356 protein-coding genes, 4 pseudogenes and 1 riboswitch are annotated in these 399,954 nt (G+C 62.6%); of the genes and pseudogenes, 163 read left to right on the top strand and 197 right to left on the bottom strand.

Going from position 1 to position 399,954, the window contains the following annotated elements; all coding sequences use genetic code 11:
- Positions 1–191 precede the first annotated feature (191 nt).
- The 5 genes from AC0L2B_RS27405 to AC0L2B_RS27385 form a co-directional block, all read right to left on the bottom strand.
- Positions 192–1,223 (bottom strand): substrate-binding domain-containing protein, encoded by a 1,032-nt coding sequence (locus AC0L2B_RS27405; protein WP_027156384.1) that lies wholly within the window; start codon positions 1,221–1,223, stop codon positions 192–194.
- A gap of 421 nt (positions 1,224–1,644) precedes the next feature.
- Entirely contained in the window at positions 1,645–2,739 is a 1,095-nt protein-coding gene (locus tag AC0L2B_RS27400) for a LacI family DNA-binding transcriptional regulator (protein WP_473747552.1), read from the bottom strand.
- A gap of 110 nt (positions 2,740–2,849) precedes the next feature.
- Complete coding sequence (locus AC0L2B_RS27395) at positions 2,850–4,367, bottom strand: amino acid ABC transporter permease/ATP-binding protein (protein WP_473747551.1); 1,518 nt, start codon at positions 4,365–4,367, stop codon at positions 2,850–2,852.
- Positions 4,368–4,442: 75 nt separating this feature from the next.
- Positions 4,443–5,279: an ABC transporter substrate-binding protein gene (locus tag AC0L2B_RS27390; protein ID WP_287244877.1), complete on the bottom strand. Its 837-nt coding sequence runs from the start codon at positions 5,277–5,279 to the stop codon at positions 4,443–4,445.
- Positions 5,280–5,440: 161 nt separating this feature from the next.
- Positions 5,441–6,307, bottom strand: coding sequence for a PfkB family carbohydrate kinase (locus tag AC0L2B_RS27385; protein WP_473747549.1), 867 nt, complete (start codon positions 6,305–6,307; stop codon positions 5,441–5,443).
- A 95-nt stretch (positions 6,308–6,402) separates the two neighbouring features.
- Here AC0L2B_RS27385 and AC0L2B_RS27380 point away from each other — a divergent pair, with 95 nt between their 5' ends.
- Positions 6,403–7,410, top strand: coding sequence for an SIS domain-containing protein (locus AC0L2B_RS27380; protein ID WP_473747548.1), 1,008 nt, complete (start codon positions 6,403–6,405; stop codon positions 7,408–7,410).
- 60 nt (positions 7,411–7,470) lie between these two features.
- Positions 7,471–8,598, top strand: a complete 1,128-nt coding sequence (locus AC0L2B_RS27375; protein ID WP_473747547.1) for an NAD(P)/FAD-dependent oxidoreductase — start codon at positions 7,471–7,473, stop codon at positions 8,596–8,598.
- 164 nt (positions 8,599–8,762) lie between these two features.
- On the opposite strand, the gene AC0L2B_RS27370 is transcribed toward AC0L2B_RS27375, so the two are convergent.
- Entirely contained in the window at positions 8,763–9,281 is a 519-nt protein-coding gene (locus AC0L2B_RS27370) for a hypothetical protein (protein ID WP_473491859.1), read from the bottom strand.
- On the opposite strand from AC0L2B_RS27370, the gene AC0L2B_RS27365 reads away from it, so the two are divergent.
- The 5 genes from AC0L2B_RS27365 to AC0L2B_RS27345 are packed head-to-tail and all read left to right on the top strand — an operon-like array spanning position 9,177 to position 15,760.
- Positions 9,177–10,598 (top strand): IucA/IucC family protein, encoded by a 1,422-nt coding sequence (locus AC0L2B_RS27365; RefSeq protein WP_473747755.1) that lies wholly within the window; start codon positions 9,177–9,179, stop codon positions 10,596–10,598. The two genes, AC0L2B_RS27370 and AC0L2B_RS27365, sit on opposite strands and share 105 nt — an antisense overlap.
- Positions 10,582–12,291, top strand: coding sequence for an IucA/IucC family protein (locus tag AC0L2B_RS27360; RefSeq protein ID WP_473747545.1), 1,710 nt, complete (start codon positions 10,582–10,584; stop codon positions 12,289–12,291). Before AC0L2B_RS27365 ends, AC0L2B_RS27360 begins: the two co-directional genes overlap by 17 nt.
- A 12-nt stretch (positions 12,292–12,303) precedes the next feature.
- Complete coding sequence (locus AC0L2B_RS27355; RefSeq protein WP_473747544.1) at positions 12,304–13,575, top strand: AMP-binding protein; 1,272 nt, start codon at positions 12,304–12,306, stop codon at positions 13,573–13,575.
- Entirely contained in the window at positions 13,575–14,918 is a 1,344-nt protein-coding gene (locus tag AC0L2B_RS27350) for a DUF6005 family protein (protein WP_473747543.1), read from the top strand. Before AC0L2B_RS27355 ends, AC0L2B_RS27350 begins: the two co-directional genes overlap by 1 nt.
- Positions 14,915–15,760: a sugar phosphate isomerase/epimerase family protein gene (locus AC0L2B_RS27345; protein WP_473747542.1), complete on the top strand. Its 846-nt coding sequence runs from the start codon at positions 14,915–14,917 to the stop codon at positions 15,758–15,760. The genes AC0L2B_RS27350 and AC0L2B_RS27345 overlap by 4 nt, the downstream gene beginning before the upstream one ends.
- Positions 15,761–15,842: 82 nt before the next feature.
- Here the strand turns inward: AC0L2B_RS27345 and AC0L2B_RS27340 are convergent, their stop codons facing one another.
- The 6 genes from AC0L2B_RS27340 to AC0L2B_RS27315 form a co-directional block, all read right to left on the bottom strand.
- Complete coding sequence (locus tag AC0L2B_RS27340) at positions 15,843–17,948, bottom strand: TonB-dependent receptor domain-containing protein (protein WP_473747541.1); 2,106 nt, start codon at positions 17,946–17,948, stop codon at positions 15,843–15,845.
- 167 nt (positions 17,949–18,115) lie between these two features.
- Entirely contained in the window at positions 18,116–18,874 is a 759-nt protein-coding gene (locus tag AC0L2B_RS27335) for an iron ABC transporter ATP-binding protein (RefSeq protein ID WP_091589887.1), read from the bottom strand.
- A complete protein-coding gene (locus AC0L2B_RS27330) occupies positions 18,871–19,845 on the bottom strand; it encodes an iron chelate uptake ABC transporter family permease subunit (RefSeq protein WP_473747540.1) in 975 nt (324 codons plus the stop codon). Before AC0L2B_RS27330 ends, AC0L2B_RS27335 begins: the two co-directional genes overlap by 4 nt.
- The gene (locus AC0L2B_RS27325) at positions 19,842–20,819 is read right to left on the bottom strand and encodes an ABC transporter permease (protein WP_473747539.1); all 978 of its coding nucleotides are present in this window, start codon (positions 20,817–20,819) and stop codon (positions 19,842–19,844) included. The genes AC0L2B_RS27330 and AC0L2B_RS27325 overlap by 4 nt, the downstream gene beginning before the upstream one ends.
- Complete coding sequence (locus AC0L2B_RS27320; RefSeq protein WP_473747537.1) at positions 20,816–21,718, bottom strand: siderophore ABC transporter substrate-binding protein; 903 nt, start codon at positions 21,716–21,718, stop codon at positions 20,816–20,818. The genes AC0L2B_RS27325 and AC0L2B_RS27320 overlap by 4 nt, the downstream gene beginning before the upstream one ends.
- Before the next feature lie 28 nt (positions 21,719–21,746).
- Positions 21,747–22,031: a DUF2218 domain-containing protein gene (locus AC0L2B_RS27315; RefSeq protein ID WP_473747535.1), complete on the bottom strand. Its 285-nt coding sequence runs from the start codon at positions 22,029–22,031 to the stop codon at positions 21,747–21,749.
- A 159-nt stretch (positions 22,032–22,190) separates the two neighbouring features.
- On the opposite strand from AC0L2B_RS27315, the gene AC0L2B_RS27310 reads away from it, so the two are divergent.
- A complete protein-coding gene (locus AC0L2B_RS27310) occupies positions 22,191–23,900 on the top strand; it encodes an ABC transporter ATP-binding protein (protein WP_473747533.1) in 1,710 nt (569 codons plus the stop codon).
- Positions 23,901–24,097: 197 nt separating this feature from the next.
- On the opposite strand, the gene AC0L2B_RS27305 is transcribed toward AC0L2B_RS27310, so the two are convergent.
- A complete protein-coding gene (locus AC0L2B_RS27305; protein WP_473747532.1) occupies positions 24,098–24,367 on the bottom strand; it encodes a hypothetical protein in 270 nt (89 codons plus the stop codon).
- A gap of 712 nt (positions 24,368–25,079) precedes the next feature.
- Positions 25,080–26,417, bottom strand: a complete 1,338-nt coding sequence (locus AC0L2B_RS27300) for an FAD-binding oxidoreductase (protein WP_473747530.1) — start codon at positions 26,415–26,417, stop codon at positions 25,080–25,082.
- Between the two features lie 381 nt (positions 26,418–26,798).
- Between AC0L2B_RS27300 and AC0L2B_RS27295 the strand changes: the two genes are divergently transcribed.
- Together AC0L2B_RS27295 and AC0L2B_RS27290 are read left to right on the top strand one after the other, a co-directional pair.
- On the top strand, positions 26,799–30,488 hold the full coding sequence (locus AC0L2B_RS27295; RefSeq protein WP_473747529.1) for a PAS-domain containing protein: 3,690 nt from the start codon (positions 26,799–26,801) through the stop codon (positions 30,486–30,488).
- 69 nt (positions 30,489–30,557) lie between these two features.
- Positions 30,558–31,268, top strand: a complete 711-nt coding sequence (locus tag AC0L2B_RS27290; RefSeq protein ID WP_473747527.1) for a response regulator — start codon at positions 30,558–30,560, stop codon at positions 31,266–31,268.
- Between the two features lie 242 nt (positions 31,269–31,510).
- On the opposite strand, the gene AC0L2B_RS27285 is transcribed toward AC0L2B_RS27290, so the two are convergent.
- Both AC0L2B_RS27285 and AC0L2B_RS27280 read right to left on the bottom strand, forming a co-directional pair.
- A complete protein-coding gene (locus AC0L2B_RS27285; protein WP_473747526.1) occupies positions 31,511–33,217 on the bottom strand; it encodes a tetratricopeptide repeat protein in 1,707 nt (568 codons plus the stop codon).
- A 3-nt stretch (positions 33,218–33,220) separates the two neighbouring features.
- On the bottom strand, positions 33,221–33,388 hold the full coding sequence (locus AC0L2B_RS27280; RefSeq protein ID WP_128172270.1) for a DUF1127 domain-containing protein: 168 nt from the start codon (positions 33,386–33,388) through the stop codon (positions 33,221–33,223).
- A gap of 314 nt (positions 33,389–33,702) precedes the next feature.
- Here AC0L2B_RS27280 and AC0L2B_RS27275 point away from each other — a divergent pair, with 314 nt between their 5' ends.
- Positions 33,703–34,152 (top strand): dihydrofolate reductase, encoded by a 450-nt coding sequence (locus AC0L2B_RS27275; RefSeq protein ID WP_023799722.1) that lies wholly within the window; start codon positions 33,703–33,705, stop codon positions 34,150–34,152.
- A gap of 65 nt (positions 34,153–34,217) precedes the next feature.
- Here the strand turns inward: AC0L2B_RS27275 and AC0L2B_RS27270 are convergent, their stop codons facing one another.
- Positions 34,218–35,501, bottom strand: a complete 1,284-nt coding sequence (locus tag AC0L2B_RS27270) for a DUF6600 domain-containing protein (RefSeq protein WP_287172710.1) — start codon at positions 35,499–35,501, stop codon at positions 34,218–34,220.
- A 376-nt stretch (positions 35,502–35,877) separates the two neighbouring features.
- On the opposite strand from AC0L2B_RS27270, the gene rnk reads away from it, so the two are divergent.
- The 4 genes from rnk (at position 35,878) to AC0L2B_RS27250 (ending at position 38,277) form a co-directional block, all read left to right on the top strand.
- Entirely contained in the window at positions 35,878–36,339 is a 462-nt protein-coding gene (gene rnk, locus AC0L2B_RS27265; RefSeq protein WP_287341618.1) for a nucleoside diphosphate kinase regulator, read from the top strand.
- 472 nt (positions 36,340–36,811) lie between these two features.
- A complete protein-coding gene (locus AC0L2B_RS27260; protein ID WP_473747524.1) occupies positions 36,812–37,291 on the top strand; it encodes a VOC family protein in 480 nt (159 codons plus the stop codon).
- Between the two features lie 50 nt (positions 37,292–37,341).
- Entirely contained in the window at positions 37,342–37,785 is a 444-nt protein-coding gene (locus AC0L2B_RS27255) for an SRPBCC family protein (RefSeq protein ID WP_031255154.1), read from the top strand.
- A gap of 45 nt (positions 37,786–37,830) precedes the next feature.
- The gene (locus AC0L2B_RS27250) at positions 37,831–38,277 is read left to right on the top strand and encodes an SRPBCC family protein (protein WP_473747522.1); all 447 of its coding nucleotides are present in this window, start codon (positions 37,831–37,833) and stop codon (positions 38,275–38,277) included.
- A 178-nt stretch (positions 38,278–38,455) separates the two neighbouring features.
- Here AC0L2B_RS27250 and AC0L2B_RS27245 read toward each other — a convergent pair whose 3' ends face one another.
- The 6 genes from AC0L2B_RS27245 to AC0L2B_RS27220 form a co-directional block, all read right to left on the bottom strand.
- Complete coding sequence (locus tag AC0L2B_RS27245; protein ID WP_473747520.1) at positions 38,456–40,075, bottom strand: ABC transporter ATP-binding protein; 1,620 nt, start codon at positions 40,073–40,075, stop codon at positions 38,456–38,458.
- Position 40,076: 1 nt separating this feature from the next.
- Positions 40,077–41,198: an ABC transporter permease gene (locus tag AC0L2B_RS27240; RefSeq protein WP_473747518.1), complete on the bottom strand. Its 1,122-nt coding sequence runs from the start codon at positions 41,196–41,198 to the stop codon at positions 40,077–40,079.
- A complete protein-coding gene (locus tag AC0L2B_RS27235; protein ID WP_023799733.1) occupies positions 41,191–42,114 on the bottom strand; it encodes an ABC transporter permease subunit in 924 nt (307 codons plus the stop codon). The genes AC0L2B_RS27240 and AC0L2B_RS27235 overlap by 8 nt, the downstream gene beginning before the upstream one ends.
- 162 nt (positions 42,115–42,276) lie before the next feature.
- Positions 42,277–43,869: a peptide ABC transporter substrate-binding protein gene (locus tag AC0L2B_RS27230; protein WP_473747516.1), complete on the bottom strand. Its 1,593-nt coding sequence runs from the start codon at positions 43,867–43,869 to the stop codon at positions 42,277–42,279.
- A gap of 290 nt (positions 43,870–44,159) precedes the next feature.
- Positions 44,160–44,642, bottom strand: coding sequence for an RES family NAD+ phosphorylase (locus tag AC0L2B_RS27225; protein WP_473747515.1), 483 nt, complete (start codon positions 44,640–44,642; stop codon positions 44,160–44,162).
- On the bottom strand, positions 44,639–45,070 hold the full coding sequence (locus AC0L2B_RS27220) for a DUF2384 domain-containing protein (protein WP_287172717.1): 432 nt from the start codon (positions 45,068–45,070) through the stop codon (positions 44,639–44,641). The genes AC0L2B_RS27225 and AC0L2B_RS27220 overlap by 4 nt, the downstream gene beginning before the upstream one ends.
- A gap of 715 nt (positions 45,071–45,785) precedes the next feature.
- On the opposite strand from AC0L2B_RS27220, the gene AC0L2B_RS27215 reads away from it, so the two are divergent.
- Both AC0L2B_RS27215 and AC0L2B_RS27210 read left to right on the top strand, forming a co-directional pair.
- Positions 45,786–46,265, top strand: coding sequence for a TadE family protein (locus AC0L2B_RS27215; protein WP_473747514.1), 480 nt, complete (start codon positions 45,786–45,788; stop codon positions 46,263–46,265).
- Positions 46,266–48,050, top strand: coding sequence for a pilus assembly protein TadG-related protein (locus AC0L2B_RS27210; protein ID WP_473747513.1), 1,785 nt, complete (start codon positions 46,266–46,268; stop codon positions 48,048–48,050). It begins immediately after the preceding gene.
- Positions 48,051–48,060: 10 nt separating this feature from the next.
- Here AC0L2B_RS27210 and bglA read toward each other — a convergent pair whose 3' ends face one another.
- From bglA to AC0L2B_RS27160, 10 genes are all read right to left on the bottom strand, one after another.
- Positions 48,061–49,686 (bottom strand): beta-galactosidase BglA, encoded by a 1,626-nt coding sequence (gene bglA / locus AC0L2B_RS27205; protein ID WP_473747512.1) that lies wholly within the window; start codon positions 49,684–49,686, stop codon positions 48,061–48,063.
- Positions 49,676–51,688 carry a glycogen debranching protein GlgX gene (glgX, locus tag AC0L2B_RS27200; RefSeq protein WP_473747511.1) on the bottom strand — a complete coding sequence of 671 codons (2,013 nt, stop codon included), beginning with the start codon at positions 51,686–51,688 and terminating at the stop codon, positions 49,676–49,678. Before glgX ends, bglA begins: the two co-directional genes overlap by 11 nt.
- Positions 51,689–51,914: 226 nt before the next feature.
- Positions 51,915–53,543, bottom strand: a complete 1,629-nt coding sequence (locus AC0L2B_RS27195) for an alpha-D-glucose phosphate-specific phosphoglucomutase (RefSeq protein WP_473747510.1) — start codon at positions 53,541–53,543, stop codon at positions 51,915–51,917.
- 3 nt (positions 53,544–53,546) lie between these two features.
- Positions 53,547–54,989 carry a glycogen synthase GlgA gene (gene glgA, locus AC0L2B_RS27190; RefSeq protein ID WP_473508653.1) on the bottom strand — a complete coding sequence of 481 codons (1,443 nt, stop codon included), beginning with the start codon at positions 54,987–54,989 and terminating at the stop codon, positions 53,547–53,549.
- Entirely contained in the window at positions 54,990–56,258 is a 1,269-nt protein-coding gene (glgC, locus tag AC0L2B_RS27185; protein WP_077381220.1) for a glucose-1-phosphate adenylyltransferase, read from the bottom strand. It lies immediately after the preceding gene.
- Positions 56,259–56,294: 36 nt separating this feature from the next.
- Positions 56,295–58,508: a 1,4-alpha-glucan branching protein GlgB gene (gene glgB, locus AC0L2B_RS27180; protein WP_473747509.1), complete on the bottom strand. Its 2,214-nt coding sequence runs from the start codon at positions 58,506–58,508 to the stop codon at positions 56,295–56,297.
- 58 nt (positions 58,509–58,566) lie between these two features.
- Entirely contained in the window at positions 58,567–61,029 is a 2,463-nt protein-coding gene (locus tag AC0L2B_RS27175; protein WP_473747508.1) for a glycogen/starch/alpha-glucan phosphorylase, read from the bottom strand.
- 316 nt (positions 61,030–61,345) lie between these two features.
- Entirely contained in the window at positions 61,346–62,128 is a 783-nt protein-coding gene (locus AC0L2B_RS27170) for an ATP-binding cassette domain-containing protein (RefSeq protein WP_473747507.1), read from the bottom strand.
- Between the two features lie 2 nt (positions 62,129–62,130).
- Positions 62,131–63,195, bottom strand: coding sequence for an ABC transporter permease (locus AC0L2B_RS27165; protein ID WP_473747506.1), 1,065 nt, complete (start codon positions 63,193–63,195; stop codon positions 62,131–62,133).
- Positions 63,196–63,353: 158 nt separating this feature from the next.
- On the bottom strand, positions 63,354–64,331 hold the full coding sequence (locus AC0L2B_RS27160) for a sugar ABC transporter substrate-binding protein (RefSeq protein ID WP_236388945.1): 978 nt from the start codon (positions 64,329–64,331) through the stop codon (positions 63,354–63,356).
- Between the two features lie 268 nt (positions 64,332–64,599).
- On the opposite strand from AC0L2B_RS27160, the gene AC0L2B_RS27155 reads away from it, so the two are divergent.
- The 4 genes from AC0L2B_RS27155 to AC0L2B_RS27140 all read left to right on the top strand — a co-directional run bounded on the left by AC0L2B_RS27155 (position 64,600) and on the right by AC0L2B_RS27140 (position 68,594).
- Entirely contained in the window at positions 64,600–65,826 is a 1,227-nt protein-coding gene (locus AC0L2B_RS27155; protein ID WP_023802793.1) for an ROK family transcriptional regulator, read from the top strand.
- A 3-nt stretch (positions 65,827–65,829) separates the two neighbouring features.
- The gene (locus tag AC0L2B_RS27150) at positions 65,830–66,276 is read left to right on the top strand and encodes an RbsD/FucU family protein (protein ID WP_128172083.1); all 447 of its coding nucleotides are present in this window, start codon (positions 65,830–65,832) and stop codon (positions 66,274–66,276) included.
- Positions 66,273–67,196, top strand: coding sequence for a carbohydrate kinase family protein (locus AC0L2B_RS27145; protein ID WP_473747505.1), 924 nt, complete (start codon positions 66,273–66,275; stop codon positions 67,194–67,196). Before AC0L2B_RS27150 ends, AC0L2B_RS27145 begins: the two co-directional genes overlap by 4 nt.
- Before the next feature lie 255 nt (positions 67,197–67,451).
- Positions 67,452–68,594 (top strand): DegT/DnrJ/EryC1/StrS family aminotransferase, encoded by a 1,143-nt coding sequence (locus tag AC0L2B_RS27140; RefSeq protein WP_473747504.1) that lies wholly within the window; start codon positions 67,452–67,454, stop codon positions 68,592–68,594.
- A 48-nt stretch (positions 68,595–68,642) separates the two neighbouring features.
- Here AC0L2B_RS27140 and AC0L2B_RS27135 read toward each other — a convergent pair whose 3' ends face one another.
- The 14 genes from AC0L2B_RS27135 to AC0L2B_RS27070 form a co-directional block, all read right to left on the bottom strand.
- Positions 68,643–69,071: a type II toxin-antitoxin system VapC family toxin gene (locus AC0L2B_RS27135; RefSeq protein WP_473747502.1), complete on the bottom strand. Its 429-nt coding sequence runs from the start codon at positions 69,069–69,071 to the stop codon at positions 68,643–68,645.
- Complete coding sequence (locus AC0L2B_RS27130; protein ID WP_473747501.1) at positions 69,071–69,310, bottom strand: type II toxin-antitoxin system VapB family antitoxin; 240 nt, start codon at positions 69,308–69,310, stop codon at positions 69,071–69,073. Before AC0L2B_RS27130 ends, AC0L2B_RS27135 begins: the two co-directional genes overlap by 1 nt.
- 96 nt (positions 69,311–69,406) lie before the next feature.
- Positions 69,407–70,222: a 3'(2'),5'-bisphosphate nucleotidase CysQ gene (gene cysQ / locus AC0L2B_RS27125; RefSeq protein ID WP_473747754.1), complete on the bottom strand. Its 816-nt coding sequence runs from the start codon at positions 70,220–70,222 to the stop codon at positions 69,407–69,409.
- A gap of 10 nt (positions 70,223–70,232) precedes the next feature.
- Positions 70,233–72,170, bottom strand: a complete 1,938-nt coding sequence (gene cysN / locus AC0L2B_RS27120; protein WP_473508661.1) for a sulfate adenylyltransferase subunit CysN — start codon at positions 72,168–72,170, stop codon at positions 70,233–70,235.
- Between the two features lie 2 nt (positions 72,171–72,172).
- Positions 72,173–73,078, bottom strand: a complete 906-nt coding sequence (gene cysD / locus AC0L2B_RS27115) for a sulfate adenylyltransferase subunit CysD (protein WP_128172081.1) — start codon at positions 73,076–73,078, stop codon at positions 72,173–72,175.
- 236 nt (positions 73,079–73,314) lie between these two features.
- Positions 73,315–74,628, bottom strand: coding sequence for an O-antigen ligase family protein (locus AC0L2B_RS27110; protein ID WP_473747500.1), 1,314 nt, complete (start codon positions 74,626–74,628; stop codon positions 73,315–73,317).
- Positions 74,625–75,884 carry a tetratricopeptide repeat protein gene (locus tag AC0L2B_RS27105; RefSeq protein WP_473747499.1) on the bottom strand — a complete coding sequence of 420 codons (1,260 nt, stop codon included), beginning with the start codon at positions 75,882–75,884 and terminating at the stop codon, positions 74,625–74,627. The genes AC0L2B_RS27110 and AC0L2B_RS27105 overlap by 4 nt, the downstream gene beginning before the upstream one ends.
- On the bottom strand, positions 75,772–78,144 hold the full coding sequence (locus AC0L2B_RS27100; RefSeq protein WP_473747498.1) for a GumC family protein: 2,373 nt from the start codon (positions 78,142–78,144) through the stop codon (positions 75,772–75,774). The genes AC0L2B_RS27105 and AC0L2B_RS27100 overlap by 113 nt, the downstream gene beginning before the upstream one ends.
- Positions 78,145–78,195: 51 nt before the next feature.
- Positions 78,196–78,936: a polysaccharide biosynthesis/export family protein gene (locus AC0L2B_RS27095; RefSeq protein WP_473514654.1), complete on the bottom strand. Its 741-nt coding sequence runs from the start codon at positions 78,934–78,936 to the stop codon at positions 78,196–78,198.
- Between the two features lie 47 nt (positions 78,937–78,983).
- Positions 78,984–79,793: a tyrosine-protein phosphatase gene (locus AC0L2B_RS27090; RefSeq protein ID WP_473514655.1), complete on the bottom strand. Its 810-nt coding sequence runs from the start codon at positions 79,791–79,793 to the stop codon at positions 78,984–78,986.
- 360 nt (positions 79,794–80,153) lie between these two features.
- Complete coding sequence (locus AC0L2B_RS27085) at positions 80,154–80,912, bottom strand: hypothetical protein (protein ID WP_473747496.1); 759 nt, start codon at positions 80,910–80,912, stop codon at positions 80,154–80,156.
- A gap of 101 nt (positions 80,913–81,013) precedes the next feature.
- Positions 81,014–81,487, bottom strand: coding sequence for a hypothetical protein (locus tag AC0L2B_RS27080; protein ID WP_473747495.1), 474 nt, complete (start codon positions 81,485–81,487; stop codon positions 81,014–81,016).
- A gap of 113 nt (positions 81,488–81,600) precedes the next feature.
- Positions 81,601–83,841, bottom strand: coding sequence for a mannose-1-phosphate guanylyltransferase/mannose-6-phosphate isomerase (locus AC0L2B_RS27075; RefSeq protein ID WP_473747494.1), 2,241 nt, complete (start codon positions 83,839–83,841; stop codon positions 81,601–81,603).
- A 242-nt stretch (positions 83,842–84,083) separates the two neighbouring features.
- On the bottom strand, positions 84,084–84,806 hold the full coding sequence (locus AC0L2B_RS27070; protein WP_473747492.1) for a class I SAM-dependent methyltransferase: 723 nt from the start codon (positions 84,804–84,806) through the stop codon (positions 84,084–84,086).
- 729 nt (positions 84,807–85,535) lie between these two features.
- Between AC0L2B_RS27070 and AC0L2B_RS27065 the strand changes: the two genes are divergently transcribed.
- The 8 genes from AC0L2B_RS27065 (at position 85,536) to AC0L2B_RS27030 (ending at position 92,727) form a co-directional block, all read left to right on the top strand.
- Complete coding sequence (locus AC0L2B_RS27065) at positions 85,536–86,147, top strand: cupin domain-containing protein (RefSeq protein WP_473747490.1); 612 nt, start codon at positions 85,536–85,538, stop codon at positions 86,145–86,147.
- A gap of 119 nt (positions 86,148–86,266) precedes the next feature.
- Complete coding sequence (locus AC0L2B_RS27060; RefSeq protein ID WP_473747488.1) at positions 86,267–87,205, top strand: ABC transporter substrate-binding protein; 939 nt, start codon at positions 86,267–86,269, stop codon at positions 87,203–87,205.
- Between the two features lie 74 nt (positions 87,206–87,279).
- On the top strand, positions 87,280–88,077 hold the full coding sequence (locus AC0L2B_RS27055) for an ATP-binding cassette domain-containing protein (RefSeq protein WP_287327587.1): 798 nt from the start codon (positions 87,280–87,282) through the stop codon (positions 88,075–88,077).
- Positions 88,074–89,084, top strand: coding sequence for an ABC transporter permease (locus AC0L2B_RS27050; protein ID WP_128172070.1), 1,011 nt, complete (start codon positions 88,074–88,076; stop codon positions 89,082–89,084). The genes AC0L2B_RS27055 and AC0L2B_RS27050 overlap by 4 nt, the downstream gene beginning before the upstream one ends.
- 4 nt (positions 89,085–89,088) lie before the next feature.
- Complete coding sequence (locus tag AC0L2B_RS27045) at positions 89,089–90,180, top strand: phosphotriesterase family protein (protein WP_473747487.1); 1,092 nt, start codon at positions 89,089–89,091, stop codon at positions 90,178–90,180.
- A gap of 37 nt (positions 90,181–90,217) precedes the next feature.
- Positions 90,218–90,988 (top strand): glutamine amidotransferase, encoded by a 771-nt coding sequence (locus AC0L2B_RS27040; RefSeq protein WP_473747485.1) that lies wholly within the window; start codon positions 90,218–90,220, stop codon positions 90,986–90,988.
- Positions 90,989–90,991: 3 nt separating this feature from the next.
- Positions 90,992–91,900 (top strand): PfkB family carbohydrate kinase, encoded by a 909-nt coding sequence (locus AC0L2B_RS27035; protein ID WP_473747484.1) that lies wholly within the window; start codon positions 90,992–90,994, stop codon positions 91,898–91,900.
- Complete coding sequence (locus AC0L2B_RS27030) at positions 91,897–92,727, top strand: BtpA/SgcQ family protein (RefSeq protein ID WP_473747482.1); 831 nt, start codon at positions 91,897–91,899, stop codon at positions 92,725–92,727. Before AC0L2B_RS27035 ends, AC0L2B_RS27030 begins: the two co-directional genes overlap by 4 nt.
- 77 nt (positions 92,728–92,804) lie before the next feature.
- Here the strand turns inward: AC0L2B_RS27030 and AC0L2B_RS27025 are convergent, their stop codons facing one another.
- The 4 genes from AC0L2B_RS27025 to AC0L2B_RS27010 form a co-directional block, all read right to left on the bottom strand.
- Positions 92,805–93,791 (bottom strand): NAD-dependent epimerase/dehydratase family protein, encoded by a 987-nt coding sequence (locus AC0L2B_RS27025; protein ID WP_473747480.1) that lies wholly within the window; start codon positions 93,789–93,791, stop codon positions 92,805–92,807.
- 170 nt (positions 93,792–93,961) lie between these two features.
- Positions 93,962–97,420 carry a chromosome segregation protein SMC gene (smc, locus tag AC0L2B_RS27020; RefSeq protein ID WP_473747478.1) on the bottom strand — a complete coding sequence of 1,153 codons (3,459 nt, stop codon included), beginning with the start codon at positions 97,418–97,420 and terminating at the stop codon, positions 93,962–93,964.
- Positions 97,421–97,537: 117 nt separating this feature from the next.
- Positions 97,538–98,284 (bottom strand): DsbA family protein, encoded by a 747-nt coding sequence (locus AC0L2B_RS27015; protein ID WP_091595939.1) that lies wholly within the window; start codon positions 98,282–98,284, stop codon positions 97,538–97,540.
- A gap of 130 nt (positions 98,285–98,414) precedes the next feature.
- Complete coding sequence (locus tag AC0L2B_RS27010; RefSeq protein ID WP_473747477.1) at positions 98,415–98,915, bottom strand: DUF721 domain-containing protein; 501 nt, start codon at positions 98,913–98,915, stop codon at positions 98,415–98,417.
- Between the two features lie 55 nt (positions 98,916–98,970).
- Between AC0L2B_RS27010 and mutY the strand changes: the two genes are divergently transcribed.
- Complete coding sequence (mutY, locus tag AC0L2B_RS27005) at positions 98,971–100,107, top strand: A/G-specific adenine glycosylase (RefSeq protein WP_473747475.1); 1,137 nt, start codon at positions 98,971–98,973, stop codon at positions 100,105–100,107.
- Between the two features lie 45 nt (positions 100,108–100,152).
- A complete protein-coding gene (locus AC0L2B_RS27000) occupies positions 100,153–100,764 on the top strand; it encodes an HAD family hydrolase (protein WP_128167653.1) in 612 nt (203 codons plus the stop codon).
- 66 nt (positions 100,765–100,830) lie between these two features.
- Here the strand turns inward: AC0L2B_RS27000 and AC0L2B_RS26995 are convergent, their stop codons facing one another.
- Both AC0L2B_RS26995 and AC0L2B_RS26990 read right to left on the bottom strand, forming a co-directional pair.
- Positions 100,831–101,622: a transporter substrate-binding domain-containing protein gene (locus AC0L2B_RS26995; protein ID WP_473747473.1), complete on the bottom strand. Its 792-nt coding sequence runs from the start codon at positions 101,620–101,622 to the stop codon at positions 100,831–100,833.
- A 220-nt stretch (positions 101,623–101,842) separates the two neighbouring features.
- Entirely contained in the window at positions 101,843–102,340 is a 498-nt protein-coding gene (locus AC0L2B_RS26990) for a hypothetical protein (RefSeq protein WP_473747472.1), read from the bottom strand.
- 434 nt (positions 102,341–102,774) lie between these two features.
- Here AC0L2B_RS26990 and AC0L2B_RS26985 point away from each other — a divergent pair, with 434 nt between their 5' ends.
- Both AC0L2B_RS26985 and vapC read left to right on the top strand, forming a co-directional pair.
- Positions 102,775–102,987, top strand: a complete 213-nt coding sequence (locus tag AC0L2B_RS26985) for a type II toxin-antitoxin system VapB family antitoxin (protein WP_473747471.1) — start codon at positions 102,775–102,777, stop codon at positions 102,985–102,987.
- Positions 102,984–103,373: a type II toxin-antitoxin system VapC family toxin gene (vapC, locus tag AC0L2B_RS26980; protein ID WP_473747470.1), complete on the top strand. Its 390-nt coding sequence runs from the start codon at positions 102,984–102,986 to the stop codon at positions 103,371–103,373. The genes AC0L2B_RS26985 and vapC overlap by 4 nt, the downstream gene beginning before the upstream one ends.
- 36 nt (positions 103,374–103,409) lie before the next feature.
- On the opposite strand, the gene AC0L2B_RS26975 is transcribed toward vapC, so the two are convergent.
- Positions 103,410–104,543: a site-specific DNA-methyltransferase gene (locus AC0L2B_RS26975; RefSeq protein ID WP_023799298.1), complete on the bottom strand. Its 1,134-nt coding sequence runs from the start codon at positions 104,541–104,543 to the stop codon at positions 103,410–103,412.
- Positions 104,544–104,718: 175 nt separating this feature from the next.
- On the opposite strand from AC0L2B_RS26975, the gene AC0L2B_RS26970 reads away from it, so the two are divergent.
- Positions 104,719–105,408, top strand: coding sequence for an HAD family hydrolase (locus tag AC0L2B_RS26970; protein ID WP_473747468.1), 690 nt, complete (start codon positions 104,719–104,721; stop codon positions 105,406–105,408).
- A gap of 39 nt (positions 105,409–105,447) precedes the next feature.
- Here AC0L2B_RS26970 and AC0L2B_RS26965 read toward each other — a convergent pair whose 3' ends face one another.
- Positions 105,448–106,122 (bottom strand): hypothetical protein, encoded by a 675-nt coding sequence (locus AC0L2B_RS26965; RefSeq protein WP_287172147.1) that lies wholly within the window; start codon positions 106,120–106,122, stop codon positions 105,448–105,450.
- Positions 106,123–106,249: 127 nt separating this feature from the next.
- Between AC0L2B_RS26965 and thrC the strand changes: the two genes are divergently transcribed.
- From thrC to AC0L2B_RS26940, 5 genes are all read left to right on the top strand, one after another.
- The gene (gene thrC, locus AC0L2B_RS26960; RefSeq protein WP_473747753.1) at positions 106,250–107,647 is read left to right on the top strand and encodes a threonine synthase; all 1,398 of its coding nucleotides are present in this window, start codon (positions 106,250–106,252) and stop codon (positions 107,645–107,647) included.
- Positions 107,648–107,661: 14 nt separating this feature from the next.
- On the top strand, positions 107,662–108,954 hold the full coding sequence (locus tag AC0L2B_RS26955) for a M16 family metallopeptidase (protein WP_023799302.1): 1,293 nt from the start codon (positions 107,662–107,664) through the stop codon (positions 108,952–108,954).
- 15 nt (positions 108,955–108,969) lie between these two features.
- Entirely contained in the window at positions 108,970–109,566 is a 597-nt protein-coding gene (locus tag AC0L2B_RS26950; RefSeq protein WP_023799303.1) for a GNAT family N-acetyltransferase, read from the top strand.
- 2 nt (positions 109,567–109,568) lie between these two features.
- Positions 109,569–112,457 carry an EAL domain-containing protein gene (locus tag AC0L2B_RS26945; protein WP_287217483.1) on the top strand — a complete coding sequence of 963 codons (2,889 nt, stop codon included), beginning with the start codon at positions 109,569–109,571 and terminating at the stop codon, positions 112,455–112,457.
- A 272-nt stretch (positions 112,458–112,729) separates the two neighbouring features.
- A complete protein-coding gene (locus tag AC0L2B_RS26940) occupies positions 112,730–113,137 on the top strand; it encodes a DoxX family protein (protein WP_031254957.1) in 408 nt (135 codons plus the stop codon).
- Between the two features lie 144 nt (positions 113,138–113,281).
- Here AC0L2B_RS26940 and AC0L2B_RS26935 read toward each other — a convergent pair whose 3' ends face one another.
- Both AC0L2B_RS26935 and AC0L2B_RS26930 read right to left on the bottom strand, forming a co-directional pair.
- Positions 113,282–114,304, bottom strand: coding sequence for an oxygenase MpaB family protein (locus AC0L2B_RS26935; protein ID WP_473747467.1), 1,023 nt, complete (start codon positions 114,302–114,304; stop codon positions 113,282–113,284).
- 150 nt (positions 114,305–114,454) lie between these two features.
- The gene (locus tag AC0L2B_RS26930) at positions 114,455–114,718 is read right to left on the bottom strand and encodes a DUF4242 domain-containing protein (protein ID WP_473747465.1); all 264 of its coding nucleotides are present in this window, start codon (positions 114,716–114,718) and stop codon (positions 114,455–114,457) included.
- 151 nt (positions 114,719–114,869) lie between these two features.
- On the opposite strand from AC0L2B_RS26930, the gene AC0L2B_RS26925 reads away from it, so the two are divergent.
- The 5 genes from AC0L2B_RS26925 (at position 114,870) to AC0L2B_RS26905 (ending at position 119,225) form a co-directional block, all read left to right on the top strand.
- On the top strand, positions 114,870–115,748 hold the full coding sequence (locus AC0L2B_RS26925; RefSeq protein ID WP_473747463.1) for a LysR family transcriptional regulator: 879 nt from the start codon (positions 114,870–114,872) through the stop codon (positions 115,746–115,748).
- A 336-nt stretch (positions 115,749–116,084) separates the two neighbouring features.
- Positions 116,085–116,528 (top strand): nuclear transport factor 2 family protein, encoded by a 444-nt coding sequence (locus AC0L2B_RS26920; protein ID WP_473747461.1) that lies wholly within the window; start codon positions 116,085–116,087, stop codon positions 116,526–116,528.
- Complete coding sequence (locus tag AC0L2B_RS26915; RefSeq protein WP_473747460.1) at positions 116,506–116,733, top strand: hypothetical protein; 228 nt, start codon at positions 116,506–116,508, stop codon at positions 116,731–116,733. The genes AC0L2B_RS26920 and AC0L2B_RS26915 overlap by 23 nt, the downstream gene beginning before the upstream one ends.
- 214 nt (positions 116,734–116,947) lie before the next feature.
- Positions 116,948–117,757, top strand: coding sequence for a class I SAM-dependent methyltransferase (locus AC0L2B_RS26910; RefSeq protein ID WP_473747458.1), 810 nt, complete (start codon positions 116,948–116,950; stop codon positions 117,755–117,757).
- Positions 117,758–118,199: 442 nt separating this feature from the next.
- On the top strand, positions 118,200–119,225 hold the full coding sequence (locus tag AC0L2B_RS26905; RefSeq protein ID WP_473747456.1) for a transglycosylase SLT domain-containing protein: 1,026 nt from the start codon (positions 118,200–118,202) through the stop codon (positions 119,223–119,225).
- A 151-nt stretch (positions 119,226–119,376) separates the two neighbouring features.
- Here the strand turns inward: AC0L2B_RS26905 and AC0L2B_RS26900 are convergent, their stop codons facing one another.
- Positions 119,377–119,985 carry a YqgE/AlgH family protein gene (locus AC0L2B_RS26900; RefSeq protein WP_023799312.1) on the bottom strand — a complete coding sequence of 203 codons (609 nt, stop codon included), beginning with the start codon at positions 119,983–119,985 and terminating at the stop codon, positions 119,377–119,379.
- A 190-nt stretch (positions 119,986–120,175) separates the two neighbouring features.
- Between AC0L2B_RS26900 and AC0L2B_RS26895 the strand changes: the two genes are divergently transcribed.
- The 3 genes from AC0L2B_RS26895 (at position 120,176) to AC0L2B_RS26885 (ending at position 122,201) form a co-directional block, all read left to right on the top strand.
- A complete protein-coding gene (locus AC0L2B_RS26895; RefSeq protein ID WP_128172056.1) occupies positions 120,176–120,982 on the top strand; it encodes a protein-disulfide reductase DsbD domain-containing protein in 807 nt (268 codons plus the stop codon).
- Positions 120,983–121,103: 121 nt separating this feature from the next.
- Complete coding sequence (locus tag AC0L2B_RS26890; RefSeq protein WP_473747455.1) at positions 121,104–121,604, top strand: redoxin family protein; 501 nt, start codon at positions 121,104–121,106, stop codon at positions 121,602–121,604.
- Positions 121,605–121,721: 117 nt separating this feature from the next.
- Positions 121,722–122,201 (top strand): DUF2938 domain-containing protein, encoded by a 480-nt coding sequence (locus AC0L2B_RS26885; RefSeq protein ID WP_091596173.1) that lies wholly within the window; start codon positions 121,722–121,724, stop codon positions 122,199–122,201.
- Positions 122,202–122,254: 53 nt separating this feature from the next.
- Here the strand turns inward: AC0L2B_RS26885 and rnhA are convergent, their stop codons facing one another.
- The 11 genes from rnhA to coxB all read right to left on the bottom strand — a co-directional run bounded on the left by rnhA (position 122,255) and on the right by coxB (position 131,559).
- Positions 122,255–122,788: a ribonuclease HI gene (gene rnhA, locus AC0L2B_RS26880; protein ID WP_473747454.1), complete on the bottom strand. Its 534-nt coding sequence runs from the start codon at positions 122,786–122,788 to the stop codon at positions 122,255–122,257.
- A complete protein-coding gene (locus AC0L2B_RS26875) occupies positions 122,785–123,747 on the bottom strand; it encodes a homoserine kinase (protein WP_473533878.1) in 963 nt (320 codons plus the stop codon). Before AC0L2B_RS26875 ends, rnhA begins: the two co-directional genes overlap by 4 nt.
- Before the next feature lie 5 nt (positions 123,748–123,752).
- Positions 123,753–124,763 carry a 4-hydroxy-3-methylbut-2-enyl diphosphate reductase gene (gene ispH / locus AC0L2B_RS26870; RefSeq protein WP_027152363.1) on the bottom strand — a complete coding sequence of 337 codons (1,011 nt, stop codon included), beginning with the start codon at positions 124,761–124,763 and terminating at the stop codon, positions 123,753–123,755.
- Between the two features lie 144 nt (positions 124,764–124,907).
- Entirely contained in the window at positions 124,908–125,705 is a 798-nt protein-coding gene (locus AC0L2B_RS26865) for an SURF1 family protein (protein ID WP_473747453.1), read from the bottom strand.
- Complete coding sequence (locus tag AC0L2B_RS26860; protein ID WP_287236991.1) at positions 125,702–126,088, bottom strand: DUF983 domain-containing protein; 387 nt, start codon at positions 126,086–126,088, stop codon at positions 125,702–125,704. The genes AC0L2B_RS26865 and AC0L2B_RS26860 overlap by 4 nt, the downstream gene beginning before the upstream one ends.
- 186 nt (positions 126,089–126,274) lie before the next feature.
- Entirely contained in the window at positions 126,275–127,156 is an 882-nt protein-coding gene (locus tag AC0L2B_RS26855; RefSeq protein ID WP_027152361.1) for a cytochrome c oxidase subunit 3, read from the bottom strand.
- Position 127,157: 1 nt separating this feature from the next.
- Positions 127,158–127,799, bottom strand: a complete 642-nt coding sequence (locus AC0L2B_RS26850; protein WP_031254967.1) for a cytochrome c oxidase assembly protein — start codon at positions 127,797–127,799, stop codon at positions 127,158–127,160.
- A gap of 8 nt (positions 127,800–127,807) precedes the next feature.
- Positions 127,808–127,969 (bottom strand): hypothetical protein, encoded by a 162-nt coding sequence (locus tag AC0L2B_RS26845; protein ID WP_077381685.1) that lies wholly within the window; start codon positions 127,967–127,969, stop codon positions 127,808–127,810.
- A 2-nt stretch (positions 127,970–127,971) separates the two neighbouring features.
- Positions 127,972–128,916, bottom strand: coding sequence for a heme o synthase (locus AC0L2B_RS26840; protein WP_473747452.1), 945 nt, complete (start codon positions 128,914–128,916; stop codon positions 127,972–127,974).
- 77 nt (positions 128,917–128,993) lie between these two features.
- A complete protein-coding gene (gene ctaD / locus AC0L2B_RS26835) occupies positions 128,994–130,643 on the bottom strand; it encodes a cytochrome c oxidase subunit I (RefSeq protein WP_419696255.1) in 1,650 nt (549 codons plus the stop codon).
- Between the two features lie 37 nt (positions 130,644–130,680).
- A complete protein-coding gene (gene coxB, locus AC0L2B_RS26830; protein ID WP_236387989.1) occupies positions 130,681–131,559 on the bottom strand; it encodes a cytochrome c oxidase subunit II in 879 nt (292 codons plus the stop codon).
- A 354-nt stretch (positions 131,560–131,913) separates the two neighbouring features.
- Here coxB and AC0L2B_RS26825 point away from each other — a divergent pair, with 354 nt between their 5' ends.
- From AC0L2B_RS26825 to AC0L2B_RS26815, 3 genes and pseudogenes are all read left to right on the top strand, one after another.
- Positions 131,914–132,555: an invasion associated locus B family protein gene (locus AC0L2B_RS26825; RefSeq protein WP_473519709.1), complete on the top strand. Its 642-nt coding sequence runs from the start codon at positions 131,914–131,916 to the stop codon at positions 132,553–132,555.
- A gap of 243 nt (positions 132,556–132,798) precedes the next feature.
- A complete protein-coding gene (gene tldD / locus AC0L2B_RS26820) occupies positions 132,799–134,211 on the top strand; it encodes a metalloprotease TldD (protein WP_473747451.1) in 1,413 nt (470 codons plus the stop codon).
- Positions 134,212–134,254: 43 nt separating this feature from the next.
- Positions 134,255–134,535, top strand: a pseudogene (locus tag AC0L2B_RS26815) (AbrB/MazE/SpoVT family DNA-binding domain-containing protein).
- A 99-nt stretch (positions 134,536–134,634) separates the two neighbouring features.
- Here the strand turns inward: AC0L2B_RS26815 and AC0L2B_RS26810 are convergent.
- The 4 genes from AC0L2B_RS26810 to AC0L2B_RS26795 form a co-directional block, all read right to left on the bottom strand.
- Entirely contained in the window at positions 134,635–135,141 is a 507-nt protein-coding gene (locus tag AC0L2B_RS26810) for an RES family NAD+ phosphorylase (RefSeq protein WP_473747450.1), read from the bottom strand.
- The gene (locus AC0L2B_RS26805) at positions 135,134–135,505 is read right to left on the bottom strand and encodes an antitoxin Xre/MbcA/ParS toxin-binding domain-containing protein (protein WP_027152353.1); all 372 of its coding nucleotides are present in this window, start codon (positions 135,503–135,505) and stop codon (positions 135,134–135,136) included. Before AC0L2B_RS26805 ends, AC0L2B_RS26810 begins: the two co-directional genes overlap by 8 nt.
- Positions 135,506–135,590: 85 nt before the next feature.
- On the bottom strand, positions 135,591–136,832 hold the full coding sequence (locus AC0L2B_RS26800) for a class I SAM-dependent RNA methyltransferase (protein ID WP_473747449.1): 1,242 nt from the start codon (positions 136,830–136,832) through the stop codon (positions 135,591–135,593).
- The gene (locus tag AC0L2B_RS26795) at positions 136,829–137,623 is read right to left on the bottom strand and encodes a TlyA family RNA methyltransferase (RefSeq protein ID WP_473508707.1); all 795 of its coding nucleotides are present in this window, start codon (positions 137,621–137,623) and stop codon (positions 136,829–136,831) included. The genes AC0L2B_RS26800 and AC0L2B_RS26795 overlap by 4 nt, the downstream gene beginning before the upstream one ends.
- 173 nt (positions 137,624–137,796) lie before the next feature.
- Here AC0L2B_RS26795 and AC0L2B_RS26790 point away from each other — a divergent pair, with 173 nt between their 5' ends.
- The 3 genes and pseudogenes from AC0L2B_RS26790 to AC0L2B_RS26780 all read left to right on the top strand — a co-directional run bounded on the left by AC0L2B_RS26790 (position 137,797) and on the right by AC0L2B_RS26780 (position 143,655).
- Positions 137,797–138,198 (top strand): GFA family protein, encoded by a 402-nt coding sequence (locus AC0L2B_RS26790; protein WP_287178261.1) that lies wholly within the window; start codon positions 137,797–137,799, stop codon positions 138,196–138,198.
- A gap of 396 nt (positions 138,199–138,594) precedes the next feature.
- Complete coding sequence (locus tag AC0L2B_RS26785) at positions 138,595–141,975, top strand: adenylate/guanylate cyclase domain-containing protein (RefSeq protein WP_473747448.1); 3,381 nt, start codon at positions 138,595–138,597, stop codon at positions 141,973–141,975.
- A 29-nt stretch (positions 141,976–142,004) separates the two neighbouring features.
- A pseudogene (locus AC0L2B_RS26780) lies at positions 142,005–143,655 on the top strand (ABC transporter substrate-binding protein).
- Between the two features lie 307 nt (positions 143,656–143,962).
- Here AC0L2B_RS26780 and dxs read toward each other — a convergent pair.
- From dxs to AC0L2B_RS26750, 6 genes are all read right to left on the bottom strand, one after another.
- Positions 143,963–145,903 (bottom strand): 1-deoxy-D-xylulose-5-phosphate synthase, encoded by a 1,941-nt coding sequence (gene dxs / locus AC0L2B_RS26775; protein ID WP_473747447.1) that lies wholly within the window; start codon positions 145,901–145,903, stop codon positions 143,963–143,965.
- Between the two features lie 207 nt (positions 145,904–146,110).
- Positions 146,111–147,031, bottom strand: a complete 921-nt coding sequence (locus AC0L2B_RS26770; RefSeq protein WP_473747446.1) for a pirin family protein — start codon at positions 147,029–147,031, stop codon at positions 146,111–146,113.
- 10 nt (positions 147,032–147,041) lie between these two features.
- Positions 147,042–147,308 carry a DUF2277 domain-containing protein gene (locus AC0L2B_RS26765; protein ID WP_473747445.1) on the bottom strand — a complete coding sequence of 89 codons (267 nt, stop codon included), beginning with the start codon at positions 147,306–147,308 and terminating at the stop codon, positions 147,042–147,044.
- Positions 147,309–147,418: 110 nt separating this feature from the next.
- Positions 147,419–147,670 (bottom strand): exodeoxyribonuclease VII small subunit, encoded by a 252-nt coding sequence (locus AC0L2B_RS26760; protein WP_023799340.1) that lies wholly within the window; start codon positions 147,668–147,670, stop codon positions 147,419–147,421.
- Positions 147,671–147,673: 3 nt separating this feature from the next.
- On the bottom strand, positions 147,674–148,600 hold the full coding sequence (locus tag AC0L2B_RS26755) for a histone deacetylase family protein (protein ID WP_473747752.1): 927 nt from the start codon (positions 148,598–148,600) through the stop codon (positions 147,674–147,676).
- Positions 148,601–148,813: 213 nt separating this feature from the next.
- A complete protein-coding gene (locus AC0L2B_RS26750; protein WP_473747444.1) occupies positions 148,814–149,458 on the bottom strand; it encodes a TetR/AcrR family transcriptional regulator in 645 nt (214 codons plus the stop codon).
- Between the two features lie 119 nt (positions 149,459–149,577).
- On the opposite strand from AC0L2B_RS26750, the gene AC0L2B_RS26745 reads away from it, so the two are divergent.
- A complete protein-coding gene (locus tag AC0L2B_RS26745; RefSeq protein WP_236369615.1) occupies positions 149,578–150,801 on the top strand; it encodes an MFS transporter in 1,224 nt (407 codons plus the stop codon).
- 60 nt (positions 150,802–150,861) lie between these two features.
- Here the strand turns inward: AC0L2B_RS26745 and ribB are convergent, their stop codons facing one another.
- Together ribB and aroC are read right to left on the bottom strand one after the other, a co-directional pair.
- The gene (gene ribB, locus AC0L2B_RS26740) at positions 150,862–151,962 is read right to left on the bottom strand and encodes a 3,4-dihydroxy-2-butanone-4-phosphate synthase (RefSeq protein ID WP_091596005.1); all 1,101 of its coding nucleotides are present in this window, start codon (positions 151,960–151,962) and stop codon (positions 150,862–150,864) included.
- A 123-nt stretch (positions 151,963–152,085) separates the two neighbouring features.
- On the bottom strand, positions 152,086–153,186 hold the full coding sequence (aroC, locus tag AC0L2B_RS26735; protein ID WP_473747442.1) for a chorismate synthase: 1,101 nt from the start codon (positions 153,184–153,186) through the stop codon (positions 152,086–152,088).
- A 290-nt stretch (positions 153,187–153,476) separates the two neighbouring features.
- Between aroC and AC0L2B_RS26730 the strand changes: the two genes are divergently transcribed.
- The 5 genes from AC0L2B_RS26730 (at position 153,477) to AC0L2B_RS26710 (ending at position 158,196) form a co-directional block, all read left to right on the top strand.
- Positions 153,477–153,740: a DUF1344 domain-containing protein gene (locus AC0L2B_RS26730; RefSeq protein ID WP_031254973.1), complete on the top strand. Its 264-nt coding sequence runs from the start codon at positions 153,477–153,479 to the stop codon at positions 153,738–153,740.
- Positions 153,741–154,248: 508 nt separating this feature from the next.
- Entirely contained in the window at positions 154,249–155,850 is a 1,602-nt protein-coding gene (locus tag AC0L2B_RS26725) for a sensor histidine kinase (protein ID WP_473747441.1), read from the top strand.
- Positions 155,851–155,977: 127 nt separating this feature from the next.
- Positions 155,978–156,652, top strand: a complete 675-nt coding sequence (locus AC0L2B_RS26720) for a response regulator transcription factor (protein ID WP_023799350.1) — start codon at positions 155,978–155,980, stop codon at positions 156,650–156,652.
- Between the two features lie 145 nt (positions 156,653–156,797).
- Positions 156,798–157,436, top strand: a complete 639-nt coding sequence (locus tag AC0L2B_RS26715; protein WP_473747440.1) for an RNA polymerase sigma factor — start codon at positions 156,798–156,800, stop codon at positions 157,434–157,436.
- 10 nt (positions 157,437–157,446) lie between these two features.
- Positions 157,447–158,196 (top strand): anti-sigma factor family protein, encoded by a 750-nt coding sequence (locus tag AC0L2B_RS26710; RefSeq protein WP_473747439.1) that lies wholly within the window; start codon positions 157,447–157,449, stop codon positions 158,194–158,196.
- 38 nt (positions 158,197–158,234) lie between these two features.
- Here the strand turns inward: AC0L2B_RS26710 and AC0L2B_RS26705 are convergent, their stop codons facing one another.
- The 6 genes from AC0L2B_RS26705 to AC0L2B_RS26680 all read right to left on the bottom strand — a co-directional run bounded on the left by AC0L2B_RS26705 (position 158,235) and on the right by AC0L2B_RS26680 (position 163,390).
- On the bottom strand, positions 158,235–158,822 hold the full coding sequence (locus AC0L2B_RS26705) for a histidine phosphatase family protein (RefSeq protein ID WP_473747438.1): 588 nt from the start codon (positions 158,820–158,822) through the stop codon (positions 158,235–158,237).
- A gap of 54 nt (positions 158,823–158,876) precedes the next feature.
- Complete coding sequence (gene fabI / locus AC0L2B_RS26700; RefSeq protein WP_128179857.1) at positions 158,877–159,695, bottom strand: enoyl-ACP reductase FabI; 819 nt, start codon at positions 159,693–159,695, stop codon at positions 158,877–158,879.
- A 221-nt stretch (positions 159,696–159,916) separates the two neighbouring features.
- Entirely contained in the window at positions 159,917–160,711 is a 795-nt protein-coding gene (locus tag AC0L2B_RS26695) for a DUF1194 domain-containing protein (protein ID WP_473747437.1), read from the bottom strand.
- A gap of 168 nt (positions 160,712–160,879) precedes the next feature.
- Positions 160,880–161,749, bottom strand: a complete 870-nt coding sequence (locus tag AC0L2B_RS26690; RefSeq protein ID WP_473747436.1) for a hypothetical protein — start codon at positions 161,747–161,749, stop codon at positions 160,880–160,882.
- Positions 161,750–161,895: 146 nt separating this feature from the next.
- Positions 161,896–162,816 carry a DnaJ C-terminal domain-containing protein gene (locus AC0L2B_RS26685; RefSeq protein ID WP_473747435.1) on the bottom strand — a complete coding sequence of 307 codons (921 nt, stop codon included), beginning with the start codon at positions 162,814–162,816 and terminating at the stop codon, positions 161,896–161,898.
- Positions 162,817–162,913: 97 nt separating this feature from the next.
- A complete protein-coding gene (locus tag AC0L2B_RS26680; RefSeq protein WP_473747433.1) occupies positions 162,914–163,390 on the bottom strand; it encodes an RT0821/Lpp0805 family surface protein in 477 nt (158 codons plus the stop codon).
- Positions 163,391–163,431: 41 nt separating this feature from the next.
- On the opposite strand from AC0L2B_RS26680, the gene pdxH reads away from it, so the two are divergent.
- The gene (pdxH, locus tag AC0L2B_RS26675) at positions 163,432–164,049 is read left to right on the top strand and encodes a pyridoxamine 5'-phosphate oxidase (protein ID WP_473747432.1); all 618 of its coding nucleotides are present in this window, start codon (positions 163,432–163,434) and stop codon (positions 164,047–164,049) included.
- Positions 164,050–164,132: 83 nt separating this feature from the next.
- On the opposite strand, the gene AC0L2B_RS26670 is transcribed toward pdxH, so the two are convergent.
- The 3 genes from AC0L2B_RS26670 to AC0L2B_RS26660 form a co-directional block, all read right to left on the bottom strand.
- Positions 164,133–164,441 carry a type II toxin-antitoxin system RelB/DinJ family antitoxin gene (locus tag AC0L2B_RS26670; RefSeq protein WP_091596024.1) on the bottom strand — a complete coding sequence of 103 codons (309 nt, stop codon included), beginning with the start codon at positions 164,439–164,441 and terminating at the stop codon, positions 164,133–164,135.
- A gap of 276 nt (positions 164,442–164,717) precedes the next feature.
- Positions 164,718–165,470: a crotonase/enoyl-CoA hydratase family protein gene (locus AC0L2B_RS26665; protein WP_473747431.1), complete on the bottom strand. Its 753-nt coding sequence runs from the start codon at positions 165,468–165,470 to the stop codon at positions 164,718–164,720.
- Positions 165,471–165,523: 53 nt separating this feature from the next.
- Positions 165,524–167,293: an acyl-CoA dehydrogenase gene (locus AC0L2B_RS26660; RefSeq protein WP_473747430.1), complete on the bottom strand. Its 1,770-nt coding sequence runs from the start codon at positions 167,291–167,293 to the stop codon at positions 165,524–165,526.
- A 208-nt stretch (positions 167,294–167,501) separates the two neighbouring features.
- Here AC0L2B_RS26660 and AC0L2B_RS26655 point away from each other — a divergent pair, with 208 nt between their 5' ends.
- Positions 167,502–167,732, top strand: coding sequence for a hypothetical protein (locus AC0L2B_RS26655; protein ID WP_292544051.1), 231 nt, complete (start codon positions 167,502–167,504; stop codon positions 167,730–167,732).
- 175 nt (positions 167,733–167,907) lie between these two features.
- Positions 167,908–169,005 (top strand): glycoside hydrolase family 25 protein, encoded by a 1,098-nt coding sequence (locus tag AC0L2B_RS26650; protein ID WP_473520615.1) that lies wholly within the window; start codon positions 167,908–167,910, stop codon positions 169,003–169,005.
- Between the two features lie 24 nt (positions 169,006–169,029).
- Here AC0L2B_RS26650 and purD read toward each other — a convergent pair whose 3' ends face one another.
- The gene (gene purD, locus AC0L2B_RS26645) at positions 169,030–170,307 is read right to left on the bottom strand and encodes a phosphoribosylamine--glycine ligase (RefSeq protein ID WP_473747429.1); all 1,278 of its coding nucleotides are present in this window, start codon (positions 170,305–170,307) and stop codon (positions 169,030–169,032) included.
- 162 nt (positions 170,308–170,469) lie between these two features.
- Between purD and ubiA the strand changes: the two genes are divergently transcribed.
- The gene (gene ubiA, locus AC0L2B_RS26640; protein WP_473747428.1) at positions 170,470–171,453 is read left to right on the top strand and encodes a 4-hydroxybenzoate octaprenyltransferase; all 984 of its coding nucleotides are present in this window, start codon (positions 170,470–170,472) and stop codon (positions 171,451–171,453) included.
- A 166-nt stretch (positions 171,454–171,619) separates the two neighbouring features.
- Here the strand turns inward: ubiA and AC0L2B_RS26635 are convergent, their stop codons facing one another.
- The 3 genes from AC0L2B_RS26635 to AC0L2B_RS26625 form a co-directional block, all read right to left on the bottom strand.
- A complete protein-coding gene (locus AC0L2B_RS26635; protein ID WP_287182804.1) occupies positions 171,620–172,189 on the bottom strand; it encodes a DUF6101 family protein in 570 nt (189 codons plus the stop codon).
- A 184-nt stretch (positions 172,190–172,373) separates the two neighbouring features.
- A complete protein-coding gene (locus AC0L2B_RS26630) occupies positions 172,374–173,804 on the bottom strand; it encodes an FAD-binding oxidoreductase (protein WP_473747427.1) in 1,431 nt (476 codons plus the stop codon).
- Between the two features lie 19 nt (positions 173,805–173,823).
- On the bottom strand, positions 173,824–174,786 hold the full coding sequence (locus AC0L2B_RS26625) for an L-threonylcarbamoyladenylate synthase (RefSeq protein WP_473747426.1): 963 nt from the start codon (positions 174,784–174,786) through the stop codon (positions 173,824–173,826).
- Between the two features lie 361 nt (positions 174,787–175,147).
- Between AC0L2B_RS26625 and AC0L2B_RS26620 the strand changes: the two genes are divergently transcribed.
- Entirely contained in the window at positions 175,148–175,420 is a 273-nt protein-coding gene (locus tag AC0L2B_RS26620; RefSeq protein ID WP_473747425.1) for a hypothetical protein, read from the top strand.
- A 41-nt stretch (positions 175,421–175,461) separates the two neighbouring features.
- On the opposite strand, the gene glyS is transcribed toward AC0L2B_RS26620, so the two are convergent.
- Positions 175,462–177,909, bottom strand: coding sequence for a glycine--tRNA ligase subunit beta (gene glyS, locus AC0L2B_RS26615; protein WP_473747424.1), 2,448 nt, complete (start codon positions 177,907–177,909; stop codon positions 175,462–175,464).
- A 387-nt stretch (positions 177,910–178,296) separates the two neighbouring features.
- A complete protein-coding gene (locus tag AC0L2B_RS26610) occupies positions 178,297–179,340 on the bottom strand; it encodes a glycine--tRNA ligase subunit alpha (RefSeq protein ID WP_473642965.1) in 1,044 nt (347 codons plus the stop codon).
- Between the two features lie 316 nt (positions 179,341–179,656).
- Here AC0L2B_RS26610 and AC0L2B_RS26605 point away from each other — a divergent pair, with 316 nt between their 5' ends.
- A complete protein-coding gene (locus AC0L2B_RS26605) occupies positions 179,657–181,483 on the top strand; it encodes a patatin-like phospholipase family protein (protein WP_473747423.1) in 1,827 nt (608 codons plus the stop codon).
- A 67-nt stretch (positions 181,484–181,550) separates the two neighbouring features.
- On the opposite strand, the gene AC0L2B_RS26600 is transcribed toward AC0L2B_RS26605, so the two are convergent.
- Positions 181,551–183,326, bottom strand: coding sequence for a tetratricopeptide repeat protein (locus AC0L2B_RS26600; RefSeq protein WP_473643097.1), 1,776 nt, complete (start codon positions 183,324–183,326; stop codon positions 181,551–181,553).
- Positions 183,327–183,657: 331 nt separating this feature from the next.
- Here AC0L2B_RS26600 and AC0L2B_RS26595 point away from each other — a divergent pair, with 331 nt between their 5' ends.
- Entirely contained in the window at positions 183,658–184,758 is a 1,101-nt protein-coding gene (locus AC0L2B_RS26595) for a helix-turn-helix transcriptional regulator (protein WP_473642961.1), read from the top strand.
- Between the two features lie 152 nt (positions 184,759–184,910).
- On the opposite strand, the gene AC0L2B_RS26590 is transcribed toward AC0L2B_RS26595, so the two are convergent.
- Positions 184,911–185,927, bottom strand: coding sequence for a polyprenyl synthetase family protein (locus AC0L2B_RS26590; protein ID WP_473642959.1), 1,017 nt, complete (start codon positions 185,925–185,927; stop codon positions 184,911–184,913).
- Between the two features lie 162 nt (positions 185,928–186,089).
- On the opposite strand from AC0L2B_RS26590, the gene AC0L2B_RS26585 reads away from it, so the two are divergent.
- The 6 genes from AC0L2B_RS26585 to moaB all read left to right on the top strand — a co-directional run bounded on the left by AC0L2B_RS26585 (position 186,090) and on the right by moaB (position 189,804).
- Positions 186,090–186,314, top strand: a complete 225-nt coding sequence (locus AC0L2B_RS26585; RefSeq protein ID WP_027152315.1) for a putative signal transducing protein — start codon at positions 186,090–186,092, stop codon at positions 186,312–186,314.
- Entirely contained in the window at positions 186,314–187,114 is an 801-nt protein-coding gene (locus tag AC0L2B_RS26580) for a tRNA1(Val) (adenine(37)-N6)-methyltransferase (protein ID WP_027152314.1), read from the top strand. Before AC0L2B_RS26585 ends, AC0L2B_RS26580 begins: the two co-directional genes overlap by 1 nt.
- 85 nt (positions 187,115–187,199) lie before the next feature.
- The gene (locus tag AC0L2B_RS26575; RefSeq protein WP_473747422.1) at positions 187,200–188,066 is read left to right on the top strand and encodes a S49 family peptidase; all 867 of its coding nucleotides are present in this window, start codon (positions 187,200–187,202) and stop codon (positions 188,064–188,066) included.
- Between the two features lie 80 nt (positions 188,067–188,146).
- On the top strand, positions 188,147–188,332 hold the full coding sequence (locus AC0L2B_RS26570; protein WP_077381693.1) for a hypothetical protein: 186 nt from the start codon (positions 188,147–188,149) through the stop codon (positions 188,330–188,332).
- A gap of 25 nt (positions 188,333–188,357) precedes the next feature.
- Complete coding sequence (locus AC0L2B_RS26565) at positions 188,358–189,260, top strand: 4-(cytidine 5'-diphospho)-2-C-methyl-D-erythritol kinase (protein WP_473747421.1); 903 nt, start codon at positions 188,358–188,360, stop codon at positions 189,258–189,260.
- The gene (gene moaB / locus AC0L2B_RS26560) at positions 189,247–189,804 is read left to right on the top strand and encodes a molybdenum cofactor biosynthesis protein B (protein WP_473520602.1); all 558 of its coding nucleotides are present in this window, start codon (positions 189,247–189,249) and stop codon (positions 189,802–189,804) included. The genes AC0L2B_RS26565 and moaB overlap by 14 nt, the downstream gene beginning before the upstream one ends.
- Positions 189,805–189,850: 46 nt before the next feature.
- Here moaB and AC0L2B_RS26555 read toward each other — a convergent pair whose 3' ends face one another.
- The 3 genes from AC0L2B_RS26555 to AC0L2B_RS26545 all read right to left on the bottom strand — a co-directional run bounded on the left by AC0L2B_RS26555 (position 189,851) and on the right by AC0L2B_RS26545 (position 193,029).
- Complete coding sequence (locus AC0L2B_RS26555; protein ID WP_473626387.1) at positions 189,851–190,816, bottom strand: phytanoyl-CoA dioxygenase family protein; 966 nt, start codon at positions 190,814–190,816, stop codon at positions 189,851–189,853.
- A gap of 258 nt (positions 190,817–191,074) precedes the next feature.
- Positions 191,075–191,902 carry an MBL fold metallo-hydrolase gene (locus AC0L2B_RS26550; RefSeq protein WP_473747420.1) on the bottom strand — a complete coding sequence of 276 codons (828 nt, stop codon included), beginning with the start codon at positions 191,900–191,902 and terminating at the stop codon, positions 191,075–191,077.
- Positions 191,903–192,093: 191 nt separating this feature from the next.
- Positions 192,094–193,029 (bottom strand): cyclase family protein, encoded by a 936-nt coding sequence (locus tag AC0L2B_RS26545; protein ID WP_473747419.1) that lies wholly within the window; start codon positions 193,027–193,029, stop codon positions 192,094–192,096.
- A 292-nt stretch (positions 193,030–193,321) separates the two neighbouring features.
- On the opposite strand from AC0L2B_RS26545, the gene AC0L2B_RS26540 reads away from it, so the two are divergent.
- On the top strand, positions 193,322–193,564 hold the full coding sequence (locus AC0L2B_RS26540; protein ID WP_091596052.1) for a type II toxin-antitoxin system Phd/YefM family antitoxin: 243 nt from the start codon (positions 193,322–193,324) through the stop codon (positions 193,562–193,564).
- A 101-nt stretch (positions 193,565–193,665) separates the two neighbouring features.
- Here the strand turns inward: AC0L2B_RS26540 and AC0L2B_RS26535 are convergent, their stop codons facing one another.
- On the bottom strand, positions 193,666–194,172 hold the full coding sequence (locus AC0L2B_RS26535) for a glycosyltransferase (protein WP_128172258.1): 507 nt from the start codon (positions 194,170–194,172) through the stop codon (positions 193,666–193,668).
- A 150-nt stretch (positions 194,173–194,322) separates the two neighbouring features.
- Here AC0L2B_RS26535 and AC0L2B_RS26530 point away from each other — a divergent pair, with 150 nt between their 5' ends.
- Entirely contained in the window at positions 194,323–195,477 is a 1,155-nt protein-coding gene (locus tag AC0L2B_RS26530) for a PA0069 family radical SAM protein (RefSeq protein ID WP_027152303.1), read from the top strand.
- A gap of 155 nt (positions 195,478–195,632) precedes the next feature.
- Positions 195,633–196,328 carry a ribonuclease HII gene (locus tag AC0L2B_RS26525; protein WP_128167708.1) on the top strand — a complete coding sequence of 232 codons (696 nt, stop codon included), beginning with the start codon at positions 195,633–195,635 and terminating at the stop codon, positions 196,326–196,328.
- 173 nt (positions 196,329–196,501) lie between these two features.
- Here the strand turns inward: AC0L2B_RS26525 and AC0L2B_RS26520 are convergent, their stop codons facing one another.
- The 12 genes from AC0L2B_RS26520 to AC0L2B_RS26465 all read right to left on the bottom strand — a co-directional run bounded on the left by AC0L2B_RS26520 (position 196,502) and on the right by AC0L2B_RS26465 (position 205,013).
- Positions 196,502–196,993: a F0F1 ATP synthase subunit B gene (locus AC0L2B_RS26520; RefSeq protein ID WP_023799395.1), complete on the bottom strand. Its 492-nt coding sequence runs from the start codon at positions 196,991–196,993 to the stop codon at positions 196,502–196,504.
- A gap of 10 nt (positions 196,994–197,003) precedes the next feature.
- Positions 197,004–197,603 (bottom strand): F0F1 ATP synthase subunit B, encoded by a 600-nt coding sequence (locus AC0L2B_RS26515; protein ID WP_473609101.1) that lies wholly within the window; start codon positions 197,601–197,603, stop codon positions 197,004–197,006.
- A gap of 77 nt (positions 197,604–197,680) precedes the next feature.
- Entirely contained in the window at positions 197,681–197,905 is a 225-nt protein-coding gene (locus tag AC0L2B_RS26510; protein WP_023799397.1) for a F0F1 ATP synthase subunit C, read from the bottom strand.
- A gap of 82 nt (positions 197,906–197,987) precedes the next feature.
- On the bottom strand, positions 197,988–198,746 hold the full coding sequence (locus AC0L2B_RS26505; protein ID WP_077381387.1) for a F0F1 ATP synthase subunit A: 759 nt from the start codon (positions 198,744–198,746) through the stop codon (positions 197,988–197,990).
- 70 nt (positions 198,747–198,816) lie between these two features.
- Positions 198,817–199,215: an AtpZ/AtpI family protein gene (locus tag AC0L2B_RS26500; RefSeq protein WP_128167711.1), complete on the bottom strand. Its 399-nt coding sequence runs from the start codon at positions 199,213–199,215 to the stop codon at positions 198,817–198,819.
- 242 nt (positions 199,216–199,457) lie between these two features.
- On the bottom strand, positions 199,458–200,642 hold the full coding sequence (locus tag AC0L2B_RS26495) for a cell wall hydrolase (protein WP_473747418.1): 1,185 nt from the start codon (positions 200,640–200,642) through the stop codon (positions 199,458–199,460).
- A 289-nt stretch (positions 200,643–200,931) separates the two neighbouring features.
- Positions 200,932–201,822: an SDR family NAD(P)-dependent oxidoreductase gene (locus AC0L2B_RS26490; protein WP_473747417.1), complete on the bottom strand. Its 891-nt coding sequence runs from the start codon at positions 201,820–201,822 to the stop codon at positions 200,932–200,934.
- The gene (locus AC0L2B_RS26485; RefSeq protein ID WP_473747416.1) at positions 201,819–202,598 is read right to left on the bottom strand and encodes a hypothetical protein; all 780 of its coding nucleotides are present in this window, start codon (positions 202,596–202,598) and stop codon (positions 201,819–201,821) included. The genes AC0L2B_RS26490 and AC0L2B_RS26485 overlap by 4 nt, the downstream gene beginning before the upstream one ends.
- Positions 202,599–202,608: 10 nt before the next feature.
- The gene (locus AC0L2B_RS26480) at positions 202,609–203,196 is read right to left on the bottom strand and encodes a protein-S-isoprenylcysteine O-methyltransferase (RefSeq protein WP_473508962.1); all 588 of its coding nucleotides are present in this window, start codon (positions 203,194–203,196) and stop codon (positions 202,609–202,611) included.
- Positions 203,197–203,353: 157 nt separating this feature from the next.
- Entirely contained in the window at positions 203,354–203,938 is a 585-nt protein-coding gene (locus AC0L2B_RS26475; protein WP_473514743.1) for a hypothetical protein, read from the bottom strand.
- A gap of 139 nt (positions 203,939–204,077) precedes the next feature.
- A complete protein-coding gene (locus AC0L2B_RS26470) occupies positions 204,078–204,215 on the bottom strand; it encodes an ABC transporter (RefSeq protein WP_091596207.1) in 138 nt (45 codons plus the stop codon).
- A gap of 201 nt (positions 204,216–204,416) precedes the next feature.
- The gene (locus AC0L2B_RS26465; protein WP_023799405.1) at positions 204,417–205,013 is read right to left on the bottom strand and encodes a L,D-transpeptidase; all 597 of its coding nucleotides are present in this window, start codon (positions 205,011–205,013) and stop codon (positions 204,417–204,419) included.
- 190 nt (positions 205,014–205,203) lie between these two features.
- Here AC0L2B_RS26465 and AC0L2B_RS26460 point away from each other — a divergent pair, with 190 nt between their 5' ends.
- The gene (locus AC0L2B_RS26460; protein ID WP_023799406.1) at positions 205,204–205,962 is read left to right on the top strand and encodes an SDR family NAD(P)-dependent oxidoreductase; all 759 of its coding nucleotides are present in this window, start codon (positions 205,204–205,206) and stop codon (positions 205,960–205,962) included.
- 39 nt (positions 205,963–206,001) lie between these two features.
- Here AC0L2B_RS26460 and der read toward each other — a convergent pair whose 3' ends face one another.
- Positions 206,002–207,432, bottom strand: a complete 1,431-nt coding sequence (der, locus tag AC0L2B_RS26455; RefSeq protein WP_473747415.1) for a ribosome biogenesis GTPase Der — start codon at positions 207,430–207,432, stop codon at positions 206,002–206,004.
- 3 nt (positions 207,433–207,435) lie between these two features.
- Positions 207,436–208,101 (bottom strand): tetratricopeptide repeat protein, encoded by a 666-nt coding sequence (locus AC0L2B_RS26450; protein ID WP_473747414.1) that lies wholly within the window; start codon positions 208,099–208,101, stop codon positions 207,436–207,438.
- A gap of 299 nt (positions 208,102–208,400) precedes the next feature.
- Here AC0L2B_RS26450 and AC0L2B_RS26445 point away from each other — a divergent pair, with 299 nt between their 5' ends.
- Positions 208,401–209,393, top strand: coding sequence for a polysaccharide deacetylase family protein (locus tag AC0L2B_RS26445; RefSeq protein WP_473747413.1), 993 nt, complete (start codon positions 208,401–208,403; stop codon positions 209,391–209,393).
- 28 nt (positions 209,394–209,421) lie between these two features.
- Here the strand turns inward: AC0L2B_RS26445 and sbmA are convergent, their stop codons facing one another.
- The 3 genes from sbmA to AC0L2B_RS26430 form a co-directional block, all read right to left on the bottom strand.
- Positions 209,422–210,699, bottom strand: a complete 1,278-nt coding sequence (sbmA, locus tag AC0L2B_RS26440; RefSeq protein WP_023799410.1) for a peptide antibiotic transporter SbmA — start codon at positions 210,697–210,699, stop codon at positions 209,422–209,424.
- Positions 210,700–210,821: 122 nt separating this feature from the next.
- Positions 210,822–211,982 (bottom strand): YbfB/YjiJ family MFS transporter, encoded by a 1,161-nt coding sequence (locus AC0L2B_RS26435; protein ID WP_473747411.1) that lies wholly within the window; start codon positions 211,980–211,982, stop codon positions 210,822–210,824.
- A 232-nt stretch (positions 211,983–212,214) separates the two neighbouring features.
- Positions 212,215–212,427, bottom strand: coding sequence for a hypothetical protein (locus AC0L2B_RS26430; protein WP_473747410.1), 213 nt, complete (start codon positions 212,425–212,427; stop codon positions 212,215–212,217).
- A 96-nt stretch (positions 212,428–212,523) separates the two neighbouring features.
- Between AC0L2B_RS26430 and AC0L2B_RS26425 the strand changes: the two genes are divergently transcribed.
- The 3 genes from AC0L2B_RS26425 (at position 212,524) to AC0L2B_RS26415 (ending at position 215,215) form a co-directional block, all read left to right on the top strand.
- Positions 212,524–213,438: a LysR substrate-binding domain-containing protein gene (locus AC0L2B_RS26425; protein WP_473747409.1), complete on the top strand. Its 915-nt coding sequence runs from the start codon at positions 212,524–212,526 to the stop codon at positions 213,436–213,438.
- Positions 213,439–213,522: 84 nt separating this feature from the next.
- Complete coding sequence (locus tag AC0L2B_RS26420) at positions 213,523–214,779, top strand: aminopeptidase (RefSeq protein WP_473747408.1); 1,257 nt, start codon at positions 213,523–213,525, stop codon at positions 214,777–214,779.
- Positions 214,780–214,858: 79 nt separating this feature from the next.
- Positions 214,859–215,215 carry a DUF488 domain-containing protein gene (locus AC0L2B_RS26415; protein ID WP_473747407.1) on the top strand — a complete coding sequence of 119 codons (357 nt, stop codon included), beginning with the start codon at positions 214,859–214,861 and terminating at the stop codon, positions 215,213–215,215.
- 46 nt (positions 215,216–215,261) lie between these two features.
- Here the strand turns inward: AC0L2B_RS26415 and AC0L2B_RS26410 are convergent, their stop codons facing one another.
- The 5 genes from AC0L2B_RS26410 to AC0L2B_RS26390 all read right to left on the bottom strand — a co-directional run bounded on the left by AC0L2B_RS26410 (position 215,262) and on the right by AC0L2B_RS26390 (position 220,484).
- Positions 215,262–216,329: an ABC transporter ATP-binding protein gene (locus AC0L2B_RS26410; RefSeq protein ID WP_128171998.1), complete on the bottom strand. Its 1,068-nt coding sequence runs from the start codon at positions 216,327–216,329 to the stop codon at positions 215,262–215,264.
- Positions 216,330–216,360: 31 nt separating this feature from the next.
- Positions 216,361–217,086, bottom strand: coding sequence for an SDR family oxidoreductase (locus AC0L2B_RS26405; RefSeq protein ID WP_473747406.1), 726 nt, complete (start codon positions 217,084–217,086; stop codon positions 216,361–216,363).
- Between the two features lie 71 nt (positions 217,087–217,157).
- The gene (locus tag AC0L2B_RS26400; RefSeq protein ID WP_128171996.1) at positions 217,158–218,663 is read right to left on the bottom strand and encodes an ABC transporter substrate-binding protein; all 1,506 of its coding nucleotides are present in this window, start codon (positions 218,661–218,663) and stop codon (positions 217,158–217,160) included.
- 59 nt (positions 218,664–218,722) lie between these two features.
- A complete protein-coding gene (locus AC0L2B_RS26395) occupies positions 218,723–219,595 on the bottom strand; it encodes a carbohydrate ABC transporter permease (RefSeq protein WP_473584507.1) in 873 nt (290 codons plus the stop codon).
- A 1-nt stretch (position 219,596) separates the two neighbouring features.
- Positions 219,597–220,484 (bottom strand): carbohydrate ABC transporter permease, encoded by an 888-nt coding sequence (locus tag AC0L2B_RS26390; RefSeq protein WP_031255008.1) that lies wholly within the window; start codon positions 220,482–220,484, stop codon positions 219,597–219,599.
- 155 nt (positions 220,485–220,639) lie between these two features.
- Here AC0L2B_RS26390 and AC0L2B_RS26385 point away from each other — a divergent pair, with 155 nt between their 5' ends.
- Complete coding sequence (locus AC0L2B_RS26385; protein ID WP_023799422.1) at positions 220,640–221,560, top strand: sugar-binding transcriptional regulator; 921 nt, start codon at positions 220,640–220,642, stop codon at positions 221,558–221,560.
- 151 nt (positions 221,561–221,711) lie between these two features.
- Here AC0L2B_RS26385 and AC0L2B_RS26380 read toward each other — a convergent pair whose 3' ends face one another.
- Positions 221,712–222,521, bottom strand: a complete 810-nt coding sequence (locus AC0L2B_RS26380; RefSeq protein WP_128245667.1) for an HAD-IIB family hydrolase — start codon at positions 222,519–222,521, stop codon at positions 221,712–221,714.
- 4 nt (positions 222,522–222,525) lie between these two features.
- Positions 222,526–223,854: a sn-glycerol-1-phosphate dehydrogenase gene (locus tag AC0L2B_RS26375; protein WP_473747405.1), complete on the bottom strand. Its 1,329-nt coding sequence runs from the start codon at positions 223,852–223,854 to the stop codon at positions 222,526–222,528.
- 137 nt (positions 223,855–223,991) lie between these two features.
- Here AC0L2B_RS26375 and AC0L2B_RS26370 point away from each other — a divergent pair, with 137 nt between their 5' ends.
- Positions 223,992–224,975 (top strand): sugar-binding transcriptional regulator, encoded by a 984-nt coding sequence (locus AC0L2B_RS26370; RefSeq protein WP_473747404.1) that lies wholly within the window; start codon positions 223,992–223,994, stop codon positions 224,973–224,975.
- Positions 224,976–225,020: 45 nt separating this feature from the next.
- The gene (locus AC0L2B_RS26365; protein WP_473747403.1) at positions 225,021–226,523 is read left to right on the top strand and encodes a xylulokinase; all 1,503 of its coding nucleotides are present in this window, start codon (positions 225,021–225,023) and stop codon (positions 226,521–226,523) included.
- A gap of 16 nt (positions 226,524–226,539) precedes the next feature.
- Here AC0L2B_RS26365 and AC0L2B_RS26360 read toward each other — a convergent pair whose 3' ends face one another.
- From AC0L2B_RS26360 to AC0L2B_RS26320, 9 genes are all read right to left on the bottom strand, one after another.
- On the bottom strand, positions 226,540–226,896 hold the full coding sequence (locus AC0L2B_RS26360) for an ArsC family reductase (protein ID WP_473747401.1): 357 nt from the start codon (positions 226,894–226,896) through the stop codon (positions 226,540–226,542).
- A 263-nt stretch (positions 226,897–227,159) separates the two neighbouring features.
- A complete protein-coding gene (locus AC0L2B_RS26355; RefSeq protein WP_473747400.1) occupies positions 227,160–227,513 on the bottom strand; it encodes a SnoaL-like domain-containing protein in 354 nt (117 codons plus the stop codon).
- A 228-nt stretch (positions 227,514–227,741) separates the two neighbouring features.
- Entirely contained in the window at positions 227,742–228,719 is a 978-nt protein-coding gene (locus tag AC0L2B_RS26350; protein ID WP_473747399.1) for a 2-dehydropantoate 2-reductase, read from the bottom strand.
- The gene (locus AC0L2B_RS26345; protein ID WP_473747398.1) at positions 228,719–230,254 is read right to left on the bottom strand and encodes an acyl--CoA ligase; all 1,536 of its coding nucleotides are present in this window, start codon (positions 230,252–230,254) and stop codon (positions 228,719–228,721) included. Before AC0L2B_RS26345 ends, AC0L2B_RS26350 begins: the two co-directional genes overlap by 1 nt.
- Positions 230,247–230,945 (bottom strand): fumarylacetoacetate hydrolase family protein, encoded by a 699-nt coding sequence (locus tag AC0L2B_RS26340; RefSeq protein WP_473747751.1) that lies wholly within the window; start codon positions 230,943–230,945, stop codon positions 230,247–230,249. Before AC0L2B_RS26340 ends, AC0L2B_RS26345 begins: the two co-directional genes overlap by 8 nt.
- 2 nt (positions 230,946–230,947) lie before the next feature.
- A complete protein-coding gene (locus AC0L2B_RS26335; protein WP_128167733.1) occupies positions 230,948–231,703 on the bottom strand; it encodes an ABC transporter permease in 756 nt (251 codons plus the stop codon).
- A 6-nt stretch (positions 231,704–231,709) separates the two neighbouring features.
- Positions 231,710–232,513 (bottom strand): ABC transporter ATP-binding protein, encoded by an 804-nt coding sequence (locus tag AC0L2B_RS26330; RefSeq protein WP_473747397.1) that lies wholly within the window; start codon positions 232,511–232,513, stop codon positions 231,710–231,712.
- 1 nt (position 232,514) lies between these two features.
- Positions 232,515–233,342 (bottom strand): ABC transporter permease, encoded by an 828-nt coding sequence (locus AC0L2B_RS26325; RefSeq protein WP_287072837.1) that lies wholly within the window; start codon positions 233,340–233,342, stop codon positions 232,515–232,517.
- Positions 233,343–233,354: 12 nt separating this feature from the next.
- The gene (locus AC0L2B_RS26320; RefSeq protein ID WP_473474898.1) at positions 233,355–234,350 is read right to left on the bottom strand and encodes an ABC transporter substrate-binding protein; all 996 of its coding nucleotides are present in this window, start codon (positions 234,348–234,350) and stop codon (positions 233,355–233,357) included.
- 179 nt (positions 234,351–234,529) lie between these two features.
- Here AC0L2B_RS26320 and AC0L2B_RS26315 point away from each other — a divergent pair, with 179 nt between their 5' ends.
- On the top strand, positions 234,530–235,222 hold the full coding sequence (locus tag AC0L2B_RS26315) for a FadR/GntR family transcriptional regulator (protein ID WP_473747396.1): 693 nt from the start codon (positions 234,530–234,532) through the stop codon (positions 235,220–235,222).
- 62 nt (positions 235,223–235,284) lie between these two features.
- Here AC0L2B_RS26315 and AC0L2B_RS26310 read toward each other — a convergent pair whose 3' ends face one another.
- The 7 genes from AC0L2B_RS26310 to AC0L2B_RS26280 all read right to left on the bottom strand — a co-directional run bounded on the left by AC0L2B_RS26310 (position 235,285) and on the right by AC0L2B_RS26280 (position 242,842).
- Positions 235,285–236,712, bottom strand: coding sequence for an aldehyde dehydrogenase family protein (locus AC0L2B_RS26310; protein ID WP_473747395.1), 1,428 nt, complete (start codon positions 236,710–236,712; stop codon positions 235,285–235,287).
- A gap of 39 nt (positions 236,713–236,751) precedes the next feature.
- Positions 236,752–237,837 carry an ABC transporter ATP-binding protein gene (locus tag AC0L2B_RS26305; protein WP_473747394.1) on the bottom strand — a complete coding sequence of 362 codons (1,086 nt, stop codon included), beginning with the start codon at positions 237,835–237,837 and terminating at the stop codon, positions 236,752–236,754.
- On the bottom strand, positions 237,827–238,435 hold the full coding sequence (locus tag AC0L2B_RS26300) for a cupin domain-containing protein (protein WP_473747392.1): 609 nt from the start codon (positions 238,433–238,435) through the stop codon (positions 237,827–237,829). Before AC0L2B_RS26300 ends, AC0L2B_RS26305 begins: the two co-directional genes overlap by 11 nt.
- Positions 238,436–238,655: 220 nt before the next feature.
- On the bottom strand, positions 238,656–239,726 hold the full coding sequence (locus AC0L2B_RS26295; protein ID WP_473747391.1) for an ABC transporter substrate-binding protein: 1,071 nt from the start codon (positions 239,724–239,726) through the stop codon (positions 238,656–238,658).
- Positions 239,711–240,589: an ABC transporter permease gene (locus tag AC0L2B_RS26290; RefSeq protein WP_473747390.1), complete on the bottom strand. Its 879-nt coding sequence runs from the start codon at positions 240,587–240,589 to the stop codon at positions 239,711–239,713. Before AC0L2B_RS26290 ends, AC0L2B_RS26295 begins: the two co-directional genes overlap by 16 nt.
- Entirely contained in the window at positions 240,586–241,473 is an 888-nt protein-coding gene (locus AC0L2B_RS26285) for an ABC transporter permease (RefSeq protein WP_473747389.1), read from the bottom strand. Before AC0L2B_RS26285 ends, AC0L2B_RS26290 begins: the two co-directional genes overlap by 4 nt.
- 85 nt (positions 241,474–241,558) lie before the next feature.
- On the bottom strand, positions 241,559–242,842 hold the full coding sequence (locus AC0L2B_RS26280; RefSeq protein WP_473747387.1) for an NAD(P)/FAD-dependent oxidoreductase: 1,284 nt from the start codon (positions 242,840–242,842) through the stop codon (positions 241,559–241,561).
- Positions 242,843–243,102: 260 nt separating this feature from the next.
- On the opposite strand from AC0L2B_RS26280, the gene AC0L2B_RS26275 reads away from it, so the two are divergent.
- The 5 genes from AC0L2B_RS26275 (at position 243,103) to AC0L2B_RS26255 (ending at position 248,449) form a co-directional block, all read left to right on the top strand.
- Positions 243,103–244,260, top strand: coding sequence for a fumarylacetoacetate hydrolase family protein (locus AC0L2B_RS26275; RefSeq protein ID WP_473747386.1), 1,158 nt, complete (start codon positions 243,103–243,105; stop codon positions 244,258–244,260).
- A gap of 256 nt (positions 244,261–244,516) precedes the next feature.
- Complete coding sequence (locus tag AC0L2B_RS26270) at positions 244,517–245,449, top strand: substrate-binding domain-containing protein (protein WP_027152256.1); 933 nt, start codon at positions 244,517–244,519, stop codon at positions 245,447–245,449.
- A gap of 123 nt (positions 245,450–245,572) precedes the next feature.
- Positions 245,573–246,559 carry an ABC transporter permease gene (locus AC0L2B_RS26265; RefSeq protein ID WP_023799448.1) on the top strand — a complete coding sequence of 329 codons (987 nt, stop codon included), beginning with the start codon at positions 245,573–245,575 and terminating at the stop codon, positions 246,557–246,559.
- A 3-nt stretch (positions 246,560–246,562) separates the two neighbouring features.
- Positions 246,563–247,357: an ATP-binding cassette domain-containing protein gene (locus AC0L2B_RS26260; protein ID WP_287049588.1), complete on the top strand. Its 795-nt coding sequence runs from the start codon at positions 246,563–246,565 to the stop codon at positions 247,355–247,357.
- A gap of 69 nt (positions 247,358–247,426) precedes the next feature.
- On the top strand, positions 247,427–248,449 hold the full coding sequence (locus AC0L2B_RS26255) for a LacI family DNA-binding transcriptional regulator (protein ID WP_473747385.1): 1,023 nt from the start codon (positions 247,427–247,429) through the stop codon (positions 248,447–248,449).
- 506 nt (positions 248,450–248,955) lie between these two features.
- Here AC0L2B_RS26255 and AC0L2B_RS26250 read toward each other — a convergent pair.
- Positions 248,956–249,537, bottom strand: coding sequence for a TetR/AcrR family transcriptional regulator (locus tag AC0L2B_RS26250; RefSeq protein WP_091596146.1), 582 nt, complete (start codon positions 249,535–249,537; stop codon positions 248,956–248,958).
- 262 nt (positions 249,538–249,799) lie between these two features.
- On the opposite strand from AC0L2B_RS26250, the gene AC0L2B_RS26245 reads away from it, so the two are divergent.
- From AC0L2B_RS26245 to AC0L2B_RS26220, 6 genes are all read left to right on the top strand, one after another.
- Positions 249,800–250,057 carry a hypothetical protein gene (locus AC0L2B_RS26245; RefSeq protein ID WP_023799452.1) on the top strand — a complete coding sequence of 86 codons (258 nt, stop codon included), beginning with the start codon at positions 249,800–249,802 and terminating at the stop codon, positions 250,055–250,057.
- A complete protein-coding gene (locus tag AC0L2B_RS26240; RefSeq protein WP_027152251.1) occupies positions 250,051–253,227 on the top strand; it encodes an efflux RND transporter permease subunit in 3,177 nt (1,058 codons plus the stop codon). The genes AC0L2B_RS26245 and AC0L2B_RS26240 overlap by 7 nt, the downstream gene beginning before the upstream one ends.
- Before the next feature lie 15 nt (positions 253,228–253,242).
- Positions 253,243–254,412, top strand: coding sequence for an efflux RND transporter periplasmic adaptor subunit (locus AC0L2B_RS26235; protein WP_473747384.1), 1,170 nt, complete (start codon positions 253,243–253,245; stop codon positions 254,410–254,412).
- 265 nt (positions 254,413–254,677) lie between these two features.
- Positions 254,678–255,784 (top strand): mandelate racemase/muconate lactonizing enzyme family protein, encoded by a 1,107-nt coding sequence (locus tag AC0L2B_RS26230; protein WP_473747383.1) that lies wholly within the window; start codon positions 254,678–254,680, stop codon positions 255,782–255,784.
- 358 nt (positions 255,785–256,142) lie between these two features.
- Positions 256,143–257,465, top strand: a complete 1,323-nt coding sequence (locus AC0L2B_RS26225; RefSeq protein WP_473747382.1) for an NAD(P)H-dependent oxidoreductase — start codon at positions 256,143–256,145, stop codon at positions 257,463–257,465.
- Positions 257,466–257,484: 19 nt separating this feature from the next.
- The gene (locus AC0L2B_RS26220) at positions 257,485–259,047 is read left to right on the top strand and encodes a xylulokinase (RefSeq protein WP_473747381.1); all 1,563 of its coding nucleotides are present in this window, start codon (positions 257,485–257,487) and stop codon (positions 259,045–259,047) included.
- Between the two features lie 195 nt (positions 259,048–259,242).
- Here AC0L2B_RS26220 and AC0L2B_RS26215 read toward each other — a convergent pair whose 3' ends face one another.
- Positions 259,243–260,205 (bottom strand): sugar-binding transcriptional regulator, encoded by a 963-nt coding sequence (locus AC0L2B_RS26215; RefSeq protein WP_091596154.1) that lies wholly within the window; start codon positions 260,203–260,205, stop codon positions 259,243–259,245.
- 433 nt (positions 260,206–260,638) lie between these two features.
- Here AC0L2B_RS26215 and AC0L2B_RS26210 point away from each other — a divergent pair, with 433 nt between their 5' ends.
- The 5 genes from AC0L2B_RS26210 to AC0L2B_RS26190 all read left to right on the top strand — a co-directional run bounded on the left by AC0L2B_RS26210 (position 260,639) and on the right by AC0L2B_RS26190 (position 265,976).
- Positions 260,639–261,649, top strand: a complete 1,011-nt coding sequence (locus tag AC0L2B_RS26210; RefSeq protein WP_236387908.1) for an ABC transporter permease — start codon at positions 260,639–260,641, stop codon at positions 261,647–261,649.
- Positions 261,650–261,800: 151 nt separating this feature from the next.
- A complete protein-coding gene (locus tag AC0L2B_RS26205) occupies positions 261,801–262,739 on the top strand; it encodes a substrate-binding domain-containing protein (RefSeq protein WP_473747380.1) in 939 nt (312 codons plus the stop codon).
- A gap of 34 nt (positions 262,740–262,773) precedes the next feature.
- Positions 262,774–264,282: a sugar ABC transporter ATP-binding protein gene (locus AC0L2B_RS26200; protein ID WP_473747379.1), complete on the top strand. Its 1,509-nt coding sequence runs from the start codon at positions 262,774–262,776 to the stop codon at positions 264,280–264,282.
- Positions 264,283–264,417: 135 nt separating this feature from the next.
- Complete coding sequence (locus AC0L2B_RS26195; protein ID WP_473747378.1) at positions 264,418–265,182, top strand: SDR family oxidoreductase; 765 nt, start codon at positions 264,418–264,420, stop codon at positions 265,180–265,182.
- A gap of 8 nt (positions 265,183–265,190) precedes the next feature.
- Positions 265,191–265,976: an SDR family oxidoreductase gene (locus AC0L2B_RS26190; RefSeq protein ID WP_287327001.1), complete on the top strand. Its 786-nt coding sequence runs from the start codon at positions 265,191–265,193 to the stop codon at positions 265,974–265,976.
- Between the two features lie 315 nt (positions 265,977–266,291).
- Here the strand turns inward: AC0L2B_RS26190 and AC0L2B_RS26185 are convergent, their stop codons facing one another.
- The gene (locus tag AC0L2B_RS26185; protein WP_268931792.1) at positions 266,292–266,414 is read right to left on the bottom strand and encodes a hypothetical protein; all 123 of its coding nucleotides are present in this window, start codon (positions 266,412–266,414) and stop codon (positions 266,292–266,294) included.
- Between the two features lie 83 nt (positions 266,415–266,497).
- On the opposite strand from AC0L2B_RS26185, the gene AC0L2B_RS26180 reads away from it, so the two are divergent.
- The 4 genes from AC0L2B_RS26180 to AC0L2B_RS26165 all read left to right on the top strand — a co-directional run bounded on the left by AC0L2B_RS26180 (position 266,498) and on the right by AC0L2B_RS26165 (position 271,703).
- Entirely contained in the window at positions 266,498–267,475 is a 978-nt protein-coding gene (locus tag AC0L2B_RS26180; RefSeq protein ID WP_287298694.1) for an ABC transporter substrate-binding protein, read from the top strand.
- Positions 267,476–267,550: 75 nt separating this feature from the next.
- Positions 267,551–268,636: a quaternary amine ABC transporter ATP-binding protein gene (locus AC0L2B_RS26175; RefSeq protein ID WP_128171968.1), complete on the top strand. Its 1,086-nt coding sequence runs from the start codon at positions 267,551–267,553 to the stop codon at positions 268,634–268,636.
- Positions 268,633–270,615, top strand: coding sequence for an ABC transporter permease (locus AC0L2B_RS26170; protein ID WP_473747377.1), 1,983 nt, complete (start codon positions 268,633–268,635; stop codon positions 270,613–270,615). The genes AC0L2B_RS26175 and AC0L2B_RS26170 overlap by 4 nt, the downstream gene beginning before the upstream one ends.
- Before the next feature lie 62 nt (positions 270,616–270,677).
- Complete coding sequence (locus AC0L2B_RS26165) at positions 270,678–271,703, top strand: serine hydrolase domain-containing protein (protein WP_473747375.1); 1,026 nt, start codon at positions 270,678–270,680, stop codon at positions 271,701–271,703.
- 35 nt (positions 271,704–271,738) lie between these two features.
- Here AC0L2B_RS26165 and AC0L2B_RS26160 read toward each other — a convergent pair whose 3' ends face one another.
- Entirely contained in the window at positions 271,739–273,097 is a 1,359-nt protein-coding gene (locus AC0L2B_RS26160; protein ID WP_473747374.1) for an NAD(P)-binding domain-containing protein, read from the bottom strand.
- 257 nt (positions 273,098–273,354) lie between these two features.
- On the opposite strand from AC0L2B_RS26160, the gene AC0L2B_RS26155 reads away from it, so the two are divergent.
- A complete protein-coding gene (locus tag AC0L2B_RS26155; RefSeq protein ID WP_473747373.1) occupies positions 273,355–274,065 on the top strand; it encodes a helix-turn-helix domain-containing protein in 711 nt (236 codons plus the stop codon).
- 202 nt (positions 274,066–274,267) lie between these two features.
- On the opposite strand, the gene AC0L2B_RS26150 is transcribed toward AC0L2B_RS26155, so the two are convergent.
- From AC0L2B_RS26150 to AC0L2B_RS26125, 6 genes are all read right to left on the bottom strand, one after another.
- The gene (locus AC0L2B_RS26150) at positions 274,268–275,302 is read right to left on the bottom strand and encodes an RNA polymerase subunit sigma-70 (RefSeq protein ID WP_473747372.1); all 1,035 of its coding nucleotides are present in this window, start codon (positions 275,300–275,302) and stop codon (positions 274,268–274,270) included.
- A 37-nt stretch (positions 275,303–275,339) separates the two neighbouring features.
- Positions 275,340–276,086, bottom strand: coding sequence for an SDR family NAD(P)-dependent oxidoreductase (locus AC0L2B_RS26145; RefSeq protein ID WP_473747371.1), 747 nt, complete (start codon positions 276,084–276,086; stop codon positions 275,340–275,342).
- Between the two features lie 133 nt (positions 276,087–276,219).
- Positions 276,220–277,260, bottom strand: a complete 1,041-nt coding sequence (locus AC0L2B_RS26140) for a heme-dependent oxidative N-demethylase family protein (RefSeq protein ID WP_473747749.1) — start codon at positions 277,258–277,260, stop codon at positions 276,220–276,222.
- A 9-nt stretch (positions 277,261–277,269) separates the two neighbouring features.
- On the bottom strand, positions 277,270–278,235 hold the full coding sequence (locus AC0L2B_RS26135; RefSeq protein ID WP_473747370.1) for a PDR/VanB family oxidoreductase: 966 nt from the start codon (positions 278,233–278,235) through the stop codon (positions 277,270–277,272).
- On the bottom strand, positions 278,232–278,828 hold the full coding sequence (locus AC0L2B_RS26130) for a dimethylamine monooxygenase subunit DmmA family protein (protein WP_473747369.1): 597 nt from the start codon (positions 278,826–278,828) through the stop codon (positions 278,232–278,234). The genes AC0L2B_RS26135 and AC0L2B_RS26130 overlap by 4 nt, the downstream gene beginning before the upstream one ends.
- A 14-nt stretch (positions 278,829–278,842) precedes the next feature.
- Positions 278,843–279,976, bottom strand: a complete 1,134-nt coding sequence (locus AC0L2B_RS26125) for an aminomethyl transferase family protein (protein WP_473747368.1) — start codon at positions 279,974–279,976, stop codon at positions 278,843–278,845.
- A gap of 165 nt (positions 279,977–280,141) precedes the next feature.
- Here AC0L2B_RS26125 and AC0L2B_RS26120 point away from each other — a divergent pair, with 165 nt between their 5' ends.
- The 11 genes from AC0L2B_RS26120 (at position 280,142) to AC0L2B_RS26070 (ending at position 294,352) form a co-directional block, all read left to right on the top strand.
- Positions 280,142–281,539 (top strand): ammonium transporter, encoded by a 1,398-nt coding sequence (locus AC0L2B_RS26120; protein ID WP_473747366.1) that lies wholly within the window; start codon positions 280,142–280,144, stop codon positions 281,537–281,539.
- Positions 281,540–281,576: 37 nt separating this feature from the next.
- Positions 281,577–281,795: a hypothetical protein gene (locus tag AC0L2B_RS26115; protein ID WP_287072904.1), complete on the top strand. Its 219-nt coding sequence runs from the start codon at positions 281,577–281,579 to the stop codon at positions 281,793–281,795.
- A 133-nt stretch (positions 281,796–281,928) separates the two neighbouring features.
- Positions 281,929–282,825 carry a class II glutamine amidotransferase gene (locus AC0L2B_RS26110; protein ID WP_473747365.1) on the top strand — a complete coding sequence of 299 codons (897 nt, stop codon included), beginning with the start codon at positions 281,929–281,931 and terminating at the stop codon, positions 282,823–282,825.
- A gap of 88 nt (positions 282,826–282,913) precedes the next feature.
- Complete coding sequence (locus AC0L2B_RS26105; protein ID WP_473747748.1) at positions 282,914–283,576, top strand: GltB/FmdC/FwdC-like GXGXG domain-containing protein; 663 nt, start codon at positions 282,914–282,916, stop codon at positions 283,574–283,576.
- A gap of 6 nt (positions 283,577–283,582) precedes the next feature.
- A complete protein-coding gene (locus AC0L2B_RS26100; protein WP_128171957.1) occupies positions 283,583–284,911 on the top strand; it encodes an FMN-binding glutamate synthase family protein in 1,329 nt (442 codons plus the stop codon).
- Between the two features lie 40 nt (positions 284,912–284,951).
- Positions 284,952–286,259, top strand: coding sequence for a type III glutamate--ammonia ligase (gene glnT, locus AC0L2B_RS26095; RefSeq protein ID WP_473747364.1), 1,308 nt, complete (start codon positions 284,952–284,954; stop codon positions 286,257–286,259).
- 92 nt (positions 286,260–286,351) lie between these two features.
- Positions 286,352–287,605: a sarcosine oxidase subunit beta family protein gene (locus tag AC0L2B_RS26090; RefSeq protein WP_473747363.1), complete on the top strand. Its 1,254-nt coding sequence runs from the start codon at positions 286,352–286,354 to the stop codon at positions 287,603–287,605.
- 16 nt (positions 287,606–287,621) lie between these two features.
- Positions 287,622–287,894: a sarcosine oxidase subunit delta gene (locus AC0L2B_RS26085; protein ID WP_473514802.1), complete on the top strand. Its 273-nt coding sequence runs from the start codon at positions 287,622–287,624 to the stop codon at positions 287,892–287,894.
- A gap of 229 nt (positions 287,895–288,123) precedes the next feature.
- Complete coding sequence (locus tag AC0L2B_RS26080; protein WP_473747746.1) at positions 288,124–291,102, top strand: sarcosine oxidase subunit alpha; 2,979 nt, start codon at positions 288,124–288,126, stop codon at positions 291,100–291,102.
- The gene (locus AC0L2B_RS26075) at positions 291,095–291,724 is read left to right on the top strand and encodes a sarcosine oxidase subunit gamma (RefSeq protein ID WP_473747361.1); all 630 of its coding nucleotides are present in this window, start codon (positions 291,095–291,097) and stop codon (positions 291,722–291,724) included. Before AC0L2B_RS26080 ends, AC0L2B_RS26075 begins: the two co-directional genes overlap by 8 nt.
- A 258-nt stretch (positions 291,725–291,982) precedes the next feature.
- Positions 291,983–294,352, top strand: a complete 2,370-nt coding sequence (locus AC0L2B_RS26070) for a DUF1989 domain-containing protein (protein WP_473747360.1) — start codon at positions 291,983–291,985, stop codon at positions 294,350–294,352.
- A gap of 209 nt (positions 294,353–294,561) precedes the next feature.
- On the opposite strand, the gene AC0L2B_RS26065 is transcribed toward AC0L2B_RS26070, so the two are convergent.
- From AC0L2B_RS26065 to AC0L2B_RS26050, 4 genes are all read right to left on the bottom strand, one after another.
- Entirely contained in the window at positions 294,562–296,055 is a 1,494-nt protein-coding gene (locus AC0L2B_RS26065; protein ID WP_473747359.1) for an aldehyde dehydrogenase family protein, read from the bottom strand.
- Between the two features lie 259 nt (positions 296,056–296,314).
- Complete coding sequence (locus tag AC0L2B_RS26060; RefSeq protein WP_473747358.1) at positions 296,315–299,470, bottom strand: efflux RND transporter permease subunit; 3,156 nt, start codon at positions 299,468–299,470, stop codon at positions 296,315–296,317.
- A gap of 351 nt (positions 299,471–299,821) precedes the next feature.
- A complete protein-coding gene (locus AC0L2B_RS26055; protein WP_473747745.1) occupies positions 299,822–300,961 on the bottom strand; it encodes an efflux RND transporter periplasmic adaptor subunit in 1,140 nt (379 codons plus the stop codon).
- 74 nt (positions 300,962–301,035) lie between these two features.
- Positions 301,036–301,644 carry a TetR/AcrR family transcriptional regulator gene (locus AC0L2B_RS26050; protein ID WP_473494078.1) on the bottom strand — a complete coding sequence of 203 codons (609 nt, stop codon included), beginning with the start codon at positions 301,642–301,644 and terminating at the stop codon, positions 301,036–301,038.
- 229 nt (positions 301,645–301,873) lie between these two features.
- On the opposite strand from AC0L2B_RS26050, the gene AC0L2B_RS26045 reads away from it, so the two are divergent.
- Positions 301,874–302,227, top strand: coding sequence for a VOC family protein (locus tag AC0L2B_RS26045; RefSeq protein WP_287285597.1), 354 nt, complete (start codon positions 301,874–301,876; stop codon positions 302,225–302,227).
- A 70-nt stretch (positions 302,228–302,297) separates the two neighbouring features.
- On the top strand, positions 302,298–303,191 hold the full coding sequence (locus tag AC0L2B_RS26040; protein ID WP_473747357.1) for a PhzF family phenazine biosynthesis protein: 894 nt from the start codon (positions 302,298–302,300) through the stop codon (positions 303,189–303,191).
- 163 nt (positions 303,192–303,354) lie between these two features.
- Here AC0L2B_RS26040 and AC0L2B_RS26035 read toward each other — a convergent pair.
- A pseudogene (locus tag AC0L2B_RS26035) lies at positions 303,355–304,879 on the bottom strand (MFS transporter).
- Positions 304,880–305,029: 150 nt separating this feature from the next.
- Here AC0L2B_RS26035 and AC0L2B_RS26030 point away from each other — a divergent pair.
- A pseudogene (locus AC0L2B_RS26030) lies at positions 305,030–305,223 on the top strand (VOC family protein); the annotation flags it as partial.
- A 284-nt stretch (positions 305,224–305,507) separates the two neighbouring features.
- Here the strand turns inward: AC0L2B_RS26030 and AC0L2B_RS26025 are convergent.
- From AC0L2B_RS26025 to AC0L2B_RS26015, 3 genes are read right to left on the bottom strand one after another with little or no spacing between them, the layout of a single operon-like run.
- Entirely contained in the window at positions 305,508–307,145 is a 1,638-nt protein-coding gene (locus tag AC0L2B_RS26025) for an acyl-CoA synthetase (RefSeq protein WP_473747356.1), read from the bottom strand.
- A gap of 58 nt (positions 307,146–307,203) precedes the next feature.
- The gene (locus AC0L2B_RS26020; protein WP_473747355.1) at positions 307,204–307,533 is read right to left on the bottom strand and encodes a type II toxin-antitoxin system RelE/ParE family toxin; all 330 of its coding nucleotides are present in this window, start codon (positions 307,531–307,533) and stop codon (positions 307,204–307,206) included.
- Positions 307,534–307,535: 2 nt separating this feature from the next.
- Complete coding sequence (locus AC0L2B_RS26015) at positions 307,536–307,781, bottom strand: type II toxin-antitoxin system ParD family antitoxin (protein ID WP_077381476.1); 246 nt, start codon at positions 307,779–307,781, stop codon at positions 307,536–307,538.
- 137 nt (positions 307,782–307,918) lie between these two features.
- Between AC0L2B_RS26015 and AC0L2B_RS26010 the strand changes: the two genes are divergently transcribed.
- The 3 genes from AC0L2B_RS26010 to AC0L2B_RS26000 all read left to right on the top strand — a co-directional run bounded on the left by AC0L2B_RS26010 (position 307,919) and on the right by AC0L2B_RS26000 (position 311,386).
- On the top strand, positions 307,919–308,884 hold the full coding sequence (locus tag AC0L2B_RS26010; protein ID WP_287217975.1) for a sugar-binding transcriptional regulator: 966 nt from the start codon (positions 307,919–307,921) through the stop codon (positions 308,882–308,884).
- An 80-nt stretch (positions 308,885–308,964) separates the two neighbouring features.
- On the top strand, positions 308,965–311,019 hold the full coding sequence (locus AC0L2B_RS26005) for a bifunctional aldolase/short-chain dehydrogenase (RefSeq protein WP_473747354.1): 2,055 nt from the start codon (positions 308,965–308,967) through the stop codon (positions 311,017–311,019).
- A gap of 109 nt (positions 311,020–311,128) precedes the next feature.
- The gene (locus AC0L2B_RS26000; RefSeq protein ID WP_473747353.1) at positions 311,129–311,386 is read left to right on the top strand and encodes a type II toxin-antitoxin system RelB/DinJ family antitoxin; all 258 of its coding nucleotides are present in this window, start codon (positions 311,129–311,131) and stop codon (positions 311,384–311,386) included.
- Positions 311,387–311,947: 561 nt separating this feature from the next.
- Here AC0L2B_RS26000 and AC0L2B_RS25995 read toward each other — a convergent pair.
- The 3 genes from AC0L2B_RS25995 to AC0L2B_RS25985 form a co-directional block, all read right to left on the bottom strand.
- The gene (locus tag AC0L2B_RS25995) at positions 311,948–313,003 is read right to left on the bottom strand and encodes a substrate-binding domain-containing protein (RefSeq protein WP_473584455.1); all 1,056 of its coding nucleotides are present in this window, start codon (positions 313,001–313,003) and stop codon (positions 311,948–311,950) included.
- Positions 313,004–313,065: 62 nt separating this feature from the next.
- On the bottom strand, positions 313,066–314,085 hold the full coding sequence (locus AC0L2B_RS25990; RefSeq protein ID WP_473508872.1) for an ABC transporter permease: 1,020 nt from the start codon (positions 314,083–314,085) through the stop codon (positions 313,066–313,068).
- Between the two features lie 35 nt (positions 314,086–314,120).
- On the bottom strand, positions 314,121–315,647 hold the full coding sequence (locus tag AC0L2B_RS25985) for a sugar ABC transporter ATP-binding protein (protein WP_473747352.1): 1,527 nt from the start codon (positions 315,645–315,647) through the stop codon (positions 314,121–314,123).
- Positions 315,648–315,782: 135 nt separating this feature from the next.
- Here AC0L2B_RS25985 and mtnK point away from each other — a divergent pair, with 135 nt between their 5' ends.
- From mtnK to AC0L2B_RS25970, 3 genes are all read left to right on the top strand, one after another.
- Positions 315,783–317,054 (top strand): S-methyl-5-thioribose kinase, encoded by a 1,272-nt coding sequence (mtnK, locus tag AC0L2B_RS25980; protein ID WP_473747351.1) that lies wholly within the window; start codon positions 315,783–315,785, stop codon positions 317,052–317,054.
- Entirely contained in the window at positions 317,051–318,142 is a 1,092-nt protein-coding gene (gene mtnA / locus AC0L2B_RS25975; protein WP_473747350.1) for an S-methyl-5-thioribose-1-phosphate isomerase, read from the top strand. The genes mtnK and mtnA overlap by 4 nt, the downstream gene beginning before the upstream one ends.
- A 302-nt stretch (positions 318,143–318,444) precedes the next feature.
- The gene (locus AC0L2B_RS25970) at positions 318,445–319,272 is read left to right on the top strand and encodes a phosphogluconate dehydrogenase C-terminal domain-containing protein (RefSeq protein WP_473747348.1); all 828 of its coding nucleotides are present in this window, start codon (positions 318,445–318,447) and stop codon (positions 319,270–319,272) included.
- Positions 319,273–319,335: 63 nt separating this feature from the next.
- Here the strand turns inward: AC0L2B_RS25970 and AC0L2B_RS25965 are convergent, their stop codons facing one another.
- Together AC0L2B_RS25965 and AC0L2B_RS25960 are read right to left on the bottom strand one after the other, a co-directional pair.
- Positions 319,336–320,094, bottom strand: coding sequence for a hypothetical protein (locus tag AC0L2B_RS25965; RefSeq protein ID WP_473747347.1), 759 nt, complete (start codon positions 320,092–320,094; stop codon positions 319,336–319,338).
- Positions 320,095–320,156: 62 nt separating this feature from the next.
- Positions 320,157–321,863: a polysaccharide biosynthesis/export family protein gene (locus AC0L2B_RS25960; protein WP_473747346.1), complete on the bottom strand. Its 1,707-nt coding sequence runs from the start codon at positions 321,861–321,863 to the stop codon at positions 320,157–320,159.
- A 651-nt stretch (positions 321,864–322,514) separates the two neighbouring features.
- On the opposite strand from AC0L2B_RS25960, the gene AC0L2B_RS25955 reads away from it, so the two are divergent.
- From AC0L2B_RS25955 to apnL, 6 genes are all read left to right on the top strand, one after another.
- A complete protein-coding gene (locus AC0L2B_RS25955) occupies positions 322,515–323,456 on the top strand; it encodes a D-ribose ABC transporter substrate-binding protein (protein WP_031255363.1) in 942 nt (313 codons plus the stop codon).
- A 94-nt stretch (positions 323,457–323,550) separates the two neighbouring features.
- Positions 323,551–324,195, top strand: a complete 645-nt coding sequence (locus AC0L2B_RS25950; protein ID WP_473747345.1) for a DUF2291 family protein — start codon at positions 323,551–323,553, stop codon at positions 324,193–324,195.
- Positions 324,192–325,748, top strand: a complete 1,557-nt coding sequence (locus AC0L2B_RS25945; RefSeq protein WP_473747344.1) for a sugar ABC transporter ATP-binding protein — start codon at positions 324,192–324,194, stop codon at positions 325,746–325,748. The genes AC0L2B_RS25950 and AC0L2B_RS25945 overlap by 4 nt, the downstream gene beginning before the upstream one ends.
- Positions 325,741–326,805, top strand: coding sequence for an ABC transporter permease (locus AC0L2B_RS25940; protein ID WP_023800208.1), 1,065 nt, complete (start codon positions 325,741–325,743; stop codon positions 326,803–326,805). The genes AC0L2B_RS25945 and AC0L2B_RS25940 overlap by 8 nt, the downstream gene beginning before the upstream one ends.
- 3 nt (positions 326,806–326,808) lie before the next feature.
- Entirely contained in the window at positions 326,809–327,843 is a 1,035-nt protein-coding gene (locus tag AC0L2B_RS25935; RefSeq protein ID WP_473747343.1) for a Gfo/Idh/MocA family protein, read from the top strand.
- Positions 327,840–329,678 (top strand): D-apionate lactonase, encoded by a 1,839-nt coding sequence (gene apnL, locus AC0L2B_RS25930; protein ID WP_473747342.1) that lies wholly within the window; start codon positions 327,840–327,842, stop codon positions 329,676–329,678. The genes AC0L2B_RS25935 and apnL overlap by 4 nt, the downstream gene beginning before the upstream one ends.
- Before the next feature lies 1 nt (position 329,679).
- Here the strand turns inward: apnL and AC0L2B_RS25925 are convergent, their stop codons facing one another.
- Positions 329,680–330,393, bottom strand: a complete 714-nt coding sequence (locus AC0L2B_RS25925) for a transcriptional regulator NanR (protein ID WP_473508889.1) — start codon at positions 330,391–330,393, stop codon at positions 329,680–329,682.
- Positions 330,394–330,534: 141 nt separating this feature from the next.
- Here AC0L2B_RS25925 and oiaX point away from each other — a divergent pair, with 141 nt between their 5' ends.
- The 8 genes from oiaX (at position 330,535) to dhaL (ending at position 340,043) form a co-directional block, all read left to right on the top strand.
- Positions 330,535–331,785 carry a 3-oxo-isoapionate-4-phosphate decarboxylase OiaX gene (oiaX, locus tag AC0L2B_RS25920; protein ID WP_473747341.1) on the top strand — a complete coding sequence of 417 codons (1,251 nt, stop codon included), beginning with the start codon at positions 330,535–330,537 and terminating at the stop codon, positions 331,783–331,785.
- Positions 331,786–331,789: 4 nt separating this feature from the next.
- The gene (locus tag AC0L2B_RS25915) at positions 331,790–333,124 is read left to right on the top strand and encodes a four-carbon acid sugar kinase family protein (protein WP_473747340.1); all 1,335 of its coding nucleotides are present in this window, start codon (positions 331,790–331,792) and stop codon (positions 333,122–333,124) included.
- Between the two features lie 168 nt (positions 333,125–333,292).
- Positions 333,293–334,177 carry a helix-turn-helix domain-containing protein gene (locus AC0L2B_RS25910; protein WP_473747339.1) on the top strand — a complete coding sequence of 295 codons (885 nt, stop codon included), beginning with the start codon at positions 333,293–333,295 and terminating at the stop codon, positions 334,175–334,177.
- Between the two features lie 90 nt (positions 334,178–334,267).
- A complete protein-coding gene (locus AC0L2B_RS25905; RefSeq protein WP_236370151.1) occupies positions 334,268–334,927 on the top strand; it encodes a 2Fe-2S iron-sulfur cluster-binding protein in 660 nt (219 codons plus the stop codon).
- 2 nt (positions 334,928–334,929) lie between these two features.
- Positions 334,930–335,916 carry an FAD binding domain-containing protein gene (locus AC0L2B_RS25900; protein ID WP_473747338.1) on the top strand — a complete coding sequence of 329 codons (987 nt, stop codon included), beginning with the start codon at positions 334,930–334,932 and terminating at the stop codon, positions 335,914–335,916.
- Between the two features lie 9 nt (positions 335,917–335,925).
- The gene (locus AC0L2B_RS25895) at positions 335,926–338,211 is read left to right on the top strand and encodes a xanthine dehydrogenase family protein molybdopterin-binding subunit (protein WP_473747744.1); all 2,286 of its coding nucleotides are present in this window, start codon (positions 335,926–335,928) and stop codon (positions 338,209–338,211) included.
- Positions 338,212–338,384: 173 nt separating this feature from the next.
- Complete coding sequence (locus AC0L2B_RS25890) at positions 338,385–339,392, top strand: dihydroxyacetone kinase subunit DhaK (protein WP_128171930.1); 1,008 nt, start codon at positions 338,385–338,387, stop codon at positions 339,390–339,392.
- 12 nt (positions 339,393–339,404) lie between these two features.
- Complete coding sequence (dhaL, locus tag AC0L2B_RS25885) at positions 339,405–340,043, top strand: dihydroxyacetone kinase subunit DhaL (protein WP_473747337.1); 639 nt, start codon at positions 339,405–339,407, stop codon at positions 340,041–340,043.
- A 112-nt stretch (positions 340,044–340,155) separates the two neighbouring features.
- Here the strand turns inward: dhaL and derI are convergent, their stop codons facing one another.
- The 3 genes from derI to AC0L2B_RS25870 form a co-directional block, all read right to left on the bottom strand.
- Positions 340,156–340,599: a D-erythrulose-4-phosphate isomerase gene (derI, locus tag AC0L2B_RS25880; protein WP_027152577.1), complete on the bottom strand. Its 444-nt coding sequence runs from the start codon at positions 340,597–340,599 to the stop codon at positions 340,156–340,158.
- A 247-nt stretch (positions 340,600–340,846) separates the two neighbouring features.
- A complete protein-coding gene (locus AC0L2B_RS25875; RefSeq protein ID WP_473747336.1) occupies positions 340,847–341,632 on the bottom strand; it encodes a triose-phosphate isomerase in 786 nt (261 codons plus the stop codon).
- 207 nt (positions 341,633–341,839) lie between these two features.
- Positions 341,840–342,607 carry a DeoR/GlpR family DNA-binding transcription regulator gene (locus AC0L2B_RS25870; RefSeq protein ID WP_473747335.1) on the bottom strand — a complete coding sequence of 256 codons (768 nt, stop codon included), beginning with the start codon at positions 342,605–342,607 and terminating at the stop codon, positions 341,840–341,842.
- Positions 342,608–342,887: 280 nt separating this feature from the next.
- On the opposite strand from AC0L2B_RS25870, the gene fba reads away from it, so the two are divergent.
- Complete coding sequence (fba, locus tag AC0L2B_RS25865; protein WP_473747334.1) at positions 342,888–343,952, top strand: class II fructose-bisphosphate aldolase; 1,065 nt, start codon at positions 342,888–342,890, stop codon at positions 343,950–343,952.
- A 170-nt stretch (positions 343,953–344,122) separates the two neighbouring features.
- Here the strand turns inward: fba and AC0L2B_RS25860 are convergent, their stop codons facing one another.
- From AC0L2B_RS25860 to AC0L2B_RS25815, 10 genes are all read right to left on the bottom strand, one after another.
- Positions 344,123–345,064, bottom strand: a complete 942-nt coding sequence (locus AC0L2B_RS25860) for a sugar phosphate isomerase/epimerase family protein (RefSeq protein ID WP_473747333.1) — start codon at positions 345,062–345,064, stop codon at positions 344,123–344,125.
- Positions 345,064–346,581: a glycerol-3-phosphate dehydrogenase gene (locus tag AC0L2B_RS25855; protein ID WP_473747332.1), complete on the bottom strand. Its 1,518-nt coding sequence runs from the start codon at positions 346,579–346,581 to the stop codon at positions 345,064–345,066. The genes AC0L2B_RS25860 and AC0L2B_RS25855 overlap by 1 nt, the downstream gene beginning before the upstream one ends.
- A 49-nt stretch (positions 346,582–346,630) precedes the next feature.
- On the bottom strand, positions 346,631–347,671 hold the full coding sequence (locus tag AC0L2B_RS25850) for a 2-hydroxyacid dehydrogenase (protein ID WP_473747331.1): 1,041 nt from the start codon (positions 347,669–347,671) through the stop codon (positions 346,631–346,633).
- Between the two features lie 10 nt (positions 347,672–347,681).
- Positions 347,682–349,235, bottom strand: coding sequence for an FGGY family carbohydrate kinase (locus tag AC0L2B_RS25845; protein WP_473747330.1), 1,554 nt, complete (start codon positions 349,233–349,235; stop codon positions 347,682–347,684).
- Positions 349,235–350,359, bottom strand: coding sequence for an ABC transporter ATP-binding protein (locus AC0L2B_RS25840; RefSeq protein WP_023800186.1), 1,125 nt, complete (start codon positions 350,357–350,359; stop codon positions 349,235–349,237). Before AC0L2B_RS25840 ends, AC0L2B_RS25845 begins: the two co-directional genes overlap by 1 nt.
- On the bottom strand, positions 350,356–351,474 hold the full coding sequence (locus AC0L2B_RS25835; protein WP_027152564.1) for an ABC transporter ATP-binding protein: 1,119 nt from the start codon (positions 351,472–351,474) through the stop codon (positions 350,356–350,358). The genes AC0L2B_RS25840 and AC0L2B_RS25835 overlap by 4 nt, the downstream gene beginning before the upstream one ends.
- 6 nt (positions 351,475–351,480) lie before the next feature.
- A complete protein-coding gene (locus AC0L2B_RS25830) occupies positions 351,481–352,338 on the bottom strand; it encodes a carbohydrate ABC transporter permease (RefSeq protein WP_473747329.1) in 858 nt (285 codons plus the stop codon).
- A 9-nt stretch (positions 352,339–352,347) separates the two neighbouring features.
- Entirely contained in the window at positions 352,348–353,271 is a 924-nt protein-coding gene (locus AC0L2B_RS25825; RefSeq protein ID WP_091599904.1) for a carbohydrate ABC transporter permease, read from the bottom strand.
- Positions 353,272–353,468: 197 nt separating this feature from the next.
- Positions 353,469–354,914: an ABC transporter substrate-binding protein gene (locus tag AC0L2B_RS25820; protein WP_128167495.1), complete on the bottom strand. Its 1,446-nt coding sequence runs from the start codon at positions 354,912–354,914 to the stop codon at positions 353,469–353,471.
- A 44-nt stretch (positions 354,915–354,958) separates the two neighbouring features.
- Entirely contained in the window at positions 354,959–355,933 is a 975-nt protein-coding gene (locus tag AC0L2B_RS25815; protein ID WP_027152561.1) for a sugar-binding transcriptional regulator, read from the bottom strand.
- A 28-nt stretch (positions 355,934–355,961) separates the two neighbouring features.
- Here AC0L2B_RS25815 and AC0L2B_RS25810 point away from each other — a divergent pair, with 28 nt between their 5' ends.
- The 6 genes from AC0L2B_RS25810 (at position 355,962) to AC0L2B_RS25785 (ending at position 363,815) form a co-directional block, all read left to right on the top strand.
- Positions 355,962–356,324 carry a hypothetical protein gene (locus tag AC0L2B_RS25810; protein WP_128171922.1) on the top strand — a complete coding sequence of 121 codons (363 nt, stop codon included), beginning with the start codon at positions 355,962–355,964 and terminating at the stop codon, positions 356,322–356,324.
- A gap of 75 nt (positions 356,325–356,399) precedes the next feature.
- Positions 356,400–357,776: an SWIM zinc finger family protein gene (locus AC0L2B_RS25805; protein WP_473747328.1), complete on the top strand. Its 1,377-nt coding sequence runs from the start codon at positions 356,400–356,402 to the stop codon at positions 357,774–357,776.
- Positions 357,773–359,218 carry a DUF5691 domain-containing protein gene (locus tag AC0L2B_RS25800; protein ID WP_473747327.1) on the top strand — a complete coding sequence of 482 codons (1,446 nt, stop codon included), beginning with the start codon at positions 357,773–357,775 and terminating at the stop codon, positions 359,216–359,218. The genes AC0L2B_RS25805 and AC0L2B_RS25800 overlap by 4 nt, the downstream gene beginning before the upstream one ends.
- Before the next feature lie 18 nt (positions 359,219–359,236).
- Positions 359,237–360,316, top strand: coding sequence for an ATP-binding protein (locus AC0L2B_RS25795; RefSeq protein WP_473747326.1), 1,080 nt, complete (start codon positions 359,237–359,239; stop codon positions 360,314–360,316).
- Positions 360,317–360,322: 6 nt separating this feature from the next.
- A complete protein-coding gene (locus tag AC0L2B_RS25790) occupies positions 360,323–362,581 on the top strand; it encodes a DUF5682 family protein (protein WP_473747325.1) in 2,259 nt (752 codons plus the stop codon).
- The gene (locus AC0L2B_RS25785; RefSeq protein WP_473747324.1) at positions 362,574–363,815 is read left to right on the top strand and encodes a VWA domain-containing protein; all 1,242 of its coding nucleotides are present in this window, start codon (positions 362,574–362,576) and stop codon (positions 363,813–363,815) included. Before AC0L2B_RS25790 ends, AC0L2B_RS25785 begins: the two co-directional genes overlap by 8 nt.
- Positions 363,816–363,899: 84 nt before the next feature.
- Here AC0L2B_RS25785 and AC0L2B_RS25780 read toward each other — a convergent pair whose 3' ends face one another.
- Positions 363,900–364,826: a pseudouridine-5'-phosphate glycosidase gene (locus AC0L2B_RS25780; RefSeq protein WP_473747323.1), complete on the bottom strand. Its 927-nt coding sequence runs from the start codon at positions 364,824–364,826 to the stop codon at positions 363,900–363,902.
- Positions 364,827–364,857: 31 nt separating this feature from the next.
- Positions 364,858–365,967, bottom strand: a complete 1,110-nt coding sequence (locus AC0L2B_RS25775) for a carbohydrate kinase (protein WP_473747322.1) — start codon at positions 365,965–365,967, stop codon at positions 364,858–364,860.
- 170 nt (positions 365,968–366,137) lie between these two features.
- Here AC0L2B_RS25775 and murQ point away from each other — a divergent pair, with 170 nt between their 5' ends.
- Both murQ and AC0L2B_RS25765 read left to right on the top strand, forming a co-directional pair.
- Entirely contained in the window at positions 366,138–367,061 is a 924-nt protein-coding gene (murQ, locus tag AC0L2B_RS25770) for an N-acetylmuramic acid 6-phosphate etherase (protein WP_473747321.1), read from the top strand.
- Between the two features lie 170 nt (positions 367,062–367,231).
- Positions 367,232–368,362 carry an anhydro-N-acetylmuramic acid kinase gene (locus tag AC0L2B_RS25765; protein ID WP_473747743.1) on the top strand — a complete coding sequence of 377 codons (1,131 nt, stop codon included), beginning with the start codon at positions 367,232–367,234 and terminating at the stop codon, positions 368,360–368,362.
- Here AC0L2B_RS25765 and AC0L2B_RS25760 read toward each other — a convergent pair whose 3' ends face one another.
- Entirely contained in the window at positions 368,363–368,788 is a 426-nt protein-coding gene (locus AC0L2B_RS25760; protein ID WP_023800170.1) for a GNAT family N-acetyltransferase, read from the bottom strand.
- Between the two features lie 119 nt (positions 368,789–368,907).
- The gene (locus tag AC0L2B_RS25755; protein ID WP_473747320.1) at positions 368,908–370,086 is read right to left on the bottom strand and encodes an MFS transporter; all 1,179 of its coding nucleotides are present in this window, start codon (positions 370,084–370,086) and stop codon (positions 368,908–368,910) included.
- A 48-nt stretch (positions 370,087–370,134) separates the two neighbouring features.
- On the opposite strand from AC0L2B_RS25755, the gene AC0L2B_RS25750 reads away from it, so the two are divergent.
- Entirely contained in the window at positions 370,135–370,674 is a 540-nt protein-coding gene (locus AC0L2B_RS25750) for an Lrp/AsnC family transcriptional regulator (protein ID WP_236370219.1), read from the top strand.
- Between the two features lie 17 nt (positions 370,675–370,691).
- Here the strand turns inward: AC0L2B_RS25750 and AC0L2B_RS25745 are convergent, their stop codons facing one another.
- From AC0L2B_RS25745 to AC0L2B_RS25720, 6 genes are all read right to left on the bottom strand, one after another.
- Entirely contained in the window at positions 370,692–371,522 is an 831-nt protein-coding gene (locus AC0L2B_RS25745) for a GNAT family N-acetyltransferase (protein ID WP_473747319.1), read from the bottom strand.
- Positions 371,523–371,526: 4 nt separating this feature from the next.
- A complete protein-coding gene (locus tag AC0L2B_RS25740; protein WP_473747318.1) occupies positions 371,527–372,312 on the bottom strand; it encodes an aspartate/glutamate racemase family protein in 786 nt (261 codons plus the stop codon).
- Positions 372,284–373,102: an ABC transporter permease gene (locus AC0L2B_RS25735; protein ID WP_473747317.1), complete on the bottom strand. Its 819-nt coding sequence runs from the start codon at positions 373,100–373,102 to the stop codon at positions 372,284–372,286. Before AC0L2B_RS25735 ends, AC0L2B_RS25740 begins: the two co-directional genes overlap by 29 nt.
- A 4-nt stretch (positions 373,103–373,106) precedes the next feature.
- A complete protein-coding gene (locus AC0L2B_RS25730; protein WP_473747316.1) occupies positions 373,107–374,018 on the bottom strand; it encodes an ABC transporter permease in 912 nt (303 codons plus the stop codon).
- Positions 374,019–374,260: 242 nt separating this feature from the next.
- Positions 374,261–375,550, bottom strand: coding sequence for an ABC transporter substrate-binding protein (locus AC0L2B_RS25725; RefSeq protein ID WP_473747315.1), 1,290 nt, complete (start codon positions 375,548–375,550; stop codon positions 374,261–374,263).
- A gap of 33 nt (positions 375,551–375,583) precedes the next feature.
- Complete coding sequence (locus AC0L2B_RS25720; protein ID WP_473747314.1) at positions 375,584–376,672, bottom strand: ABC transporter ATP-binding protein; 1,089 nt, start codon at positions 376,670–376,672, stop codon at positions 375,584–375,586.
- Positions 376,673–376,931: 259 nt separating this feature from the next.
- On the opposite strand from AC0L2B_RS25720, the gene AC0L2B_RS25715 reads away from it, so the two are divergent.
- A complete protein-coding gene (locus AC0L2B_RS25715) occupies positions 376,932–377,645 on the top strand; it encodes a GntR family transcriptional regulator (protein WP_023800160.1) in 714 nt (237 codons plus the stop codon).
- Between the two features lie 156 nt (positions 377,646–377,801).
- On the opposite strand, the gene AC0L2B_RS25710 is transcribed toward AC0L2B_RS25715, so the two are convergent.
- From AC0L2B_RS25710 to AC0L2B_RS25680, 7 genes are all read right to left on the bottom strand, one after another.
- Entirely contained in the window at positions 377,802–378,404 is a 603-nt protein-coding gene (locus AC0L2B_RS25710) for a HupE/UreJ family protein (protein WP_473747313.1), read from the bottom strand.
- 37 nt (positions 378,405–378,441) lie between these two features.
- Entirely contained in the window at positions 378,442–378,969 is a 528-nt protein-coding gene (locus tag AC0L2B_RS25705; RefSeq protein ID WP_473747312.1) for a hypothetical protein, read from the bottom strand.
- A 2-nt stretch (positions 378,970–378,971) separates the two neighbouring features.
- Positions 378,972–380,180: an agmatinase family protein gene (locus AC0L2B_RS25700; protein WP_473747311.1), complete on the bottom strand. Its 1,209-nt coding sequence runs from the start codon at positions 380,178–380,180 to the stop codon at positions 378,972–378,974.
- 12 nt (positions 380,181–380,192) lie between these two features.
- A complete protein-coding gene (locus AC0L2B_RS25695; RefSeq protein WP_473747310.1) occupies positions 380,193–381,002 on the bottom strand; it encodes an ABC transporter ATP-binding protein in 810 nt (269 codons plus the stop codon).
- Positions 380,999–381,811, bottom strand: coding sequence for an ABC transporter permease (locus tag AC0L2B_RS25690; RefSeq protein WP_473747309.1), 813 nt, complete (start codon positions 381,809–381,811; stop codon positions 380,999–381,001). Before AC0L2B_RS25690 ends, AC0L2B_RS25695 begins: the two co-directional genes overlap by 4 nt.
- Positions 381,812–381,916: 105 nt before the next feature.
- Positions 381,917–382,981, bottom strand: coding sequence for a putative urea ABC transporter substrate-binding protein (locus AC0L2B_RS25685; RefSeq protein WP_473747308.1), 1,065 nt, complete (start codon positions 382,979–382,981; stop codon positions 381,917–381,919).
- A gap of 99 nt (positions 382,982–383,080) precedes the next feature.
- Positions 383,081–383,195: riboswitch (guanidine-I (ykkC/yxkD leader) on the bottom strand.
- Positions 383,196–383,511: 316 nt separating this feature from the next.
- Positions 383,512–384,561, bottom strand: coding sequence for a LacI family DNA-binding transcriptional regulator (locus AC0L2B_RS25680; RefSeq protein ID WP_473747307.1), 1,050 nt, complete (start codon positions 384,559–384,561; stop codon positions 383,512–383,514).
- Between the two features lie 204 nt (positions 384,562–384,765).
- Between AC0L2B_RS25680 and AC0L2B_RS25675 the strand changes: the two genes are divergently transcribed.
- Positions 384,766–385,095 (top strand): MoaF-related domain-containing protein, encoded by a 330-nt coding sequence (locus AC0L2B_RS25675; protein WP_473747306.1) that lies wholly within the window; start codon positions 384,766–384,768, stop codon positions 385,093–385,095.
- Positions 385,096–385,204: 109 nt separating this feature from the next.
- Complete coding sequence (locus tag AC0L2B_RS25670; protein WP_473747305.1) at positions 385,205–385,591, top strand: hypothetical protein; 387 nt, start codon at positions 385,205–385,207, stop codon at positions 385,589–385,591.
- Positions 385,592–385,902: 311 nt separating this feature from the next.
- Here the strand turns inward: AC0L2B_RS25670 and AC0L2B_RS25665 are convergent, their stop codons facing one another.
- Positions 385,903–386,589: a GntR family transcriptional regulator gene (locus AC0L2B_RS25665; protein WP_473747304.1), complete on the bottom strand. Its 687-nt coding sequence runs from the start codon at positions 386,587–386,589 to the stop codon at positions 385,903–385,905.
- A 299-nt stretch (positions 386,590–386,888) separates the two neighbouring features.
- Between AC0L2B_RS25665 and AC0L2B_RS25660 the strand changes: the two genes are divergently transcribed.
- The 11 genes from AC0L2B_RS25660 to AC0L2B_RS25610 all read left to right on the top strand — a co-directional run bounded on the left by AC0L2B_RS25660 (position 386,889) and on the right by AC0L2B_RS25610 (position 399,695).
- Positions 386,889–388,016 (top strand): BMP family ABC transporter substrate-binding protein, encoded by a 1,128-nt coding sequence (locus AC0L2B_RS25660; protein ID WP_023800146.1) that lies wholly within the window; start codon positions 386,889–386,891, stop codon positions 388,014–388,016.
- Positions 388,017–388,036: 20 nt separating this feature from the next.
- Entirely contained in the window at positions 388,037–389,197 is a 1,161-nt protein-coding gene (locus AC0L2B_RS25655) for an ABC transporter permease (RefSeq protein WP_473747303.1), read from the top strand.
- Positions 389,197–390,123 (top strand): ABC transporter permease, encoded by a 927-nt coding sequence (locus tag AC0L2B_RS25650; RefSeq protein WP_473747301.1) that lies wholly within the window; start codon positions 389,197–389,199, stop codon positions 390,121–390,123. Before AC0L2B_RS25655 ends, AC0L2B_RS25650 begins: the two co-directional genes overlap by 1 nt.
- 25 nt (positions 390,124–390,148) lie before the next feature.
- Positions 390,149–390,850 carry a biuret amidohydrolase gene (gene biuH / locus AC0L2B_RS25645; protein ID WP_123146849.1) on the top strand — a complete coding sequence of 234 codons (702 nt, stop codon included), beginning with the start codon at positions 390,149–390,151 and terminating at the stop codon, positions 390,848–390,850.
- A 9-nt stretch (positions 390,851–390,859) separates the two neighbouring features.
- Positions 390,860–392,389, top strand: a complete 1,530-nt coding sequence (locus AC0L2B_RS25640; protein WP_473747299.1) for an ABC transporter ATP-binding protein — start codon at positions 390,860–390,862, stop codon at positions 392,387–392,389.
- Positions 392,389–393,057, top strand: a complete 669-nt coding sequence (locus AC0L2B_RS25635) for a cysteine hydrolase family protein (RefSeq protein ID WP_287171717.1) — start codon at positions 392,389–392,391, stop codon at positions 393,055–393,057. Before AC0L2B_RS25640 ends, AC0L2B_RS25635 begins: the two co-directional genes overlap by 1 nt.
- Entirely contained in the window at positions 393,050–393,400 is a 351-nt protein-coding gene (locus tag AC0L2B_RS25630) for a cupin domain-containing protein (protein ID WP_473747298.1), read from the top strand. The genes AC0L2B_RS25635 and AC0L2B_RS25630 overlap by 8 nt, the downstream gene beginning before the upstream one ends.
- On the top strand, positions 393,397–395,223 hold the full coding sequence (gene atzF / locus AC0L2B_RS25625; RefSeq protein ID WP_473747297.1) for an allophanate hydrolase: 1,827 nt from the start codon (positions 393,397–393,399) through the stop codon (positions 395,221–395,223). Before AC0L2B_RS25630 ends, atzF begins: the two co-directional genes overlap by 4 nt.
- A gap of 162 nt (positions 395,224–395,385) precedes the next feature.
- On the top strand, positions 395,386–397,515 hold the full coding sequence (locus AC0L2B_RS25620; protein WP_473747296.1) for a hypothetical protein: 2,130 nt from the start codon (positions 395,386–395,388) through the stop codon (positions 397,513–397,515).
- Complete coding sequence (locus tag AC0L2B_RS25615; RefSeq protein WP_473747295.1) at positions 397,512–398,942, top strand: YeiH family protein; 1,431 nt, start codon at positions 397,512–397,514, stop codon at positions 398,940–398,942. Before AC0L2B_RS25620 ends, AC0L2B_RS25615 begins: the two co-directional genes overlap by 4 nt.
- Before the next feature lie 45 nt (positions 398,943–398,987).
- Positions 398,988–399,695, top strand: a complete 708-nt coding sequence (locus AC0L2B_RS25610; protein ID WP_473747294.1) for a phosphoadenylyl-sulfate reductase — start codon at positions 398,988–398,990, stop codon at positions 399,693–399,695.
- The last annotated feature ends 259 nt before the right edge of the window (positions 399,696–399,954 follow it).

Genomic DNA, 399,954 nt, shown 5'->3' with positions numbered 1-399,954 from the left:
GTTTTTGTTTTTGGGCTTTTATTATTTTGGTGTTTTTTTTGTGGTTGTTTTTTTTTTTTTTTTTTTTTTTTTTTTTTGGGGGGGGGTTTTTTTTTTTTTTTTTTTTTTTTTTTTTGGGGGGGGGGGGGGGGGGGCCCCCCCCCCCCCCCGCCCGGTCGAGCATTCCGAAGGAGCTCCGAGAGCGGCGGGCCTTATTCCTCGATGCCCTTGGTGCCGCGCCGCTTGAGGTAGGCGTCCCAATAGAAATCATCGGCATTTTCCGCGGTGACGATGGAAAAGCCGTTGTCGACGAAGGGCACGCTCATGCCGTTGAAGCCCGACCGCCGGGCGTCGTTCATCGGATCGATCAGTTCAGGATGCTTGGCCAGCCACAGCAGCATGAATCCCATATAGCCCTGCATGCCCTGGTTCGGGTTGACTGAGCCAAAGATTTCGCCGGCCTTGATCATGTCGAGGATCTTGGCGTTGACGTCGGCCAGCATGACCCGGATCTTGCCGCCGCCTTCCTTGGCGGCCTGAGCTGCGCCGATTGCCGAGTTGGCTTCCGGCATGAACACCGCGCCCAGATCGGGATGCGCCTGAGCAAGGCTGAGCACGGCCTGGTAGGCCTTCGTCGCATCCTGGTTCGACGCAGCGCGGCCGACGAGCTTCATATCCGGCCATTTGGCTTCCATGCGGGCGATGAAGGCGGCAATGCGCTTGTCGTGATTGTCCTGTCCGGGGTTTTCGAGGACCGCGTATTCGCCCTTGCCGTCCATCGCCTTGGCGACTGCATCGGCGGCATAGGTGCCTTCGGCGACGTTGTCGGAGGTGATGTAGGATACGCGTTTGGAGTTGGGCGAGTCTGCGGCGAATGTGACCACTGCCGTTCCCTGCTCAATGGCCCGATTGATTGGCTCGATGAAGGGATCGGAGTTCATCGGATGGACCAGGATGCCAGCCGGCTTCTGAGCCAGCGCCTGGTCGAACGTCGCTATTTGCTTGTTCACGTCGTATTCGGGGGTCCCGGTATATTCGGTCTCGCAGCCGAACTGTTTTCCAGCCTGCTTGAACATCTCGTAGACCGGGAACCAATATTCGACGCCGGAAACCATGACGTTCATGACGTATTTTTCACCCGGTTCGCATTTGAACGGGTTAGCGGCCTGGGCAGCGGCGTGGCTTGCCCCCAACACTGTGGTGGCGGCTGCCGAAATGGCGAGCATGCTCAAAAATTTGCGCAAGAGTCCTCCCTCGGCCGAAGCCTGGTCAATGGGCGGTCGGACACTTGCGTGCCGCCGCTTGTGGTTGATGAGGCCGAACCTCCTCCCGAGGCCCAGCAGTTGATCATTCGCAGCAGTTGGCACGAGTGTCAATAAAATTCACATATAGAAATATATTTCACAACTGCTCGTGCACCCGCCCGGCCGAGACGACAAGCGCCGCCATCGCAGCGGCTGTCCTCGTTCACGAGGACCGGCGCCGAAGCCGTTAGGGTCGCCAGTGTTGGTGAATGAACCGCCAGGCAAGCTCAGGTCAGCGGTTTCAACTGACCTGGCGATGCTTTCCTGAATGACCTACGACCGTTGTAGGTCAAGGCAGGCAGGGATTGAATGTCAGGGACGGGCCTTCTTCCCCTCTCAGGGGACTTCAGATCGTCCAGCCTTAGACATGCACGGCAATCGAATTGCGCTCCACCAAGCGGGCCGCCAGGACACGGTGCTCGAAAGGTAAGGTGGCCTCCGCCAGCCTCTTCAAGAGAAGCTCCGCCGCCGCCGCTCCGATCAAATGGGCGGGTTGCGCGATGGCTGTGATACCTTGTGCCACGAACTGCATCCAGTCGAGATCGTCGAAGCAAAGCAGCGAAACGTCTCCTGGAATCGCAAGCTTCAGTGCGGAAGTCGCCTCCAGAACGCCTGTCGACATCACACCGTCGGCGGTGAATAGGGCGGACGGCGCATTGCGCATCGTCAGCAGATCGAGCGCCTCTTTGCGGGCCGCCTCGCTGGAATAGACCGTCACGCGGCGGATCAACGGCAGATCCGGCTCGATTCCTGCGGCACGATGGGCTTCCAGATAACCCAACAGCCGTTGCCAGCTTGGATGGTGGTAGCGAACCTCGGCGCTGGAGAGGTCAGCGTTCGCCACAAACGAGCCGACATCATCGCGCTGGCCCGGACCTAGTTCGGCCAGTATGCCGATGCGGCTGTGTCCGGCCTCAATCATTGCAGCGATGCTGCTGCGCGTTACAGATACGTTGTCGACCACCACGGTATCGGTTTCCAAGCCCGCCACGATGCGGTCGAACTGCACCACGGGACAGCGGGCCGCGACTGCCTCACGAAGATGATCCGGCTGATCCGCGAAGGTCGACGAGACGATCAAACCGTCGACCTGTTTTTCCAGCAGCAGTTGCACTGCCTCTCGCTCGAGTTCGGCATTTTCGTCACTATTCGTAACGATAACCCCGAAGCCGCCACGGCGCGCAACATCCCCTATCCCACGCAAGACGCTCGCGTAGAATGGGCTTTCGATGTCGCCGACCACAACTCCGATAGTCTGCGTCTTACCGGTGATCAGACCTTTTGCCAGGCGATTGGGGCGATAGCCGAGCGCAGTTGCGGCGGCGCGCACCTTCTCCTGAACCTCGGGGCTGCTGTAACCGTAGTCGCCAAGCACACGCCCCGCCGTGGCGGAACTGACCCCGGCCCGGCGAGCAACCTCTATGATGGTTGCGTTTTTTGATGATCTTTGAATCACTCAGCAAGCCCCGCCGCCCATTCGTGCGTCGCAAAGACGAGCTAGTGGCAGTTAGGCCCGCCCCGCAAGCCCGAACTCAGCAGCACTCGCCGTTGCACACACTATTGCAATCAGAGCACCTCAGACAGAAAGCGCCGAAGGCGTGGGCTTTGCGGATTGTCGAAAAGGTCGGCTGGTCGCCCTGCCTCGACAATCCGTCCCTCGTCCATGAATACAACCTGGTTTGCAACCTTGCGAGCGAAGTTCATCTCGTGCGTAACGACGACCATCGTCATCCCGCCCCGTCCGAGGTCGGCCATCAAGTTCAGGACACCCTTCACCAATTCCGGATCGAGGGCGCTGGTGACTTCGTCGAACAGCATAATTTCTGGTTCGAGGGCCAGGGCTCGCGCGATGGCCACCCGCTGCTGCTGTCCGCCCGAAAGATTTGCCGGCCGATGGTCTTTGCGCTCCAAGAGTCCGACTTCATGCAGCCTTGCTGAGGCCGCGCGCTCAGCCGCCTCGCGTGACATGCCTCTTACCTTGCGCAGCGCCAGGGTGATGTTGGCGAGCGCACTGCGGTCGGGGAACAAGTTGAATTGCTGGAAAACCATGCCGACACGCCGCCGGAGCTGGTCAGGGGTCTGGCTGTAGATGCTTTCGCCATCGAGCAGGATGTCTCCGGCTCGACATTCGACGAGGCGGTTGAGGCAACGCAGCAAGGTCGACTTGCCTGAGCCGGAGGGCCCGATCAGGCAGGTGACCGTCCCGGGCTCCACTTTCAGACTGACGTCATGGAGCACCTGGACGGCGCCGTAGGCCATGTCGATATTCTTGACCTCGATGCTGCCACCCTTGAAGCGTGCGGGCGCCTTGGCTGCGCCCGGCAAACCGGCGTCAGCCAGCTCGGCGACTTCCTTGAGGCCGCTCTGCACGGCGCTGATACGCTTGCCGACGCGCATGCGCGCGTCGATGTAGTTGACGAGGTGGGTTAGCGGCACCGTGATCACGAGATAGAACACGCCGGCCAGCAAGAGTGGTGACAAATTGCCGGTCAGCACGGCCTGGTCTTGGCCGACGCGGAACAGTTCGCGTTCGGAGGCGAGCAGGCCAAGGAAATAGACCAGGCTGGAGTCTTTGACGTTGCCGATGAACTGGTTGACCAGTGCCGGCAGCACGCGGCGGATGCCTTGCGGGATCACCACCAGGCGCATGCCTTGGCCATACGTCATTCCGAGAGTGCGGGTGGCGTCGATCTGACCACGCTCGACGCTCTGAATGCCGGCCCGAAAAATTTCCCCGATGTAGGCGCCGGCAATGAGGCTGAGTGCCAGAATGCCCAGCGGATAAGGCGATGGACCGAACAGATCGCGGCCCAACCGCGCGAAGCCCTGGCCAATGATCAGAATAGTCACAATGGCGGGAAGCCCACGAAAGATATCGGTGTAGACCCGTGCGAGGAGTTTCAGCGGCCGGTTTTCGGAAATCCCCATCACGGCGAGGACGATACCGATCAGCGTCCCGAAAAACGTCGAGGCGACGGCAAGGATCAGGGTGTTCTTGAGGCCGACCATCACCATGTTTGGCAGAACGTCTGCCATCGCCTGGAAATCAAGGAAGCTGCGGGAGAAGGTATCGAACCAGCTCATATCAGGTCCATCTATAACTCGGCCGGGCACCGTTGCTCACGGGCCCGGCCGGAAACACAGCAAAGTCGCTCGAACTCACTTCTTGGGCAGATATTGATCCGGCATCGGGGTGCCCGCGAACCATTTTTCGTGCAGCCGCTTCCAGGTGCCATCATCCATGGCCTCGCGCAGCGCCTTGTTCAGTGCCTCGCGGAAGTTATCGTTGCCTTTCTTGACGACGAACCCGGCTGGCGCATCGAAGGACGGTACGTTCATTGTTATCTTCAGGTTCTTGTAGCGTTCTACATACTGCTTGGCCGACTCATAGTCGGTGAAATGGCCATCGATCGTCCCGTTGTTCAGCGCCGCCACTGCGGTGTTGTTATCGGGGAACTTGACGATGTCGCCCTTCAGATTCTTCTCGGCATAGATTTCCTGCAGCGTCCCCTGGATGACGCCGATGCGCTTTCCGGCGGTGCTCTCATTGCTCGTCAGAGCCGGATCGGCCGAAATGATCGACAGATAGCCGGCGATATATCCGTCGCTAAAATCCACGGTCTTCTTGCGCTCCGCAGTCGTGCCAATCGCGGCGACAGCGACGTCGAAGCGGCCGTTGGCGACGGATGGCAGCAGCGCCGAGAATTCCTGGCCGGTGAAAACAATCTGCTCCTCCTTGAACCCGAGCCGGCGCGCCACGTCGCGGAAGAGTTCAGCATCGAAGCCGGTGAAGTTTCCATTGGCGTCGGTGAAGACGTAGGGCTTCGCATCGCCCATCGTTCCGACGCTGATCGCCATCGGGTCGATTAGATTGTAGGGGTTGTCGCTCGCCTTTGCCTGCGTGGACCAGGCCAATGTGCCAAATCCTGTCACCAACGCGACGGTCAGCGCCAGACCGCATTTCACCAGGTGGCGCCTGCTCGAATTTGTTTGCATGTCTTCTCCTCTTAATCGGCCGAACCCGGCCTTGCGGTTCCACTCGACGTCTGATCCATCAAAAATGCTCTTAGGCGGCGTTTCGTTGAGCGGATGAGAACGTTATCACTTCCCCTAGCATTATCCGTTCCTCGCGTCAATTGTTTCGGAGAATTTCGCAGCTAGACAGCTTTCCCGGGTGGAGCGTGCCGGGCCTCGCGGAGGATCTCGGGCGTCATGTTCCCGATATCTATTGCTGACGCATGGCCGATCGCGCCGTAGTACTGGCAGGTTGCAGCCGCCGCCTCTGCGGCATGGCGGAGAATGTCCTGAGGCGCCTCTTCGTTAAGCAGGCCGAGTAGCGTTCGGGCGATGAAGGTGTCGCCCGCGCCCAAGGTGTCGACGGGTTCGACCAGCCGCGCCGGAGTGTGGTAGGAGACAGAGTCTCTGTGAAGCACCGCGCCGGCTCGACCGCGAGTCACCAAAACCCACTTTGAACCACATGCAAGCAGCTCGGATACGACTGCGGCCAATTCCTTGTCGTCGAGACCATCCCCTGAGACGGAAGCCAGATAGCAGTAAGGTCCAATCTTTCGCCGATGCTCCGGTTCCCGTCGCGTAGAAAAATCGTAAGATAATAGAGAGTTACCCGACACTAAGGCAGCCCACGGGTCTAACCCGCTGGACTGGCCGATGTGGACGGCCTGAAAGCCTGAGAGAAAATCCAGATCTTCATGCGTCGGCGTGAACATCGAAACACCGAGGTCGAAATCCAGGAAAATCCGATCGGCGTTATGGTGACCTATGAGGCAGTAAGCGGTCGGCCCTTCGAGGCGCCGCAATCGGGTGATGTCAACGCGCTCCGACGCCAGTGCCGTGCAGATCAGGTCCCCGGCCCGGTCTTTTCCGATCGCTCCAACATAGGCCGACTGCCCGCCGAAGCGGCTCAGGTGGACTGCGACATTGAGGCAGTTTCCGCCAGGATACATCTCGCCGCGATCAAGGTAGCAATCGACCACGTTATCGCCCATCGCGGCAATCTTGACCATTGCAGGACTTTCAGCTTATAGGATGTGATAACGTTCGCACAATGACTGCTGCCTGTCAATTGCGCGCCGACCCCAACTCTGTCAGCGAGACGAGGATGCTCATGATTTCCGCCCTGCCTGCCGACGTAGAACGCGCTCTGAACGCCACCGCGGGCAGGCAGTTTTCGCACCTCTTTCTCGTGGCGTGCGGCGGCTCGCTCTCGATCATGATGGCAGGCAAATACTTCCTCGACCGCCACAATGGGACATTCGCCTGTGACAGCTACAACGCGGATGAATTCGTCTGCCGAGATCCGCGGCGGTTGGGACCTGACACGCTCGTTGTCCTTTGCTCGCAGACAGGAACCACCAAGGAGACAGTGCGGGCGGCCAATCATGCCAGGACGCGAGGCGCAACGACAATCGGCATGACGCTCGACCAGACATCGCCCCTCGCGCGGGCGGTCGACCACCCGATTGCCTACCAGGCTTCGTACACGACGGGCAAAGCAATCGATGCAGCCTACAGCAATTACGGCGTGCTCTACATGCTGCTCGCCGGTTTGATCGATGCTCGGGAAGATGGCGGGCTAACCGGTGACCTGCTGATCTCCCTGGGCCATCTTCAACCGGCCATCGAGCGCGCGCACCGGGCCTACGCAGACCGGTTCGAGGCGTTTGCCCCTCGCTTCGCACCTCGAGAGGCAATCTACACACTAGCCAGCGGTGCCAGCTACGGTGCGGCCTATTCCTACGCCATCTGCGTGCTCATGGAAATGCAGTGGTACGACTCGCAGGCAATACACGCGAACGAGTTCTTTCATGGCCCATTCGAAGTCGTGGATAAGGATGCTTGCTTCATTGTCTTGCTGGGTTTGGATGAGACGCGGAGCCTTTCCGAACGCGCCCGCGATTTCCTTATCGAGTACGGCAGCCGGGAAAACATCCTGGTGCTCGATGGAGCCGAACTCGACCTCAGCGGTATGTCCGAACACATCAAACCCTATCTCGTGCCTTTGGTCTTCTTCGACACTCTATGGCGTTTTGCCTACAAGCTGGCCGGTTTGCGCGATCGGCCGATGCTCGAGGGCCGGCGCTACATGAAGAAGCTGTCGGACTACTAGTCCCGCCGCGCGTGTGGCGATCTCACACTCAGCCCATCTTCCGCGTAGAAGGATTTCTCTATGACTCCATCCCCTAAGCCGCGCCATGTCGTCGTTGTCGGCGCAGGCATTTTTGGCACATCGACGGCGCTGCACCTCGCCCGCCTTGGCTTTGATGTGACCATTGTCAACGACGGCGCGCCGTCCAACGGCGCATCCGGCCGTTCACTTTCCTGGCTGAACTCAGCGCGACGCGCGGACACTGCCTATCACCGCTTGAGGCTTGCAGGCATCGATCGTTATCGGACCCTGGCCGCTACAAGGCCGGAAGCCGCATCGTGGCTTCGCTTTGACGGCGGCCTCACCTGGGATGCAGATGACGAGGCGAACCAGATCGCGTCGATGTGGCAGTTGGAGCAGGATATTGGTTATGACTCGCTTCTGCTCGACCCTGCCGAAGTTGGCGCAGTGACGCCCGGCATCGATGCCAACGCGATCGCCCCGCAGGGCGCCATCTTCAATCCTGGCGAAGGATGGGTTGACCTGCCGTCTTTGATCGATCGGCTGCTCCATGAATTCCGCTCCCGCGGTGGCAAGCTTGTTCAGGACGCTGGACGCGTGCGGATAGTTGCCACAGGCGGTCGTGCACGTGGCGTCATCACTGCTGGCGGTACGCCGGTCGAGGCGGATGCAGTCGTCCTTGCCGTAGGGCCAGCGACGCCTTGCATGCTTGCGGAGATCGGAGTCCATGTCCCCGACGCCACGCCGATTTCACTTCTCTTGAAGACCAAACCGATCAAGACCGACCTCCGTGCCGTGCTGAATACGCCGCGTGTTGCGGTGCGCCCGACGCCGGATGGCGCACTTGTTTTGGATTCGGCATGGTCGGAGGAAGAAGTCGTGGTCAACTCAGACGGCACTTACACCGTGCACGACAAAACCGTAAAGGGACTGCTCGACGAAGCTACCGCCGTGCTCGACGGCAATCCGCGGCTCCAACTCGCAACCTACGCCGTTGGCCCGAAGCCTATCCCCGGCGATGGCGAGCCGGTGCTTGGCTCCGTCGAGACCGTCGCCGACCTTCACGTCGCTTTTAGCCACAGCGGCGCCACGCTTGGACTGATCGTCGGCGAATTGCTGGCCAAGGAAATCGCCTCCGGCAATCCGCATCCCATGCTTGCAACCTTCCGTGCCAACCGTTTCGGCTAAAAGGGCAATCGCGGCCGAGATCGAACTGTCCAGATGAGCCGCGGTGCATTGCCCAGATGACCGCCTTCGGAGGTTGATCCGCGCAGCTGACTAGGATAACATGACAATCGTAGTTTAGTTTTAGCCGCGGCCGCAGCAAGGCTGGCCCTTCACGCGCGGCGCCATCAAAACCTTTGAAACTCAGCACAGAGCGCCTGCCCGGCGTCTGTGCGACATGGCGTCCGCAACGAATGATCGACAAGAATCAGATTGCAGCAGAACAGGCAATTTTTCGAGCCTTCGCAAACAGCTATTTGCGTGAGCTGAATTCCGGGATTCCGGTGTTCCACCGCATCGGAGAACGGAACTTCGATTGCGTGGAGATTTCCCTGCCGTCGCGGCATGCCGTGCTGCGCATCGAAATGAAATCCCGATCGCTTTGCGGAATGCACCTGTTTGGACAGATCTGGATTCGTCAGGATGCAGGTCCGAACTGGCACGAGATAGAACCGATCCTGGCCGTGCATCTGCTTGTGCTGGGAGCCAGAGAAGCCGGATCGGCCACGCACCGACAAGCCGATGTGGAGCTCCTCGAACGGATTCTTCAAAGCTGTCAGGCGACGAAGCGTTACCTCGACGCCGCCGATCGGGCGCCGCCATCGGTCGGCTTCATAGCCGCGGAGCAATCCCTGTATTTCGGACATCCGCTGCATCCGACGCCTAAGAGCCTGCAAGGCATGTCGAACTGGCAGCAGGAGGTCTATGCCCCCGAATTGCGCGGCGGTTTCCAGCTGGCCTATTTCGCCGCCGCTGCCCACCTTGTCCGCGAGGATTCCGCCGGCACCCCGGTGACCGCGATCGTCAGTTCACTGCTGGGGAATGACGCCGGCAACGTAGCCGCAGGTAACGGCGAGATGCTCTTGCCCATGCACCCGCTTCAGGCGCAAGCATTGATGCTCGACCCGGCGGTGCGCGCGCTCATGGACTCCGGGCAGATCCGGTATCTCGGTCCGGCAGGGCCGGTGTTCACGGCGACTTCTTCGGTGCGCACGGTTTACAGCGATGACGCCGCCTGGATGCCGAAATTCTCGCTGCCCGTCCGCATCACCAACTCCAGGCGCGTCAACAGGCGGCACGAGCTGGAAGCAGGCGTTGCGGTGGCGCGCCTGTTCGAACGCGCCGGGATCGACATGTTCGAGCCGCGCCTCGGCTTTCTCCACGACAGCGCATACGTGACGCTGGATTTTTCCGGGCAGGCCGAGAGCGGTTTCGAGGTCATCTTCCGCGAAAACCCGTTCCGGGGCCGCGCCGGCGACCCGGTGATCACCGTTTCGGCACTGACGGCCGAACCACGTCCCGGACACAGCTCATTGTTCGAAACCATCGTCCGGCGCGTCGCGCAGGATCAGGATATCTCGGTGCGGCAGGCGTGCCGTCGCTGGTTCGAATGCTATCTCGACTGTGCGCTCGATCCGCTGGTCAAACTCTATGACCGGTTCGGCGTCGCGCTGGAAGCGCATCAGCAGAACAGCTTGCTTGACCTGTCGCAGCAGGGGCTGCCCAGCCGATATTTTTATCGCGACAGCCAGGGATTCTACCTCTCGAACAATTTCAGGGCCCGGTGGTATGGCCTGGTCCCCGAGGTTGTCCAGATCCGCAGTCTTTTCTTCGACGACCGCGAGATTCGCGAGCGGCTCTCCTACTATCTCATCGTCAACCAGATCTTCTCGGTCATCGCGCGCGCCGGGCATGACGGCCTGGCAAGCGAGGCCGAACTGCTCGCCATACTGCGTGCGCGGCTCAAGAAGCTGGCGCAAGAGCTCACTGGCGCTGGCGGGGAATTCGCGACCAGCCTGCTGGACAAGCCGCACATCACCGCGAAGGCCAACCTGGCAATCCGACTGCAGGATGTCGATGAGCTGGCCGAGGGCGGCAGCGCCGTCTACACGCATTTTCCCAATCCACTCAGCCGTGTCGGGCTATTTGTCGCCGCGGAGCAGGCACATGCCATTGCCTCTTGATCTCCACGGCATCCCCGAGCTGCGTGTGATGCGCCAGCTCGCGGAAGCCCTGGTCTATGAGGGCCTGGTCGAATGCGCGGTGTCGCGAGACGGCGGGAAAGCCCGCTTCGAATGGCGCTGCGGCGGCGCCTCGATACGCTGCGAGGGATCGATCGGCGCCTTCGGCCGGGTCAGGGTTGTCGCCGAGACGATTGAGCGGGGCTGCGCCGACCAATGGCGCCCGGCGACGCTCGGCGATCTGCTTGCGAGCATAAACACCTGCCCCGAACGGCGCGCGCAACTCACGTCCGAACTGGATCGGACGCTCGATTTCAGCGCCTGGAACCAGCTCAATCTCCGGCCCAGACCGCGCCGCGATCTGCCATTTGCGCAACTCGACAGCGCGATCGATGAGGGTCATCCCTATCATCCGTGTTTCAAGGCGCGCACCGGCTTCGACTACGCCGACCACGCGGCGTACGGCCCCGAAGCAGGCAACGCCTTCCAACTGGCCTGGCTGGCGGTTGCGCCCGAACGTCTGCACTCGGCGTTTCCCACGGACGAGCAGGCTTTCTGGAGGCACGAACTCGGCACCGAAACCTACGCGCTGCTGGACGAGCGCCGTGCCCGGCTCGGCGACAATGCAAGGCGGTTCGGCCTGATGCCGCTGCATCCCTGGCAATGGAAAGCGTTACAGGGCTCGGAGCTGTCGCGCTGGCTGGCGGAGGGCTCCGCCGGTTTCCTCGGCCATGCCGGCGATCGCTATTGCGCCAGCCAATCCGTGCGGACGCTGTTCAATCGCGATCACCCGCGACGCGCCAATCTCAAACTGCCGATGAATCTCGTCAACTCGTCGGCCAAGCGCATCATCGAGCCGCATTCGGTGTGCAGCGCGCCGTCGATCAGCCGCTGGCTCAAGGACATTGTCGCCAGCGATACGCTGTTCGAGGCGCGTTATCCGCTCACGATCCTCGCCGAATATGCCGGCACGATCGCAGATCGGGAAGGACCGCTGGCAGGACAGATCGCCGCGATCTGGCGGGACGAGGTTACGAGCAGCCTCCAGCCCGGCGAAACCGCGGTGCCGCTCAACGCGCTGATGGGCTTGGAGAGTGACGGCCGGCCGTTCGTCGCGGACTGGGTCGAGCAGTACGGGCTGGACGCCTGGCTCGACAAGCTTGTGGCTACGGTGGTGATGCCGGTGTTTCACCTGCTCGTCGGCCATGGCATCGCCACGGAAGCGCATGGCCAGAACCTGATCCTGATCCATCGCGATGGCTGGCCCGTGAGACTGGCGATGCGCGACTTCCACGACAGCGTCGAATATGTACCGGGCTTCCTGCGCGATCCCTCCACTGTTCCCGACTTCCTCGCCTTGAACCCCGCCTATCGTGATGCCGCGCCGAACCAGTACTACTGGATGGAGAGCGCCGATTTGCTCGGCGAGCTCTGCCTGGACGCCTTGTTCGTCTACAACCTCGCCGAGATCTCGCATCTGCTGCGGCATTTTTACGGCCTCGACGAAGACAGCTTCTGGTCAGGCGTCGGCAGGCAGTTGCAGGACCATTGCCGGCAGTTCGGACTGACACACCGGCAGGCCGCGCTTGGCCTGTTCCGGCCACGCATCCGCACGGAATCGCTGCTGCGACGCAAGCTCGCGCCACCGGGCACCGAATGCGCTCACGAAATCCCAAACAGCCTTGCAGTCGCGTAAGGAGACAGAAAAATGATCACTATCAACGACACGGTCTTTGATCGAACCTATTTCCGCGACGCGGCGGATCGCATTGCGGCCGCGGTGCAACTCGACAAGCGCGCAGGCGACCGTTTTGCGGTCTGTTTCTCCGAGGCGCAGGATTGGCTGGCGTTCTTCTTTGCCGCGCGCGCGGCCGGCGCCAGCGTGCTGCCGCTGCATCCCTCGACGCCATATGCCGCGGCGCGCCGGCAGGCGGAGACAGCGAAGTGCAACTTGCTTTTCTACAACCGGCTGGAAGGCGAGCCGATCTGCGAGGAGCGCGCCAGCGAAGCTGGACAGCTGCTGCAGATGAGTTCTGGCACGACCGGCGAGCCGAAATGCATCGCGCGCGCCTGGCGCGACATAGACGACGAGATCGAGAGCTACACCTCGGCATTTGTCGAGCCACAGGACATGACGCCGTTGATCGCCGGTCCAACCACCCATTCCTACGGCTTGATCTGCGGCGTAATGGCGGCGCTGAAGCGCGGCCAGTCGCCCGCAATACTGGACACCGGGAACCCCAAATTCCTGCTGCGCAAGCTGCGCGAAACGGAGCGCCCCTATCTGATCTCGTCGCCGGCCATCCTTCACACGCTCGCCAGGCTATTGCCGGCCGGCGAGCAGATCCACGCAACGATGACATCCGGCACCCTCTTGCCCGACCCCTGGTTCGGGCAGATCAGGGCCAAGTCCAGGCACATGTTCCAGCAGTACGGCTGCTCGGAAGCCGGCTGCATAGCGATCAACCCGGATGTGCAGGCGGCTAATGAAGTCGGCTATGTGCTGCCGCGCTTCGCGTTGCGAGACGCCGGCACTTCCAATGACCCGAAGGAAATTGCCGTCGAGCGCAAAGGCGTGGTCGTCGAGACGCGCGACCTCGGCTACCGCCGCGACGACGGCATGCTGGTCTTCCTGTCGCGTCTCGACGACCTGATCAACGTCTCGGGCCTCAACGTCTATCCGAAGGAAGTCGAGGACGTGGTCATGACATTCGGCGGCATTGGCGACGCCGTCGTGTTCCGCAAGCAGGATGCGTTCGCGGGCGAGCGCGTCGCGCTTCTGTTCAGCGCCGAACATGCGGTCGACCGGTCGCAGCTTCGGCAATGGTGCGCCGAGCGGCTTGCAGCACACCAGATGCCAACCGAGACCGTCCAGGTGGAGCGGATCCCGCGCCAAGCGAACGGCAAGATCAGCCGGCGTGACGTGGCTGCGCGCTATGGCACGGGCGAATTCGCGCCGGTACGGACGGAGGCAGCCTGATGACCTACGATCAAATACTCGACGCGATGGGGACGATCCTGCGCGACAAGCTCGACAACCAGCACATGGATAGCTTCGCACCGCAAGCCAGGCTGAACGAGGATCTGTATCTCGATTCCGTGCTCATTCTCGAACTCATGCTGGCGCTTGAACTCGACCACGGTGTCGCGCTTCCCGAGGAGGTGATCAGCCGTCAGGATCTGGATACGGTGGACGATCTGGCGCGGCTGTTCGTCAACGCCTCGGAATCCAATGAGCCACTGGTCAAGCCGGCTAAGGAACTTGTTCTCGCTCGCGCGGAACGAGAAGCGGCTGAGCGGATCGGCGTGCATGGCGAGGACTTCGTCGACATCAAGGTCCATTGCTTCGTCAGCAATGTCTGCCACGCGGTGAAGCAAAGGCAGCTCGATCATCGACCTTTCTTCTTCGGCGTCTGGGATGCGGGTTTCGCCGTCGATAAAAGCTGGCGGCTGGCGTATCACACGCCTGAAATCAACCACGACTTCTTCCGCGATTGGTTCGAGCGCCTGTATGGCGCCAAGGTCCGCCAATGGTATCGGCCGGACGCCGCCAAGGTGGAGAACCTGGCGACGATGCTGGAGCTTCTGGAGCGCAAGAAGCAGAGCGAGTACCTGATGGTCATGCTCGATCTCTTCCATCTGCCGGAGCGCGAGAACAAGTTCAACCAGAACCCGTTCCCGCATTATCTGATGTTGGAACACACCGAGGATCCCGCAGTATGGATGGTTCTAGATCCGGATTTCCGCTGGGAAGGCAGGATCGAGAAGCAGAAAGTCATCAATGCGATCATGCAGCCGACCGTTGCCGGCGGCTTCATTTTCGACGCTGCCGACATCAGGAAACCGTCCGCTGTCGATCTGCGCGACTATTTCCTTGCCTGTTTCCATGAAGACGACAATCTGCTGACGCGCGCAACGCGCGAAGTCGTTCGGGCGCATCTGGAAGGCCGCGACGGCGTGAAACTGCCCGATTTGTCGATGGCGCTGCGCGAGCTGCCGGTCATCTCGATCCGCAAATACGCGCTGGAGCACGGCTTCGCCTTTTTCTGGCGATCGCTGCAGCTTTCCAACGCCGAGTTCGATCCGATCTGCGACGACATCGAATCTCTGATCCAGGAATTCAAGGCGCTTCACTACGCCATCATGAAACTCAGCCAGACAGGCGACGAAGCCCTGGCGTCGCGGGTGTTCGAGAAACTCGATATGCTGGACGCGATGGAGCGCTCGCTGAAGCGCCGCCTTGCCCAAACATATCGGGTATGGTGCGACACGCGCGGCCTCCTGCACGCGCCGCGCCACGATGTCGAGGACGCCGTCGCATGAGGCTGTCGCTCTGCACGATCACCTTCCGCCATCACCTGCTGTCGCTGGAGGACATCGCGCGATGGGCGGCGGCGAACGACTTCCAGGGCATCGAGCTCTGGGGGGCACACGCGCGCAACATGCAGCATATGACCGAGCGCAATGCCGACTGGATGGCGGCATTCGGCCTTTCGGTGCCGATGCTCAGCGACTATCTGCCTCTCGATGAGGATCTGGCGTCGCTGCGTTACGCCACGTCGAACCTCTGCCGTCTGGCCGGCCGCTGGGGCGCCCGCAAGGTGCGCACGTTCGCCGGCAAGTCGGCAAGCCGGGACACCTCGCCCGAAGCGCGCCGGCGACTGTCGGCGCGGCTCAAGGACGCCTGCATGATGGCGCAGGACCAGGGCTGCGAGATCCTGGTGGAGACACATCCGGGAACGCTTGCCGATACGCTGTCGTCGACGCAGCGCCTGCTCGAGGAGGTCGACCATCCGGCGCTGGGCATCAATTTCGACACCTTGCACGTCTGGGAAGGCGGCGCCGATCCGGTCGCCGCGCATCGCGCCCTGTTGCCGCATATCCGGCACTATCATCTGAAGAATGTCCGCTCGCGTGCCGACCTCGCCGTCTTCGAGCCGGCAAACGTCTATGCCGCGTCCGGAAAGCGGACGGGCATGACCGCGCTTTTCGACGGCGCGGTGGATTATTTGCAATTCCTCGACGAATTGTTCGAACGCGAGGAGGTGGATGCCTCGCTGGAATGGTTCGGCGGCGACTGCTTCAACATACTCGCCAACGACGCCCGCAATATGCGTCTGCTGCGGGCGGACCGCGAAGCACCGGTTCGCGCCGGCGTAGCGTAAGCGACTGCGTTTCGAGACCAGTTTCAGGGCCGGCACAGGTCACTCCCGCGCCAGCCTTTTCGACGCGCCGTGGCGCTCCGGGTCAGAACCGCGCCGTGACGCTCAGACGGAACGAGCGGCCCGGATCTTTGTGTGGTTCATTGCCCGGTCCTAGTTCCGCAAAATCCTGACCGTAGGCGGCTCGGTCCGTATAATCTTCGTCGAATATATTGAGAGCGTCGGCGCGCAGCGTGAAGTTCGGCTTCGAAGGCGGCGTCCATTCGACATAGGCGTTCACCACCTCATAGCCCGGCAGTTCCTTCTTTGCGCTTGTCGGGTCGGTGTCATGCCGCACCAGGGTCCTGTCGGTCTTCAAGGCGATCTCGATGTCGCCACCGACTTTGACGCCCCAATCGTCGAATGTGTAGCCAGCGCCGATCATCACGATCTGGCCGAGGGGCGTCGTCAAATAGCGGCCGATCTCCGTATCGGCCGGTTTGCCGTCTACGTCGGCGTTGATGTCGGCGTATTTCACACTGACAAAGCCGGCGTCCCAATCATAGCGGCCGCCGATCTCCCAACCCTTGGAAACGAGATCGAGCGTTCGGATCGATGTGAAGGCAGGTACTGGCGCGCCACGTCCGAACACCGGCAGGCGCGCGTCGTTGATGTCGGTGCGAAACACGTTCGCCTCGATGGTGAAACCGTTGTAGCGCGCCTCCAGACCGGCCGTATAGTTGTTTGACGTCACCGGCTCCGGGCCGTCGCCATAGGTCCACAGCGGGTTCTGCAGGTAGTTTTCCGCCAACGGAACGCCGCCCCAGACATGCGAGGTCCCAGCCTTTACCGTCAGGAACTCCGGCATAAGGTCATACTCGCCCGAAATGTTGCCGCTGATACCGGCGTTGTTCCAGTCCGAGTCGTCTACGCCGGTGAACCATTGGTGATCGGCGCGCCCGCCGAAGGAAATCCTGGTGCGGTCGAAAGGCTCCAGGCGCGCCTGGGCATAGGCGCCGATATTGGTGGCGCGCTCGTCCGTGAAGAACGGCTCGGTCGAGTTGAGATAATCCAGGTCCGCCCTGTCGTTGTAGAAATCGAAGCCGGCAGTGACGCTGCCGATGTCGAGCGCGAAGCGGTTCTCCACCTTGCCGTTGAAGCTGCTGGTCGCGCCGTCGGTCGGCGACACGATATTGGCGTCGGTGCGATCCGTTTCCAGTGTCCCGATCTGGGTGCGGCTGTAAGCGAGTACGATCTTGGGGTCCCACCAGCCTTCCGGCGACGTATCCGTATAGGTAAAGACCGTGTTCTGGCGTCGCAGATCATAGTTCCGGAGTTCAGGCTCGGCGCCTCGGTCGATATAGACGTTGGCGCGATAGGGGCGCAGCGCATCGTCGCGGACCTGCTCGTGGCTGAGCTCGAAACGATGGCCCTCGACGCTCTCATAGGCGATCTTGGCTAACCCGCTGATCAGATCGGTTCCGGTCCCCGGCATCTCCTGGCCGTTGCCGGCGGTAAAATTGCCGCCACGGCCGTAATTGATGTAGCCGAGATACTCGAAGCCGTCCTGCTGGCCGAAGCCGCTCACCCCGGTGGTGAACGTCTCGCTGTTGGTGTCCCATATGCCGGTGACGAAACCGCCAAAATTGCGGCCGGGTTCGAGCAGATCGACGGCGTCCTTGGTCTCGAATCCAAGCGAGCCCGCCAGTGCGCCCGGACCGGCGTCGGCCGGCGCGACGCCTGCCTGCACCGACGCGGCCTTTAGAAGTGCCGGGTCGAGCAGATAGGTGCCGTTGTGGTGGAACACCTTGTTGTTCTGTCGTGACCCGTCGACAGTCACCGCCAGATTGTTCTCATCGACGCCGTTGACGTAGATCTTCTGCGTGCTGGGGATCGCGCCGCCGACGGCGATCTGCGGCTCGCCGGAGAACACCTCCCTCAAATCCTGCGGTTTCTTGCGATCGATCTCCTGCTGGTCGATGGTGATCAGGTTGGCGCCGGCCGTCGCGTTGGCGCCCGCCCCCACATCCACGACGAGAATGGTGTCGAGTTGCGTGCCCCCGGCCGGAGCCTTGGCTTCTTCATTTTCTTCGGACGTGGTCGTTCCGGCTTCCGCTTCTGGGGTGGAGGCAGACTGCGCCAGCGCTTCGGGACACAAGAAAATAGACATCGCGGTGCTGACGGTCAGCGCTCGCAACAGATCGGATGACATCGGCTAAATCCCCTCGAATACGGTAGCCCCGGCTGGCGCGAACCGCGCCTGCTGGGACTGCCTTAACCCATCGGTTGCGCCGCGGCAATAAACTTGATAAAAAAAATCCAGTTATGCAAACCGTTGTAACTGCTGCGCTCTTCGAGCGCTGCAGCCGCGGAGCTTACTCAGGCGTGGTGCAGGACGGTCAGCCGACCGGCGATGTTTTCGACCCGCATCGAGAAGCCAAAAATGCTCTCCAGTATATCCGGCCGGATGATGTCGCCGGTTTCGCCCGATGCGATAACGGCGCCGTCCTTCATCGCGACGATGCGGTCGGCGTACGAGGCTGCATGATTGATGTCGTGGAGCACGATGAGCACCGTCTTGCCGTGCTCGTCGGCGATGCGTCTCAGCGTCCGCATCAAGTTTCTTGCATGAAACATGTCGAGGTTGTTCAGCGGCTCGTCGAGAAGGATGTAATCCGTCCCCTGGCAGAAGGTCATGGCGACGAGGGCGCGCTGCCGTTGCCCGCCTGACAAGGTGTCGATGAAGCGCAGCGCCAGGTCGCTGAGATCGAACTGTTCGAGCGACGCCGCGATGATTTCGCGGTCTTTCGCGGTCAGCCGCCCGCGGTTGTGCGGGAAACGACCGAACCCCACCAGTTCGGCGACACGCAGGCGGCTTGCGACGCCGGGATCCTGTCGCAGAATGGCCATGATCCTGGCCAACTGCCGGCTCGGCGTCGTATCGACCGGCAGCCCGTCGACTGTGATGCGGCCGCTTTGCAGGGGTCGCAGGCGGGCGATCAACGACAACAGGCTGGACTTGCCGGCGCCATTCGGTCCGACAAGCGCCGTGACGCCGCCCTTCGGCACGGTCAGGCTGACATTGTCCAGAATGCGGCTGCCGCCAAGAGCCAGGGAGACGCCTGCAATCTCGATCATCGCCGGCCCCCGGCAAACAGAATGGCGAGGAACACGATGCCGCCGACGAATTCCACGACGATGCCGAGGCTGCCTTCCCCGCCCAGAGCATGCTGGAGGATTGTCTGGCCGCCGACGAGCACGATTATCGCCGTGAGCGCGGCTGCCGGCAGAAGGATGGCGTGCCGGTCGGTGCCGACGATGCGCCCAGTGAGCGAAACCACCAGGAGCCCCAGAAACGCCATCGGTCCAACCAGCGCCGTCAACGCCGACACGAGCGCGGCGACAACAACCAGCAGCCCGGCAGCCGTGCCGCGCCACGCCACGCCGAGCCCGATGGCTGTGTCGGTGCCCAGCGCGAGCACATCGAGAACATGTCGCGCCCGCCAGGCGATGGCGACACCCACCACGGTGATCAGGCCGGCCAACAGCAGGAGATCGGGTTCCACCGCATTGAAGCTGGCGAAGACCGTACCCTGCAGTACGGCGAAATCGTTCGGATCCAGCAGCCGCGCCAGCAACGTCGTCAGCGATCGGAACAGCACGCCCAGCACGACGCCGGTCAGCAGCATCAGCGTCAGGTCGAACCGCTGGCGAAGCATCGGCAGGAACAGCGCCAGTGCGAGGCTGGTCATTGCCGTGAAATTGCCGAGGAAGTGCAGGCGCGGATCGATGCCGGCAACGCCGAAACCGCTCAGCGCAAAAACCAGCGCGGTCTGGCAAAAGACGTATAGCGCATCCAGGCCCATGATCGATGGCGTGATGATCCGGTTGGCGCAGACGGTTTGAAACACGACGGTCGAAACCGCCACCGCCACGCCGACCAGAACCATCGCAGCCAGCCGCGCTGCGCGCAGTTCGACCACGAAGGCGAGATCGCCGCGCAGGCCGATCGTCATGAAGGCCACGCCGACCAGCACTGCGACCGCCGCCATCATCGCAAGGCGGCCCTCGTGCCGCACCAGGCCGCGTTGCATCAAAACTTCAGTCATTGCTGTTTCGGCCCAAGCAGCAGGACTAGGAACAGCACCGCCCCGACGACGCCGAGGATCGTGCCGACCGGAACCTCGTAGGGGAAACGGATGAGCCTGCCGATGATATCGCAGGCAAGCACCAGCGCCGCGCCACCGCCGGCGACCCATGGCAAGGTGTGGCGCAGGTTTTCGCCGGCGAAGCGCGATACGATGTTGGGCGCGACAAGGCCGACGAATGGGATCGTACCGACGACGACCACGGTCAGCGCGGTGATGGCCGAGACGATGACAAGGCCGAGCCGAAGCATAGCAGCATAATTCAGGCCGAGCCCTATGCTGACGTCCCTGCCCAGCGAAAGCATCGTCAGGCGGTCGGCCGTCCACCAGGCCAATATGACCAGTGCGCCCGCAACCCACAACAGTTCATAACGCCCGCGCAGGATGCCGGAAAACTCCCCCGTCATCCACACTTCGAGATACTGCAGAAGGTCCAGGTGCCAAGCGGCAAAGATCGCGGCGGCGCCAATGACGCCGCCATAGACCAATCCGAACAGCGGAACGAGAAAAGGTTGTGTCGGCGGCAACCTATGCGCGAGCATGAGGAAAACGGATGTCCCGGCAAGAGCGGTCACCGCCGCGCCGGCTGCCTTCCATCCAAGCGATGCATCGGGCCAAACCAGCGTCACCACCAGTATGCCGAGTGCCGCCGATTGCGCGGTTCCAGCCGTCGAAGGCTCGACGAAACGGTTGCGGGCAAGCGTCTGCATAACAAGCCCTGCGATGGCCAGGGCGCTGCCGGCCAGAAGTGCCGCCAACGTCCTCGGCAAGCGGCTGATCATGATCAGCCGCAAGGCTTCCGGATCGGAGGCCAGACTGCCTATGGTAAGCTCTCCGACGCCGACGAACAGACTGGCCACAAACAGCGCCAGCAGGGTTACGGCGCCGATTGCCTGATAGGCGAAGCCTTGAGAGCCAAGCGATCCGGCGGTCATTGGGTCCGCGAGAAAGCGTCTCGAATGGTCTCTAGCACGCGCTTCGTCGACTGGACGCCGCCTGCGGCGATGTAGAAATCGGCTGCCGGCATGTAGACCACCTGCCCTTTCTTCCAGGCTGTGGTTTCGGCCACCAGTTCATTGTCCAGCGTCGCCCCGGCGTTCTGCTCCCCCGAGCCGATCGCCGCGGCGCGATCGAGCACGATGAGCCAGTCCGGATTGGCGTCGCGGAGGAACTCGAAGGAGATCGCTTCGCCGTGGGTGGCGGCCTCGACATCCTCAACCGCCGGCGTGAGTTGGAGCGCCGAATGCAGCCAACCGAAGCGGGACTCCTTGCCGTAGGCGGTCACCTTCGGGCCGCTGGTCATCAGGATCAGCGCCGTGCCCTTGCCCTTGACGGCGGCACGCGTCGACGAAAGCGCGTCATCGAGTTCCGAAGCAAGCGCCGCCGCCTCGGCCGGCTTGCCGACGAGAGCGCCGTAGGCCATCAGGCGCTGCTTCGCCTGCGCGAACAGATCATCGCCATTCATCGTCATATCGATGCTCTGCGCAATCCGGCTGGTCGCCGCCAGTTGCGGCGAGGAGCGCCCGCCGACAATGATGAGGTCGGGCGCCAGCGCGCTCAGCGCCTCCAGATCGGGCTCGAAGATGGTGCCGACGATTTCCGCGCCATCCTTCAACCCTGCGAGTTCGGGCACGTAAAGCTTATCGGGCAAGCCGGCGATCCTCACGCCCAGGCTGTTCAATGTATCGACCGCCGCAATGTCGAACACCGCGAGCGTTTGCGGCGTCTTTCCGACCGTTACCGGGCCCTTCGCGGTTTCGATCTCGGTTGCGAACGCCTGAACGAGGAAAAGCGCCAATGCCGGCAAGGCCAGGACCGACTTGAACCATCTCATGAGCATGCTCCGTGTCGCAAACGACGCTTCAATCGCGCCAGGCCAGCGGCTGGAGATTTTCGCGGAAGGCGAACCGGACGAGATGCGACCCGATGACCTGCTTGGTCTCGGTCAACGCCTTGGTGTCGGCCGCTTCCACCACTATGTCCAGCCATTCGAGACCGGCATTCATGGTAGCCGTGCCGCAGGAGAACCGGCACTGCCCATGCCCATCGCCATAGGCGACCTCGACCTTGTGGGCGAAATGCTTGCAAAGCTGCTGGAGATATTTGCCCGCATTCGGCGTTTCGCAGCGCGTGATCGCAGTCAGCATGGAGACCTCATAATATGATGTTTACACTCCACTTATCGTAAGCTATCCGTTCGGACAAGTCGGCGCCGCTGAGCAGTCGCCGCAAGAAATGCCTGTAGCGACAGCCCTCGCATAGCCATGCTCCTGGCAGGCCAGACCTTCGAACAGAAAAGCGTCCCAATGCTGCGCAGATTTTTCGCCTACTACCGCCCCTGGAGAAGTCTGTTCATCCTGGATTTCTGCTGCGCGGTTCTGTCTGGCCTGCTGGAACTCGGGTTTCCGATGGCCGTCAAGTTGTTTGTCGACGAGCTGTTGCCGACTCAGCAGTGGCTGCTGATCCTTGCTGCGTCGGCCGGCCTGCTTGCCATATACGTGGTGAACACCGGACTGATGGCGGTCGTGGTCTACTGGGGCCATATGCTTGGTATCAACATTGAGACCGAGATGCGCCGGAAGAGCTTCGATCACCTGCAGAAGCTCTCGTTCCGCTTCTATGACAATCACAAGACCGGTCACCTCATCGCCCGGGTCACCAAGGACCTGGAGGAAATCGGCGAGGTTGCCCATCATGGCCCGGAAGACCTGTTCATCGCGATCATGACGTTCATCGGCGCCTTCGCGCTGATGTTCCTGGTCAATCCGCAGCTTGCGCTGATTACGGCGGCAATTGTGCCGCTGGTCGCCTGGGTGACAAGCCGCTATGGCGCGCGCATGACGCGCAACTGGCAGGCGCTTTACGGGCGGGTCGGCGATTTCAACGTTCGCATCGAGGAGAATGTCGGCGGCATGCGGGTGGTGCAGGCTTTCGCCAACGAAGACCACGAGCGCAACCTGTTCGCGCGCGACAACGCCAGCTACCGCAAAACCAAGCTCGATGCCTATCGTATCATGGCCGCAAGCACGTCGCTGAGCTACATGAGCATGCGATTGATCCAACTGGTGGTGATGATCGCCGGAAGCTATCTCGTGCTGCGTGGCGAACTTTCCAGTGGCGGCTTCGTTGGCTTCCTGCTCCTGGTCAATGTGTTCTTCCGGCCGATCGACAAGATCAATTCGGTGATTGAAACCTATCCGAAAGGCATCGCCGGATTTCGCCGCTATGCAGCCCTCCTCGACACTGAGCCGGACATCGCGGATCGGCCCGGTGCATTTGACGCACCGATGCTCCGGGGTGACATCAGCTACCGGGACGTCAGCTTCGGCTATAGCGGCGAACGGCCGGTTTTGAAGAGCATCAATCTCAACATCGCAGCAGGACAGACCATCGCCTTCGTCGGGCCATCCGGCGCCGGCAAGACGACCCTGTGCTCGCTGCTGCCGCGTTTTTACGAGGTCGACAGCGGCGCCATCACCATCGACGGTCTGGATATCCGCGATATGACGCTGGCCTCGTTGCGCGGGCAGATCGGTATCGTGCAGCAGGACGTGTTCCTGTTCGGCGGCACGATCCGCGAGAACATCGCCTATGGCCGGCTGGACGCGGTCGAGAGCGAGATCGTCGAGGCCGCGCGCCGCGCGCGCCTCGACGAACTCATCGCCTCGCTGCCGGAAGGGCTCGATACGATCATCGGCGAGCGCGGCGTAAAGCTTTCGGGCGGTCAGAAGCAGCGCCTGGCAATCGCGCGCATGTTCCTGAAGAACCCGACCATCCTCATCCTGGACGAGGCGACTTCGGCACTCGACACGCAGACCGAGCGGGAGATCCAGCAGTCGCTGGCAGAGCTTGCGCAGGGCCGAACGACGCTGGTGATCGCGCACCGGCTGGCGACGATCCGCAATGCCGATCGCATCGTGGTGGTCGCCGATACAGGCATCGTCGAACAAGGTCCGCATGATGAATTGGTGGCGCGCGGCGGCGCTTACTCACGCCTGGGCGCGGCTTCAGATTAAATGAGATGCAGCTCTCAAAGCTCGGGCCGAGGAGAGTTCTCCTGAAACGCACCCGATCGGGCTGCGCAACCAGGCCCGCTCCAGCCCACGCTACGAGATCGAAAAGGACCTTCCCTGCGCTGGGCGTGAGGTGATTCCAAGCGGCGGGCGAGCCCGCCGCCTGGAAGTCGAATCTCGACCGTGTCGGCCGAACGCTGTTATCGGCTGCCCCACATCCCCTGTCCGTAACCCGGTCCGGGCTTATCGAAGATCGAATTTCCTGCCGAGGTCGGTGCGCTGTCGGTCGTGTCGACACTCGCTGTGCCGCTCGGGTCGAGCGCGTAGCCGTTGTCGGACGCCATCGAATGGTCACCGGTCTTCGGATAGAAGGAGCCATGGCTGTAGTCGGAGCCATAGTGGTCGCTGCCGGCAAAAGCCATGCCGGAGGCAAACAGCAAGGTGGCAGTGGCAAGAACGAGCTTGAGCATTTCAATTCTCCATTTTGAGGGTTAGCGTTTGGCCTCGACGCGCCGTGCCCCGCACCGCATCGATGAGGCCGTCTTTTCATGCCCTTTGGGCAAACCGACCAACCGCTATCCTCCTGGATGTGCGGCGGCAGGTTGTTCAGCGCACGGTCTCTTGTTGCGTTCGTGCGCTGTTCGGTGGGCTGCCCGATGGCAGCCGAGATCATCACCAATCGGCAGTGTCCGCGCGGCCGTACGAATGGCGGCTGTTCCCGATCAGCCGTCGCGTAGCTGGGTTGACGTCTGCCCCTTGTCGATCATGGCGTTGCAAGAGCCGGCGAGCCGCTTCATGGGCCGGGTGGTTTTGGCCAACAAGGCTCGCGCGGAGCCGGTCGGGGAAATCGTATGAAGCAACTGGCCTATGCATTTTGAACCTCAGGTTTCGGAGCAAAAAATGTGGACCCTCGCCAAGACTAGATGTTCTGTCTTAGGCTCTGGATATTTTCGTTTCGTCCGTTTATTCTTCCCCGTCTTCGGATCTTATTGTCATACACCGCTTTCGTTTCGGACGTTTTTCTGCATCGCGGTGGGAGTGTTTCGTTTATTTCAGAGGCACGCGCGACGGGGCGGGACGCATTTTGTGGATGGTCGTCCTCGATGGCGCGACACCGGCTTGCGCATGCCACAGGCCTGTCCGCCTCGGCTCGACCCAAGGACGGACAGGCTCAGGCTCGGCTTACGGCCGGATGTTGTGGTTGACGCGGAAGAGGTTCGCCGGATCGTATTTGCGCTTGGCCGCGACGAGCCGCTCATAGTTGGCGCCGTAGGCGGCGCGTACACGCGCCTCGCCTTCATCATCCATCATGAAGTTGATATAGGCGCCACCATGCGGGTTGTGCTTGTGCACCGCAGCCCAATACTCGCTTGCCCAGCGCCTCAGCTCCGGCGCCTTCGTCGGGTCGGGGTCGATGCCGGCGATAACCATGGACCAACGCGCTCGCCGCGCTCCCCAGGCGGTAGCGTCCGGAGCCACTTCCTGGGCCGCTCCGTCGATGGGGTAGAGATGCATCAGCGACAGTTCGCTCGGCGTCTTCGAGCCGTGCTCGGCATGGGCTGCGATGGCCGCATCGGACAGCTCGTCGACATAATCGCCCTTCCAGTACCACTGCAAGCCCTTCGGCAGCAGCGGATCAAACAGCGCCTGCAGATCGACGAAGGGCATCTGCATCATACCGTCCATCAGTGGCCCGGGAAGCGCGTCGCGCACGGGCTGCATCGCCCGGATGCCGTCCTCTTCCGTGCCGTTGTAGCAGCTGATCAGCGCGCAGACGCGCCTTCCCCAGATCTCGCGCGGGAAAGGGTCGCAGGAGGGCACCGTCTTGATGCCGAAGAACATCCCGAGCTCTCGCGGCGCTCCGGGCAGGAAGCCGCGGTACCAGCGCATGATCTCTGCGGTATGCTCGATGTCGAAGAAGATCGGCCCGGCATAGACATCCTTCGCCGGATGCGCCTGAAATGTGAAGCGCGTCACGACGCCGAAGTTGCCGCCGCCGCCGCGCAGCGCCCAGAACAGCTCCGGGTGTTCGTTCTCACTTGCCGTCACGACGCTGCCGTCGGCCAGCACGACCTCGGCCGCAAGCAGATTGTCGATGGTGAGGCCGTGTTTGCGCGTTAGATGGCCAGTGCCGCCGCCCAGCGTCAGTCCGGCGATGCCTGTGGACGAGACGAGGCCAGCCGGCACCGCCAGCCCATGAGCGCTGGTGGCGCGGTCGACATCGCCTTGGGTGCAGCCGGCCTCGACGCGGACCGTGCTGGTCCCGAGATCAATATCGACCCGATTCATCGGCGACATGTCGATGACCATTCCGCCGTCGCAACTGCCGAAGCCCGGACCGCTGTGGCCGCCGCCGCGAATGGCAAGAAGCAACTGCTTCTCCCGGGCATGATTGACTGCCGCGACGACATCGGCGACCTCGGCGCAGGGGATGATCCAGCGCGGCCGCTTGTCGATCATGGCGTTGTAGAGCCCGCGAGCCTCTTCATAGGCCGAATGGTTTTGGTCAATAAGGCTCACGAGGAGCCGGTCGGGGAAATCGTGCGAAGTAACTGGCTTATCCATATTGAACCCTCAGGTTTCAGAGCAAGACGCGTCGACACTCGCCAAGACTAGATTGTTCATCCTGGGCACTGGACATTTGCGCTTCGCCGGTTGAATCTGCCGCATCTGCGGCTCTTCTTGTCCTACACCGCCTTCGTTTCAGGCGTTTTTCTGTGGTGTGGTGGGAGTGTTTCGTTTGTTTCAGCGCGCGCCCCACGGGGATGAGAGGCGGCACGTCAGCGCCGGCGATGTCTCCTCGAAACAGTTGAAACAAATCACGCGTCGCCCGAACGCGTGCTGAAACAAAGAGGGGCTATTATCCGCCCTCGCGGGATCACGCGAACAAAGGGAACGACCATGCGGCCTGATAATCCGGTGCCATCCACACACACAGGCTATGCCCTTTTTGACGCCAACCATGTTCTGGTCGACAGCAATCCGCAGATATTTGGAAGCCGGTGGCTCGACCGCGGCGAGATGCAGCCGACGGACGCCATTGCCGCAGTCGCCGAAGCCCTCTCACGTCTAAAGAGTTTCGACGGCCGCCCCATCGAGCCGGGCAACGCATTTGTTGAAAGCGCCGCGGCGCGATGGACGCAAATCGACGACGCTCCAGTTGAAGCCGAGACATTGGATGGCCGGTGGAAGTTGCTCACCGCACATCCTCGGCCGGATGGCGGCATGGCCCTGGTAAGCGTCGACATTACCGAGATGAAGCGAGCGCAGATCGCGCACCAGGAGAACGCCGAGATATTCCGCTGCATCACGGACAGTCACCCGCTGCCGGTTTGGGTGGTGGACGCGGGAAGCGGGCAGATCCTCTACGAAAGCCTCGATGCGTCGAACCTGCTTGGCCGAAAATGGACGCCGAACGAGCCGCAATTCCTGACGGATCATTTCGTGAATTCTGGCGAATTCGATGAAATCAGTTCTCTCGCCAGCAACAGCGAGATCGTCCGGGATCACGAAATCCAGCTTAGAAACACAAGCGGATCGGCCGTCTGGTGTTCGACCAACTGCCGTCGCGGCGTCTACGGCGGGCGCCCCTCGCTCATCATCGGGGTATTGGACATCACGGAACGCAAGCAGCGCGAGGATCTGTTCGGTTTCCTGATCAAGCATCATCCGTTGCCGGTATGGATGAACGACGCAAGTTCGGGGGAACTCATCTACCAGAGCAATGCTGCCGAACGGCTGCTTGGATGGAGCAAGAAGGCGCAACGCGAGACGGTGCGGCTTGGCGATTACTTTGTCGATCCCGAGAAGCACCGGGAAATCAATCGGGAACTCATGCAAAAGGGCGTCGTCGAAAATTGCGAGGTGCTCCTCAAAAGACCCGACGGCCAGGAGTTCTGGGCCACGGGCAATCTCAGGATCGTCGAATTCCAGGGCCGGCGAGTGGTTCTCGCCGGCATCGCCGATGTGACCAAGCAGAAGAAGCGTGACGGCGAAGTCGCCGCGGCGCGGGAGATGCTCGCGGACGCCGTTGAATCACTCTCCGAGGGATTCGCGCTGTACGACGAAGACCACCGCCTGGTCATGTGCAACAGCCTTTACCGCGAGCTGAACCGCCCGGTTCGGGATCTCGTCGAACCGGGCGTGGAATGGAACGAACTCCTTCGCGAATCCGCCAGGCGCGGCGTGTACCGCAATGCGGTTGGGCGCGAGGATGAGTGGCTCGACGAGCGGCTCCAAAGCCGGATCGAGTTCCACTCCCATTTCGAGGTCCCCCTCTCCGACGGCAAATGGCACTCGGTATCGATACATCCCACCGATCTTGGCGGCTTCGTCGTAACGCGCACCGACATCAGCGAGCGCAAGAAGGCCGAGGCTTTCGAGCGCGACGCCACGACACTGCTGCAAAAGGTGCTCGATGCCTGCCCTTCGCCGATACGCATGACCACGTTCGAGGGAGAAACGCTCTACCGCAATCCTGCTACCAGAGATCTCTACGCCGACCGTCCTCGGATAACCGACCAGTATGTCGATCCAGACTATAGCGCGATATTGGAGCGCACCCTGATCGAAAAGGGCAGGATCGATGATTTTCGGGTCCAGCAGTACGACACCGAGAACAAGGCCTTCTGGGCTTCGATTTCCGCTCGCCTGATCGATTTCCAGGGAAGGCAGGTGATAGTGTCGAACACGACTGATATCACCGACATGATCACCGCCCAGCAAGAAACGCGCAAGGCCAACGAGCGGCTGATCGACGCGATCGAATCTCTGGCCGAAGGGTTTGCCCTCTACGACAGGAACGATTGCCTGGTGCTGGCCAACAGCAGGTACCGCCAGATGCACGCGATAAGCGCGGATGTGCTCGTCCCCGGGGTGAACTGGTTCGATTTCCTCCGCGTGACCGCAGAGCGCAACCAGTTTCCGGTTCCACGCGACAAGATCGACGACTGGCTTGCCGAGAGGGCAAGGGACCGCCGCGAATTCCGGCAACAGGAATTCCGTCATACGGACGGGCGTTGGTTTTTCGTCTCGAACTGTCCGACCCGCGAAGGCGGGTTCGTGGTCACCCGTGTCGACATTACAGAGCGCAAGCGGGCCGAGGAGGCCGCCAAGGAAGCGGACGAACTGGTCCGTAAAGTCCTCGAAGCCTGCCCCGTCAACATCCAGATGACCCGTGCGCATGACGGGAAGCTGCTTTACCGCAGCCCCGCCACCGTTGATCTGCTCGGCGACGTCACCAGCGCCGTCGACTATTATGTCGATCCTTCAGAGCGGAGGCGATACGTCGAGCGGCTGCTCGCGACGGGATTGGTCGACGATTTCGAAACCCAGCTCAAGCGCAAAGGCGGTGGAACCTGCTGGTGCTCGATTTCGTCTCGACTGATCGATTACCATGGTGAGAAAGTGATCGTTTCCCACGCCTACGATCTCACCGACCGTATCGAAATGCAGCAGGAATTGGAGCGGCAGCGCGAGACGCTGCACCAGAACGAAAAAATGTCGGCGCTCGGTGGATTGCTGGCCGGGGTGGCGCATGAGCTCAACAATCCGCTCTCGGTGGTGCTTGGCCTGTCATCGCTGTTGAAGGAGACCGCTGCCGACGCCAAGGTCGTGGAACGCGCCGACAAGATAAGCAAGGCAGCCGAACGCTGCGCCAGGATCGTCAAGACGTTCCTGGCTATGGCCAGACAGCAGCCGACGCGAACCTCAAACGTTGTGATCGATGACATCATTTCCGAAGCGGTCGAAGTGGCGAGCTATTCGATTCGATCGTCGGACATCGGGCTTTCAGTTCATCTTGAACCTGGTCTTCCCCCCATCTGGGCGGATCCCGATCAGCTTGGCCAGGTGCTGATCAACTTGCTTGTCAATGCAGAACAGGCGTTGCACGGCTGGGAAGGACGACGGACAATCACGGTTTCAACGCGGCTTCATCCCACAACCGGCAACATAGTCGTCAGCGTTGCCGACACGGGTCCGGGAATTCCCAAAGAGATACGTCCCCGCATTTTCGAGCCGTTCTTCACGACCAAGGAGATTGGGGCAGGGACTGGGATCGGGCTGTCCTTCTGTCATCGGATCGTTCAATCCCATGGCGGAACCATCGAGGTCGAATCCCCCGAGGGGAGTGGCTCGATCTTCATACTTTCGCTGCCTGCTTCGGACCGTCTCGACGAAGGAACCGAAACGGCTGAAGACGAGCTCCCGAATTCGACCGGCATTGCCTGTCTGGTGGTGGACGACGAAGAGGAAGTGGGTGAGCTGGTTGCTGAGGTGCTCAGGCGAGATGGTTTCAACGTCACCATTGCCAGATCCGGCGAAGAAGCGCTGCTGCACCTCAAGAACCGCAGTTTCGCGGTGATCCTGAGCGATCTGAAAATGCCTGATATGGACGGGCGGGGATTGTTCAACCAGATTGCCAAGCTCCATCCGGCTGAACTCGACAGGTTAGCCTTTCTGACGGGGGACACAATCAGTCCGGACGCGCAGATGTTCCTGCGCGCCGCGAAACGGCCCTATCTTGAGAAACCGATCAAACCGAACGAACTCCGTTCGTTTGTCTCAAATCTGGTCAACAACAATGCTTGACAGACCCATTGATTTGCACGTCACTTTAGAGGCAACTTATCCATTAGGCTGGTTGTTCGGTGGTCGATTTTGACGACGCACGCACACATAGTGGTCTGCGATGACGAACCGGATATCCGCGACACGGTGGCGGAGTATCTGGAGCTCCATGGCTATGCCGTGACGCCGGCCAATGCGGGGCCTGCCCTGCGTGAACTTATTGATAGCCAGCACGTCGATGTGGTCATATTGGATATCCGAATGCCAGGTGAGGATGGCCTCTCCCTGGCGCGATATCTACGAGAGCACTCAGACGTTGCCATTATCATGCTGACCGGATCGGCGGAAATCGTCGATCGCGTTGTCGGATTGGAGATTGGCGCCGACGACTATGTCGCCAAGCCCATGGACCTGCGGGAGTTGCTGGCGCGGGTCAAGGCGGTGCTGCGCAGGACATCGGCGAGCGAACGAGCTGCGGAGAAAACGAGTGCTCCGGGCCCTCACCAGCTCCACTTCGGCAAGTGCCGCTTCGACCCGGACGCACACAAATTATACAACGCCGACGGGGTCGAAATAGCGATCACCCCGATGGAGTTCCGGCTTCTGAAAGTATTCAGCGAACATCGCGGACGCGTACTCAACCGCGATCAACTGCTCGAACTCGCCCATGACCGCGGCTGGGACCCCTTCGATCGCAGCATCGACATTCGCGTTTCGCGCCTGCGGAAGAAAATCGAGGTCGATCCCTCCAAGCCGGAGGTGATCAGGACGATCCGCGGCATGGGTTACCTCTACGCTTGAGCGCGCCACTGGCTGGTTGAACCAGCGCCTCGGCCCCTGCGGCTTATGCGGTTTGTGGCTCCAGGGGGGTAGCCCTCTCAACCTCTGATCTTCGGGTGCGTTTCTACTATGACGTGTGGCACTGAAGCGCAGTTACCGGCCAAGCATGTCATTTTCAACCTGGGATTGCGTGTCGCAGCCGGGGTTGCGAGGCTGCGACACGTTTCCTGAGCCGACAACGACGCCGGCACCTTAAGAGCGGGTCAGAGCCGTTCGATGCCGAGAAAATCCGGCGCTCCCACCCAGGCGGCCTTGAAGCGCGCATCCATCTCTTCGGCGTCCGCTGTCCTGCCGGTCCTGCGGAAAACCTCGCGCAGGCCCCACAACGCCCAGGCGTTGTTTGGCGTCTGTTCCAGGACGTGCGCGAAGGCTGCCGCGGCCACCTCGTGCTCACCCATGGCCATGTAGACCGCGCCGAGGGTCTGTCGGACCGGATAATACCAGTAGGCCGGTTCCATATAGGCAAGGCCGTCCTCGATCGCGACCGCCGCCTCAAGCTTATCGCGGGCTTCCCGCAGGTTGCCCTGGTGCTGGGCAATGCGGGCCTCCACGATCAGCGCGCTCAATTCCAGCAAATCCGGCGCCGGAAGTCCTCCCGCCGTTTCCGTGAAAAAATCGGTCTCGGCAGCGAGCTTGCGGATTGCGGCGGTCTCGGCGCGCGCCGCCTCGCTCGCACCCTTTGCGGCGAAGGCGACGCCCCGCGCATATCGCCAGGTTGCCTTGACATAAGACAAGGCGTTTGCCGGCAGCGGCAGCGCGAGTATGGCCTCGGGATCGCTATACTGGGCGTGGGCAAAATAGGTCGCCGCCTTGATCGGCTGCAGCCCGGCCACCTTGCTGGCCGTGGTATTGGAGACCAGCGATTCGAGCTTTTTGGCCGCCTCGGCGATTGCCTCGACGTCGCCCGCCATCTGTGCGGAGGTCATCAGGAAATGCAGGTTATGCGGATAATAGCCGTCCGTGTAGACACCGGGCGTGCTCTCCGGCGCTATGCCGACGCGCTCGAAATAGGCCTCGTCCGCTGCCACCGCCTCGCGGTTGATCTCCAGGCTGTCGATCCACCGGCCGACCTGGTGATAGATGTGCGCTGGCATGTGCACGATGTGTCCGGCGCCGGGCATGAGGGCGGCAAGCCGGTCGGCATGAGCTTCGGCCCTTTCCGGCGTCGTGGATGCTTCGACGGCATGGATATAGAGATGGATCGCACCGGCATGATCCGGATTGCGCGCCAGCACCCGCTCCAACGAGGCCACAAGCTTGACCGTGTCCGGCTTTGGCGTTGCCCCGCCGTCAAGCCAGTAGTCCCACGGCATCAGGTTCATAAGCGCGTCAGCGTAGAGCGTGGCGATCTCGTCGTCCTGCGGGTGGCGGTCTGCCAGTTCCGCCATCGCCGCGGCATAGGCCTGGTTCAGGGCACCCTGATCGGCCGAAGTATCGGCGCTGTAGCGCTTGGAGAGCGCGGCGATAAGATCCTTTTCCCGGCTGGAGGCGAGGTGCGCTAGCTTTCGCGCCTGCGCGACCGCTTCGGCAGCATTCGCTGCCGCCTCCTGGCCCATGCCGGCGTTGATGTTGGGGCCGAGCACGTAGGCCTCGCCCCAGAAACACATGGCGCAGGTCGGGGCCAGCTTCTGCGCGACCCTGAAAGCGCGTTGCGCTTCGGCGTGGTTGAATGCCCACGCCCAGCGCAGGCCCTGATTGAAATAGGCCTGCGCCAGCGGGTTGGCGGTGGTGACAGGGTAGGAATGACTGCCGAGGTTTTCGACTAGCGGGACGCTTGTCGAATCCTCTGCAACCGCCGCCTTGGCCTGGCGGTGCGGAACGCCCGTTTCATGGGCATTCGCGGCGGGCGCCGCCAGAAGGGCGGCCGCGCTCGCACAGGCCAGTAGCGGGAGCCTAAATGAAAGCTTCATGGTTCAGCCCGCCTTGTCTTCTTGGCCGCGCTGCAAGCCGCGGACCACCAAGCCAATCTCGGACCGGCTGATCCCGATGTCCTTCAGGAGGGCATCGTCCATTGCCGCAAGGGTCCGTTCCGCCATGCGGTGAATCCGGTAATTCCGAAATGAGCGGTAAGCTGTTCGCATTCTCGACATCGCAATACTCCATTGATTGGCGCCGCGGGGTGCAGCGGTGCCGTTGGATTTAAACCATCGCTGTTTCAGGGGTTTTTCCGCGCCGAACTCGAAGTGTTTCGTTTGTTTCAGTGCCGGGATGGACTTTTGAGAAGGAGTTCCATAGTCCGACCGACGACACTCAAAACCACCTCCTCAACGAGGCGGTGGACCAGCCAGCCGCAGCGGAGTAAGGCAGCGGGTTGGGTCATCTTACCAAAGTGCGTGGCGCAGCATGACGTGCAAGCGTTGCGAATGCGATCAGACCGGCTATCGGTGGAGTACGCATGAAGAAGACTGTCGTTAGAGTCGTCTGTGCCATTGGCCAAGCGGGGCAGCTCGGCCTCAACGGCGGCCTTCCCTGGGAAGGCAACCGGTCGCCGGAGTTCGTCGCCGACGTTGCACGATTTTTCGACCTGACCAGAGGACACGTCTTGCTCGCCGGTCCCAAGACGATCGCGAGCGTTCCGGATTTTGCGCGCGCGGATCGGGACCTTGTCGTCGTTCGCTCCAGCATGGATCCCGAGGCCACACTCCAGCGCTTCGTCGGCCGCGTCGTCTTCATCGGCGGCGGTCCACCAGTGTGGGACGCCTACGCGCGCTTCGTCAGCCATTGGGATATCACGCGGCTGCCCTATGACGGACCGGCGGACCGCTGGTTCGATGCAAAATGGCTTACGGCGGGTGGCGAGATTGCCAGAAATCACAACGACCCCAGAAATCACCGCGACCAATGAAGGCTCGGCTCACAGCGGGCACCGCGATGGAACGATCGCGGCGCCCGTAGTCTGTACCCGCACATTTAGCAGTTCGCCCCAGTCTGCGGATCGCACGCCTTGTTTTCTTGCTGCTGTGGTTTGGGCTCGGCCTGTTCCGGCTCGGCCTGCTGCTGCTCGGCGGCGGGCTGCTCCTCAGCCTTCGGCTTCTCAGGCTTGGCCGCCTGTTCGGGCTCGGCCTGCTCCTGCTCGGCGGCGGGCTGCTCCTTGGCCTTCGGCTTCTCAGGCTTGGCCGCCTTTTCCGGTTCGGCCTGCTCCTGCTCGGCGGCCGGTTGCTCCTCGGTCGTCGGCTTCTCAGGCTTGCCCGTCTCTTCCGGCTCGGCCTGCTCCTGCTCGGCGGCCGGTTGTTCCTCGGTCGGCTTCTCAGGCTTGGCGGTCTCTTCCGGCTTGACCTCGTCATCCGGCGCCTGTTCGGTCGTTGCTGCGCCTTCGGTCGGCTTCGATTTCCGGCCTGCCTGAACCTGCTTCACCTCCTCGATGTCTTTGAGCTCAGCTGGTTTGGCCTCGGGATCGGCTTTCACTTCACCTTCAAAGACCGTGACCGTATTGTTTTCCACTTTGCCGGCCTGCTCGGGCGTCTCGGTCTCGCTGACCTCGACGACTGTCACCTGCTCGTCCGTCTCCTTCTCGATCACATCAACATCAATGACTTTGTTGATCACCACGTTGTTCTGGATGGTCACGTCGCCGGCCGGCTCGGCCGCCTCGACAATGCGCACAAACTCCGGCTCATCACGGATAACGACGACAGAAATGTCGTCAGCAAGGAATTCGCGGGTGGGGACCACGACCCAGTAAAAATCCGGCGTGGTGTCGATGGTCACCTCGATTGAAATCAAATCGGGATCACGGCGCGGCGGCAGCGGAGCCCAGATGACGTGCTCCCTTTCGCGCCGCCAGCTCACCCATGCCGGCGCCCAACGAGTGCCGGGAACCCAGTACCAGCCGATGTCGTCGGCATAGCCCCAACGGCCGTAATGGTAGGTCGCCCAGCCGAACGGCTCGTCGGACACCCAGAGCCAGCCATGCTGCTCGGTATAGACCCAATGCCCAATGGTATACGGGCGCCAGTCGTCAGCTACATCAACCGGGACGAAAACGGTCGCTCCCCGGTACGAAACCCAATCACCATGGGAAGACAGTTTATCGTAGAATGTGCTGATCGAAACGGAAACGTCGGTGGCAGCCCTCGCCTCGGACACAAGCGACAATGGCGCCACCGGATTGGGAATCTCGACGACCGTGAGCAGGCCGGCGGCTACGCCGCCCAGCATCAGCCGTACAGCGTTTTGGGCAAGGACGCGTTTCATCGCAGTTTCCTCCGAAACAGATCGCCCTTCATCCTGGAAACTCACCGGCCGTCGAATTGTTCCCGCTTGGCATCACCGCGCCTTGCTACAGGGTCGTCTTGACTTCCCCGATCTTGGCACCAACTACGGTTATATGAACGCCACAAAAAAGATCCGTCGCGATTTTCTTTTCCGGGTTTGCCCCATCGCGGGATCGTAACCCCCGGCTCGGCTGCCATGTGCCCCGGGCCGCGGGGCAAGCACATAAAATCGACATCGAACGTACGCAGGCCAGCACCGGCTCTGGGGCATCGGCTTTGAGCAAGATCTGCCTCGAATTGGCCCGTTAAACCATGCTTGAGGCAGCCCGCTCAACTGAGAATACGAGTATTCGAAAATGCAAGATAACATCAAGGCGCGGCGCAAGCCGACCATCCGCATCTCGAAATCGGACCATGCGCGTTTATCGGCGCTTGCGAGCACCGTGGCCGCACGAAATCCGCAGGCTTCCGATGAACTGCTCGCCGAACTCGAGCGAGCGCGCATCGTTTCCGATGGTTTGATCTCGGCGGGCGCCGTCCAGATGGGTTCGACGGTGACGTTCAAGCCCGATACCGGTGATGCGAAAACGGTGACGCTGGTTTTTCCTGGCGATGCGGACATCTCCGAGGGCAAGGTTTCAATCCTTACGCCGATCGGCACGGCACTGATCGGCCTCTCGGCCGGACAGTCGATCATGTGGACTGCGCGAGATGGGCGCCGGCATGAATTGTCGGTGCTTGCCGTGACCCGGCCTGCTCGGGAAAGCGATGCAGCCGATCAGCGTGCACCAGCACCTTCGACGACGGCGGGCGACTAAAGCGCGTCGCGTTTGACCGGCCTCATGCGGCGCGCTTTAGGTTGTTCTTTGTTTCCGCGAAAACTGCGGGCATCAACGAGGACCTCAAGCGCCTTCTCCACGAACGCCTCGTGATATGGACAACCGGTGCTGAAGCAAACGGCCCGGCCCTACGCCGACCCGCTCTTACCAGCCGGCGGTTGGATGGATCGACTCGGGTTAGGTGGTCTTGCCGCGTGGCAAAAAAATAACAGGTTGGCTGTCGGGAGGCGCACCACTTGTTCGTCCTTTGGACACGAAGCAACGAAACCAGGTGAAAGACCCGTGAGCGAGTTTAGATCATCGAACACATCTGCGGTCGATGTAATCCAGGCCGACCTTATGATGGCGTTCATCGGTCCGTTCAGCCGGCGAGCCGCCCAAGGGCTGGTTCGACTGAGGTCTGACAGTCGCGGCACGAACAAATACCACCCAAGAACCGAGGAGATTAAAAATGACGAAACTCGTGACCTGCCTGTGGTTCGACCACGGCGGAGCACGCAAGGCGGCAGAGTTCTATGCCGCCACCTTTCCCGACAGCCATGTGGATCGGCTGAATGCGGCCGCGTCGGACTATCCCGGCGGCAAGGAAGGCAATGAACTGACGGTCGAGTTCACAGTGCTCGGCCAGTCTTTTCTAGGCCTGAACGGCGGCCCGAATTTCAAGGCGAACGAATCCGTCAGCCTGATGGTGCTGACCGAAGATCAGGAAGAGACCGACCGCTACTGGAAGGCGATTGTTGGAAACGGCGGCAGCGAGAGCGCCTGCGGATGGTGCAAGGACCGGTGGGGCTTCTCTTGGCAGATCACGCCGAAGCGGCTGATGGAACTGACGACCAGTCCCGACCGCGCCAAGGCCAAGCGCGCGATGGAGGCGATGATGACGATGAAGAAAATCGATATCGCGGCGCTGGAAGCCGCAGCAGCAGGCTAACCCGATCCACGGCAACGACGCCCTGGTGAACTCAACGAATGGAGATGATCATGCCCAACACCGTTAAACTGCACCGGGTTCTCGCCACCAAACCCGAAAAGGTCTACCGCGCATTTCTGGAACCTGACGCGGTCGCGAGTTGGCTCCCGCCCTTCGGTTTTACCTGTACGGTGCATGAGCTTGAAGCGAAGGAAGGCGGCAAGCACAGAATGTCGTTTCGAAACTTCACGACCGGGCACAGCCATTCCTTCGGCGGCACCTATCTGAAACTCGTCCCCGGCGAGACGCTCGTCTACAGCGACGTGTTCGATGATCCGAACCTTCCGGGCGAGATGAAAGTGACCGTCACGCTGACGGCCGTTTCAGTCGGAACGGAGATGACGGTGGTTCAGGAGAACGTGCCCGATCTGATCCCGGTCGAGGCATGCTATCTCGGTTGGCAAGAGTCGCTGCGCAAGCTTGCTCACCTCGTCGAGCCCGAAATCACGCAATAAACCGTCTGCGAGATCTCATCCGGCTGCGACAACAAGGAAACCAAAATGACCAACCAGCAGATCACCATTGCCACAACGATCGCCGCGCCGATCGAACGCGTCTGGGAGGCCTACACGACGCCCGGCGATATTACACAGTGGAACTTCGCTTCCGACGACTGGTGCTGCCCAAGCGCGGAAGCCGATCTAAAGGTGGGTGGCGGCTACAAGGCGCGCATGGAAGCCAAGGACGGCAGTTTCGGCTTCGATTTCGAGGCGGTGTACGAAGAGGTCGAGCCGTACAAGGCGATCGCATTCGCCATGAGCGACGGGCGCAAGGCGCGTACGACCTTCGAAGCCGCAGGCAACGGTACGAAGGTGAAGACCATATTCGATGCCGAGACGCAGAACTCCATCGACCTGCAGCGTGACGGCTGGCAGGCGATCCTGGACAACTTCGGGCGTTATGTTGAATCCAGCGCAGGACATGAGCAAGTTCAAGGAGGTCGCTGAACTCCGCCGGAAGCAGTTTTTTCAAGCCCTGTCGGCGGAGACGATCGTCGAGATGATAGCGCTCTAAACGCCCGAGGCGATGATCGAGATCGAAGCCATAGCAGCCCTGGCTGCAAACGACGGTCTATTCGCCTCGGGACCTTTCAATCACTATCCGCTGCAGTCCTGACCGGCCGCGCTATGCGCTCAAGCGAAACCGTGTGACGTCGATGGCCGCGGCCATCAGTGTCTGCGTGTAGGATGCCTGCGGATTGCTGAAAATCGCCTCGGTCGGCCCTTCCTCGACGATCTTGCCCTGCTTCATGACGATGATGTAGTCGGCCATGGCACGCACGACGGCGAGATCGTGGCTGATGAACAGGTAGGACAGTTCATGGTCGGCCTGCAGCTTGCGCAGCAATTCGACGATCTGCTTCTGGACGGAGCGATCGAGCGCCGACGTCGGCTCGTCGAGGACGACCACCTTGGGCTTGAGGATCATCGCCCGCGCGATGGCGATGCGTTGGCGCTGGCCGCCGGAGAATTCGTGCGGGTAGCGATTGCGCGCATTCGGGTCGAGCCCGACCTCACGCAAGGCCTCGACGGCGCGCAGGTCGCGTTGCCTGCCCGACAGGGTCGGCTCATGCACCAGAAGCCCTTCGGTGATGACCTGGCCGACGGTCATGCGCGGCGACAGCGAACCGAACGGGTCCTGGAAGACCAGCTGCAATTCGCGCCGCAGCGGCCGCATGGCCTGGCGGTCGGCGGCAGAAATATCGCGATCGCCAAAGCGGATGAGCCCATCGCTTGGCAGGAGCCGCAGCAGGGCTCGGCCGAGCGTCGATTTTCCTGAACCGGATTCGCCGACGATGCCGATGGTCTGGTTGCGTTTGAGCCGGATCGAAATGTGGTCGACCGCGCGCAGGATCAGCGGCTCTCCGGCGAGAAACCCGCCGCCGATCTTGAAGGTCACTTCGACATTCCTGCCTTCGAGCAGGACAGGCGCATTTGGCGGTGGCGGCGCCTTGGTTCCGGTCGGCTCGGCGGCCAACAGCATCTTGGTATAGGCATGCTGCGGATTGACGAAAATCGCTTCCGCCTCGCCCTCGTCGACGACTTCGCCGTAGCGCATGACATAGACCCGGTCGGCAAAGCGCCGGACAATGCCGAGATCGTGGGTGATGAAGACGATCGCCATGCCAAGCTTGCGCTGCAGCTCGGCAAGCAGCATGAGAATCTGCGCCTGGATGGTCACGTCGAGCGCGGTCGTCGGTTCGTCTGCAATCAGTATATCGGGGTCGTTGGCCAGCGCCATGGCGATCATGACCCGCTGTCGCTGGCCACCCGACAATTCGTGCGGATAGGATTTCATCCGCCGCTCGGGATCGGGAATATGGACCAGCCGCAAGAGCTTGAGCGCCTCTTCGCGTGCTTGCGCCGCGCCAAGGCCACGATGCCGGCGGATCGGTTCGATCAGCTGGTTGCCGATCGAATAGAGCGGATCGAGCGAGGTCATCGGCTCCTGGAAGATCATGCTGATCTTGCGTCCGCGGACTTGGTTGAGCTCGGACTTGCTCAGGGTCAAAAGGTTGCGGCCGCGATAGTCGACGACGCCGGTCGCCTCGCCGTTCGAGGCCAGCAGGCTCATCGCCGCCATCATCGTCTGGCTTTTGCCGGAACCGGATTCGCCGACCACGGCAACGGTTTCGCCTGCATTGACGTGGATGTTGATGCCCTTGACCGCCTCGACCACGCCGTCAAGCGTGCGGAAGCGGACGCGAAGGTCCTTGACGCTGAGGATCGTTTCGGAGGTGTCCATCTCAACGATCCCTCGGGTCGAGCGCGTCGCGCAGGCCGTCGCCGACGAAATTCAGCGCGAACAGCGTCGAGACAAGGAAAAATGCTGGGAACAAAAGCAGCCAGTTGGCGGTGCCGATGTTCTTGGCGCCGGTCGAGATCAGCACGCCCCAGCTGGTCATCGGTTCCTGCACGCCGAGCCCGAGGAACGACAGAAAACTCTCCAGGATGATGACCTGCGGCACCAGCAGCGTCATATAGATGACCACTGGGCCAAGCAGGTTGGGAATGACGTGGCGGATCAGAATGCCGCGCTGGCCTATGCCCATCGCCTCCGCCGCCTGGACATATTCCTGCCGCCGGATCGACAGCGCCTGTCCGCGCACGATGCGCGCCATGTCGAGCCACAGCACGGCGCCGACCGCCAGGAACATCAGCACGAAGTTCCGGCCGAAGAACACCACCAGCATAATGACGAAGAAAATGAACGGCAGCGAATAGAGCACATCGACAATGCGCATCATCACCTCGTCTATCCTGCCGCCGGCAAGGCCGGACGCAGCGCCGTAGAGCACGCCGATGACGCCCGCAACGACCCCGGCGAGCAGGCCGATGGCCAGCGAGATGCGCCCGGCCATCAGCGTCCGCGACAGGAGATCGCGGCCGGTATTGTCGGTGCCGAACAGGAAATACTGCTGCCTGATTGAAGCGCTCATCACCGCTTCAAGGCCGTCAGCCGATTTGCTCTCTGTCTTCGTGTTGTCGAAGGCATCGGAACGGTCGAGGTAGCGGACATTGCGGTCGTCGATCGGCTTGCGCGATGTGACGGTAACGAAGATGCGATTGTCTTCCTGCCGCCACTGCTTGATGTCGACACGCATGCGCTTGATCGCCTCGTTGAGCGCGGTTTCTATCTTGTCAGGCTTCGGATAGGCCGACAAGCTCGGCGGCATGCGCACATAGTCGGCGTAGATGGTGGTGTATCGATGCGGCACCAAAGAGGGTCCGAACACGCTGAGGATTGCGATGAAGGCAAGATAATACAGGCTGAACATGGCGGCGCGGTTGGCCTTGAGGCGCGCCCAGGCATCGCCCCACAGGGAACGGCCGACGATGGCCGGAGCGGTGGCTGCGATGTCAGTCATAGCGCACCCTCGGATCGACGAAGGCATACATGACGTCGACGATCAGGTTGAAGACGATGGTGAACAGCGCGATGACCACCACGGTGCCCATGACCAGCGTGTAGTCACGGTTGAGCGCGGCCTCGACGAAATAGCGGCCGATGCCGGGAATGGAAAAGATCGTCTCGACGATGATCGAGCCGGTGAGCAGTGCCGCCGCCGCCGGGCCGGTGAAGGAGACAATCGGCAATATGGCGCCGCGCAGCGCATGCTTGACGACCACCGACCAGTCCGACAGGCCGAGCGCACGTGCGGTGCGAATGTGGTGCGAGCGCAACGATTCGATCATCGAGCCGCGCATCAGGCGGGCGACGATGGCGATCTGCGGCAAGGCGAGGGTCAGCACAGGGCCGATCTTGTTGAGCAGGGCGCCATCGCCCCAGCCGCCGATCGGCAGCAGTTTCCAGGTCAGACCGAACAGAAGCTGGATAACCGGCGCGATGACGAAGGTCGGAATGGTGCTGCCGGCGGTCGCCAGAGCGATCACCGAATAGTCGGCAAGCTTGTTCTGGTTGAGCGCGGCAATGGTGCCGAGGAGGCCGCCGAGCAGCAGCGCCAGGATCAGGGCCGAGGCGCCGATCTGGATCGATACGGGCAGGCCCCTGGCAAACAATTCGCCGACAGTGAAATCCGGCATGTTGTAGCTCGGACCGAAATTGCCGCGCAGCAGATTGCCGAGATAGTGGACATATTGCAGCCAGAGCGGGTCGTTGAGACCGAACTGCGCTTCGAGATTGGCCTTGATCTCGGGGCTCAGGCCCCGCTCCTGATTGAACGGGCCGCCAGGCGCGACGCGTATCAGGAAGAACGCCATGGTCACGATGACCAACAGCGTCGGAATGGCGGTCAGAAGCCGCCGGAATACGTAACGCAGCATCGGTTCCCCGCTTTGCTAGCAAACCGGGACCGCCGCCCCTAACGCATGACCCGAGCCGAAGGTCCGGAGAGGATCACGTGCAAAATCAAGGCGTTACAGCGCCCTGTGCGCGCCCCAAAGGACGCGCGGCGCTGTAAAGGAGCGGCAGTCCGGCCAAGGAGATCAGTCCTTGGAGATGAAGCGGGACGGATGCACATCCATGACGTTGTCCTCGAAGCCATGAAGCTTCGGAGAAACGATATCCTTGTAACTATAGTAGAGAAGCGGGATGTTGCCGACGTCATCGACGAGGATGCGCTCGGCCTCGGCGAGTTCTTTCATCCGCTCTTCGGGCTTGCCGCCGGCGGCGGCCGCCTCGTCCATGGCCTTCTCGAATTCCGGGCTGTTGTAGCTCGAATAGTTGTTGCCGCTTGCCTTGCGGGAGATGCCGAGGAAGGTTTCCGGATCCTTGTAATCCGCAATCCAGCCGGCACGCGCCACGTCGTAGTCGCCCTTCTGCTCAAGGAAGGAGTAGTGGGTCTTGGTGTCGGTGTTGAGCAGCGTGATTTCGACGCCGAGCGGCTTCAACTGCTCCTGGATGGCGACTGCAGTGTTCTTGTGGTTTTCCGACGTGTTGTAGCGGATTTCCATCTTCAGCGGTTTCTCGGGCGTATAGCCAAGCTTCTCGAGTACCTTCTTGGCCTCATCCTCGCGGTCGATCTGCGACATGTCCGCGTATTTGGCCATTGCCGGCGTGTAGCCCTCAATGCCCGGAGGCACCATCGAATAGCCGGGCAGCATTGAGTTCTGCCAGACCTTTTCGGCAAGGAAATCGCGGTCGACTGCCATGGAGATGGCATTGCGCAGTTCGACGTTGTCCCACGGAGCCTTGTCGGTCTTGATCGAAAAATAATAGGTGCCGAGGTAAGGTCCAACGCGAATTTGATCGCCAAACTTGGCCTTGAGATCGGCGAGCTGCTCGGTCGGGAGGTCGTCGTAGCTGTCGAGTTCGCCGGCCTCGAAGCGCTTTATCGCCGACGAACGATCTTCGGTCGGGATGTAGTTGACGACGTCGAGCTTGACGCTCGCAGCATCCCAGAATTTCGGATTCTTGACCAGTTTGATGTGGTCGTTGGGAACCCACTCCGCCAGGGTAAAGGGGCCGTTGGAGACCAGATTGCCCGGCTTGATCCAATCGGCGCCGAGCTTGTCAATGGACGCCTTGCTGACCGGATAAGTCGCCTGGTGGGTCAGCATTTCAAGGAAATAGGGCGTGGGCGCCTTCAGCGTCACTTCCAGGGTATTTGCGTCGATTGCCTTGACGCCCATCTCCTCCGGCTTCGCCTTGTTGGTGTTCACCTCCTCGGCGTTCTTCACGGGATAGAGCATCGAAGCATATTCGGCGCCGGTGGCCGGATCTTCCAGCCGATGAAACGCGTAGACGAAGTCATCTGCCGTGACCGGGCTACCATCCGACCAGACACCGTCCTTGCGCAGCTTGAAGGTGTAGACGGTGCCGTCGTCCGATACAGTCCAGCTTTCGGCGGCGCCCGGAATGACGTTCGCCTTCTGGTCTTGCATGACCAGCCCCTGGAACAGGTCACGCAATACAGCGGCTTCGTATATTGTCGAGGTCTTGTGCGGGTCGAGCGACTCCGATTCGGCGGCGGTGCCGCGGTTGTAGACGACCTCGGCGAAGGCTGGCGTGTAGAACGTGCCGGCGGCCAAAGCCATGGTTGTGGCGAACACCGTCGCCTTCAGCATGTTTTTCAGCATGAAGTTCTCCCTGTCGAGGCGGCCGTTCAGCTGCGCCTCTTGAGTGTTGACGCCCCGAAGCCGATTAGCTGGCCTCTTTGAGCGCGCCGCCGGTTCCCTTTCCGGCGGCTGGTGGGCAAACAGTAACGTGGTGATTTTTTATTTCAACAGACTCGTGAGGTCACCCTAAGTAAGGCGCAGCGACAGCCACTGCGCGATCGGCAAAATAGCAGTCGAGCCCGTGGACCGAGCGCCGACGTGACCGGTTCCGCGTCAATCTCACCAAGGCCTCTTGAGAAAGCCCCTCCCCGTTACGCGCCAAACAGCCGCCGGTCCCAGTAGACCGGCTGGTGCAGGCTCGTGTGGATCTTTGAAAACTCCGGATGCGCCGGATTGATCAGCACATTGCAATCGAGACGCGCCACGACACTCGGCACCAGCAGGATGGCGCTGCGCCGTTCTAAACACCAGGTTTCGCCGAATCCGTGGCTCACCATCGCCGGCATCGTGTCCCAGCCGGGCAGTGACGGCTGGGAAAAGACCTCGTAACTCAGTCCGCGCGAGATTGTGATTTCGATGTAGTGCTGGTTGGGCGGCAGTCGGCCGCTGCCATGCACCAGCTTTTCCAACAGGGCCGTCGAATAGTGCTCGCTGGTGTAGATGATAGGACTTCCGGGCGTGTTCCACCGCCCAGGCGCGATTGTCGAGCCGGTCGCATCGAAGATCGGGTAGGTGCCGGCCGGATCGCCGATACGAAAGGACGATAGAGTGCGATCGAGAGTCTGCGCCGTCACGCAGCACTGCCGTACTTCAGACCTGCGAGAATATCGACCACCATTTCGGCACCGAACTCGCTCATGATAACGACGTCGATCGGTCGCTTGTCCTCAATCATCGGGTGCGGCCGAAACAGGAAATCGCGCGCTTCCTCCTCGTTCTGCCAGACATCGACAGCAAGGCCCCAGACGCGCGCGACGCGGGCCAATCGTGTGCCCTCGTCCGACGAGAGGCGATGTACCGCCTTGCGCCGCTCGTAGGTCGCCTTGGGGATCAGCCGGTATTTGAACTGAGCATCGCCAGGCGCCAGAAGATGCGCAACGCGCTCAAGTGCGCCAATGGGAAGTCCATCCTCGATCCGGGAGATCAGCCCGAAAGGCGACCGCGCCGCCACCTCTTTAACGGGCAGCCCCAAAACGTCGGCGACATTTCCGAGCGCTAGCATATCACTCTCCATTCCATGTGAGGCAATAGTTAGCCTCACATGATGCGTCATGCAAGCCACCCGTTCAATCTGCGGCCTGTCTGCGACTACGAGAGCGTAACCGCAGGCGCAGAGAACGTCGATGCGTTCATCCTCTCTCTAATCCCAATCCGGGTTTGGATAGGTAGAGCCATCGTGCCAGTCACGATCATGCGAATACCGGTCCGAACCCGGTGGTTGCGACGATGCAGTCGCGCCCCCTGTTCTTTGCCACATAGAGATTCTGATCAGCGCAGCAAGATGTCATCCAAGGTTTGGCCGCGGCAGCAATTTGACACGACCCGCACGTCAGATCCATTCATTGCGCGAAAACCCTTGCACCTCGTGGGAAGTTTGGACTGGGGACTGGGCAGATAGCCTTCAGCGGATCGCATGATATTGATGCAAGTCAATGGGGTCCCTTACTAACTAAATCCTAGGTTGTGGTCGATGGGATCGACGGCGCTTTCTCTGCAACGAGCAGGTTGCGCCGCTTTTGTTGAAGAAGTCGGGCGTCGAAGCGGGGCGCCGCGTCGGCTGATGAATTCCACGACTTGGCGGAAGAACCGCTTCAAGCATTCGCCTCCGGCAGGAAATCTGTCGTCGATTCCACTTTGCCACAATGTCTTAAGCCGCCTTTAAGCAACCACGGGTTACATCTTTTGCGGGCTTCGGTATGTCTTGATGGGCGACGGATATGAACAGCGCGGAAACTGGGACAATAGCTAAAAACCGGCGCAATACGCGTCAGCTAAAACGCAAATTACACCAGTTTCGAGAACCGTCCGGAACGTCCGCGATCGAATTCGCACTGCTTGCACCCTTTTTTATCCTGCTTCTGCTCGGCATGGTTGCATATGGCATCTATTTTGGCGCCAGTCACTCCGTGCAGCAGATCGCAGCGGACGCCGCACGCACGGCGATTGCCGGGCTGAACGAAGTTGAGCGCCAGGCGCTGGTGACCAGTTTCGTCACCACCAATGCCGCGGGATATCCATTCGTCGATTCCGACAAGCTGACCTACCAGGCCAAGGACAGCACGGCCGACGGAAACCAGTTCGTCGTGTCCATCCAATATGATGCCCGTAACCTGCCGGTCTGGAATCTGTTTCCGGCGCTGCCCATGCCTGGCACCACGATCTCACGCCAGTCGAAAATCCGGGTCGGAGGCATCTGAATGTCGCAAACTTTGGCGCGCAGGATCGGCCGGGTCGCCCGCTCGATGCTTGGCGACCAGACGGCGAACTTCGCCGTCATGACGGCGCTGTGCGCACCGTTCGCGCTGGCGCTGGCCGCCTTCGCCATCGATGAAGGCTCGATCTATGTGGAGCGCCGGGAGGCTCAGTCGCTGGTCGATCTGGCGGCAATCACCGCCGCCTCCAACATCAACAACATTGAAGCCGCGGTGGTGACCACGCTCGGCGACAACGGAATGCCGGGTATCGTTGTTCAAAAGGCAGGGCAGACGATCACCCCTGCCCTTGGAAAGACTATCGTGTCGGTCACCCCCGGCCGATATTCAGCAGTGTCGTCGCTCGGCGTCGACAAGCGCTTCGAGGCCGGCAAAACGCCCTACAACGCCGTCCATGTCACGCTGAAAAAGGTTCCTGCCCGCTATTTCGCGAGTTCGCTTATCCCTACGCCGGTGATCGGCACCCAAGCCGTGGCCAGCATAGCGCCGCAGGCGATGTTCTCGGTCGGGTCAAGGCTTCTAAGCGTCAATGGCGGCATCCTCAACGCTCTTCTCAGCAAGTTCCTGGGCGGCAACATCGCGCTCAGCGTCATGGACTACAACGCTCTGATCGCTGCCGACGTGAACCTGCTTTCGTTCATCGATGCCCTTGCCGTTGAGATGCAGCTGACAGGTGTCAGCTATTCGGAGGTGCTGGCTTCCAAAGCGACGGTGGGCGAGATAGCGACCGCCATGGCCAATGTTTCACCCGTTGGCAGCACCAGCAAGCTTGCTTTGCAGACAATCGCGTCAAGGACCACCAGCACGGTCAAGATACCGCTCAATCATCTTGTCGATCTTGGATCAATGGGCCAGTTGGGCCTCGGGCAAAAGTCGCCCGGCTTTTCGGTCGCCGCCAGCGCCATGGGCATGCTGACCACCGCTGCTGCACTGGCCAACGGCTCGAAGCAGGTCGAGCTCAATCTCGGAGCCGCCATTCCGGGGCTTGCCTCCACCACGCTTGCGATTGCAATCGGCGAACCTGCACAATTCTCGCCATGGCTGACAATCGGCGAGAAGGGTGCTGTGGTGCGTACGGCGCAGACGCGGATCAAGCTGGTGGCGTCCGTCGGCGGCAGCAATGCGAACCTCGGTGGCGGCATCAGCCTGCTGGCCGTCAAACTGCCGCTGCATGTCGAGGTGGCCTCTGCCGAAGCCAAGCTGACCGACATCAGCTGCCCGACGGGGCACCCCGACAGTTTGAAAGTTACCATTGCCGCACGTCCGGGCCTTGCCTCGCTGCACCTTGGCGCCAGCGATGCCGATAACAGCCCCTACGCCTTCGCCGATTTCAGCAACCCACAGTCGTTTCAAAATGCCGAAATCGCGCAGGTCAGCGTGAAGCTTCTGTTTCTCACCCTCAATCTGATCGGCGTGAATGGTTCTGCAGCCGTTGAGATCGCCAACAACGATCCGACGATCTTGACCTTCAACAGCACCGACATCGCAAGCAAGACGATAAAGAACGCCTCGACGAAGAACCTGACGCAATCTCTCACCACGTCGCTGGTCAACAATTTGTCGCTTTCGGTCAGTGCGCTGGGCCTCGGGCTTGATGTAACCGCCTTGCTCGGAACCGTGAAGCCGGCAGTGGTGGCGCTGCTGAACGGCGTGACGGCGCCGGTCGACGAATTGGTTTACAACGTGCTTGGGGCGCTGGGCGTGCGCGTCGGCGAGGCCGATGTCCGGGTCATGGGCGCGACTTGCGGGCGCTCTGTGCTTGTTCAGTGAGTTGGAGAGATCAGCCGGCTCGTCCGAGAAAGCAGCCCAACGGCGGCAGCGACAGAATCTTTTCCTGCAAGGCGGCACCAGCGCCAAGGTCGATCGTCTCTGCGACATCGATACCCTGCGGCAACGGCCAGTTGGCCGGCTCCTCGGCGAAGTTGAAAACGCACAGCAGCTTCTCGCCGCCGCCTTCGCGAATGAAGGCAAGCACTTCGCCCTCGGCATCGAGAAAACGGATCGAACCTTGTACCAGCGCCGCATGCCGCCTGCGCAACGCCAGCATCGCCCGATAGCTGGCCAAAACTGACTTTTCCTCGCCGTTCTGGATATCGACCGCGCGGGCGCGATGGCTTTCCGGGATTGGAAGCCACGGCCTGCCGATTGAAAAGCCGGCATTGTTGGCGCCCTTCTCCCACACCATTGGCGTGCGGCAGCCATCCCTGCCCTTGAACCCCGGCCAGAAGCGGATGCCGTAAGGATCGCGCAGATCCTCGAACGCCAATTCCGCCTCCTCCAGCCCGAGTTCCTCACCCTGATAGAGGCAGATCGATCCTCGCAGGCATGACAGCAGCGCGATGGAGAACTTCGCCGTCCTTTCCGGATAGCCGCCGGGCATTGTCCATCGGGTCACATGGCGAACGACATCGTGGTTGGAAAACGCCCAGCAGACCCAGCCGTCGGAGACAGCACTCTCGAACGCTTCGACGCATCCACGCACATGCGCCGCCGAGAATTGCGGACCGAGCAGGTCGAATGTGTAGCACATGTCGAGCTTGTCGCCGCCGCTGGTGTAGGCGGCGAGCGTCTGCAACGAACGGGCTTCGTCGCCGACCTCGCCGACAGCGACGCGGCCCTCATACTCGTCGAGCAGCGTCCGAAACCGCTTGAGGAAAGCGAGGTTTTCGGGCTGCGTCTTGTCAAACAAATGCTCCTGATAGAGGTACGGATTGGTTTCGGTGTTGGTGCCTGCGACGCTTGACGCCAGGGGCGGGTTGCTGCGCAGCCAGCGGTCATGGACATAGTAGTTGACGGTATCGAGGCGAAACCCGTCGACGCCGCGCTCCAGCCAAAACCGCACCGTTTCCAGCAAGGCGTCCTGAACCTCCGGATTGTGGAAATTGAGGTCCGGCTGCGAGGCGAGGAAATTGTGCATGTAATATTGCCTGCGGGTCGCGTCCCACTCCCAGGCGGGGCCGCCGAAGACCGACAGCCAGTTGTTGGGCGCGGTGCCATCTGGCTTCGGATCGGACCAGACATACCAGTCCGCCCTGGGATTATCGCGGCTCGCGCGGCTTTCGACGAACCATTCGTGCCGGTCGGACGAATGCGACAGAACCTGGTCGATAATGACTTTCAGGCCGAGACGGTGCGCCTCGGCGACCACTGCGTCGAAATCCTCTGCTGTGCCGAACATCGGATCGACGGCTGTATAGTCGGATACGTCGTAGCCCATATCGGCCATCGGCGACTTGAAGAAGGGCGACAGCCAGACGGCGTCAGCGCCAAGCGATGCGACATGCGCCAGCCTCGATGTGATACCACGCAGATCGCCACTGCCGTCCCCCGTCGTGTCCTGGAAGGAGCGCGGGTAGATCTGGTAGATGACGCAGCCGCGCCACCACTCGGCGTGGTCACTTGCCACTCGGGTTCTCCTTTATCTGAGCCTGCGCGGCTTCGTGTTCGATCATGAAAATCACCGTTCGCCCCGGCACCGGCCGTGAAATTCCGGCTGCGCCGTCCGATGCTTCGATGGCTGGCTGCCAGCGAAATCCGTCGCGCTCCGGCAGCGTGAACATACACGCCCGGCGATCGCCATTGATGACAACGGCAAGGCGGCGATCATCGCTGCCGAGCATCATGACCAGGCGGTACCGCGCCGGATCGTGCCAGCCTGCCTTGTCGAGCGGCGTGCCGGTTTCAGTGAGCCAGACCGCGTCCGGTTGTTCTGATCCGGGCGGCGGCTCTCCAGTCAGGAAGCGCGTGTCGGAAAGCGCCGGCACGCAACGACGCGTCGCGGCGAGCAAAACGGCGTATTGTTCCAGCGCCCGATCGCGCCCGGACCAGTCGAGCCAGGTGATCTCGTTGTCCTGCGCATAGGCGTTGTTGTTGCCCTTCTGGGTGCGGCCGAATTCGTCTCCGGCGGTCAGCATGATCGTGCCGCGTGAGGCAAACAGCGTGGCCAGCAGCGCACACCGGTCATCGAAACGTGCCGTAACGATCGCCCGGTCGCCGGTCTCACCCTCGACGCCATTGTTCCAGGACAGATTGTCAACGTGGCCATCGCGGTTCTGCTCGCCATTGGCCTCATTGTGCTTGTGCTCGTAGGCAACAATGTCGGCCAGCGTCATGCCGTCATGCGCGGCGATGAAATTGACGCTGCGGCTCGTCTGCTGGCCTGGCTTGGCAAACACGTCGGACGAGCCGGCAACCCGGGTGGCGAGCGCGCCGACCATCCCGCTGTCGCCGCGCCAGAACCGGCGGATGTCGTCGCGATATCTGTCGTTCCATTCGAGGAAGGGCGGCGGAAAATTGCCAAGCTGATAGCCGTCCGGGCCGATATCCCATGGCTCGGCGATGAGCACCCGGTCGCCAAGGAGCGGATCATCCCGAATAGCCATGAGCAGTGGCGCAGCGGCGTCGAACGCGCCATCGACCCGCCCCAGAATGGGCGCCAGATCGAAGCGGAAACCATCGACGCCGGCATGGCGGACAAAGTAACGAAGCGTGTCGAGGACCATTTCCCTGACGACCGGATGATCACAAGCGACGGTGTTGCCGGTGCCGGTGTCGTTGATCAAGCTGCCGTCCGGCCGATGCCGGTAGTAGGCGCGGCTGTCGAGACCGCGCAGCGACAGCGTCGGCCCAAGCCTGTCGCTTTCGCCGGTGTGGTTGAAGACAAGATCGAGGATGACGCCGATCCCGGCCTCACGCAGCGTGACAACCGTCTGCCGCAATTCCGCGAGACCGCCGGGCGCGAGGCGCGGATCGAGCGCCATGAAGGTCACGGGATTGTAGCCCCAGGCATTGCGCAGCCCGAGCGGCGGCAAATGCCGCTCGTCGATCGATGCCGTCACCGGCATCAGTTCGACCGCCCCGACCCCGAGCTTTTTCAGATGCCCGACGATAGCCGGATGGGCAAGCGCTGCAATCGTCCCGTGCTGGTGCTTCGGGATGTCGGGATGCAGCATGGTGAAGGCGCGCACCGGCACTTCATAGATCAGGCCACCGGGCTGGAACAGCGGCGGCAAGGCAGGCACCGGCTGCGGCAGGGTGGCGGCAATCGCCTTCGGCAGCAGCGGCGCGGTATCGGTGCCCTCGCCCCGGCGCGCGGCGAGCCTGATGTCATAGACATAAGGCCTGTCGATTTCGACGGCATAGGGGTCGACCAGCAGCTTGTCGGGATCGAACCAAAGCCTATTCTCGGGCGTATAATCGCCATCGGCGCGAAATCCGTATCGAGTGCCGGCGGGGAGGCCGACAACGAAAAGCGCGTGAACGCCCTCGCCTTCCGGCTGGAGTTCGAGCCGGTCGATCTCCCTCTCTCCCTGCTCATCGAAGATCGAGACCCAGAGCCGGCTGGCCGCGGACGACCATGCGGCAAAGCGGATGCCGCCGCGGGTGACGGTGGCACCGAGTGAGTTCATACGGCGACCCCTTCTCCCCTTGCGGGAGAAGGTGGATTGGCGCGCAGCGCCGAGACGGATGAGGGGTGCTGGAAGAAACGAGGCATGGGCGATTTGAGCAAAGGTGTGCGCCAAGCTGGAACACCCCTCATCCGACCGAGCTTCGCTCGGCCACCTTCTCCCACAAGGGGAGAAGGGGGAGCCTCGCAACGCAGGCCGAACTCAGACGGCCGGCTGTCAACCAAACTCACGTAATCACGCTCGGCTCGGCGCGGCCGGTATGGCTGCGTATCCCGGCAATATCATCGGCTGCCGCAATCAGGTCGGCAAGCGCCTCCTGCGTGTCGAGATCGTGCCTGGACTTGTCCGGCTCGTAGCGCTCGATATAGACGCGCAGCGTCGCCCCCGAGGTACCGGTGCCGGAGAGACGGAAGACGACGCGCGATCCGCCTTCGAACAGCACCCTGATGCCCTGGTTCCTGGCTATCGAGCCGTCGACCGGGTCGTGATAGGCGAAATCGTCGGCGCTGGCGATCTTCATGCCGCGCACGCTGGTGCCGGGCAAGGAAGCGAGCCTGGCCCGCAATTCGTCGACCAGCGCATTGGCGCGGTCGGTCTCGACCTCCTCGTAGTCATGGCGTGAGTAGTAATTGCGGCCATAGGCGGCCCAGTGCTCGGTGACGATCTGCTTGGCGCTTTCGCCGCGGGCAGCGAGGATATTGAGCCACAAAAGCACGGCCCACAGCCCGTCCTTTTCGCGGACATGGTTGGAGCCGGTTCCGGCACTTTCCTCGCCGCAGATCGTCGCCATGTCGGCATCGAGCAGATTGCCAAAGAATTTCCAGCCGGTCGGCGTTTCATAGATGCCGATGCCGAGCTTTTCGGCGACGCGGTCGGCTGCACCGCTGGTCGGCATCGAGCGGGCGATGCCTTTCAGGCCAGCCTTGTAGCCCGGCGCCAGATGAGCATTGGCGGCGAGCATAGCCACCGAATCCGACGGGGTGACGAAAATGCCCTTGCCGATGATCAGGTTGCGGTCGCCGTCGCCGTCGGAAGCGGCGCCGAAATCCGGCGCATCCGGTCCCATCATCTCGTCATAGAGGTGCTTTGCGTGGACCAGGTTCGGGTCTGGGTGGTGGCCGCCGAAATCCGGCAGGGGAACGAAGTTGCGGGCGGTGCCTTTCGGCGCGCCGAGCCGGTTCTCCAGGATCTCCTTGGCATAGGGACCGGTCACGGCATGCATGGCGTCGAAGCGCATGCGGAAGCCTGACTTGAACAGCCCACGCAACGCATCGAAATCGAACAGGTTTTCCATCAGCTCGGCATAGTCGGCGACCGGGTCGATCACCTCGACGGTCATGCCGCCCGCCTCGACGGTACCGATCGTGTCGAGGTCGACCGTGCCGATATCGGCGGTCTTGAAGCTCGAAATCGTCTTGGTCTTGGCGAAGATCGCGTCGGTCAGCTTTTCCGGTGCCGGGCCGCCATTGCCGGCATTGTATTTGATGCCGAAATCCTCGTGCGGGCCGCCCGGATTGTGGCTGGCCGACAGGATGATGCCGCCGAAGGTATTGTATTTGCGAATGATGTTGGAAGCGGCCGGCGTCGACAGGATGCCGCCCTGCCCGACCATCACCTTGCCGAAACCGTTTGCCGCCGCCATGGCGATGGCCTCCTGGATGACCTCGCGGTTGTAAAAGCGGCCGTCGCCGCCGATCACCAGCGTCTTGCCCTTGAACCCGTCCAGCGCATCGAAAATCGACTGGATGAAGTTCTCGGCATAGTGCTCCTGCTGGAACACCGGCACTTTCTTGCGCAGCCCGGATGTGCCGGGCTTCTGGTCGAGATAAGGTTTGGTGGCGACGGTGCGTATCATGCGTCAAGCCCTTTTCGAAAGCAGCAAGCGATAGAGTTCGAGGTATTTTTCTGCGCTTTTATCCCACGACACATCCGCCTTCATGCCTTGCCGCTGCATCGACGTCCAGATCGCAGGGTTGGCGTGCGCCGCGACCAGCCGGCGGATGGCGTGCAGCAAGGCGCCGGCATCGGCGGGTGCGAACTGGAAGCCGGTCGCCACACCTGCCGAAATCGCCGCTTCATTGGCGTCGATGACGGTGTCGGCAAGACCGCCGGTGCGGGCGACGACCGGCACGCAGCCATAGCGCAGGCCGTAAAGCTGCGTCAGTCCGCAAGGCTCGAAGCGCGACGGTATGATGATTGCGTCACAGCCGCCCTGCATGGTGTGGGAAAGCGCCTCGTCATAACCGACGACGACGCCGATGCGACCGCGATGGCGGGCGGCGGCGGCCAGCAGCGCGCCTTCGAGGCCGGCGTCGCCGGACCCCAGGATCGCCAGGCGGGCACCCCTCGCAACAATCCCGTCGACGACCGTTGCCAGTATGTCCATTCCCTTCTGCCAGGTGAGCCGGCTGATCACGCAGACGATCGGACTGTCGTCGCGGTCAAGGTTGAAACGATCCTCGACGGCGGTCCGGTTGGGGTGCCGCGCCTTCAATGTCCTGGCCGTGTAGCTGGAGACCAGATGCTTGTCGGTTTCAGGGTTCCATATCTCGGTGTCGATGCCGTTGACGATGCCATAGAGATCGACGGACCGCATGTTGATGAGGCCATCGAGCCCCATGCCGAATTCCGGCGAGCGGATCTCCTGCGCATAGGTCGGGCTGACTGTGGTGATGGCCCAGGCGGCCTGCAGGCCAGCCTTGAGGAAACCGACGCCGCCATAATATTCGACGCCGTCGAGCGCCATGGCCGCCGCCGGCAGACCGAGTTCGCCGAAGATGCCGGCGCCGAACTGGCCCTGGAAAGCGAGATTGTGGACGGTGATCATTGACGGCGTGCCGACCGCCTTGCCGTAGCGCATATAGGCCAGCGTCATCGCCGATTGCCAGTCATGGGCATGGACGATGTCAGGCTGGTAACCCGAGACGGCGCCGCCAGCGATGTCGCCGCCAACCTGGCTCAGGGCCGCGAAACGCCGCCAATTGTCCGGCCAGTCGGCGCCTGTGGCATTGCCGTAGGGGCCGCCGGGGCGATCGAACAGATGCGGCGCGTCGAGCACGAACAGGTCGAGCCCGGCGATCTGGACGGCATGGACCGAAGCCTTGCCGCCTTGCAGCAGCGGATAGTGGTGAACGGGTTTTTTCTTCTTGAAGGCATCGATGATCTGGGGATAGCCGGGAACAAGCGTGCGCATCGCCACGCCCTTGCCGGCGAGCGCGATGGGCAACGCGCCGGTCACGTCGGCAAGCCCGCCAGTCTTGATCAGAGGGAATATTTCGGGCGTGACCGAAAGGACCTGCATTCACGACAGTCCCAGTTTGTCGATCATGGCCTGCGTGACGAGGCAGATGCCCTTTTCGGAAACGCGGAAGCGCTTGGCGTCGAGGACGGGATCCTCGCCGACCACGAGCCCTTCGGGAATCCTGACGCCATGATCGATCACCACGCGCTTCAATCTCGCGCTGCGGCCGACCTGGCAGTCGGGCAGCATGACGACGTCCTCGAGCGTCGAATAGGAGTTGATGCGCGCGCCGGTGAAGATCAGGCTTCGCTTCAGCGACGCGCCTGAGACGATGCAATCGCCCGAGACCAGCGAGGATACCGCCGAGCCACGGCGACCATCCTCGTCATGCACGAACTTCGCCGGCGGCTTCAGCTCGGCATAGGTCCAGATCGGCCAGTCGCGGTCGTAGAGATCGAGCTCGGGCGTGATGTCGGTGAGGTCGATATTGGCTTCCCAATAGGCGTCGACGGTCCCGACATCGCGCCAGTAGGCTTCGTTCTCGGCGGTCGAGCGCACGCAGGATTTGGCGAAGCGATGGGCGATCGCCTTGCCGTGCTCGACGACATAGGGGATGATGTCCTTGCCGAAGTCACGGCTTGAGCCCGGTTCGGCCGCGTCGCGGCGCAGCTGCTCCATCAGGAACTTGGTCTTGAACACGTAGATGCCCATCGAGGCCAGGGCAAAATCCGGCTTGTCGGGAATGCCGGGCGGATCGGCGGGCTTCTCGATGAAGGAGATGATGGTGTCCTTCTTGTCGACATGCATGACGCCGAAGCCGGTCGCCTCCATGCGCGGCACTTCGAGGCAGCCGACGGTGACGTCGGCGCCGGCGTCGACATGCTGGCGAAGCATCAGCTCATAGTCCATCTTGTAGACGTGATCGCCGGCCAGGATGACCATGTATTCGGGCCCGTAGGCCTCGATGATGTCGATGTTCTGGTAGACGGCATCGGCCGTGCCCTCATACCATTGCGTTTCCGATACGCGCTGACTGGCCGGCAGGATGTCGAAGCTCTCGTTGCGCTCGGGCCGAAGGAAGTTCCAGCCGCGCTGCAGGTGGCGGATCAGCGAGTGCGCCTTGTACTGGGTGGCCACGCCGAGGCGGCGAATACCGGAATTGAGCGCATTGGAGAGCGCAAAATCGATGATGCGCGTCTTGCCGCCGAAATAGACCGCCGGTTTGGCGCGCCGGTCGGTCAATTCCTTGAGGCGGCTGCCACGGCCGCCGGCCAGAACATAGGCCATGGCATCGCGCGCCAGCGGCTGGGTCCGTTTTATCTCTGCCATTCTTATCCTCCCAAGTTACGCGCTGCGAGACATCGCCTAGTCCGGAGCAAATTCGAGCATGATCGTCGACAGCGGCGGCAACAGCATCGTCGCCGAGATGCCTCCTGCTTCCTTCCGAGCCTCGACGGCACCGTCATTGCCCTTGCCGGAACCGCCATAGTCGGAGGCGTCCGTGTTGATGATCTCGCGCCATCTTCCAGCCATTGGCAACGGCACGCGGTAATTGTCGCGCGGCACCGGCGTAAAATTGGAGATGACGGCGACCGGGTTTCCGCCCGGCGCGCTGCGCAGCCAGGCAAAGACCGAGTTGGCGCTGTCGTCGACGATCAGCCAGGAAAAGCCCTCCGGTTCGCAATCGCGCGCATGCAACGCCGGCCGTGAGCGGTAGAGATAGTTGAGATCGCGCACCGTCTGCCAGACGCCGCGGTGGGCCCGGAAATCGAGCAGGTTCCAGTCGAGTGCGCGCGCCTCGCTCCACTCGCGGCGCTGGGCGAATTCCTGCCCCATGAACAACAGCTTCTTGCCGGGGTAGCCCCACATGAAGGCGTAGTAGGCGCGCAGCGTCGCGAATTTCTGCCAGTCGTCACCGGCCATCTTGCCAAGCAGCGTCCCCTTGCCGTGCACGACCTCGTCATGGGAGAGCGGCAGCACGAAATTCTCTGAGAAGGCGTAGACCAGACCGAAGGTGATGTCGCCGTGGTGATGCTTGCGGAAAATCGGCTCTTTGGAGAAATACTCCAGCGTGTCGTGCATGAAGCCCATGTTCCACTTGAAGCCGAAACCCAGCCCGCCCTCATGCACCGGCTGCGAAACTTTTGGCCATGAGGTCGATTCCTCGGCGATCGTCATCACACCCGGATGATGACCATAGACTTCCTTGTTCATCCTCTGGAGGAAGCTGACCGCCTCGAGGTTTTCGCGCCCGCCTTTTTCGTTGGGAATCCATTCGCCGGCCTTGCGCGAATAGTCGAGGTAGAGCATCGAGGCGACGGCATCGACGCGCAAACCGTCGACATGGTATTTTTCGGCCCAGAACAGCGCATTGTTGACCAGGAACGAGACCACCTCGCGCCGGCCGAAATTGTAGATCGCGGTGTTCCAGTCGGGATGGAAGCCCTTGCGCGGGTCGGCATGCTCATAGAGCGCGGTGCCGTCGAAATTGGCCAGGCCATGCGCGTCCACCGGAAAATGCGCCGGCACCCAGTCCAGGATGACGCCGATGCCGGCGCGGTGGGCGCCGTCGACGAACCGGGCAAAACCGTCCGGATCGCCGAAGCGGGCCGACGGCGCGTAGAGGCCCGTCGTCTGATAGCCCCAGGACGGATCATAGGGATGTTCGGAGATCGGCATGAATTCGATATGGGTGAAACCCGTGTCGACGACATACGGGATCAGCCGGTCGGCAAGCTCGTCCCATGACAGGAAGCTGCCGTCGTCGTGAAGCTGCCAGGAGCCGGCATGGACCTCATAGATCGACACCGCCTCGCGGCGGGCGTCGGCGTTGCGCCAGAAATTGCGGTGCGCCTCGTCACCCCATTGATGCGCCGGCGGAAGCGCCGTCACCGAAGCGGTGGCCGGTCGCAGTTCGGACTTGAAAGCGAACGGATCGGCCTTCAGCGGCAGCCTCACGCCATCGGGCCCGATGATCTCGTATTTGTATGGCCGTCCGGCGCCGATGTCGGGGATGAACAACTCCCAGATGCCGGTGTCGCGGCGGACGCGCATCGTATGCCTGCGGCCGTCCCATTCGTTGAAGTCGCCGACCACCGAAACGCGCCTTGCATTGGGCGCCCAGACGGCGAAATGCACGCCGGATGCACCCTCGTGATCGATGAGATGCGCCCCGAGCTTGTCGAACAGCCTGAGGTGCGAACCTTCGGCGATGTAATAGTCGTCCAGCGGACCCAGTACCGGACCGAACGAATAGGGATCGGTCAGCCACCAGTCACCGCCGGCATTGCGCGCGTGATAGCGCAGCGGCTGACGCTTTCTGAGCGACAGGCTGCCCTCGAAGAAGCCGCCTTCGTCGCGCCTGGAGAGTTCGCCGGCATTCCTGCCGGTCAGCGTATAGGCAGTGACGAACTCGGCATGAGGGACGAAGCAGCGGGCGACAAAGCCCTTGTCGACCTCGTGCACACCGAGGACAGCGAAAGGATCACCATGCGTGCCGGCGACAATTGCCGCGACATCACCGGCTGACGCCAGTCCATCCGGCCCGCTTGTCGCAGCGGTCGCGCGCGGCTTCCTCATCAGGCAGTGACCCTCCCCGGCACCCGGACCACATTGTTCGTGGCCTCATGCAATCATATCAGACGGGCACGTTCCAGATTTCTTTCGCATATTGGCGGATCGTGCGATCGGACGAGAACCAGCCGACGCGGGCGACATTGCGAATTGCCCTGGCGTACCAATCCGGGCTGTCGCGCCAGACGGCGTCGACATCGCGCTGGGTTGAGGCGTAGGCATCGAAATCCGCGGCGACCATGAACCAGTCGCCCTGATAGAGGCCGTTCATCAGGTCGCGATAGCGTTCCGGATCGTCAGGCGAAAAGACGCCCGTCGAAACGGCAGCCACGGCCTGCGCCAGTTCGGGAGAGGCTTCGATCACCGATCGCGGATCGTAGCCGTTGCTGCGCCGCTCGGCGACCTCTTCGGTGGTCAGGCCGAAAATGAAGATGTTGTCGTCGCCGACGCATTCCTTGATCTCGACATTAGCGCCGTCGAGCGTGCCGATGGTCAGCGCACCGTTCAGCGCAAATTTCATGTTGCCGGTGCCGGAGGCTTCCATCCCGGCGGTCGATATCTGCTCCGAAAGATCGGCGGCCGGCATCATGATCTCGGCCAGGCTGACATTGTAGTTCGGCACGAACACCACTTTGAGCAAGCCGCGAACGGCGGGGTCGCGGTTGATGACTTTGGCGACGTCGTTGGCGAGTTTGATGATCAGCTTGGCATTGTGATAGCTGGGCGCCGCCTTGCCGCCGAAGAACTTGACGCGTGGCATCCAGTTGCGCTCGGGATGGGAGCGGATCTGGTCGTAGAGGGCGACTGTTTCGAGGATGTTCAGGAGCTGGCGCTTGTATTCGTGGATGCGCTTGATCTGGATGTCGAACAGCGCCGAGGGATCGATCCTGATGCCGAGGCGGTCGGCGACGAGATTGGCGAGCTTGGCCTTGTTCGCCCGCTTGACTGCCGCGAACTTGTCGCGGAAGGCGGCGTCGTCGGCAAAGGCATCGAGCTCCTTGATCGCGTCTATATCGTCGAGGAAGCGGTCGCCGATCGCCTCGCGGGTGAGCGCGGTGAGACCGGGATTGCACTGGATCAGCCAGCGCCGCGGCGTGATGCCGTTGGTCTTGTTGTTGATGCGGTCGGGGTAGAGTCGGTGGAGCTCGGCAAACACCGTTTCCTTCATCAGCTCGGTGTGAAGGGCAGAGACGCCGTTGATCGAGTGCGAGCCGACAAACGCCAGATTGCCCATGCGCACCCGGCGCTCGCCGTTTTCCTGTATCAGCGAGATCTGGCTGATCTGCTCGTCAGAAAACTGATCGGAGGCGCGCGCCTCCAGCAGCACTTCGGCGTTGATGGCGTAGACGATCTGCATATGGCGCGGCAACAGCCGCTCGAACAGCGGCACCGGCCAGCTTTCGAGCGCCTCTGGAAGCAGTGTGTGGTTGGTGTAGCCGAAAGTGCGCTTGGTGATGCTCCAGGCCTGATCGAAATCCATGCCGTGGACATCCATCAACAGGCGCATCAGCTCGGGCACGGCGATGGCCGGATGGGTGTCGTTCAGATGGATCGCCGCCTTGTCGGGCAGCGACTGCAGGTCGCCATACTGGCTGAGATGACGCTGAATGATATCCTGCAACGATGCGGTGGAAAAGAAATACTCTTGCCTGAGGCGCAGCTCCTGACCGGCCTTGTGGGAATCGGCAGGGTAAAGGACGCGCGACAAGGCATCGGCCTTGTTGCTTTCGGCGAGCGCACCGATGTGGTCGCCGGCGTTGAACTTGTCGAGCAGGATCGGATCGATCGGCATGCCGGACCAGAGCCGCAGCGTGTTGACGCGGTTGGCCCGCCAGCCAACCACCGGCGTATCGTAGGCAACCGCCAGAACATGTTCGATCGGCTTCCAGACGTGGCGCTCAAGCCTGCCGTCCTTCGAGGTGATCGATTCCACCGAGCCGCCGAAACCGACCTCGAATGAGCGTTCGCGCCGCTCGAACTCCCAGGGGTTGCCGTGATCGAGCCAGGTCTCGGGCAGCTCAACCTGCCAGCCGCCATGGATTTCCTGCCGGAACATGCCATTGGCGTAGCGAATGCCATAGCCATGCGCGGGAATGTCGACGGTTGCCATGCTTTCCATGAAGCAGGCGGCGAGCCGGCCGAGACCGCCATTGCCAAGCGCTGCATCTGGTTCGAGGGCCGCGATGAGGTCGAGGTCGACGCCGAGAGACCGCAGCGCTTCGCGCATATTGTCCATCAGGCCGAGATTGGAGAAGGCGTCGCGCATCAGGCGACCGATGAGGAATTCCAGTGACAGGTAATAGACGCGCTTTTCCTGATGGGCGTAGGCCTCTTGCGTTGCCTGCATCCAATGATCGACGATATGGTCGCGCACGACCTTTATCGAGGCGGTGAGCCAGTCGTATTGCGTCGCAACGCTGGTCCCCTTGCCGAGCCTGTATTTGAGGGCCTTCAAGACTTCGTCGGCAAGCGCCTTGGGATCGGAGTTTTCGAGAATGGGAGTTTTGGATGTCATCGCGCGCGTCATGCTGCCTCTCGTGCGGTTGCCATGATCATACCGGCTTTCACCATTCCTCCCAGCCCATGCTAGCGCATATTGTTATGCGTTCAATCGAGTTAGATTGCCGCGGGGAAGCTTACCCAGCGGCAGTTTAGCAACTTGAAGTGCGTCGCGTTTGGGCGGCGTCTGCGACGCATCTTAGATTCTTAGTTATGTGCATATCGTCCCAAAACCGCAGCGCACCCTCGGTTCGCGCCCGAGGGCATGCTTTTGGGCGACATGCATTTCTTGTTCTATGCAAGTCGTCATCCCAAAACCGCTGCGCACTTTTGGGCGACATGCATCAGGCCGCCAGTGCCGCCTCCGGCGGAAGCTTCGCTCCGGTCATGAAGGCGACGGCGTCCGACATCGTATATTGCTTGGGATCGATGACACAGAGGCGACGGCCCAGCCGATGGATGTGAATGCGGTCGGCCACCTCGAAGACATGCGGCATGTTGTGGGAGATCAGCACGATCGGCAGGCCGCGCTTCTTCACGTCGAGGATCAGTTCGAGCACGCGGCGGCTCTCCTTGACGCCTAACGCCGCCGTCGGCTCATCCATGATGACCATCTTCGAGCCGAAGGCGGCGGCGCGCGCCACCGCCACGCCCTGGCGTTGGCCGCCCGAGAGCGTTTCCACGGCCTGGCTGATGTTCTGGATGGTCATCAGGCCAAGTTCGGTGAGCTTGTCGCGGGCGCGCTTTTCCATTGCCGGGCGGTTGAGCATGCGCAGCCAGTCGCCCAGAAAACCCGGTTTGCGGATCTCGCGACCGAGGAACATGTTGTCGGCGATCGACAGCGCCGGCGACAGCGCCAGGTTCTGGTAGACGGTTTCGATGCCGGCTTCGCGGGCTTCGATGGGCGACTTGAAGAGCACCTGCTTGCCGTCCAACTCGATGATCCCCTCGTCCGGGACAACGGCGCCCGAGATCGCCTTGATCAGCGTCGACTTGCCGGCTCCATTGTCGCCGATCACGGCCAGGATCTCTCCCGGATAGAGATCGAAGTCGCAGCTGTTCAGTGCGGTAACGCGGCCGTAGCGCTTGACGAGGCCGCGCGCGGTGAGGATGGGCTCCTGGGTCATGGTTACACCGAAACCTTTCTGATCCACTGGTCGATCGCCACGGCGCCGATGATCAGCACACCGGTGAGCAGCACTTTCCATTGCGGATCGGCGCCCAGCATGTTGAGGCCCATCGAAACGACGCCGACGATCATCGCGCCGAACAGCGTGCCCAGAATAGAGCCGCGCCCGCCGAAGAGGGAAATGCCGCCGATCACCGTCGCGGTGATCGCCTGCAAATTGTAGTCGGTGACGGCAGCGGACGGTGAGATCGAGCCGTTGCGGCCGATGGAGACCCAGGCAGCGAAAGCGGCGATCAGCCCGGCAAGCGTGTAGACCGAGATCAGCACCTTCTTGGTCTGGATGCCCGACAGCTTCGCCGCCTCCGGATCGTCGCCGACAGCGTAGACATGACGGCCCCATGCCGTGTGATTGAGCACGTACCACAAGAACAGCACCAGCACGACCATGGCAATGACGCCGAACGTCAGCACCGCCGTGCCGACCTTGAAGTTCAGGCCAAACAGATGCAGCAGCGGGGCTTGGACGTCGACGTCGGCGTCACGGATCGTCTCATTGGCCGAATAGATGAAGTTCGTGGCCATGACGATGTTCCAGGTGCCGAGCGTGACGATGAAGGGCGGCAGCTTCATGTAGGCGACCAGCACCCCGTTGAGCAGCCCGCAGGCCGCGCCAGCGCCAAGCCCGATCACCACGGCAAGCAAGGTCGGGAGGCCGTAGGTGACTGCGCAATTGCCCATGATCACGGCCGAAATCACCATGATCACGCCGATTGACAGGTCGATGCCGGCTGTCAGGATGACCAGCGTCTGCGCGGCGCCGAGAATACCGACGATGGCGATCTGCTGCAGGATCAGCGTCAGCGTGTAGGACGAAAAGAACCGTCCTCCGATCGTGACGCCAAAGACAGCGATCGACAGGACCAGCACGATCAGCGGCACCGCAGCCGGAGTGGAATGCAGGAAATGCTGGATGCGCTTGACGAGCGACGTGCCATGCTCGTCAAAAGCAGCAACGCTTGTCTCGCTGTTCGCGAGAGCCTTTTCGAATTCCTGAACCTGAGACATGTTTCCTCCCATGAGGCTTCAGCTACGCGCCGACGCCCGTCCAACCGTTCCCGATCTGCCGCCGGAATTGTTCGCGCTTGCGATTTCCGCATCGTCCACCCGAAGCGGCCGGGGATCAAGCCCCTGGCCGCTTCGGTCTGTTGCCCGTCAGACCGGCATCAGCCCCAGCACTTGGCGAGGCCTTCCTTGGTGTCGATGGACTTCACGCCCTCCGCGGGCTTGTCGGTCACGAGGTTGACGCCGGTGTCGAAGAAATCCTTGCCTTCGGTCGGCTTGGGCTTCGTCCCGTCCTTGGCGTAAGCGGCGATCGCTTCGATGCCGAGTGCCGCCATCTGCAGCGGATATTGCTGTGACGTCGCACCGATCACGCCCTCGGCGACCGACTTCACGCCGGGGCAGCCGCCATCGACCGACACGATCAGCACATTGCCTTCGAGACCCACGGCCTTGAGCGCCTGGTAGGCGCCGACGGCTGCCGGCTCGTTGATGGTGTGGATGACGTTGATGCCAGGATCCTTCTGGAGGAGGTTCTCCATCGCCTTGCGGCCGCCTTCCTCGTTGCCGTTGGTGACGTCGTGGCCGACGATACGCGGATCATCCTCATCGCCGATCTTGTTGGGGTCCTTCACGTCGATACCGTAACCCATCATGAAGCCCTGGTCGCGCAGGACGTCGACCGTCGGCTGCGAGGGCGTCAGGTCGAGGAAGCCGATCCTGGCATCCTTCGCCTTGTCGCCGAGCGTCGCTGCGGCCCAGGCACCAATCAGCTTGCCGGCCTCCAGATTGTCGGTCGCAAAGGTCGCGTCGGCGGCGTCGAGCGGATCAAGCGGCGTGTCCAGCGCGATCACCAGCAGACCGGCGTCACGTGCCTTCTTCACCGCCGGGACGATGCCCTTGGTATCCGACGCGGTGATCAGGATGCCCTTGGCGCCGTCGGCGATGCAGCTTTCGATCGCCGCCACCTGGCTCTCGCTGTCGCCATCGATCTTGCCGGCGTAGGCTTTGAGTTCGACGCCGAGTTCCTTGGCCTTGGCGCTCGCGCCTTCCTTCATCTTGACGAAGAACGGGTTGGTGTCGGTCTTGGTGATCAGGCAGGCGCCGACATCGGCGGCGGACGCAGCCGAGGTGAATGCCATCAGACCCAGTCCGGCCGCGGCAAAAACGGTGGATCTTAGCAGTGCTGTCTTGGTCACGATTTTCCTCCCAGTGGGACCAGTTCGGATGCCGGCCAACCGGCATCGCATGAGCATCCAGCGACTTCTCCCAGCGTGGACGCTTGCCCCAAGAGAATACCAGACTGAGGGTCCTGTCAATAATTAAATCACTCTTATTTATTATTGACAGCGTGGCGTCGGTCACTCATTCTGGCCAAAAGCATTAAGGGAAACGACGGGAGGAGAAGGGGTGGAGACCGGCATACCAAGGCACGGTTCGCCCGAGGCAGCCAAAAGCCGCATTCACCGCGGCACCAACCAGAGCGGCATGCGGGACCACAATGAGCGGCTGGTGCTGTCGCTGGTGCGTCAGCACGGCAGCCTGGCGAAGTCCGACATTGCGCGCATGACCGGACTTTCGGCCCAGACCGTTTCGGTCATCATGCGCGAGCTCGAGGAGGACAACCTTCTTGTCCGCCAGGCGCCGCTGCGCGGCAAGATCGGCCAACCTTCCATTCCGATGGCGCTCAATCCCGATGGCGCCTATTTCATCGGCCTGAAGATCGGCCGCCGCAGCGCCGAACTCGTTCTGATCGATTTTCTCGGCAATGTGCGTTCGATGCTGCAGCATTCCTACCGCTATCCGGCACCGCGCGAGACGGTCGAGTTCGTCACCTCCGGCATGAAGACCATGCGCGGCGAACTCACCCCGGCGCAGGACAAGCGCATTGCCGGACTTGGCATTGCCATGCCGTTCGAATTGTGGAGCTGGGCCGATACGGCAGGTGCGCCGCGCGACGTCATGGACGAATGGCGCCACCGAGACATCCGCGCCGACATCCAGGCACAGTGCGAATTCCCCGTCTACCTGCAAAATGACGCCACCTCTGCCTGCGGCGCCGAACTGGTGTTCGGCAAAGCGGGCACGGCACGCGACTTCGTCTATTTCTATATCGGTGCCTTCGCCGGCGGCGGCATCGTGCTGAACGGTCACCTTTTCGGCGGACCGACCGGCAATGCCGGCGCGCTGGGTTCGATGCCGGTGCCTGGACCGGACGGCAAGCCGACCCAATTGATCGGCGTGGCGTCGATCGCCATGCTGGAAAAGGCACTCAACGCGCGCGGCGTCGAAGCCTCACATCTGTGGACGTCACCGGAGGATTGGGGCGAAATCGGCGTCGAGCTCGACGATTGGATCGCCTGCGCCTCGCAGGCGCTCGCCTATGCCATTGTGGCGGCGTCATCGGTTATCGATTTCGAGGCGGCGGTGATCGACGGATGGATGCCGAAGGCCGTGCGGCGCCGGCTCGTCGATGCCGTTATCGATGCTATCGGCAAGATCGACGGTGAAGGCCTGAAGCTTCCGGCCGTGCGCGAGGGGACTGTCGGCATTCATGCACGTGCCCTGGGCGGTGCCAGCCTGCCGCTTTCCGAGCGCTTCCTCATCGGTTCGACCACGATTTCCAGGAGTGCCTGAGCGATGCTGATCGGAATCCCGGTGCTGCTCGGTCCACAGCTGCTGGCGACGCTGCGTGCCATGGGTCATGGCGACGAGATCGCCCTTGTCGACGGAAACTACCCGGCGAAAGAGCAGGCACACCGGCTCATCCGCGCAGACGGTCATCATCTTGCTCCGATGCTCGACGCCATCCTCAGCGTATTGCCTGTCGATGACGCGGTGCCGGAGGCGCTGTTTCGCGCCTCGGTCAAAGGTGATCCCCTGCTTGCCGATCCCGTTCATCACGAGATGGAGGCGATCTGCGCCGAGCGTGCTCCGGGCCGCAAGGTGGTTGCGCTTGCCGGCGCCGACTTCTATCAACGGGTCAGGTCCGCACACGCGATCGTCGCGACAAGCGAGCCGCGGCTCTACGCCAACATCATCATCCGCAAGGGTGTGATCTATCCGCCGGAGACCAGGAAATCATGATCCTCTGTTGCGGCGAAGCCCTGATCGACATGCTGCCACGCACCACGACTGAGGGCGAGCCGGCCTTTGCCCCTTATGTCGGCGGCGCGGTGTTCAACACGGCAATAGCGCTCGGGCGGCTGGGAGCGCCCGCCGGTTTCTTTTCCGGCCTGTCGACGGATCTGTTCGGCAGCCAGTTCAAGGACGCGCTTGACGCAAGCCAAGTCAGTTCCACCTATGCGCACACATCGCCCCGGCCGACCACGCTCGCCTTCGTGCGGCTGGACAACGGCCAGGCGACCTACACATTCTACGATGAAAACACAGCCGGACGGATGCTGACCATCGACGATCTGCCGAAACTCGGCAGCGAGATCGAAGCCATGCTGTTCGGCGCCATCAGCCTGATCTCGGAGCCGGCCGGATCCGCCTACGAGGAATTCATGCGGCGCGAGCACAGCCGCCGCGTCATCATGCTCGACCCCAACATCCGGCCGAATTTCATAGCGGACAAGGCCAAGCATCTCAGGCGCATCCGCTCGATGATGGCCATGGCCGACATCGTGAAACTGTCGGACGAGGACCTCAACTGGTTCGGCGAAGCCGGCTCGCACGAGGACGTCGTCCGCAACTGGCTGGAGCGCGGCCCGACGCTGATCGTCGTCACCCATGGCAGCGAAGGCGCCATCGGCTACACCAGGGATCACAAGGTCACGGTCGTGCCGGACAAGGTCGAGGTGGTCGATACGGTCGGCGCCGGCGACACGTTCAACGCCGGCATCCTGGCCTCGCTGCACGAGCAAGGCCTGCTGTCGAAGGAGGCGATCGCCAATCTGTCGGACGACGCCATCCACAAGGCGCTGGCGCTCGGCGCCAAGGCTGCGGCGGTAAACGTGTCGCGGGCCGGCGCCAATCCGCCCTGGCGGCATGAAATCGCCTGATTGGACGGCGATGCGGCGAGGATGCGCAGGACGTCGATCACTTTATGTTTCGCCCAGCCGAGCGCGTGCGACACGAAGGCCGTGTCGTGCGCTACAAAGCCCCGGATTTCCGGCGTCTGATGCGGACCTGTCGGACTGAGAGGTAACAGGCTGCGACATTTGAGCAATTGTGGTTTGGTCCGTGCAGCTTTCTCGGCCGCGCCAAGTCTGATACCAGCGGCCGGTTATCTGGCTAGTCCCCGTTTTGAGGCCGACATGCAGTTCATCGATCTAGGCGCGCAGCGCGAACGAATCCGCGACAGGCTGAAAGCCGCCATCGACCGCGTCGTCGACGAGGGTCGCTACATTCTCGGACCTGAGGTCACCGAATTCGAAAACAAGCTCGCCGCCTATGTCGGCACCAAGCATGTCGTAGCCTGCGCCAACGGCACTGACGCGCTGCTGCTGCCGCTGTTTGCGGCCGGCATCGGCCCAGGTGACGCGGTGTTCGTGCCGAGCTTCACCTTCGCCGCCACGGCGGAAGTGGTGGCGCTGGCCAAGGCCGAGCCGGTTTTCATCGATGTCGATCCGCAGACCTACAATATCGACATCGCCAGCCTCGAAGCCGCCATCGCCATGATCAAGGCGGAAGGCCGGCTGAGGCCAAGGGCGATCATCCCCGTCGACCTGTTCGGGCTCGCCGCCGATTACGAGGCGATCATAGCCATCGCCAACCGCGAAGGGCTGATGGTGATCGAAGATGCCGCCCAGGCGATCGGCGGCTCGAGCGACGGCAAGATGCTGGGTTCGTTCGGCGCGGTCGGCTCGACCAGCTTCTACCCGGCAAAACCGCTCGGCTGCTATGGCGACGGCGGCGCGATGTTCACCAATGACGATGCGCTGGCCGAGAAACTTCGCTCGTTCGCCTTCCACGGCAAGGGCGAAACCCAATATGACAATGTCCGCGTCGGCATCAATTCGCGGCTCGACACTCTGCAGGCGGCGATCCTGATCGAGAAGCTGGCCATTCTCGAAGACGAGATGGTTGCCCGGCAAGCGGTCGCCAAACGGTATGCCGAAGGCCTCGGCGACATCGTCAAGGCAGCGCGCAACCTGGACGGCGGCCGTTCGGCCTGGGCGCAATATGCCATCGAGACGCCGAAGCGCGACGGGCTGAAGGCGCATCTCGGGGAAAAAGGCATCCCGTCGGTGATCTATTATGTGAAGCCGCTGCACAGCCAGATCGCCTACCGCGACTATCCGCGCACGCCGACAGGTCTTGCCGTTTCTGAGGAGCTGCCGAAGCGTATCCTGTGCCTGCCCATGCATCCCTATCTGAGCGAGGCCGACCAGGACCGGATCATCGAGACGATCCGCAATTATATCGGCTCGAATTCGGCGCAAATCGCCGCCGCGTAGAGTCTCACGCGCACGACTACGATCTAGCCGGTAGCTCCCGCGTAAATATCAGGTTTTGATACCCACAGTCGTGACATCGGTAAGCGCAAATCCCGCATCGATGGTCAGGATCGGCGCCTGGTAGGATTTCGCCGTGGCATAATGGAAGCAGTCGGCAAGATTGAGCGCACTATTCCGTTCAGCGTCCGGATAGCGGTGCCGTCCATAGCGATCGACGGCTTGCAGCGCGACGGTCAACTCACGGCTCGAAATCGCCATAAGCTGGACCCCGGCCGCTTCAAGGAACTCCTGCACGCGCGCTTCAGCTTCTGCCATGGGAATGCGCTTTTTGCGAAACAGCCCAACTGTCGCCTCCCATGCAGCCACGACCGATGTGATCGGCCGTGGAGAGCGTGCGGCATCCATCGCGGCGGCAAGGTTCTCGGCCTCAGGCTCTTCCGTCATAATGGCGATGATTGCAGACGCATCGACGAACATCAGTAGTCGCCGCTGAGGTCATCGAAAAACGCCTTGTCCGCCGCAAGGCCGGTGTCCGGATAGGCCGCAATCTTCGCGCGCAAAGGCTTCAGCCGCTCCCACAGTGGGATCGCCTCTTCGGCGCGGCGCAATTCGTTCTCCAGGGCCAGCTTCACGGCAGCCGTCTTGTTCAAGCGCGTGCGTGCTGCCAGTTTTTCGGCAAGCACGTTTACCTCTTCACTGCGAATGTTGAGCGGCATTAGCCAATTTCCCCGTGTAGACGTAAATATAACAACGCCAACACGCGATGGCAACCGTCCATCAGGAGAGCATAAGGTTTTGTGGGAGCGCTTCCGTCAATTTCGAGGACGCGCTCGCACGGCGTCGGGTTGGCCCGTGCTCTTCCCGCTGGCGATGAAATGCGGATTGGCAAAATCCACGTCATCGCTCTGGTTGCGCTTGCCGTAGGCCAGCGGCTGACCATCGAGCGAGCGCGTCATCCCGCCTGCGGCGCGCAGCACCGCGTCACCCGCCGCGGTGTCCCATTCCATGGTGCGGCCGAAGCGCGGATAGACGTCGGCCTCGGCGCTGGCGACAAGACAGAATTTCAGCGACGAGCCGACCGAGACGATCTCGGCAGCGCCCACCGTGCGGATATAGGCTTCGGTCTCGGGCGTATTGTGGGACCGGCTGGCGACGACGGTCAGTGGCGCCACGCCCGTTCTGGCCGAAATCGGCCGACGGCCGATGATCTGGTAATCGCCATTGACATCGATTGCTTCCGCCCTGCCCGGCCGGCCGGAAAAGAAGCGTCCGGTGCATGGCGCAAAGACCACACCGATCTCCGGCACGCCGTGGCGAACGAGCGCGATGTTGACGGTGAAGTCGGTCCTGCGGTTGACGAATTCCTTGGTGCCGTCGAGTGGGTCCACCAGGAAGAAGGCATCATCGAGGTCGGGCGGCACGATGCCAGCCGATGCCTCTTCCTCAGCCACGCAAGGGATATCGGGGAAGGCGGCGCGCAGCCCGGCGAGAATGATCTTTTCGCTCTGGCGATCGGCTTCGGTCACCGGCGAGGCGTCTGATTTCTGATCGACCGCGCAGCCGGCATCAAAAACACGCATCACCTCTCGCCCCGCCGCCAGGGCAAGGCGCTCGAACACCCCGAGCATCGATTCGTCTTCAGATGCCGCCGCCGCTATCGTATTGGTTTTCGGCAATGTCGCGCTCGTTCAGCCAGAGTTCCAGGGCCTCTACCATCTCCTCGGCCGACTTGCCGAGTGTCTTGAGATGGATTTCGGGATTTTCCGGGGCTTCATACGGTGAATCGACGCCGGTGAAATTCTTGATTTCGCCGTTCAACGCCCGCGCATAGAGGCCCTTCGGATCGCGTCTGGCGCATTCCTCGAAAGGTGTGTCGACAAACACCTCGACGAATTCACCGCTGGCCATCAATTCCCTGGCCATGCGCCTTTCGGCGCTGAATGGCGAAATGAAGGAAACAATAACGATCAGCCCGGCATCGGCCATCAGGCGCGCCACTTCAGCCACCCGGCGAATGTTTTCGACGCGATCGGCGTCCGTGAAGCCAAGATCGCGATTGAGCCCGTGGCGGACATTGTCGCCATCCAGGATGTAGGTGTGGCGGCCGGTGGCGAACAGCTTCTTCTCGAAAAGGTTGGCGATGGTCGACTTGCCCGAACCAGAGAGCCCGGTGAACCAGAACACTGCGGGCCGCTGGTTCTTCAGATCGGCGCGGCCGTGCTTGCCGACATCGAGCGATTGCCAGTGGATGTTCTCGGCGCGGCGCAGCGAATGCAGGATCATGCCGGCGCCGACCGTGGCGTTGGTGATGCGGTCGATCAGGATGAAGGCGCCGGTCGTGCGGTTCTCGGCGAAAATATCGAAGGCGATCGGCGCCCGCGTCGAGATGTTGCAAATGCCGACCTCGTTCATTTCCAGCGACTTGGCCGCCTCATGGGCAAAATCGTTGACGTTGACGCGGTATTTCAGGTCGGTGACGGTGGCGCTGGTCTGATCGGTCTCGGTCCGCAGGATATAGGAGCGGCCCGGCAGCAGCGCGTGCTCGTCGAACCAGACGATGTTGGCGGCGAACTGGTCGGCGACCTGCGGCCGCGCCGCCGGCGACACCAGCATGTTACCGCGCGAGACCTCGACCTCGTCGTCGAGGACGAGGGTGATGGCCTGGCCCGCCACCGCCTGGCTCAGATCGCCGCCATGCGAGACGATCCGCCTGACATGAGCGGACTTGCCGGATTTGGCGACAACGACCTCGTCGCCCGGCGCGACCGAGCCGGAGGCGATCGTGCCGGCAAAACCGCGGAAATCGAGATTGGGGCGGTTCACATACTGCACCGGAAAACGGAACGGCAGTTCGACAACGGCTTCATCGACTGACACGGTTTCCAGATGTTCGATCAGCGTCGGGCCGGAATACCATTCTGTTTTATCGGAACGGCCCGTAACGTTGTCGCCATAGCGGGCCGACATCGGAATGGACACGATCGACTGGAAACCGAGTTCACGTGAGAACTGCGCGTAGTCTGCGACAATCCGTTCGAACACCACCTTGTCGAAGCCGACGAGATCGATCTTGTTGACGGCGAGCACGATGTGCCGGATGCCAAGCAGCGAGGCGATGATCGAGTGGCGCCTTGTCTGGCGCAGCACGCCCTGCCGGGCGTCGATCAGGACGATGGCCAGATCGGCGGTCGACGCGCCCGTCGCCATGTTGCGCGTGTATTGTTCGTGGCCGGGTGTGTCGGCAACGATGAACTTGCGCTTTGGCGTGGCGAAAAAGCGATAGGCGACATCGATGGTGATGCCCTGCTCGCGCTCGGCCTCGAGGCCATCGACCAGCAGCGCGAAATCGACGTCGTCGCCCGTCGTCCCGTGCTTGCGCGAATCACGCTCGAGCGCGGCAAGCTGGTCCTCGAAAATCTGCTTGGTGTCCGAAAGCAGGCGCCCGATCAACGTCGACTTGCCGTCGTCCACGGAACCGCAGGTCAAGAAGCGCAGCAGCGATTTTTGTTCTTGCACCGCCAGATAGTCGCGAATGCCGTCGGTGGGGGCGAGGCTCTCGGCCGTGATGTGGCGCATGCTCAGAAATACCCCTCGCGCTTTTTCTTTTCCATCGAGCCGGCTTCATCACGGTCGATCAGGCGGCCCTGCCGTTCGGAGGTGCGCGCCGTGAGCATTTCGCCGACAATGGCCTCCAGCGTGTCGGCGGCCGATTCGATCGCACCGGTCAGCGGATAGCAGCCGAGCGTGCGGAATCGCACCAGCCGGTTCTCCACCGTCTCGCCGGGACGCAACTGCATGCGGTCGTCATCCCTCAGAATGAGCATGCCGTCACGTTCGACGACCGGCCGCTGCTTGGCGAAATAGAGCGGCACGATCGGGATGTCTTCCTGGAGAATGTACTGCCAGATGTCGAGTTCGGTCCAGTTCGACAACGGAAAGACCCGGATCGATTCACCGGTCGCGATGCGGGTGTTGAATATCTTCCACATCTCCGGCCGCTGGTTTTTCGGATCCCAGACGTGCTGGGCATTGCGGAAAGAGAAGATCCGCTCCTTGGCGCGCGATTTCTCCTCGTCGCGTCGCGCCCCGCCGAAGGCTGCATCGAAGCCGTATTTGTCGAGCGCCTGGCGCAGCGCCACGGTCTTCATCACATGCGTATGGGTGTTGGAGCCATGGTCGAAGGGATTGATATTATCGCGCACACCATCGCCGTTGACATGGACCAGGAGATCGAAGCCGAGCTTTTGCGCCATCTGATCGCGAAAGGCGATCATCTCGCGGAATTTCCAGGTCGTGTCGACGTGGAGAAAGGGAAAGGGCGGCTTGGCCGGATAAAACGCCTTCATCGCAAGATGCATCAGCACCGAGGAATCCTTGCCGACCGAATAGAGCATGACCGGCTTGGCGAAGGTCGCCGCAACCTCGCGAAAGATATGGATGGATTCGGCTTCAAGCCGCTGCAGATGCGTAAGCGCGATGTTCATGGACTTTAAGCGTTCTCTCGTGCCGGCCGGATCTTGCATCGATGCATCAGGCGCAATTTTTCAGCGGCCCGGATCAAGCTTCACTTCTGGTTTTCGTGCAGGCGTTCTAGCAGATCGCCATTATCTATAACAATGCAAGACAGGCCTGCGCTGGAATGGTTCGAGAAAGAATTTTCCACGCAGGGACCAGAACCCGGAAATTCCTGCCCAGATCGCAGGGCCGTCGCCAGGAGGCGCTAGGACGGCGTTCCAATGGGAACAAGTAACTTTTCACCGTTGTGGTCGATCTCGATCAATTCACTCTTCTGGCGGGCTGCAAATCCTTTGTGGAAGATAATGGCGTTCATGAAGGCAAACGTCATTGCAAGCGCCTCGGTCCGCAACGGATAATCGACGAGTGAATGAATGAGAAGAAAAAACACGGAGAGAAACGCCGCCTTTTGAAGGGGATCGCGACGAACTCTAGCAAGCACCATAAAAAGAATCACGAAATAAAGCGCCATCAACAGAACAGCAAGAACTCCGCCTTCGAAAGCGATTTCAAGATACTCGTTGTGAGCATGATTTACATATTGCCTGAAAATCATCCCTTCCTTTTCATATATCTGGTAGGCCTTTTGAAAATTTCCAAACCCAACGCCGGCTGCCCAATTCTCTTTGATCCCCTCAATGGTGGTGCGAGCAATCTCTCCTCGCCCGAAATCCGGGTCAATCGCTTCGGCCTCGATCTTCGTCCATGCGCCTATCGTAAACACTGAAAGTGCTATGAAAACGGCAACGATGCTGAGTCCACTGACCCTGGAACGCGTTGAAAGAAAGACTATGGATAGCACGGTGATCGCTAATCCGATCAGAACGCCGGCACGCGAACCGACAGCCAAAAGGAGCAGCAAAAGCGTGGCCAGCCCGAGCGATCCCGACAAAAGATGTCCTCGGAACAGACCATAATAAACGACGAAGGGGATAGACACGAAAAGCAATGCTGCAAAATGATTCTCGTTGGCAAAAAGCCCGGCGTTTATCGTGAACGGCAACAATCCCTTTATGGCAATGTCGTCCGAGAGCGAATATTGAATCGCGCCTGCCAAGCCGTTACAGATAACACCCATAAAAAAGAACGGCAGAAGCGCAGGGACTTGCTCGGCACGCAAACGCAAAACGCTCAAAAAAAACGCCGCCAACGCCACCAGATACAACAGACATTCGATCGTCCGTCCAACGCCGACACTGACGAAACGAAATTGGGATTCCCCTACAAGCTCGGAGTCTGCGAGCAGCAGTTCCGGTCGCAATCCGCTGAATATCGCCGCAGGCAACGGAATGATCTGCAGAACGGCCAGCGCCACAACGAAGATAAGCAGCCACAGAACGGAATGGGGCGTCCTTTGGCCAGAGGCCTGTGAAAAGACCGCCGCTGCCGAGACAATTGCCGCAACCTCGATCAGCGTGTCCGTGTAAAGCCCGCTTGCAGTGCCGCCGCCGATCAGCAGCGCTATAAACAGAACCGATCCGAGGAGATATTTATCCCATTCCGATGGCCGGTCGCTCAAGATGAAAGTCTCTCGATGCTCAATTTGTGCATTACCAATGTGCCGACGTAGCGAAAGCGCCAGCTCTCGGCAATGGCGGCAGTTTCCAGCTTCAATAATTGCATGGGGCACCCAGCCGATCCAACCGAAAAACCCTGACTGAGCGCCTGACGATTATATGTACCCTCCGGAATATTGAACCGCGCTATTTCGCCGGCGGGCCCCACGCACCTGATCGACCAGAACAACTCCTTTGGAAGCTTCAGGTTTCTCGCGGACGCAGCCAAAGAAATCTTGTAGGAGCCTGGCGGCAGCTGGATATACTGCTGAAGCGCTGCGTTCTTGACCGGCGTATTCAGGAAGCGGACCGTCGCCCCCCCCTCACCTTCAACCGCATTTTGAGCCGTTGCAAGCGTAACTTCGAGACCCGACTGATCGCCGACCTGCCAATCAAAAGGCTTGCCGCTGGATAGAGGCTCAAATGCGCTGTTGAAAATGTATCCGCCCAATTTCCGTTCTTGATCGGACAGACTGAAAAGAAACAACCTATACGCTTGTTCATATTTTTTCTGACCAAAATTGCCGTGGATCACATAGGAGAGCTCGCTCGGGTTTGGTGGCGCACTCGACCCGGTCAAATCGAGCAGCAACCGATTTGCGAAACCGAGCCCGTCTGGGGTTTTAGCCAGAGTGACCAATAGATTGGACCTCCAGGGCGCCGCGGCCCTGATGGCTGCCAGCACAGCCTGGTATCCATCGGGGTTCGAGAGGATTGTCGGCAGCCCCGCGGCGATCGCCGGAAATTGATCTGGCCATCGCCGCAGCAAAATATCGATCTCGCGGACGGCCCCGGACAGATCGCCTATTTCGATGGAGCGGCCTATTGACCTCTGGAGCGCGAGGATTTCGGTCTTGGATAAATTTCGAGCTTGATCGAAAAACTCATAGGCCTGATCTTTTTCACCCTTCCGGTACTTGATCTCGCCGATCAGGCTGTAGAGACGTGCGTCCGCAAGGTCAAAGCGAAGCGCGCTTTCGAGCTTGGCAAGCATGGCGTCGAGATCGGGAGCATTGCTTGTATCGTTCAGGTCGTGGGTAATCTCACCGATCAAGGCATTGACGTTCAACGGATCCAGCGCGAGGGAAACGGTTGGCGTTTCGGTTTCAAGAAATCGACTTAGCCCGATCGACGAAGCCGCCAACGCTAGAGCGAATGCGACGAACCAAACGCCTGAACGCCGGAGATTTTGCATGAGCGGGCTGGTCTGCTCCGTCATCGACTTTGCCCTCAAGTTTCGGGGTGCCGTAGTCGTAATACTGGTAGTTCATGTATTTATAGCCGTAGTTGTAATCGAACTTGTTCACTGCAAACTTCGACATCGCGGCTCCGACCACGTTCGCGCCGGCAGCTCGCAGGCGCTTCAACGCTGTCTTCGCCGACTTGCGCGTGACCTGATTGGTAGAAATGACCATCAATGTGCCCTCGGCAAGCCGGCTGAGGATGGGCGCATCTGAAAGGCCGACGACCGGCGGGGCATCGATTATGACAAGGTCGAAGCGCTTGCCGAGATTGGTGATGATCAGCGCCATCTTTGGCGAAGAGAGCAGGTCCGCGGGGTTCGGCGGGATCGTTCCAGAAGTCAGGACGGTCACATTAGGATATTTCGTCGCCCTGAAAATGCTTGCCAGATCCTCCTTGCGAACGGTGTTCGTCAGCAGATTGCTCAGCCCGATTGTGTTGTCGAGACCAAACAGCCGATGAAGGTTCGGCTTTCGAAGATCGCCGTCGACAATGAGAACCCTTGCACCGAGCGCGGCAAAATCCTGTCCGAGCTTGAACGAGGTGGTCGACTTGCCCTCGGAGGGTTCCGAACTCGTGACCAGCAGCGACCGCGGCGCACCTTCGGCGCCGGAAAACTGAAGCGATGTTCGAAGCGAACGGTAGGCTTCGGACAGTCCTGACTTCTGATCGGTGATGCTGGCAATGAGTTCCCGGTCATCGACAAGCGGCAGGATGCCGAGCATCGCCAATCCCAGTTCCTTTTCGATCTGCTCAGGATTGGTGAAGGTGTTGTTCAACAACTCGATGATGTAAATAATTGACGCGCTGAGCGCCAGGAAAAGAGCCAGAGCGATCGCAAGATTGATGGTCAATCGTGGAGAATAAGGGCGATTAGGCAGCGTCGCAAAATCGACGATTGCGGCACTTTGAGTCTTGAGCTCAGAACTCACGCCAACCTCGTTAAGCTTGGCAATCAAATTGTCATATTGCGAGCGGTTTGAATCTACTTCTCGCTTCAAGATTGTGTATTTAATGTTTTTATCGTTGAAGATGACCTGCTGCGTCTCCAACTCGGCAAGTTTTGTCTTAAGGTCGGCCTCCTTGTTCTGAGCCTCCTGGTATCTCTGCCGCAGTGAATCGGTGATCGTCAAAACACCGTTGTCATAGAGCCGCTGCAGTTCCTTGATCTGCGCCTGAAGCTGCTGCATCTCTGGAAAGCCGGGCTTCAATATGCCCAGCTTCTGCTGATACTGGCTGGTCAAATCCGACAGTTTCTCGGTGATCTTCTGTAGACCTTCGCTCTCCAGGACTGGGCCGAGGCTCGCCGCGCGACCCTTGTCTATCTGGTCCACCATCCGTCCAGCATCGAGACGTTCCTGGATTGCTGTTGCGAGCGCGGAGTTGAGTGTCTCGATGTTCGACCCTATCAACGATTTTTCTTCGCCGGTTATCGTGATGCCCGCATCCTTTGCATAGGCGACAAGTTCCTCTTCGGACTTCTGAAGCTTTTGCTTTACCTGCAAAACCTGTTCCTGGATGAATTGCCGCGCCAGGTCTGAGGTTTCGCTGGTCTGATCGAGGCGCTGGTCGATAAAACTTTGCGCGACCTGATTGGCTATATCACTTGCATATTTCGGGTTCTGGTCGGCAAATGTAATCGACAGCAGGCTTGTATTGCTGACCAGCGTGACCGCGAGGTCATCTAGAATGCGTTGGATCGCAATTTCCTCACGTTCCTCCGGGGTTTTCTCCTCTATGGAAGGCGATTTGGAAATTCCGAACGCTCGATAGAAAATGTTGCTAGGCGAGAAGTTCGGGGTCGGAAACAGGAAATCCGGCTTTTCGCTTAGCCCCAGTTGGAACACCACGCGTTGCGCCAAAGCCCGGCTCTTCAGCTTTTCCCGGGCGGTTTGAAATGCCCGCATGTCGCTGGTTTCAGAAACCACCTCAATGTCCTGGAACACCTTGGCGGAAGGAACCAGCACTTCCAATTGCGTTGTCGCCCGATATTTTGGCGTCTGCATCATGGTTACGACGACGCCAGCAACAAGTCCGCCCGCTACCATCATCAGTATCAGCCACCGATACTGGACAGCGTAAAACAACAGTTTGAGTGGATTGAAGCGCTCGTCCTGCTCGGAGTGATCGCGACCATAGGGGTTATAGTTTTGCGCACCGTCATAATACAGGTCGGCAGACAAGGCTTGGCCATGTCCGGGGCCTGCAATTTGATGCTGTCGATTGCGATCGAGCATTGCGTGACAACCTTGGGTTTGTCTCTGGGCTTAATTTTAACCGGCCGTGATTTACAATCCCGGGACGACCGCAATTCTGGCTGCACTCGAGGCGACGCCGAGGGCGTCCTTGAGGTTGTTCATGGCAATTTTCGATTTCGAGGCGAAGACGACAATCTTGTCGCCACCATAGATGCGTGGGTTGCGGCTCTTGCCGGCGCGAATCTGCTCCACATTGTAATTTGCGACCAGAGTATTTTGGCCGACATTGCGATAGACAAAGACCTTTTTCGCATCGCCAACGGCATTGAACCCTCCGGCAAGGGCGATCGCATCGATGAGAGACGAATTGCTCGACACCGGAAAAATACCAGCCTTGGTGACTTCGCCGTCGACGGTAATGCGCTGTCCGATCGATTCCTTGACGAAGACCGACACATCGGGCGACTGCAGATAGTTGGCGCCGTAGGCCGTTTCGATTTCCTGCTCCAGCTGACGGACGGTCTTCCCGGCCGCGGTGACGGTTCCGATAAGTGGAAGCGAAATTTGTCCGCCAGCGTCGACTTGAACGGTTCTGTTCAGATTGTCGACCTGGAACACATTCACCTCCAGCACATCGTTAGGCGACAAAGGCTGCTCGTTGCCGTTCTGGCTGTTTTGCGCAGGCAGCTCCTTTACGACCTGCAGGGCGCCGCCGCTGGAGAGCGGCGCCGACGATGACGTCAGTTGCAGCGCATCAACCGATGTCGGCGAAGACGATGATGTCGTTGACGAGGTGCTCGTGCAGGCAGACATCGAGAGCGAAGCGAGCAAGGCACATATCGCGCCTGTATAATTTTTTGCGAAATGAAACACACCCATTACGCTGCCCCACCCTTCAACAGGCGACCCAATCCTGCAAAGCGACCGACGTTGCCGGGGCTTGGCTTTTTCGAGCGTGCCTTTCCGACCGGCTCGAGGGGCCGGTTCGCCAATATTTCGCCTGGGCGTTTCAACACCATATTGCGGGCCTCATCTTCCCCACATCGCTTCGCGGCAACGGCAACCGCCTGCGAAAGCCCAGGGCGCCGGCGGGTGGCGCCGTGGGCGTCCGAAGCGATAATATCTACCCTACCCTCGTCAATCAGCTTTTCCGAATAGTAAAGCGCCGTGCGTCCAAAAGCACCAACAATCGAGTCTGCGGTAAGTTGAATTAGGCAACCCACTGCATTCAAGTTCTCAACAATTTCGTAATTTGCCTTGATCCATGTCAGCCGCTCAGGATGGGTAAGAATCGGAACGAACCCGGCGTTTATGAGGCGCAGAGCGAAATCTTCCAGCCTTGGCGGCAGAACGTGGTGCGGCGGCTCGAACAAAAAATAGCGAGATCTATTCAAGGTCGGCACGCTGCCCAGCGCCAATTGCTCCGGCAGATCCGGAGCTATATGCACGTCGGCGCCAACGTAAAGCGCAAGCGGTATTGCGGCACCGCGCAGCGCCTGTTCCAATTCTTGAACTGCGCGGGCGATATTTGCCGATCCGTTTTCGTACATGCCTGGCACGATATGCGGCGTACACGCCATATGCGTCGTTCCATCGGCCACCGCCAGCCGCGCCATTTCCAGCGATTCAGCAAGACTGGGCGAGCCGTCGTCAAGACCGGGCAAGATATGGGAATGCAGGTCGATCATGGGTGGCCGCGCTGAAGCAAACTGACGACTTCTCCCAACCAAAAGGCAAAAGCGCCACCCGCACCAGAGCGAATGACGCATTTGTCAAGGTCGTGCAATACGGTAGGATTCAAGCTATTCGCTGACAGCGTGCAAGCCAACTACCAGCACTGCCGCACCACCCGTCACAGTGCCTCCCGGCGAGACGAATCCGCCCACGACGGAGCGCATTCAGGTTCGACTCAGGTGATAGAGCGGTATGGTTGACGAATTCCATCAATATCCCGACTCCAGCCGCCGCGCCAAGGCAACACAGAGGCACCGGCCATACAATATAGCAGAGGTAGTCACATGGCTCTGCTATATTGCCTACTGGGCGCCTTAAGGGCTGACCGGGCCGCTGTCGTCGCCGTCACCCTGCGTTGCAGCAAGGATACCGGCAGTACCGGCCATGCCCAAAAATATACCGAGCGGCACCCAGGACCGGTTTCCGCCCGCGCCAATCTGACCCGTATGCTCGGAACTCACGGCGGCAGCCGTCTGCTCGGAACCCACAACTTTCAGGCAGATATTGTTCTCGACACGAGAAATGTCGAGACTTGAATTCGCAGGCACCTCCAGGTTGCAGCCACCGACATTAACGGAGGCAGCCCCCTTGGCACCGACCACTATGCGGCTGCCGAAATCCAGCGTATTTCCCGCTTTTGCCGGGCCATAGCCGGCGGCCTGCGAAACCATTACGTCGCCATTGGCGTGCCCTATGGAACCAATCGAACTCGCCGCTCCCTGATAGGGTGTCGTACAGGTGCAAGACGCATCCTGAGCGAAAGACGAAACCGGGCCGAAACCGATCGAGGCGACAAATCCGGCCAACGCAACTTTTACAGTGAGGTTCATTCGTTTCGATCCTTTTTGTCCCGCCGCACCTCGGCCCCTCCCCAGGGCGAAGGTATTGAACAAGCGCGTAACAGCTTTTCGCTTTGATTCCAACCCGCTTCGCTTATGCGAGATGATTTTTTGGTTTCTCATGTGTTTCATTGGACACACTCGCTTGCCGGATTTGAATCTACCATTTTTCGTGCCGGCCCCCTGTGAAAATTGTTGGCAAGGCAAGTTTATTTCGTGGCGTTTGACGGTCATCGCGCCGATGCTTTGGTACAGGGGATTGTGGTCGACTCTGTTTAACGTGGGGTGTTATCGCACATTCTGTCTTTCGTTTTATGACACGCAGCTGGCGAGAACTACGAACCCGACAAGCAAGATTTGTAGGTCGAACCTGCCTGCGCCGGCTGTCCGCACAAGATGCCATTCTCGGCAAGTTTGGCGGCCAAATCCACGCCATCGGACGTGAGGCATTGCACAACGACGGCATCACCAAACTTTGAGGCGACATTGCCGTCGCAAGGCGTACCCATGCCGACCGGCTTGCAAGTCAGGGCGAGCCCCTGGTAGTCCCGGCGCGCCGCGTCCGTTACGATGGCACGCAGGGATTGAGGCTTGGTAAACGCCACGCCGCATAGCACGATTTTGCGGTTGCCGACGCGAAGATCATCGACCGCCTGGATGAAAAGCTTGCCATCAAACGGCTCTATCGCGGCTTGTGGCTTTGGGGGTGGGGGACGACGAGGCGCCCCTTTTTCCACGATGATGGCAAAGAAGCCAACCGCAAACGCCAGGGCAAGGAGTGCCAAAAAGCTTAGTTTCTTGAACGACAAAAATCCTCACTCCCGCCGCTGCCAAGCATGTCTCTATCACCTCTGGCGGAGACGTCCGGACGACTTATCGTCGCCTGGCATCGATTTCAATCGAAGAAATTCCGTCAACTGCCCTATCGTGCTTCGCTGGCGGTGCTGTCAAGATATTGGGTCAGCGCGCAAACCAGATGATAAAAGATGCTTGCCGGCACATCGGTCGCCAGCGAGCGGCCTCGCTCGTCGATCCGGTCTATCCACAGGCCGAGCGGCGCCGGATTGATGTGCCAACGGAAGAGGCGGCCGACACGCGCTTCGATCTCGGGCTTGAGGTCAGGTCCGCCCGAACCGTCCAGTGCAATCGCCGCCTTGATTGCTTCCGCCTGCGGCCAACTGCGCGAGACAAGGTCGAGCGGCAAGCCTTGCCGCGAGACGGCGCCATAAGCGAGGCCGGTGGCGCGATTGAGGCCGTTGGCGATGGCCGACGCATAGAGCTTTCTGGCAAAGCCAGCCAGGTCACTCTGGCCGCTGCGCCCGGTGAAGTCGACCAGCAGCGAGGCCCATTCGAAATGGTGGCCGGGTTCCGTCCAGGCACCTTTCTCGCCCTCCGCCGGCCTCCACTCGGCATCGAAATACTCGCCCAGCGTCCAGCTTTCCGGATCGAAGAAATGGCTGCGAAACAGATCGACGATGCGCGCGGCGCGACGAAGATAGGCGAGCTCGCCGGTCGCCTGATGCCAGGCCAGGAAAGCCTCGAGCAGATGCATGTGCGGGTTGGAGCGCCGTTCGCCCACGCCGCTCGACGTTTCGAGAAAGCCGGTCATGCGGTGATCCTCGAGATGCGCGTCGAGGAACGAAAAGGTTTCTTCGGCAAGCCGCAATGCATCAGGGTTGCCGACCATATGGGCATGCGCCAGCGCCAGCAGCACGCAGGAATGATCGTAGGCATCCTCGGCGGCGTCGGCGACCGTGCCGTCGACATTGAGTGTGCGCACCCAGCCGCCATTGTCGGTGCGGCCGTTCCTGGCCATGAATTCGAGGCCGTGGCCGATCAACCTGTCGGCGGGCCCGTCCCAGCCGCGCGCCCTGGCGACAGCGAAGGCGTAGACTTGCCTGGCCATGGTGCGCATGCGCTTGGGCTTCTTCAGCGGAGTGGCGTCAAAACCAAGCGCCTCGTGAAAACCGCCATGGCGCTCATCGACCCCGACCGTGGACCACAGCGGCACCGTCTCTTCAAACAGCCAGTGATGCACTCGGCGCCGCCAGGCGCCGCTTTCGATGACGCGATCGCCGGCGGGCGTGAACCTGGTTTCCAGCCGGCCGCTCTTTTCGAGTTGCTCGACGATCTTCTTGACGTTCTGGCTGCGGCTGACCGGGGCGACGAAGGTTGCATCGGCGGTCGAGACGATGGCAACGTCCTTCAAGCCGATGGCCGAGAGCAGGCGACTGTCGCTGCGGATGTAGGAGTTCTCGCAGTCGATGGCGACAACATCGCCGACGATGACATTGCCGTCATTGTCTGAGGGGCCGACATCGAGCAGCGATTGCCAGGAACCGAGATCGTTCCAGCGGAAGCCGGCCGGCACCATGGCGATATGGCTGGCGCGCTCCATGATCGCATAGTCGATCGACGTCGACGGAATGGCGGCGTAGAGTTCCAGAGGCATATAGAGACCGGAAAGATCTGACGTCGCCGCCTGATAGGCATTTTCGGTGGCCTTCCAGATTTCGGGCTCGAAAGCCGTGAAGGCGTCGCGCATGGCGCTGGCGCGAAACAGGAAGATGCCGGTGTTCCAGTAGAAGTTGCCGGCCGCCAGATAGCTCCGCGCGGTCGCGAGGTCCGGTTTCTCGACGAAACGCGAGACATCGCAGATGCCATCCTTCTCGCCGGCGATCTCGATATAGCCGTAACCGGTTTCGGGGTGGCCGGGCTTGATGCCGAATACCACCAGCCGGCCGGCACGCGCCGCAGCGGTGCCGTTTTCCACGCTCTGCCAGAATTGTCGCGCGGTCGTGATCTCATGATCGGACGGCACCACCAGCACCAGGCTGTCGCCAAATTCGGAGAGGGTGCGCAGCGCCGCCAGGGCGACTGCGGCGGCGGTGTTGCGTCCGGTCGGCTCGAACAAGGGGCCGCCGCCGGAAAGGTCGATGCCGGCGAGATCGGCGTGGACGCGGTCGGCGTGCCGCTCCGAGGCAATCAGGAAGACCGGCGTTTCGCCGTCCGGCCGCGCCGTAAGCCGCCGCAACGTCTTGACCAGCATCGAGCCATCGCCGGAAAAATCATGGAACTGCTTGGGATTGTCCTCGCGCGACAGCGGCCACAGCCGTGAGCCAATACCGCCGCTCATGACAAAACTGACGATCCGCTCGGTCATGGGGTAACACCTCTGGCATTTTCGAACAAAGCAAGGAGCGCTGCCGTGTAGCCTCGGCGGCGCATTTGTTGCCGACTTTGCAGCACGGCGACACTGTCGCGGGCTAGGCGTGGGCGTAGCCCGGCTTCAAGGAGACGCTGCGCCATATATTAGCAAGCTATTGAAACGAGTACGACTATGGGTTTTTAGATTCTGGAACGCAGATGCCATCAAAATTAACAGCGACTTCAATTCCAGCATAGTTAACACGGGGCTCGGCAAAGTGCCCCGCAGTGATAGGTGAAGGTCTTAGTGGCAAGACTTTGGTTAATGTTGATAAGCGCTCGCCTCAAAGCCATTTTCATCGCCGCTTTTGCAGGCGATGTAAAGAATCGATGAACAGCAAAATCGTGGTCGAAAACTTCCATTTTGACGACGTCAAGACCGGTGCTTTGAAGGAGAATCATGAACGATGCTGGGGAATAGCAATTGATATGCCCTATGTTCAGCGTCTTTTGTAAGCCCTTTCGTGACGTTCGCGCATGAAGTTCGCAAGGAACTTCAATGTAAATCCATGATTTCGTTACCCTGGCAATTTCCGCTAACAGCTGCCGTGGTTCCATGACGTGTTCAATAACGTGACTCGCGTACACGACATCGACGCTCTTATCGGGGAAAGGCAACCGTGACCCGTCGTACTTAGACAAGTGAACGTTTGAAGGTACATTTTCGGCATTTTCGCCGGGATCGATTACGTCAATCCCATAGTAGGAAGTAAACATAGATCTTTTTGACAGCTCTATAAGAACAGCCCCTGTCCCACAGCCGACCTCAAGTACTTCTTCATACGTTCCAACCGGCAGCAGGGAACAGAGATTTTTAACTTTCTCAACTGCGCATATTCTTTTCCACTGCTTCTGGCTTTCGCTATAAGCTCCCTCGTAGTGCGAATTGTGATCAACAATTTTGAAAGGCTCTAGAATCATTTCCATTTCCTCGAATAGCAAAACAAGATGGATGATGGTCCTACACTCGACGCCAGGGTATCACCATCACCGAGTAGAGCAAGGCGCGGCCATCACTCTCCAGCCAATGCTACGCTCGCGATCCAGCCAAGCGTCGATATAGCGTCCCCGACGAAATCGGCGCCGCGTAGGGGTCATAGAAATACCACCCCCGGAAGAAGGCTAGTGGATAATAAACTGACACACCTACCAGATCGAACCACCGCATGCCGGGTCGTGTCTGGAAGCCCAGCTTCCATAACGTTCATTGCGTTGCCGCACAGGTGGTGGCAGCACAATCAGGAATTCGTCGGTGATCTGACCCTAAGGGATTTTCGGGGCGGTCAAATGCAGGTTCCTCAACAACAATTGCCATCAAGGTCGGCGAGAAGTTGCCGCGGCGCTCGACGATCCGGCTGTTCAAGGAGCTATGAGGGGATTGCCTCTGGCCGGCGTATAAACCAGCCCCTTCGAACATCGGGCGGTTGGAGAACAACGCAGGAACGCTTTTTGTTCCAGTCAGCGCCGGGTTCGATCGAGGGACGGCCGATGTCGCTGTGGACGGCGAGTGTTTGACGCTGGGTTGCTTTATCCGTGCTATCAAAAAAACCGGCCAGGTCGAAATTGACAGATCACCACTTGCAAATCGGTCGCGGCTGTCTTTTGCTCGCGCGACAGTTGTCCCATGACTGTTGAATGGTTGACGAACGGATGAACAAAATCGATCGGCGACGGCCGGAGTCCGAAGCGGACGCCACCGTAAATGCCGCGCGGCTTGGAACGCGGTTGCGCCTCGCCCGCCAGACGCGGGGCATGACGCTGAAGACGCTGGCGACAGCTGCGCACTGCTCTGAAAGCCTTTTGTCCAAGGTCGAGAACGGCAAGGCTTCGCCATCGCTGCCGATGCTTCACCGCCTGGTCGAGGCTCTGGAGACCAATATCGGCTGGATGTTCGAACAGGTCGACGACGACGAGGCGATCGTGTTCCGCGCCGGCGCGCGGCCATTGATCTCGCTCGACGCGCTGAGGCGCGGCGAGGGCATCTCGCTCGAACGCATCATTCCATATTCGCCCGGACACCTGTTGCAGTGCAACATCCATCATATCGAGGCAGACGGCGAGAGCGAAGGTCCCATCCAGCATGTCGGCGAGGAAGTCGGCTACGTGCTCGCCGGCCGGATCAAGCTGATCGTCGATGGCAAGAGCCATGATCTCGCCACCGGCGATGCGTTCGTATTCAGGTCGGAGCTGCCGCACCATTACCGCAACATCAGCAAGGAGAGAGCCAGCATTTTTTGGGTCAACACACCAGCGACCTTCTGACGGCTGCAGTGAGATCAAATTCGTTGACAATTATTCAAGTCTCTTGAATGTTTGCCTTGTGCCTGTAGCACCAATGGGCCAGCCTGACAGGATTGGCCCGCAAGCAAGGGGAACCGAAAATGCGTCCGTTCAAGCTTCTCTTCCGTTGCGCCGCCGTCCTGGCCATTTGCTCGACGGCGATGGGATCGGCGTTCGCCGATACGTTCGCTCTCGTCAACATCAACCAGCAGGCCCTGTTCTTCAACCAGATCAACGAGGGCGCGCAGAAGGCGGCCGACGCCGCCGGCGCCAAGCTGGTCATCTTCAATGCCAACAACGTGCCGAGCGCGCAAAACGACGCGATCGAGAACTACATCACACAAAAGGTCGACGGCATCATTCTGGTCGCCATCGACGTCAACGGCGTCAAGCCTGCAATCACCGCCGCGAAGGCGGCCGGCATTCCGGTGATCGCCATCGACGCGCAGATCCCGGACGGCGACAACGTTGCGTTCATCGGCGTCGACAACGCCAAGGCCGGCGAGGATATCGGCAAATTCTATGCCGATTATGTCAAGTCGGAGATGGGCGGCACCGCCAAGATCGGCATTGTCGGCGCGCTCAATTCGTTCATCCAGAACCAGCGACTCGACGGCTTCAAGAAGGCGGTCACCGACAGCGGCCTGGCGATCACCTTCCTCGACACGGTCGACGGCCAGAATGTCCAGGAGACCGCAATGAGCGCCTCGGAGAATTTGATGACCGCCAATCCGGACATGACGACGCTATACGCGACCGGCGAGCCGGCGTTGCTCGGCGCAGTTTCGGCCGTAACCAGCCAAGGCCGCACCGGCGACGTCAAGGTGTTCGGCTGGGACCTGACCAAGCAGGTCATTCAGGGCATTGACGATGGTTGGGTGGTGGCGGTGGTCCAGCAGGACCCGGCCGGCGAAGGCAAGGCCGCTGTCGAAGCATTGGTCAAGCTCAAGAAGGGCGAAACGGTCGGGCCGATCATCAATATTCCGGTGACGATCGTGACCAAGGACAATGTCGAACAATACCGCGCGATGTTCCAGTAGACTGCATCGATGACCCGTCCGCGGCGCCGCGAAGGGCTACGCTGCGGACGCTTTGCAATCCCGTGGGATCCAAGATGAGCAGTGGCGAGACCTATCGGGTGCGGATGAGCGGCATCTCAAAGCGCTACAATGCCATTCAGACGCTCGATGACGTGTCGCTGGTGCTGAGGCCGGGCGAGGTCCTGGGGCTGGTCGGCGACAATGGCGCCGGGAAGTCGACGTTGAGCAAGGTGCTGTCGGGAGCGGTGGTTCCCGATGCCGGCACGATCGAGATCGATGGAACGCCGGTGACCTTCACTTCGCCGGCGGACGCGCGTGCGGCGCGCGTCGAGATGGTCTATCAGGATCTGTCGCTCTGCGACACGGTCGACGTCGCCGGCAATCTCTTTCTCGGCCGCGAGCCGCGCCGCCGCATCGCCGGCATTTCCTTTCTCGACAAGAAGCGTATGCACGAGCAAACGCGCCAGATGCTCGACCGTCTCGGCATCGTTATATCAGACACGCGGCTCAAGGTCGAAAACCTGTCCGGCGGACAGCGACAGTCGATCGCGATCGGCCGCGCCGCCTCGTTCGAGCCGTCCGTGCTGATTATGGATGAGCCGACGGCGGCGCTCGCCGTCGCCGAGGTCGAGGCTGTGCTGGACCTGATCCGCACCGTCAGCGCCCGCGGCGTCAGTGTCATCCTGATCACCCACCGGCTTCAGGATCTGTTCCTCGTATGCGACCGCATTCAGGTCATGTACGAAGGACGCAACGTCGCCGAGCGACTGATCGGCGAAACCAATATCGAGGATGTCGTCAACCTGATCGTGGGCCGCAAGTTCAACGCTCGTTCGGCCACCAACGCCTATCGCGATGGAGCGCCAGCATGAGCGAAGCGACTTCGACCCGCTCCGCGCAGTCTCGAAGGGTCCGCGAATCCACGTGGCGAGATGCGGTGCTCGCCAACGGCAGTGTCGTGTCGATCGCGCTGTTCTTTCTTATCGTTAGCGTCATCTTCTCGGTGGCGACGGACGCCTTTCTGACGTCGCCCAACCTGCTGAACATCCTGCGGCAGTCGGCACCGCTGCTGATCGTCGCCGCGGCGATGACCTTCGTCATCACCACCGGCGGCATCGACCTTTCGGTCGGCTCCGTGCTGGCGCTGGTGGCAACGCTGTCGGCGACGCTGCTGCAACTGGGTTTGCCATGGCCGCTGGTCATCCTCGCCATGCTTGCGCTGGGCGCCTTGCTTGGCGCGGTGCAGGGCTATTTCGTCGCTTATGAGGGCATCCCGGCCTTCATCGTCACGCTTGCCGGACTTTCGGTGATCCGCGGCGTGGCGCTGCTGATCACCGGCGGCTACTCGATCCCCATCGAGCCGGGCAGCCCTTTCACGGTGCTGGGCCGCGCCTGGCTGCTTGGCGTGCCGGCGCCGGCGCTGATCGCGCTGGCGATCCTGGCGATCGCCTATATCGCCTTCAACGAGACGCCGTTCGGCCGCTACGTGACCGGCATCGGCGCCAACGCCGAAGCGGTCAGGCGCGCCGGCGTGAACACGCGGCTGACGACGCTTTTCGTTTACGTGATTTCCGCCGCCGCGGCAGCTCTTGCGGGGATCATCATTGCTGCCCGGCTCGGATCCGGATCGTCGAATGCCGGACAAGGATTTGAGCTCGAAGTGATCGCTGCCGTCGTGCTTGGCGGCACCAGCCTGTTCGGCGGCCGCGGAACGATCGTCGGCACCGTTCTCGGCGCGCTTACTGTGGCCGTCATCGGCAATGGCCTGATCCTGGCACATCTGTCGCCTTTCCTGACGCCGATCGTCACCGGAACGATCATCCTGATCGCCATCTGGCTGAACTTCCGCCTGTTCCGCGGCGCCGTGCGGAGCCGTTGAGCCCATGAGTGATCTTTTCCATGACGCGGCTCCCAGGCAGAGGCTGGCGATCGGAGTCGAAACCGGTCATGCGATGACCGTGCTCGGCCCCGTTCCGGTCGAAGAAATGGGCGTCACGCTGATGCACGAGCACATCTTGCTCGACGGTGCGCGCAGCTGGAAATGTCCCTGTCATCCCGACGACATGGCGCTCGCCGAGCAGCCGGTGAACATTGAGATCATCGGCGAATTGCGCATGAATCCTTACGTCAATCGCGACAATGTTTCGCTCGATGACAGTGACCTGGCGCTGTCTGAGCTGCAACGCTATCGCGCGCTGGGCGGCCACACCGTCGTCGACGCGACCAATATCGGCATCGGCCGCGAGCCGGAAAAGCTCGCCCGCATCAGCCGCATGTCCGGCCTGAAGATCGTCATGGGCACCGGCTTCTATCTGGAGCACACCCATCCCGAATGGCTGAAGGCGATGGATGTCGACGCGGTGACCGAGTTCATCGTCAACGACGTCGGCGGCGGCGAGACGCAGCCGCCGATCCTGGCCGGCCTGATCGGCGAGATCGGCGTCAGCAAGGATTTTACTTCGGAGGAACGAAAGTCGCTGCGAGCTTCGGCGCGGGCCTCGCGCATCACCGGCGTGCCGCTGTCGATCCACCTGCCCGGCTGGGAGCGGCTGGCGCACGATGTGCTCGATGTCGTGGAGGCCGAGGGCGCCGATCTTCGCCACACTGTGCTCTGCCACATGAACCCCAGTCACAATGATCTCGACTACCAGACAAGCCTCGCCCGGCGCGGCGCGTTTCTGGAATACGACATGATCGGCATGGACTATTATTATGCCGATCAGGACGCGCAATCGCCCTCCGACGAAGAGAACGCGCGAGCAATCGCCACACTTGTCGAGGCCGGCTTTTGCGATCGCCTGCTCTTGTCCCAGGATGTGTTCCTCAAGATCATGCTGACCCGCTTCGGCGGTTTCGGCTACGGCTATATTCTCAAGCATTTCATACCGCGCCTGAAACGGCATGGCGTCGAGCATCCAGCCATCGACCGCATGCTGATCGCCAATCCGAAAGCCGTGTTCTCGCGGCGGAATTAAGCCCAGACTTACGGCTGAGACTTACGACGGAGTTCAAATGTCCAAGAAAAAAATCCTGCTGGCCGGTGAATCCTGGGTGTCGACCGCGACCCATATCAAGGGCTTCGACCAGTTTCCGACGGTCACCTACCACACCGGGGCGGACGAATTGCTGACGGCGCTAAAGGCGACCGACTTCGACGTGACGTTCATGCCGGCGCATGAGGCACAGCGCAACTTTCCGCAAACAATGGAGGCGCTTTCGGCCTATGACGCGGTGGTGCTCTCCGACATCGGCGCCAACACGCTGCTTCTGCATCCCGACACCTGGGTTCACTCCAAGCCGACGCCGAACCGCCTGCGGCTGCTGCGCGATTATGTGCGCGACGGCGGCGGGCTTTTGATGTTCGGCGGCTACTATAGCTTCCAGGGCATCAATGGCGGCGCGCGCTATCGCAAGACGCCGGTCGAGGAGGTGCTGCCGGTGAACTGCCTCGCTTTCGACGACCGCGTCGAGGTGCCGGAAGGGTTTTCGCCTGTCCTGAAAGGCTCCTCGGACCATCCGATCCTCAGGGGTCTCGGGTCGGATTGGCCAGTCCTGCTCGGCTTCAACGAGGTGACGCTGAAAGACGGGGCGGAAGTCCTGGCAACCGTGTCGTCGGATTATGGCTCGCTGCCGCTGCTCGTCACCGGTCACTATGGCAAGGGCCGCACTGTGGCCTGGACGTCCGATGTCGGGCCGCATTGGCTGCCACCGGAGTTCATCGCCTGGAAGGGCTACAAAACCCTGTTCGAGCAGATGCTGAGCTGGGCGATCGGTGAGAGCTGAGCGATGCATGTCCATGTCGTCGGCAATGCCTGCGTCGACACGATTTTTCGCGTCGGCCGCTTCCCTGCCGCCGGCGAGACCTTGAACGCCAGCAGCTACGCCGACGGCCTCGGCGGCAAGGGAGCAAACCAGGCGGTTGCCGCCGCGCGCACGGGTGCTGCGGTAACGTTTTGGACGGCGCTCGGCAAGGACCGCGCAGGCGCATGGATCAGGAGCCGCCTCGACAGGGAGTTGTCTGACCTCGAGGCGATTGAATTCGACCTGCCAAGCGACCGCTCGACCATCGTCATTGGGGCCGGCGGCGAGAACTTCATCGTGAGCGGCGTCGCCTGCAGCGAGGCGTTCGATCCGATCGCACAAACCGCACTTGCGGGCCGAATCGCGTCTGGCGACATCGTTGTCTGCCAAGGAAACCTGCGAGGCGCCGCGATAGATGCCTGCCTGCGGGCAGCACAGGAAAATGGCGCGCGCACCGTCCTGAATGCCAGCCCTATCGATGCGGCGGCTCTGCCTGACTTCGGCCTGGCGCAGGTGTTGGTGGTGAATCAATCCGAGGCGAAAGCGCTGACCGGCCAGGATGACATGGCAGCCGCCGCCGACGCGCTGGCGGCCAAAGGCGCCGAGACAGTCGTGATCACGCTCGGTGCGGAAGGCTGTCTCGCCCTTGGCCCGGACCAGGGAGGATCGTTTCGTTTGCCGGCACCACGTGTCGAGGCGCTCGACACCAGCGGCGCCGGCGATGTGTTTTGCGGCTGCCTGGCCGGCGGGTTTGCCAAGGGAATGTCGGTTGCCCCAGGGCTGACGTTCGCGCTCGCGGCTGCCGCAATTGCGGTGACTCGCCCGGGCACATTGATATCCTGTCCTTCCGCGTCTGAAATGGCGGCGCTCATCGATCAAACGGAGCTCTCATGACCCAACTCGGTCAATCAGGCGGCGTCGCGCTGGTAGAACTTTTCGGCCGCACCAAGGTGGTGATCGGCGTCGTTCACCTGTCGCCGCTTCCCGGCGCGCCGCGCTATGACGGCGAGGCGGTCGAGGCGATCTATCAGCGCGGTCTGGACGATGCGAGATCTTATCTCGATGGCGGATGCGACGGCGTGATCGTAGAGAATCATGGCGACATCCCGTTTGCCAAACCTGACGATATCGGACCGGAGACAGCGGCCTATATGGCGGTTATTTCCGACCGTATCCGCCGCGAGTTCGGTAAGCCGGTCGGCATCAATGTGCTCGCTAACGCCGCGATCCCTGCCCTTGCGATCGCCAGCGCCTCCGGCGCGGGCTTTATCCGCGTCAATCAATGGGCGAATGCCTATGTCGCCAATGAGGGTTTTGTCGAGGGGGAGTCCGGTCGCGCAGCACGCTACCGCGCCAGGCTGCGCGCCAACGGCATCCGCGTCTTCGCCGATGCTCACGTCAAGCACGGCGCGCACGCGATCGTTGCCGACCGCCCGGTGGAGGAACTGGTCAAGGATCTGGTCTTCTTCGACGCCGACGCCATCATCGCGACCGGTCAACGCACCGGGCACGCTGCGGATCTGAGCTATATCAGCATGATCAAAGAGGCCGCCGGCCTGCCGACGCTGGTCGGCAGCGGCGTGACGCCCGACAATGCCAACGATATCCTTGGCATCGTCGACGGCGTCATCATCGCCAGCGCGCTGAAGCATGATGGCGTCTGGTGGAACCAGGTCGACCCTGCCCGTGTAAAGACCTTCATGAGTGGGCTGAGGCGATAACAAGCGGCGATTGGAGCGAAGTCGCGCCCCTCGGGCCGCAAACGCGGAGACCGCAGGCGACGACCCGCAGGCCGCGGTCACCTTGTCGTTGATCCTGCAGCCCATTCCGACCGGTACCAGTCGACGAATTTTTTCAGCCCGTCCTCTGTCGAAACGCTCGGCTTGAAGCCGAAATCGCGCTCCAGCGCAGTCATGTCGGCATAGGTCCGCTCGACATCGCTGCTTTGCATCGGCTCGGTGTGGCGGATCGCTTTTACGCCGAGCAGTTTTTCCAGAGTGTCGATGAAATCGCCGAGCCGCACCGGCCGGTTGTTGCCGACATTGTAGAGCCTGCTCGGCGGAACTTCAGCCGATGGCGGCTTGTCGAGCACGGCAACGACAGCTCTCACCACATCCTCGACATAAGTGAAATCGCGCCACATCTCGCCATTGTTGAACACCCGGATCGGCTTGCCTTCGAGCATTGCCTTGGTGAATATCCAATAGGCCATGTCGGGCCGGCCCCAGGGACCGTAGACGGTGAAAAATCGCAAGCCAGTCTGCGGCACCCCGAAGAGATGGGCGTAGGTGTGGCTCATCAATTCATCGGACTTCTTGGTGGCGGCGTAGAGCGAGACGGGCTTGTCGACCTGATCGGTCTCGCTGAACGGCACCTTGCGGTTGCCGCCATAGACCGAGCTCGACGAGGCATAGACCAGATGCTCGAATGCGGGCTGCGCGCGACAGAATTCGAGCACTTCGAGATGGCCGACAACATTGGAACGGACATAGAGCCTCGGATTGTCGAGTGAAAAGCGCACACCCGCCTGAGCGGCGAGATGGACGATCCTGACTATGCCTTGCCCGGCCAAAGCGTCGGCAAGAGCGCCCTGTTCGGCGATGTCGATCTGGTGAAATAAAAAATCCTTGTGAGGCTGCAAGCGGGCGAGGCGCCCCTTTTTGAGCGCCAGGTCGTAATAGTCGTTCATGTTGTCGACGCCGACGACCGCTTCCCCCCTGCTCAGGAGATGATGGCAAACATGGCTGCCGATGAATCCTGCGGCTCCCGTGACAAGTACAGGCAACAAGGTTCTCCACGCATATGCTGGCACATGATCGCGAAATCGAGATCGATTTCGGAGAGGATCATGGCAACATCAAAACGCTCATCAGAATGAACGGAACCGACCCAGTCCAATTCGTGTTTTAGCCGAAAGCCCCAATAGGCGCTACCGACAAGCTGTGCGTCGACGCGTCAGCTCGCCTCGCGCAGGGCCTCGGCCGCCTGCAGGTCGACCGACACGAGTTGGCTGACGCCCTGCTCGGCCATGGTCACCCCGAACAGCCGGTTCATGCGGGCCATGGTGATCGGGTTGTGCGTGATGATGACGAAGCGCGTCTCGGTGGTGGCCGCCATTTCGTCCATCAGATTGCAGAAACGCTCGACATTGTGATCGTCGAGCGGTGCGTCGACTTCGTCGAGGACGCAGATCGGCGCGGGATTGGTCAGGAACACGGCAAAAATCAGGGACATCGCCGTCAACGCCTGCTCGCCGCCGGAAAGCAGCGTCATCGTCTGCGGCTTCTTGCCGGGCGGCCGCGCGAGGATTTCGAGACCGGCCTCGAGCGGATCGTCGGACTCGATCAGTTGCAGTTCCGCCGTGCCGCCGCCGAACAGATGCGAAAACAGCCGCTGGAAATGGCCGTTGACCACGTCGAAGGCAGCCAGAAGCCGTTCGCGGCCTTCGCGGTTCAGGCTCTGGATCGCCTGCCGCAGCTTGCGGATGGCCTCGATGATGTCCTCACGTTCGGAAACGATGGTCTCCAGCCGGTCGGACAGTTCCTTCTGCTCTTCGTCGGCGCGCAGATTGACGGCGCCGAGCCGCTCGCGCTCGATCTTCAGCCGGTCGAGCTGACGCTCGATCTCAGTCATCTCCGGCATCGGGCTGTCGGCCTCCAGGCCGGTGTGGCGGATGACCAGATGCGGCGGGGTGTTCAGCGTTTCCTGGATGCGCGCCTCGACCTCCAGCCGTCTTTCATCGGCAGCGGTCAGCCGCTCTTCGGCGCGGACTCGGGTTTCGCGCGCCTCGGCCAGCGACTGGATCGCTGACGTCGCGGCCTTGTCCAGTTCGGACTGCTTGTTTTCCGCTTCCTGCAACCGGTCGCCGGCGGCCTGGCGCAGGCTTTCGGCTTCGGCAAGCTGCGACAGCAAGGCGCGCCGCTTGGCGTCGATCTCGTCGGGGGCGTCGGCCAGCCTTTCGCGTTCGGCCTCGGCCTCGGCCTTGCGTTCGCCGAGTGCGGCGATCTGCGTCGAGGCGTTTTCGGCGCGCTCCAGCCAGTTGCGGCGTTCCGCGCCGATGGCGTCGAGGCGGCGCGTGCGCGCTTCGGCTTCCCGCCTCAAGCCTTCATGGACGGCGCGGGCATCGGCAAGGGTGGCGCGGTCGCGAGCGACGTTGGCGGCCGACTGTTCGAGCTGCAACTGCAGATCACCGAGATCGGGAGCGCTTTGCAGCAGCATCTCGGCCTCGACGAAAGCCGCGGCCGTCTCTTCATGGCTGTCGACGATGCGCGCGCGCGCCTCGTCAAGTGCGGCGCGCCGGCTCGACAGCTCGCCGCCGGCCTTCTCGGCCTCGGCCAGCGCGTTGCGGGCGGCGTCCAGCCCATGCTGGGCATCACGCCCGGCCTGACGGGCGTTGCGCTCGGCCTCGCTCGCCTGGGCAAGCGCCTGCTCGGCATCGGCAAGGGCCTGTTCGGCCTGGCGCAGGATGCGGTTCGCGTGGACCGCTTCGGCGTCGAGTTCGGCCAGCCGGTTTTTCTGCGCCAGCCGCTGCGCGGCGGCGGTCGGCGCGTCGGCGCTGGCGGTGAAACCATCCCAACGCCAGAGCGCCCCTTCGCGGCTGACCAGCCGCTGCCCGGGAGCAAGCTGCGCCTGCAACCGTCTTCCCTCAGCAGCGTCGACGATGCCGATCTGCGCCAATCGGCGGGCGAGTTGCGCCGGCGCGCGGACGACGCTGGCAAGGCTCTTGATACCTTCGGGCAGAGCGGCGTCGCCGGGCTGGACCTCGCTTTGGCCCCAATGCACCGGCGCGCTACGGTCGAGCGGCACGTCGAGATCTTCGCCAAGGGCCGCGCCCAGCGCCGTCTCGTAGCCGCGCTCGACGCTGATCTGCTCCAGCACGGACGGGAAGAGGTCGCCGCTCGCGGCATTCAGGATCTTGGCCAGCGTGCGGGCCTCGGTTTCGATTCGCGCCAGCTCGGCCTTTGCATCCTGAACCGGCGGGCGGGCGGCGCTCTCCGCCGCGCGCGCCTCGGCGACAGCCTGTTCGGCGGCAATCGCCGCGGCTTCGGTTTCCTCGAGCAGCGCCAGCGCCTTTTCAACCAGAAGTTGCTTCTCGGCGGGATCGGCCAGGCCGGCGACCCTGGAGGCGATATCGGACAATTCCCGGTCGACATCGGCGAGCTGGCGGGCGAAACGGTCGCGGCGCTCTGCGGTGTCGCGCAGCGTTCGTTCGATTTGGTTGCGGGAGGCGGCGGCCTCCGCCCGTTCGGCGGTCAACTCGGCGAGTTTGGCTTCACTGGCGGCAAGCGTCGAAGCCGCCTGTTCGACCGCCGCGCGGGTGCTGGCATCGCGGTCGGCGGCGCCGGCGTTCTCGGCGTTGAGCGCGGCTTCTTCGGCGGCGAGGCGATCAAGAATATCCGCATTGTCGCGGACCATCCGCTCCTCGCGGACGATGTCGCCGTCGAGCTGCTGGAGCCGGCGGTCGAGCTCCAGTTGGCGGGCACGGATACGGCCCGCTTCTTCCTCGATCTGCGTCTTGGCGATCGACAGGCGCTGGAAGGCGGCGGCGGCGGCGGCTTCAGCATCGCGCAGGTCCGGCAACCGATGGGCGCCGATCCCTTGCTCCCTGGCGGCAGCCATCTGGGCAGCGGCGCGGTCGCCCACCAGTGCCGTGGCGATCGCCAGCGCCGAGCGCGCCTCGCCTTCCTGCGTCTTGGCCAGCGTCCAGCGCAGATGCAGCAGCGTCGCTTCAGCCTTGCGGATATCGGCCGACAGGTTCTTGAAGCGCGAGGCCTGGCGAGCCTGGCGCTTCAGGCTTTCGATCTGGCTTTCCAGCTCGCCGACGACATCGTCCAGCCGTTCCAGATTCTGTTCGGCCGCTTTCAGACGCAGTTCCGCCTCGTGGCGACGTGTGTGCAGACCCGAAATGCCGGCCGCCTCTTCCAGCAGCGCGCGACGCGCCTGCGGCTTGGCCTGGATCAGCTCGCCGATGCGGCCCTGTCCGACCATCGAGGGCGAACGGGCGCCGGTCGACTGGTCGGCGAAAAGCAGCTGCACGTCCTTGGCGCGGGCTTCCTTGCCGTTGATGCGGTAGAGCGAACCCGCCTCGCGCTCGATGCGACGCGAAACCTGCAACTCGTCCGCGTCGTTGAAGGCCGAGGGCGCGCTACGGTCGCTGTTGTCGAGGAAAAGCGTGACTTCGGCGGTGTTGCGGGCCGGACGCGTTCCGGAACCGGAAAAGATGACGTCGTCCATGCCGGACGCGCGCATGTTCTTGTACGAGCTTTCGCCCATCACCCAGCGCAGCGCCTCGACAAGGTTCGACTTGCCGCAGCCGTTGGGGCCGACGATGCCGGTCAGGCCGCGTTCGATGACGAACTCACCGGGTTCGACGAACGACTTGAAACCGAGCAGGCGAAGGCGCGAGAATTTCATTCGCGCCGCCCCAAAAGCGGGTTCTGCAAAAGTGTTCCGCGGTTTGGCGACAAGAACTCGCGGCGCAACAAAAAGTTGCGCACGCCGAAGCGCAGCCGCTTCGGCGCTGCCGAAACGTCAAAGCAGAGGGTCGATAATGGCCGAGATTTCCTCAATCGACAGCGCCCCCTTGTAGGTCTTCCCGTTGATAAAGAAGGTCGGAGTCGAGTCGACCTTGAATTCATCGGCGCCGCGCTTCTGGACCGACCTCACATCGTCCAGAAGTTTCTGGTCCGTCAAGCAGGCCTCGAACGACTCCTGTGTAAAACCGGCCATCTTGGAGATTTGCAGCAGGGCGTCCTTGGTATTGGCGACACCTGCCCAGTTCGCCTGCTGCTTGAACAGAACGTCCACCATTGGGAAATAATTGTCCTTGGAGCAGCGCGCCAGCATGAAACCTGCCTCGGCGCTGGGATCGAAGGGGAACTCGCGCAGGATAAGGCGGGCCTTGCCGGTATCGATGTATTTCGTCTTCAGCGCCGGGAGGGTGGTTTCATGGAAATGCGCGCAGTGCGGGCAGGTCATCGAGGCATATTCGACGATGGCGACCTTCGCGTCGTCCTTGCCGAGCTGCATGTCGGGCAGTGCGCCGGGCTTCAGCAAGGCAGCCATGTCCACCGTGCCCTGGGCCTCAGGCGCCTTGGCCGCGGCCGGAGCGGCCGGCTTTGCCGGATCGGCCGGCTTCATCGCATCGGCTGGGGCCGCAGGCTTCACATCCTCCGCCACGGCTTTCTCGCCCGAGTCGCTGCAGGCGGCGAGCAGAGCCACCGCCGGAATGGCGGCCAGTGACGACAGGAGGTTTCTGCGGGATAAAAGACGGGGCATACGAATCACCTGACAATGGTTGGATTTTGCAATGCAAAGGCTAGAAAAGGCGAGAGTTGGCGCGAATTAAGGCATCGCCGTCCCCATTCCAATCGCCAAATCCTGGGTACGCGATCACGAAAGCGCGAGATTATATTTTCTTTTGACCGAGAATGGTGGCGCCGAGCCGCTCCAGCGAGGCACGCAGCCCATCATCCTCGATCATTCCGACAGTGCCCGACAGCTTCACCTTCTCGGCCGCGGTCAGCGGCCGGATGCTTGGTTTACGCCGGCCTTTGTCAACCGTGACCGGCTTTTGCACGATTCTGATCCGGCCGATAGCGTTGAAGCCGAGGAAGGCGTTGACCCGGTTGATGATCTCGCCGGTCTCGTGCTGCAGATGGAGCGCCGCCATGCCTTCGCAGGCGATGACCAGCACCGCCGGCTCGAACGGATCATCTTCATGCATGCGGCGCGGCCACTGGATCTTTTCAGGGCGCGAACGGCTGGCAAGCCGCGGCCCGGCAATCTCCTCCCATGACTGGACGAGCCCGATCGACATGCCGGCTCGCTTGCGCAGCACCGGATCGAGGATCTGGGTTGCGAGATCACTCACCGGAACGGGATTGCTGAAGGGCCTTTTCCCTGCCATGTGCGTTCTCCAGTCACGACCTTCACCATACATCGGTTAGGCCAGTCCTCGATCAATGGCACTGCACGACCAGACCCGCAACACCGCATCCTGCGACAGCGGCAAAGCCGCATCCGGAGACAGCGGCGAGATCGCGTCCCGCCTGCTCGCCTGGTACGACGGGCATCACCGCGACTTGCCGTGGCGCATTGCGCCGCGCGAGTTGGCACGCGGCATACGACCCGATCCCTACCGGGTCTGGCTTTCCGAAGTCATGCTGCAGCAGACCACGGTCGAAGCCGTAAAATCCTATTTCCGGGCCTTTGTCGAGAAATGGCCCGATATCGAGGCGTTGGCCGCTTCACCGACAGAAGACGTCATGAAGGCCTGGGCCGGACTCGGCTATTATTCCCGCGCGCGCAATCTCAAGGCCTGCGCCGACCTCGTCGCGCGGCAAGGCGGCAGGTTTCCGGACACGCAAGCTGGCTTGAGAGAGCTGCCCGGCATCGGCGCCTACACGGCGGCGGCGATCGCCGCGATCGCCTTCGACCAGCCCGCCGCGGTCGTCGACGGCAATGTCGAGCGGGTGGTTTCCCGGCTGTTTTCGATCGTCACGCCGCTGAGCGAGGCCAAGAGCGACATACGCACCTATGTCGAGCGCATGGTTCCAGCGACCAGACCGGGCGATTTCGCCCAGGCGATGATGGATCTCGGCGCGACGATCTGCACGCCGCGGCGGCCGCGCTGCGGGCTCTGCCCGCTGCGTGAGGATTGCAGCGCCATTATTTCCGGCGATGCCGAACGCTTCCCTGTCCGCCTGCCGAAGGGCGAGAAACCATTGCGGCGCGGGGCTGCTTTCGTTGCAGTACGCGGCGATGGCGCCATCCTTTTGCGCAAACGTGGAGATAAGGGCCTGCTCGGCGGCATGACCGAAGTGCCGACGACCGGCTGGACCGCGCGGATCGACGGCGGCACCACAGCGGCGGCGGCGCCCTTCCCCGGCAACTGGCGGCCAGCCGGGAAAATTGGCCATGTCTTCACCCATTTCACGCTCGAACTCGAAATCTTCAAAGCGATGGCCGATGTCGCCGCCCCGGCGGGTCATTTCTGGTCGCTGGCCGACGAAATTTCCGGCGAAGCACTGCCCACCGTCATGAAAAAGGTAATCGAAGCAGCGATACCGGGCGCGACGAAGAAGCAGCGCGCACATTGAATCGCCCACGTCGCCCCATTTGAACTGCGTTGAACGAGGACAAGAATGACCGAAATCCGCCACATCGTTTTCGACATCGGCAGAGTGCTGATCCACTACGATCCGAACCTGCCATTCAGCCGTATCATTCCGGATGCCGAGGAGAGAAAGTGGTTTTTCGACAATGTCTGCACGCATGACTGGAACATCGAGCAGGACCGCGGCCGCACCTGGGAAGAGGCCGAGGCGTTGCTGATCGCCGAACACCCGGACCACGCCGAAAACATCCGCAACTTCCGCCGCCTCTGGCACGAGATGGTGCCGCACGCTTACGACGACAGCGTCCAGCTCATGGACAAGCTGATCGAGAGCGGCCACGACGTCACCATGCTGACCAATTTTGCGTCAGACACGCTTGCCGAAGCCCGGCAGCGTTTCGACTTTCTCAACCGCCCGCGCGGTGTGACCATTTCGGGCGAGATCGGCATGATCAAGCCGGATCGCGGCATTTACGACCATCACGTCGCCGCGTTCGGCCTCGAGCCCGCGGCCACGCTGTTCATCGACGACAGCCAAAAGAATGTCGACGGCGCCAAGGCGGCCGGCTGGCAGTCGGTGCTGTTCACCGACGCAAAGACGCTCGAGGCGGACCTCGATCGCCTGGGGGTGAGAGTGTGATCACTGTGACGGGCCTGACCGCAGTCGCTGAGACGCGCGGTCCACGGCTTGGATCCGTCTCGCGCGCTACTTGACGTGTGAGGCGAAGATGCGATCGAACTCACCCGTCGCCTTGGCAAGATGTAACCATTGGTCGACATAGGCCTTGAAGACAACGGCACCCTCAGGAAGCATATAACCCATTTCGCCATATTGGAGCGGCTTCTCGGGGTTGATCGCGCAAAGGCCGGGGTGAAGTTTCTCCTGCAACTCGGTTTCGACCGATTCGGCGATCATGATATCGGCTTTGCCGTCAAGGATTTGGCGGAAGATCGTGACGTTGTCCGGGTAGATCTCAATTTTAGCGTCACTGAGTTTTTCACGCACGAATTTCTCATTGGTCCCGCCGGGATTAACAATCACAGTCACATCCGGCTTGTTGATGTCGGCAATCGATTGGAATTTCGCCTCGTCCTCGCAGCGCGCAATCGGTGCCTTGCCGTTGACGAGATAGGGCTCGCTGAAGAACACCTGCTTCTGGCGTTCCAGGGTCACCGAAATACCGCCCATCGCGATGTCGCACTTGCCGGTTGTAAAATCGGCAAGCAATTTTTTCCAGGTAGTCGCCACGAAGTCCGCCTCGACCCCTAGTGAACTTGCCAGAGATTTTGCGAGATCGATATCGATGCCCTGGTAGTTGTTCGCGGGCTTGTCATGAAAGGTGAAGGGCTTGTAGTCGCCGGTCGTACAGACGCGCAGCTTGCCGTTCTTGATAACCGCATCAAGCTGGTTTTCTGCGCCGGTGTTCTGGGCAATCGCCGGAGAGGCCAACAAACCCATGACGAGGGCGGCGACAAACGGCGAGGCAAGAGCTTTCATGGATCTGGTCTCCGATGGATAAGAGAATCGAGCATTCGAGAAACGGTGGGCAAAGGTCAATAACTCTTCCTCGGGAATCGCTCACCGTGATCCTCCGGCGGCGCCGAAAACCCGAACCGGCTACCGCGCTAGTGGTACCCACCTGACACAAGAGTCCGGCTCGGGATTCCTCTTGGCTGCACGCGAAGGAGCGACATTTAGTTTGGGCCAACTCAGTCAGTCACCGTCGTGAAAACTTCGAGTACCAATTCCATTCCCACGTTCTGCCTGCATCAGCGGAGAACGCACGGCTGTAAATCGGGGTTTTCAGGTTGCGCTTATCCCAGTGGAATTTCACGATAACGTCCTTGCCGGCCACAACCTCACGGCCGAAGAATTCGCCTTCGTCGCCATTGAACGAGCCCACCTTTCCGTCGTCGAGTTTGCCCGCGTTGCTGTCGGCCCAGTAGATCGTCCAGAGACGCGTCTTTGGATCGAACAATCGCACGGTGAGGCCCTCGAACGGCTGTCCTCCCAAGTCCGTATGAAAAATGTCGAAGTTGCCCAAACCCACCAGGATTTGGCGGAACTCCTGGGTCGCGTCGAATTCCTCCCACTCGTCGCTGCCGGCCAGTGGTTCCTTCAACGTACGGTTCCTGATGTTCCAGTTGCCCACCAAATAGTCGAAATCATTTTTGGACGACGTCTCGCTTCCCGTCCGATGAAAGAGAGAACGCACTCATCTACTTTCCTTTGGATCGACGTCGTGCCAGCACTCCCATCGCCGCGGACATGACGAATGTATGAGCGTTTTCTTCGATGACTGCGGCGCGCTTCGCATGTCCAGTCGCGGCAACAATTGGATGGAAACCCAACAGCGCGTCGCGATGCACGCCTGCCGTCACCTCCACGTTGCAACGCGTAAGCCGAAGACCCGTTCCGGGCACGGTCCACTTCGGTTAGCTCCGCACTCCATCGCGAAGTCGCGTTGCTCCGCGCTCCACTCAGGATTCGCTAACCGCCCTGAACCCCTGAACCGACCTCCCAACCGGGTACCAAGTGTCAGATTCTGACCACTAGGTGTCGAAGATGTCCTCTCTTTCGTCGTGACGGCTTGTTGGTCAGGAGCAGAATGTGTATATTTAGTCCAATCTATACACATCGAGAAGCACCATGCGAACCAACATCGAACTCGACGACGAATTGATCGCGGAGGCCATGGCCGCCTCCGGCCTCAAGACCAAGAAAGCGACGATTGAGGTGGCGCTGCGCAGTCTGGTGCGCCGGCACAGGCAGGATATGGCTATCGCCGCCCTTGCTGGCGCCGGCTGGGAGGGCGATCTCGACGCCATGCGGGAAGGCCGTTCGCCCGATCGGCAGCGATGATCGTCGTCGACAGTTCCGTGTGGATCGCCCATCTCCGCAATACGGACAGCGTCTCGGTCGGCAAGCTCAGGCATCTCGATGACACACAGGAGATTCTGGTCGGAGACTTGATCCTGCTGGAAGTGCTGCAAGGCGCGCTCAACGAACCGCATGCCCAACTGATCGAGCGGAACCTCCGACAATTCGCCATCGTGCCGATGCTGGATCCGGCGACGGCAGTCGAAGCTGCCCGAAACTACCGCATGCTCCGGCAGCGGGGCATCACCATCCGCAAGACAGTCGATATGATTATCGGCACATTCTGCATCCTGGGCGGACACGCGCTGTTGCATGATGACCGAGACTTCGACCCGATGGTTCGTTACCTCGGCCTGTGCGCCGCATGAGAACGATGTGCAACGAGACCTCTGTAGCGGTTATCGTCAGGCCCCTGCCCGCTCCATGCCGAGGCGGGCGATGCGGCGAAGCTCGTCGATCGGGGTCAGGCCGCCACTGCGCTCATAGTGCCAGAAGGTCCAGCCGTTGCAGGCATCCAGCCCCTGCACTTCCGCGCCGATCTTGTGGATCGATCCGGCGCTGCCGCCGACCGCCACAGTGCCGTCGGCGCGCACCCTGGCCGCCCAGCGCTTCTTGGCGTCGTAGAGCGTGGCGCCCGGCAGCATCAGCCCGGTGTCGATGAGGCTGACGAAAGCGACGCGCGGCTCGGCGCGCTTGCCGGTAAGCACGGTAAGCGCAGCGCCGTCCAGCGGCCGGACTGCATCGATGCGCTCGTTGGCAGCGTCGATATAGGCCTGCTCGCGCTCGATGCCGACGAAATGGCGGCCGAGGCGCTTGGCCACCGCGCCGGTGGTGCCAGAGCCGAAAAAGGGATCGAGCACGATATCGCCGGGCTTCGTCGAGGCCATCATGATACGGGCGAGCAGCGCTTCGGGCTTCTGCGTCGGATGCAGCTTGTCGCCATTTTCGTTCTTGAGGCGCTCAGCGCCGGTGCAGATCGGAAACAGCCAGTCGGACCGCATCTGGATGTCGTCGTTCGACGCCTTCAGCGCTTCGTAGTTGAAGGTGTAACCCTTCCCCTTCTGATCGCGCGAGGCCCAGATCATCGTCTCATGGGCGTTCTGGAAGCGGCGGCCGCGGAAATTCGGCATCGGATTGGTCTTGCGCCAGACGACATCGTTGAGGATCCAGTACCCCAGATCCTGCATCTTGGCGCCGACCCTGAAAATGTTGTGGTAGGAGCCAATGACCCAGATGGTGCCGTTGGGCTTCAACACGCGGCGCGCCGCCAGCAGCCAGGCCCGGGTGAAGGCGTCGTAGACCTCAAAACTTGCGAACTGGTCCCAGTCGTCGTCGACGGCATCGACCTTGGACTGGTCGGGCCGGTGCAGATCGCCGTCGAGCTGCAGATTGTAGGGCGGATCGGCAAAGATCACGTCGATGGATTTTTCGGGCAGCCGGTCGAGCGCGGCGACGCAATCGCCCTTCAGGATCGTATCGAGCCATTCAGATTGCTGGGGAGCATGGGAAAGCTCGTCGAGAAGACGCACGGCAGACATTGTTACACCCAAAGCACGCGTTACTGTTTACTCCCTGTTATGGTTACCGATCAGCGTAAATATTCGGTGAAGGCCTGGGGTGCAGACCCCGGGTAATTTGCGAAGATCGGCCTGTTGGTGTATGCCGCGCCGCCTGAACCGTCCCAGCCTCCTCCCTCCCGCTTTCCGGATCGCTATGCCCCAGCCAGACCTTGTCATCTTCGATTGCGACGGCGTGCTCGTCGATTCCGAAATCATCGCCGCGCGCATCGAGGCCGAGCTGTTGACGTCGGCCGGCTACGAGATATCGGCCGAGGAGGTTTCCGAAACCTATGCCGGGCTGACCTTCAAGGACATCATGATGCGGGTCGAGGAAAAATCCCGCGTCCCGTTCCAGGCCTCGCTGATCGATCGCGCCGAAGACCTGGTCGACCGCCGGCTGCGCAGCGACGTGCGCGCTGTCGACGGGGTGCACGAGGCGGTCGCCGCGGTGACGGCGCCGCGCTGCATCTGCTCGAATTCGCGCACCGAGCGGATCGAATTCATGCTGGAGAAGGTGCATCTGCTGCCGTTTTTCAGCGGCCGGATTTTTTCGTCGCTGGAAACACCTAGCGGAAAATCCAAGCCGGCGCCCGACGTGTTTCTCTTTGCCGCGGCAAAGCTCCAGGCCAATCCGGCGAACACCTTCGTCATCGAGGATTCCGTGCATGGCGTGACCGGCGCCAGGACAGCCGGCATGCGTGTGATCGGCTTCACCGGAGCGGCGCACAGCTATCCCGGGCATGCCGACGCGCTGACCGAGGCCGGCGCCGAAACGGTCATCCGCCGCTGGGCGGAACTGAAAAGCGTGATCTCCGCCCTGTCGGAGTGGTCGGCGGATGCGTGAAGCAGGCGTCCAAATGGACGCGCAGATCCAAAACCGCGGCTATTCGGCCGCGGCAACCTTCTTGTCGGTCTTCTTCGGCGGGCCTTCGTCATAGCCGGCGAACACCTGATAGTCCCGCGCGGTGGGCTCGGGAACGACAACGTTCGAATCGGTGAAGACGAACTGGGTGGCACTCGAGGGATTGGTAACCTGGACCTGATGTTGGTGAAGCTGCGAGTAAAGGACCTCCTTGCCATGCATCACAGCGATACGGATCGGCATGGTGATGGTGCCAGGGCTGAACATCGGTCCCGGAACGACCTTGCCGGCGACGGCGATCTTCATCGTCAGCGAGCCGTTGGCGCGGATGCAGTCGCGGGTCACATCGGTGATCGAAGCCTGATAGACGATCTTGGCGGAACCATCCTGCTGGCCGCTGCTCGCGTCAAGCGCGGCAGCTTCTGCATCCAGGGTGGCGGCTTTTTTCTTGGGCTTTTGACTGCCCTTGGCATAGGTGTTGAAGAAGGCGGTGCCGTCGCGCAGCGTCACTTTCGGACAATAGGCCAGCAATTGGCTGGCGAGAACCTTGGGGTCCGGCGGTGGTGGCGGTGTCGTGTCCTTCTTTCCGAAGCCCAGCATGCTGCTGCCGCCTGATTGGCAGCCGGCGGCGGTAAGCATAAAGCCGGCGAGCGCCAGACCCGCGACAAAACGACCGTTAAATGTATGAAACGCCATGAACTGCACTTCCCTCTCGCAAAGCGGGTGACGTATATCAACCGCGCGGCAAAAATGCGACTGAGCAAGTACGGAAATTAACCACTTTGCCGCGGACAATACCGCCCGGCAGCAATGGAACATGACGATGCGCTATGTGAGTACCCGCGGGGAAGCGCCCGTGCTTGGATTTTCCGACGCTGTGCTGGCTGGTTTGGCGCGCGATGGCGGACTTTATGTCCCTGAAACCTGGCCGCAGTTTTCGGCAGCTGAGATCCGCGCGATGCGCGGCCTTGCCTATCCCGACCTCGCCATCCGCGTGCTGTCGCCGTTTCTCGGCGGCGAGATCGCGATGCCGGTGTTCGAACGCCTGGTGCGCGAAGCCTATGCGACATTCCGTCACGAGGCGGTCTGCCCGCTGGTGCAGACCGGCTCGAACATGTTCGTTCTGGAACTCTTCCATGGCCCGACGCTTGCCTTCAAGGACGTCGCCATGCAGCTTCTCGCCCGGCTGATGGACCATGTGCTTGCCGAACGCAACCAGCGCGCCAGCATTGTCGGCGCCACCTCCGGCGATACCGGCGGGGCCGCCATCGATGCCTTCGCCGGGCGCAACCGAACCGACATCTTCGTTCTTTTCCCGCACGGCCGGGTCTCGCCGGTGCAGCAGCGGCAGATGACGACGTCCATCGCCGCAAATGTCCATGCGCTGGCGGTCGACGGCAATTTCGACGATTGTCAGGGCCTGGTGAAGGACATGTTCAACGATCACGGTTTTCGCGACCGGGTATCGCTGTCCGGCGTCAATTCGATCAACTGGGCCCGCATCATGGCCCAGATCGTCTATTACTTCTCATCGGCGCTGTCGCTCGGCGCGCCCGACCGGCCGATTTCGTTCACGGTGCCGACCGGCAATTTCGGCGACATCTTCGCCGGCTACGCCGCCAAGAAGATGGGGCTGCCGATCGAGCGGCTGATCATCGCAACCAACGACAACGACATTCTGGCGCGCACGCTGTCGAGCGGCGAGTACCGCACGAAAGGCGTCTTTTCGACCACGTCGCCGTCGATGGACATCCAGGTCTCTTCGAATTTCGAGCGCTTGCTGTTCGAGGCGGCCGGCCGCGACGCCTCTACCGTGCGGCGCTACATGAGCGGCCTCAAGCAGTCCGGCGCCTTCACCATCGAAGCGGGCGAGATCGCCAGGATCCGCTCCGAATTCGACGCCGGCCGTTCGACCATGGACGAAGTCGCAGCCACGATCCGCTCGACGCTCGCAGCCAGCAACTATCTGCTCGACCCGCACACGGCCGCGGCCATGCACGTTGCGGTTGCAAGAGCCACCAATGCCGTGCCGATGGTGGTGCTGGGCACCGCCCATCCGGCAAAGTTCCCGGCCGCCGTCGAAGCGTCCAGCGGCGTGTCGCCTGCCCTGCCCGCATGGCTAGGCGGGTTGATGACTTCAGAGGAAAAATACACGGTACTTCCATCCGACCTGAAAATGGTGGAAGATTATGTTAGCCGCCACACGCGGGCGGCAAATTAGGGAGTATCAGCTATATGGGTGTTGAGGTAAGCCGTCTGTCGAACGGCCTGACAGTCGCCACCGAAACCCTTCCAAGCCTCGAATCCGTCGCTCTTGGCGCCTGGATCAAATCAGGCGCCCGCAATGAGCGTAGCGAAGAGCACGGGATGGCCCACCTGCTTGAACACATGGCGTTCAAGGGAACCAGAAGGCGCAGCGCCTTCGAGATCGCCTCCGAAATCGAGGATGTCGGCGGCGAGATTAATGCCGCCACCAGTGTCGAGACCACCTCCTATTATGCCAGGGTGCTGAGCGACGACGTGCCCCTGGCCGTCGATATCCTGTCCGACATCCTGCAGGAATCCGAGTTCGACCCGCAGGAGCTGGAGCGCGAGCAGCATGTGATCCTGCAGGAGATCGGCGCCGCACACGATACACCCGACGACGTCGTCTTCGACCACTTCACCGAGACGGCCTTCCGCCACCAGACGATCGGCCGCTCCATCCTCGGCACGCCGGAAACCGTCAAATCCTTCACCTCGAAGCAATTGCACAAATTCATCGAACGGCAATATGGCGCCGAGCGCATGGTGGTCGTTGCCGCCGGCGACATCAAGCACGACAACTTCGTGCGCGAGGTCGAGAAGCATCTCGGCGGTTTCCGCAGCAAGTCCGACAACACCATGCCGCAATATGCGCAATATGTCGGCGGCGATTTCCGCGAGGACCGCGACCTGATGGACGCGCAGATCGTGCTGGGGTTCGAGGGCCGCGCCTATCATGTACGCGACTTCTACGCCTCGCAGGTCCTGTCGATGATCCTTGGCGGCGGCATGTCGTCGCGCCTTTTCCAGGAGGTCCGCGAAAAGCGCGGGCTGTGCTATTCGGTCTATGCCTTTCACTGGGGTTTTTCCGATACCGGCATATTCGGCGTCCATGCCGCGACCGGGCAGAGCGACATCGCCGAATTGGTGCCGGTGGTCATCGGCGAGTTGCAGAAGGTCGGCGAGAACATCCTGCAGGAAGAACTCGACCGGGCACGCGCCCAGTACCGTGCAGGCCTGATCATGTCGGCCGAAAGCCCAGCCAGCCGCGCCTCGCAGATCGCCCGGCAAATGCTTCTGTTCGGCCGGCCGATCGCCAAGGAAGAGCTGATGGAACGGCTGTCGGCGTTGACGGTCGAGCGGTTGACGGACCTGTCGTCACGGCTGTTTTCGACCAAGCCGACGCTGACTGCCGTCGGACCGGTGGGCACGCTCGCTCCCTATGAGGCGGTCCTCGAGTCGCTTTCGGGCACGCAGACCACGGCCCGAAAGCTCGCCGGCTAAGTCCATCAAAGCGTCATGTTCGCGCTCCCTTTCTTTCGCCGTGACCTGCCGGCACTGAAGGGTGACCGGGTCACGCTGCGCGTGCCGCTGACCAACGACTATCGGGAATGGTCGGTGCTGCGCGGGGAAAGCCGCGCCTTCCTGGAGCCGTGGGAGCCGCGCTGGAACCCCGACGAGCTCGACCGCACGGCCTGGCGGCATCGCCTCAGCCGCTATCGCGAAGACTATGCGCAGGGAACGGCCATAGCCTTCTTCATCTTCGACAAAAGCAACGGCAAGCTTGTCGGTGGAATCACCCTCGGCAATATCCGCCACGGCGTCGCGCAAAGCGGCCATATCGGCTACTGGATCGGCGAGCGCTACAGCGGCCGTGGCCTGATGACCGACGCGGTCAAGGTGGTGACGCGCTTCGCCTTCGATACGCTGAGGTTGCACCGGATCGAAGCTGCCTGTATTCCCGACAACGCCCGGTCGATCCGCGTGCTTGAAAAAGCCGGATTCCGGCGCGAAGGACTTCTCCGATCCTATCTCAGGATCAACGGCATCTGGCAGGACCACTACCTCTACGCCCGGATCGAGGACGATCCGCCGGGCGCGGAAACGAAGGACTGATTTTGACGAATTTCCTGCGAATCGGGTCGTTGTTCGCCTTTGTGCTGACGGCAATCGTCGTGCTCTGCGCGGCGTCTTCGGCCTTCGCCGTCGAACCGATCAAGATTGCCCGCGACGATGTGGCGCTCGACCTTTCGGGCGCCGTCGAAATCTACCGCAACCAGGGCGAGAATTTTCAGGTGTCGACTGCTCCGGGACCGGACGGCATCGTGCGGCGCATCGAGGTCGAGGCCAATGATGCGCGCTCGACCGGCGACTGGGCGGTGTTCGCGCTTGCCAACACCACCGACCAGCAGCTCGACAGGCTGATCGTCGCACCGCATTTCCGGCTGGTGAATTCCGGTATCTTCTGGCCGGATCTCGGCTCGACCCGCATTGCCGCGATCACGCCCAGCGAGGGCTTCGCGCTCGACCGCCAGAGCAGCCCCGACGCTGATGTGTTCCGGGTGACGCTGAACCCCGGAACGGTGATCACCTTCATTGCCGAACTGGCGTCGCCCAAACTGCCGCAGGTCTATCTTTGGGAGCCGGAATCCTACAAGGATTCGGTCAATTCCTACACGCTGTTTCGCGGCATCGTCATCGGCATCGCCGGCCTCCTGGCGCTGTTCCTGACCATCCTTTTCGTCGTCAAGGGGACCTCGATGTTCCCGGCAACCGCAGCGCTCGCCTGGGCGGTGCTCGCCTATATCTGCATCGATTTCGGCTTTCTCAACAAGGTCCTGGAAATATCGCCCGGCAACGAGCAGATGTGGCGGGCCGGAACGGAGGTGGCGCTTGCAGCGACCTTCGTGGTGTTCCTGTTCGCCTATCTCAACCTTAACCGATGGCACGGCCATTTCAGCTACGGCGCTCTGGTCTGGATTCTGGGGCTGCTGCTGATCGCCGGCGTTGCAATCGTCGACCCGGCGGTCGCCGCCGGCATCGCCAGGCTGTCCTTCGCCGCCACCGCGCTGACCGGTCTCGGCCTGATCATCTTCCTCGGCATACGCGGCTACGACCGTGCCATCATGCTGGTGCCCAGTTGGGTCATGGTCCTGTTGTGGTTATGCGGGTCGTGGATGGCGATCACCGGCATGCTCGACAATGACATCGCCCAGCCGGCACTGGGCGGCGGGCTGATCCTCATCATCCTGCTCATCGGCTTCACCGTCATGCAGCACGCCTTTTCCGGCGGTGCGCTGCATCAGGGCCTGTTCTCCGATCTCGAACGGCAGGCGCTGGCCGTGGCCGGATCGGGCGACACGGTGTGGGACTGGGACGTGATGCGCGACCGCGTCGTCACCAAGCCGGATGTCAGCATCCAGCTTGGCCTTGCGCCCGACAGCCTGGGCGGCGCTGCCCGCAACTGGCTGCCGGTACTCCATGCCGACGACCGCGACACCTTCCGTACGACGCTCGACGTGGTGCTCGAACACCGGCGCGGCCGGGTGTCGCAGAATTTCCGCCTGCGCGGCGCCGACGGGCACTATCACTGGTTTTCGCTGCGCGCCCGGCCGGTGATCGGATCGGACGGCGAGGTCATCCGCTGCGTCGGCACCATGGTCGACGTGACGGAGCAGAAGAAGTCCGAGGAGAGGCTGTTGCACGATGCCGTGCACGACAATCTGACCGGCCTGCCGAACCGCGAATTGCTTATGAACCGGCTGGAGGCGATCATCTCGATCGCGCGCACCGAAGAGAAGGTCCGTCCCACCGTCTTCGTCATCGACATCGACCGGTTCAAGCAGGTCAATGACGGGCTCGGCATCTCGGCCGGCGATACCATCCTGCTCACTGTTGCACGCCGGCTGCACCGGCTGCTCAAGCCGAAGGATTCGCTGTCGCGCTTTGCCGGCGACCAGTTCGCGCTGATGCTGCTTTCCGAGCAGGACCCGGCCCGCATCGCAGCCGTTGCCGATGCCATCAAGCATGCGATCAACAATCCGATTACCTTTGCCAAACGCGAAATCGTGCTGACCGCCTCGATCGGTCTGGTCACCTGGACCTCGGCGCAGAGTTCGGCCGAGGACATGGTCAAGGACGCCGAGCTTGCCATGCACCAGGCCAAGCGTTTTGGCGGCGACAGGATCGAACCGTTCCGACCCGCCTTCCGGACCGTCGGCACCGACCGGCTGCAGTTCGAGTCCGACCTGCGCCGCGCCATCGAACGGCGCGAATTCACACTCGCCTACCAGCCCATCGTGCGGCTGGAAGACGGCAGTGTTGCCGGCTTCGAGGCGCTTTTGCGCTGGGATCATCCGCGTCGCGGCATGATCCCGCCAGGCGATTTCATCCCGGTCGCCGAGAGCTGCGGCCTGATCGTGCAGCTTGGCTTGTTCGCCATGCAACAGGCCGCCGAAGATCTGGCGGGCTGGCAAAAGCAGATCGGCGACGCGCCGCTGTCGGTTTCGGTCAACCTGTCCAGCCGACAGCTCATCCGCCGCGATCTGGTCAGCGACGTCCGCTCGGTGATCGCGCGGGCCAATCTGAAGCCGCGCTGTTTCCGGCTCGAGCTCACCGAATCGCTGGTGATGGACAATCCCGAGCAGACAGCCCATGTGCTGAACAAGCTGAAGAAGCTTGGCATCGGCCTGTCGCTGGACGATTTCGGCACCGGCTACTCATCGCTGGCCTATCTGACGCGCTTTCCCTTCGACACGATCAAGATCGACAAGAGCTTTGTCGACGACACCACACCGAAGCGCGCGGTGCTGCTCAAATCGATGGTCAACATGGCGCATGAACTCGGCCTTTCGGTCGTGGCCGAGGGCATTTCGGACGAAAGCGATGCGCTCGAGCTGCGCCAGATGGGCTGCGAATATGTGCAGAGCTTCATGTTCGGCGCGCCGATGCCCGGCGATCAGGTGCTGAGGACGCTGAAGGAACAGTATCCGCTGACCCGGGCTTGATCTTATTCATGTCGTTGTCCCAAAACCGCTGCCCTTTTTGGGCGGCATGAGCCTGGCGATTGGCACCCGCTGGAGCACATCGAAGGTCTCAGCTCCCGCGGCTCGGCACTCCATCAAAGTACGACCTGCGGTCACGCGACTGTGAACTGGGAGTATTGGTTTACGCCTCGCGCTGTGCATCATACCCACTTCGCGAAATCGGTGCGAAGAGCAGACCCGCTGACAATTCAGCCTGCTGCCCGGAATCACCGGGTCATGATGGAGGCCAACTGATGAATTTCGACAAGATTTCTGCCTGGGCTCCGGTGTGGTTAAGCGTCGTGAGGATCATGTCGGCGCTGCTGTTTCTGGAGCACGGAACTCAAAAGCTCTTCAATTTTCCGCCCGCTCCCGAGCCGATGCAACTGTCGGGGCTTATTGTGATCCAGGCATTGATCGAGCTGATCGGAGGCGCGCTGCTTGCCCTCGGACTCTTCACCCGGCCCGTCGCGTTCATTCTGTCCGGCAACATGGCGGTCGCCTATTTCATGGCGCATGCGCCGCAAAACTTCTTTCCGGTTGTCAACGAGGGCGACTCGTCGATCCTCTACTGCTTCATTTTCCTGTACTTCTTTTTCGCGGGAGGCGGCGCGTGGAGCGTCGATGCGGCCCGTCGCGGGACCGGCCTCGCGACGCCCTGAACAGGATCGCGAGGGAACTGCTGGGCGGCTACCAGCGGAGCATGTCCGACAGCCTGCCAGGTCGAAATGATAGGAAGTTCCGGCTCCGCTGATCGTCGCTTTCGGGCCCTTTGCTGGACATTCCCCAACGCGAGATACGCGCCCTTAGGGCGGCCATTGCCGCACTTTTAACCCGTCGCTTTCCCTTATGCGAGCATCAAATCCCGCATGATCGCGACCGTGCTGCTCGTGTCTAGGTGCCTTCTGTCGGCGATAGAGATAGTTCTCGGGAAGACCGAGGCGACGGCACGACTGGACGGCCGGAGATGAAGGGAGCACGATGCGCTCGCAGATTGCAGCCGTCGTCTTCACAAAAGCACGCTCCCACGGCTTCAACGTCCAGTGGTCGCCGAGTGCCAACCGCTTGCGGACCCAGCGGGGCAGGATCTCGACAGCCGCCTTCAGAAATGGCCGCTGAAGCGGTTGAGCCACCCCCGGCAAGACGGGAACGTCTTCCATGATCTGCAGGAATTCCAGGACGATCGGCGATGCGACGAGTCTTTGCCTCATCACGTCGAACAGCGCGTAAAGCTCGGCCTGCGACGTGGGCGCGTCAACCGCACCATAGAGAAGCGCGACCGGGCGAGCCTCGGCGAACATCGCATCCCGTTCGAAAAAATGCAGTCGATGCACATAGACGTGATAGGCCTCCATGAAACCAAACCCGGCCGTCGCTTGCACCCAGTCCAGCAACTCCGGGTCGGTGGCGTGGTATGGCTCACCTTCGCTGGTTCGGCCTGAAACGCGCCCATGCATCCTGACCACACCTTCAATCATGGCCTTGGCCTTGGTCCGGGGACCGTAGACCGTGACCAAGGCGGCGAGGCCAGTGCGCCGTAATCGTCGGAGCGCGTCGGAGCGGAATGTGCTGTGCTGCCAAATGGCGTCGCGAACCCGCGGCTCTGCCAATTCGAGCAGCACCGCCGTAACCCCGCCGATGAACAGCGCAACCGGGTTCTTGAAAATACGCCACGACACCGAGTTGGGCGGCAACAGCGCCGGCTCGCCCTGCGGGGTCGAGAAGTCCATCTGCGATCCGAGCCGCTGGCGCATGAACGACTGCGCAAGATTATCCACACGACGCCCAAGCGGGCGAGGCAGAGGAAGGGCGCCCGAATTGCCAAACATGCTCCGACTCTCCTGGCAACGCGTGTGGCTGGCGGATGCAGCACGAACGACTTGGCCCTTCCGTCGTTCCAAAGATTCAAACTGACGCGCTGCATAACTCCGCAAGAACACCGGGCCCGGATAGCCATCACGAGCCCGGTCGCGCCGGCCCTATGGGGTAAGATCGAGCGCCGGCACGATTCTGTGATAGGGCAGCCCCGCATCGTCGTTTAGACGCTTCACGTCGACATCGGAGGCAGCGTCAAACAGGCACATGCAGCGCCCGTCCTCCGGTGCGAAGGTCGAGCGCAGGTAGCTGATGTCGGTGCCGTTGGAGGTCATCTCGGCGGCTTTGCTGATCGCCGCCTTCTGCGCATCTCCCAGAGCTTCCATGCTGATGGCCTTGAGGTCGCGTTCCACCATGTAGACGGTCATTTCCAGATCTCCTCCTGTAAACAGTGACCACAGGAGTTGAATGCAGCGGCGGGCGAAAGAGAACGACATTTTTTCTATCGATCGATAGCCGACAGTTATCGATGAAAGGATTACAATGTCGTTTCGTGGAACCGCCTCGGGAGGGCTTGCCATGGAGATGTTTCAGGTCCGCTACGTGCTTGCCGCCGCGAAGATGCTGAACTTCACCAAAGCCGCCTCCGATTGCAACGTGTCTCAGCCGGCGCTCACCAAAGCGGTCAAGACGCTCGAGGATGAGCTTGGCGCGCCTTTGTTCCACCGCGAGGGAAAGCGCGTCCTCCTGAGTGAGTTCGGGCGCTCCATTCTGCCGCATCTTCAGCAGATCATACAGGAGGCCCACGCAACCAGAACGCTTGCCGACAATTTCAGGCTGCTCAACCAGGTGCCGATCCGCCTCGGCGTCATGTCGACCATCGGCCATGTGAAACTCGCCCGGTTCCTCGCAAAGTTCCAGCGCGACTATCATGGCGTCGAGCTTGAAGTTAGCGAGGCGAGCGTCCAGGAACTGAAAAACAGGCTCGAGCAAGGCGATCTCGATGTTGCCGTTCTCAATCCGCTGGAGGGATTGGGAGCGGCGTTCCGCGTCCATGATCTCTACAGTGAGCGTTACGTCGTCGTATTCGCGCCGGATCATCGGCTTGCGAGCCTCAATGCAATCAAGTTGGTCGATCTCTCTCAAGAACCCTATGTCGATCGTCTGTCCTGCGAAATGCGGGACCTGGTAATGGGTGCGTGCCGGGAAAGAAACGTCAGCCTTTATGCCCGCTTTCGTTCCGAGCGCGAGGATTGGATCCAATCAATGGTGCTGGCGCGGATCGGCTTCGCCTTCATGCCTGAATATTCGGTGACATCGCCTGAACTTTTGCAGCGTCCGCTGATCGAACCCGCGGTGGCACGCACGGTGTCCCTGGCTAGCATTCCGGGCCGGCCCTATAGCCCGGCGACGGCGGCAATGGTCCGAGCTGCCCAGACGTTCGATTGGCCAGGCTAGGCGTTTAGCGCTGAGGCTTGAGCTTTGCTGATAACCTTTCGGCCGCTAAGCCCACGTGGCACTCGTCGTGCACGATCTCAAACAGAACGAGGAGGTTGAGATCAATTCTATTCAGCATGTCGATGAAATCATATCACTGGATTCAGCATCATCGAAGTGCGATCTCCTGAGCAAGCGGAGCAGCGCAAGGCGCGCTTCGCATCGGAAACAGATGCAGGAGCCACCCGCATGCCAGTATCACGACGTTCCCTTCTCGCCGCAGCAAGCGCTGGCGTGGCATTGTCAGAAACTGCAAGATTAACGAACGCCTCGGCACAGGCTCTTGCGGAGCCTGCCATGGACCAGACGGTTGCCGATCTCGTCGAGCGTTCTGCGGAAGCAAATTCGGCGCTGATGCGCGGGGAGATAACGAAGTACTACGAGGTGATCCCACATACCGGGGACTTCCTGCTGATGTCTCCATTCGGCGGAAAGCCCACGCGGACTTCTGAACTGACTGCGGAGCGGATCGAAGCAATGGGCCGCTTTTTCAAGAACGGGACCTTCGAGCACGAACTTCTTCAAGCCTATGGTTCCGCCGACATGGTGGTCCTCGCGATCATTGAACGCCCGCATGTCGAGGTCGGCGGTCTGCCGGCCCAGGATTGGCCGCTGCGGGTTACCTTGGTTTATCGCCGCGAAGAGGCGGAATGGCGCCTGGTGCATCGGCACGCTGACCCCCTGGTCAAGGGCGTGAGTCTGGAGCAGGCGGCGGCCCTTGCACGCGGCGAAGCCGCGTGACGCGAAGAGTGTTGCCATTACCGACGGAGCGCTCTGGCTGAAGGTCCAAAGCCCGCTGAAGGGTTTTCGCTTCTCGTCGATGCAAAACGTCATTTTATGGCGCCAAACGTGGCCCGATGCGCCTTGCGAGCACCTGCTGGTGCCAGTGGAGTACATCTGCCATAGTCATGCGCCCTGCTCGCTACAGACGGTTGAAAACGGCTGAAAGCAACGCCTGAAGTCAGGGCCACGTTGCCGAGCCTGATCGCGCCTTGCGGATCCTCGAAACGCCAGGCGCGGACCCTCATTCTCCGGCCGCTTCGCCTATGCGAGCCTGACTGCCCGAAAGCCGCATAGATGTTCAGGTGCGATGGGTCCCGTTGGATCTAGCGCGGGTGAAGGGTCACAATGGTCGGATGGAAATTTGAGGGAGGACGATCATGACCTTGCCCAGCTACGCAATGAACCAGGTAAGTTTCCCGGAGATGTACGAGCGGTGGCTCGTCGGCCCTCTCTTCCGTCCATGGGCCGAGATGGCTCTTGACGAGTTGGAATTGTCTTCGGGCGATCGCGTACTCGATATCGCTTGTGGAACAGGAATAGTGGCGCGCGTTGCAAAAGAGCGGCTCGGTGGAGCCGGATATATCGTCGGTGTCGACGTCAGCGCGGACATGCTTGCCGTGGCGCGGGCTGTAGAACCAGCCGTCGACTGGCGCCAGGGCAATGCCGGCGAGTTGCCTCTGCGTAGTGGTGAGACGTTCGACGTGGTCGTCTGCCAGCAAGGACTGCAGTTCTTTCCTGACAAACCCGCGGCGGCGGCGCAGATGCGTCGCGCGCTGACGAAGGGTGGCAGGCTGGCAATCGCCACGTGGCGCCCGGACGACGAAATCCCGTTCTTTCGCGACCTGCGCCGCGTCGCGGAGCGCCATCTGGGCGCCATCGCCGATCAGCGGTACAGCTTCGGGGAAGCGGCTCCGCTTGAGGCGCTGCTGCGAGACGCCGGCTTCCACGAGGTCCGATCGAGGATTGTTTCGCGCACCATCCAATTCGGGGAAGGCGTACCTTTCCTGCATTTGAATACGATGGCGCTGGTCGGGATGAGTTCCTTAGCCAAGGAATTGGGTGATCAGGAACGCAAGCGCGTCGTGGAGGCGATCGTGAGCGAGAGTGCGTCCGTGCTGCAGCCATACACCATCGGGTCGGGACTGGCCTTCGAGCTCAGCACCAATCTGGCGACAGCCAAAGGATAAATGACCTCTCACCAGCGGAGAACTGGTTCGATCGAGTATTGTGCCGAGAATGGCTGCTCATTCACAATCTGCCGTTCGAGAACCGAAAGGATTGCCCGGCTGCAGTCGAGGGCAGACCACCTCAGGGAAATTTCTGCTCGCCAATCGAGAGGCTTCACAAGCAACGCATCGGCTACGCAGTCCTCGATTAAAACCAGCTTGTTTTACATTTTGAATTATTTTGCCGCACTGTGGCCATTGTGCCGCCATTATCCATGACTAGTTGAATGAAGCACTGACCGTTCTTCTTGTCTTTTTCGACGTTGACGGCTCAACGTTGGAAATTGACCTGCCCCAAAATATCTGGGCGGCTAGACAAGGAACGGAGGGGGACCTGGCGTCACTCCAAAGAACATTTGAATTCTTTGCTTGCGGAGCCTTCGTCCTTTCGGGCGGACGGCCTTTGTCGAAAAGGATGGCGGGGCTTGGCCTGGCGGCGACCGTGGCAGCCATGCCATGGCCGGTCTATTCGGGAGTCCTGGTCAACGGCGTGACCGAAGCCGCGGTTGCCACTGCTGTTCCGTTCTCGGCTCTGAGTTTCCCCTCGGCCGCGCCCAAGTTCGACATCATCGATCCAGACACCATATCGACCTCTGGACGCGAGGGAGAACGCACGCTGGCCGAGGCATTGAAGGGCACCGTCTCCATCCTTTCCGAAGGCGCGGAACAGATCGTCATCGGCATGTCGATGCACGAGTTCGGCGAGTACAAGGTGTCGCAGCACATCGCCAGCGAAATCCTTCGTGCAGCCAAGGACACCCAATTTCCTGCCGATACGCTTTTTGCGATCGCCGAAAAGGAATCCTCCTTCGACATCAACAATCGCCCGTCTAAAGGGTCGGCGCTTGGTCTTATGCAATTCCTCGACCAGACATGGCTCGAGGCGGTGAAGAAGCACGGTGCAGAATTCGGCCTGGGCGACGAAGCGGAACTGATACGGACCCGCCCCGAGGGCAAACGCGAATACCATTTCGTCGAGGACAAGGCCGAAGAACAGCGCATCCTTGAATTCAGGCGCGATCCCTATCTGTCGGCGGCACTTGCGGCCAAGAACCTTCTTGCGGCCAAGCAACGCATCGAAGCTCGTCTTGAGAAGGCCATGGATGAAAGGGATCTCTACCTCCCCCATTTCCTTGGCACCAACGGGGCAGCAGCGCTCCTGTCGAATGCCGATGAGAAGCCCAATGCCACGGCCAGCACAATCTTCCCCAAGGCGGCACGCTTCAATATTGCGATCTTCAAGGCCGAGGGAAAACAGCTCACCGTCGGCCAGTTTCACCAGCGCCTGCGCTCCTTCCTGGAAGCCCGCATCGGCAAATACAGCGATGTCGAAACGCGCGTGAAACAGGCTGACCTGTCCTGGACGTCGGGTTTCGAGAATCTCGTCTACGATCTGGGCAAACGGCTGGCGATGGCAATGCGGCGGTAACCAGCCAGGTACGGGTTTTCACCTCTAAAGCGCGTCGCGTTGATCGGCCTCACGCGACGCGCTTTAGGTTGTCGTTTTATGCATGTCGCTATCGCAAAACCGCTACACACCCACGGGTCAAGCCCGAGGGCATGCTTTTGCGCGACATGCATTAGGCGTGACCGGCGGCCAGGCTGAGATGCGCGAGGTCGATACCGATCGAAGCGAGTATCCGGTCGTATTTGCGTTCGATGTCGGTATCGAACAGAAGCTCCGCATTTGCCGGGCAGGTCAGCCAACCGTTCTCGGCGATTTCGCTTTCCAGCTGACCGGCGCCCCAGCCCGAATAGCCGAGCGCCATCAGCGCGTGCCGAGGCCCGCGGCCCGACGAAATGGCGCGCAATATGTCGACGGTCGCGGTCAGGCAAATGTCGTCGGAGACGGCCAGCGACGATTCCACCCGGTAGTCGCCCGAATGCAGGACAAAGCCGCGGCTGCGGTCCACCGGTCCGCCGTTGCGGACAACGAAGTCGCGGGCCTGCGCGGGCAAGCGGATCGCCTCCTGTTCGTTCATGATGCCGAGTTGCACGAGCAGATCCGGAAACAGCATCTGCTGTGTCTGGTTGATGACCAGGCCCATCGCGCCTTCGTCGCTGTGCGCGCAAATATAGATGACGGAGCGCGTGAAGCGGTCGTCCTTCATGCCGGGCATGGCAATCAGGAACTGGTCGTCGAGAAAGCCGCGTCCCGCAGCCATCTTCTTGTGGCGCAACAAGTCCATGAGGGGAGCGTAACGCGTTTCTGGAGCGCCGAAAAGATGCGCCGCGCGCGATTTGGTCGCAGATGTGCATCCAAGCCACGCAAAGCTGTGCCCGAGGTCACACAAAGCTGTGCCCGAGGTCACGCAAATATGATAGCAGCGACGCCATGAAGTCATTGCGCAGCCATGAACGGACGCTCAAATCACCGCCATGCAAAGCTTGAAAGTCCTGCTGCTCAGCGCCGCTGTCGGATGTGGAACCGGTCTTCCCGCCGCAGCCTCCTCGTCGATCTGGTACGAAAGCGAAGGCGGCAAAGTACGCCTTGTGACCAGCGGCAAGCCCGACACAGCCGGACGCATCCATGGCGTCCTCGACATTTCGCTCAAGCCTGGCTGGAAAACCTACTGGCGCGATCCGGGCGACGCGGGCGTGCCGCCGCAAATCGATATCTCGGCCAGCACCAACATTGCCAACGCGACGTTTTCGTTTCCACCACCCCAGCGCCACGACGACGGCTCCGGCAAATGGGCCGGCTACGACCATCCGGTTTCGCTGCCGGTAACGTTCACGCTGTCGGCGCCGAACGAGCCGGCCGTCATCGTTGCCGATATCTTTCTCGGAATTTGTGAGACGATCTGCATCCCGGTGCAAACAAAGCTGACCATCGATCCGGGCTCCGATCCGGACAATGTCGAAGACGCCGCTTTGGTGAAGGCGGCGCTTGCAACGCTGCCTGCTCCCGCAAGACCCGATTTCGGCGTCAATATCCTGCCGGGCGACCGCGCGACACTGATTGTCGAGGCGAGCTTTCCGGGCAATCCCAAAGCAGCGGATTTCTTCGTCGCCGGCGAGCGGGACTACATGTTCGGCGTGCCGGCCCGCAGCGAAAAGGACGGCAAGCTGGTGTTTACCGTGCCGATCCTCGACAGACCGACGACGACGCCGACGGATGGCGGACTGTACTACACGCTGACAACTGCGGCCGGCGCCGTCGAAGGCCTGCTGCCGTTCCCTTGATCCCCAGCAAAGGATGTTCAGATCGAACATCCCTTGCTCCGGCCACCCCGACAGTTGCGGGAAACGGCTGAATTCGCTATCGCAAGGACACTCCCTTCCATTTGTCAAAACGAGGACCACGATGATGATTGCCGTTGGCGACAAGCTGCCCCAAGCGAGCTTCAAGACGATGACTGCCGACAGCGCAAAAGCGATCACGACGGCCGAGATTTTCTCGGGAAAGAAGGTGGTGCTGTTCGCTGTTCCCGGCGCTTTCACGCCGACCTGCTCCAACAACCATCTGCCCGGCTTTCTGGATAATTACGACGCCATCCTGGCGCGCGGCGTCGACACCATCGCCGTCGTCGCCGTCAACGATGTTCACGTAATGGGCGCCTGGGCCCGCTTCAGCGGCGGTGAAGGCAAGATCCTCTATCTTGCCGACGGCAATGGCGATTTCGTCAAGTCGATCGGTCTCGACGCCGACCTTTCCGGCGGTGGCATGGGGCTGCGCTCGAAGCGGTTTTCGATGATCGTCGACGACGGCAAGGTCGCCGCGCTCAATGTCGAGACAAAGCCTGGCGTTGATGAATCCGGTGCTGCTCACATTCTCGGACAGCTTTCCGTTTTGGCGACAGCATAGGCCGAGGTTGCCGCGGTCCTTTGGCCTGACGATCGCGCTCGTTTCGGCAGCCGCGCATCCAATTGGGCGTGCAAAGAACGCTGTTCGGGAATTGCCTGCTTTTAGGGGACCTCAATGATGTTTGACCACTTCTGGCGTGCTGTGGCGATCGGCATCGGCGCCACGGCGCTCATGGACCTCTGGGCGATTTTCCTGAACACGGTGTTTGCTCAGCCACGGCCGAACTGGGGACTGGTTGGTCGCTGGGTCTGGCACCTGAGGGACGGCAAGGTCTTCCATGACGATATCGGCGAGGCAGCACCCTATGCGCATGAATCGGCGCTGGGCTGGGCCTTCCACTATTTTGTCGGCATCGTCTACGGCATCGTTCTGGCCGTTTTGGCGGGAGCGGCGTGGCTGGCCGCGCCGACCTTCCTGCCGGCCTTCATCCTTGGCATCGTCACCGTAGGCGCCGGCTGGTTCCTGCTGGCGCCCGGCATGGGCGCCGGCTGGGCCGCGTCAAAGCGCCCCAACCCGATGCAGATCCGCGCCCTCAACCTCGTATCGCATACTGTGTTCGCGCTCGGACTTTTCGGCACAGCGCTGCTGATCCGCTGAATATGGCGGACCAGACTGGTCAGTAGTCAAGACTGGTCAGTAGCCCAGACTGGTCAGTAACTTTGGGTCGAGCGGCGCAGTTTCCTGGCTGCCGGCTGTTTGGCTTGGGTGTTTTCCCCAGCCGAAACGGGCGCGGGCCTGGCCGTCTTGTTCTTGAACGGCGCCATGCCGAGCCGCGCCAATTCGTCGGCACGCTCGTTCTCCGGATGGCCGGCATGGCCCTTGATCCAATGCCAGATCACCTGATGACGGTTGCGCGCCTCGTCGAGCGCCTGCCACAGTTCGGCATTCTTCACCGGTTGCCTGGCAGCGGTCTTCCAGCCGTTGCGCTTCCAGCCGTCGATCCAGCTGAAAATGCCGTCCTTGACATAGTTGCTGTCGGTATAAAGATCGACCGAACAGGGTTCTTTCAGCGCATTGAGCGCCGAGATGGCGGCCAAAAGTTCCATGCGGTTGTTGGTGGTAGCAGCCTCGCCGCCCGACAGTTCCTTCGTGACGCCGTTGAAGCGCAGGACAGCCCCCCAGCCGCCAGGCCCCGGATTGCCCGAACAGGCACCATCGGTAAAGATTTCGACGCGCTTGGTCATGTCAGTCCGTATTCGGAAGGAGATTTGATCGCCCGGTGGAAACGCATACGCCTGATATATTCGGTCGGATCGCGTTTCACGACCAGCCCGCCGTTGGCAATGATCAGCCAGTCGTAAAGCCGGGTCAGCATAAAGCGCAGTGCCGAGCCGCGCGCCAGCATCGGCAGCGCAGCTTTCTCTTCGCCGCTCAAGGGCCGCACGCTTTGGTAGCCGGCAAGCAGCGCCGTGCCCTTGGTCAGGTTGAAGGAAAAATCCTTCTCGAAGCACCAGGCATTGAGGCAGGTAGCGACATCATAGGCGTAGAGATCGTTGCAGGCGAAATAGAAGTCGATCAGCCCCGACAGTTTCTCGCCGAGGAAGAAGACGTTGTCAGGGAAAAGATCGGCATGGATGATGCCTTCCGGCAGGCCGTTCGGCCAGTTCCTCTCGAAATCGGCGAAGTCGGCATCGACCTCGGCCGCCAGTCCCGGCTCGACCTCGTCGGCGCGAGGGCGAGAGGCGCTCCACAGCTTGCGCCAGCCATCGATGGCAAGGGCATTCGGACGGGTCATCGGAAAGTCGGCGCCGGCCAGATGCAGCGCCGCCAGCGCCTTGCCGACCTCGCTGCAGTGCGCTGATGTCGGCCGCCGCAGCGAAACGCCTTCGAGGAAGGTGATGATGACCGCCGGCCGGCCGGCAAGCGTTCCGATGACGTCGCCATCATGCGCGGTCACCGGAAGCGGGCAGGAAATGCCCTTCCTGGCGAGATGGCTCATGAGGCCGAGGAAGAACGGCAGGTCGGCCTTGTCGACGCGCTTTTCGTAGAGCGTCAGGATGTAGGAGCCGCTGGTCGTGTGCAGCAGGAAGTTCGAGTTCTCGGTGCCTTCGGCTATGCCCTTGTAGGACAGGAGATCGCCGACTGGATAGGCCTTGAGGAACGCGCCGAGCTCGCCTTCGTTGACGTCGGTGTAGACCGCCATGAACCTTACGCGGCCCCGTTGACGAAAGCCATGTCGGCGGCCGTCAGCTCGACGTCGCGCAGCACCCGCATCACCGGAAAATCCTCGGTTTCCGTCGCCGTCACCGCCAGCTCGATGGTTACGTCGAAGCGCTGCCGGAACGCATCGATGATCTCGTCGACGATGATTTCCGGTGCCGAGGCACCTGCCGAAAGACCGAGCGTCGAGATGCCGGCGATCTCGGTCCATGGAATTTCGGAGGCGCGCTGCACCAGAAGCGACATCGAGGCGCCGGCGCGTTCGGCCACTTCGACGAGGCGCCGCGAATTTGAGGAGTTGGGAGCGCCGACGATCAGGAAGAGATCGGCACCCGCGGCGGTCTCCTTGACCGCTTCCTGGCGATTGGTGGTGGCGTAGCAGATCGATTCCGCTGCCGCCGCATGCAAATCGGGAAAACGATCCTTAAGCACCCGAATGATGCCGGCGGTGTCCTCGACCGACAGCGTCGTCTGGGTGACGAACCCGAGCGCCTGCGGGTCGGCGGGCACCAAATTCGCGGCGTCGGCTTCGGTCTCGATCAAGGTGACGGCGCCGTCCGGCAACTGCCCCATCGTGCCGATCACTTCCGGGTGGCCGGCATGGCCGATCAGAAGCACATGACGGCCGAGCCGCTGATGGCGCATTGCCTGCTTGTGGACCTTCGACACCAGCGGGCAGGTGGCGTCGAGATAGAAGAGGTTGCGCGCCTGGGCGTCCGCCGGCACCGACTTCGGCACGCCATGCGCCGAAAAGACGACCGGGCTCTGACGATGCTCAGCCGGTATCTCGGAGAGCTCCTCGATGAACACCGCACCGAGGCTTTGCAGTCCCTCGACGACGTAGCGATTATGGACGATCTCGTGGCGAACATAGACCGGCGCGCCATATTTCTTCAGCGCCAGCACGACGATCTGGATGGCGCGGTCGACGCCGGCGCAGAAGCCGCGCGGCTGGCAGAGCCTTATCGTCAGCGGTGGCTTTGTGGTCGTGTGAAGCATGATTCCCGGCCGGTTGGTCGTAGCGTGAACTCAAGTCTTGAACTCAAGGCGCGAAATGAGGTGCGCACCCCTGCCCTGTCAAGGGCCGATCATAGAGCGACGTGCGTCCATTTGGACGCACAAAGTACGCTTTACACTTTCAATCTACGCATCGTGCTTTCCGAAAATCGATTCCGATTTTCGGGCCGATGCGTCTTTCGCCGGGCGGCGAAGCCTAAAGATGAGGACGCCGGCAAGGGCAGCGGCAAGGCCGTACCAGGTTACGGCATATTGCAAATGGCTGTTCGGCAGGTCGATGATTGTCACGCCGCCGACCGGCAGCCCACCCGGGTTCGGCGTGGCGTCCGCGTCGATAAAGAATGGCACCAGCCCCGCGCCGGCCGGCAGACCAGCGCTGGCCGCCATGGCGTCGCGATCCTTCCAGTAGAAGATGTTTTTCTGCGGATCATTGTCGGGAAGCATCATCGAGGGCTTTGCCGGCAGCGGATTGCGGGCGAGCCCCGTCACCGTTACCTGGCCCGCACCATGGCTTTGCGGGCGCTTGGCAGCGTCCTTGAGATCGTACGGCACGAAGCCGCGATTGATCAGGACGAAGCGGCCGTCCTCCAGATGCAATGGCGTGAAGACATCGAAACCGGACTGGCCTTCCCAGGTCGCGAAGAAATGTCGCTCGCCTTGATGCAGGAACGTGCCTGATGCCGTCACCGGCGTGTAATCCACATCGCCGCTGGCGGCAAACCGCTTTTCGACCTCGGCCAACGGCACGGGCGCTGAGTGCGTGCGCCGGTCGATGGTCTGGAGAAGACCCTCTTTCCAGTACAGGCGCTGGACCTGCCAGGTGCCGAGCGCCAGCAGGATGAAGAACAGCACGAGGCCAAGCCCAAGCAGCAGTGCCGTCTTCGGCCGCGAACGGCCTGCAATCGAAGCGGATGTCGTGCTCATTCGCCCAAGTCCAGCCTGCCCTCTGCCGCCTTGTTGCGGTATTGCAGCGTCAGCAGCACACCCTTGATCAGCCTGAGCGCGCCCAGGCAAAGCACCAGCGTCAGCGGTATCCACAGCAGGAAATGCAGCCAGAGCGGCGGGCTGAGCGTCACCTCCATCCACAGCGCCAGCCCGACGACGATGAAGCCGATGATCAGGATGACGAACACCGCCGGACCGTCGCCGGCATCGGCGTAGGAATAGTCGAGGCCGCAATTGGCGCAGCGTTCGCCGACGGTGAGGAAGCCGGAAAACAGCCGGCCTTCGCCGCAGCGCGGGCAGCGGCCGCGCAGGCCAGCCGAAATCGGATCGATTGCTGGCCAGATCGCCTTGTCGTCGCTCATTCCGATACCTTAATGCATGTCGCGCAAAAGTGCGCAGCGGTTTTGCGATAACGACATGCATAAAAACAAGAACTTAAAGCGCGTCGCATGAATCCATTCAGCCGCGACGCGCTTTAATGCCCTTCACCCCAAAAGGTAAGGCGGCCACGTCGCCGCAGCCGCCTCATCGATTTCCTCAGGAAGATTTCAGTGGCCTTCGATGACCGCGCCGCTCGAGGCCCAGACATAGATCGACGCGAACAGGAACAGCCAGACCACGTCGACGAAGTGCCAGTACCAGGCGGCAGCCTCGAAGCCGAAATGGTGCTTGGGCGTGAAGTCGCCCTTCATCGCGCGGACCAGGCAGACCAGCAGGAAGATGGTGCCGATGATGACGTGGAAGCCGTGGAAGCCGGTCGCCATGAAGAAAGTGGCGCCGTAGATCGAATCCCTGAAGCCGAACGGCGCGTGCATGTATTCGTAAGCCTGCACCATGGTGAACAGGATGCCGAGACCGACGGTCAGCACCAGGCCGTTGATCAGCCCCTTGCGGTCGCCATGAAGCAGCGCGTGGTGCGCCCAGGTCACCGTAGTGCCTGACAGAAGCAGGATGACGGTGTTGTAGAGCGGCAGGTGGAAGGGGTCGAGGACCTCAACGCCCTTCGGCGGCCAGACACCGCCGGTGAAGGTGGCGCGGGCATATTGCTGTGCCTCGCCGGGAAACAGGCTGGCGTCGAAGAAAGCCCAGAACCAGGCGACGAAGAACATCACCTCGGAAGCGATGAACATGATCATGCCGTAGCGCAGATGCAGCGACACAACACGCGTGTGGTGGCCTTCATGCGCTTCCCTGATGGTATCCGACCACCAGGCGTACATGGTGTAGATGACGATCAAGAGGCCGATGAAGAACAGCCACGGATTGGCGATGTTGAAGCCGAAGATCGGGAAATCGCCGCCCTTGAGATACTGCATGTAACAGACGCCGCCGATCGCGGTGACCAACGCGCCGACCGAGCCGAGGAATGGCCACGGGCTCGGGTCGACGAGGTGGTAGTCATGTTGTGGTTTTGCGTGCGCGTCTGCCATATCAACCCCCGAGGCTTCGTTCGGTATGTGAAACTTTGTTGCTTGTGCCTTCGGCCGGCACTGTCGACGCCACCGGCTTGGTCTTCTCGTTCTTCTCGACCGGGAACATCGTGTAGGACAGGGTAATCGTCTTCAGGTCCTTCAATTCCGGCGCATTGACGATGTCGGGATCTACATAGAACACGACCGGCATGTCCAGCGTCTCGCCAGGCTTCAGCGTCGTATCGGTAAAGCAGAAACACTCAACCTTGTTGAAGTAAGACCCCGCAAATTCCGGCTGCACATTAAAGGTCGCGCGGGCCGTCGTGGCGCGGACGAACTTGTTGGTCGCGCTATAATGCGCCTGCGCCGTCTCGCCTATCTTGATGGTGACGGAGCGGGCGACCGGCTCGAACTGCCAGGGCACGCCGGCCGTGTTGGCGTCGAAACGGATGGTGATATCGCGGTCGAGTACCCGGTCGGCATATTGCTGCGTTGCGCGTTTCACAGTGCCGCCGTAACCGGTCGCCTGGCAGAACATCGCGTAGAGCGGCACCGCGGCATAGGCCATCCCGATCATGCCGCCGAAAAAGGCGATGCAGACGCCGGCGACGACGCGGTTGGTGTTCTTCTTTTGAGGATTGGTCACTGTTTGGCGGTTCATCTTGAGCCTCACATGGTTCCGGTGAGGTTGTGACCGAATTTCACGACGGTCGCGATGTAGAAGATGACGACAAGCACCGCCAGCGCCAGGCCGATGGCTACCGAGCGGTTGCGCCGGGCCTTCTGCTGGCGCTCCGTCAGCGTGACGAGTTCAAGCTTCTTGTCGGCCATGGTCATGCTCCGCCCGTGGCCAGCGCGCGCCCGACAACGCAGTCGGCAAGGTAGATGGCGAAGATGGCGAAGAGGTAGAGCAGCGAATAGCCGAACAATGCCTTGGCTGGCTTCATCACATGGTCGTCATCCGCCATCCGCAGCACCTGCCACGCATACCAGACGAAGCCGGCGCCAAGCAGCACCGCAAGGACGCCATAGACGGGTGTGGTGAAGCCGAGCGCCCATGGCAGCACGCCAACCGGCGCAAGGATCAGCGCATAGGCGAAGATCTGGCGTCGGGTCGAAGCCTGGCCGGCGACATTCGGCATCATCGGGATGCCGGCCCTGGCATAGTCCTCGGACTTGAAGAGGGCGAGCGCCCAGAAATGCGGCGGCGTCCACAGGAAGATGATCAGGAACAGGACGACGCTTTCCAGGCTGACGGTTCCGGTCACCGCGACCCAGCCGATCACCGGCGGAATGGCGCCGGCAGCACCGCCGATGACGATGTTCTGCGGGGTCCAGCGCTTCAGCCACATCGTGTAGACGACGGCATAGAAGAAGATGGTGAAGGCCAGGAGCGTCGCCGACAACCAATTGACCAGCACGCCGAGCGTCATCACCGACAGCACCGACAGCACCAGGCCGAAACTCAGCGCCTCGCCTGGCCGGATGCGGCCGGCCGGCACCGGACGGCTGGCGGTCCTGGTCATCACCGCATCGATATCGGCGTCATACCACATGTTGAGCGCGCCGGACGCGCCAGCACCAATGGCAATAGCGAGGATCGCGATCACCGCCAGAAGCGGATTGATGGCCACAGGTGCCGCGACCAGGCCGACAAAGGCGGTGAACACCACCAGCGACATGACGCGCGGCTTCAACAGTGCGAAGAAATCGCCCGCCGTCGCTTCCGACATGCGAAAGCCCGGTTCGTCAGTCAAGGTGTCGTCGACAAGGGCCATGCGTACTTAAAGTCCATCATTCCGTTGGCCAAAACCGCCGGGCGAACCGGCGATTCAGTATTCGCCCAGGCAGAAGCCTATTTGATCTTCGGCAGCTGTTCCCACTGGTGGAAGGGCGGCGGCGAAGGCAGCTGCCATTCAAGCGTCGTCGCACCCTCGCCCCATGGATTGGCGCCGGCCACCCGCTTCTTCTGGAAGGCCTCGAACACGCCATAGAGGAAGATGACCACGCCGACGGCCGAAATATACGAGCCGTAGGACGACACCATGTTCCAGCCGGCAAACGCATCCGGATAGTCGATGTAGCGGCGCGGCATGCCTGAAAGTCCGAGGAAATGCTGCGGGAAGAAGACGAGGTTGACGCCGACGAAGGTAACCCAGAAGTGGGTATTGGCGATGACAGGCGAATACATGTAGCCGGTCATCTTTGGGAACCAGTAGTACCAGCCGGCGAAGATGGCAAAGACCGCGCCCAGCGACAGCACATAATGGAAATGCGCGACCACGTAATAGGTGTCGTGCAGCGGGCGGTCGAGACCGGCATTGGCAAGCTGGACGCCGGTAACGCCGCCGACGGTGAACAGGAAGATGAAGCCAATCGCCCACAGCATCGGGGTCTTGAGCGAAATCGACCCGCCCCACATGGTGGCGATCCACGAGAATATCTTCACGCCCGTCGGCACCGCGATAACCATCGTGGCGAAGACGAAATAGCGCTGCGTGTCGAGCGACAGGCCGGTCGTGTACATGTGGTGCGCCCAGACGATGAAGCCGACCGCCCCGATCGCGACCATGGCATAGGCCATGCCGAGATAGCCGAAGATAGGCTTCCTGGAGAAGGTCGAGACGATGTGGCTGACGATGCCGAAGCCCGGCAGGATCAGGATGTAGACTTCCGGGTGCCCGAAAAACCAGAACAGGTGCTGGAACAGGATCGGGTCGCCGCCGCCGTCGGGCGCGAAGAAGGTGGTGCCAAAATTGCGATCGGTCAAAAGCATGGTGATGCCGCCGGCCAGAACCGGAAGCGACAGCAGCAGCAGGAAAGCGGTGATCAGCACCGACCAGGCGAACAGCGGCATCTTGTGCAGCGTCATGCCAGGCGCGCGCATGTTGAAGATGGTGGTGATGAAATTGATGGCGCCGAGGATCGATGAGGCGCCGGCGATGTGCAGCGACAGGATCGCAAGATCCATCGCCGGTCCGGGCTGGCCCGAGGTCGATAGCGGCGGATAGATCGTCCAGCCGCCGCCGACGCCGTAGGCGCCAGGCGCGCTCGGCACGAAGGCCGAGATGATCAGAAGGATGAAAGCCGGTGGCAGCAACCAGAACGAGACGTTATTCATGCGCGGGAATGCCATGTCCGGCGCGCCGATCATGATCGGCACCATCCAGTTGGCGAAGCCGCCGATCAACGCCGGCATGACCATGAAGAAGATCATGATCAGCGCATGGGCGGTGGTGAAGGCATTGTACATGTTCTTGCCGCCGTCGAGCGCAGCGTCGGCGTTCAAGCCGTAGACCATCTGCGCCAGGCCGGTGAAAATCTGGATCCCAGGCTCCTGCAGTTCCATACGCATGACGACCGAAAGGGCAGCGCCGACGCAGCCCGCCATGATCGCGAAGATCAGGTAGAGTGTGCCGATATCCTTGTGGTTGGTCGAATACACCCACCGCACCCAGCCATGATACGGCTTGTGGTCGTGGTCGTGAGCTGCAGCGTCTGCCATGTTCGGCTCCGTTCCCTGATCTTTTCTGGTCGCGGCATCAGTTGCCGGCGGCCGCTACCTTGTCTTTGCCGTCGACCTCGGCCATCAGCGCCTTGTTGGCGCCGGGAAGGTCGGTGCCGGCTGCTGCCAGCCAGGTCTTGTACTGGGCGTCGGAGACGACGCGGATCGCGATCGGCATGAAGGCGTGGTCCTTGCCGCAGAGCTCCGAGCACTGGCCGTAATAGAGGCCTTCCTTTTCCGCCTTGAACCAGACCTCGTTGATGCGACCCGGAACCGCGTCGGTCTTGATGCCGAAGGACGGCATGGCAAAGGCGTGGATCACGTCTGCCGCCGTCACCAGTACCCGGGTCATGGTGTTGACCGGCACCACCATCTCGTTGTCGACGGCGAGCAGGCGCGGATAAGCGCCGCGGTCCTCCTTGCCGGCCGCGGCGCGGTCAGAATCCGCCAGGATCGCCGAGTTGAAGGAAAGCGTGTTTTCGGTCTGGTATTCGTAATCCCAGTTCCACTGGTTTCCCGTCGCCTTGACGGTCAGCTTGGCTTCCTCCGGCGGCGTGTATTGCGCAGTCAAGAGCTGGAACGAGGGGATGGCGAGCAAGAGCAGGACGACGACCGGCCCGACCGTCCAGATTACCTCAATCAGCGTGTTATGGCTGGTGCGCGACGGGGTCGGGTTGACGCTCGCGCGAAACTTCAGGATGCAATAGGCGATGAGAAAGAGCACGAAGAGGGTGATCGGCACGATGAACCACAGCGTATAGTGCTCGAACCGGGCGATCTGCCGCATCATGTCGGTGGCTGCGGGCTGGAAGGTCATCTCCCACGGCGCAGGCTGGGCCGCATGGGCGGATGCACCGGTGAACAGTGTGGCGGCAGCGCTTGCCAGGAGTTTGGCGCCTGCTAGGAATTTTCTCATTGCCGTCATTATCTCCCAGTTCCTCGCGATCGGACCGCAAGAATATCGAACAACGCCGGGACGGGAATCCCGGATAGTCCCGAGGCTGGTTCAAACCATACTCTATTTGCCTCTGCAAGAAAGGAGCGGGGGAAACCGTGCGGCATTTTTGCGCGCAAGCGCGGCTGCGCCTTGTGGCGGCGGCCGCGGCGGTGTCGGACCCGCGAACGCCCGAGCGGCGGAGTGTCCCGGCAAAATGCGCCGGGCCGTCGCAATTCGGGCGAATTTGGCACGGAAAAGCGCACAATTGCCTTGGTCGAGGCAGGCCGGCAGTGGTCTCATCCTTTACTTGCCCTTGGCGCGGCTTAAAGTGCCGTGATTCGCAATGGAGCCGTCATGAACTCTTGGCTTTGGGGACTTGGGCTTTCGAGGCTTGGGCATTCGAAACTTGGGCTTTCGAAACTTGGGCTTTCGAGAAGCTTGTCGAAAGTCATCCTTCTCGCTGCCGTGTCTAGCGTTGGCCTGGCTGGGATCGGCTTGTCCTATGTTGGCGCGTTTGGCGTCAGCCAGGCCAATGCCGCGCAGCCAAGCGGCAAGGTGCGGACGACGCATGGCGCATGGTCGATCATCTGCGACACGCCGGCTGGCGCCACATCGGAACAATGCGTGATGATGCAGAACGTCGTCGCCGAAGACCGTCCCGAGATGGGGCTTTCCGTCGTCGTGCTGCGCACCGCCGACAACAAGGCCGAAATCCTGCGCGTGCTGGCGCCGCTCGGCGTGCTGCTGCCCAACGGGCTCGGCCTCAATGTCGACGGCAAGGACATCGGCCGGGCCTATTTCGTGCGTTGCTTCCAGGACGGCTGCTATGCCGAGGTCATTCTCGAAAAGCCGCTGCTCGATACGCTGAAGACCGGAACGTCGGCCACCTTCATCGTCTTCCAGACGCCGGAGGAAGGCATCGGCATTCCGGTCGAGCTCAAGGGTTTCGCCGACGGTTTCGCCGCCCTGCCTTGAGGCGGGGCGAGAGGCCCAAAACCCTGCTGACGAAAATGAGATTGTGACCGCCTTTGGCTACAGCGCCGCGCGTCCAAGGACGCGCAAAGGACGCTGTTGCGCTTCGGATTTTGCGCATGATCCTTTCCGAAAATCGATTCCGATTTTCGGGGTCATGCACAGACAATGGTCAATGCCGATTGTCTGGACGCACCTTCGCGCCTACATCGTGAGGACAATCTCTTTCCACGGACGGACCGCGCCATGAACAGCCTGATCGGCCAATTCGACATTTCCGACGATCGCATCAAGCAGATCGTCGCCGAGACCATCAACGGCGCCGACGACGGCGAGTTGTTCCTCGAATACAGCGAGAGCGAAGCGCTGATGTTCGACAATGGCCGGCTGAAGACCGCCAATTTCAACACAGACCAAGGCTTTGGCCTGCGCGCGGTCGCCGGCGAAGCGAGCGGCTACGCGCATTCCAGCGATCTTTCGGAAGCGTCGCTGCTGCGCGCGGCCGACGCTGTGTCAACCGTCAAGAGCGGCTATTCCGGCACGCTTGCTGCGGCTCCCACCCGCACCAACCGCCATCTCTATGGCGATGAGAACCCGATCCCCTCGCCCTCCTTCGAGGCAAAGGCCAAGCTCCTTCAGGAAATCGATGCGTGGCTGCGAGCCGAGGATTCGCGCGTGCGGCAGGTGACGGCGTCGCTCGCCGCCTCCTGGCAGCATGTCGAGATCGTGCGTGCCGACGGCCAGATGGTGCGCGACATCCGCCCGCTGGTCAGGATCAACGTGTCGGTGGTGGTCGGCAACGGCGACCGCCAGGAGAGCGGCTCCTTCGGCATGGGCGGACGCAAAGGGTTTGGCGAATTCCTGGTCGAGGACAGCTGGAAACACGCCGCCAAGGAGGCGCTGCGGCAAGCGCTGGTCAACCTCGAGGCCATTCCGGCGCCGGCCGGCACCTTTGACATCGTGCTGTCCAGCGGCTGGCCGGGCGTCATGCTGCACGAGGCCGTCGGCCACGGGCTGGAAGGCGACTTCAACCGCAAGAAGACATCGGCCTTCGCCGGGCTGATGGGCCAGCAGGTGGCTGCCAAGGGCGTCACCGTCGTCGACGACGGCACCATGGCCGAGCGGCGCGGCTCGCTGACCATCGACGATGAAGGCACGCCGTCGGCCCGCAATGTGCTGATCGACGACGGCAAGCTTGTCGGCTATATGCAGGATCGCCAGAACGCCCGGCTGATGGGCATGAACGCCACCGGCAACGGACGGCGCGAAGGCTACGCGCACCAGCCGATGCCGCGCATGACCAACACCTATATGACTTCAGGAGACATGGAGCCGGACGAAATCATCGCCTCGGTCAAGAACGGCATCTATGCCGTCTCCTTCGGCGGCGGCCAAGTCGACATCACCTCGGGAAAATTCGTGTTCGGCTGCACCGAGGCCTACATGATCGAGAACGGCAAGGTGACGCAGCCGATCAAGGGCGCCATGCTGATCGGCAATGGGCCGGATGCCATGCATCGCGTTGCGATGATCGGCAACGACATGAAGCTCGACACCGGCATCGGCATGTGCGGCAAGGCCGGCCAGGGCGTGCCGGTCGGCGTTGGCCAGCCGCACCTCAGGATGAACCAGATGACAGTTGGCGGAACGCGGGTTTGATAGAAGCTGCGGTTTTTATCTTACATTCAGAGGATGCGCCGTGATGGCCAACCCGGAAAGACTCGTAACCACTGTCTCGACCAAGGGCAGGTCACCCTGCCCAGCGCGATCCGCAAGCGGAGGGAATGGGACGCCGGCACACGTCTAATGGTCGAAGATACTCCGGAGGGCGTGCTACTGAACCCTGCACCAGTCTTCGCCGAGACACGGCCAGAAGACGTGTTTGGATCCCTGCCCCATAGAGACAGGCCGAAGACGTTGGAAGAAATGGGCGCGGGGGTGTTGGCCGAAGCGCGGCGGCGCGGCCGGTTAGAACTGCCCTAACGCGCGTCGCGTTTGACCAGCCTCATGCGACGCGCTTTAGGGTGTTGTTCTATGCATGTCGTTATCGCAAAACCGCTGCACACTTTTGCGCGACATGCATTAAAGCCATGAAGCCGCCGTTTTCGGCAAGCGATGGTCGGGATCGATGACCTTCAGACGGGGTGCGTTGCTCTCGTTCCATCGCCACAGCGCGACGCATGTGCCGCCGGGCGACATGAAGGAGGGGTAGATCACGCCATGTTGCCCATCGGCAATCAGGCGATCTCTCAGCGTGTGCGTCTCAGGCACCAGGCCTTGATCCATGACATCGCGCCATTCACATCGGTGAATGTCCGCCGTCACGCCGAGCCTGGTCAACTCATCAGCGTCCGTAAGGTCGGCCAGTCGCGCGCCTGAAAGTGCGAGTTGCGCAATCAGCGCGGGATGCTGGACAAAGCCCTGATTGTACTCCGCCCAGGCAGTGGACAATTCGCCCGCGGCATAGATCGTCGGGGCGCCCACTGGATTCCAGCGACCGCCAAAGCGGGCTGCTCCTTCGCCGGAAAGCGGCAGATGCGCCCAACGCGGCACGAAGGCGCGCCATAGGCTCAGTCTGCTTTCAGGCATAGATGCCGGAGCGGACTGCCTCCAGATAGGCAAGCACCTTGTCCGTCTTGCCCTCTCGAACGAGATCGTAGGCGGTCTTTCCCGCCCAGCCGGGGATCGGCTGATGCTTGAACCAGATCGCCGCACGCTGTTCATCGCCGGCCATCTCGCCTGCCATCGCAAGGATACGGACAATCGGACTCAATGCGGCGTCGACCTTGCGCGCGCCGGTCTTGGCGGCAAGCGTGTTGCGCGCGACGCCGATCAGGCCCGCCAGTTCGGTCAGATTGACGCCCAGCAGTTCAGCCACCCGTCTTGCCGAAAGAAATGGCGTCCGCTCGTCGCCAAAGCGCGATGCCCTGATATCGAGAGCTGCGGTATTCATAACAGGCTCCTAGCATATTTTGAACAGAGCACGCTCAAAATACGCCCATTTTACGCGAAATTCAAGCTCAACAAGTGCGGACCCGCTACCGCCTTCGCTTCGGCTTCTCCAGAAGCGCGACGGCCTCGACATGCGGCGACCACAGGAACTGGTCGATCGGCGTCACGCTTTTCAGGGCGTAGCCGCCATCAAGGAGGATGCGCAAGTCGCGCGCCAGCGTAACCGGATTGCAGGAAACCGCGGCGACCAGCGGCACGTCGGAACGGGCAATCTGCTTCGACTGGTCTTCGGCGCCGGCGCGGGGCGGGTCGAAGATGACGCCGTCGAAGGCATTCAGTTCCCTCGAAGTGAGCGGCCGCCGGAACAGGTCGCGGCGTTCGCTGGTCACCCGCTTCAGACCGCTGGCGAAACGGAATGCCCGGTCGAGCGCCGAAAGCGCTGCCGCATCCCCCTCCACCGCATGGACCTCCGACCTGGCGGCGAGGCGCAGCGCGAAGCTGCCGCAGCCGGCGAAGAGGTCGGCGACCTTTTTGGCGCGCGCGAGGTGCCGGCCGACGATGTCGGCCATCGCCTGCTCGGCGGCCTCGGTCGCCTGCAGGAAGGCGCCCGGCGGCACCGCGACGGCGACGCTGCCGAACGTGACAACCGGCTTTTTGGGCTCGATGATGATCTCGCCATCGATCGAAAGCCTGGCCAGCCCCTGGGCGATGACGAAATTGGAGGCGACGCGGCGCTGGTTCTCGCCGAGCTTGCCGGACTCGTGAACCGCGACATCGAGGCCGGAACCGGTTACCGTGACCGTCATGCGGAACGATTTCGTCGTTGCGCAAACCAGTTCGGCGAGTGCTCTCAGACGGTCGAGCTTTGCGACGATCTCGGGCAGCGAGATCGGGCATTCCTCAATGGAAATGATTTCGGACGACAGCGCCCGAACGAAGCCGAGCAGCATGCCGGTCTCGCTGCGCCGGGCGGTGAACACGACGCGCCGGCGCGTCTGCGGCGCGCACGGCACCAGCGCGTCAATGTCGCAACTGATGCCCTTGCTGTTGAGCGCATGCGCAACCTTGTCACGCTTCCACCGATGATAGGCTTCGGCCTCGAGATGCTGGATGGCGCAGCCGCCGCATTCGGTGAAATGCCGACAGGCAGGGTCGATGCGAAGCGGCGAAGCCTCCAGCACCGACATCAGCGTGGCACGGTCCTTTTCGCGCGCGGCGGTGACGGTTTCACCGGGCAGCGTGAACGGAATGAAAAGCTCGCCGGTTTCGGTTTCGGCGACGCCGTCGCCCTGGGAGCCCAGCCGTGTGATCGTGAAGCGCGCGTTCATCGGCCTCCGATCCCCCTGTTCTCGACCTCGGCGTCCTTGATCCCGGCGAGCAGGAACTCGCGGTTGCCGTCGCCGCCTTCGATCGGCGACAGATGCAGTCCGAGCGAGCGCCAGCCGGGGACGCCGTCCAGCCAATCCTGCAGCAGGCCGGCAACCCGCGCGGCATCGTATGGGTCTTTCAGCAAGCCGCCCTTGCCGATCGCCTCGCGGCCCGCCTCGAATTGCGGCTTGACCAGAAATATTGCTTTGGCGCCGCTCCTGGCAATGGCGAGCGCCGGCGGCAGCGCCAGTTTCAACGAGATGAAGCTGACGTCGGAGACGATAAAATCTGGAATTCGATCGGCAAGATCGGCGGTCGAAAGATCACGGGCGTTCAATCCCTCGATAACAGTCACACGCGGATCGCCGGCGATATCCGGATGTATCTGGCCATGCCCAACATCGATCGCCGTGACATGCGCCGCGCCACGTCCGAGCAGCACTTGAGTGAAGCCTCCGGTCGAGGCGCCGACGTCGAGCGCTTCGCTGCCGGCTGGATCGAGGCCGAAATAGTCAAGCCCGGCGATCAGCTTCAGTGCAGCACGCGACACATAGCCCTGCGCCGGATCATCGACTTCTATGAGGCAATCAGCCCGGACGGTCTGGCCGGGCTTGCGGGCGATGACGCCGTCAACCATCACGGTGCCGCGCTCGATCGCGTCGCGGGCGCGAGAGCGGCTGGGAAACAGGCCGCGCGCGACGAGGAGTTCGTCGAGCCGCTGGCGTGTGCTGGCTGGCAAACGGGAGTTCATCGGCCTTCATGGCGAAAGCCTGTCACGAAGGCAAGGATATTGGGGAAGACAATGAACATCTTGCCAAAGCGGCGAGCGCATCAGGCCGCGCCACAAACTGTTGAATATCGCACTGGGTCCGGCACAATGTTGGGAACAATGCTCGTGTTGCTGCCAGAACGTGAGGAGGACGAATGCTGACCGGAACCTGCCATTGTGGCGCGGCCCACTGGATTTTGGAAGGCGATCCCGGCTCGATCACAGCCTGCAACTGCACGCTTTGCCGCCGCTATGGCGCGCTGTGGGCTTACGATTATGTCGACGAACGCATCCGTCTTGCGGGACCGACAAGTGCTTATACGCGCTCCGGAAAGGATGCCCCGTCGCTCGAGATCCTGTTCTGTCCGACATGCGCCTGTGTGCTGGCCTGGCGTGGTTTGCGCGCCAGTGCCGCCGGTCGCACTCGGATCGCCGTCAATGTGAGGCTTGCGCCACCTGACACCGTCGCCGACTTGCCGATCGACCATTTCGATGGTCTCCACACATTTGAGGACCTGCCTGGCGATGGTCGCTGCGTGCGCGATATGTGGTTCTAGTGGACTCAGTACCGAGTGCGGAAGAGCGGAAATCACCCCTTGGCGGTGGTTCGTTCGCGACCGGCCGAATTCACGCCCATGACCCGTTCCAGACCTTCCCGAGTATTGTCGCAAAGGGCTCGAACTTTAGCCATTCGCGACATTCCTAGGGTGGAGTAAGCTGCTATTGGCCTGTGCTGCGCAATCCTCTCAGGCTGCCTCCCGGGTTCAATTGGGTGTAGAATGCTTTCATCCTCCACGCCGATTGACGCGGCAGGGTTCCGTCCCCTGCGGATCCCGATCTCACTCCTCAGCATGCGCTAGCTCCGCATGACATTGATGCCTCGGACAAACACATCCGGGCTTCGCCGTGCGCCCGCGTGGTGCTAACCTGCCTTAGACCAAACGGAGGGTGTCATGGACATTGCCGGGTGGCTTTCGAGCCTTGGGCTCGGCAAATATAGCAGAACCTTCGCCAAGAACGAGATTACGCCCGAAGTGCTCCCGCATCTGTCGGATGCGGACCTCAAGGCGCTGGGGCTGCCGATGGGCCCAAGGAAGCTCGTGTTGGCCGCGATCGCGGAACTTGGCAAGCGCAGTATGGAGGATCCCGCCACAGCGGCCCGAATTGAACCGATCCCTGGAAGTGGTCCACCGCCTCGCCCGGAAGCTGAACGTCGCCAGTTGACGGTGATGTTTGTCGATCTGGTTGGATCGACCGCATTGTCAGGTCAATTGGACCCCGAAGAGATGGGGGAGGTGATCCGGAATTACCAGCACGCGGTTACCGGGGAGATCAGGCGTCTGAATGGCCATGTGGCGAAGTACATGGGCGACGGGGTGCTGGCCTATTTCGGCTGGCCGCGTGCGCATGAGGACGAGGCCGAGCGAGCGGTGCGGGCCGGGCTTGCCATTGCCGCTGCAGTCGCCGAGCTGGCGACGCCCGCGAAAGTGCCGCTGGGTGCGCGAGTGGGCATTGCCACGGGTCTGGTGGTGGTAGGCGATTTGATCGGCGAAGGTGCAGCGCAGGAGGAGGTGGTGGTCGGCGCGACGCCGAACCTGGCGGCACGCCTGCAAGCACTTGCCCAGGTTGGCAATGTGGTCGTGGCCGGAACGACCCGGCTGCTGCTTGGCGAGCTCTTCGAGCTGGTTGATCTCGGCACCCACGATCTGAAGGGGTTCGCCCAGCCGGTGCGGGCTTGGCTGGTCATGGGCGAGAGCCGAGCCGAGGGCCGCTTCGAGGCGCTGCACGGGATGCGCCTCACGTCGCTCGTCGGCCGCGATGAGGAAATAGCCTTGCTCCTCGACCGTTGGCGGCAGGCCAAGGACGGTAGGGGCCAGGTGGTGCTTCTGTCGGGCGAGCCGGGCATTGGCAAGTCCCGCATCGCAATCGCCCTGCGCGACCACCTCCGCCGCGAGAAAAGCTTGTCGCTACGCTATGACGGCTCGCCCTATCACATCAACAGCGCTCTGTTCCCGGTGCTGGACCAGCTGCGTCGGGCTGCCGGCTTCGAGCGCGAGGATGCGCCAGAGGTGAAATTGGCCAAGCTGGAGGCATTGCTTCCCGCGGCTGAGCCTCACCCGAAATCGCCGATCCCGTTGATCGCTGAGTATTTGGCGATCCCGACAGGCGACCGCTACCCGGTGCCCGAAGTCGCCCCGGAACAGAAAAGGGCGAAGACGTTTCAGGCGCTGCTAACCCAGCTTGAGGGCCTCGCGGCCAAGCAGCCGGTGCTCATGACGGCCGAGGATGCTCACTGGTTCGATCCCACCAGCCTTGAGCTGTTCGATCGCATCGTCGATCGGATTGAGCGGTTGCCGGTACTGCTGGTTGTTACCTTCCGGCCCGAGTTCGCGCCACGCTGGACCGGCCGACCGTATGTGACGCTGCTGACGCTCAGTCATCTCCAACTGAACGAAAGCGCAGCACTCATTGACCATCTCACTGGCGGCCGGCCGCTTCCCGGCGAAGTGCAGGCGCATATTCTCCGCAAGACCGAAGGCGTGCCGCTCTTTGTCGAGGAACTGACAAAGACCGTGCTCGAATCCGGTCTGCTGCGCGAAGCCGGTGAGCGCTATGAGCTTGCCGGCCCGCTGCCACCGCTCGCCATCCCCTCGACGTTGCAGGACTCGCTCCTGGCTCGCCTTGATCGGTTGTCGCCGGTTAAGGAAGTGGCGCAAATCGGCGCTGCTATCGGCCGCGCGTTCAGTTACGAATTGCTCGCCGCGACCGCGCAGATGGACGAGCCGAAGGTCAGGACCGCTCTGGACGGACTTGTTCACGCAGAACTGGCATTTTGCCGCGGCAAGCCTCCGGACGCGATCTACACCTTCAAGCATGCGCTGGTGCGGGATGCCGCCTACCAGTCGCTACTGAAGAGCCGACGCCAGCAACTCCATTGCCGGATCGCCACCCTCCTCCGTGATCGCTTTCCCGAACGAGCCGAGGCGGAACCGGAGGTGCTCGCCCACCATGCTACCGAGGGCGGACTGTTCGATGATGCAGTGTCGTCCTGGTACAAGGCGGGCCTTCGCGCCAATCGTCGCTCGGCGGACGACGAAGCCATTGCGCACCTCTCAAAAGGCCTGGAGCTGCTCACGCAACTCCCAGAGAGCCGGGCCCGCGACGATCTCGAGATCGATCTGCAGCTTGCGCTTGGCATACCCTTGGCGTCCCTCAAGGGCTATGGATCTGCCGGGGCCGTCGCCGCCTATACGCGAGCCTGTGAGCTATGTGCCGAACTGGGCAGCGAGACGTCCAAATCCTTCCCCGCGCTGCGCGGCTTGTGCACCGGCCACCGGGCCCGGGGGCAGATGCACACGGCCACCGCCCTCGCTGATAAACTGATCGGCATCGCCCGACAATCGGGCGACCCGTCCCTGCTGCTGGAGGCCCACCACGTCAATTGGACGACGCAATACGCGCTCGGTAAGTGGCGGTCGGTATGCGAGCACACCGACCAGGGTCTCTTTCTCTATCGGCCAGAACACTTCTCGCACGCCTTCGTCTATAGCGGCCACGACTCCGGCGTGTGCGCAGCTGCCAAGCAGGGCGTCAGTCTGTGGATGCTTGGCTTTCCGGATCAGGCGTTGGCCCGGGCGCGAGAATCCATTATCCGGGCCCGCCAACTGCCTCATCCGCCCAGTTTGCACCACGCTTTCTATCATGCCACCGTGCTGCACTACTTCCGCCGCGATGCCACGGCGGCTCGGGAAGCAGCCGAAGCGAGGCTTCAATTGGCGCACGAGGGATTTCCGGCCTGGGTTCCCCATATCAGTCTGCAGTTGGCCATGATCCAGGCCCTCGAGAGCGCACAGCAGGTTCCAGCCCCGGTCACCGCCGCCCCGCCGGCGCTGCCAAACGAAATCCTGAATGACGTCGAAGGAAAGGGCCTTGTTCTCTGTCTTTTCGGATGCGTGTGCGAACTGGCGGGCGAGGTCGAGGCGGGCCTAAGCATGCTGCAGCCAGCAATATCCGCGGCGGAGGCTACTGGCGCGCGCCTATGGGAGTCGGAATTTAGTCGACTCACTGGAAATCTCCTGCTCCTGGCAAAACCCCGTGACTCCGAACAGAGCGAGGCGCATTATCGCCGTGCCATCGAGATCGCTCGCGAACAGCAGGCGCGATCACTGGATCTGCGCGCGTCGATCTCGCTCGCTCGCCTGTGGGCCGACCGCGGCGATCGGCATGAAGCATACGACCTGCTCGCGCCGACCTACGCCTGGTTCACGGAAGGCTTCAACACGCGCGACTTGATCGATGCGAAGGCGCTTCTGGACAGCTGTGCAAGGTCATAAATCACGCTGAGCCACAATGGGAGGAAGTCATGACCCTCTACAGAAGCAACGGCGACCGGGTTCCCCATCACATTAGCCAACTGGCGGAGGCCACCAAGGCCGGCAAGATGGACCGGCGCGAGTTCCTGGCTCTCGCCAGCGTATTCGGCGCATCGACCGCTTACGCCTACGGAATGATTGCTCTTGCAGTGCCCACCAAAGGCCATGGCGCAGGAACCTGTGAAGGGCGGTGTCCTCAAAGTTGCTATGCGCATCAAGGATCCGAAGGATCCGCGCACGGCAGACTGGTCTCAGATCGCTACCGCGCAGCGCCAGACGCTCGAGCCGCTGGTCAAATATACCCGTGAATTCACCTTCGAGCCCTATCTGCTCGAAAGCTGGGAAGTGAACGACGACGCCACGGAATATATCCTGCATGTCCGTCCGGGCGTAACGTGGAACAATGGCGACACCTTCAATGCCGACGACGTGATCTTCAACTTCACCCGCTGGGCCGACAAGAGCGCCGAGGGGAATTCCATGCCCGGCCGCCTCGGCATGCTGGTTGACGAAGCCACCGGCAACCTGCGCGAAGGCTCAATTGCCAAGGTCGGCGACACGACGATCAAGCTTAGCCTAACCAAGTCGGACATCGCGCTGATTCCGAACCTTTGCGATTATCCCGGCCTGATCGTCCACCGCTCCTTTGACGAGGCCGGTGCCAACTTCGTGCAGAACCCGATCGGCACCGGACCGTTCGAGCTCGTCTCCTACGATGTCGGCCAGAAGGTCGTCTACAAGCGCCGCGCGAACGGCAAGTGGTGGGGCGGCGAAGCCTATCTCGACGGCGTGGAGTTCATCGATTACGGCGCGGACCCCTCGGCGATGGTTTCGGCCTTCGAGACCGGTGAGGTCCACACAAACGACGAGACGACCGCCGACTACGTGCCGATCCTCGATGCGCTCGATCTGGTCAAGTCGGAGGTGATGACCGCGTCGACGATTGTGGCGCGCACCAACGTGACCAACAAGCCCTATGACGACCAGAAGGTCCGCCGAGCTCTTCAGCTCGCGGTCAACAACGCTGTGGTTCTCCAGCTCGGCTACGGCAATGCCGGCGAAGTGGCTGAAAACCACCATGTCTGCCCGATTCATCCCGAATATGCCGAGATGCCCAAGATCGCGCGAGACATAGAGAAGGCCAAGGCGCAGATGACGGAAGCCGGGCAGATCGACTTCGAGCACGAGCTGATCACGGTTGACGAGGACTGGCTCAAGAACACTGGCGACGCGATCGCCGCCCAGCTCCGCGAGGCTGGCATCAAGGTCAAACGCACGGTTCTGCCGGGGTCGACCTTCTGGAACGACTGGACCAAGTATCCGTATTCCATGACCAACTGGAACATGCGGCCGCTCGGCATCCAGGTCATCTCGATCGCCTACCGCAGCGGCGAGGCGTGGAACGAGGCCGCCTATTCCAATCCGGACCTCGACGCCAAGATCGGCGAGGCGCTCTCGATCGCGGATGCGGAGAAGCGCAAGGTGATCATGGCCGACATCGAGAAGATCCTGCAGGATTCGGGCATCATCATCCAGCCTTACTGGCGCAAGCTCTACAACCACTCCGCCGCTTCCGTGAAGAACCACGGCATGCACCCGACCTTCGAGCACGACTTCGGCAAGGTCTGGCTTGATGCTTGAGCCTGGAGGAAGGAACTGGGAGGCGCTCGTCCGGATTTCCGAGGCAACGGCTGCTTTCCGGCCATACTCAGTCCTTAAAATCACATGTTCAAATGACAGCTCCTGGTGCTGGTTGCTCATTTCCAGTCGACGATCGAACGGCACGAAACCACCCGTTTCTGCCCTTCACACACCGGTAGCAAGCATCAGGATTTCACTCTGCTTCTAGAAGATTGCACGCGAGCCCGTAGGCGAATGCCAAATGACAACGCAAACAGTCAGTACGACCGCCGGTCGGCAAACTGGTGCAAGCCGTTGAGATTTTGATTCAGGCGCTTTGCGCGCTGGCGGTGCGTCCCAGCGCCACAAAGACGGTGCGCACGATGCCGGCGGCATCTAGCCCGGCGTCGGCATACATCTTTTCGGGCTTGGCGTGATCGACGAAGCTGTCGGGCAACACAAGCGGGCGTACCTTCAGGCCGTTTTCCAGCAGCCCTTCGTGGGCCAGGAATTGCAGCACGTGGCTGGCGAAGCCGCCGACCGCGCCCTCTTCCACTGTCACCAACACTTCGTGCGAACGGGCCAGGCGCCGGATCAGGTCCTCGTCGAGCGGCTTGGCGAAACGAGCATCGGCGACCGTGGTGGAAAGCCCGGCCGCGCCAAGCTCCTCGGCCGCAGCCAGGCAATCCTGCAGCCGCGTGCCGAAGGAAAGCAGCGCAACCTTGGTGCCCTCCCTGACGACACGGCCCTTGCCGATTTCGAGAACCGAGCCACGCTCCGGCAGGTCGACGCCGACGCCGTTGCCGCGCGGGTAGCGGAAGGCGATGGGGCCTTCATCATAGCTTGCCGCCGTGCGCACCATGTGTCTGAGTTCCGCCTCATCCGCCGCGGCCATGACGACGAAACCGGGCAGCGTCGCCAAAAAAGTCGTGTCGAAGGCGCCGCAATGGGTCGCCCCGTCGGCCCCGACGAAGCCGGCGCGATCGATCGGGAAGCGCACCGGCAGTTTCTGGATCGCCACGTCGTGGACGACCTGGTCGTAGGCACGCTGCAGGAAGGTCGAATAGATCGCCGCGAAAGGCTTGAAACCTTCGGTGGCAAGGCCGGCGGCAAAAGTCACCGCATGTTGCTCGGCGATACCGACATCAAAAGTCCTCGCCGGGAACGCCTCGCCGAAGAGGTCGAGGCCGGTGCCGTTCGGCATGGCGGCGGTGATGGCGACGATGCGATCATCTTCGCGGCCTTCCTGGATCAGGCTGTCGGCAAAGACTTTCGTGTAGCTCGGCGCGTTGGCCGGCGCCTTGGCCTGCGCGCCGGTGATGACGTCGAATTTGTTGACGCCGTGATATTTGTCGGCGGCCGCCTCGGCCGGTCCATAGCCTTTGCCCTTCTGGGTCACGACGTGGATCAGCACCGGACCGTCGGCATTGTCGCGGACGTTCTTCAGCACCGGGATCAGGTGCTCGAGATTGTGGCCGTCGATCGGGCCGATGTGATAAAAACCCATTTCCTCGAACAGCGTGCCGCCGGTGACATAACCGCGCGCATGCTCGACCGCCCGCTTGATGGCTCGATCGGCGCGCTCGCCGAGATAGGAGGTCAGCTTCTTGCCGAAATCGCGCAAGCCCAGATAGGCCTTGCCCGACGCCAGACGGGCCAGGTAGGCGCTCATCGCGCCGGTCGGCGGAGCGATCGACATGTCGTTGTCGTTGAGGATGACGATCAGCCGGGCATCGAGCGCGCCGGCATTGTTCATCGCCTCATAGGCCATGCCGGCCGACATGGCGCCGTCGCCGATAACGGCAATGACATTGTTGCGGCCCCCGGAGAGATCGCGTGCCATTGCCATGCCGAGGCCGGCGGAAATCGAGGTCGAGGAGTGGGCGGCGCCGAACGGATCGTATTCGCTCTCGGCGCGCTGGGTGAAACCGGACAGGCCGCCCTCTTGCCGCAGCGTGCGGATACGGTCGCGGCGGCCGGTCAGGATCTTGTGCGGATAGGCCTGGTGACCGACATCCCAGATCAGTCGGTCGTCTGGCGTGTTGAAGACATAGTGCAACGCCACCGTCAGTTCGACCACGCCAAGGCCAGCACCGAGATGTCCGCCGGTGTGGGACACGGCGTCGATCAACTCGGTGCGAAGCTCCGATGCCAATTGCGGCAGATGACGTTCGTCAAGCGTCCTGAGCTCGGCCGGGATGCGGACCTTGTCGAGAAGTGGCGTATGGAGCTTTGCGTTCACTGGTGCTGGGGCCTGCTTTTTATTCATCTGCGAAATAGGCTGCTGGCCGGCGAATGTAAATGCGTGCGAGTGACGCGGCATAGCTTCAAACTGTTAGGGTTTCGTTTACGCGTCCAAAACGGCGCGGCGCTCTAAAGCGCGTCGCGTTCGACCGACCTCACGCGACGCGCTTTAGGTTGTTGTTTTATGCATGTCGTTATCGCAAAACCGCTGCACACTTTTGCGCGACATGCATTAATTGTTCGGCAGCGGAATGAACTCTTCTTCATCCCCCGGAACGATATCGAAACGGCCTGTCTTCCATTCTTCTTTCGCCTGTTCGATGCGTTCCTTCGACGATGACACGAAATTCCACCAGATGTAGCGCTTGGAGCCGAGCGAGGCGCCGCCGAACAGCATGAAATGCGCTCCACCCTCCGACGACACGACGATCTCGTCGCCGGGCCGGAACACCAGCAGCCGCTCTGCCGGGAAGCGGTCACCGGAGATCGAAACCTCGCCTTCCAACGTATAGATGGCGCGCTCCTCGGCATCGGCAGGGATTTTCACGCTGGCGCCGGGCGCCAGGCTGAGATCTGCATAGAGTGTGTCCGAAGCGGTCACGACCGGTGACCGCAGCCCGGCAAACGCGCCAATGACAACGCGCCCGCTGACGCCTTCAGCGTCGATTTCGGGCAGACGCATGGCCGCGGTATTCTCGAAGATCGGGTCGACCTCCTCTTTATCGTCCGGCAGCGCCAGCCATGTCTGCAGGCCGGAAACCGACATCGGCGCACCGCGCAGCTCCTGCGGCGTACGCTCGGAATGAACGATGCCGCGACCGGCGGTCATCAAATTTACGTCGCCGGGCTGGATGACCATTTCGGTGCCGAGCGAATCGCGATGCCTGATCTTGCCGTCGAACAGGTAAGTGACCGTCGACAGGCCGATATGGGGATGCGGGCGGACATCGAGCGCCTGGCCGGCCCGCAAAATCGCCGGTCCCATGCGATCGAAGAAGATGAAGGGACCGACCAGCCGACGCCTGGCGGTCGGCAAGGCACGGCGAACCTGAAAGCCGCCAATGTCCTTGGCGTTCGGAATAACCATCAGTTCGATCTGGTCGCTGGCGAAGGCGTCACCGGGCAGAGGGTCGTTTCCGGGAAAGAAGCTCATGCGGTCTTCCTCAGGCGAAGCGGAGTGCAGCCCTGGCTTTCGCCTTGGCCGCCACCTCGTCGCGATTGCGCGGATGCTGTGTCGTCGCGAGGCTGTCCAGCAATTCGCGCGCAGACGCGGCTATGGCCTCGACGGCGTGGTCGAACGCATGCTGGTTCTGTTTCGACGGCCGTGTCGTTCCGCTCAGCTTGCGGACAAACTGAAGTGCGGCATCGCGGACCTCGTCATCGGTTGCCGGCGGATCGAAATTGAACAGGGTCTTGATGTTTCTGCACATCGTTCGCAATCTCCTCTCGTCCTGGAGCCGTTTCAAGCGGGATGGGTACTATCCTCAATCATGATCATGTCGAAAAGCCGCACGGCGAAATTGTCGTTCGGGACCGTGCCTTACTCCGCATCCAGCGGCTCGGTCCCCACCGGCTTGCCGTCGCGCGAAAGCCTGATCTTCTCGACCTTGTCCTCGGCCGCCTTGAGCAGCCGGTCGCAATGGAGTTTTAGCGCCTCGCCGCGCTCATAGATGCGGATCGACTGGTCGAGCGGCACGTCGCCGCGCTCCAGATCATCGACGATTTTCTCCAGCGCGTCGAGCGCCTGCTCGAAGCTCATCGCCTTGACGTCTTCGTTGCTCTCACCAGCCATCGTCTATCCTTTCATCAGTCGCCCGACATGGGCGGCGACCGAAAATGCCAATCCCTGCAGATCGTAGCCGCCCTCGAGCAGGCTGACGAGCCGGTTGTCGCTGTGGCGACCGGCGCGCTGCATCAACTGGCCGGTTGCCCAGTCGAAATCGTCCTCGGTCAGGTTGATCTCGGCCAGCGGATCGCGGTGGTGCGCGTCGAAGCCGGCGGAAATGATGATGAGGTCGGGCGCGAAATTGTCGAGCGCCGGCAAGATCCGCGACAGGAAAGCGTCGCGGAAAACCTCGCTGCCGGTCTGTGGCGCCAGCGGCGCGTTGACGATGTTGCCGGCGCCGGTTTCGCTCACCGCCCCGGTCCCCGGGTAAAGCGGCATCTGGTGCGTCGAGCAATAGAGCACCGACGGATCGTCCCAGAAAATATCCTGCGTGCCATTGCCGTGGTGGACGTCCCAGTCGACGATGGCAACACGCTCGGCCTGGTGCTGCCTTTGCGCGTAGCGCGCCGCGATCGCCGCGGTGTTGAACAGGCAGAAGCCCATGGACGTGGTCTTTTCGGCGTGGTGGCCGGGCGGCCGGGCGGCGACAAAGACATTGGCCACGTCGCCCCGAAAGACATCGTCGACGGCGGCGTTGGCAGCGCCGATCGCCGTCACGGCCGCCTGCCAGCTTTTCGGACTGGCGGTGGTGTCGGCGTCGACACGAGCGATACCGATGTCCGGTATCAAAGCGCGGACCCGTTCGACGAATTCCTGCGGGTGTGCGTAGAGGATGGTGGCCTCGTCGCCTTCCGGCGCCTCGGCACGATCAAGGGCCGCAAAGGCCTCGTCGTCGAGCACGCGCTCGATGGCGCGCAGGCGGTCCGGCCGCTCCGGATGACCGGGCGGCGTTATATGCTCGAGGAAGATCGGGTGGGTATAAAGCCTTGTGACCATGCCCCCGATATAGGCGCGCCCGGCGGCTTTGACCATGTTTTGCAACCGCCAAAGGCAGACGTTCAACAGGGTTTAGGCGTTGGGTGCTGGTTGGGTCCGGCGCGAGACACCGACCGAGACCAGCGCCTTCTCCTTGAGCTGCCCGAATCTTGAGGCGCGCTTCGGCCGTCCCATTCGAGGTCGCGCCTTGCTTTTGGTGGTCTTGATACAGGCTCAGGCCGGCGATTTGTCCACCTCAGCCGGTGCTTGTGGACGGCCAATCCTGCGGTCTTGCCTGAGCAGTCCTTCCAAAAGCACGTTGAACGCCTTCACCGCCTTTTTCGACGTCGCTTCTGGATTTTCCGAATTTGCGATCCACTGCGCGGCATGTAGCGAGGCGCCGCTGACCAGCCTTGCTGCGGCTTCGGGATCAACGGCAACGATGGTTCCCTCGTCCCTCAGCTTTTGAAGGTTCTCGCTCATCGAGCGGATGCATTCGTTCTGGCTCGGCCATTGCGAAGGATCGCCGAGCACCGCCGGTCCGTCGCGAAGGACAATACGCTGGATCTCCGGCTCCAGCGCCATCTCGATATAGGCGGTGCATTCGTCGACAAAGCCCTGCCAGAGAGTGTCCGCCCTGACTGAGACGATCTTCAACCGGGCCAACATCTCCGCGTCGATCTCGGCGATGACCGCCTGGAGAAGGCCCTTCTTGTCGCCGAAGTGATGATAAAGCGCGCCGCGCGTCAGCCCGGCCGATGCGGTGAAGTCGTCCATCGAGGCCTCGGCATAGCCGACAGTGCCAAAGGCATGGCGCGCCGCCGCGACCAGTTTGGCGCGGGTCTCGGCGATCATCTCCCTGCGTGGTTTGTGCCCCATTCGCTCATTCCTTCACATACGTCTCGTATATTATTTGACATACGCGTCGTATGTCATTATCTGATTTGCATACGCCGCGTATATAAGTGGCTCGGCCTCAAAAATCCAGGAGTGTTCCCATGCCCAATCCTTATCGCGAAATATTCAAGGCAAGGGGAGCCAAGGGCTTCGCTGCAGCCGGCTTCGTCGCCCGGATGCCGATGGCCATGGCTCCGATCGGAATCGTCGCCATGCTGTCGCAGACGCATGGCGAGTACTGGCTGGCCGGCGCCGTCTCCGCGACATATGCGCTGGCCAATGCTTTTGTCGCGCCGCAGATATCGCGGCTGGTGGACCGCCTCGGCCAGGCGCGGATTGTGGCGCCCACCACCGTTATTTCCGTGCTCGCCTTCGTAGTGCTGATTACGGCGGCCAATCAGGACTTGCCGATATGGACACTGTTCGTGTCAGCGCTGCTTGCCGCCGCAATGCCCAGCATCCCAGCGATGGTGCGCGCGCGCTGGACAGAGCTCTTCCGGGATCGCCCCGAGATGAACACGGCGTTCGCCTTCGAGTCGGCGGCGGACGAGCTGGTCTACATCGCCGGGGCTTCGCTGTCGGTTGGCCTGAGCGTCGCGCTTTTCCCGGAAGCGGGAATGCTGGCGAGCACATTGTTCCTCGCCTTCGGCTCGACAGCCCTCATCCTGCAGCGCTCGACCGAGCCGCGCGTGCGACCGGTCGACCAGGGTTCGCGCGGATCGGCAATCCGCCTGCGGCCGGTCCAAATCATCACCTTGGCCCTGATCTTCATCGGCGCGACCTTCGCAACCACGGAGGTGAGCACCGTGGCGATCACCAAGGAGCTCGGCCAGCCGGGCGCTGCCAGCCTCGTTATCGGCGTCTATGCCCTCGGATCGTTCGTCGTCGGCATCGTCCTCGGCGCTCTGAACCTGAAAACACCGCTGCAAATTCAGCTTGCCATCGCGATCGCCATCATCGCGCTCACCACGCTGCCGTTGCTTGTCGCAGACACGGTGCCGCTTCTTGCGCTGGCTGTCTTCGTTAGCGGTGTGGCGATCTCGCCGACCTTCATCACGGCATTCGGCCTGATCGAGCGGCGCGTGCCGGAGGCGATGCTGACCGAGGGCGTGACCTGGGTCATGACCGGCATTGGCATCGGCATGGCGCTCGGCTCCTTTGCCGCCGGATGGGTGGTGGACGCCTTCGGTGCACAGAGCGGCTTCCTGGTGTCGGTGGCGGCGGGCACTGTCGCGCTGGTCACCGTGCTCGCCGGCCAGCGCAGCCTTGCCACGGGCGATAGTGACATCTCCGCGCGCGAAACAGCCGCGGTTCCTGCCGAATAGTCTCCATGCGTCCGGTGCCAAGCGGGACCGGACGCATGCCGGCGATCCGCTAAACCAGTCCTAGAGAATCTCGGTCTTGGCGATGTGGATGCCGAAGCCTTCGAGGCCGACATAGTGGCGTTCGCGCGAGGCGATCAGGTTGATCGAGGAAATGCCCAGATCCTTCAAGATTTGCGCGCCGAGGCCGATCTCGCGCCATTCGCTTTCGCGGCGGCGCGCCTCTTCATGGTCCTCGCGGTCGCCGGCGGCCGGCCGGTTGCGCTCCTGATGGGCGACGCCGACGGAACCTTCGCGCAGATAGACGATGACGCCGCGCCGGCGCTCGCCCATCGATTTCATGATGCCGTCCAGCCTGTGGCCGGTGCCGAAGACGTCAGTCACAACATCCTCGGAATGCAGTCGCACGGGCACCTCCTCGCCGTCGCGGATGTCGCCGAAGACGATCGCCACATGGTGCATCGAGTCCCAGGGCAGCGTGTAGGTGAAGACCTGCGCCTTGCCGCCGGGCGTATCGATCTCCGAACAGGCGACACGCTCGACCAGCGTTTCCTTACGCTGGCGATAGGCGATGAGGTCGGCGACCGAAATCTGCTTCAAACCGTTCTTTTCGGCGAAGGCCTGCACCTGCGGGCCGCGCATCACGGTGCCGTCATCATTGACCAGCTCGGAAATGACACCGACCGGCGGCAGGCCGGCAAGCTTGCACAAATCGACCGCGGCTTCGGTATGGCCCGAACGCATCAGCACACCGCCTTCGCGCGCAATCAGCGGAAAGATGTGGCCGGGGCGGACGAAATCGGAGGCGCCGACATTGCCGTTGGCAAGGTTGCGCACGGTCAATGTGCGGTCGTCAGCCGAAATGCCCGTCGTGGTGCCGTGCTTGAAATCGACGCTGACGGTGAAGGCGGTGGTGTGTGCCGAGTCATTGTCGGCGACCATCGGCGACAGGTTGAGGCGCTTGGCCTCGTCGCGCGGCATCGGCGTGCAGACGATACCAGAGGTATTGCGGACGATGAACGCCATCTTTTCCGGCGTGCAATGGACGGCGGCGACGATCAGGTCGCCCTCGTTCTCGCGCCCGTCATCGTCCATGACGACGACAATCTCGCCGCGTTCGAAGGCGCGCAGGGCTTCGACGATCTTCTTCTGGTCGTAAGGCATGGACGCTCGCTTCGCTCGCGATAACAGGGGAGTAAGGCAGTAGGGCAGTAGGGCAGTAAGGAAAAGGAAAAAGTTTGGCGTCTCGGCGGGTCACGTAACCTACTGCCCTACTGCCCTACTGCCCTACTGCCTTCCCGTTTGTCCCCGATGACGCAAATAGTGATCGGCGATCGCGCAGGCAACCATCGCCTCGCCGATCGGCACGGCGCGGATGCCGACGCACGGATCGTGGCGGCCCTTGGTCATGATCTCGACGTCGTTGCCGTCCTTGTCGATCGACTTTCGCGGGGTCAGGATCGACGAGGTCGGCTTGACGGCGAAGCGCGCGACGATCGCCTGGCCGGTCGAGATGCCGCCGAGGATGCCGCCGGCATTGTTGGACAGGAAGACCGGTTTGCCGTCATTGCCGATACGCATCTCGTCGGCATTTTCTACGCCGGTGATGCGGGCGGCCTCGAAGCCGTTGCCAATCTCGACACCCTTGACGGCATTGATCGACATCAAGCCCGAGGCAATGTCCTGGTCGAGCTTGGCGTAGATCGGTGCGCCCAGGCCTGCCGGAACGCCGTCGGCGACGATCTCGATTACCGCGCCGACCGAGGAACCCGCCTTGCGGATGCCGTCAAGATACGCGGTGAAGACGGCGACCGATGCCGGATCGGGCGTGAAGAATGGATTTTCGGCGTCGCCAACGAAATTCCAGTTCCAGTTGGCGCGGTTGATCGATTTTTCCCCCATCGACACCAGTGCGCCGCGCACGATCATGCCGGGCACGACCTTGCGGGCCAAGGCTCCGGCCGCCACCCGCGCCGCCGTCTCGCGGGCCGAAGAACGGCCGCCGCCGCGATAGTCGCGCAGGCCGTATTTGGTGTCGTAGGTATAATCGGCATGACCCGGCCGGTATTGGCGGGCGATCTCGCCATAGTCCTTGGAGCGCTGGTCGACGTTCTCGATCACCATCGACACCGGCGTGCCGGTGGTGATCATGGTCTCGCCGTCGTCATCCAGGATGAAGCCGGACAGGATCTTGACCTCGTCGGGTTCGCGACGCTGCGTCACAAAACGCGATTGACCCGGGCGGCGCTTGTCGAGTTCGGCCTGGACCTCGGCGCGCGTGAAGCGGATGCCGGGCGGACAGCCGTCGACGACGCAGCCGAGCGCTGGGCCATGGCTTTCGCCCCAGGTGGTGACGCGGAAAAGATGGCCAAACGTATTGTGAGACATGAAAACCAGCCCTGCCGGCACCGAGCCGGCTTAGCGCATGACCCCGAAAATCGGAGCGATTTTCGGGAAGGATCATGCGCAAATCAAAAGTGCCGCAGCGTCGTTTCTGCGTCAGGGCGCGTGGCGCCGTAGCTGCGTTCTATTGGCGTTTTCCGCAGCGGTCAAACTGTGATCAGGCGGATTTAGTTTTGACACATTCGGTTGGTTTCTGCTTCCCTCGACCCATCTGTTGAACACCGTCTGTTGAACACCCGCCGCCACCGAGCCGGCGCAATGATAAGAGGACGATGATGCGTATCCCGATCGGCGCCGTTGCCGCCATGTTGCTGATTTCCACCGCCGCCTTCGCCGGCCAGACCGAAGGCCTAATCAAAGAGATCGACAAGGAGACGTTGACGCTGACACTCGACGACGGCAAATCCTACAAGCTGAATGCCGAAACCGATCTCGAAGCGCTGAAACCCGGCATGGACATCGTGATCGCCTACGACGAGACAAACGGCGAGAACATCATCACCGACATGCAATTGCCGGATAGCGATTCAACCGAATAGACTCATTCAGTCTGGGCGGTGCTGGCTATTCTCGCGAGCAACGCGACCAGTTCCGGCTGCGATGGGTCTCAGTTTTGACGAAGACGGCTTTCAGGTGATTCCTGGCGGTTTCGTAAGTGACACCCACTCATCCGCGACGGCCTTCAACTCTGCGCCCGATCAAACCCGGCAAGCCAGTCTTGCCTCGGCTTGCGGCGTTCGGCTGGACTTAGCCTCTCACGGGTTGAAGCCGCTAAATTCGGACGGCAGGACTGCATTCTCACCAATTTCTAACCTGAATCTCTCGTATCCTTAATAGCGGGTCCTCTATGGTTGCTCCGTGCTGAAACGGCGTCGCGGAAATGTTGCTCCGATCTGCGCGAGCCATCCTGCACGGTGGCCTTCTCTGCCGCGAAGGGGGTATTCTTGAATCCGATCGGTTTCGGGTTCTCAACGCCGATGGACACCGATGGGCATCAGGTCTCGCATTCTTGTATTTCAGCTCATTGTCGTGGGGGCAGTCGTGATTATGGCGGCTATCGTCTACATCACCATTCGCTCGACAACCTACTACACACAGCGCGTGCAATGGGCCAACAACCAACTGGAAGCCGTCACCGCGCTTACGGTCAACGCCAACCGATATTCCGAGCAGATCGCCGAGTTCCTGTTGATTGGCGAACCGGAGCGTCCCGACTACGAGAGCGCCCGCGCCGAACTTGAGGCCGGATTCGAAAAGCTCGCGGAGCTGACCAGGGGAGAAGCCGAGTTTCTCCTGGGCAGCAGCAAACAGGAGGAAGGCGGTGACGAGATCTTCCGCATCACGCGGATGCGCACGCTCTACGGAGAAATCGCCAAAGCCACGTCGGACGCAATCAATCTTCGCAACCAGGGGCGCCAGGAGGACGCGGTCAGGATTTTTCGCCGGGACATCGAGAATCGTTTCGACGCCGAGTTCGAAAACATCCTGGAAGCCGCGCGGCGCGACGAAGAGGAAGAGGTTGTGCGAACCGAACTGCAGGCAGAAGCACTGTGGCGACGCCTGACCTGGATGACGGCCGCGCTTGCATTGGCTGCTGTGGTTCTCTGCTTTGTCGCTGCTTTCCTTCTCGCCCGATCATTGATGCGCCCGATCAGCCTGCTGACCGAAGGCACGGAGGCGATCAGTCGTGGTGATCTCGACCACCGGATCGCGTTCGATGGCCGCGACGAACTTGGTGCGCTCGCCAAGCGGTTCAACGAAATGGCCACGCATCAGCAAGACCAGCGCGACCGGCTGCTCAATGCCAAAGCAGAACTCGAGCAGCAAGTTGCCACACGGACCGCCGAGCTTGCCGCGGCGAACCAGCGGTTGACGGAGCTCGACCGGTTGCGCGTCCAGTTCCTCGCCGACATCAGCCATGAACTGCGCACCCCACTGACGGCGCTTCGCGGTGAAGCGGAAATTCCGCTGCGCCATGGTTCAAAGCCAGAGGCAGTGTACCGCGATGCGCTCGAACGGATTGTCACTCAGAGCCTGGAGATGGGACGCCTCGTCGACGATCTGGTTTTTCTTTCTCGTTCGGAAACCGATACAATACGCTTCGAGCCCCGCCGAACGGACCTCGTTACCATCCTCGCCGATGCGGTCCATGAGGGCGAAATCCTGGGGCGCGCCAAGGGCATCTCGATCAAGGCGGCCTACAGCACCCGTCCGGTCTGGATCACAGCCGACGCGCAGCGGCTCAAACAGGCTCTGGTGATAATTCTGGACAATGCCATAAAATATTCTCCGCGCGATCGCTCGGTGAACTTGAGCATGACCGTTATGGACGGGCATGCAGAGATTGCGATACGCGACAAGGGTTTGGGCATTCCAGCCGAGGAAATACCCAAGGTGTTCGAGCGATTTTACCGTGGCCGAAGCCCAAGGGCGTCGCGCCAACTTGGCAGTGGTCTCGGTCTGGCGATCGCGAAATGGCTCATCGAAAAGCATCGTGGCGAGATTGCGCTCACGAGCGAGGTCGGGTCTTTTACCGAGGTCGTGGTCCGGCTTCCACACGCTGACGCAACCGCGTCTGCGGATGCGAACGCAGGTGCCGCCGTGGTCGTTCTGAAAAAGAGGCTGCGTGCAAAAACCGGCTCGGAATAAACAACGACCTCCTTCGTTTCATGGATTACGATTGTTGAGGCGGGAGCTTGGCGGAATGACCACGCCCACCGCGAGGCGGGGAATTCTCTCACTCCCCGCAATACGACCCGGGGAGAAGGTGGTGTAAATGTCAAGGATTCTGCTGGTAGAGGACGACGATCGCATCGTCGGCTTCATCAAGCGAGGCCTCGAAGCCGAGGGTTACGTTGTCGACGTGACCGACAGTGGCGGGGATGCGCTGGCGATGGTGCGGGAGACGCCATATGCGCTGATCGTTCTCGACCGAATGCTTCCAGGAATCGACGGCCTCGAAGTATGTCGCATGTTGCGGCGCGAGCAGCACCAGCATCTTGTCCTGATGCTCACGGCCAGAGACAGCCTGCAGGACAAGGTCGAAGGGCTGAAGGGGGGCGCCGACGACTACCTGACCAAACCTTTCGCCTTCGACGAGCTGATCGCGCGCATGGAGGCGCTGCTTCGCCGCGGCTCCAGCACAGGCACGGACCCGGTCCTCAGGGTTGGCGATCTGGCGCTTGATCCGGTCGGCAAGAAGGTCTGGCGCGGCGAACGCGAGATCAGCCTTACGGCCAAGGAATTTAGGCTTCTCGCGTATCTGATGTCGCACTCCGGCGCTGTGATCAGCAGAACCCGGCTGCTCAACAATGTTTGGGATCTGAGTTTCGACCCGGAAACGAAGGTGGTCGATGTCTACATCCGCTACCTTCGCAGCAAGATCGAAAGCGTGGACGAAAAGCCGCTCATAAAGACCGTGCGGGGCTTCGGCTACGTGATATCGGCTTGAAGCCAGCGGGTCACCCACGTCTTCAGGAAATGGGCAGTTCTCTCACCAAGCTCTAACCTGATGCTTGCCATAGTCTAATCCTGGCCTTTCCGAAATCTAGCCGGACTCCCACGCTGGTTTAGCCGCCGTGGTCATATGCTGCCACATGAAGATACCGACCCACCCCGAATGCGTGCGGAGGCGGCTGACTTCGCTCGGTCCTCAAGAAACCGGAAACTTCGACGTGATTGAGACTGATCAATTCGGAAAGCAGCTTGTTGCATTTCTTCCGAACCTGCGCCGTTTTGCGATTTCCCTTTGCCGTTCCCGCGATCTTGCCGACGATCTGGTGCAAGCGGCCTGCGAACGCGCGCTTGCCAACACCGGGCGCTTTGAACCTGGAACCCGTTTTGATGCGTGGTTGTTCCGGATCCTGCGAAATTTGTGGATTGACCACATCAGAAGGCAGCGCACGGCCGGGCCGCAGGAGGACATCGAGCAACGGCAGGACCTCGTCGGCGCCTGTGGCGAGCGAGATGTCGAAGCACGCTTTACCCTGAACAGCGTTGCCCAGGCGATCACCGACCTGCCGGACGATCAGCGCGAAATCATTCTCCTGGTCTGCGTCGAGGACCTTTCCTACAGGGAGGCGTCCGGCGTTCTCGGGATCCCGATCGGAACGGTGATGAGCCGGCTGGCGCGCGCCAGAAAGAATCTCGCCGAGGCAGTCGGAATAAATCCCGGCTTGCCACGTTCACCGGTCATGAAGGGCGAGAACAGAAATGACAAGATGCGAGTTTGCTGACGAAACGCTCATGGCCTTTGCAGACGGCGAACTCGACGACGCGACTGCCGCAGCCATCGAGAAAGCCATGCAACCGGATATCGCCAGCCGGGTCGCCCTGTTCCTGGAAACCCGCATTCAGGTCAAAGAGGCACTGATGCCGGTTCTCGATGAACCCGTTCCCGACCGGCTCAGCCAGTCCGTGCAGCGAATGATCGACGAGGCCAGGCGGCGCAGCGTTCCATCGCACGCCAGCGAGGCCGCGCGTGTCGTTGCCTTCAGGGCGAGGCACAATCAGGCAATGCCGCGCCCCCAGGCATCCTGGATCATGCCGCTGGCTGCTTCGCTGGTTGCAGTCGCTTTTGGGTTCGGCGGATATTTTTTTGGGCTTGCCAGCCAAAACCAGCCGCATGGACTTGAGGTGGCAGGGCAGGACAGCCCTCTTTCAGAGGCGCTCGGGCAGGTGGCGTCCGGCGAAGAAACCGTGCTGGCAGGCTCCACCGACAGGATCCGCGCCGTAGCCACGTTTCGCGATGGAAGCGGTTCCTTGTGCCGCGAATTTGAAATCGATTCCGCCAACCGCTCGACCGTCATATCAGTGGCGTGCCACTCGGATCATGGCTGGGCGGTGAATTTTGCCGTCGTTGCGCCCGCGCGCGATGGCGGATATGCACCGGCCTCGTCTTCGGAAGCGCTCGATTCCTATCTCGCGGCAACCGGAGCGCATGAGCCTCTGTCACGGGAAGACGAGGCAGCGGCATTGAGATCGTTGGGCCAGTAGAAGGGCGGGCCTGTGGGCATGCTTTTGGGCGACGTGCATTAGAGCCACTCCAGGCGTCGGCCCTCCAGCCTGAGCAAGCGATCGTGCGGCACATTCAGCCTTGCGGCTTCTTTCTCGGGCATTCCCAGCACCATGCGGAACAGGGCGCGCACGACGCCGCCATGCGTCACGCAGACCGTCCGGCGATCCAGCGCGTCGAACCACGGCTTTACCCGTTCGAGCAGCATTTGATAGCTTTCGGCGCCCTCGCCGGGCGGCAGGAAATTCCACTTGTCGAGTCGCCTCTCCCTGGCCGAGCCGAGATGCCGGGCCTCGAGTTCGGGAAAGGTGAAGCCCTGCCAGTCGCCGAAACTCATTTCGACAAGGCGTGGATCGGTGCGATAAGCTTGGGGATCGAGCCCCATCGCCATGCGAATGCGTTCCATGGTCTCACGCGTTCGCCGCATCGGGCTGGCGACAAAATCGAAATCTTCGGGATCATGAACCAATTCGGCCAGCCGATGGCCATTGCCGGTCGCCTGCTCGCGGCCGAGCGGGTTGAGATCGGTGTCGGCCTGTCCTTGCAGCCGGGACTCGGCGTTCCACACCGTCTGGCCATGGCGCGCGATGTAGACGAGCGGATACATCAGGTCATCCGGAGAGCGGCCGAGAGCAGGCGGGAGGGTATATTCCAGGCGGGTCTATTCCTTGACCGTCGAAATATCAGGCGCGTCGACCGCCTTCATGCCGACGACATGGTAGCCGGAATCGACATGGTGGATCTCGCCGGTGACGCCGCGTGAAAGGTTTGAAAGGAAATAGACCGCTGAATCGCCGACCTCCTCTTGCGTCACCGTCTGCTTTAGCGGCGAATTGTATTCGTTCCACTTCAGGATGTAGCGAAAATCGCCGATGCCGGAGGCCGCCAGCGTCTTGATCGGACCGGCGGAGATGGCGTTGACGCGGATTTTCTTGGCGCCGAGGTCGACGGCCAGATAGCGCACGCTGGCTTCGAGCGCTGCCTTGGCAACACCCATGACGTTGTAGTGCGGCATCACTTTTTCCGCACCGTAATAAGTCAACGTCAGCAGCGAGCCGCCATCGGTCATCAGCGCCTCGGCGCGCTTGGCAATGGTGGTGAAGGAAAACACCGAGATGTCCATCGTGCGCAGGAAATTGTCGCGCGTCGTCTCGACATAGCGGCCTGTCAGCTCGTCCTTGTCGGAAAAGGCGATGGCGTGGACGAGGAAATCGAGCTTGCCCCAACGCTTGGCGATGTCGTCGAAGACCGCATCGAGCGTTGTCGGATCGGTCACATCGCAATGGCCGGCGACATGGGCGTTGAGTTCCGCCGCCAGCGGCTCGACGCGCTTCTTGAACGCCTCGCCCTGGTAGGTCAGCGCGATTTCGGCGCCATGGTCGACGCAGGCCTTGGCGATGCCATAGGCGATCGACCGATTGTTCGCGACGCCCAGGACAAGCCCGCGCTTGCCGGCCATAATGCCTTGTCCACCCGCCATGTGAGCGCTCTCCGCAAGATTTGCTGCTTCGTGAGTGGCTATCGCACAGGCACAGAGCCCCTTCAAGCGCTCAAAACGGACAGTGCCCGCCGGCTGACCTTCCGACCTGAGTATCGATTGCCTGGGCGAAGCGCTTGTGGCGCGCTCAAGAGAGAATTGACGAAAAGACGCCACGCCATGTCGTGCAGCAGTTCTGCAAGTGTAGTTGTGCATCGAAGCGGTCACTCGATCCTGAAACGAGGCGCATCTGCCGGCGCGGACGCCAACAGGTCGCGAACAAGTTTCCTTGTCATGAATTCACCGGCGTCTTTCGCATCCGAGATGTCCATGGCGAACGCTCCCGGACCGCCGATCACGCTGGAGTGGAAATATTGCGCAAGTTCCGCATCCTGCCCCAGGACCAATCCGTTGATCGTAAAACCTTGCGCCAGCGCCGCGTCTCGCGAGGATTCTGTTCCGCCCGCGAAATTGTCGGTTCCGTTGGCGCAGATGTTCATGACCGCGCGATCCGTCGCGTGCGGCGATGACGTCAACAGGAGCGAAGCAAAGTCGATCGCCTCCGACATGTCTGTCAGACGATCGTGCATCGCCGCGGGATCAGCGTCGCCGTCCTGCTCCATGTCGCCGCCTCCGTAATGGGTTCGGTCGATGAGCGTCACCGAAGCGAGCGCCTGAGACACGCGCGCGGCGTCCTCGGCCGAGCCGATGACGGTCCAGGGCACCAACAGGTCGAACTTGCCATCGCTTGACCATGTGAAGACGGCGAACCCGATCCGACGCCGCGGGCCGGCGGTGGCGGCGCGCAGGAAGTCGGGGTGGACGAGCGCCCGCACGAGCCCGGCCTGCTGGAGCCATTCCTCATATCGGCCGATCGAGTCCGATACGTCGATTGCTGTGACGACATTGGCGTCGGTGCCCGGCACGACCGCGTTGGCCGCTGGCGAAGCGCCGCACAGGAAGACCATCAGTGGCAGGGCGAGGTGAAGGGCGCGCCAGCGGCAAGGTTTCGCCGGCATGGCAGGCTTCGACTTCACCCCCTGGTGTTCTGAACGACGCCGGAACCAGCGCGTTGGAACGGACGGAAACAGGTGCGACAGCATTGGCTCCTCCCGGAATGATCCCGGGGGTAACGGGCCGGAGCCAAACTTATTCCTCCTGTTCGCGCGGCCGTTTCCGCAATTCGGTTATGTCCGCTTTGAGAATGGCAGGCTCGGATCCATTGCCTGAAGATCCGCATCACGCCCCAGCCCGCGATAGAGGATGAACGCACAGCAACAGGCGACGGCAATCGACAGCATCTCGCCGCCGTCTTCCGCGTAGCCAACGAGCTTCGAGCCCGTCAGGACGTGCAGCATGTCAACCACCACGGCAAAACCCACAAGACACGCGAACAGCAGCAAAAACACCGATCCGAGGGCTTGTTGCCTCGGTCTGCTTTGCCAGAATGACCACAACAGCGGCGCCAGCAGGCCGAGCGCGACCGCCGACCAGGTGATAATTTCCCCGGTGTCGCGAGCCCGCATGCCCGGCAGCGAAACGAGGTCGAATGTCGCTGCCAGCAGCAGGCCGCCGCGCTCATGGAAACGGGTGGCGTCGTCGAGCGTCACAAAACTGAAAATCAGGGACCAGGCCAGAAACATATGCTCCCTGGTTCGAAGCCAGATGCCGAACAGAAACAGGGCGCAAAGCGCGGCCTGCCAGTAATTGAACATCTCGGGCAGCGATCCATCCCTGCTGATGTTGAGACGCGCAGGCAGATCGTAGTGTGAAATTCCGACAGATCGAAGCGCCTCGATCGCGAATGGAACGATGATGACGAGGATATTCAGGCATATCACTATCAGCGCGAAAACCCTGCTGAGCCTGTCGTTTCGATACATCGCCCGGATTTCCCCGAACGCATTTTCCAAACTCGATAACGCATGACCCAGCAATCCGACGCGCTCCTTCGTTGCTATTCGTTTGACGGCAATTTCGTTAGTCAACCAATGGGTTGGAAACGGGGCGGCCGCGGGTTTATTCCGCCCACGCATAAGAAAACGCTCCGGCGACAAGCGACTCACCTGCCTGGCGCGAGCCGGACATGTTCCGGGCGGCCATCGAGCGATGTCGCGGAATGCGGCTGAGCCCTGCAGTCGAACAAGACGGACAGGTGAGAGACAAGAGCGTTTGCGGCGCAGCGCGGCTTTGACGCGCCAGGCTAGCGTTTGCGGTTGCGCATCAACGCTTCGAGATCGCTGTCGCCACCCTCAGGCAGCATCAGCCGCACATGCGCGTAGAGATCACCATGACCGCCGACTTTTTCCGGCAGGCCCCTGCCCTTCAGCCGCAGAACCTTGTCCGAGCTCGACCAGGCGGGAACATTGACTGCAACCTTGCCGGTCGGCGTTTCGACCGCCACCTTGGCACCCAGCACGGCATCCGCCAGCGCAATCGGCAGGTCGGCGTGGAGGTCGCGGCCTTCGACACGGTAGCGCGGATGCCGCCGGAAGCGGATCTTGACCAGCGCATCGCCCGGTTGCCCCGGCCCTTGCTCGCCCTGTCCTTTCAGCCGGATGGTCTGGCCGTCCTCGACATAGGCTGGAAGCTTGACGGCGACCTTGCGCCCGTCGGGAAACATCGCCGTTACCTTCTCGGCAGTCGCCGCTTCTTCGATGGTGATGTCGAGCGTCACGTTCAGGTCGGCGCCGGACGGCGCCTGCCGGCCGGCGCCCATGCCGGCGCCGCGAGAGAAAGTCTCGCCGAAAATCTGGCTGAAGATGTCGCTGCTGCCGTCGAACGGATCGCCGCTCGGACGGCCTGAGCGAAACTCGAAACGCGAGCCGCCCGGCCCTTGCTGCCGGCGAAAACCGGCGAACGGATCGGCGCCGCCGGCGGCGCCCTCGAAGCCTTGAAAGCGCGGCTTGCCCTCGGCATCGATCTCGCCGCGATCGAAAGCCGCACGGTTCTTCTCGTCGCCAACGATCTCGTAAGCCTGGTTGGCCGCGGCAAACCGCTCCTTCGCCTTGGGATCCGGATTCTGGTCCGGATGATACTCCTTGGCGAGTTTGCGGTACGCCGATTTTATGTCCTTGGCCGATGCGTTCTTGGCAACGCCCAGCACCTCATAGGGGTCGCGCATGCTTCCTGTCCTGGAGAAGGAGTGAGTCCACGATTGCCATCTATATGCGCTCGCATAGGAAGAAATTCCAGTAGCGCGGTCATATGATGGCGGAAAATCAGAGCGCTTTGAAGTCCTGCATCCGCCAGGCGCCGGCGCCGGCCAGGCACACCTCACCCTTGAACAGGGCGACGCCGTCGAAGCTTTCGCGTGAGGCGGTGAAGCGGCGGCAAAGCTGGCCGTTGTCCCTGGACTCCGCCAGTTCGGTGATCGAGCCGCGCGAACCGGTATCGGAATTCGCCCACGGAACGGCCTGCCCGCCAAGTTCCTGGATATCGGCTGAAGACACCGCGTTGCGGATCGTCGCCTGGTCCGAGGCGCGATCCTGGTCGATCGGCAAGGCAGAGGCAGGCGTGCTGCTGGTCAGGATCGTACGGTCGACCTCCGCCTGCTCCAAACTGAAGCCGCCGGCACTGCAGGCGGCAAGCGGCAAGGCGACCAGCACAATCGCGGCCGCCTTGACCGCACCTTGCGCGTTGGCCGAAGCAATAAGGCTCCATTGCCTGCTGTCAAAAAGTTGCGCGATGCGCGACAATCGGCAATCTCCCCCGGCCGGCAATAGAATTTGGAAAAACTATGAGCGAAACTGAGTTAACAAGCGGTGACTTTGCCGAGGCTGCCGAGCCATTCCGCCTGTTTGCCGCATGGCTTGAAGACGCGACGAAGAGCGAGATGAACGATCCCAACAGCGTGGCGCTGGCGACCGTCGATGCCGAAGGCATGCCGAATGTGCGGATGGTGCTGCTCAAGGGGTTCGATGAAAGCGGATTTGTGTTCTACACGAATTTTGAGAGCGCCAAAGGCCGCGAGATTCTTGGCAGCATGAAGGCGGCGATGTGCTTTCACTGGAAATCGCTGCGCCGGCAGGTGCGTGCACGGGGGCCGGTGGAGATCGTTACCGACGTGGAAGCGGACGCGTATTACGCGACGCGTCCGCGCGGCAGCCGCATCGGGGCATGGGCGTCGAAACAGTCGCGGCCGCTGGAGAGCCGTTTCGCACTGGAAAAAGCCGTTGCCGAATACACGGCGCGCCATGCGATCGGCGAGATTCCGCGGCCCAAACACTGGTCGGGCTTCCGCATCGTGCCGCAGACGATCGAGTTCTGGCACGACCGGCCTTTCCGGCTGCACGACCGCATTGTCTTCTCGCGCAACGCTGAGGGCGGCTGGGACAAGACAAGGCTTTATCCCTGAGCGGCTGGCCCTTAAGCGGCTTCACCAAGGGGGCCTGGGCAATCCTTGCCGAACCACCTTGGTAAACCGTGCCCAGACCAGCCTCAAGACTCACCTGCCTCCGCCTTGCGAGGCGCTGCCGCCCGGCGTGCAGCAAAATGGGATTCGGCGTCGACGTCTTCAACGTCCGGCCGCGTATCCTCGAGCGCCTGCTGAACTTTTGCCCGGAACCAGGCATCATGGGCGTCACTGTTGCTGACAAGTTCGAGCGGCAAGGCGCCCTCATTGGCGGTGCGCGTCAACAAGATACGGACGGCATCGGAAACCGTGAGCCCCATGTTTTCCAGAACCGCCGTGGCGCGTTCCTTCACCTCAGCGTCAATTCGGGTCTGGACCAGTGCGTTAGACGGCATGGCAGTCTCCTTCTCTAGCAGACAATGTGATGCATTTGCATGACACATTCCAGGCTCTTGGTCGGGCGTCTAGGTCCTCTGCACAGTGGTTTTGACAGGTTGCGCCGATCGGCAGCGACCGTCGACAATTCCTCTCAGCCAATTTCAGTGGCAATCGCAAACCTCTAGGATTGGCTGAAACATCCCTCCCTTCGTCATCCCAGGGCAAAGCAAGGAGCGAAGCGACGCGGCGCAGACCCTGGGATGACGAAGACGTGGTGGGAACTAATAGCCCAGCTATGCCTTCTTCCTGGTCATGAACGCCATCAGGGCAGCGCGGGCCTCGTCGGATTTGAGCCGCTCGCGGAAATGCTCGCTTTCCTGGCCGATACGGGCAACGAGGTCTTCACGCGAGCCGCGCATCAGGTCGCGCGCGATCTTCAGCGCCTGCGGCGGCTTGGCCGCGATCTGGCCGGCAGCGGCAAGCGCGGCGGATTCGAGTTCGTTCTCCTCGACCACTGCGTAGATCAGCCCGGCGGCTTTCGCCCGCTCGGCCGAAAAACCTTCACCCAAACCAAGCAGCGCGAAGGAGCCTTGCCGGCCGAGAATCTGCGGCGCAAGCAGGCTCGACCCGGCCTCGGGGACCAGTCCGAGATCGACGAAGGGCGTGCGGAATAGTGTGCGCGGCGTGGCGAAGGTCAGGTCGCAGTGCAGGTTGAGCGTTGTGCCGATGCCGACCGCAATGCCGTCGACGCCGGAGATCATCGGCTTTTCCGTCCTGGCCAGCGCCATCAGGAAATCCCAGACTTCGGTGCCGCCCTCGCCGCCGGTGGCGACGACCATGAAATCGGCAAGGTCGTTGCCGGACGAGAAGGCGCCTGGAACACCGAGGAAGACATGGACGCGGATCGCCGGATCGGCGTCGCCCTCGGCAAGGGCTTTGGACATTTTCGCATACATGGCCCGCGTCAAGGCGTTCTTCTTGTCCGGACGGTTCATGCGGATGATCTGGATGGCGCCCTGGCGCTCGACGAGGATGTGGTCTGTCACGGGTGATCCTTTGTGAAACGCCGGGCTTTTGTGAAACGTCAACCTGGTGGCTATCAGGCAGAAATCAGTGTCTGGCCGGCAGCGGCAAGGCTGTCAGCGCCGCCGATGACACGCTCCTTCAGCGCGCCCGCCTCGCCAAGCAGGTTTTCGGCGTAAAAACGGCAAACGGCGATGCGGCTTTGATCGGCAAGCGCGCCGCGCGCCAGATAGGCGCCGCCCGCCGCCAGCGAGATCAGCCTCAGATACGGCGTCGCGCCGGCCAGCGCCGCGTCCGAGCGGCCGTCGGCGAGCAACCCCTGCAGGAAGCGCGTCGCCTGGCTGAGATCATCGAGCGCCTGGTCGAGGCCATCGGCGGTGCGGCCAAAACCTTGAAGGTTCGAGATCCGCGCTTGATTGGCGACGGCTTTCAGTTCGGCGATGTAACCATGCACATGCTCGCCGCCACCGAGCGGCAGCTTGCGCGCCACCAGGTCTATCGCCTGGATGCCATTAGTGCCTTCGTAGATCGGCGCGATGCGCGCGTCGCGATAAAGTGCTGCCGCACCGGTCTCCTCGATGTATCCCATACCGCCATGAACCTGCAGCCCGAGCGAGGCGACCTCGACGCCGACATCGGTGGAAAAGGCCTTGGCCAGCGGCGTCAGCAGATTGGCGCGCTCCTGCCAATGGACGGCTTCATCGCCGACGGATACGCGCGCATGGTCGATGGCGTGCGCGCAGCAATAGCTGATGGCGCGCGCAATCTGGGTCAGCGCCTTCATGGTCAGAAGATTGCGCTGCACGTCGGGGTGATGGACGATCGGCGCCATGCCGCTGCCATCATAGCTCGCGGCTTTGCCTTGCCGGCGGTCATTGGCGTAGGCGAGCGCCTTCTGCGTGGCCGTTTCGGCGACCGCAACACCCTGCATGCCGACGGCGAGCCGCGCATTGTTCATCATGGTGAACATGCAAGCGAGGCCCTTGTTTTCCTCGCCGATCAGCCAGCCGATCGCGCCGGGGGCGGTCCCTTCGAAACCGTCGCCATAGATCATGGTGCAGGTCGGCGAGGCGTGGATGCCCAGTTTGTGCTCCAGCCCGGAGCAGAAGACGTCGTTGCGTGCTCCAAGCGCGCCATCATCGCCGACCAGGAATTTCGGCACCAGGAACAGCGAAAGGCCGCGCGTGCCGGCCGGCGCGTCCGGCAGCCGCGCCAGCACCAGATGGATGATGTTGTCGGTAAGATCGTGCTCGCCATAGGTGATGAAAATCTTCTGGCCGAAGATGCGGTAGGTGCCGTCGCCGGCCGGCTCGGCGCGGGCGCGCAAGGCATTCAGATCCGAGCCCGCCTGCGGCTCGGTCAGGTTCATGGTGCCCATCCATTCGCCCGAGACGAGCTTTTCCAGGTATTTGGCCTTCAGCGCCGGTGAGGCATGCTTGTCGAACGCTTCGACCGCGCCCATGGTCAGCGTCGGGCCGATACCGAAGGCCATGGCGGCGGAGTTCCACATTTCGAGCGCGGCGACGCCCAGCATGGTCGGCAGCGCCTGGCCGCCGAACTCCTCCGGCGCGGACAGCGCGTTCCAGCCGCCGTCGATCCAGCGGCGATAAAGTTCCTTCCAGCCGGGCGGCATGGTGACGGCCGCGCCGCTCAGCACCGCGCCTTGTTCATCGCCGATCTTGTAGAGTGGCGCGACCTCTTCGCCGGCAAAGCGGCCGGCTTCCACCAGAATGGCGTCGACGAGGTCTTCGCCAAGGTCGCCAAAAGTGCGGGCGTCAAGCGCCGGCTTCAAGCCAGCCACATGCTTCAGCGTGAAGGCGATTTCCTCGACTGGTGCCCGGTACATGCCGCTCGCTCCTCCTCTGTCCGGCAAGCCAACTTAAGATCCGTGCCGACACAAGACCATCCGCTTTTGGGTCGCCTCTGCATGTTCTTTTTACGTAAACGTCAAATTTTGTCACGCAGATTTTGCAATTGGAATTGTTCACGCTAAAATCCGCAAAAGCCGGACAAGTCGACCGGCGACCGATCAAGAATACCGGAGGGGACCGCCCGTGCTCGCCAGACCTGACGCCTATCGCTGCACCGAATGCGGCCTGCCCTATCGAGCGGCAGGTTTTTGGCACCATCGGGGCAAGATCGAGGACGGCGCCGCCTATTGGTCGGATCGCGGCATTCTGTGTTCGCCGCAATGCTCACTGACCCATCACCGCAAGCGCCAGGCTGAGGGCACGCTGCCGCAGGCGCCGGCGCCCGACCCGTTCCACCCGCTCGCCCTCCGTTGATGACCAGCAAAGCCATCCGCGACACGATTGCGGCGGTCGCCGCGGGCCGCCGAAAGTATTTCCTTAACCATGGCGGTTCAGGATCAGGCTTTGGCCAGCAAGGATCTGCTGTTTGAAGCCGCCGGCGCACCCTCTTCGCCGCCCAGGACTCCTCGCCGTCGCGACCGCGACGGCAATGGCGTTGGCGCCGGCACAAGCCTCGGACTTCTCCGCGCCCTGGAAGAATGCCGACCGGGCGCTGGTGATCGACGCCTACGAATACAATCCCATCGACTGGACCGAGCTTGCCACCGACAAGCGCATCGTCGGCTTCATCAACAAGGCGTCCGACGGGATGCCACCAGCGTATTTCTGTTTCGGCGACGAGACCGCGACGCGGCTCTGCAAGGCGCTGTGGAAGCGCCATGCGGTGGCACAGGAACTGTTCCAGACGCGCAAGGTGGTGGCCAAGGCGCTCGGCCTGAAATGGGGTGCTTACCATCTCGCCCGCCCGGGCAACCCCGTGGGACAGGCCAATAATTTCATCAATTTCGCGAAACCTGGTCCAGACGACCTGCTCGCCCTCGACATCGAGGATGACGACCCGACGAAATGGATGTCGCTCGAGGATGCAGAGGAGTTCGTGCGCCATGTGCATCGGCGGATTGGCCGTTTTCCGGTGCTCTACACCAACGGCAAGACCGCCAAGCACATCGCCGACAACAAGTACAAATACCGGCTGCTGTCGCGGCTGCCGCTCTGGTATGCGCGCTACAAGCCCGACATCGGCGTGCATTTTCCGATGGGCAACTGGCAAGGCTACGCACTCTGGCAGTTTTCGGCAAAAGCCAATTGCGGCCGGTTCCGCTGCCCCTATCGGGTGGCTGGCACGCCGAACGACATCGATGTCAATGTCGCACCGATGGATGCCGCCGCCCTGCGCGCGCAATGGCCGTTCGGCGGCCTGATCGACGCGCAGCCGGATTACCTCGCCTCGATACCGCTGCCTCTCTCGCGGGCGGCCGGCCTTGCCGGCAATGTCACCCTTACCTATGCGACCGTGGCGCCGCCGCCGAGCTTCACCGAAATGGTCGCCATGTTCAGCGCGGGCTGGTCCAAGTTCCGCGGCAGCTTGCAAATGCCTGCCGTAGGGACAGCGCTGCGTCTTCCGCGCCGGATCGCCGACTATCTGGGATGGCTGCGAAAGGAAAAACCCTCTGCATCGGCCGTTGAAGCCGCGCCCACCGATCCGGTCAGCACTGCGTCGACCGAGTTGGATCGTCGCCCCCGCTAATGTTGCCCCCGCTAATCTTGGACGTCAGCGCGCCTGCTCGCGGGCCACGGCCTGCCAGCCGATGTCGCGGCGGCAAAAACCTTGCGGCCAATCGATCCGATCGAGCGCCGCGTAGGCTCGTCGCTGCGCCTCGCCGACCGTGCCGCCGGTCGCCGTGACACCGAGCACACGGCCGCCATTGGCGACCAGCGCGCCGCTGTCGATGGCGGTGCCGGCATGAAAGATCTCGACGCCTTCGCCCGCGGCCTGTTCGACGCCGCGGATGACCGAGCCCTTTTCCGGCGTGCCGGGGTAACCCCTTGCCGCCATCACCACGGTGAGCGCCGCCTCGTTGCGCCAGCGCACTGAGGTATGTGCAAGCTGGCCGTCGGCGGCAGCGTTGAGCAGGACCAGGAGATCGTCCTTCAGCCGCATCATCAGCACCTGGCATTCCGGATCGCCGAAACGGGTGTTGTATTCGATCAGCTTCGGCCCATCGCCTGACATCATCAGCCCGGCAAACAGCACGCCGGAAAACGGCGCGCCAAGCTCGGCCATGCCGCGCATGGTCGGCTCGATGATCTCGCGCATGGTGCGGTCGATCATCTCCGGGGTCATCACCGGGGCCGGCGAATAGGCCCCCATGCCGCCGGTGTTCGGACCGACGTCGCCGTCACCGAGGCGCTTGTGATCCTGCGCGGTGCCGAACGGCAGCGCGGTGGCGCCGTCGCACAGGCAAAAGAAGCTCGCCTCCTCGCCGGTGAGAAACTCCTCGACGACCACCTCCGCGCCGGCCTGTCCGAAGGACCCGTCGAAACAGGTATCGAGCGCTGCCAGCGCCTCGGCCAAATTCATGGCAACGGTAACGCCCTTGCCGGCGGCGAGGCCGTCGGCCTTGATGACGATCGGCGCGCCCGTCTTTTCGACATGGGCCCTGGCCGACGCCAGATCGCCGAAGCGGCCATATGCGGCGGTCGGGATGTCGTATTTCGCACAGAGATCCTTGGTGAAACCCTTAGAACCTTCCAGCCGCGCCGCCGCCCTGGACGGGCCGAAGACGCGAATGTTTTCAGCGCGAAGGTCGTCGGCAATGCCGGCGACCAGCGGCCCTTCCGGCCCGACCACGACGAGGTCGATCTTTTTCTCCGTGCAGAACCGGGCCACCGCCGCATGATCGGCAATGTCGAGCGTCACCAGTTCAGCTTCGCGGCCGATGCCGGGGTTGCCGGGCGCCGCGTAGAGCTTGGTCAGCAGCGGCGAGGCCGCGATCTTCCAGGCCAAGGCATGTTCGCGGCCGCCGGAGCCGATCAACAATACGCGCATGCCCAGGTCCCTTGCCGTTCCACGATCAGGACTGCGCTATTGCGCCCCGTACGATGGGTCAAGACATTTGGAAGACTTTGAGCGCAATTCCACACGGGAACGTGGAATGGTTCGGCCCGCTTGACGCTTGACGGCGTTCGCCGCTGCTGCCACTTCAGCACAATGGAACCCATCCAGTCGAAAGCAGCCCAGGGCCGCGTCGCCGATGCGCCGAGCGGCCACTGGGTCTACCGCATCCTGCCACGCCTGACATGGCCCTATGCGCAGCTTGCCCGGTGGGACCGGCCGATCGGCTGGCAGTTGCTGCTGTGGCCATGCTGGTGGTCGGCAGCCCTTGCCGCGAGTGCCTATCCACGCCCTACTGATCCCCTGCTCTCGCTGCTGCCGGCGCCATGGTATCTCGTGCTGTTCCTGATCGGCGCCGTCGCCATGCGCGGCGCCGGCTGCACCTACAACGACCTGGTCGACCAGGACATCGACAACCAGGTGGAACGCACGCGCTCGCGGCCGCTGCCGGCGGGAAAGGTCACGCGCCGGCAGGCCTGGGCGTTTCTCGTGATCCAGGCACTGATTGGACTCGCCGTGCTTCTGCAGTTCAACAGCTTTGCCGTCCTGCTCGGCATCTGCTCGCTCGCCGTCGTCGCCATCTACCCGTTCATGAAGCGATTCACCAATTGGCCGCAACTGGTTCTCGGCCTTGCCTTTTCCTGGGGTGCGCTGATGGGATGGGCGGTCGAGTTCGGCAATCTCGATGGCCCGGCCGTCATGCTCTATATCGGCTCGATCCTGTGGGTGATCGGCTACGACACGATCTATGCGCATCAGGACAAGGAAGACGACGCCATCGTCGGCGTGCGCTCGACCGCACGCCTGTTCGGCGACAACACCAAGACCTGGCTCGTCGGGTTTTATGGCGGAGCGCTGGTCTGCTTCGCCGTCGCCTTCGCGGCGGCGCAGGCGCCGGTGCCGGCGCTGGCCGGGCTGGTCGCGGCCGGCGCCCATATGGCGCGGCAGATCACCGTGCTCGACATCGACGATCCCGACCAGTGCATGCTTCTGTTCAGGTCGAACAACCAGGTCGGCTGGCTGGTCTTCCTCGGCCTGATCGGCGGTGCGTTGTGGGTGGCGCTGAAGCCGCTGGTGTAGCGGCTTTTTTCCTTCTCCCCTTGTGGGAGAAGGTGGATCGGCGCGTAGCGCCGAGACGGTTGAGCGTGTGTTGGACGGAGTGCAGTTGGTCCCAAGCTGGAACACCCCTCATTCGGCCGCTTCGTGGCCATCTTCTCCCACAAGGGGAGAAGGGAAAGCGCTCGCTCTATTCGTCGCGCGAAATAATCTCCTGGCCGCCGATCACCAGCCTGAGGCCGAGGGCGCCGGCCCTGCGGCGAGCGAGGAAGCGCGGACGACGCATGGTCGAAAGTCGACCTCTGCGGCGGTCCTGCGCGGGTAATGTCTTGATGGCGGCGCCAAGCGATTCCTCCAGGGTGCGGGCGATGCCGTCGGATTCGATCAGAAGCATCGGCAGACGGTAAGCATCGGCCCAGGCGCGCCAGTCGGCGGCGACATCCTCGAGATCGTCGGCCACCAGCAGCGGCACCGACAGCATCGGATCATTGTGCAGAAGCTCCAGCGTCACCGTGACATTGCCGTCCGGATCCTCCATCGCGCGGGCTGCCACGCCACGAAACGCGTTGGCGGGCAGAGCGATGAACGCCGGCAGGCCGCTCATCTCCAGCACGCGGCGAATGACGGCACCACGATGGTCGATGGTGAAGGTAACGTCGCCATAGTCGTCGCGCGTCGCGTAGCTCACCACCTGCGGCAAGCGGAATGGGTCGAGGCGCATATTGCGCCCAGCCCAGACTGGCTTCAGTCCAGTGTTCATATCGTGCCTTTCCTGTCTCTCCTGAGAGCCGGTCTTCCGGTTCTCCGGGCCGGTTTTTCCAGCCTCGTTGTGGGGAAACATTAGCGCGGGCTTCTTATCGCCGCGCTTAAGAAAGTCGGTTAAATTTTGCTGATCTCGAGGGGATGGTTATCGGAATGCGACCTTTCACAAGACGGCGAAAGGATCAGATAACCTTACCGGGATTCATGATGCCGGCCGGGTCGAAGGCCGTCTTCACCCTGCGCATCAGTTCGATCGCCATCGGCGGCGCTGTCGCGATCAATTCATCCCGCTTCAGCTGGCCAATGCCGTGCTCGGCCGAGATCGAGCCGTGAAGGCTGCGCACGACATCGTGCACGGCCTTGTTCATGGCGTGATAGAGCCGGAGAAACGCTTCGTCATCGCCGCCGATCGGCCGCGAGATGTTGTAGTGGAGATTGCCGTCGCCCATGTGGCCGAAACACACCTCGCGCGCACCGGGGCTGACCGATTGAACGGCGCCGTCCGCCTTTTCGATGAATTGCGGGATGGCCGCCACCGGCACCGAGATGTCGTGCTTGATCGAGGCGCCTTCGGGCTTCTGCGCCTCGGGCAGCAGCTCGCGGAAATTCCAGAAGGCATCGCCCTGCGCGATGCTTGCCGCAATCACGGCATCGCCGACGATCTCCTGCTCGAGACCGGCTGAGAGCACCTCCTCGATGAGGGCCCCGGCATCCTGCGCCGAGCGGCCCGAAGAGATCTGCATCAGCACATACCATGGCCAATCCCCGGACAGCGGCCGCACGACGCCTGGCGTGTGCAGAAGCGTAAAATCGTAGGGCCTCTGGCCGATCAGCTCGAAAGCAGTGAGTGCAGCACCGGCGCGATCCATCGCCAGGCTGAACAGGGACAGTGCCGCCTCAGGTGACGACAGGCCGGCAAAGGCCACCTCGCGCCCCTTGGGCTTTGGGAAAAGCTTGAGCACGGCGGCGGTGATGACGCCGAGCGTGCCTTCCGCACCGATGAACAGGTTTTTTAGATCGTAACCGGTGTTGTCCTTCTTCAGCTTGCGCAGATCGTCGAACACCTCGCCGGTCGGCAGCACCACTTCGACGCCGAGGCACAGTTCGCGCGCATTGCCATAGGCGAGAACGCCGGTGCCGCCGGCATTGGAAGAGAGATTGCCACCGATCTGGCAGGAGCCTTGCGCGGCAAGCGACAGCGGAAACAGCCGGTCGGCGGCATCGGCCGCTTCCTGCAGCGTCTGCAGGATGACTCCGGCCTCGACGGTGACCGTGTTGGACAGGACGTCGATCTCGCGGATGCGGTTCAGCCGCGACAGCGACAGCACGATCTGGCGGCCGGACGTGTCCGGCACCTGCGCGCCGACCAGCCCGGTGTTGCCGCTTTGCGGCACGACCGGCGTTCCCGTCTCGGTTGCCAGCTGCATGATGCGGCTGACCTCGTCGACGCTGCCGGGCCTCAGCACCAGCGCCGTCCGGCCATGCCACAGGCCGCGCCTCTCCGTGAGGTAAGGCGCGATATCCTGCTGGTCGCGAACCGCATATTTGTCGCCGACGATTGCCGCAAAGCGGTTGATGAGGGCTGGGTCGATATGCCTTGAGATATCGTTCATGGATGGGAAACTATGGTGCTCAATCGATCTTGTCACGAGGGGCGGCGGCGCGCGAAAGCCGGTCGTTGATCGCCTCGCCCAGCCCATCGGAGGGGATCGGCTCGACGGCGATTGTCTTGGCGCCGCAGCGATCGAGATCCTGCATATGGGCAAAGAGGTTGGCCGCGGCCTCGCGCAGGTCGCCGGTCTCAGACAAGTTGCGCAAGGCGGCAGCGCCCTGCCAGCCTTCGGCGCGGCGCGGGCCGAAGGCCAGCAAGGCTTCGCCCTTTGCGACTTTTGCGGCGTTGATCCGCACTGCAGCACCCGGCGCGTAATGCGAGGCGAGCATGCCCGGGGCCTCGATGCCCGCCGCGCCACGCAGCAGCTTCATGCCGGCGGCCGCTTCGATCTCTTCGGCGGCAATGCCGCCCGGTCGCAGCAGCCGCAGTGTTCCGCCCTCTATCTTCACGATTGTCGATTCGACCCCGACCGACGTCGCGCCGCCATCGATCACCAGCTTGATTTTTGGACCGAGATCGGCGGCCACGGCCTCGGCCGTCGTTGCGCTGATCCTGCCTGAGGAATTGGCGCTGGGCGCTGCAAGCGGGCGTCCGAGCCTGGCGATCAGCTGGCCGCCAAAGCCTTTCGGCATGCGCAGCGCGATCGTATCGAGCCCGGCGGTGACCAGCGGATGAATGCCGTTGCCGGGCCGCTGCGGCAGCACCAGCGTCAGCGGTCCCGGCCAGAATGTCTGCGCCAGGCTTTTCGACACGGGATCGAACAGCGCGATGCGCTCAGCCATCGCCAGATCGGCGACATGGGCGATCAGCGGATTGAAGCGCGGCCGGCCCTTGACCTCGAAGATGCGCGCCACGCCAACGCCATTGGTGGCATCGGCGGCCAGCCCGTAGACGGTTTCGGTCGGAATGGCGACGACATCGCCGCCTTCGAGCAGCGCCAGCGCCCGCTCCATCGCCTCGCCGGCGGGAAGTATCTCAGCCACTTTCATCACCTTACAGAAGCGGGACCTTACGGATGTCGGTGCGTAATACGGTGACGTTCACGGGGCAAGTCCGGGCGGAAGCGAATTGCCAATAGCTAAAATGCCAGCTTTCCTGGCAAGCCCGCATCAATTCCCGGACGCTATGGTGCCGGCTTGTTGGGCAAGGGGAACTATCATGGTCTGGGTGCGTATCCTGGGGGCGCTTGGCCTCACTCTGGCGGCGGGCACAGCACAGGCTTCATCCTTCGTTGTTCTTGGTGCACCATCCTCGACCCCGTCCGTCGTCAGCCTCGGTACGCCTGAACCGGCGAAGGTGGCTGGCAACTCCTCGACGCCATCGATCGTGGCGCTCGGCGAACCAGTGCCCGATCTCACCTATGAAAAAGTTTCTGCGATCCCGAGCCAGCCCAAGCCCAAGCATGATTTCACGCAAAGCCCGATGATCATTCGCGGCGGCATCGTCGGCGACGCCTTCGCAACACCGGCGCCCAGCGCCGCACCTGCCACGACAACCGCTGCCGCAGCGCCTGAGGCGGCCATCAAATCCGACAAAAAAATTACTGCAACGAACAGCCCGCCTGAGCCCGCAACAACGCAACCAACGCCCATCCCCGAGATCGACCAGGCCAGATAGCCGTTCGCGGCCAGGACGACGCTCGCCTGAACTGCCAAGCCTCAGCCGGCGATTTTCGAGAAATCCGCGACCTGGTCGGTCGCTGCCCGGATGCGCGCCAGCAACGCCAGGCGGTTGGCGCGCACGGCCTGGTCCTCATCATTCACAAGAACGCGTTCGAAGAATGAATCAACCGGTTCACGCAACGCGCTAAGCGCCAGCATGGCGGCGGAAAAGTCTTCGTTGTGAATCGCTTGGCCGGCTTCCTTCTCGGCCTGATTCACCGCGGCAAACAGCGATTTCTCGGCCTCTTCCCGGAATAGAGCCGGCTCAACATTTTCGGCGATCGTCGTTTTCTTCTTCTCTTCGGCGGCCAGAATGTTGGCCGCGCGCTTGGTGCCGGCTAGCAGGTTCTTGCCGTCCTCGGTGTCGAGGAAAGAGCCCAGGGCTTTGACACGACGGACGATTTGCAGGAGATCGTCGTTGGACGATTGGCCAATCTCCCCCCTTGAGGGGGAGATGCCCGGCAGGGCAGAGGGGGGTGCCTCGCGTGGGTCGGCGACCCCCTCTGTCGCCTTCGGCGACATCTCCCCCTCAAGGGGGGAGATCGGGCGCGAATCCGCCGCCAACACCGCATCTATCAAATCATGCCGCGCACCCTGGTCGCGCAGATAGACCTTTAGGCGGTCGTGGAAGAAGGCGAGGAGGTCGGCGCTAAAGGGCCGTCCGGACGCGAGATAGTTCGCCATCTGGTAAGGGCGGTCGAAGAGAGATGTCAGCGCAAGCCGGACACGATTCTCGACCAAAATCCTGATCACCCCCAGCGCCGCCCTCCTCAGCGCAAAGGGGTCTTTCGACCCGGTCGGTTTTTCGTCAATCGCCCAGAACCCGACCAGCATGTCGAGCTTGTCGGCGAGCGCTACAGCCACCGATACCGGGTCGGTCGGCACACGGTCGGACGGGCCCTGCGGCTTATAGTGGTCCTCGACGGCTGCGGCTACAGAGGGATGCTCGCCCTGCAGCAGCGCGTATTTGCGGCCCATGGCTCCCTGCAATTCCGGGAACTCGCCGACCACCTCGGTGGTGAGGTCGGCCTTGGCCAGGACGGCAGCGCGACGTGCCAGAGCGGTAATCTCCCCCCTCGAGGGGGAGATGTCGCCGAAGGCGACAGAGGGGGTCGGCGCGTCCTGGCGCGACGCCCTATTATGGACAGAGGATGCCGGCGCTTCGCGCGCAACGACCCCCTCTGGCCTACCGGCCATCTCCCCCTCAAGGGGGGAGATTGCGCTCGCCACTATCGGCGCCAATTCTTCAGCCAGTTGGGCAATCCGCTCCACCCGCTCACCCTGCGTGCCGAGCTTGGCGTGGAAGGTGACGCCGAGATGGTCGAGGCGGGCCATGCGCTGGTCGAGCGGCTTTTTGAGATCGAGCCCGAACTTTTCCGCCGATGCCTGCAACTGGTCGAGGTCGGGCAAATCGCCCTGGTCGGTCTTCCAGAAATAGAGCGCGTCGGAAAGGCGGGCGCGTACCACCTTGCCGTTGCCGTGGGCGATCTGCTTGCCGCCGTCACTGGCCTCGATATTGGCGGTCAAGATGAAGCGATTGGAAAGCTCCTCACCGACGGCGTGCGGCCGCGTGACAAAACACTTCTGGTTGGCGCGGATGGTCAGCCGGACCACCTCGGCCGGAATGGCGAGAAAGTCCTGCTCGAATTCGCCCATCAGCACGACCGGCCATTCGACCAGGCCTGACACTTCCTCAAGCAGCCCCTCGTCCTCGACAAGGTTGAGCCCGTTGGCGAAAGCGAGATTCCTGGCGTCGGAAAGGATGATCTGCTTGCGCCGGTCGGCGTCGAGCACGACCTTGGCCGCCTCCAGCTTGGCGACATAGTCGTCGAAGCGGCGCACGCTGATGGCGCCCGGCGCGTGAAAACGATGGCCGTAGGTGATGTTGCCCGAGCGGATGCCGTCGATCTCGAAATCGACGACCACCGGCTCCTCGGTCTCCGGGCCGAAGGTGCAGAGGATGGACTGCAGCGGCCGCACCCAGCGCAACGATCCCGGTTTCGCCGAGGCCGGCCCCCAGCGCATCGATTTCGGCCATGGAAAGTCGCGGATGATGTCCGGCACCAGTTCGGCGATGATCTCTTCCGCCGCCCGGCCCGGCTTCGCAATATGGGCGACATAGAAGTCGCCCTTCTTCGGATCGGCGTGGACTTGCGCCTCGGCGATCGAGAAAAGACCGGCCTTGCGCAGAAAACCCTGGACCGCCTGTTCGGGCGCTTTGGTCGAGGGTCCCTTGATCTCCTCGCTTATGTCCTTCGAGCGCGCGGTCACGCCGCGAATGTCGAGCGCCAGCCGGCGCGGCGTCCAATATTCGCGCGCCGCCTCATAGGTCAGCCCGGCCTCGACCAAACCGTCCGTCATCATCTTCTTCAGGTCGCCCGCCGCCTTGCGCTGCATGCGCGCGGGGATCTCTTCCGAACGGAGTTCTAAAAGCAGGTCGGGCATAAATTGTGCTCACGCGGCGAAATGGTCCAGGCGGCATAGCAACTCGGCTGGCCCCATGCAATCGGCGCATCCACGGACGTTTGCCAAAATATTCCGCTGTCTGTCGGGTCGAAGCGGGGTCGCCCGTCCTTGGGTCAAAGATCTCCATGAACCGAACGCAGCGCTGAAGCGACCAACGCTCAGGCAGAGAACTATTGGTTGAACGACCATGAAGACGGCATCGACATTCCTGCAGATCCTCGCGCTCAGCGCCTGCTTTGCGGCGCAGGCTCATGGCACGTTCACGATGCCTGGCGTTAGACAAGCGCTGCGGACAATGGCTGGCTCCAGCGGCCAAGGCGTATTGCCAATCAGCGCGTCAGTCGAAGTCGCGAATAGCCTCTGGGCCTAAGCCGCCAGCCCGCCCGCCTGCGTCAGCAAAAACGCCTCGCCGCAGGCTTTCGCCAGATTGCGCACCCGCAAGATGTAGCTCTGCCGCTCGGTGACCGAAATCACGCCGCGTGCGTCGAGCAGGTTGAAGACGTGGCTGGCCTTGATGCACTGGTCGTAGGCGGGAAATACCAGACGGTGGTTCCCCTCCCCCTTGAGGGGGTGGCCAGACGCGGGAGGAGTCGCTGGGGCCTTACTTGCGGTGCCTTCTGTGGCAACCCCCTCTGCCCGCTTGGCGGACATCTCCCCCTTGAGGGGGGAGATGGGCGCGCCGGCATCGAGCAGCGCCTTGCACTCGGCTTCGGCGTCCTCGAAATGCCGAAGCAGCATCGCGGTATTGGCGAATTCGAAATTGTGCCGCGAATACTCCTGCTCGGCCTGCAGGAAGACCTCGCCATAGGTCACCTTATCGGCGCCGTCGCGGCCGTTGAAGTTGAGGTGGTAGACATTGTCGACGCCCTGCACATACATGGCCAGCCGCTCCAGCCCGTAGGTGAGCTCGCCCGCCACCGGCGCGCATTCGATGCCGCAGACCTGCTGGAAATAGGTGAACTGCGACACTTCCATGCCGTCGCACCAGCACTCCCAGCCCAGCCCCCAGGCGCCGAGCGTCGGGCTTTCCCAGTCGTCCTCGACGAAGCGGATGTCATGCAGAAGCGGATCGACGCCGATGGCCGCCAGCGAGCCGAGATAAAGTTCCTGCAGATTGGGCGGGTTCGGCTTCAGGATCACCTGGTACTGGTAATAGTGCTGCAGCCGGTTCGGGTTCTCGCCGTAGCGCCCGTCCTTGGGCCGGCGCGAAGGCTGCACATAGGCCGCGTTCCAGCGCTTTGGCCCGAGCGCGCGCAGCGTCGTCGCCGGGTGGAACGTGCCGGCGCCGACTTCCATGTCATAGGGCTGGAGAACGACGCAGCCATAATCCGCCCAGTAGTTATGCAAAGTCAGGATCAGCCCCTGGAACGAGCGGCTGGGATGCATATGGGCTGGGATATCAACTGTCACGGCGGCCTCGACGGGAAAGGCGGGGATGCGGCCCTCCCTAGAGCGCCCACCGGCAAGCGTCAAGGCAAGGGGCCGGCCGCAGCCAGGGCAATCGGGTGAGTTAACGCGTGACATACGGCGCAAGTGAAATCGTCGACACGCCGAAACGGCAGGGACGTGGCGGCCTGATCGTGGCCCTTCCTGGGAGCCAGAGATGAGAGCGCCCAGCGATCAGTCCCGCGCCTCAGCCGTCGGCGGCTCTCTTGTGTGGTATCATTCGGCAGGGCGTCCAGCACCCTGAGGAGACAAAGTCATGGATTCCCAAGGGATGGCTCAGATGTCCTCCGTCGATTCTCTTGCAGCGAGTTTATTGTCGGCAACATTGATGTTCGATCGGGCGTCGTTGCTGGCGCTCGAGGCTTTAGCTGCCGAATCCGACCGTCGGGTCCTGAGACGCGGTGAGGTTCTGGTTCGCGAAGGCGATGCGTCGGACAGGTTTTTCATCGTGCTGTCTGGACGCTTTACGGTACACAAAGGAGATTCGACTGGCTCGGTCGCCGAGATCGCGCAGGGTGAACTCATCGGTGAAATCGGTTTCTTCGCGGGACTACCCCGCATGGCCACTGTCCTTGCAGCGCGCGATTCGATCGTCCTTGAAATCGGTCGCAATCATTTCGAGAAGGCGGCCGAGACTTTGCCGAGCCTGAGAGAGGCGGTCACGGTATTTCTGGCGCGCCGGTTTGCCACCCAATCTCCCAGTTCGTCGCGTCTCAAGGAACCTGCCAAGATCCGAACGCTTGCGATCATTGCAGCCGGCGGAAGTCGCATCTCACCGGTGTTCATCCAGCACCTGCGGCAAGCGTTCGGCGCGGCCACGCGCGCTCGGTTCGTTTCCCGGCTTGACATCCAAGCGAAGTTCCCAGGTTTTCCGATCGACGACCAGCCGATCCTTAACTGGTTGAACGAACTCGAGGCGGAAGCCCAATTCATCGTCTATGTTGCCGATGAGGAACCTAATGAATGGACCCAAGTCTGCATTCGCCAGGCCGATACCGTCTTGTTGCTGGCCAACGCATCCTGCTCGCCTCGTCTGAACCCATCTGAGGAACTGACGCTATCGATCCATCCGCCATCGACCAGTCGGCTTGTCCTAATTCACGACACTCGCTCGGCTGCGGTCTCCGGTACCTCTGCATGGCTCGATGAGCGACCCTATGTTGACCAGCATCATCATGTTGCGCTGGACGACGCGTCTGATTTCCAGCGCCTGGTCCGATTTATTTCGGGCAAGGCACTGGGCTTCGTGGCGGCAGGGGGTGGGTCCCTCGGCAGCGCTCATTTGGGCGTCTACAAGGCTTTCGTTGAGGCGGGCGCTTGCTTCGACTATCTCGGCGGGACAAGTTCCGGCGCGGCGATGATGGCCGGCTTCGCAAGAGGCTTGGATGCCGACCAGATCGACCGAGGCACCCACAACATATTTATCAAGAGCCGGGCGTTTCGCCGTCCCACCTTGCCGCATTTCGCGCTTCTGGATCACAAAGCGTTTGATCGGGCCCTTCGGCTGGAATACGGCGACGTTCTGATCGAGGATCTTTGGCTTCCGTTCTTTGCGCTTTCGACCAATCTGAGCAGCCGTCAGCCCCAAGTCCACCGTCGTGGAAAGCTTTGGCACGCCGTTCGGGCGTCCGGCTCCATCCCGGGCGTCCTGCCGCCGTTCTTTACGGATGACGGCGATATGCTGGTGGACGGCGCTATCATGAACAATTTGCCGCTGGAGCAGATGAAGGAGCTCAAGACCGGACCCAATGTCATCGTTACCTTCGGGTCGAGTGCACCGCAGAAATACGACATAGACTATGACCGTATCCCCGGAGCTTCCGAACTGGCAATGGCCTTGCTGAACCCTTTCGGTCGTGCCCGCTTGCCTCGGGTTCCCAGCATCCTTCAGGTCATTGACATGAGCATGCTGGCACACCGGCCACAGGACATTGCCGTCGGCGAAGAGGATATCCTGGTCTGTCCGGAGGTTCCGAACACGATCAGCTTCATGGATTGGAGTCGGCATTCCGAGTTGTTTTCGGATGCCTACGACCGTACGACCCGATGGATCGAGGAACAGAACGACTCAGGGCTCCGAGCGGTGCTCGGCACCGCGCACGATTAGCATGGCTTATAGTCCAGACCCTTAGCGACAGCGGCGACGAGCCCCGCATAATCGAATTCAGAAGTATTCAGCCCTTTGGCGCAGTCGTCGGTTCGGGCTTGACCTTCGGGGTTTCCTGCGCCGTGTTGGATTCGATCGGCGGCAGGCCCTTCAGCAGTTTCTGCTGCAAGGCGGCGAGCACGCCGGGATCCGGCTTGAGGTCGCGAGCCTGGTTCCACTGGAAGGTGGCTTCCAATTTGCGGCCGACGCGCCAATAGGCATCGCCAAGGTGATCGTTGAGCACCGGATCTTCCGGCTTCAACGAAACGGCACGTTCCAATTCGCGCACGGCATCGTCGAATCGGCCAAGGCGGAAATAGGCCCAGCCCAGCGAATCGACGATGTAGCCGTCGCTCGGCCTGAGCTCGACGGCCTTCTGGATCATCTGAAGGCCTTCCTCGAGGTTGGTGTTCATGTCCACCCAGGAATAGCCAAGATAGTTCAGAACCTGCGGCTGGTCGGGGAACAATTCCAGCGCCTTGCGGAAATTCGGCTCGGCCTTCGGCCACTCCTTCAGTCGCTCATAGGCGATGCCGCGCTGGTAGAAAATGTTCCAATCGGCGCGGGTCGGGGCCTTCAGCATCGCCACCGCCTTGTCATAGAGACCGGCCGCGGAGCGGAAATCCTCCTTCGAGGCATAGACGCCACCGAGCGCCTGATAGGCGCGCATGTCGTCGGGACGCGCTTCGACGAGGGCCTTCAGATGGGCGATGGCCTCGTCATAGCGGTCGAGATCTGCAAGGTTGAGGCCGAGCTGCAGTTCCGACAGCGTCTTCAGCGGCGAACCGGCCGGGATGCGGCGATAGAAGGCGATGGCGCCCTCGCCGTCCTTCAACTGCTCGGAGACGGCGGCGAGTTGGACGAGGGCCGCGTCGCTGTCGGGCCTTAGTGCCAGGGCGTATTGCAGATAGAGGCGGACGAACGGCTCACCACCGCCGCGATTGAGCGCGGTGGCGAGATCGAGCAGAATTTCCGAGGCGCCGTCGGACGGGCCGGCAACGAAGGGTTCGATCTTCTCGCCCTTGGCGATCCTGTCGCGAAGCGCCGATATCTCGACCTTGCCAGGTGCAAATGCCTCGGCCTGATCGAGCACGGACAGCGCCTTGTCCTTGTCACCCTTGCGGGCAAGGAAGGAGGCATAGGCCTGCGAGTTGCGCATCCAGGTTTCGGGCGCGGCGGCGCCGGTCGCGGTGTCCTGCAAGGTGGCGGCGTAGATCGCATCCGCCTTTTCGGGCAGGCCCGAGGCATCGGCGATAAGCCCGCGATGGAAGGATTTGAACAGGCCGAACCAGTCCGGGCCCTGCAGCTTTTCGATCGAGGCCATGGCCTCGCCGGGGTCGCCGGCGCCCTGCTTGGCCCAGCCGGTCATGACGCCGGAGATCAGCCGGTCGAGATCGGATTCGAGCGAAAGCTTGAGCCAGTATTCGGCCTTGGAAAAGTCCTTCTTGTGAAAGGAACCGACGGCCAGCGCCAGGCGCGAGAACCGCTCGACGTCGGGAACCGTTTTGAGCTTGTCGGCATAGACCAAGGATTCTTCGAAGCGCCCCTGGGCGATCAGCGACAGCATCAGGCTTTGCTGCAACGAGGTGTCACCGGGAGCGAAGGCGAGCGCCTGCTTGTAGTAGGCGATGGCGCTGTCGAGATCATTGTCGCCTTCGGCGACCCGCGCGGCAAGATAGGCCCCCGAGAACGACGTGATATTGACTGGCTCGGTGGTCTCTTTGGCATAGGCGGGCAGACCGGAGACCGCCATGCCCGTCACAATTGCCAGCCCTGTCAGCCAGCGCGCACATCCTTGCCGCATCATATCCCTTTCAGTCGAAGCCATACCCGCGTCAGCGGGATCGCCGTTGACTCGATCTTTTCCACGTTAAGCATGGCCTTTTTGGGGTGAGGCTTCAACCCGGCCCGAATTCACAATCGGGTAATGCTATCAAAAACAACGCGGAAAGGCGCCAAATTGCGACCGTCGACCGCGATTTGCCGGCCTGACGCGCTGCCGGCCTGTCCTGCTGCAGCATCGGCGCCGCGATGCCGTAAGCGATCCGTAAGCGGCGGGCGTCGATAGTTTCCGCAGCGGAATGATGCGTGGAACCGTGCAGATGGATGCCGTTGCTTCGCCCAGGAAGATGCCGATGCTGGAAATGCCGCAGGGCCAGCAGGCCTTCGCCATTGTCGATCGAATCTACGAAGCGTCGTTCGCGGCCGAGCTGTGGCCGGAGGTATTGGCGGCGGCAAGCGCGATCTCCCGCTCGGCAAACGGCGCGATCTTTGTAGTCAGCGATCATTCGCCGGTCCGCGCCATCACCGAAACGCATCTCCAGCCCTTGCTCGATGAGTTCACGAAGGGGGATACTTGGCGGTTTTCCGAGAGCGTGAAGCGCTTGTGCGCCGCGCAGCCAGCAAGCTTTGTGCGGGTCGACAATTTCATCACCTGCGAGGAGATCGAGCGCGATCCCGTTCGCAAAAGTGCCACCGCGTTCGGCATCGGGCCGCATCTATGCACAGCCATTCCCATGCCTGGCGGCGAGCTTGTCCTTTTTGTCTTCCAGCGGTGGCTGAAGGACGGGAGTTATGACCAGGCCGCAATCGATCTGTTGAACGGACTGCGTCCGCACCTCGCACGGGCCGGCCTCGTCGCCGGGCGCCTGGGTCTGGAACGGGCCAGGACCGCCGTATCCATTCTCCGGGAAATCGGGCTGCCGGCCGCAATCATGAGTGGATCGGGCCGTGTGCTGACGGCCAATCCGCTTTTCGAAGGCATGGCGGACGTCTTCCTTCCCACAGCCCATGGTGGCATGGCGATTGCCGATCAAACTGCAAACGCGCTTTTCCAGCAGGCCATCGCGCAGAACCGGGATAACCGCGTCGTGCGGTCCATCCCGGTTGCGGCCATCAAAGGGCGGCCCGCGCTGGTCATTCAGCTGTTGCCGCTGCGCCGCGCCGCGCACGACATTTTTTCGGGTGCGGATGTATTGGTTGTCGCAACCACGGTCGGTACCGGCGCAACTGTTCCGTCGCCCAATGTGCTTTCAGGCCTCTTCGACCTGACGCCGGCGGAAGCCCGGCTCGCCGTCGAGCTGGCCTCCGGCCATTCGGTGCAGGAGGCGGCCATGGAAATCGGCATCGCCGTCAAATCGGCCCGCACCTATCTCGAGCGAATCTTCCGGAAAACCGAAACCAGCCGTCAGAGCGAGCTCGTGGCGTTGCTGAAGAGCGCGTGGTCATTTTCATGACCCCGACAGTTTGCCGGGCGCGCTGACCGTCACGGAGCCCTGCCCTGCTTGCTAACCATGCTGCTGCGGAACGAGCATGATTTCACCGCCGCAATTCCGGGAAGACCAAAACACGGGCCGGCGCCGTGCCGGCCAAATGTCGGCGATGTCTTTCAGTTCACCCGGCTGATGCAGAAATCGATGACGTCGAGCAGCGCCGATTTCTGCGACGTCGCTTCAAGCGGCGCCAGCGCGTCGCGGGCGATCTCGCCGAAATGGCCGGCGCGCCCGATGGTGTCGGCGATAGCGCCGTGTCGGGTCATCAACCCGATTGCCTTTTCCAGCCCGGCGTCATCGGTGACATTGTCCTCGATGGCGCGCTTCCAGAAGCTGCGTTCGGCCTTGGTGCCGCGCCGGTAGGCGAGGATCACCGGCAGCGTCACCTTGCCTTCGCGAAAGTCGTCGCCGACATTCTTGCCCAGATCCTTGCTGGTGCCGCCATAATCCAGCGCATCGTCGATCAGCTGGAAGGCAAGGCCGAGATTCATGCCATAGGAGCGCAGCGCCGCGCGATCGTTTCGCGTCGCCTGGGCGATGACCGGACCGACCTCGGCGGCGGCCGAGAACAGGGCAGCGGTCTTGGCCTTGATCACCGCGAAATGCTCATCCTCCGTGGTTTCGAGGTTCTTGGCGGCGGCGAGCTGCATCACCTCGCCCTCGGCAATGATCGAGGCAGCGCTGGACAGGATGTCGAGCGCTTCCAGCGAACCGACATCGACCATCATGCGGAAAGCCTGGCCGAGCAGGAAATCGCCGACCAGCACACTCGCCTGGTTGCCCCAGATCATGCGGGCGGTCTTCTTGCCGCGCCGCATGCCGCTCTCGTCGACGACATCGTCGTGGAGGAGCGTGGCGGTGTGCATGAACTCGACTGATGTGGCGAGCTTGACATGGCCCTCGCCGGAATAGCCGAACATCTGCGCTGAGGCGAGCGTCAGCATCGGCCTCAGCCGCTTGCCACCCGAAGAGATCAGGTGGTTGGCAATCTCCGGGATCATCTCGACGTCGGAACCGGCCTTCGACAGGATCAGTTTGTTGACGCGCCCCATATCGGCCGAAGTCAGGTCGATGAGATCCTTAATTGAGGCGGCTTCCCGCTTCCCGTTTTCGATGTTGAGAACGACACCCACGACAAACTCCCGTCTTATGTCACGCGCACGACGGCACCCCGATACCGCAGCAGACTCTAGGGCGCTACCCACAGGCACGGCAAGAGGCGATTTGGCGCGGTCGAGGTGGCGACGGAAGCCACCCACGTTTACATAGACGCTGCAACCTGCGAGTTTCGTCCTATGATAGAGCTTATCCGCACCAACGACGCCGTGATCATCTCCTTTGTCGAATCGCTGATGCGCGATGCCGGCATCGGCTGTTTCGTCGCCGACCAGAACATGAGCGTGCTCGACGGTTCGATCGGCATCCTGCCCAGGCGCATCATGGTCGACGCCGACCAGGCCGATGCGGCGCGGCGCATCCTGACGGATGCCGGCATCGCCAACGAGATGCGCCAGAAGTAATGCCCGCGGTGCGCGTCACCCTTGTCCAGGATACGCCGGCCCATACGGTCGATGCTTTTCATCGCGGGCGGTTCTGGCTGGTGCAGCCGAAACAGGCAGGCCATCGCGCCGGCATGGACGCCATGATGCTGGCGGCTGCGGTGCCGTCCTCCTTCGCCGGGCGCCTTGCCGATTTCGGCGCGGGTGCTGGCGCCGCAGGCCTGGCCGTGCTGTCGCGCTGTCCTGATGCCGAGGCCGTGCTCATCGAACGGTCTCCGGAAATGGCGGCCTTCGCCGCAACGACGCTTGCCCACCCCGGCAATGCACATCTCAACGACCGCGCCTCGGTGCTCGCCGCCGACGTCGCGCTGTCGGGCCAGGCGCGAACCGCCACTGGGCTTGCCGACAACTCCTTCGATTTCGTCATCATGAACCCGCCCTTCAACGCCGCCGAGGATCGCGCCACGCCCGACCCGCTCAGGAAGGCGGCGCATGTGATGGAGGACGGGCTGTTCGACAGCTGGATCCGAAGCGCGGCTGCTGTGGTCAGGCCGCGCGGCGGTCTTGCCGCGATTGCCAGGCCCGATCAGCTCGGCGCCATCCTCGATGCGATATCAGGCCGCTTCGGCGACGCCGAGATGCTGGCCGTCCACCCCCGCCCCGAGGCAGCGGCGATCCGCATCGTCGTGAGGGCAATCCTCGGCGCACGCGGAAAACTGTCGATCCGCCCGCCGCTGATGCTGCACGCACAATCCGGTGACGGCCCCACGGAGCGGACCGAGATGATCAACAACGGGATGGCATCGCTGTTCGGCGACTGAGCCTTTTTGGCCGGCCGGCGTCGCGGCATTGCCGTTGGCCGGCGAATCCCTACATGCCTTCAAGGCAATTTTGACCGGAGACCCCGTGAAACGCTTCCTGAACCGCCTGCTGCCGAAATCCTGGCGCTCCGACATCGTCACCATTCCCGTCATCCGGCTGCACGGCACCATCATGCCCGGCGGCGGCGCGTTCCGGCCGAGCCTGTCGCTGGCATCCACCGCCGGCCCCATCGAGAAGGCGTTTTCCTTCGACGCGCCCGCCGTCGCCATTTCGATCAATTCGCCGGGCGGCTCGCCGGTGCAGTCGCGGCTGATCTTCAGACGCATCCGCGACCTGGCGAGCGAGAAGAACAAAAAGGTCCTGGTCTTCGTCGAGGACGTGGCGGCGTCGGGCGGCTACATGATCGCGGTCGCCGGCGACGAGATCTTTGCCGATCCGTCGTCTATCGTCGGTTCGATCGGCGTGGTGTCGGCCTCGTTCGGCTTTCCCGAGCTGTTGAAGAAGATCGGCGTCGAGCGCCGCGTCCATACGGCCGGCCAGAACAAGGCGGTGCTCGATCCGTTCAAGCCAGAGAAGAAGGAAGATATCGAGCGGCTGAAGGCGCTGCAGCTCGAGGTCCACGAGACCTTCATCGACCTCGTCAAGGACCGGCGCGGGGCCAAGCTCAAGGACGACCCGGATCTGTTCACCGGCCTGTTCTGGACAGGCAAGAAGGGGCTGGAGCTCGGCCTTGTCGATGCGCTCGGCGATATGCGCAGCGTGCTCAGGGCCCGTTTCGGGCCAAAAACCCAGCTCAAGCTGATCACGGCGCCGCGCGGCCTGTTCGGCCGCTTCGGCTGGTTCGGCTCAAGCAGAGGCGGCTTTTCGGCGCCCGAGATCGCCGCTGCTGCCGCAAGCGGCGTGATCGATGCGGCGGAAGAGCGCGCGCTGTGGGCGCGCTTCGGGCTTTGAAAAACCGGCGAAAGCGTTTAACTTAAAGCTTGATCGGCCCGACGGGCGCCGCAGTCGGCCTTGCGAGGGAGGAGTTTGACATGCCACAGATCATTTTCTTTATCGCAGTCGGCCTGCTCGCCTATTTCGGCTATCGCTCCTTCGTCAGGGAAGCCGAGCGGGTGACGGCCAAGATTCGGCGCACCGAAAAACAGGCTACCAACGGCACAATGGGCACGCTGGTCAGGGATCCGAAGACCGGCGAATACCGCCTGGCCAAGGACTGACATCATCCCTCTCGTGACTGAGACAGTGGCTTCCGGCAATAGGGTCCGGGCATTGCATGCGCATGCCAAGATAAATCTCGCGCTGCACGTCACCGGCAGGCGCGCCGACGGCTATCACACGATCGAGAGCCTGGCGGTGTTCACGCGCTTCGGCGACCGGGTTGACATCGAACTCGCCGACAGCGACGGGTTTTCCGTGTCAGGCCGATATGCCTCCGCAGTCCCGCTCGACGACAGCAATCTGGTCGTGAAAGCGCGCGATGCGCTGCGAAAACAGGCTGGTCCGCGGCATACGCCGCCGGTCGCAATCAGGCTCGAAAAGAACCTGCCGGTCGCATCCGGCGTCGGCGGCGGGTCGAGCGACGCAGCAACGGTGCTGCGCGGGCTCGTTGAGACATGGAGGCTGGATCTCGACGATGCCGACCTGGCGCGGGTCGGCCTCTCGCTGGGCGCCGACGTTCCCATGTGCCTTATGGCAAGGCCGCTGATCGCGCGCGGCGTCGGTGACGAACTGTCGGCCGTGCCGGGCTTTCCCGCGCTCGGGCTGGTTCTGGTCAATCCCGGCACTGCCATCTCCACGGCCGAGGTGTTCAATGCGCTTTCCGATCGCGACAATGAGGGACTGCCGCCGCTGCCGCGCGACCTCGACTTCCACAGCATCCGCAACTGGCTGGAGATCACGCGCAACGATCTCGAGCCTGCGGCACGGGCGATTCAACCGATCATCGGCAAGGCGCTTTCGGTGCTCAACAAGGCCGGAGCGGGGTTCGCGCGAATGTCCGGTTCCGGTGCGACCTGTTTTGGGCTGTTCGAGACCGGCAATGTCGCCAAGCGGGCCGCCGTCAATATCCGCAGCCGCCATCCCGACTGGTTCGTCGCCGCGACGCGAAGCATGACATCGGAGCCTGACGCATATGGCCAGGATTGACGAAAGCCGCTCCTTCATTCCCGTGCGCATCGCGGTGCTGACCGTTTCCGATACGCGCAGCCCTGCCGACGACAAGTCCGGCCAGGTGCTGGCCGACCGCATCGTCGAGGCCGGCCATATTCTCGCCGGCCGCGACATCGTCACCGACGACCGCGAGAAAATCCGCGACAAGGTTCAGAACTGGTCGAGGGACGAAGCGATCGATGTCGTCATCACCACCGGCGGGACTGGTTTTACCGGCCGCGACGTAACGCCGGAGGCGCTGGAGCCGATCTTCGAAAAGCGCATGGACGGCTTTTCCGAAGTGTTCCACCGCATTTCCTACGACAAGATCGGCACGTCGACGATCCAGAGCCGGGCGACCGGCGGCGTCGTCAACGCGACCTTGGTCTTCGTGCTGCCGGGTTCGCCCGGCGCCTGCAAGGACGCCTGGGACGGCATTTTGAAGCCGCAGCTCGACTACCGGCACATGCCCTGCAACTTCGTCGAGATCATGCCGCGCCTGGACGAGCATCTGCGGCGCGGCGGCACCAAGACAAGTTAGACCAGGTTCTCAAAAGGCTGTTTCGGGACCAGAATCAGCGCCGAAATCACCGAATGACCGGCTCGCCGTGGAACCGCCGGCGCGAGGGCGACGATACGCCGAAGCCGACTTCCATCATCAGCCGCGGCTTGCGCGTCGGCACGGTGCCCATGTGGAAGCCGAAGGGATCCTCGACGAAGCCCGATCCCGCCTCTCCGGTCAGCGTAATCGGACTCTGCGCGCCGTAGACATTCAGAACCTCTTCCGCGGGATGGCCGACGAGGAGCGTCAACTGGTGCTTGAGGGTGCGGCGGTTGTGGCTGCCGCGGACATAGACATGGGGGCCAGTCTCGGCATCGACCGGATTGAGATAGAAGAAGAATTTCAGCATCCGCCAATCGTCGAGATCGAAGTGGTACTTGCCAAGCGACGCCAGGTTCTTCTCGGCGTCGGAGGCGGAGCTCGTCGGAAAGCTCCACCAGACGCGCGTGGTGATCAGCTTCGCCTGGCTGCCGAGATAATGGGCGGCGATGTCGAGAAGCAGCGGATCGCGCTGCACGGTAAGCGCAGCGTTACAGTCGAGGATCCGCTCGAAAAAGTGGCCGCTGAGCAAGGGACGGCCGAAGCGCTTCTCGGCCTCTGCGTGCTTTGCCGGCAGGAACTCCAGCCGACGGTCGAAATTACCGAAGCAAGGCGTGCGCTGCGCGAAGCTGGCGATCTCCTCGTGAATCGACTGCGGCAGCGCAAGTCCGGAAAAGAGCCCGTCCGAGCGGAGCGCGCCGACCACCGCATCACGGTCGATGCCAGTGAACACCGTTTCCTGGACTTCTTGTGCCGGTCGAACCGGTTTTGCGCCACGCCAATGTAACCGCCGCGCCGGCATGGTACGCGCCAGCATGAACATCGGCAGCCATGCCGGGTTCTCGCGAAGGTCCGACAGATAGGTCGGAATCCGCACGGCAATGCGGCGCAGCAGGCTGCCGTTTCGAGCGATCGACTCGAGGCTTGCAGCACCGGATTTGTCAGGGGTCATAAGGATCCTCAGCTGTGAGGGCGGCGCCGACGAAACGTCGGCCGCTCAACGCTCAGGCGTTACCCAAACCCGTCCGCCCGCATCACAGGAACGGTAATCCCCGGTCAGGCTTTGTGCAATGCACAATAAAAGGATCGCCCGGAATCCTTCTGGCAAGCTTGACGGAGCATTAACGCTCGTTGAGTTCGCGACAGCGCGTGATTTGAGCGAGGTGGAGTAGTGAGGCCGCGCACAGCGGAGAAGGCCGCGACGAAGCGGTCAAACCCCGTCGAGGATGATGATCGTCGGCCGGTCGGGCAGGGTCTTCAGTGAGACCGTCAGCGACCGGCCGGAGAAGAATTCCACCGCGAAATCGTCGCCCATCCTACCTGTGAATTCGCTGATCGGGGTCGAATGGCGATGCATCGGCAGGATCATCGAGGAATAGAGCCGCGCGGTGATTTCAGTCATCCGGTCGAGCGACAGCGTCATGCCGCCGTCGATAGGCACCATGAGAATATCGAGACGGCCGATGGCGCCGTAATGCGCATCCTCCAGCCGGTGGTGCAGATGGCCGAGGTGGCCGATGCAGAGTCCAGCCACTTCGAAAATGAAGATGGAATTGCCGTCCTTGCCGAGATCGCCGCCATTGCGGATATCCGTCGGCACGTTGCGGATATAGACATCGTCGACGACAAGCGCGTGGCGCGCCGGACCGCCGTCCGGATTCCAGCCGCGCAACACATATTCGATGCCGGGATCGACATGGTCCGAATAGTGGGTGCGGTGGGCCTTGTTCATAGTCACGACGCGCGGCAGCGGGTCAGCGCCATAGACGCCGGAAAAGTCAGTAGCGATCCTGACGCCGGCAGGTGTCTCGATCACATAGGTCGAATGGCCGGCATAGGTGATCGTAACGTCGCCGTCGACGAAAGCCTGGGCCAGCCGAGACGTCTGCGCCTTTGGCGCCGTGAAGCTGGCAAAGGTGGCCGACGGCAGCGCTTCAGCGATCGCAACGCATCTCGACGGCGGCGGCTCTTCCTGGGCCGAAGCGGCGAACGGCCAGAAAGCCACAGTCAGCAGAACGGCGGCGGACAGGCGGAGCAAGGCTGTCTCCCGTGGCAGGATTGGCGCACATGCCACGATAGCGCCAGCAATTGTGATGGCTATCATCGGGACAGTCACGTTTTCGCGAGCGCCGGAGGGCTGGTCGTCTGAACCTTTTGTCCCGACTTGCGCCACACATCGCGTGGAATGGGACGTGCCACGGCCCTGCCGCCAGATGATATCCTCTACTATCAGGGCGTCGGGCGGAAGACGCCGCTCTCGTCGCGCTTGAGCGGCGCGGTTTGCCGGGAAAGCGGCGCACCAGGCGCTTCGGTGACCGAGACGCCCTCGGTCCAGTCGGCGGGTGCAATCGCGATGTAACGCGCGTATCCGCCTGACCCGCCGAGCGGCTTGGCGAAGCCGATTGTGACCAACGCGCCGGCCTCTGGCACCTTGTCGAGATTTGCAACGCCTTCTGCCTGCGTGAAATCGTTGTGAAGCAGCCAGTGTTCGCCTTCGAGATTGGGCGTGGTGTCGGTGTCGAGCGGTTCATGTCCATGAAACAGAATCTTCCGCTCCAGATGCAGGAATTTCAGTGCGTCCAAACTGACGCCTGGAAACGGTTTTTGGTTGAAGCGCGCGGCATCGGACCACTTCTTGTACCAATCCGAACGCACGAAGACGACTGAACCTTCCGGAATGCGGCCGTGCTGCTTTTCCCACTCCTCGATGTCGGCGACCTGGAGGTGATAGCCTTCGTCAGCCCGCACCTTGCCGCTGATGTCGATGACGACGAGCGGCCGCACGGCATAGGTGGCCGGCAGGTCGCTGATCGTTGCGCCGAGCGGGTTCCAGTGGGAGGGCGGATCGAGCTGCGTGCCATATTGGTCCGTCGTCAACTCGTAGGCGCTCGCGACAAAGCCGTGCTTGTCGTAAGTGAACTCTTCGCCGGCCTTGACGTAGCCCTCGATATCCTTCCCGGCGACAGCCGGCTTGAACCTGGCATTGGCGAAGCCCGGCCATACCGGCTGCACCGGCTCGAAGGCATGGGTCAGATCGATGTACTTGGCCGATTTGAGCGTGTTCTCATAAACCGACCAAAGCGACAACTCCTGCGCCACCACGATCGCAGGCACTGAGCAAGCGGCTGCCAGCAAGGCGATACGAACGAATTTGGATATATTCATCTGCGATCTCCCCGAAATCTCGCCGAGTATCGCGAGTTTCCCACAGGACGACAAGCATGTGCATCCCTCCCACGAATATCGCGCCAAATGCGGTTCCATCATGCCCGGCCATCACCGCATGCAGGAGTTCGTCGGCTGATTCAATTTGCTTCAATCGCTCCGGATAATTGTCGTAAGATCAAGCGTTGACCAACACGGAAAAATCACGCTGCCGTCGTCTAAAGTTCCCGATTGCCGTCCTGTCCACACGCCGCTCGACGACGGCGCTGACGCGCGACCTCAGGAGAGAACCATGACCATCACCGTCAAGGTCGGAGAGGCCAAGACACACCTGTCAAATCTGCTGGCCAAGGTCGAAGCCGGCGAAGAAGTCATCATTTCGCGCGGCAACGAACCGATCGCGAAACTGAGCCGAATTCCCAAAATCAACGACCTGGGCGCCCTGATCGAAGAAGTCCGCGCCGCGCGATCCAGGGCCAAGCCCGTCACCGCCGAGGAGGTTCTGGCCTGGAAGCATGACAGCCATCGCTACTAATGGTCTTCGTCCTTGATGCGTCCGTTGCGGTCGCATGGCTCCTTCGGAGGAACACAGACGACGCGACCGTCCTCGCCCGCTTACCGGCAAAGAAACGACCGTCACTTCACCGGCGCCACCCAGATCTCGGCGTCGAGCCGCTTGGTCGCAAGGCCGCGGGCGATGGCTTCGGCGCTGCGGGCATTTTTCGATAGAGCCGCGGCCTGACGCTTGCTGATCACCAGCCCTTCGGCCAGTGCCCGGTTTCCCGAAAACACTCGCGACAGGAACGGCACGCGGCTGCCGCGCGCCCGCGAGAATCGCGCCGGCATGGTTTGCCTGGCGGTGTGGGCGACGACCTCGTCGATCCAGCCCTCGCCCAACCGCGCGCCCGGCTCCAACAACAGCAGCCAGTCGCCCTTGGCCTGCCTGATGCCGGCAGCAATGCCGCCGCTCGCCACATAAAGGCAGCCGGCATGTTCGGCAACGCGGTGCGTCTGGTCGGTCGAGCCGGTGTCGCAGACGATAACGTCGCGCACCACGCCCTCGACCGCGCCACCGATCAGCGAGGCGAGCGTGCGGGCAAGTCTTTCCTCGTCATTCAGGGTCTGTATGAGAACGCTGAGCATCGTTAGCCGAATAGCGGAAAGCCGGGCACAGCGCCAGTTTTGCGTCGCTCCATAAAAATGTTCTTGCTTTGTTCCATCGGGTAAAATAGGATTATTTTCATGAACAGAGCGATTCGACAGCCAGCCGACAGTCCCTGGGAGAGGGCGAAAATGGAACAGATCGTGCGTGCCGACATTGCTGCCTTCGGGGCTGGAAGAGCCGAGATGGCCAATGCAATGATCGAGCAGAGTGGCGTCCGTATCCGTCCGGAGCGCAACCGCGGCCGGTCCGCCGGCATCAACCCGTCCGGCCGGTTCGAGCCGGTCAGCCGGCATGTGTTCGACGATGGCTGGAATTCGCTTGAGGAGCTGCCGCCGTTCAAGACCGAGGTGCAGGTCGAGAAGCCGCGCACCATCGTCACCCGCAACGAATCGCCCGACATTTCCTTCGACCGCTCGATCAACCCGTATCGCGGCTGTGAACATGGCTGCGTCTATTGCTTCGCGCGGCCGACGCACAGCTTCATGGGCCTGTCGCCGGGACTGGATTTCGAATCGAAGCTGTTCGCCAAGCCGGATGCGGCGCGGCTGCTCGACAAGGAATTGTCGAAGGACGGCTACCAGCCGCGCACCATCGCCATCGGTACCAACACCGATCCCTATCAGCCGATCGAGAAGCAGTACCGGATCATGCGCGAGATCCTCGAAGTGCTGGAGGCGCGCGGCCACCCGGTCGGCATCGTCACCAAATCCGCGCTGGTGACGCGCGACATCGACATTCTGTCGCGCATGGCCGAACGCGGGCTGGCCAAGGTGGCGCTGTCGGTGACGACGCTCGACCGTATGCTGGCCAGAACGATGGAGCCGCGCGCGTCGACGCCGACCAAGCGGCTGGAGGCGATCAGGCAGCTTTCGGATGCCGGCATTCCGGCCTCGGTCATGGTCGCTCCCATCATCCCCGGCCTGACCGATCAGGAGATGGAACGAATCCTCGATTCGGCACGTGCGGCAGGAGCGCGCGAGGCCGGCTACGTCCTGCTGCGCCTGCCGCTGGAGGTCGCGCCGATCTTCAAGGATTGGCTGCTGCGTCATTATCCGGACCGCTACCGTCACGTCATGTCGCTGATCCGCTCGATGCGCGACGGCAAGGATTACGATTCGGAATGGGGCAAGCGCATGAAAGGCTCCGGCCCCTATGCCTGGCAGATCGGCCGGCGCTTCGAGATCGCCGCCAAACGGCTTGGCCTCAACGCCGAGCGGCGGTCGCTCAGGACCGACCAGTTCGTCGCCGCAGCCAAGGCAACCGAGCAACTGATGCTGCTTTGAAGACACCGTCTGCCGCCGACGCCGGCGGCAGATGAAAAAATCCCGTCCGGCCTGTCCTGTCCCCGGGCTTGCAGACGGTGCCCTCCGGGTCCGGTGCTTCACCCGACCCGGAGGGGCTTGCGGAGAATCGGAGCCGATGCGAACCTCGCCGCAACATGGCTCGCGCGCGTTCTGATTCTCCGCTTCTCTTCGAAATCGTTGAGAGACCCGATTTCTCCTTCGAGACGAAGGCGATGGCCGAAGGACTGTGGCCGGTAGCGGGAATGGACGAGGCCGGGCGCGGCCCACTGGCCGGGCCGGTCGTCGCGGCAGCGGTAGTGCTCGATCCCGCCAACATTCCCGACGGTCTCGACGATTCCAAGCGCCTCAGCCACCTGCAGCGCGAAGCGCTGTTCCTGAAAATCCTTGGCTCCGCTCTTGCCGTGTCGATGGCCTCGGTCAGCGCGGAAGGCATCGATGGCAGCAATATTCTCAAGGCCAGCCTCGAGGCGATGCGCCGCGCCTTGGTCGGCCTCTCGGTGCAGCCAAAGCTGGCCCTGGCCGACGGCCGCGACGTGCCTCCCGGACTGCCATGCGAAGGCAGAGCGCTGATCAAGGGCGACCAGCGCTCGCAGTCGATCGCCGCCGCCTCGATCGTCGCCAAGGTGATGCGCGACCGCATGATGTGCGGCTGCGGCAGCCATCACGCAGATTACGGTTTCGAGCTCCATATGGGCTACGCCACGGTCCGCCATCGCACCGCGATCGAGGTGCATGGACCGGTGGCGCGGCTGCACCGCGCGTCCTTCGCGCCGTTCCGGCTTGGCGGAACCGAAGTGCTCGACGAAGAGAGTTTTTCGGGTCTGGATTGACCGCTTTCTCCCCCCTGAGGGGGAGATGGCCGGGAGGCCAGAGGGGGTAGCCGCGCGTGAAGCGCCGCGCCCCTCTTTCATTCGACATATTATCCGATAGGGCGCCGCGACGCCGAGGCGACCCCCTCTGTCGCCTTCGGCGACATCTCCCCTCAAGGGGGGAGATTCTCTCCTTAATTCAGCCTGGACTTGACGTCCTGAAGCGAGGCCTGGAACAGATCGGCGCCCGCCTTGGCGTCAATCTTGGCGGCGAGCAGCGTGCGGGCGGCTTCGACGGCAATATCGACGGCACTAGCGCGCACTTCGCCGATCGCCTCGCGCTCTGCCTGACCGATCTTCTGTTCGGCAAGCGCGGTGCGCCGGGTGACATAGTCCTCGGTCTTCTTGTGCGCCTCGGCAGCCAGCATGTCGGCCTCGCGCTTGGCGGCGGCGACGATGTCGGCGGCCTCCTGCTCGGCTTCCTTGCGCTTGCGCTGGTATTGGCCGAGCAGTTGCTGGGCCTCCTCGCGCAGCCGACGCGCTTCTTCAAGCTCGTTGCTGATCTTGTCGGCGCGGGCGTCGAGCGCCTTGGCGATCAGCTTCGGCACCTTGACGTAGACGGCAATGGCCAGAAAAATGACGAGGGCAACGGTGGCCCAAAGCGTCGCGAGTGATGTGGCGTCCATGATGCGCTCCTCACCGGGCCACGGATTTGACGGCTGCCGCGATCTCGGCCTTGCTGGCCTTGCCGCCGACAAGCGCCTCGACGATAGCCGAAGCCGTGTCCTCGGCGATCGTGCCGACTTCCTTCATGGCATTGGCCTTGATGGTCGAAATGCGAGCCTCGGCTTCGCCAAGCTTCTGGTCAAGCGCTGCCTCGACCTTCTTGCGGGCGGCTTCGGCTTCCGCCTTGGCGGCATCGTTGGCCTGCCGGCCGATCGCATTGGCCTTGGTCTTGGCCTCCGCCAGTTCCTGCTCATAGGCGGCAACGGCGGCATCGGCCTCGCCCTTCAGCCTGGCGGCATGGTCGAGGTCCTGGGTGATGCGGTCGTTCCGGACATCGATGATGCCGCCAACACGCGGCATCACCACCTTCTTCAGGAACAGGTAGAACAGCCCGAAGGTGATCGCCAGCCACAGAAGCTGCGACGGGAATGTCGCCGGATCGAATGGCGGGAACACGCCGTGCGCCTCGGCAGGCACACCGGTGCCGGAATGCGTATCGCCTTCCGTGCCGGTATGGCCGCCTTCGACGGCGGGCGCGGACTCTTGCGCAAAGGCAGATGTCACGAACATCGACTATCCCCTGATGTCAGGCCTGCCGCCGATTTGCGGCCGGCCCTTCCAATTCCCAATGTTAGCCGAACAGGGGCTCAGCCGAACAGGGCCAAAAGCGCGATGAGCAGGGAGAAGATGCCCAGCGCTTCAGTCACGGCGAAGCCGAAGATCAGGCGGCCGAACTGGCCATCCGCGGCCGACGGGTTGCGCAGCGCGCCCGCCAGATAGCTGCCGAAGATATTGCCAAGGCCAATACCGGCGCCACCCATGCCGAGGCATGCGATGCCGGCGCCGATGAACTTTGCTGCTTCTGCTTCCATGTGTTCAACTCCTTTGGATCTAAAAATTCCGTTGCGATTTCTATCCCGGCAGCAGGGCCGGAAACTCTTGGGTCAACCTGGGTCAGTGCCCGGGATGCAGGGCGTCGTTCAGATACATGCAGGTCAGCACGGCAAAGACGTAGGCCTGCAGGAAGGCGACCAGCAGCTCCAGCGCCGTCAGCGCCACGGCCATCGCCAGCGGCAGGACCGATCCGGCAATGCCGAGCGTGCCAAGCGCGCTCAAGCTCACCACGAAGCCCGAGAACACCTTCAGCGTGATATGGCCGGCCAGCATGTTGGCGAACAGACGAACCGAGAGGCTGACCGGGCGCGATACGAAGGAAATCACCTCGATCAGCACCACCAGCGGCAGCAGGTAAACCGGCACGCCATGCGGCACGAACAGTTTCAGGAAACCAAGGCCATGCTTCATGAAGCCGTAGACGACGACGGTTCCGATCACCAGCGCGGCAAGGCCGAAGGTGACGATGATATGGCTTGTGACGGTGAAGAAATATGGAAAAAGACCGAGCAGATTGGCAACGAGCACGAACATGAACAGCGAAAATACCAAGGGAAAAAACTTCATGCCTTGGGTTCCGGCTGCGTCCCTCAGCATGTTGCCGACGAATTCGTAGGCCATTTCCGAGACCGACTGAAGACGGCTGGGAACGAGGCTACGGCTCGAGGTGCTGAGATAGAGGAACGCCGAGGCAACGGCGACGGTCGCGACCATGAAGAGCGCCGAATTGGTGAACGACAGGTCGTAGCCGCCGATCTCGATCGGAATCAGCTTGTTGATATGGAACTGGTGGATCGGATCGACCTTGTCAGCAGCCACTTTAAATCCCCATCAAAGCCGCGCGCGGCTTTAGTGTCCTGTTCACTGCGCCGGCAAGCGGCGCCTCAAGTCATTCTTTCGGATCGCGGGCTTTGTCGCCCTGTCCGAATTCCGCCATAAGTCCCGCGGAGCGCAGAACATTGAGCACGCCGGCGCCAAAACCGAGCAGCAAAAAAACAATCAGACCCCATGGCGATGTCCCCGCCACACGGTCGATGATCCAGCCAAGACCGGCACCAACCACTATCCCGGCGATGAACTCGCTGGATAGCTTGAGCGCCTGGCCATATCCGGCCGCACTGCCCGCTTTCGCGTCGTCTTTCCCCTCGAGCCGGTCCGGCCGCCTTGTCGCAAGCGATGCTTCAAGTTCACGCCGGCGGCGCTCAAGATCGTCGTCGCGGATGTCGGCTTGACGCTGTTTGCCGCGGCCGGTTTCTCCGGTTCCGTCTGGCCCATTCTTGTCGGCCATCGCAACCCCCTTGCCCGGTCAGATCGTCACCGTCCGTCCGCTCTTAAGTCGCCGGCAACATAGTTAGAGGGTCCCCGCCCGTCAAGCCACGGGCAGGACTTCAGCGTCAAGTATTTTTCCCATGAAAATCAAGAACTTGCCAGGGTGCGACATCGTGCCCGCTACCTCTGCTGGCGTGCCGCAGCCGAATCCCTGCGGCGACGGGTCTTCGATCGGCCGCGCCCGGGTCCTTGCCGGAGCGCTCAGCTCCAGCCGCCGCCATAAGTGCGATAGAAGATGTGCAGGCCGATCCTGGTCATTTTTTTCATCGTCCGCGCCCAACCCGGGTTGACGTAGTTGGCGTAGTAATGGGTCGACGATCCGACTTCCGGGATGAAGATCTTGCCGGCAGTGACCGCCATGGCGATGTCCTGCGCGGTCTTGTAGTGGGCGGGACTCTGGATGCGCTTCTTCCTGCCGTCGCAAGCGAAGGAAAACTGGCAACGGTTGAACCATTTGTCGTTCTGATAGACGACGCCGCAGATCGAGTTCGGATAGGCCGGATTGCGAACGCGATTGAGGATGACCTGGGCGACGGCGGCCTGGCCGCGCACCGATTCCCCGCGCGCCTCGAAATAGATGCCGTTGGCGAGGCAAGTCTGTTCCGCTTTGGAGAAGACGCTCGCCGGCAGCGGAGTTTGCATCCACGAATGATCGCCCTTGGCCACCGGCGGAATGAAGCGGCCATCGTTCGGCTTCTCGTCCTGAAGCAAGGCCTCGAAGGGCGAAGCCTGGGCATAGTCAGGCGCGGCCGCTGCGTAGGCGGTCGCCAGGACGTCGGGTCGGTCGTTGTTGACCAGTGCGGCCAGCATGGCCGGCACGCCGGGATCCGGCTTCTTGTCGACGCGCCTATGAAACGCGGCGGCAATCTGGATCTCCTTGCCTTTGATCTCGGGCCTGGCGAAAGCCATTTTCAGGCCGCTGTCCATGCTCGGGCGAGGCAGTGAGGAGGAGCGCTCAAACACCGAGCCGGCGTTAAAATTCTTCGGCGGCGCGACCGGCGAGACGATGATGATGCGGCCCTTCTTGTCGGCGCGCATGATGCGGTCCTCGTCGGGCGTCGTGCCGGCCACGCTGCCCTTGCCGCGAAACGATACGGCGCCGATCCCGGGCAAGCGGACGCCGGAACCCGAGATCGAGCCGGTGGCATCCGAATCGAGGAAAGGCATTTCGGCGGCATGGACCGAGCCGGCGACGGACTTCTCGACATAGGCGTTCCAGCGGGCGCTCGGCCCCTTGAGGCCGGAGACCAGGCTCGTCATGTCCTGATAGGCGATGACATTGGGAAAGCCGACCCAGATGCCAAGTCCAATGACCAGAGGAGACAGAAAGGAACGTCTTTTCTCACCGGCGAAAGCGACAAGCCGCTTCAAAACACGTCGATGCACGGAACTCTCCAGAAACGCAACGGACCCCACTGGAGAGGCACGATGATGCATTAACCTTGATGGGGCGTTAACGGAACTCGACAGCGGCAATCATTTCAAAGGCGTTGTTGGAGAACGGCTGCAACGGTCGCAATAACTGCTCCGCAGAGCGCTGTTGAGAGATGCAGGAGCCTCCTCCATGCCATCAACATGCTTAACGGCTATGCCACGTACATGCTTAACGGCCCGCCATCGGCGAGCGGTCTCTTGCTTCAATGAGGTTTTTCCGTGGCGTGCTGGTCCGGTCAGTTCAGGGGGTAATTCCCCGAGGGCCCCGGCGCAGCTGGATCTGGCGGGCACCGCAGCATTTCTTGAACTTCAACCCTGAACCGCAAGGACATTGATCATTGCCGCTGCGTTGCAGCCGGCCGACCAGGGGCAGCATCGCTGCGGAAGGCAGGAGCGTCGCCGCAAGGGCCACCAACTTGGCCGAGATTCCCGGCACGACCAAGCGACGACCCGATTTGAACCCTCGCCACGCCCGTTCGGCCACATACTGCGCATCCACCTTGGGCAAGACGTTGAAGAGCACCGTCTGATTGGCGCCTGACCTTGCGAGAAACTCCGTCGACACCGGGCCAGGCGCCACGCATGTGACCGTCACACCGGTTCGGCGCACCTCCTGGTGAAGCGCCTCTGAGAAGAAGCGCACGAAACCTTTGCTGGCGAAGTACAGAGCCATATAAGGCCCGGGGAGGAACCCGGCCACGGAACTGAGATTGAGCACCCCGCCCCGTCGGCGCGCCACCATTCCGGGCAGAAAATGGAGGGTCAGTTCTGTGAGGGAATGTATGTTGAGATCGATGATGCCGAGTTGACCATCAACAGGCAGCGCCGTCGTCGCGCCGCGCAAGCCATAGCCGGCGCTGTTGACCAGGACATCGCAGACCAGGCCATGTGCGGACAGAAAGCCCTCCAGGCGCGTTGGCGCGTCGCCTGCCACGAGATCCAATTCGAGCGTGAATGCCTCGCCACCCGCCTGCCGAACCTCAGACGCCGCGGCGGCCAAGCCCTCGGGCGAGCGGGCAACCAGCACGATCGCGCCGCGCTCCCGTGCAGCGACGCCTGCAATTGCCCGGCCAATTCCACCCGAGCCGCCAATCACGACGACGGCCGGCCGCAATTCATGGTGCGAAATCACGTCGCGTTCCTTCGTATTGCGGGAGCGACAACATCCTGACCGAGCAGCACCACTTCATTGGCGACAGTGCCGTTCAGGATCTTTTCGAATCGCTCCAGTGCTCGTGCGACGTTCGCTCCATCCATGACCCGGTGATCGTAGTGGATGCGGACATTCACCGATCCGTCGTTGCCGATCGGACCGTAGTTCAGAAGCGTGGTCAATGGTGTCAGCGGGTTGAGTGATTCCGCGCCGAGACCAGAATAGACGGACAGTTGGAAGGTACCGAAGTAATTTGCCCTTTGCCGGGCGATGTTCAACCCCAGCCACATAAGCAGCCACCTGACCGGCGCGGGCACAGCTGCCATGCGCAAGGCACGCCGGAACTCCGGGACCTCGAGGACCGGCCGTGACCGAGCCGCGTGGATGGCCGCCTCAAGTTGCGTGATGGAGTAGCGCTCCGGGCACTTGATGCAGCTCAGCAGAACGGCCGGCTCGCCTTCATATTCGCGCTCGTGGGCAATCGAGGCTACGCTTGCCGGATACTCGTAAAGCTGCGGCCAGGGCAACTTGACATAGGCGCGCCGCAGTTCCGGCATCTCGATGGCGAGAAGCGCATATCCTTTCAGGAAGATCGCGGTCCACGAGAGCCGGGTCTGCTGCGCCATTCTAGCCCTTACAAGTGGGCCGAGGTTCATCTGACGCTGCACCGCGACCCGTGGCACGCCGATCGAAAACCTCATCAGATCGCCAACAAGGCGCCGGGGCGCCGAAAGCTTGAGGGCTCGGCCTCGCATCAAACGACCTCTAATAAAGATAAGGGATTATTCGCTTGGTCCTTTCCATATAGGCACGGTATTGCAAGCCTAAAGTCTCCAGCATCATACGCTCTTCCTTATCCACTCTCAGCAGGAAAAGCACGGCGAAACCAATCAAGCCGGATATGCCCGCAACCCAGTTCGGCAGCAGAAAGAGCTGGCCGAGCCCCATAAGCAGGAACGAGGTGTACATCGGGTGACGGACCAAGGCGTACGGCCCGGCGCTAACCAGTTCGTGCCGTTCGCGAATCTCGAGCGTGATCGACCAGTTACGGCCAAGTTCCTTGTGGGACATGCGAAAAATCCACAGCGCGGAGCAGAAGATGATGGTTCCGAGCGCCACCGACCACACGCTGGACGGATGGTCAGCCGCTGCGGGGATGCCGGTGGCGACATAGAAGCCAGGCAGGATCGCCAGGCCAAGGAGAGCCGATGCAAGCCCGACGGTGTCGGAACTTGAGCGGCCGCCAGCTACAATTCGCACGCGCCTTGCCCGGCGCTCGAAGGGGTATCGGATCACGTACCAGGCAACCAGGCCGATCACCCATATGATCTCGCCAAGTGAAGCTACAGAAATGGTCACTTCAGGTCACCGGAGCCTTTTCTCGATCTGGGACCACGATAGACCGTCGCAACGATGCCAGCGTCCGAAATGTCGACCGATAGACATTCAGAGCGCGCTCCTTTCGGAGTTGACCGGGCGAATGAGGCGAAAGCGGTTTGCCAATCGCATTTCAACCGCCGTTCATCTCCCGAAGGTTGGTTATGAATTGTTGCGGCCGGAGCCAGGTACCGGGGGTCTTATACCCCATCGATTTGGCGATGTCCGCTACGAATGCGTTGCAGTTGTAGAGCGAGGCGTGCCAAAGTGGAGAGCTGGCCTGCAGCTTTCGTATGCTCGCGACGACTTTCCTATATTCGGCTTCGGTAAGTAAAACGCGCCAGCTTGCCGACCGGTAGGCATCTTCCAGGTCGCCGTCCGTCCACCCGGTCGTGGCTGGCACAGGCGCCAAATGGCCGAGAACATAGACATTGGGATCATCGGACTTCGGAGCGAGCCCCGCGACTTCGGGGTTGACCATCCGTCCCGCCTGGTTCAATCGTCCAAAAATCACATAGGAATGGCCGTAGGTAAGGGCGTACCGGGAGCGGAACTCGATGAAATGCCGTTGGGCCGCGCGCGCCGGCATCGCCGCGGTACTCAGTGCCCGATTATTGGACACAAAAGTCGGCTGGGGTTTGTTGTCTTGCGACTGGCATGACGCCGCGACTAGCGCGAGCAGGGCCACAATTGCTGAACGGCCACTTACAAGCGTCATCTCATCCAGAACTCCGAGGACCGCAGACCTGCTGCCAGCCTATGCCCGTTAACCGCAGGTAGGCTGCGAATCCGGTGGCCCCTGCATATCGATAGGGAAGGGCCTGGCGGCCCTTCCCAAAATCTTCGAAAGCCGATGCTTACTTAATCACTGGCTCTTCTACGGCAACGGGTTCCGGCGGAGGAGCCTTCCCCTTTCCTTTACCGATCCCGTTCGCGCAGCCGCTCAGGCTGGTAACGGCGAGGGTAGCAACCATTACAATCAACATTCTGTTCATCAAGCAATCCTTTCCCCAGGGGCGGAACAGCCTATAGAATCGCCACAAATAAAAAATTACATGCAGCCCAACCAAGTTAGCTGCGATCTACACCAAAGCCTAGTGCAGAAATGACACAGTCGGCATTCGGTTGCAGCCGAAATCCTTGCGGTGACGTGCCGGCAGGTCTCACCATGCAACGGAGATCAGGCCTGCCCACCATCAAACCACCACCACCGTCGTGCCCAAAGGAGTCCGTTCGTAGAGGTCGATGATGTCGTCATTTGTCAAACGGATGCACCCGTTCGATACCGCTGTGCCTATCGTCCATGGCTCGTTTGTACCATGTATCCGGAAGTAGGTGTCGCGCCCGTTGCGATAGAGATAAAGGGCACGCGCACCAAGCGGGTTGTTTGGTCCACCAGGGACCCCGCCTGCATATTTCACCAGGCGAGGCTTGCGCCTCATCATGTTGGTGGTGGGTGTCCACGACGGCCAGTCCGCCTTGCGGGCGACGGTCGCTGTACCCTTGAACGAAAGCCCCTGCTCGCCGACGCCGACGCCGTAGCGCGTCGCCCACCCGTCGCCCTCGACGGCATAGAGAAAACGTTGCGAAGTATCGACGACGATCGTTCCAGGCGGCTCGTTTCCGTCGTACCGCACTTGCTTCCGTCGGAAACGAGGATTGAGGCCATTCCTTGGTCCGAACGCGGATGAAATCGGTTCCGTCACCTGCTGTAACGTCGACGTACACCCGGAGAGCATCAGAGCCAGACTTCCCAGCACGAGCCCCCGGCGCGCAATGTTGTGTTCTTCCATTTCTACCTGCTAGGAAACTGGTCAATCTACCGCCCTTCCTCGTCTCTACCATTGCAAGGCCTGCGGGCCAAGTCTCGCTGTGGGGTGGCAAAATGAATTCACAGGATTGACGAGCGAATTGGAGCGAAACTTCTTGCGATAACCGTCCGCCTCTGTTCGGTTAGGCCACAATGGGCATAGGACAGAGACGATGAAGCCTGACTTCCATGGTAAAGTCGCGATTGTGACCGGCGCAGGCTCCGGAATAGGAGCGGCTGTGTCACGGCAACTCGCGCAAGAAGGAGCCGAAATTGTTGTCGCCGACCTTGATGCCGAGGCCGCGCGCTGCATGGCTGCCGAAATAAGCGCGCAAGGAGGCAGGGCCCACGATTTTGCGGTCGATGTCACGGATGCGGCAGCCGTCGAAAAGCTGATCGAGTTCACTGTCCAGAAATGCGGCGGACTGGATATGGCGGTAAACAATGCCGGCATCGACGGCGTTCGAAAAGCGACGGCAGACTATCCGCTCGACAACTGGCACAGGCTGATGAACGTCAATCTGAATGGCGTTTTCTACAGCATGAAGTACGAAATCGCCGCCATGCTGGATCGAGGCGGAGGCGCCATCGTGAACATGTCCTCAATTCTCGGTTCCGTCGGCTTGCCGACTGCGTCCGCATACACGGCAGCGAAACACGGGGTCGTTGGGCTGACCAAGGTTGCTGCGATTGAATATGCGAGGATGGGCATCCGGATCAATGTCGTCGGCCCCGGCTGGATCGAAACGCCTCTTCTATCGGAGCAAGCGGAGGCATTAGCCAATACCAGGCGCATGGCAGCCCTTCAACCGATGGGCAGGCGCGGCAAACCGGAAGAGGTAGCGGCTCTTGTGTGCTTCCTGTTGTCCGATCAGGCCAGCTTTATCACCGGGAGCTACCATCTGGTCGACGGAGCTTACACCGCCCATTAGCGCGTCGTGGCTGACGCTGGCGCCCAAAAGACGCGGCGCTCAGCGGCGTTTCTTCGCCTTGCCGGCGAACGGATTTTCCGAGGTGCGCAAGGCGATGCGGATCGGCACGCCGGGCATGTCGAAGGCTTCGCGCAGGCTGTTGGAGAGGTAGCGGACATAGGATTGCGGCATCGCGTCCGGCCGCGAGCAGGACACGACGAAGCCTGGCGGCCGCGTCTTGGCCTGGGTGACATATTTGATCTTCAGCCGGCGACCGGCGACGGCAGGCGGCGGATGGTGCGCCAGGATGCCTTCCAGCCAGCGGTTGAGCTTGCCGGTCGAGACGCGGCTGTTCCACACTCTGTGCGTCCTGATGACGGCATCCATCAACTTGTCGAGGCCGCGCCCGGTCTCGGCCGAGACCGGCACCGCCTGCATGCCGCGCGCCTGCGGCAACAGCCGCTCGGTCTTCTCGCGCAGTTCCGCCAAGAGTTCCTGCGGGTGGTCGATCATATCCCATTTGTTGAAGGCGATCACCGGCGCGCGGCCCTCGCGGATGATCAGGTCGGCGATCTGCAGATCCTGCTTCTCGAAGGGAATGGTGGCGTCGAGCACGATGATGACGATCTCGGCAAAGCGGATGGCGCGCAGGCCGTCCTGCACCGACATGACTTCCAGCTTTTCGTGGATCCGGGCCTTGCGGCGCATGCCGGCGGTGTCGAATAGTTTGAGACGGCGGCCATGCCAGTCCCAGTCGACGGAGATGGAATCGCGGGTGATGCCGGCTTCCGGCCCGGTCAGGAGCCGCTCCTCGCCGATCAGCGCGTTGATCAGCGTCGATTTGCCGGCGTTCGGACGGCCGACGACGGCGATGCGCATCGGTTTGGTATCGTCATAGCTCGGCTCGGCGTCCGGATCGGTGATGTCCTCGCCGATCAGCACCTCGCTGGCGGCGACCTCCTCGTCGGCATCTTCTTCTTCGCCGAAGGCGCGCGCCTCGCCCAGAGCTGATATCACCGCATCGCGCAAATCGGGCAGGCCCTGGCCGTGTTCGGCCGAGACCGGGATCGGCTCGCCAAGGCCGAGTTCCCAAGCCTCCAGCATGCCGCCCTGGGCGCCGCGCGCTTCGGCCTTGTTGGCGACCACGACAACCGGCTTGCCGGACTTGCGCACGATTTCGGCGAAAGTCTTGTCGTCAGGCATCAGCCCGGACTTGGCGTCGATGGTGAAAAAGATCAGGTCGGCTTCGCGGATGGCGATCTCGGTCTGGGCGCGCATGCGGCCCGGCAGCGTCGAAGCAGCAGCATCCTCGAAGCCGGCGGTGTCGATAACGTCGAAATGCAGATCGTAGAGCTTGGCGGCATGGACGCGACGGTCGCGGGTGACGCCCGGCGTGTCGTCGACAAGCGCCAGCTTCCTTCCCACCAGACGATTGAAAAGGGTCGATTTGCCGACGTTAGGCCGGCCGATGATGGCGACTTTGAACGTCATCCGTCACGACACATTGCCCGACCCACGGATCAACTCGGACATCAACGTCGCCCGCTCGCGCGCGTTGCGCGGGGCGCTGTCATCCGAGGCGATCTGGTCGAACAGTTTCAGTGCGTCCGTTGCCTTACCTTCCTTCCAGGCGGCAAGGCCGAGCGCCTCGCGCGCGGTATGGCGCAGCGGATTGGTATCGGCGGTGAGCGTCTCGACACGGCTCGAGACATCGGCGAACGAACCGTGGTCGACGAGCAGCAGCGCTGCCCTGAGGCGCGCCATATCGCGAAGGCCTGATGGAATGTCCGTATCGGCGGCGACCTCGTCGAAGTCCTTGACGGCGGCGGCGGCATCGCCCTTATCCGCCTTGACGGTTGCCGCCCGCATGCGGGCGAGCAGCGGATAAGCGCCGTAGCCATCTTTTTCCAGCGCATCGAGGGCCGCCAGCGCTTCGTCGCTCTTGCCCTCATTGGCAAGCTTCAGCGCCTGCGAGAAGGCGTCGCCCGAGCGATTGGCGCGGGTCTCGTCCCAATAGCGATAGCCGACGAAGGCGGCGGTGCCGACCACCACCAGTATCGCGAGCGCAAGCAAGGCAGGGCCAAAACGGTCCCACAGCGCATGCGCCTGATCGCGACGCATCTCTTCGTTGACTTCGCGGATAAAACTGTCGTCCGACATCTCAAAACCATCCTGCCCGCCTCAAGGCGGTTTAGAGCGACGTGCGTCCATGGAAAGTACGCTCTAACACTTTGAATTTGCGCATCGTGTTTCCTGAAAAAAAATCAATTCTGCACTTCAGGCCGATGCGGTAGCCCGCGTTTTAGCGAAATTTTGCCGGCATGGAAGGGGTTCGACCGGAAAATCGGCTAATCGCCGGACGACGATGTAAAGGATGACTGCAAAGGGCGACCGCACCCACGCCACATTTCGCCGATAGCCGGTGCGCGAACCCTCCTCAAAATCCAGATCAGACACTGATGCCTCGTTTGTCCCGCGCTGTTGCGTTTTCGATCGCGTCGCTTGCTGCGGCGGGCGCTGCTGTCGCCGACCCGCCAGCGCCGGCAAAGCCGAAGCAGGCCGTCCTCATCTCGTTCGACAGCGCCCGCGATATTTTGCAATGGAAGCGCAGCCGGGCGCTGGCCCAGCGCACCGGCGCCCATTTCACCTACTTCGTGTCCTGCGTCTTCCTGCTCTCGCCGGAGACGCGCGAGCAATACACGGCGCCCGGCAAGACATCAGGCAAATCCAATATCGGCTTCGCCGCCTCGAAACATGAAATCGCTGACCGGCTCGAGCAGATAAACCTTGCCGCCTCGGAAGGCCATGACATCGGCAGCCACGCTTGCGGCCATTTCGACGGCAAGGACTGGAACAAGGCCGACTGGCTGAGCGAGTTCGGTTCGTTCAAGCGCATTCTCGAAAATGCCTATTCGATCAACGCTATTACCTCCGAACCCGCAGGCTGGCGCGAAATTGCACGTAAGGCGGTTGGCTTTCGCGCACCCTATCTGTCGGCAAACAAGGCGCTCTACGAGGCGCTGCCAAGGGCGGGCTATTGGTTCGACGCGAGCGGTGTGTCGCGCGGCCCTGCCCGGCCACCGACCAGCGACGGCATCACGCGCTTCTCATTGCCGAAGATTCCGGAAGGTCCTGACACAAGGCCGGTGATCGCGATGGACTACAATCTCTATGTCAGGCATTCCGGCGGCTTCGAGCGGCCGAGCCAGGCGGACGAATTCGCCAACCGGACCCATGACGCCTTTCGCGCCGCCTTCGACGCGCAATATCAGGGCAAACGCATTCCGCTGGAACTCGGCTTCCATTTCACACTGATGAATGACGGCGCCTACTGGAAGGCGCTCGAGCGCTTTGCCGGCGAGGTCTGCACCAGGCCCGATGTCGAGTGCATCAGCTATCGCGACTATGTTTCGCGCCAACGCCGGCAAAAGTGGGCGTCGGTGGGCGGCTGAACCGAAAGCGCTCGCCGCCCCGTCACTCTTAACTTACCGGCTGATCCTCAGGCCGCAAGCCGGCTCGCTCTCGCTCCAGATAGGCCTGGTCGATTTCCGGCAGCGGCGCCCCTTCAAGTGTCGCCTCGAAGGCGCGCAGGCGCTTGTAGATGGATATCAGCTCGACGATGGTCGGCCAGGAATTCACGAGATATTGGAACGAAGTGGCGACTTGTGAAAAGGCGGTAACAATCTGCTGGAAAACGCCAAATGTTATCTTGCCGATCGCCAAGGTCGGAACAAGAATAAGCGTAGCGAATACGTTGTCGACTTGAAGGTATAGATAGCGGACCATGTCGAAATAGACATAGTGTGCGTAGAGAGTGAAATAGTTCTTGCGAACATTTCTGAAAAGCTCGGCCAGAGTTGGTGGCTGCGCTCGTGCCGTATCGTCCTCGCCGAGGACAAGTTCCTTGCGCAGCGCGGCTTCAACCCGCTGATTGCGAAATTCCAACCCGGGCAGCCTGACGCCGACGACTGCCAACAAGCCGGTGCCAAACAGCGACCAGGCGATCGCCGCAATGACCAGCGGATAAGGGATTGCTCCGACGATTGGGAGCGTTGAGACATGGAGAGAAAGGGAGGCCAGCAAGGGCAGGAATGCAATCAGGGTCATGATGGAGTCGATGAAGTTCACGCCGAGCCCCTGCATTGTGCCGGAGAAGCGCATCGTGTCGTCCTGAACGCGCTGCGACGCCCCTTCGATATGGCGCAGCCTCGGCCAGTAAGCGGTAAAATAATCGTTCATCGCGGTGCGCCAGCGAAACACATAGTGCCTGACGAAAAAGACGTTCAGAACGGCGATGCTCATATAGACCAGGGCCAAGGACAGAAACTGCCATACTCCGTAGTAAAGCTCGGCAGGGGAAACGGAGCCCGGCGTGGTCAGCGCCTTCTGCACCATATCGTAAAACATGCCGCGCCAGTCATTGAGCGCCACGCTGATCTGCACGATGAAATTGGTGACGAAAATAATCAAACCAGAGCCAAGGATCGACCAGTTCTGCCAGCGATGCGGGGAATACAGCGCCCAGAAAAGGTAGAATACGCCCATGCCGGCGAAGAAATATCCGTAAAACCAGAGGAATGCCGGCGTCAGGAATCTTATCGGGCTGATGACTGGTGCTGCCTGCGGGTCGACCGGCGGCATGCCGAGCATCGTGCCAAGGTGCTCGCCGCCGAAAAACCACAGGAGGACGAGCAGAAGGCTCCAGGCGACGGCCGAAGTGAAAAACAACTTCGGCTGCGGGAAGAAGGATACGAACACTGTTAGGAAATCCTCGGTCGATGCGCAAATCAGCGGCGTTGCTGTTCAGCGGGCATAAGGTCACACATCGATCGGAATGAAAATGGCCGGTGCGTGATGCCCGGCACCGAGCAAGACCACAATCATGGCGATTTTGGCGCAGCCGACCAGATGACCGCGCCAGAGACCAGCAGCACCGCGGCGGCCACGATCGATGCGAGGAAGAAGTCGCCGGAGGCTTGCGCAAGCAAGCCGGCGACGATCGGACCGATGATCTGGCCGAGGCCGAAGGACGCCGTCATCGATGCCAGGATCCGGCGTGGCGCTTGCGGGGCAAGCTGCCTTCCGGTCTGAAGGCCGAGCGCGGTGATGGCGATGAAGGTGCCGCCAAGCAGAAACCCGCCGAGCAGCGGCCCAACGTGTCCGCCCATGGTGACGCTCGCGCTGACCCCGACCACCTCGACGAGGCACCCCCAGGCATAAGCCCGGTAGAGCCCGATCTTTGCTGCGATCTTCTGCCAAAGCCAGACCGAGGGAATTCCGGCAAGGCCGGTGACCATCCACACCACGGCCTCGAAGACGCGGCCGCCGCCGCCCTGTCGGACGATGGCGACCAGGAACGTCGCCGTCACGATGTAGCCGAAGCCGAACAGCCCGTAGGCGACTATGACCTTCACCAGTGACCGGTCCTTTGGTAGCGCCGGTTCGCGGCCATCGGCGCCGTTGGCGGTCGCAGTGCTGCCGAGCAGCAAGGCCACGACGGCAATGGCGCAGGCCGAGATCGCGGCGGACCAGAACCAGCCCGCCGGCCAGCCGGCCTGTCCTGTGACGAGTATTGCCATCAGCGCCGAGGACGCTGCTATGCCAAGGCCGACGCCGCCGAAATGCAGCGCCTGCAGGTCGTTTCGGCCGACCGCGGCGAGATGGCCGAAAACGATGCTGGACATGAACACAAGGACGAAGGCGCTGGCCACACCGGCAAGAAAGCGGATGACGAGAAAGCCCGCCATCGTGTCGGCCAGGCCCATCAGCCCGGTGAGGACTGCGGTGGCGGCAAGACCGGCAAGCATCAGCAGTCGCTCGCGACCGTGCGCCCAGCCGCCGACGGCTGCGAGCGCGCCAACGAGATAGCCGAGATAGTTGGCGGACGCGATCCAGCCGGCATCGGCCGGCGACAGGCCAAGTTCCTCCATCATGCCGGGCAGGATCGGCGTATAGACGAAGCGGCCGATGCCCATGGCAACGGCCAGGGCAATCATGCCGGCGAAGGCGAGGCGCAAAGGGGACGGCGAAGCGGCTTTCATTGCGGTGCACAATAGGTGCACGAGCGGGTGAATCAATCCGCTTCTTGTTGGGCCAGAACGAGTTGCAGCGGCGGACGAGCAGCTTCCAGCCGACCAATATCCGACGTTTGCGATTGGCCCGCAGAACAACATGGCTTCGTCATGACGAAGAGAGGGATGGTTCAGCCAATCTCCAAGGCTTGCGATTTGTCCCTGAAAGGAACCGAGCCCGCTCCGACCTTTACTCGCATCTTCAGCCGCAGCCAGCCTGGCCGGTGCCGGTCTCGTAGGCCGTGCGCCGGGCTGTCATCCAGAACGGCAGGTCGCCGAGTTCGCGCTCCGACATGGTGTCGAGCACAGGATGCGACAGCGGATCGGTGGCCCATCGGGTGGCCTCGCTTTCATGCGACCGGCCTTGCCGCGCGCCGGCAGTGGAAAAGACCCCGAGCAGTGACAAAATCTTCATCGTATTTTCCTCCACAGGTCTGCTTGTTCCTTAAAATTTGCCGTCCTACCCTGAATTTCAATTGAGATTTCAACCGTGCCGGTTTAGAAAAACTGTATGGCCATGCTGAACCGCGTCCACCTCAACGGCCTGCGCGCCGTGGAAACCGTCGCCCGCCTGGGATCGCTTTCGGCTGCGGCGAGCGAACTCAACGTGTCCGCCAGTGCCGTCAGCCAGCAGGTCAAGCGGACGGAAGCGCAACTTGGCCAGGCGCTGTTCGAACGAACGGCAAGCGGTCTGGTACCGACCGAATTCGGCACCGTCTTCACCGCCCGGCTCGGGGCAGGTTTCCGCGAGCTCGCCCAAGCCGTGGCGCTCGCCGACGAGGCCTCCGAATGCACGCTGGTGGTCTCGGTCGCGCCGGCCTTTGCCTCGAAGTGGCTGCTGCCTCGACTGTCACGTCATTTCGCCCGGCATCCGAATGTGCTTTTGCGCATCGACGCCTCGGTGCGGATTGCCGATCTCGATCGCTCGGACATCGACATCGCCATCCGGCTTGGCGACGGCAAATGGCCGGGCGTGCGCGCGCAACTGCTGCTGGCGCAGGAAGTCTTCCCGGTCTGCGCCCCGGCGATCGCCGACAAACTGAAATCGATCGAAGATCTTGCCTCGACCTGCGCGATCACCGACGAAAGAGCGATGATCAGCTGGGAAAGCTGGTTCGAGGCGGCCGGGGTGAAGCCGGTCACCTTTCTCAAGGGCGCGCGCTTCACCGACCCGATGCTGTGCCTGGAATCGGCAATCGCCGGCCACGGCGTCATGCTCGGCTGGCAATTGCTGACGGCTGACGCTCTCGCCGACGGCCGGCTGGTCGCGCCGTTCGGCGTCCGCGCCGAGAGCGGGCTGGGCTACTGGCTGGTGACCTCGGCCAGGAAGAGCGAGAGCCGCAAGCTGCGCGATTTCGAGATCTGGATCCGCGAGGAGATCGAGGCGACGATGGCGCAGTTCGGCGCGCTCGCCGGCGCGGCCTGAGCAGGCCCCGGTCGATCACGGTGGAAAGACCGATGGCACCGGTCTATGTAAGAACCAGACTCCCACATCGCGACAGGCAGGATCATGACCACACATTCGCGCGACGTTGCCGCAACGATCGACCCGGTGAAGCTCGACAGGCTGGCAGAAGTCGCCATCAAGGTCGGGCTGCAATTGCAACCGGGGCAGGACCTGGTGCTGACATCCTCGATCGCAGCGCTGCCTTTGACGCGACGGATCGTCGAGCAAGCCTACAAGGCCGGCGCCGGCCTGGTGACGCCGATCTTCAACGACGACGAGATGACGCTGGCACGTTTTCGCCATGGCGCTGACGCCGGCTTCGACCACGCCGCCGGCTGGCTCTATGAGGGCATGGCGAAGGCCTTCGCCAACAATGCGGCGCGGCTGGCCGTGCGCGGCGAGGATCCGTCGCTGCTGTCGGCGCAGGATCCGGCGAAAGTGGCGCGCGCCAACAAGGCGAACTCGATCGCCTACCAGCCGGCACTGGAAAAGATCACCGGCTTCGACATCAACTGGAACATCGTCGCCTATCCCGACCTGGCCTGGGCCAGGCAGGTGTTTCCGGGCGATAGCGACGACGTCGCGGTGGCGAAGCTCGCCGACGCGATCTTTGCCGCCTCACGGGTCGATGTGGACGACCCGATCGGCAACTGGAAGGCGCACAATGCGGCGCTTCGCAGCCGCACCGAATGGCTGAACGGCCATAATTTCCATGCGCTGCATTTCACCGGACCTGGCACCGACCTGATCGTCGGCCTGGCCGACGGCCATGAATGGATGGGCGGCGCCTCGACCGCCAAGAACGGCATCACCTGCAACCCGAACATCCCGACCGAGGAGGTTTTCACCACGCCGCATGCAAGGCGCGTCGAAGGCCATGTTACGAGCACCAAGCCGCTGTCGTACCAGGGCACGCTGATCGACGGCATTGCGGTGCGTTTCGAGCAGGGACGCATCGTCGAGGCCAGGGCCAGCCGCGGCGAGGATGTGCTGAAAAAAGTGCTCGACACCGATGAAGGCGCACGCCGGCTCGGCGAGGTCGCCCTGGTGCCGCATTCCTCGCCGATCGCGGCGAGCGGCCTGCTGTTCTTCAACACGCTGTTCGACGAGAATGCCGCCTGCCATATCGCGCTCGGCCAGTGCTATTCGAAGTGCTTTGTCGACGGCGCCTCGCTCACTCAGGACGAGATCGCGGCGCGCGGCGGCAACAAGAGCTTCATCCATATCGACTGGATGATCGGTTCGGACAAGGTCGACATCGACGGCGTCGGCAAGGACGGCAGCCGCGTGCCGGTGATGCGCAAGGGCGAATGGGCGTAAGCAGCCGCCAGCAAGCCGTCATGGCCAGCAAGACGACATGGCCCGCAAGACGACATGGCGGCCAACCCCGGAGTTGGCAATGAAACTCGATATCAGGGTCAAACGCATCTACGAGCCGCCCTCGCCTGGCGATGGGCAGCGGGTGCTCATAGACCGCGTATGGCCGCGCGGCGTCCGCAAGGAAGACGCCGCGCTGACACTGTGGCTGAAGACCGTCGCGCCAAGCGATGAACTGCGCAAATGGTTCGGCCACGAGCCGACGCGCTGGATGGAATTCCAGAAGCGCTATCGCGGCGAGCTCGACAGGAACAGCGAGGCGGTCGGCCAGTTGCGCGCCCTGCTCGACAACGGCCGGGTGACGCTGCTCTACGGCGCCCAGGACGAGTTGCACAACAACGCAGTGGCTTTGGCTGATTATCTCAGCCTAAAGGGCTGAGGCAGCGCGTGCTGCCGAGGCCACATCGACGCCGTCATCGCTAATCTCAGGCGACACGCAGTTCCGTGGCTGCATCGAAGAGGTGCACCTTGCCCGGCAGCACCGAAAGGTTGATCGCGGCGCCGGCGTTGCGGCGCTCGTCACGCGGCACCACGGCGACGGCGTCGTATCCGGCCACGCGCAAATGAATCTGAACATCCGCGCCGGTCGTTTCGGACAGCACGACCTCGCCCTTGATCTCACCCGTATCCGAAATGCCGAGATCGTGTGGCCGCACGCCCATGATGACCTTTTGGCCTGGTTTTGCCTTGATCTGCGGTGACAGGCCGATCGACACGCCTTCGGCGACGAAGCGAGGACTGCCGCCTGCGGTCTCGACAGCGCCGGCGATAAAGTTCATCGACGGCGAGCCGATGAAATCAGCGACATATTTCGAGTTCGGGCGCTCGTAGACCTCGTCGGGCGTGCCGATCTGCATGATCCTGCCGGCGTGCATCAGCACGATCTTGTCGGCCATCGTCATCGCCTCGATCTGGTCGTGGGTGACGTAGATCGTGGTCGTGCCGAGACGATTATGGAGTTGGCGGATTTCCACGCGCATATGCGTGCGCAGCTTGGCGTCGAGATTGGAGAGCGGCTCGTCGAAAAGGAAGACGGCGGCATTGCGCACCATGGCGCGGCCCATGGCGACGCGCTGGCGCTGGCCACCCGACAGTTCCTTGGGATAGCGCCCGAGATAGGGCGTGAGATTCAGGATTTCCGCCGCCCATTCGACCTTCTTCCTGATCTCCGCCTTTGGCACTTTCGCCACTTCCAGGCTGAAGCCGATATTGTCGAACACCTTCATTGTCGGATAGAGCGCGTAATTCTGGAACACCATCGCGATGTCGCGATCGCGCGGGTGAACGTCATTGACCCGCCTGTCGCCGATCAAAAGGTCACCGTTGGTCACCCGCTCGAGCCCGGCTGTCATGCGCAGGAGCGTGGTCTTGCCGCAGCCCGACGGCCCGAGAAGCACGACGAATTCGCGGTCGGCAATGCCGAAGGAGATGTCCTTCATCACCTCGACATGGCCGAAATTCTTGGCGATGTTCTTATATTCTACGGTGGCCATTCTCTGTCTCCAGACGCCCGGATCAGGGTCGTCAGTATTTCTGCCTGGTCGGCGTGATGACGATTTCCTGCACGAGAGCGTTTTGTGGCATCTGGTAGGTGTGCAGCATGAGGTCAGCGACGTGCTCCGGCCCGATGCCGCCGCCGATCTTGAGCTTGTTGGCCTTGTAGTTGGCGAGCGTCTGCGGATCGAGGACACCGCTCAGAACCTCGGTTTCGATCACCCCGGGCGAAAGCACGACGACACGGACGTCATAGTCGGAAAGATAGTCGCGCAGCGATTCCGACACGGCGTGAACGAAGAATTTCGTCCCGCAGTAGACCGTATGATCCGGATAGACTTTTCGGCCGGCGATCGAACTCATCATGAACAGCGTTCCATGACGGCGCTCCATCATGCCCGACATCACGGCGTGGACCGAATTCAGCACGCCTTTGGTGTTGATGTCGATCATCTCGTCCCATTCCTCGGGCGGCTGGCGGCCTATGTCGGCGAGCCGCGCTATGCCGGCATTGGCAAACAGCATGTCGACCGGTCCGTACTCGGCTTCCGCCTCCTTCACGGCGGCTGCGATCGCGGAGCGGTCGCGGACATCGACCTGCCGGGCCATGCTGTCGGGCAGGTTGAGCGCCTCCATGCGCTCCAGACGGCGGGCCATCATCAGAACAGGGTGGCCGGCGCGCGAAAACGCCTTGGCGACCGCCTCGCCGATACCAGAACTGGCTCCTGTCACTGCTACGAGCTGTTTTCCAGCCATGACTTTTCCTCAGTCGAAAATTGTCGATACGCCGGGCTGGCGGCCCCAGGGCAGCCAGCCCGGGGGAAGACTCAGCCCTTGGCGACGAGATCGTCGACCTGGGTTTTCAGGGCGTCGAGCGACTCCTTGGCCGAGCCCGACTGGCCGGCGAAGTATTTGCCCAGCGCAACCGGGATCATGTCGCTCGAGAGTTCTGCCCATGCCGGCAGGTCGGGCTCGGATCCCATGTAGTTGGCGATGGTGTCGCGCACGACCGGCAAGTGGCGGGTCGTGCCGGCGCCGACACGCGCATTGGCCAGCACGCGCGGATCGTCATAGACGCTGGTGCGCGTTGGCCCGGTACCGCCGCCCAGAACCGTTATCAGCGCCTGGGTGTCGGCTGAGGTCGCCCACTGCATGAAAATCCAGGCGGCGTCCGGGCTCTTCGAATATTTCGATACCGCGAGCGAAGAGCCGCCCTGGTGACCAACGCCCGGAATTTCGCCGAACCCGGTCTGCTCGACGGTGCGCAGCGTCGCGGCAGGTTTCGGCGGAACCATCGCTTCCATCAGGCCCGAGACCTTGGAGGCCTTGGGATCGTCGAAGAACGGGAAGAATTCGCCCCAGGACAGCATCGAGGCGGCGACGCCCTGGCCGACCGACTGGCCCTCGCCATCCCATGTCCAGCCGTCGACGCCGGGCGGCATCGTCGCCTTGAGCTTGTCCCAGTAGGCCATGGCGGCCAAGCCGGCGTCGTCATTGCCGGTGAACTTGCCGTCGGGGCCGAAAATCGAACCGCCATGGCCCCAAAGCCACGCCGTCCAATCGCATTCGAGGCTGTAATGGCCCGATTTCATCTGGCCGCTGGTGCCGTACATGTTCGGGCCCTTGGCGTCGGTGATCGCCGCAGACGCCTTCAGCAAATCGTCCAGCGTCGCCGGAGGCGGCAGCTTGAGCTCGTCCCAGACGTCCTTGCGGTACTGCATGATGAAGATCGGGATGTCGTAGGGTACGCCGACCATGCGGTCCTCGTACATGGCGATACCGTCGACGAGCGGCTTCAGGAAGTCGTCGATGTTGTAGTTCGGCATTGCCAGGTCGGCGTTCTTGAGCTGCTCGCGCGGATCGAAGACGTCCTGGCTGAAGCTCGCCGCCCAGCTCTGGTCGATATAGTAGAGGTCGTAAGTGCCGAGGCTCGAAGCCACGTCAAGGGTCAGCTTCTGCAGCACCTGCTCGAGCGGCAGCACTTCGATCTCGACCTTGATGCCGGTAGCCTCCTCGAAATACTGCTTGAGCTGCGTGGCGATGGCATTCGACGGCGGCGTCGATTCGGTGGCGAGACGAAGCGTCGTTCCAGCAAAGGGCTTGCCGACATCCGAGAGCCATTTGGTGATTTCGGCGCTGGGCTTCAGTTCCTGTTCCTGAGCCGATGCCTGGCTGATGCCGTAGAACGGACGTCGTCCCAGGCCCATGCCGAGCGCGCCGGCGCCGAGGCCGAGAATGCTTGCTGCGCGAAGAAACGAGCGGCGGTCCATCTGTCCGCGAACGAAGCGGTCGGTGACAGAGGCAAGATGCGTCTTTCTGATGCTGTCTTTCATTGTCTACTCCTCCGGTTTAATTCGCGATTTTCTCAAGGCTGCGAATTCGAGCCTCCCATCTATTGTTTCAACGATCCCATCGTGAGACCGCGCACGAGGTGCTTCTGAACCAACAGAATGAAGATGAAAGCGGGAATGATGGAGGCGGCGCCAAGCGCGGCCATGTTGCCCCAGGCGGTGCCGATCGAGGTGACGAAGGTCGACGAGACGACAGGCACGGTCTTGAGCGACGTGGTGGTCAGGGTCAGCGCAAACAGGAATTCGGTCCAGCTGAAGATGAAGCAGAGCACCGCCGTGGCGGCGATGCCGCCCTTGGCCATCGGCAGCACGATCCTGCGAAAAATCATGAAGCGGCTGGCGCCGTCGACGATCGCGCTCTCGTCGATCTCGGAAGGAATGTCGTCGAAGAAGCTCTTCATCAGGAGGACGGCGAGCGGCAGGTTCATCAGCGCGTGGATCAGCACCATGCCGGTATAGGTGTCGATGAGACCGAAATTCTTGTAGATGAAGAACATCGGCACCGCGACCGCGACGGGCGGCATCATGCGCGTCGACAACACCCAGCCGACGAAACTGTGCCGGCCGCGGAAGTTCATGCGCGACAGGGCATAGGCGGCAAGCGTGGCGATGGCGACAGCGAGCACGGTCGACAGCGTCGCGATGACGATCGAATCCCAGACGCGGGGCGCCATGTAGAAATTGCCGCCGCCCGGCGTCACGGTGATGCCGCCGCTGCCGAGCGAAATCCCGAACACCTTCTGGAAATTGTCGAAGGTCGGCGTGAAGGCAAACAGTTTCGGCGGCCGGTTGAAGATGTCGTTGCCGTGTTTGAACGCCACCGACGTCCAGTAGTAGATCGGAAAGAAGAAGATCGCGACCACAACCCAGGCGGCGATGGTGCGAAGCATGCGGGTCGAGAAGGAGCCGCTCATTCTACCACCTCACCTTGGCGATACGGATGAAGAGGTTGGCAATGACGAGGATGATCACCAGGGTGACGAGGCTGAGCGTGGCTCCATAGCCCCATTTTACGAAGCTGAACGTCTGCTGCCATGCATAGAGGGACAGCGAGTAGGTCGACGCTCCCGGCCCGCCGGAGGTCATGACGAAGACGTAGTCGAAGACGCGGAACAGATCGATGCCGCGGACCAGCACCGCGATGGCGATCACCTTCGACATCATCGGCAGGGTGATGCGCCGGAAGATCTGGAACGACGAGGCGCCGTCGATCATAGCGGCCTCGTAAGGCTCCGGCGGCAGCGCCCTGAGACCGGCAAGGAAGATGAGGACCATGAACGGCGTCCACTGCCAGATTTCCGCGACGAGAACGCCGGCAAGCGCGGTCGACGCGGTGGCGAGGATGGGGTTGTTCGAATTGAGCAGTCCGATCGACTGCAGGAGATAGCTGATCACGCCGAACTGCGGATCCTCCATCAGCAGATACATCATGCCGACAATGGCCGGCGGGATGACGAGCGTCATCGTCAGCACGCCGCGCAGGAATCCGAAACCGAAGCCGTCGCTGTCGAGGAGCAGCGCGATCGCCATGCCGAGCACCAGCTCGAAGATCAGCGCGATGGCGAAATAGGTGAAGGTGATGACGAGCGACTGCCAGAACCGCGTGTCGTTCCACAGCTGCACCCAGTTTTCCGTTCCGACGAATTCGAGCGCCCGCCGGCGCGGGACGAACTCATGGAAGCTCAGCCAGATGTTGTAGATGAGAGGATACACGGTGAAGACAAGCAGGATCGCCACCAGCGGCAGCAGCCAGGGCAGCGGGTGATCCGAAATGACGAAACGTCTGGCTTGGGCAACCCGCACGCGTTCCTCCCGAACCGCTTCGTTTTGCGATGCACAAATGTTCATATCTTGTGCATTTGTTCAAATGCTATATCGTCGCCCTGTCTGTGGCAAGCACTTGTTGGCCGGCTACAGCGGCATTCGGATGGGTGCACCACAAGCATCGGAGGACCCTCATGACGTCGATCGGTCTGCTGGCACGGGTTGCCCATCAGTATTTCGTGCTGGGCGAAACGCAGCAGGCCATCGCCGAGCGGCTGCAGATCAACCGCACCAAGATCCACAGGCTGCTGGCAGAGGCGAAGGAGCGCGGCATCGTCTCGATCCGCATCAATGCCGGGACGTCCCAGGCGCTCGAAATGGAAGAACAGCTCAGGCGGAAGTACCGGCTCGACATATGCAGCGTCACACCTGATGACACCGGGTCGGAACTCGGGCTCTCCGAAGTGATCGGCATCTATGCCGCGCAGACAGTCGAGACGCTGCTCAGGGACGACATGACGGTCGCCATGGCGTGGGGCCGAACCATGCGATGGCTCGCTTCCAACATCGAGCCGGTGGCGCTCAGAAACGTTACCGTCGTGCCGCTTCTCGGCTCGCTGTCGCGCCGGTCGTCGATCGACAAATACGACGCGGCGGCCGTCTTTGCCCAGCGCACCCAGGCCGAATCCTATTATCTCCCCGGACCCATCATCTGCGACAGCCGTGAAAGCCGTGAGACGATCCTGCAGCAACCGAGCGCGCGCGAGGTTATCCAGAAGGCGCTGAACGCCGACCTTGCGCTGATGAGCGTCGGCGGCACAACCAGTTCGACGCTGCGGAGCGTCGGTTACATGACCGACGAGGAATTCGACGATATCCTGAGACTGAAGCCTATCGGGAACTTTCTCGGCTATTTCTTCGACCGGGACGCCGAACTCATCGACCATCCCGTCAACGAGCGCATTGTCGGGGTCTATCCTCGCGACACGCTGAACATTCCCAAGCGCATCCTCGTTTCCGGCGGAAAGAACAAGGTCGGCATCATGACCAAGCTCCTGGAAAAGGGATTCTTCACCGGCCTCATCACCGACCAGGGGACGGGCAGTTCGCTGTGACCGGCCGGGGTTGCGGCGGCAGCCGAAGCTGCCGTGCGATGTTGCCTGGCGCATCGCGCCCGCTTGCCTAAGCCGTCCCTGGTTCGGTTCCATCGCCTGCAGAACATCCTTTCTTGCGTCTTTTGCAGTCCGCATTTTTCGCGCCCGCCGATCAGCCCAATCCCGACCTCCGGTTCGCCAGGATCATATCGGCAATCTCGACGAAGCCGCGGCCACCCCGCGACCTGGCGACGAAAGCGGGTTCGGCGTCGATCTGTCCCTGGAAATCCACCACATTCGCGACCCCGAACGCGTTCGGAAAGAACCCGAACATCGGGGCGTCGTTCGGGCTGTCTCCAACGAAAGCATAGGCCTGCCTTTCAGCATCGAGATCGGTTCCCAGCCTCTCGCTTGCAAAGCGGCGCGTCATCGCCAGCTTGTCGTATCGGCCAAACCAGCCGTTCACATGGATCGACGAAATCTTGGCGACAGCGCCGGCCTCCTCGAAAATCTGCTTGATGCGCCTGGCATCGGACAGCGGCAGCGCCGGAACATCCTCGCAAAAGTCGATGGCCAGGTCGGCTTCGCGATATTGCTGGTCGGCGGATACTGCCGAACCCGGCACCTCCTGGACAATGCGCTTTTCCAGTTCGGTGAGCCTGCGCCTGTTTTCCCGGCGTTCGTCAGCGCTTGCCGCGAAAACCCGGATCATCTTTCGCGTTGCCTGGTCATAAGCGAAGTAAAAAGCGCCATTTTCGCCGACCACGCCGGTGACCGGCCAGAACCGGGCAATCATGTCGCACCAGCCTGCCGGTCTCCCGGTAATGGGAGCAACGACAAGGCCCGCCTCGTGCAGGCGTTCGAGCGCACGGTAGGCGTCGGCCGGAAGACGACCCTCAGTGGTCAAGGTGTCGTCGATATCGCAGAAGACGCCGCGAATGCGCGATGCAGTTTCGGGTCCGAATTCGGCGAGGTCGCGCATCCGGTCAGGCTTCCGCAAGCGCAAAATCCTCCAGCATTCCTGCATCCGCAGCAATGTCGAGGAACGAGAAGCGATTGCGCATCTCCCGGCAATGAACGACGGCTTCGCGATAGAAATCGGCCGGCGTGCCCAATTCGGCCGCTGAAATCGGCCCGCCGGTCGATTTCAGCAGGCGCTGCATCTCGTCGACAGGCACCATGAATTGCTTGAGTTCCTGCCTGAGTGTCGGCCATAGCTCCTGCAGCCGCTCGTTGAATGCGGCGGCGGCAGTCTCGTCGAAGGCCTTCTTCTTCAGTTCGTCGAGACATTGTGCGGCCACAGCCGGGCCCATGCGGCGGACCATGTCGTCAGGATCGATCTTCGTCGCCTTCACCACCGGCGGCTTGTCGCTTGCGAGCATTGCCTGCTGCAATCGCGCCATGGTGAGCGAAGCGACGCCGACCTGGGTGCCGTGCAGCGTGCCGGGGTGACGCTCGCCGGCGAAACAGTCGATGTAGTGCGATATCTGATGCTCGCCCATGGAACCGTGATTGGAGACGCCGGTGAAGGAAATTCCGAGACCGCAGAGCGTCAGCACGCGATAGAGGTAGCCATTGGCCTCGATGTCGTGTTCGGCAAGATCTCCGGCACGCTTGTTGAGCGCCGTCTCATCCTTTTCCTGGATGAGAAAAGGGACCTGATGGTAGGCAGTGCCAAGCAGGCGGTGCGACATCCACCAGTCGATCTGGGCGACCGAGCGGCAAAGGCAGTCACCGAACCCCGCCGCAGACAGGTAGGTCGGGGCGGCAGCGGAGACGCCAAGATCAACGAAAAAGCCTGATGGGGCGTGGGAAGGCAGCGATACCTTCAAACCGCTTTCAAGTGTGATCGACGCAGTCGTCGATGTGTAGCCGTTCATCGAACCGGCCGTCCCGAACACGCAATAGCGCCGCTCATTCCTGCCGGTGACGAACTTGCAGAGATCGTTGATGGTGCCGGAACCAACCGCGACCACGGCATCCGCATCGGCGAGTTTGACGGCGAGGCTTTCGACATTGGCCATGTCGGCATGCGGATGATCCAGGATCACCACATCGACGGGGCCGAGCGTCTTCAGTTCGCGCGCAACGCGTTGGCCAAGCGCCTCATAGGTGGCGGCATCCGCAACGACCGTGAACCGCTCCCCCAGATCGAGTTCCGAAACCAGATCGGCCGCCCGCCCGTCGAGGCCTTCTTCGATGACAATCCGGTCATACGGCACCACGGCCTTTTCACCGGTCTCAGGGTTGGTCCAGCGCCCGTCCAGAATGTCGTCGATCAATGCCGTCCAGGATTCGGCTGCCGGATTGGTCATGACGTCCTCATGCTGGCGACCCTGTAATCGAGGCGCAGGAGCGTTGGCGTTAAAACAATAGTCACTTATCACTGTCTTTTGTCAAGCATTTGCCCGCGACGCTTGACTTCGTTCTGCAAACCTGCGGAAAAAGGGACATGAATGCCGATGCCGACATCGACGTGGTCCGACCATCTGGGCTCTCGGCACTGCCGCCCGAATTCGACAGCGCGGTGGCGTGGGCTGCCTGGCTGTACTATGTCGACCAGCTCAACCAGAGCGACGTGGCCAAGGTCATGAACGTCTCCAGGGCGAGCGTGGTGCACTATCTGCAGGAGGCGCGCGAAAGCGGACTTGTCGCCGTGCAGGTCGACCACGACGCTTTTGCCCGCACCTTGACCTCGCGGCGTCTCATGGAAAAATACGGGCTTCGCGGCGCCGCGGTCATCCCCGACCTCGATCCCAACGATGCCGACCGCCGCATCGGCGAAGCGGCAGGGCGGTTGCTGGCGTCGATGGTCGATCCGGGTGACACGATCGGCGTTGCCTGGGGAAAAACGGTGCTCGCTGCCGCCCGCTCGATCCCACGACTACGGCATGATCGGAACCTCACCGTCGTCCAGCTCTCGGGAAGCTCGATCGGGACCAGCGATTTCTCGCCGGAATTCTGCACCTCGCTGATGGCCAATCGGCTCGGCGCCCGCTGCATCAACCTGCTTGCCCCGGCGATCGTCTCCACCGACGAACTGCACGACCAACTCATGCAGGAGCCGATGCTCGTCAACCAGTTCCGCATGATCCATGCCGCCGGCAAGGTCATCTTCGGGATCGGCGATATCGGGCCGGAGAGCACCTATGCCCGAGCCGGGATATCGGATGCCGCCGCACTTGCCGGCATGATCGAGCAGGGCGCGCTCGGGGTCATCATCGGGCGGTTTATCGACGCTCAGGGAGCCGCTTTCGCAACGCCGCTCGACGGACGCACCGTCGGCATCACGCTCGACGAACTGAAAGCGGTGCCGGTCCGCATCTGCGCCGCCGGTGGCGCCCGCAAGATGGCGGCGATCAGGGCCGGGCTCGGCGGCGGATATGCGACACATTTTGTCACCGACATGGCCACCGCGAACAGTCTCTTGGAATAGCCGGTAACCAGCACCGGTGGAACTCATCGTCTCGGGAGGACAATCATGGGCAGCAGCGACGGACCTCTTGTCGTCGGCCTCGACAGTTCCACCCAATCCTGCAAGGCGATTGCCTGGAGCCGGGACGGACGAGCCGTGGCGGAAGGCCGGGCGCCGCTCGAACTGATGAAGCCGAGGCCGGACTATGTCGAGCAGGAGGTCACCGACTGGTGGCGGGCCGCAACAGCGGCGCTGCGACAGCTTGTCGACGCGGTCGACGCGACACGCATCGCCGGGATCGCGATCTCCAACCAGCGCGAGACCGTTGCCCTCATCGACGGCGCCGGCGCGCCGATCGGACCCGCCAGCCTGTGGCTCGACGAACGCGCCGCCGGGCTGGTCGACCGTTTCGCGGCGGAGATCGGCCGTGAGCGGCTGCACCAGATCACCGGCAAGCCGATCGACGTGACGCCGGTCGTCTACCGCCTGAAATGGCTGCGCGAGAACGAGCCGGAACGGTTGGACCAGGCGAACAAAATCCTCGACGTGCATGGCTATCTGACGCTGAGACTGACGGGAACGCCAAGCGCGAGCTGGACCAGCGCCGATCCGTTCGGTCTCTTCGACATCTCGCGCAAGGCATGGTCGCAGCCGATCCTCGATCATCTCGGCATCAAACCGTCGCAACTTCCCAATGCGGTGCGGTCCGGCACGCGAGTCGGGACTGTTCATGCCGCAGCCGCCGCCGCAACCGGCCTTTCGGAAGGAACCCCGGTGATTGCCGCCGGCGGCGATGGGCAATGCGCCGGGCTCGGCGTCAATGCCATGCGCGACGGCGTCGTCTATCTCAATCTCGGAACCGCGATCATCGCGGGAATCTGGTCGCCAGAACCGGTGGTCGGCGCCTTCTGGCGCACCATGACCTCGCCAACCGGCGATGGCTATTTCCTCGAGGCCGTGCAGCGGGCGGGTGTCTATTTCGTCAACTGGTTCGTCGACATGTTTGCCGGCGGGCGCTCCGATCCGGCGATCTTCGACCGCCTCGAAAGGGAAGCGGCGGCCGTGCCGATCGGCTCGGACGGACTTCTCGCCGGCACCACCCTGGTCGGCTGCATGGACCCGCACTGGGATCCGAGCGCACGCGCCAGCTTCATCGGCATGCACCCCTCGCACACGCTCGGTCATTTTTATCGTGCAGGGCTCGAGGCAATGACGCTGCAAACCGCCCGGGCTCTTGAAGAGATGCGCAGCCATGGTCTTTCGCCGGCGCAAATGGTGGCGATCGGCGGCGGCGCCAACAGCAAGCTTTGGACAAAGATGATCGCGGACGCAACCGGGATCGCGATCCATAAGGGTCACAATGCCGAAGCCTCGTCGCTCGGCGCAGCGATCAGCGCGGCGGTCGGCATCGGATGGTTCGAGGGTTTTGCCGAGGCTGCGGATGCGATGACGAGCATCGCCGAGACAATCGAGCCGGACCCCGGCTGCCGCGCAGCGTGGGACGCGCTCTCGGCCAGGCAGGCCAAGGTCTTTTCCGCGACCCAATTCGCCTGGCGAGCTGGAGCGTGAAAAGCATCCCGTCCGGCTACTTCAACCCGCCCAGCGCCTGCTGATAGACATCAGGCTTGAAGCCGACGAGGATACGATCGCCAAGATCGAGGACCGGCCGCTTGATCATCGTCGGTTTGGCCAGCATCAGCGCCTTGGCCTTCCTCTCGTCGAGGCTCAGCCTGTCCGTGTCCGACAGTTCGCGAAACGTTGTGCTCGACTTGTTGAGCAGGGTTTCCCAGCCGACCTTGCCGGACCAGCCGTCGAGCCTATCCGCCTCCAGCCCCTCGACCCGGTAGTCGTGAAAACGATAGGCGACGTCATGGCTTTCCAGCCAGCCACGCGCCTTCTTGATCGTGTCGCAATTGGTGATGCCGTACATGGTGATCGTCAAAATTGGCCCTCGGACTCATTGCTCATCGAATCTGGCGCACCCTAAACCACCGTTCAGACTTTGCCAGCGACGAGACCGGCATCCTCAATTTTTTGGGTTTGCCATGGCGAGATGGGCTTTTCGACGGCTGAGGCACCGTGGCGATCAGTTGGCGGCATATGTGAAGGGGATTGGGCTGCTCACACGGCGGCCAGGGCATTCGTCCTAGCCGCCGTGCCTGATTTCCAACGATGCAGCAAGTACAAAGCTTCCGGAAGCCGGCCTCAATAATAGAAGCGCTCTTCGGCAATTTTGCCGTTCTTGACCGTGTACAGACCAACCTCATCCATGCTGACGCGCTCGCCTGTAGCCTTGGGCGTTATGTCAAACTTGAAGCGCACTGCGAACTGGTCGCCGTTGACATATGGGCCATCGACCGAGCCGTCATGAACTTCGTTGTTCTCCTCCCACCACTGGCCCTTCTGCTTCACGGCCTCCTTGCCATTGCAGACCGCCATCGGCCCTTCCATCGCTTCGTAACTGACGATGTCATCGGCATTGAACTTCTCAGCCGCAGCTTTGTTCTGACCTTGCTTGAGCAGCTCTGTGAATTCCTTGGCAATTTCTGCCGTTGTCATGGGTGTTGCTCCTGTTCAGACGGGTTCCAAGTAGGGAACCGTTTGCTAACCTGCCACTGGCGGTCCGCTCGACAGCTGACAATTGTTGTCAGGATGAGTATTGCGCGCCAGCCTTGACCGCTGAAGCACTTGTGATGCGACGATCAATAGCCATGCGATCCAGATCTCTGTCGATACAAGTACTCGTTCGCCCGGGGAGAGCGAGGCGGCAACTTCACGATTGGTACATCAATAGCAGCCGCGCTCGATGGCGAGGCGGCGCACCAGCGCCAGCACGCTGTCGATGGTCGGCGTCGGCTGGCCGGTCAGCCGGCCGAGTTCCTGGACCGCCGTCACCAGCGCATCGATCTCCATCGGCCGGCCACGCTCGAGATCCTGCAGCATCGAGGTCTTGTGCTCGCCAACGTCGCCGGCACCCTTGATGCGGCGGTCGACCGAGATCGGGAAACGAACGCCGAGGCTTTCGCCGATCGCCTGCGCCTCCAGCATCATGGTGCGGGCAAGCGCGCGGGTGGCCTCGTCGGCAGCGATTGCCGCAAGCGTGCTGCCGGTCAGCGCGGAAATCGGGTTGAAGCAGAGATTGCCCCACAGCTTCACCCAGATCTCGCTGCGGATGTCGTCGCGAACCGGCGCCTGCAGCCCGGCTGCAACCATCTCCTCGGCAAGCCGCGTGACACGCTCGCTCTTCTCGCCCGAGGGCTCGCCAAGCGAGAACCGCTTTCCCTCGATATGGCGGACCAGGCCGGGCGCATCCACCTCTGCCGCGGGATAGACGACCGAGCCGATGACGCGATCCGGCCCAAGCCGGTCCCAGATCACCCCACCGGGATCCACCGCTTGCAACCCCGTGCCTTCGAGCAGCCCGCCGATGCTGTGGAAATACCACCACGGCACGCCATTCTGCATGGTGACGACGGCCGTCCCCTCACCCAGCAGCGGCGCGATCTGGTCGAGCGCTGGCGCAACCGAATGGGCCTTGAGCGCCAGCACGACATAGTCCTGGACGCCTAGCTCCTGCGCCTGCGCGGCGGCCCTGACCGAGGCGACGGATTCATGACCGTCTTCGATCAGGCGAAGACCGGCCGTCCTGATCGCGTCGAGATGCGCGCCGCGCGCCACGATCGACAGATCGACGCGGCCGGCCATGGCAAGCTTGGCCGCGAGGTAGCCGCCGATCGCGCCAGCGCCAAAAATGCTGATCCGCATTATCCCAGCCCAGGTTTGGCAAGACCGAGTTTGGTCGCGAGGCCGATGCGCTGCAGCTTGCCGGTCGCGCCCTTCGGGATTTCGTCCAGGATCAGGACAATGCGCGGCACCTTGAAGGCGGCAAGCCGTGTCGCGGCAAAGCTGCGGATGTCGGCTTCTGTGGCGGCCATGCCCTCGCGCAGCACGATCGCAGCCGCGACCTCCTCGCCGAGCTTGTCGTGCGGCGTGGCGAAGGTGACGACCTGCGCCACCGCCGGATGGTCCATCAGCACGTCGTCGACCTCGAGCGGCGAGATCTTCTCGCCGCCGCGGTTGATGATCTCCTTAAGCCGGCCGGTGACGCGCAGATAAAAGTCGTCGTCGAGCACGCCCTGGTCGCCGGTATGAAACCAGCCATGCGCAAAAGCCGCGGCATTGGCGTCCGGATTGTTCTCGTAGCCCGCGGTGACATTGGGCCCGCGAATGACGATCTCGCCGGTGTCACCGGGCTGCAGCAATCGCCCGTCCGGCGCCATCACCGCCACGTCCGGTCCGGCCGCGGCGCCGACGCTGCCCGGCTTGCGCAGGCCCGGCGGCAGCCGGTTCGAAGCCATCTGGTGCGCGGCCTCGGTCATGCCGTAGGATTCGATCACCGGGCAGCCGAAGGTCGCCTCAAGCTCGGCCATCACCTGCGGCGGCAGCGATGCCGAGGACGAGCGGATGAAGCGAAGAGGCGCGTCGGCCAATGCCTCGGCATTGCGCGTTGCGCGCGGCAGTATCGCCTGATGCATGGTCGGCACCGCCGTGTACCAGCTCGGCCGCGCCTCGCCCAGCCAATGGAAGAAGCGCAGCGCGTTGAAACCCGGCGTGCAGAAGACGCTGCCGCCGGCTGCGAGCGAGGACAGCACCGCCGCGATCAGCCCATGGATGTGGAACAGCGGCATGATGTTGAGGCAGCGATCGCCTGATGTCAGGCCGAGCGTCGCGCCGATATGGGCGGCCGAGGCGGCGAGATTGGCGTGGCTGAGCGGCACCAGCTTGGGTCGTGACGTGGTCCCGGACGTGTGCAGCAACAGCGCGATGTCGCCGTCTTCAGCCAGGTCGGGCGAAACAGACGGACCAACCGGTTTGCCCTTGATCTCAAAACTGCCGGCTGGCGCGTCACGCAGTGCCGTGAGCCTGAGCACCGCTATGCCGAGGCGCTCGGCCACGGTCACCGCCGGGCCGCTTTCGTCTTCGGCGACGAGGATCGCCTTGGCGCCGATGTCGGTCAGATAGAAATCGAGCTCGTCGGCCTGGTAGGCCGGATTGAGCGGCGCCGTCGACGCCGCCGCCGCCACTGCGACAAAGGCCGTCGCCATCTCCGGCCCGTTCGGCAGCACGATGGCCACCCGGTCGCCACGGCCGAGGCCCAGTGCATGCAATTGCGCTGCCGTCTCGGAGATCAGGCGGCGCAGTCCGCCATGCGTGAGCGTGATCCTGTCGGGTGCCGAAATCGCCGGCGCATCGCCGGCTCCGGCGGCAAGCCGCTCAATGATCGAGGCCGCTTCAGACAACGTGAACCTCTAGGTCGCCGACGCCATCGATATGACCGCGAAGAACATCACCGCGAACGACCGCGCCGACGCCCGCCGGCGTGCCGGAAAGAATGATGTCCCCCGGCTTCAGCGTGAACAGACCTGAGAGATAGCTGATCATTTCCGGAACCTTCCAAATCATCTGGTTGAGGTCGCCGGTCTGCTTTCGCTGACCATTGACGTCCAGCCAGATCGCGCCCTGGCTGGGATGGCCGGTCGAGCTTGCCGGAACCAATGGCGTGCATGGCGCCGATGCCTCGAAGGCCTTGCCGACCTCCCATGGACGGCCCAGGTCCTTCGCCTTCCCTTGCAGGTCGCGCCGCGTCATATCGAGACCTACGCCATAACCGAACACGCAGTCCAGAGCCTTTTCTACCGGGATGTCGGTACCGCCGCTCTTCAGCGCCACGACCATTTCGATCTCGTGATGAACATCGTTGGAGGCCGGAGGGTACGGAAATTCTCCTGTCGTATCGAGGTTGTCGGGGTTCTTCTGGAAGAAGAATGGCGGCTCCCTGTCGGGGTCGTGTCCCATCTCGACGGCATGCGCGGCATAGTTCCGCCCGACGCAATAGACCCGGTGCACCGGAAACATCTTGTCGGTTCCCGCCACCGGGATGCTCGGGATTGCGGTTGGTTCGATAACATAGCTTGAAGTCGTGCCGTGCATGTTCACTGTCTTGCTCCTGCGTAGTATTCGACCTTGGCTTCGGCCCGTTCGATCAGTTCGGCGATCAGCAGGGCGAAGGCAAAAAGGATGATGGTCAAGGCCCAGAATTCGGCCATGCGGAAATTTCGCGAGAAGGTTTCGAACAGCGCACCGTAGCCGACGATGGCGACGAGCAACTGGCCGATGACGACGCCCTTGACGCCGCGGATGAGGCCGAGGCGAATGCCGGCAAGGATTTCCGGAAGGGCCGCCCACAGGATGATCTTGCTATAGAGCGCCGGGCGCGAGGCGCCGTAGGAACGCGCCATCTCGATCAGCGACGGCGAGATATGACGGACCCCGGCGCGGGTGTCGAGAACGATGATCCAGATCGCAAACAGGAACACCGCCGCAACGATCGTCTTCTCGCCGAAGCCGAACAGGATCATCAGCACCGGGACGATCGCCGAGAGCGGTGCGCTTGAAAAGATGTTGACCCACATGCCGAGCAGGTCGTCGGCGATCTTGACGCGTCCCATCAGGATACCCAATGGCACGCCGACAACGATCGACAGGGCCATGCCCGTCGCGAAGGCGCGAAGGGTCGTGACTGTCGCGCTCTGCCAGGACGGCGTCTGCACCAGGCTGACCGCTGCAACCAGCACGTCGCTAAACGGCGGCAGCAGAAAGACAAGGTCGAGCCGGCCGACGATTTCCCATACGACGCACCAGACCAGCAGGGACGCCATCATTGGCACACGGTAGCCAAACAAGGTCACGGCCGCTCACTCCACATACTGCTTCAGCCCCTGCCAGATCTCCTCGACAGTATCGAGATAGTGCCTGTCGCGATGGATGCGCTCGGGGTCGCCGGAGCGATCGATTTCCGGTTCGATGATCTGCGAAACCCGGCCGGGTCTCGGCGACAGCAAGACGATGCGGTCGGAGATGTAGACCGCTTCCTCGATCGAGTGCGTCACGAAGATGAAGGTCTTGTTCTGGTTGGTGCGCAGCCGGATCAGGTCTTCCTGGAATTTCCGCCGGTTCTGCTCGTCGACCGCCGAAAACGGTTCATCGAGCAACAGGACGTCGGCATCGACCGACAAGGCGCGCGCCAGGCCGACGCGCTGGCGCATGCCGCCCGACAGTTCGTGCGGGTATTTGTCCTCGAAGCCGGCGAGACCCACCTCGGCGATGTAGCGTCGGGCGATCGCCTCGCGCTCGGCCTTGTTGGTGCCGCGCAACTCCAGTCCGAAGGCCACGTTGCGTGTCACCGTCGCCCACGGCATCAGCGCAAAGTCCTGGAATACGAAAGCGCGTTCGGGGCCGGGTGCTGTGACGTGCTTGCCGTTGATCGCGACGGTGCCGCCATCGGCCCGTATCAGCCCCGCTATGATCTTCAGCAGCGTCGTCTTTCCGCAACCGCTGGGTCCGAGAAGGCTGGTCAGCTTGCCCCTGGGAAAGTCGAGGTCGATGCCGCGCAGCGCCTCGACATTGCCGTAGGTCTTGGAGATTCCCCTCACTTCCACGATTGAATCGATCGGTGCGGGAACCGGCGACGGTCCATTTCGCAATGCGGTCGCGCCCATCTTAAGCACCTCTGCTCTCGGGCCTGAAAACGCGGACTTCCACCCACTGCAGAAAGACGAGCGTCAGGGTGGAAAGCGCAATGATCGAGGCGATTGTTGCGTACATCTCGGCGTAGTCGGCGCGCGAGCGGTGGAAGGTTATGAGGTCGCCGATGCCGGTCGGGGTGATCAACAGTTCGGCGAGCACCACGCCGACGAAGCCGGCAGCGACGCCGAGGCGCAACCCGGCAAAAATCACCGGGCTGGCGTCCGGAAGGATGATCTTGGCGACGGTCTGCCAGCGGGTGCCGAGGAAGGATCGGCACATGACAAGCAGCGACTCGTTGACGTTGCGCACGGCCTTGTAGGTGTTGAGCACGATGACCGGCAGCGCCAGGATCATGACGGCGAGCGTCTTGGCGGTCATGCCTATTCCATAGACAAAGGTGACCATCGGAATGAAGGCGGCGACCGGTGCTGCCTGAAGCACGATGAACACGGGGATCACCAGCCATTCGCCGGTGCGCCACAGGCCACAGATCGTGCCGAGGCCGACACCAAGGAACGCCGACAGGACAACGCCAAGCACCAGCGGCTGCAGCGTCGAAAGATAGGCGGTTGCCAGGCTGCCGTCGGCGAGCAGTCCGAAGAACGCGACGACCGTATCGGAAAACGTCGGGAAAGCGAAGCTGACCGGAATACGCCCGGCCACCTCCCAGATTCCCGCGAACAGGGCGATCGACACCAGCCTGAGCAGGACCGGCTGGTCCCACGATGCGCCCGTTGCGCTGCGATTGGAAAGAGGAGCGAGGCCGGCAGCCTCCCCGTCGGTTCTGATGCTTGCGGCCATCCGGCAGGCCGCCTATTTCTTGCCGAGCTTGGCGACGGCGCGGTCGATTGCGGAGACATCCCAGAAGTCCTCGACCTTGAGGCTGGCGGGATCGCCTTCGATCTGGCCGGCAAGGCTGAAGAAGGCAAAGTCGTCCTTGGCCGCATCGGCTCCGCCCCCGTTCAGCGCAAGACTGCCGGCTTCCGCGGTTTCCTTGTAGTATTCGGTGATTTCGCTGTCGGCTTCAGCGCCGAGATCCGGCAGCAGTTTGTATTTGTTGCGAAGCTCGACGGCGACCGCCGGGTTCGCGGTGATCTCGCGCGCGGTCTTCATCAGTTCTTCGACCAGGATGTCGACGTCGGCGGCGTTGTTCTTCAGATAGTCCGCGGTCGCGAAAAGCGCTTCGTCCGAGGCGCCGAGATCCTCGACCGGCAGAACGATGAACTTGCCGGGGGCTTCGGCCTCGAGCGCGCGCCTGTTGGCGGCATCGACGATCGACGCCTTGATGGTCCCTTGGAGCAGCGCATTGCGGCGAACCTCGGAACCCGGGACATAGCTGATGTTGCCGAGCTTGATGCCGTGGTTTTTCGCCATCAGCAGCATGACCGCTTCGGTGCCGGAGCCGCGCGCCTGCACGGCGACCTCCTGCCCGTCGAGATCCTTCCATTCCTTGTAGAATTCGCTGTTGACGACGGGAAAGAAGCGCAGCGTCGATATCTGCGCGAAAATGCGGATCGGCACGCCGACCTTCTGGATCAAGGTATAGGGCGCGCCGATGCCGACATCGGCCTGGCCGCCGACAATGGCCTGGGCAGCCAGATCCTCGTCATTGAGAACAATGAGCTCGACATTCACGCCGCGCTCCTTGGCCCGCTCTATCGCGGCGAGCGTCTGGATGGATTCGATGCCCGGAAGGTCGCCGAATGCGATGCGCATGTCGCCCGCATTTGCGGCCGACAAGGGCGCTGCACATGCCAGGACCGCGGCGAAAGCGGTGGCAAGGATGGTACGTCTGGACACGCCGGCCATTGTCATTCCTCCCGTTTTTTGTAACCATTTCCGTGATTGGTTAAGACTACGGGATGGATTGGTCAAGGAGAAACTGCACCGTATCGAACGGGTGTGCCCAGGAAAACTCGGCAGTTGACGGTTTCCACTAATCGTTTTAACACCGGCAGAGGAAAATCATATGCGGATTGGTTAAATTGATGGACGATCCCGGTAATGGCGGCCACGCCGCCCTGGTTCAGCTGCAGGCCTATCTTGCCCAGATGGATCATGCCGGTGAGACGCGGCTGCCTGCCGAGCGGGAACTGTCGGAGAGCCTCGGCGTATCGCGCGGCGATCTGCGCAAGGCGCTGGCGGTACTCGAGAAGGACGGCCGCATCTGGCGTCACGTCGGCAGGGGCACCTTCGCCGGCAGCGGGCCGGTCGAGGAGACGATCGGCATCTCGGAAATCGCCGGGCGCACCAATCCGGCCGACGTGATGCGCGCGCGCCTCATCCTCGAGCCCGAAATTGCGCGCGAAGCGGCGCTGCACGCCACGCTTTCGGATATCGCCGCGATGCGGCAATCGCTGGTGCAGACGCGGGAGGCCGTCACGTGGCGGCAATATGAGAATGTCGACAATCTGCTCCACCGGCAGATTGCGCAGGCGAGCCGCAACAATGTGCTGCTCGGCCTGTTCGACGTGCTGAACGCCGTGCGCCGCACCGTGGTCTGGGGACGTCTCCGTTCAGAAGGCGCCCGCCCTCCGGCAGACCATCACAGCTTCGCCGACCATGAACGGATCGTCGAGGCGATCGCCGAGCGTGACCTCGGCGGCGCGGCGGCAGCGATGCGCCTGCATCTCCAGCAGGTCGAGCGGCGCCTGATCCCTGTCCGCGAAGCCGCCGAATAGCTTGGTCAGCCCGTTACAGCGCGCGTGCTTCTTAGACGCGCGGCGCTGTTCGGTGTCATGGGCTAGGCGCCGTAGCCGATGATGCCCTTGATCTCGAGGAAATCGTGGATCGCCCAGTCGGCGTATTCGCGGCCGTTGCCGGATTGCTTGTAGCCGCCGAACGGCGCGAAGGTGTCCCACTCCGGATAGTTGATCGAGACCTGCCCGGCGCGCAGCCGGCCGGCGACTTTTCGCGCGTGGTCGATATCCCCTGATTGCACGTAGGCGGCGAGGCCATAGACGGTGTCGTTGGCGATTTTCACCGCGTCATCGTCGTCATCATAGGAGATGACCGAAAGCACCGGCCCAAAAATTTCTTCCCGCTCGATGGTCATGCCCGGCGTGACGTGGCCGAAGACGGTCGGCCGCACGTAATAACCGCGATTAAGATGCTCCGGCCGGCCGGGACCGCCGGCGACCAGCGTTGCACCCTCGGCGATGCCGGCCTCGATCAGCCGCTGGATCTTGTCGAACTGGATGTTGCTGACCACCGGCCCGAGCCTGGTGTCTTCCGAGCGCGGATCGCCGACCTTGTGCGCCTCGGCCGCCTTCTTGGCGATCGCCAGCGCCTCATCGTGGCGGGCAGCCGGCACCAGCATGCGCGTCGGCGCATCGCAGGACTGGCCGCTATTGCCGAAACAGGCGTTGACGCCCTTGCGCACGGCCTTCTCGAAGTCGGCATCGGCAAGCACGATGTTGGGCGATTTGCCGCCGAGTTCCTGCGCCACGCGCTTGACCGTCTCGGCCGCCGTCTTGGCGACGATGATGCCGGCCCGGGTCGAGCCGGTGAAGGAAACCATGTCGACATCGGGATGTCCGGCCATGACCTGTCCGACATCCGGACCGGTGCCGTTGACCATGTTGTAGACCCCCTTCGGCGTGCCGGCCGCTTCCATCACCTCCGAAAAGACGATGCCGCTGATCGGCGCGATCTCGGAAGGCTTCAGCACGACCGTGCAGCCGGCGGCGATCGCCGGCGCCACCTTGCAGACGATCTGGTTGAGCGGCCAGTTCCACGGTGTGATCAGCGCGCAGACGCCGATCGGCTCCTTGACCACCATGGTGGCGCCGCGCTTCTCGCTGAATTCGTAATCCTCCAGCGCCTTGATGGTGGACTCCATATGCGCCCTGCCCGCCCATGCCTGCGCCTCGCGCGCCCAGGTAATCGGCGCGCCCATCTCCTGGCTGACAGCCTGGGCGATGTCCTCGTAGCGCTCGTTGTAGACTTCGAGGATGCGCTTCAGCAGCTTCAGGCGCTCGGCCTTGCTGGTTTGCGAAAAGGTCGGAAAGGCCGCCTTCGCCGCCGCCACGGCGCGATCCACATCGGCCTTCGAGCCGACGGAGATTTTGGTGTAGGCCTCTTCGGTGGACGGATCGATCACATCCAGCGTCGCCGGCACCACCGGCGCGACCCATTTGCCGTCGATGAAGAAGTTCAGGTGATTGCTCATGGGTAGTGCTCCGGTTTTCTGGAAAGGATGAGGGTCGGATTAGCTGGGCAGCATAGGGCAGTTAGCGCCGCGGCGCAGGCTGATATGCGCCACGTCGCCGACGCGGAATTGAAAACCTTCCGCCCGGCGTGGCGCATCGATCACCACTGGTATCCCCTGCCCCAATTCGGCGTGCAGGCGCAAGGTGCGGCCGTGAAAGACGATGCTGCTCACCCGCACCGGCGCGGTGCCGGTCGCTGCTTCGGTCGCCGCCAAAAGATCCTCCGGACGCACTCCGATGGTTCGCACCGCGCCTTCTCCCGGCACTTCGCCGGTTTCCGACGTGGCTTCGAGCGGCAGGGCGCCGGCGGCGAAACGCAACCGATCGCCGTCACGGCCGACAAAGCGCGACTGCAGCAGGTTCATCGTGCCGATGAAACTGGCGACGAATTTGGTGGCGGGCCGGTCGTAGAGCGTGGCCGGCGGCGCAATCTGCTCGATGCGGCCCTTGTTCATGACGACGATACGGTCGGAGATCGACAGCGCCTCGGTCTGGTCGTGGGTGACCATGACGAAAGTGGTGCCGAGCCGCGACTGCAGCCGCTTCAATTCGACCTGCATCTGTTCGCGCAGATGCGCATCGAGCGCCGACAGCGGCTCGTCGAGCAGCAGCACACGTGGTTCGCAGACAATCGCACGGGCAAGCGCGACGCGCTGACGCTGGCCGCCAGACAATTCGGACACGCGGGCGCCGAGCTTCTCGGCAAGGCCGACCATGTCGAGCGCTTCGCCGACGCGCTTTGCCTGTTCTGCCCCGGAAAGCTTGCGCAGCGACAGGCCGAAGCCGACGTTTTCGGCGACGTCCATGTGCGGAAACAGCGCATAGTCCTGGAACACGGTGTTGACGGGACGGTCGAACGGCCGCAGCGAAGTAATGTCACGGCTGTCGAGCAGCACCCGTCCGCTCGACGGGCTTTCGAATCCTGCGATCACCCGCAGGCTAGTGGTCTTGCCGCAGCCAGATGGGCCGAGCAAGGTCAGGAACTCGCCGCGGGCGATGTCGAGATCGACGGCGTCGAGACCGACGATGCCGCCGGGGAAAATCTTCGATACCGCATCCAGCCGGACGAGAGGATCAGGCGCCATCGCGAACCTCGGACGGCTTGGTCGTGTTGACCCAGAGGATCTGGCAGCGCTCGGCGCCCGGATTGCGGAAGGCATGCAGCAAGGTGCTCTTGAAGGCGAAGCTGTCGCCGGTCTTCAGCCCGTAGGTGGTTGAATCGATCACGAGTTCGACCTCGCCCGACAGGACGAAACCGAATTCGTGGCCGGGATGGGCGTAGGCTTCGACGGTGCCGCCACCGGCTTCTACCGTCACCAGCATGCCGGTGAGCGTAGCGGCCGGCGGCGACAGCAGCGCCTTGGCGATGCCTTCCGACTTCACCGGGATCTGGCGCCGACTGTTGGCGCGCACGCAATAGAGATCGCTGACGGCATCTTTGCCGTCAGCAATCAGCGCCGACGGCTCGATGTCGAGAGCGGCGGCGAGCGGCCAGATCACCTTGACGCGAAGCGAGGACAAGCCGCGCTCGATCTGGCTGAGCGCCCCGATCGAAACGCCGGCCTTGGCGGCGAGCTCCGCCAGCGAAAGACTGCGTTCCAGCCTGAGCGCCCGCACGCGCCGGCCGACCCGCACATCGGCGTCGTCTTTCAGCTTTTCAGCCGCTTGGTCCAGTACATCCATGCATACTTCCTCGTTCGCCAGCACTTTCCCTTCTCCCCCTGTGGGAGAAGGTGGCCGAGCCCACGGGTCTTGCCTCCGGCACGCCCGAGGACAGGCTCCGCTCGGACGGATGAGGGGTGTTCCAGCTTGGCAAACCCCGCATTCTGTCCAGCACCCCTCTACCGTCTCGACGCTACGCGCCGATCCACCTTCTCCCACAACGGGAGAAGGAAGAGCGAACTCAGCCGCCTGCCTTGACCTTCTCGAACATCTTGGCGAGTTCGTCATTCTGTTTCATCGGCCCGGTGAAGACGGTAGTCTTCAGCATCACTTCCGGATCGGACGGCAGTTGCAGCTTTTCCAGTTCTTCCTTCGGCACCGCGGCAAAGGCCGAGCTGTTTGAGCTGCCGTAACCATAGGTCTGAATCAGGTATTTTCCCGAATCCGTCTCCAGCCGGCTGTTGATGAAATCATAGGCGAGGTCGACATTCTTGGCGTCCTTGAGCATGACGAAGCCGCACGACCAGGTCAGCATGCCTTCCCTAGGCTTCATGAACTCGACCGGCACGCCCTGCTTCTTCAGCGAGGTGGCCGACGCGTTCCAGGTCATGGCGGCAACCAACTGGCCACTCGCCAGCGCCTGTTCGACCGAGGTCATGTCGGTGGTGTAGTTGGAGAGCAGCGGGCGCTGCTCGCGCAGTTTTTCAGCCACCTTTTCCATCTGTTCCGGCGTCATGTCGAACGGATTGACACCGGCGAGAAGCGCCGCCACCACCGGCGTGTCGTGGACGGCATCGATCGTCGCCATGCGCCCGGCATATTGCTTGTCCCACAAAAGGTTCCAGCTCGGCTCCGGGTTCTTCACCAGATCAGTGCGGTAAAGGATCGAGGTGTTGCCCCAGTCCCACGGCACCATCCAGACTTTGCCGTCGCCGGCCTGCAGGTCGGGCAGGTTTTTGAAAACCGGAAAGATCGAATCCCAGTTCTTGATGCGCTTGGTGTCGATTGGCTGCAGCAGGCCTTCCTTGTTCCACCGCGCCACCTTGTCGTAGCAGGGATGCGCGACGTCAGGACGGAAACCGGCCTTGACCTTGGTGAAGGCGTCATCGTCGTCGCCGAACATCGAGGCCTCGACGCCATCGGGGTGTGCGGCGAGGAAGCTCTTGTTGAAGTCGGGAAGTTCGTAGCCCGACCAAGTGAAATATTGCAGCTTGTCGGCCGCAAGCGCGACGTTCGACGAAAGCGCCAGCGCGAAGGCTGCCAATCCGGCTTGGACTGTCTTGCGATTTATCGATTTCAGGTCGAATGCCATTGCAGTTCTCCTCTTTCGGTTTCTTCTGGTTTGGACAGGTTGGCGGGCATTGGCCGCTGAGCGGCGGCGAGCCCGCGATGGCGCAGGATTTCGGCAATTGCCGCGATGACGAAGGACACGGCCAGGATGGCCGTGCCCAGCGCCATGACGGTCGGCAGCGATTTCGGGAAACGCAGCTGGCTCCAGATATAAAGCGGCAAGGTCGGTTCGGTGCCGGCGAGGAAGAAGGCGACGATGAACTCGTCGAATGAGGTCAGGAAGGCCAGCATGAACGCTGATACAATGGCGGGCAGGCTGAGCGGCAGCATGACCCGCCTGAATGTCGTCCAGTCGGAGGCGCCGAGATCGAGTGCCGCCTCGTGGATGGTCTTGGGTATAGCGGCGAAGCGGCTTTTCATGATCACCACCGTCGTCGGCAGCGCCACCAATATGTGGCCGAGCACGATGGCGGTGCGTGACGGCCCGAAGCCAATGAGGTTGACCAGGATCAGCAGAGAGATGCCGACGATGACGCCGGGGATCAGGATCGGCAGCCGCGCGATGGCGCTGATCGTGAAGGCAAGCGGCGAACGGCCGAAGAGATCCATGTAGGACACGGTGATGCCGCAGAGCGTGGCACCGGTGGCGGCAATTGCACCGATGACGAGGCTGTTGGCAAGGGCGCCGGACAGCGCCGAATTGCCGGACAGCGTCGTGTACCATTCAAACGTGAAGCCTTGCAGCGGAAACGCCGCCTGGATCGAATCGTTGAAGGAAAACAGCGGGATCAGCGAGATCGGCAAATAGAGGAATACCAGATAGACAAGCACGTAGGCGCCGAGCCAGCGGCCACCTTGCTTTGCGTCTATGCGCGCGGCGCTCATGTCCGGCTGCCAAACCTGCGGTCGGCGGAACGCACGACCAGCACCACGGCAAGGATGACCAGCATGACGGCAACGGCGAGTGCTGCGCCGAACGGCCAGTCATTTGCCTTGCCGAACTGGGCCTGGATCAGCGAGCCGATCATGGTGCTGGCAGGGCCGCCGACCAGCGCGGGGGTGACATAATCGCCAACCGTCGGCACGAAGACGACGAGAGCCGCCGCCAGCACGCCCGGCATCGAATTCGGCAGCACGACGCGGCGAAAGCTGGTGAACGGTCTGGCGCCGAGATCGGAAGCAGCTTCGAGCAGCGATTTCGGGATCGTGTCCAGCGCCACATAGATAGGCAGGATGGCGAACGGCGCATAGGCGTGAGCCAGCGTGACGACGACGGCGGCCGGCGTGTTGAGAAACGCCAGTGTCGGTTCGGACCAGATGCCGCTTTCGACGAGCGCCGAGTTCAGCACGCCATTGTAGGCAAGCACGATCTTCCAGGCGAAAACGCGCAAGAGATAGCTGGTCCAGAACGGCAGCGTCACCAGAAACAGCAGCAGCCCGCGCCGCCGTCCGGCATGGAAGGCAAGGTAGTAGGCGACGGGATAGGCGGTGACGACCGTCGCCAGCGTCACCAGGCCGGCAATGGCCAGCGAGCGCAGCGTTACCGTCCAGTACAGCGGGTCGGATGCCACGGTGATGAAATTCGCAAAAGTGAAGCCGTAGCCCAGCAGCGAACCGTCATTGCCGCGAAGGGCGAGGAAAACCACGAGGCCGAGGGCAAACAGGATCAGGAAGAAGGTGACCAGCCCGCCCGGCAGCAGCATGGCCAACCGGAAACCCGTCGAGAACCGGGACTCCGGCAGCGGCTGCCTTGCAACGATGGTCGACATCGGGGTTGCCCATCGAAATTTGAAATCACTTAAGACTTTTTCAGAATCGTGAAACTGTCAAGCTGATTCCTGCATCGGCATAAAATCAGCGCTCGAATGCATCCAGCATACGATACCAGGCGATCGTCGCGGCGACGCCGACCTGCCGAAAGACGTGGAATGGGATCGGCCGGATCGGCGAGACCGGGAACGGCAATTGCCTGGCGTCGCCGCTCGCCAGATAGCCAGCAATGCGCTCGCCAAGCGCGGTCATCAGGCCGACGCCACGGCCCTGGCAGCCGACCACGGCCATCAGGCCCTGCTGGGGCTGGTGGATATGCGGGAGGTGATCCGGCGTCATCGCCACCCCGCCAAACCAGCGCTTTTCGATGGCGACTCCGGATAGCGCCGGATACAGCCGGAGCAGCGCGCGCTCGAGATGCGCCCAATCACTTTCGCTGGTCGGCAGCGCCATTCGGCCGCGCCCGCCGAGCACCAGCCGCCCGTCGGCACTCTTGCGGTAATAAACGAGGATGCGACGTGAGTCCGATACTGCTTGCCGTTCCGGTAGAATCCCGGCCGCCAGATCGGGCGGCAGCGGTGCTGTCGCGATCTGGAAGGAGTGCAGCGGAACGATCGTCTCGGCGAGACCGGGAAGCAGGTCGCCGGTATAGGCGTTCGTCGCCAGAATGACCGCTTTGGCCTGCAATTCGGCGCCGCCCTCCGTCGAGATGCGCCAAATGCCGGGGTTGTAATCGAGGCGCATCACCTTCTGGTGTTCGGCGATCTTCACGCCCTCGGCCGAGGCGATCCGTGCCAGTTCCGACGTATAGGCAAGCGGATCAATCACGCCGGCCCGGCGGTCGAGCCAGCCACCGAGATAGCCCTGCGCGCCAGTCAACGCGGCGATCTCGGTCTGGCTCAGAAGCCGGACATCGGCGCCACGGTTCCGCCACTGCCGGTCCCTGTTCGCCGCCGCCTTCAGCGCCGTCTCGGTGTGCGCTGCCTGGATCCAGCCGTTGCGGACGAACGGCACGGCCAGATTCTCGTCGCGGATCAATTCGAAGACGGCGTCCGCCGTTGAGGCGGCAAAATTGACGAGGATCTCACCGCGTTCGAGGCCAAAATGCTCCAGCAGCCATTCCGGATCATATTTCAGGCCAGGGATGACCTGACCGCCATTCAGGCCCGATGCGCCTTGGCCGATTTCGCCGGCTTCCAGCACCTGCACGGCAAGGCCGAACCGGGCTGCATGCAAGGCTGTCGACAGACCGAGAATCCCGCCACCGACAATGACGACATCAGCACGCTGGCGGCCGGGAAAAAGCGACCGGAACGCAGGGGCCGCCGGCGGCTTCCGCCAGATCGGATCGGAAAACGGTAGGGGCAAGAGTCACCTGAATGTACTTCGTCAAATGAAAATCCTAGTGACGATTTCATGATTTTGAAAGAGCCTTTGATCTCGGCATCAGGGGGGATTGAAGAGGAAGGCGTCCGCCACTGCGAAATGCAGCGCAGGGGCTCGACCGCGAGGAACGGGATAGACCTTTGTCGGGAATTTGTTGAAAGTGCCGCCGCCGCGGCCAGGCTTTTGATGAACCATCGGTCCGCAGCGACGACGCAGAACAAGATAGCAGAGGACCGCAAGCCATGACGAACGCCACCCTCCTGCCCGACGAGGGCCTCTTCATCGGCCGCGCCCGGACGAGCGAAGCATCGCATCCGCTGGTGGTCACGGTACGCGGCGGCACGGTCTTCGACATCACCTCCAGCATGGCACCAACCGTGCGCGACGTCTGCGAGATGCCGGATCCAGCAGGCTACGTCCACGCCGCCGCGGGCGAACCGATCGGATCGCTCGATGCAATCGCCGCCAACAGTTTCCAGGCCGCGCGCGATCCGCAAAAACCATACCTGCTCTCTCCGGTCGACCTGCAGGCGATCAAGGCATCGGGCGTCACCTTCGTCGTCAGTCTGCTCGAACGGGTCATCGAGGAGCAGGCGCGCGGCTCGGCCGAGAAGGCAGACGCCATTCGCGCCGACATTGCCGGGCTGATCGGCCACGATCTGTCGAAGCTCAAGCCAGGCTCGCCGGAGGCGATGGAGATCAAGGCCAAGCTGATCCAGCGCGGCGCCTGGTCGCAATATCTGGAAGTGGGCATCGGCCCCGACGCCGAAATCTTCACCAAATGCCAGCCGATGGCGTCGGTCGGCTTCGGCGCCGATGTCGGCCTGCATCCGGTCTCCACCTGGAACAATCCGGAGCCGGAGATCGCCATGATCGCCGCTGGCAGCGGCAAAATCGTCGGTGCCACGCTCGGCAACGACGTCAATCTGCGCGACGTCGAAGGGCGCTCGGCGCTGTTGCTCGGCAAGGCCAAGGACAACAACGCTTCGGCCGCGCTCGGCCCGTTCATCCGGCTGTTCGACGATACCTTTTCCATTGGTGACGTGAAGCAGGCCACCGTGCGGCTGAAGGTCGAGGGCGAGGATGGTTTCTCGCTGGAGGGCGCCAGTTCGATGGCCGAGATCAGCCGCTCGCCCGAAGAACTGGTCGCCGCCGCCATGGGCCCGCATCACCAGTACCCCGACGGGCTGGCGCTCTATCTCGGCACCATGTTCGTGCCGTCGAAGGACCGCGGCGAAAAGGGCAAGGGCTTCACGCACGAGGTCGGCGACATCGTCACCATCTCATCGGAGAAATTCGGCGTCCTGATCAACCGGGTACGGCTGTCGCCCGACTGTCCCCACTGGACCTACGGCGCCAGCCATCTGATGCGCGACCTTGCCAGGGCCGACCTGATTTAGCTTCCGTCCCGCCTGCGCCTCGTCTTCGGCGCCGAGACCGCTTGCCGCAAAAGATATCAGCCAAACTGATGCGATCTGATGGGATGGCTGATGGCGCGTGGTCGTGCGCCGACTACCACTGGCAAATGGAGGCTTGCCATTGATCGAAAAAGCGGATGCTCTGATGCATCCAGATCGCCGCTGGCAAGAATTCGGTCAGGGCTTGCCGTGATCGTCGCCGGAGCTGGAGGACGTTTTCAAAATGGGAGGAAATCAAATGCTGACGAGGCTACGACTATTTGTATTCGGCTTGATCGTGGCGCTGGCGATTCCGGCGGCGGCACAGGCCAAGACCTTCTACTGGATTTCGCATGGCGGCCCGGCCGACCCGGTCTGGACCTACTTCCTCGCCGGCGCTAAGCAATGGGCGACGGACACCGGCAACACCGTCAACACCTCGTTCCACAATGGCGACGTGTCGTCCCAGCAGGAGGCTGTTCGCGCCGCCATCGCGGCAAAGGCCGACGGCATCACCACCACCAGCCCTGACCCGGGCAGCCTTATCGAGCTCGTCAAGGAGGCACGAGCGGCAAACATCCCGATCATCAACTTCAACACGCCCGATCCGAAGGCGGACTTCAACGCCTATGTCGGCGGCGACAACGTCACGTTCGGCAAGAACTGGGCTCAGTATCTGGTCGACAAGGGCTTGGTGAAGAAGGGCGATTTTGTCTGGATGCCGGTTGAAATCCCCGGCGCCACCTATGGCGTCCAGGAAGAAGAGGGCATCAAGAGCGTCTTCGAGCCGCTCGGCATCACCTATGAAATCACCGAGGCCACGCTCGACCAGGCCGAAGCAATCAACCGCATGGTCGATTATCTCACCGCCAACAGGGCCAAGGTCAAGGCGATCATTGGCCTCGGCGATCTGGTGACCGGCTCGATCAAGCGGGTGTTCGACCAGGCCGGCATCAAGCCGGGCGAAATCCCGGTCGTCGGCTGGGGCAACTCGCTCGACACCACCCAGGAGGTGCTGACCGGCTACGTCAATGCCGCACAATGGCAGGATCCGCAGGCGACCAGCTATGTGGCGCTTTCGATCGCCAACATGGCCGCCAGCGGCATTCCGCCCGGCTTCGACGTGATCACCGGCGCGCTCTACGAAAAGGACACCGCGCAGGTCTACGACGACATCCTGTCCGGCAAATAAAACCGCGATCGGGATGGTCGCGGCGGCGCTTGCCGCAGCGATCATCCCCATCATCCCGCTGAGCCTCGAACCGCCTCATGCGGTATCGGGCTTGGCCAGTTCCAACCATGTCGCGGGTCCAACGTGGAAAACAGTTCCATCATCCAACGCTCGATCGCCAGGCCGGAATTCGGGCCCTTCGTGCTGCTTGTGGTCGAGCTCGCGGTGTTCTGGGGGTTCAACCACGATTTCCTGTCACCGCAGAACATCAGCAACATACTGGCCTTCACGGTCGAGCTCGGCCTGATCGCGCTGGCGATGACGCTGTTGATGACTTCAGGCGAATTCGACCTCTCGGTCGGATCGCTGTTCGGCTTCTCGCCCGTCTTGATGTGGACGCTCTTCAACAGCGGCCTCACCTCGCTGGAGGCCGGCTTCGTGTTGGCCTTGCTGGTTGCCGCCTTCATCGGGCTGGTCAATGGCTGGTTCGTGACGCAACTCAAGATTCCATCCTTCCTGGTGACGCTCGGCATGCTGCTGGTGGTGCGCGGCACCGCTCTGTTCGTCACCAGCGGATTTCCGCAGCGCACCTGGAGCGCCGAAGGCAGCTGGCTCGCCGAGGCGCTGGTCGGTGATTTCTTCATCGGGCCGTTCCGCATCTACATGTCGCTGTTCTGGTTCATCGCAGCCGCGATCGCACTTGGCTACGTGCTGACGCAGAGCCGCACCGGCAACTGGATCCAGGCGGCCGGCGGCAACCCCAATGCGGCAAGGGCGCGCGGCGTCAATGTCAGCGGCGTCAAGATCGGCCTGTTCATCCTGTCGTCGATCATGGCTTCGCTTGCCGGCGTCATCAGCTCGCTGCGCACCTCGGCGGCCAATCCGAACAGCGGCACCGGCTACGAGCTCGAAGTCATCGCCATGGTGGTGATCGGCGGCACGGCGCTGACCGGCGGACGTGGCACCATCATCGGTACCGTGCTCGGCATCCTGATCCTGCGCGTGATGCGCAACGGCATCGTGCTGATCGGCGTGCCTGGGCTTGCCTACAACATCTTCATCGGCGCGATCATCCTCGGCATGATGGCGCTCCATTCATGGCTGGAACGCCGGCATCAGGCGGGGACTTGAACCATGGCTGAGCCGCTTGTCCGCATGGAAAACATCCGCAAGTCCTACGGGCGCGTGCAAGCGCTGGTGGACGCCAATTTCCATGTCAACGAAAGGGAGATCGTCGGTCTGCTCGGCGACAATGGCGCCGGCAAGTCGACGCTGATCAAGGTCTTGTCGGGTGCGGTCCCGCTGACCAGCGGCGACATCTTCATCCGCGGCAAGAAGGTGGACTTGCGCAGCACCAGCGACGCCATCGCCCACGGCATCGAGACGATCTACCAGGACTCCGCACTGGTCACGCAATTGTCGATCGCGCGCAACCTGTTCCTCGGGCGCGAGCCGATCAAGCCGCCGCGTTTCCTCAACCGTATGGACCAGGAGGCGATGAACGTGGTCGCCCGGAACCTGCTCAAGCAGGTCGGCATCTCGAAGGACATCCCGCCGACCACACCAATCGGCTCGCTCTCCGGCGGCGAGCGGCAGGCCGTGGCGATCGCGCGCGCCATGCATTTCGACAGCGACCTCATCATCCTCGACGAGCCAACCAACAATCTCGGCGTCGCCGAGACGCAAGGTGTGCTGAGCTTCGTGCGCAGCGCCCGCGATTCGGGCCATTCCTGCATCTTCATCGCCCACAACATCCACCACGTCTTCCAGGTGGTCGACCGCATCGTCGTCATGCGCCGCGGCAAGGTGGTTGCCGACGATATCGATCCGAAGAACACCAACGTCGCGGAAGTCGAACGGATCATCACCGGCATGTCCGACAAGGAGATCCGTGACGCCATCGTGCAGGGGAAGCAACCACAAGGCTGAGTGGCCAATTGGAAGCCGGGTTGGCCGTATCTCTGGTACAGGATCACATCGGCTCCTATGACTGCGACTATGAAAGCCACCGTTGCGGACATCGCCAGAAGCTGCGGGCTATCGACCGCGACGGTTGACCGGGTGCTGAACAACCGGCCGGGCGCCAGCGCCGCCAACCGGCAGCGGGTGATGGAGGCGGCCAAGCAGCTTGGCTATTTGCCGGTCGTGGATCAGGTCACGCTGCCCTCGCGGCCGGCGCATCTCGAGTTCTTCCTGCCGATCGGCTCGAACGCCTTCATGATGGATCTGGCAAATCATATCGAGGACTATGCCGCACGCTTGCCACTTGTCGCCTCCTGTCGGATCCACAAGCTCGCCGGCATCTCGCCGAGCGCGTTGCAGGCGGCGGTCGAAAACCTCTCGCTTAGGGCGAACGGCGTCGGCGTCATCGCCATCGATCACCCGAGAACGCGCAACATCCTGCGCGAGATCGTCGAAGCCGGCATCCGCCTGGTCACGCTGGTGTCGGACGTTCCGGGCGCGCCGCGATCGGCCTATGTCGGCATCGACAACCGTATCGCCGGGCGCACCGCAGCCCTTTTGATGGGACGTTTCCTGGGCGGTCGCACGGGCCATCTGGCGATGATCGTCGGCTCACGCTCCTATCGCGGGCATGAAGAACGCGAAATGGGCTTTCGCTCGGTGCTCGGCGAGGAGTTCCGCAATTTGACCGTGGCCAGCGCCGTCGAGATCAACGACGAGCCTGATATCAGCTACACGGCGACGATGAAGGCGCTGCACAACGAGCCGGAACTGCTCGGCATCTATTGCGTCGGCGCCGGACGCTCGGGCGTGGCGAAAGCGCTGCTGGAAGCCAAGCCGCAAAGGAAGCCGGTGTTCATCTGCCACGACCTGACAAGAGCGACACGCGGCTATCTCGTCGACGATCTGCTCGATGTCGTCATCGACCAGAATGCACGGCTGATCGCCGAGCAATCGGTCATTCGCCTGCTCGGCTCGATCGCTTCCTCGGCGCCCTATCTGACGCGGAAATTCATCGAACCGCGCCTGATCTTCAAGGAGAACGTTCCGGTCCAGTGATGCCACGCAAGCGCCACGGTTGGTCGCGGCGATGGTTAATATTCGGTTGATAGCGCGAATCTGCACATCTGCTATGCATCTTTTGCTATTGCCGAATCATTGGGCAATCGCTAGTTTCGCAGGTGTCGGCCATCTACTCCTCCCAGATGCGATGCCGACGCTGAGTGCGGCGCACCTCCTCCCGCGTCGTATTCGAAATCGAGCCCGCTGCCACCTCCTCCCGGCAGCGGGCTTTTTTTGTTCTGCGGTGTCGGGCAAGGCGGCGGCAATCGCCAACGGCTGATTCGGGCAGCGCCGCAGCCCCATTGGAATCCCGCCACACTTGTCACTCTCACCAATTCGCTATCGGGCCTAGCCTGCTCACAACCAGCAGCGACCGCCGCGCGCAAGAGCGCGGCGACAGACCGGCAACGGAGACGTGAGATGACAGCACATGCCAAGGCAAAAGAGCACTCGCGGCGCGGCTTGCAATGAACACGCCACCGATCGTTTCGCCGCTTGCGAGACTATCTGGCCTTGAACGAGGTGATCAGGCCTTCCGCCATGCGGACAAACTGCGCGCTGGGGCCTTCGGCTCCGACGCTTTGCAGGCTGACACGGGCGCCTTCAAGCAGCAGCGACAATGTATCGGCGAGAAGCTCTGCCTGGCCGATGCCGGCATCCCGACACAGGCCGACGAGGCGGTCGCGCTGAGCCTGCTTGAGTTCCTTGATTACCCGACGGGCCGGATGGTCGGTCTCGCTCAACTCGATGGCGGCGTTGGCCATGTCGCAACCGCGGCCGTCCATCATCAGGCAATCGGCTGCCATCCGAACCCAGGCATGCAGTTGCGCAAGCTTGTCGCCCGGATGCTCCGCCTCGAACTTTTGCCACATCGCGTTGGCGCTGCATGCGGTCGCCCGCAGGCACTCGATGACCAGATCGTCCTTGGACTCGAAATGACGGTAGAGCGTCATCTTGTTGGTACCGGCGGCCTCAGTGATCGCGTCGACGCCGACGCCCTTGATGCCATGCTTGTGGAACATATCCCGTGCCGTCTCCAGGATGCGATCCCGGGGGCGGATGCGTTCCGCAGTGCCGTCTTCCATCAAAACCTCCTTGGTTTCCGGGATTTCCGAAAAATCCCTCGGCACACCTCTTGACTAGGGTGTTACCGGTCTGTAACTTCTAGATGTTACTTACTGGTAACACCCCCATTGCCTCGTGTCAATCTCGCAGGCGCCTGTGAACAGCCTCCGCCAAATCGGCCCAGGCTGAAACTGCGCCCCAGGCGACTTTGGCCGCGAAAAGGAAGACCACCCGATCTGCGGCGGCGTACGCCACAGATCGCCAAAGCCAGGAGCCGCTACGATGTCGCAGCGCAAAGATTTGACGATCGACGAAGTTGTGAAGGATCCGATGATCCGGATGCTGATGCAGGCCGACCGTGTCGACCCGCGCTCTTTCGAGACGATGCTGCGTAGCCTTGCGGATGCGCAAGGCCGCAGCCGCAAGGCGCCGCCTCGTTTCCTGGAGGATTCCGGGCAAAGCCGCAGCCGGCGGCTGTCAAGGGTGGCCAAGGCCTTTGGCCAGGCAAGAGCATCGGGCGAGGCGTGCGTGTCATGGTAAATTTCTTCATCCACCGTCCCATCTTCGCATCGTCGATCGCGATCATCATGGTGCTCGCCGGGACGATCTGCTATTTCCTGCTGCCTGTTTCGCAGTTTCCCGACATCACGCCGCCCCAGGTGGTGGTCAGCGCCAACTACCCGGGCGCCAGTGCGCAAGTCGTGGCCGACACCGTCACGACGCCGCTCGAACAGCAGATCAACGGCGTTCAAGGCATGACCTACATGTCGTCGTCGAGTTCCAATGACGGCTCCTCGACGATCACCGTCACCTTCGAGGTCGGCTATCCCCTGAGCACCGCCGCCGTCGATGTCCAGAACCGCGTCTCACAGGCGGCGTCCTCGCTGCCGGCCATCGTCAACCAGGGCGGCGTGACGATCAAGAAGCAGAATCCGAACTTCGTCCTGATCGTCAACCTCACCTCGCCCGACGGCTCTGTCGATCCGGTCGCGCTCAGCAACCTCGCCTACCTGCAAGTGGTCGACCCGCTGAAGCGCCTGCCCGGCGTCGGCGACGTGCAGATCTTCGGCGAGCGGCGCTATTCGATGCGCGTATGGCTCGATCCCGACAAGCTCGCCAATCTCGGCATCACCGCCGTCGATGTCCAAAACGCCATCGCCGAGCAGAATGTCCAGGTCGCGGCCGGCAAGATCGGGCAGTCGCCGGCACCGGCCGGCACCGCTTTCGAAATGCAGGTCAATGCCGTCGGCCGATTGAGCGATCCCAAGGAATTCGGCGATATCATCGTGCGCGCCGATGCCGCGAACGGTTCACTGGTGCGGTTGCGCGACGTCGCGCGCATCGAACTCGGCGCCCTGCAATATTCGTCGTCGGCGTTCTTCGGCGAGGACCCGACCGTGGTGCTCGCGGTCTACCAGATGCCAGGCTCGAACGCCCTCGATCTGCAGCAGCGCGTCAAGGACAAGATGCAGGAACTGTCGGCCCGCTTCCCGAAGGGCGTCAGCTACGCCATGCATTACGATACGACACGTTTCGTTTCGGCGTCGATGCACGACGTGCTGGTCACGCTCGGCGAGGCGCTGGTCCTGGTTGTCGCGGTGGTATTCATCTTCCTGCAGAGCTGGCGCACCACGATCATCCCGACGATCGCGATTCCCGTGTCGCTGGTGGCCACGCTCGTCGTCATGTACATGTTCGGCTTCTCGCTGAACATGCTCAGCCTGCTCGGCATGGTGCTGGCGATCGGCCTCGTCGTCGATGACGCGATCGTCGTCGTCGAGAATGTCGAACGCCAGCTGGAGGCCGGCCTCAAACCGCTGGCTGCGACGCGCGCGGCGATGGCTGAGGTGACCGGCCCGATCATCGCCACAACCGCCGTGCTGATGGCCGTGTTCGTGCCTGTCGCCTTCATACCCGGCGTTTCCGGCCGGCTCTACAACCAGTTTGCCCTGACGGTGGCGATCTCCTTCGGCATCTCCGCCTTCGTCTCGTTGACGCTCACCCCGGCGCTCAGCGCCGCTTTCCTGCGCCACCGCCCGGCAACGCAATTCGTGCTGTTCCGCTGGTTCAACACGGGCTTCGATCGGCTGTCGCATGCCTATGCCAATGGTGTGCGCTTCCTCATCCGCCTGCGCTGGATCATGCTCGGCATATTCGCGGCTGGGCTTGTCGCGACCTATTTCGTCTGGCAGCGCCTGCCCTCGACCTTCCTTCCGGTCGAGGACCAGGGCTATTTCTTCGTGGTCATCCAGTTGCCGGACGGCGCGTCCCTGGAGCGCACCGACGCGGTGGCCCGCAAAGCGCGCGACATCCTGCAGAACACGCCTGGTGTCGATATCGTCGGCTCGATCAGCGGCTTGAACTTCCTCACCAGTGCCGCCCAGTCGAACTCGGCGGTGGAATTCGCCATCCTGAAGCCATGGGACCAACGCGGCCCTGACCAGAGCGCCTCGAAGCTCGTCGCCGACGTGCGCTCGAAGCTCATGGAACTTCCGGAAGCGTTCGCGCTGAGCTTCGATCCGCCTTCGATTCCAGGCATCGGCACGACCGGCGGCTTTGAATTCCAGGTGGAGGACCTGACCGGTCGCGGCAGCGCTGCGCTCAACGACGCGACGCAGGCCGTGCTCGCCGAAGCGCGCAAGCAGCCCGAGCTCAACCCGCAGCAATTGTTCTCGTCGTTCTCGACCTCGACGCCGCAGTTCAACTACGACCTCGATCGCAACAAGGCGAAGCTGCTCGGCCTCAGCCTGCCTGACGTGTTCAACACGCTGCAGATCTATCTCGGCTCGCTCTATGTGAACGACTTCAACCTGTTCGGCCGCACCTTCCGGGTGACGATCCAGGCCGACAAGGATGCGCGTGCGGGTGCGGCCGACATTTCGCGGCTCTATGTGCGCAATGCCTCCGGCGGCATGGTGCCGTTGAGCACGCTCGGCAAGCTGGTGCCTATCGTCGGCCCGGAAACCGTCCCGCATTACAACAACAATGCGTCGGCCCTGATCAATGGCGGTGCCGCACCCGGCTTCTCCTCGGGCCAGGCGGTCGCTGCGATGGAACGTGCCGCCGCCACGGCGCTGCCGAAGGATTTCGGCTATGAATGGACGGGCATCACCTATCAGGAGCTCAAGGCCGGATCGATCGCCTCGATCGTCTTCGGTCTCGCCATGGTCTTCGTCTTCCTAATCCTTGCCGCCCAATATGAGAGCTGGGCCATGCCCTTCATGGTCCTGCTCGCGGTGCCGCTTGCCCTGTTCGGCGCCTTTGTCGCCCTGCTTATGCGCGGCATGCAGATCGACGTCTATTCGCAGATCGGTTTCGTCATGCTGATCGGGCTGGCGGCAAAGAACGCCATTCTGATCGTGGAGTTTGCCCGGCGCCGGCGCGAGGAAGGTCTCAGCATCGTCGACGCCGCAATGGAAGCGGCGCGCCTGCGGCTGCGGCCCATCCTGATGACCGCCTTCGCGTTCATCCTCGGTGTGCTGCCGCTGATGTTCTCGACAGGTGCCGGTGCAGCCAGCCGCCAGTCGATCGGCACCACCGTCTTTGGCGGCATGGTCGCAGCGACGATCCTGTCGCTGGTGTTCGTGCCGGTCTTCTACGCGGTGATCGAGCAGCTGCGCGAGCGCGGCAGCAAGAGCGAGCCTGTCGCCGAACCGACTGAACCAACTGCCGAACCCGCTTTCGAGCGATTGGCCGAAGCGGCCGAATAGAATTGGAGAATGATCATGCGTAAATGGAAAATTGCGTTGGGAGCGGCTGTTGCCGTGGGGGCGGTCTCGATGGCCAGCGTCCACTTGCTCGACATGGGTAATTTCGGCCTCAACGCCGGCACGGCAGGGGCGGCAACGCCTGAGCCCGCGGCGCCCGAGCCCGCGGCTTTTGTCATGCCGGTGCCAGTGGTGAGCGTCGTCAAGAAGACGATCCCGATCTATCTCGACTATGCCGCTCGCACCGAGCCGATCCGCAGCATCACGCTGCAGGCGCGCGTGCCAGGGTATCTGCAGGAGCAGGTCGCGCCCGACGGCAGCGATGTCAAGAAGGGCGACCTTCTCTACAAGATCGCTCCAGAAGATTTTCAGGCTGCCCTTGAACAGGCGAAGGCTCAGGTCCAGCGCGACGAGGCAACGCTCGACTATGCACGATCCAACCTTGGTCGCGGCACCGAACTGGCCAAGAGCGGATACATCGCCAAGGATGCGTTCGACCAGCGCACCAGCAGCTTGCGCGAGGCCCAGGCATCGCTCGCCGTCAACCAGGCGGCTGTGCGGACCGCCGAGCTCAATCTGAGCTATTCGGAAATCAAGGCGCCGTTCGCCGGGCGCGTCGGTCGCAACCAGGCCTCGGTCGGAACGCTGGTCAGCGTCGCCGGCACAGTGCTCAACACGCTGGTGCAGCTCGACCCGATCTATGTCACCTTCAATCCGAGCGAAACGGATCTGGCGCAGATCGAGGAAGCCCGCGCCACGGGACCCATCGATGTCGACGTCCTGCTTCCCGGCGATACGGAACCGCGCCAGAGAGGTCAGCTCACCTTCATCGACAACACGGTCGATCGCTCGACCGGCACCATCACCGCACGCGCGACGATCGGCAATGCCAAGTTCACGCTGCTGCCGGGCCAATATGTTCGCGTCAGGCTGCATATCAAGCAGCAGCCAGATGCACTGATGGTGCCGCAGACGGCATTGGGATCGAGCCAGCTCGGCAAGTATCTCTACGTCGTCGGCAAGAACAATACTGTCGACCAGCGCATTGTTTCGCTGGGGCCGACCAACGGCGACCTGGTGGCGATCTCGAGCGGCGTAGCGGAAGGCGACCAGGTGATAACAGGCAATCTGCAGAAGATCGGCCCGGGAATGCCTGTCTCGCCGCTGCCACAGAAACCTGCCACCTGATACCCCCCATCAGGCCCGGTCCAGCAAAACGGCGCTCCCGGCTATGCCGAGGGCGCCGTTTTGCTGAGCAGTTCGACAAGGCCGGCGACATCGGCACCGCTTCGAAGAATTGCTTGCCTATGCGCGCTGCCTCGAACAGTGTGTTTCCAGAGGCGTCAAGGCCGATCGCGCCGGCCTGACGCGCAACCGGCCTGACGGCAGTTGAGCCCAGCGGACGATGGAGGTTGGCGGCTTCGTCAGGGCGTCACAGCGACGGACAGAAAAATTGCGGATCAAAACCATCAAGGCCTACCATGTCGTGCAGCCCTTTGTGGACGGGCCCTACCGCATGTCCAAGGGGCGTGTCGCCGCCGCGTTCGATGCGGTGATCGTCGCAATCACCTCCGACAGCGGGCTGACCGGCTGGGGCGAGATGGCGCCGCTCGGCAATTTCTACTCGCCGGCATTCTCGGCCGGCACTCGCGCCGGCGTCATCGAAATTGCGCCGCATCTGCTCGGCCACGATCCTCGCGCCTTGGTCAGTATCGGCAGGCTGATGGACACGGTGTTCAAGGGCCACCCCTACATCAAGTCGGCGCTCGACATGGCCTGCTCGGATCTCGCGTCACGCGCCGCCGAGGTGCCGCTGGTGACGCTGCTCGGCGGGCGCGAGAGCGAGACGGCGGAACTCTACAAGGTCGTCACCCATGGCACCGTCGACGCGATGGCCGCACTGGCCAAGCGCATCGTCAAGGACGGGTTTCACCGGCTGCAGGTCAAGGTCGGCGGCAACGTCCATGACGACATCGAGCGCGTCACCGCGGTCGCCGCTTCAGTGCCGAGGGGCACCGTCATCTTCTGCGACGCCAATGCCGGCTGGACGCCCTATCAGGCGCGCCAGTTCGCTGACGCGACGCGCTCCATCGACTACACGTTCGAGCAGCCCTGCACCACGATCGACGAATGCATGTCGGTGCGCCGCTCGCTCGACAAGCCGATGGTGCTCGATGAATCCGTCACCTCGCTGGACGACGTGCTCGACATCCACCGCAAGGGGGCGGCTGACGGGCTGACGCTGAAAATCTCGCGGCTCGGCGGCGTGACCAGGACGCGCCAGATCCGCGACCTTGCCGTCGACCTGGGCTTCATGATCACCGTCGAGGACACCGGCGGCGCCGAGATCGACACATCAGCCATGGCGCATCTGTCGCTGTCGACGCCGGAGGAGCGCCGGCTGCACGCCATTGCCTTCCACGAATGGGTGACGGTGCGCACCGCGTCGAACAAGCCGCCGGTTTCGGGCAGCCGCGTGGGCATTCCGGACGGGCCGGGCCTCGGCATCGACGTTGTTCCCGACCTGCTTGGCGCGCCCTTCTTCGAGGTCGGCAGCTGACTGATATACTGGCATGCGCCGACTGAGCATGCCGGCCAGCGCTCTCTGTCGCGCGGCTTCGTTGTTAGCGATTGGCGCAGCGGCAGTTGAGCGGTCGTGAAACATTTTTTCGTCGCACTCGCTTGCTTGCGAGAAGGAATGTCACGGTCGTCGCCGCCTGCATCCCAAGAGATCACCGCCTTCTGCGCCCTAGCTGACTGCGCTGCCAAGCCGCAAGCCGGGGCTTGCACAAATTAAATCATAGATGTTTGCGGGGACGGCTGCCGAATTGCCGGTTGAAATATTTTTCATTTGGAAATAGGAATGTTCAAAATGATGGCTTCGACGCTGCGGCGCGTCAGGAACTGGAGGAAGCAACATGGCCCATCCGCAATTTGCAGCGGAACTTTTGCAGCGCGCTGAACAGCAGGGACCGATCACCATCGGGCTTGCAGGCGCCGGGCAGATGGGCACCGACATCGTCGTCCAGGTCGCGCTGATGCCGGGCATGCGGATCGGCGCCATTTCCGAGGTCAGGCCGCAGGCGGCGATCGATGCGGCGCTGCTCGCCGGCCACGACCGCTCGGATATCGTGCAGGCCGGCAATGCGGGGGCGATCGACCGCGCCATCGAGGCCGGCAAGATCGCGGTGACCGAAGATTTGCATGCGTTGGCTGCGGCCGGCCGCATCGACGTCATCATCGACGCGACAGGAAATCCCAACATCGGCACGCTGTTCGCGCTTGAAGTGATGAAGAACGACAAGCATATCGTCATGCTCAACGTCGAGGCCGACATCACCATCGGCCGCTTCCTCAAGGAGGAGGCGCGCAAGGCCGGCGTCGTCTATACCGGTGCGGCCGGCGACGAGCCGGCCTGCACGCTGGAGATCATCGGCTTTGCCAGGAGCCTCGGCTTCAACATCATCGCCGCCGGCAAGGGCAAGAACAATCCGCTGAAGATCGATGCCATGCCGGCCGACTACGAGAAGGAGGCGGCCGAGCGCAACATGAATGCGCGCATGCTGGTCGAGTTCGTCGACGGCTCGAAGACGGCGATCGAGATGGTGGCGATCGCCAACGCCACTGGCCTGGTGCCCGACGTGCCGGGCATGCACGGCCCGACAGCGACGCTGGAGGAACTCGCCGGCGTGCTTTGCCCGCGCGAGGATGGCGGCGTGCTGCACCGCAAGGGCGTGGTCGACTATTCGATCGGCAAGGGCGTGGCGCCCGGCGTGTTCTGCATCATCGAGACCAGGCATCCGCGCGTGCTGGAGCGCATGATCGACCTCAAGGTCGGCAAGGGCCCGTATTTCACGATCTTCCGCCCCTATCATTTGACCAGCCTGGAAGTGCCGCTGTCGGCGGCGCGCGCCGTGGTCTACAAGCGCGCCGACATGGAGCCGCTCGACCATCCGGTCGCCGAGGCGGTGGCGGTTGCCAAGAGCGAGCTTGCCCCTGGCCAGTCGCTCGGCATGATCGGCGAGAACGACTATCGCGGCTTCGCCATGACCTGGGAGGACGCGCGCGCCCGCGGCGCCCTGCCGCTCGGCCTCGCCGAACGTGCCAAGGTGGTCAAGCCGGTCAAGACAGGCGATTTCCTCACCTATGAAAATTGTGTACCCGACGATTCGATGGTGATAACCCAGATCCGCCGTCGTCTCGACCAGTCGGACGGACGGTTCGTTACGAACGCCGCCTGATCCGCTGGATTCCCGCCTGATGGACGATGTCGTAATCGGGATCGACGCCTCGACCACGGCCGTGAAAGCGATTGCCTTCACGCGCGACGGCAAGGAGCTGTTCCAGGCGCGCGAAGCCTATCCGCTTTCAAATCCCAGGCCCGGCCATTTCGAGCAGGATGCCGAACATTGGTGGACCGCGCTGCTCGGCGCCTTGAAGCAAGTCACCGAGGCGGTTGGCGCTGCCCGGGTGGCGGCGATCGCCATCGCCCACCAGCGCGAGACATTTACGCTGATCGATCATGCCGGCAAGCCGCTTATTCCGGCGATCCTGTGGCTGGACGAGCGGGCGCGCCCGCAAGTCATCAGGCTTTCGGCGGAGCTCGGCCGCGAGTCGATCCGCGACTGGAGCGGCAAACCGCCGGACCCGACGCCCGCGCTCTATGCGATCGCCTGGCTTGCCGAGCACCAGCCGCAAACGCTTGATGACGCAGCCGCACTCGTCGACGTGCATGGCTTCTTCGTCCACCGGCTGACCGGACGTCTGGTCACCAGCACGGCAAGTGCGGATCCGCTCGGGCTGCTCAACGTCAAGAATGGCACTTGGCACCCTCAGCTCGTCGAGGCCGCGGGGCTGCGGCCGGACCAGTTGCCGCGACTGGTCGCGCCCGGCGCGATCTGCGGCGGGCTTGGCGAAAGCGTGGCCCGGCTGATCGGGTTGAAGGCCGGCACGCCTGTTGTCGCCGGCGCCGGCGACGGCCAGGCGATGGGCCTTGGCATGGGCGTCTATGGCGACGGCAAAAACTACCTTTCGCTCGGCTCGGGCATCGTCAGCGGCTGTTACTCCCATGGGATCACGACTTCGGACGCGTTTCGAACGCTGGTCTCGCCGACCGGCTCGGGCTTCATGCTGGAGACCGTGCTGCGCTCGGGCATGCAACTGGTCGACTGGATCGTTCGCACCACCGGCTCGCCGTCGGCTGCAGCGCTGGAGAAAGCAGCAGTCGACGTTGCCGCCGGCAGCGAGGGCCTGCTCGTCATGCCGTATTGGGCCGGTGTCATGAGCCCCTATTGGGACGGCGCGGCGCGCGGCGCCATTGTCGGCCTGTCGCTCGACCATGAGCCGAAGCACCTTTTTCGAGCGGTTCTGGAAGGCATCGCCTTCGAGCAGGCCATCGCCAGCGAGGCAATGGAAACTCAAGCAGCGGAAACTCGGGCGGCGGAAACCCAAGCGGCGCAAACGCAGGCGGCGGAAACTCTGGCCGGTGGCAAACCGGCGGCGATGATCGCCGCCGGCGGCGGCACCAACTGCGCCCTGCTGATGCGGATCATGGCAAGCGTGCTCGAGCGGCCGCTCTCCGTCTCGCCAGTCAACGAAGCCGCAGCGCTCGGCGCCGCCATGCTGGCGGCTTCCGCCATCGGATGGTTTGCCTCGCCTGAAACGGCGGCTGAGGCGATGGCCGCTCCGCCGACCAGGCATGTCGACCCCGTTGACGGGCTGGTCTCCGGTTACCGTGCGCGCAAGGCAATCTACCGCGACCTCTATTCTGCGACGCGCGACATCCATGTGCGGCTTGGTGAGGTCGGGCTCTCGGCATCGTGAGATGTCGGCGGGACAGCACCCCCCTCTGGCCTGCCGGCCATCTCCCCCTCAAGGGGGGAGATTGGACTTCATCCCGGCTTTCGCCAACCACCAATGTCGCAAGAGTAAGCGGAGCGCCGAAGCTGCCAATCTCCCCCCTTGAGGGGGAGATGTCCGGCAGGACAGAGGGGGGTCCTCGGCGGAAGGGTTCAAGCCCTAGCGGTTGAGCAGGCCCTTGGCGGCGTCCTCGTCGGTGATCAGAACCGATATCCTGGTGTTGGCAAGCGCCGCCCGCATGATGGCGATTTTTTCCTGCCCTCCCGAGACCAGGATGATGGCCGGGATGTCCGACAGATCCTGCAGCGGATAGGCGCAGACCCGGCGGTTGACCTCATGGTCGACGAGCCGGCCGTCGGCATCGATGAAATGGCATAAAATATCGCCAACTGCGCCGGCCGCCTGAAGCTCTTCGAGTTCGCTGGGCTTGATGAAGCCGTAATTGGCGATCGGGCTGTCAGTGGAAAACGATCCGACGCTGAGCACGGCGATGTTTGCCCGGCGCGCGCGGAAGACGACGTCCTGAACGCTGCGCTGGCTCATGAAGGCTTCGCGCTGCTCCGGCCTGTCGGCATAGACCGGCACCGGCAGCAGAAAGCACTCGGCGCCGATCTTTTCGGCGAATTCCCAGGCGCTTTCGGTCGGGTTGAGCGGCTGGGCATGGGTGAGGCCGCCCAGCATGGAAACCACCGTTGTCCTGGCGATCGGCCGCCGCGGCAATTCATTGATGGCGAACTTCAGCGTGCGCCCCCAGCCCAGCGCGATGACATCGCCGGCATTCACATTGTCGGCCAGATAGGCGCCCGCGGCATGGCCGATCATCAGCGGCGCGTTGCTTCGGTCGGCGGCGGACGGCACCACAACGGCCTGGCTGAGCCCAAAACGCTGTTTTAGAGCCTCTTCCAGCACCAGGCATTCGACGACGCTGTCACGGATGCGGAACTGGACGACGCCCTCCTCACGCGCGGCGGACAGGATGCGATGCACCTTGATGCGGCCGATGCCGAGGATCTCCGAAATCCTCTCCTGCGTCAGACCCTCGACATAGTAGTGCCACGCGGCACGCGCCTTCAGCTCGGCATCCGGGAAGCGCGAGGCCTTGTCATTGTCTGTCATCGCCATCTTTTTGCCCTCCCGCGGTCGTCCGAATCCTTAAATGCCATTCAAATGGCGTTATCCGACCAAGCGACGCGAAATCGGTCTGCGTGCCCAGGATTCGAGATTCAGGACATCGACAGGATATCTCTACAACGCGAATGAAAGCCAAAATGGTCAACATTTACTTCGTCTTGGCCGTCCTGCCCTGCTCAAGCAGCCGACATGAATTCGCAGGATGCGACCGGACCTGAGAACGCGGCATTTCATGCCCTTTCGTAAGGCAAACCGGCTGGCGGCGCAAACCGGCGTGGAATGATGCGGCGGGCCTTGACAATTTTCCGACGAACAGTTTAGCTGAACAAAATTGCATATCAAAGATAAATTGTTCACAGGGAGGTGCCTGGTGAACAAGAGTGAGCCGACGACGCATCGCCGGATCGCTGATGGAGGAGACAAAATGGCTGTGAGCAACGGTGCAAGCGAGTTGAAGGCCGGCCCAAATGCACAGGCCGCGGCGGGCGCGAAGCTTTCGGCCCTGTTCGCCGGAACCATGGGACCGCTGATCGGGCTGGTGCTGCTGTGCCTTGCGCTGTCGCTGACCACCGACACGTTTCTGACTGTCCGCAACATCCTCAACGTGCTCGACCAGGTCACGGTGCTCGGCATCATGGCGATCGGCATGACGCTGGTCATCCTGATCGGTGGCATCGACCTGTCCGTCGGTTCCGTGCTGGCGCTCGCCGCCATGGTGATGGGCTTCGTCGCCCATCCCGACCACCTCAATCTCGGCATGCCTGCCGGCATCGTCACAGCGCTTGTCGTTGCTGGGCTTTGCGGGCTGGTTTCAGGCCTGCTCGTGACCGTCACCAAGCTGCCGCCCTTCATCGCCACGCTGGCCATGATGTCGGTGGCCCGCGGTCTTGCCAACATGATCACCGACGGCTCGCAGATCATCGGCTTCCCCGACTGGTTCACCAGCCTGTCGATCATCCGCCATTTCGGCTTCCTGTCGGTCACCGTCGGCTTGATGATCGTTCTGGCCATCATCTTCGCGATCTTCCTCAACTATCGCGCGACCGGTCGCAGCCTCTACGCGATCGGCGGCAGCGCCGAGGTCGCCAGGCTGTCCGGCATACCGGTCAAGTCGCTGACCAACTGGGTCTATGCAGTCTGCGGCGTGCTGGCCGGGCTCGCCGGCATCGTGCTTGCGGCACGGCTTGATTCCGTCCAGCCGAGCTCCGGCTTCGGCTACGAGCTGGACACGATCGCAGCGGTGGTGATCGGCGGCGCCAGCCTGTCGGGCGGCGTCGGCTCGATCGGCGGCACCGCCATCGGCGTGCTCATCATCGGCGTGCTGCGCAACGGGCTGAACCTGCTCGGCGTGTCGCCCTTCATCCAGCAGGTGGTGATCGGCGTGGTGATCGCGCTGGCGGTGGCCACGGATACATGGCGGCGCAGAGCTCAATGAAGACTGGCGCGCAATGAAGAGTGGGGCGCATTAAAGAATTCACCCGGATGTCCGGGCGAAAACGGATCGGTGATCCGAAACTGGGAGTTGTTCGGCCAAGGGGCGCCGTGATGCGCCGGCGGGACAGATTGAACATCAACGGAGGAAACACATGCTGACCAAACGTTCATTGCTGCTTGCTGCCGCGGCCGTCATTCCGCTGCTCGGACTGTCCGAGATGGCCTCGGCCAAGGAGGCCAAGAAGCTTGGTCTCGCCGTCGCCAACCTGCAGGCCGACTTCTTCAACCAGATCAAGCAGTCCGTCGAGGCCTATGGCAAGGAAAAGGGCATCGAGATCGTCACCGTCGACGCCAAGGGCGATTCGGCGACCCAGGTTAGCCAGGTGCAGGACCTGATCACGCAGAACATCGATGCGCTGATCTACATCCCGGCCGGCGCCACCGCCGCCACCGTACCGACCAAGACGGCCAAGGCGGCCGGCATCCCGGTCATCAATGTCGACCGCAACGCTGAGGGCGCCCCCGGCGACACCTTCGTCGCCACCAACAGCGTGGCATCGGCCAAGGCGGTTTGCGACTACATCGCCAAGCAGGCCGGCGGCAAAGGTGAGTTGATCATAATCCATGGCCAGAAAGGCACGACGCCCGAGGTCGACCGGTCGAAGGGCTGCGGCGAAGCGCTGAGCGCCTATCCCGACATCAAGGTGGTCGGCGAGCTGTGGAGCGAAGGCTGGCACCAGGACGAGGGCTTCAAGCTGACGCAGGACCTGTTGCAGTCGCATCCCGACGTGTCGATCGTCATCGGCCAGGCCGATGCGCTGGCGCTCGGTGCCGCGCAGGCGGTCAAGGTCGCCAATCCCGGCCACAAGGTCTGGATCGCCGGTTTCGACGGCGACGTGGCGGCGCTCAAGGCACTGAAAGGCGGCGTCTTCGACGTGACTGCGACGCAGCAGACGCAAGGCATGGGCCGGCTTTCGGTCGATGCGGCGATCAAGCTGGTGGCCGGCGAAACCGTTCCCGCAGAACAGCTGCAGGATGCGACGCTGACCACCAAGGACAATGTCGATCAGTTCATCGCCAAGCATCCCTGATCCCAAAAGAGTCCGGCAGTTGATGAGCTGAACGATGTCCTTGGATCCCAGCCATACGCAGACCCCGCATCTGGGGCTCTTCGTCAGCGGCCTCTGCAAGAGCTACGGGCCGGTGCAGGTCCTGGCCGATGCGAGCTTCGAGGTGCGGCCGGGAGAGGTCGTGGCGCTGCTTGGAGAAAATGGCGCCGGCAAGTCCACCGTTTCGAACATCATCGCCGGGTCGACCAAACCCGATGCCGGCAGCATCACATGGCGGGGGAAGCCGTATTCCCCCGCTTCTCCCGCCGCGGCCATCGACGCCGGCGTCGGCATGATCCACCAGGAACTGAAGCTGCTGCCGGACCTGTCGGTCGCCGAGAACGTCTATGTCGGGCGCCTGCTGATGCGCGGCGGCCGCATCGACCGCGCGGCCATGAATGCGCGGGCATCGGCCCAACTGAAGCGGCTCGGCCTCGATGTCTCGCCTGAACGCAAGGTGGGCACGCTGCGCATCGCCGCCCAGCAGCAGGTCGAGATCGCCAAGGCGCTGACGCTCAATGCCGAGCTACTGATCTTCGACGAGCCGACAGCGGCACTTGGCAGTGAGGAAACGGAGCTGTTGTTCAAGCAGATCCGCAAGCTCAAGGCGGAAGGCATGTCCTTCATCTATATCAGCCACCGGCTGGACGAGGTTGCTGAGATAGCCGACCGCGTCGTGGTCATGCGCGACGGGCGCATTGTCGCCCGCCACGAGCGCGCCGACGTTCCGGTGCGCGCGATAGTCGAGCAGATGGTCGGCCGCAGCGTCGAGCGGATGTTCCCGCCGCTGTCGGAGCCGGGCAGCGAGGCGTTGCTCGAGGTCGACAACCTGTCCTCGCCGGAACGCAGCTTTCAGAATGTCAGCTTCTCGGTAAGGGCCGGCGAGATCCTTGGCATCGCCGGGCTGATCGGCGCCGGCCGCACCGAACTGGTGCGGGCGATTGCCGGCGCCGATCCGATTTCATCGGGTTCGGTGCGCGTTGCCGGCAAACCGGTGCACCTCACTGGCCCGGCGGCGGCGATCAAGGCCGGCGTCGTGCTGGTGCCGGAAGACCGCAAGGCGCAAGGCGTGGTGCTCGACCAGACCATCGGCGAGAATCTGGCGATCGGCAATTTCGACCATGTCGCGCCGAATGGCTGGGTATTTCCGAAGGCGGTGCAGAAATTCGCCGAGGCCGGCATTGGCCGGCTCGGCGTCAAGGGCCGGCCTAACCAGGCGATCAGCAAGCTTTCCGGCGGCAATCAGCAGAAGGTGATCATCGCCAAATGGATTTCACGGCCGCCCAAGGTGTTCATCCTGGACGAGCCGACACGCGGCATCGACGTCGGCGCTCGCGCCGCGATCTACGATGTCATCGCCGAACTCGCCCGCTCCGGCATGGCGGTGGTGGTGGTGAGCTCCGACCTCGAGGAAGTGCTCGGCCTGTCGCATCGCGTGCTGGTGCTGAGCCGTGGCCGCCAGCGTGGCATTCTAGACCGCAGCAAAGCGAGCAACGTCGCCGTCATGGAGCTCGCCACAAGCTGAGGGCGGCGTAAGGGATCGGAATAGAGCGCAGCAGGTGGTATCCTCCCAGGCACCGGACCGCGCGGGGCGCCAGCCAGGACTGGCGCCCCTTCCTTCCCGGGGCAGCACCGGCGGCTCAACAGGAAAACATTTTCGATGAAACTATTCGATCTTCAGGGGGACGTTGCTCTCGTCACCGGCGCCGGCAGCGGCATCGGGCAAGCAATCGCCATCGGCCTGGCCGAAGCCGGCGCCGATATCGCCTGTTTCGGCCATGCCTCGAAGGGCGGGCTGGACGAGACCGCGCACAGGATCTCGGCGCTCGGCCGCAAGGCATTGGTGCTAACCGGCACGGTGACGTCAGAGGCCGATTTGGCAGCGGCGACCGAACGCACGGAGAAGGAACTCGGCGCGCTGACCATCGCCGTCAACAATGCCGGCGTCGCCGGGGCCGAGCCGGCCGAGACGCTGTCGCTGGAGAAATGGCAGAAGCTCTACGACGTCAATGTCAGCGGCGTGTTCCTGTCCTGCCAGGCCGAAGCGCGCGTAATGCTGACGCGGCGCAAGGGCTCGATCATCAACATCGCCTCGATGTCGGGCTCGATCGTCAATCGCGGCCTGACCCAGGCGCACTATAATTCGTCGAAGGCCGCCGTCATCCACATGTCCAGGAGTCTCGCCATGGAATGGGCCGATCGCGGCCTGCGCGTCAACGTCGTCAGCCCCGGCTACACGCTGACGCCGATGAACAAGCGGCCGGAGGTCGCCGACCAGGTCAGGATCTTCGAGCGCGACACGCCGATGGGGCGCATGGCGGCGCCGGGAGAGATGGTCGGCCCGACCGTGTTCCTGGCCAGCCGCGCCTCGAGTTTCGTAACCGGCATCGACCTGATCGTCGATGGCGGCTTCGTCTGCTGGTAGGAGAGAACATGCAGAAGCGGTTCGAGGGAAAGACGGCGGTCATCACCGGCGCCAGCGGCGGCATTGGCGCGGCCATGGCCAGGCGCTTCGCGGCTGAGGGTGCTGCTGTCGTCGTCAGCGCCATCGACGCGCGCGTCGACGAGATCGCCGCCGGACTGAAGGCGGAAGGCGCCAAGGTCGCATCGCTGCGCATGGACGTGACCAGGAAGGACGAGGTCGCCGCCCTCTACGATTTGGCCGAACAGCAGTTCGGCCGCGTCGACATCTCCGTGCAGAATGCCGGCGTCATCACCATCGCCAGGATCGAGGCGATGACCGAGGCCGAATGGGACAAGGTGATGGCGGTCAACACCAAGGGCGTGTTCCTGTGCTGCCAGGAGGCGATCGCCCGCATCCGCAAGCATGGCGACGGCGGCCGGCTGATCAACACCGCATCCGGCCAGGCGCGCCAGGGCTTCATCTACACACCGCACTATGCCGCCTCGAAATTCGGCGTCGTCGGCATCACCCAGAGCCTCGCCAAGGAAGTGGCCAAGGAGAAGATCACCGTCAACGCGATCTGCCCCGGCATCATCGACACCGACATGTGGGCCTACAACGACGCCGCATGGGGCAGACTGATGGGCGACTACAAGCCCGGCGAGTTGATGGCAGAATGGGTGAAGAACATCCCGATGGGCCGCGCCGGCAGCGGCGAGGATGTTTCGGGCCTGGTCAGCTTTCTGGCCAGCAACGACGCCGCCTACATCACCGGCCAGACGATCAATGTCGATGGCGGCCTGATCATGTCGTGAGGCGCCACCGCTTCTTGCCTTCTCCCCTTGTGGGAGAAGGTGGATCGGCGCGCAGCGCCGAGACGGATGAGGGGTGTTGGCCGGAGTGCTGTTAGTGCCAAGCTGGAGCACCCCTCATCCGACCTCGCTTCGCGAGGCCACCTTCTCCCACAAGGGGAGAAGGAAGAGGCGCATTAGTCGTTGCGCGACATGAATGTTGGTATATATAATTTCATCTCATGAAAATGGCTTCGGCGACTGCCGAGAGCCGACAGCATGGGACCTTGATGGCTCGCAAGCTTGAGGGCGCCGCAAGAGCGGCGATCGATCCGCGGATCACTGCTTCGGCAGCACGGCAGCCATGACGCGGTCGCACGACCTCTTCATCGAATTGGGCATCATTCCCGTCTGCGCCGACTTCAGCGCCGACAGCAATTTGCTGCCAATGGACTTGCGCAACGACCAGCTTTTCCAACACAATCAAAAAGACGCAAGAAGGGAACGAACGATAACTTCCACCAGAGCTTGACAGGAGCACAGGCATGTCACTTCGGAGTTTGATTTCGAGATTATCAATGGGAGCCTTAACACTTGCCGCGGCAAGTGCACTGACGCCTTCGGCCCAAGCGGCGGCGCCAGAATCGAACGACCCTATCAAGATCGCGCTGTTCGACTGGACCAGCGTCAATCTGAACGCAAAGATCCTCGGCGGCATTCTTGAAAAGCTGGGATACACGGTCGAGTATCCGACCGCCGATTATCTCTCCAGCCTGACCACCGGCCTTACCAATGGCGACCTCGCTGTCGCCATGGAATTCTGGGACACGACGGCCGGCGAAGCCATGAAGGCCTCGGATGCAACCGGGCAGACCGAACGCCTCGGCCCGCTCGGGCCCAAGGCCAAGGAGGAATGGTGGTATCCCGAATACATGAAGGAAAAATGCCCGGGCCTGCCGAACTGGGAGGCGCTGAAGGACCCGAAATGCGCCGAGGCCTTCTCGACCGCCGAAACGGCGCCGAACGGCCGCTATCTCGGCGGCCCGGTGACATGGGAAGGTTTTGACGACGAGCGTGCCGCGGCGCTGAAGCTGCCCTTCACCGTCATCCATGCCGGCACCGACGCGGCGATGTTCGCCGAGCTGGATTCGGCCTATCAGCGCAAGGCGCCGATCATGCTGTGGGTCTATTCGCCGCATTGGGCGCCGGCCAAGTACAAGGGCGAATGGGTCGAATTCCCCGACTATACGCCGGAATGCTACACCGATCCGAAATGGGGTGTGAACCCCGAGGCAAAGTATGACTGCGGCAAGCCGCATGGCGAGATCTGGAAATATTCCTGGGCCGGCATGAAGGACAAATGGCCGGTCGCCTACAAGGTCGCGAAGAACTACACGATCGACACCGACGAGCTCAACAAGATGAGCGGCCAGATCGATCTTGAAGGCAAGACGCCGGAAGACGTCGCCGCCGCCTGGATCGCCGCCCACGAAGCCGACTGGAAAGCCTGGGCGGCCGAGTGATCGTTCCAACTGGAAACTGCGAGACCCGGTCATTCATGGCCGGGTCTCTATCCCATATTCCAGAAGGACGACTGCATGGCCGATACGACTGAACAGGTGCCGCAAACGGCAGGCACGCCGAAGGATGCCCGCCCGATAAAACTTGCCTGCCGCAACGTCTGGAAGCTGTTCGGCGCGAACGCGGCCAATTTCATCCGCCAGCGCGACGGCAAGGCCAGCATGGCGGAGGTCGCCGCGGCCGGGCTGGTCGGCGCGGTGCGCGCCGTCGACCTCGAAATCCGCCAGGGCGAGATCTTCATCATCATGGGGCTTTCGGGGTCGGGCAAGTCGACGCTGGTGCGCTGCATGTCGCGGCTGGTCGAGCCGACGCATGGCAAGGTCGAGTTCGAAGGCAAGGATCTCCTGAAAATCTCCGATGCCGCGCTGATCGAGCTGCGGCGCCACCGCATGGGCATGGTGTTCCAGAATTTCGCCCTGCTGCCGCATCTGAACGTGCTGGAGAACATCGCCTTTCCACTGGGCATCCAGGGGCAGGACCGGCCGACGCGCGAGAAGCGCGCGCGCGAAGTGATCGAGCTTGTCGGCCTGCGCGGCCGCGAGCATTTCTATCCGCGTGAGCTTTCCGGCGGCCAGCAGCAGCGTGTCGGCATCGCCCGCAGCCTCGCCACCAAGCCGGAAATCTGGTTTCTCGACGAGCCGTTTTCGGCGCTCGATCCGCTGATCCGCCGCGAGATGCAGGACGAACTGATGCGGCTGCAGACCATGCTGCACAAGACCATCGTCTTCATCACCCATGATTTCGACGAGGCCATCCGGCTGGCCGACCGCATCGCCATCATGAAGGACGGCGAGGTCATCCAGATCGGCACCCCGGAACAGCTGGTGGTCAACCCGGCGACCGACTATGTCGCCGAGTTCACCCGCGACGTCGACCGCGCCAAGGTGATCTCGGCGCGAAGCCTGATGCGCGCCTGCGCCGGCGCCGAGCATGGCGGCGTGGTCGCGCCGGATGCCAAGATATCGAGTTTTTCGGCTGATATCGTTTCGGCCGGCAAGCCGTTCGCCGTCGTCAACGGCACCGGCAAGCCGATCGGCGAAGTCACGCCGCAAGCGGTGATCGATCTTCTGGCCGGCATCGAGCGTTCCGGGGCCAACGCATGACGGTGACGGCAAGCGCCAGCGAGGCGAGATCGCGGCCGGTTCAGCTCTGGCTGGTGGTCTGGGCCTGCGCCCTCGCCGCCGTGCTTGCCGTGTTCATGCTGCAGGACAGACTGCCCTGGGCGGTCAACTATCCGGCCAGCGCAATCGTTCCGGTCGCCGACTGGGTCAGCGCGCTGATGAGCCTGATAAAGTCGAATTTTTCGTGGCTGACGCGGTCGATCACCGCGGCGCTCGGCGTGCCGCTCGATTTTGCGCTCGGTCTGCTCGCCAAGAATTTCAAGATCGGCCATGGCGCCGACATGCTCGTCCTGCCGCGCCTGTCCTGGGTCGGTGTCTGCATCGCCGCATTCCTGGCCGGACGTGCCGCCGGCGGCTGGAAGCTCGGCGCGCTGGTCGGCGGCTGTTTCCTCTACATCGCGCTGTTCGGCCAGTGGACCAGCGCCATGCTGACGCTGGGACTGATCTCCATCGCCGTGCCGTTCTGTATCGTCACCGGATTGTTCGTCGGCATCTGGGCGTGGCGCAAGCCATGGGCGGAGAGGCTGCTGATCTCCCCTGCCCTCGATCTGATGCAGACCATCCCGACCTTCGCCTATCTGATCCCGATGCTTCTTCTGTTCGGCAACAGTCCGGTTTCGGCGATGATCGCGACGGCCATTTTCGCGACGCCGCCGATGGTGCGCGCGACGATGCTGGGGCTGTCGCGGGTGCCGTCCGAGATCGACGATTTCAGCGAGATGGCCGGCTGCACGGCGCGCCAGAAACTGTGGCGCGTGCTGCTGCCTTCGGCGCGTCCGACATTGATGGTCGGCGTCAACCAGGTCATCATGCTGGCGCTCAACATGGTGATCATCGCTTCGATGATCGGCGCCGGCGGCCTCGGCTACGACGTGCTGTTGGCGCTCAGGGCGCTAAAAGTCGGCGAGGCGATGGAAGCCGGCCTTGCCATCGTGGCGCTGGCGATCGCGCTCGACCGGCTGAGCCAGGCGATCGCGCGCAATCATGCTAAGGGCCATGTCTATCAGGAGGTCAGCCCGAGCTTCTGGCGGCGCTACCCCAACCTGACGCTGGCCGTCGCCATCCTTGCCGCCACGACGCTGCTTGGCCTGTTCGTGCCGGCCTTCGCGGCGGTGCCGAAGGCGATCACGTTCACCACCGCGCCGATGTGGAAGACCGCGGTGAGCTGGATCACGATCAACTTCTTCGACACGATCGAAGCGTTCCGCGTGGCGCTGATCCTCAATGTGCTGAACCCGGTGCGCGCCTTCTGCGAGGGTTTTCCGTGGCTGGGCGCGGTGTTTCTGCTTGGGCTTGCCGGCTACCAGCTCGGCGGTCTGCGCCTCGCCGCCCTGGTCGCGGCGCTGACCGTCTTCTGCGCGGTGACCGGCCTCTGGGAAAAGACCATGGCGACGGTCTATCTATGCGGCATCTCGGCCTTCATCGCTTGCCTGATCGGCATTCCGATCGGGCTGATGGCATCGCGCAGCGACCGGGTCGAGAAGGTCGTCACCCCCATCATCGACACGCTGCAGGTGCTGCCGTCGTTCTGCTTCATCATTCCGGTGGTGATGCTGTTCAGAGTGGGCGACGTGACGGCGATGATCGCCACTGTCGCCTTTGCCGTGGTGCCGGCCATCCGCTACACCAATCACGGCCTCCGCCAGGTGCCGCCGGCGCTGATCGAGGCGGCAAAGGTGTCGGGCTGCACCAGGCGCCAGACGTTCCTGCGCGTGCAGCTGCCGCTGGCGCTGCCCGAGATCATGCTCGGCGTCAACCAGACGATCCTGATGGCGCTGGCGATGATCATCATCTGCGCCATGGTCGGCACCCGCGATCTCGGCCAGGAGGTGTTCATCGCGCTGTCCAAGGCCGATTCCGGCCGCGGCATAGTCGCGGGCCTCGCCATCGCCTTCATCGGCATCGTCGCCGACCGACTGTTCAACGCCTGGACGGCCAAGGCACGGGCAAGGCTGGGATAGCCGCAAAACAGCGGATCGCGTCCGACCTTCGTCTTGCCCAAAATGCATCCCAAGCTGGCTTCATGCTGAAGCGTTCCACCGTGATTCTCGCCTTTCTGCTCATCCTTTCCGTCGCTGCTCACGCTGCCGATGGCCTGGAGCAGCGGCTTGGAACACTAATTGACGAGGCCGAGCGCCTGACGCCGCTGCGCACGGTTGCCATCGCGCATCAGGGTGCGGTGGTGGCTGAGCGCGGTTTTCGCGGCCACTCCCCGGCACGTCCGGCCAACATAAAATCGGCCTCCAAGTCGATCATCTCGGCGCTCGTCGGCATCGCCATCGACAAGGGCGTGCTGCAAGGGACCGACCAGAAGATCGCTCCGCTTCTTCAGGCCAACCTGCCAGCCGACGCCGATCCGCGTCTCCAGCAGGTTACGATCGGTCATCTGCTTTCCATGCAGGCGGGGCTCGGTCGGACCTCAGGCCCAAACTACGGGCGCTGGGTGGCAAGCGACAACTGGGTGCGGGCAGCGCTCGCCATGCCCTTCGACGACGAACCGGGCGGTACCATGCTCTATTCCACCGGCTCGACCCATCTGCTTTCGGCGATCCTGACGCGGCGGACCGGCCGCTCGACGCTGGAACTGGCGCGCGAATGGCTGGGGCCGCAGCAGGGCTTTTCCATCGCCGCCTGGGACCGCGACCCGCAGGGCATCTATCTCGGCGGCAACCAGATGGCGATGAGCCCGCGCTCGCTGCTGGCCTTTGGCGAGCTCTACCGCAGCGGCGGGAAGAGCCGCAGCGGACGGCAGCTCGTGCCGGCCGATTGGATCAAGCTCTCCTGGCAGCCACGCACCGCCTCGCGTTTCACCGGTGACGGTTATGGCTATGGTTGGTTCATCCGTCAGATCGCGGGCGAAACGGTCTTCTACGGCTGGGGCTATGGCGGGCAGATGGTCTATGTCGTGCCCGGGCGCGCGTTGACCGTGGTCATGACTTCGGACGAAAACGGCCCCGCCGGCCGCAGCGGTCACCGCGACGATCTCCATGCCCTGCTCGGCCGGATCATCGAGGCGACGAAAGAAGTCCGCGAGGCCCGCAGCCACTGACGCATCTGGCGCAAAGCTGTGCGGTGAGGAAGCCGCTACTCCGCCGCGACGCCTTTCACCTCGAGATAGGATTCCATCGAATCGTCCATCGCCTGCAGCCAGGGCGTATGGTGCAGCGGCGCCATCGTGCCGGTCATCAGCGAGCGGTAGGCGTGGTCGCGGAAACTCATGATGTCCTGCGCCTTGTGGTGCTCCCATTCCATAAAAGTCCGATTGACAGCCTCGACGTCGAAACCCGGATAATCGGTCTGCTCCATCAACTCCCTGGTGTAGTCGCCCTGGAACCAGATCATCTGCTCGGCGTCTTCCAGCGTTTCCTCGCGCGCCCGCCATTTCGCGCCATGTTCGGCCATCGCCTCGGCCGAGGGCAGTTTCAGGCGGCCCATGATGACGTCACGGGCGAACCAGGCCTGCGCGTCGAACATGTTGAAGGTGTAGAACTGGTCCTGCATGCCGATATAGGACAGCTGCGGGTTCTTCTCCCAGACGACGCCCTCATAGAGGCCGTCCGGCCACATCCGGTTGGCGGTCTTGAGCTTCAGATCCTCGGTGAGGAACGGGAAGGCGTGGAGGTAGCCGGTACACAGGATGATGGCGTCGACATCCCTGGTGCTGCCGTCCTTGAAATGTGCGGTCTTGCCGACGACCTTCTGCAGCAGCGGCACTTCCTGCCAGTTGTCAGGCCATTTGAAACCCATCGGCTTCGAGCGATAGCTGGAGGTGATCGACCTGGCGCCGTATTTGTAGCATTGCGAGCCGATATCCTCGGCCGAATAGGAGCGGCCGATGATCAGGATGTCTTTATCCCTGAATTCCATGGCGTCGCGGAAATCATGGCTGTGCAGGATGCGGCCGTTGAAGCTCGAAAAACCCTCGAAATAGGGGACGTTGGGCACGGAGAAATGCCCCGAGGCGACGACGACGTTGTCGAACTCCTCCGAATAGGTGACGTCGTTGCTGCGGTCATGCGCGGTGACGGTGAATTTTTTCGTCGCGTCGGAGAAGGTCACCATGCGCACCGGGCTGTTGAAGCGCACCCATTTGCGCACGTCGGATTTTTCGACGCGACCCTTGATGTAGTCCCACAGCACGGCGCGCGGGGGGTAGGAGCCGATCGGCCGGCCAAAGTGCTCCTCGAACGTGTAGTCGGCGAATTCGAGGCATTCCTTCGGCCCGTTCGACCAGAGGTAGCGGTACATCGAGCCGTGCACCGGGTCGCCATGCTCGTCGAGGCCGGTGCGCCAGGTGTAGTTCCACAGGCCGCCCCAGTCGGACTGCTTTTCGAAGCAGACGATTTCCGGGATCTCCGCGCCGTTGTCGGCTGCCGACTTGAAGGCTCGAAGCTGGGCCATGCCGGACGGTCCGGCTCCGATGACGGCAACACGACTTTTCATTGCGGGCCTCCCGGTCTCATTTCCCTAACGAAACAAATTTCACTGACAGGACAGTAATTGCCCCTTCGATGCTGTCAACAGGCCTTCTGCCGAAACCACGGTTCACCCGATTGGATTTTCGGCAAAAGCGCTGATGGCGGAAACTCCGGGAGAGCGTGCCATTCGAGTTAAAGTGGCTTGCTGTCACTGTTGCGCTCTGTATCCGCAGCGAATACGTTCACCCCGAGTGAAATAATTTTTGCAGACGGGGTGGCGCCATGGCGAAGAAAGCTTCCAGTTTCAGGAATGGGGCCGCCGCCGCCAAGGCCAAGCCATCGCCGAAGAGCGTGGCAACGATCCGGACGCCGCTGACCCAGGACCCGCACGCCGTTCGCGACACCCGCGAAAAGGTCCTCGAGGTCGCGATCGGCCGCGAGGTGCGCGCGTTTCGCAAGAAACTCGGCATCACCGTTGCCGATCTTGCGGCTGCCACCGACATTTCGCTGGGCATGCTGTCGAAGATCGAAAACGGCATCACCTCGCCGTCGCTGACCACCTTGCAGGCGCTATCGCGGGCGCTCGGCGTTCCGGTCACCGCCTTCTTCCGCCGCTTCGAGGAAGAGCGCAGCGCCGTCTTCGTCAGGGCTGGCGAAGGCCTCGACGTCGAGCGCCGCGGCACGCGCGCCGGCCACCAGTACAATCTGCTCGGCCATATCGGCTCCAACACCAGCGGCGTCGTCGTCGAACCCTATCTGATCACGCTGACCGAGGATTCCGATGTGTTTCCGACTTTTCAGCACGAAGGCATGGAGTTCCTCTACATGCTCGAAGGCGAGGTCGTTTACCGGCACGGCAGCAATCTCTACCCGATGAAGCCCGGCGACAGCCTGTTCTTCGATGCCGATGCGCCGCACGGGCCGGAGGTGCTGACAGTCCTGCCGATGCGCTATCTCTCGATCATCTGCTATCCGCAGGGCAGCGCGGGTTGAGCGGGTTCGGACGCAAGCGAAGTCCCCTCATTGAGCCCGTGGCCGCGAAGCGGCCGGATGGAATGTTACAGGTCCAGACTAGAGCGGTTCATCGTTTCACGGAAACGCCGAACGCTCTATCTCTTTGTTTATGCGCAATTCCCTAGGGAAAGCGCTATGCGCTTTTCCGGGAAAACCGTTTCACACGTTTCCTGGAATTGCTCTAGGCTGGCGGCAGGCCGAAGGCCGCAAACAAACTGGGGCCGAGCGGTGGCACATAGATCGTCAGAGCGGCGATACCACCCTCAGCGGGCTCGATCACATGCAGCGAATGGGCTCGCCACGCCGGGTCATTCTGGCTGCGGGAATAGACCCCGACTGCCGGCTGGGCATTGGCTCCAATGGCTACGGTGCGGAAGCCCGAAAAATTGCCCCAGATGGTCTCGAGGAAACTGCGGATCGCCGCGCGTCCACGATACCATTCCTGCCAGGGCGGCATGCGATAGGTGGCGTCCTCCCGCAGGAGTTCGATCAGGCTGTCGAGATCGGCGGCCTCCCAGGCTCGCATGTAACGTTCGAGCAGCAGGCCTTCCTCGGGGTTGGGCTTCGATCGATGGACGGGACGTCCTTGGGGATATCGCGCCGCAAGGGTTACGCGAGCCCGCTGCAATGCGCTGTTGATCGAAACCGTCGATCCGCCCAACAATCCCGCCGTTTCGACAGCCGACCAGCCCAGGACGTCGGAAAGCAGTAGAGCGGCGCGCTGCCTGGGCGGCAGATCCTGGATCGCGGCGACGAAAGCGAGTTGGACGGCTTCGCGGGTCTCGTAGCGCGCTTCCGGACCTGGCTCACCATCAGCGAGGCCCGGTAGCTCTGCGTCCGGGTAAGGCTCCAACCAGGTGTCCTCGGCTGCAGGGCCGCCTGTGGCCATCCCGTGGGAAGCCGACGGTCCCGGCTGCTGGAGAATGCGATTCGCCCTCGACCTGGCCTTGAGCGCGTTGAGGCAAGAGTTGGTCGCGATCGTGTAGAGCCAACCGCGAACCGAACCCCGCCCATCGAACTCCGATCTTGCGCGCCACGCGCGCAGAAGCGTGTCCTGGACAAGGTCGTCCGCCTCGTGCAGCGAGCCCATCATGCGATAGCAATGGAGCTTGAGCTCCCGGCGATGGGCAGCCGTGAACTGTTCGAAGGCCAGCCGATCGAGGATCGGCTGGCCCGGCTCACGTACCGGCTTGAGAGGTGCCTGCGAGTCTGTCATGCGGATCCGGCAATTTTGAGTTTGCATTACGCGCGTCTCAGGCGGCCGGCGCAAGTCCGCTCGCGCTCACTGCGAAGGAATATCCTTGCGATTGTTGGGTGGCGAGTGCCACCACCGCCCGTCCGACGTCGGCCGGCGTCTGCATGTCGAGGATGCCCGCGATGAACTCCATGGGCCGGATGCCCCTATAGGCCGAAATGCTCTCGATGCCGGCGTCGCCCACGCCGGTCCCTGGCATGATGCGCATAGGCGCAAGCGCCATGAAGCGCAGGTCGAGGCCGCGCCGATCCGATTCCTTCTGGCTATGACCGGCCAGGAACATCTGCATGCGTTTTGCGCCGGCATAGCCGCCGGAATTCGGTGGCCCCCCGGTCAGAGCCGCGCCGCTGGAGATCAGAACAACCCGGGCGCCCGGTTTGAGCGGACGCCGAAGCGCGGCCCTGCAAAACAGAAACGACGCCTTGACGTCCGTTTCCCAGTTTGCGGAGAACGCCTCCCAGTTCTGTTCATGTAGGGGCGCGGAGGGGGCAAGAGCACCTGCGCATATCACCAGGACGTCCGGTTCCAGCGCGGCGAAGACCTGATCGGGAGCGATGTCCACAGTTGCATCGACCGCGAACGTCTTCACGCCCGAAGTCTCCCGGGCAAATTCCGCCAGGGTCTGTTCGCTGCGGGCGACTGCGAGGACCGTCGCTCCCTCGCTGAGGGCGGCTTCTACGATCGAGCGGCCGACACCACGGCTTCCTCCAACGACGACGACATTCTGACCTTGTAACAATCTCATGGACCCACCTTGCTATTCGGGCAGCTGGACCATCCAGGCACCCCCATTGATAAGGACAGCGCAGGCGGTCTGAAATCATCGGTGCGGGGTCAAAAATCTTCTCAGGTGATCGGAAGCGCCGGTGCAAGCCTCCTTAATCCGGCCCGAAGCCGGGCGATGTCGGGCTGCCGTCGTCCAGCTTCGACAGCCATTCGACCAGCGTCGCGCGGTAGCGTGTCAGGCCTTTGTAATTGGCGAGCTCTTCGGGAAGGTCGCGGATGACGCGGTGCAGGCGCCGCGCCCATTTCGGCTGGGTCACCAGCTCGTCCATTTTGATGAGATAACAGCGGATCGGGAAGACGATGCCGTTCGAGCGCGGCAGCCGCCAGAAGCTCTGCAATTCGACACGCAGATGGACCTTGTCGCCGACGTTTTCGGGCGTCACCGTCGTCCGGTCCGGACCCCATTTATGATAATTTTCCGGACTGGTGTCGAGGCGCGGATTGATGGTCATCGTCCAGTTCAGCCGCCGCGCCGGCCTGCCCTGCTGGATGTTGGTGAGGAATTTTAGCGCCCGGGTGAAAATCCCCTTCTCATGCGCCAGCGGCACCGGCGCGTGCCATTCGAAGAAGTTCATGCCGATGTCGAAATCCAGCGACCAGTCGGCCTGGGTGGTGACCATGCCGGCATCCATCCACAGATTACCGTCACGCTGGTCGAGGATGCAGAAATCGCCCTGGCTTTGCCGCGTGATGTATTCCATCGGCCCGTAGGGCAGCGTCGAGACATCGCCGAAGGTGAAGCTGTCGTCGATGCCGAGCGGCCGGTTGATCCAGCGCCATTTGTCGCCGTCGCGCGTCAGCGTGAAATGCTCGGGATAGCCCAGCGCCTGCTGTTCCATCAGAAGTTCGAGCAGGTCCCAGCCGGCCAGCGTCATGTGCGGCAGCGACTGGCAGCGCAGCGGGTCTTCCGCCAGCACCAAAGCGCGGTCCTGCATCTCGGCGACATAGTGCTCGTCGACGTCGATCAGGTTTTCGAGCGCGCTGCCCTTCGGTCCGACGACGTGCGGCTCGATGTTGACCGCATACATGTAGCTGTCCTCGTGGAACGGGAACGGGAACCGCCTGATGTGCTCCGGGCTGTTCCTGAAGGTGAAGTCGTTACGGAACGTTTCGTTACGAAAGGTGATGCCCAGGCTCGCCTCCTATCTTTCCAGAACCAGCGACCTGCCCTCGAAGCGCGAGACGCAAGGCATGATCTTCTTGCCGCAACGGTGCTCTTCCTCGCTCAGCCAGTGGTCGTTGTGGATGAAGTTGCCGTCATGCGCGATGACATTGGTCTCGCACTGGCCGCAGACGCCGCCGCGGCAGAGATAGGGCGGATCGACGCCTGCCGCCTCGATCGCCTCGAGCAGGCTCTGCTGCTCGCCGACGCGGATGGTCTTGCCGCTGACCGCCAGTGTCACCTCGAACGGGGCACCGGGCTGCGGGGCGGCAAAATGCTCGAAATGCACGGTTTCCGCCGGCCAGCCCAGCGCAGCGGCGCGATCGCGCACCCAGCCGATCATGCCCGACGGGCCGCAGACGTAGAGATGCGTGCCGAGCGGCTGCGACGACAGCAGCCGGTCGAGCTCGATGCGCTCGTCGCGATCGTCGTGATAGAGCCTGACCCGGCGGTCGTAGCGCTCCCTGAGCACATCGGCATAGGTGCCGAGCGAGGCGGTGCGGCAGGTGTAATGCAACTCGAAATTGCCGCCATCCGCCGCCAGCTGCGCGGTCTGCGCCATGAACGGCGTGATGCCGATGCCGCCGGCCAGCATCAAATGCTTCCTGGCGCGCAGGTCGAGCGAGAACAGATTGACCGGATAGCTGATCACCATCTCATGGCCGGGCCTGACAGTGCTGTGCATGAACAGCGAGCCGCCGCGGCCGGCATCGTCGCGGCGCACCGAGATGGTGTACTCGCGCGTGTCGAGCGGCGAGCCCATCAGCGAATAGGGATTGAGCCTGGTCCGCTCGCCGTCGCGCATCTCCACCACAACATGGGCGCCGCCGGAGAATGTCGGCAAAAGCTGCCCGTCGCGCCGGCGGAAATGGAAGCGCGTTACCAGTTCGTTGACCGGGACGACATCGCTCACGACGACGTCAAGCTTGGTGGTGCCGGTGCTCATGGAAAGATCTCCTCCGCCGGAGGAATTTCGCTGCGGTCTTCCGCGTTGATGCAGACGCCCTGGAATGCGGCGAGGCGCCTGGAATAGTGATCGCGTACCAGAAGAAGCAGGCCACAATGCGAGCAGGTCGCCGGCTGCGTCGTCACGTTTTCGGTGATGCCCTTGCAATGGACGCATTGGACGCGGCGCGCCAGCGAGCCGCGATGCTCGGTCTGGATCGAGGTGTGGTCGATGCCGGCTTCGAGTGCCGCCTGCATCGCCTGGCCGATCAGCCCCTCGGTGCCGGCGAGATAGAGGCGCAGGCCCATATGCGCGTTGGCCAGCGTCTGCTTCAGCCGCGGCAGGGCGCTGACGAAGGAAGGTCCCTGGAAGAGCTGAGCCGGCTTCAGCGCTTCGAGCGCGGCGACATGCTGGCTCTCATTACCGGGGATGAAAATAATATGGGCATTTGCAAAAAAACCGTCGGGCGCCTTGGGGGCCAAGTCCGTTATCGCTAGCGCGCCGTCTGCATCGGCCACGAAAAGATGGTGCTTGCCGGGCTGCGGCGACAGGGTTCCGTAGACCGGCCGGCTGATGATGCTTTTCGCTGCCATCCTCTCAGTATGCCTCAGCCTTTTGCCGTGCGCTTGGTCTTCTTCGGATCGTCGAATGGAAGCGGCTCGGCCGTTGCGCTGATGGCGCCGCTCTGGTTGCGGATCTCGAGCCGGGTGCCCTGGACGGCGCAGTCGACGTCGAGCCGGGCAATGCCCATCGATTTCTGGACCAGCGGCGAATACATGGCGCAGGTCACCACGCCGACCCTTTTGCCGTCGCGATAGACCGGCGCGCCCTCGTCGGCCGGCTCCTTGCCTTCGAGCAGCACGCCGAAGATCTTGAAGCGTTCCTTGCCCTTGAGGCGGTAGTGCTCCTCGGCGCCGCGAAACCCTGTCTTGCCGGGGCTGACGGTAAAATCGAGGCCGAGTTCCCACAGCGTGTCGCCGGGGCGTTCGTTCTCGAACGGATATTTCTGCGAATTGTCGTAGGGGTAGAACAGGAGGTAGCTCTCGACGCGCAGCATATCGAGCGTGGTGAACCGGCACGGGATGATGCCGGCGCTCTTGCCCTCGTCGAGGATGGTGTCCCAGATCGTGCCGGCATCCTGGCCACGGCAGAAGATCTCGTAGCCGCGTTCGCCGGTGTAGCCGGTGCGCGAGATCATCACCGGAAAACCGAACAGCCGGGTCTGCATGTGATGGAAATAGGCGAGGTCGCGTATGCCAGGCACATGCTTGGCCAGGTAGTCGACTGATATCGGTCCCTGCAGCGAAAGGTCGTGCAGATTGTCGTCGAAGCGCAGCGAGACATCGCGGCCCATGGCGGCGCGCTGCAACTCCTCATGGCCGGTGCCCGAACCATGCACAACCATCCAGGCATTCGGACCGGTCCGGTAGAGGATGCAATCGTCGGTGAACTTGCCGGCCTCGTTGAGCATGCAGGCATAAGCCGACTTGCCGGGATATATTTTCTCAACGTCGCGCGTCGTGGCGAGGTCGATCAGGTGCGAGGCATGCGGCCCGGTGATGTGGACCTTTTTCAGGCCCGACACGTCCATCAGCCCGGCCTTGGTGCGGATGGCGATGTACTCCTCGTCTGCGTCCTTGTCGTAGGTCCAGGCCGTGCCCATCCCGCTCCAGTCTTCGAGCTTCGAACCGAGCGCACGATGGCGATCCGCCAAGGTCGAAAATCTCCAGGATGCGGTCATGGACTTGCTTCTCCTCACAAGATTGCCGGCGTTCGCCGCTCAAGGGCACTGAGGCCATGCGACGGTCCGCGCCATATTGACTCAAAACTCCAAAAGCGCGCAATACTAAGATGCAAAAAGTTTTACTGAGAGGCAAGGAACGCAACTGAACGGAGGGGACATGCAATGGAAGGGAATCTCAACGCTCTAACGACCATTTTCACGGAGTTCTATTACTGGGTGACGATCGTCATGATGTTCCTGATCCATGTCGGGTTCTGCATGTACGAGGTCGGCGTGTCGCGCCGGCGCAATCATCTGAAAACGCTGATGAAAAACGCGATGGCGATTCCGCTCGTCACGATCACCTTCTATTTTTTCGGCTGGTGGATCTATTTCGGCTTCCCCAACGGGCCGGGCATCGCCGGCGGACTTGTCACCGCACCTTTCGCCGAACCATGGAATCCGCTGATGGGCACCCATCTCTCCGGCGTCAATCCCGGCGAGACGGGGGTCACGCCGACCGACGCGGCGTTGTGGCATCGCCTCAACGGCGTGTTCTGGGGCGCATTTCTGCTGTTTTCCATCACGACGGCGTCGATCATCTCGGGCTCGATCATAGAGCGCGCGCGCTCTGGCGCGTTCTGGATCGTCGCGGTCCTGATCGGCTCGGTCCTGTGGATCCTCGACGCGTCCTGGGGCTGGCATCCGCAAGGCTGGATGGTGAAACTCTGGGGCTATCATGATGCGTATGCATCGGGGGTCGTGCACGCGATCGCCGGCGGAGCGGCGCTCGCTTTTCTCATCGTGCTGGGCCCGCGCATCGGCAAGTTCAGGCCCGACGGCACGGCGCGCGACATCCCGCCCCACAATGTCTGGCTGGTCACGATCGGCCTGTTCCTGATCTTCACCGGCTTCTGGGGCTTCTATGCCGCGTGCAACATTCCGCTGATCAGCCCGGCCACGATTGCCGGCCAGATCACCGGCGAGACCTGGACGGCGACCAATATCTATCTCGCGCCGACGACGCTCTCGGCGGTCACCTTCAACTTCCTGATGTCGCTGTCGGGCGGTATGCTGGCCGGCTACATCGTCTCGAAAGGCGACCCCTTCTGGACGTTCTCGATGGGGCTTTGCGGCATCATCTCGGCGTCTGCCGGCAATGACCTCTATCACCCGATCCAGGCGATGCTGATCGGCGCGATCGTCCCGAGCATCTGCTACAAGCTGCACTATTTCGTCGAGCGCCGCTTCAAGGTCGACGATGCGGTCGGCGCCGTTGCCGTGCACGGCTATGGCGGCTTCCTCGGCGTCGTGGTGGCGGGCTTCATGCTGTGGGGACAGCCGTCCTCGCCCTATGAGGGCTTCGCGCACATCAACCCGCTCGGCAATTTCGCTGGTGCGGTGCTGATGTTCGCGCTCGGCTTCGTCCCCACCTTCGTCGTCTGCAAGATCCTCAACAGCATGAACCTTCTGCGCGTACCGAAGAAGGTCGAACTCGAGGGCGTCGACTTTGCCCTCAACCATGCGTTCGAGGCTTCGGTCCACGAACTGGCAACCGCCGAAAAGGCCATGATCAAATAGTCAACCGACAAGTAGTCAAACGACAGGGAGAACCGCAATGTCGACCAATGGAATGGAAAGCTGGGCCGTGGACCTCAAGGACGTCGGCGCGATCTACCCTTTCCAGGGTTCTGAAGTGGTGATGGTGATCGTCGGCCTCGTCTTCTGGATCGGGTGGCACGTCCTCCAGACGCGCCAGGAGAACGCTGAGATCGAAGCCGATATGGCGGCGGATCGCACCGGAGAGGAAACCAGAAAAGCGATCGACCGCCATTAGACCGCAATAAGGTCGCCTGGCGTCTCAAATCGCGCCGGGCGACTTGTCCAATATGAAAAAAACTTTCATATGAGTTGAATTCTTGATATGAAGCTGGTAGCACCGAAATCATACCTCACCGCGGGAGCCTGACATGTGCGGAATCGTCGGATTGTTTTTGAAGGACAAGGCGCTCGAGCCCGAGCTCGGCTCGATGCTTTCGCAGATGCTGATCTCGCTCAGCGATCGCGGTCCCGACAGTGCCGGCATCGCCATCTATGGCGCGCCATCAGGCAACGAGGCCAAGATCACCATCCAGTCGGCAAAGCCGGAGCAGGATTTCAGCAACCTTGACGCCGAACTCGCCAAGGCGATCGGAGCGCCAGTAAGCATCGCAGTGAAATCGACGCATGCGGTGGTCAGGACCGCGCCTGCCAAGATCGACGAAGTGCGCGAGGCGATCCAGGCGCTGCGCCCGGACATCCGCATCATGGGCGCTGGCGACGTCGTCGAAATCTACAAGGAGGTCGGCTTGCCCGAAACGGTGGTTGATCGCTTCGACGTGCGCAGCATGACCGGCACGCACGGCATCGGCCATACTCGCATGGCGACGGAATCGGCAGTTACGACGATGGGCGCGCATCCGTTCTCGACTGGCGCCGACCAATGCCTGGTGCATAATGGCTCGCTTTCCAATCACAACAATGTCCGCCGCGAGCTGATCCGCGAAGGCATGAAATTCGAGACCGAGAACGACACCGAAGTCGCGGCCGCCTATCTCTCCTCGCAGATGGCGCATGGCAAGAATCTCGGCGAGGCGCTGGAAGGCACGCTGAGCGACCTCGACGGATTCTTCACCTTCGTCGTCGGCACCAAGAACGGCTTCGGCGTGGTGCGCGATCCGATCGCCTGCAAGCCTGCCGTCATGGCCGAGACCGACCAGTATGTCGCCTTCGGCTCGGAATATCGTGCGCTCACCAAACTGCCCGGCATAGACAATGCGAGGGTCTGGGAACCCGAGCCCGCAACCGTCTATTTCTGGGAGCATTGAACTCATGCCGGCAATCAACGTCTCCAAGGCGATCCGCGAGCAAGGCCACGAGCAGAGTCGGGCGTCGACGGTCTTCGACCTCAGCGAAATGCCCCTGCGCGAGCTCAATCAGGCGCTTCACAATTTGACCCCTGGTTCGAACGAGACCGCCTGGGAGGTGCTTCATCCGAAAGGCAGCCATTCGGTCGCCGTCGGCGTCGACCAGCCGATCACCATCAATGTCCGCGGCAGCGTCGGCTATTATTGCGGTGGCATGAACGACGGCAGCGCCATCACGGTGCATGGCTCGGCCGGACCCGGCGTCGGCGAAAACATGATGTCGGGCTCGATAACAGTCAAAGGCGATGCCAGCCAATATGCCGGCGCCACCGGCAGGGGCGGGCTGCTGGTCATCGAGGGTAACGCGTCGTCGCGCTGCGGCATCTCGATGAAGGGCATCGACATCGTCGTCCACGGCAATATCGGCCATATGTCGGCCTTCATGGCGCAGTCCGGTAATCTGGTGGTGCTGGGCGATGCCGGCGATGCGCTTGGCGATTCCATCTACGAGGCACGGCTGTTCGTGCGCGGCAAGGTCGGCAGCCTCGGCGCCGACTGCATCGCCAAGGAGATGCGGCCCGAGCATCTGGCATTGCTGCAGGACCTGCTCGACCGCGCCGAGGTGACCGGCGTCAAGGCGGCGGAGTTCACGCGTTACGGCTCGGCGCGCAGCCTCTACAATTTCAACATCGACAACGCCGACGCGTATTGAGGCTCAATGACCTATCGCAACCCGCCGACGACGCCGCGCAAATCCGCGACCTTCGACGACTACACGCTTTCCGAGATCCGTCGCGCCGCTGCGACCGGCATCTATGATATCCGCGGCGCCGGCGCCAAGCGCAGGCTGCCGCATTTCGACGACCTGCTTGTGCTCGGCGCCTCGATCTCGCGCTATCCGCTCGAAGGCTATCGCGAGCGCTGCGACACCAGTGTCGTGCTGGGCTCGCGCCATGCGAAAAAGCCGATCGAGCTGAAAATCCCGATCACCATTGCCGGCATGAGTTTTGGCTCGCTGTCCGGCCCGGCCAAGGAAGCGCTCGGCCGCGGCGCGACGCTGTCCGGCACCTCGACGACGACAGGCGACGGCGGCATGACCGAGGAAGAGCGCGGCCATTCCAAGACACTGGTCTACCAGTACCTGCCGTCGCGCTACGGCATGAACCCGCGCGACTTGCGCCGGGCGGATGCGATCGAGATCGTCGTCGGCCAGGGTGCCAAGCCCGGTGGCGGCGGCATGCTGCTTGGCCAGAAGATCTCCGACCGTGTCGCCGAAATGCGCACGCTCCCCAAGGGTATCGACCAGCGCTCAGCCTCACGCCATCCCGACTGGACCGGGCCCGACGATCTCGAAATCAAGATCCTGGAACTGCGTGAAATCACCGACTGGGAAAAGCCGATCTACGTCAAGGTCGGCGGCGCGCGGCCATATTACGATACAGCCCTTGCGGTGAAATCAGGCGCCGATGTCGTCGTGATCGACGGCATGCAGGGCGGCACCGCCGCAACCCAGGAAGTGTTCATCGAGAATGTCGGCCAGCCGACGCTTGCCTGCATTCGGCCGGCGGTGCAGGCACTGCAGGATCTCGGCATGCATCGCAAGGTGCAGCTGATCATCTCCGGCGGCATCCGCAACGGCGCCGATGTCGCCAAGGCGCTGGCGCTCGGCGTCGACGCGGTGTCGATCGGCACCGCCGCACTTGTCGCGCTCGGTGACAACGATCCGCGCTGGGAGGCGGAGTACAACGAGCTCGGCACCACCGCCGGCGCCTATGACGACTGGCACGAGGGCCGCGATCCGGCCGGCATCACCACGCAGGACCCCGAGCTGATGAAACGGCTCGATCCGATAGCAGCCGGCCGACGGCTGGCCAATTATCTCAAGGTGATGACGCTGGAGGCGCAGACGATCGCCCGCGCCTGCGGCAAGAACAGCCTGCACAATCTCGAGCCCGAGGATCTCGTCGCGCTGACGATCGAAGCCGCCGCCATGGCCGGTGTGCCGCTGGCCGGCACCAACTGGATACCGGGGAAGAACGGCTTCTGATACCAAACTACCAAAAAAAACCAATAAGCGAGGAACTATAATGGGGAACGATCTCGCCGCCTTCGCCAAAGGGAACGGCGTCAAATATTTCATGATTTCCTACACCGACCTGTTCGGTGGACAGCGCGCCAAGCTGGTGCCGGCGCAGGCCATCGCCGACATGCAGAAGGACGGCGCCGGCTTTGCCGGCTTTGCCACCTGGCTCGACCTGACGCCGGCGCATCCAGACATGCTGGCGGTGCCGGATCCGGATTCGGTCATCCAGCTGCCGTGGAAGCCGGAAGTCGCCTGGATTGCCGCCAATTGCATGATGGACGAAAAAACGGTCGCCCAGGCGCCGCGCAACACGCTGAAGCGGCTGATTGACGAGGCGGCGGGCGACAGCATGCATGTCAAGACCGGCGTCGAGGCCGAATTCTTCCTGATCTCGCCGGACGGCAAGACGATTTCCGACGAATACGACACGGCGTCAAAGCCCTGCTACGACCAGCAGGCGGTGATGCGGCGCTATGATGTCATCGCCGAGATCTGCGACCACATGCTGGCGCTCGGCTGGGGCGCCTACCAGAACGACCATGAGGACGCCAACGGCCAGTTCGAGATGAACTGGGCCTTCGACGATGCGCTGGCGACCGCCGACAAGCATTCCTTCTTCAAGTTCATGGTGAGGTCCGTTGCGGAAAAGCACGGCCTGCGCGCCACCTTCATGCCAAAACCATTCCCCGGCCTGACCGGCAATGGCTGCCACGCCCATATCTCGGTGTGGGACAAGGACGGCAAGACCAATGTCTTTGCCGACAACGCCATGGAGCTCGGCCTGTCGGCGAAGGGCAGGAATTTTCTCGGCGGCATCATGAAGCATGCCTCGGCACTTGCCGCGATCACCAACCCGACGGTCAATTCCTACAAGCGCATCAATGCGCCGCGCACCATTTCGGGCGCCACCTGGGCGCCGAACTCGGTGACCTGGACCGGCAACAACCGCACCCATATGGTGCGCGTGCCCGGCCCCGGACGCTTCGAGCTGCGCCTGCCCGACGGCGCGGCAAACCCTTACCTGCTGCAGGCGGTCATCATCGCCGCCGGCCTCGACGGCATCCGCTCGAAGGCCGATCCCGGCAAGCGCTACGACATCGACATGTACCAGTTCGGCCATACGGTGGAGGGCGCGCCGAAGCTGCCGCTCAACCTGCTCGATGCATTGCGCGAGTTCGACAACGACAAATCGCTCAAGGCGGCGCTGGGTGAGGAATTCTCGTCGGCTTATCTAAAGCTGAAGCATCAGGAATGGAATTCCTATGCTTCCCACTTCACCCAGTGGGAGCGCGACCACACGCTGGATATCTAGAGCATCGGACCGAAAAGTGTGAAGCGGTTTTCGGACGATTCCGATGCGTCAAGAATGGTCCTGCGCGGCGCGAGCGACCTCGGAATAGAACCATGAAATACTCGATCTTCTCCCTCGCCCGTGCGGCATTTTCCGGTCACAAGAATTGGCAGCGCACCTGGCGCGACGCCAGCCCGAAGGACCGCTACGACGTGGTGATCATCGGCGGCGGCGGCCACGGCCTGGCGACGGCATGGTTCCTCGCCAGCGAATACGGCATCAGGAATGTCGCCGTGCTCGAAAAGGGCTGGATCGGCTCCGGCAATGCCGGCCGCAACACCACCATCATCCGCTCCAATTACGGGCTGCCCGGCAATACCGGCTTCTACGAGCTGTCGATGAAGCTGTGGGAGCGGATGGAGCAGGACCTCAACTACAACACGATGGTCAGCCAGCGCGGTGTCATCAACCTTTACCATTCCGATGCGCAGCGCGACGCCTATGCGCGGCGCGGCAACACGATGCGCATCAACGGCATCGATGCCGAACTGCTCGACCTTGCCGCGGTCAAGAAGATGATGCCGTTCCTGAACTTCGACAATGCCCGTTTTCCCGTGCAAGGCGGCCTGCTGCAGCGGCGCGGCGGCACAGCACGCCACGACGCCGTGGTCTGGGGCTACGCCCATGCGGCGAGCGCGCTCGGCGTCGACATCATCCAGAACTGCGAGGTGACCGGCTTTGGGCGCGACGCCAACGGCAAGGTGACCGGCGTCGAGACATCGCGCGGCACAATCGGCGCCGGCAAGGTCGGCATGGCCGTCGCCGGCAGTTCGTCGCGCGTCGCGGCGATGGCTGGCCTGCGGCTGCCGATCGAGAGCCATGTGCTGCAGGCCTTCGTTTCCGAGGCGATCAAGCCGCTGATCCCCAATGTCATGACCTTCGGCGCCGGCCATTTCTATGTCAGCCAGTCGGACAAGGGCGGGCTGGTCTTCGGCGGCGATATAGACGGCTACAATTCCTATGCCCAGCGCGGCAACATGCCTGTGATGGAAGACGTCTGCGAGGGCGGCATGGCGCTGATGCCGATGATCGGTCGCGTGCGCCTGTTGCGCCAATGGGGCGGCATCATGGACATGTCGATGGACGGCTCGCCGATCATCGATAAGACGCCGGTGGACGGGCTCTATCTCAATGCCGGCTGGTGCTATGGCGGCTTCAAGGCGACGCCCGGCTCCGGCCTTGTCTTTGCCCATCTTGTGGCCCGCGACGAACTGCACAAGGAGGCGGCGCGCTTCCGCCTCGACCGGTTCCGGCGGGGCGCTGTCATCGATGAAAAGGGCGTCGGCGCCCAACCGAACCTGCACTGAGGACGGCCCGAAAAGCATGCGTATTGTCTGTCCCTTCTGCGGCGAACGCGAACTCGGCGAGTTCACCTATCTCGGCGACGCCAAGCCGCTGCGGCCGGCAGCCGGTGGCTCGGAAGACGAAGTGTTCGACTACGTCTATCTGCGCGACAACATTGCCGGCGAGACGAGCGAACATTGGTATCATGGCGGCGGCTGCCGGGCCTGGCTGAAGATCACCCGCAACACGCTGACACACGAGATTTCCTCGGTCGAGCCGGCGGCGGGAGTCGGGGCGAGGCAGGCAAAATGAGTATTCTTAGCCAACTCAGCGCCGCCCCTCATCCGCCTGCCGGCACCTTCTCCCCGTATAGTGACGGGGAGAAGGTAGATGGCCGCAACCTCGGCGCTCTTCCTCCTACGCTGGAGATTGGCGAAACCCTCAGTGAAGGCGTCCTTCTCCCCGTCACTATACGGGGAGAAGTGCCCGGCAGGGCGATGAGGGGCAGCGCGACGCTCGTGCATGGGGGCCGGGCATCGTGATTTCCAGCCAACCCAATCGTCTGCCATCCGGCGGTCTCATCGACCGCTCGTTGCTGCTGAACTTTCGCTTCGACGGCAAAACCTTTGCCGGCTTCCAGGGCGACACGCTGGCCTCGGCGCTGATCGCCAATGGCGTCAAGCTGGTCGGCCGCTCGTTCAAGTACCACCGGCCGCGCGGCATCCTGACCGCGGGCTCGGAAGAACCCAACGCACTGGTCGAGCTGCGCACCGGAGCCCGGCGTGAGCCCAACACCAAGGCGACCACCGCCGAACTTTATGACGGTCTGGAAGCCGCCAGCCAGAACCGCTGGCCGTCGCTGCGCCACGATCTGATGGCGGTCAACCAGCTGTTCTCACCGATCTTCGTCGCCGGCTTCTACTACAAGACCTTCATGTGGCCGGCAAAATTCTGGGAAGCAGTCTACGAGCCGGCGATCCGCCGCGCCGCTGGTCTCGGCCGCGCCGCGGGCGTTGCCGATCCTGATCATTACGACAAGACGTGGGCGCATTGCGACGTGCTGATCGCTGGTTCCGGCCCAGCCGGGCTGGCGGCAGCACTTGCCGCCGGCCGATCTGGTGCCCGCGTCATCCTGTGCGAGGAAGATTTTGCGCTTGGCGGCCGCCTGCTTGCCGACGGCGGTACGATCGACGGGGTGCCCGCAGCCGAATGGATTTCGCGCACGCTGGCCGAACTCGCCTCGCTGCCCGATGTCCGCATCATGAACCGCACGACACTGTTCGGCGTCTATGATGGCGGGACTTATGGCGCCATCGAGCGGGTCAACGATCATCTGCCTTCGCCGCCGGAGCATCAGGTGCGCCAGCGCCTGTGGCGGATCGTGGCAAAGCGCTCGATTGTTGCCGCCGGCGCCATCGAACGGCCGATCGTCTTTGCCGACAACGACACGCCCGGCGTGATGATGGCTTCGGCAATGCGGAGCTATATCGCGCGCTATGCGGCAACCCCGGCGAAGAGGATTGCGCTGTTCACCAACAACGGCGATGGCTGGCGCACGGTCGAGGCGGCACTCGGCGCCGGATTGCAGATCGCTGCCGTCGTCGATGCGCGTCCAGACGTATCGGCCGCGCATCGCGCGCTTGCCGCCAAAACCGGCTTTGCCGTTTTGAACGGTTTCGTCAGCGGGGTGGACGGCGGCAAGGACGGTGTCAGGAAAATCTCGATATCTCTGGCAGGCGGCGCACGCGCCGAGGTCGAAGCCGACGGGCTTGCCGTTTCCGGCGGCTGGAACCCGGCGGTCGGGCTGACCTCATGCCATCGCGGCCGGCCGAAATGGCAGGACGATATATCGGCCTTCGTGCCGGACGGCGCGCCTCCCGGCATGGTGGCCGCCGGTGCCGCCAACGGCGCTTTTGGGCTCGGCGCCTGCCTGCGCCAGGGGTTTGCCGCCGGTGCGGCGGCGGCGCAGAGCGCCGGGCACAGCGGCAGTGCCGGCACGCCGCCAGTCGCCGAAGACGAAGCGTTTTCGCTGACCCCGCTCTGGCATGTTGCCGGCAAAGGAAAAGCCTTTGTCGACTACCAGCATGACGTCACCGCTGCCGACATCGAGCTGGCGCAGCGCGAAGGCTTTGAATCGGTCGAGCATCTGAAGCGCTATACGACGCTCGGCATGGCGACCGACCAGGGCAAGACCTCGAATGTCGCCGGCCTCGCCATCATGGCGGCGCTGTCAGGCAAATCCATTCCCGAGACCGGCACGACGATCTACCGGCCGCCCTATGTGCCGGTCGCCATCGGCGCCTTTGCCGGCCATCATCGCGACGAAAACTTCCACGCGACAAGGCTGACGCCGTCGCATCACTGGGCAGTTGAACAGGGCGCTGTGTTCGTCGACACCGGCCTGTGGAAGCGCGCGCAATGGTATCCGCGCGCCGGCGAGAAGGACTGGCTGGAAACGGTCATCCGCGAGGTCAAGGCGGTACGCTCCGGCGTCGGCTTTTGCGACGTCTCGACGCTCGGCAAGATCGACGTGCACGGACCGGATGCCGGCGCCTTCCTCGACCGCGTCTACATCAACACCTTCTCCAATCTTGCCGTGGGAAGGGCCCGCTATGGGCTGATGCTGCGCGAGGACGGCATGGTCTATGACGACGGCACCACGTCGCGGCTGGCCGAGGATCACTATTTCCTGACCACCACCACCGCCAAGGCCGGGCCGGTGATGCAGCATCTTGAATTCTGCCGGCAGGTGCTGTTCCCAGAACTCGACGTGCAACTCACGTCAGTCTCCGACCAGTGGGCGCAATTCTCGATCGCCGGGCCGAAGACCCGGGACTTGCTTCGCGAAATCGTCGATCCGGCCGAGGACCTTTCGAACGAGGGTTTTCCATTCATGGGAGCGCGGGAGGTATCCCTTCGCGGCGGCATCAGGGCGCGGCTGTTCCGCATTTCGTTCTCCGGCGAGATGGCGTTCGAGATTTCCGCTCCGGCCCGCTACGGCGACGCGCTGGTGCGCAACCTGATGCTAGCCGGCAAACAATTCGGCGTCACGCCCTATGGCACCGAGGCGCTCGGCGTCATGCGCATCGAAAAGGGCCATGTTGCCGGGCCGGAACTGAACGGCACGACGACCGCGGCCGATCTCGGCTTGGGCAAGATGATGTCGACCAAAAAGGATTTTGTCGGCCGCGTCATGGCCGGACGCGAGGCGCTGGTCGCACCGGATCGGCAGGTCGTGGTCGGCATCAAGCCGACGGACAGAGCGCGCCGCCTGCGCTCCGGCGCGCATATCATTCCGAAGGGCGAGATACCGGGTTCCGCCAACGACCAGGGCTATGTCACCTCGGTCTGTTTCTCGCCGATGCTTGACCAGTGGATCGGGCTGGCGCTTGTCGAGCGCGGCCGCGAGCGCATTGGCGAGATCGTCCATGCGCACGATCCGCTGCGCGGTGAAGACTATGATGTCGAGCTGTGCAATCCCGTCTTCTACGATCCGGATGGAGGGCGCCAGCGTGGCTGAGTCTTCGTGGCTTTCTCGCAGTCCGCTGGAGCATGTCCTTGTCGTCGGCGCCCATGGCGCGCGCGACGTCGCGCCGGGCATTTCCCTCACTGAAGTTCGCAATTTCGACCTGATCCAGGTGATGGCGCGGCGCGGCAAAGGGGCGGAACTGGCAAACGCCGCCAAGGTCCGTTTCGGCATGGCGGCTCCGGATCTGCCGAAGGCCGTCAGCGCTTCGGGCGTGACGCTCATCTGGTCGGGACCGGATCAGTTCCTCGTCCTGTCCAAGAGCGGCAAGCACACGATGGACAATTTGAGCCAGGCGTTTTCGCAGTCCGCGTCGCTGTCGGACCAGTCGCATGCGCGCGCCCTGATCAGCGTCTCGGGAGCCAAGGCGCGCGCCATGCTGGCGAAATTGTCGTCGCTCGACCTGCACCCGACGGCGTTTCCGATCGACGCCGCTGCCGCCACGTCGATCGACCATACCAGCGTCAATCTCTGGCGTGGCGATGACCGGCCGGATGGGCAGGCGGTGTTCAATCTTCTGGTGTTTGCAAGTTTCGCCGAAAGCCTGTGGCACACGATGCTCGACGCAGCCGCGGAGTATGGCGTCGAGGTCGGCTATTTGGAGGAGTTGGCGTAGCGGTTGCCTCTTGCCTTCTCCCCTTGTGGGAGAAGGTGGATTGGCGCGTAGCGCCAAGACGGAAGAGGGGTGTTGGACGGAGTGCTGTCGGTGCCAAGCTGGAGCACCCCTCATCCGACCGAGCTTCGCTCGGCCACCTTCTCCCACAAGGGGAGAAGGGGGAGCCGCGCCGCCTTGCCAAACCGACACGCACTGCTATTCTTGCTGCGAAAATAATTTCACGTACAGGCAAACTTGTTTCTTGAGACCCGGGTCGAGATGAGCCAGTCGCCCTACCCCGCCGTCGCCGCCGGACCGCCACGACCGAGCCTGATCCTGCGGCCCGGCCAGATGGCGCTGCCCGCCGGCATGGAGCGCTATTCCGTTCAAGGCAATGGTGCGGTGCTCATCGACGTCGAGGCCGGCGATACCGTCAGCGTGCGCAACGTCGAAGGCGGCCAGGCTTGCGAGCTCTTGGCATGGGACAAGAGCGGGGTGCCTGATGCCGGCATTTTCGGCGAGAAATCGAACAGCAATGCCGCCGGCATCAAGGCGTTGCTGGCCGATGGCGACGACAGCCTCGCTTCGTTGCGCCGAGGGCTCGAGCGAAGCCAGGTGCAGCTCGGCCAGGCAAAGGCGGTTCGTGTCTTCGGCGGCGCCACCCCTGCCGGCACCGAACAGGGTTTTGCCGTCGCCCGCGACGGCTCGATGCTGATCGCCGCCCCGGGCGGGCCAATGCCGGTCGACGGCCATGACACGGCGACGCCGCTCAACGTCATCGTTCGCCGCGCCACGATCCGTCCGGCGGCGAAGTCCAGGCTTGGCGACCCGCTGGCCGACCCGGTGCTCGATTTGCGCGTCCATTCGGCGACCGCGGAAGCCTACTTCGTCGGGGCGGGCGACTATCTGCAGATCATCGATGTCGACGGGCGCCAATGCACCGACTTCCAGTGCTTTTCGGCGCGCAAGCTCGACAAGGGACGCGACCATCCGCTCGACGTGACGACGACCCGCACGCTGATGGGTTCGAGCTATCCGATGCCAGGCCTTCATTCGAAATATTACGATCAGGACATGGAGCCGCTGGTCGAGGTGGTGCAGGACACCTGCGGCCGGCACGATGCGTTCGCGCTCGCTTGCGCCGCCAAATATTACGACGACATCGGCTATCCCGGTCACCCCAACTGCTCGGAGAATTTCAACCGCGCGCTCTCCGACAAGGGTGTAACTCCTCGCGCGGGCTGGATGGCGATCAATTTCTTCTTCAACACGGCGATCGACGCGCATGGCGTCATGGTGTCGGACGAGCCATGGTCGCGGCCGGGCGACTATGTGCTGCTGCGGGCGCTTACCGACATCGTTTGCGTGTCGTCCGCCTGTCCCGACGACACGACGCCGGCCAATGGCTGGAACCCGACCGACATCCATGTGCGGACCTATTCCGGCAAGCATAAATTCTCGCGAGCGATCGCCAGACGCATGACGCCCGATTCGGAACCGAAAATGACCCGCGAGACATCATTTCATTCGAGCTTTGCCAAGCACACCCGCAACTTCGTCGAGTACAGGGGGTATTGGCTGGCCAATTCCTTCGCAAAAGAGGGCCCTATCGACGAATACTGGGCCTGCCGGCAGGCCGCCGTCATCATGGACCTGTCGCCGCTGCGCAAATTCGAGGTCACCGGCCCGGATTCGGAAGCGCTGCTGCAATACACGCTGACCCGCGACGTGAAAAAACTCGGTGTCGGCCAGGTGGTCTATTCCGCCATGTGCTACGAGCATGGCGGCATGATCGACGACGGCACGCTGCTCAGGCTCGGCAAGGATAATTTCCGTTGGGTCGGCGGCGACGATCTTTCCGGCGAATGGCTGCGCGACACCGCGACGCGCCTCGACCTCAACGTGCTGGTGCGCTCGTCGACCGACCAGATGCACAATGTCGCCGTGCAGGGACCGAAGAGCCGCGACATCCTGAAGGAGATCATCTGGACCTCGCCGCTGCAGCCGTCGATCGAGGAGCTCGAATGGTTCCGTTTCGCCGTCGCCCGCATCGGCGGCGGCAACGGCATTCCAATCGTCGTCTCGCGCACCGGCTACACCGGCGAACTCGGCTACGAGATCTGGTGCCACCCGCGCGACGCCGAAAAGGTGTTCGACGCCATCTGGGCGGCCGGCCAGCCGCATGGCTTGAAGCCGATGGGGCTGCAGGCGCTCGACATGGTGCGCATCGAGGCCGGGCTGATCTTTGCTGCTCACGAATTTTCCGACCAGACCGATCCGTTCGAGGCCGGCATCGGCTTCACCGTGCCGCTGAAGAGCAAGACCGACGATTTCATCGGCCGCGAGGCGCTGATCCGGCGCAAGGAAAACCCGCAGAGGAAACTGGTCGGCCTCGACATCGACGCCAATGTCGCGGTCGGGCATGGCGATTGCGTCCATGTCGGCCGCGCCCAGATCGGCGAGGTCACGTCCGCCATGCGCTCGCCGCTGCTCAACAAGACCATCGCGCTGGCCAGGCTCGACGTCACCCATGCCGCGATCGGCACCGCGGTCGAGATCGGCAAGCTCGACGGCCACAGCAAGCGACTGCCGGCACGCGTCGTGACTTTTGCCCACTACGATCCGCAGAAGACCAGACCGCGCAGCTGACGGCTGCATTCTTGCCTTCTCCCCTTGTGGGAGAAGGTGGATTGGCGCGCAGCGCCAAGACGGAAGAGGGGTGTTGGCCGGAGTGCCGTCCGTGCCAAGCTGGAACACCCCTCATCCGACCTCGCGGAGCCTGTCCTCGGGCTTGCCGGAGGCAAGACCCGTGGGCGAGGCCACCTTCTCCCACAAGGGGAGAAGGGAGAGCCGCGTTTTCAATCAATCTTGATGAACACGCCCTTGGTGTTGAGATACTCGTCGAGGTGCTCGGCACCGCCCTCGCGGCCGTAGCCGCTCATCTTGTAGCCGCCGAAAGGCACGGCCGGATCGATGGCGTGATAGGTGTTCACCCAGACTGAGCCGGCGCGGATTTTTCGCGACAGCTGGTGGGCGGTGGCGACATTGCGGGTGAAGACCCCGGCGGCAAGACCGTAGGGCGTGTTGTTGGCGCGCTCGACCGCCTCATCGAGCGTATCGAACGGCAGCGCCGAAATCACCGGCCCGAAGATCTCCTCGCGCGCGATCCTCATGTCGTCCGAAACGCCGGCAAAGACGGTCGGCGCGACGAAATTGCCGGCGGCCAGCGCACCTTCCATGAGGCGTTGACCGCCTGTGACGAGGGTCGCGCCCTCCGCCGTGCCGGCCTCGAAATACGAGGCGACCCGTTGCAGCTGGTTTTCGGAGACGAGCGGGCCGATCTCGGTCGCCGGATCGATGCCGTCGCCGATCCTGAGACCCTTGGCATAGGCCGCCAGCCGCTCGACGAATTCATCATGGACGGAGCGTTCGACGAACAGGCGCGAGCCGGCGATGCAGATCTGGCCGGAATTGGCGAACACCGACATCGCCGCCACCGGCACCGCCTTGTCGAGATCGGCGTCGGCGCAGACGATGACCGGCGACTTGCCGCCAAGCTCCAGCGAGACGCGCTTGAGGTTGCCAGCCGAGGCGCGGACGATCGACTGGCCGGTTGCCGTCGAGCCGGTGAAGACGATCTTGTCGACGCCCATATGCTCGGCAAGTGCGGCGCCTGCCTCGGCGCCGGTGCCGGTCACGATGTTGACGACGCCTGGCGGAACGCCGGCCTCGTTCATGAGGTCTGCGATCAGAAGCGGCGTCAGCGGCGCCTCTTCGGATGGTTTCAGCACCACCGTGCAGCCGGTCGCCAGCGCCGGTCCGATCTTCCAGATCGAAGCCGCCGTCGGGGCGTTCCACGGGATGATGGCGCCGACGACGCCGACCGGCTCCTTGCGCGTGAAGGAGACGATTTCGCCCGGCAGCGAGTTCTCGATCGTCTCGCCGTGCAGGGACGTCGCCATGCCGGCGTAATAGCGCAGCATGCCGATGACGCGGTTGCGGTTGGCCAGCGTGCGCACGATCGGCATGCCCATGTCGGTGGTGTCCGAACGGCTGATCTCCTCCCAGTGCTTTTCGAAGAGATCGGCGATCCTGAGGAGCAGCACCTGCCGCTCATAGGGCTTGCACCGGCTCCACGGCCCGTCGAAGGCCCTGCGCGCTGCGGCCACCGCCAGCTCAACATCCTGGCGGTCGCCGCGCGGCACCGTGGCAATGACCGCGCCGGTGGCCGGATTGCGGGTTTCCATGGTGCGGCCCGAGCAAGCGTCGACCCAAGCCCCATCGACGAACATTTTGCGGTGGCGTCCGTCGATCGGCCGGCGCAGCGCCACCGGTGCCTGAGCTATGGTCATGACGTCCTCCTCCGGCGCGCGGTAGCCTCACTTGAGATTAATTATCGATCTCGGCGCCGCCCCTCATCGCCCTGCCGGGCACTTCTCCCCGTATAGTGGACGGGGAGAAGGGGCTGGCCGTACGCTCGGCGCTTTTTTTGCAGCGCTGGATATTGGCGAAATCCTTTGCGAAGGCGTCCTTCTCCCCGTCACTATACGGGGAGAAGATGGCGGCAGCCAGATGAGGGGCGGCGCCAACCTTGCGCGACTGCCTCGACCGCTATTCGGCCGCCAGGGGCAGTTGCGGCTGGTCATCGTTTTCCGCCAGCCTCGGCTCGGCGGCCGGCTCCGCGTCCTCGACCTTCTTGCGCTCCCTGCCGAAGAACAAGGCATAGCCTGCCGGAAGGACGAGGATGGTCAGCACCGTGGCAACGAGGATGCCGCCCATCATGGCATAGGCGAGCGGACCCCAGAAGACGCCGCGCGAGATCGGGATCAGTGCCAGGACCGCCGTCAGCGCCGTCAGCATGATCGGCCGGAAACGGCGGACTGCCGAGCCGATGATGGCCTCCGAGCGTTCCATGCCGGCTGCGATGTCCTGGTCGATCTGGTCGACCAGGATGATCGAGTTGCGCATGATGATGCCAAGCAGCGCGATGACGCCGAGAATGGCGACGAAGCCGAACGGCGCGCCACTGATCAAAAGTGCCGCCGCAGCACCGATGATGCCGAGTGGACCAGTCGCCAGCACCAGCATCGCCTTGCCGAAATGCTGCAGCTGGATCATCAGCAGCACGACGATGACGGCCAGCATGATTGGAGCTTTCGCAGCAATCGAGGCCTGGCTTTCGGCCGAATCCTCGGCGCCGCCCTGGATCTCGATGTTGTAGCCAGGCGCCAGACCGTCGCGCAGGCCCTGCATCTCGCTGTACATCTTCATGACGACATCGTTCGACTGCACGCCGTCCGGCAGCGTGGCGCGCACGCTGATGGTCGGCAGACGGTCGCGCCGCCATTCGACACCTTGCTCCAGCACCGGGACGACCTTGGCGACCTGCGACAGCGGCACGAAGCCACCGAAATCCGTCGGGACAGAGATCGAGTCGACCGCCGACAGCAGATGGCGGCTTGCCTCCGGCTCGCGAGCGACGATCGAAACCGTCTCCTCGCCATCACGGAAATCATCGAGCGGCGCTCCCGACATGGTCGCCTGCAGCATCTGGCGGATGCGCTGCGAGGTGACGCCGAGCGCACGGGCGCGATCCTGGTCGATCACCAGCTTCATCTCCGGCACCGGCTCGAGCCAGTCGTCGTGGACGGCGCCGAGCAGCGGATTTGCCTGGAACTTCGCCTTCACCTCGTCGGCGATGCGGCGCACCTCCTGGCGATCCGGGCCCATGACGCGCATCTGCACCGGCCAGCCGGTGGGCGGCCCGAGGAACAGGCGGTCGACCTTGGCACGGACCGACGGGAAATCCTCGGCCAGAATGGTGCGCAGCTTGACGATCAGCCGTTCGCGGGCCGGTTCGTCATTGGCCATCACCAGAAGCTGGGCAAAATTCGGATTGCGGAGCTGCTGGTCGAGCGGCAGGAAGAAACGCGGAGCGCCCTCGCCGATATAGGTGGCGATGAAGCGCTTGTCCTTGTCGTCCATCATCCTGGTTTCGAGCGCCTTGGCCTGCGTCTCGACTTCCTTGATGCTGGTGCCTTCCGGCAGCCAGAGGTCGACAAGGATTTCCGGACGCGACGACTGCGGGAAGAAATTCTGCGGGATGAACTGGAACGCCCACAGGCTGGTGACGAAGGTCACCAGCGTCATGACCAGCACGATGATGCGGTGGCGCACGGACCAGCTGACGGTGGCGCGAAGCCGGCGATAAAAGCGCGTGTCGAAGACATCGTGATGGCTGCCGGCGTGTTTTCGCTGCTTGAGGATCATATGACCAAGCCACGGCGTGAAATAGACCGCCACGAACCAGGAGACGACCAGTGCGATGCCGACAACATAGAACAGCGTGCGCACATATTCGCCGGCCGTCGAAGCCGCGAAGCCGACCGGGATGAAGCCGGCGGTGGTGATCAGCGTGCCGGTCAGCATCGGGAAGGCCGTCGAGGTGTAAGCGAAGCTCGCCGCCTCGATCTTGACCATTCCTTCCTCGAGCTTGCGTTCCATCATTTCGACGACGATCATCGCGTCGTCGACAAGCAGGCCGAGCGCGATGATCAGCGCGCCAAGCGAAATGCGCTGCAGATCGATGCCGATCTCGTACATGATGGCGAAGGTGGCGGCCAGAACGAGCGGAATGGTGATCGCGATCACCAGGCCCGAACGCCAGCCGATCGTCAGGAACGAAACGACAAGCACGATCAGCAGCGCCTCGCCGAGCGCCGTCATGAACTCACTCACCGCGTCCCGCACGACTTCCGGCTGGTCGGCGATCTGATCGACTGAAACGCCGTAAGGCAAGGCCTCTTCGAAGCGGTGATAGGTCGCCTCGACCTCCTTGCCGACATCGGTGACGTTGAAGCCCTTGGCCATGACGACGCCGACCTGGACGCTGTCCTGGCCGTTGAAGCGGTATTTGCGCTGATAGGGATCCTCGAGACCTGTGGTCACGGTTGCGATGTCGCCGAGGCGCGTCACCTGATTGCCGGCGCGCAGGCGAAGTTCGCGGATGTCGGCTGCCTCCGTCACGCTGCCTTCGACCGAGATGCGCACAGAGCGCTGGCCGGTGTCGACCGAGCCTGCGGGATCGACATTGTTCTGGCCCTTGATCGCGTTCTGCAGATCGGTGAGTGTCAGGCCGCGCTCGGCAAGCACCTTGGACGAAACGTCGATATAGAGTTTTTCCGGCTGGTCGCCGATGATCACGGCCTTCTCGACGCCGGGCGTGGTCAGTAGCATGTCACGCGCCTGGATGGCCAATTTCTTCAGCTCGGGATAGCTGTAGCCATCGCCGCTGATCGAATGCAGGGTGATGAAAGTGTCGCCGAATTCGTCGTTGAAGTAAGGCCCAAGCAGCCCCTGGGGCAGCTCATTGGCGATATCGCCGACCTTCTTGCGTACCTGGTAAAAGGCATCCGCGACCTGCGTCGGATTGGTGTCGCCTTCCACCTGCAAGGTGATGATGGCGCTGCCGGCGCGCGTGTAGGAACGGACGAAATCGAGATGCGGCGTTTCCTGCAGCTTGCGCTCGATCTTGTTGACGACCTGGTCCTCCATCTCCTGGATCGAGGCACCGGGCCAGACCGCCTGGACGACCATGACGCGGAAGGTGAAATCCGGATCTTCCTTCTGGCCCATGCGCATCAGGCCGAGCGCACCGGCAACAATGATCAGGCCGAACAGGAACCGCGCAATGCTCGGGTGCCCGATCGCCCAGCGCGAAAGATTGAAAGGCCGTTTTCCATTGGTGTCGGTGGTGTCGGTGGTCATAGCGCCAGTCCATCTGTCTGATCGTCAGCGCACGCACATGGCATGCCCACGGAGCTTCTAATGCTGGAGCCTGTTCCATCCCGATAGGATCGGGATGGGGCTCCATCTTTCCTGTTCGAGCATGATCTTTTCCGAAAACCGGCTTCCACTTTTCGGGATCATGCTCTGGCTTCCGGGCGGCGAGGCTTTCCGAGCGGAGAGACACTCATCGCGGTGGGGCGCTAGGATCGATGTCGGGGGGGTACATCGACCTGACGTCTCGACAATCGGGCGCCTGCCGCCCGGAAACCGTGAACCGCTTGACCTCGCGGCTTGCGCCGATGCGAGGAAAAGCCGTTTTCTGCCTGGCCGTCAGCGCACGCGCTTGACGGCGTCGCCATCATCGTCCGCCGATGCTGACTGCTGCACCGCATCGCCGGCCAGCTTGACTTTCAGATTTTCGGTCATGAATTGCGTGCCCGCCGCAACGACGACATCGCCGGGTTTCAATCCTTCGGCAACATGCACGCCGTCGGCGGTGAACTCGGCGACCTTGATCGGACGCGCATGGACGGTCTCGCCGTTGCGGTCCACGGTCCAGACGATCTGCTGGCCGTCCTTTTCCGCCAGCGCGCTCAACGGGATCGATACGCTTTGCAGGCTGTTGTTGGCGGCCGAAGCCTCGATATTCGCGGTCATGCCGAGAAGCACGCGCGGATCGCTCGGCAGGCTGACGCGAACGGCAAAGGTACGCGACTGCTGATCGGCGCTGCCGGCGACTTCACGGACCTTGCCGTCGAGCGTCAGCGCTTCGTCGGACCAGAAGCTTGCCTTGACGTCTTTGCCCGGCTTGAACTGGGCGATATCCGTTTCCGGCACGGCGATCAGCACTTCCTTCTCGCCATCGACGGCAACGGTCACAACCGGCGTGCCGGAGCCGACCACCTGACCGACATCGGCGGCGACTGACGTGACGATGCCATTCCTGTCCGCCTTGAGGTCGGTGTAGAGGACCTGGTTCTTCGCCTGGTCAAGCGCTGAGCGGGCGGAATTGCGGGTGGCGACCGCCTGATCATAGCTGAGCGTCGCCTGTTCGAGCTGCGATTTCGAGGAGAACTTCTTGGCAAACAGCTGTTCGGCACGACGGCGGGCAAGGCCCGTTGTCTCGACCTGCCGCTCGGCGGCCTCGAGGCTGGCCTCGGCGCTGTTGACCGAAAGGTCGTAGTCGGCGGGATCGATGCGGGCCAGAACGTCGCCCGGCTTGACGCGCTGGCCGATGTCGACCAGGCGCTCGGTGATCTTGCCGTTGATGCGGAAGCCGAGATTCATCTCGGTGCGGGCACGCACGGATCCGGAGTAGGAGAGCTCACGGGTATTGTTCGCCTTGGCGATCTCGACGACCTTGACCGGCCGGACGATGTCCTTGACTTCCACTTTTTCTTGCGAGCAACCGGCGAGCCCAAGCGCCGCGACGACGACCAGAGCCGGACCAATGGCCGGCAGCCTGTTCATGATGGATTTGGACAAAGACACTTGCGTACTCCCGAACTGGAGATGGATTGTCGACGCCCGGCGGACGCCGCCGGTCATTTCTTCAAAGCCCTGATGGCAAACTCGATAAGGTCGTCCGGCATCGCCCGGTTGTTCTTGGCAAGGCACTGGGCGACCATCTGCGGGTGACACAGGGTGATGATAGCGGCGCCGAAACACCGCGAAGCGACTTCCGGGTCCTGGTCGGCAAACTCGCCGGCCGCGATTCCCTCGCGGATCACCTCCTCGACCAAGCCGCGGATCCTGTCGATATGCTTCTCGATGACATGCCAATCGCGCTCGATGGCGACGACGACCATTTCGTGCACCTTCTCCTGGTCGAGCATGGTGTCGCGGGTCCACTGATAATGCGTTTGCACGTAGCGGCGCAGCCTGTCGCTGGCCGTTCCGGGACTATGGCAGGCGTCGTAGGTCAGTTGGTAGCAGGTAGCGAGCATACGGCCGCAAACGGCCTGGTGGATTTCGACCTTGGAGGCGAAGAAACGGTAGATGTTGGCCGTCGACATGCCGAGTTCACGGGCTATGTCGGCGACATTGGTCTTGCCGTAGCCATAGTGGCGGAACAGCCGCTCTGCGCAATCGAGGATGCGCGCGACATTCTCCTGCCGGACCAGGTCAGCCGTCGTGTCGAGGGTGTCATGCATCATGGATCATTAGCTCATTACGAGTGACGAATTTTGAATTTCGTCACTCGTAATTCGAAATCGCCCGCCTGTCAACAGGTGATGTTAACCTTTCTGGGCGACCGGCGACATCCATTGATACAACCTGGGCGTGAACAGCGTTAACGAAGCCTGCTGCGGGTCCCCGCAGCGCAGCAATGCGTTATCATCGAAGCTGTGGAGATACGCCAAGCAGTGAAGGAGACATGGAATGACCGTGCTGCGCATCGTCTCGAACATCGCAACAGACAGCATTCCGGATGTTCGGAAGTTCTATACCGACTTGTTCGGGCTCGATGCCGTCATGGATCACGGCTGGCTCGTCACGCTGGCGTCCAGCGAAACCACCGTCCCCCAGATCAGCATCGCCAGCGAGGGCGGCTCCGGCACCCCGGTGCCTGATCTGTCGATCGAGGTCGACAATGTCGATGCGGTTTATCTTCGCGCGAACGAGATCGGTTGCAGAGTGGTCTATGATTTGACTGACGAACCGTGGGGCGTAAGACGCTTCTTCATTGCCGACCCGACCGGCAAGCTGGTCAACGTGCTCTCGCATCTTCGGTAGAGATTGTTATTTCGGTAGAGATTGTTCTGCAAACTGAACGGGCCCAATTGCGGTTCTCGGAGGAAAAACCATGAGCAGAACAATCCCATTTCATTTCGTCGATGTCTTCGCGGTGGAGCCGCTTACCGGCAATTCCCTTGCGGTGGTCGATTGTGGTGGCGAGTTGGCGCTCGAGCTGATGCAGAACATTGCCCGTGAGTTCAACCAGTCCGAAACCACTTTTGTCCTGCCGGCGACCCGGGCGGACGCCGATTGGAAATTGCGCTCTTTCACGCCGAAAGGCGTGGAGGTTTTCGGCGCAGGCGGCCACAACACGCTAGGGGCCTGGTGGTGGCTCGCTGCCGCGGGGCGGCTCGAGCTGGGCGATGGCCCGACATGGTTTCACCAACAGATCGGCGACTTGGTATATCCATTGGCCATCTGGCAAAGCCAGGGAAAACTCGAAAAGATCATTATGCGGCAAGAAGCCCCAGTGGCCGGCCGGCAGATCTCAAGCCTTGGCGCCCTTGCCGCGGCACTTGGCTTAAATACTGAAGAAATAACGGACGTCGTGCCTTGCCAGGTGGTCTCGACCGGTGCTGGCCATCTCCTGGTGCCAATCCGCGATCGCCAAGCCGTCGACCGGATTTCGCCTGACGCCAAACAGCTTTTCGACCTGCTCAACGAGGTCGGCGGGGAAGGCTGCTACGTCTTCTCACTTGATCCGCCACTGCGGGGAAGCACAGCGTATGCACGGTTTTTCAACCCGACTGTCGGCATTGCCGAGGATCCGGCAACCGGTACGGCGGCTGGTCCGCTCGCCGCACATCTGGTTGCACACGGTGTTGCGCAGCCCGGCGTCATCAAGGTCGAACAAGGCACGGCGCTCGGACGTACCAGCATCATCGAGGTCGATGTCGATGCCGGCTCGGTGAGCGTGTGTGGACGTGGCATCGTGGTGGCGAGCGGGGCGTTTTCGATCTAGTCGCTGACCGCGGCGGCCTTTGCGCCCATGGCCGAGAAAGGGTCTCGTCTTGACCTCCAGGCGATAGTCCGAAAATCGGCATGGGTTTCCTCCTCTGTTCCGTGTCGTGCTTAGGCCTCAGGGGTCGGTTGGTGTCGCAGCTTTTGCTGGCTGCTGCCCAGCCTCAGACCTGCCCCCGTACTTTTTGCAACAGGACCCCCGCAAGGATGGCCGCAGCCAGCGCCACCAACGCGCAGATGCCGGCAGTCATCTGGAATGCCTGAGTGAACGCCTCCCGCGCTTTGCCGAGTAGGTCGGAACCGAGCGTCTCCGGCAAGGCGATTGCAACTGCGACGGCGCCTCCAAGCGTGTCCTTGGCAACGCTGATTTCTTGTTCGGACACCCCGTGCGCGACCATCCCGGTCACGCCGCCGCGATAGATGGCGGTGACGATGCTGCCAAGGATCGCGATGCCGAGCGCGCCGCCCAACTCACTGCTGGTTTCCGCGAGGCCCGAGGGCCGCACCGGCTTGCCCGGGTTCAACGGTGCCCACGATGAGGTCGGTGGCCAAAGTGAACACCGGTGCAAGGCCCAGGGAGAAGACGCTGTAGCCTGTGACGATGACCGCGAGATCGGCTCGGCCGCCACTGCGGGTGAGAATAAGGAATCCCACTGCCGCGAGCGCAAGGCCGGCAGCCATCACATAGCCCGGGCGAGCCTTACCGACCGCGATCGGCGTCAGCATCGAACCGGCGATGAAAGCGATGGCGGAAGGCACAGTCCAAAGGCCCGCTACAAAGGGTCCCATCCCGAGCACCAGCTGCAGATATTGCGCGATGAAGAGAAACGAGCCGAACGCGACGAAGAAGCCGAGAACGTTGACCGCCAATGAAGCGCTGAAGGCGCGCGAGCGAAAGAGCCGCAGATCGACCAGGGGATTTTTCAGCCGTGGTTGACGCAAGACGAAAACGGCGCCGACAGCCGCGCCGAAGACAATGGCGAAGGCCGCCTCCAGGCCGAATCCATGTTCGGCGATTTCCTTGATGCCGTAAATCACCGAAAGCACCGCGACAAGTGACAGCGCGGCGCTCAAGATGTCGAGCCGACCCGCTTCGGGATCGCGATACTCGGGCAGGACCATTGGACCGAACACCAGCAACGCGACCATGACCGGTACGGCCACGAGGAACACGGAACCCCACCAGAAATAGCTCAGCAGGATGCCCCCGACCAGCGGGCCGATGGCAGCGCCCGCGGAGAAGCTGGCGATCCAGACGCCGATCGCAACCGTGCGCTCCCTCGGGTCGAGGAACATGTTGCGGATCAACGAGAGGGTGGACGGCGCAAGCGTGGCCGCGGCAATCCCGAGCAGCGCACGCGAGACGATCAACATTTCGGCGCTTGTGGAGAACGCCGCGAAGACCGAAGCGATTGCAAATGTTACCGCGCCGATCAAAAGCAGTCTGCGGCGGCCGATGCGGTCGCCCAGCGTGCCCATCGTGATCAGGCATCCGGCAAGCAGAAAGCCATAAATGTCCACGATCCACAGAAGTTGCGAACTCGAAGGCCTCAAGTCTGTGCTCAACCGCGGCACGGCCAAATTCAAGACCGTCAGGTCCATGGAATAGAGCAGGCAAGGCAGCGCGATAACGGCGAGCCCGATCCATTCGCGCCGTGTAGCTCTGGGGCTCCGCTCCGCGTTCTCCATTAGAATGCTCCTCCTGCTAGATCTTCTTTCGTCGAGTCGGTTCTTTAGCGAGGACGATCGCGAGGCGCTCGATCCGACACAGAGCGATCTTTTTGCTCCGTTCAGCCGATCCAGCTGCTGCAAGGCACGTTGTTGAGTGCGGCTCAGGCACCGGTGGCTGATCTGTCGATCGAGGTCGACAATGTCGACGCGGTTTATCTGCGCGCGAACGAGATCGGTTGCAGAGTGGTCTATGATTTGACCGACGAACCGTGGGGGTAAGACGCTTCTTCATTGCCGACCCGACCGGCAAGCTGCTCAACGTGCTCTCGCATCTTCGGCAAAAAAATTGTTCGCAATACTGAACGGGCCCAATTGCCGGTTCCCGGCATGAGCGGCGGCTCAGGCTAAATTCTGATCTGTCGTGATCCTTCGCGCCCCCCTCTGTCCTGCCGGACATCTCCCCCACGAGGGGGGAGATTGGCGGTTTTAGCGCCCAGCTAGTCCTGCAATGTTGAAAGTTGGCGAAAGCGGCGATGACAGCCAATCTCCCCCCAAGTGGGGGAGATGTCCGGCAGGACAGAGGGGGGCGCTGTCCCGCTGCCATCAAACGCTCTGCACCGTCGTGACGCCGACGGTCCTGATCCACCTACCCCTTCGCCATCTCCCTCAGCCTGAACTTCTGGATCTTGCCGGTTGAGGTCTTCGGGATTTCGGCGAAGATCACCGCTTTCGGCAGTTTGAAGCGGGCGAGCAGCGCGCGGCAGTGGTCGATGATCTCGGCCTCGGTCGCCGTCATGCCCGGCTTCAGCTCGACATAGGCGACCGGCACCTCGCCCCATTTGTCGTCGGGCCTGGCGACGACGCCGCAGGAGGCGACGGCGCTGTGCTTGTAGAGCGCCTCCTCGACTTCGATCGAGGAGATGTTCTCGCCGCCGGAAATGATGATGTCCTTGGAGCGGTCCTTGAGCTGGATGTAGCCGTCGGGATGCATGACGCCGAGGTCGCCCGAGTGGAACCAGCCGCCGGCGAAGGCCTCGTCGCTCGCCTTGCGGTTCTTCAGATAGCCCTTCATGACGATGTTGCCGCGGAACATGACCTCGCCGATCGTCTCGCCGTCGGCCGGCGTCGCCTCCATCGTCTCGGGGTCCATCACCGTCAGATCCTCGAGCGCGGCATAGCGCACGCCTTGCCTGGCCTTCCTCGCCGCCTTCTGTCCCTTCTCCAGCCCATCCCACTCGCCATGCCATTCGTTGACGACAGCCGGGCCATAAGTCTCGGTCAGGCCATACAGGTGGGTGACGGCAAAACCCGCATCGGCCATGCCCGACAGCACCGCTTCCGGCGGCGGTGCCGCGGCGGTGTTGAAGGTGACCGTCTGCGGAAATTGCCGCTTGTCCTCGTCGCTGGCGTTGATCAGCACCGACATCACCACCGGCGCGCCGCACAGATGGGTGACGCCGTGGTCGGCGATGGCGTCGTAGATCGGCTTCGGCCGCACCCATCGCAGGCAGACATGGGTACCGGCCTGCACGGCCAGCGTCCACGGAAAGCACCAGCCATTGCAGTGGAACATCGGCAGCGTCCACAGATAGACCGCATGCTTGCCCATGCCGGCATGGATGGTGTTGGCGTAGGCCATCAGTGCCGCACCGCGATGGTGATAGACGACGCCCTTCGGATTGCCCGTCGTCCCGGAGGTGTAGTTGAGCGAGATCGCATCCCATTCGTCGTCCGGCATCAACCAGGCGAAATTCTCGTCGCCGCCCGCGACGAAGGTCTCGTAGTCGAGCGAGCCGATCCGCTCGCCCTTGGGATAGGGGGCGTCAGTGGCGTATTCGGGATCGTCATAGTCGATGACCAGCGGTTTTACCCTGGCCAGCGCCAGCGCCTCGCTGACGACATTTGCAAACTCGCGATCGACGACCAGCACCTTGGTTTCGGCATGGTCGAGCTGGAAGGCGATGACGGCGGCATCGAGACGGGTGTTGAGCGAATGCAGCACCGCCTTGGTCATCGGCACGCCGAAATGCGCTTCCAGCATCGGCGGGGTGTTGGACAGCATGACGGTGACGGTGTCGCCCTTGCCGATGCCGCGCCTGGAGAGCGCCGAAGCAAGCTTCAGCGACCGCCGCCAGAAATCGCGATAGGTCGTGCGCTGGCGACCATGGATGATGGCGACATGGGCGGGAAAGGTCCTTGCCGCCCGCTCCAGATAGCTGAGCGGCGTCAGCGGCTGGTGGTTGGCTGGATTCCTGCCGAGATCCTGTTCGTAGGGATTGCCCATCCCGTCCTCCCCATGTTTATCGAACGCTTCGGGACGCTGGCGAGCGAGGCCGCCTCAGCTACTCCTGGTGCCCCTGCCCGCCTTCGCCTTCTGACCATAGCGCATTGATGTCGCGATGCCCTTCGATGATGTTCGCCACCTCAAAGCAATCTCCATTATAGCGGAAGAAAATGACGTGTCCCCGGAAGGCGAAACTCCGGATGTCCGGCCGGAGATCGGGGCGAAGACGACCGATTGTCGCCTGCAAGCTCGCCAGATCACGGCATTTCTGGCGCAGAGCATCCACAAAACGGCGGCCAAGCTCCAGGCTGCCGCTTTCGCGAGCGACGTATTCAAAGATATTGACCAAATCTGTCTGTACCGACGGCAACATACGCAGCCGTGGCACTCCTAGAAGCCTTCCTTTGCGAGTTGCTCAGCCTTGGCTTCCACAGCCGCGTCAATGTCCTGCTCGGTCGCTTCGCCGTCGTCAGCAAACGACTTATCCAGCATGGCGCGTAGCGCCTTTAGCTTTTCCTCGCGTTCTTCGACCAGGCGCAAGCCTTCGCGCACGACTTCGCTGGCAGAACCGTAGCGGCCCCGCTTGACAATGTTGGACACGAAAGTTTCCCAGCGCTCACCCAATGATACGTTCATTGTCAGGCCTCCTGTTCAGTTTTTATCTCGATAACAAAAATGGCGCAATCCCTGGCATCGACAATGCCCGCAGTTCACCAAGATTCCACAATTTGACTTTTGTCGACAGCCGTGAATAATGTCAGCGAGGAGATGGCATGGCGATCCGACCGGCAGAACAGCTTATCCATAAGGCCGCCTGGCTCTACTATGCCCACGGCTTGCGCCAGGACCAGGTCGCCAGCCAGCTCAAGATTTCCCGAGCCTCGGTCGCCATGTATCTGCGCAAGGCGCGCGAGACCGGCATCGTCAACATCTCGACCTCGACCCAGCTTTTCACCGACGACGTCATGGCGCGCAAGCTCGAAGACGCATTGAAGCTCGATGCCGTCTGGATAGCGCCGGAAAACGGCCATGTCGCCGATCCGTCGACCGACATCGCGGTGCTGGCGGCAAGCGTCTTTCTCGAACTGATCAAGAAGGGCGATCGCATCGGCGTCGCCTGGGGAAGGACCATCTATACGATCGCCGACATCATGTCCTATGCCGATCTGCAGGATGTCACGGTGGTGCAGCTCTGCGGCAATCTGGGAGCCCCCTATTCCTACCGCCCCGACCAATGCACCATGGAAATCGCCCGCCGGCTCAATGCCAAGGGACTCAATTTCTATGCGCCGCTGGTGCTGACGACAGAGGAACTGGCGCGCGGCCTGCGCGCCGAACCAGTGATCCGCGAGCAGTTGTCGGGCATCAGTGCCTGCAATCTGGCGCTTTACTCGGTCGGCACTGTCGACGCCGACAGCCATGTCGTCAAATGCGGCGCGCTGACTGCCAGCGAAATGGAGGTGCTGCGTCGTGCCGGGGCTGCCGGCGTCATCGCCGGTCAGATCATCGACGCGCAAGGCAAGGCGCTCGACTGCAGCTACAACAGGCGGATCATTTCGGCGGAGCTGTCATCGCTGCGCAAGATTGAAAAGCGCCTCGTGGTGGTGCAGGAGGACAGCAAGTTCGGACCGCTGGTGGCGGCGATCGCGGGTGGGCTATGCACGCATCTGGTGGTCGGCGCCCGGATGGCGCGACGGCTGCTCGACGATGTCGGACCGGCAGCAGAAAAGGTCGCCTAGAGAACACAAGCCGCGGACGCTTTGTCATCAAGGCGTCGCGGCATTCCTGTTTCACAACAAAACAACCGGACGAAGCGAACATGAAGAACCTGTGGAATGATGGCGACGCGGAGAAGCTGGTTGCCGACTATGCGATGAAGGGCGTGGCACGCGACCTGGCGCTGCGCGTCTACACGACCAGGCTTCTGGGCGGCGAACCGCGGCTTGTCCTGCATGGCGGCGGCAACACATCGTGCAAGACAAAGGCCATCGATCTCGTCGGCGACGAATGGGACGTGCTCTGCGTCAAGGGCAGCGGCTGGGACATGGGCATCATCGAGCCGCAGGGCCTGCCGGCGGTCAAGCTCGGCGCGCTGCTCAAGGCGCGGTCGCTCAAAAAACTCTCCGACGAAGACATGGTGGCGCTGCAGCGGGTGAACCTGATCGATCCGTCTTCGCCCAACCCTTCAGTCGAGACACTGCTGCACGCCTTCCTGCCGCATAAATTCGTCGACCATACGCACTCGACCGCCATCCTGGCCATTGTCGACCAGGACGACAGCGAGGCGCTGAGCAAGAAGGTTTTTGGCAACAAGATGGGGTTCGTGCCCTACATCATGCCGGGATTCGACCTGGCGAAGGCGGCTGCCGATGTCTTCGACGCCGACCCGACGGTCGAAGGCCTGATCCTCGACAAGCATGGCATTTTCACCTTCGGCGACGATGCCAGGCAGGCTTACGACCGGATGATCCATTATGTTGATATCGCCGAGGATTTCATCGCCAGCCACGGCAAGCCGCGTAGCGAAAAAACCGCCTTGCCGGCCAGGCTGGCGAAGCCTGCGGAGATTGCGCCGATGCTGCGCGGCGCGGTGGCGGTGGCGCGGGGCGAAAGCCGCTTCGACCGCATGATCAGCGATTTCCGCACCTCGGACGCGATCGTCGATTTCATCAACTCGGCTGACATTGCCGACTATGCCGGGCGCGGTGTGTCGACGCCCGACCTGTCGATTCGCATCAAAACCGGACCGATGGCGTTGCCGGCGCCGGACGCGGACAAGATCGGCGACTACAAATCCGTCATTCGCCAGCATGTCGAAAACTTCGCCAGGGACTATCGCGCCTACTTCGAGACCAACGACGCGCTCGACGATGTGAAGCGCACTATGCTCGACCAGATGCCGCGCCTGACGCTGGTGCCGGGGCTCGGCATGTTCGGCCATGGCCGCACGCTGAAGGACGCGAAGATTGCCTCCGACGTCGGTGAGATGTGGATCGAGGCGGTGCGCGGCGCCGAAGCAATCGGCGATTTCCATCCACTGTCCAAGGCCGACCTGTTCCCGCTCGAATACTGGTCGCTGGAACAGGCCAAGCTCGCCTCCAACAAGCCGAAGCCGCTGACCGGCCAGATTGTGCTGGTCACCGGCGGCGCCGGCGCGATCGGTGCCGCCACGGCAAAGCTGTTCGCCGACAATGGCGCCCATGCGGTCGTCGTCGATCTCGACGCCGCGAGGGCGGCGGAGGCGGCAAAAAAGGCCGGCAACGGTTCGATCGGCGTCGGCGCCGACATCACCGACCCGGCGCAGATGCGCGCTGCCTTCGACAAGGCCGTTGCCGTCTACGGCGGCCTCGACATCCTCGTCTCGAATGCCGGTGCGGCCTGGGAAGGCAGGATCGGCGAACTCGACGACGCCACTTTGCGCAAGAGCTTCGAGCTCAATTTCTTCGCCCACCAGTCGGCGGCGCAGAACGCAGTGCGCATCATGCTCGAGCAGGGCACCGGCGGCGTGCTTTTGTTCAACACCTCCAAGCAGGCGATCAATCCGGGTCCGAAGTTCGGCGCCTATGGCATGCCAAAGGCGGCGACGCTTTTCCTGTCCAGGCAATATGCTGTCGACTACGGCGCCCACGGCATCCGCTCCAATGCGGTGAACGCCGACCGCATCCGTTCCGGGCTGTTGACCGACGCGATGATCGCCAGCCGTTCGAGCGCCCGCGGGGTCTCGGAAAAGGAATATATGGCGGGCAATCTGCTCGGGCAGGAAGTGACGGCCGAAGACGTCGCCCAGGCCTTCCTGCATCAGGCGCTGGCAGAGCGCACCACCGCCAATGTGACGACGGTGGATGGCGGCAATATCGCGGCAGCGCTGCGGTAATGCATGTCGCTCAAACGCCGCACATTTTCGAACGGTACGAACTGGACCGGACGGCTTGCGAATTCGGCCTTTCGTAGCTACATTGTAGCTCTCTTCAAGGAGCAGTGATATGGCAACGGAAACTGTGGTCCGCGCTCGGATCGATGCGGCGACAAAGGCACAGGCGACGGAAGCCTTGGCGGCAATGGGATTGTCCGTTTCCGACGCCATTCGCCTGCTGCTGGTCCGCGTCGCCGCCGACAAGGAGTTCCCCTTTCCGGTGAAGGTGCCGAACGCAACCACTCGAAAGGCCATGTCCGAATTGGAGCAGGGCAAGGGCAAGCGTTTCGCCTCGGCCGACGCGTTGTTCAAGGACTTGGAAATCTGATGTGCTGGCGCCTGTTCGATCCGGACAATTCCGCCGTGACGTGAACCGTGCCGAGAAGCGTGGCAAAGATCTTGGCAAGCTGCGCGAGCTGTTGGGCCTCCTGCGATACAGTGATTTTGACTGGTTGAAAGTCGATTGGCAGCGACAGTCAATCTTTGCTTTAGGTTAGTGACAATCGCAAACCCTCGATATTGGGGCGAAATACCTCTCCCTTCGTCATCCTAGGGTCTCCGCGACGTCGCTTCGCTCCTGCTCCGCCCTGGGATGACGAAGGCATGGTGGCCTGTGGCTAATCACCAGCGTCAGAGATGGTGCCTGCAGGCCGGCCGGCTCGCAAAGCCGCTGCACAGTTGGAGGACCCGTGGCGATCGTACACGGGATGCGCAATCCGGAACACTGGCTGTAAACCAGAGAGGCTGACGCAGCAGGCATTGATAGCTAGCGGGATGCGTTCAGATTGAACTGGGCATCCCGCTCTAACTACTGTTTTAGCCCCATTTCTGCGACGCCAAGTGATTCCACCCGCTCGCGAGCCGCTCTTCCACTTACCTGTGATAAAGCCTATTTCGCGTTCGGGTTCGGCATCCAGGCCGGCATCGCGACATCGGCATGGGCGAACTGCGGCAGCTTGGCCGAGAGGTCTTCCATGTTCTTGATGTCCTTGTCGATCAGGTCCTTCTGGCTGATCAGCGTCGGCGGCACGATGACGTTTTGACCCGGGTCTTCGCCGGCCAAAAGCTGCGCCAGCGCGCGCACCGAAACCTGGCCGACGACGGCCGGGTTGGTGGCAGCCGTCGCCGCCCAGGCGCTGTCGGGCTCGCGCATCGCGGCGATGTCGGAGGTCGAGATGTCGGCCGAATAGATCTTGATGTCCTGTGACAGGCCGGCCTCGTCGACGGCGATCTTCACCCCCTTGGCGAATTCGTCAAAGGGCGCGAACATCACCTTGATGTCGGGGTTGGCCGACAGCACCGAACGGGCCTGGTTGGCGACGGAATTGGCGATCGGGTTGTCGAGCGTGCCGAACATCGCCGCCTCTTTGATGCCGGGATATTTCTTCTTGAACTCGACCCAGGTCTCGTTGCGGCGGTCGAGCGGCGCGATGCCGGCGACATAGACGTAGCCGGCCTTCCAGCCCTCGCCATTGTCCTTGATTGCCTGCTCGAGAGCGAGGCGTGCAAGGTCGCGGTCGGACTGCTCGATCTGCGGTATTTTGGGGTTCTCGAGGTTGACGTCGAAGGCGACGACCTTGATGCCGGCGTCGACCGCGCGCTGGGCGGCTTCCTTCATCGATTCCGTCAAGCCGTGCTGGATGATGATGCCCTGAACGCCGAGCGCGATGGCCTGGTCGACCATGTCCGCCTGAAGGGCGGCATCCTGACGGCTGTCGAGGACGCGCAGATCGACGCCAAGCGCCTTGGCCTGCGCTTCTACACCGGACAGATAGGCCTGGAAGAAGTCGCCGGTCGAGAGATAGCGGACCAGCGCGATCTTGACGGCGCCGGGCTTGTCGAACGGCGCCGGCCTGTCCTGCGCCATCGCCGGGACCTGCATCAGCAGCGCAGCACCGGCAAGCCCGATTGCTGCCTTCCCCAAAACTCTTCTTGTGATCTTCATGGTGTCTCCTCCACTTGTTGAATTCAAATTTCAGCCGGTCGAAAATCCTGTCCGTCGAAATCCTACCTGTTGCCCCTGTCGGAAAGGGCGAAGGTGAAGACCAGGGCAACCACGAGAACCACGCCCTTGATGAAATCCTGCGTGTAATAGGGCGCGTTCATCATCGTCAGGCCCTGCAGCAGCACGCCGACAAACACCGCGCCGACAGCCGTGCCGAAGGCGTTCGGCTTGGCGGCGCCAAGAACCGCGTAGCCGATGAGTGCCGCAGCCACTGCGTCCAGCAGGAGATTATTACCCGAGGCGATGTCGCCGCGTCCAAGCCGGGCAGCGAGCAAAATGCCGCCGATCGAGGCAAAAACCCCTGAAATAACGTATGCCCAGATTTTGTATGCCTTGACAGGCGCGCCGGCGAGTTCGGCAGCCCGTTGGTTGCTGCCGACCGCATACATCATGCGGCCGAAACGGGTGTATTCGAGAAAGAACCAGATCAGCACCGCAAGCACGAGCAGCACGACGACCGAAACCGGGATGAGGTTGGGGATGAAGAAATCGAAGCGGTGGCGGCCGAGCGCCAGGAAGCCGGCGCCGAACGTGCCGTTGGCGACCGAGCCGTCAGGCATCGTCATGCCGGTGGCGATCGAGCGGCCCTCGGTCGGGATTCGCTGCAAACCGACGAGCAGGAACATCATGCCGAGCGTCGCCAGAAGGTCCGGTACACGCATATAGACGATCAGCCAGCCATTGATGAGGCCGACGATGACGCCGATCGCGAGACAGGCGACAACCGCGACGACAGCGTTCTGCTCCAGTACCACCATGACATAGGCGGCCGCCATCATGGCGCTGGTGGCGACGGAGCCGATCGACAGGTCGAAGCCGCCGACGACCAGGGTGGCGGTGACGCCGAGCGCCAGCACGCCGGTGATGGCGACGGACTGGAAGATGAAGACGGCGCTCTGCGGCGAGACGAAGCCATCGGCGGCGATGGCGAAATAGGCGATCAACCCGAACAGCAGAACGATGAAGCCATAGCGGATGGCATGGCCGCGCGCGGCTGCCATCCTTACCCAACCCGAACTCATGCCCTCTCCATTCCACGTCCCATTATCTGCCCGCCTCACGCTGCGCTGTGCAGCGGCCCGCCCGCCACTTCGGCCAGCAGGCGCTCGAGGTCGATGTCGGCGTTGCGATGCTCACCGACGATTGTCTGCTCCGACATCACCAGGATGCGGTCGGCGGTCTCCAGCGCCTCGTCGAGCTCGGTGACGAACAGCAGCGTCGCACGGCCGTTCGCGCTCGCCCGCAGCTTGGCGGCGATGTCGCGCCTGGCTGAAATGTCGACGCCCTGAAACGGCTCGTCCAGTATGAACAGTCTTGCCGCCTGCGACATCCAGCGGGCGACCATCACCTTCTGCTGGTTGCCGCCGGAAAGGGCGGACATTTCGTCCTTCTCCGAGCGGCAGACGATGCCCAACTCCCCGATCTGCCGGCGGGCGATGGCGCGCTCGACGCGGCGCTTGAGAACGCCCAGACGCGACATCCGCCTGTGGAACGGCAGGCTGATATTTTTCTGGATGTTGAAGTCGCCGACGATCCCGTTTTCGCTCCGGTCCTTGGCGACGAGAAACACGCCGGCGGTGATCGCCTCGCCTGTCGACCCCGGTGCATAGGCTTTGCCGTTCAGCACCATAGTGCCGGACAGCGGCTTGCGGACGCCAAACAGCGTCTCGGCGAGCGCTGTCTTGCCGACGCCGACGAGGCCGGTGATGGCAACGACTTCGCCGTCGCCGAGCGTCAAAGAGATCGGCCTGGAACCTTCGGCAATGCGCAACCCGTCGATCGTCAGGACAGGCCTGGCCGAATTCTTGGCGACGATCCGGTCGAGCTGGATCTTGCGGCCGAGCATGGCGTTGACCGCGCCTTCATAATCGAGCGGCTTGCCGTCGAAAACGCCTGAGACGACGCCGTCGCGCATCGAGACGATCCGGTCGGCAAGCCGCCTGATGTCGGACATGCGATGCGAGATGTAGAGGATGGCGACGCCCTGCTCGCGCAGCCTGTCGAGCAGCGCGAAAAGCCGGTCGGCCTCGGCGCTGGACAAAGACGAGGTCGGCTCGTCGAGGATCAGCACTTTTGGCTGATGGGCCATGGCGCGCGCAATCGCCACCATCTGGCGGTCGGCCAGCGAGAGATCGCTGATCCGGGCTTTCAGGTCGATCATCAGCCCCATGCGGTCGGCGACCGCCTTTGCCTCGCGGCGCACCTGGCCCGGATTGAACAGGGTCGGCGCGCCGCTGCCGCTCAGCCTGTCGAGCGTCAAATTGGTGGCGACGTCGAGATCGGCGACGAGACCGTCATTGATGTTCTGATGAACGGTGACGACGCCGGCGCGGATCGCCTCCGCCGGCGTTTTCGGCGCGAAGTCGTGCGGCGCGAAGTTTTGGCCGGCAAGGCTCATCGTGCCGCCGCCGCGCTCGTAAACGCCGCTGATGATCTTGACCAGGGTGGATTTGCCGGCGCCGTTGGCGCCCATCAGCACGGTCACTTCACCGGCATGCAAATCGAGCGAGACGCCGCCAAGCACCTCGATAGGGCCGAAGGATTTCCTCAGGCCGTCGACGCGGAACACGGCATCATTGCCCATTCGTTCCTCCCTGGCGACGACGCTATGGGCTGTTCCGGCAATTGTCAACACGATTGACAATTGCCAGAGGGCTTCCTAGCTTGGACCAACCGTGATGGCTCCACTAAGATGAGAGCACGTAAACGGGAGGTGAGGATGACTGGGAAATTGCCGTTCGAAGCACTGTCGGTCGAAACACTGGCGGCACGCCTCAGCGCCAACGCGGCGCTGTGCTCGCATATCGGCAAGGACACGAGCCGCTGGAAGGTTCGCGAGGTCGGCGACGGCAATCTGAACCTGGTGTTCATCGTCGAGGGTGCGCAGGGTGCGGCCGTCGTCAAGCAGGCCCTGCCCTATGTCCGCCTGGTCGGCGACAGCTGGCCGCTGCCGCTAAAACGTTCCTTCTTCGAATATCACGCACTGACACGGCAGCAAGCAAGAGCGCCCGGTTCGGTGCCGGCGATCCATCACTTCGACGAAGGCCAGGCGCTGATCATCATGGAGTACCTGTCGCCGCACATCATCCTGCGGCGCGCGCTGATCGAGGGCCGGCAACTGCCCAACATCGCCAGGGACATCGGCCTGTTCATGGCCCGCACCCTGTTTCGCGGCTCCGACCTGCATATGGCGACCAGGGATCGCAAGGCCGATCTGGCGCTGTTCGCGGACAATGTCGAGCTTTGCGACATCACCGAGAACCTGGTGTTCTCGGACCCGTATTTCGATGCCAAGATGAACCGGCATACGAGCCCGCAGCTCGACAGCATCGTTGCAGAATTGCGCGCCGACCGCGACCTCAAGGTCGAGGCGCAGCGGCTGAAGCACATTTTTGCGGCCAATGCAGAGACGCTGCTGCACGGCGACCTGCATTCCGGCTCGATCATGGTCACCGAGACAGAAACGCGGATGATCGATCCCGAATTCGCCTTCTACGGCCCGATCGCCTTCGACGTCGGCATGCTGCTCGCCAATTTCTGGATGGCGTTCTTCTCGCAGCGTGGCCACGAGCAGAACGGGAAGCGCGACACCATGCGCGCCTATCTGCTCGACGTCACGGTCGAGACATGGTCGGTGTTCCGCAGCGAGTTCTCGCATCTGTGGCGAACCGAGCGCACCGGCATGCTCTACCAGAAGAGCCTGTTCGAGGATCAGGGCGACAGGCTTGGCGCCGAACAGGCGCTCGACCACATGCTGCACCAGGTGTGGACCGACATGCTGGGCTTTGCCGGCGTCGAGGTGCACAGGCGCATTCTGGGCCTCGCGCACAACGCCGATTTCGAGACCATTGCCGACGCCGATCTGCGCGCCACATGTGAGGCAAAGGCGCTGAAATTCGGCCGTCACATCGCCGTCAACCGGCGCCAGATCCACAGCATCGACGAGGTCAACAAATTGGCCGCACTGATCGAACGGGAGAACAGGATTTGAACGTCGGCGACCGCCACTACCGCACCATCTGGCTGAGCGACGACGGGCGTTCGGTGGAGATCATCGACCAGCGCTGGCTGCCGCATGATTTCCGCGTCGAAAAAGTCGACACCGTTGCCGGCATCGCCACGGCGATCCGCGACATGTGGGTGCGCGGCGCGCCGCTGATCGGCGTCACCGCCGCCTATGGCGTCGCCATGCAGATGGCCGACGACCCTTCGGATGCGGCACTCGACGGCGTCTGGGAGGTCTTGCACGAAACCCGCCCGACCGCGATCAATCTGCGCTGGGCGCTCGATGAGATGCGCAATTTGCTGCGGCCGCTTCCATCAGGACAGCGCGCCGAGGCGGCTTACCGGCGCGCCGGCGAAATCGCCGACGAGGATGTCGGCCTCAACCGCGCCATCGGCGTCAACGGGCTTGAAATCATCAGGGAAATCGCAGCACGCAAGCAACCGGGAGAGCCGGTCAACATCCTGACCCATTGCAATGCCGGCTGGCTGGCCACCGTCGACTACGGCACCGCCACGGCGCCGATCTATCTGGCAACGGAAGCCGGCATTCCCGTTCATGTCTATGTCGATGAAACCCGCCCGCGCAACCAGGGCGCCCAGTTGACCGCATGGGAGATGACCGGCCACGGTGTGCCGCATACACTGATCGTCGACAATGCCGGCGGCCATCTGATGCAGCGCGGCCAGATCGACATGGTCATCGTCGGCACCGACCGCACCACCGCCGACGGCGATGTCTGCAACAAGATCGGCACCTATCTGAAGGCGCTGGCCGCCGCCGACAACGACGTGCCGTTCTATGTCGCGCTGCCGTCGCCAACCATCGACTGGACGGTGGGTGACGGGCTGGCCGAAATCCCGATCGAACAGCGTTCCAGCGACGAGGTCTCGCTGGTCTGGGGCAAGACCGCGAGTGGCGAGATTGCGCAGGTCCGCATCTCGCCGGAGACGACGCCCGCGGCAAACCCGGCCTTCGACGTGACGCCGGCGCGGCTGGTCACCGGATTGATCACCGAACGCGGCGTCGCCAGGGCGTCGCGCGACGGCTTGAAGGCGATGTTTCCCGGACGCTGATGGATCCTGCTCCCACGGATACTGCTGAGACGGTTGGCAGCGGACCCTAAATATCAAGACTGACGGCTCGCCGGACCCCTGAAAAGACCCGGCCTCGCCGGCAATGCCAAATGCGATGTCGATCCACCGCATGATCCGACAAGGCCGCCACCAGCTGGCGCAGCCGACGGCGCGGGACTGCGGAATTGGCTCTCGTGAACGCGTTCGTCCCAAACGGGTTGCCAAGCCATGGTAGTGTGATTATACCAGTTACTAAGGTGACGATCGGCAGGGCCATCGTTGGAGATCAGGAGCACGGCTGGATGACAACGATTGCGCTGTTTGGTGCCGGCGGCAAAATGGGTTACCGCCTGTCGACCAATTTTCGCGGCTCTCCCTACATCCTACGCCATGTCGAGGTCAGCGACGCCGGCCGCGAGCGGCTGAAGACCGGGCTGGGCATCGACGCGGTCAGCGCCGATGAAGCCCTGAACGCCGCCGAGGTGGTAATCCTGGCGGTTCCCGACACCCATATCGGCAAGGTCGCGGCCAGCATCGAGGGCAAGCTTGCGTCCGGCACAATGGTGGTCGTGCTCGACGCCGCAGCGCCTTTCGCCGGCCATTTGCCGAAGCGGCCGGACCTGACCTATTTCGTCACCCATCCCTGCCATCCGCCTATCTTCAACGACGAGACCGACATGGCGGCCAAGAAGGACTATTTCGGCGGCGTCAAGGCCAAGCAGCATATGGTCAGCGCGCTGATGCAGGGACCGGAGGAGGATTTCGCCAAGGGCGAAGCGATCGCCAAGATCATCTGGGCACCGGTGATGCGGTCGCATCGCGTCACGGTCGACCAGATGGCGCTGCTCGAGCCGGGCCTTTCGGAGACCGTCTGCGCTTCGCTGCTGGTCGTCATGAAGGAAGCGGTCGACGAGGTCGTCGCGCGCGGAGTCGACCAGCAGGCCGCGCTCGACTTCCTGCTTGGCCACATGAATGTGCTCGGCGCCGTCATCTTCGGCGAGACCAAGGGCGTGTTCTCCGACGCCTGCAACAAGGCCATCGAGTTCGGCAAGCCGGTGCTGATGCGCGACGACTGGAAGCGGGTCTTCGAGCCGGAAGAGATTGCAGCGAGCATCCAGCGCATCACCTGAAGGCGGAAGCCGCCTTTCCTTCTCCTCTCGTAGGCCTCTCGTAGGAGAAGGTACAGGCACGTCCTATGTCACCGCGGTGACTCTACCCGCCGCATCGAGGCGACAGCCGACTCGCGCCTGCCGAACCTCGACGCCGCCTTGTCTTGCATAGTGTATGCGCACCTCGATCGGCGCCGTGAGCGCGCCCCGACGTTGCTGCAACGGGCCCGCGCTTACCGCGTGAACAAGCACGGCGCCAAGCGGCGTCGCGGCCGACGCGATCGCCGTGCGGCAGGCGCGCACCACAGCTGGTGGGATACCGGGTTTGGCTTTCAGTGGCGCCATAAACGGATAGCCATAGGTGATCCGCGCCGACGCGTTGCGACCAGTTCCGGAAGGCCTGAGCTTGCGGGGCAGGATGGCGAATTGACCCGCGGCCTTGGCCTTGGTGGTGGCTGGCGTGATGCCGGCATTGCTGCTCGCGGCTTGCCCAGCGCCCAGCGCCGGGTTGCCTGGCTTACCTCCTGGAGCGGTGCCCGATGCGGACGAAGGGTCGCCCACCCCGACACCTGTCGACAGGCCGCCGCTTGCGCCGCCGAGGTTGCCGCTGACGCCAAGTCCGGCACCGAGCGATCCCTTGCCCGCGCCGAGCGATCCGCCAAGGCTTGCTCCCCCTACTCCGTCGACGCTCGAGCCACCCGCCACCGAGGCGCCTTTCGGGCCGGCGCTAAGGCCAGCACCGACCCCGACACCGCCAAGTTTGCCGCCAAGCCCCGCCTCAAGAGCCGAGGCAGGGCAAATTGCGATCGCGACGGCCAATGCGGCTGCGACGTATTTGTTCATCACCATATTCCTCCTGCGGCATGGATTCGGCCCACCGAAATGCCCTTCACGATCAGCCCTCGCTAGCGAGCGCCGAGCTTCGGCGGTCGCGTCGGGAGCAACGCGTCGGGAAGCGCGATGGTCGCCACCAGAACAGGTCGCGATGGTTTTTTGGCCTTCACTTTGTGGTTTTCCCGCAACCCCGATTGACGGGCTGGTCGCGAGCGCACGGACACATCTGCACGCGAAGCTGCGACGGCACGCGCTTTCGGAACGCGGTTGATACGCTCGCTGCGACGCTCTTCCCGGGCCTTTTCAACGTCAACCGCCTTTCGAGCGGCGCTGAGCTCGCGGGCCAGGCCGATGGCCTTGTTGCGCTCCTGCTCCAACGCCACGCTCAGCTCCATCGAGACGCGGCTCGCTTCCTGCCTTGCCGCGTCGCGTTCCCGACGGGCGCTGTCGCGATCACGAGCAGCTGAATCTGCCCGTTCGCGCTCCAGTTCGAGTGCGTCGCCAGCTCGCTTCAAAGCCGCCTCGGCCACCTGTCGTTCCCTGATGGCGTCGGTGCGCACAGCCGCAGCCAGATCCGCGCTTGTCTTAAGCGCGTCGATGGTTTGGCGCGCCGCGGTGAGTTCGCGTTCGAAGCGCTCAGCCTTGTGCCGCTCCTCATCCAGCGCTCGCTGCGCCTCTGCCACAGAGGCCGCCATGGAGTGACGCGCTTCAAGCATGGCGGCCTTCTCGTGATCGGCGAGAGTGGCTTTGGCCTTCAAGCCTTTGACTTGGCTTTGCGCCACTTCCAGATCGAGCGCGAGCTCTCCGGCTTTTCGCCGCTGCTGTTTTAGCGCCCGTGCTTGTTCAGCCATCATGTCGGCTACCGCACGCGCCTGCGCACTGGCATCGCGGGCGCCGCGCTGCATCACGGCCAGTTCGGCTCGCGCCGCCGCCAAATCGCGGCCGTCATGGTCGGCCCGAGCCGGGTCACCGCGAGCCGGCTGCACGCTCTTCCTGAGCGCGTCGACTTCCCTCAGCGCCGCAAAGAGCTTTTGTTCCAGCGTACCGCGGTCAGTCCGCATCGCATCGAGTTCCCGCACCAAGGCGTCAGCCCGTTGACGCGCCGTCGCAAGGTCCTGATTGTGTCGCGCGGCATCGTTGCGAGCAGTCTGGCGAGCCGCAAGTGCTTCCGCGCGCGCTGCCGCAATTTCCATGCGAGCGGCGGACAGCTCATTCAGCAATGCCCCTTGCAGAGCTTGCTGCTGCTCCGCTGCAGGCTGCCGAGATGTGTGGGAACCGCGCACGCCCGGTTGCGCCTCGGCCTGGCCGTTCTCGACACTGGCGCGTTGCGAAGCCACGGCCGAAGAGCCGTCGCTGGCTGGGTCCGCCGGCGGTTCGGGCGCTTCTTGTTTGACCTCCACCGAAGCCGTGAGGTCGGAAGGCGAACTTTGTATCAGTTTGACGGTTATGTCAGCCCGTTCCTGACGGCCGCTCCTGGCTTGCAAGCGATCGGAAATCAGCTTTGCCAGCTCCTCCTCACGCAGACCTGCGGCGGCAATGCTGCCGATCAAGGGAAGGTCAAGCGTGCCAGTCGAGTCGATGGTGAAACTATGGTTGAGCTGCAACGCTTCCAGAACGCCGTCGCGCAAGGCAGTCCACTGCCAAACGTGCAGTTCGATCGTGTCTCGCGGAGCAAGTCTGTCGTCAGCCTTCGGCCGACCGTGTGCCGCAGATCCCAGCAGCAGGATGATACACAACGAAATGAGGCACAGCACGGCGCTGCAGCTCCTGCCGCACATGCCACGCAATGAAGCCGAATGCCGTCGGTCAGCAAAGCTTGGCGCGGGGCTGCAGGATGGCGGCCTGAAACTCTGCACAAAAGTCATAGCTGAACCTCACCGGCAACGCGACCCTTGCCGCGAACGGATTTTTTAGAAAAACCGCGCGCAGGCTGGGGCCGCGGAGAAATTCCACAACCAGTAGGCGATACTAGCAAAGCCTGCGCGTAGCGCTGAGCACCGAATAAGGCTTAGGAATGTCTACTCCTTACTACTTATTGCGCCCTCGCCCGCGTATCGTACCGCTTAAGGTGGTGGTTCTCTGACCTGGCCAGCTGCAGGCGCATCGTAGGGAACGAAGTATCGCTCTTGGTGGGATGACTCTCCGGTGGCGCTTGCTGCTCATCAGATACATATCATCTGAATTTGTGGTTGACTCATTATACCAGTTGGCTTAGCTGTTGGATTGGCTTTGGCCAGCCGGGGCCGGGCTGAAAATTGGGCAGGCGGCAGGTGGAGGGGCAGGCTGAAGACGGAACCGAGTCGGATGATCCGCCCGGGTGAGCCGGCAAATGACCCGATCCGCGACACCGGACGCGATCCGCCTGACAAACTGGAATGCATTTCAGCCTGGGCCGCGGAAGCACAGGCTTTTTCAAATGGGAGGAAATCATGAAACTCACTCGCAGAATGACATTTGCGGCTTTTGCCGGCATGCTGGCGCTGGGCACCGCTGCACCCGCCTATGCGGCGGATCTCATTGCCATCATCACGCCCTCGCACGACAACCCATTCTTCAAGGCCGAAGCCGTCGGCGCGGAAGCCAAGGCCAAGGAACTCGGCTATGAAACGCTGGTGCTGGTCCATGACGACGACGCCAACAAGCAGTCCGAGCTGATCGACACGGCGATCGGCCGCGGCGCCAAGGCGATCATCCTCGACAATGCCGGCGCCGACGCCTCGGTCGCCGCCGTGCAGAAGGCCAAGGACGCGGGCGTTCCGTCGTTCCTGATCGATCGCGAGATCAACGCCACCGGCGTCGCCGTCGCGCAGATCGTCTCCAACAACTACCAGGGCGCCCAGCTTGGCGCGCAGGAGTTCGTCAAGCTGATGGGCGAGAAAGGCAATTACGTCGAGCTGGTCGGCAAGGAATCCGACACCAATGCCGGCATCCGCTCCAAGGGCTATCACGACGTCATCGACGACTATCCGGACCTGAAGATGGTGGCGCAGCAATCGGCCAACTGGAGCCAGACCGAGGCCTATGCCAAGATGGAATCGATCCTCCAGGCCAACCCGGACATCAAGGGCGTGATCTCCGGCAACGATACGATGGCGATGGGCGCCCATGCCGCCCTTGCCGCCGCCGGCCGCAAGGACGTCATCGTCGTCGGCTTCGACGGATCGAATGACGTCCGCGACTCGATCGCCTCTGGCGGCATCAAGGCCACGGTCCTGCAGCCGGCCTATGCGCAGGCTCAGATGGCAGTCGAGCAGGCCAACGACTTCATCAAGAACAAGAAGTCTCCGGCCGAGGAAAAGCAGCTGATGGACTGCGTCCTGATCAATGGCGACAATGCCGCCAAGCTGGAAACCTTCGCGCTGACCAACTGAGCCGGTGTGACATCAATCGCAAGGGACGAGCTTCCGGCTCGTCCCTTGCTTTCCATTTCCCGGGTGCCCTGACCGCCATGCCGAACAAGCCGACATGTTGAACAAGCTGACTTGGGCGACCGTTGCCGTGATATTTGGCATCAGCCTGACTGCCTGCAAGATCCTGCCGACACCGTCCGCGGAAGATGGCGGCAATGCACCGGCCTTCAATGCGGACAAGATGGTCGGCGATATCTGGGCTGCCAAAATGCTGCCCTATCTCCAGCAGAAGGCCGGATCGTTTCCCGAGGTTCATGACCTGGCGAAAGCCGATCCTGCGGCTGCCGGCGCCAAGTATGGCAATCCGAAGAAGCAGGCGAATTCGCCGTGGACCTTCGCGGTTCGCCTCGAAGGCAAGATTGTCGCGGCGAACACACAATCACGCGCGGCAACCATGGATGTCGATGCCGACGGTGACGGCAAGGCGGATGCACGGGTGCAGATCGGACCGGCGATGCGTGGCACCGCGCTGCGCGACAGCCTCGACTTCATCCAGTTCAACGATTTCACCAATCAGATCGACTTCGCCCAGTTCGGCAAGGCGTTCAACATCCATGCCGACAAGACGGTGCTCTCCAAGCTGCCGCGCGAAGCGCTGGAGGGCCGCAGCGCCAGGGTTGTCGGCGCTTATGTCATGGGCAGCGGCCAGGAACTGCCGCTGGTGACCCCGGCGGAGGCAGAGGTGGGGCCGAAGCCATGACTGCCGCCGGCGATCATGATGTCATCCTGAAGCTGGAAGACGTCTCCAAGGTCTATTCGGGGACAGTCGCGGTCAAGCGCGCGAATTTCGAAGTGCGCAAGGGCGCGGTCAACGTGCTGGTCGGCGAAAACGGCGCCGGCAAATCGACGCTGATGAAGATCATCGCCGGCGTCGAACAGCCGACGCTCGGCCGCATTCTCCTGGAGGGCGAAGAGGTTTCCTTCTCCTCATCCGGCGACGCGGTGAACCGCGGCATCGGCATGGTGTTCCAGGAGTTGAACCTGTTCGGCAACCTGACGGTGGCCGAGAATATTTTCGCCACCCGCGAGATCACCAACCGGTTCCGCAAGATCGACAGCCGGGAACAGGAGCGCCGCGCGGCGGAATTTCTCGAGCGCCTGCAGGCCGGCATCCGGCCGGACATGCTGGTCGAGGATTTGCGCATCGGCCAGCAGCAACTGGTCGAGATCGCCAAGGCGGTTTCGCTCGATGCGCGCATCCTGATCATGGACGAACCGACCTCGGCGCTGAGTGCGGCGGAAGTCGAGATTCTGTTCAAGGTGATCGCCGACCTCAAGGCCCGCGGCGTGGCGATCGTCTACATCTCGCACCGGCTCGAGGAGCTGATCCGCATCGGCGACTACATCACCGTGCTGCGCGACGGCCGCATCACCGGCCAGGAGAGGATGAAAAACGTCGACACGCAATGGATCGTGCGGCAGATGATCGGCTCCGACGCCAAGGACTTCGCCAAGCCCGACGGCCATGTTCCGGGCGAAGAGATCTTCCGCGCCGAGGATATCTGCCTGCCGCGCGTAACCGGGGGGCTTGCGGTCGATCATGTCTCGCTGTCGCTGCGTGCCGGCGAGATCCTCGGCATATACGGCCTGATGGGCGCCGGACGCAGCGAGCTGTTCGACTGCATCATGGGGCGCCACGGCCATGCCACCGGGGCGATCTTCATTGCCGGCAAGAAGGTCAGGGAACGCGACACCACGCGGCGCATCCGGCGCGGGCTGGCGCTGATCCCCGAGGACCGCCAGCGCGAAGGGCTGGTGTCGATCCTCTCGGTCGCCAGCAATCTGACGCTGGCCAGCCTGTCGCGGTTTGTCCGCGTGTTCCATATCGGCGGCGCCAAGGAGAACCAGGCGGTGACGCAGATGGTGCGGGAACTGGCGATCAAGGTCGCCGATCCGGCACAGGAGGTCTCGTCGCTGTCGGGCGGCAACCAGCAGAAGGTGGTGATCGGCAAGGCGCTGCTCACCGGACCGAAGGTGCTGCTGATGGATGAGCCAAGCCGCGGCATAGACGTTGGCGCCAAGGCCGACGTCTTTCGCACCATGCGCAAACTGTCCCGCGACGGGCTGGGCATTCTGTTCGCCACCTCCGATCTCGACGAGGTGATGGCGCTGTCCGACCGCATCGCGGTGATGAGCAATGGAAAACTGACCGGTATGTTCGATCGCGCCGAGGCGACGGAGGCTTCACTTGTCGCCGCATCGGCGCTTGGCCACGGGCCGGTCCCGCACATGGAGAGCCACGCCCATGACTGACATCCCGGCCAAGGCTTCGGTTGCCTCCGCCTCGAGCGGCTCCGTGCTGCTGACGCTGATGAAGGCGAGGACGTTCATTGCGTTGATCGCCGTCCTGATCTTCTTCTCGATCGCGGCGCCGAATTTCCTGTCGGCCGCCAACCTGATCCTGATGTCGAAGCATGTCGCGCTGAACGCCTTCCTCGCCATGGGCATGACCTTCGTCATCATCACCGGCGGCATCGACCTCTCGGTCGGCTCGATTGTCGGCCTGTGCGGCATGGTCGCCGGCTATCTCGTGCTCAACGGCATCGACCTGCAGGTCGGCTACACGATCTATTTCAACGTCTTCGAGATCGCACTGATCACGCTGGCGGTCGGTATATTGATCGGCGCCGTCAACGGATTGCTGATCACCAGGCTGAATGTCGCGCCGTTCATCGCCACGCTCGGCGTGCTCTATGTCGCCCGCGGCCTGGCGCTGCTGTCGTCGGATGGTCGCACCTTTCCGAACCTCGTCGGCAAGCCCGATCTGGGCACGACCGGGTTCGGCTTCCTCGGCGCCGGCCGGCTGCTCGGCCTGCCGGTCTCGATATGGATTCTTGTCGTCGTAGCAGTTGGGGCGGCCTATCTCGCCAAATACACCCCGCTCGGCCGCCACATCTTCGCAGTCGGCGGCAACGAACGGGCGGCGCGGATTTCGGGCGTCAGGGTCAACATGGTGAAGATGTTCGTCTACATGTTCTCCGGCTTCTGCGCGGCGGTCGTCGGGCTGATCATCTCGTCCGAACTGATGGCCTCGCATCCGGCGACCGGCGAAAGCTTCGAGCTCAACGCCATCGCCGCGGCTGTGCTCGGCGGCACCTCTATGTCGGGCGGCCGCGGCACGATCGGCGGCACAATCGTCGGCGCCTTCGTCATCGGCATCCTTTCCGACGGGCTGGTGATGATGGGGGTGAGCTCGTTCTGGCAGATGGTGATCAAGGGCCTGGTCATCATCGTCGCCGTCGTCGTCGACCAGGCGCAGCGCCGGCTGCAGAGCCGGGTGACGCTGATGCAGATGGCAAAGGCGGGCTGACCCGTGACGGAACTGCGAGGAGCGCTGATCGGCTGCGGCTTCTTTGCCGTCAACCAGATGCATGCCTGGCGCGACATCGACAGCGCCTCGATCGTCGCCATCTGCGACCGCGACCCGGAACGGCTCAAGGTGGTCGGCGACCAGTTCGGCATCGTGCGACGCTACACAGACGCGGCGGCACTGTTTGCCGGCGAAAGCCTGGATTTCGTCGATATCGCCACCACTTCGCCGAGCCATCGTTCGCTTGTCGAGATGGCGGCACAAAACCGCGTTCCGGCGATCTGCCAAAAACCGTTTGCGCCGACGCTTGCCGACGCCAAGGCCATGGTGAAGGCATGCAGCGATGCCGGTGTGGCGTTGATGGTGCATGAGAATTTTCGCTGGCAGTCGCCTATCCAGGCGGTGCGCGCCGTGCTCGACAGCGGCGACATCGGCACGCCCTTCTTCGGCCGGATCTCGTTCCGCTCGGCCTATGACGTGTTTTCCGGGCAGCCCTATCTGGCGACGGGAAAGCGCTTCATCATCGAAGACCTCGGCATCCACAGTCTCGACATAGCCCGCTTCCTGCTGGGCGACGTTTCGACGATCACGACCCGAACCGCTCGCATCAACCCCAACATTGCCGGCGAGGACGTCGCTACGATGCTGATGGACCACAAGAGCGGTGCAACGTCCGTGGTCGACTGCAGCTATGCGACCAAGCTCGCGACCGAGCCGTTTCCGCAGACGCTGGTCGAGATCGACGGCAGCGACGGCACGATCCGGCTCGAGCAGAATTACCGGCTCACCGTCACCGGCAGGAACGGAACGGCGGTCAGCGACGTCTCGCCGCCGCTGCTGCCCTGGGCATCGCGGCCGTGGCACAACATCCAGGAAAGCGTCGTCGCCATCCAAAAGCACTGGGTCGCCTGCTTGGCGAGCAAAACCGAGCCGGCAACCTCGGGCGCCGACAATCTTAGGACCTTGGCGCTGGTCGAGGCCGCCTATGCCGGTGCTGCAAGCGGTGAACCGGTGCAGCTCGACGCTTTGCTGAGATGACCGCGGATGCCTTCCTCCTCTATGGCACACACGCGGTCGAGACCGAGCCAGTCAGCTTGCGCGCCGGCGCGCTCAGCGCCGACTTCGTCAACGGCAATCTGCGCACCATCCGCCATGGAGGCATCGAGGTGCTGCGCGCCATCGCCTACATCGTCAGGGATCGCGACTGGGGCACCTACGAGCCGGCGCTGACGGAGTTGGTCATCGACCAGGGCGCCGACACTTTCACTGTCAGCTATTCGGCAAGCTGTGTCGGGCCGGGAGGAAGCCGGCTCGACTTTCGCGCGACGATCAAAGGTTCCGCCGACGGCCAGCTGGTTTTCGACGCGAGCGCGCTTCCCGAAAACGCTTTCGAGACCAATCGCTGCGGCTTCTGCATCCTGCACCCGATCGCCGGCCTGGCCGGCAGCCCGGTCACTGTCGAGCACACCGACGGCAGCGTCGTCGCAACGAAACTTCCTGAGCTGATCGACCCCTGGCAGCCTTTCAAGGATCTGCGGGCGATCACGCATGAGGTCCGGCCCGGCGTCACCGCGGAATGCCGGATGGAAGGCGATGCGTTCGAGATGGAGGACCAGCGCAATTGGTCGGACGCGTCCTACAAGACCTATGTCCGGCCGCTGGCGCTGCCTTGGCCCTACATGCTGCCCGCCGGCCAGACTGTGCGCCAGACGGTCAGTCTGCGTGTGACCGGCGACGGTAGGGCGCCGGCTGCCGCAGCAGCAGCCGAGCCGGTCCGAGTCGAACTCGGCGAAACCGGACCGCTGCTGCCGGATATCGGCGTGATCATCTATCCGGACGAGGTCGAGACGGCGCTGGCAAACCTGCCGACACTGTCCGCGCTCGGCCCGCAGCAGCTGATGTTCCATTACGATCCAACGCGCGGCCACGGCCTCGACGCCTTGCAGTCCTTTGCCCGGCTCGCTGCCGCCTACCCGGTTGAAACGACGCTTGAATGCGTCGTTTCCTGCGATGGCGATCTCGACGCGGAGCTTTCAGGCGTCGCCAGAATGGTGCGCCAGGCTGGGCTGAAACTCTCGGCCATCGCCGTTTCGCCCGTGGTCGACCGGCAGTCGACGCCGCCGGGCAGCGCGTGGCCTGAATGTCCGCCGCTTGAAGACGTCTATGCCGCGGCGCGCCGCGCCTTTCCCGACATTCGCCTCGGCGGCGGCATGTTCAGCTATTTCACCGAGCTCAACCGCAAGCGCGTTCCCGCCGATCTGCTCGATTTCGTCAGCCACTGCACCTGCCCGATCGTGCACGCCGCCGACGATCTCAGCGTCATGCAATCGCTGGAGGCACTGCCTTTCATCACCCAATCGGCGCGGGCGATCTTCGGGGCAAAACCCTACCGGATCGGCCCGTCGACCATCGCCATGCGGCAGAACCCCTATGGCGGCGCGACCAAGGCCAACCCGCACAATCAGCGCATCGCCATGGCCGACCGGGATCCCCGCCATGCCGGGCTGTTCGCGGCAGCATGGACGATCGGCTATGGCGCGCGGGTCGCGCCGGCCGGGCTGGAGATGCTCACGCTGTCCAGCTTCAGCGGACCGTTCGGCGTGCTGGCGGCATCCGGGGAACCCGTCGGCGAAGGTGAACCCCGGCCGATCTTCCAGGCCGTGCAGGGGCTTTGCGAACTGGCCGGCTTCAGGCAGGTAGCGGCGAGGACGAGCGATGAGACGCGGCTGCTCACGCTGGCCGGCCGTTCTGTCGCGGGCCAGACCGCCATGTGGCTGGCGAACCTGACGGCGAGCGAAGTGACGGTTGATATTTCCGGGTTCGAGCGACGCCACCTGGTGATGACACCTTACGCGATCACCCGGATCGGGTGAATCAGCTGCCGGAATTCATCACGTAGAGCGCACGCGAGCGCTCGAGGTGCTTGATCATCGCCTTCTCGGCGCCGTCCGCGTCCTTCTGCTCGATGCGCCTGATGATTTCTTCGTGCTCGAGCAGCGTGAAATTTTCCTTGCCGGTCCAGATCAGCATTTCGGTGTGATATTCCTTCAACCAGCCAAGCATTGCTTCGCTGACCGCGACATAGATCGGGTTGCCGGATATCGCCGCGATCTGGGTATGAAACTTCATGTCGGCGGATATGAAGGCTTCGGAATCGCCGCGAAAGCTGCGCTGTTCGGCAATTGTTGCCCGCAACCGCTGCACGTCCTCGGCGGTGGCCTTTTCGGCGGCTTCCCGGACCATGCCGCGCTCGAAGAAGATGCGCGCATTCTTGAGGTGCTCCAGCGTGTCCTTCGATGACGCCAGGATGATCTTGGCGGCGCCGTCGACCTGCTTGATGATCGACTTGGCGGTCAGTTGCAGCACTTTCGCCCGCTCGCCATGCGAGATCGCGACAAGCCCCATATTGCTCAACGCCTGCATCGCCTCGCGGATCGCCGGCCTGCCGACCGCGAAGCGCTCCATCAGCTCGCGCTCCGACGGCATGTCGTCGCCCGGCTGCAATTCGCCGCTGGTGATCAAGCGCTTCAGTCGCAAAAACACTTCGTCGGAAAGTTTGCGCCGGACGATCGGCTCCGAACGGTTCATCGTCGCGAATCACTCCCTTGACCAGTTCTGTTTAGCATCGTCATCACGAATCTCGGAATGCTCGGCCGAGCAGGATATCGCTTGCAATACTTATGTACTCATTATACCAGATTTCGAGGATCAGGGAACTTTTTTCGGACTATGATCACCCTCACCTATCGCATCGAAACTCCAGGCAGCATCGAGGCGCTGGCGGCCAAGATCGCCAGCGACCAGTCGACCGGAACCTTCGTCGCGCTGGCCGGCGAGACCGAGGAGCTCAAGGCCCGGGTGGCGGCGCGCGTATTGGCGATACGGCCTCTGCCGGACGCCGATCGCCCGTCCCTTCCCGAAGCCGGCGTCGGGCCCTTCAAGCGCGCGGATGTCGACATCGCATTTCCGCTTGATGCCATCGACACCGATCTTTCGGCCTTGATGACCATCGCCATTGGCGGCGCCTTTTCGATCAAGGGCCTGTCCGGCATTCGCGTCGTCGATATGAAGCTGCCGGAGGAATACCGGGGTGCGCATCCGGGTCCGCAATTCGGTGTCGCCGGCAGTCGCAGGCTGACCGGCGTCAGGGATCGCCCGATCATCGGAACGATCGTCAAGCCGGCGCTTGGGCTGCGCCCGCACGAGACGGCCGAAATGGTCGGTGAGCTGATCGACGCCGGCGTCGATTTCATCAAGGACGACGAGAAGCTGATGAGCCCGGCCTATTCGCCGCTGTCGGAACGGGTGAAGGCGATCATGCCGCTCGTCCTCGACCATGAGCAGAAAACCGGCAAAAAGGTGATGTATGCCTTTGGCATCTCGCACGCCGACCCGGACGAGATGATGCGCAACCATGATCTGGTGGCGAAGGCCGGCGGCAATTGCGCCGTGGTCAACATCAATTCCGTCGGCTTCGGCGGCATGGCTTACCTGAGAAAGCGCTCCAGCCTGGTGCTCCATGCCCACCGCAACGGCTGGGACATCCTCACCCGCCACCCCGGCCTCGGCATGGATTTCAAGGTCTGGCAGCAGTTCTGGCGGCTGCTCGGCGTCGACCAGTTCCAGATCAACGGCATCGCCTCGAAATACTGGGAGCCGGACTGGTCCTTCATCAGTTCCTTCGAGGCGGTGACCACGCCGATCTTTTCGCCGGAGGATTGCGCGCTGCCGGTCGCCGGCTCCGGCCAATGGGGTGGACAAGCCCCCGAAACCTACCGGCGAACCGGCCGAACGGTCGATCTTCTCTATCTCTGCGGCGGCGGCATCGTCAGCCATCCTGACGGACCGGGCGCCGGCGTACGCGCCGTGCAGCAAGCCTGGCAGGCGGCCGTCGATGGCATACCGTTGGCGGACTTCGCCCTGAGCCACCCGGAACTGGCGCGGTCGATCGAGAAATTCGGCGACGGCAAAGCGGCCTGACGCCATGCAAAGCCTGCTTCTGAGCTATTATGGCGATGATCTCACCGGCTCGACCGACGTCATGGAGGCGCTCGAGCTCGGCGGCGTGCCGACCGTGCTGTTCATGCGTCAGCCGGACGAGGCCATGCTTTCGCAGTTCGGGCATTGCCGTGCCATCGGCCTGGCCGGCACCAGCCGAAGCGAGACGCCGCAGTGGATGGACATGCACCTCAACCGCGCCTTCGCCTGGCTGAACACCCTGAACGCCGAGATCTGCCACTACAAGGTCTGCTCGACCTTCGATTCCAGCCCGGCGATCGGCAGCATCGGCCGGGCTATCGAGATCGGCCGCTCGGTTTTTAGCCAGGACAGTTTGCCGCTGGTGGTCGGCGCGCCGCAGCTCAAGCGCTACACCGCCTTCGGCCATCTGTTTGCTGCTTACCGCGACAAATATTTCCGTATCGACCGCCACCCGGTGATGAGCCGACACCCGACCACGCCAATGGATGAATCCGACCTGCTGATCCATCTGTCGCGCCAGACGGACCTCACCTCGGGACTGGTGGATCTGGCGACGCTGCAGTCGGCGTCCCGATCGGAAGCGTTCGATCGCTTGCTCGGCGATGGCACCAGCATCGTGCTGTTGGATGTCGACAGCCTGGAAAGTCAGGCGCTTGCCGGCAAGGAGATATGGCGCGTTCGCCGGCCGGGCGGCACGTTCGTCGTCGGCTCTTCGGGCATCGAATATGCGCTGCTGGCCGAATGGGCCGCCAACCGGACCGTCCGTGCCGAGCCCAGCTTTTCGCCGCCGGGTACGGCCGACCGGATCGCAGTGGTCTCGGGCAGCTGCTCGCCGACGACGGAACGACAGATCCGGCATGCTTTGACGGACGGTTTCGACGGGGTCGAGGTGGACCCTGTCGAACTGGTTTCCGAGGCCTCCAGCGATGCGATTGCGCGCGCGGCAGCAAGCGGGCGTGCCAGCCTCGAAGCCGGTCGCAGCGTCGTCCTCTACACCGCCCTCGGCCCCACAGCCGATCGGGGCGCCGAGATCGATCGGCAGGAAGGCGCCCGCCACAAGCTTGGCCGCGGCCTCGGCGAACTTCTTCGCGAACTGACGATCGAACAAAAACTGCAGCGCGTGGTCATTGCCGGCGGCGATACGTCGAGCCATGCGCTCGGCCAGATGGGCGTCGATGCGCTGACGGTCAGGATGCCGCTGCCCGCCTCGCCGGGCTCGCCGCTTTGCGTCGCCCACTCGCGCGTCAAGGCGATCGACGGACTGGAGATTGCGCTCAAGGGCGGGCAAGTCGGTACCGATCGCTATTTCTGCGCCATCCGCGATGGGCTCGGCGGGTGACAGCAGGCGCGCTGGATTTGCCTGATCTCACGATTTCTTGAACACGGCGCGGTTACCAACACACGATAGCTGCCCCACATAAGGCGCCGTACACGCAGCGGCGGGGCGGCGTAAACGCTCAAGCGGGGCTGGATCACGGCTCCGCGAATGAACCAGCGGGATGCCGCGATGTCATTCAGACCATTGCTTGGTGACGGACGGGTTCGGAGCCAGGAGGAGAAGTCGGAGCCCCTGCAAACCGCGTCATGGGCCAGCTCTTCGATCGTTTTCGACAACCGGCGGTGGGCGTGCCGCGAGGCGGAACTGCGCTGGACAGCCCCTCATCATCTGATCGTGCTGACCGAAGAAGGCGGAACTTCCCATACATCTATCCGGCACGAGACAAAATCGCTGTACGACGGAATGGACCGTCCCGGAGCCCTCACCTTCGTCCCCGCAGGCGCCGAGCGGCACGGCTTCTATCGCGATGTAGACCTCTCCTACTCAGCCCTGTGGATCGATCCCGATATCAGGCTTCCTGGCTGCGAACGCCTGCGAGAGCTGCCGATCCTGGTGAACAGGAAAGACGTGGTGATCGCCACGCTGCTGAGTTCGCTTCGCGACGAGATGGCACTCGGCCACCAGCCGGACACTGCCTATATCGAGCATCTGGTCGCCCTGGTCAGCCTCCGCGTGGCCACCCTGAACCGGGAGCAACACCCGCCTGTACGTCACGGCTGTCTCAGCCGTCGCGCGCTTGGTCGCGTTCGGGGTTACATCGATGCCCATATGAATGCCGACATTTCGCTAAGCGAGTTGGCAGCCGTCGCTGATATGGCCGTCGACAGTTTTGCGCGCCGATTCAAGGCGACGACCGGGCTTGCACCCTATGCCTATGTGATCGAGGAACGCGTCCGGCGAGCCGAGATACTGCTGCGCGAAACGGGTTTGTCGATCGGCAGCATTGCCTTTCGGCTCGGCTTTTCAAGCCAGAGCCACTTCACCACGACATTCCGGCGTCTCAGGGGCATGACGCCTCGGGCCTATCGGGTGAATTCTTCTCCGGAATCCTGATATTGCCGCCGGTTTCTTGAAAGAAAGCCGTCGCGCGCCTCGCCACCTGCAAGGTCGATGGGTGACAGAACTGCGACAGGGAGATCATGCATGGCCAAAACAGACACAAGGAGCGGGCCGACTCGTCGAACGGTGCTGGAGGGCGGGGTGGCGACCGGCGTGCTTCTGGCTACAGGTATACCCGTATACGCGGAGCCGGCCGGCGCTGTTGCGGCGGCCGCATCGCCGACGCCGGCGCCAACGATGCCGATATCCCTGCGAATCAACGCGAAGGATTTTGCCGTCGAGCTCGACCCGCGGACGACGCTGCTCGACGCGCTGCGCAACCATCTCGGCCTCACCGGCTCGAAGAAAGGCTGCGACCACGGCCAGTGCGGCGCATGCACGGTGCTGGTCGATGGGCGCCGGATCAATTCCTGCCTGACGCTTGCGGCAATGCATGAAGGCGACGAGATCACCACGGTCGAGGGCCTGGCCGAGGGCGACCGGCTGCATCCGGTGCAGGCCGCCTTCGTTGCCCGCGACGGCTTCCAGTGCGGCTACTGCACGCCGGGCCAGATCTGCTCGGCGGTCGCTATGCTAGGCGAGGCCAGGGCCGGCTGGCCGAGCCATGCGAGCGCCGACGTGGCTGCGGCATCCGTCGCTCTCACCGATGCCGAGATCCGCGAGCGGATGAGCGGTAACATCTGCCGTTGTGCCGCTTATCCGAACATCGTCGCTGCAATCCGCGACGCGGCAGAGGGGGCGTGAGCATGCAGTCCTTCACTTATGAACGTGCGGCAAGTGCCGAGCAGGCAGCCGCCGCGGTCGCGGAGCGGCCGGACGCCAAGTTCATCAGCGGCGGCACCAACCTGCTCGACCTGATGAAGCTCGAGATCGAGCGCCCTGCGCATCTCGTCGACATCAGCCGGCTGCCGCTCGATCGGATCGAGGAGACGGCGGCAGGCGGGCTTCGGGTCGGCGCCCAGGTCCGCAACAGCGATCTTGCCGCCGATCCGCGGGTGAGATCGCGCTATCCGATGCTCACGCAAGCGCTGCTGGCGGGAGCGTCCGGCCAGATACGCAACAAGGCCTCGACCAGCGGCAATCTCCTGCAGCGCACGCGCTGCCCCTATTTCTACGACCGCAACATGCCTTGCAACAAGCGCGAGCAAGGTTCGGGCTGCGCGGCGCTGCAGGGTTTCAATCGCATGCACGCCGTGCTCGGCGCCAGCCAGGCCTGCATCGCGGTCCATCCCTCCGACATGGCGGTCGCCATGGCCGGGCTCGACGCCAGGATCGAGACCATATCGCCCGGCGGCGGGACCCGCACGATTCCGATTGGCGATCTCCATCGATTGCCTGAGGCGACGCCGCATGTGGAAACCGTGCTCGACCACGGCGAGATGATCGCCGCGGTCACCCTGCCGCCGCCACCGCCCGGCCGGCAGGTTTACCGCAAGGTGCGCGACCGTGCCTCCTACGCCTTCGCGCTGGTATCGGTGGCGGCAATCGTCGAGAAAAGCGGCGATCGTATCCAAAGCGCTCGGATCGCCATGGGCGGCGTGGCCGCCAAGCCCTGGCGCGCGACGGAGGCGGAGCGCACCCTCGCTGGAGCGGCGGCGTCCGACGGCGCCTTTACCGACGCGGCCGAAGCCGCGCTCGCCGGAGCCGTCGGATATGGCGGCAATGATTTCAAGATCCCGCTGGCGAAACGGGCGATGCGCCACACGCTCGCTGCTGCCGCCGAGAGTGCATGAGGTGACATGATGACAGAGACGAAGACCTCAAACCGGTCTCGCGAAACACGCAGCGGCGTCATCGGGCGTCCATTCGATCGCATCGATGGTCCGCTAAAGGTGAGAGGCGATGCCACCTACGCCTACGAGAATACGCTGGAGGGTACAGCCTTTGGCTATATTCTCGGCGCTGCCGTCGCCAAGGGGCGCATTGCCGAGATCGACACGGCCGAAGCCGAACGGGCGCCGGCAGTGCTGCTCGTCATGACGCACCGGAATGCGCCGGCCCAGCCGGATTTCGGCCCGGCGGTCACGCCGACGGTGCCGGAGGTCTTCACGCGCGCCCGGCCCGCGCTCAACAGCGAGCGGGTGCGCTATTACGACGAGCCCGTCGCGCTGATCGTTGCGGAGACGTTCGAGGCGGCACGTGCTGCCGCCGGCCTCATCAAAGTGCGCTACGACGAGGAGCCGGGCCTCTACGATCTGTCGGGACATGTGGCCGACGCCTACGCACCAAAGCGGACCAATGCCGGCTTCGAGACCGACAGCGTGATCGGCGACTTCGAGAGCGCCTTTGCCGCAGCTCCGGTCAAGGTCGATGCCACTTACCGGACGCCCTTCGAACATCACAATCCGATGGAGCCCCATGCGACGCTCGCCGCCTGGTCAGGCAACGAGCTGACCATCCATACATCGGCGCAAACTCTGGCGAATTTCCGGGCGGGGGTCGCCAGCACGCTCCGCATCCCGCCCGAGCGTGTGCGCATCATCAGCCCGTTCATCGGCGGCGGCTTCGGCTCCAAGCTGATTGCCCATGCCGATACGATCCTGGCCGCGCTTGCTGCAAAGGTCCTGCAGCGTCCCGTCAAGATCGCGCTGACGCGACAACAGATGTTCGCCAATGCCGGTCATCGCGCAGAGATGATCCAACAGGTACGTCTCAGCACGGGCACCGACGGGCGGCTCACCGGGATCGCGCACGACGTCTGGTCGGCAACGTCCAGCTTCGAGGAGTACTGCGAGCAAACGGCAGTTTTTGCCCGCTCGCTCTATGCGGCGCCGAACCGTGTCACCCGCCATCGCCTGGTCCCGCTGGATATCAACCGCGGCGAATGGATGCGCTCGCCCGGCGAAGCCCCCGGCATGCTGGCCTTCGAATGCGCCATGGATGAACTCGCCGAGCGGCTCGGACTGGACCCGATCGAACTCAGGATCCGCAATGAACCGGCCCAGGATCCCGAGCGCGGCGTGCCGTTCTCCACCCGCAACCTCGTCGCCTGCATGGAGGAAGGCGCCCGCCGTTTCGGTTGGCAGCGAAGAAACCCGACGCCGGGCCGCGCCCGAGAGGGCCGCAAGCTCATCGGCTACGGCATGGCGGCGGCGATCCGTCCGAACTACATCGGCGCGGCGACGGCGCGGGTTGCGATCGACCGCGACGGTCGGGTGACGGCGCGGCTCGACATGACCGATATCGGGACCGGCACCTATACGATCCTGACCCAGATCGCCGCGGACAGCCTCGGCGTGCCGATCTCGTCCGTCAAAGTGGAGCTTGGCGACAGCCGCTTCCCGCGTACCGCCGGCTCCGGCGGGTCCTGGGGCGCGGCAAGTGCAGGGTCGGCGCTGCACAACGCCTGCAACGCCCTTAGGGAACGGATATTGCAGGCGGCGCGGTCGAGCGAAGCCTCGCCGTTGCGCGGCGCTGGCGCCACCGAAGCGAGCTTTGCCGACGGCGAGGTCAGGCTCGGCCAGCGTTCGGCAAGCCTGGCCGACCTCGTCCGGCGGATCGCTCCCGACGGGTTCGAGGCCGAGGGTTCCGTAGCCGCCGGCGCAGCCACCCCGTCATACAAGGCTTACTCGCAGCATTCCTATGGCGCGCATTTCGCCGAGGTCGCCGTCGATTGCGATACCGGTGAGATCCGCATGCGCCGGATGCTGGCGGTGATGGGCGCTGGCCGTATCCTCAACCCCAAGACCGCGCGCTCGCAAATCATCGGCGGCATGACCTGGGGAATCGGTGCGGCGCTGATGGAGCAGACGGTGCTCGACCGGCGCTACGGCCACTTCGTCAATCACGATCTTGCCGAGTATCACGTCCCGATCAACGGCGACGTCCCGGAGATGGAGGTCGTCTTCCTCGAGGAACATGACGACAAGGCCAATCCATTCGGCGCAAAGGGGATCGGCGAACTCGGCGTCTGCGGTGCGGGGGCAGCTGTTGCCAACGCCATCTACAACGCGACCGGCGTGCGGGTGCGTGACTTTCCCATCACCCTGGACAAGCTGCTGCCTGCCTTGCCGGTGATCGCCATTTGACGCGGCAAGTCTTGTTCGGGCATTTCAAGCTCAAGGACAAAGCGGCTGCCAATCCTTGCGTGCAGGTACTGGCCGCGCCGGAACATATTGCCGCGTGAAATCTCCCTCCCCGGGTGGAAATTCCGGTAACACGCTGTACTATCTGCGAAATTACCGAAATCGGGAGGCTGCCGGTGCAGACCAAGAAGATCATCAACGACGGCAACCGCACTGTCGACGAGATGCTGGAAGGCATTCTGGCCGCGCATCCCCGCCATCTCAAAAGCATGGAGGGCAGCCCACGCTCGATCATCGCCCGCGATGGACCTCGCCAGGGCAAGGTCGGCCTCGTCATCGGCGGCGGCTCCGGCCACGAGCCGACCTTCCTCGGTTTCGTCGGCAAGGGGCTGGCCGACGCGGCGGCGATCGGCAATGTCTTTGCCTCGCCGCCGCCGGACCCGATCCTTGAATGCGCCAAGGCGGCCAGCGGCGGCGCCGGCGTGCTGTTCATGTATGGCAACTATGCCGGCGACGTGATGAACTTCGACATGGCCGCAGAGATGGCGGCGATGGATGACATCGAAGTGCGCACCGTGCTGACCACCGACGACGTGGCATCGGCGCCGCGCGACCAGAGGCAAAAGCGCCGTGGTGTCGCCGGCAATTTCTTCATCTTCAAGGCCGCTGGTGCCGCCTGCGAGCGGATGCTGTCATTCGACGAATGCGAGCGTATCGCCAGGAAGGCCAATGATCACACCTTCACCATGGGCGTGGCGCTGTCGCCCTGTTCGCTGCCGCAGACCCGCCGGCCGAATTTTGAGATCGGACCGGATGAGATGGAGATCGGCATGGGTATCCATGGCGAGCCGGGCATCGCCCGCGGAAAATTGAAAACCGCCGACGAGATCACCGACGAGATGCTGGACAAGATCGTCGACGAGATGGCGCCGTCACGCGGCGACAAGGTCGCCGTGCTCGTCAATTCGCTCGGCTCGACGCCGCTGATGGAGCTCTACATCATGAACCGGCGCGTCAAACAGCGGCTCGATGACATCGGCGTGTCAGTTCACGCGACCTGGGTCGGCAATTATTGCACCTCGCTCGAAATGGCCGGCGCCTCGGTGACGCTGATGCATCTCGACGCCGAATTGCAGACGATGCTCGACCATCCTTGCGACTGCGCCATGTTCCGCGCCGGCTGAAAGGGTGCATCCATGACATCCATCGATCCAGCCGATCTGAAAAGAATGTTCGATGCGATCGCGGTGGCGATCGAAGCCGACAAGGACAGGCTCTGTCAGCTCGACGGGGTCATCGGCGACGCCGATCATGGCATCGCCATGGCGCTCGGCTTTGGGGCGGTGCGCGATGCGCTGGCGCCGCTGGAGCTCACGGCAACCGAGCCGACTGTTCTCCTCAACACTGCGGCGAAGTCGTTCCTCAACGCCGTCGGCGCCTCGTCGGGCCCGCTCTACGCGACGGCCTTCATGCGTGGTGCGGCTGCCGTCAAGGGCAAGGCGACCTTGGCGGGCGCCGATGTCGTCGCCCTGTTCCAGGCGATGGCGCAAGGCATCCAGGATCGCGGCAAGGCGGAGATCGGCGAGAAGACGATGGTCGACGCCTGGCTGCCGGCGGCGCAAGCCGCGGCCGCTGCCCATGCCGCCGGCAAGACCCTGTCCGAAAGCCTGGCAGCCGCCCTCGAAGCAGCCGAACGGGGCGCCGAGGCGACCAAGGATATGATCGCCGCGAAGGGCCGCTCGTCGCGGCTCGGCGAGCGGTCGCTCGGACACATCGACCCCGGCGCGGCGTCGGCGGTCACCGTTATCGGCGCGATGCGAAAAAGCCTGGCTTAAGCGCATCGCATCAATGCGACGCGCTTAAGCTCCTGTTTTATACATGTCGTTATCCCAAAACCGCTGCGCACCCTCGGTTCACGCCCGAGGGCATGCTTTTGGGCGACATGCATTAGCCCAGCTTCGCCGCGTCGAGCCTGTCGATCGCCTGGACATTGCCGGCCGATGGCCCGTTTTCGTCGAACTCCGATGCGAGCCAGGCATCGACGATCGACTTGGCCAGTTCCGGGCCGATGACGCGGGCGCCCATGGTGATGATCTGGGCATTGTTGGATTTCGCCGCGCGCTCCGCCGAATAGGTGTCATGGGTGAGTGCGGCGCGAATGCCGGGCACCTTGTTGGCCGAGATGGAAACGCCGATGCCGGTTCCGCAAAACAAGATGCCGCGATCGTTTTCGCCGTCGAGGATGGTCTGGGCGAGCTTCTGCGACAGGTCGGCATAGTAGCCGGCCTGGCTGACGTCGCTGACGGAGAGGCCGGGCTTGGTGGCCAGGTGAGCGGCAATGACGTCGAGCAGCGGCTTGCCGGCGCTGTCGGCCCCAATGGCTATTTTCATTTTTTCTGTCCTTTCCTGTTCGATTGCTCTGGAGCCTGTTCCATCCCGATGGCATCGGGATGGGGCTCCATCTTTTGTCTGAGCATGATCTTTTTCCCAAAACCGGATTCCACTTTTCGGGATCATGCTATCTTTTGTTGGGCATGATCTTTTCCGAAAACCGGATTCCACTTTTCGGGATCATGCTATCTTTTGTTTGAGCATGATCTTTTCCGAAAAACCGGATTCCACTTTTCGGGATCATGCTCTAGATCGCCGCCGAGGCGCGTTCGAGGATGTCGATATAGCCTTCCGCCTGCCAGGCGGAGCGGCCGATGAACAGCCCGTCGATATGAGGCTGGCCGATCAGCTCGGCGGCATTTTGCGGATTGACGCTGCCGCCATAAAGCACCGGCGGCATGGCCGGCAGAAGATCGCCGGCGATCTTCTTGATCAGCGCCTGCTGCCTGTCGGCGTAGTCGGCACTTGCCGGAATGCCCTTGTCGCCGATCGCCCAGACCGGTTCGTAAGCAAACAGGATCGTCGCCGCCTTGGCCTGGCCTTCGAGGTATTGCAGCGCGCCGTGCACCTGCAAGGCCAGCACCGCATCGGCCTGGCCGCTGTTGCGTTGCGCCAATGTCTCGCCGACGCAAATGAGCGGCACCAACCCGTGCTTCACCGCCGCTGCGGTCTTGAGACCAACCGTATTGTCGGTCTCGCCGAAATGCTCGCGCCGTTCGCTATGGCCGAGCTCGACGAGATCGAGCCCGCAGTCCGTCAGCATCACCGGCGAGATCTCACCGGTCCAGGCGCCGGCGTCGGTCCAGTGCATGTTCTGGGCACCGACCTTGATCCGCGTCATCGCCAACGCCTTCTTGACCTCGCGAACCGCCGTGAAGGGCGGGATGACGAAGGGCTGGATACGGTCGTCGAAACCGGGGACGAATCCCGCCAGCGCCCTGGCAAAGTCAGTCGCTTCTGCAAGCGTCTTGTTCATTTTCCAGCTTGTGCCGACCCAGTAAGCCACGCGTCCTCCTTCTAGAGCCTGTTCCATCCCGCGAGGCGGGATGGGGCTCTATCTTCTTTGACCATGATCTTTTCCGAAAACCGGTTCCCACTTTTCGGGATCATGGTTCTATCTTCTTCTTTGACCATGACCTTTTCCGAAAACCGGTTCCCACTTTTCGGGATCATGGTTCTATCTTCTCCTTTGACCATGATCTTTTTCCGAAAACCGGTTCCCACTTTTCGGGATCATGGTCTAGTCCTTCTCGACCAGTGTCAGCGAAACGCCGGCGCCATCCAGCGCCTCGCGCATCAGCGGTCCCAGTTCTCGACCGGTGAAGACGGCGTCGAACGCCTTGAGATCGGTCAGGAAATGCAGGGCGGTGCGGCCGAACTTGCCGTGATCGACCAGCAGATATTTGCGGGCGGCCGCGGCTATCATCAACCGCTTGGTATGGACCACTTCCTGGTCCTGGTGGAAGGCGGAAACGCCGTGGATGGCGGACGACGACAGGAAGGCGACATCGGCGCGCAACGATCTCAGCGTGTCCTCGGCAAGCAGGCCGAAGAAACCGTGGAATTTCTTGCTGTACTGGCCACCGAGCGCGATCAGGGTGATACCGGCAACGCCGGCCAGATCCCGTATCACGGCCAGATTGTTGGAGATCACGGTCAGCGGGCGCAGATCCGCAAGGTGGCGCGCAATGCCGCCCGCCGTCGAGCCGTCGTCGATGATCACCGTCTGGCCCGGTTCGATGACAGCCACGGCGGCAACCGCCAGGCGCTGCTTCTCCTCGGCGGCCTGCTTCTGACGATAGCGGAAATCACTTTCGAACAGGCCGCTCGGCTGAATCGAAGCACCGCCGCGTATCTTGCGCAGGAAGCCGCTTTCCTCGAGCTCGTCGAGGTCGCGATGGACGGTCATCTTCGACACGCCGAAGTGCGAGGCAAGGTCATCGACACTGGCCGTGCCGGTGTCCATCAGAAAATCCATGATGCCTTGCCGCCGGCCGTCGCTCTTCATCGTCCAGCCTGTTTCCTTTAATTCGCGTCGCCGCGTCCGCCGTGGCAGAAACGGCTGATGGAAGCTATTATAACACATAAAATCGCATGTATGCCAAATTTTTTGTGATGGTGTTATGATTTCTTGGGATATTCCTTGCTTCTGATCGCTGCCTTGTAACAAGAATTGCTCTCGGCGGCATGGCCAGAGGTTGCGGTTCTCCGGAAATCCGGCCAGAAGCATCAATGGGCTGAACAGCTCGCAAACCATAGGCTTGAAACCAAATACGGGAGACCATTGGGTGGCTCGCATCACACTGAGACAATTGCTCGACCACGCCGCCGAACACGGCTATGGCGTGCCTGCCTTCAACATGAACAATATGGAACAGGGCCTTGCCATCATGGAGGCGGCCGAGGAGACCAAATCGCCTGTCATCCTGCAGGCGAGCCGCGGCGCCCGCGCCTATGCCAACGACGTCGTGCTGGCCAAGCTGATCGACGCGCTGGTCGAGATCCATCCCGATATCCCGGTCTGCATGCATCTCGACCATGGCAACAACGAAGCCACCTGCGTGACCGCGATCCAGAACGGCTTCACCTCGGTGATGATGGACGGATCGCTGAAGGAGGACGGCAAGTCGCCGGCCGACTACGACTATAATTCCGGCATCACGCGGCGCGTCGTCGACATGGCGCATTGGGGCGGCGTGTCGGTGGAAGGCGAGATCGGCGTTCTCGGATCCCTGGAGATGGGCGGCGGCGAACAGGAAGACGGCCACGGCGTCGAGGGCACCGTCAGCCACGACCAGTTGCTGACCGATCCGGAGCAGGCGGTGCAGTTCGTCAAGGACACGCATGTCGATGCGCTGGCCGTCGCCATGGGCACCAGCCACGGCGCCTACAAGTTCTCGCGCAAGCCGGACGGCGCGGTGCTCGCCATGAACGTGATCGAGGAGATCCACCGCCGCCTGCCGAACATGCACCTGGTCATGCACGGCTCGTCCTCGGTGCCGGAAGAGCTGCAGGAGATCATCAACAAATATGGCGGCCAGATGAAGCCGACATGGGGTGTGCCGGTCGAGGAGATCCAGCGCGGCATCAAGCACGGCGTGCGCAAGATCAACATCGATACCGACAACCGCATGGCGCTGACCGGAGCGATCCGCAAGGTGCTGACCGAGAACCCGAGCGAGTTCGACCCGCGCAAATATCTGATGCCGGCAATGGCCGCGATGAGGAAGCTGTGCAAAGAGCGCTTCGAGCAGTTCGGCACAGCCGGCAACGCCCTCAAGATCAAGCCGCTGCCGGTCTCGGAAATGGCCAAGCGCTACAAGTCGGGCAGTCTCGACCCGAAGTTCGGCTGAGTGAGGCTCCCCCTCATCCGGCCGCTTCGCGGCCACCTTCTCCCCGCTGGGGAGAAGAGGCTTAGCGCCAACGCCGGCGATCTCCTCTCCCCTCGGGGGAGGTCGGATTGCCCCGAATTGCCCTTTGCAATTCGGTTGGCAATCCGGGTGAGGGGGATTCGCCGCCGGTTCTATCCTGTTCGCGGCAAAATCGCCGCCCTGCCGGTCTCGATAAACGGCGCCCAGTAGTCGACCGACTCGCGGATCATGGCGACGACCTGGTGGTCGACCGGCTCGCGTTCGCGAAACGACAGTTCGAGGCAGATTTCGTTGTCGACGCCGCCGCCGCGGCGAACCGTCTCCAACAATTTTTCCGGTGTGATGCGGCCGTCCTTGTTGTAGGCGGCGATGAACGGCCAATGGCCGCCCTTGTTCATCGACGACTGCTTGATGTGGATGATCGGCGATACCGTGGGAAAGGCTTCGGCCCAGGCATAGGGGTCGATGTCGTCCGGATTGCTCGAGGTGACGTCGCCATGGTCGATATCGACCATCATCTTCAGCGGGATGGCCATGCCGGCCGCTTCGATCTCGTTGTGCAGGGCCCGGCAACTCTCGATCGTATGGCCGAATTCACGGCCGACCGACATCGGCTCCCAGAACAGATAGGTCAAACCGGCCGCCCTGGCGTGCTCGGCGACGTCGCGCCAGCATTCCAGCGCGATGTCGAAAAGCCGCGCGCGACGCTCGGGATCGTCAAAATCCCGGTGCGTGAAGATCGCGAACTGCGTGCCCATGCCGCTGGCGCCGAGCTCGGCCGAAATGTCGGCAAAGGTCTTGAACCAATCGACGTAGTAGCGGCGCACGTCGGCGTCGGGATGGCCGAAATGGTTGAGCCGCCCGTAAGGGCCGGTCATCCCGGACGTCACGCGCACGCCGGTGCGGTCGAGCGCCGTGCGGAACAGGCGGACGAATTTCGAGATCGTCGCCGCCGGCCAGCCGGGATTGACGAATTCATGCGTGAGCTGCACGTCCCGGATGCCGATGTCGTAGGCGATCGCGTCGATCAGATCGTCCGGTTCGGCAAAACGGTTGACCAGCGGATTGGTGTTGAGGGAAAGCGTAAAAGTCATCAGCCTGCCCTCACCAGTCGGCCAACGCACCAGTCCTCGAAGGCGGCTCTTTCCGCGGCGGACAGATGCAGGCCGTGCTTGGTGCGCCGTTCAAGAATATCGGCAGCGGTCAGCGCCCATTCATGCTCGAACAAATAACTGGCTTCGCGTTCGAAAAAATCCTTGCCGAAGCACCGGCCCAGTTCGGTGAGCGACCTGGACGCACCGACCAGAACGCGCGTCCTGGTGCCGTAGAGCCGGCCATACTGCTTGACCAGCGATGCCGGCATCCAGGGATATTCGCGGCCAAGGTCGCCGAGAAACTGCTCGAAGTCGGCGTTGTCGATATCGCCGCCCGGCAGATGTCCTTTCGACGTCCACGGCTTGCCCATTTTCGGAAAGAACGGCGCGATCCGGTCCAGCGCATGCTCGGCCAGCTTGCGGAAGGTGGTGATCTTGCCGCCGAAGACGGAGAGCAGCGGCGCCTGCCCCGATGATGCGTCGAGTTCGAAAATATAGTCGCGCGTCACCGCGCTCGGATTGTCGGCGTTGTCGTCATAGAGCGGCCTGACACCCGAGAACGAGTAGATGACATCGTCTCGGGCAAGTTCGCGCTTGAAGTAGCGGTTGACCACCTTGATCAGGTAGTCGATCTCGCTCGCATCCGCCGCTACGTCTTCCGGCCGCCCCTCATAGGGAATATCGGTGGTGCCGATCAGGGCCAGATCGTTCTGGTAGGGATTGATGAAGATCACGCGCTTGTCGCTGTTCTGGACCAGATAGGCCTGCCGCCCTTCCCAGAATTTCGGCACGACGATGTGGCTGCCCTTGACCAGCCGGACATTCCGCTTGGAGTTCTGACCAGCCACGCGGTTGATGATGTCGTTGACCCAGGGACCGGCGGCGTTGATCAGCGCACGCGCCCGAACCGTGGTCCTGACGCCGGTTCGGCTGTCGCGCATCTCGACCGACCACAGGCCGTTTTCACGGCGGGCGGCGGTGCAGGCGGTCCGGGTGAAGATCCTGGCTCCCCGTTCCGCAGCATCGAGCGCATTGATGATGACGAGACGGGCGTCGTCGACCCAGCAATCGGAATATTCGAAACCGCGCTTGAACGCATCCTTGATCGGCGCGCCTTCGGGCGCGGTGCGCAGGTTGAGCGTACGGGTGCCCGGCAGCCGCTTGCGGCCGCCAAGATGATCGTAGAGGAACAGGCCGAGCCGGACCAGCCAGGCCGGCCGGTCGTCCGGGCTGTGCGGCAGCACGAAGCGCATCGGCCAGATGATATGCGGCGCCGATTCAAGCAGCACTTCGCGTTCGATCAGCGCCTCGCGCACCAGCCGGAATTCGTAGTATTCGAGATAGCGCAGGCCGCCATGGACGAGCTTTCCCGATCGCGAACTGGTGCCTTCGGCGAGATCGTCTTTTTCGCACAGGATGACGGAAAGCCCGCGGCCGACTGCGTCGCGCGCGATGCCGGCGCCATTGACGCCACCGCCGATGACGAACAGATCGACGATTTCAGTGGCGCCGCTCATCTCGCCGGATCCTCTATGCCTGGATTGCGTTTCATGGCTGCCGCGACCTTCAGCACGGGTTGACCGGTGGGAGCCCGACTATGAAGCGGCGCACCTCTTCGGCCGCTTGCTCGGCCGCATAGGTCACCGTGCGCACCGAAGCGCCGGCGATATGCGGCGTCAGCGTGACATTTGGAAGCTGCAGCAGCGGCCAGTCGGCAGGCACCGGCTCGACCGCAAACGTCTCCAGCATGGCGCTGCCGATATGGCCAGAGACCAGCGCATCGTAGAGCGCGTCGTAGTCGACCAGCGGCCCGCGCGCGGTGTTGACGAAAATCACCCCCGGCTTCATCCGGGCGATGGTGTCCTTGTTGATCAGGCCGCGGGTCTCTTCGGTCACCCGGGGATGAAGCGTCACCACGTCGGAGCGGGACAGGAGATCGTCGAGCGCGACCAGTTCGACGCCGTCATTGCGGTCTTCGGCGCTCAGTTGCACATAGGGATCGGTGACCAGGATGCGGCAGCCGAAGGCGCGCAGCAGGCGGACAACCTTGGTGCCGATATTGCCGTAGCCGATGACGCCGACGGTCATTTCGTTGAGCTCGCGGCCGGTACGGTCGGCCCGGTAGAGATCGCCGCGCCATTGTCCCTTGCGCAAGGCCTCGTGCCCGACCCGGATCAGCCGCGTCTCGGCAAGGATCGCACCGATGGTGAATTCGGCCACAGCACTTGCATTGCGGCCGGGCACATTGACGACGGTGATGCCGTGGGCCCTGGCGGCAACCATGTCGATGTTGATCGGGCCGCCGCGCGAGACCGCAACCAGCTTCAGCGCAGGCAGACGCTGCATCATGGTCTCGGACAGCGGCGCAAGCTGGGTGACGAATATCTCGGCGTCGCCAATGAAATCGACCACCTCGTCCGGATCGCCAAAATACTCCTTCACCTTGTCGAGGCCGAGCGCTGCATTGCCGAATTCCATCGGCTCGTCGGGCCAGGCCGCCTCAAGGGTGCGGATGTCGAGATTGGCGCCGCAGGCCTTCTCGATTTTCTCGCGAAAGACCTCGGGAAGCATGAAGCGGTCGCCAATGATTGCAATCTTCTTACGCATGCTCGACTTCTCAGTTTGCCCTGGACGCGGCCATCGACCGCCAGACCGGCCGCAGCGCCTCATGCGCCAATGTGTAGGACGGAACCGCCCGCTCATAGATCGCGGCAAGTTTTCGGTCGCTCGGTTCCGCCGCGCCCAGCAGCGGCGTGACCCATTCGCCGACGCATTCGTCCATCGAACTGTATTGGCCGACGCAGACCGCAGCGATCATCGCGGCGCCCGCGGCACCGGCTTCCTCGCGTTGGCTGGTGCGAATGTCGGCGCCGACGACAGCGCCGAGGATCTTGCGCAGAGCCGGGCTTCTGGCGGCGCCGCCGGTCAGCCGGATTTCGCTCGGCAGCGGCCCCATGGCGGCGTAGCAATCGCGCGACGCGAATGCCAGCCCCTCAAAAACAGCGCGAACCATATCGGCATAACCGTGCCGCGACGAAATGCCGACGAAACCGGCCCTGGCATTGGCATCGACGAACGGCCCGCGCTCGCCGGCCTCCGACACATAGGGCTGATAGAGCAGCGAGGCCGGCTCCGATGACGATATCCATTCGTCGACCAGCGCGATCATCTCGCCATTGCTGCGGGTGATGCCTTGCGAGACGAGAATACCGGAGGCGAGGCTAAGAATCCAATCGATGTTGAGCGTCGCAGCCATGTTCGACTGCATCTGCGCAAAGACGCCGGGCGCCGGCATCGTCATCGTGTAGCCGGTCCTGGCCTCGTTGAGCAGCACCTCGTCCGGCGTCTGAGCAAGCCGCATATGCATGCCGGTGGAGCCGATGATCGAGCAGCCAGGCTTGCGCTCGCGGTCGAGCAGGCCGGCGCCGAGCGCGGTGCAGGCCACGTCGACATACGCCAGCACCACCGGCGTACCGGAAAGCAGCCCGGTCGCTTCGGCAGCCGGCGCCGACAGGCCGGCGCTATGCCTGGTGCCGTCGACGATCGGCGGCAGCAGATGCCTGAGGTCGGCGACGCCGAGCACCTCAAGCACCTCGTCGCAATAGCCGCGGGTGCGGAAGTCGCCAAAGGTGAAGGTGCCCTCGGAAGGATCGGTGGCGCGTTCGCCGGTCAGGTTGAAATAGAGCCAGTCCTTGCAATGGAACGCTGTCGCGGCGCCGGCAAGCCTGTCAGGCGCGTTGCGCTTCATGAAGGCAAGCTGCGGCCCCTGCTGGCAGGCGGCGAGCCCGCTGCCGGTCTTTTCGAAACGAAGCCGGTCATCGGGGCGCGCGCGGATCTCCTCGACGATGGCGGCAGCGCGCGCGTCGAGCCACAGCCAGCCCTTTGCGACCGGGTCACCGTCCTTGTCGATCAGCCAGGTGCCGTCGCCCTGCCCGGTCACGGCGATCGCAATGATGCGGCTGGCGAGGTCCGGCACCTTATCGGCAAGCTGTCGCAATGTGGTCGCGGTATCGGTCCAGGTGCGTGCCAGATCCTGCTCGGCGCCGCCGCCCGGCAAGGTCTCGTACCGGTTCGGTACCGCCGCGGCCGCGAGCTGCCGGCCCGCCGTGTCGAAGGCGACGGATTTGATGACAGACGTGCCGGCGTCGATGCCGATCAGCACATCCCGCATCAGGCAAGCTCCATGCCGTGCGAAATGGCCATGCCGCTGGACTGATCGAAGACGTGCAGATTTTTCGGATCGATGCTGATGTTGATCGGCGCGCCAAGCTCCAGCCGGGTCCGGTCATGTTCGACCAGGACCAGCGAGCCGCCGGCGAAATCCGCCGCGATATGGGTCTGGTCGCCGAGCCATTGGTTGGCCGAAACCGTCGCCGGTACGCCGTCCTTCGAGCGGCGAACCGCATAGGGCCTGACACCGATGACGACCCGCTGCCGTTTGAGCAATTCGTCGCGAACCGAGCCGCTGAACGCGTCCTTGTCATAGTCGAGTGAAAGCCCGTCGGGCAGCCGCAGATTGATCTTGTCGGCGGCCGTGCCGACATAGGCCTCGAAGACATTCATCGGCGGCTCGCCGACGAACGTGCCGGTGAACAGGTTGGCCGGCCGCTGCTTGAGCATATTGGGCGTATCGAACTGCTGCAGCACGCCGCCTTCCATCACCGCGATCCGGTCGGCCAATGCATTGGCCTCGGTCTGGTCGTGAGTGACCAGGATCGCGGTCAAGCCGCGCTCCTTGATGAAGTGCTTGATGCGGCCGCGCAGGACCGCGCGAAGCTGCGGCTCGAGCTGGCCCATCGGTTCGTCCAGCAGATGCAGGTCGGCCTCGCGGATCAGTGCCCGGCCGAGGCTGGCGCGCTGCTGCTGGCCGCCGGAGATGGAACTCGGATAGCGCTCAAGAATGTCCTCGATCTCGAGCAGCTTGGCGATGCTGGCAACTTTCGCGTCGACCTGACTTTTCGGCAGCCTGGCCGCCTTCAGCGCAAACGCCATGTTCTCGCGCACGGTCAGCGGTGGATACAGCGAATAGCCCTCGAACGCCATCGCCACATTGCGCTTGACCGGCGGCAGCGTGTGCACCTTGCGGCCGGCAACCGAAATGCTGCCGCGCGAGACCTCTTCGAAGCCGGCGATCATGCGCAATGTCGAAGTCTTGCCGCAGCCGGACGAGCCGAGCAGTGCGACGATCTCGCCCTTGTCGATTTCCATCGTCAGATTCTGAACGGCGTGCACACCTCGGTCGATCGGGCCGTAGAATTTGTCGACGCCGGAAATGGTGAGTGCGCTCTGGCTCATGCCGCTTCTCCGCTGCGCAAATTGACGACGTTTTTCGAGCCGATACGGTCGCCACTGGCACGATCGAACAGCAGGGCGCTTTTGCCGTCGACGGCGATATGGGCCCTGCCCTCGGTTTGACCCGCTGTTCCGGCCGGCCGGGAGACCAGGATTTCGCGACCGCGCACGGTGCGCACCAGCGTGACGATCTTTTCGTTGAGCGGCGTCTCCGCCTCGACGGTCACCGGAATGGCCGCGGGTGTTCCTTCGTCGACGAAGCGCAGCGCTTCGGGCCGCAAGCCGATCACGCAATCGCGGCCGACCGTGGCGTCATAGGCGCCGGTCAGATGGACCTGGACATTCGACAGACCGACATAGATGCCCTTGGCATCGCGCGACGGCTTGACGTCGAGCAAGTTGATTGTCGGATCGCCGAACAGCCGCGCGATCTCGATGTTGGCCGGCTCGCGATAGATCTGCTCGGGCGTGCCGAGCTGCTTGATGACGCCTTGCGACATCACCGCGATGCGATCGCCGAGCGCCATGGCCTCCTTGTAGTCCTGGGTGACGTAGACGACGGTCGCACCGCGATCTGCCAGCAGCCTCGGCAGTTCGAGCCGCATCTCGAAGCGCAGTTTGGCATCGACGTTGCGCAGCGGATCGTCGAGCAGCAGCACCGGCGGCGAGCCGACCAGAGCGCGGGCGAGCGCGGTGCGCTGCTTCTGGCCGTTGGACAGCGCCCGTGGTTTGTGGCTGAGCACGTGGCCGATCTTCAGCAGCTTGGCGACGCTCTCGACACCCGCCTTCATCGCGCTTTGCGAGGATCGCTTGGCCTGAAGCGGCGTGGCGATGTTGTCGAAGGCGGTCATGTGCGGAAACAGCGCGAAATTCTGGAATGCCATGCCGACGCCGCGGAACTCGGCGTCAAGATCGGTCATGTCCTCGCCGCCGATGAAGATTTTTCCCTCATCAGGGTCGATGACGCCGGCGACGAGCCGCAGCAGCACCGTCTTGCCGGCGCCGGACGGTCCGAACAGGACCAGGGTTTCGCCGTCGGCGACGCTCAACGACAGATTGTCGAGCACAGTCTGGCTCTTGTAGCGCTTGACGACATTTCGCAATTCGAGGCTGGCCATCGGGAGCTATCCTTTCACCGCACCGAGCGACAGGCCTTCGACGAGATAGCGCTGCGCGTAAAGGGCGAGCGCCAGCGTCGGGGTGATCGACAGCACGATCGCTGCCGAGATCTGGCCGTACTGGATGCCGGAGGAGGTGATGAAGGCGAGCGCGCCGACCGTCACCGGCTGCTTGTCGGCCGAAGCGAGCACGAGCGCGAAGATGAAATTGTTCCAGGCGAAGATGAAGGCTAGCAGGCCGGCAGCCGCGATGCCGGGGCCGGCGAGCGGCAGCGCGATCTTGCGGAAGGTGGCGAACCAGGAATGGCCGGCAATGCGATAGGCGTATTCGATATCGGCCGGGATGTCCTCGAAATAGCCGCGCACGATCCACAGGATCAGCGGCAGGCAGATCAGCTGATAGACCCAGATCAGCCCGATATAGGTGTTGGCCAGTCCAAGCTTCTGGAAATAGAGGGTGAGCGGCAGCAGCACCAGCAGCGCCGGCGCGAACCGGAACGACAGCAGCGTGAAGGCGACGTCCTCCGAGCCGCGGAATTTGTGCCGGGCAAAGGCGTAAGCGGCGGGGACGCCGAGCAGCAGCGCGACGGCGACCGAGGTGACCGACAGGAACACCGAATTCCACAGGTTGCGCATGAAGGCGATGTCGAGCGTGCCGGCCGCCGTGGTCAGCTTGCCGGTGATCAGCGCGGTGTAGTTGGCCAGCGTCGGCTTGAAGACAAGCTGCGGCGGAATCCGCAGGATGGTCTCGTTGGTCTGGAAGGACATCATGAGGATCCAGACGATCGGGAACATGAAGAAGATCACGACCAACGTCAGGGCTATGCCACGCAGGATACGTTCGAGAAGCGAGGTGTGTTCCATCCCGGCCTCCTATGCCAGGCCGCGGGCGCGTTCGCGCAGCCGCAGCCAGTTCTTGATGAAGATGTTGGAGAGGAAATAGGTGATCGCCCACAGGATGATCATCAGCGCCGCCGAGCGGCCGACATTGGTCGACTGGAAGAAATTGAGATAGGCCTCGACCTGGAAGACGGTCAGCGTGTCGCCCGGACCGCCCTGGGTCATGGCATAGATGATGTCGAACTGCTGGATGGAATCCAGCAGGCGAAACAGCGTCGCCGTCAGGATGTAGGGCGTCAGCATCGGCAAGGTGATGCGGAAGAACACAAAACTCCGCGGCACGCCGTCAAGTGCCGCCGCCTCGAAGGGCTGCGTCGGCAGGCTGCGCAGGCCGGCAAGCAGCAGGATCATGATGAAGGGCGTGTAGACCCAGATATCGACAAGCACCACCGTGAAAAGCGCGGTCGACGGCGACGAAGCCCAGCGGAAATCCTGCAATCCGATCAGGCTGGCGAGGTAGCTCAGCACGCCAAAGCCGGGATTGGTCATCAGCTTCCACATCAGCGCGGCAAGCGCCGGCGCCGTCATCAGCGGCATCAACAGCATGATCGAGATGAAGTTGTTCAGCGTCGAGCGCTTCTGCAGCAGCATGGCGATGCCGAGACCGAGAAGCAGTTCAAGCAGCACGGTGATGCCGGCATAGAGCAGCGATATCTCCAGCGTGTTCCAGAACCTCGGGTCGGTGAAAAACGAGATGTAGTTGTCGCCCCAGTTGAACTGCCGCGCCCAGGGCTGGCTCAGCCGGTAGCGCTGGAACGAGTAGACGACCGACGTGAAGAACGGGATCAGGATGCCGATGCAGACGAGCAAGGCCGGCAGGCTGAGCACATAGGGCAGCACTTTCTTGCTGATCCTGAAGCCGGAAGGCCTGTTTCTTTGCATTGTCGCCGTAGTCATCGTGGCTCACCCGTCATCTCTGTTGCTTCGCCCTGCCGGCCGCCCAGGGAGCTAGGCGGCCGGTTGGGCGAGTGGCGGCACCGCCGTTGTTTGAACATCGGAATTTCCCAAACCGATTCGGGTCCGATGCTCCAGGCGCCGCTTCGCAGTGGAATGGCCGGCTGGCCCGCAGCAGCGGGCCGGCCGGCCGCCAGGACTCAGCCGAGCCCGGCTTCCTTGAGCTGGCCGTCGACGCTGCTGGCCAGCATGTCGAGGCCTTCGTCGACCGGCACTTCCTTGGCCACCATCTTCTGCAGCGTCGCCGCCCATTCGGTGGTCAGATCGAAGAACAGCGGCTGCGGGGTGAACTTGATGCTGGCGCCGGGCGCCGAAACGTCGAACATCTCGACATAACCCGGATAGCTCTTGTTCAGCTTCTCGCGGAACATCTGGTCGTTCCAGACCGACTGACGCACCGGATTGACGAAGTCCATCTCAGTCGCACCGAACAGTGCATGCTCGGGCCCGGATGCCCATTGCATGAAGTACCAGGTGGCGTCCTTGTCCTTCGAGAAATTGGACATCGACAGCGACCAGATCCAGATGTTGGGCGTCGGAGCCTTGGCGGCGGGATTGGCCTTGAAGGCAGAGAAGGCGAGCTTGCCGGCCATCTTGTTGTCGCCGCCGTTCATGAAGTAGCCGAGGATGTCGGCGTCGAAGATCATCGCCGAGGCGCCGGCGCCAAGGTCGGTGCCGACCTGATACCAGGTGTAGGTCGACCAGTCCTTGGGGCCGCTCTCCTGGATCATCTGGACCCATTGCTTGTGGAAGGCCTTGGATTCGGCGGTGTTCATCGCGGCCGACAATTTGCCGTCGGCCGAGACGTTCAGGTCCTTCTGGTCAAAGTTGGCATAGGCCGACAGGAAGCCGGGATGGATCGTCGCCCAGGAGCGCGAGCCGCGCACGCCGATGCCGTAGACGCCGCCGCCGACATCCTTGGTGAGCTTGGCCGCCGTAGCGACCATCTCGTCCATATTGCCGGGAACGCTGACCCCGACCTTGTCGAACATGCCCTTGTTGTAGGTGATGTTGTTCTGTTCGAAGCCCCACGGAATGCACCACTGCTTGGCGTCGTCGGAACCGAGCACGCCGCCGGGCTGACCGTTCCAGGCACAGGACTTCCTGACACCGGGCAGGAAGTCGTCCCAGGCATAGTTCACGTTGGTCTTGGTCGGATCCTTGATCCACTCGTTAAGGTCGGTGATCCAGCCGGCCGGGCCATAGGTCCAGGTCATGTAGGCGCCGGTCATGAAGGCATCGTATTCAGGCGAGCTGGCCGACAGCGCAGCGGTGACCTTGTCGAAATAGACATCCTCCGGGAAGACGTCGTAGACGACTTCCATGCCGGTCAACTTCTTGAAGTTTTCAAGGTTGGCGATCATCGCATCCGCGTAAGGATGCTTGTTGAGCAAGAGCTTGATGGTCTTGCCCTTGTGCGCCTGCCAGTCGAAATCCGCCGCCAGCGCACGGGTCTGCCCCAGGTTGAGCAGCGTTCCGGCCGTGCCGGCGGCAAGGCCCATCGCGCCAAGGCCCTTGATCAGCCCACGACGATCGACTTGTCCGCGCAGGAACGCGTCGATCAGGTCTTTTTCTTTCTCATGCATTTGTCTTCTCCTCCACAGGGTAGTTTCAATCGAATGGCTGCCGGCTACCCGACCGGCGTCTGCTCCACGAGTTTTCGCGCCGTCCGCTCATCGGTGACCAGGCCCTTGAGATAGCGGCCCTCCAACACCGATTTGATGGCACGAACCTTCACCTTGCCGCCGGCAACGGCGACAATCCTGCGATTGCTGATGTCTTCGCGCGCCAGCGCCAGCGCGCGGTTGGAAAGCGTCGTCTCGACCGCCTTTCCAGCATCGTCGAAGAAATGGCCGAGCAGTTCGCCGACACCGCCGTTGCGTCGGATCTCCTCCATTTCGCCCTTCTCGATCATTCCGGTAGCGACCAGCGACGCCTCGCGCTCGGCAGTGCCGATGCCGGCGATGAGCAGGTCGGCGGCCTTGCCGAGATCAAAAACCTCGCTGATGCCCTTCTGCCCAAGCAGCACGGTTCGATCCTCGACCGTGTTGGCGAACATCGGCACCGGCATCACATAGGCTTCGGCGCCGGTCCGTTCGGCCAGGCGGTGAATGACGTCGTGCGGATTGGCCGAGAACTTGCGCGTCAGGCCGCCGAGCAATGAGACGAATCGGGTCTTTTCGGCCGATATGCGCGGCAGATATTCGACGCAGGCGGCGAGCGTGCGGCCATGGCCGACGCCGATCAGCGTATCCTCGCCGCGTTCGATCTCACGCTTGAGGAACTGCGCGCCGGCGATGCCGAGCGCCTTGAGCGGCAAGTCCTCGCCATCGAAGTCGGGAACGACCTCGCAATAATCGAGGCCGTAGCGGCTGGACAAATCGTCTTCAAGCGCGACGCATTCCGACACTTCGCCGTCGATATAGACTTTGACCAGCCCTTCCTGATTGGCCTTGGTGATAAGGCGATGCGCCTTGAGGCTGGTCAGGCCAAGCCGCTTGGCAACCTCCGACTGGGTCAGCCCGCCAGCATAATGGAGCCAGGCGGCGCGCGTCGCCATACTGGTTTCATCGTCGCGCAAGAGGCCGTTTCCAAAACCAACCATTTCCGCCTTAAGATATTTTTATCAGGTGATGCAAAATTTTTCACAAGGTGTCGCAGGAGTCAAGCGTCGCAGCGTTCAAATCACCTTGAGAGGGCAAAAAAGGCCTGCTGAAGCAGCCATCGTGCAGGGCGGTGCCAGTCTGAAATGCCATGCCTGTCGACCTGAAGGGCAAAGGCTGAACGGCTCGCTCCAAGCGAACCAGTTGCATGGCCGCAAAGGCCTGCTCCCGTTCAATGAGCGCATAACTGGGCTGACCGACGCCAACCGCCGATTTGCTGAAAATGCTCTGCCCGCCGAATGGCGGTGGAGCTCGCTTGCGGATCAGGCGAATTCGGGCAAGGAGGACAGGGGCCGAGAAGTATCGATCTTCACATTGCGAGAGCTACAATAATTCTTCACGAACGGCTATCTATCCTGGCGACAGGTGTTTGGTTCGAGTCACGAGGGGCGCGGCTTGGAATTCGATTTGAAGACCATTGAGGCGCTTGCTCCCGATCAGGCGTCGCTGAGCGCCGCCTCCAAGCTGACCAAACGATCGAACTGGCCGCGGCTCGAAAAGCATGAGCCCCAGGCGCTCATCTGGGGTGAATGCCAGGGCTCCGGCTCCAATCCATATCGGGTGGTGGTCGACACCGGCGATCACGGCTACAAATGCACCTGCCCGTCGCGAAAATTCCCGTGCAAGCACACGCTGGCGCTGATGTGGATTGCCGCCACCGCGCCAGCCAGTTTTGCAGCCGCTGAATCCTCGCCTGAATGGGTGAATGACTGGCTTGGCCGGCGCAGGAAGACGACGCCACCGCCAGAAGGTGTGGCAGCCAAAAGCATTGATGAGGCTGCACGGACGGACGACAGCGCCGCCGTCGAAGACGGTGCGGCGGTGGAGCGTCGTGAGGCTGCGCAGCGCAAGCGGGCGGAAGACACACGACAAGCAGTGTCGGCGGCGCTCGATGAACTCGATCAATGGATCGCCGACCAGTTGCGGCTTGGTCTTTCCGGGTTTGTCGACGGCAGCAGCGACCGTTGCCGCCGGATTGCCGCGCGGCTGGTCGACATGAAGGCAACCGCGCTTGCCGGTCGCATCGACGAGATCCCTTCGCGGCTGATGGCGCTGCGCAGCGAAGAAAAACCGGATGCGGCGATCCGTGAGCTTGGCAAGCTGGTGCTGCTGGCCAAGGCATGGCGGGCGTCGCCCGACGACCCAGAGCTGAAGCGCCTCGTATCGACCTCTGAAACCCGCGAACAGGTTCTGGCCAATCCGGATGCAAGACAGGTCGAAAGCTTCTGGGAGGTTCTGGGCGAGAAGATCGAGAGCCGCCGTGACGGTCTCGTCAGCCATTCGACCTGGCTGCTCGATCTGAAGTGCGCTACCCCGCAATTTGCCGTGCTGCTCGATTATTTTCCGGCTTCTGCCGGACGCCGGTCCAACGCTTTTGCGCCGGGCGATCGTTTCGATGCCCGGCTGGTCTTCTATCCATCACGCAAGCCGCTGCGCGCACTGGTGGCAGAACGCATGGGTGAAGTGACGTCCGGCGCGTGGCCTGATTTCAGCTTTGGCGCTGCAAAGGACCCACTCGCCACGCATGCTTCCTATCAGGATGCTGCGCCTTGGATTACCGATTGTCCTCTCATACTGCCGCCTGGTGCGATCCTGGTCGATGACCGCGGCACAGGCTGGTGGCAGGCCGCGGATGATCCGCAAGGGATCGCCTTGCCGATCGCAGGCGCCGTCAATCAAACATTGCTCGGCCTCGACCTTGCGGCCACGGCAGCGCTCTGGGATGGCGCCCGGCTTGACCTTCTGGCGGCTCAAAGCGGATTCGGGAGGCTTGACCTGTCGTGAACGAGGGCGAGCAAACAGGCCTGGCGACAATGCGCGATTGCTGGATCACCGGCGGAGCCACCTTCGATCTGGCTCCGACCGCCTGGAAGACGATCGCCGGCGGTGCAAGTCCCGACGAGCAGGAGCGCCGGCTCCTGGCAATCGCAGCACAAGCGCTCGACGTCGCCCTGCGGCCGGCGGCGCCGAAGACGCTCAAGCGCCGGCCGCCGCTGCCCAGGCTTGCGCTCCCGATGCTGCCGGAGCGGTTGCGGCCGCTGTTGAGAGCCGCTCTGAAACATGCCGTCGACGCGCGACGCAAGACGCGCGTGGTGACGCTTGTCGCCAGCCGCGGCTTTGTGCTCCATCCGATGGACTGGATGCCCGTCGCGTCGGATCAGAACAGTCCGGACGTCTACGCCCCCTGGATCGACTGGCAAGCAAGCGTGGACGGGGAGAGACATGCCCCGCAAGAGAAACTGACGGCGGAAAATTGGGATGAGTTCTATCCCGCCGCGCGACGCATCGCGCTGGCAGACATGCGCCGCAGTGAACCGGCTTCGGCTCGACTGCTGATCGAGGCCAAGGCGTCGGGCGAGCCCGCCGAGGTCAGGCTTGCGCTCGTCGAACTCATGCGCTTCGGCCTGAATCCTGAGGACGCGCCGTTCCTTAAAAGCCTCTCCGCCGACAGGTCCGGCAAGGTGCGCGAACTGGCTGGCCGGCTGCTGGCAAGGTTGGGGGAGCACGGCCGTTCAGACGATGGCGGACCGGGTGATCCCGCAGCTGAACTCGCCGCTTTCATCAGCGAAGGCAAATCCGGCTTCATCCGCCGCCGCAGCATCTACACGCCGGCGAAGTTGAAATCGCCGGCGCAGGAAACGCGTCGCGCCGAATTGTTCGAGACCTGCAATCTGGTCGACCTGGCCGCGCGGTTCAGTGCTACAGAACCTGAGTTCATAGGCGCCTGGCAATTCGGCGCCGACAACAATGCCGACATCCTGATCGCAAGAATGGTCGCCGCTTCGGGGAGCGACGCCGCGGTGACGCATATGGCCGACGCACTTGTCGCCGATGGCGGCAAGCCAGCGCTGTTCGTACTGCACCTCACGCCGCGCCTGGACAGTCGCAGAAAACGAGCCCTCGTCCGGCTGTTCCTCAAGCAAGCAAATTACCTCAACGCGATCAATCTGGCGGAAGGCATTGATGCTGGCTGGCTGGAATGGGACGATCTTTCGAATGGGTCGGCTGTTGCGGCGCTGCGTTCCGGCGTTGCGGGAACCGACGACGCCATGCGCCGAGGCGCCGACGATATACTGGAAACGATCTGCTTCCTTGCCACGGCGACCACGGCAGCAAAATTGATCGACGAGGTCGTCGCAGCCGGCATGCCGCCCGCAGCCCCATCACTCAGTGTCCTGCGTCTCAACGCGGCGCTGGCCGAACATCAGTCTAGAACCGACACATGATCAATCCGGAGAATTCATATGAACGCTGCCATCCGTCTCCCGGTCGAGCAGGCCTATGCCTCTGAATTGCAGGCGCTGGCGCGCGGTGACGACAGGCAAAAGCCTGCCGGCTGGAGCCTCTCGCCACAAGCTGTGCTGACTTATCTGCTGGGCGGGAAGGCCGGTGACGGCACGCCGGTAACGCCAAAATATGTCGGTCGCCGCCGACTGATGGAGACCGCGGTGGCAACGCTCGCCACCGACCGCGCACTGCTGCTGCTCGGCGTTCCCGGAACGGCCAAGTCCTGGGTGTCGGAACATCTGGCCGCCGCCATCATGGGCGACTCGACGCTGATCGTGCAGTGCACGGCCGGCACCGACGAGAACCAGATCCGCTATGGCTGGAACTATGCGCAACTTCTGGCAAAGGGCCCGAGCCAGGAAGCATTGGTGCCGACGCCGCTCTACCGCGCCATGCAGACCGGCAAGCTCTGCCGGCTCGAGGAACTGACGCGCATGGGCTCGGATGTGCAGGACACGCTGATCACCGTACTTTCCGAAAAGATGATGCCGATCCCGGAATTGAACACATCGATCTATGCCCAGCGCGGCTTCAACATCATTGCCACGGCAAACAATCGCGACAAAGGTGTGAATGAACTCTCCTCGGCACTCAAGCGCCGCTTCAATGTCGTGGTGCTGCCATTGCCGGAAGACATGGCTGAAGAGGTGGCGATCGTCGCCAAGCGGGTCGACGAGATGGCCGGCGGGCTCGACCTGCCGGTGCCGAAAAATGTCGGCGAGGAGATAGCCCGGGTATTGACCATCTTCCGTGAATTGCGGTCCGGTGCGACCGCCGACGGCAAGGTGACGCTAAAGACGCCCTCGGGCTCGCTGTCGACCGCCGAGGCGATCGCGACGATGGTTGGCGGTCTGAGCCAGGCGGCGTGGTTCGACAGCGGCAAGCTCGGCGCTGAAGGTCTCGCCGCCAGCCTTGTCGGGGCGATCGTGAAAGATCCGGTCCAGGACAAGGCAGTGCTGGAAGAATATCTGGAAACAGTGCTCAAGAAGCGGCCTGACTACGCCGGCTACTATGCGGCCTTGAACGCAGCGATCTGACGCGCCATGGGGCACAGCGAGGTCGCCTATTTCGGCATACGCCATCACGGGCCGGGTTCCGCCGACAGCCTTGTGCAGGCATTGCAGGATTTGCAGCCGGTCGCCGTGCTGGTCGAGGGGCCTATCGATGCCTCCGCGCTGCTGCCGTTGCTGGCCCGCCCGGAGATGCAGCCGCCGGTAGCACTGCTTTGCTATCCGGAGGAGGATCCGGCTTCGACAAGCTTCTGGCCATTCGCCGAGTTCTCGCCGGAATATCAGGCGGTCCTTTGGGCCGTGGACAACAAGGCGGCGTTGCGCTTCATCGACCTGCCGTCGTCGGCGCGCTTCTCGGAAGCGGCGGTCGACGGCGCGGAAAAAGTCGATGCTGACGATGCGAAGGAGTCAAGCAAGCGTGATGATGTGGCTCCGCATCGGCGTGATCCGATAGGCACGCTGGCCCGCGCCGCCGGCTATGAGGATGGCGAAAGCTGGTGGTCGGACATCATCGAGCAGAATCCGGAACCAGGCCCCATATTCGCCGCCATCTCCGACGCGATGATAACGCTGAGGGATGGTGAAGGCTCGATCGCGCAGTTCGAGGCCAAGCGCGAAGCGCATATGCGGCTCGAAATCGCTGCGGCGCGCAAGGAATTCGACGGACCTATCGCCGTCGTCTGCGGGGCGTGGCATGTGCCGGCACTGCAGGCGACACACATGCAGAAAAACGATCAAGCCCTGCTTAAGGGGATTGCGAGGCGCAAGAGCACGATGACATGGGCGCCGTGGACGGGACCGCGTCTGGCGCTGGGCTACGGCTATGGCGCGGGCGTCGTCGCACCCGGCTGGTGCAAGCATCTCTGGCGCACGCGCGGCCGGCGCGATGCAGCAACCTTGTGGCTTGCAATGATTGCAGCGGTGCTGCGGGTGAAGGGTCACCTGGTCTCGACCGCTTCGCTGATCGAAGCGGAGCGGCTCGCCCGCACGCTCGCCGCGATTCGCGAGCGGCCGAAACCCGGGTTTGAGGAATTGCGCGACGCCGCAATTGCGGCTCTGTTCAACGGCGAAGCGTTGCTGTGGGCCGTGGTCGAGGCCGAGCTGCTTCTAGGTGCGGACGTCGGCGAAATTCCACCCGACACGCCGTTGGCGCCGTTGATCGAGGATCTGCAGCGCAACCAGAAGGCGGCGCGGCTGAAACCTGAAGCGTTGGAGCGGGAACTATCCGTCGACCTGCGAAGCGACAGCGGGCTGTTTCGTTCGACATTGCTGCATCGGCTGAACGTGCTTGGTGTGCATTGGGGCAAGTTGACGGACGCCGGTCGCAGCCGTGGCACGTTCCGCGAGCGGTGGACCCTGGCCTGGGAGCCGGAATATGCCGTTCGCCTGGTGGAGAACCTGATCTACGGGCCGACCATCGAAAAGGCTGCCAACGGCCGCCTGATACAGATGATCGAAGCCGCAGCGACCCTCGATACGCTTGCGGCACTCGTCCAGGGCGCCATCACGGCAGGCCTGTCGGAAGCATCGACCGCCGGTCTCGCGGCCCTGGAGGCGCGCGCGGCGCGCAGCAGCGAATGCCTGGAGATTCTGGCCTCGGTGCCGCCGCTCGCCGACATCATCCGCTACGGCGAGGCGCGCAAAACCGAGACGAACCGGCTTTCCGGCCTCATGGGGCGGCTGATCGTCGAAGGTGCGATCGCGCTTCCCTGTGCGGCACGCGACCTGGATGAGCAGGCCGCCGCGACGCTGGTAAGAGCGATGCGCAAGGCCGATGAGGCGATCAGGCTGGTGGAGCCGGGGGAAGGCGTGCTGAACGGATGGCGCAAAGGGCTGGCTGCCGTTCTCGAGGGGTCGCGGGCGACGGCGCTATTGGCCGGATGCGCCGCGCACCTGCTCTACGAGGCCGGCCGCCTGTCCGCCGAAGCCGCAGCCGAGCTGCTCGGGCGACGCCTGTCGCCGGGCACGCCAGTCGCCGAGGCGGCGGGGTTCTTCGAGGGCTTCTTCAGCACAGCGGGTCAACGGCTGATCTATGACGAAGGTCTGCGCAGCGCGGTCGATTCCTGGCTCAAATCTCTCGACGAAGATGCTTTCATCGCGCACCTGCCGTTGCTGCGCCGCGTCTTTTCCAATCTGGACAGCATGGAGCGCCGGCGACTGATCGAAGCGGTTCTCGGCCGTGCCGCGCGCTTGCCGGCTGGCCTGACGCCGACGCCGGATGGCGGCGAGGCATGGCGCCGACACCTGGAACGGCTTGGACCATTGCTGAGGGGAGGAAGCGGCAATGGATGACGAGGGCGAAATGAACGGGCCCGGCCGACTCACTGCAGATGCCGGAGGGGAGCGCCGCTGGCGCCTGGCGATCGGCGCCGATGACGAGGCGTCGGCGGCACTTTCCAGCGACGACAAACGACTTTCGGCGGCACTCGATGCTCTCTACGGCGATGGTGCCAGCGCGGCGGCCAGTGACCCGCGCAAGCGGCGTGGCGGGCTTGGCCGCTCGGCACTGCGCGTTGCGCAATGGATGGGGGACATTCGCTCCTTCTTTCCCGCGCAGGTCGTTCAGATCGTCCAGAAGGACGCTTTCGAACGGCTGGACCTGAAGCAGATGCTGATGGAGCCGGAGTTCCTCAAGGCGATCGAGGCGGACGTCAACCTGGTCGCCGACCTGATTTCACTGCGTTCAGTCATGCCGGCCAAGACCAAGGACATCGCCCGCACGATCATCGCCGACATCGTCGCCAAGCTGATGGAGAAGCTGGAGCAGAAGACCGCCGAGGCGATACGCGGCGCGCTCGACCGATCGAAGCGCACCAACCGTCCGCGTGCGCGCGATATCGACTGGCAGCGCACCATCTCGGCGAACCTTCGCCACTACCAGCCCGAGCACAAAACTATCGTGCCGGAGAAGCTGGTTGGTTTCATGCGCAAGCAGCGTCGGCTGGTCGACCTTGACGAAGTCGTTCTCTGCGTCGACCAGTCCGGCTCGATGGCAAGCTCGGTCGTCTACGCCTCGATCTTCGCGGCGGTGATGGCCTCGCTGCCGGTCGTGCGCACCAAGCTCGTCTGTTTCGATACGGCCATCGTCGACCTTACCGAAGAACTCAGCGATCCCGTCGAAGTGCTGTTCGGCGTGCAGCTTGGCGGCGGCACCGATATCAACCAGGCCGTCGCCTATTGCGCCGACCGTATCGAGCGGCCAACCAAGTCGCATCTGGTGCTGGTCACCGACCTCTACGAGGGCGGCAATGGCCAGGAATTGCTGCGACGGCTGGCGGCGCTGGTTCGATCCGGCGTCAATGTCGTCGTGCTTCTGGCACTGACCGACCAAGGCCGGCCCGGCTATGATCCGGCAATGGCAGGTTCGGTTGCCGCACTTGGCATTCCGGTCTTCGCCTGCACGCCGGATTTGTTTCCGGACATGATGGCGGCGGCATTGCGCCGGGAAGATATCGGCGCCTGGGCGGCGGGCGCCGACATCAAGCTGGTTCGCGCCGAGACCGAGGCTCCCAGGGCGGACGACTGAGCCCCATGTTCCAGAGGGTTGCCGAACTCCTGTCGCGGCTGGAAAAGCGGCTGGACAGGTCAGCGATTGTGGCCGGCAGTTCCGCTATTTCATGTCCTTCAATCCCGCATGCGCCACGGCGATCAGAGCGGCAAGCGCGGCGTTGTTGCGGACCAGCGCGATGTTGGCCTTCAGGCTGCGGCCTTGCGAAAGCTCGTTGATGCGGGCTAGCAGGAACGGCGTCAGCTCCTTGCGTCCGATGCCGCGTTCTTCGGCTTCCGCCACCGCTGCCGTGATCGTGCCGTCGATGAAGGCCGGATCGAGCGCATCCACTTGCGGAATTGGGTTGGCGACGAGGATGCCTGTGCCCGAGCCGATCTGCTCGTGCAGCAGCATGGCCTGCGCAATGACCTGCGGCGTATCGAGGCGGTGATCGGCTTTAAGTCCGCTGGAGCGCGTATAAAAAGCCGGAAAGTCGTCGCTCTGGTAGGCAATCACCGGCACGCGCTGGGTCTCCAGATATTCCAGCGTTTTTGCAATATCGAGGATCGATTTCACGCCGGCGCAGACGACGGCCGTGCCGGTCTGGCCGAGTTCGGTCAGGTCGGCCGAAATATCGAAAGTGGCCTCGGCGCCACGATGCACGCCGCCGACGCCGCCGGTCGCGAAAATACCGATGCCAGCCAATGCAGCGATCCGCATCGTCGCCGAAACCGTGGTCCCGGCCGAGCCGCCGCTCACCATGATGGCGGCGAGGTCGCGCCCGGACGCCTTGACCACGTCCTTTGCCGCTGCCAGCTGCTCCAGCTCGCGGTCTTCGAGCCCGACCTTGATCTTGCCGGCAACCACCGCGATCGTGGCGGGCACGGCGCCATTCTCGCGCACCACGGTCTCGACGCTGCGGGCAGTCTCCAGATTGGCCGGATAGGGCATGCCGTGGGTGATGATCGTCGATTCCAGCGCCACCACCGCGCGGCCTTCACGAAGTGCTGCAGCGACTTCGTCGTTCAGATGGAGAAGGGAAGGTTTCATCGTCGTTTCGCTTTCAGGGTTCGACTCGCGTTCAGGCGGGAATGCGGTACATGCCGGCGGTGAGGAAGCGCGGCGACAGATCGGGATGGACGCTGGATTCGCTCTCGGTGGTCAGCGTGGCGAGCAGCGCCCCGGTGCGCGCCGCGTCGAGCACGGGATCGCCCGAAAGCACCTTGTACAGGGTGCCGGCAATCATTGCGTCGCCGGCTCCGGTGATGTCGACGGCGCGGGCCGGGACGGAACGCATCGTTGACACGCCGCCTTCGGTCGCGACCGCAAATCCGTGCGCGCCCATGGTCACGATCACCTCGCTGGCGCCGGCCGCGCGCAGCGCCGCCGCTGCCTCTTTCGGCTTCAGCCGCTTGTCGGCATCGGTGATGCCAAGCATCGTATTGGCCTCGTCATGGTTGGTGAATAAAAGGTCGATGCCGGACAGGTCCTTCGGCAGGCGTGCCGATTTCGGCGACGACACCGTGTCGACGGCGAGCTTGAAGCGCGCGCCCTGCTTGCGTGACATCAGCGCCGCGATCGTCGCGGCCGGCAGGTTGCAGTCGATGAACACCCAATTCGCCGAAGCCAGATGCGGCCAGAAACGGTCGAGACAGGATGGCGAAAACAGATCGAAGATCTCCATGTCGGCGATGCCGAGCACGAGATCGTTGTCGAGATCGAGGATCGCTGCATATTCCGCCGTCGGCCGCTCCGTTGACGTGATGACCTGGCTGACGTCGGCGCCGAGGTCGCGCAGATGCCGCACCAGCGAGCGGCCGGTCTCGTCGTCGCCGACAATCGAGACGAAGCTCACGTCGACGCCGAGGCGGACAAGGTTCTCGGCGACGTTGCGGGCGACGCCGCCGAAGCTGCGGTAGCCGGCGACCGGGTTCGACGTCCCGAAGATCAGATCCTTCCTGGCGTGGTACTTGCGGTCGAGGACGGCGCCGCCGATGCAGATCATGCGCTTGGACGCCGGCAAGACATAGCCGCGACCAAGGATATAGCCCTTGTTGACGAGCTGCACGATGTGGGCCGCGACGGTCGAGCGGGCAATGCCGAGCGCGGTCGCTATATCCTGCTGGCCGGCGAACGGGTTCGCCGCAATGAGATCCAGCACTGCCTGTTCCTGTGCTCCAAGGTCGTCCATCGCCTCACCCCGGTTCGCGCAATTCATGCTGAACTTTGACCAACAACAGATGATGTTGTCAACATTTGTTTGGCTGGCGAGCCTGTCGATGCCCGTCGCTGGTACTGGTCAACGCCCGGCGCCGCATCACATTACTTGTTGCCGATGGCAAGAAGTTTGAAAGCAGGCGGATGAACGAACAGGAGTTGATGTCGGAGCTGGAGCGGTTGGTTTCCGAGGATCGGAACCCGAGGACGATGGATATCGACCTGCTGCCGACCATCGAGATCCTGCGCCTGATCAATCACGAGGACAGCGGCGTTCCGGCCGCCGTCGAGAAGGTCATTCCGGAAATTGCTGCCGCGGTAGACCGGATCGTTGGTGCGTTTCAAAAAGGCGCGCGGCTTGTCTATATGGGCGCCGGCACGAGCGGCCGGCTGGGGGTTCTCGACGCCTCGGAGTGTCCGCCAACATTTGGCGTGCCCGAGGGCATGGTGCTCGGCCTGATCGCGGGCGGCCCGAATGCGCTGGTGCGGGCTGTGGAAGGCGCCGAGGACGATCCGCAACAAGGCATCAAGGCACTGCAGGACATCAAGTTGACCGCCGACGATGTGGTGGTCGGCATCGCAGTCAGCGGCCGCACACCCTACGTCATCGGCGGCTTGACTTATGCAAGGCAGGTCGGAGCAACGACGGTGGCGCTTTCCTGCAATCCCAGTTCAGTCATTGCCGGCATTGCCGATATCGCCATCTCTCCGCTTGTCGGCCCCGAGGTTCTCGCCGGGTCGACCCGGCTGAAGTCGGGAACCGCGCAAAAGCTGGTTCTCAACATGCTAACGACAGCCAGCATGATCCGGATCGGCAAGAATTATCAGAACCTGATGGTGGACCTCAATCCCAGCAACAAGAAGCTCGTCGCCAGGGCGGTCGGGATCGTCATGCAGACCACCGGCTGCACAGCGCAGCAGGCACGACGGGCGCTCGACCAGACCGGCAAAGACGTCAAGCTGGCGATACTGGTGACAATCACCGGGATGGGCATCGAAGAGGCACGCAAGGCGCTCGACAATGCGGGCGGGTTTTTGCGAAAGGCGATCGGCGAAAAGACGCTGTGAAGCTGTCTGGATACCGGTATACCAGTATCCTGGATGGACCGACTTCGACAAAGGCAGGGCATGGGACCTTGCTCACCAAACGGATCCATCCGACACATCCGTTTCGACAGCGCGGGATTATCGAGATTCGCCCATCGGTCGGCGATCGCGTCAACGGAGCCTAACAAATGATGATTGCGAAAAGTGGCGAACCAATCTGGGCCGTCGGCCTGATGACCGGCACCGTGCTGGACGGCAATATCGATGTTGCGCTGATCAAGACCGACGGCGAGCGGATCGAGGATTTCGGCACCTACACGCTGGCGCCCTACCCCGGGTCGATCCGGACGCTGCTGGAGGAGACGCTGGATCAGGCCAGGGGGTGGAATTTTGCCGGACCGGAGCCGGCGATCTTTCGCGAAGCTGAACAAGCGCTGACGCGCGCCCAGTCAGCGGCCGTCAAGGACCTGGTCGAAAGCCACGGGCTGACGATGGCCGATATCGGCGTCGTCGGCTTCCATGGCCAGACCGTGCTGCATCGCGCCCCGCAATCCGGCCGGCTCGGCCAGACCCGCCAGCTCGGCGATGGGGCATTGATGCATGCAATCCTGGGGACCAAGGTCGCCTACGATTTCCGTTCGGCCGACATGCGCGCCGGCGGGCAAGGGGCGCCGCTGTCGGCCGCCTATCACGCCGCGCTGCTGCGCGATGCCGATATCAGCGGCGACACCGCGGTGCTCAATCTCGGCGGCGTCGCCAACATCACCTGGTGGGACGGCAAGGACAATGTCATCGCTTTCGACACCGGACCGGCCAATGCGCCGCTGAACGATTTCATCAAGTCGATGGGTTTGGGTGAGATGGACCGCGACGGCGCGCTGGCGCGGACCGGCACCGTCGACGAAGACCGGCTGGCCAAGCTCCTGCAGCATCCCTACCTGGCCAAGCCCTATCCAAAGTCACTTGACCGGTTCGATTTCGGCGCGGCCATGGCGAATGGTTTGAATGCGAAGGATGGCGCCGCACTGCTGACGGCCTTCACCGCCGCGGCCGTCGGCAAGGCGCTCGACCTCCTGCCGCACCGGCCAAAGCGGCTGGTGGTCAGCGGCGGCGGCCGCCACAACCCGACGATCATGACCATGCTCGCCAGCCGCGCTGGTGTCGAAGCGGTGCCGGCGGAAGCGCTCGGCTGGAAGGGAGACGCGGTCGAGGCGGAGTGCTTTGCCTTCCTGGCGGTTCGCGTGCTCAGGGGCCTGCCGATCAGTTTTCCGACCACCACCGGTGTGCCACAGCCTATGCGCGGCGGACGCCTTGCCGGCTGATCAAGCCAGCAGTTTCTTCTGCAGGAAGACGCGGCTGCGACCGGCGGGAAAATCGGGAAGCACGCCGAACAGCCGATACCCCTGACGCTCATAGGCCTTGGCCGCCTGGGGATTGAAGGTGTCGATCAAGGCGCCATGACAGCCGCGTGCGACGGCCTCCTGTTCGGCTGCGTCCAGCATCCTGCCGGCCATGCGCTGGCCGCGCAGCCGCTCATCAACCCACAGCCACTGCACATAGAGCCAGCCCCAGGCGGTGTATCCCGAGATGCCGCCGACAACCGCACGGTGCTCGTCGCGCACGAACACGGCGAGCACCTTCCTGTTGGCCGGACCGACTTCGCTGTCGTTGAACGCGCTGAGCCGCTCCCCGAGAAAAGCGAGTTCTTTCGGCGAAGGGTCGGCGGTGGTTTCAAGCGTCATGTTCATCGCTTGTCCAGACAGGCTCACAGCCGGATACCCGTATACAGCGCTTTGTGGCACTTTCATTTTGCATTTATCGAAGGAACGGCGGGGAGCGCAAGCTCTGCCGCCGCGTGGCTCCGCGACTACACGGGCCGCGGCGAATGCCACGCCGCCGCCGAAGCGGCAACCAGCATGAGCAAGGCTGCAACCGCCGCCGATGCCGCAAAACCAAAGCTGGAATAGAGCGGACCGAAGGCGGTGGTGCCGACAAACACCGCGAGATAGGTCACTGCGCTGTTCAAGCCCATGATCGTGCCGCGCCGCGCCGGATCGAGCGCCGAGAGGCGCATCACCAGGACGTTCAGCCCGAAATGATTGGCAAGGCCCCAGAGCGCGACCATCGCGATGGTCAGATGGAAACTACTGCCTGCCGCGGCCAGCGCGACATAGACGGCCGCGACGAGGAGATAGGCGAACGGCATGACACGTCGCGCGCCAAGCCGATCGATCACCCCGTCAAGCAGCGCCGCCATGCCGAAGCCGGCGCCATAGGCGAGCGCCGCCAAGCCGTTGGCGCTGACCGGCCGTCCCAAGCCGTTGTGAAGGTGATCGCCAAGATACCCATAGACGCCGTAGAAGGCGGTCATGAAGGCGCCGCAGGCGACCAGGAGCGGCACTATGCCGGGAACGGCCAAGGCGCCGAGCGGCGTCGGCGCCGGGCCGCTTTTCCTGACGTCGCTCAACGACGTCAGCGTAAGGCCGGTCAACGCGAGCGCCGCAAGCACCGCAACCGCTGCGAAAACGGCGCGCCAATGCACCAGATCGGCAAGCACCGCCGACAATGAGACGCCGGCGACCATGCTCAGGGTCCATCCGGTCAGCACGACACCGATGGTTCCACTTTCGCGGCCAGGCGGCGCGATCGCAGCGGCGCTGGCGTAGATTGCCGGCATGGCAACGCCGGCGGCGATGCCGGCGACAAGTTGCGACGCAACCAACGCCGTTACAGTCGGCGCGGCGGCGCTGGCGAGGAGCGCGACCGCCAGCAGCAACAACGCCCCTTGCAGCATGCGGCGGGCGCCGAGCCGATCGATATGGCGGGCCAGGAACAGGGCGCTTGCCGACGTTCCAAGCCCGAACGCAGCGGACGCGATCATGACGGCCGGCACGTTTGTCGCAAACGATGCGGCCACCGCCGGCGCTATCGGACCGAGAACCAGCGAGTTCGAGCCGATCACCGCGATGCATCCGGTCAGGAGATAGGCGAGCGCCGGGATAGGCGGCCTTGCCGTCAATGTTGCGACTTGATCACTGTTCGACATATGCCGATAATCGCCGTATTAAATTCTGTATCAATAAGGAATTTCACCATGGATGAAGAAACAGATGGCATTCCGCAGAACAGGCCTACTGGCCGCGATGTCGACGCGACCGACCGAAAGATATTAGGCGTTCTGGTCGACGACGCCACGGTCAGCTATGCCGAACTCGGTGATCGTGTCGGCCTGTCGCCGCCGGCAGCGCATGAACGGGTGAAGCGGCTTCGGCGCAGCGGCGCCATTCGCAACACCGCGGCGATCATCGATCCCAAGGCGGTGCGCAAGCCGCTGCTTGCCTTCGTGCACATCGACACCAAGGGCTGGGGAAAAACCCCCGAACTGATGGCGATTTCCGAGCACCCCGAAGTCGAGGAGATCCATTCGGTGGCCGGCGACACATGCATGCTGATCAAGGTCCGCACCGAGGACACAAGGGCGCTCGAAGGCCTGCTGTCGCGGCTTTACGAAACGCCTGGCGTGACCTCGACGCGAAGCTATGTGGTTCTGTCGACCTATCTCGAGCGGCCGGTGCAGCCCGGGATCACGGCCGAATGGCCAGCGCCCCGGCACATGGCCAAGCCGCTGTATTAGGCCCGCTTTGCGTTCAATCAACCAAGCTCCAAAGTGGTTGTCGCGAAGACCCCGGATTGTGTGAGCTGCGGCGCTTTGCCCCTGTACATTCGAGCCGTCTCGAAGCCCGGTTGAAGGCCGGCGGACGTCAGCCGAGCTGCAAATTGTCCGCTGGTCTCGGGAACGTCGAGGTGGATATTTCCGGGTCCGGAGGCGTTGGCGAGTGCCGCGAAAAGGGGGCTTGCCGCGTCCAGGCTGTTGGCAAAGAGCGGCCCGATCTTGCAGCCGTCCCGGCAGCGGCGGGCGACGCCATATCCCTCGATGGCACCCTCCCTGACGATCGCCAGCGCGATGTGCGGCGGGCGGAGCCAGTGTTCCAGGAAGGATCGCCGCGGAGCGGGAAAGAACCGGCTGTCGTAGTCCAGGACATCGGCTTCGGGGCCTATGACGCGAATGTCGCTGTCGGCAGCTGCCGGACCGTTCGGCGATCCGACGAAGCGGATCGTCCGGTAGGCCGGCGCAAAACCCATGCTGCGGTAATTGGCCTGCTGTTCGACGACACCATCGAGGCCGACCGTACGGTCGCCGAGCCGCGCCATGCCGGCATCCCAGACCGCCTTGCCATGGCCCTCACCGCGCCTGTCCGGCCGACAGATGTAGAGACCGATGAAGCCGAAATCGTCGCCATAGGCGACGGCCGAAATACCGGCCACCATCTCGCCATCGACAAAGGCGCCGATGAAGCCCTCTGGATCCGCCGCATGGAACGCCACGGCATCGCCAACACCGGGATTCCAGCCCTCCGCTGCCGCCCAGTCGACAAGGATTTTTACGTCTTCAAGTGCGAGCGTTCTGATCGTTCGGCGCATTGCCTCACTCGGCGGCTACGGTACCGGGGGCGAAGGACTTCAATGCGCCAAGATAGGGCTTTGCCAGCGGGTTTGCATAGGCGCCACGCTTGGACGTCGACAGGCCAAGCGCGATCAGTGCCTCGGACTGCTTGACCGCGGCGCCGACGCCGTCGATGACCGGAACGCCGAACTCCCGCCGCAGCGCGGCGGCGAGATCGGCCATGCCGGCACAGCCAAGCACGATGGCCTCGGCGCGATCCTCGTCGAGCGCGCGCGCGATCTCGCCGCGCAGCTTCAGGATCGCATCAGAGGTTGGGTCTTCGAGCGCAAGAACCGGAATGTCGGCAGCGCGCACGCGTGCCCGTCCTGCCATGCCATAGCGCTGCACCAGCGCTTCGACCGGCACGCGCGAGCGCTCGGTCGTGGTGACGACGGTGAAGCGCTGGGCGATGAAAGACGCCGTGCTGAGCGCTGCCTCGCAGATGCCGATGACCGGAATGTTGGCCATGGCGCGCGCCGCATCCAGGCCGGTGTCGTCGAAACAGGCGACGATCGCAGCCAGCGCGCCCGAGCGCTCGCCGGCGGCGATCTCGACCAGAAGGCCCGGCACGGCAAGCGCCTCGTCGTAGTAGCCTTCGATCGAAACCGGACCCATCGTCGAGGTGACGGCGACGATGTCCGTACCGGCGCCGGCGACCAACCGCGCCGCCGCTGCAATGGTTTCGGTCATGCTGGCGGTGGTGTTCGGATTGACGACGAGGATCTGCACTGCGGTTCTCTCAAGCTCGCGGCCGACGGCCGCCGACATAGGCGATTGCGCCGAGCGTCGCCAAAATCACCAGGAAGGAAAATACCGTGGTCACGGTGCCCAGCGCATAGAGCACTGGCGTCGTCACATTCGTCGTCATGCCATAGATTTCGAGCGGCAGCGTGTTGAACGTGCCCGAGGTCATCAGGGTGCGGGCGAACTCGTCATAGGACAGGGTGAAACCGAACAGGCCGACACCGATCAGGCTGGGCGCGATCATCGGCAGCACGACATGCGCGAAGGTCTGCCAGGAGGTCGCGCCCAAGTCCCGCGCAGCTTCCTCATAGGCCGGCGAAAACCGGTTGAAGACCGCGAACATGATCAGCACGCCGAAAGGCAAGGTCCAGGTCAGATGGGCACCAAAAGCAGAGGTGTACCAGGCGGGACGAAAGCCGATCTGCTGGAAGACGACGCCGATGCCGAGCGAGATGATGATCGACGGCACGACCAGGCTGGCGACTGCCAGATAGAACAATGCGGTGGCGCCGTGAAATTTTTGCCGAAAGGCAAGACCGGCAAGCAGCGACACGCCGACGGTGACGATCATCACCATCAGGCCAAGAATAAAGGAGCGTTTGAAGCTGCCGCCGAAATCACCGACCGCCTGGCGTTCGAACAGATTGGCGAACCAGTGCAGCGAAACGCCGTTCAGCGGAAAGGTCAGCCCGCCATTCTCGCCCTGGAAGGACAGGATCAGGATCGCCGAGAGCGGGCCGTAGAGAAACAGCACGAAAAGGGCGAAGAATGCCGCCAGCACGTAGAATTCAAGGGTGCGCTTGTCCCGGCTCATCGCCTCACAGCTCCTTGCGGACGTCGACGATGCGCAGGATGCCGGCGACCATCAGCAGCACCAGCACCAGCAGCACGACCGCGTTGGCGGCCGCTGCCGGATATTGCAGCAGCGACATCTGGTTCTTCATCATCAGCGCGACGGATGCGCTCTGTCCGCCGGACATCACCTGCACCGTCGAAAAGTCGGCCATCACCAGCGTGACGACGAAGATGGTGCCGATAGCCATGCCGGGCTTGGCAAGCGGGATGACGACGTTCCACAACACCTGCCAGCCGGACGCGCCGGCATCGCGCGCCGCCTCGATCAGCGACTTGTCGATGCGCATCAGCGTGTTGAAGATCGGGGTCACCATGAACAGCGTGTAGAGATGCACCATGGCCAGCACCACGGCGAATTCGGAATAGAGCAGCCATTCGATCGGCTTCGGGATCAGCCCGATCTCAACCAGCGTCGAGTTGACCAGGCCGTTGCGGCCAAGCACCGGAATCCACGAGATCATGCGGATGATGTTGGAGGTCAGGAACGGCACCGTGCAGACCAGGAACAGCACCATCTGCATGGCGGTGGTCCTGATATGGAAGGCGAGGAAATAGGCGACCCAGAAGCCGACGAACAGCGTCAGTGCCCAGACGATACCAGCGTATTTCAGCGTGTTCAGATAGGTTTTCCAGGTGACCCAGGAGCCGAGCGTGTCGGCGTAGTTGATGGTCAGGAAATCCGGATACATCGCAGCGAAATCGTAATCCCAGAAGGAGACCACGGCGATCATCAGGATCGGCAGCAAAAGGAACGCGCCAAGGATCAGCGCCAGCGGCGCCGCCTGCAGGTAGGGAACGAGGCGTGCGACCGAGACGCGGCGGCGTTTGGCCGGTTTGGCGGCAGTGGTCGCAGGCTGTTCGAGAGCCACAGTCATCCTGAACAGCCTTGGTGCGATGAGAAGCGATTTGCCAGGTTGTGATCCTTCCCACCCCCCTCTGTCCTGCCGGACATCTCCCCCGCAAGGGGGGAGATTGGCAGTTGCGTTGTCGGCGCCATTCTTGCAGTGCCGGCGGTTGGCGAAAGCGGTATTGAGGGCGCAATCTCCCCCTTTGCGGGGGAGATGTCCGGCAGGACAGAGGGGGGTGGGAAGGAGTGAGGCATCTCAGAATGGCTGCACTACGCCGCGATGAATTCGTTCCAGCGCCTCACCATGTAGCGGTCCTCGTCCATGACCGAGTTCCAGCAGGCGACCTTGCCCATGCGCTCGACGAAGGAGCCGCCGTCGCGCACCGCGCCTGCCTTCTCCATGATCTTGCCGTCCGGCGCCATGATGTCGCCCTTGGCCGGCTTGCCGTCGACCCAGTAGCCCCATTCGTCCTCGGACATGAACTGCTTGGCCGTGTCCATGGCGGCCGAGTAATAGCCCTGGCGGTTGAGGTAGGCGCCGACCCAGCCGGACAAGTACCAGTTGATGTACTCGTAGGCGGCGTCGAGCTCGGCGCCCTTGAGATGCGCCGCCAGGCCAAGGCCGCCGCCCCACGAGCGATAGCCTTCCTTGAGCGGCTGGTATTTGCAGGCGATGCCCTTGGAGCGCACCGCCGCGACGGCCGGCGACCACATCGACTGGATGACCACTTCGCCCGAAGCCATCAAATTGACGCTCTCATCGAACGATTTCCAGAAGGCGCGGAACTGGCCGTCCTGCTTGGCCTTGATCAGGAAGTCGATCGTCTTGTCGATCTCCTCCTTGGTCATATTGCCCTTGTCGGCATATTTGACGTTGCCCATGGCTTCCATGATCATCGCCGCATCCATGATGCCGATCGACGGGATGTTGAGGATCGCGGCCTTGCCCTTGAAGGCCGGATCCATGATGTCGGCCCAGGTGGTGATGTCGCGGCCGACAAGGTCGGGGCGAATACCGAGCGTATCGGCATTGTAGATGGTCGGAACCATCGTCATCCACTGGGTCGGCTGCTCGGCGAAGATCTTGGCGTCCTGCGCCTCGACGAAGCCGACGGTATGCGGCGCGGTGCCCTGGGCGATGACGCTGTCGGGCGTCAGCTTGCCGGTGATGAACAGCGGCACGATCTTGTCGTAATATTTCAGCTTCTTGACATCCATCGGCTGCATCACGCCGGACGGATAGACCTTCTTGGCGATCCAGTATTCGATGTCGGCGATGTCGTAGCTGTCCGGCTGGGTCACCGCGCGCTGGGCGGCGGCGTCGGAATCGGTCGCAGTCATTTCCAGCGTGATGCCGAGGTCGGCCTTGCACTTGTCGGCAATGGCGTTGAGGTTCGACACTCCGGTGCCGAACTGGCGCAGCGTGATCGGGTTCTGCGCCCAGATCGTCGGGAACCCGGTGATGGCACCCGAACCGGCGGCAAGACCGACGGCGGCAGCACCGGTCTTGAGCAGCGAGCGGCGGGAAATTCCTGTCTTGTTGTCGGTGGCGTTGGTCATCTCAGTTCCCCTGTTTTGATTGATGGTTCTGGTTCAGGAATCGAGACGACCAAGGACGATCGCGTCCTCGGCGTCCCAGGCGATCGGTACCGCGTCGCCGACGGCGACCGGCTTGGCGAAGAAGCTGGTGTCGTCGACGATGACGGTAAAATCCTCGATGCCGGCGCCATTGACCGAGAGTTTTACGGTCGAGCCGCGGTATTCGACGTTGGAAGCGATGCCGGTGAAGCCGAGCCCCGTGGCCAGTGGGTCGCCGATCCGCACATGGTCGGTGCGAATGGCGATATCGATCGGCTCGCCGATCGCCCTGCCCTGCCCGCTGGCCGCAAGCGAGGCCCCACCCGGCACATCGAAGACAACCATGCCGTCGCGGCTGCCGCTGACGCGGCCGGAGACGACGTTGTGATCGCCCATGAAGCGGGCGACGAACGCGGTGGCCGGCCGCTCGAAGACGATGCGCGGATGCGCCGCCTGCTCGATACGGCCGTCATTCATGACCACGATCAGGTCGGCGAGCGCCATCGCCTCCTCCTGGCTGTGGGTGACGTGGACGAAAGTGATGCCGAGCGACGTCTGCAGCTTCTTCAGTTCCGCCCGCATGCGGATCTTCAGGAATGGATCGAGTGCCGATAGCGGCTCGTCGAGCAGCAGCGCTTCGGGGTCGGTGATCAGCGCGCGGGCCAGAGCGACGCGTTGCTGCTGTCCGCCCGAAAGCTGCGCCGGGCGGCGGCTGGCGTAGCCCTCCATCTGCATCAGCTTCAGCATATCGAGCGCCCTGGCGCGGCGCCCTTCCTTGCCGACGCCCTTCATCTTGAGGCTGAACGCAACATTGTCGACCAGGTCGAGATGCGGAAACAGCGCGTAGGACTGGAACATCATGGCGGTGCCGCGCCTGGCCGGCGGCAGGTCGGTGACCACCGTGTTGCCGAGACGCACGTCGCCGCTCGATATGCTCTCATGCCCGGCAATCATCCGCAGCGTCGAGGTCTTGCCGCAGCCGGACGGCCCGAGCAGGCAGCAATAGGTTCCCGCGGGGATTTTCAAGCTGATGTCTTCGACGGCAGTCGTTGCGCCATAGATCTTCGAAACGGACACGATGTCGATTTCGGCGGCTTTGGACATCCGGCTTCCTCTCTAAATCAACTTAAGCAAAGCATCATGCATGCCAAGTTGCTAGATCGGCCTCAAACGATTGATTCCTTGGGAAAATCAGAATTGCCTCCGGCCGCCCCTCGAAATGGCATGCCTACGAATGCACAAATTATAGGCGATCGCTGGTGATTCCCGCAAAAATCGTATGCAATCTTTTTCGGCATCGTATCCACTTTGTCCCTCGTGCAAGCGACCCGATTCAGGTTAGAAAGGCGCAGGGACCACCATCATGAATATAGCCGACCAGACTTTCCCTGCTGTCGACAGTGCCAACGAGGATCGCGCCCAGGCGATCCGCGACCAGTTGCGCGACGCGATCGTCGACCGCCGGCTGGCGCCCGGAACCAAGCTGTCGGAAGGCGAGGTCGGCACTTTATTCGATGTGAGCCGCACCGTGGCGCGCGCGGCGCTGCAGATGCTCTCCTTCGAAGGCCTGGTGCGGACCGAGCGCAATCGTGGCGCCTTCGTCGCCAACCCGTCGCCGGAGGAAGCGCGTCAGGTCTTTGCTTCGCGCCGGCTGATCGAGCCCGGCATAGCGATTGCCGCAGCCGGGCGGATGACGCCGGACCATGTCGCTGCCTTCAAGGCGCAGCTCGATGAAGAGGGCCGCTTCATTGCCGAACGCGGACCAAATGCAAGACGCTCGGAAATCAAGGCTTCGGGCGATTTTCACCTGCTGCTGGCTTCGGTTGCCGGAAACGCCATCCTCCAGCGCTTCATGGAAGAACTGGTGGCGCGGTCATCGCTGGTGATTGCGCTCTACGGCCGCTCGGGCGTCTCGAGCTGCGGCCATAGCGAACACATGAATATCCTGGAGGCGCTGGAAAATGGCAATTCCGAACGCGCCAGCGCCCTGATGCTGCACCACATCGACCATATCGAGGCCGACCTCGATCTGCGTGTCAGGAGCGGTCCGGCGCTCAGGCAGGCGCTCGAGTTCTGACGCTCAAGCAGATCGGAGGGACGCGATAACCGCGCCCCTCAAAGCCGTTGGGCTCGGACCTTCAGGATATGGTACAGCAAATCGCGGACGCGCCGCAGCCTCATCGACCATTTCTGGCTCATCTGCATTCCAGTTCTGTTTGCCGACCGCTACGTCTCAAAAAGCTTGGGCCGCCATGGCCATTCCAACCAGCGAGGTGGCGAACCCCGCAGTGCGGACCGTCGTCGGCCAACGAGCCAGCTTGACAGCGGACAGAATGCCGATCGCATGCAGCATCGACGTGGCGAGCACGAAGCCAGCGGCGTAGGCGATGCCGCCGGCGCTCTCGGGACTCTCAAGGCCGTGGGCGTTGCCGTGGAAGAGGCCGGACAGGGCCGTCAGTGCCGCCGCGGCGGCCAGCGGCAGCGGCTTGGCGAGGCCGACCATCGCGCCGAAGATCACAAGCGACAGCGCGATGCCGGTTTCAAGCGAAGGCAGGCCGATGCCGGCCATGCCAAGCAAGGCCCCTGCGACCATGGCCGAGACAAAGAACAGCGGCACAAGGACAATGCTGCGCCCGCCGGCGCGAGCGCCGATGATGCCGACCGCGATCATGGCAAGCAGATGGTCCATGCCGAGGAGCGGATGTTGGAGGCCGGCGAAAAAGCCGTGGACGTGAGCGCCGCCGCTATGGGCAAACGCCAGCGACGGTGTGAGGGCGGCGAGAGCCGAAAGGATGCCAAGTCTTGCAAATATCTTCATGCTTGCGAAAGTTTTCATGGTTGCACCTGTTTGATGAGAATGACGGGTTCTGGTTTCAGTGCCCGGGAACGGGGAATTGCGAAGCGGCGGAACGGTCTGCTAGGGAGCGCGCGGCGGCGAAGCCGAGCGGCTTTTGCTCGCTGCCATCGTGATAGATGAAAGCGAGGCGGCGGCGGTGCGATGTCAGGCGCGCCGGCAGCGGGTGATAGGCGACGCCGGTGCCGCCGACGAGCGGCATGACCGCGCCGACGTCGACCAGATCCTCGGTTTCGACGCGCAAGAGATGAAGCCGCACGCCGTCGGCCCTCTCGCCGACAAAGGGTATGCCGGCCAGACGCAGAAAGCTGGATGGGTCCGGCGCCCGCGCAAAGCCTTCGAGGAAGGCGGTTTCGACAAGGTCGAGGTCGACCGATGCGGGATCAACCGGCGGCTCGTGAGCCTGGTCCGGCAGATGCGGCGTCTGCCATTGCAGCGGCTTGCCAGCGGGCCCATTGTGACCGGGGGCGTGCGGATGGTCATGATGACCGTTCGGCCCGTGGTGGCCGTCGTCATGGCCATGACTGTGGTGATGATCGTCGTGCATGGTCAAAAACTCACCGGTTTGTCGATGATCGATTTGTGCTTGCCGAGATTGCCGTGCGCGACCATCGAGCCAAGCGCCTCGACGACGACACGCACGCCGAATAGCGCGGTGATGTCCGACGTGTCGTAGGGCGGCGAGACCTCGACCACTTCCAGTCCGCAAATGCCGGGTGCCGTCACCAGCCCAAGCAGCTTGAGCGCCTCGCGCGGCAGGAAGCCGCCCGGCTCAGGCCAGCCTGTGCCGGGCACGAAACCGCAATCGAGGCTGTCGACGTCGAAAGAGATGTAGACGGCGTCGGTGTCCTTCCATGCGAGCTCGAGCGCGATTTCCGCCGCCTTCTCAAGCCCCATCTGCTCGATGTCGGCAATGGTCAGCACGTTGGTGCCGCGTTTTCTCGCCTCGGCGACGCCGTAGCGGGGAACCTGCCAGCCGCCGATGCCGAGCTGCACGAGATTGGTCGCCGAGACGTTCGGCAGGTTGGTCGCCCAATACCAGGGCGTGGTGTGCATGCGCTCGTCGAGATCCTTTTCCTGGATGTCGATATGGCGGTCGAAATGGATGATGCCGATGCGCTTCGAGGTCACGTTGGCGATGCCGCGCACACAAGGAAATCCGATCGAATGGTCGCCGCCCAGCATGATCGGCAGCGCGCCGGACGAGGCGACATGGCTGACGCCCTTGGTGATCTGGTCGAAGCTCTTTTCGAGGTTGGCGGGAATGGTGAAGACGTCGCCGGCGTCGCACAGCGTCATCTGCTCGCGCAAATCGACGCCGAGCTCATAGTTGTACGGGGTGTACAGCGCCGAGATGCGGCGAATGCCTTGCGGCCCGAAGCGGGTTCCCGGCCGGTAGGTGGTGCCGCTGTCGAAAGGAATGCCGATGACGGCAGCATCATATTTGCCGACATCGCGGACGTTCTCGACATAGGGCGCCTTGAGGAAGGTGTTGATGCCGGCGAAATGCGGCAGCTCGCCGCGCGCGAATGTCGGGATCGGCTTGTCGACGATCGACTCCGATCCCGGCAGGCCCATGTCGAGCGCCCATTGCTGCTCCTTGCGCCAGCCGCTTTCCGGCAGCTTGCCCTCGGCCTCGATCGACTTCCAGCCCTGCGTGCCGCGGGCGTCGAAATCGGGGTGGTGAAAACGCTCCCTGGCCGCCCGGGCGACGAGCCCTGCCCGGCGGTGGCTGCGTTCGGGGATATTTCTGGACATTCAAACTCTCCGTTACGACGCCGTCGTCGCCATTGCTGTATCCGGCCGGGTCGTCCCGACCATCGCGGCCACCTTGGCCAAGTGATGAGAGGAAGCCCGGGTCTTGCGATCGAGCCTCAGATCGTAGGTGATCGTCGCGCCGTAAGCCGACGGGAACTGCGGATCGTGGCGCACCTTGTCGAAAACCAGCACGCGGGTGCCGAGCTTGAAGGCCTCGCCGATATCGTGGGTGACCATCACCACCGTCATGCCATGCTCGGTCCACAGCTCGGTCAGCAGGTCGTGCATCTCGGCGCGGATGCCGGGATCGAGCGCACCGAACGGCTCGTCGAGAAGCAGGATCTGCGGACGGCCAAGCAAGGTCTGCGCAATCGCCAGCCGCTGCTGCATGCCGCCGGAGAGCGATGCCGGATAGAGGTCGCGCGCATGGGCAAGGCCAACCCGCGCCAGCATGGCCTCGGCCTGTTGCCTGGCGTTTCTGCGCCTGGCGCCGAAGACGCGGCCAAACGGCCCGCCCGAGCGAAAGTCTTCGACCAGCAGCAGGTTCTGGATGGCGGTCAGATGCGGAAACACCGAATAGCGCTGAAAGACGATGCCGCGCTGTGGCGTCGGCTCGGGCACGATCGGGCCATCGCCGACGATGACGACGCCGCTGCTCTGCTGCTCCTGGCCGAGCAGAATGCGCAGGAACGTCGATTTTCCGCAGCCGCTGGCGCCGACCAGCGACAGGAATTCGCCGGCTTCGGCGGTGACGTTGACCCGCTCGAGCACGCGGGCATCGCCATAACTCTTTTCCAGCCCGTGAACGACGATGCGACTCATCTGGCCTCCACCGGATGCGCCCAAGGGGAGATTGCCCGCGACAGCCGCACCAGCAGCCAGTCGGTGATCACGGCAAGCAGCGTGATCCAGGCGACATAGGGCAGGATGACGTCCATCGAGAGATAGCGGCGGACGAGGAAGATGCGGTAACCCAGCCCTTCGGTCGAGGCGATGGCTTCGGCGGCGATCAGGAACAGCCAGGCCGGCCCGAGTGCCAGCCGCACGCAAGTGATGAGGCGCGGCATGATCTGCGGCAGCACCAGCCGCAAGACCGTGGTCCAGCTGTTGCCGCCAAGCGTTTGCGCCTTGGCCACCAGTTCTGGTGGCAACTCCATCACCCGGTTGGCGATGTCGCGCACCATCACCGGCGCGACGCCGACGGCGATCAGCGTGATCTTGGCCGTTTCGCCGAGGCCGAGCGCGATGAACAGGATCGGCAGCAGCGCCAGCGGAGGGATGACGCAAACGACGGTGACGAAGGGCAGCAGCAACGCCCGCACCCGCGGGATGAAGCCGATGGCAATGCCGAGCGAAAGCGCGGCGACCGTCGCAACGCCCACGCCCGCGAACAGCCTGAGGAGACTGGCATAGGTGTCGACCCACAGGATGAGGTCGCCCGAGCGCTTGTCCGGCACCGTGGCAAGGTCAAGAAAGGCCGACCACATCTGTACCGGCGAAGGCAGCAGCTTGTCGCTGGGATTGACCGCCAGTCGTTGCGCCGAAGCGATCAGATAGGCGATCGCCACGAACAGGAACGGCAAGCCGCCGAGGAACAAGGCGCCGCCGCGCGAAACCTTCGCATTGATCATGCGAAGGCGCACCCTCGGCTTTGGCCGGGAAGGACGCTTAATGCCCTCCCCGCCCGTCGCGGAGGCTTCATCCCTGGCACTCATTCCCTTGGCCAGCATGTCGGGTCAGGGCGTTGCGGTTGCCGCCTCGGACATGAACGCTGGATCGAAACGCAGCTTGACGTTCTTGGCGTCGCCCAGCGTCGATCCATCGGCAAAGCTCATGCCGACGACGTCGACACTCGTCGCATTGGTGCCGAGAATGCCGTGGCTGAACAGGAAGTTGCGGACAAGATCCATCGTCTTCGGCAATTCGCTGCCATTGGTGAACTCGACCGCCTTGGCGGGGTCGAAGAACATTGCCGTCGAGGCAAGCTGCGCGTCGAAGCCGGCGATGTCGGTGCCGGACGCCTTGGCCATCTCCTCCTTGGCTGCCTTGCCTTCCGGCGTGTCGGAGGTCATCAGCTCCATCACCTCGTACCACGCGCCGACAAGCGCCTTGCCCAATGCCGGATTGTCCTTCAGCGTCTCGGTGTTGACGACCATCATGTCGATGATCTCACCGGGAATCTGCGCGGAATCAAAAACCTTGTGCGCACCCGGCATGGCGACGATCTCGGAAACCAGCGGGTTCCAGGTAACGACCGAGGTGACGTCGCTGGTGCCATAGGCGGCGACCATGTCGGCGTCGGATGTGTTGACGACGGTAATGTCCTTTTCGGCGAGCTTGACCGTGTCCAGCGCCCGCGCCAGCAGGTAATGCGAGACGGAGAGCTCGACGAGATTGACCTTCTGGCCGGCAATGTCGGCGAGCGCTGCCTTGTCCTTGAGGATCACCGCATCATTGCCGTTGGAGAAGTCGCCGATGATCAAGGCGGTGGTGTCGACGCCGCCGCCGGCGGGGATCGACAGCGCGTCCATGTTGGTCATCGAGCAGCCGTCGAAACCGCCGGCCGTATACTGGTTGATGCTTTCGACATAGTCGTTGATGCGGGTGATCTCGACATTGATGCCGTTTTTGTCGGCCCATTTCTTCATGATGCCGCTATCGGAGAGATAGCCCCACGGCATCCAGCCGACATAGATCGACCAGCATATCTTGAAGTCTTTCTTGGGCGCCGCGCCGGCGGCGGAAACGATGGGAAGGCTGAGTGATGCGGCTAGGATGATTGCGGCCAGCTTGCGAAGCATTGCGTACCCCTGTTCGCGATCCGGATTGCGACCGGACTTGATGTTGGGATTTGCGAGCGCGCATCCGGGAGAGGTTCGCGCCAGCAAACCCGTGCAGGGTTCTCCCGGGATTTTGGCCCGCCGTGTTCCGCCGGATGCCTCAGTGCATCCCTGGCGGTCGCATCTCTTGGACCAGCACCGTTTTTTTGCGGCCGGAACCCTAGACGCTCTGCACATCACCAACGAAGCAAGGAGCATGCCAATGCCGAACAGGCCAAAAAGGCCGGGATTTGCGGACGGTGCGGCTTCGAGCACTCGCATTAGTGACGCAAAAATCATCGCATCGCCGACGGATTGGGCAGTTTGCCTGAGCGCTCGTGGTCAAAATCTGACGCTTGGTTCCGGGGCCGTTAGCCCGCTCAGGGAAGGAGACCTAACTCACCAGCTCTCCGACGGCGCGTGTGGGCCAGGAGCGGTCCTTCAACCATTCGGGAACGAGCGGCAGCTTTGCGCGAGAGCGGACCATGGGAATTGATATGACGGTCCGCTTGTCAGTTCGAAGAGGTACGCGGTCGGGCGGTCGAGCCGCGGACCACCAGTTCGATCGGCATGACGATTTGCTGTGGGGGACCGTTCGCTAATACCATCGCGGCGGCAAGCCGCCCTTTCCCGACAATGTCCTGCGCCACTGTCGTTAGAGGGGGCCTGGTGCGTGCGGCTTCCGCTGTGCCATCGAAGCCCACGACCGACACGTGCTTGGGTATGCTTATGCCGCGACGAACTGCTTCGTCGAGCACTGTGATAGCCTGCCAGTCCGACATAGTCAGGATTGCGGTCGCATCCGGAACTCGATCGAAAACGACAGCTCCGGCAGTAGGCTCCCCGGGCGTGGTCTCGATGATCGGGACATCATCGATCGACAGATTGATCGTGGCCAAGCCTTTGGCGAAGCCCTTGAGCCTTTCGTGGTCGAGCTGAAATCCGGCAGTGATCGTGCGCCTGCGATTGCCGGGCATGTGGACGATCGGCGGCCCGGATGTGCGCCGGACGGACAGGATCACAAAATGACGGTGCCCGAGAGCAGCCAAGTGCCCGACGGCCATCAGCGCGCCGTTCCTGCCATCGATCCGGATCGAATTGATGTCCGGGCCGGCGTCGCTTTCGAGGATGACAAACGGCAGGCGCCGGCGCTGCGCCGAGGTGATCAGGTCGATGTCTGCGCTGTGACCCAAAATGAAGCCGTCGACCAACGCCTCCCGGATGGCGGAGGTGCGCGTTTCGTTCGTGCCATTGACCAGACTCAGCGTCGCCCCGGCCTCGTCGCATGCAAGCGAAACGCCAAGCACCAGCTCTCGCCCGTATGGGCTTCTCATCATGTCGGCAATGGCATAGGCGCCCGGCGGCATAAACCCGATAGCGTTGAACTTGCCGTCACGCAGCACTCGTCCTCTGGAGTCAGGGCCATCATAACCAAGCTGGTGCGCCGCAGCTTGGACGCGTTCGCGAACGTCGGCCCGCACGAGGTCCGGGTGATTGAAGACATTGGAGACAGTACCGCGGGAGACTCCAGCGACGCGCCCGACATCGGCGAGGGTTGGCATTTTGGGACCATTCATTCCTGCACTTAAGCCAATTTCTTGGAGCGCTCCAAGTTTTTTTTGACTCGCTGCGAGAAGAGGCAGAATTTGCGTTTGGAGCGCTCCAATACAGCGGAATGGGTAGGTTGATCGGCATTCGAAGCCGACGACGGCTTATTGTGTCCCACCCTCTGAACCTTTGAGCGCCAGATCACCACGGAGGATAGGATGGCTGCGACCAATGGTGCCCCGACCTCACTCGTCGGGAAGACTTTCGACTGCGCGTTCGGCCCGCTCGTGCCAAGGCTAACGGTCTTGTCGCCGACAGAATTGCGCGTGCGGGCAACTATCGGCGCGACTGAGATCGACGAGGTGGTGAGGAGCGATGTGACTGGTGTCCGTCCGGGTCTCTTCATCATGAGCTGGACCGAGCAGAGCGGTAACTTCGTGGTGCAGGTTCAGGATCACGAGAACAAAGTCGTTCACAATTATACGCGGCTCGCTGACGGGCAGCTATTCTGCGCGCAAGGCGCGATTCAACCAGTTCCAGCGGTTTGATCGGCCGCTGTTGTAGCGGCCGATCTCACGCCATACAGATCGAAGTTGAGAAGACGCGATCTAGACGCCTATCAATAGATGGGTGGCACCGATGGAGGAGAACATGGCCATGACCGGTAACATCAACCAGATCGATCCAGCTCAATGGGATCCGGCATTCGATGCCGTTGCGGCCGCGCCGGCCAATCACAAAGTACTCTTCGAGAACGATAATTTGCGAGTGCTTGAGGTTACGCTGCAGGCTGATGAGGAAGAACCGATCCACCACCACCGCTGGCCTTCTGTCTTCGTATTCGATTCCGTTGGTGGGCCAATCCATGATATTTCCCCGGACGGCACCGTCTTGCCGGACAATCGCGACGTGATCCGGGCGATCGAAGCATGGGATGGCAAAGGGTGCCTGGTTGTCCATCCGATGGCCCCGCAGCCAGCGGGACGGGTGCTCAACAAGAGCGGCAAGCTCGTGCATAGCATCCGAATCGAGATGAAGTCGTAGTCGGACAACCTCTCTCGCTTGGAGCAATTGAGCGCGAAGCGGTCGTTGGAAATCGAATGCCGGGCGTCTGTGCCCGCATCGGAGAAAGGTCCGAGTGAACGAGGCAGGACCACTCGGAGGTCCGGCTAGCAAATGGCTCGGCGGTGGCGGCAAAGAGGCGGCATCGCAAAGTAGGACGATCGCGTCGACCGGCGCTCAATACTTGTCGGCGATGGTCGGCTTGGCTTCCCACTAGCTGTGAGCTGAACGAATGACGAGGTCGGGGTCAAAACGGTATTCCGTTTCGGGTACCACGCGTCAGATTTTGTCCACTAGGAAGACACTCCGATCGAAACCGTCGCCGGTTTCATCGGGTCGACCGCGGCAAAGACGGCGCTCGCCTCGCTGACGATTGAGACGTGATCCTTGGCTGCTTGCCCTGCGGCGGCGCTGTCACCGCGCATGATTGCGGTAACGATGACGTCATGCTCCTGCCAGGATTTGGCCAGGCGCCCCGGCAGCATGAATTGCGCGCGCCGGAACGGCGCCAGCCGGCTGCGTGTCATGACGGTCAGTTCATAGATGTGCTTGCTGTGCGCGCCGCGATAGAGCCGAGTGTGGAATTCGGTGTTGAAATACTCGTAGTCCTCCTCCGCACCCAATTGCACGAGGCGCGCCGATGCCTGGTGCTCGGATTCGAGCGCGCGGCGTTCACCGGCGGTCATGCGCTCGGCCGAGAACCGCGCGCAGATCGCTTCAAGCTCGGCCATGCTCTCGAACATCGAGGCAAGATGCTCCTGCGTCACCACGGCGACGGTGGCGCCGCGGTTGGGCCGCCTTTCGACCAACCCCATGGCGCTCAGCCGGCCAAGCGCCTCCCTAACGGGGGTGCGCGACACATCGAAACGGGCAGCGAGCGAGGCCTCATCGAGTTTTTCGCCGGGGCGCAGGAAGCCGGTGACGATCCGGTCACCGATCGCCCTCACCATCTGATCGACGGTCGTGCCCGACCTGATCAAGCTGCGCTTCCCCGACAATTCTCCTCCGTCAGTCGTTTTCGCGGCGTGCGGCAAGTGGCCCGCCGGAAGTTTCGACTCGGGCGCGCGTCCTCTATGCCTTTATTTTAATCTAGATGTCAAACTGGCTAATTGAAAGGCAAAAAGTGTATGCAATTGCCTGTCGCTTGAGCACGGCATATCGGCACGCCGACTGATTTCACTAGATAAATTCTATCTTTTGAACTGGCACAGCGATTGCATGCACTTTTACGAGAAGGGAATTAATCGACCCGGAAAAGGGTCCAACAGGGAGCATTCACATGACCGAGAGATTCATGCTTAGCCGCCGCGATCTGCTCAAGACCTCCGCCGCCGGAGCGGCGCTCGGCCTGGCCTCGGCGTCATTCCCGATCAGCAGGGCGTTCGCCGCTGCCGTCACTGTCGGCTTCATCTATGTCGGACCGAAGGACGACTACGGCTATAACCAGGCGCATGCCGAGGGTGCCGCCACATTGAAGGCCATCGAGGGCATCTCCGTGGTCGAGGAGGAGAACGTCCCCGAAACGGTCGATGTCCAGAAGTCGATGGAATCGATGATCAACCTCGACGGCGCCTCGCTGATCTTCCCGACCTCGTTCGGCTATTTCGATCCGCACATGCTGGCCATGTGCGCGAAATTCCCCGACGTGCAGTTCCGCCATTGCGGCGGCATGTGGAACAAGGACAAGCATCCGATGAATGCCGGTTCCTATTTCGGCTATATCGGCATGGGCCAGTATCTCAACGGCGTCGCCGCCGGCCACGCCACCAAAACCAAGAAGATCGGCTTCGTCGCGGCAAAGCCGATTCCGCAGGTCCTGCTCAACATCAACTCCTTCCTGCTCGGCGCACGCTCGGTCGACCCGGCAATCACCTGCCAGGTGATCTTCACCGGCGAATGGTCGCTGGCGGTCAAGGAGGCGGAGGCCACCAATGCACTGGTCGATCAGGGTGCCGACGTCATCACCTGCCATGTCGACAGCCCGAAAGTGGTGGTCGAAACGGCGGCGGGGCGCGGCGCCTTCATCTGCGGCTACCATGCCAATCAGAGCCCGCTGGCACCCGAAAAATACCTGACCGGCGCGGAATGGAACTGGGCGAAGGTCTACAAGATGTTCGTCGACGACCTCGTGGCCGGCAAGCCGCTGCCCAATTTCACGCGCGGCGGACTGGCCGACGGCTTCGTCAAGATGAGCCCGCTCGGCCCCGCCGTCAGCGAGGCGGCGCGCGCACAGTTCGACGGCACGCTCGCCGAAATGATGAAGGGCGGCTTTTCGGTGATCAAGGGGCCGTTGAAGAACAACAAGGGCGACGTCGTCGCAACCGAGGGCCAGACCTTCGTCGAAGCCGCGATCGAACTGGAAAGCATGGACTATCTCGTCGAGGGTGTCGTCGGCTCGACCGCTTGAGCATGGCGGAGACGGGGGCCATGGCAGACACCGTGAGCAGCGCGAGCGTGCCAGTGATGCTCGGAGCCAAAAGCTATCCGACGGCGCTCGAATGGATCGCCCGGCGGGCGGAAGCCCTCGTCATCCCGCTCGCGGCCCTGATTGTCGGCATGGCCCTGTTCAGCCTGTTCATCGCGCTGGTCGGCAAATCGCCGGCGCAGCTCTATGAAACGATGTGGCGCGGCGGCTTCGGCTCGTGGTTCTCGGTCCAGAACTCGCTGTCGCGGGCCGCACCCTTGCTGCTTGCGGCGCTCTGCGTGGCACTGCCGGCCCGGCTCGGCCTTGTCGTCATTGGCGGCGAAGGCGCGATCGTGCTGGGCGGCGTTGCCGCGGCTGCGATAGGCGTGGCCGCCAGCGGCGCCCCCGCCTTTTTCGTTATTCTTGTCATGGGCGTGGCGGGCCTGGCCGCCGGCGGCATCTGGATCGGTGCCGTCGGCGCGCTACGCCACTACCGTGCCGTCAACGAAACCATATCGAGCCTTTTGATGGCCTATATCGCCATCGCCCTGATGAACCATCTGGTGGAAGGACCGCTACGCGATCCCGCCTCGCTCAACAAACCGTCGACCGAGCCGTTGGCTGAGGCCTACCGCATCGGCAACATTCCCGGCATGGACGTGCATTGGGGCCTGGTCGTCGGCATCATCGCCTGCATTCTGTCCTGGCTGCTGATCGAAAAGACCCGCTGGGGGTTCGCCGCCCGCATCGCTGGCGGCAATGTCAGGGCAGCCCAGGTGCAGGGACTTGCCGTTGGACCGCTGATTGTCGGTTTCACCGCGCTGGCCGGCGGCTTTGCCGGCCTTGCCGGCATGCTCGAAGTCGCCGCCGTGCAAGGCAGCGCCAACGCCTCGCTCGCCGCCGGCTATGGGTATACCGGTATCCTGGTCGCCTTCCTCGCCCGCCACAATCCGCTCGCCATCATCCCGGTCGCCTTCCTGCTTGGCGGCATCGACGCCTCCGGCGGGCTGATCCAGCGCCGCATGGACCTGCCCGACGCCACCGTGCTGGTGCTGCAGGGCATGCTCTTCGTCGTCATCCTGTTCAGCGAAACCTTCTACGGCCGCTTCAAGGCCTTCAATCCCGACCTCTGGCAGAGGGGTGATCTCTTGAAGAGGCCCGATCTCCTGAAGGGAACTGCCTGATGGGCGCAACCGAGATCGGCCTCTGGGGCGTTCCGCTCGCCATGCTCGGCGGCGCCATCCGGGTGTCGACGCCCTTCATCTTCGTGTCGCTGGGCGAAGCCATCACCGAGCGTTCGGGCCGCATCAATCTCGGTCTCGAAGGCACACTGGTGTTCGGCGCGATGACCGCCTATGCCGTCGCGGTGATGACCGGCTCACCATGGCTCGGCCTGCTGGCCGCCGCCGCGGCCGGTCTTTGTTTCGGCCTGTTCCACGGCTGGATCTGCAAATTCCTCGGCGTTAACGACATCGCCATTGGCATTGCGCTGATGCTGTTCGGCTCGGGTCTCGCCTTCTTCTTCGGCAAACCGTTCATCCAGCCCTCGGCGCCCGACCTGCCGGCCATCCCGTTTGGCGGCTGGTCCGACGTTCCGCAGGTGCAGGCGGCGCTCAACATCAATGTGCTGTTCCTGATCGGCGCAGCACTTGCCGTATTCCTGTGGTGGGCTTTCCGCAACACCCGGGCCGGCCTGATCCTGCGCGTGGTCGGCGACAGTTCCGATGCCGCGCGCGCCATGGGCCTCAACCCGAATACGGTGCGCCTCGTCGCCACCGGCATCGGCGGCGCGCTGGCCGGCATCGGCGGCGCTTATCTGTCGCTCTACTATCCCGGCAGCTGGACCGAAGGCATTTCGTCGGGCCAGGGGCTGATGGCGGTGGCGCTGGTCATCTTCGCGCGCTGGAACCCACTCGGCTGCTTTGCCGCCGCGCTGCTGTTCGGCGGGGCCGGCGCGCTGGGGCCGGCGCTGCAATCGGTCGGCGTCACGCAAGGCTACTATCTGTTCTACGCCGCACCCTACATTCTCACCCTCGTCATCATGATCGCCACCTCGTCGCCGAGCCGTTCGCTGACCGGCGCACCGGGCGAACTGTCGATCACCAAATGACGTTTCCAGACTGGAGTTTTTCTCAATGAACGCCAGAGCCGAGGTCACGCAGCGCTACATCGACGCCGATCCCTATCCATGGCCCTACAATGGCGAGCTTCGGCCCGACAACACGGCGCTGATCATCATCGACATGCAGACCGATTTCTGTGGACCGGGCGGCTATGTCGATCATATGGGCTACGATCTCTCGCTGGTGCGGGCGCCGATCGAACCGATAAGATCGGTGCTGTCTGCCATGCGGGCGAAGGGCTACACCATCATTCATACGCGAGAGGGCCACCGGCCCGATCTCGCCGACCTGCCGGCCAACAAGCGCTGGCGCTCGCGCCGCATCAATGCCGGCATCGGCGACCCCGGACCCTGCGGGCGCATCCTGGTGCGCGGCGAGCCGGGCTGGGACATCATCCCCGACCTCTATCCGGCCGAAGGCGAGCCGATCATCGACAAGCCGGGAAAGGGCTCGTTCTGCGCCACCGACCTGGAACTGATCCTCAACCAGCGCGGCATCGAAAACATCGTGCTGACCGGCATCACCACCGACGTCTGCGTGCATACGACGATGCGCGAAGCCAACGACCGCGGCTTCGAATGCGTGATGCTGGAGGATTGCTGCGGGGCGACCGACTACGGCAACCATCTCGCCGCGATCAAGATGATCAAGATGCAAGGCGGCGTGTTCGGCGCGGTGTCCAACTCGGCGTCCTTCGTCGCCCAGTTGCCATGAGGTTCGATCATGAGTGATCGCGGCAAAAGAGCGGTTGGCGTCGAGACGATCGGCATGAGCATGCGTTTCGGCGCCTTCACCGCGCTGGACGACGTCTCCATCAAGGTGCCGGCGGGATCGTTTCATGCGCTGCTTGGCGAAAACGGCGCGGGCAAGTCGACGCTGGTCAAATGCATCATGGGCTTTTATCACCCGACCGCCGGCGACATTCTGGTCGACGGCCGCGAGATCGGGATCGCCGGTCCGAAGGACGCCTCTGCGCTCGGCCTCGGCATGGTCTACCAGCATTTTACCCTGGTCCCGTCGCTGACAGGTGCGGAGAACCTGGTCATTTCCCGCGAAAAGGTGCCGGGGATTATCGACTGGCGCAAGGAGCGCGCCGCACTTGCCCAATTCATGGAGCGGATGCCGTTCAAGCTGCCGCTCGACGTCAAAGTGGCCGAACTCGCCGCCGGCGAGAAACAGAAGCTCGAAATCATCAAGCAGCTTTATCTCGGCCGCAGTTTTCTAGTGTTGGATGAGCCGACGTCGGTGCTAACCCCCGGCGAGGCGCAGGAAGTGCTGGGCCTCGTGCGCGGCATGACCAAGGCGGGCGACCTCACCGTGCTGATGATCTCGCACAAGTTCCACGAGGTGACGGCGTTTGCCGACGACATCACTGTGCTGCGCAAGGGCAGACTGACAGGAACGGGGAAAGTATCGGAGCTGTCTCACAAGCAGATGGCGGCAATGATGATCGGTGACCAGCCGATCGCCGCGCTCGACAGCCGCGCTCCAGTGCCGGTCGGCGCCAGGCAAATCCTGACGGTGAAGGCGCTGAAGGCGCCCGACCGCACCGGCCTGAAAACCATCAATATCGGCGAACTCGATGTGAAGTCCGGCGAGATCGTCGGTGTCGCCGGCATTTCCGGCAACGGCCAGAAGGAGTTTCTAGAAGTCCTTGCCGGACAGCGTACGCGTGATGCCGGCGACGTTCTGGTGAAGGGATCGCCCTACGGCGCCAGCCGCGCCGAAGCCCGCACGCTCAATGTGCGCTTCATCCCGGAGGAACCGTTGTGCAATGCCTGCGCGCCGAGGATGACGGTGGCGGAAAACATGGCATTCCGGACCTTCGACCTGAACGAGGCCGGCAAGCCGATAAGCTGGATCCGGATGAGCGCCATCAGGGACTATGCGACGCGCTTGGTCGAGCAGTTCAAGGTCAAGACGGCCTCGCTCGCCTCGCCGATTTCGTCGCTCTCCGGCGGCAACGTCCAGCGCGCTGTGCTCGCCCGCGAACTGACCGGCGAGGTCGATCTTCTCATCGTGTCGAACCCCTGCTTCGGCCTCGACTTCTCCGCCGTCGCCGAAATCCGCGCCCGTATCATGCGGGCACGCAACGCTGGTGCCGCGGTGCTCTTGATGTCGGAGGACCTCGACGAACTGCTGGAGCTCTCCGACCGCATCTTCGTCATGTCCGACGGCGCGCTGGTCTATGAGACGCCGATCGCACAGGCGAGCGTGCAGACGATCGGCGAGCACATGGCGGGACATCACTGATGGCGGAGATCGACGCGCTGCCGTTTCCGTTTGCCTTCAAGCCTGAGGCGATGGCGCTGGTCGTCATCGACATGCAGCGCGATTTCGCCGAGCCGGGCGGCTTCGGCGCCAGCCTCGGCAATGACGTCGGCCGGGTGGTGGCGATCGTGCCGACGGTCAAAAGGCTGATCCAGGGATTTCGCGCCGCCGGCCTGCCGGTGATCCACACGATGGAGTGCCACAGGTCAGACCTTTCGGACCTGCCGCCGGCCAAGCGAAATCGCGGCAATCCGTCGATCCGAATCGGCGATGTCGGTCCGATGGGCCGCGTGCTGGTCGTCGGCGAGCCGGGAACGGCGATCCTCGACGAGGTAGCCCCGCTGCCTGGCGAAATCGTCATCGAAAAACCCGGCAAGGGCGCGTTCTACGCTACCAGCTTCGGCGAGGACCTGAAGCGGCTCGGCGTGCAGCAGCTCGTCTTCGCCGGAGTTACGACGGAAGTCTGCGTGCAGACGACGATGCGCGAGGCCAACGACCGCGGCTACGAATGCCTGCTGGCGGAGGATGCGACGGAGAGCTATTTTCCGGAGTTCAAGGCGGCCTCACTGGCCATGATCAGGGCGCAGGGCGCGATCGTCGGCTGGACGGCGATGACGGACCAGGTGCTCAAAGGAATTGCCGATGCCTAACATTGCATACCCGGCTCTCATCCATGGGGTCTGGCGTGATCTGGCATTCGAGCATTTTCGCGACGGCATCACGGTGCATTGGCTGCTCAAGGGCGGACCGGCCGAACCCTCCGTCGCGATCCTGAACTATCAGCCCGGCGCCGGCGTGCCGCGCCATCGCCATGTCGGGCTGGAAACCATCGTGGTGCTGGAAGGCACCCAGAGCGACGAGACTGGCGATTATCTTCCGGGAAGCGTGATCCTGAACCCGGTCGGGACCGAGCATTCGGTGTGGACGAAAGACGGCTGCGTCGTGCTGATCCAGTGGAATCTGCCGGTGATCATTCTGGACGAGGCCAAATGAGCGACATCCGCTTCGATATCGGCAGCCTGCACGCGGCCTATGCCTCCGGCATGTCGGCCGCTATCATTATTGAAATCGTGTTTCAGCGCATAGCGAAAGCGGACGATCCAGGCATCTTCATCCATCTGGCGAGCAGGGCGGACCTGCTCGCCGAAGCCGACGCACTCGGCGGGTTCGATCCCGTGGCAAAGCCGCTGTGGGGCGTGCCGTTCGCGGTCAAGGACAACATCGATGTTGCCGGAATGCCGACCACGGCCGGCTGCGCCGAATATGCCTACTTGCCGGCGAAAGACGCCACCGTCGTCGCGCTTCTGAGGGCGGCCGGCGCGCTGGTCGTCGGAAAAACCAATCTCGACCAATTCGCCACCGGCCTCGTCGGCGTGCGCACACCTTATCCGGTCCCCCGAAACGCGATCGATCCGAAACTGGTGCCGGGCGGTTCCTCGTGCGGCTCGGCCGTGGCGACGGCGCACGGCATTGTTTCTTTCGCGCTCGGCACCGATACCGCAGGATCCGGCCGCATTCCCGCCGGCCTCAACAACATCGTCGGGCTGAAGCCGACCGTCGGCGCGCTGTCGGCCACCGGCGTGGTGCCGGCCTGCCGCACGCTCGACTGCGTCTCCGTCTTCGCGCTCACCGTCGATGACGCCTACAGCGTCTTCAGGGCGGCGGCAGCCAAAGATGACGTCGATCCTTATTCGCGCGCTATCGCGGCGCCGCCGCTTGGTCCGTGTCCACCCGCCCTGACCGTCGGGGTTCCCGCAAAAGCGGACCGGGAATTTTTTGGCGACGCGGCCATGCAAGCGGGATTCGAAACGGCGCTGCGGACGCTGGAACAGCTCGGCTGCCGACTGATCGAAATTCCCTTCGGCGATTTCTACGCTACCGCCAACCTGCTCTACGAAGGCGCCTGGGTGGCCGAGCGCTATGCGGCGATCGCGGATTTCATGGAAGCGAGCGAAGCAGCCATGCACCCGGTAACGCGCGCAATCATCGGAGGGGCGCGAAAGCTCTCCGCGGCAGACGCGTTCAACGGCCTTTATGCGCTGCAGGGCCACAAGGCCAGGCTCGCGCCTGTCATCGCCTCGGTCGACCTTTTCTGCGTGCCGACGGCGCCGACGCACTATTCGCTGGAAACTGTTTTGGCCGATCCGATCGTCACCAACAGCCGGCTCGGCACCTACACCAACTTCGTCAATCTGCTCGACATGTGCGGCATTGCCGTGCCGACCGGCAAGCGCGACGACGATCTGCCGATGAGCGTTACCTTGCTTGCCGCTGCCGGCAAGGATGCACTGACGGCGACGCCGGCCCGTGATCTCCATCGAGCCAGCGGTCTTGGCCTTGGCGCGACTGGATGGGCGATGCCTGCCTGCGTCGCCAAGACCCCTGACCTCGATGACGGCATGATCGAGCTCGTGGTCGTCGGCGCGCATTTGTCGGGAATGCCGCTCAACGGCCAACTCTGTGCGTTGGGCGGGCGATTGAGCAGAGCCGCCAAGACGGTTGCCTCCTACCAGCTTTATGCGCTCGCGGGCCAGTCGGTGCCGAAGCCGGGGCTCGTGCGTGTTGCCGATGGCGAAGGGGCGGCGATCGATGTCGAGGTTTGGCGGCTTTCGCCAGACGCGTTCGGACGCTTCGTGGCCGCGATCCCGCCGCCGCTCGGCATCGGCACGATCGAGCTCGACGACGGGACATCGGCCAAGGGCTTCCTGGTCGAAACCGCCGGGTTGTCAGAGGCAATCGACATTTCGGCCTATGGCGGTTGGCGCAGCTTCGTTGCAAGGCCGGCGGAGGGAGTGGAAAGCGTTCGGGCCGATTGAACGACCGGCCGTTCGCGCCGGCAGCTGACCTCAAATCATAGCAGCATGCTCGGCGAGCCAGCACGCCGAATGCCGTAAGCGATCCGTAGGTGCGCGCGCTCTAAAGTTGCCCTGTGGTTTGGCAGGCGTCAGCACGCGCTTGCGACCGCTGGAGACTTGGCGATGCGAGCAAGCCGTGCAGTTGCCTCAACAGATTCCGTCGGGACTTATCAGGCCCGCCGGACGCTGTCGAAGGCCGCGGCGATAGTTCTCAGCCTGTTGCCGAGCTGGGCGTTCGCGGGAGATCAGACCCCCGATTGGCGCCTGAACGCTCGAATCGTTGCCGTCGGGTTGCCCGACGTGGCCGGCGTGCGCGAGGTGGGGCGCTTTCATGTCGGCGGGCCGATACCGGGAAATCCGGAATTTCTTATGGCGACCCGCGAAGGGCGGATGCTCGATCCGCTCAGGGTTCTCGTCGCCGTGGGCAGCAATCTCGGCGCACCAGCCGACGATCCAGCGCTTGAGGTCGGGGCGATCCTGTCCATCGATCCGCGCGCCGGCAAGTCTGGTGGCACCATCATCGTTCCGCAAGAGCTCACCGGCAACGGCGGAGATGCGAGGGTGCAACTCTACACGGCGCAGAGCGAACGGTTTCTCAACCGGCGATACAATGCCGGAGCTCGAACCGCGCGCCTCGCAGCCGCATCCGGACCGCGATACATTTCGATCAACAACGCCTTCGGAAGACCCTGGATCGCCAACGCGCCGAACGGATTGGCTGGCGAGGGCAGCGTCACCGTCGTCGACCCCGACGGTGCGCCGCTCGCCAACGCGCCAAGCCGCGAGGCCGGCGGCGTGTTCGCCGGCCGGCATACCGATCGCGAGCAGGCGCCGAAAGCACAGCCCAGCGGCTGGCTTGGCAAGCTGCTGAATTACCAGGCAAGCGGCCAGCTGACATCGGGCGGAATGCAGACGGGCGCGCTCGGAACGGCGTTTCTCGGTCCCTCGCCCGACGGCAGCGGCTTTGCCGTGTTCGCCGCGGTCATCGCCGATGGCGGCGTGGTTCAAATCCACGTCCAGGATGGTGTCGACGGCTTGGCCGGGCCGGGTACGGTAAGCACCGGCCAGGGCACGGTCAGCGCCGGCCGGGGCATCAGCGACGATCCCGGCGTCATCGGCCTCGCCTTCAAGTGGAACCCGGACCGCGCTCTCTACATCGCCGATCCGGGTCGTGATCGGCTGGTGCTGCTTGACCTGGAGGACGACCGGCGGCATTTCACCGTCGCCAGGACCCGCACGATCTTGCTGCCGGAATTCGACCGTCCGGTCGATGTCGCCGCCGCAATCCCCGAGATCGCCAATCCGCAGTTTTCGAGCCATACGACACTCGCTGGCGGGTCCGATCTGTTTGTCGCCAACCGCGGCGACGGTTCACTGCTGCGCGTGAGCCAGGACGGCCGGCTTCTCGCACGCGCGACGATCGAGGTTCCAGGGCTCGGCCCTTTGGGAGCCGATCGCCTTCGCGCGATCGCGACGTCGGCGGACGCACAGCATATCTGGATAACGATTGGCGGCGAGGTTCCGGGATTTCCGGGCCACGAAGGGGTGCTCGTCGAGGTTGGGACCTTCGATGAGCACGGCGCGGCGGCAGCGACGCCGAAGACACAGAACGCTGCCGCCGACGCCAATCTTGTGGCGCGCGGAAAGCAGGTGTTTCAGACCGACTTCACGCCGCAGACCGGCCTCGGCCCATTGTTCAATGGGGCATCGTGCGTGGCCTGCCATCCCGGCCCCGGCGGCGCGAGCATTGATGAAAGTCATTTTGCGCGCAGGATAGCCCACATGGATCCGGGCTCTGGCCGCACGCTGCCGATCGAACATCCCAACAGTCCGGTCGCCAGACGCCATGCCTTGCGTGATGGGGTGGCGATCGTGTCGGCGGCAATGCCAAGCCAGGCCAATGTGATTTCGCTGCGTATGCCGCTCGCTCTCTACGGTATCGCCGGGATCGACGAGATACCCGACAGCGTCATCGAAGCGCAGGCGATCAGCAAGGGCGACGGCATCAAAGGCCGCGCCCATCATGTCGTCGACTCCCAAGGCGCATCGCGGGTCGGCCGATACGGCTGGAAGGCTGATATCGCCACCCTCAAAGATATGGTGGCGAACGCCTTCGCAAACGAACTCGGTATCACCAGCGCGACGGCCAGCCGCGAGGCGGGCGCGCAGCCAATCGAGCAGAGTTCCGCACAGATCGAGGCGGTCGCCTCCTACCTGCGAGCGCTGCGCCTGCCCAATGGGGCAAAGCCATGAGCCTCGCCCTGACGCTCTCCCATGCGCCGGAAGAAATGCGCCCGGTCCTGCCTGGCGTCATCGTTGCTGCGGCGCTCGCCCTTGCGGCCGGCTGGATCGCCGGCGGACTGGGCGAGCCGCTGTCGCGCAACCCGGTCCTGGTCGCCATGCTCTTCGGGCTGCTGATCGGCAGCAGCTTCGCCTGTCCCGACGCCTTGCGCCCGGGACTCGACTTCACCAAGCGCTATCTGCTGCGACTCGCCGTGGTGCTGGTCGGCTTCCGTATCACGACGCGGCTGTTCCTGGATCTGGGGTTCATGCCGCTCGCAGTGGCGGCCATCGAGCTGATCCTGGTGCTGACGCTGCTCTACGCCATCGCGCGCAAGCTGTTCAGGCTCGACGCCGAGATCGCGCTGCTGGTCGCGGTCGGCAGCGCCGTCTGCGGCGCCGCGGCGATCCTCTCGATGGCCGCGCTCGTGCGTGCACGCGACCAGAGCGCCGGCATCGCCATCGCCTTGATCACACTGAGCGGCACCGTGGCGTTGCTCGCCTATCCGGTCATGTTCCTGGGCGGTTGGCTGCAGCATCTCGATGACCGCCTCTATGGCGTGTTCGTCGGGGCGAGCATTTTCGAGCTGGCGCAGGTCTACGGCGCCTCCTTCGCCATTTCCGACGACGCGCTGAACACCGCCACGCTGGTCAAGCTCAGCAAAGTGCTGATGCTCGTCCCGCTTCTGCTGGCCGCCAGCCTGGTGTTTCGCAGCCGCAACAAGGCGCAAGAGGCCGCACCGATCCCGTTCCCGTGGTTCATCGTCGCGTTCATCGGCGTGGTGATGCTCAATTCGGAGATAACCCTCAATCCGCAACTGCGCCGTGTCATCCTCGATGTCGACCAGTTCCTGTTCCTGATGGTGATGATCGCGCTCGGCATCACCACCCGGGTCGGACGGCTCGGAGAGGCCGGCGGCGCCTGGCGCCTGATCGGCGTCGGTTTCGTCGGGGTGGCTCTGTCGGCGGCCCTGGCCTATGCTGCGCTGATCCCGTTCTCGGCGACCTTCCGGGCCGCATCACCCTCATCGAGCCAAGGCGCGATGCTTGGCAGCCATGGCGGACGGGTTTTCGCCTCGATAGGCTGCGCCAAATGCCACGTGCCGGCGCTGGAGGGCAGCAACGGCGAAGTTGAGCTGTACTCCGACCTTTTGCTGCACGACATGGGGCCGGCGCTCGACGACAAGATCGTCCAGGGCGACGCCATTGGCGCCGAATGGCGGACCGCACCGCTCGTCGGCATCCGCTTGCGCCATCGCTACCTGCACGACGGCCGCGCGACAACGCTGCGCGATGCCGTCTTCGCCCATGGCGGCACGGCGCAGATCGTGCGCGACCGCTTCTTCGACCTGGACGAGACCGACCGCCAGGCGCTCCTCGATTTCGTGGCGAAGCTATGATGCGGCTTGGTCACGCCACCACCATTTTTGATCGGCCGAACCGCCATGTATGAAGCCGTCATCGCAGAGCTGAACCATCTCGACGGACCCGACCTGCTGGCGCCGCTCGTCAGCGACGTGTTTTGCGGAAACATAGCGCTTGTGTCGTCGTTTGGCGCGGAATCCGCGGTGCTGCTGCACATGGCCGCCTCGATCGACCGTTCGCTCCCCGTTATCACGCTCGACACCGGAAAGCTGTTTTCGGAAACGATCGCCTATCGCGCGCAGCTGACGGCTCTGCTCGGCCTCACCGATCTGCGCGTCGTCACGCCTCAAACGGATATCTTGCGGGCGCTCGATGGCGCTGGATCGCTGCACCGCCGCGATCCTGACCGGTGCTGCCAGATCCGCAAGGTTCTGCCGCTCGAAAATACGCTGACTGGCTTCAAGGCCTGGATTTCCGGTCGCAAGCGATATCATGGCGGGCTTCGCGCGGATGTTCCGACGCTCGAGGAAACTGACGGACGCCTGAAGGTCGATCCGCTTGCCCGCTTCACCCGCCAACAGATCGAGGCCTATCTCGATCGCTATAATCTTCCCCGGCATCCGCTCCTCGAAAAAGGCTACCTCTCGATCGGCTGCGCGCCGTGCACGGTCGCGTGCGGCAGCGCGGACAATCCGCGCGCGGGCCGCTGGAGCGGACTGTCGAAGATGGAATGCGGGATTCACCGGTCGCCCATTGCCGCTCGCAATTCGGCCGCCTCTGCTGCCTGATTTCGACGTCGCGCAGGCATCCGGTCGACGCTTGCAACAGGCCGTTGCCGCTTCATCTGCGAAGCCCCTACGAATTGTCGCACGATTGCGCTACCCTAAGGTCAATCTGGGCGGCGGGACGGTCATCAGGGCACGACCCGACGCTCGATGATTGGTCGAGCGGGAGCCCCGATGACCGCCCTAGACGCCATTGACGTCGATGCGAAGCGCCCGCTCCCGGGCACAGGCCGGATCGCCAAGCTGGCGGCGCCGCGCAGCG

It is taken from the genome of Mesorhizobium sp. WSM4815 (assembly GCF_055811575.1).
Note: the sequence above shows the minus strand (reverse complement) of the source record. Positions and strands in the feature narration are given on the sequence as shown.

Bases quoted from the DNA above. Each gene is read 5' to 3' on its own strand.
- mtnK (WP_473747351.1), top strand. From the start codon at position 315,783: ATGACTGGGAAATTGCCGTTCGAAGCACTGTCGGTCGAAACACTGGCG.
- AC0L2B_RS26810 (WP_473747450.1), bottom strand. From the start codon at position 135,141: ATGCCTGAAAGCAGACTGAGCCTATGGCGCGCCTTCGTGCCGCGTTGG.
- AC0L2B_RS25660 (WP_023800146.1), top strand. From the start codon at position 386,889: ATGACCGAGAGATTCATGCTTAGCCGCCGCGATCTGCTCAAGACCTCC.
- AC0L2B_RS25690 (WP_473747309.1), bottom strand. From the start codon at position 381,811: ATGATCAATGCGAAGGTTTCGCGCGGCGGCGCCTTGTTCCTCGGCGGC.
- AC0L2B_RS26445 (WP_473747413.1), top strand. From the start codon at position 208,401: ATGCCTCGTTTGTCCCGCGCTGTTGCGTTTTCGATCGCGTCGCTTGCT.
- AC0L2B_RS27220 (WP_287172717.1), bottom strand. From the start codon at position 45,070: ATGCTAGCGCTCGGAAATGTCGCCGACGTTTTGGGGCTGCCCGTTAAA.
- AC0L2B_RS25845 (WP_473747330.1), bottom strand. From the start codon at position 349,235: ATGCGGGATGTGCTGATCGGCATCGACGCCGGCACGTCTGTCATCAAA.
- AC0L2B_RS26845 (WP_077381685.1), bottom strand. From the start codon at position 127,969: ATGGCCGACAAGAAGCTTGAACTCGTCACGCTGACGGAGCGCCAGCAG.
- AC0L2B_RS26875 (WP_473533878.1), bottom strand. From the start codon at position 123,747: ATGGCGGTCTACACCGACGTCAACGAAGGCGAGCTCGGCGCGTTCCTC.
- AC0L2B_RS26435 (WP_473747411.1), bottom strand. From the start codon at position 211,982: ATGAAAGCCGCTTCGCCGTCCCCTTTGCGCCTCGCCTTCGCCGGCATG.
- AC0L2B_RS26115 (WP_287072904.1), top strand. From the start codon at position 281,577: ATGTCGACCAATGGAATGGAAAGCTGGGCCGTGGACCTCAAGGACGTC.
- AC0L2B_RS27030 (WP_473747482.1), top strand. From the start codon at position 91,897: ATGACCCAACTCGGTCAATCAGGCGGCGTCGCGCTGGTAGAACTTTTC.
- AC0L2B_RS27380 (WP_473747548.1), top strand. From the start codon at position 6,403: ATGCTCATGATTTCCGCCCTGCCTGCCGACGTAGAACGCGCTCTGAAC.
- AC0L2B_RS25750 (WP_236370219.1), top strand. From the start codon at position 370,135: ATGGATGAAGAAACAGATGGCATTCCGCAGAACAGGCCTACTGGCCGC.
- AC0L2B_RS25720 (WP_473747314.1), bottom strand. From the start codon at position 376,672: ATGTCCAAAGCCGCCGAAATCGACATCGTGTCCGTTTCGAAGATCTAT.
- AC0L2B_RS26865 (WP_473747453.1), bottom strand. From the start codon at position 125,705: ATGAGCACGACATCCGCTTCGATTGCAGGCCGTTCGCGGCCGAAGACG.
- ubiA (WP_473747428.1), top strand. From the start codon at position 170,470: ATGGAACCCATCCAGTCGAAAGCAGCCCAGGGCCGCGTCGCCGATGCG.
- AC0L2B_RS25990 (WP_473508872.1), bottom strand. From the start codon at position 314,085: ATGAGTTCGGGTTGGGTAAGGATGGCAGCCGCGCGCGGCCATGCCATC.
- AC0L2B_RS27240 (WP_473747518.1), bottom strand. From the start codon at position 41,198: ATGACTGACATCGCAGCCACCGCTCCGGCCATCGTCGGCCGTTCCCTG.
- AC0L2B_RS27260 (WP_473747524.1), top strand. From the start codon at position 36,812: ATGACGAAACTCGTGACCTGCCTGTGGTTCGACCACGGCGGAGCACGC.
- AC0L2B_RS25730 (WP_473747316.1), bottom strand. From the start codon at position 374,018: ATGACTGTGGCTCTCGAACAGCCTGCGACCACTGCCGCCAAACCGGCC.
- AC0L2B_RS26000 (WP_473747353.1), top strand. From the start codon at position 311,129: ATGGCAACGGAAACTGTGGTCCGCGCTCGGATCGATGCGGCGACAAAG.
- AC0L2B_RS25925 (WP_473508889.1), bottom strand. From the start codon at position 330,393: ATGAACCGTTCGGAGCCGATCGTCCGGCGCAAACTTTCCGACGAAGTG.
- AC0L2B_RS25830 (WP_473747329.1), bottom strand. From the start codon at position 352,338: ATGGAACACACCTCGCTTCTCGAACGTATCCTGCGTGGCATAGCCCTG.
- AC0L2B_RS25955 (WP_031255363.1), top strand. From the start codon at position 322,515: ATGAAACTCACTCGCAGAATGACATTTGCGGCTTTTGCCGGCATGCTG.
- pdxH (WP_473747432.1), top strand. From the start codon at position 163,432: ATGAGCGAAACTGAGTTAACAAGCGGTGACTTTGCCGAGGCTGCCGAG.
- AC0L2B_RS26285 (WP_473747389.1), bottom strand. From the start codon at position 241,473: ATGTCGACCATCGTTGCAAGGCAGCCGCTGCCGGAGTCCCGGTTCTCG.
- AC0L2B_RS27285 (WP_473747526.1), bottom strand. From the start codon at position 33,217: ATGAAGCTTTCATTTAGGCTCCCGCTACTGGCCTGTGCGAGCGCGGCC.
- AC0L2B_RS27245 (WP_473747520.1), bottom strand. From the start codon at position 40,075: ATGGACACCTCCGAAACGATCCTCAGCGTCAAGGACCTTCGCGTCCGC.
- AC0L2B_RS26325 (WP_287072837.1), bottom strand. From the start codon at position 233,342: ATGGCCGCAAGCATCAGAACCGACGGGGAGGCTGCCGGCCTCGCTCCT.
- AC0L2B_RS26890 (WP_473747455.1), top strand. From the start codon at position 121,104: ATGATGATTGCCGTTGGCGACAAGCTGCCCCAAGCGAGCTTCAAGACG.
- AC0L2B_RS26300 (WP_473747392.1), bottom strand. From the start codon at position 238,435: ATGGATGTACTGGACCAAGCGGCTGAAAAGCTGAAAGACGACGCCGAT.
- dxs (WP_473747447.1), bottom strand. From the start codon at position 145,903: ATGAATAAAAAGCAGGCCCCAGCACCAGTGAACGCAAAGCTCCATACG.
- AC0L2B_RS26770 (WP_473747446.1), bottom strand. From the start codon at position 147,031: ATGAGCTTCTTTCCCGGAAACGACCCTCTGCCCGGTGACGCCTTCGCC.
- AC0L2B_RS26375 (WP_473747405.1), bottom strand. From the start codon at position 223,854: ATGACCAATCCGGCAGCCGAATCCTGGACGGCATTGATCGACGACATT.
- AC0L2B_RS26150 (WP_473747372.1), bottom strand. From the start codon at position 275,302: ATGACAGACTCGCAGGCACCTCTCAAGCCGGTACGTGAGCCGGGCCAG.
- AC0L2B_RS26785 (WP_473747448.1), top strand. From the start codon at position 138,595: ATGGACATTGCCGGGTGGCTTTCGAGCCTTGGGCTCGGCAAATATAGC.
- AC0L2B_RS26225 (WP_473747382.1), top strand. From the start codon at position 256,143: ATGGCCCATCCGCAATTTGCAGCGGAACTTTTGCAGCGCGCTGAACAG.
- AC0L2B_RS27135 (WP_473747502.1), bottom strand. From the start codon at position 69,071: ATGTTCGTCGATGCGTCTGCAATCATCGCCATTATGACGGAAGAGCCT.
- glgX (WP_473747511.1), bottom strand. From the start codon at position 51,688: ATGAACTCACTCGGTGCCACCGTCACCCGCGGCGGCATCCGCTTTGCC.
- AC0L2B_RS26165 (WP_473747375.1), top strand. From the start codon at position 270,678: ATGCTGAAGCGTTCCACCGTGATTCTCGCCTTTCTGCTCATCCTTTCC.
- AC0L2B_RS27250 (WP_473747522.1), top strand. From the start codon at position 37,831: ATGACCAACCAGCAGATCACCATTGCCACAACGATCGCCGCGCCGATC.
- AC0L2B_RS27015 (WP_091595939.1), bottom strand. From the start codon at position 98,284: ATGCCCCGTCTTTTATCCCGCAGAAACCTCCTGTCGTCACTGGCCGCC.
- AC0L2B_RS27355 (WP_473747544.1), top strand. From the start codon at position 12,304: ATGATCACTATCAACGACACGGTCTTTGATCGAACCTATTTCCGCGAC.
- AC0L2B_RS26595 (WP_473642961.1), top strand. From the start codon at position 183,658: ATGCTGGAAATGCCGCAGGGCCAGCAGGCCTTCGCCATTGTCGATCGA.
- AC0L2B_RS25735 (WP_473747317.1), bottom strand. From the start codon at position 373,102: ATGAGCCGGGACAAGCGCACCCTTGAATTCTACGTGCTGGCGGCATTC.
- AC0L2B_RS26090 (WP_473747363.1), top strand. From the start codon at position 286,352: ATGAAATACTCGATCTTCTCCCTCGCCCGTGCGGCATTTTCCGGTCAC.
- AC0L2B_RS27230 (WP_473747516.1), bottom strand. From the start codon at position 43,869: ATGCTGAAAAACATGCTGAAGGCGACGGTGTTCGCCACAACCATGGCT.
- AC0L2B_RS26585 (WP_027152315.1), top strand. From the start codon at position 186,090: ATGATAGAGCTTATCCGCACCAACGACGCCGTGATCATCTCCTTTGTC.
- AC0L2B_RS26370 (WP_473747404.1), top strand. From the start codon at position 223,992: ATGAATGCCGATGCCGACATCGACGTGGTCCGACCATCTGGGCTCTCG.
- AC0L2B_RS25965 (WP_473747347.1), bottom strand. From the start codon at position 320,094: ATGAACAAATACGTCGCAGCCGCATTGGCCGTCGCGATCGCAATTTGC.
- AC0L2B_RS26725 (WP_473747441.1), top strand. From the start codon at position 154,249: ATGGCGGCTATCGTCTACATCACCATTCGCTCGACAACCTACTACACA.
- AC0L2B_RS26130 (WP_473747369.1), bottom strand. From the start codon at position 278,828: ATGGCAGCGAAAAGCATCATCAGCCGGCCGGTCTACGGAACCCTGTCG.
- AC0L2B_RS25825 (WP_091599904.1), bottom strand. From the start codon at position 353,271: ATGACTACGGCGACAATGCAAAGAAACAGGCCTTCCGGCTTCAGGATC.
- AC0L2B_RS25630 (WP_473747298.1), top strand. From the start codon at position 393,050: ATGCCTAACATTGCATACCCGGCTCTCATCCATGGGGTCTGGCGTGAT.
- AC0L2B_RS26985 (WP_473747471.1), top strand. From the start codon at position 102,775: ATGCGAACCAACATCGAACTCGACGACGAATTGATCGCGGAGGCCATG.
- derI (WP_027152577.1), bottom strand. From the start codon at position 340,599: ATGAAAATAGCCATTGGGGCCGACAGCGCCGGCAAGCCGCTGCTCGAC.
- AC0L2B_RS26200 (WP_473747379.1), top strand. From the start codon at position 262,774: ATGTCCTTGGATCCCAGCCATACGCAGACCCCGCATCTGGGGCTCTTC.
- AC0L2B_RS27195 (WP_473747510.1), bottom strand. From the start codon at position 53,543: ATGATACGCACCGTCGCCACCAAACCTTATCTCGACCAGAAGCCCGGC.
- murQ (WP_473747321.1), top strand. From the start codon at position 366,138: ATGAACGAACAGGAGTTGATGTCGGAGCTGGAGCGGTTGGTTTCCGAG.
- AC0L2B_RS25760 (WP_023800170.1), bottom strand. From the start codon at position 368,788: ATGAACATGACGCTTGAAACCACCGCCGACCCTTCGCCGAAAGAACTC.
- AC0L2B_RS26660 (WP_473747430.1), bottom strand. From the start codon at position 167,293: ATGTACCGGGCACCAGTCGAGGAAATCGCCTTCACGCTGAAGCATGTG.
- AC0L2B_RS26065 (WP_473747359.1), bottom strand. From the start codon at position 296,055: ATGACCATAGCTCAGGCACCGGTGGCGCTGCGCCGGCCGATCGACGGA.
- AC0L2B_RS26290 (WP_473747390.1), bottom strand. From the start codon at position 240,589: ATGAGCGCCGCGCGCATAGACGCAAAGCAAGGTGGCCGCTGGCTCGGC.
- AC0L2B_RS26190 (WP_287327001.1), top strand. From the start codon at position 265,191: ATGCAGAAGCGGTTCGAGGGAAAGACGGCGGTCATCACCGGCGCCAGC.
- AC0L2B_RS27370 (WP_473491859.1), bottom strand. From the start codon at position 9,281: ATGTCCGAAATACAGGGATTGCTCCGCGGCTATGAAGCCGACCGATGG.
- rnk (WP_287341618.1), top strand. From the start codon at position 35,878: ATGCAAGATAACATCAAGGCGCGGCGCAAGCCGACCATCCGCATCTCG.
- AC0L2B_RS26430 (WP_473747410.1), bottom strand. From the start codon at position 212,427: ATGAAGATTTTGTCACTGCTCGGGGTCTTTTCCACTGCCGGCGCGCGG.
- AC0L2B_RS26055 (WP_473747745.1), bottom strand. From the start codon at position 300,961: ATGAACAGGCTGCCGGCCATTGGTCCGGCTCTGGTCGTCGTCGCGGCG.
- AC0L2B_RS27330 (WP_473747540.1), bottom strand. From the start codon at position 19,845: ATGACTGAAGTTTTGATGCAACGCGGCCTGGTGCGGCACGAGGGCCGC.
- AC0L2B_RS26925 (WP_473747463.1), top strand. From the start codon at position 114,870: ATGGAGATGTTTCAGGTCCGCTACGTGCTTGCCGCCGCGAAGATGCTG.
- AC0L2B_RS26850 (WP_031254967.1), bottom strand. From the start codon at position 127,799: ATGAACCGCCAAACAGTGACCAATCCTCAAAAGAAGAACACCAACCGC.
- AC0L2B_RS26270 (WP_027152256.1), top strand. From the start codon at position 244,517: ATGCTGACGAGGCTACGACTATTTGTATTCGGCTTGATCGTGGCGCTG.
- AC0L2B_RS26060 (WP_473747358.1), bottom strand. From the start codon at position 299,470: ATGACCACCGACACCACCGACACCAATGGAAAACGGCCTTTCAATCTT.
- AC0L2B_RS26715 (WP_473747440.1), top strand. From the start codon at position 156,798: ATGAAGATACCGACCCACCCCGAATGCGTGCGGAGGCGGCTGACTTCG.
- AC0L2B_RS25700 (WP_473747311.1), bottom strand. From the start codon at position 380,180: ATGTCCAGAAATATCCCCGAACGCAGCCACCGCCGGGCAGGGCTCGTC.
- AC0L2B_RS27085 (WP_473747496.1), bottom strand. From the start codon at position 80,912: ATGACCGTCAAACGCCACGAAATAAACTTGCCTTGCCAACAATTTTCA.
- AC0L2B_RS26570 (WP_077381693.1), top strand. From the start codon at position 188,147: ATGCCACAGATCATTTTCTTTATCGCAGTCGGCCTGCTCGCCTATTTC.
- AC0L2B_RS26100 (WP_128171957.1), top strand. From the start codon at position 283,583: ATGACCTATCGCAACCCGCCGACGACGCCGCGCAAATCCGCGACCTTC.
- AC0L2B_RS25785 (WP_473747324.1), top strand. From the start codon at position 362,574: ATGGATGACGAGGGCGAAATGAACGGGCCCGGCCGACTCACTGCAGAT.
- AC0L2B_RS25705 (WP_473747312.1), bottom strand. From the start codon at position 378,969: ATGCACGACGATCATCACCACAGTCATGGCCATGACGACGGCCACCAC.
- AC0L2B_RS25710 (WP_473747313.1), bottom strand. From the start codon at position 378,404: ATGAAAACTTTCGCAAGCATGAAGATATTTGCAAGACTTGGCATCCTT.
- AC0L2B_RS27215 (WP_473747514.1), top strand. From the start codon at position 45,786: ATGAACAGCGCGGAAACTGGGACAATAGCTAAAAACCGGCGCAATACG.
- AC0L2B_RS25960 (WP_473747346.1), bottom strand. From the start codon at position 321,863: ATGTGCGGCAGGAGCTGCAGCGCCGTGCTGTGCCTCATTTCGTTGTGT.
- AC0L2B_RS26730 (WP_031254973.1), top strand. From the start codon at position 153,477: ATGCGTATCCCGATCGGCGCCGTTGCCGCCATGTTGCTGATTTCCACC.
- AC0L2B_RS25670 (WP_473747305.1), top strand. From the start codon at position 385,205: ATGACCGGTAACATCAACCAGATCGATCCAGCTCAATGGGATCCGGCA.
- AC0L2B_RS26105 (WP_473747748.1), top strand. From the start codon at position 282,914: ATGCCCCTGCGCGAGCTCAATCAGGCGCTTCACAATTTGACCCCTGGT.
- AC0L2B_RS26970 (WP_473747468.1), top strand. From the start codon at position 104,719: ATGCCCCAGCCAGACCTTGTCATCTTCGATTGCGACGGCGTGCTCGTC.
- AC0L2B_RS26530 (WP_027152303.1), top strand. From the start codon at position 194,323: ATGGAACAGATCGTGCGTGCCGACATTGCTGCCTTCGGGGCTGGAAGA.
- AC0L2B_RS26380 (WP_128245667.1), bottom strand. From the start codon at position 222,521: ATGCGCGACCTCGCCGAATTCGGACCCGAAACTGCATCGCGCATTCGC.
- AC0L2B_RS25745 (WP_473747319.1), bottom strand. From the start codon at position 371,522: ATGCGCCGAACGATCAGAACGCTCGCACTTGAAGACGTAAAAATCCTT.
- oiaX (WP_473747341.1), top strand. From the start codon at position 330,535: ATGATCACCCTCACCTATCGCATCGAAACTCCAGGCAGCATCGAGGCG.
- biuH (WP_123146849.1), top strand. From the start codon at position 390,149: ATGAACGCCAGAGCCGAGGTCACGCAGCGCTACATCGACGCCGATCCC.
- AC0L2B_RS26920 (WP_473747461.1), top strand. From the start codon at position 116,085: ATGGACCAGACGGTTGCCGATCTCGTCGAGCGTTCTGCGGAAGCAAAT.
- AC0L2B_RS27235 (WP_023799733.1), bottom strand. From the start codon at position 42,114: ATGCTGCGTTACGTATTCCGGCGGCTTCTGACCGCCATTCCGACGCTG.
- der (WP_473747415.1), bottom strand. From the start codon at position 207,432: ATGACGTTCAAAGTCGCCATCATCGGCCGGCCTAACGTCGGCAAATCG.
- AC0L2B_RS27320 (WP_473747537.1), bottom strand. From the start codon at position 21,718: ATGAGATGGTTCAAGTCGGTCCTGGCCTTGCCGGCATTGGCGCTTTTC.
- AC0L2B_RS26295 (WP_473747391.1), bottom strand. From the start codon at position 239,726: ATGGCATTCGACCTGAAATCGATAAATCGCAAGACAGTCCAAGCCGGA.
- AC0L2B_RS26930 (WP_473747465.1), bottom strand. From the start codon at position 114,718: ATGACCGTCTACATGGTGGAACGCGACCTCAAGGCCATCAGCATGGAA.
- AC0L2B_RS25725 (WP_473747315.1), bottom strand. From the start codon at position 375,550: ATGACCAACGCCACCGACAACAAGACAGGAATTTCCCGCCGCTCGCTG.
- AC0L2B_RS25680 (WP_473747307.1), bottom strand. From the start codon at position 384,561: ATGCCAACCCTCGCCGATGTCGGGCGCGTCGCTGGAGTCTCCCGCGGT.
- AC0L2B_RS26540 (WP_091596052.1), top strand. From the start codon at position 193,322: ATGACCATCACCGTCAAGGTCGGAGAGGCCAAGACACACCTGTCAAAT.
- AC0L2B_RS26155 (WP_473747373.1), top strand. From the start codon at position 273,355: ATGGCGAAGAAAGCTTCCAGTTTCAGGAATGGGGCCGCCGCCGCCAAG.
- AC0L2B_RS26415 (WP_473747407.1), top strand. From the start codon at position 214,859: ATGAAACTCGATATCAGGGTCAAACGCATCTACGAGCCGCCCTCGCCT.
- AC0L2B_RS26330 (WP_473747397.1), bottom strand. From the start codon at position 232,513: ATGGGCGCGACCGCATTGCGAAATGGACCGTCGCCGGTTCCCGCACCG.
- aroC (WP_473747442.1), bottom strand. From the start codon at position 153,186: ATGTCTCACAATACGTTTGGCCATCTTTTCCGCGTCACCACCTGGGGC.
- AC0L2B_RS26085 (WP_473514802.1), top strand. From the start codon at position 287,622: ATGCGTATTGTCTGTCCCTTCTGCGGCGAACGCGAACTCGGCGAGTTC.
- AC0L2B_RS26755 (WP_473747752.1), bottom strand. From the start codon at position 148,600: ATGGTCACAAGGCTTTATACCCACCCGATCTTCCTCGAGCATATAACG.
- AC0L2B_RS26180 (WP_287298694.1), top strand. From the start codon at position 266,498: ATGTCACTTCGGAGTTTGATTTCGAGATTATCAATGGGAGCCTTAACA.
- AC0L2B_RS27210 (WP_473747513.1), top strand. From the start codon at position 46,266: ATGTCGCAAACTTTGGCGCGCAGGATCGGCCGGGTCGCCCGCTCGATG.
- AC0L2B_RS26420 (WP_473747408.1), top strand. From the start codon at position 213,523: ATGACCACACATTCGCGCGACGTTGCCGCAACGATCGACCCGGTGAAG.
- glnT (WP_473747364.1), top strand. From the start codon at position 284,952: ATGGGGAACGATCTCGCCGCCTTCGCCAAAGGGAACGGCGTCAAATAT.
- ctaD (WP_419696255.1), bottom strand. From the start codon at position 130,643: ATGGCAGACGCTGCAGCTCACGACCACGACCACAAGCCGTATCATGGC.
- AC0L2B_RS25875 (WP_473747336.1), bottom strand. From the start codon at position 341,632: ATGGAACAGGCTCTAGAAGGAGGACGCGTGGCTTACTGGGTCGGCACA.
- AC0L2B_RS26365 (WP_473747403.1), top strand. From the start codon at position 225,021: ATGGGCAGCAGCGACGGACCTCTTGTCGTCGGCCTCGACAGTTCCACC.
- AC0L2B_RS26965 (WP_287172147.1), bottom strand. From the start codon at position 106,122: ATGGCGTTTCATACATTTAACGGTCGTTTTGTCGCGGGTCTGGCGCTC.
- AC0L2B_RS26005 (WP_473747354.1), top strand. From the start codon at position 308,965: ATGAAGAACCTGTGGAATGATGGCGACGCGGAGAAGCTGGTTGCCGAC.
- AC0L2B_RS25945 (WP_473747344.1), top strand. From the start codon at position 324,192: ATGACTGCCGCCGGCGATCATGATGTCATCCTGAAGCTGGAAGACGTC.
- AC0L2B_RS25985 (WP_473747352.1), bottom strand. From the start codon at position 315,647: ATGGGCAATGATGCCGTGTTCCGCGTCGACGGCCTGAGGAAATCCTTC.
- AC0L2B_RS25895 (WP_473747744.1), top strand. From the start codon at position 335,926: ATGACAGAGACGAAGACCTCAAACCGGTCTCGCGAAACACGCAGCGGC.
- AC0L2B_RS25740 (WP_473747318.1), bottom strand. From the start codon at position 372,312: ATGTCGGCGGCCGTCGGCCGCGAGCTTGAGAGAACCGCAGTGCAGATC.
- AC0L2B_RS26555 (WP_473626387.1), bottom strand. From the start codon at position 190,816: ATGACCCCTGACAAATCCGGTGCTGCAAGCCTCGAGTCGATCGCTCGA.
- AC0L2B_RS27345 (WP_473747542.1), top strand. From the start codon at position 14,915: ATGAGGCTGTCGCTCTGCACGATCACCTTCCGCCATCACCTGCTGTCG.
- AC0L2B_RS26120 (WP_473747366.1), top strand. From the start codon at position 280,142: ATGGAAGGGAATCTCAACGCTCTAACGACCATTTTCACGGAGTTCTAT.
- AC0L2B_RS27390 (WP_287244877.1), bottom strand. From the start codon at position 5,279: ATGCAAACAAATTCGAGCAGGCGCCACCTGGTGAAATGCGGTCTGGCG.
- AC0L2B_RS25835 (WP_027152564.1), bottom strand. From the start codon at position 351,474: ATGGCCAGCCTCGAATTGCGAAATGTCGTCAAGCGCTACAAGAGCCAG.
- AC0L2B_RS26145 (WP_473747371.1), bottom strand. From the start codon at position 276,086: ATGAGATTGTTACAAGGTCAGAATGTCGTCGTCGTTGGAGGAAGCCGT.
- AC0L2B_RS26355 (WP_473747400.1), bottom strand. From the start codon at position 227,513: ATGACAACGGCAGAAATTGCCAAGGAATTCACAGAGCTGCTCAAGCAA.
- AC0L2B_RS26765 (WP_473747445.1), bottom strand. From the start codon at position 147,308: ATGTGCAGAAACATCAAGACCCTGTTCAATTTCGATCCGCCGGCAACC.
- AC0L2B_RS27010 (WP_473747477.1), bottom strand. From the start codon at position 98,915: ATGGCAGGGAAAAGGCCCTTCAGCAATCCCGTTCCGGTGAGTGATCTC.
- AC0L2B_RS26860 (WP_287236991.1), bottom strand. From the start codon at position 126,088: ATGAGCGACGACAAGGCGATCTGGCCAGCAATCGATCCGATTTCGGCT.
- AC0L2B_RS26705 (WP_473747438.1), bottom strand. From the start codon at position 158,822: ATGTATCCGCTCGTCTACATCGCGCGCCATGGCCAGACGGTGTGGAAC.
- mutY (WP_473747475.1), top strand. From the start codon at position 98,971: ATGGCACTGCACGACCAGACCCGCAACACCGCATCCTGCGACAGCGGC.
- AC0L2B_RS26760 (WP_023799340.1), bottom strand. From the start codon at position 147,670: ATGGCTGGTGAGAGCAACGAAGACGTCAAGGCGATGAGCTTCGAGCAG.
- AC0L2B_RS26395 (WP_473584507.1), bottom strand. From the start codon at position 219,595: ATGAGCGGCTCCTTCTCGACCCGCATGCTTCGCACCATCGCCGCCTGG.
- AC0L2B_RS26750 (WP_473747444.1), bottom strand. From the start codon at position 149,458: ATGGGGCACAAACCACGCAGGGAGATGATCGCCGAGACCCGCGCCAAA.
- AC0L2B_RS27050 (WP_128172070.1), top strand. From the start codon at position 88,074: ATGAGCGAAGCGACTTCGACCCGCTCCGCGCAGTCTCGAAGGGTCCGC.
- AC0L2B_RS25650 (WP_473747301.1), top strand. From the start codon at position 389,197: ATGGGCGCAACCGAGATCGGCCTCTGGGGCGTTCCGCTCGCCATGCTC.
- AC0L2B_RS25850 (WP_473747331.1), bottom strand. From the start codon at position 347,671: ATGCGTAAGAAGATTGCAATCATTGGCGACCGCTTCATGCTTCCCGAG.
- coxB (WP_236387989.1), bottom strand. From the start codon at position 131,559: ATGAGAAAATTCCTAGCAGGCGCCAAACTCCTGGCAAGCGCTGCCGCC.
- AC0L2B_RS25950 (WP_473747345.1), top strand. From the start codon at position 323,551: ATGTTGAACAAGCTGACTTGGGCGACCGTTGCCGTGATATTTGGCATC.
- AC0L2B_RS25615 (WP_473747295.1), top strand. From the start codon at position 397,512: ATGAGCCTCGCCCTGACGCTCTCCCATGCGCCGGAAGAAATGCGCCCG.
- AC0L2B_RS25790 (WP_473747325.1), top strand. From the start codon at position 360,323: ATGGGGCACAGCGAGGTCGCCTATTTCGGCATACGCCATCACGGGCCG.
- AC0L2B_RS26635 (WP_287182804.1), bottom strand. From the start codon at position 172,189: ATGAACACTGGACTGAAGCCAGTCTGGGCTGGGCGCAATATGCGCCTC.
- AC0L2B_RS25820 (WP_128167495.1), bottom strand. From the start codon at position 354,914: ATGCATGAGAAAGAAAAAGACCTGATCGACGCGTTCCTGCGCGGACAA.
- AC0L2B_RS27385 (WP_473747549.1), bottom strand. From the start codon at position 6,307: ATGGTCAAGATTGCCGCGATGGGCGATAACGTGGTCGATTGCTACCTT.
- AC0L2B_RS26670 (WP_091596024.1), bottom strand. From the start codon at position 164,441: ATGCCGTCTAACGCACTGGTCCAGACCCGAATTGACGCTGAGGTGAAG.
- apnL (WP_473747342.1), top strand. From the start codon at position 327,840: ATGACCGCGGATGCCTTCCTCCTCTATGGCACACACGCGGTCGAGACC.
- fabI (WP_128179857.1), bottom strand. From the start codon at position 159,695: ATGGCGGGTGGACAAGGCATTATGGCCGGCAAGCGCGGGCTTGTCCTG.
- AC0L2B_RS26305 (WP_473747394.1), bottom strand. From the start codon at position 237,837: ATGGCGCCTGATCCTCTCGTCCGGCTGGATGCGGTATCGAAGATTTTC.
- thrC (WP_473747753.1), top strand. From the start codon at position 106,250: ATGCGCTATGTGAGTACCCGCGGGGAAGCGCCCGTGCTTGGATTTTCC.
- AC0L2B_RS26475 (WP_473514743.1), bottom strand. From the start codon at position 203,938: ATGACGCTTGTAAGTGGCCGTTCAGCAATTGTGGCCCTGCTCGCGCTA.
- AC0L2B_RS25765 (WP_473747743.1), top strand. From the start codon at position 367,232: ATGATTGCGAAAAGTGGCGAACCAATCTGGGCCGTCGGCCTGATGACC.
- AC0L2B_RS26935 (WP_473747467.1), bottom strand. From the start codon at position 114,304: ATGTTTGGCAATTCGGGCGCCCTTCCTCTGCCTCGCCCGCTTGGGCGT.
- AC0L2B_RS25795 (WP_473747326.1), top strand. From the start codon at position 359,237: ATGAACGCTGCCATCCGTCTCCCGGTCGAGCAGGCCTATGCCTCTGAA.
- AC0L2B_RS27295 (WP_473747529.1), top strand. From the start codon at position 26,799: ATGCGGCCTGATAATCCGGTGCCATCCACACACACAGGCTATGCCCTT.
- AC0L2B_RS27090 (WP_473514655.1), bottom strand. From the start codon at position 79,793: ATGATCGACCTGCATTCCCATATCTTGCCCGGTCTTGACGACGGCTCG.
- AC0L2B_RS25940 (WP_023800208.1), top strand. From the start codon at position 325,741: ATGACTGACATCCCGGCCAAGGCTTCGGTTGCCTCCGCCTCGAGCGGC.
- AC0L2B_RS26685 (WP_473747435.1), bottom strand. From the start codon at position 162,816: ATGCGCGACCCCTATGAGGTGCTGGGCGTTGCCAAGAACGCATCGGCC.
- AC0L2B_RS26110 (WP_473747365.1), top strand. From the start codon at position 281,929: ATGTGCGGAATCGTCGGATTGTTTTTGAAGGACAAGGCGCTCGAGCCC.
- AC0L2B_RS26630 (WP_473747427.1), bottom strand. From the start codon at position 173,804: ATGAACGATATCTCAAGGCATATCGACCCAGCCCTCATCAACCGCTTT.
- AC0L2B_RS26220 (WP_473747381.1), top strand. From the start codon at position 257,485: ATGGACGATGTCGTAATCGGGATCGACGCCTCGACCACGGCCGTGAAA.
- AC0L2B_RS26975 (WP_023799298.1), bottom strand. From the start codon at position 104,543: ATGTCTGCCGTGCGTCTTCTCGACGAGCTTTCCCATGCTCCCCAGCAA.
- AC0L2B_RS25870 (WP_473747335.1), bottom strand. From the start codon at position 342,607: ATGAAGAGCGACGGCCGGCGGCAAGGCATCATGGATTTTCTGATGGAC.
- dhaL (WP_473747337.1), top strand. From the start codon at position 339,405: ATGACATCCATCGATCCAGCCGATCTGAAAAGAATGTTCGATGCGATC.
- AC0L2B_RS26650 (WP_473520615.1), top strand. From the start codon at position 167,908: ATGGCGTTGGCGCCGGCACAAGCCTCGGACTTCTCCGCGCCCTGGAAG.
- AC0L2B_RS25815 (WP_027152561.1), bottom strand. From the start codon at position 355,933: ATGGTTGGTTTTGGAAACGGCCTCTTGCGCGACGATGAAACCAGTATG.
- AC0L2B_RS25910 (WP_473747339.1), top strand. From the start codon at position 333,293: ATGTCATTCAGACCATTGCTTGGTGACGGACGGGTTCGGAGCCAGGAG.
- AC0L2B_RS27310 (WP_473747533.1), top strand. From the start codon at position 22,191: ATGCTGCGCAGATTTTTCGCCTACTACCGCCCCTGGAGAAGTCTGTTC.
- AC0L2B_RS27000 (WP_128167653.1), top strand. From the start codon at position 100,153: ATGACCGAAATCCGCCACATCGTTTTCGACATCGGCAGAGTGCTGATC.
- AC0L2B_RS25635 (WP_287171717.1), top strand. From the start codon at position 392,389: ATGGCGGAGATCGACGCGCTGCCGTTTCCGTTTGCCTTCAAGCCTGAG.
- AC0L2B_RS25695 (WP_473747310.1), bottom strand. From the start codon at position 381,002: ATGAGTCGCATCGTCGTTCACGGGCTGGAAAAGAGTTATGGCGATGCC.
- AC0L2B_RS27170 (WP_473747507.1), bottom strand. From the start codon at position 62,128: ATGACCCAGGAGCCCATCCTCACCGCGCGCGGCCTCGTCAAGCGCTAC.
- AC0L2B_RS26900 (WP_023799312.1), bottom strand. From the start codon at position 119,985: ATGGACTTGTTGCGCCACAAGAAGATGGCTGCGGGACGCGGCTTTCTC.
- AC0L2B_RS27140 (WP_473747504.1), top strand. From the start codon at position 67,452: ATGCAGTTCATCGATCTAGGCGCGCAGCGCGAACGAATCCGCGACAGG.
- AC0L2B_RS26315 (WP_473747396.1), top strand. From the start codon at position 234,530: ATGGACGATCCCGGTAATGGCGGCCACGCCGCCCTGGTTCAGCTGCAG.
- AC0L2B_RS26050 (WP_473494078.1), bottom strand. From the start codon at position 301,644: ATGCATGACACCCTCGACACGACGGCTGACCTGGTCCGGCAGGAGAAT.
- AC0L2B_RS25675 (WP_473747306.1), top strand. From the start codon at position 384,766: ATGGCTGCGACCAATGGTGCCCCGACCTCACTCGTCGGGAAGACTTTC.
- AC0L2B_RS25685 (WP_473747308.1), bottom strand. From the start codon at position 382,981: ATGCTTCGCAAGCTGGCCGCAATCATCCTAGCCGCATCACTCAGCCTT.
- AC0L2B_RS27280 (WP_128172270.1), bottom strand. From the start codon at position 33,388: ATGCGAACAGCTTACCGCTCATTTCGGAATTACCGGATTCACCGCATG.
- AC0L2B_RS26215 (WP_091596154.1), bottom strand. From the start codon at position 260,205: ATGGCGATGACAGACAATGACAAGGCCTCGCGCTTCCCGGATGCCGAG.
- AC0L2B_RS26205 (WP_473747380.1), top strand. From the start codon at position 261,801: ATGCTGACCAAACGTTCATTGCTGCTTGCTGCCGCGGCCGTCATTCCG.
- AC0L2B_RS26340 (WP_473747751.1), bottom strand. From the start codon at position 230,945: ATGCACGGCACGACTTCAAGCTATGTTATCGAACCAACCGCAATCCCG.
- AC0L2B_RS26135 (WP_473747370.1), bottom strand. From the start codon at position 278,235: ATGAGCACCGGCACCACCAAGCTTGACGTCGTCGTGAGCGATGTCGTC.
- AC0L2B_RS26940 (WP_031254957.1), top strand. From the start codon at position 112,730: ATGAATTTCGACAAGATTTCTGCCTGGGCTCCGGTGTGGTTAAGCGTC.
- AC0L2B_RS26070 (WP_473747360.1), top strand. From the start codon at position 291,983: ATGAGCCAGTCGCCCTACCCCGCCGTCGCCGCCGGACCGCCACGACCG.
- glgC (WP_077381220.1), bottom strand. From the start codon at position 56,258: ATGGCAGAGATAAAACGGACCCAGCCGCTGGCGCGCGATGCCATGGCC.
- AC0L2B_RS26805 (WP_027152353.1), bottom strand. From the start codon at position 135,505: ATGAATACCGCAGCTCTCGATATCAGGGCATCGCGCTTTGGCGACGAG.
- AC0L2B_RS25810 (WP_128171922.1), top strand. From the start codon at position 355,962: ATGCAAAATTTTTCACAAGGTGTCGCAGGAGTCAAGCGTCGCAGCGTT.
- AC0L2B_RS26405 (WP_473747406.1), bottom strand. From the start codon at position 217,086: ATGGCTGGAAAACAGCTCGTAGCAGTGACAGGAGCCAGTTCTGGTATC.
- AC0L2B_RS27145 (WP_473747505.1), top strand. From the start codon at position 66,273: ATGATCCTCTGTTGCGGCGAAGCCCTGATCGACATGCTGCCACGCACC.
- AC0L2B_RS26950 (WP_023799303.1), top strand. From the start codon at position 108,970: ATGTTCGCGCTCCCTTTCTTTCGCCGTGACCTGCCGGCACTGAAGGGT.
- AC0L2B_RS26175 (WP_128171968.1), top strand. From the start codon at position 267,551: ATGGCCGATACGACTGAACAGGTGCCGCAAACGGCAGGCACGCCGAAG.
- AC0L2B_RS26320 (WP_473474898.1), bottom strand. From the start codon at position 234,350: ATGGCCGGCGTGTCCAGACGTACCATCCTTGCCACCGCTTTCGCCGCG.
- AC0L2B_RS26210 (WP_236387908.1), top strand. From the start codon at position 260,639: ATGGCTGTGAGCAACGGTGCAAGCGAGTTGAAGGCCGGCCCAAATGCA.
- AC0L2B_RS26125 (WP_473747368.1), bottom strand. From the start codon at position 279,976: ATGACCGCATCCTGGAGATTTTCGACCTTGGCGGATCGCCATCGTGCG.
- AC0L2B_RS26195 (WP_473747378.1), top strand. From the start codon at position 264,418: ATGAAACTATTCGATCTTCAGGGGGACGTTGCTCTCGTCACCGGCGCC.
- AC0L2B_RS26400 (WP_128171996.1), bottom strand. From the start codon at position 218,663: ATGAAAGACAGCATCAGAAAGACGCATCTTGCCTCTGTCACCGACCGC.
- AC0L2B_RS25755 (WP_473747320.1), bottom strand. From the start codon at position 370,086: ATGTCGAACAGTGATCAAGTCGCAACATTGACGGCAAGGCCGCCTATC.
- AC0L2B_RS27040 (WP_473747485.1), top strand. From the start codon at position 90,218: ATGTCCAAGAAAAAAATCCTGCTGGCCGGTGAATCCTGGGTGTCGACC.
- AC0L2B_RS27035 (WP_473747484.1), top strand. From the start codon at position 90,992: ATGCATGTCCATGTCGTCGGCAATGCCTGCGTCGACACGATTTTTCGC.
- AC0L2B_RS26250 (WP_091596146.1), bottom strand. From the start codon at position 249,537: ATGGAAGACGGCACTGCGGAACGCATCCGCCCCCGGGATCGCATCCTG.
- AC0L2B_RS26485 (WP_473747416.1), bottom strand. From the start codon at position 202,598: ATGCGAGGCCGAGCCCTCAAGCTTTCGGCGCCCCGGCGCCTTGTTGGC.
- AC0L2B_RS25780 (WP_473747323.1), bottom strand. From the start codon at position 364,826: ATGAAACCTTCCCTTCTCCATCTGAACGACGAAGTCGCTGCAGCACTT.
- AC0L2B_RS26245 (WP_023799452.1), top strand. From the start codon at position 249,800: ATGTCGCAGCGCAAAGATTTGACGATCGACGAAGTTGTGAAGGATCCG.
- ribB (WP_091596005.1), bottom strand. From the start codon at position 151,962: ATGCCTTACGACCAGAAGAAGATCGTCGAAGCCCTGCGCGCCTTCGAA.
- AC0L2B_RS27165 (WP_473747506.1), bottom strand. From the start codon at position 63,195: ATGTCTCAGGTTCAGGAATTCGAAAAGGCTCTCGCGAACAGCGAGACA.
- cysD (WP_128172081.1), bottom strand. From the start codon at position 73,078: ATGAACATCGCGCTTACGCATCTGCAGCGGCTTGAAGCCGAATCCATC.
- AC0L2B_RS26605 (WP_473747423.1), top strand. From the start codon at position 179,657: ATGTCCTCCGTCGATTCTCTTGCAGCGAGTTTATTGTCGGCAACATTG.
- AC0L2B_RS26235 (WP_473747384.1), top strand. From the start codon at position 253,243: ATGCGTAAATGGAAAATTGCGTTGGGAGCGGCTGTTGCCGTGGGGGCG.
- cysQ (WP_473747754.1), bottom strand. From the start codon at position 70,222: ATGCTCGGGGTGTTCGAGCGCCTTGCCCTGGCGGCGGGGCGAGAGGTG.
- AC0L2B_RS25620 (WP_473747296.1), top strand. From the start codon at position 395,386: ATGCGAGCAAGCCGTGCAGTTGCCTCAACAGATTCCGTCGGGACTTAT.
- AC0L2B_RS27150 (WP_128172083.1), top strand. From the start codon at position 65,830: ATGCTGATCGGAATCCCGGTGCTGCTCGGTCCACAGCTGCTGGCGACG.
- AC0L2B_RS26580 (WP_027152314.1), top strand. From the start codon at position 186,314: ATGCCCGCGGTGCGCGTCACCCTTGTCCAGGATACGCCGGCCCATACG.
- AC0L2B_RS26385 (WP_023799422.1), top strand. From the start codon at position 220,640: ATGACGTCGATCGGTCTGCTGGCACGGGTTGCCCATCAGTATTTCGTG.
- AC0L2B_RS26450 (WP_473747414.1), bottom strand. From the start codon at position 208,101: ATGTCGGACGACAGTTTTATCCGCGAAGTCAACGAAGAGATGCGTCGC.
- AC0L2B_RS26790 (WP_287178261.1), top strand. From the start codon at position 137,797: ATGCTGACCGGAACCTGCCATTGTGGCGCGGCCCACTGGATTTTGGAA.
- AC0L2B_RS27395 (WP_473747551.1), bottom strand. From the start codon at position 4,367: ATGAGCTGGTTCGATACCTTCTCCCGCAGCTTCCTTGATTTCCAGGCG.
- moaB (WP_473520602.1), top strand. From the start codon at position 189,247: ATGGCCAGGATTGACGAAAGCCGCTCCTTCATTCCCGTGCGCATCGCG.
- AC0L2B_RS26910 (WP_473747458.1), top strand. From the start codon at position 116,948: ATGACCTTGCCCAGCTACGCAATGAACCAGGTAAGTTTCCCGGAGATG.
- AC0L2B_RS26255 (WP_473747385.1), top strand. From the start codon at position 247,427: ATGAAAGCCACCGTTGCGGACATCGCCAGAAGCTGCGGGCTATCGACC.
- AC0L2B_RS26695 (WP_473747437.1), bottom strand. From the start codon at position 160,711: ATGCCGGCGAAACCTTGCCGCTGGCGCGCCCTTCACCTCGCCCTGCCA.
- AC0L2B_RS27060 (WP_473747488.1), top strand. From the start codon at position 86,267: ATGCGTCCGTTCAAGCTTCTCTTCCGTTGCGCCGCCGTCCTGGCCATT.
- AC0L2B_RS26525 (WP_128167708.1), top strand. From the start codon at position 195,633: ATGGCTCGCGCGCGTTCTGATTCTCCGCTTCTCTTCGAAATCGTTGAG.
- AC0L2B_RS26240 (WP_027152251.1), top strand. From the start codon at position 250,051: ATGGTAAATTTCTTCATCCACCGTCCCATCTTCGCATCGTCGATCGCG.
- glyS (WP_473747424.1), bottom strand. From the start codon at position 177,909: ATGCCCGACCTGCTTTTAGAACTCCGTTCGGAAGAGATCCCCGCGCGC.
- AC0L2B_RS26895 (WP_128172056.1), top strand. From the start codon at position 120,176: ATGCAAAGCTTGAAAGTCCTGCTGCTCAGCGCCGCTGTCGGATGTGGA.
- AC0L2B_RS26545 (WP_473747419.1), bottom strand. From the start codon at position 193,029: ATGAATATATCCAAATTCGTTCGTATCGCCTTGCTGGCAGCCGCTTGC.
- AC0L2B_RS27350 (WP_473747543.1), top strand. From the start codon at position 13,575: ATGACCTACGATCAAATACTCGACGCGATGGGGACGATCCTGCGCGAC.
- AC0L2B_RS25905 (WP_236370151.1), top strand. From the start codon at position 334,268: ATGGCCAAAACAGACACAAGGAGCGGGCCGACTCGTCGAACGGTGCTG.
- AC0L2B_RS26045 (WP_287285597.1), top strand. From the start codon at position 301,874: ATGACCGTGCTGCGCATCGTCTCGAACATCGCAACAGACAGCATTCCG.
- AC0L2B_RS27255 (WP_031255154.1), top strand. From the start codon at position 37,342: ATGCCCAACACCGTTAAACTGCACCGGGTTCTCGCCACCAAACCCGAA.
- AC0L2B_RS25900 (WP_473747338.1), top strand. From the start codon at position 334,930: ATGCAGTCCTTCACTTATGAACGTGCGGCAAGTGCCGAGCAGGCAGCC.
- AC0L2B_RS26720 (WP_023799350.1), top strand. From the start codon at position 155,978: ATGTCAAGGATTCTGCTGGTAGAGGACGACGATCGCATCGTCGGCTTC.
- AC0L2B_RS27105 (WP_473747499.1), bottom strand. From the start codon at position 75,884: ATGACGGAGCAGACCAGCCCGCTCATGCAAAATCTCCGGCGTTCAGGC.
- ispH (WP_027152363.1), bottom strand. From the start codon at position 124,763: ATGCTTCACACGACCACAAAGCCACCGCTGACGATAAGGCTCTGCCAG.
- AC0L2B_RS27130 (WP_473747501.1), bottom strand. From the start codon at position 69,310: ATGCCGCTCAACATTCGCAGTGAAGAGGTAAACGTGCTTGCCGAAAAA.
- AC0L2B_RS26015 (WP_077381476.1), bottom strand. From the start codon at position 307,781: ATGAACGTATCATTGGGTGAGCGCTGGGAAACTTTCGTGTCCAACATT.
- AC0L2B_RS26885 (WP_091596173.1), top strand. From the start codon at position 121,722: ATGTTTGACCACTTCTGGCGTGCTGTGGCGATCGGCATCGGCGCCACG.
- AC0L2B_RS26500 (WP_128167711.1), bottom strand. From the start codon at position 199,215: ATGGCCGACAAGAATGGGCCAGACGGAACCGGAGAAACCGGCCGCGGC.
- AC0L2B_RS26170 (WP_473747377.1), top strand. From the start codon at position 268,633: ATGACGGTGACGGCAAGCGCCAGCGAGGCGAGATCGCGGCCGGTTCAG.
- AC0L2B_RS27375 (WP_473747547.1), top strand. From the start codon at position 7,471: ATGACTCCATCCCCTAAGCCGCGCCATGTCGTCGTTGTCGGCGCAGGC.
- AC0L2B_RS26855 (WP_027152361.1), bottom strand. From the start codon at position 127,156: ATGGCAGACGCGCACGCAAAACCACAACATGACTACCACCTCGTCGAC.
- rnhA (WP_473747454.1), bottom strand. From the start codon at position 122,788: ATGACCAAGCGCGTCGAAATCTTTACCGATGGTGCCTGTTCGGGCAAT.
- AC0L2B_RS26795 (WP_473508707.1), bottom strand. From the start codon at position 137,623: ATGAACTCCCGTTTGCCAGCCAGCACACGCCAGCGGCTCGACGAACTC.
- AC0L2B_RS27175 (WP_473747508.1), bottom strand. From the start codon at position 61,029: ATGACGCGCGCGATGACATCCAAAACTCCCATTCTCGAAAACTCCGAT.
- tldD (WP_473747451.1), top strand. From the start codon at position 132,799: ATGAACAGCCTGATCGGCCAATTCGACATTTCCGACGATCGCATCAAG.
- AC0L2B_RS26025 (WP_473747356.1), bottom strand. From the start codon at position 307,145: ATGGGCAATCCCTACGAACAGGATCTCGGCAGGAATCCAGCCAACCAC.
- AC0L2B_RS27065 (WP_473747490.1), top strand. From the start codon at position 85,536: ATGAACAAAATCGATCGGCGACGGCCGGAGTCCGAAGCGGACGCCACC.
- AC0L2B_RS26510 (WP_023799397.1), bottom strand. From the start codon at position 197,905: ATGGAAGCAGAAGCAGCAAAGTTCATCGGCGCCGGCATCGCATGCCTC.
- atzF (WP_473747297.1), top strand. From the start codon at position 393,397: ATGAGCGACATCCGCTTCGATATCGGCAGCCTGCACGCGGCCTATGCC.
- AC0L2B_RS26955 (WP_023799302.1), top strand. From the start codon at position 107,662: ATGGGTGTTGAGGTAAGCCGTCTGTCGAACGGCCTGACAGTCGCCACC.
- AC0L2B_RS27315 (WP_473747535.1), bottom strand. From the start codon at position 22,031: ATGCTGACTGCGATCACGCGCTGCGAAACGCCGAATGCGGGCAAATAT.
- AC0L2B_RS26460 (WP_023799406.1), top strand. From the start codon at position 205,204: ATGAAGCCTGACTTCCATGGTAAAGTCGCGATTGTGACCGGCGCAGGC.
- glgB (WP_473747509.1), bottom strand. From the start codon at position 58,508: ATGAGGAAGCCGCGCGCGACCGCTGCGACAAGCGGGCCGGATGGACTG.
- AC0L2B_RS25640 (WP_473747299.1), top strand. From the start codon at position 390,860: ATGAGTGATCGCGGCAAAAGAGCGGTTGGCGTCGAGACGATCGGCATG.
- AC0L2B_RS25970 (WP_473747348.1), top strand. From the start codon at position 318,445: ATGACAACGATTGCGCTGTTTGGTGCCGGCGGCAAAATGGGTTACCGC.
- AC0L2B_RS26800 (WP_473747449.1), bottom strand. From the start codon at position 136,832: ATGAACGCGCGCTTCACGATCACACGGCTGGGCTCCCAGGGCGACGGC.
- AC0L2B_RS25840 (WP_023800186.1), bottom strand. From the start codon at position 350,359: ATGAGCCAGAGCGCACTCACCATTTCCGGCGTCGACAAATTCTACGGC.
- smc (WP_473747478.1), bottom strand. From the start codon at position 97,420: ATGAAATTCTCGCGCCTTCGCCTGCTCGGTTTCAAGTCGTTCGTCGAA.
- AC0L2B_RS26260 (WP_287049588.1), top strand. From the start codon at position 246,563: ATGGCTGAGCCGCTTGTCCGCATGGAAAACATCCGCAAGTCCTACGGG.
- AC0L2B_RS26470 (WP_091596207.1), bottom strand. From the start codon at position 204,215: ATGAACAGAATGTTGATTGTAATGGTTGCTACCCTCGCCGTTACCAGC.
- vapC (WP_473747470.1), top strand. From the start codon at position 102,984: ATGATCGTCGTCGACAGTTCCGTGTGGATCGCCCATCTCCGCAATACG.
- AC0L2B_RS27270 (WP_287172710.1), bottom strand. From the start codon at position 35,501: ATGAAACGCGTCCTTGCCCAAAACGCTGTACGGCTGATGCTGGGCGGC.
- AC0L2B_RS26515 (WP_473609101.1), bottom strand. From the start codon at position 197,603: ATGTTCGTGACATCTGCCTTTGCGCAAGAGTCCGCGCCCGCCGTCGAA.
- AC0L2B_RS27275 (WP_023799722.1), top strand. From the start codon at position 33,703: ATGAAGAAGACTGTCGTTAGAGTCGTCTGTGCCATTGGCCAAGCGGGG.
- AC0L2B_RS26710 (WP_473747439.1), top strand. From the start codon at position 157,447: ATGGCCTTTGCAGACGGCGAACTCGACGACGCGACTGCCGCAGCCATC.
- AC0L2B_RS27045 (WP_473747487.1), top strand. From the start codon at position 89,089: ATGAGTGATCTTTTCCATGACGCGGCTCCCAGGCAGAGGCTGGCGATC.
- AC0L2B_RS26275 (WP_473747386.1), top strand. From the start codon at position 243,103: ATGACGAACGCCACCCTCCTGCCCGACGAGGGCCTCTTCATCGGCCGC.
- glgA (WP_473508653.1), bottom strand. From the start codon at position 54,989: ATGCAGGTCCTTTCGGTCACGCCCGAAATATTCCCTCTGATCAAGACT.
- AC0L2B_RS27340 (WP_473747541.1), bottom strand. From the start codon at position 17,948: ATGTCATCCGATCTGTTGCGAGCGCTGACCGTCAGCACCGCGATGTCT.
- AC0L2B_RS27055 (WP_287327587.1), top strand. From the start codon at position 87,280: ATGAGCAGTGGCGAGACCTATCGGGTGCGGATGAGCGGCATCTCAAAG.
- AC0L2B_RS25655 (WP_473747303.1), top strand. From the start codon at position 388,037: ATGGCAGACACCGTGAGCAGCGCGAGCGTGCCAGTGATGCTCGGAGCC.
- AC0L2B_RS26040 (WP_473747357.1), top strand. From the start codon at position 302,298: ATGAGCAGAACAATCCCATTTCATTTCGTCGATGTCTTCGCGGTGGAG.
- AC0L2B_RS25855 (WP_473747332.1), bottom strand. From the start codon at position 346,581: ATGAGCGGCGCCACTGAAATCGTCGATCTGTTCGTCATCGGCGGTGGC.
- AC0L2B_RS26995 (WP_473747473.1), bottom strand. From the start codon at position 101,622: ATGAAAGCTCTTGCCTCGCCGTTTGTCGCCGCCCTCGTCATGGGTTTG.
- AC0L2B_RS27160 (WP_236388945.1), bottom strand. From the start codon at position 64,331: ATGGCATTCACCTCGGCTGCGTCCGCCGCCGATGTCGGCGCCTGCCTG.
- AC0L2B_RS25995 (WP_473584455.1), bottom strand. From the start codon at position 313,003: ATGAAGATCACAAGAAGAGTTTTGGGGAAGGCAGCAATCGGGCTTGCC.
- AC0L2B_RS26600 (WP_473643097.1), bottom strand. From the start codon at position 183,326: ATGCGGCAAGGATGTGCGCGCTGGCTGACAGGGCTGGCAATTGTGACG.
- AC0L2B_RS25775 (WP_473747322.1), bottom strand. From the start codon at position 365,967: ATGGACGACCTTGGAGCACAGGAACAGGCAGTGCTGGATCTCATTGCG.
- AC0L2B_RS26350 (WP_473747399.1), bottom strand. From the start codon at position 228,719: ATGCGGATCAGCATTTTTGGCGCTGGCGCGATCGGCGGCTACCTCGCG.
- AC0L2B_RS26310 (WP_473747395.1), bottom strand. From the start codon at position 236,712: ATGAGCAATCACCTGAACTTCTTCATCGACGGCAAATGGGTCGCGCCG.
- AC0L2B_RS25915 (WP_473747340.1), top strand. From the start codon at position 331,790: ATGCAAAGCCTGCTTCTGAGCTATTATGGCGATGATCTCACCGGCTCG.
- AC0L2B_RS27100 (WP_473747498.1), bottom strand. From the start codon at position 78,144: ATGCTCGATCGCAATCGACAGCATCAAATTGCAGGCCCCGGACATGGC.
- AC0L2B_RS27360 (WP_473747545.1), top strand. From the start codon at position 10,582: ATGCCATTGCCTCTTGATCTCCACGGCATCCCCGAGCTGCGTGTGATG.
- AC0L2B_RS26410 (WP_128171998.1), bottom strand. From the start codon at position 216,329: ATGGCCACCGTAGAATATAAGAACATCGCCAAGAATTTCGGCCATGTC.
- AC0L2B_RS26520 (WP_023799395.1), bottom strand. From the start codon at position 196,993: ATGGACGCCACATCACTCGCGACGCTTTGGGCCACCGTTGCCCTCGTC.
- AC0L2B_RS26840 (WP_473747452.1), bottom strand. From the start codon at position 128,916: ATGGCCCTTGTCGACGACACCTTGACTGACGAACCGGGCTTTCGCATG.
- purD (WP_473747429.1), bottom strand. From the start codon at position 170,307: ATGCGCGTATTGTTGATCGGCTCCGGCGGCCGCGAACATGCCTTGGCC.
- AC0L2B_RS27325 (WP_473747539.1), bottom strand. From the start codon at position 20,819: ATGACCGCCGGATCGCTTGGCTCTCAAGGCTTCGCCTATCAGGCAATC.
- AC0L2B_RS27335 (WP_091589887.1), bottom strand. From the start codon at position 18,874: ATGATCGAGATTGCAGGCGTCTCCCTGGCTCTTGGCGGCAGCCGCATT.
- AC0L2B_RS26010 (WP_287217975.1), top strand. From the start codon at position 307,919: ATGGCGATCCGACCGGCAGAACAGCTTATCCATAAGGCCGCCTGGCTC.
- AC0L2B_RS26745 (WP_236369615.1), top strand. From the start codon at position 149,578: ATGCCCAATCCTTATCGCGAAATATTCAAGGCAAGGGGAGCCAAGGGC.
- cysN (WP_473508661.1), bottom strand. From the start codon at position 72,170: ATGCGCCACATCACGGCCGAGAGCCTCGCCCCCACCGACGGCATTCGC.
- AC0L2B_RS27305 (WP_473747532.1), bottom strand. From the start codon at position 24,367: ATGCTCAAGCTCGTTCTTGCCACTGCCACCTTGCTGTTTGCCTCCGGC.
- AC0L2B_RS27075 (WP_473747494.1), bottom strand. From the start codon at position 83,841: ATGACCGAGCGGATCGTCAGTTTTGTCATGAGCGGCGGTATTGGCTCA.
- AC0L2B_RS26535 (WP_128172258.1), bottom strand. From the start codon at position 194,172: ATGCTCAGCGTTCTCATACAGACCCTGAATGACGAGGAAAGACTTGCC.
- AC0L2B_RS27070 (WP_473747492.1), bottom strand. From the start codon at position 84,806: ATGATTCTAGAGCCTTTCAAAATTGTTGATCACAATTCGCACTACGAG.
- AC0L2B_RS25715 (WP_023800160.1), top strand. From the start codon at position 376,932: ATGAATATAGCCGACCAGACTTTCCCTGCTGTCGACAGTGCCAACGAG.
- AC0L2B_RS26160 (WP_473747374.1), bottom strand. From the start codon at position 273,097: ATGAAAAGTCGTGTTGCCGTCATCGGAGCCGGACCGTCCGGCATGGCC.
- AC0L2B_RS26465 (WP_023799405.1), bottom strand. From the start codon at position 205,013: ATGGAAGAACACAACATTGCGCGCCGGGGGCTCGTGCTGGGAAGTCTG.
- AC0L2B_RS25610 (WP_473747294.1), top strand. From the start codon at position 398,988: ATGTATGAAGCCGTCATCGCAGAGCTGAACCATCTCGACGGACCCGAC.
- AC0L2B_RS26425 (WP_473747409.1), top strand. From the start codon at position 212,524: ATGGCCATGCTGAACCGCGTCCACCTCAACGGCCTGCGCGCCGTGGAA.
- AC0L2B_RS25860 (WP_473747333.1), bottom strand. From the start codon at position 345,064: ATGACTTTTACGCTTTCCCTCAACACCAATCCGCTGGTCAACCGTTTT.